Source organism: Streptomyces sp. NBC_01775, from assembly GCF_035917675.1.
Lineage (GTDB): Bacteria > Actinomycetota > Actinomycetes > Streptomycetales > Streptomycetaceae > Streptomyces.
In genome coordinates, this window is sequence record NZ_CP109104.1 from 5858183 (window position 1) to 6319555 (window position 461373).

At 71.2% G+C, this 461373-nt stretch carries 380 protein-coding genes, 9 tRNA genes, 12 pseudogenes, 2 CRISPR repeat arrays and 2 riboswitches (2 of these 405 only partly in view); of the genes and pseudogenes, 219 read left to right on the forward strand and 182 right to left on the reverse strand.

Annotated features, from left to right (window positions below; genetic code table 11):
* Together OHB04_RS26075 and OHB04_RS26080 are read left to right on the forward strand one after the other, a co-directional pair.
* Positions 1–940, forward strand: partial view of a YeiH family protein gene (locus OHB04_RS26075; RefSeq protein ID WP_326690076.1) — the 3' portion only. Its footprint begins 176 nt before the window's first position; 940 of the gene's 1116 nt are visible here — the last part of the coding sequence; its start codon lies off the left edge, out of view; its stop codon occupies positions 938–940.
* Between the two features lie 212 nt (positions 941–1152).
* Positions 1153–1683, forward strand: coding sequence for an SMI1/KNR4 family protein (locus OHB04_RS26080; protein ID WP_326690077.1), 531 nt, complete (start codon positions 1153–1155; stop codon positions 1681–1683).
* A 34-nt stretch (positions 1684–1717) separates the two neighbouring features.
* On the opposite strand, the gene OHB04_RS26085 is transcribed toward OHB04_RS26080, so the two are convergent.
* Positions 1718–2047 (reverse strand): DUF397 domain-containing protein, encoded by a 330-nt coding sequence (locus OHB04_RS26085; RefSeq protein WP_326690078.1) that lies wholly within the window; start codon positions 2045–2047, stop codon positions 1718–1720.
* 1026 nt (positions 2048–3073) lie between these two features.
* Here OHB04_RS26085 and OHB04_RS26090 point away from each other — a divergent pair.
* From OHB04_RS26090 to OHB04_RS26110, 5 genes are all read left to right on the forward strand, one after another.
* A complete protein-coding gene (locus OHB04_RS26090) occupies positions 3074–3496 on the forward strand; it encodes a hypothetical protein (protein ID WP_326690079.1) in 423 nt (140 codons plus the stop codon).
* A 408-nt stretch (positions 3497–3904) separates the two neighbouring features.
* Positions 3905–4474, forward strand: a complete 570-nt coding sequence (locus OHB04_RS26095; RefSeq protein ID WP_326808432.1) for a hypothetical protein — start codon at positions 3905–3907, stop codon at positions 4472–4474.
* 102 nt (positions 4475–4576) lie between these two features.
* On the forward strand, positions 4577–6376 hold the full coding sequence (locus OHB04_RS26100) for a DEAD/DEAH box helicase (RefSeq protein ID WP_326808433.1): 1800 nt from the start codon (positions 4577–4579) through the stop codon (positions 6374–6376).
* A gap of 358 nt (positions 6377–6734) precedes the next feature.
* Positions 6735–7415, forward strand: coding sequence for an IclR family transcriptional regulator (locus OHB04_RS26105; protein ID WP_326690082.1), 681 nt, complete (start codon positions 6735–6737; stop codon positions 7413–7415).
* Positions 7416–7519: 104 nt separating this feature from the next.
* Positions 7520–8329, forward strand: coding sequence for a S16 family serine protease (locus tag OHB04_RS26110; RefSeq protein ID WP_326808434.1), 810 nt, complete (start codon positions 7520–7522; stop codon positions 8327–8329).
* Positions 8330–8521: 192 nt separating this feature from the next.
* On the opposite strand, the gene OHB04_RS26115 is transcribed toward OHB04_RS26110, so the two are convergent.
* From OHB04_RS26115 to OHB04_RS26135, 5 genes are all read right to left on the reverse strand, one after another.
* The gene (locus OHB04_RS26115) at positions 8522–9535 is read right to left on the reverse strand and encodes a glycine betaine ABC transporter substrate-binding protein (RefSeq protein WP_442814948.1); all 1014 of its coding nucleotides are present in this window, start codon (positions 9533–9535) and stop codon (positions 8522–8524) included.
* On the reverse strand, positions 9532–10413 hold the full coding sequence (locus OHB04_RS26120) for an ABC transporter permease (RefSeq protein WP_326690084.1): 882 nt from the start codon (positions 10411–10413) through the stop codon (positions 9532–9534). The genes OHB04_RS26115 and OHB04_RS26120 overlap by 4 nt, the downstream gene beginning before the upstream one ends.
* Entirely contained in the window at positions 10410–11741 is a 1332-nt protein-coding gene (locus tag OHB04_RS26125; protein WP_326808435.1) for a betaine/proline/choline family ABC transporter ATP-binding protein, read from the reverse strand. The genes OHB04_RS26120 and OHB04_RS26125 overlap by 4 nt, the downstream gene beginning before the upstream one ends.
* Positions 11734–12381, reverse strand: coding sequence for an ABC transporter permease (locus OHB04_RS26130; RefSeq protein WP_326690086.1), 648 nt, complete (start codon positions 12379–12381; stop codon positions 11734–11736). The genes OHB04_RS26125 and OHB04_RS26130 overlap by 8 nt, the downstream gene beginning before the upstream one ends.
* Before the next feature lie 74 nt (positions 12382–12455).
* Positions 12456–12965 carry an Lrp/AsnC family transcriptional regulator gene (locus OHB04_RS26135; protein WP_326690087.1) on the reverse strand — a complete coding sequence of 170 codons (510 nt, stop codon included), beginning with the start codon at positions 12963–12965 and terminating at the stop codon, positions 12456–12458.
* A gap of 211 nt (positions 12966–13176) precedes the next feature.
* Between OHB04_RS26135 and hppD the strand changes: the two genes are divergently transcribed.
* The gene (gene hppD, locus OHB04_RS26140; protein WP_326690088.1) at positions 13177–14322 is read left to right on the forward strand and encodes a 4-hydroxyphenylpyruvate dioxygenase; all 1146 of its coding nucleotides are present in this window, start codon (positions 13177–13179) and stop codon (positions 14320–14322) included.
* A gap of 313 nt (positions 14323–14635) precedes the next feature.
* A complete protein-coding gene (locus OHB04_RS26145) occupies positions 14636–16003 on the forward strand; it encodes an FAD-binding oxidoreductase (RefSeq protein WP_326808436.1) in 1368 nt (455 codons plus the stop codon).
* A gap of 75 nt (positions 16004–16078) precedes the next feature.
* On the opposite strand, the gene OHB04_RS26150 is transcribed toward OHB04_RS26145, so the two are convergent.
* Positions 16079–16633, reverse strand: coding sequence for a winged helix-turn-helix transcriptional regulator (locus OHB04_RS26150; RefSeq protein WP_326690090.1), 555 nt, complete (start codon positions 16631–16633; stop codon positions 16079–16081).
* A 164-nt stretch (positions 16634–16797) separates the two neighbouring features.
* On the opposite strand from OHB04_RS26150, the gene OHB04_RS26155 reads away from it, so the two are divergent.
* Positions 16798–18216, forward strand: a complete 1419-nt coding sequence (locus OHB04_RS26155; RefSeq protein ID WP_405807368.1) for an MFS transporter — start codon at positions 16798–16800, stop codon at positions 18214–18216.
* Here OHB04_RS26155 and OHB04_RS26160 read toward each other — a convergent pair.
* Together OHB04_RS26160 and OHB04_RS26165 are read right to left on the reverse strand one after the other, a co-directional pair.
* The gene (locus OHB04_RS26160; RefSeq protein ID WP_326690092.1) at positions 18140–18514 is read right to left on the reverse strand and encodes a hypothetical protein; all 375 of its coding nucleotides are present in this window, start codon (positions 18512–18514) and stop codon (positions 18140–18142) included. The two genes, OHB04_RS26155 and OHB04_RS26160, sit on opposite strands and share 77 nt — an antisense overlap.
* A 93-nt stretch (positions 18515–18607) precedes the next feature.
* On the reverse strand, positions 18608–19096 hold the full coding sequence (locus OHB04_RS26165) for an SsgA family sporulation/cell division regulator (RefSeq protein ID WP_326690093.1): 489 nt from the start codon (positions 19094–19096) through the stop codon (positions 18608–18610).
* 330 nt (positions 19097–19426) lie between these two features.
* On the opposite strand from OHB04_RS26165, the gene OHB04_RS26170 reads away from it, so the two are divergent.
* Positions 19427–21133, forward strand: coding sequence for an RDD family protein (locus OHB04_RS26170; protein WP_326690094.1), 1707 nt, complete (start codon positions 19427–19429; stop codon positions 21131–21133).
* A 175-nt stretch (positions 21134–21308) separates the two neighbouring features.
* Entirely contained in the window at positions 21309–22028 is a 720-nt protein-coding gene (locus OHB04_RS26175) for an RDD family protein (protein ID WP_326690095.1), read from the forward strand.
* A gap of 85 nt (positions 22029–22113) precedes the next feature.
* Here the strand turns inward: OHB04_RS26175 and OHB04_RS26180 are convergent, their stop codons facing one another.
* A complete protein-coding gene (locus tag OHB04_RS26180; protein ID WP_326690096.1) occupies positions 22114–22416 on the reverse strand; it encodes a hypothetical protein in 303 nt (100 codons plus the stop codon).
* 901 nt (positions 22417–23317) lie between these two features.
* On the opposite strand from OHB04_RS26180, the gene OHB04_RS26185 reads away from it, so the two are divergent.
* Entirely contained in the window at positions 23318–23584 is a 267-nt protein-coding gene (locus OHB04_RS26185; RefSeq protein ID WP_326692910.1) for a hypothetical protein, read from the forward strand.
* 91 nt (positions 23585–23675) lie between these two features.
* On the opposite strand, the gene OHB04_RS26190 is transcribed toward OHB04_RS26185, so the two are convergent.
* Together OHB04_RS26190 and OHB04_RS26195 are read right to left on the reverse strand one after the other, a co-directional pair.
* The gene (locus tag OHB04_RS26190; RefSeq protein WP_326690097.1) at positions 23676–24269 is read right to left on the reverse strand and encodes an isochorismatase family protein; all 594 of its coding nucleotides are present in this window, start codon (positions 24267–24269) and stop codon (positions 23676–23678) included.
* Positions 24270–24456: 187 nt separating this feature from the next.
* Complete coding sequence (locus tag OHB04_RS26195; protein ID WP_405807366.1) at positions 24457–25818, reverse strand: nicotinate phosphoribosyltransferase; 1362 nt, start codon at positions 25816–25818, stop codon at positions 24457–24459.
* 158 nt (positions 25819–25976) lie between these two features.
* Here OHB04_RS26195 and clpS point away from each other — a divergent pair, with 158 nt between their 5' ends.
* From clpS to OHB04_RS26230, 7 genes are all read left to right on the forward strand, one after another.
* Positions 25977–26288 (forward strand): ATP-dependent Clp protease adapter ClpS, encoded by a 312-nt coding sequence (gene clpS, locus OHB04_RS26200; RefSeq protein ID WP_326690099.1) that lies wholly within the window; start codon positions 25977–25979, stop codon positions 26286–26288.
* Positions 26288–26977, forward strand: a complete 690-nt coding sequence (locus OHB04_RS26205; protein WP_326690100.1) for a DUF2017 domain-containing protein — start codon at positions 26288–26290, stop codon at positions 26975–26977. The genes clpS and OHB04_RS26205 overlap by 1 nt, the downstream gene beginning before the upstream one ends.
* A 312-nt stretch (positions 26978–27289) precedes the next feature.
* The gene (locus OHB04_RS26210) at positions 27290–28810 is read left to right on the forward strand and encodes an amino acid permease (protein ID WP_442814949.1); all 1521 of its coding nucleotides are present in this window, start codon (positions 27290–27292) and stop codon (positions 28808–28810) included.
* 163 nt (positions 28811–28973) lie between these two features.
* On the forward strand, positions 28974–29399 hold the full coding sequence (locus tag OHB04_RS26215; protein WP_326690101.1) for a M67 family metallopeptidase: 426 nt from the start codon (positions 28974–28976) through the stop codon (positions 29397–29399).
* 79 nt (positions 29400–29478) lie between these two features.
* The gene (locus OHB04_RS26220; protein WP_326690102.1) at positions 29479–29613 is read left to right on the forward strand and encodes a putative leader peptide; all 135 of its coding nucleotides are present in this window, start codon (positions 29479–29481) and stop codon (positions 29611–29613) included.
* Positions 29614–29722: 109 nt separating this feature from the next.
* On the forward strand, positions 29723–30010 hold the full coding sequence (locus OHB04_RS26225; protein WP_326690103.1) for a MoaD/ThiS family protein: 288 nt from the start codon (positions 29723–29725) through the stop codon (positions 30008–30010).
* The gene (locus OHB04_RS26230) at positions 30010–30960 is read left to right on the forward strand and encodes a PLP-dependent cysteine synthase family protein (protein WP_326690104.1); all 951 of its coding nucleotides are present in this window, start codon (positions 30010–30012) and stop codon (positions 30958–30960) included. Before OHB04_RS26225 ends, OHB04_RS26230 begins: the two co-directional genes overlap by 1 nt.
* A gap of 107 nt (positions 30961–31067) precedes the next feature.
* Here OHB04_RS26230 and OHB04_RS26235 read toward each other — a convergent pair whose 3' ends face one another.
* On the reverse strand, positions 31068–31481 hold the full coding sequence (locus OHB04_RS26235) for a type II toxin-antitoxin system PemK/MazF family toxin (RefSeq protein WP_326690105.1): 414 nt from the start codon (positions 31479–31481) through the stop codon (positions 31068–31070).
* A gap of 205 nt (positions 31482–31686) precedes the next feature.
* Here OHB04_RS26235 and OHB04_RS26240 point away from each other — a divergent pair, with 205 nt between their 5' ends.
* Positions 31687–32448, forward strand: a complete 762-nt coding sequence (locus OHB04_RS26240; protein WP_326808438.1) for an MBL fold metallo-hydrolase — start codon at positions 31687–31689, stop codon at positions 32446–32448.
* Positions 32449–32550: 102 nt separating this feature from the next.
* Here OHB04_RS26240 and OHB04_RS26245 read toward each other — a convergent pair whose 3' ends face one another.
* Together OHB04_RS26245 and OHB04_RS26250 are read right to left on the reverse strand one after the other, a co-directional pair.
* Positions 32551–33792, reverse strand: a complete 1242-nt coding sequence (locus tag OHB04_RS26245; RefSeq protein WP_326690107.1) for a PTS transporter subunit EIIC — start codon at positions 33790–33792, stop codon at positions 32551–32553.
* A 312-nt stretch (positions 33793–34104) separates the two neighbouring features.
* Complete coding sequence (locus OHB04_RS26250; protein ID WP_326692912.1) at positions 34105–35340, reverse strand: PTS transporter subunit EIIC; 1236 nt, start codon at positions 35338–35340, stop codon at positions 34105–34107.
* Between the two features lie 263 nt (positions 35341–35603).
* Between OHB04_RS26250 and OHB04_RS26255 the strand changes: the two genes are divergently transcribed.
* The 4 genes from OHB04_RS26255 to rdgB all read left to right on the forward strand — a co-directional run bounded on the left by OHB04_RS26255 (position 35604) and on the right by rdgB (position 38369).
* Entirely contained in the window at positions 35604–35873 is a 270-nt protein-coding gene (locus tag OHB04_RS26255) for a PTS glucose/sucrose transporter subunit IIB (RefSeq protein ID WP_344566681.1), read from the forward strand.
* 136 nt (positions 35874–36009) lie between these two features.
* Positions 36010–36735: a ribonuclease PH gene (rph, locus tag OHB04_RS26260; RefSeq protein ID WP_326690109.1), complete on the forward strand. Its 726-nt coding sequence runs from the start codon at positions 36010–36012 to the stop codon at positions 36733–36735.
* A 441-nt stretch (positions 36736–37176) separates the two neighbouring features.
* On the forward strand, positions 37177–37557 hold the full coding sequence (locus OHB04_RS26265; protein WP_326808439.1) for a hypothetical protein: 381 nt from the start codon (positions 37177–37179) through the stop codon (positions 37555–37557).
* 197 nt (positions 37558–37754) lie between these two features.
* Complete coding sequence (rdgB, locus tag OHB04_RS26270; protein WP_326808440.1) at positions 37755–38369, forward strand: RdgB/HAM1 family non-canonical purine NTP pyrophosphatase; 615 nt, start codon at positions 37755–37757, stop codon at positions 38367–38369.
* Positions 38370–38446: 77 nt separating this feature from the next.
* On the opposite strand, the gene OHB04_RS26275 is transcribed toward rdgB, so the two are convergent.
* Positions 38447–39325: a (2Fe-2S)-binding protein gene (locus OHB04_RS26275; protein ID WP_326808441.1), complete on the reverse strand. Its 879-nt coding sequence runs from the start codon at positions 39323–39325 to the stop codon at positions 38447–38449.
* 247 nt (positions 39326–39572) lie between these two features.
* Here OHB04_RS26275 and OHB04_RS26280 point away from each other — a divergent pair, with 247 nt between their 5' ends.
* The 4 genes from OHB04_RS26280 (at position 39573) to OHB04_RS26295 (ending at position 45986) form a co-directional block, all read left to right on the forward strand.
* A complete protein-coding gene (locus tag OHB04_RS26280; protein WP_326808442.1) occupies positions 39573–40826 on the forward strand; it encodes an ATP-grasp domain-containing protein in 1254 nt (417 codons plus the stop codon).
* The gene (locus tag OHB04_RS26285) at positions 40823–42793 is read left to right on the forward strand and encodes an IucA/IucC family protein (protein ID WP_326808443.1); all 1971 of its coding nucleotides are present in this window, start codon (positions 40823–40825) and stop codon (positions 42791–42793) included. The genes OHB04_RS26280 and OHB04_RS26285 overlap by 4 nt, the downstream gene beginning before the upstream one ends.
* Before the next feature lie 92 nt (positions 42794–42885).
* Complete coding sequence (locus tag OHB04_RS26290) at positions 42886–44790, forward strand: IucA/IucC family protein (protein ID WP_326808444.1); 1905 nt, start codon at positions 42886–42888, stop codon at positions 44788–44790.
* Positions 44787–45986 carry a type III PLP-dependent enzyme gene (locus OHB04_RS26295; RefSeq protein ID WP_326808445.1) on the forward strand — a complete coding sequence of 400 codons (1200 nt, stop codon included), beginning with the start codon at positions 44787–44789 and terminating at the stop codon, positions 45984–45986. Before OHB04_RS26290 ends, OHB04_RS26295 begins: the two co-directional genes overlap by 4 nt.
* A gap of 101 nt (positions 45987–46087) precedes the next feature.
* On the opposite strand, the gene OHB04_RS26300 is transcribed toward OHB04_RS26295, so the two are convergent.
* The 3 genes from OHB04_RS26300 to bcp all read right to left on the reverse strand — a co-directional run bounded on the left by OHB04_RS26300 (position 46088) and on the right by bcp (position 48339).
* Positions 46088–46169 (reverse strand) — tRNA-Leu (locus tag OHB04_RS26300).
* Positions 46170–46252: 83 nt separating this feature from the next.
* Positions 46253–47758, reverse strand: coding sequence for an MFS transporter (locus tag OHB04_RS26305; RefSeq protein WP_326690118.1), 1506 nt, complete (start codon positions 47756–47758; stop codon positions 46253–46255).
* Between the two features lie 98 nt (positions 47759–47856).
* A complete protein-coding gene (gene bcp / locus OHB04_RS26310) occupies positions 47857–48339 on the reverse strand; it encodes a thioredoxin-dependent thiol peroxidase (RefSeq protein ID WP_326808446.1) in 483 nt (160 codons plus the stop codon).
* A gap of 173 nt (positions 48340–48512) precedes the next feature.
* Between bcp and OHB04_RS26315 the strand changes: the two genes are divergently transcribed.
* Entirely contained in the window at positions 48513–48836 is a 324-nt protein-coding gene (locus OHB04_RS26315) for a DUF3618 domain-containing protein (RefSeq protein WP_326690120.1), read from the forward strand.
* A 103-nt stretch (positions 48837–48939) separates the two neighbouring features.
* A complete protein-coding gene (locus OHB04_RS26320) occupies positions 48940–49242 on the forward strand; it encodes a GroES family chaperonin (protein ID WP_326692913.1) in 303 nt (100 codons plus the stop codon).
* A gap of 52 nt (positions 49243–49294) precedes the next feature.
* Here the strand turns inward: OHB04_RS26320 and OHB04_RS26325 are convergent, their stop codons facing one another.
* From OHB04_RS26325 to OHB04_RS26340, 4 genes are all read right to left on the reverse strand, one after another.
* Positions 49295–49615 carry a DMT family transporter gene (locus tag OHB04_RS26325; protein WP_326690121.1) on the reverse strand — a complete coding sequence of 107 codons (321 nt, stop codon included), beginning with the start codon at positions 49613–49615 and terminating at the stop codon, positions 49295–49297.
* Positions 49616–49644: 29 nt separating this feature from the next.
* A riboswitch (guanidine-III (ykkC-III) riboswitch) is annotated at positions 49645–49699 on the reverse strand.
* Between the two features lie 81 nt (positions 49700–49780).
* Positions 49781–50452, reverse strand: a complete 672-nt coding sequence (locus OHB04_RS26330; RefSeq protein ID WP_326690122.1) for a response regulator transcription factor — start codon at positions 50450–50452, stop codon at positions 49781–49783.
* Positions 50449–51726 (reverse strand): sensor histidine kinase, encoded by a 1278-nt coding sequence (locus OHB04_RS26335; protein WP_326808447.1) that lies wholly within the window; start codon positions 51724–51726, stop codon positions 50449–50451. The genes OHB04_RS26330 and OHB04_RS26335 overlap by 4 nt, the downstream gene beginning before the upstream one ends.
* On the reverse strand, positions 51717–51917 hold the full coding sequence (locus OHB04_RS26340; protein ID WP_326808448.1) for a hypothetical protein: 201 nt from the start codon (positions 51915–51917) through the stop codon (positions 51717–51719). Before OHB04_RS26340 ends, OHB04_RS26335 begins: the two co-directional genes overlap by 10 nt.
* Before the next feature lie 205 nt (positions 51918–52122).
* On the opposite strand from OHB04_RS26340, the gene OHB04_RS26345 reads away from it, so the two are divergent.
* Complete coding sequence (locus OHB04_RS26345; RefSeq protein ID WP_326808449.1) at positions 52123–52869, forward strand: DUF998 domain-containing protein; 747 nt, start codon at positions 52123–52125, stop codon at positions 52867–52869.
* A gap of 61 nt (positions 52870–52930) precedes the next feature.
* On the opposite strand, the gene OHB04_RS26350 is transcribed toward OHB04_RS26345, so the two are convergent.
* The gene (locus OHB04_RS26350) at positions 52931–55249 is read right to left on the reverse strand and encodes a transglycosylase domain-containing protein (RefSeq protein WP_326690126.1); all 2319 of its coding nucleotides are present in this window, start codon (positions 55247–55249) and stop codon (positions 52931–52933) included.
* 251 nt (positions 55250–55500) lie between these two features.
* On the opposite strand from OHB04_RS26350, the gene OHB04_RS26355 reads away from it, so the two are divergent.
* The 3 genes from OHB04_RS26355 to OHB04_RS26365 all read left to right on the forward strand — a co-directional run bounded on the left by OHB04_RS26355 (position 55501) and on the right by OHB04_RS26365 (position 58179).
* Complete coding sequence (locus OHB04_RS26355) at positions 55501–56310, forward strand: ABC transporter permease (RefSeq protein WP_326690127.1); 810 nt, start codon at positions 55501–55503, stop codon at positions 56308–56310.
* Between the two features lie 67 nt (positions 56311–56377).
* Positions 56378–57142 carry an ABC transporter permease gene (locus tag OHB04_RS26360; RefSeq protein WP_326692914.1) on the forward strand — a complete coding sequence of 255 codons (765 nt, stop codon included), beginning with the start codon at positions 56378–56380 and terminating at the stop codon, positions 57140–57142.
* Positions 57100–58179: an ABC transporter ATP-binding protein gene (locus OHB04_RS26365; RefSeq protein WP_326690128.1), complete on the forward strand. Its 1080-nt coding sequence runs from the start codon at positions 57100–57102 to the stop codon at positions 58177–58179. Before OHB04_RS26360 ends, OHB04_RS26365 begins: the two co-directional genes overlap by 43 nt.
* 32 nt (positions 58180–58211) lie before the next feature.
* Here the strand turns inward: OHB04_RS26365 and OHB04_RS26370 are convergent, their stop codons facing one another.
* Positions 58212–59510 carry an SGNH/GDSL hydrolase family protein gene (locus tag OHB04_RS26370; RefSeq protein ID WP_326692915.1) on the reverse strand — a complete coding sequence of 433 codons (1299 nt, stop codon included), beginning with the start codon at positions 59508–59510 and terminating at the stop codon, positions 58212–58214.
* 376 nt (positions 59511–59886) lie between these two features.
* Between OHB04_RS26370 and OHB04_RS26375 the strand changes: the two genes are divergently transcribed.
* Both OHB04_RS26375 and OHB04_RS26380 read left to right on the forward strand, forming a co-directional pair.
* Positions 59887–61437, forward strand: coding sequence for a DUF445 domain-containing protein (locus OHB04_RS26375; protein WP_326690129.1), 1551 nt, complete (start codon positions 59887–59889; stop codon positions 61435–61437).
* Positions 61438–61617: 180 nt separating this feature from the next.
* On the forward strand, positions 61618–62505 hold the full coding sequence (locus OHB04_RS26380; protein WP_326690130.1) for a fumarylacetoacetate hydrolase family protein: 888 nt from the start codon (positions 61618–61620) through the stop codon (positions 62503–62505).
* Here the strand turns inward: OHB04_RS26380 and OHB04_RS26385 are convergent.
* Positions 62489–63559, reverse strand: coding sequence for a Gfo/Idh/MocA family protein (locus OHB04_RS26385; protein WP_326690131.1), 1071 nt, complete (start codon positions 63557–63559; stop codon positions 62489–62491). The genes OHB04_RS26380 and OHB04_RS26385 overlap by 17 nt on opposite strands.
* 217 nt (positions 63560–63776) lie before the next feature.
* Here OHB04_RS26385 and OHB04_RS26390 point away from each other — a divergent pair, with 217 nt between their 5' ends.
* On the forward strand, positions 63777–64556 hold the full coding sequence (locus OHB04_RS26390) for an HAD-IIA family hydrolase (protein WP_326690132.1): 780 nt from the start codon (positions 63777–63779) through the stop codon (positions 64554–64556).
* Between the two features lie 140 nt (positions 64557–64696).
* Here the strand turns inward: OHB04_RS26390 and OHB04_RS26395 are convergent, their stop codons facing one another.
* Both OHB04_RS26395 and OHB04_RS26400 read right to left on the reverse strand, forming a co-directional pair.
* Positions 64697–65488 (reverse strand): CbtA family protein, encoded by a 792-nt coding sequence (locus OHB04_RS26395; protein ID WP_326690133.1) that lies wholly within the window; start codon positions 65486–65488, stop codon positions 64697–64699.
* A 15-nt stretch (positions 65489–65503) separates the two neighbouring features.
* Positions 65504–65752, reverse strand: a complete 249-nt coding sequence (locus tag OHB04_RS26400) for a hypothetical protein (RefSeq protein WP_326690134.1) — start codon at positions 65750–65752, stop codon at positions 65504–65506.
* Positions 65753–65785: 33 nt separating this feature from the next.
* Positions 65786–65907, reverse strand: a riboswitch (cobalamin riboswitch).
* Positions 65908–66131: 224 nt separating this feature from the next.
* On the opposite strand from OHB04_RS26400, the gene OHB04_RS26405 reads away from it, so the two are divergent.
* Positions 66132–67187 carry a glycoside hydrolase family 6 protein gene (locus OHB04_RS26405; protein ID WP_326690135.1) on the forward strand — a complete coding sequence of 352 codons (1056 nt, stop codon included), beginning with the start codon at positions 66132–66134 and terminating at the stop codon, positions 67185–67187.
* Between the two features lie 154 nt (positions 67188–67341).
* On the opposite strand, the gene OHB04_RS26410 is transcribed toward OHB04_RS26405, so the two are convergent.
* The 5 genes from OHB04_RS26410 to OHB04_RS26430 form a co-directional block, all read right to left on the reverse strand.
* The gene (locus OHB04_RS26410; RefSeq protein ID WP_326690136.1) at positions 67342–69345 is read right to left on the reverse strand and encodes a kelch motif-containing protein; all 2004 of its coding nucleotides are present in this window, start codon (positions 69343–69345) and stop codon (positions 67342–67344) included.
* Positions 69342–71351, reverse strand: a complete 2010-nt coding sequence (locus tag OHB04_RS26415) for a glycosyltransferase family 2 protein (protein ID WP_326690137.1) — start codon at positions 71349–71351, stop codon at positions 69342–69344. The genes OHB04_RS26410 and OHB04_RS26415 overlap by 4 nt, the downstream gene beginning before the upstream one ends.
* Before the next feature lie 291 nt (positions 71352–71642).
* Positions 71643–72092, reverse strand: a complete 450-nt coding sequence (locus tag OHB04_RS26420) for an FCD domain-containing protein (protein WP_405803816.1) — start codon at positions 72090–72092, stop codon at positions 71643–71645.
* On the reverse strand, positions 72016–73137 hold the full coding sequence (locus OHB04_RS26425; RefSeq protein WP_326692916.1) for a winged helix DNA-binding domain-containing protein: 1122 nt from the start codon (positions 73135–73137) through the stop codon (positions 72016–72018). The genes OHB04_RS26420 and OHB04_RS26425 overlap by 77 nt, the downstream gene beginning before the upstream one ends.
* Before the next feature lie 172 nt (positions 73138–73309).
* Positions 73310–73903: a lytic polysaccharide monooxygenase auxiliary activity family 9 protein gene (locus OHB04_RS26430; protein ID WP_326690138.1), complete on the reverse strand. Its 594-nt coding sequence runs from the start codon at positions 73901–73903 to the stop codon at positions 73310–73312.
* A 224-nt stretch (positions 73904–74127) separates the two neighbouring features.
* On the opposite strand from OHB04_RS26430, the gene OHB04_RS26435 reads away from it, so the two are divergent.
* A complete protein-coding gene (locus OHB04_RS26435) occupies positions 74128–75138 on the forward strand; it encodes a DUF3533 domain-containing protein (protein WP_326690139.1) in 1011 nt (336 codons plus the stop codon).
* A 26-nt stretch (positions 75139–75164) separates the two neighbouring features.
* Positions 75165–77027, forward strand: a complete 1863-nt coding sequence (locus OHB04_RS26440) for an AMP-binding protein (protein ID WP_326808450.1) — start codon at positions 75165–75167, stop codon at positions 77025–77027.
* A gap of 61 nt (positions 77028–77088) precedes the next feature.
* On the opposite strand, the gene OHB04_RS26445 is transcribed toward OHB04_RS26440, so the two are convergent.
* From OHB04_RS26445 to ehuB, 6 genes are all read right to left on the reverse strand, one after another.
* Positions 77089–77162: transfer RNA gene (locus OHB04_RS26445), tRNA-Lys, on the reverse strand.
* Between the two features lie 130 nt (positions 77163–77292).
* The gene (locus OHB04_RS26450) at positions 77293–78084 is read right to left on the reverse strand and encodes an IclR family transcriptional regulator (RefSeq protein WP_326690141.1); all 792 of its coding nucleotides are present in this window, start codon (positions 78082–78084) and stop codon (positions 77293–77295) included.
* Positions 78085–78276: 192 nt separating this feature from the next.
* Positions 78277–79047 carry an ectoine/hydroxyectoine ABC transporter ATP-binding protein EhuA gene (gene ehuA / locus OHB04_RS26455; protein ID WP_326692917.1) on the reverse strand — a complete coding sequence of 257 codons (771 nt, stop codon included), beginning with the start codon at positions 79045–79047 and terminating at the stop codon, positions 78277–78279.
* Between the two features lie 52 nt (positions 79048–79099).
* Entirely contained in the window at positions 79100–79750 is a 651-nt protein-coding gene (gene ehuD / locus OHB04_RS26460; RefSeq protein ID WP_326690142.1) for an ectoine/hydroxyectoine ABC transporter permease subunit EhuD, read from the reverse strand.
* Positions 79750–80490 carry an ectoine/hydroxyectoine ABC transporter permease subunit EhuC gene (gene ehuC, locus OHB04_RS26465; RefSeq protein ID WP_326690143.1) on the reverse strand — a complete coding sequence of 247 codons (741 nt, stop codon included), beginning with the start codon at positions 80488–80490 and terminating at the stop codon, positions 79750–79752. Before ehuC ends, ehuD begins: the two co-directional genes overlap by 1 nt.
* Entirely contained in the window at positions 80487–81353 is an 867-nt protein-coding gene (ehuB, locus tag OHB04_RS26470; RefSeq protein ID WP_326690144.1) for an ectoine/hydroxyectoine ABC transporter substrate-binding protein EhuB, read from the reverse strand. Before ehuB ends, ehuC begins: the two co-directional genes overlap by 4 nt.
* Positions 81354–81538: 185 nt before the next feature.
* Between ehuB and OHB04_RS26475 the strand changes: the two genes are divergently transcribed.
* The gene (locus tag OHB04_RS26475; protein ID WP_326690145.1) at positions 81539–82060 is read left to right on the forward strand and encodes a DUF3830 family protein; all 522 of its coding nucleotides are present in this window, start codon (positions 81539–81541) and stop codon (positions 82058–82060) included.
* Positions 82061–82183: 123 nt separating this feature from the next.
* On the opposite strand, the gene OHB04_RS26480 is transcribed toward OHB04_RS26475, so the two are convergent.
* The gene (locus OHB04_RS26480; RefSeq protein WP_326690146.1) at positions 82184–83602 is read right to left on the reverse strand and encodes an amidase; all 1419 of its coding nucleotides are present in this window, start codon (positions 83600–83602) and stop codon (positions 82184–82186) included.
* A gap of 192 nt (positions 83603–83794) precedes the next feature.
* The gene (locus tag OHB04_RS26485) at positions 83795–84778 is read right to left on the reverse strand and encodes a D-2-hydroxyacid dehydrogenase (RefSeq protein ID WP_326690147.1); all 984 of its coding nucleotides are present in this window, start codon (positions 84776–84778) and stop codon (positions 83795–83797) included.
* A 236-nt stretch (positions 84779–85014) separates the two neighbouring features.
* Here OHB04_RS26485 and OHB04_RS26490 point away from each other — a divergent pair, with 236 nt between their 5' ends.
* Together OHB04_RS26490 and OHB04_RS26495 are read left to right on the forward strand one after the other, a co-directional pair.
* On the forward strand, positions 85015–85968 hold the full coding sequence (locus tag OHB04_RS26490) for a maleate cis-trans isomerase family protein (protein WP_326690148.1): 954 nt from the start codon (positions 85015–85017) through the stop codon (positions 85966–85968).
* 198 nt (positions 85969–86166) lie between these two features.
* Positions 86167–86904 carry a maleate cis-trans isomerase family protein gene (locus tag OHB04_RS26495; protein ID WP_326690149.1) on the forward strand — a complete coding sequence of 246 codons (738 nt, stop codon included), beginning with the start codon at positions 86167–86169 and terminating at the stop codon, positions 86902–86904.
* A gap of 76 nt (positions 86905–86980) precedes the next feature.
* Here the strand turns inward: OHB04_RS26495 and OHB04_RS26500 are convergent, their stop codons facing one another.
* On the reverse strand, positions 86981–88246 hold the full coding sequence (locus OHB04_RS26500; RefSeq protein WP_326690150.1) for an MFS transporter: 1266 nt from the start codon (positions 88244–88246) through the stop codon (positions 86981–86983).
* A 111-nt stretch (positions 88247–88357) separates the two neighbouring features.
* Between OHB04_RS26500 and OHB04_RS26505 the strand changes: the two genes are divergently transcribed.
* Positions 88358–88747, forward strand: coding sequence for a winged helix-turn-helix transcriptional regulator (locus OHB04_RS26505; protein WP_326690151.1), 390 nt, complete (start codon positions 88358–88360; stop codon positions 88745–88747).
* A 91-nt stretch (positions 88748–88838) separates the two neighbouring features.
* Positions 88839–90047, forward strand: coding sequence for an LLM class flavin-dependent oxidoreductase (locus tag OHB04_RS26510; protein WP_442814953.1), 1209 nt, complete (start codon positions 88839–88841; stop codon positions 90045–90047).
* Here the strand turns inward: OHB04_RS26510 and OHB04_RS26515 are convergent.
* Positions 89996–91789, reverse strand: a pseudogene (locus OHB04_RS26515) (putative bifunctional diguanylate cyclase/phosphodiesterase); the annotation flags it as partial. The gene OHB04_RS26510 and the pseudogene OHB04_RS26515 overlap by 52 nt on opposite strands.
* Before the next feature lie 436 nt (positions 91790–92225).
* Here OHB04_RS26515 and OHB04_RS26520 point away from each other — a divergent pair.
* A complete protein-coding gene (locus OHB04_RS26520; protein WP_405803803.1) occupies positions 92226–93494 on the forward strand; it encodes a M6 family metalloprotease domain-containing protein in 1269 nt (422 codons plus the stop codon).
* A 67-nt stretch (positions 93495–93561) separates the two neighbouring features.
* Here OHB04_RS26520 and OHB04_RS26525 read toward each other — a convergent pair.
* The 5 genes from OHB04_RS26525 to OHB04_RS26545 all read right to left on the reverse strand — a co-directional run bounded on the left by OHB04_RS26525 (position 93562) and on the right by OHB04_RS26545 (position 98632).
* A tRNA-Lys gene (locus OHB04_RS26525) sits at positions 93562–93635 on the reverse strand.
* A 140-nt stretch (positions 93636–93775) separates the two neighbouring features.
* A complete protein-coding gene (locus tag OHB04_RS26530; protein ID WP_326690152.1) occupies positions 93776–94186 on the reverse strand; it encodes a hypothetical protein in 411 nt (136 codons plus the stop codon).
* 74 nt (positions 94187–94260) lie between these two features.
* Positions 94261–95718: an AAA domain-containing protein gene (locus tag OHB04_RS26535; RefSeq protein WP_326808451.1), complete on the reverse strand. Its 1458-nt coding sequence runs from the start codon at positions 95716–95718 to the stop codon at positions 94261–94263.
* Positions 95715–97277: a hypothetical protein gene (locus OHB04_RS26540; RefSeq protein ID WP_326690154.1), complete on the reverse strand. Its 1563-nt coding sequence runs from the start codon at positions 97275–97277 to the stop codon at positions 95715–95717. The genes OHB04_RS26535 and OHB04_RS26540 overlap by 4 nt, the downstream gene beginning before the upstream one ends.
* Positions 97268–98632 carry a hypothetical protein gene (locus OHB04_RS26545; protein ID WP_326808452.1) on the reverse strand — a complete coding sequence of 455 codons (1365 nt, stop codon included), beginning with the start codon at positions 98630–98632 and terminating at the stop codon, positions 97268–97270. The genes OHB04_RS26540 and OHB04_RS26545 overlap by 10 nt, the downstream gene beginning before the upstream one ends.
* A gap of 285 nt (positions 98633–98917) precedes the next feature.
* On the opposite strand from OHB04_RS26545, the gene OHB04_RS26550 reads away from it, so the two are divergent.
* Positions 98918–99511: a histidine phosphatase family protein gene (locus OHB04_RS26550; protein ID WP_326808453.1), complete on the forward strand. Its 594-nt coding sequence runs from the start codon at positions 98918–98920 to the stop codon at positions 99509–99511.
* Positions 99512–99639: 128 nt separating this feature from the next.
* Here OHB04_RS26550 and OHB04_RS26555 read toward each other — a convergent pair whose 3' ends face one another.
* Positions 99640–101262 carry a tetratricopeptide repeat protein gene (locus OHB04_RS26555; protein WP_326690157.1) on the reverse strand — a complete coding sequence of 541 codons (1623 nt, stop codon included), beginning with the start codon at positions 101260–101262 and terminating at the stop codon, positions 99640–99642.
* Positions 101263–101339: 77 nt separating this feature from the next.
* On the opposite strand from OHB04_RS26555, the gene OHB04_RS26560 reads away from it, so the two are divergent.
* Positions 101340–101813 (forward strand): hypothetical protein, encoded by a 474-nt coding sequence (locus tag OHB04_RS26560; RefSeq protein WP_405803793.1) that lies wholly within the window; start codon positions 101340–101342, stop codon positions 101811–101813.
* Positions 101814–101992: 179 nt separating this feature from the next.
* Positions 101993–102862: a spermidine synthase gene (locus tag OHB04_RS26565; RefSeq protein ID WP_326690159.1), complete on the forward strand. Its 870-nt coding sequence runs from the start codon at positions 101993–101995 to the stop codon at positions 102860–102862.
* Positions 102863–102919: 57 nt separating this feature from the next.
* Here the strand turns inward: OHB04_RS26565 and OHB04_RS26570 are convergent, their stop codons facing one another.
* Positions 102920–103468, reverse strand: a complete 549-nt coding sequence (locus OHB04_RS26570) for a hypothetical protein (protein ID WP_326808454.1) — start codon at positions 103466–103468, stop codon at positions 102920–102922.
* Positions 103469–103584: 116 nt separating this feature from the next.
* On the opposite strand from OHB04_RS26570, the gene OHB04_RS26575 reads away from it, so the two are divergent.
* From OHB04_RS26575 to OHB04_RS26585, 3 genes are all read left to right on the forward strand, one after another.
* Entirely contained in the window at positions 103585–104295 is a 711-nt protein-coding gene (locus tag OHB04_RS26575) for a response regulator transcription factor (protein WP_326690161.1), read from the forward strand.
* A 45-nt stretch (positions 104296–104340) separates the two neighbouring features.
* The gene (locus OHB04_RS26580) at positions 104341–105750 is read left to right on the forward strand and encodes a HAMP domain-containing sensor histidine kinase (protein WP_326690162.1); all 1410 of its coding nucleotides are present in this window, start codon (positions 104341–104343) and stop codon (positions 105748–105750) included.
* A gap of 190 nt (positions 105751–105940) precedes the next feature.
* Complete coding sequence (locus OHB04_RS26585; RefSeq protein ID WP_326690163.1) at positions 105941–106972, forward strand: chitinase; 1032 nt, start codon at positions 105941–105943, stop codon at positions 106970–106972.
* Positions 106973–107253: 281 nt separating this feature from the next.
* Here the strand turns inward: OHB04_RS26585 and OHB04_RS26590 are convergent, their stop codons facing one another.
* The 4 genes from OHB04_RS26590 to OHB04_RS26605 form a co-directional block, all read right to left on the reverse strand.
* Entirely contained in the window at positions 107254–108723 is a 1470-nt protein-coding gene (locus tag OHB04_RS26590; protein ID WP_326690164.1) for a GH1 family beta-glucosidase, read from the reverse strand.
* A 103-nt stretch (positions 108724–108826) separates the two neighbouring features.
* A complete protein-coding gene (locus OHB04_RS26595) occupies positions 108827–109651 on the reverse strand; it encodes a carbohydrate ABC transporter permease (protein WP_326690165.1) in 825 nt (274 codons plus the stop codon).
* 16 nt (positions 109652–109667) lie between these two features.
* On the reverse strand, positions 109668–110690 hold the full coding sequence (locus OHB04_RS26600) for a carbohydrate ABC transporter permease (RefSeq protein ID WP_326690166.1): 1023 nt from the start codon (positions 110688–110690) through the stop codon (positions 109668–109670).
* Positions 110671–111972, reverse strand: coding sequence for an ABC transporter substrate-binding protein (locus OHB04_RS26605; RefSeq protein WP_326690167.1), 1302 nt, complete (start codon positions 111970–111972; stop codon positions 110671–110673). The genes OHB04_RS26600 and OHB04_RS26605 overlap by 20 nt, the downstream gene beginning before the upstream one ends.
* Positions 111973–112223: 251 nt before the next feature.
* On the opposite strand from OHB04_RS26605, the gene OHB04_RS26610 reads away from it, so the two are divergent.
* The 3 genes from OHB04_RS26610 to OHB04_RS26620 all read left to right on the forward strand — a co-directional run bounded on the left by OHB04_RS26610 (position 112224) and on the right by OHB04_RS26620 (position 115050).
* Positions 112224–113381, forward strand: coding sequence for a LacI family DNA-binding transcriptional regulator (locus OHB04_RS26610; protein ID WP_326808455.1), 1158 nt, complete (start codon positions 112224–112226; stop codon positions 113379–113381).
* A gap of 479 nt (positions 113382–113860) precedes the next feature.
* Entirely contained in the window at positions 113861–114349 is a 489-nt protein-coding gene (locus OHB04_RS26615) for a M23 family metallopeptidase (protein ID WP_326690169.1), read from the forward strand.
* Positions 114350–114378: 29 nt separating this feature from the next.
* The gene (locus tag OHB04_RS26620) at positions 114379–115050 is read left to right on the forward strand and encodes an SSI family serine proteinase inhibitor (protein WP_326808456.1); all 672 of its coding nucleotides are present in this window, start codon (positions 114379–114381) and stop codon (positions 115048–115050) included.
* Positions 115051–115120: 70 nt separating this feature from the next.
* On the opposite strand, the gene OHB04_RS26625 is transcribed toward OHB04_RS26620, so the two are convergent.
* The 5 genes from OHB04_RS26625 to OHB04_RS26645 all read right to left on the reverse strand — a co-directional run bounded on the left by OHB04_RS26625 (position 115121) and on the right by OHB04_RS26645 (position 119070).
* Entirely contained in the window at positions 115121–115558 is a 438-nt protein-coding gene (locus OHB04_RS26625) for a DUF6233 domain-containing protein (protein ID WP_326690171.1), read from the reverse strand.
* A gap of 410 nt (positions 115559–115968) precedes the next feature.
* Positions 115969–116041, reverse strand: a tRNA-His gene (locus OHB04_RS26630).
* Between the two features lie 88 nt (positions 116042–116129).
* Entirely contained in the window at positions 116130–116735 is a 606-nt protein-coding gene (orn, locus tag OHB04_RS26635; protein WP_326690172.1) for an oligoribonuclease, read from the reverse strand.
* 28 nt (positions 116736–116763) lie between these two features.
* Positions 116764–118284 (reverse strand): helix-turn-helix domain-containing protein, encoded by a 1521-nt coding sequence (locus tag OHB04_RS26640; RefSeq protein ID WP_326808457.1) that lies wholly within the window; start codon positions 118282–118284, stop codon positions 116764–116766.
* Positions 118285–118797: 513 nt separating this feature from the next.
* On the reverse strand, positions 118798–119070 hold the full coding sequence (locus tag OHB04_RS26645; protein WP_326690174.1) for a hypothetical protein: 273 nt from the start codon (positions 119068–119070) through the stop codon (positions 118798–118800).
* Positions 119071–119468: 398 nt separating this feature from the next.
* On the opposite strand from OHB04_RS26645, the gene OHB04_RS26650 reads away from it, so the two are divergent.
* On the forward strand, positions 119469–119990 hold the full coding sequence (locus OHB04_RS26650; RefSeq protein WP_326690175.1) for a universal stress protein: 522 nt from the start codon (positions 119469–119471) through the stop codon (positions 119988–119990).
* A 479-nt stretch (positions 119991–120469) separates the two neighbouring features.
* Here OHB04_RS26650 and glmS read toward each other — a convergent pair whose 3' ends face one another.
* The 4 genes from glmS to OHB04_RS26670 form a co-directional block, all read right to left on the reverse strand.
* A complete protein-coding gene (gene glmS / locus OHB04_RS26655) occupies positions 120470–122296 on the reverse strand; it encodes a glutamine--fructose-6-phosphate transaminase (isomerizing) (protein WP_326808458.1) in 1827 nt (608 codons plus the stop codon).
* A 127-nt stretch (positions 122297–122423) separates the two neighbouring features.
* Positions 122424–122702 carry a hypothetical protein gene (locus OHB04_RS26660; protein ID WP_326690177.1) on the reverse strand — a complete coding sequence of 93 codons (279 nt, stop codon included), beginning with the start codon at positions 122700–122702 and terminating at the stop codon, positions 122424–122426.
* Between the two features lie 132 nt (positions 122703–122834).
* Positions 122835–123743 carry an oxidoreductase gene (locus OHB04_RS26665; RefSeq protein WP_326690178.1) on the reverse strand — a complete coding sequence of 303 codons (909 nt, stop codon included), beginning with the start codon at positions 123741–123743 and terminating at the stop codon, positions 122835–122837.
* Positions 123744–123839: 96 nt separating this feature from the next.
* Positions 123840–124733 (reverse strand): helix-turn-helix transcriptional regulator, encoded by an 894-nt coding sequence (locus tag OHB04_RS26670; protein WP_326808459.1) that lies wholly within the window; start codon positions 124731–124733, stop codon positions 123840–123842.
* A 339-nt stretch (positions 124734–125072) separates the two neighbouring features.
* On the opposite strand from OHB04_RS26670, the gene OHB04_RS26675 reads away from it, so the two are divergent.
* Positions 125073–126809, forward strand: coding sequence for a beta-N-acetylhexosaminidase (locus tag OHB04_RS26675; protein WP_326808460.1), 1737 nt, complete (start codon positions 125073–125075; stop codon positions 126807–126809).
* A gap of 70 nt (positions 126810–126879) precedes the next feature.
* On the opposite strand, the gene OHB04_RS26680 is transcribed toward OHB04_RS26675, so the two are convergent.
* The 5 genes from OHB04_RS26680 to OHB04_RS26700 all read right to left on the reverse strand — a co-directional run bounded on the left by OHB04_RS26680 (position 126880) and on the right by OHB04_RS26700 (position 134359).
* Positions 126880–127806: a DUF4429 domain-containing protein gene (locus OHB04_RS26680; RefSeq protein WP_326690181.1), complete on the reverse strand. Its 927-nt coding sequence runs from the start codon at positions 127804–127806 to the stop codon at positions 126880–126882.
* Between the two features lie 172 nt (positions 127807–127978).
* Entirely contained in the window at positions 127979–129145 is a 1167-nt protein-coding gene (locus OHB04_RS26685) for an acyl-CoA dehydrogenase family protein (protein ID WP_326808461.1), read from the reverse strand.
* A 2-nt stretch (positions 129146–129147) separates the two neighbouring features.
* A complete protein-coding gene (locus tag OHB04_RS26690; RefSeq protein ID WP_326808462.1) occupies positions 129148–130359 on the reverse strand; it encodes a hydroxymethylglutaryl-CoA lyase in 1212 nt (403 codons plus the stop codon).
* The gene (locus OHB04_RS26695; protein WP_326808463.1) at positions 130359–132569 is read right to left on the reverse strand and encodes an ATP-binding protein; all 2211 of its coding nucleotides are present in this window, start codon (positions 132567–132569) and stop codon (positions 130359–130361) included. The genes OHB04_RS26690 and OHB04_RS26695 overlap by 1 nt, the downstream gene beginning before the upstream one ends.
* Positions 132570–132682: 113 nt before the next feature.
* Entirely contained in the window at positions 132683–134359 is a 1677-nt protein-coding gene (locus tag OHB04_RS26700; RefSeq protein ID WP_326690185.1) for a carboxyl transferase domain-containing protein, read from the reverse strand.
* Positions 134360–134492: 133 nt separating this feature from the next.
* Between OHB04_RS26700 and OHB04_RS26705 the strand changes: the two genes are divergently transcribed.
* From OHB04_RS26705 to tesB, 3 genes are all read left to right on the forward strand, one after another.
* Positions 134493–135122, forward strand: coding sequence for an SACE_7040 family transcriptional regulator (locus OHB04_RS26705; protein WP_405803777.1), 630 nt, complete (start codon positions 134493–134495; stop codon positions 135120–135122).
* Positions 135123–135197: 75 nt separating this feature from the next.
* Entirely contained in the window at positions 135198–136355 is a 1158-nt protein-coding gene (locus OHB04_RS26710) for an acyl-CoA dehydrogenase family protein (protein ID WP_326808465.1), read from the forward strand.
* A 91-nt stretch (positions 136356–136446) separates the two neighbouring features.
* Entirely contained in the window at positions 136447–137364 is a 918-nt protein-coding gene (gene tesB / locus OHB04_RS26715) for an acyl-CoA thioesterase II (RefSeq protein ID WP_326808466.1), read from the forward strand.
* A 101-nt stretch (positions 137365–137465) separates the two neighbouring features.
* On the opposite strand, the gene OHB04_RS26720 is transcribed toward tesB, so the two are convergent.
* On the reverse strand, positions 137466–138290 hold the full coding sequence (locus OHB04_RS26720) for a phosphatase (protein WP_326690189.1): 825 nt from the start codon (positions 138288–138290) through the stop codon (positions 137466–137468).
* Between the two features lie 113 nt (positions 138291–138403).
* On the opposite strand from OHB04_RS26720, the gene speB reads away from it, so the two are divergent.
* A complete protein-coding gene (gene speB, locus OHB04_RS26725; RefSeq protein WP_326808467.1) occupies positions 138404–139495 on the forward strand; it encodes an agmatinase in 1092 nt (363 codons plus the stop codon).
* A gap of 551 nt (positions 139496–140046) precedes the next feature.
* Here the strand turns inward: speB and OHB04_RS26730 are convergent.
* Together OHB04_RS26730 and map are read right to left on the reverse strand one after the other, a co-directional pair.
* Entirely contained in the window at positions 140047–143112 is a 3066-nt protein-coding gene (locus tag OHB04_RS26730) for an AfsR/SARP family transcriptional regulator (RefSeq protein WP_326808468.1), read from the reverse strand.
* A 171-nt stretch (positions 143113–143283) separates the two neighbouring features.
* Positions 143284–144051: a type I methionyl aminopeptidase gene (gene map, locus OHB04_RS26735; protein ID WP_326690192.1), complete on the reverse strand. Its 768-nt coding sequence runs from the start codon at positions 144049–144051 to the stop codon at positions 143284–143286.
* A 62-nt stretch (positions 144052–144113) separates the two neighbouring features.
* Here map and OHB04_RS26740 point away from each other — a divergent pair, with 62 nt between their 5' ends.
* Positions 144114–144452, forward strand: a complete 339-nt coding sequence (locus tag OHB04_RS26740) for a helix-turn-helix domain-containing protein (RefSeq protein ID WP_326690193.1) — start codon at positions 144114–144116, stop codon at positions 144450–144452.
* A 236-nt stretch (positions 144453–144688) separates the two neighbouring features.
* A complete protein-coding gene (locus OHB04_RS26745) occupies positions 144689–148654 on the forward strand; it encodes an ABC transporter ATP-binding protein (protein ID WP_442815109.1) in 3966 nt (1321 codons plus the stop codon).
* A 66-nt stretch (positions 148655–148720) separates the two neighbouring features.
* Here the strand turns inward: OHB04_RS26745 and OHB04_RS26750 are convergent, their stop codons facing one another.
* A complete protein-coding gene (locus OHB04_RS26750; protein ID WP_326690196.1) occupies positions 148721–148957 on the reverse strand; it encodes a hypothetical protein in 237 nt (78 codons plus the stop codon).
* 16 nt (positions 148958–148973) lie between these two features.
* Complete coding sequence (locus OHB04_RS26755) at positions 148974–149468, reverse strand: NUDIX domain-containing protein (RefSeq protein ID WP_326690197.1); 495 nt, start codon at positions 149466–149468, stop codon at positions 148974–148976.
* A 169-nt stretch (positions 149469–149637) separates the two neighbouring features.
* Between OHB04_RS26755 and OHB04_RS26760 the strand changes: the two genes are divergently transcribed.
* Complete coding sequence (locus tag OHB04_RS26760; RefSeq protein ID WP_326690198.1) at positions 149638–151053, forward strand: S28 family serine protease; 1416 nt, start codon at positions 149638–149640, stop codon at positions 151051–151053.
* 100 nt (positions 151054–151153) lie between these two features.
* On the opposite strand, the gene OHB04_RS26765 is transcribed toward OHB04_RS26760, so the two are convergent.
* The 3 genes from OHB04_RS26765 to OHB04_RS26775 form a co-directional block, all read right to left on the reverse strand.
* Positions 151154–151852, reverse strand: a complete 699-nt coding sequence (locus OHB04_RS26765) for a hypothetical protein (protein WP_326808470.1) — start codon at positions 151850–151852, stop codon at positions 151154–151156.
* A 425-nt stretch (positions 151853–152277) separates the two neighbouring features.
* Positions 152278–153141, reverse strand: a complete 864-nt coding sequence (locus tag OHB04_RS26770; RefSeq protein WP_326690200.1) for a sugar phosphate isomerase/epimerase family protein — start codon at positions 153139–153141, stop codon at positions 152278–152280.
* Positions 153142–153354: 213 nt separating this feature from the next.
* Positions 153355–154644, reverse strand: coding sequence for a LacI family DNA-binding transcriptional regulator (locus OHB04_RS26775; protein WP_326808471.1), 1290 nt, complete (start codon positions 154642–154644; stop codon positions 153355–153357).
* A 153-nt stretch (positions 154645–154797) separates the two neighbouring features.
* Between OHB04_RS26775 and OHB04_RS26780 the strand changes: the two genes are divergently transcribed.
* The 3 genes from OHB04_RS26780 to OHB04_RS26790 all read left to right on the forward strand — a co-directional run bounded on the left by OHB04_RS26780 (position 154798) and on the right by OHB04_RS26790 (position 158080).
* Positions 154798–155970: a Gfo/Idh/MocA family protein gene (locus OHB04_RS26780; RefSeq protein ID WP_326690202.1), complete on the forward strand. Its 1173-nt coding sequence runs from the start codon at positions 154798–154800 to the stop codon at positions 155968–155970.
* Positions 155967–157199 (forward strand): dihydrodipicolinate synthase family protein, encoded by a 1233-nt coding sequence (locus OHB04_RS26785; protein ID WP_326808472.1) that lies wholly within the window; start codon positions 155967–155969, stop codon positions 157197–157199. Before OHB04_RS26780 ends, OHB04_RS26785 begins: the two co-directional genes overlap by 4 nt.
* A gap of 68 nt (positions 157200–157267) precedes the next feature.
* Complete coding sequence (locus tag OHB04_RS26790) at positions 157268–158080, forward strand: sugar phosphate isomerase/epimerase family protein (protein WP_326692920.1); 813 nt, start codon at positions 157268–157270, stop codon at positions 158078–158080.
* Positions 158081–158288: 208 nt separating this feature from the next.
* On the opposite strand, the gene rbsD is transcribed toward OHB04_RS26790, so the two are convergent.
* The 5 genes and pseudogenes from rbsD to OHB04_RS26815 form a co-directional block, all read right to left on the reverse strand.
* Complete coding sequence (gene rbsD, locus OHB04_RS26795) at positions 158289–158678, reverse strand: D-ribose pyranase (RefSeq protein ID WP_326808473.1); 390 nt, start codon at positions 158676–158678, stop codon at positions 158289–158291.
* Entirely contained in the window at positions 158675–159709 is a 1035-nt protein-coding gene (locus OHB04_RS26800) for a ribokinase (protein WP_326690205.1), read from the reverse strand. The genes rbsD and OHB04_RS26800 overlap by 4 nt, the downstream gene beginning before the upstream one ends.
* A gap of 115 nt (positions 159710–159824) precedes the next feature.
* Positions 159825–161787 (reverse strand): annotated as a pseudogene (locus OHB04_RS26805) (ABC transporter permease/substrate-binding protein).
* Positions 161788–161806: 19 nt separating this feature from the next.
* Positions 161807–163366 (reverse strand): sugar ABC transporter ATP-binding protein, encoded by a 1560-nt coding sequence (locus OHB04_RS26810; RefSeq protein WP_326690206.1) that lies wholly within the window; start codon positions 163364–163366, stop codon positions 161807–161809.
* Entirely contained in the window at positions 163363–164397 is a 1035-nt protein-coding gene (locus OHB04_RS26815; protein WP_326690207.1) for a LacI family DNA-binding transcriptional regulator, read from the reverse strand. The genes OHB04_RS26810 and OHB04_RS26815 overlap by 4 nt, the downstream gene beginning before the upstream one ends.
* A 255-nt stretch (positions 164398–164652) precedes the next feature.
* Here OHB04_RS26815 and recD2 point away from each other — a divergent pair, with 255 nt between their 5' ends.
* Both recD2 and OHB04_RS26825 read left to right on the forward strand, forming a co-directional pair.
* Positions 164653–166899, forward strand: coding sequence for an SF1B family DNA helicase RecD2 (gene recD2, locus OHB04_RS26820; RefSeq protein WP_326808474.1), 2247 nt, complete (start codon positions 164653–164655; stop codon positions 166897–166899).
* 150 nt (positions 166900–167049) lie between these two features.
* Positions 167050–168366 (forward strand): citrate synthase, encoded by a 1317-nt coding sequence (locus tag OHB04_RS26825; RefSeq protein ID WP_326690209.1) that lies wholly within the window; start codon positions 167050–167052, stop codon positions 168364–168366.
* A 763-nt stretch (positions 168367–169129) separates the two neighbouring features.
* Here OHB04_RS26825 and OHB04_RS26830 read toward each other — a convergent pair.
* Positions 169130–169348, reverse strand: coding sequence for a heavy-metal-associated domain-containing protein (locus OHB04_RS26830; RefSeq protein WP_326690210.1), 219 nt, complete (start codon positions 169346–169348; stop codon positions 169130–169132).
* A gap of 292 nt (positions 169349–169640) precedes the next feature.
* On the opposite strand from OHB04_RS26830, the pseudogene OHB04_RS26835 reads away from it, so the two are divergent.
* A pseudogene (locus OHB04_RS26835) lies at positions 169641–170066 on the forward strand (DedA family protein); the annotation flags it as partial.
* 585 nt (positions 170067–170651) lie between these two features.
* On the opposite strand, the gene OHB04_RS26840 reads toward OHB04_RS26835, so the two are convergent.
* Both OHB04_RS26840 and OHB04_RS26845 read right to left on the reverse strand, forming a co-directional pair.
* A complete protein-coding gene (locus tag OHB04_RS26840; RefSeq protein ID WP_326692921.1) occupies positions 170652–170846 on the reverse strand; it encodes a MerR family transcriptional regulator in 195 nt (64 codons plus the stop codon).
* Positions 170847–171131: 285 nt separating this feature from the next.
* A complete protein-coding gene (locus OHB04_RS26845; protein WP_326690211.1) occupies positions 171132–172046 on the reverse strand; it encodes a sugar phosphate isomerase/epimerase family protein in 915 nt (304 codons plus the stop codon).
* A gap of 266 nt (positions 172047–172312) precedes the next feature.
* Between OHB04_RS26845 and iolC the strand changes: the two genes are divergently transcribed.
* From iolC to OHB04_RS26875, 6 genes are all read left to right on the forward strand, one after another.
* Positions 172313–173302, forward strand: coding sequence for a 5-dehydro-2-deoxygluconokinase (gene iolC / locus OHB04_RS26850; protein ID WP_326690212.1), 990 nt, complete (start codon positions 172313–172315; stop codon positions 173300–173302).
* Between the two features lie 63 nt (positions 173303–173365).
* Positions 173366–174253 (forward strand): Cgl0159 family (beta/alpha)8-fold protein, encoded by an 888-nt coding sequence (locus OHB04_RS26855; RefSeq protein ID WP_326808475.1) that lies wholly within the window; start codon positions 173366–173368, stop codon positions 174251–174253.
* Positions 174254–174338: 85 nt separating this feature from the next.
* Positions 174339–175343 (forward strand): 5-deoxy-glucuronate isomerase, encoded by a 1005-nt coding sequence (gene iolB / locus OHB04_RS26860; RefSeq protein ID WP_326808476.1) that lies wholly within the window; start codon positions 174339–174341, stop codon positions 175341–175343.
* Positions 175340–177229, forward strand: a complete 1890-nt coding sequence (iolD, locus tag OHB04_RS26865) for a 3D-(3,5/4)-trihydroxycyclohexane-1,2-dione acylhydrolase (decyclizing) (RefSeq protein WP_326808477.1) — start codon at positions 175340–175342, stop codon at positions 177227–177229. The genes iolB and iolD overlap by 4 nt, the downstream gene beginning before the upstream one ends.
* A gap of 67 nt (positions 177230–177296) precedes the next feature.
* The gene (locus OHB04_RS26870) at positions 177297–178793 is read left to right on the forward strand and encodes a CoA-acylating methylmalonate-semialdehyde dehydrogenase (RefSeq protein ID WP_326690216.1); all 1497 of its coding nucleotides are present in this window, start codon (positions 177297–177299) and stop codon (positions 178791–178793) included.
* 123 nt (positions 178794–178916) lie between these two features.
* Positions 178917–181463, forward strand: a complete 2547-nt coding sequence (locus OHB04_RS26875) for an FUSC family protein (RefSeq protein ID WP_326808478.1) — start codon at positions 178917–178919, stop codon at positions 181461–181463.
* A gap of 272 nt (positions 181464–181735) precedes the next feature.
* Here the strand turns inward: OHB04_RS26875 and OHB04_RS26880 are convergent, their stop codons facing one another.
* Together OHB04_RS26880 and OHB04_RS26885 are read right to left on the reverse strand one after the other, a co-directional pair.
* A complete protein-coding gene (locus OHB04_RS26880) occupies positions 181736–182194 on the reverse strand; it encodes a VOC family protein (protein ID WP_326690218.1) in 459 nt (152 codons plus the stop codon).
* A gap of 129 nt (positions 182195–182323) precedes the next feature.
* Positions 182324–183763 carry a hypothetical protein gene (locus tag OHB04_RS26885; protein WP_326690219.1) on the reverse strand — a complete coding sequence of 480 codons (1440 nt, stop codon included), beginning with the start codon at positions 183761–183763 and terminating at the stop codon, positions 182324–182326.
* Positions 183764–183959: 196 nt separating this feature from the next.
* Here OHB04_RS26885 and OHB04_RS26890 point away from each other — a divergent pair, with 196 nt between their 5' ends.
* The 13 genes from OHB04_RS26890 to OHB04_RS26950 all read left to right on the forward strand — a co-directional run bounded on the left by OHB04_RS26890 (position 183960) and on the right by OHB04_RS26950 (position 200001).
* Complete coding sequence (locus OHB04_RS26890; RefSeq protein WP_326808479.1) at positions 183960–185282, forward strand: hypothetical protein; 1323 nt, start codon at positions 183960–183962, stop codon at positions 185280–185282.
* 101 nt (positions 185283–185383) lie between these two features.
* Complete coding sequence (locus OHB04_RS26895) at positions 185384–186499, forward strand: PucR family transcriptional regulator (RefSeq protein WP_326690221.1); 1116 nt, start codon at positions 185384–185386, stop codon at positions 186497–186499.
* Positions 186500–187216: 717 nt separating this feature from the next.
* On the forward strand, positions 187217–187969 hold the full coding sequence (locus OHB04_RS26900; protein ID WP_326690222.1) for a hypothetical protein: 753 nt from the start codon (positions 187217–187219) through the stop codon (positions 187967–187969).
* A gap of 115 nt (positions 187970–188084) precedes the next feature.
* Entirely contained in the window at positions 188085–189191 is a 1107-nt protein-coding gene (locus tag OHB04_RS26905; protein WP_326808480.1) for a hypothetical protein, read from the forward strand.
* 2 nt (positions 189192–189193) lie between these two features.
* Positions 189194–190501 (forward strand): CpaF family protein, encoded by a 1308-nt coding sequence (locus tag OHB04_RS26910; RefSeq protein WP_326692922.1) that lies wholly within the window; start codon positions 189194–189196, stop codon positions 190499–190501.
* A 22-nt stretch (positions 190502–190523) separates the two neighbouring features.
* Complete coding sequence (locus tag OHB04_RS26915; RefSeq protein ID WP_326809530.1) at positions 190524–191516, forward strand: type II secretion system F family protein; 993 nt, start codon at positions 190524–190526, stop codon at positions 191514–191516.
* Positions 191513–192442 (forward strand): type II secretion system F family protein, encoded by a 930-nt coding sequence (locus tag OHB04_RS26920; RefSeq protein ID WP_326808481.1) that lies wholly within the window; start codon positions 191513–191515, stop codon positions 192440–192442. The genes OHB04_RS26915 and OHB04_RS26920 overlap by 4 nt, the downstream gene beginning before the upstream one ends.
* A 62-nt stretch (positions 192443–192504) precedes the next feature.
* Positions 192505–192759: a hypothetical protein gene (locus OHB04_RS26925; RefSeq protein WP_326690225.1), complete on the forward strand. Its 255-nt coding sequence runs from the start codon at positions 192505–192507 to the stop codon at positions 192757–192759.
* A gap of 9 nt (positions 192760–192768) precedes the next feature.
* Positions 192769–193224: a TadE family protein gene (locus OHB04_RS26930; RefSeq protein WP_405803750.1), complete on the forward strand. Its 456-nt coding sequence runs from the start codon at positions 192769–192771 to the stop codon at positions 193222–193224.
* A gap of 1 nt (position 193225) precedes the next feature.
* Entirely contained in the window at positions 193226–193645 is a 420-nt protein-coding gene (locus tag OHB04_RS26935; RefSeq protein ID WP_326690226.1) for a TadE/TadG family type IV pilus assembly protein, read from the forward strand.
* A 23-nt stretch (positions 193646–193668) separates the two neighbouring features.
* Positions 193669–194148 carry a TadE/TadG family type IV pilus assembly protein gene (locus OHB04_RS26940; protein ID WP_326692925.1) on the forward strand — a complete coding sequence of 160 codons (480 nt, stop codon included), beginning with the start codon at positions 193669–193671 and terminating at the stop codon, positions 194146–194148.
* A gap of 111 nt (positions 194149–194259) precedes the next feature.
* A complete protein-coding gene (locus OHB04_RS26945; RefSeq protein WP_442814958.1) occupies positions 194260–198048 on the forward strand; it encodes a hypothetical protein in 3789 nt (1262 codons plus the stop codon).
* A 243-nt stretch (positions 198049–198291) separates the two neighbouring features.
* Positions 198292–200001, forward strand: a complete 1710-nt coding sequence (locus OHB04_RS26950; RefSeq protein WP_326808482.1) for a vWA domain-containing protein — start codon at positions 198292–198294, stop codon at positions 199999–200001.
* 133 nt (positions 200002–200134) lie between these two features.
* Here OHB04_RS26950 and OHB04_RS26955 read toward each other — a convergent pair whose 3' ends face one another.
* From OHB04_RS26955 to OHB04_RS26985, 7 genes are all read right to left on the reverse strand, one after another.
* Entirely contained in the window at positions 200135–200806 is a 672-nt protein-coding gene (locus tag OHB04_RS26955) for a LysM peptidoglycan-binding domain-containing protein (protein WP_326808483.1), read from the reverse strand.
* A gap of 312 nt (positions 200807–201118) precedes the next feature.
* A complete protein-coding gene (locus tag OHB04_RS26960; RefSeq protein ID WP_326808484.1) occupies positions 201119–202036 on the reverse strand; it encodes a cation diffusion facilitator family transporter in 918 nt (305 codons plus the stop codon).
* A 197-nt stretch (positions 202037–202233) separates the two neighbouring features.
* Entirely contained in the window at positions 202234–203088 is an 855-nt protein-coding gene (locus OHB04_RS26965; RefSeq protein ID WP_326690231.1) for an endonuclease I family protein, read from the reverse strand.
* 273 nt (positions 203089–203361) lie between these two features.
* Entirely contained in the window at positions 203362–204546 is a 1185-nt protein-coding gene (locus OHB04_RS26970; RefSeq protein WP_326808485.1) for an SUKH-4 family immunity protein, read from the reverse strand.
* A 225-nt stretch (positions 204547–204771) separates the two neighbouring features.
* Positions 204772–205752, reverse strand: a complete 981-nt coding sequence (locus OHB04_RS26975) for a CPBP family intramembrane glutamic endopeptidase (RefSeq protein WP_326808486.1) — start codon at positions 205750–205752, stop codon at positions 204772–204774.
* Positions 205753–205888: 136 nt separating this feature from the next.
* Positions 205889–206548 (reverse strand): response regulator transcription factor, encoded by a 660-nt coding sequence (locus tag OHB04_RS26980; RefSeq protein WP_326690234.1) that lies wholly within the window; start codon positions 206546–206548, stop codon positions 205889–205891.
* Positions 206536–207882, reverse strand: a complete 1347-nt coding sequence (locus tag OHB04_RS26985) for a sensor histidine kinase (RefSeq protein WP_326808487.1) — start codon at positions 207880–207882, stop codon at positions 206536–206538. The genes OHB04_RS26980 and OHB04_RS26985 overlap by 13 nt, the downstream gene beginning before the upstream one ends.
* Positions 207883–208076: 194 nt before the next feature.
* On the opposite strand from OHB04_RS26985, the gene OHB04_RS26990 reads away from it, so the two are divergent.
* Entirely contained in the window at positions 208077–208364 is a 288-nt protein-coding gene (locus OHB04_RS26990) for a hypothetical protein (RefSeq protein ID WP_326808488.1), read from the forward strand.
* Here the strand turns inward: OHB04_RS26990 and OHB04_RS26995 are convergent.
* Positions 208336–209712 (reverse strand): FAD-dependent monooxygenase, encoded by a 1377-nt coding sequence (locus OHB04_RS26995; RefSeq protein WP_326808489.1) that lies wholly within the window; start codon positions 209710–209712, stop codon positions 208336–208338. The genes OHB04_RS26990 and OHB04_RS26995 overlap by 29 nt on opposite strands.
* Before the next feature lie 70 nt (positions 209713–209782).
* Here OHB04_RS26995 and OHB04_RS27000 point away from each other — a divergent pair, with 70 nt between their 5' ends.
* Entirely contained in the window at positions 209783–210379 is a 597-nt protein-coding gene (locus OHB04_RS27000; RefSeq protein WP_326690238.1) for a TetR/AcrR family transcriptional regulator, read from the forward strand.
* An 85-nt stretch (positions 210380–210464) separates the two neighbouring features.
* On the opposite strand, the gene OHB04_RS27005 is transcribed toward OHB04_RS27000, so the two are convergent.
* On the reverse strand, positions 210465–211190 hold the full coding sequence (locus tag OHB04_RS27005; RefSeq protein ID WP_326690239.1) for a class I SAM-dependent methyltransferase: 726 nt from the start codon (positions 211188–211190) through the stop codon (positions 210465–210467).
* 165 nt (positions 211191–211355) lie between these two features.
* Complete coding sequence (locus OHB04_RS27010) at positions 211356–212333, reverse strand: helix-turn-helix transcriptional regulator (protein ID WP_326808490.1); 978 nt, start codon at positions 212331–212333, stop codon at positions 211356–211358.
* Positions 212334–212479: 146 nt separating this feature from the next.
* Here OHB04_RS27010 and OHB04_RS27015 point away from each other — a divergent pair, with 146 nt between their 5' ends.
* The 3 genes from OHB04_RS27015 to OHB04_RS27025 all read left to right on the forward strand — a co-directional run bounded on the left by OHB04_RS27015 (position 212480) and on the right by OHB04_RS27025 (position 214807).
* The gene (locus tag OHB04_RS27015) at positions 212480–213220 is read left to right on the forward strand and encodes an NIPSNAP family protein (RefSeq protein ID WP_326690241.1); all 741 of its coding nucleotides are present in this window, start codon (positions 212480–212482) and stop codon (positions 213218–213220) included.
* A gap of 78 nt (positions 213221–213298) precedes the next feature.
* A complete protein-coding gene (locus tag OHB04_RS27020; protein ID WP_326808491.1) occupies positions 213299–214144 on the forward strand; it encodes an NAD(P)H-binding protein in 846 nt (281 codons plus the stop codon).
* Between the two features lie 120 nt (positions 214145–214264).
* Positions 214265–214807: a hypothetical protein gene (locus tag OHB04_RS27025; protein WP_326690243.1), complete on the forward strand. Its 543-nt coding sequence runs from the start codon at positions 214265–214267 to the stop codon at positions 214805–214807.
* Positions 214808–214829: 22 nt separating this feature from the next.
* On the opposite strand, the gene OHB04_RS27030 is transcribed toward OHB04_RS27025, so the two are convergent.
* Complete coding sequence (locus OHB04_RS27030; RefSeq protein ID WP_326809532.1) at positions 214830–215207, reverse strand: pyridoxamine 5'-phosphate oxidase family protein; 378 nt, start codon at positions 215205–215207, stop codon at positions 214830–214832.
* A gap of 200 nt (positions 215208–215407) precedes the next feature.
* Here OHB04_RS27030 and OHB04_RS27035 point away from each other — a divergent pair, with 200 nt between their 5' ends.
* The gene (locus tag OHB04_RS27035; protein WP_326690244.1) at positions 215408–216136 is read left to right on the forward strand and encodes an SMI1/KNR4 family protein; all 729 of its coding nucleotides are present in this window, start codon (positions 215408–215410) and stop codon (positions 216134–216136) included.
* Here the strand turns inward: OHB04_RS27035 and OHB04_RS27040 are convergent.
* From OHB04_RS27040 to OHB04_RS27050, 3 genes are read right to left on the reverse strand one after another with little or no spacing between them, the layout of a single operon-like run.
* Positions 216120–216308: a DUF397 domain-containing protein gene (locus tag OHB04_RS27040; protein ID WP_326690245.1), complete on the reverse strand. Its 189-nt coding sequence runs from the start codon at positions 216306–216308 to the stop codon at positions 216120–216122. The two genes, OHB04_RS27035 and OHB04_RS27040, sit on opposite strands and share 17 nt — an antisense overlap.
* Entirely contained in the window at positions 216305–216487 is a 183-nt protein-coding gene (locus tag OHB04_RS27045) for a DUF397 domain-containing protein (protein ID WP_326808492.1), read from the reverse strand. Before OHB04_RS27045 ends, OHB04_RS27040 begins: the two co-directional genes overlap by 4 nt.
* Positions 216484–217329, reverse strand: coding sequence for a helix-turn-helix domain-containing protein (locus OHB04_RS27050; RefSeq protein ID WP_326690247.1), 846 nt, complete (start codon positions 217327–217329; stop codon positions 216484–216486). The genes OHB04_RS27045 and OHB04_RS27050 overlap by 4 nt, the downstream gene beginning before the upstream one ends.
* A 155-nt stretch (positions 217330–217484) precedes the next feature.
* On the opposite strand from OHB04_RS27050, the gene OHB04_RS27055 reads away from it, so the two are divergent.
* Entirely contained in the window at positions 217485–217916 is a 432-nt protein-coding gene (locus OHB04_RS27055) for an ATP-binding protein (protein ID WP_326690248.1), read from the forward strand.
* A gap of 279 nt (positions 217917–218195) precedes the next feature.
* On the opposite strand, the gene OHB04_RS27065 is transcribed toward OHB04_RS27055, so the two are convergent.
* A complete protein-coding gene (locus tag OHB04_RS27065; RefSeq protein WP_405803728.1) occupies positions 218196–218525 on the reverse strand; it encodes an RNA polymerase sigma factor in 330 nt (109 codons plus the stop codon).
* Positions 218526–218661: 136 nt separating this feature from the next.
* The gene (locus OHB04_RS27070) at positions 218662–219063 is read right to left on the reverse strand and encodes a hypothetical protein (RefSeq protein WP_326690249.1); all 402 of its coding nucleotides are present in this window, start codon (positions 219061–219063) and stop codon (positions 218662–218664) included.
* Positions 219064–220303: 1240 nt separating this feature from the next.
* Here OHB04_RS27070 and OHB04_RS27075 point away from each other — a divergent pair.
* Positions 220304–220420: pseudogene (locus OHB04_RS27075) on the forward strand (glycoside hydrolase family 88 protein); the annotation flags it as partial.
* A gap of 123 nt (positions 220421–220543) precedes the next feature.
* On the opposite strand, the gene OHB04_RS27080 reads toward OHB04_RS27075, so the two are convergent.
* The 6 genes from OHB04_RS27080 to OHB04_RS27105 form a co-directional block, all read right to left on the reverse strand.
* Positions 220544–221227, reverse strand: coding sequence for a PepSY domain-containing protein (locus OHB04_RS27080; RefSeq protein WP_326690250.1), 684 nt, complete (start codon positions 221225–221227; stop codon positions 220544–220546).
* Positions 221228–221485: 258 nt separating this feature from the next.
* Positions 221486–221668 (reverse strand): hypothetical protein, encoded by a 183-nt coding sequence (locus OHB04_RS27085; RefSeq protein ID WP_326690251.1) that lies wholly within the window; start codon positions 221666–221668, stop codon positions 221486–221488.
* Positions 221669–221875: 207 nt separating this feature from the next.
* Positions 221876–222175 carry an ArsR/SmtB family transcription factor gene (locus OHB04_RS27090; protein WP_326690252.1) on the reverse strand — a complete coding sequence of 100 codons (300 nt, stop codon included), beginning with the start codon at positions 222173–222175 and terminating at the stop codon, positions 221876–221878.
* 249 nt (positions 222176–222424) lie between these two features.
* Positions 222425–223159 (reverse strand): NPP1 family protein, encoded by a 735-nt coding sequence (locus tag OHB04_RS27095; protein WP_326692928.1) that lies wholly within the window; start codon positions 223157–223159, stop codon positions 222425–222427.
* A 244-nt stretch (positions 223160–223403) separates the two neighbouring features.
* A complete protein-coding gene (locus OHB04_RS27100; protein ID WP_326690253.1) occupies positions 223404–224006 on the reverse strand; it encodes a dihydrofolate reductase family protein in 603 nt (200 codons plus the stop codon).
* 90 nt (positions 224007–224096) lie between these two features.
* A complete protein-coding gene (locus OHB04_RS27105; protein ID WP_326690254.1) occupies positions 224097–224717 on the reverse strand; it encodes a hypothetical protein in 621 nt (206 codons plus the stop codon).
* A 162-nt stretch (positions 224718–224879) separates the two neighbouring features.
* Here OHB04_RS27105 and yhfZ point away from each other — a divergent pair, with 162 nt between their 5' ends.
* The 9 genes and pseudogenes from yhfZ to OHB04_RS27150 all read left to right on the forward strand — a co-directional run bounded on the left by yhfZ (position 224880) and on the right by OHB04_RS27150 (position 233798).
* Positions 224880–225821, forward strand: a complete 942-nt coding sequence (yhfZ, locus tag OHB04_RS27110) for a GntR family transcriptional regulator YhfZ (RefSeq protein WP_326690255.1) — start codon at positions 224880–224882, stop codon at positions 225819–225821.
* A gap of 167 nt (positions 225822–225988) precedes the next feature.
* A complete protein-coding gene (locus OHB04_RS27115; protein WP_326808493.1) occupies positions 225989–226363 on the forward strand; it encodes a PRD domain-containing protein in 375 nt (124 codons plus the stop codon).
* Between the two features lie 107 nt (positions 226364–226470).
* On the forward strand, positions 226471–226830 hold the full coding sequence (locus tag OHB04_RS27120; RefSeq protein WP_326690257.1) for a DUF2620 domain-containing protein: 360 nt from the start codon (positions 226471–226473) through the stop codon (positions 226828–226830).
* A gap of 37 nt (positions 226831–226867) precedes the next feature.
* Complete coding sequence (locus OHB04_RS27125) at positions 226868–228250, forward strand: YhfT family protein (protein WP_326808494.1); 1383 nt, start codon at positions 226868–226870, stop codon at positions 228248–228250.
* Positions 228251–228294: 44 nt separating this feature from the next.
* Positions 228295–229395, forward strand: coding sequence for a phosphotriesterase family protein (locus tag OHB04_RS27130; protein ID WP_326808495.1), 1101 nt, complete (start codon positions 228295–228297; stop codon positions 229393–229395).
* A gap of 1 nt (position 229396) precedes the next feature.
* Positions 229397–230497: pseudogene (locus OHB04_RS27135) on the forward strand (aminotransferase class V-fold PLP-dependent enzyme); the annotation flags it as partial.
* Positions 230498–230756: 259 nt separating this feature from the next.
* Complete coding sequence (locus tag OHB04_RS27140; protein WP_326808496.1) at positions 230757–231977, forward strand: alanine racemase; 1221 nt, start codon at positions 230757–230759, stop codon at positions 231975–231977.
* A gap of 41 nt (positions 231978–232018) precedes the next feature.
* Positions 232019–233296 carry a phosphopentomutase gene (locus tag OHB04_RS27145; RefSeq protein WP_326809533.1) on the forward strand — a complete coding sequence of 426 codons (1278 nt, stop codon included), beginning with the start codon at positions 232019–232021 and terminating at the stop codon, positions 233294–233296.
* 130 nt (positions 233297–233426) lie between these two features.
* Entirely contained in the window at positions 233427–233798 is a 372-nt protein-coding gene (locus OHB04_RS27150) for a deoxyxylulose-5-phosphate synthase (RefSeq protein WP_326808497.1), read from the forward strand.
* A 13-nt stretch (positions 233799–233811) separates the two neighbouring features.
* Here the strand turns inward: OHB04_RS27150 and OHB04_RS27155 are convergent, their stop codons facing one another.
* Entirely contained in the window at positions 233812–235083 is a 1272-nt protein-coding gene (locus OHB04_RS27155; protein ID WP_326808498.1) for an SUKH-4 family immunity protein, read from the reverse strand.
* Between the two features lie 352 nt (positions 235084–235435).
* Positions 235436–236284, reverse strand: coding sequence for an endo alpha-1,4 polygalactosaminidase (locus OHB04_RS27160; protein WP_405803708.1), 849 nt, complete (start codon positions 236282–236284; stop codon positions 235436–235438).
* Positions 236285–236647: 363 nt separating this feature from the next.
* Between OHB04_RS27160 and OHB04_RS27165 the strand changes: the two genes are divergently transcribed.
* From OHB04_RS27165 to OHB04_RS27175, 3 genes are all read left to right on the forward strand, one after another.
* The gene (locus OHB04_RS27165; RefSeq protein ID WP_326808499.1) at positions 236648–237481 is read left to right on the forward strand and encodes a DUF4232 domain-containing protein; all 834 of its coding nucleotides are present in this window, start codon (positions 236648–236650) and stop codon (positions 237479–237481) included.
* Positions 237482–237805: 324 nt separating this feature from the next.
* On the forward strand, positions 237806–238708 hold the full coding sequence (locus tag OHB04_RS27170) for a helix-turn-helix domain-containing protein (protein WP_326690265.1): 903 nt from the start codon (positions 237806–237808) through the stop codon (positions 238706–238708).
* 149 nt (positions 238709–238857) lie between these two features.
* Positions 238858–239892: a hypothetical protein gene (locus tag OHB04_RS27175; protein ID WP_326808500.1), complete on the forward strand. Its 1035-nt coding sequence runs from the start codon at positions 238858–238860 to the stop codon at positions 239890–239892.
* A gap of 171 nt (positions 239893–240063) precedes the next feature.
* Here the strand turns inward: OHB04_RS27175 and OHB04_RS27180 are convergent, their stop codons facing one another.
* The 4 genes and pseudogenes from OHB04_RS27180 to OHB04_RS41920 form a co-directional block, all read right to left on the reverse strand.
* On the reverse strand, positions 240064–241302 hold the full coding sequence (locus tag OHB04_RS27180) for an acyl-CoA dehydrogenase (protein ID WP_326808501.1): 1239 nt from the start codon (positions 241300–241302) through the stop codon (positions 240064–240066).
* A gap of 198 nt (positions 241303–241500) precedes the next feature.
* The gene (locus tag OHB04_RS27185; RefSeq protein WP_326808502.1) at positions 241501–242433 is read right to left on the reverse strand and encodes a sulfite exporter TauE/SafE family protein; all 933 of its coding nucleotides are present in this window, start codon (positions 242431–242433) and stop codon (positions 241501–241503) included.
* A 195-nt stretch (positions 242434–242628) separates the two neighbouring features.
* Positions 242629–243087 carry an RrF2 family transcriptional regulator gene (locus tag OHB04_RS27190; protein ID WP_326690269.1) on the reverse strand — a complete coding sequence of 153 codons (459 nt, stop codon included), beginning with the start codon at positions 243085–243087 and terminating at the stop codon, positions 242629–242631.
* A gap of 92 nt (positions 243088–243179) precedes the next feature.
* A pseudogene (locus tag OHB04_RS41920) lies at positions 243180–243587 on the reverse strand (ABC transporter permease subunit); the annotation flags it as partial.
* Between the two features lie 315 nt (positions 243588–243902).
* Between OHB04_RS41920 and OHB04_RS27200 the strand changes: the two are divergent.
* Together OHB04_RS27200 and OHB04_RS27205 are read left to right on the forward strand one after the other, a co-directional pair.
* The gene (locus tag OHB04_RS27200) at positions 243903–244061 is read left to right on the forward strand and encodes a hypothetical protein (protein WP_326690271.1); all 159 of its coding nucleotides are present in this window, start codon (positions 243903–243905) and stop codon (positions 244059–244061) included.
* 164 nt (positions 244062–244225) lie between these two features.
* Complete coding sequence (locus tag OHB04_RS27205) at positions 244226–245080, forward strand: glutathione S-transferase C-terminal domain-containing protein (protein ID WP_326808503.1); 855 nt, start codon at positions 244226–244228, stop codon at positions 245078–245080.
* 44 nt (positions 245081–245124) lie between these two features.
* On the opposite strand, the gene OHB04_RS27210 is transcribed toward OHB04_RS27205, so the two are convergent.
* The 5 genes from OHB04_RS27210 to OHB04_RS27230 are packed head-to-tail and all read right to left on the reverse strand — an operon-like array spanning position 245125 to position 250458.
* Positions 245125–246189, reverse strand: coding sequence for an acyl-CoA dehydrogenase family protein (locus OHB04_RS27210; RefSeq protein ID WP_326690273.1), 1065 nt, complete (start codon positions 246187–246189; stop codon positions 245125–245127).
* A complete protein-coding gene (locus OHB04_RS27215; RefSeq protein ID WP_326808504.1) occupies positions 246186–247247 on the reverse strand; it encodes a CMD domain-containing protein in 1062 nt (353 codons plus the stop codon). Before OHB04_RS27215 ends, OHB04_RS27210 begins: the two co-directional genes overlap by 4 nt.
* Before the next feature lie 42 nt (positions 247248–247289).
* On the reverse strand, positions 247290–248201 hold the full coding sequence (locus tag OHB04_RS27220; protein ID WP_326690275.1) for a carbohydrate ABC transporter permease: 912 nt from the start codon (positions 248199–248201) through the stop codon (positions 247290–247292).
* The gene (locus OHB04_RS27225) at positions 248198–249052 is read right to left on the reverse strand and encodes a carbohydrate ABC transporter permease (RefSeq protein WP_326690276.1); all 855 of its coding nucleotides are present in this window, start codon (positions 249050–249052) and stop codon (positions 248198–248200) included. Before OHB04_RS27225 ends, OHB04_RS27220 begins: the two co-directional genes overlap by 4 nt.
* Positions 249049–250458 carry an ABC transporter substrate-binding protein gene (locus OHB04_RS27230; RefSeq protein ID WP_326690277.1) on the reverse strand — a complete coding sequence of 470 codons (1410 nt, stop codon included), beginning with the start codon at positions 250456–250458 and terminating at the stop codon, positions 249049–249051. Before OHB04_RS27230 ends, OHB04_RS27225 begins: the two co-directional genes overlap by 4 nt.
* Before the next feature lie 909 nt (positions 250459–251367).
* Between OHB04_RS27230 and OHB04_RS27235 the strand changes: the two genes are divergently transcribed.
* From OHB04_RS27235 to OHB04_RS27325, 19 genes are all read left to right on the forward strand, one after another.
* Positions 251368–252426 carry an amino acid--tRNA ligase-related protein gene (locus tag OHB04_RS27235; protein ID WP_326690278.1) on the forward strand — a complete coding sequence of 353 codons (1059 nt, stop codon included), beginning with the start codon at positions 251368–251370 and terminating at the stop codon, positions 252424–252426.
* A 46-nt stretch (positions 252427–252472) separates the two neighbouring features.
* Positions 252473–253324 carry a class I SAM-dependent methyltransferase gene (locus OHB04_RS27240; RefSeq protein ID WP_326690279.1) on the forward strand — a complete coding sequence of 284 codons (852 nt, stop codon included), beginning with the start codon at positions 252473–252475 and terminating at the stop codon, positions 253322–253324.
* Entirely contained in the window at positions 253321–254103 is a 783-nt protein-coding gene (locus OHB04_RS27245) for a class I SAM-dependent DNA methyltransferase (RefSeq protein WP_326690280.1), read from the forward strand. Before OHB04_RS27240 ends, OHB04_RS27245 begins: the two co-directional genes overlap by 4 nt.
* Before the next feature lie 23 nt (positions 254104–254126).
* Positions 254127–255128 (forward strand): S66 peptidase family protein, encoded by a 1002-nt coding sequence (locus tag OHB04_RS27250; RefSeq protein ID WP_326809534.1) that lies wholly within the window; start codon positions 254127–254129, stop codon positions 255126–255128.
* Positions 255112–255585, forward strand: coding sequence for a hypothetical protein (locus OHB04_RS27255; RefSeq protein WP_326808505.1), 474 nt, complete (start codon positions 255112–255114; stop codon positions 255583–255585). Before OHB04_RS27250 ends, OHB04_RS27255 begins: the two co-directional genes overlap by 17 nt.
* Positions 255575–256810, forward strand: a complete 1236-nt coding sequence (locus OHB04_RS27260) for a hypothetical protein (RefSeq protein ID WP_326690282.1) — start codon at positions 255575–255577, stop codon at positions 256808–256810. Before OHB04_RS27255 ends, OHB04_RS27260 begins: the two co-directional genes overlap by 11 nt.
* Positions 256811–256861: 51 nt before the next feature.
* Positions 256862–257782 (forward strand): phytanoyl-CoA dioxygenase family protein, encoded by a 921-nt coding sequence (locus tag OHB04_RS27265; RefSeq protein WP_326690283.1) that lies wholly within the window; start codon positions 256862–256864, stop codon positions 257780–257782.
* Positions 257783–257882: 100 nt separating this feature from the next.
* A complete protein-coding gene (locus OHB04_RS27270; protein WP_326690284.1) occupies positions 257883–258710 on the forward strand; it encodes an FkbM family methyltransferase in 828 nt (275 codons plus the stop codon).
* 11 nt (positions 258711–258721) lie between these two features.
* Positions 258722–259459, forward strand: a complete 738-nt coding sequence (locus OHB04_RS27275) for a radical SAM/SPASM domain-containing protein (protein WP_326690285.1) — start codon at positions 258722–258724, stop codon at positions 259457–259459.
* A gap of 44 nt (positions 259460–259503) precedes the next feature.
* Positions 259504–260253 carry a PIG-L deacetylase family protein gene (locus tag OHB04_RS27280; RefSeq protein ID WP_326808506.1) on the forward strand — a complete coding sequence of 250 codons (750 nt, stop codon included), beginning with the start codon at positions 259504–259506 and terminating at the stop codon, positions 260251–260253.
* On the forward strand, positions 260250–260999 hold the full coding sequence (locus tag OHB04_RS27285; RefSeq protein ID WP_326690287.1) for a glycosyltransferase: 750 nt from the start codon (positions 260250–260252) through the stop codon (positions 260997–260999). The genes OHB04_RS27280 and OHB04_RS27285 overlap by 4 nt, the downstream gene beginning before the upstream one ends.
* 116 nt (positions 261000–261115) lie before the next feature.
* Positions 261116–262681 carry a methionine--tRNA ligase gene (gene metG / locus OHB04_RS27290; RefSeq protein WP_326808507.1) on the forward strand — a complete coding sequence of 522 codons (1566 nt, stop codon included), beginning with the start codon at positions 261116–261118 and terminating at the stop codon, positions 262679–262681.
* A 76-nt stretch (positions 262682–262757) separates the two neighbouring features.
* Positions 262758–264758 (forward strand): aminotransferase class III-fold pyridoxal phosphate-dependent enzyme, encoded by a 2001-nt coding sequence (locus OHB04_RS27295; RefSeq protein WP_326808508.1) that lies wholly within the window; start codon positions 262758–262760, stop codon positions 264756–264758.
* Between the two features lie 502 nt (positions 264759–265260).
* The gene (locus OHB04_RS27300) at positions 265261–266391 is read left to right on the forward strand and encodes a class I SAM-dependent methyltransferase (protein WP_326690289.1); all 1131 of its coding nucleotides are present in this window, start codon (positions 265261–265263) and stop codon (positions 266389–266391) included.
* A gap of 86 nt (positions 266392–266477) precedes the next feature.
* Entirely contained in the window at positions 266478–267440 is a 963-nt protein-coding gene (locus OHB04_RS27305) for an aminoglycoside phosphotransferase family protein (protein ID WP_326808509.1), read from the forward strand.
* Positions 267441–267522: 82 nt separating this feature from the next.
* On the forward strand, positions 267523–268389 hold the full coding sequence (locus OHB04_RS27310) for a DUF4915 domain-containing protein (RefSeq protein WP_326690291.1): 867 nt from the start codon (positions 267523–267525) through the stop codon (positions 268387–268389).
* Between the two features lie 69 nt (positions 268390–268458).
* Entirely contained in the window at positions 268459–269076 is a 618-nt protein-coding gene (locus tag OHB04_RS27315) for a class I SAM-dependent DNA methyltransferase (protein WP_326808510.1), read from the forward strand.
* Complete coding sequence (locus tag OHB04_RS27320) at positions 269073–269879, forward strand: phosphotransferase (protein ID WP_326690293.1); 807 nt, start codon at positions 269073–269075, stop codon at positions 269877–269879. Before OHB04_RS27315 ends, OHB04_RS27320 begins: the two co-directional genes overlap by 4 nt.
* Positions 269880–270061: 182 nt before the next feature.
* Positions 270062–272041, forward strand: a complete 1980-nt coding sequence (locus tag OHB04_RS27325) for a type IV secretory system conjugative DNA transfer family protein (protein WP_326690294.1) — start codon at positions 270062–270064, stop codon at positions 272039–272041.
* A 127-nt stretch (positions 272042–272168) separates the two neighbouring features.
* Here OHB04_RS27325 and OHB04_RS27330 read toward each other — a convergent pair whose 3' ends face one another.
* The 3 genes from OHB04_RS27330 to OHB04_RS27340 form a co-directional block, all read right to left on the reverse strand.
* Complete coding sequence (locus OHB04_RS27330; RefSeq protein ID WP_442814960.1) at positions 272169–272981, reverse strand: phosphatase; 813 nt, start codon at positions 272979–272981, stop codon at positions 272169–272171.
* A gap of 53 nt (positions 272982–273034) precedes the next feature.
* On the reverse strand, positions 273035–273409 hold the full coding sequence (locus OHB04_RS27335; protein WP_326690296.1) for a hypothetical protein: 375 nt from the start codon (positions 273407–273409) through the stop codon (positions 273035–273037).
* Between the two features lie 313 nt (positions 273410–273722).
* On the reverse strand, positions 273723–274781 hold the full coding sequence (locus tag OHB04_RS27340; RefSeq protein WP_326690297.1) for a peptidoglycan DD-metalloendopeptidase family protein: 1059 nt from the start codon (positions 274779–274781) through the stop codon (positions 273723–273725).
* A gap of 387 nt (positions 274782–275168) precedes the next feature.
* On the opposite strand from OHB04_RS27340, the gene OHB04_RS27345 reads away from it, so the two are divergent.
* The 7 genes from OHB04_RS27345 (at position 275169) to OHB04_RS27375 (ending at position 283864) form a co-directional block, all read left to right on the forward strand.
* Complete coding sequence (locus tag OHB04_RS27345; protein WP_326808511.1) at positions 275169–276029, forward strand: hypothetical protein; 861 nt, start codon at positions 275169–275171, stop codon at positions 276027–276029.
* The gene (locus OHB04_RS27350) at positions 276026–276364 is read left to right on the forward strand and encodes a hypothetical protein (protein WP_326690299.1); all 339 of its coding nucleotides are present in this window, start codon (positions 276026–276028) and stop codon (positions 276362–276364) included. Before OHB04_RS27345 ends, OHB04_RS27350 begins: the two co-directional genes overlap by 4 nt.
* Positions 276365–276389: 25 nt before the next feature.
* A complete protein-coding gene (locus OHB04_RS27355) occupies positions 276390–277136 on the forward strand; it encodes a hypothetical protein (RefSeq protein WP_326808512.1) in 747 nt (248 codons plus the stop codon).
* Complete coding sequence (locus tag OHB04_RS27360; RefSeq protein WP_326808513.1) at positions 277126–279132, forward strand: hypothetical protein; 2007 nt, start codon at positions 277126–277128, stop codon at positions 279130–279132. The genes OHB04_RS27355 and OHB04_RS27360 overlap by 11 nt, the downstream gene beginning before the upstream one ends.
* A 3-nt stretch (positions 279133–279135) precedes the next feature.
* The gene (locus OHB04_RS27365) at positions 279136–280662 is read left to right on the forward strand and encodes an SCO6880 family protein (RefSeq protein WP_326808514.1); all 1527 of its coding nucleotides are present in this window, start codon (positions 279136–279138) and stop codon (positions 280660–280662) included.
* 137 nt (positions 280663–280799) lie between these two features.
* Complete coding sequence (locus tag OHB04_RS27370) at positions 280800–282218, forward strand: type VI secretion protein (RefSeq protein ID WP_405807355.1); 1419 nt, start codon at positions 280800–280802, stop codon at positions 282216–282218.
* 326 nt (positions 282219–282544) lie between these two features.
* Positions 282545–283864, forward strand: coding sequence for a cation:proton antiporter (locus OHB04_RS27375; protein WP_326808516.1), 1320 nt, complete (start codon positions 282545–282547; stop codon positions 283862–283864).
* A 189-nt stretch (positions 283865–284053) separates the two neighbouring features.
* On the opposite strand, the gene OHB04_RS27380 is transcribed toward OHB04_RS27375, so the two are convergent.
* Entirely contained in the window at positions 284054–284707 is a 654-nt protein-coding gene (locus OHB04_RS27380; protein ID WP_326690306.1) for a TetR/AcrR family transcriptional regulator, read from the reverse strand.
* Positions 284708–284790: 83 nt separating this feature from the next.
* Here OHB04_RS27380 and OHB04_RS27385 point away from each other — a divergent pair, with 83 nt between their 5' ends.
* From OHB04_RS27385 to OHB04_RS27395, 3 genes are all read left to right on the forward strand, one after another.
* Positions 284791–286404 (forward strand): serine hydrolase domain-containing protein, encoded by a 1614-nt coding sequence (locus OHB04_RS27385; RefSeq protein ID WP_326808517.1) that lies wholly within the window; start codon positions 284791–284793, stop codon positions 286402–286404.
* Between the two features lie 490 nt (positions 286405–286894).
* A complete protein-coding gene (locus OHB04_RS27390) occupies positions 286895–287950 on the forward strand; it encodes an NAD(P)-dependent alcohol dehydrogenase (protein ID WP_326808518.1) in 1056 nt (351 codons plus the stop codon).
* 34 nt (positions 287951–287984) lie between these two features.
* A complete protein-coding gene (locus tag OHB04_RS27395) occupies positions 287985–288791 on the forward strand; it encodes a DeoR/GlpR family DNA-binding transcription regulator (RefSeq protein ID WP_326808519.1) in 807 nt (268 codons plus the stop codon).
* A 168-nt stretch (positions 288792–288959) separates the two neighbouring features.
* Here the strand turns inward: OHB04_RS27395 and OHB04_RS27400 are convergent, their stop codons facing one another.
* From OHB04_RS27400 to OHB04_RS27415, 4 genes are all read right to left on the reverse strand, one after another.
* Positions 288960–290381: a HAMP domain-containing sensor histidine kinase gene (locus OHB04_RS27400; protein WP_326808520.1), complete on the reverse strand. Its 1422-nt coding sequence runs from the start codon at positions 290379–290381 to the stop codon at positions 288960–288962.
* A 58-nt stretch (positions 290382–290439) separates the two neighbouring features.
* A complete protein-coding gene (locus OHB04_RS27405; protein WP_326809535.1) occupies positions 290440–291123 on the reverse strand; it encodes a response regulator transcription factor in 684 nt (227 codons plus the stop codon).
* Between the two features lie 179 nt (positions 291124–291302).
* Positions 291303–293153 carry a sulfatase family protein gene (locus OHB04_RS27410; RefSeq protein ID WP_326808521.1) on the reverse strand — a complete coding sequence of 617 codons (1851 nt, stop codon included), beginning with the start codon at positions 293151–293153 and terminating at the stop codon, positions 291303–291305.
* 199 nt (positions 293154–293352) lie between these two features.
* A complete protein-coding gene (locus OHB04_RS27415; RefSeq protein WP_442814961.1) occupies positions 293353–293907 on the reverse strand; it encodes a snapalysin family zinc-dependent metalloprotease in 555 nt (184 codons plus the stop codon).
* 311 nt (positions 293908–294218) lie between these two features.
* Here OHB04_RS27415 and OHB04_RS27420 point away from each other — a divergent pair.
* A pseudogene (locus tag OHB04_RS27420) lies at positions 294219–294372 on the forward strand (transposase); the annotation flags it as partial.
* 10 nt (positions 294373–294382) lie between these two features.
* Here OHB04_RS27420 and OHB04_RS27425 read toward each other — a convergent pair.
* Positions 294383–294760: a winged helix-turn-helix transcriptional regulator gene (locus tag OHB04_RS27425; RefSeq protein ID WP_326690312.1), complete on the reverse strand. Its 378-nt coding sequence runs from the start codon at positions 294758–294760 to the stop codon at positions 294383–294385.
* 79 nt (positions 294761–294839) lie between these two features.
* Here OHB04_RS27425 and OHB04_RS27430 point away from each other — a divergent pair, with 79 nt between their 5' ends.
* From OHB04_RS27430 to OHB04_RS27440, 3 genes and pseudogenes are all read left to right on the forward strand, one after another.
* The gene (locus OHB04_RS27430) at positions 294840–295250 is read left to right on the forward strand and encodes a RidA family protein (RefSeq protein WP_326690313.1); all 411 of its coding nucleotides are present in this window, start codon (positions 294840–294842) and stop codon (positions 295248–295250) included.
* Positions 295219–295540: pseudogene (locus OHB04_RS27435) on the forward strand (hypothetical protein); the annotation flags it as partial. The gene OHB04_RS27430 and the pseudogene OHB04_RS27435, both read left to right, overlap by 32 nt.
* 144 nt (positions 295541–295684) lie before the next feature.
* Positions 295685–295828, forward strand: a pseudogene (locus OHB04_RS27440) (ISL3 family transposase); the annotation flags it as partial.
* A gap of 123 nt (positions 295829–295951) precedes the next feature.
* Here the strand turns inward: OHB04_RS27440 and aroQ are convergent.
* Entirely contained in the window at positions 295952–296566 is a 615-nt protein-coding gene (gene aroQ / locus OHB04_RS27445) for a gamma subclass chorismate mutase AroQ (RefSeq protein WP_326808522.1), read from the reverse strand.
* Positions 296567–296971: 405 nt separating this feature from the next.
* Positions 296972–297991, reverse strand: coding sequence for an aldo/keto reductase (locus tag OHB04_RS27450; RefSeq protein ID WP_326808523.1), 1020 nt, complete (start codon positions 297989–297991; stop codon positions 296972–296974).
* A 117-nt stretch (positions 297992–298108) separates the two neighbouring features.
* Here OHB04_RS27450 and OHB04_RS27455 point away from each other — a divergent pair, with 117 nt between their 5' ends.
* Entirely contained in the window at positions 298109–298720 is a 612-nt protein-coding gene (locus tag OHB04_RS27455; RefSeq protein ID WP_326690316.1) for a TetR/AcrR family transcriptional regulator, read from the forward strand.
* 98 nt (positions 298721–298818) lie between these two features.
* On the opposite strand, the gene OHB04_RS27460 is transcribed toward OHB04_RS27455, so the two are convergent.
* From OHB04_RS27460 to OHB04_RS27480, 5 genes are all read right to left on the reverse strand, one after another.
* Positions 298819–299481, reverse strand: coding sequence for an HAD family hydrolase (locus OHB04_RS27460; protein WP_326692936.1), 663 nt, complete (start codon positions 299479–299481; stop codon positions 298819–298821).
* A gap of 5 nt (positions 299482–299486) precedes the next feature.
* Positions 299487–300989 (reverse strand): MFS transporter, encoded by a 1503-nt coding sequence (locus tag OHB04_RS27465; RefSeq protein WP_326690317.1) that lies wholly within the window; start codon positions 300987–300989, stop codon positions 299487–299489.
* Between the two features lie 139 nt (positions 300990–301128).
* Positions 301129–301659, reverse strand: coding sequence for a hypothetical protein (locus OHB04_RS27470; protein ID WP_326808524.1), 531 nt, complete (start codon positions 301657–301659; stop codon positions 301129–301131).
* Between the two features lie 200 nt (positions 301660–301859).
* Positions 301860–302123: a hypothetical protein gene (locus OHB04_RS27475; protein WP_326690319.1), complete on the reverse strand. Its 264-nt coding sequence runs from the start codon at positions 302121–302123 to the stop codon at positions 301860–301862.
* Between the two features lie 937 nt (positions 302124–303060).
* Positions 303061–303561: a PaaI family thioesterase gene (locus OHB04_RS27480; RefSeq protein ID WP_326690320.1), complete on the reverse strand. Its 501-nt coding sequence runs from the start codon at positions 303559–303561 to the stop codon at positions 303061–303063.
* 104 nt (positions 303562–303665) lie between these two features.
* Between OHB04_RS27480 and OHB04_RS27485 the strand changes: the two genes are divergently transcribed.
* Positions 303666–304133: a winged helix-turn-helix transcriptional regulator gene (locus OHB04_RS27485; protein ID WP_326690321.1), complete on the forward strand. Its 468-nt coding sequence runs from the start codon at positions 303666–303668 to the stop codon at positions 304131–304133.
* A gap of 278 nt (positions 304134–304411) precedes the next feature.
* On the opposite strand, the gene OHB04_RS27490 is transcribed toward OHB04_RS27485, so the two are convergent.
* The 3 genes from OHB04_RS27490 to OHB04_RS27500 form a co-directional block, all read right to left on the reverse strand.
* On the reverse strand, positions 304412–304885 hold the full coding sequence (locus tag OHB04_RS27490; RefSeq protein ID WP_326690322.1) for a hypothetical protein: 474 nt from the start codon (positions 304883–304885) through the stop codon (positions 304412–304414).
* Positions 304858–305775: an alpha/beta hydrolase gene (locus OHB04_RS27495; RefSeq protein ID WP_326808525.1), complete on the reverse strand. Its 918-nt coding sequence runs from the start codon at positions 305773–305775 to the stop codon at positions 304858–304860. The genes OHB04_RS27490 and OHB04_RS27495 overlap by 28 nt, the downstream gene beginning before the upstream one ends.
* Positions 305776–305838: 63 nt before the next feature.
* A complete protein-coding gene (locus tag OHB04_RS27500; protein ID WP_326690324.1) occupies positions 305839–306900 on the reverse strand; it encodes an alkene reductase in 1062 nt (353 codons plus the stop codon).
* Between the two features lie 955 nt (positions 306901–307855).
* On the opposite strand from OHB04_RS27500, the gene OHB04_RS27505 reads away from it, so the two are divergent.
* Entirely contained in the window at positions 307856–308446 is a 591-nt protein-coding gene (locus tag OHB04_RS27505; RefSeq protein WP_326692937.1) for a TetR/AcrR family transcriptional regulator, read from the forward strand.
* A gap of 131 nt (positions 308447–308577) precedes the next feature.
* Here the strand turns inward: OHB04_RS27505 and OHB04_RS27510 are convergent, their stop codons facing one another.
* From OHB04_RS27510 to OHB04_RS27560, 11 genes are all read right to left on the reverse strand, one after another.
* Entirely contained in the window at positions 308578–309123 is a 546-nt protein-coding gene (locus OHB04_RS27510; RefSeq protein WP_326690325.1) for a hypothetical protein, read from the reverse strand.
* Between the two features lie 29 nt (positions 309124–309152).
* The gene (locus OHB04_RS27515) at positions 309153–309968 is read right to left on the reverse strand and encodes an oxidoreductase (protein WP_326690326.1); all 816 of its coding nucleotides are present in this window, start codon (positions 309966–309968) and stop codon (positions 309153–309155) included.
* 1350 nt (positions 309969–311318) lie between these two features.
* Positions 311319–312200: a CRISPR direct-repeat array (repeat unit 28 nt; unit sequence GGAAGACCCCCGCACGCGCGGGGACGAC).
* Between the two features lie 18 nt (positions 312201–312218).
* Complete coding sequence (gene cas2e / locus OHB04_RS27520) at positions 312219–312497, reverse strand: type I-E CRISPR-associated endoribonuclease Cas2e (protein ID WP_326690327.1); 279 nt, start codon at positions 312495–312497, stop codon at positions 312219–312221.
* Entirely contained in the window at positions 312494–313495 is a 1002-nt protein-coding gene (gene cas1e, locus OHB04_RS27525) for a type I-E CRISPR-associated endonuclease Cas1e (protein WP_326690328.1), read from the reverse strand. Before cas1e ends, cas2e begins: the two co-directional genes overlap by 4 nt.
* Positions 313488–314270 carry a type I-E CRISPR-associated protein Cas6/Cse3/CasE gene (gene cas6e / locus OHB04_RS27530; RefSeq protein ID WP_326690329.1) on the reverse strand — a complete coding sequence of 261 codons (783 nt, stop codon included), beginning with the start codon at positions 314268–314270 and terminating at the stop codon, positions 313488–313490. The genes cas1e and cas6e overlap by 8 nt, the downstream gene beginning before the upstream one ends.
* 3 nt (positions 314271–314273) lie before the next feature.
* Positions 314274–315077, reverse strand: coding sequence for a type I-E CRISPR-associated protein Cas5/CasD (gene cas5e / locus OHB04_RS27535; protein WP_326690330.1), 804 nt, complete (start codon positions 315075–315077; stop codon positions 314274–314276).
* Positions 315074–316228: a type I-E CRISPR-associated protein Cas7/Cse4/CasC gene (cas7e, locus tag OHB04_RS27540; protein ID WP_326690331.1), complete on the reverse strand. Its 1155-nt coding sequence runs from the start codon at positions 316226–316228 to the stop codon at positions 315074–315076. Before cas7e ends, cas5e begins: the two co-directional genes overlap by 4 nt.
* A gap of 67 nt (positions 316229–316295) precedes the next feature.
* Entirely contained in the window at positions 316296–316889 is a 594-nt protein-coding gene (gene casB, locus OHB04_RS27545) for a type I-E CRISPR-associated protein Cse2/CasB (protein ID WP_326690332.1), read from the reverse strand.
* Complete coding sequence (gene casA / locus OHB04_RS27550; protein WP_326690333.1) at positions 316889–318583, reverse strand: type I-E CRISPR-associated protein Cse1/CasA; 1695 nt, start codon at positions 318581–318583, stop codon at positions 316889–316891. Before casA ends, casB begins: the two co-directional genes overlap by 1 nt.
* 99 nt (positions 318584–318682) lie before the next feature.
* Entirely contained in the window at positions 318683–321685 is a 3003-nt protein-coding gene (gene cas3 / locus OHB04_RS27555; RefSeq protein ID WP_442814962.1) for a CRISPR-associated helicase Cas3', read from the reverse strand.
* Between the two features lie 131 nt (positions 321686–321816).
* A CRISPR array of direct repeats spans positions 321817–322332; the repeat unit is 28 nt; unit sequence CTCGGCCCCGCACGCGCGGGGATCTTCC.
* A 564-nt stretch (positions 322333–322896) separates the two neighbouring features.
* Positions 322897–324375 (reverse strand): serine/threonine-protein kinase, encoded by a 1479-nt coding sequence (locus OHB04_RS27560; protein ID WP_326690335.1) that lies wholly within the window; start codon positions 324373–324375, stop codon positions 322897–322899.
* Between the two features lie 128 nt (positions 324376–324503).
* On the opposite strand from OHB04_RS27560, the pseudogene OHB04_RS41925 reads away from it, so the two are divergent.
* Positions 324504–324644 (forward strand): annotated as a pseudogene (locus OHB04_RS41925) (IS5/IS1182 family transposase); the annotation flags it as partial.
* A 22-nt stretch (positions 324645–324666) separates the two neighbouring features.
* On the opposite strand, the gene OHB04_RS27565 reads toward OHB04_RS41925, so the two are convergent.
* Positions 324667–325629 (reverse strand): IS481 family transposase, encoded by a 963-nt coding sequence (locus OHB04_RS27565; protein ID WP_326809538.1) that lies wholly within the window; start codon positions 325627–325629, stop codon positions 324667–324669.
* Positions 325630–325779: 150 nt separating this feature from the next.
* On the opposite strand from OHB04_RS27565, the pseudogene OHB04_RS41930 reads away from it, so the two are divergent.
* Positions 325780–326505, forward strand: a pseudogene (locus OHB04_RS41930) (recombinase family protein); the annotation flags it as partial.
* A 33-nt stretch (positions 326506–326538) separates the two neighbouring features.
* Here OHB04_RS41930 and OHB04_RS27575 read toward each other — a convergent pair.
* Positions 326539–326952, reverse strand: a complete 414-nt coding sequence (locus tag OHB04_RS27575; protein ID WP_326808527.1) for a hypothetical protein — start codon at positions 326950–326952, stop codon at positions 326539–326541.
* Between the two features lie 115 nt (positions 326953–327067).
* Positions 327068–327140, reverse strand: a tRNA-Arg gene (locus OHB04_RS27580).
* 340 nt (positions 327141–327480) lie between these two features.
* Between OHB04_RS27580 and OHB04_RS27585 the strand changes: the two genes are divergently transcribed.
* From OHB04_RS27585 to OHB04_RS27615, 7 genes are all read left to right on the forward strand, one after another.
* Entirely contained in the window at positions 327481–329454 is a 1974-nt protein-coding gene (locus OHB04_RS27585; RefSeq protein WP_442815110.1) for an ATP-binding protein, read from the forward strand.
* Positions 329455–329459: 5 nt separating this feature from the next.
* The gene (locus tag OHB04_RS41935) at positions 329460–333083 is read left to right on the forward strand and encodes a GTPase (protein WP_442814963.1); all 3624 of its coding nucleotides are present in this window, start codon (positions 329460–329462) and stop codon (positions 333081–333083) included.
* Between the two features lie 112 nt (positions 333084–333195).
* Positions 333196–333795 (forward strand): single-stranded DNA-binding protein, encoded by a 600-nt coding sequence (locus OHB04_RS27595; protein ID WP_326808528.1) that lies wholly within the window; start codon positions 333196–333198, stop codon positions 333793–333795.
* A gap of 210 nt (positions 333796–334005) precedes the next feature.
* Complete coding sequence (locus OHB04_RS27600; protein WP_326808529.1) at positions 334006–335508, forward strand: thioester domain-containing protein; 1503 nt, start codon at positions 334006–334008, stop codon at positions 335506–335508.
* 328 nt (positions 335509–335836) lie between these two features.
* Positions 335837–337501 carry an energy-dependent translational throttle protein EttA gene (ettA, locus tag OHB04_RS27605; protein ID WP_326690341.1) on the forward strand — a complete coding sequence of 555 codons (1665 nt, stop codon included), beginning with the start codon at positions 335837–335839 and terminating at the stop codon, positions 337499–337501.
* A 4-nt stretch (positions 337502–337505) separates the two neighbouring features.
* The gene (locus OHB04_RS27610) at positions 337506–337931 is read left to right on the forward strand and encodes an acyl-CoA thioesterase (protein WP_326690342.1); all 426 of its coding nucleotides are present in this window, start codon (positions 337506–337508) and stop codon (positions 337929–337931) included.
* The gene (locus OHB04_RS27615) at positions 337912–338583 is read left to right on the forward strand and encodes a hypothetical protein (RefSeq protein ID WP_326690343.1); all 672 of its coding nucleotides are present in this window, start codon (positions 337912–337914) and stop codon (positions 338581–338583) included. The genes OHB04_RS27610 and OHB04_RS27615 overlap by 20 nt, the downstream gene beginning before the upstream one ends.
* 128 nt (positions 338584–338711) lie before the next feature.
* Here OHB04_RS27615 and OHB04_RS27620 read toward each other — a convergent pair whose 3' ends face one another.
* The 6 genes from OHB04_RS27620 to OHB04_RS27645 all read right to left on the reverse strand — a co-directional run bounded on the left by OHB04_RS27620 (position 338712) and on the right by OHB04_RS27645 (position 348786).
* Positions 338712–339809, reverse strand: a complete 1098-nt coding sequence (locus tag OHB04_RS27620) for an ATP-binding cassette domain-containing protein (RefSeq protein ID WP_326808530.1) — start codon at positions 339807–339809, stop codon at positions 338712–338714.
* The gene (locus OHB04_RS27625; RefSeq protein WP_326808531.1) at positions 339806–342739 is read right to left on the reverse strand and encodes an FtsX-like permease family protein; all 2934 of its coding nucleotides are present in this window, start codon (positions 342737–342739) and stop codon (positions 339806–339808) included. Before OHB04_RS27625 ends, OHB04_RS27620 begins: the two co-directional genes overlap by 4 nt.
* 3 nt (positions 342740–342742) lie before the next feature.
* A complete protein-coding gene (locus OHB04_RS27630; protein WP_326808532.1) occupies positions 342743–346321 on the reverse strand; it encodes an FtsX-like permease family protein in 3579 nt (1192 codons plus the stop codon).
* A 102-nt stretch (positions 346322–346423) separates the two neighbouring features.
* Entirely contained in the window at positions 346424–346825 is a 402-nt protein-coding gene (locus OHB04_RS27635; RefSeq protein ID WP_326690347.1) for a globin, read from the reverse strand.
* Between the two features lie 159 nt (positions 346826–346984).
* Entirely contained in the window at positions 346985–348061 is a 1077-nt protein-coding gene (locus OHB04_RS27640; RefSeq protein ID WP_326690348.1) for an ABC transporter permease, read from the reverse strand.
* Entirely contained in the window at positions 348058–348786 is a 729-nt protein-coding gene (locus OHB04_RS27645; RefSeq protein ID WP_326690349.1) for an ABC transporter ATP-binding protein, read from the reverse strand. The genes OHB04_RS27640 and OHB04_RS27645 overlap by 4 nt, the downstream gene beginning before the upstream one ends.
* Positions 348787–348856: 70 nt before the next feature.
* Here OHB04_RS27645 and OHB04_RS27650 point away from each other — a divergent pair, with 70 nt between their 5' ends.
* The 8 genes from OHB04_RS27650 (at position 348857) to OHB04_RS27685 (ending at position 361270) form a co-directional block, all read left to right on the forward strand.
* Positions 348857–349843: a methyltransferase domain-containing protein gene (locus tag OHB04_RS27650; RefSeq protein WP_326808533.1), complete on the forward strand. Its 987-nt coding sequence runs from the start codon at positions 348857–348859 to the stop codon at positions 349841–349843.
* Between the two features lie 402 nt (positions 349844–350245).
* Entirely contained in the window at positions 350246–351691 is a 1446-nt protein-coding gene (locus tag OHB04_RS27655) for a hypothetical protein (RefSeq protein ID WP_326690351.1), read from the forward strand.
* A gap of 11 nt (positions 351692–351702) precedes the next feature.
* Positions 351703–352848, forward strand: coding sequence for a glutamate ABC transporter substrate-binding protein (locus OHB04_RS27660; RefSeq protein ID WP_326690352.1), 1146 nt, complete (start codon positions 351703–351705; stop codon positions 352846–352848).
* Positions 352849–352914: 66 nt separating this feature from the next.
* Positions 352915–354258, forward strand: a complete 1344-nt coding sequence (locus tag OHB04_RS27665) for a hypothetical protein (protein ID WP_326808534.1) — start codon at positions 352915–352917, stop codon at positions 354256–354258.
* A 17-nt stretch (positions 354259–354275) separates the two neighbouring features.
* Positions 354276–357059, forward strand: coding sequence for a tetratricopeptide repeat protein (locus tag OHB04_RS27670; protein ID WP_442815111.1), 2784 nt, complete (start codon positions 354276–354278; stop codon positions 357057–357059).
* A 2-nt stretch (positions 357060–357061) separates the two neighbouring features.
* Positions 357062–358363, forward strand: a complete 1302-nt coding sequence (locus tag OHB04_RS27675; RefSeq protein WP_326809539.1) for a PP2C family serine/threonine-protein phosphatase — start codon at positions 357062–357064, stop codon at positions 358361–358363.
* 140 nt (positions 358364–358503) lie between these two features.
* Positions 358504–359859: a vWA domain-containing protein gene (locus OHB04_RS27680; RefSeq protein WP_326690355.1), complete on the forward strand. Its 1356-nt coding sequence runs from the start codon at positions 358504–358506 to the stop codon at positions 359857–359859.
* A 37-nt stretch (positions 359860–359896) separates the two neighbouring features.
* On the forward strand, positions 359897–361270 hold the full coding sequence (locus OHB04_RS27685; RefSeq protein ID WP_326808536.1) for an FHA domain-containing protein: 1374 nt from the start codon (positions 359897–359899) through the stop codon (positions 361268–361270).
* On the opposite strand, the gene OHB04_RS27690 is transcribed toward OHB04_RS27685, so the two are convergent.
* The 3 genes from OHB04_RS27690 to OHB04_RS27700 all read right to left on the reverse strand — a co-directional run bounded on the left by OHB04_RS27690 (position 361251) and on the right by OHB04_RS27700 (position 365041).
* A complete protein-coding gene (locus tag OHB04_RS27690; RefSeq protein ID WP_326808537.1) occupies positions 361251–362261 on the reverse strand; it encodes an N-acetylglucosamine kinase in 1011 nt (336 codons plus the stop codon). The genes OHB04_RS27685 and OHB04_RS27690 overlap by 20 nt on opposite strands.
* Positions 362252–363520: a family 4 glycosyl hydrolase gene (locus tag OHB04_RS27695; RefSeq protein ID WP_326808538.1), complete on the reverse strand. Its 1269-nt coding sequence runs from the start codon at positions 363518–363520 to the stop codon at positions 362252–362254. The genes OHB04_RS27690 and OHB04_RS27695 overlap by 10 nt, the downstream gene beginning before the upstream one ends.
* Before the next feature lie 501 nt (positions 363521–364021).
* Positions 364022–365041: a mechanosensitive ion channel family protein gene (locus OHB04_RS27700; RefSeq protein ID WP_326690359.1), complete on the reverse strand. Its 1020-nt coding sequence runs from the start codon at positions 365039–365041 to the stop codon at positions 364022–364024.
* A 276-nt stretch (positions 365042–365317) separates the two neighbouring features.
* Between OHB04_RS27700 and OHB04_RS27705 the strand changes: the two genes are divergently transcribed.
* The gene (locus OHB04_RS27705; RefSeq protein ID WP_326690360.1) at positions 365318–365857 is read left to right on the forward strand and encodes an HNH endonuclease; all 540 of its coding nucleotides are present in this window, start codon (positions 365318–365320) and stop codon (positions 365855–365857) included.
* Between the two features lie 77 nt (positions 365858–365934).
* Here the strand turns inward: OHB04_RS27705 and OHB04_RS27710 are convergent, their stop codons facing one another.
* A complete protein-coding gene (locus OHB04_RS27710) occupies positions 365935–369309 on the reverse strand; it encodes a beta-N-acetylglucosaminidase domain-containing protein (protein ID WP_326809540.1) in 3375 nt (1124 codons plus the stop codon).
* A gap of 765 nt (positions 369310–370074) precedes the next feature.
* Here OHB04_RS27710 and OHB04_RS27715 point away from each other — a divergent pair.
* The 5 genes from OHB04_RS27715 (at position 370075) to OHB04_RS27735 (ending at position 377275) form a co-directional block, all read left to right on the forward strand.
* Positions 370075–370356 carry a hypothetical protein gene (locus tag OHB04_RS27715; RefSeq protein WP_326690361.1) on the forward strand — a complete coding sequence of 94 codons (282 nt, stop codon included), beginning with the start codon at positions 370075–370077 and terminating at the stop codon, positions 370354–370356.
* Entirely contained in the window at positions 370356–372674 is a 2319-nt protein-coding gene (malQ, locus tag OHB04_RS27720) for a 4-alpha-glucanotransferase (protein ID WP_326808539.1), read from the forward strand. Before OHB04_RS27715 ends, malQ begins: the two co-directional genes overlap by 1 nt.
* A 237-nt stretch (positions 372675–372911) precedes the next feature.
* Positions 372912–375719 (forward strand): AfsR/SARP family transcriptional regulator, encoded by a 2808-nt coding sequence (locus OHB04_RS27725; RefSeq protein ID WP_326808540.1) that lies wholly within the window; start codon positions 372912–372914, stop codon positions 375717–375719.
* Positions 375720–375883: 164 nt separating this feature from the next.
* Positions 375884–376132 carry a hypothetical protein gene (locus OHB04_RS27730; RefSeq protein WP_326808541.1) on the forward strand — a complete coding sequence of 83 codons (249 nt, stop codon included), beginning with the start codon at positions 375884–375886 and terminating at the stop codon, positions 376130–376132.
* A 117-nt stretch (positions 376133–376249) separates the two neighbouring features.
* Positions 376250–377275 (forward strand): hypothetical protein, encoded by a 1026-nt coding sequence (locus OHB04_RS27735; protein ID WP_326808542.1) that lies wholly within the window; start codon positions 376250–376252, stop codon positions 377273–377275.
* Positions 377276–377344: 69 nt separating this feature from the next.
* Here the strand turns inward: OHB04_RS27735 and OHB04_RS27740 are convergent, their stop codons facing one another.
* On the reverse strand, positions 377345–378484 hold the full coding sequence (locus OHB04_RS27740; RefSeq protein WP_326808543.1) for a serine hydrolase domain-containing protein: 1140 nt from the start codon (positions 378482–378484) through the stop codon (positions 377345–377347).
* 11 nt (positions 378485–378495) lie between these two features.
* A complete protein-coding gene (locus OHB04_RS27745) occupies positions 378496–379503 on the reverse strand; it encodes a DMT family transporter (RefSeq protein WP_326808544.1) in 1008 nt (335 codons plus the stop codon).
* Between the two features lie 74 nt (positions 379504–379577).
* On the opposite strand from OHB04_RS27745, the gene OHB04_RS27750 reads away from it, so the two are divergent.
* Positions 379578–380468 carry a LysR family transcriptional regulator gene (locus OHB04_RS27750; protein ID WP_326690368.1) on the forward strand — a complete coding sequence of 297 codons (891 nt, stop codon included), beginning with the start codon at positions 379578–379580 and terminating at the stop codon, positions 380466–380468.
* A gap of 4 nt (positions 380469–380472) precedes the next feature.
* Here OHB04_RS27750 and OHB04_RS27755 read toward each other — a convergent pair whose 3' ends face one another.
* On the reverse strand, positions 380473–382293 hold the full coding sequence (locus tag OHB04_RS27755) for a TIGR03767 family metallophosphoesterase (RefSeq protein WP_326690369.1): 1821 nt from the start codon (positions 382291–382293) through the stop codon (positions 380473–380475).
* Between the two features lie 178 nt (positions 382294–382471).
* Between OHB04_RS27755 and pepN (OHB04_RS27760) the strand changes: the two genes are divergently transcribed.
* Positions 382472–385045, forward strand: coding sequence for an aminopeptidase N (pepN, locus tag OHB04_RS27760; RefSeq protein WP_326808545.1), 2574 nt, complete (start codon positions 382472–382474; stop codon positions 385043–385045).
* A gap of 159 nt (positions 385046–385204) precedes the next feature.
* On the opposite strand, the gene snpA is transcribed toward pepN (OHB04_RS27760), so the two are convergent.
* A complete protein-coding gene (gene snpA / locus OHB04_RS27765; RefSeq protein ID WP_326690371.1) occupies positions 385205–385873 on the reverse strand; it encodes a snapalysin in 669 nt (222 codons plus the stop codon).
* A gap of 221 nt (positions 385874–386094) precedes the next feature.
* Between snpA and OHB04_RS27770 the strand changes: the two genes are divergently transcribed.
* Complete coding sequence (locus OHB04_RS27770) at positions 386095–387081, forward strand: LysR family transcriptional regulator (protein WP_326808546.1); 987 nt, start codon at positions 386095–386097, stop codon at positions 387079–387081.
* Between the two features lie 117 nt (positions 387082–387198).
* Here OHB04_RS27770 and pepN (OHB04_RS27775) read toward each other — a convergent pair whose 3' ends face one another.
* Positions 387199–389808, reverse strand: coding sequence for an aminopeptidase N (gene pepN, locus OHB04_RS27775; RefSeq protein WP_326808547.1), 2610 nt, complete (start codon positions 389806–389808; stop codon positions 387199–387201).
* A 167-nt stretch (positions 389809–389975) separates the two neighbouring features.
* On the opposite strand from pepN (OHB04_RS27775), the gene OHB04_RS27780 reads away from it, so the two are divergent.
* The gene (locus OHB04_RS27780) at positions 389976–390602 is read left to right on the forward strand and encodes a mycothiol-dependent nitroreductase Rv2466c family protein (RefSeq protein ID WP_326690374.1); all 627 of its coding nucleotides are present in this window, start codon (positions 389976–389978) and stop codon (positions 390600–390602) included.
* 262 nt (positions 390603–390864) lie between these two features.
* On the opposite strand, the gene OHB04_RS27785 is transcribed toward OHB04_RS27780, so the two are convergent.
* Positions 390865–391506, reverse strand: a complete 642-nt coding sequence (locus OHB04_RS27785) for a superoxide dismutase (protein WP_326690375.1) — start codon at positions 391504–391506, stop codon at positions 390865–390867.
* Between the two features lie 186 nt (positions 391507–391692).
* The gene (locus OHB04_RS27790; RefSeq protein ID WP_326690376.1) at positions 391693–393117 is read right to left on the reverse strand and encodes an amino acid permease; all 1425 of its coding nucleotides are present in this window, start codon (positions 393115–393117) and stop codon (positions 391693–391695) included.
* Positions 393118–393452: 335 nt separating this feature from the next.
* Between OHB04_RS27790 and OHB04_RS27795 the strand changes: the two genes are divergently transcribed.
* Entirely contained in the window at positions 393453–394061 is a 609-nt protein-coding gene (locus OHB04_RS27795; protein WP_326690377.1) for a biotin transporter BioY, read from the forward strand.
* Between the two features lie 159 nt (positions 394062–394220).
* Here the strand turns inward: OHB04_RS27795 and OHB04_RS27800 are convergent, their stop codons facing one another.
* Complete coding sequence (locus tag OHB04_RS27800; RefSeq protein WP_326690378.1) at positions 394221–395717, reverse strand: amino acid permease; 1497 nt, start codon at positions 395715–395717, stop codon at positions 394221–394223.
* A gap of 281 nt (positions 395718–395998) precedes the next feature.
* Between OHB04_RS27800 and OHB04_RS27805 the strand changes: the two genes are divergently transcribed.
* The gene (locus OHB04_RS27805; protein ID WP_326690379.1) at positions 395999–396484 is read left to right on the forward strand and encodes a ribose-5-phosphate isomerase; all 486 of its coding nucleotides are present in this window, start codon (positions 395999–396001) and stop codon (positions 396482–396484) included.
* Between the two features lie 10 nt (positions 396485–396494).
* Positions 396495–397328 carry an Fpg/Nei family DNA glycosylase gene (locus OHB04_RS27810; RefSeq protein WP_326690380.1) on the forward strand — a complete coding sequence of 278 codons (834 nt, stop codon included), beginning with the start codon at positions 396495–396497 and terminating at the stop codon, positions 397326–397328.
* Positions 397329–397483: 155 nt separating this feature from the next.
* On the opposite strand, the gene OHB04_RS27815 is transcribed toward OHB04_RS27810, so the two are convergent.
* Entirely contained in the window at positions 397484–398737 is a 1254-nt protein-coding gene (locus tag OHB04_RS27815; RefSeq protein ID WP_326690381.1) for a GNAT family N-acetyltransferase, read from the reverse strand.
* Positions 398738–398885: 148 nt separating this feature from the next.
* Between OHB04_RS27815 and OHB04_RS27820 the strand changes: the two genes are divergently transcribed.
* From OHB04_RS27820 to OHB04_RS27830, 3 genes are all read left to right on the forward strand, one after another.
* Complete coding sequence (locus tag OHB04_RS27820; protein ID WP_326690382.1) at positions 398886–400052, forward strand: PP2C family protein-serine/threonine phosphatase; 1167 nt, start codon at positions 398886–398888, stop codon at positions 400050–400052.
* A 236-nt stretch (positions 400053–400288) separates the two neighbouring features.
* Positions 400289–401194 carry an ABC transporter ATP-binding protein gene (locus OHB04_RS27825; protein WP_326690383.1) on the forward strand — a complete coding sequence of 302 codons (906 nt, stop codon included), beginning with the start codon at positions 400289–400291 and terminating at the stop codon, positions 401192–401194.
* The gene (locus OHB04_RS27830) at positions 401191–403722 is read left to right on the forward strand and encodes an ABC transporter permease (protein WP_326808548.1); all 2532 of its coding nucleotides are present in this window, start codon (positions 401191–401193) and stop codon (positions 403720–403722) included. Before OHB04_RS27825 ends, OHB04_RS27830 begins: the two co-directional genes overlap by 4 nt.
* 103 nt (positions 403723–403825) lie before the next feature.
* On the opposite strand, the gene OHB04_RS27835 is transcribed toward OHB04_RS27830, so the two are convergent.
* A complete protein-coding gene (locus tag OHB04_RS27835) occupies positions 403826–405049 on the reverse strand; it encodes an acyltransferase family protein (protein ID WP_326690385.1) in 1224 nt (407 codons plus the stop codon).
* A 611-nt stretch (positions 405050–405660) separates the two neighbouring features.
* Here OHB04_RS27835 and OHB04_RS27840 point away from each other — a divergent pair.
* Positions 405661–405855, forward strand: coding sequence for a hypothetical protein (locus tag OHB04_RS27840; RefSeq protein ID WP_326690386.1), 195 nt, complete (start codon positions 405661–405663; stop codon positions 405853–405855).
* A gap of 286 nt (positions 405856–406141) precedes the next feature.
* Here OHB04_RS27840 and OHB04_RS27845 read toward each other — a convergent pair.
* Positions 406142–406212, reverse strand: a tRNA-Gly gene (locus OHB04_RS27845).
* Between the two features lie 91 nt (positions 406213–406303).
* Here OHB04_RS27845 and OHB04_RS27850 point away from each other — a divergent pair.
* The 5 genes from OHB04_RS27850 (at position 406304) to clpX (ending at position 410975) form a co-directional block, all read left to right on the forward strand.
* Positions 406304–406380 (forward strand) — tRNA-Pro (locus OHB04_RS27850).
* Between the two features lie 101 nt (positions 406381–406481).
* Positions 406482–407924: a trigger factor gene (gene tig / locus OHB04_RS27855; RefSeq protein WP_326690387.1), complete on the forward strand. Its 1443-nt coding sequence runs from the start codon at positions 406482–406484 to the stop codon at positions 407922–407924.
* Between the two features lie 271 nt (positions 407925–408195).
* The gene (locus tag OHB04_RS27860; protein ID WP_326692941.1) at positions 408196–408801 is read left to right on the forward strand and encodes an ATP-dependent Clp protease proteolytic subunit; all 606 of its coding nucleotides are present in this window, start codon (positions 408196–408198) and stop codon (positions 408799–408801) included.
* Positions 408802–408868: 67 nt separating this feature from the next.
* Positions 408869–409528 carry an ATP-dependent Clp protease proteolytic subunit gene (locus OHB04_RS27865; RefSeq protein ID WP_326690388.1) on the forward strand — a complete coding sequence of 220 codons (660 nt, stop codon included), beginning with the start codon at positions 408869–408871 and terminating at the stop codon, positions 409526–409528.
* 163 nt (positions 409529–409691) lie between these two features.
* On the forward strand, positions 409692–410975 hold the full coding sequence (gene clpX / locus OHB04_RS27870; RefSeq protein WP_326692942.1) for an ATP-dependent Clp protease ATP-binding subunit ClpX: 1284 nt from the start codon (positions 409692–409694) through the stop codon (positions 410973–410975).
* A gap of 148 nt (positions 410976–411123) precedes the next feature.
* On the opposite strand, the gene OHB04_RS27875 is transcribed toward clpX, so the two are convergent.
* Both OHB04_RS27875 and OHB04_RS27880 read right to left on the reverse strand, forming a co-directional pair.
* Positions 411124–411975: a hypothetical protein gene (locus OHB04_RS27875; RefSeq protein ID WP_326690389.1), complete on the reverse strand. Its 852-nt coding sequence runs from the start codon at positions 411973–411975 to the stop codon at positions 411124–411126.
* Positions 411976–412245: 270 nt separating this feature from the next.
* Complete coding sequence (locus OHB04_RS27880; RefSeq protein ID WP_326808549.1) at positions 412246–413274, reverse strand: hypothetical protein; 1029 nt, start codon at positions 413272–413274, stop codon at positions 412246–412248.
* Between the two features lie 130 nt (positions 413275–413404).
* On the opposite strand from OHB04_RS27880, the gene OHB04_RS27885 reads away from it, so the two are divergent.
* The 10 genes from OHB04_RS27885 to OHB04_RS27930 all read left to right on the forward strand — a co-directional run bounded on the left by OHB04_RS27885 (position 413405) and on the right by OHB04_RS27930 (position 427484).
* Positions 413405–416038, forward strand: coding sequence for a valine--tRNA ligase (locus tag OHB04_RS27885; protein WP_326690391.1), 2634 nt, complete (start codon positions 413405–413407; stop codon positions 416036–416038).
* 189 nt (positions 416039–416227) lie between these two features.
* A complete protein-coding gene (gene folC, locus OHB04_RS27890) occupies positions 416228–417748 on the forward strand; it encodes a bifunctional tetrahydrofolate synthase/dihydrofolate synthase (RefSeq protein WP_326690392.1) in 1521 nt (506 codons plus the stop codon).
* Positions 417748–418113, forward strand: coding sequence for a DUF4233 domain-containing protein (locus OHB04_RS27895; RefSeq protein ID WP_326690393.1), 366 nt, complete (start codon positions 417748–417750; stop codon positions 418111–418113). The genes folC and OHB04_RS27895 overlap by 1 nt, the downstream gene beginning before the upstream one ends.
* 174 nt (positions 418114–418287) lie before the next feature.
* Positions 418288–418701 (forward strand): nucleoside-diphosphate kinase, encoded by a 414-nt coding sequence (gene ndk, locus OHB04_RS27900; protein WP_326690394.1) that lies wholly within the window; start codon positions 418288–418290, stop codon positions 418699–418701.
* A gap of 311 nt (positions 418702–419012) precedes the next feature.
* Positions 419013–420032, forward strand: a complete 1020-nt coding sequence (locus OHB04_RS27905) for a rod shape-determining protein (protein WP_326692943.1) — start codon at positions 419013–419015, stop codon at positions 420030–420032.
* A gap of 124 nt (positions 420033–420156) precedes the next feature.
* Complete coding sequence (gene mreC, locus OHB04_RS27910) at positions 420157–421092, forward strand: rod shape-determining protein MreC (protein ID WP_326690395.1); 936 nt, start codon at positions 420157–420159, stop codon at positions 421090–421092.
* Positions 421093–421097: 5 nt separating this feature from the next.
* Positions 421098–421826: a rod shape-determining protein MreD gene (gene mreD, locus OHB04_RS27915; RefSeq protein ID WP_326690396.1), complete on the forward strand. Its 729-nt coding sequence runs from the start codon at positions 421098–421100 to the stop codon at positions 421824–421826.
* A 79-nt stretch (positions 421827–421905) separates the two neighbouring features.
* Positions 421906–424161 carry a penicillin-binding protein 2 gene (gene mrdA / locus OHB04_RS27920; RefSeq protein ID WP_326808550.1) on the forward strand — a complete coding sequence of 752 codons (2256 nt, stop codon included), beginning with the start codon at positions 421906–421908 and terminating at the stop codon, positions 424159–424161.
* Positions 424158–425357 carry a rod shape-determining protein RodA gene (rodA, locus tag OHB04_RS27925; protein ID WP_326690398.1) on the forward strand — a complete coding sequence of 400 codons (1200 nt, stop codon included), beginning with the start codon at positions 424158–424160 and terminating at the stop codon, positions 425355–425357. Before mrdA ends, rodA begins: the two co-directional genes overlap by 4 nt.
* A gap of 201 nt (positions 425358–425558) precedes the next feature.
* On the forward strand, positions 425559–427484 hold the full coding sequence (locus tag OHB04_RS27930; RefSeq protein WP_326808551.1) for a TIGR03960 family B12-binding radical SAM protein: 1926 nt from the start codon (positions 425559–425561) through the stop codon (positions 427482–427484).
* Positions 427485–427594: 110 nt separating this feature from the next.
* Here OHB04_RS27930 and OHB04_RS27935 read toward each other — a convergent pair whose 3' ends face one another.
* The gene (locus OHB04_RS27935) at positions 427595–427984 is read right to left on the reverse strand and encodes a hypothetical protein (RefSeq protein ID WP_326690400.1); all 390 of its coding nucleotides are present in this window, start codon (positions 427982–427984) and stop codon (positions 427595–427597) included.
* A 264-nt stretch (positions 427985–428248) separates the two neighbouring features.
* Between OHB04_RS27935 and OHB04_RS27940 the strand changes: the two genes are divergently transcribed.
* From OHB04_RS27940 to obgE, 6 genes are all read left to right on the forward strand, one after another.
* Positions 428249–429379 carry a hypothetical protein gene (locus OHB04_RS27940; protein WP_326690401.1) on the forward strand — a complete coding sequence of 377 codons (1131 nt, stop codon included), beginning with the start codon at positions 428249–428251 and terminating at the stop codon, positions 429377–429379.
* A 200-nt stretch (positions 429380–429579) separates the two neighbouring features.
* Positions 429580–430380 carry a TIGR03936 family radical SAM-associated protein gene (locus OHB04_RS27945; protein ID WP_326690402.1) on the forward strand — a complete coding sequence of 267 codons (801 nt, stop codon included), beginning with the start codon at positions 429580–429582 and terminating at the stop codon, positions 430378–430380.
* Positions 430381–430626: 246 nt separating this feature from the next.
* Positions 430627–435186: an Rne/Rng family ribonuclease gene (locus OHB04_RS27950; protein WP_326808552.1), complete on the forward strand. Its 4560-nt coding sequence runs from the start codon at positions 430627–430629 to the stop codon at positions 435184–435186.
* Between the two features lie 264 nt (positions 435187–435450).
* Positions 435451–435774, forward strand: coding sequence for a 50S ribosomal protein L21 (gene rplU / locus OHB04_RS27955; protein ID WP_326690404.1), 324 nt, complete (start codon positions 435451–435453; stop codon positions 435772–435774).
* A gap of 13 nt (positions 435775–435787) precedes the next feature.
* Positions 435788–436045, forward strand: a complete 258-nt coding sequence (rpmA, locus tag OHB04_RS27960) for a 50S ribosomal protein L27 (RefSeq protein ID WP_326690405.1) — start codon at positions 435788–435790, stop codon at positions 436043–436045.
* Between the two features lie 153 nt (positions 436046–436198).
* A complete protein-coding gene (gene obgE / locus OHB04_RS27965; RefSeq protein ID WP_326690406.1) occupies positions 436199–437638 on the forward strand; it encodes a GTPase ObgE in 1440 nt (479 codons plus the stop codon).
* A gap of 51 nt (positions 437639–437689) precedes the next feature.
* Here obgE and OHB04_RS27970 read toward each other — a convergent pair whose 3' ends face one another.
* On the reverse strand, positions 437690–438940 hold the full coding sequence (locus OHB04_RS27970; RefSeq protein WP_326690407.1) for a phospholipase D-like domain-containing protein: 1251 nt from the start codon (positions 438938–438940) through the stop codon (positions 437690–437692).
* A 269-nt stretch (positions 438941–439209) separates the two neighbouring features.
* Positions 439210–441294, reverse strand: a complete 2085-nt coding sequence (locus tag OHB04_RS27975; protein WP_326808553.1) for a hypothetical protein — start codon at positions 441292–441294, stop codon at positions 439210–439212.
* Positions 441295–441783: 489 nt separating this feature from the next.
* On the opposite strand from OHB04_RS27975, the gene proB reads away from it, so the two are divergent.
* The 5 genes from proB (at position 441784) to OHB04_RS28000 (ending at position 447240) form a co-directional block, all read left to right on the forward strand.
* Positions 441784–442890, forward strand: coding sequence for a glutamate 5-kinase (proB, locus tag OHB04_RS27980; protein ID WP_326692944.1), 1107 nt, complete (start codon positions 441784–441786; stop codon positions 442888–442890).
* Between the two features lie 266 nt (positions 442891–443156).
* Positions 443157–443597, forward strand: a complete 441-nt coding sequence (locus OHB04_RS27985; RefSeq protein WP_405803593.1) for a hypothetical protein — start codon at positions 443157–443159, stop codon at positions 443595–443597.
* 118 nt (positions 443598–443715) lie between these two features.
* Positions 443716–445008: a glutamate-5-semialdehyde dehydrogenase gene (locus tag OHB04_RS27990; RefSeq protein WP_405803591.1), complete on the forward strand. Its 1293-nt coding sequence runs from the start codon at positions 443716–443718 to the stop codon at positions 445006–445008.
* Between the two features lie 50 nt (positions 445009–445058).
* Positions 445059–445904 carry an SCO2584 family spore wall biosynthesis protein gene (locus OHB04_RS27995; RefSeq protein WP_326808554.1) on the forward strand — a complete coding sequence of 282 codons (846 nt, stop codon included), beginning with the start codon at positions 445059–445061 and terminating at the stop codon, positions 445902–445904.
* Between the two features lie 220 nt (positions 445905–446124).
* Positions 446125–447240 (forward strand): SCO2583 family membrane protein, encoded by a 1116-nt coding sequence (locus tag OHB04_RS28000; protein WP_326690412.1) that lies wholly within the window; start codon positions 446125–446127, stop codon positions 447238–447240.
* Here the strand turns inward: OHB04_RS28000 and OHB04_RS28005 are convergent.
* Positions 447203–448342 (reverse strand): M48 family metallopeptidase, encoded by a 1140-nt coding sequence (locus tag OHB04_RS28005; RefSeq protein WP_326808555.1) that lies wholly within the window; start codon positions 448340–448342, stop codon positions 447203–447205. The genes OHB04_RS28000 and OHB04_RS28005 overlap by 38 nt on opposite strands.
* A 255-nt stretch (positions 448343–448597) precedes the next feature.
* On the opposite strand from OHB04_RS28005, the gene OHB04_RS28010 reads away from it, so the two are divergent.
* The 6 genes from OHB04_RS28010 to OHB04_RS28035 all read left to right on the forward strand — a co-directional run bounded on the left by OHB04_RS28010 (position 448598) and on the right by OHB04_RS28035 (position 452854).
* Positions 448598–448768 (forward strand): hypothetical protein, encoded by a 171-nt coding sequence (locus OHB04_RS28010; RefSeq protein ID WP_326690414.1) that lies wholly within the window; start codon positions 448598–448600, stop codon positions 448766–448768.
* A 55-nt stretch (positions 448769–448823) separates the two neighbouring features.
* Positions 448824–449456 (forward strand): nicotinate-nucleotide adenylyltransferase, encoded by a 633-nt coding sequence (gene nadD, locus OHB04_RS28015; RefSeq protein ID WP_326690415.1) that lies wholly within the window; start codon positions 448824–448826, stop codon positions 449454–449456.
* The gene (locus OHB04_RS28020; RefSeq protein ID WP_326690416.1) at positions 449453–451261 is read left to right on the forward strand and encodes an LCP family protein; all 1809 of its coding nucleotides are present in this window, start codon (positions 449453–449455) and stop codon (positions 451259–451261) included. The genes nadD and OHB04_RS28020 overlap by 4 nt, the downstream gene beginning before the upstream one ends.
* Before the next feature lie 247 nt (positions 451262–451508).
* Positions 451509–451949, forward strand: a complete 441-nt coding sequence (rsfS, locus tag OHB04_RS28025; RefSeq protein WP_326690417.1) for a ribosome silencing factor — start codon at positions 451509–451511, stop codon at positions 451947–451949.
* Positions 451946–452602 carry a histidine phosphatase family protein gene (locus OHB04_RS28030; protein WP_326692945.1) on the forward strand — a complete coding sequence of 219 codons (657 nt, stop codon included), beginning with the start codon at positions 451946–451948 and terminating at the stop codon, positions 452600–452602. The genes rsfS and OHB04_RS28030 overlap by 4 nt, the downstream gene beginning before the upstream one ends.
* Positions 452603–452781: 179 nt before the next feature.
* Positions 452782–452854: transfer RNA gene (locus OHB04_RS28035), tRNA-Ala, on the forward strand.
* 93 nt (positions 452855–452947) lie between these two features.
* Here OHB04_RS28035 and OHB04_RS28040 read toward each other — a convergent pair.
* Positions 452948–453079 carry a hypothetical protein gene (locus OHB04_RS28040; protein WP_326690418.1) on the reverse strand — a complete coding sequence of 44 codons (132 nt, stop codon included), beginning with the start codon at positions 453077–453079 and terminating at the stop codon, positions 452948–452950.
* A complete protein-coding gene (locus tag OHB04_RS28045) occupies positions 453076–453945 on the reverse strand; it encodes a helix-turn-helix transcriptional regulator (protein ID WP_405803585.1) in 870 nt (289 codons plus the stop codon). Before OHB04_RS28045 ends, OHB04_RS28040 begins: the two co-directional genes overlap by 4 nt.
* Before the next feature lie 468 nt (positions 453946–454413).
* On the opposite strand from OHB04_RS28045, the gene OHB04_RS28050 reads away from it, so the two are divergent.
* The 3 genes and pseudogenes from OHB04_RS28050 (at position 454414) to OHB04_RS28055 (ending at position 456463) form a co-directional block, all read left to right on the forward strand.
* Entirely contained in the window at positions 454414–455832 is a 1419-nt protein-coding gene (locus OHB04_RS28050; protein WP_326808556.1) for an MFS transporter, read from the forward strand.
* A gap of 288 nt (positions 455833–456120) precedes the next feature.
* Positions 456121–456222: pseudogene (locus tag OHB04_RS41940) on the forward strand (zinc ribbon domain-containing protein); the annotation flags it as partial.
* Between the two features lie 7 nt (positions 456223–456229).
* Complete coding sequence (locus OHB04_RS28055; RefSeq protein ID WP_326690421.1) at positions 456230–456463, forward strand: hypothetical protein; 234 nt, start codon at positions 456230–456232, stop codon at positions 456461–456463.
* An 85-nt stretch (positions 456464–456548) separates the two neighbouring features.
* Here the strand turns inward: OHB04_RS28055 and OHB04_RS28060 are convergent, their stop codons facing one another.
* Positions 456549–457973 (reverse strand): glycosyltransferase 87 family protein, encoded by a 1425-nt coding sequence (locus OHB04_RS28060; protein WP_442814966.1) that lies wholly within the window; start codon positions 457971–457973, stop codon positions 456549–456551.
* Positions 457974–458165: 192 nt separating this feature from the next.
* Here OHB04_RS28060 and OHB04_RS28065 point away from each other — a divergent pair.
* Both OHB04_RS28065 and leuS read left to right on the forward strand, forming a co-directional pair.
* Positions 458166–458238, forward strand: a tRNA-Ala gene (locus OHB04_RS28065).
* 490 nt (positions 458239–458728) lie between these two features.
* Positions 458729–461373: the 5' portion of a leucine--tRNA ligase gene (gene leuS, locus OHB04_RS28070; protein WP_326808558.1), read on the forward strand. Its footprint extends 229 nt past the window's final position; only the first 2645 of its 2874 coding nucleotides appear in the window; its start codon is at positions 458729–458731; its stop codon lies off the right edge, out of view.

The window sequence follows — 461373 nt, forward strand, 5'->3', positions numbered from 1 at the left end:
CTCGGCCGTGCATCTGCTGGTGCCCGCCGTGCCGATGCTGACGGCCGCCGTCGTCCTGGGCATCGCCGCGGCCCATCTGCCCGGAATCCGGGGCCTGGTGCACGGCCTGGCACGCCCCGGGCTGACGCTCGCCGGGAAGCGGCTGATGCGGCTCGGCATCGTCCTGCTCGGCCTCAAGCTCGGCCTGAGCGACGTGCTCGGGCTCGGCTGGGCGACGGTCGCGATGGTGGCGGGCGTCGTCACCGCGACGTTCTTCGGCACCGTATGGCTGGGCCGCAAGCTCGGCCTCAGCGGCGACCAGCCCGTCCTCATCGCCACCGGCTACTCGATCTGCGGGGCCTCCGCGATCGGCGCCGTCAGCGATGTACGCGGCAGCGAGGAGCGGGACGTCGCCACCTCCGTCGCCCTCGTCACCTTGTGCGGCACGCTCGCCATCGCCGCCTTGCCCCTGCTGCACCAGCCGCTGGGGCTGGACGACGGGCAGTTCGGGCGCTGGGTCGGCGCCGGTGTCCACGACGTGGGCCAGGTCGTGGCCACCGCGCAGACCGCGGGGCCCGACGCGCTCGGACAGGCCGTGCTGGTGAAGCTGGTCCGCGTGATGGCGCTCGCGCCGCTGGTCGCGGCGATGGTGGTGGCCGTACGCCGCCGGGGAAGCGCGGACGCCGTCCCCGGCCAGAAGCGACCCCCGCTGGTGCCGCTGTTCGTCCTCGGCTTCCTGGCGATGGTCGCCCTGCGCACGACCGGCCGACTGCCCGGCACCGCGCTGGACGGTGCGGCCTGGGTGCAGGAAGTGCTGCTCGCCGCCGCGCTGTTCGGCCTGGGCAGCGCCGTCCACCTGCCGTCCCTGGCGAGAACGGGCGGCCGGGTCGCCGCACTGGGCCTGTGCTCCTGGATCGTCATCGCGGCGGCGTCGTACGGCGGGGTACTGCTGACGACGTGACGGCGTGACGGCGTGACGACGTGACGGCGTGACGGCATCGCCACTTTCGGGCGCCGTACCGCGGTCACCGATCTGAATCAGCGCCACCCGCTGGACGTGATCGTCGTAGTAGCGCCGGCCGCTGGGGGACCTGGTGCTGACCAGCAAGCCCACGGAAGCAAGACCGGTGGTCTTCCCCTGGATGTCTGCGGCGCATGCCATGATCCGGTCTCATGAGTGACCGTTCGCTGTCGTCTGCCTGGCTGGCCTCGTGGATGAGCAGGGTCTCAGGCGTACTGACGGCGATGACAGACGAGTTCGAGCGTCGGCACGGGTTTCCCCCGGGCACCAATCGGGTCAGGTCGGCCGACCACGGCGACCAGGTGGCGGCTCGTGCTCTGGCCCAAGTGGAGCGCGTCCCCGCTGACCTGCTCACTTTCTACGACAGCGTCGGTGACGTCACCTGGGAAGACGTCGGCAACGGCTACTTCGTCGAGCCGGTACGTGAGGTCCTCCTCCGGCTCAAGGAATACGGCACTGTCGGCATCGGCGCAGGCCAGGCGACTGGCGGCTTGGTCATCGGCTCAGACGGTGGCGGACTGTGTTACGTCACGGGCCCCGACGGGGCGGTTCACCGGACGCGGACAGCGACGCTGGACGAACCCGAGCTCGACAAGGTGGCTGGTGACCTGCGGCAGTTTCTGGAGCGGCTGGAGAAATCCCTGACGCGGTTCGTGACCGACGGCGGGCCGGGGTACCTGTAGGAGCCGTTCCCGGCACCTCTTGTGTCAGTCGTTTTCACACGCGCTGCCGCTTGCTGAAGTCAACGAAATCCGACCAGGCGGTCGGCGGGAAGGCCAGGGTGCCGCCTGCCCGGTCCTTGGTGTAAAGCTCGATCTCGCGTGGCTGGGTGACGGAGAACTCCGCCGAGTAGGTTTCGACGAGCACGAACTTGTCGTCGAACATGGAGAATGAGTTGCCGGGCCAGATGGCGAGTCGAGCAGATCTCGGGATGGGGCCCAGGCTCAGCCTCGGGAGCCGCATCGCGGTCATGAGGCGGTCGAGCTGGCCTTTCATCACTTCCGGTCCGCCGAAGTTGGTGTAGAGAGCCTGCTCGGCGAGCAGCACATTGAAGATCAGGTTGCCCTGGTACGTCGACCTGCATGAACAGGTCGTTGGCGAAGACCTTCCAGCCTTGGATGACGTAGCTGTCCTGGTCGGTGGCGTACACGGTGGGGCTGTCTCCTGGGGTGGAGTTCTTACCAAGGAGCCGTGGCTTCATGGCTGCTCTCCCGTCCGCTCCTTGCGCAGGTTTGCGCGACATAACGATGGCCGAGGCGACGTTCGAGGCGGTCAATCGACTTGCTGCAAACTCGCGCAATCGCCTTGGGACTTGGAACCGCGGCGGTCTACGTTCATCCCTGCGTCCTCGTGATGCCGCGCCGTCAGGCCTGGTCCACGCACTGAGCCTTGGCGGGTTGAGGAGAGTGCTCCGGTCTGGTCGTCTCCGAACTGGTCGGCAACGCGGTCCAGCACAGCGGAAGTCGAATGATCCGAGTCGGCATCGTCCGCCTCGGGTCAGACATCGTGCGGATCTCCGTGTCCGACAAGTCGACGGCAAACCCCCGTCCCCCAAATGGCTGCCGAGGAGGCTTGGGTGACCGGGACGTGTGCCCTGCTGCCGCCGCGACGGCACCCCGGCCGTCTGCATCGGGCCGGCGGCCTCCAACGGGATGCATGCCCCCTTCATTCCTGTGAGGGAGGTATTGCCGAACTGGCTTACATGGTCTGGGAGTACTTCACCTCGGAGGGTCCCTACTCCCGTTTCACTCCCGCCTCTCCGGCATGCTGACCGGCTTTCCCGGACTTGCGTTATCGCCGCAGAGGCGGATTCACCCCCGCCCTGGTCGTTCCCCGATTCATGGACAGGTCGAGATGGCCTGGGCGGGTCCACTCGCGTCAACCTCGGGAAGGAATCACTGTGACAGCACTCAGCGAAGAGCGGTCAACCCGGCAGAACACCGAGTTCGAACATGGCTCGTCCTCGGATTCGAGGCCGTTCAGGCACGGTCGTCGGACTTCACACCTGGTTCACCGGACCTGTCCTCAGTCCTGGGCGTACTCGACCAGCTCTGGGAACTTCCACTGCCTCCCGTGGCGCGCGACTGGCCGGAGACGCGATGGAACCGATTCGCCCGCGATGGCGAGTCCGAAGTGTTCCGTGGGAACACACTGCTGCATACCGACATCGCCCCGAGCAACGTGATCATCGGAGAGGGGCGTGCGTGGGCGGTTGACTGGGCCTGGCCGACACGCGGCGCGGCCTTCATCGACCCCGCCTGTCTCGTCGTGCAACTGGTGGCCGCCGGCCACTCGGTGGCGCGGGCCGAGGCATGGGCTGCTGAGTGCCAGGGTTGGGCGACTGCGGATTCTGCGGCAATCGACGCGTTCGCCCTCGCTGCCTTGCGCATGTACCAATGGCGGGCAGACAGGTCCCCCGAGGCGATCCGGGTCGGGGACAGGGCTCAGGCCGCGCGCCAATGGGCTGTTCACCGGAACGTAGCGCCCACGGACTGAACCAGCGCGGCCCCTTTCCGCCGCGCTGGGCTCCCGGTCCTGGACCGTCAGCGCGGCGGCGTCGTACGGCGGAGTGCTGCCGGTCACGTGACGGACCTGCGACCGTGTGCATGCGCCCATTTCAGGCCGTGCGCATGCGCCCATTTCGTCCTTTTCTGATTCCTTGTTTCTCATCGGGAGTTCAGTCGAAATGATCCGGAGAGTATTTCGGGCCTCCATTGGAATCGGCGTACCTGGTTATGGCAGGCTCCGAGTGTTCAAGAACGTGCCGCACGCGCACGAAAGTTGAAGGTCGCCGGATGCCGCGCGACCTCCTTGCGTCCGCTTTTCCCGCGGTGCTGTCGGGATCCACCAGTCATGACGGGATTTCTCGTGCGGAAAAACGCTTCACTTGTCGTCGGTGCCTCCGTGGTGCTCGCACTCACGCTGACCGGCTGCGGCGACGACGACGTCAAGGCTTCCAAGGCGCCGGAGAAGTCCGCGCAGGACAGCCACGCCAAGGACAAGGACAAGGCGAAGGACCCGTCGCCCAGTCACAGCCCCAGCAAGTCCGCCAGTCCTTCCGCGCCCCCGAAGCCCAAGCCCACCAGGGCCGCCAAGTCCCCCGGCACCAGCGGTACGAGCGGAGGCAACTCCGGCGGCGGGCGCGCGAGCAAGCCCGGCACCACGCCGGGCGGCTCCTCGTCCACCGGCGGGAGCGGTGCCGGGGCGGCGAGCGCCCAGGGGAACTGGTACTACCCGTACCGCCTCAACGGGAAGACCCTCGCCCTTTCCGTCAGCGGCACCAGTTTCACCATCACGGTCTCCCCCTCCGGCAAGAGCTGTTCCGGGACGATAAGTTCCAGCCTGCGGATCGCCACCACGTGCAAGGGCGAACCCAGCAACGGCCAGGCAGTGATCACCGAAGGGGGTCAGAAGATCTCTCTCAACTGGGACAACGACAAGCCGGACCAGTTCGGCCGCGCCAAGCCCCAGTGAGGACGGGCTGACGGCGCTGGCCGTCGGCCCCGCTCCCGCCCCCGGTAAGGTTGCGGCGGCTGTGCCCGACCAGGGCAGTACCCGACCCGCGTACCGGAGACCGTGACTACCACCCCCACCACCCCCAGCAACAACACCCACCTGTCCCCCGCCTTCCCTGGCCGCGCCCCCTGGGGTACGGCCAGCAAGCTGCGGGCCTGGCAGCAGGCGGCGATGGACGCGTACCTGGAGAAGCAGCCGCGTGACTTCCTCGCCGTCGCGACGCCGGGCGCGGGAAAGACGACGTTCGCGCTGACGCTCGCGAGCTGGCTGCTGCACCACCACGTCGTGCAGCAGATCACCGTCGTCGCGCCCACCGAGCATCTGAAGAAGCAGTGGGCCGAGGCGGCGGCGCGGGTGGGGATCAAGCTGGACCCGGACTACAGCGCGGGCCCGCTCAGCAAGGAATACCACGGCATCGCGATCACGTACGCGGGCGTCGGCGTCCGCCCGATGCTGCACCGCAACCGCGTCGAGCAGCGCAAGACCCTGGTCATCCTGGACGAGATCCACCACGCCGGGGACAGCCGCTCGTGGGGCGAGGCGTGCCAGGAGGCGTTCGAGCCCGCGACCCGGCGGCTGGCGCTGACGGGTACGCCGTTCCGCTCGGACACCAACCCGATCCCGTTCGTGGAGTACGCGGAGGACCGCGAGGGCATCCGGCGCTCGGTCGCCGACTACACCTACGGGTACGGCGACGCGCTCGCCAACGGCGTCGTGCGGCCCGTCATATTCCTCTCCTACAGCGGCAACATGCGCTGGCGCACCAAGGCGGGCGACGAGATCGAGGCGCGGCTCGGCGAGCCGATGACCAAGGACGCGATCTCCCAGGCGTGGCGCACCGCGCTGGACCCGCGCGGCGAGTGGATGCCCGCCGTGCTGCGCGCCGCCGACCGCAGGCTGGCCGAGGTGCGCAAGGCCGTACCCGACGCGGGCGGCCTCGTCATCGCCGCCGACCAGGACTCGGCCCGCGCCTACGCCAAGCTGCTGCGCGAGATCACCGGCAGCGGCCCCACCGTCGTCCTCTCCGACGACACCGGCGCCTCGCAGCGCATCGAGGACTTCCGCCACAGCGAGGATCGCTGGATGGTCGCGGTGCGCATGGTGTCGGAGGGCGTGGACGTGCCGCGCCTCGCGGTCGGCGTGTACGCGACGACCGTCTCCACGCCGCTGTTCTTCGCCCAGGCCGTCGGCCGCTTCGTCCGCTCCCGGCGGCGCGGCGAGACCGCCTCGGTCTTCGTGCCGACGATCCCCACGCTGCTGACCTTCGCCAACGAGATGGAGGTCGAGCGCGACCACGTCCTCGACAAGCCCAAGAAGGGCGACGAGGACGATCCGTACGCCGAAGAGGCGGATCTCCTCAAGGAGGCGGAGCAGGAGAAGGACGAGGACACGGGGGATCAGGACCAACTCCCCTTCGAGGCGCTGGAGTCGGACGCCGTCTTCGACCGGGTGATGTACGACGGCGCCGAGTTCGGCATGCAGGCGCACCCGGGAAGCGAGGAGGAGCAGGACTACCTCGGCATCCCCGGGCTGCTGGAGCCCGACCAGGTGCAGATGCTGCTCCAGAAGCGGCAGGCCCGGCAGATCTCGCACAGCAGGAAGAAGCCCGACGACGAGGCCGACCTGCTGGAGGTGCCGGCCGACCGGCGTCCGGTCATCACGCACAAGGAGCTGCTGGAGAAGCGCAAGCAGCTCAACACCCTGGTCGGCGCCTATGTCCACCAGAGCGGCAAGCCGCACGGTGTGGTCCACACCGAGCTGCGCCGGGTGTGCGGGGGGCCGCCGAGCGCGGAGGCGACGGCGGGGCAGATCGAGGCGCGGATCGCCAAGGTCCGCGAGTGGGCCACGCGCATGAAGTGAGCTGCCGGTGTGGCCGCTCGCCGCGACGCCGCAACAGTCACCGATCCGCCGGACAGGCAACTGTTTCCGGGATGTTTCGGCTGACAAGGGGCGTCCGGCGACCGGATTCTGGACAAGCTCTTCCGGTCAGCGGTGCCGCTCGCTAAGTTTCCCGTCACACTCGCCCCGCGGCGTTCCTCGTCCCGGGCGGAGCCGGTTCCTCGTTAGCACGCAATGCCCCAGCTTTTGCCAGTGCCACCGCGACCGGCGGCCTCCAGCGCTGAGCTCGGGGTTCCGACCCGGGCCCGGGCCCAGGGAGGCGACCCCCACCGCTCCCGCGTCCGCGGCTGCCGTCACTCACCCGAGGGAGGGGGGCGTCGTGACCGCGGAGACCTCTCAGACGCTCGATCGTGGACTGCGAGTCCTCAAATTACTGGCCGACACCGATCACGGGCTGACCGTCACAGAGCTGTCCAACAAACTCGGCGTGAACCGCACTGTGGTCTACCGGCTGCTGGCCACCTTGGAGCAGCACTCGCTCGTGCGCCGCGACCTGGGCGGCCGGGCGCGGGTGGGGCTCGGGGTGCTGCGCCTGGGACGGCAGGTCCACCCGCTGGTGCGGGAGGCCGCGCTGCCCGCACTGCGCGCGCTGGCCGAGGACGTGGGGGCCACGGCGCACCTCACGCTCGTGGACGGCACCGAGGCGCTGGCCGTCGCGGTGGTCGAGCCGAGCTGGACCGACTACCACGTCGCCTACCGCACGGGCTTCCGGCATCCGCTGGACCGGGGCGCGGCGGGCCGGGCGATACTCGCCGGCCGCGGGGCGGGCCGGGGGCGGGAGCCGGGCCAGGAGAGCGGCCCCGAGGAGGAGAGCGGGCCCGGGTTCGTGCTCACCCACGGCGAGCTGGAGGCCGGAGCCAGCGGTGCGGCGGCACCCGTGCTGGGGGTGGGCGGAATCGAGGGCAGCGTCGGCGTGGTGATGCTGTCGGAGTCGGTGCCCGAACGCGTCGGCCACCGCGTGATGCGCGCGGCGAACGAGGTCGCCGAGGCGCTGCGCTGACCTGAGCGGCGGGACGGACGGGACGTACGGCTCGTACGGGGCGGCGGATCTCTTGGCGGGCAGGGGATTCGTCCGCCCGACGGGCCAGTGGATAGATTGCCGGGGTGTCCGACTCCTCTCGCCCCCGCCTGTCCGCGCGCCGCCGCACGCTCGCGCTCTGCGCGCTGCCCGTGGTGCTGCTGTTCGCGCTGACGCTGTTCGCACCGCTGCCGTACTCCCTGGCGCAGCCGGGCGAGACGGCCGACGTGCTGGGGGCCACGGGGGGCAAGCCGGTGATCTCGGTCAAGGGCGCGAAGCCGCGCGGCAAGGACGACGGCAAGCTGCTGTCGGTGACGATCGCGGCGACCAAGCCGGAGGCGACGGTGCGGGTTGGCGATGTGGCGCGGGCCTGGTTCCGCGAGGACCGCGCCGTGATGCCCCGGGAGGCCGTCTACCCCGGCGGGGGCGACACCCGTCAGGCGGAGAAGCACATCGCCAAGGAGATGAAGGACTCCCAGGACACGGCGGTCACCGTCGCGCTGCGCCAGCTGCACAGGTCGCCGAAGGATGTGGACGTCTCCCTGCGCCTGGGCGATGTGGGCGGGCCCAGCGCCGGGCTCTTCTTCGCGCTCGGCATCATCGACAAGCTCGACGGCGACGGCACCGGCAAGGGCGGGCTCACCGGCGGGCACACCATCGCCGGCACCGGCACCATCGACGCCAAGGGCAAGGTCGGCGCGGTGGGCGGCGTGCCCCTCAAGACCCAGGCGGCGCGGCGCGACGGGGCCCGGATTTTCCTGGTGCCCAAGTCCCAGTGCGCCGAGGCGAGCACGGAGCGGCCCGCGGGGCTGCGGCTGGTGCCCGTCAGCACGCTCAAGGGCACGCTGGACGTGCTGAAGCGGGTCCGCACCGGCGGCGAACTCCCCAGCTGCTGACGCCTCTACGGTGTGTCCGGCAGATCCTTGTGTTGCCCTCTTTCCTGGTGCTGAGCAGGGGTTGCCCCTGGCTGTGCTGTGCGGAGTGCGGTGCCGTTCGGGCTGGGCGCGCAGTTCCCCGCGCCCCTTCCCCGCGCCCCTTCCCCGCGCCCCTTCGGGGCGCCCGGTGGCTGCCGCGCGTGAAGGCCCCGCTCAGGACGCCTTGAGGAAGCCCTTCTCGACCATCCAGTCCTTGGCGACCTGGTGCGGATCCTGGCCCTCGACGTCGACCTTGGCGTTCAGCTCCCGCGCGACCTTGTTGTTCAGGGCCCTGGTGACCGGCGCCAGCACCTGGGCGATCCTCGGGTACTTCTTCATCGTGGCGGCGTTCATCTCGGGCGCCGCGTTGTAGTTGGGGAAGAAGTTCCGGTCGTCGCGCAGGACGTTCAGGCGCATGGCCTTGATGCGGCCGTCGGTGGTGAAGACCTCGCCGAACGCGCAGGGGGAGCCCTGGGACGCCTGGGTGTAGACGACGCCGCCGCTCATCTTGCTGACGTTGCCGGAGGGGATGTCCATGCCGTACTTCTTCTTCATGCCGGTCAGCCCGTCGTCGCGGGAGGCGAACTCGTTCTCCACGCACACGGTGGCCGCCGGCCGCTGCTTCTTGGAGAGCGCGGCGACGTCGGAGAGGGTGCGGACGCGGTACTTCTTCTGGAGCCGGTCGTTGACGGCCAGCGCGTAGGTGTTGTTGAGCCGGGAGGGTGCCAGCCAGGTGATCCCGTTGGCACGGTCCGCCTTCCGTACGGCCAGCCACTGCTTGTGGGGGTCGACCACCGGGGTCGTGTTGCCGAGGTAGGTGATCCAGCCGGTGCCGGTGTACTCGTACATCCCGTCCGCTGTGCCGCTGCGTACGGCCTCGCGGGCGCCGATGGAGCCCTGGATGCTGGTGCGGTCCACGACCTGGGCGCCCGCCGCCTTGAAGGCCAGGCCCATGATCTGGCCGAGGATGATCTGCTCGGTGAACTCCTTCGACGTCACGGTCAGCTTGGCGCCCTTGAGGGGTTGGCCCCTGCCGATGCTGCCGGGCTGGACGGCGTCGGTCATCGGGCTGCCGCTGACCAGCCCGCACCCGGCGGCCGGCGCCAGCAGCGCCACGCACAGGGCGGCCCGTCTCGTGGTGGCCCGTCTCGTGGTGGCCCGCCTCCCGGCGGTACGCGGGCGCCTCATGCCGGGCCCTCCAGTCCAAGGGGCCGCAGCAGCAGTTCGGCCAGCGAGGCGAGCCAGTCGACGAGCAGGGCGAGCGCGACGGTGAGGATCGAGCCGAGGTAGAGCACCGGCATGCGCTGGTTGGTGATGCCGTCCGAGATCAGGTCGCCCAGGCCGCCGCCCCCGCCGAAGGTGGCCAGCGTCGCCGTGCCGACGTTCAGCACGAGCGCGTTGCGCACCCCGGCGAGGATCAGCGGTACGGCCAGCGGCAGCTCGACCTTGCGCAGCACCCCGACCGGCGACATCCCGACGCCCTTGGCGGCCTCCACCAGCGCCGGGTCGATGGCGCGCAGCCCGGCGATCGTGTTGGCGAGCACCGGCAGCACCGCGTAGATGACGATGCCGACGATCGCCGCGTGCGGACCCACGCCCAGCCAGATGACCAGCAGGATCAGCAGGCCCAGGGCGGGGACGGCCTGGCCGAGGTTGGCGAAGATCATCGCGATGGGCGCCGCCTTGCGCAGCCGCTTGCGGGTCAGCACGATGCCGAGCGGGATCGCGATGATCAGCACGAAGAACGTGGAGATCACGGTGAGTTCGATGTGCTGCCGCAGCCGCAGCTCCACGTTGGCGCGGGTCAGGGAGTTGCGGGCGATCGAGTCCAGCTCCGCGCCCCGGAACCACAGCCAGGTCCCCAGCAGCCCCAGCGCGAGCACGAGGGGCAGCACCAGCAGCTTGGGCCAGGTCAGCCGCGAGAAGCGGCCCTCGGCCGGGGCCGGGGGAGGGGTGCGGTGATCCTCGGGGTTCGGGTCCTCGACGCCGTCCGCCTCGTGTTCGAGCGCCTGGAGCAGCGGGGGCTCGCTCTGCACGTCGGGTGCCCTGGGCCTCTCCCCGCTCATGGCCTGGCCCCCTCGTCCTCGTCGTCCGCCCTTTCCCTGTCCTCGTCCCTGTCCGCGTCCGCGTCATCGGGACCGGGACCGGAACCGGGGCCGGAATCCGTGCCGGAGTGGGCGCCCGCGCCGGTCCGTCCGTGGCCGCCGAACTGCTGCTGGGTCTCCTCCAGCCGGTGCTGCTGGTCGATGGCCTCCATGCGGTCCTCGTCCAGGAGTTCGTGCACGGAGTTCATCAGCGTCTCCATGTCCACCACCCCGGTGTACTCGCCGCGCTTGCCGGTGACCGGGACGCGGCCCGCGTTGTCGGTGAGCACCGCCTCCAGCGCGTCGCGCAGCGTCGCGTCGCGGGTCACGGTGTCGTTGACGAGGGCGCCGGCGCGGGCCAGCGAGCCCTTGGCGCGCATCAGGTCGCCACGCCGCAGCCATTTGTAGGGGCGCCGGTGCCGGTCCAGGACCAGCACCTCCTTGGTGGTACCGGAGCTGAGCAGGTCGAAGATGTTGCTCAGCGGGTCGGCGACGGTCACGGTCGGGAAGTCGACGATGGCCACGTCCCGCACCCGGGTCAGATTGAGCCGCTTGAGCGCGGCGCCCGCGCCGACGAAGCCGGAGACGAAGTCGTCGGCGGGGTTGGTGAGGATGGCCTCGGGGGTGTCGAACTGCGCGATGTGCGAGCGCTCGCGCAGCACCGCGATCCGGTCGCCGATCTTGATGGCCTCGTCGAAGTCGTGGGTGACGAAGACGATGGTCTTGCGCAGCTCGCGCTGGAGGCGGATCAGCTCGTCCTGGAGGTGGTCGCGGGTGATGGGGTCGACGGCGCCGAACGGCTCGTCCATCAGCAGCACCGGCGGGTCGGCGGCCAGGGCGCGCGCCACCCCGACCCGCTGCTGCTGCCCGCCGGAGAGCTGGCGCGGGTATCGGCCGTGGAACTCGGCGGCCTCCAGGCCCACCAGGTCGAGCATCTCCTCCACCCGGCCTCGCACCCGCGTCTTGGACCAGCCGAGCATCCTGGGCACCAGCGCGATGTTCTGCGCGACGGTCATGTGCGGGAAGAGGCCGGACGCCTGGATGGCATAGCCGATCTTGCGGCGCAACTTGACCGCGTCCATCCCGGTGACGTCCTCCTCGCCGATGCGGATACGGCCGGACGTGGGCTCGATCAGCCGGTTGATCATCTTGAGGAGGGTGGTCTTGCCGCCGCCGGAGGGGCCGACGAGGATCACCGTCTCCCCGGCCTCGATCTCCATGCTCACGTTGTCGACGGCGGGCGCGGCGGCGCCCGGGTAGCGCTTGGTGAGCCCTTCGAGCTGGATGGGGGCGCCGGAGGCCTCAGACACGGATCCCCCTCGGAATGGTCAGCCGGCCGATGAGCACGTAGGCGGCGTCGAACAGCAGGGCGAGGACGACGATGCCGAGGGTGCCGGCGAGGACCTGGTTGAGCGCGTTGGCGCTGCCCAGCGAGGCGACGCCGCGGAAGATGAGGTTGCCGAGCCCCGGGCCCGAGGCGAACGCGGCGATGGCGGCGATGCCCATCAGCATCTGGGTGGCCACCCGGATGCCGGTGAGGATCGGCGGCCAGGCGAGCGGGAGTTCGACCTTGAGCAGCTGCATCGGCCGCGACATCCCGATGCCGCGCGCCGCGTCCACCAGTGAGGGGTCCACCCCGCGCAGCCCCACGATGGCGTTGCGCACGATCGGCAGCAGCCCGTAGAGGGTGAGCGCGATGACGGTGGGTGCCACCCCCAGGCCCACGATGGGGATGAGCAGGCCGATCATGGCGAGCGAGGGCACGGTGAGGAGGGTGGCCGTCGCGGTCGTCGCCAGGTTGCCCGCCCACTCGGAGCGGTAGGTGAACACGCCCAGCAGTACCCCGATGACGGTGGCGGCGACCATGCACTGGAAGACCGCGCTGGCGTGCTGGAACGAGTCGGCCAGCAATTGTGCGCGCCGGTCACTGAGGTATTCCCAGAAGCTCACTCGGCGTCTCCTCCTGTTCCCTCGGTGTGCTGTTGTGATGCCCTCCGCCCGCTCGTGGCCGGGCCCTCCGCCCGTCAGTGACCGGTTCGTTCCGTCCGTTCCGTCTGTGCCGTGTCGCTGTCCTGTGCCGCCTGCCGCACGAGCGGCACGATCCGCAGCGGCACCGGGTTCTCCATGACGATGGCCGTGGAGGCCCGGACGATCCCATCAAAGCCGACAACCCGGTCGATCACCCGCTGAAGATCGGCGTTCGAGCGTGCGACGAGCCGACACAGCATGTCACCCATTCCAGTTGTTGTGTGCAACTCAAGAACTTCCGGCACGGACGCCAAGTGCTCCCGCACATCGGCCCCCTGACCCTGCTTGATCTCCAGCGTCGCGAACGCCGTGACGGGATAGCCGAGCGCCGCCGGGTCGACCTCGGGGCCGAACCCGCGGATTACTCCGCCCGACGTAAGCCGGTCCAGCCGCGCCTGTGCGGTGCCTCGCGCGACTCCGAGGCGGCGCGAGGCTTCGAGTACTCCGATTCGGGGCTCCTCGGCGAGCAGTTCCAGCAGACGCCCGTCCAGGCGGTCGATGCCCATGGCTTGCCTCTCAGTGGTGATGGGGGGTGGGGGGTGCGGGTTCGGGGGCGCGGGGGCGCGGAGGTGCGGGGGTGCGGGGGTTCGGGGGCGGAGCCCCTGGGGGTGAGCAGGTTGTGCATATCGCTTGGCTGATTGCGGGGTTCGCTGGACAGAATGCCCACTGGAAACGCGAACTATTGCGCACCTTGCTGTTCGGCGGGAGCCTGCGGCTATGACAGAGACAAGCCATGTGGCAACCCCGCAGACCGCCCGGCAGGCCGATCCCTTCCCGGTCAAGGGGATGGACGCGGTCGTCTTCGCCGTAGGCAACGCCAAACAGGCGGCGCACTACTACTCCACGGCCTTCGGCATGAAGCTCGTCGCCTACTCCGGACCCGAGAACGGCAGCCGGGAGACGGCCAGTTACGTTCTCGAATCGGGCGGCGCCCGCTTCGTGTTCACCTCCGTCATCCGCCCCGCCACCGACCGGGGCCGCTTCCTCGCCGACCACGTCGCCGCGCACGGCGACGGCGTCATCGACCTGGCCATCGAGGTCCCCGACGCGCGGGCCGCCTACCACTACGCCGTCGAACACGGCGCCCATGGCCTGGAGGAGCCGTACGAGGAGAAGGACGAGCACGGCACCGTGGTGCGCGCCGCCATCGCCACCTACGGCGAGACCCGGCACACCCTCGTCGAGCGCACCGGCTACTCGGGCCCGTACCTGCCCGGCTTCGTCGCCGCGGCGCCGATGGTCGAGCCCGGCAAGCGCTTCTTCCAGGCGATCGACCACTGCGTCGGCAACGTCGAACTCGGCAAGATGGACGAGTGGGTCGCCTTCTACAACAAGGTCCTCGGCTTCACCAACATGAAGGAGTTCGTGGGCGACGACATCGCGACCGAGTACTCGGCCCTGATGTCCAAGGTCGTCGCCGACGGCACCCGCAAGGTCAAGTTCCCGATCAACGAGCCGGCCGTCGCGAAGAAGAAGTCCCAGATCGACGAGTATCTGGAGTTCTACGGCGGGGCCGGTGTCCAGCACATCGCGCTGGCCACCGGCGACATCGTCGCCACGGTGCGCGCCATGCGCGCGGCGGGGGTGCGGTTCCTGGACACCCCCGACTCCTACTACGAGACCCTCGGGGAGTGGGCCGGGGAGACCCGGGTGCCGGTGGAGACCCTGCGCGAGCTGAAGATTCTCGTCGACCGGGACGAGGACGGGTATCTGCTTCAGATTTTCACCAAGCCGGTTCAGGACCGGCCGACGGTCTTCTTCGAGCTGATCGAGCGGCACGGGTCCATGGGGTTTGGTAAGGGGAATTTCAAGGCGTTGTTTGAAGCGATTGAGCGGGAGCAGGAGTTGCGCGGCAATCTGTAGGGGCTCGCCCCCTGGGTCCTCGCCGTTGTTGGGGGCTTCGCCCCCAAGCCCCTTTGAGGGCTTCGCCCTCTAACCGATGGCCTCGCCGGCCGGGCGTCGGGGCGGCTCCTCCCCCAGACTCCGACCGGGGGGGACCCCCCACCCAACTGCCCCCCGCTACGGGGGCTCCGCCCCCTAGGAGCCCCCCGCCGCGAACTCCAGAGCCCCGTATGAAAGTGCTCCGCGGCGGGGTTGAGGCCTCCAGGCCAGCCGGTGGTTTCCCTGCGGGAGCGTTGGGGTTCCCTGCGGGAAATGGGCCTGCCAGGCTTGGGGGATGAGCGAGCTGATCGAACGGCTGAGGTCAGGGCTGCCGGGCGATGGCGTCCTGACAGATCCCGATGTCCTGGGTACCTACGCGCACGACATGGCCAGCTTCTGTCCCGCCGGGGCGCCGGTCGCCGTCGTTCTTCCGCGCACCGTCGAACAGGTCCAGCACACCCTGCGTACGGCCAATGAGCTGCGCGTTCCGGTCGTACCACAGGGGGCCCGTACCGGGCTCTCGGGTGCTGCCAACGCCAGCGACGGCTGTGTGCTGCTCTCGCTCGTGAGAATGGACCGGATTCTGGAGATCAACCCGGTCGACCGGATCGCGGTCGTCGAGCCCGGCGTCGTCAACGCGACGCTCTCCCGCGCTGTGAACGAGCACGGTCTCTTCTATCCGCCGGACCCCTCCAGTTGGGAGGAGTGCACCATCGGCGGCAACATCGGTACCGCCTCCGGCGGGCTGTGCTGTGTGAAATACGGTGTCACCGCCGAGTACGTCCTCGGTCTCGACGTCGTCCTCGCGGACGGGCGGCTGCTGTCCACCGGCCGTCGCACCGCCAAGGGCGTCGCCGGATACGACCTCACCCGGCTCATCGTCGGCTCCGAGGGCAGTCTGGGCGTCGTCGTGCGCGCCACCCTCGCCCTCAAGGCCGAGCCGCCGCGGCAGCTCGCACTCGCCGCCGAGTTCCCCTCGGCCGCCGCCGCGTGCGACGCCGTCTGCCGGATCATGGAAGCGGGCCACACCCCCTCGCTGCTGGAGCTGATGGACCGCACGACGCTCCGCGCCGTCAACGAGATGACCAAGATGGGCCTGCCCGAGACCACCGAGGCCCTGTTGCTCGCCGCCTTCGACACCCCCGACCCGGCGCCGCAGCTGCGGGCCGTCGGGGAGCTGTGCGCGGCGGCGGGGGCGGTGGAGGTGGTGCCCGCCGAGGACTACGCCGAGTCCGAACTGCTCCTCCAGGCGCGCCGCGCCGCGCTCGTCGCCCTGGAGGCGGTCAAGGGCACGACGATGATCGACGACGTGTGCGTCCCGCGCAGCAGGCTCGCCGCGATGCTGGAGGGCACCGCCCGGATCGCCGCCGAACACGGCCTGACCATCGGCGTCTGCGCCCACGCGGGTGACGGCAACACGCATCCGACGGTGTGCTTCGACGCGTCGGACGAGGAGGAGTCGCGCCGAGCGAGGGTCTCCTTCGACGAGATCATGGCCCTCGGCCTCAGCCTGGGCGGCACCATCACGGGGGAGCACGGTGTGGGCGTCCTGAAGAAGGGGTGGCTCGCCGAGGAGCTGGGCCCGGTCGGTCTGGAACTCCAGCGGGGCATCAAGAGCGTCTTCGACCCCAACGGCATCCTCAACCCGGGCAAGCTGTTCTAGACCGGGCCTGGCTCTCGAGCCACCTGTCAGCAGCAGCGTGTCCGCGTACTCGTACCGACGGAGCCGCACCCCGATTCAGCGCGCGGCAGCCGCACCAGAGCCGGTCTCCAAGGGCGTCAGCAAGCGGTGCGGTGTCAGCAAGGCGCGGGTCACGGGGTCCTGCCGGCCAGGATCATCCGCGCCGGGGCCGGGGTGGATCTCGACGTCCTCGGGCGGCACAGAGGCGAGTCCGCACGCCTCACACCCGCCCCCCGTCCCCAGCCGGGCCCCACACCCGACGTGCACGTAGAAGCGCCGTACGGGCAAGTCTCCGGACGCGTGCTCCTGGCCCCACGCGAGCAGCGCGAACAGCGCGGGCCACAGCTGGCGGCCCTTGTCCGTGAGGACGTACTCGTCGCGCGGCGGTGACACCTCGTAGCGCCGCTTGTCCAGCAGCCCTGACTCGGTCAGGGCGCGCAGCCGCGTGGAGAGGACGGCGCGCGGGAGGTCGAGATGGGCGAGGAAGTCGCTGTAGCGCCGTACTCCGTAGAACGCGTCGCGGATCACCAGCATCGTCCAGCGCTCGCCGACCAGCTCCAGGGTCCTGGCGAGCGAGCAGTCCTGCATCGCGTAGCCCTTTTTCAGCGCCATGCGGCCGAGCCTACCAAACAGGTTCATTCAATGAACTGAGAGTGCTAGCGTTCCTCTTCCCTGCTGGTTCATTCAACGAACTGAGGAGTTCCGCAGTGCTGCCCACCGGAAGGTCAGCGGGCGCCGTCCTGGTGGCCACGAGCCTGGCCACCTTCGTCGCGCTCATGAACTACACCGCGCCCATGTTCGCCATCCCGGGCATGACCGCCGACTTCGGCACCTCCCTCGCCGGGCAGCCCTGGCTGCTGAACGGGACCCCGCTCGGCCTCGCCGCGCTGCTGCTCGTCGCCGGGAGCTTCGCCGACGACTACGGCCGCAAGCGCGTCTTCGTCGCCGGTATGGGCGCGCTCACCGTCACGATGGCCCTGGGCGCGCTCGCCACCAGCACCCTCACCTTCACCCTCGCCCGCGTCGCCCAGGGCGCCGCGAGCGCGGCCGTCATCGCCAGCAGCCTCGGGCTGCTCGCCCACGCCTACCCGCCGGGCCCGGCCCGGGTACGCGCCACCGGCGTGTGGGGCGCGACGCTCAGCGGCGGCATCGCCGTGGGCGGCCCTCTCTCCGCGAGCCTCGGTACCCTCGACTGGCGGCTGTGCTATGTCCCGCTGGCCGCCGCGATGCTCGTCCTCACCGTCGTAGCGGCCCGTACGCTCCCCGAGTCCCGCAGCCCGCGCGAGGGCAGGCCGGACCTGGCAGGTGCGCTGCTGCTCGGCCTGGCGCTGACCGCGCTGCTCGCCGCGCTCACCCTCGGCAGGAACGGCTGGCTGCGGCCACAGGTCTACGGTCTGGCCGCCGTCGCGCTGGCGCTCGTCGCGGCGTTCGCCGTCGTGGAGCGCAAGGTCGGCGCGCCGCTGCTCGACCTCGGCCTCTTCCGCCGTCCCGCGTTCCTCGCCGCCACCAGCGGCGCGCTGTTCACCGGGCTCGGCGTCATCGGAATGTTCAGCTATCTGCCGGCGCTGCTCCAGCAGTCGCTCGGGATGAGCGGGCCGGCCACCGCCTGGCTCTTCCTGTTCTGGTCCGGCACCGGCCTGCTGTCCGCGCTCCAGGCCAGGCGGCTGGGTGGGCGGATGTCCGCCCGGCACCAACTCGCGCTGGGCTTCGTCCTGTCGGCCCTCGGCGCGCTGGCGATGCTGGGCGCGCTGGCCGCCGGCTCCTGGGAGCGCACCGTCCCCGGATTCCTCCTCGGGGGTATCGGCAGCGGCATGCTCAACGCCGCGCTGCCCCGGCTCGCCGTCGAGAGCGTCCCGGCGGACCGTGCCGCCATGGGCTCGGGCGCCAACAACACGGCGCGCTACATCGGCTCGTCCATGGGTCTCGCGCTCACCGTCGTCCTCGCCACGGCCCCGCACGGCGGCACTCCGGCGCACTCCATAGCCCTGGGCACCGACACCGCGCTGTACGCCGCCGCGGGGCTGATGCTCGCGGGCGCGCTGGCGGCGCTGCTCTTCCGCGAGCGGCGGGCACCCGCGCGGGCGGAGGTCCCGGCGGAGCGGGGCGCCGACGCCGGCGTCAGGGAACGTCCGGTGGTGGGCGGTCGTCCGTGTGCACCCGCTGACGCGGGAAGCTCGCCAACTCCAGCAGCCTGACCAGCTCCCGTTGTAACTCGGGTGTGTAGAGCGCCCGTTCCTCCGGCGTCATCTCCAGCTCGACATGCTCGTTCCGCCGGGTGAACGCGGTGTTCACCCCGCCGAGCACCCGTAAGAGCAGGTCGTAGGAGGGGCGGTCGAGCTGATGGGACAGCTCCCGCAGCCGCAGGCCGACCCGCACTCGCACCTCGTGTTCGCGCACCTCCCGTTCGCGCCGCTCTCGCCCGCGCTGTTTCCCCTCGCGCTGCGCCCTGCGCTCGCTGTCGAGGCTCTCGCTGTGTGAATCTTCCGGTGGCATGGGCGCGATGATGGCGGTTTTCCATTTCCTGTCGGTTGTATCCCGTCATTTCTTCAGCAGGATGAGTGCGGCGGCCCCGAGCGGGCGACATCTTCACGAGGCACACTCACCGCCTTCATCGCTCGCCCATGGTTCGGCTGATCCCGGCCGGGGGCGGGGGTCGTCGCCCGGGATCGGGCGCAGCAGTTCGCCGAGCCCCTCGTCGATCCCGAGCGCCTCCGCCTCGGTGCCCGGCGGCACCACCCGCAGCGTCCGCTCCAGCCAGGCGGAGAGCGCCGGCGCGGGCGACTCCAGCAGCGCGTCCCCCTCGGGCGAGCTGAGCGCCATGCAGATGACCTCACGCGAGTCGACCTTCGTCGGCCACACTCGCACATCGCCGTGCCCGCACGGCCTGAACACCCCCTCCACCAGCAGCTCGCGTGCGAACGTCCAGTGCACGGGGCACTCGGAGCCGAGGTGGAAGGTGACATGGACGGCGTACGGGTCGTCCGAGCGGAACCGCACCCGCGCGGGCACGGGAACGCTGCGCTCCGGCGAGAGGATGAGCCTCATCTCCATCTCACGTTCGACGGCGGTGTGCATACGGCGCCCCTTTCTTGCTCTCCGTGTGACCGCCGAGCGGCGGCGCATACAGGAACAGAGAGCGTGGGACGCGGTTCGTTACACGGGTTCGCGGGGATTTCCCCGGAAGTTCCCCAACGTGGTCCCGGGGCCGGATTCGGCCGGAACGAGAGCCCGCGCGGGTCGCCCGATGGCGGACTTCCCCGCAGTCTGCTTCCTCCCCGCCGGGTCTTCTTCGTTACTGTCCTCTTGGACAGGCGGAGGTACTCGCCGCGCCGCAAGCGGGGCTCCGCGGAGCCCGCGACGCTGCGGACTGATCAAGTGTGTCGCACATGATGGGAGTTGGGGGCAGTGGGACCCTCCGGTGCTAATGGTGAGGTACCCCGTTCAGGGTATTACCCGGATCCGTCCATTCCCGGGTATATCCGCTACTGGAACGGTTCGTCATGGGTGCCCGGCACCAGTCGCCCCGAGCCGCGCGAGGGCGAACCCATGCCCGCGCCTCCGCCCGTGGCCTCCTCCCCGTCGTCCCCGTCCACTCCCGCCAAGTCGGGCGGCCCCGCCACCCCGCCGCGCCGCGACACCTCCGACGAGACGGGGCCCGTCTTCCTGGACGAGGAGGACGGGGGCGACGGGCGGTCCGGCGGAGAGGCCGCTCAGGGCGGGGACGAGGAGAGCGGGCAGCGGCCCGCCGGAGCGAACGACGGCGCCGGCGCGCTCCCCGAACTGCCCTCGCGCACCTCGGAGCCGGCGTCCGCGCCCACCTGGCAGGCGGACCCCGCCCGTCAGGCCGGCTTCGGCCCGCCGGCGTCCGGCGACCCCCGCGGCGACTGGGGCAACGACACCCCCGCCGACCCGCCCTCCGCCCAGGGCGGACGTGAACACACGGTCGGCCTGCGCCGCTCCGAGGTCCTGCGCGACCTGGGACCGGCGGGCCCGGTCCCGGCCCAGGGCTCGCCCACGTCCCCGTCTCCCGGTGGCCAGGCGCAGCCCGGTCAGCGGGTGCCGGGGCAGGGCCGGCATGGTGCGGGTGCGGGGCCCGAGCAGGGTTCGGGTCAGCGGGTGCCGGGTCAGGGCCAGCCGGGTCAGGGCCAGCTGGGGTCGGGCAGCGGTCCGGCTCAGGGCTCGCCCGCGTCGGCCTCTCCGGTGCAGGGCCCGGCGCAGGGCACCGGGCAGGCGCCGCCCGGCCAGTTGGCGCCCGGCCATGGCCAGGCCGGGGCGAGCGGAGGCCCCCCGCAGGGCTCGCCCCTGCCGGCTGCGGGGCCCGGTCACGGCGCGCCCGCGCTGTCGCCCGCGCAAGCCTCACCCGCGCAGGCCCCGTCGTCACCGCCGTCATCACCTCCGTCATCACTCCCGGCGGCAGCACCCGGGCCCGCCCCTGACGGCGGTCTCCAGAGTGCGCAACCCTCGTGGTCGCAGCAGGGGGTCGTCGGGGCGGGGCAGCAGCCGCCCGCGGCGGGGCTGCCGGCGCAGGCGCATTCCGGGGGGCCGGACGCCGTCGTCCCCTGGCGGCCTCCGGCGAACGACCCGTTCGCACAGATGGCCGTCCAGCAGGCCCGCCCCGCGGGCCTGGGCAAGCGGTTCGGCGCGCGGCTCGTGGATCTCGTGCTGACGCTCGCGGTGGGTGGGGGCGTCGCGTTCCCGTTCGTGAGCAAGGTGACCGACCACATCGACGCCAAGGTCGACGCCGTCGAACAGGCGGGGGAGACCAAGAAGGTGTGGCTGCTGGACGGCACCACGGGCGGCTACCTCGCGCTGGTCGTCGGCGCGCTGCTGGTGTTCGGGATCCTCTACGAGGTGCTGCCGACAGCGCGTTGGGGCCGCACGCTCGGCAAGAAGCTGTTCGGGCTGTCCGTGGCCGACATCGAGAGCCACGACAAGCCTGGCTTCGGCAAGGCGTTCCTGCGCTGGCTCGTCTACGGGGTGCTGGGCGTCCTGGTGATCGGTGTGGTCAATCTCGCGTGGTGCCTGTTCGACCGGCCGTGGCGCCAGTGCTGGCACGACAAGGTGGCGGGCACCTTCGTCGCCAAGAGGGGCGCGGGCGGCAGCGGGCTGTAAGGCACTGGCAGCAGCGGGCTGTATGGCGCTGAGCGAAGGCATCCCGCACAGGGCACTCGGCAACGGGTGACCCGCGAGGCCCCTCGCAAAGGCCACTTCGCGAAGGGCACTCCGCGCTTCCCTCGAACGGGCCACCCCGGATGCGGCGCACCCGCCGGGGCGGTCCACTCGGGCCATGAGTACGGAGCAGCCGGAGAACGATCCGTTCCGGAAGCCGGAGCCGGGCCAGGGGCAGGGCAGCGGTCAAGACCCGGGCCGGAGCCAAGACCCGGGCCGGAGCCAGAGCCAGGGACAAGGCGGCGGCCCCGGCCAGGCGCCGGGGTCCCCGAGTGACCCGGGCGCGCCGTACGGCAGCCCGCTGCCCCCGCCACCGCCCCCCGAGAGCGGCGGCGCCCCGGGCTACGGAAGTCCGTACGACAACCCCTACGGCGGCACGGCCGGTGCCGCCGACCCGCTGGCGGGGATGCCGCCGTTGGCCTCGCGCGGCAAGCGCCTGCTGGCGCGGATCGTCGACGCGCTGATCGTGGGCATCCCGCTGGGTGTGGTGATCGGCCTGGCGGAGTGGGGGGCGTCGGGCGACAACGGATGGTCGTACTGGCCGCAGGCGGTCTACATCCTGGTGTATCTGGTCTACGAGGGCCTGATGCTGACGACTTCGGGCCAGACGCTCGGCAAGAAGCTGATGCGGATCCGGGTCGCCGTGCTGAAGGACGGCGCCATCCCGGCGGGCTCACCCGGCTGGTTCAGGGCGGCGGTCTACTCGCTGCCCATGCTGGTGCCCTGTCTGGGCTTTCTGTTCTGGCTGGTGAACGTGCTCTTCTGCACCTGGGACCAGCCGTATCACCAGTGCTTGCACGACAAGGCCGCACGGACGGTGGTGGTCGCGGCGGACTGACCTGGCCGGGGCCGGGCCGCCGCCGCGTGCTTCGGGATATGGACCCAGCCCCGGAGGGCCGGGCTCGCGGCCGGGTACGGGGCGCTCAGCGGCGGGCTCCCACGCCCGCGGGGGTGGCGGGTGCGGAGGCGGGGTGCTGGGCCGTGAGGGTGCTGTGGTGAACTGCCGTAAGGGCCGGTTCCGCGCTCTCAACAACCTTGCGACGCTTGTGAGTTGTCCGCGCCGACGGCGCGGTGAGGGCCACAAGCAGGCCAAGTGCGAGCGCCGCGAGCGCGATCACTACGATCCCGGGCCCCGAACGGGTCTGGGAGAGCAGCAGCATGGCGAGCGACGAGCAAATGACGGTGGCCGATCCGTAAGCGATTTGTGCGGGGTTCGGACGCGGCATGGCGGATCCGTCCTCGGGGGTGTGGTCAAGATCTGGACGTCGAACGGGTCGTTACGCACTACTCGTTGCCTCGGTACAAACGGGGCGCCATCGAACGACTCTACGGTCCGGGATGCCCGGGCGGAAAGCGTGGCAAGCGTGAGCTGACCCACGCCTCCGTTGCACAGGGGGCGCACTGGCGCACACCGCACCGGCCGTCCCAACTGGCGGACTCAGACCGGCTCTTGGGCGGTGCTCGGTGCTCCGGTCCGTGAGCGCCGCGCGCGGGGGGCGTACCGATGTTCGCATCCGCTATCTGACGGGGAGTTGGGATCCGGGGTCCGCGGGCGGGGGCGGGGAGGGGGTCAAGCGCCAGCGGTCCGCCCAATGGCGACAGAAAAAAATAGTCTTCAGTTCAACGACCGCCAGGGAAAGCACGTGAAAAGGGAATAAAACGGACGCTTTGGCCGGGTGAGTACGGACGGTGAATCCGGCAAGAAGATCCACGAGAAGCCCCCTGAGCATGCATGATTGAGGGGTGTGCAACCCAGGAATGAATTTATTTGCATCGTTGCAGGTCAAAACATGATCCCCCGTTACCCCCCTGGCGATCGGAGCGGGATCGAGTTTGAATGCCAGGTGTGGGGTCGTCTCGGATGACCCCGCTGACCAACCCGAAACGAGTCTCACGGGGGAGATGGTGATCATGTCTGGAGGCGGATTCGTCAGGCTGCCGGACGGCAGCGTGATCGTCGCGCTGACCTTGCCCGTACCGCGCCAGCACGGTGCGGCGCACGGTGCTGTGCCGCGGGCCCGGGGCGCGGGCGGAGCACATCGCTCCGCTTCCACCGGCGCGCCGGGCGCCACCGGGCTGCTGCCGCCTGCCCGCCGCTGGTCGGCGGTGGCCGATGAACCACATACGGTGCGCGAGGCCGTCCCACGCAGACCCGGCGATGAGCAGTGCGTCCGGGTCCTGGTGCACGCCGGGAACCGGGCCCGCGCTCTGACCAGACTGCGCAACCTCGGCCTGCGCGCCATCTATCTCAGGGGGAACGCCGAGCCGCCCTCGGCGGACGAGGTCACGGCGGTGCTCCACCACCCCGAGGGCCTGGTGTGGCGTGCCGTTCCCGACGACGACAGGGAGTCGTGGCGGCCTATCGCGGCGCTGCTGCGCGTCAGCCCCGCCTAGATCCGGGACCGCCCGGTCGCCCTGGCGCCCGGGGCGTAGGAAGCACCGCATCCGCTCGGCACGGCGGCCTGGCCGCCGTGCCGAGCGCGTGCTACGCCCCCGGCACGACGGGCTTGCCCGTCAGCTCGACCCCCGCGTCCCGCAGCTCGTCCAGTGCCCGCAGGACGGTGCCCTCGGACACCCCCGCGGTCAGGTCGAGCAGGACCTGGGTGCGGAAGCCCTCGCGGGCCGCGTCCAGCGCCGTCTCGCGTACGCAGTGGTCGGTGGCGAGGCCGACCACGTCCACCTCGGCCACCTCGCGCGCCCGCAGCCAGTCGCCGAGCGAGACGCCGTTCTCGTCCGCGCCCTCGAAGCCGCTGTAGGCCGCGGAGTAGGCCCCCTTGTCGAAGACCGCCTCGATCGAGCCGGAGGCGACTGCCGGGGCGAAGTTCGGGTGGAAGCCGACACCCTCCGTGCCCGCCACGCAGTGCGGCGGCCAGGAGTGCTCGTAATCCGGCTGCTCGGAGAAGTGGTCACCGGGGGAGATGTGCGCGTCACGTGTCGCGACGACATGGCGGTATCCGGCCGACGCGTCGCCGACCAGGTCGGTGATGGCCGCCGCCACGTCGGCGCCGCCCGCGACCGCGAGGCTGCCGCCCTCGCAGAAGTCGTTCTGGACATCAACGACGATCAGTGCCCGGTGCATGGTGCACACCCTTCGGCTGGATAGGTCGGCTGGGTCGGCGGGCTGGGGGCGCTTGCCGGGGCTGTCGGCCGCACGGTCGCGAACCGCCGCCCCTCACTTCCGAGACTAGACACTCTCTGCCGGTTGCGGCAGTGCGTCCGGCCCGCCGTTCCCCCGCATCCCGCGCCCCTCCCCGCTGGGGCGCGGCTCACACGTGCTCCACCGGCAAAACCGGCTCTCCGCGCGAGAGCTGCATCGCCGACATGGGCAGCTGCGCCATCGTCGCCAGATGCCGCTCCCGGGCCGTCTCCAGCGGCTCCCGGGCCACGACCCTGCCTCCCTTGACCAGCTCCACCTGGAGCTGGTGGTCGGCCAGCTCGGGCGGTACCTGCCCGGTGCCCACCACCTCGGACTCGGCCACCCCGGCGGAATCCAGCGGCCGGGCCGCCCACTTGGCGCCGCCGACCGAGGACTTGCCGCCCATCGACCGCTTCGCCACCGGCCGCAGCGGCGCTCCCGGCTCGTCGGAGTCGGCCCGCGCCACCAGCTTGTAGACCATCGAGCAGGTCGGGTGCCCGCTGCCGGTGACCAGCTGGGTGCCCACGCCGTACGCGTCCACGGGCGCGGCGGCGAGCGACGCGATGGCGTACTCGTCCAGATCGCTGGTCACCACGATGCGGGTCTTGTCCGCGCCCAGGTCGTCCAGCTGCTGGCGGACCCGGTGCGCGAGCAGCAGCAGGTCGCCCGAGTCGACCCGTACGGCCCCCAGCTCCGGGCCCGCGACCTCCACGGCGGTGCGGACCGCCTCGGCCACGTCGTAGGTGTCCACCAGGAGAGTCGTGCCGCTGCCCAGCGAGTCGACCTGTGCGGTGAAGGCGTCCCGCTCGGTGTCGTGCAGCAGGGTGAAGGCGTGTGCGCTGGTGCCGACGGTGGGGATGCCGTAGCGGAAGCCGGCGGCCAGGTCCGAGGTGGAGTTGAAGCCGCCCACATAGGCGGCGCGCGAGGCGGCGACGGCGGCCAGCTCATGGGTGCGGCGCGCGCCCATCTCGATGAGCGGGCGCCCGGCGGCGGCCACGGCCATGCGCGAGGCCGCGGCGGCCACGGCCGAGTCGTGGTTGAGGATGGAGAGGATCACCGTCTCCAGCAGGACGCACTCCGCGAAGGTGCCCTCGACGCGCACCAGCGGCGAGCCGGGGAAATACACCTCGCCCTCCGGATAGCCGAGGATGTCGCCCCGGAAGCGGTATCCGGCCAGCCACTCCAGGGTCGGCCCGTCGACCACGCGCTGCTCGCTCAAGAACGTGAGCATCCGGTCGTCGAAGCGGAAGTTCTCCACCGCGTCCAGCACCCGGCCGGTGCCCGCGACCACGCCGTAGCGGCGGCCCTCGGGGAGCCTGCGGGTGAAGACCTCGAAGGCCGAGCGCCGCTCGGCCGTCCCCGAGCGCAGCGCTGCCTGGAGCATCGTCAGCTCGTACTGGTCGGTGAACAGCGCCGTCGACGGCACCGCCACCGGCAGTCCCGTTTCCGGCTGCCGGGGATCTTCTGGGGGCAGTGCCCCGGGGGAATCCAGCACTGGTGGCTCACCTCATGGTGTTCGGGTCGGTCGCTGTGAGCGTACCCCGCATCTCGTCATCTTGACGATATGCGCCCTCCCCGGCAACCTCACGCCGGCCGCCGTGACCGCTCCGGCCGTCCGTATTTCGGCGTCCGGGCCCGCAGGGTGGCAGCATGGGGACTGTGAGTGTCGCCCCAACCGAGATCGAGCGCCCCGAATCCAGCGAGGAGCCCGTCGAGCTTCCCGAGCCCGACGTCCCCTGGGTCACCGTCGTACACAACGACCCGGTCAATCTCATGAGCTATGTGACCTATGTGTTCCAGGCGTACTTCGGCTATTCGAAGGAGAAGGCGAAGAAGCTGATGCTCGACGTGCATCACAAGGGCCGCGCCATCGTCTCCAGCGGGAGCCGCGAGGAGATGGAGCGCGACGTGCAGGCCATGCACGGCTACGGCCTGTGGGCCACGCTTACGCAGGAGCGCTGATGGCGGGGCACTTCGAGCCGACGTCCGACGGCGGAGCGGCCATCGCGCTGGACGAGGTGGAGATCTCCATCCTGCGCAGCCTCGCCGCGCAGCTCGTGGAGCTGATCGGGCCGGGCAGCGAGCCCGCCCCCGGCCCTGGCGCCGAGGAGAGCCCCGAGAGCGCCCCTGGCGGTCTCGACGAGGAGCTGGCGGGCATCGAGGGCGTCTCCTGGCCCCCGTTCGGCGAGGGCCCCACGGAGCCCCCCGCCGACCCCGCGCTGGCGCGGCTCTTCCCCGACGCCTACGGGCCCGGTCCCGACGAGAAGCCCGACGGCAGCATGTCGGCCGACGACGAGGGCGCCGCGCACGCCGAGGAGGCCCGGTCCGCCGCCGCCGAGTTCCGCCGCTACACCGAGAACGACCTGCGCGCCCGCAAGCGCGAGGACGGTCTCGCCATGGTCCGGGCCCTGGACGGGCTCGCGCCGGGGGAGCGGGGCGCCGTGCTCACCCTGGCGCCGGACGACTCCCGGCAGTGGCTGGGGGCGATCAACGACCTTCGGCTGGCCATCGGCACCCGCCTGGAGGTGACGGACGACAGCGACAGTGAGCTGTACCGCCTTCCGGACTCGGACCCCCGCAAGCCCATGGTCATGGCCTATCTGTGGCTCGGCGGGCTCCAGGAGACGCTCATCGAGACGCTGATGGCCTGACCTCGCGAGGGGTGGAGCAGGGTTGCTTTTCCGCCACCTCACCGTCCGTTAAACGGAAGGCAAAGATCGCTTAACGAACGGATCACGGCGCCGGTTTCTACGGGAATCATGTCCGCTCCTGTCCCTTCTGGGTGTGGCGTGCGCCATAAAGGAGGGGTGGACCTCCGTGGTAAACCTTCACGATCCGCTTCCCGGCACCACCCCTGCCCGGACGCGGAGCGACGCCGGCGGACCGCCGGTACGCACAACTCCATCCGGGGGAACGGGACCTGATCCGGGCAGGCCGGATCGGTATGGAGAAAGGCGCACCACATGACCTCCGAGCAGGTCGCGGACGGCGGGGGGAACCCCCCATCCGCAAGCACGGACGGAAGCAGCGGCGGGGCCGGGCCTTCCGACGAGGGCTACCAGCGAGGGCTGGGGAGCCGCCAGGTCCAGATGATCGCCATCGGCGGTGCCATCGGGGTAGGCCTGTTCATGGGAGCCGGGGCGAACATCGCCAAGGCCGGCCCCAGCATCATCCTGATGTACGCCCTGGCGGGCGTCGTCATCTTCTTCATCATGCGGGCGCTCGGCGAGCTGCTGATGTACCGCCCGGTCTCCGGCAGCTTCGCGGAGTACGCCCGGGAGTTCCTGGGGCCGTTCTTCGGCTTCGTGACGGGCTGGACCTACTGGCTGCTGTGGATCGTCACCGGCATGGCCGAGCTGACCGCGGCGGCGATCTACATCCATTTCTGGTTCCCGGACATCCCGCAGTGGGTCAGCGCGCTGGTCTTCCTGGTGGTGCTGTTCGGTGTGAACCTGATCTCGGTGAAGGTCTTCGGCGAGGTCGAGTTCTGGTTCTCGATGATCAAGGTCACCGCGATCATCGGCATGATCGTGATCGGTCTCGGCGTGCTCACCCTGGGCTTCTCGCAGGCCGGTGACACCGCGGCCGTCAGCAACCTGTGGGCCCATGAGGGCTTCTTCCCCACCGGCATCGGCTCCAGCCTGATGACGCTCCAGGGCGTGATGTTCGCCTACATCGCGGTGGAGCTCGTCGGTATCACCGCGGGCGAGAGCCAGGACCCGGAGAAGACGCTGCCCAAGGCGATCAACACGCTGCCGTGGCGCATCATCATCTTCTACGTCGGCTCGCTCGTCGTGATCCTGTCCGTGGTCAAGTGGACCGAGTTCGCCGAGGGCGTCAGCCCCTTCGTGGAGGCGTTCGGCAAGATCGGCATTCCGCTCGGCGCCGGCATCGTCAACTTCGTCGTGCTGACCGCCGCGCTCTCCTCCTGCAACTCCGGGATGTACTCCACGGGCCGTATGCTGCGCGACCTGGCGGAGAACAAGGAGGCCCCCGGCTACTTCGAGCGCCTGAACTCACGGCAGTCCCCGGCCGTGGGCATCGCCGTCTCGGTGGCGCTCATGGGTATCGGCGTGGTGCTCAACTACGTGGTGCCGGAGAAGGCGTTCGCCTATGTGACCTCGGTGGCCACCGCGTGCGGCATCTGGACCTGGATGATGATCCTCATCAGCCACCTGAAGTACCGGCGCGCCGTCGTCGCGGGGCGGCTGCCGAAGTCCTCGTTCCCCGCGCCGGGCGGCAGCGTCTTCTCCTGGGTCGCGCTGCTCTTCCTGACCATGGTCCTGGTGATCGTGGCGATCGACGAGACGGCGCGGATCTCGCTGTACGTCGGCGCCGGCTGGGCCGTGGTGCTGGGCGCGTACTGGGTGCTGCACGCCCGCAACAGCGCGCACGCGCACCGCTCCTCGCTGCCCTCCATCGGGGCGCCGGCGACCGTGGGCGCCGGCAAGCTCGAGGCTGAGGCCGTCACCGGCCAGGACTGAGGCGCCGCCGCCGGCCAGGACTGAGGACCCGGCCGGGCACCGGCTCAAGGGCCGGACCGTACCGCTCATGCGTACGGTCCGGCCCTTTCGCGTGCCCCCGCGGCGGCGGGGTGGCGGGTGGGGGCGCGGACCGGTGTGCGGGGGCACGCATATCCTGGCGGTCATGCTGACCATCACCCAGGAGCTGCACGACAAGATCGTCGCCCACGCCCGCCAGGATCACCCCGACGAGGCGTGCGGCGTGATCGCGGGCCCGGCGGGGGAGGGCCGCGCCGAGCGCTTCATCCCGATGCTGAACGCCGCGCGCTCCCCTACCTTCTACGAGTTCGACTCGACCGACCTGCTCAAGCTCTACCGCGAGATGGACGACCGCGACGAGGAACCCGTCGTGATCTACCACTCGCACACCGCGACCGAGGCGTACCCCTCGCGCACCGACATCAGCTACGCCAACGAGCCCGGCGCGCACTACGTCCTCGTCTCCACCGCCGAGTGCGGCAACGACGAAGGCCCCTTCTCCTTCCGCTCGTTCCGGATCGTGGACGGCGAGGTCACCGAGGAGGAAGTGAAGCTCGTCGAGGCGTACTGATCCGCGTTCGTGAGACGGAATGGCCCACATGCTGAAACTGGTATCCGGACCCGGGTCCGGGAATCGTTACGATGAGCCCATGGTTGTCCACGACGTGAGCGCATTCGACAAGACCCCGGGCACGCTGCTCGTGGCGCGCCTGCACGTCGACCTGTGCCGGCTCGCCAGCGCGATCTGTCCGCGCGGTGCCCGGCAGGGCGCAGCCGTCGCCTGAGCACGCTCGCACTCCTGAGCGCACCCCCGGGCCGCCCCGCGCCCCGGGCACGCGGCGCGGGCCCCGCACAGCCAGCACTCTTCTCCTCCTCCGACGGGAGCACACACTCATGGCCATCGAGGTCCGCATTCCGACCATCCTCCGCACCTACACCGACGGGCAGAAGGCCGTCGAGGGCACGGGCACGACCGTCGGTGAGCTGTTCGCCGACCTGGAGAGCCGCCACACCGGCATCCAGGACCGCCTCGTCGACGGCGGCGAGCTGCGCCGCTTCGTGAACGTCTACCTCAACGACGAGGACGTCCGCTTCCTGGACGGCATCTCCACCAAGCTCAGCGACGGCGACAGCGTCACGATCCTCCCGGCCGTCGCCGGGGGTTCCGGGGCCATGAGCTGATGCGCTACGACTCCCCGCTGGACGCCGTCGGCAACACGCCCCTCGTACGGCTTCCCCGGCTCTCGCTCTCGGACGAGGTGCGGATCTGGGCGAAGCTGGAGGACCGCAACCCGACCGGCTCCATCAAGGACCGCCCGGCCCTGCACATGGTCGAACAGGCCGAGAAGGACGGGCGGTTGACCCCCGGCTGCACCATCCTGGAGCCGACCTCGGGCAACACCGGCATCTCGCTGGCGATGGCGGCCAGGCTCAAGGGCTACCGCATCGTCTGCGTCATGCCGGAGAACACCAGCGAGGAGCGGCGCCAGCTGCTGGCCATGTGGGGCGCCGAGATCATCTCGTCCCCGGCGGCGGGCGGCTCCAACACGGCGGTGCGTGTCGCCAAGGAGCTGGCCGCCGAGCACCCGGACTGGGTGATGCTCTACCAGTACGGCAATCCCGACAATTCAGGCGCCCACTACGCCACCACGGGCCCCGAGATCCTCGCCGACCTGCCCTCGGTGACCCACTTCGTCGCGGGCCTGGGCACGACCGGCACCCTGATGGGCGCGGGCCGCTACCTGCGCGAGCACCGCCCGGACATCAAGATCGTCGCCGCCGAGCCGCGCTACGACGACCTCGTCTACGGGCTGCGCAACCTGGATGAGGGCTTCGTCCCCGAGCTGTACGACGAGTCGGTGCTGACCACCCGCTTCTCCGTCGGCTCCGAGGACGCGGTGACCCGCACGCGTGAACTCCTCGCGCAGGAAGGCATCTTCGCCGGGGTCTCCACCGGCGCCGCGCTGCACGCGGCGATCGGCGTGGGCCGCAAGGCGGAGCGGGCGGGGGAGAGCGCCGACATCGTCTTCGTCGTGGCCGACGGCGGCTGGAAGTACCTCTCGACGGGCCTGTACACCGCGGAGACCACGGAAGAGGCGATCGCCGCCGTACAGGGCCAGCTCTGGGCGTGACCCGGGCCCGCCCCCGGCTCACTCCCGGGCCGGACGCCGGGCGTGACCCTGGTGCTCCCGGCTCACCCGGTGCACCCGGCTGACCCGGTGCACCGGATCCACCCGGCTCATTCGGCCAGGTGCCTGACGCGCTCCCACGTCCGCGCGTCCACCTCGCCCGTACGGCCCAGCAGCCGGGCGAGGCCCGCCTCGACCAGGCCGTCCTCCTCCAGATAGGCGGGCCCGTCCGGGTCCTGGGGCGGCAGCACCGGCACCGGCGAGGGCTCGCGCGTCAGCCGGGCGAGCCGCGCCCCGTCGGTGCGCACGGCCAGCACGAGGAAGAGCTGCTCCTCGCCGTCGGGCAGGCTCGTACGCCAGATCTCACCGGGGCGGGGCAGGGGCGCGCCGTGCGCCCTGGCGGCGCGTGCCGCGTCCGCCGCGCCTCTGCGCCGGGGCCCCAGCCGCCCCCGCCCGTCCACGAGCGCCGCCACGAAGGCGAGCAGTACGACCGCGCCCAGCGCCAGCCACCACGTCGTATCCATCCGAGCCCCGCCTTCACCGTCTCTTCCGGGATTCACGGCCCTTCCAAGATCCACAGGTAGCACGACGCTACCCCGGGCTGGTGATTCCGCCCACACCAGCGCCCTACCGAGGAGCCAGCGGGACCCGCGCGGCTTACGCTCGGAATTCCCCCTCGTCCACGACATGGGGACCACCCCGCAGGCCGCCAACGGAGGTTCCCGCTCAATGAAGCTCACCGTCGTCGGCTGTTCCGGGTCGTTTCCGTCAACGGAATCGGCCTGTTCGAGCTATCTCGTCGAGGCCGACGGCTTCCGGCTGCTCCTGGACATGGGCAACGGCGCGCTCGGCGAGCTCCAGCGCCACATCGGCCTGTACGACTTGGACGCCATCGCGCTCAGCCACCTTCACGCGGACCACTGCATCGACATGTGCGGCTACTTCGTCGCGCGCTACTACCGTCACGAGGGCGGCCGTTGCGCGCCCCTGCCGGTCTACGGGCCGCCCGGTACCGAGGAGCGCCTCACCACGGCCTACGCCGACACCCCCTCCGACTCGTCGATGAGCGAGGTCTTCGCCTTCCGCGCGCTCACCCCGCGGGGCGGCTTCGAGCTGGGGCCCTTCCGTGTCACCTCGGAGCTGGTCGACCATCCGGTGGAGTCCTACGCGTTCCGTATCGAACACAAGGACAGTGGGAAGGTTCTCACGTACTCGGGCGACACGGGACCCTGCGCCTCGCTCGAACTCGCCGCGCGGGACGCCTCGCTGTTCCTGTGCGAGGCGTCCTTCACCGACGGGAAAGAGCACATCCCAGGGCTGCACCTCAACGGGCGTGAGGCGGGGGAGGCGGCGGCGCGGGCCGGGGCCGCGCGGCTCGTGCTCACGCACGTGCCGCCGTGGACGGATCCGCAGATCAACCTGCGCGACGCGAAGGCCGCCTTCGGCGGGTCGGTGGAGATGGCGCGGGCCGGCGCGGTTTACGAACTGTGACGGAGCTTCCGTAGGAACGGGCGGGTCCGTCCGCAGTGAACCCTTCCCGCCTTCCCCGGCCTTCGGCCGGGGAAGGCCCGGCCCCCCAGGCGGGCGGGTTCACTACTTGGTCAAATCCTCGACCTCTTCGTCGGGCTCGCGGCCCGGGGTCTTGATGTCGAATCTGACGATCAGGAAGCGGAAGAGCGCGTAGTAGACCACCGCGAAACAGAGGCCGATCGGGATGATCAGCCATGGCTTGGTCGCGAGGCTCCAGTTGATGGCGTAGTCGATGAAGCCCGCCGAGAAGCTGAAGCCGTCGTGCACCCCCAGCGCCCAGGTCACCGCCATGGAGACGGCCGTCAGTACCGCGTGCACCACGTACAGCACCGGCGCGATGAACATGAAGGAGAACTCGATCGGTTCGGTGATGCCGGTCACGAACGAGGTCAGCGCCAGCGAGACCATCATGCCCGTCACGGCCTTGCGGCGGTGCGGCTTGGCGCAGTGGGCGATGGCGATCGCCGCGGCGGGCAGGCCGAACATCATGATCGGGAAGAAGCCGGACATGAACTGCCCCGCTGTCGGGTCGCCCGCGAAGAACCGCGCGATGTCGCCGTGTACGACGTCGCCCGAGGCGTTCTTGAAGTCGCCGAGCTGGAACCAGGAAACCGTGTTGAGGAACTGGTGCATGCCGACGGGGATCAGCGCGCGGTTGATCAGGCCGAAGATGCCGGCGCCGGTCGCGCCCAGGCCCGTCATCCACTCGCCGAACGAGGTGATCGCCTCGCCGATGGGACCCCAGATGAGGGTGAAGAGCACGCCGACGGCCAGGCCCACGAACGCCATGATGATCGGCACCAGCCGGCGCCCGTTGAAGAAGCCGAGCCAGTCCACCAGCTTGGTGCGGTGGAAGCGCTGCCAGACGATCGCGGATATCAGCCCCATGAGCACGCCGCCCAGGACGCCCGGGTCGTTGTAGACGGCCGGGGTGTCCTCGCCCGCCTTGACGACGGCCTCGTGCACGGGGAACGCCTCAAGGACGTTCTTGTAGACCAGGAAGCCGACGAGTGCGGCGAGCGCCGTGGAGCCGTCGGACTTCTTGGCGAAGCCGATCGCGACGCCGATGCAGAACAGCAGCGGCAGGTTGTCGAAGATCGCGCCGCCCGCACCCGCGAAAGCGGCTGCGACGTCGTGCCACTTCAGGCCCTTGTCGCCGAAGACATCGGGCTGCCCCAGCCGGTTCAGAATGCCGGCGGCGGGCAGGACGGCGATCGGCAGCTGAAGGCTGCGGCCGACCTTTTGCAGTCCCTGGAACAGGCCGGAGCCCCGCCTCTTCGCGGGAGCGGCGGTGTCCGTGCTCATTGCGGTTTCCTCCAGGTGAAGCGGGCGCCGCACAGGGAGAAGGCCCGCTGGTGGTCTAGCCCACATAGTGGTGTAGACCATTAGTAGCACGGGCGTGCCGAGGCACGGAATGGTCAGTTCCGGGTGACGTTGGCCGCACTGGGCGGCCTCCCGGCCGGGGTTGGACGAGCGACGCGCCGAACGATGTGGCCCAAGCGGTCCGACGGGTCGTCCGACGCGGAGGGTTGCCGCTGCGGAGGCGCCGTCGGGCCGCGCCCCTGTGACGGCCCTCTCCGGTCTTCGGCCGGGTCCGGCAAGGTCGGAGGAGAGACGTCAGGCCTGCGTGTTCTCTTCCTCGAGCTCCTCGGCCAGCTCCTCCGGCTCGCGCCCCGGTGTCTTCAGATCGAACTTGACGATCACGATCCGGAAGAGCACGTAATAGACCACCGCGAAGCACAGTCCGATCGGGATGATCAGCCATGGCTTGGTCGCCAGGCTCCAGTTGATGACGTAGTCGATCAGACCGGCCGAGAAGCTGAAGCCGTCGTGCACCCCCAGCGCCCAGGTCAGCGCCATCGAAACCCCGGTGAGCAGCACATGGATCACGAACAGCGCGGGCGCCACGAACAAGAACGCGAACTCGATCGGCTCGGTGATGCCCGTCACGAACGAGGTCAGCCCCACCGAGAGCATCAGACCGCCGACCACCTTGCGCCGCTCGGGCCGGGCTGCGTGAGTGATGGCCAGCGCGGCGGCGGGCAGCGCGAACATCATGATCGGGAAGAAGCCCGAGGTGAACTGGCCGGCCGTCGGGTCGCCCGCCAGGAAGCGGTTGATGTCACCGTGGACGATTGTGCCGTCCGGCTTCTTGAAGTCCCCGAACTGGAACCACATGAAGGTGTTCAGGAACTGGTGCATACCGATCGGGATCAGTGCCCGGTTGGCCACGCCGAAGATGCCCGAGCCCCAGGCCCCCAGGTCCGACATCCACTTCGAGAAGCTGGTGAGCGCGTCACCCACCGGCGGCCACACCCACTGGCACAGCACGGCGAAGAACAGCGCGACGAAGGCCATGATGATCGGCACCAGCCGGCGCCCGTTGAAGAAGCCGAGCCAGTCCACCAGTTTGACCCGGTGGAAGCGCTGCCAGAACCACGCGGACAGCAGGCCGACGATGATGCCGCCGAAGACCCCCGGATTCTGGAAGGTCTCCGCGCCCGCGGTCGAGCCGTCCTTGGCCAGACAGGTGCCCTGCTCCGGATCGAAGGCCGCGCCGGCGGCGCAGTCGGGGAACTGCTGGAGGATGTTGTAGTAGACGAGGAAGCCCGTCACGGCAGCCAGCGCGGTCGAGCCGTCGGCCTTCTTGGCCATGCCGATCGCCACACCCACGCAGAACAGCAGCGGCAGCCCGAGCGCCGAGTCCAGCAGCGCGCCGCCCGCGCCCAGGAAGACCTTGGCCACATCCGTCCAGCCCAGGCCCTCGTCCCCGAAGATGTCGGGCTGGCCGAGCCGGTTGAGGATGCCGGCGGCGGGGAGCACGGCGATGGGCAGCTGGAGGCTGCGGCCCATCTTCTGGAGGCCCTGGAAGAAGCCGGACGTCCACTTCTTCCGTGGCGCCGAGGCGTTGGCTGCGGTGCCGCTCACGAGCCTCCTCCTGACCGGTCGGCCCCTGGCCCACCGTGCCAACGGTTGACGCATACTGGTGTAGACCTCTAGGCGCGCGCGGAACGGTCAAGGGCGAGCGCTCCACGCCAGTTAACCGCCATCATTCGCCAGAGCACGGACAGGCGCCCGCATAGGTGGGCTGAACGTGGGCTAGTGTGACAAACGCCCTGCGCTCCACCGGCTCTGAACACCAGGAGAAGCACATGGCCACCAAGGCTGAGAAGATCGTCGCCGGACTCGGCGGGCTCGACAACATCGAAGAGGTCGAGGGCTGCATCACCCGGCTCCGCACCGAGGTGAAGGACGCCTCCCTCGTCGACGAGAAGGCGCTGAAGGCCGCCGGCGCCCACGGCGTCGTCAAGATGGGCTCCGCGATCCAGGTCGTCATCGGCACCGACGCCGACCCGATCGCGGCGGACATCGAAGACATGATGTAAGTCCCGGAGCCCCTGAAGCCGCTGAAGCCCCTGAAGCCCTGATTCAGGCCGCTCTCCGCCTTCCGGCGCCCGGCCGAACCGCCGTGTTCCGCCGCCGCGTTCGGCCGGTCCTCCGCGCACGGATAGGCTCGTCCTCATGTCACGAATCGACGGCCGTACGGCCGAGGAACTGCGCCCTGTCACCATCGAACGCGGCTGGAACAAGCACGCGGAGGGCTCCGTCCTGGTCTCCTTCGGTGACACCAAGGTGCTGTGCAACGCGAGCATGACCGAGGGCGTGCCCCGCTGGCGCAAGGGCAGCGGCGAGGGCTGGGTCACCGCCGAGTACGCCATGCTGCCGCGCTCGACCAACACCCGCGGTGACCGCGAGTCCGTACGCGGCAAGATCGGCGGACGCACCCACGAGATCTCCCGCCTCATCGGCCGCTCCCTGCGCGCCGTGATCGACTACCGGGCGCTGGGCGAGAACACCGTCGTCCTGGACTGCGACGTCCTCCAGGCCGACGGCGGCACCCGCACCGCGGCCATCACCGGCGCCTATGTCGCGCTCGCCGACGCGGTGGCCTGGGCCCAGGGGCGCAAGATCATCAAGTCCAAGGCGCAGCCGCTGACCGGCACCGTCGCCGCCGTCAGCGTCGGCATCGTCGACGGCGCCCCGCTGCTGGACCTGTGCTACGAGGAGGACGTGCGCGCCGAGACCGACATGAACGTGGTCTGCACCGGCGACGGCCACTTCGTCGAGGTCCAGGGCACCGCCGAGGGCGCCCCCTTCGCCCGGACGGAGCTGAACGGCCTCCTCGACCTGGCCGTCAAGGGCTGCGCCCAGCTGGACGGGGCTCAGCGCACGGCACTGGGGCGCTGAGGCGTGTCCGGCGGATCTTTCGGTTGCCGTCTTTCCTGGTGCTGAGCAGGGGCTGCCCCTGGCGGTGCTGTGCAGAGTGCGAGTGGGTGGGGGCTGGTCGGGCCCACCCGGCGGGGCCGCGTATCTGACACAGCACCGCGCCCCTTCGGGGCGCTGCCGAACCGCACCGGACTTCGCCGGACCCGCTCAGGCCGCCGGGACCGTCGGCCTCGGCCTCGGCCTCGGGGGCGGAGGCGGAGGCGGAGGCGAGGGTGAGGGCGGTCGGATTTGGGCGCGCTCGCGCAGGTCACGGGGCCGAGTCGGAATTCCCTCTCCCGCTGGGAAACTTTGCTCCTGCTTTACGCGTCTGCATAGGTGCGGGCCGCACGTGTCGAACCGTGCGGCCCGACCAGCTTTTGGGGCATCCCAAGGGGTCGGGGGAAGAACAGAGGGGGAAGTGCGGTGTTCCGCAAGACCACTGTCGCCGTCGCGGCGGCTGTCGTACTCACCGTGCCTGTCGTGGCCGGCTGCTCCGCGGTCGACAAGGCGCTCGACTGCGCCAACACGGCGGCCACAGTCGCCCAGGCGGCCGACGACCTCCAGCAGGCCGCCTCCGACGCGAACGAGGATCCCACCCAGGCCAAGCGCTCCCTCGACAAGATCGACAAGAACCTGAAGAAGATCGGGGACGAGACGGACGAAGGGGATGTGAACAAGGCCGTCTCCAAGCTGTCGGACGCGGTCGACAGCGTCCGCACGGACCTCAACGCCGGCCGCACCCCCAAGACGGACCCGGTGGGCGACGCCGCCGGCGAGCTGACGAAGGTCTGCACCCCGGGCTGACGAGTTGACGGGCTGGCGGGGCTGACGGGCTGACCAGGACGACCCCGGCCGATCCATCCCGGCCGGTCCCGGCTGTCCCTGGTCGGCCGGGGGCGGGATGAGGGCCGAGGTCCGAGAGTCAGGGCGGGGACGACGGTTCGGCCGACCGACGGCGCAGGGCGTTGCCGTAATCAGGGTGGACGGGATAATCGGTGCTCATGAGCACCCAGCGCCTGATTCTCGCCACCCGCAACGCCCACAAGCTCACCGAGCTGAGGACGATCCTCGCCGAGGCGGGCCTCGACCTCGACCTGGTCGGCGCCGAGGCCTACCCCGAGATCCCCGACGTCAAGGAGACCGGGGTGACCTTCGCCGAGAACGCCCTCCTCAAGGCGCACGCCCTGGCCCAGGCCACCTCGCTGCCCGCCGTCGCCGACGACTCGGGCCTGTGCGTGGCAGTGCTCGGCGGTGCCCCCGGTATCTTCTCCGCGCGCTGGGCGGGCCGGCACGGAGACGACGACGCCAACTTGAGCCTGCTGCTCGCCCAGCTCGGCGACATCGACGACGCCCACCGCGCCGCCCACTTCGAGTGCGCCGCGGCCCTCGCGCTGCCCGACGGCACCGAGCGCGTCGTCAACGGCCGCCTGCGCGGCACCCTGCGCCACTCCCCGGTGGGCGGCAACGGCTTCGGCTACGACCCCATCCTCCAGCCCGACGGCGAGAACAGGACCTGCGCCGAGCTGACCCCCGATGAGAAGAACGCCATCAGCCACCGGGGCCGGGCGTTCCGCGCCCTGGCCCCTCTTGTCGGCGACCTGCTGGCAGAGGGCTGAACCCACCCGCGAGGTCGAGCCCCGTCAAGGTCCGGCCCCGTCGAGGTCGGGCCCCGGGAGGCCGCGCTCCCCTGGGCTCAGGCCTCGCTCTCCAGCCTCCGCAGGCGCTCCGCGTCACAGGTCCTCGGACACGTCAGACACGCCTCGGCGGCGTCGAGCGTGTAGTACATGCAGCATCCGAGGCGCGTACGGGTGGTGTGTGACCGCGCGTCGCCTCCCGTCAGTCTGCGAAAGCCGGCGCCGCCGGGGAACGGCGGTACGGCGCCGGGAAGCAGTTGTGCCGCCGCCCGGACCGCCCGCTCCTCCTGGTCCAGCATGCGGCCGAGGTACCAGACCCCGGAGATCAGGTCGTCGGCTGCCATGCCCCACAGGGCTCGCGCTCCCCGGCGCACGCGGGGGCCGATCGCGGTGAGCAGGGGCTGTACGTGGTCGGCGACGGCGGACCGCAGCTCGGCGCGCAGTCCCTCCTCGTGAGCCACCACGCGGGCGCCGGGCGTCGAGGCCGCCGGGTCGTCGGGCAGGCATGCGAAGTCCTCGCCGGGGAGGACTTCGAACATGACCCGCCCGTGGTCGACGCCGACGTCCCGCGGGGCGATGCGCGGCACGCGCCGCTCCAGGAACCAGGCACCGCTGATCAGCAGGCTGACGGACCAGAGGTAGGCGTGCAGCGCGCGGGAGGCGGCGACGTCCCGGCGGGGCTCGTGTCCGTGGCGCTCCCGGATACGGGTGGCCTCGGCGTCGATGTAGGCGTCCAGAGCCTGCTCGCTCCGGGCCAGGAGGGCTCCGTCCAGGACAGCTCCGTCCAGGAGGGCTCCGTCCGGCCGGTCTTCGGCGGGCGAGGAGACGACCCGTGCGCTGAGCGCCTCACACGAGGCGATGACCCGGCGGTAGGTGTGGGCGAGGGGAGAAGCGGCGGCCTCGGTGGGGTCGGCCGCTGTCGCTGGGGTCGTCGTCATCAGCGGTCTTCCACGTGCGGCACTGCTGCTCCAAAAGATCACTTGGGTAAGGTGAGGCTCACCTTAACCCGGCGCCGTCGCTGTGTGATCAAGGGGTATGTCGGCGCGCCCGGGGGCGAGTTGAGAAATAAGGGTTGCCTAACCTAGGCTGCCGCCGCGCTGCTGTGACCAGGGCGGTCGTGCCGGGCCGGACGACGTGACCCTTGCCGCCGCACACCACTCCCCGACTCGGAAGGGGCCGCCGCCCATGCGGTTGTACCTGCTCGCCCTCAACCCCACCGATTCGGTCACCGAAGGCTTCCTGCCCGCCGCGGCCCGGCTCGGTCTCAAGGTCACCGTGCTCACCGACCAGCCCGAGACCCATCGCCGCGCCTGCCCGGAGACCGAGGTCCTGGAGTGCGGCGTACGCGACTTCCGTGCCGTCATCACCCGGATCGCGACGCACCACCCGCCGGACGCCGTCTTCACCAACAGCGACCATCTCCAGACCCAGGCGGCCCTGGCCGCCGACTACTTCGGCCTTCCTGCCAAGCCCTGGCGGGCCGCACTGCGTGCCAAGGACAAGGCGCACATGCGCCGCCACCTGGCCGCGACCGGAGCCGACACGGTGTGGTCGACCGAGCTGCCGGCCGGTCAGGACCCGGCCGTGCTCACCGGCTCCGACGCGCCCTATCCGCGCGACGTGCCCTACCCACCGCGCGACGTGCCCTCCCCGCGCGAGGTGCCCTATCCGTGCGTCGTCAAGCCCCGGGAAGGCGTGGCCAGCGAGGACGTGACGCTGGTCGACGGACCGGGGGAACTCGCGCTGCGCTGCGCGGAGATCCAGGCGCGGCGGCCCGGGGAGGCCCTGGTCGTCGAGGAGTACCTGACCGGTCCGCTGTTCACCCTGGAAACGCTCGGCGACGGCCGCGTCCGCCACGTCCTCGGCGGTTTCCACACCGAGTTGTCGGCCCCGCCGTACTTCATCGAGGAGCGGATGGCCTTCGTCCAGGCCCACTCCGAGCCCGTTGTCGCGCAGGTCCTCGCCCAGCTCGACGCGCTCGGCGTCGGCTTCGGCGTCTGCCACACCGAGTTCGTGGTGGACGAGGGCCGGGCCCGCCTCATCGAGGTCAACTACCGTGCCATCGGGGACCAGTGCGATCTGCTGCTCGCCGAGCTGCTGGACATCCCGCTGTTCGCGCACATCCTGCGCACGCACCTGGGCGAGCCGCTGCCCGCCGATCTGGGAGCACGCACCGACGGCGCGGCCCGCCTGGAGTACCCCTGCGCCGACCGCGCCGGCACCCTGACGGCCGCGCCCGCGGCGGCGGATCTCGTCGTGGACGGGGTGCGGCTGGTCTACCGGCCGCTGCGCGAAGTCGGCGAACGGCACGAGCTGTACCGCACGAACCGCGACTTCCTCGGCGTCATACGGGCCACCGCCCCGGGTGCCGGTCAGGCGGCGGTCGACCGGGCAGTGGCGGACTTCCTCGCCGCGCAGCGCTGGGAGGTCACCCCGTGACGGCCCCGCATGCCGCGGCCACCTCCGACCCGGCAGAGCGGGACCTCCTGCTGCGGGTGCTGAGCGCGCTGCTGCGCGAGGACGTCGTCGGCTTACGTTCCCGTGCCACGCCGGTGGAGCGGGAGGACGGCCTCTGGCTGCGGCTGCCCGCCACCGCTGACGCGGACGCGCTGCGACTGCCTGTCGCCGAAGAGGGGTTCCAGTGCGAGTACGCGGCCCGACTGCCGCTGCTCGTACGGGAGTCGGGGCCGGGGCCGGAGCCGGGGCCGTTTCCGGAGCCGCTGTCGGGCGACCGCGAGTCGGATTCGGGGCCGGGGTCGGAGCCGGGCGCCCGTGAATCGGAGCCGGGCGCCCGTGAATCGGAGCCGGGCGCCCGTGAATCGGAGCCGGGCGACCGCGAGTCGGATTCGGGCGCCCGCGAGCGGGAGTTGCGCGATCGCGAGCTGACCTCGCACGACGCCATCCTCGAAGCGCTGAAGGCGCGCGCTCATCCCGCCGACCGGGACGGCTTCGACGCCTTCGCCGAGGAGTGCCGCCAAGCCCTCGACGCCCGCCGGCTGCACGACCGCACTCAGGCCGAGGTGACCGGCCTGCTGCGGGACCGTCACGGCGCCGATCCCGCCCGCTGGACGGGGCTCGCCGCAGGACTCGCCCACGATGCCCTCGCGGCCCGCCACGATCACCCCGTCTACCCCACCGCCCGAGGGCGCTCCGCGCTCGGTGAGACCCAACTGCGCGCCTACGCACCGGAGTTCCACCCGCGCTTCGCGCTGCGCTGGATCGCCGTGCCGCACGAGGACCTGACCGTGCCAGGGGGTACGGCAGCCCTGCCCGAGTGCTGGCCCTCACCCGCGGTCCTCGGCCTGCCGGAGCTGACCGACAGCCACACCGCCCTCCCCGTCCACCCGCTCACCCTGGGCGATCCCCTGCGCGAGGCCCTTGGCGCCGCCGGTCTTCGGGGCCGGGCCGTGCTCGCCGAGCGCCCGCGCCTGGAGGCCGTCCCCACCCTGTCCATGCGCACGGTCGCGCTCACCGCCGGTCCAGCGCTCCACCTCAAACTGCCGCTCGCCACCGCCACACTGGGCCTGCGCAACCGCCGGACGATCAAGCCCGGCACGCTCGTGGACGGTGCCGCCTGCCAGCGCCTCGTGGAAACCGTGATCGCCCGCGAGCCGCGCTTCCGCGACACGGTTCTGCACGCCGACGAGACGGTGTACGCCCATGCCGGGCACGAACTCCTCGCCGTACTCTGCCGCCGCTATCCGTCCGGTCTCGACGACGCCGTCGTCGTGCCGCTGGCCGCGCTGCTGAGCGAGGCCCCCGGCGGCGCCATGGTGATCGACCACCTCGCCGGCCGCTTCTACGGCGGTGATCCGGTCGCGCTGCTCGACGCCTGTCTCACCCTGCTCTTCGACTGGCAGACCACGCTCTTCGGCTACGGCATCGCGCTGGAGTCGCACCAACAGAACATCTCCGTCATCCTGGACCGAGCAGGGAGCGGCCGTACGCGTCTTCGGCTGCTGTTCAAGGACAACGACGGTCCGCGCATCAACGCTGCCCGGCTCCGGGAGACCCTGGGGGCCGACGCGCCGGACCGGTCCGGCTTCGAGGACGCGCGGATCTTCGCCGCCGACGACGGGCCCGTCACCGACCTGTTCACCACCATCACCCTCCATCTGTGCGCGGGCGCCTACGCTTTCGCACTGGCCCGGCACGGCCGTGCCCCGTTGGGGACGCTGCTGGGCCTGGTACGCGACCGGCTCGCCGAGGCCGCGGGCCGGCTCGGCACCGGCCCGGGGGAGCCGGGCGCCGTCCTGCGCTCCCGCGTCCTGGACGCACCAGAGCTGCCGGTCAAGGCCATGGTCACCGCCGGGACACTGCTCACCAAGGAACGCTCGGGCGCGGCCGACATCAACAAGCACTACACCACCGGCCCCAACTACCTGTGCCAAACAGCCCTTCCCTGACAGCGGCCACCCCAGCCACCCCAGCCACCGTCCACCTCGCCGACCGCACCCCCGTCGCACCCCCGTTCTCTCCGCATCCGCTGGAGCCGTTGATGCCGCTGACCGATTCGCTCGGTACCCGCCCCGTAGCCGCCGCGCGCCGCGCGCTGCCCACCGCCGACGACGTGGTGGCCCACACCCTGCTCAACTGCCTGCTGAGAGAGCTGTCAGGGCCCGAGTACCGGACCGCCGTCGACGGGGGGCACCTGCTGCTGCGCCTGCCGCGCCGAGGCGTACTGCTGCGCGTCGCCCTGCGCCGTACGTCGCTGCTGGGCGCGCACCGGTTCACCGGGCCGGTGCAGGAGCGGCGGGACGGGAACGGAAGCGGAAGCGGGAACGCGAACGGGAACGGAGACCGGGCGGCGGTCGACGGAGTCTGGGCGGCGGTCGACGGAATCTGGGCGGCGGCCGACGGAGACTGGACGGCGATCGGCTGGCGGCGCCTCGCCGAGTACATCCGAGGCGAGCTGTCGCTCCGTACCGGGTTGCGCAACGACGAGTTCCTGGACCAGGTCGCCTCCAGCCACCGGGCCGTCACGGCCGCGCTCGCCGTACGCGCGGCACGGCCGGAGCCCGAGTCCGGTCCTCCCGAGCCCGAGCCCGAGTCCGATCCCGCCGACGAGGTGGCGGAGCCCCTCGCCACCTACCTCGGCTCGGAGCAGTCCCTCCTGTTCGGCCACCGGTTCCACCCCAGTCCGAAGGCCCACACCGGCGACCCGGGCACCTGGCTGTCGTACGCCCCCGAAACAGGCGCGTCCTTCCCCCTGCGCCATCTCGCGGTACGCGAGCACCTGATCGCGCAGGAGACGGCCGAGGAAGGCGCCGCCGGCGTCCTCGACCGCCTGCGCTCCGACACTCCGGACGGCTACCGGCTGCTGCCGGCGCATCCATGGCAGTACGAGATGCTCGGCGCGCATCCCGCGCTGCGCGAGGCCATCGAGCGGAGGGACATCCTCGACCTGGGCCCTGCCGGAAGGCCGTTCGCCGCCACCGCCTCCGTACGCACGCTGTACGACGGCGACACGTTCCTGAAGTTCAGCCTGAACGTCCGCCTCACCAACTGCCTGCGGAAGAACGCCAGCTACGAGCTGTCCGGCGCCGTCGCCCTGACCCGGCTGCTGGAGCCGGTCCTGACCGACCTGGCCAACCGGTTTCCCGGCAGCGCCATGCTCCGCGAGCCCTCCTACCGCAGCCTCGCGCTGCCGGGCCCCGACGGCACGCCGGACAAGGCTCTGCTCGAAGGCTTCGGCGTGATCGTCCGGGAGGGGCTCGCGGCGCGCCTGCTGCCCGGCACCACCCCGCTGCTCGCGGCGGCCGTCGCCGACGAGTACCCGACGGGGCCCGGCCACATCTCCCGGCTCCTGGACGGCGCGTGCCCACGCACCGCGCTGGAGTGGTGGTCGGCGTACCTGAGGCTGCTCATACCGCCCGTCCTGGCCGCGTACTTCGACCACGGCCTGGTCCTGGAGCCGCACTTGCAGAATGTCCTCGTCTGCGTCGACGACGACGGCATGCCGGCCCAGGTGCTCTTCCGCGACCTGGAGGGCACCAAGCTCGTCCCCGAACACCACGCCGACACCCTCGCGGGGCTGCCCGCCGAGGTCGCCGGCCCCCTGACCTACGACGCGGGGCGCGGCTGGGACCGGGTCGTGTACTGCCTGCTGGTCAACCACGTCGCCGAGATGCTCGCCGCCGTCGCCGACCTGCACCCGGAGGCCGAGCGCGCCCTGTGGGCCGAGGTCCGGGCCACCCTGCGGGCGTACGCCGACCGCTTCGGCTGCCCGCCGCCACTCGCCGCCCTCCTCGCGGGCGCGCCGCTGCCCGCCAAGGCCAACCTGCTCACCCGCTGGGAGCGCAAGGCCGACCGCGAGGCCGGCTACGTCCGGCTGCCCACCCCGCTCGCCGAAGACGTGCTGTCCGAGACCGCCCACGGCTACGACACCTGGAAGGCCCGATGACCGCCCCCACCCCCGCGGTGCGCGACCGCGTGCTGTCCCTGCCCGCCGACCAACTCCCCGCGTACGTATACGACGTGGCGGCCTTGCGTGCGCACGCGGCCACCGTCCGGGCCGCCCTTCCCGAGCGCGTCGAGCTGTACTACGCGGCCAAGGCCAACCCGGAGCCGGAGATCCTCGCCGCACTCGGCCCGTACGTCGACGGTTACGAGGTCTCCTCGGGAGGCGAACTCGCCCACGTCGGACAGGAGATGCCGGGCCGCCCGCTCGCCTTCGGCGGCCCGGGCAAGACTCCGGCGGAGATCGCCTCGGCCCTGGAAGCGGGCGTGGACCGCTTCCATGTGGAGAGCCCGCACGAACTCCGCATGCTCGCGGAGCTGGCCCGGCGGGCGGACGCGCACGTGGGCGTCCTCCTCCGTTTCAACCTCGCGCTGCCCTCCGCGCAACTGGCGGGCAGCTCCCTGACGATGGGCGGCCGTCCCGCCCCCTTCGGCCTCGACCCGGCGGACGCCGACACCGCCGTCCGGCTTCTCACCGACGGCACATATCCCCAACTGGAGCTGCGCGGCGTCCACGCCCACCTGGCCAGCGGACTGGAGGCCCCCGGGCTGCTGGCCGTCGCCGAGTCCGTCGTCACGTGGGCCGCAGGCCTGGCCGCACGCCACCGCGTCCGGTTCGCCGAGGTCAACGTCGGCGGAGGCATGGCGGTCGACTACGCCGATCCGGAGTGCCGGTTCGACTGGCCCGCCTACGGCGCGGGGCTCCACCGTCTTGCCGACGCCCACCCGGACCTCACCCTCCGGATCGAGCCGGGCCGCGCCCTGACCGCGTACAGCGGGTGGTACGCCACCGAGGTGCTGGACGTGAAGCGGAGCCACGAGGAGGAGTTCGCCGTCGTCCGCGGCGGCACCCACCACCTGCGGACCCCGGCGGCCAAGGGGCACGACCAGCCCTGCTCCGTCCTCCCGGTGGAGGCCTGGCCCCACCCCTGGCCCCGGCCGACCGCCGCCCAGGACCACCTCACCCTGACCGGCCAGCTCTGCACCCCCAAGGACGTGCTGGCCCGCCACGTCCCGGCACCGGGACTGCGCGCGGGCGACCGCCTGACGTTCGCCCTCGCCGGCGCCTACGCGTGGAACATCTCCCACCACGGCTTCCTCATGCACCCGAGGCCGGGCTTTCATTTCCTCGACGGGTGACCGGTGGTCGCGTAGCCGGACGCCCGCGTAGCCGCTCGTCGCGCCGCCGCACCGCTGACCCGTGCGGGGGCCGCGGGCTCAAAAGGGAGGCGTGCCCACCGTGCGCGAGGGGGGACTCGAACCCCCACGTCCGAAGACACCGGCACCTAAAGCCGTCCCGTCTACCAATTCCGGCACTCGCGCGCGCACATATCGTACTGCGCGCCCCCGCGCCCACGGGGGCGGGCCCGGATCGGCCGGGCCCCGGGGGTGCGGGGGCCGCGGGGTCAGAAGGTGGGTTCGTTGGTCTGGGCGCGGGCCAGCGCGTGGGCTTCCTCGGGGGTGCTGACCGAGGGCGGGGAGCCCTCCAGCGGCTGCTGGGCCGTCTCCTTCATGCACAGCACGGAGATGATGCCGAGCACCGCGGCGCCGGAGGCGTAGTACGCGGGGGCCAGCTTGTCGCCGGTGGAGTCGACCAGGGCCGTCATCACGCCGGGGGCCGTGCCGCCGAAGACGGAGGTGGCGACGTTGTAGCCGATGGACAGCGACCCGTAGCGCACGTCCGTGGGGAACAGCGCGGGCAAGGTCGCCGACATCGTGCCCAGCAGGCAGACCAGGCAGGCGCCGAGCACCAGCAGCCCGGCCATGACGGCGATGAAGCTGCCCTGCTGGAAGAGGGCGAAGGCGGGCACCGTCAGCACCAGGAAGCCGATCATGCCGGCCAGCAGCAGCGGCTTGCGGCCGAAGCGGTCGTTGAGGTGGCCCACCCGTTGCAGCACCGTCATCATCGCCACCATCGCGATGATCGCGGCCACCAGCTCCATCGAGTTCTCGTATCCGAGGGCGTCGGTGAGGTAGGCGGGCATGTACGACAGCAGCATGTAGTCGGTGACGTTGTACGCCGCGACCAGGCCGATGCACAGCAGCAGGGTGCGCCACTGCTCGGCGAAGATCGTCTTCAGCTCCTTCTGCGGCACGTTCTCCGAGAGCCGGGGCGAGGCGGCCTCCACCTTGCTCGCCTCCGGGGAGTGCGACATCTCGGCGGCGCGCTTTTGGAAGGCCGGGGTCTCATCCAGCTTCATCCGCAGATACAGACCGATGACACCGATCGGCCCGCCGACCAGGAAGGGGATGCGCCAGCCCCAGTCGAGCATCGCGTCCGGGCCCAGCGTGGTGGTCAGGATCAGCACCAGCCCGGCGGCTCCGGTGTAGCCGGTGAGCGTGCCCAGCTCCAGGAAGCTGCCGAAGTAGCCGCGCTTCTTGTCCGGCGCGTACTCGGCGATGAAGGTCGCGGCGCCGCCGTACTCGCCGCCCGTGGAGAAGCCCTGCACCAGACGGCACACCAGCAGCAGCGCCGGTGAGGCGAGCCCGATGGTGTCGTAGGAGGGGATCAGGCCGATGCAGAAGGTGCCCAGGGCCATGAGCATCATCGTCGTCGCCAGGACCTTCTTCCGCCCGATACGGTCGCCGAGCGGGCCGAAGAACAGCCCGCCGAGCGGCCGTACCAGGAAGGACGCCGCGAAGGCGGTGAAGGACGCGAGGAGCTGGGTGCTGCCGGCCGGGAAGAAGACCTTGCCGATGGTGACCGCGAGATACGCGTAGATCCCGAAGTCGAACCATTCCATGGCATTACCGACCGCTGCGGCCTTGGTGGCCGTGCGGACCGTCTTCTCGTCCGTGACGGTGATGTCGCTGCGGCGGATGCGGGGACGCATCCGCCGTCTGACAGCGCGGAAGAGATTGCGGTGCCGCTTGAGGGCAGCCGGGTCGGGGGCCGGATCCTCGTGGTTCATCCCCCATGAGTACCGCACGGCACTTCTCTTACACGGCACCCGGGGGCTGCCGTCGATCAAGCCCTCGCCGGCGCGAGGAATGCAGGCGCCCGCGGAGGTCAGGCGTCCGAGGAGGCCAGGCCCAGGTCCTTGAGGAGCTTGGCGACATGGCCCGTCGCCTTGACGTTGTAGAGAGCCCGCTCGACCTTGCCCTCCTCGTCGACGACCACCGTGGAGCGGATGACGCCCGTGACCGTCTTGCCGTAGAGCTTCTTCTCGCCGAAAGCGCCGTACGCCTCCAACGTCTCCTTGGACGGGTCTCCGACGAGCGTGACCTCCAGGTCCTCCTTCTCGCGGAACTTCGCCAGCTTCTCCGGCTTGTCCGGGGAGACGCCGATGACGTCGTAGCCCTGGCCGGCCAGCAGCTCCAGGTTGTCCGTGAAGTCGCACGCCTGCTTCGTGCAGCCCGGGGTCAGCGCGGCGGGGTAGAAATACACGATCACCTTGCGGCCCCGGTGCGCGGAGAGGGAGACGTCCTTCCCGTCGGCGTCCGGCAGCGTGAAGGCGGGGGCGGTGTCGCCGGGCTCAAGTCGCTCGCTCATCGGGGCTCCTCTGCTCCTGCTTCTCACAGGTTGTGATCACTCTCGGTGGGACCGTGCCCGAGCGTAGCCGGAGGGTACCGATCGGGGGTGCCGTGGGGCACCGGGCCCGGCGAGCTGACAGGATGTCCGGTAACACGGTAGGACGCAGGACTGACAGCGACGGAGGCAGCTCGGTGCCGGAAGCCAGGACCCCCGCGGACATCGAGGCGGACATCGTCCGCAGGCGAGCGGATCTCGCGGCAGCGCTGGACGAGATCGCCGTACGCGTTCACCCGAAGACCGTCATGGGAGATGCCAAGGCGAAGGCCGCGGCGGCGCTCGACCGCACCGCGGGGCGCGCGTACGTCGCCGCCAACCGCGCGGTCACGGACGTACGCGGGCAGTTCGTCAGCGAGGACGGGACGCCCAGGCTGGAGCGGGTGGTCCCCGTCGCGCTCGTCAGCGTCGCCCTCGTCGGCGGTCTGTTCGCACTTTCCGCCCGGCGCCGACGCCGCTGAGCACTTTCGGCTCGGCGCCGACGCCGCCGAGGCGCTGAGATACGGTCGTGCCGTGAGCCCTGAGACCCCTGCTTCGCCGCACCATGACAAGCTGCCCATCCGGATGCTGCACGACCGCGTGCTCGTACGGACGGACACCAGCGAGGGCGAGCGCCGCTCCTCCGGCGGCATCGTGATTCCCGCGACGGCGGCCGTCGGACGCAGGCTCGACTGGGCCGAGGTGGTCGCCGTCGGCCAGAACGTACGCACGGTCGAGCCGGGGGACCGCGTGCTGTACGACCCGGAGGACCGGGCCGAGGTGGAGGTGCGCGGCGTCGCGTACATCCTGATGCGCGAACGCGACCTCCACGCCGTGGCCGCCGAACGCCTCCAGGGCTCCGAGGACTCGACGGGCCTGTACCTGTAGCCCGGTCCGCGCCTCTCGGAGCCCCACCTCTGAAAGCCCCGGCCCCGGCCGGTCAGTGGCCCGAGGTCGCCTTCAGGCCGACGACGGCCACCAGCAACAGGCAGACGAAGAAGATCCGGGCAGCGGTGACAGGTTCACCGAGAACGAGCATCCCGATGACGGCCGCCCCCGCGGCCCCGATGCCGACCCACACGCCGTACGCCGTACCGATCGGCAGCGACTTCGCGGCGAGCGACAGCAACACCATGCTCACGCCGAACCCGGCCACGGTGAACACGCTGGGCCACAGGCGGGTGAAGCCCTCGGTGAACTTGAGGCCGATCGCCCAGGCGACCTCGACGAGACCGGCGACGATGAGCAGGATCCAGGCCATGACGGCACCTCCGTGAGTGGGACTGCGGGGGTGCGTCGTCTTCGCTGGGCCCGGTACGGCGCGTCTCGTCGGGACCGGTCCAGCGCGGGGCGCGAGCCGGTCCTGGAACCGTAACAAAGGGGGCGCGTACCGGTGGTGGCCCAGGTCACCGCCGGGGTCAGGCGTTCACGGGGTGTCCGACGCGAGGCCCACCAGGCCGCCCTCGTAGGCCAGGACGACCGCCTGGGTGCGGTTGCCCGCGCCCAGTTTGGCCAGCACGTTGCCCACATGCGTCTTGACGGTCTCCAGGCTTACCCGCAGTTCCGCCGCCGCCTCCTGGTTGGACCGGCCCTGCGCCATGAGGCGGAGGACCTCCCGCTCGCGCACCGTGAGGCCTGGGGCCCCGCCGGCGGGGGCGGTGCGGCCGGCGGCCAGGCGGCGGACCGCCTCGGGGAACAGCACGGAGTCGCCGGTGGCCACCAGCCGGATGGCGTGCGCGATCTGCCGGGACGGCGCGCTCTTGCGGATGAAGCCGCTGGCCCCGGCGCGCAGCGCGTCGTAGACGTACTCGTCGTTCTCGAACGTGGTGATCACCACGACCTTCGGCGGGTCGGACAGCGCCGAGCGCAGCAGCCGGGTCGCCTCGATGCCGTCCAGCCGGGGCATCCGGACGTCCATCAAGACGACGTCGGGGCGCAGCCGCTCGGCCATGCCGAGCACGTCGGCGCCGTCGGCCGCCTCGCCGACGACTTCGAGGTCGGGTTTGGCCGACAGCAGGGCGCGCAGTCCGGTGCGGGTGAGTTCCTCGTCGTCGGCGATGAGCACGGTGATGACCGGCTCGGCGTCATCCGTGGTCATGGCGTTGACCGTAGCGGTATGCGGGCGGCCAGCCGCCAGCGCGTGCCCTGTTCGCCGTCGGCCCCGGCGGACAGCTCGCCGCGCAACAGCCGGACCCGCTCGGCGACGCCGGTCAGCCCGTTCCCCCTGGCGGTCCGGCCGGGGCGGAAGGGGGCCGCAGCGTCGACGGGGTTGGTGAGCGTCACCTCCAGCCAGCCGTCCCTGGCCGCGACCCGCAGGCTGATCCCCGGCCCCGCCTCCGCCCCTGCCGCCGAACGCGTGCCGTGCCGCAGGGCGTTGGTGAGGCCCTCCTGGATGATGCGGTATGCCTCCCGTGAGACCGCCGCCGGGACTTTGTCCAGGTCGCCCGAGGTCTCGACGTGCAGCCCCGTACCGGCCTCCCGGACCCGTTCCGTCAGGGGGCCGAGGTCGGTGAGGGTGCGCTGCGGGGCGGTGTCCGACTGCCGCGCGCGCAGGACGCCGAGCACATGGTCGAGGTCGTCCATCGCGGCGCGTGAGGTCTCCTCGATGCTGGTGAGGGCGCGCCGGGCCGCGACCGGGTCGCTGTCCATCAGCTCTCCGGCGACGGCGGCCTGGATGGTGGCGGCGGTCAGGGTGTGGCCGATCGAGTCGTGCAACTCCTGGGCCAGCCTGTTGCGCCGGGCCAGCAGGTCCCGCTGCTTCTCCACGGCCGCCAGCCGCTCGGCGGCGCGGTGGCCGAGGAGGGCCCGGGCGGGCGAGCGCACCGCCACCGCGCCACCGGCGGCCACCGCGCAGCCGAGCGCCAGGCTCCCGGCGCAGACGGCCGCCGTCCACAGGCCCGGCGGGCCGGAAGGCACCCGCACGGTCGTGCCGAAGACCGCGACCGGCCCGCCGCCGTCGAGCCATACGGAGGGGAAGAGGACGGCCGCGAACAGCGCCAGGGCGGCCACCGCTGTCACGGTCGTGCCGAGCGCCATGTGCGCGGCCAGATAGGCGGAGGTCCGCGCGCGGTTCACCCACCGGCCGGGCGACCGGTGCGTGGCCGGTGCGGCCGGGGCGGGGAGTCCGGCGTCCAGCAGCCGGTTGGCCAGCCGCACACTTCCCCGACGGGCCGCACGGGGGACGCCCATGGCCCCGACGACCGCGCACAGGGCCAGGCCGAACACCGGGAAGCGGAGCGCCGGGGGCCACGCGGGAGGGGTGACGGTCAGGGCCACGACCAGTGGCGGGACGCTGAGGAGCGCGCCGGTGGCCGCGTGGATCCCGCCCCGGCAGATGCGCCTGACCACGCCCCTGCGTATGCCTATGCCCATGCCTGCGCCTGTGCCTGTGCCCGTGCCTGCGCCTGCGCCCGTGCCTGCGCCCGTGCCTGCGCCCATGCCTGGGCCTGGGCCTGTGCCCGTGCCTGCGCCTGCGCCCATGCCTGGGCCTGGGCCTGTGCCCAGGCCCACGCCTTCGCCAGTGCCCACGCCTGTGTCGGACGCGGCCGTCTCGCTGTGCTCACGGCCCGCACAGTACCTCCGGGCCACTCGGCGCAACTCCCCCGAAAGAGCCGGCGGAATTCCCGCCGACGGGGGAGCGGCGAATTCCCTCCCCGCAGCGATGTGCGGGCACGGCGCCCGCTGCGAATGTCGGCGGAGCACATGTGAACGCGGTTCGAAGTCCCGTAGTCCCTACAGGCCCGCAGTTCCGATCCCCGAAAGGCAGCCGTGAATTCGCAACCCTCTCCGTACGCCGGACACCGCATACCGGGGGCCGCCCGTATCGGCGCGGCGGCGTGGATCGTCGCCGCCGTGCAGTTCTTCGCCGTCCAACTGGCCGTGCAGTCCGGCTGGCGTACGCCCTACAGCTGGGCGACCTTCAACATCAGCGATCTGGGGAATGTCCACTGCGGGAAGTGGGACGCCTCCCGGCCGCGTTATGTGTGCTCACCGCTGCACGACGCCATGAACGTCTCCTTCGCCGTCCACGGAGTGCTGTTGCTGGCCGGAGCGCTGCTGATCGGTGGCTGCTGGGGGCGCGGGGGAGCGGCCGTGGCCGCCAGAGTGCTGTTCGTGCTCAATTGCGGCGGATGGGTGCTGGTGGGTCTCGTGCCCGCCGACGTCAACGAGAACCTGCATGTGCTGGGCGCGCTCTTCATCATGGGGCTGGGAAACATCGGGCTCGTGTGTGCCGGATTCCTGCGCCGGGATTCCCTTTTCGGGGGCGGACGTCTCCGCTTGGTGACCCTCGCGATCGCCGCCGTCGCGCAGTTGGCGACGTGGCTGTTCTTCGCGCAGGCCGATCCCGGAATCGGGCTGGGCGGTATGGAAAGGCTGGCGGCCTTCGCGCTGGACGCCTGGGTTCTCGTCATGGCCGTCGCGGTCTTCCGTGCGGAGAAGCCCGTCGAGAGGCCCGCCGAGAAGCCCGCCGGCCGGGCGCACGGGGCGCCCGGCCGCTCTGGGACGTGGGTGTGAGACCTGGTCACACGGCTCGCTGGGGAGAAGGGCTCAGGGGAGGCCGGTCACGAGTGCTCCCTCACCTGCTTCTCTGGCTCCGGACGCCGCCTCCGCCGCCCGGAACGCCGTTCTCCCCGATGCCGCCGCTCGGATCGCCGTTGGCGCCCCCGGGGTCGTTCCCGCCGTTGACGTTGCCGCCGTCGACCCCGCCGATGCCGGGGTCGGTCGGGGTCGGGGGAATCGTCGGCGTGGTGGGCGGCGGCTCGGGCGTGGAGGGGTCGTCCGTGGGCTTGTTCGTGGGCTTGTTCGTGGGTGTGTCCGGCGTGTCCGTGCCGGGCGGCGTGGTTGTGGGGCCGTTGGTGCGGGGCGGCTGGGTGCTGGGCAGGTCGGCGTTGCCGTTGGTCTCCAGCTTGAAGTCCTTGACCGGGCGGCCCTTGAGGGCCGTCTTGGTGTAGGCGCCCCAGATCTCCGCTGGGAAGCCGCCGCCGTTGACGCGGGACTCCCCTCCGGCGCCGTACAGCGGCTTTTGCACACCGCTTTTCGAGTCCTGGCCCATCACGCTGATGACGGTGGCCAGATCGGGGGTGTAGCCCGCGAACCAGGCCGCCTTGTCCTCCTCGGCGGTGCCCGTCTTGCCCGCGGCCGGGCGGCCCGCCGACTGGGCCGCCCGGCCGGTGCCGTTCTTGACGACGCTGCGCATGATCGCCGTCGTGGTGTCGGCGGCGACCCGGGGGACGGCCTGCTCGGGGTCGTGGTCGGGCAGGTTGACGACCTCGCCGCCGCGGGTGGCCTTGCGCACCAGGCTGTAGGAGCCGTGCTTGCCGTGGTTGGCGAGCGTCGCGTACGCCTCGGCCATGTCCAGGGTGGAGGCCGTGGTGACACCGAGGGCGATCGAGCCGTCCTCCGGCATGTTCGGCACGCTCTTGGGGACGCCCAGGTCGATCGCGGTGTCCTTGACCCGCTTGGGGCCGACGTCCACGCCCATCTGCGCGAAGACGCTGTTCACGGACTTGTCCAGGGCCGTGGTGACCGGAATCCGGCCGTAGGACCTGTCGTCCTCGTTGGCGGGGGAGTAGTCCGTGCCCTTGCCGTCGCTGACGACCTCGCGCTTGTTGGTGCCGTCATAGATCGTGCGCGGCGTGATCGGCAGGTTGCCCTGGGTCTTGGACTTGTTCTGAAGGGCAGAGGTGAAGATGAACGGCTTGAAGGTGGAGCCCACCTGGTAATCGCGCCGGGTGGCGTTGTTGACGTACTGCTTGGTGTAGCCGATGCCGCCGTACATCGCGACGACATCGCCGGTCTTCGGATCCACCGAGGAGCCGCCCGCGCGGACGTGCTTGTCGATCTTGCGGTTCTTCTTGTTCAGCTGGGACATCAGCTTGTCGTCGACCGCGTCGCGCATGGCCTTCTGCTTCTTGGGCTGGATCGTGGTGGTGATCCGGAAGCCGCCGGCGGCCAGCCGCCGCTCATCGATGATCTTGTTGCCGATGAGGTGGTTCTTGACCGCCTCCACCAGATACCCGCGCTCGCCCGCCATGTTCCCCGGCGGCTTGGCCTTGTCGGGCTCGGGGAACTTCGCCCCGTCGCGGGACGCCTTGCTGAGCCAGCCCTCCTTGACCATGCCGTCCAGCACGTACTCCCAGCGCGCGATGGCCCGGTGCTTGTTCTCCGGGTGGGCGCGGGTGTCGTAGGCGTTGGGGGAGTTGACCAGCGCGGCGAGGTAGGCGCCCTCCTCCGGCGTGAGTTTGCTGACGTCCTTGCCGTAGTAGGCGTGGGCCGCCGACTGGATGCCGTAGGCGTTGCGGCCGAAGTAGCTGGTGTTCAGATAGCCCTGGAGGATGTCGTTCTTGCTCACCTCGCGGTCGAGCTTGAGCGCGATGAAGAACTCCTTGGCCTTGCGGGAGACCGTCTGATCCTGCTCCAGGTAGTAGTTCTTCACATACTGCTGGGTGATGGTGGAACCGGACTGGCGGCCTTTGCCGGTGACCGTGTTCCAGCCCGCGCGGACCATCGCCTTGGGGTCGACCGCCGACTCGTTGTAGAAGTCCCGGTCCTCGGCGGCCAGCACCGCGTGCTGGGTCGTCTTGGGCACCTGATCGAGATTGACGTTCTCCCGGTTGACCTCGCCGTCGCGGGCGATCTGGGTGCCGTCGGCATACAGGAAGACATTGGTCTGCGCCGCCGCCGCCTTGTTCGGCGCGGGAATGCTGACGAGCAGGTATCCGGCGACCAGCGCGCCGGAGATCAGCAGGATGACCAGCAGCAGCCCGCCCAGCACCATCCGCCAGGTGGGCAGCAGGCGGCGCCAGCCGGTGCGGCGCCGTTTGCCGCCGGCCGTGGCAGGGCCGTCCGCCTCCTTCTTCTGGCTGCCGGCCTCGCTGTTCGGCTCGTCACTCATGTCTGCAGGGACTCCTCGTCCAAAGTCGGGCGATTCGCGGTGTACGCCCCGTAGAACACTGTCGCACCCTCCGCACCTGAGAACGACGTGGGGCCACACCGGGAGTGACCGGCACCAGGGCCGATCGGCCGGGGGTCTCACCCGGCCCGGTGATTAAACGGTGGCTGATCACCCAACGGGTCGGCTAGGCTCCGGCGCTTCGTTTCTCGTACGGAAGTGCTACTTGGAAGACGGTGGAGGAGCTCGAAAGGATGCGCTTACTCCGCCTCTATTTCACCGTGGCCGCGAGTGGATTCCGGCGATACGCCACCTACCGGGTGGCAACGGCGGCCGGGGTCTTCACCAACACCGTCTTCGGATTCATCCTCACGTTCACCTTCATCGCCCTGTGGAACGAGCGGCCCCAGCTCGGAGGTTACGACCAGTCCCAGGCACTGACGTTCGTGTGGACCGGACAGGCGCTGCTGGCCGCTGCGGCCCTGATGGGCGGTGGCTTCCAGGAGGAGTTCCACGAGCGGATCCGCAACGGCGATGTGGCCGTCGACCTGTACCGGCCCGTCGACCTCCAGCTGTGGTGGCTCGCCTCCGACCTCGGGCGCGCCGCCTTCCAGCTGCTGGGCCGCGGCATCGTCCCGATGACTGCCGGGGCACTGGCGTTCGACCTCGCGCTGCCGGTGTCCCCGGGTGTGTGGCTGCTGTTCCTGGTGTCGGCGGGGGTGGGCACGGTGGTGAGCTTCGCGCTGCGTTACCTCTTCGCGCTGTGCGGCTTCTGGCTGCTGGACGCGACCGGGCTCGGCGCCCTGTCCGTGCTGCTGAGCGTCTTCTTCTCCGGGATGCTGCTGCCGCTGACCGTCTTCCCCGGCGCGCTCGGCGAGATCGTGCGGTGGCTGCCGTGGGCCGCCACGCTCCAGGTGCCGGCCGATGTGCTGCTGGGGGTGCGTCAGGGCGGGACGGCGGTGACGGGCCTCGCCTTCCAGGCGGGCTGGGCGCTGGTGCTGCTGGGCGCCGGGCGGCTGCTCCAGGCGGCGGCCACGCGCAAGGTGGTGGTCCAGGGTGGCTGACGCGGCGGACGAGGGGGCACTGCGCCGCGCGGTGTGGGGGCTGCGCGCGTACGGCTTCACCGTGGGGATGTGGGTGCGCTCGACGATGGCGTACCGGACCTCCTTCGTGATCATGCTGGTGGCCAGCTTCGCGACGACGTTCCTCGACTTCGCCGCGATCATGATCATGTTCTCCCACGTGGACGAGCTGGGCGGCTTCTCGCTGCCCGAGGTGGCCTTTCTCTACGGCACCTCCGGCGTCGCCTTCGGCCTGGCCGACCTGCTGCTCGGACAGTTCGAACGGATCGGCCGGCGGGTGCGCGACGGCACGATGGACGTCCTGCTGATGCGGCCCGTGCCGGTCCTCAGCCAGGTGGCGGCCGACCGCTTCGCGCTGCGCAGGCTGGGACGGGTCAGCCAGGGGGCGCTGGTGCTGGGCTGGTCGCTCTTGCGGCTCGAGTTGGACTGGAGCGTGGGCAAGGCGCTGCTGACGGTGTCGATGGTGGTGTGCGGCGGCGTCATCTTCGGCTGTGTGTTCGTCCTCGGCGGCGCCTTCCAGTTCTGGGCGCAGGACGCCACGGAGGTGCAGAGCGCCTTCACCTACGGCGGCACGACGATGCTCCAGTACCCGCCGACCGTCTTCGGCAAGGACCTGGTGCGCGGGGTGACGTTCGTGGTGCCGCTGGCCTTCGTCAACTGGCTGCCCGCGCTGCGCGTGCTGGGCCGGGACGATCCGCTGGGGCTCCCCGGCTGGCTGGACTTCGCCGCTCCCGCCGTCGCGCTGCTGTGCTGCGCGGTGACGGGCCTGGCATGGCGGGCCGGGCTGCGCGCGTACCGCAGCACCGGCAGTTGACGCAAGCAGCACCGACGGTTGACGGAAGGCGGGGAGTGACTGTGGGCGACGACGGCGGTATCGACGGCCGCACCGACGGGTTCATCGACGTAAGGGACCTGGAGAAGTCCTTCAGAGTCCGCCGCAAGGCCGGCTTCCTGCGGCGCACGGCCGAGGAGGTGCGCGCCGTGGACGGCATATCCTTCGCGCTGCGGCGCGGCGAGATGGCGGGGTTCATCGGGCCCAACGGCGCGGGCAAGTCGACCACCGTCAAGATGCTCACCGGCATTCTCACGCCCACCGCCGGGCGGCTGCGGGTCGCGGGCGTGGACCCCCAGCGGGAGCGCACCCGGCTGGTACGGCGCATCGGCGTCGTCTTCGGGCAGCGCACCACCTTGTGGTGGGACCTGCCGCTGCGCGACTCCTACGGGCTGGTGCGCCGGATGTACCGCATCCCCAAGGCCCGCTACGAGGCCAACCTGGAGCGCTGCGTCGAACTGCTGGAGCTGGGCGGGCTGCTGGATGTGCCGGTGCGACAGCTCTCGCTGGGCCAGCGGATGCGCGGCGACATCACGGCGGCACTGCTGCACGACCCCGACGTGCTCTACCTGGACGAGCCGACCATCGGCCTCGACGTCGTCAGCAAGGCCAGGGTGCGGGAGTTCCTGGCGGACCTGAACGCCCAGCGGGGCACCACGGTGCTGCTGACCACCCACGACCTGAGCGACATCGAGCACCTGTGCAAGCGGGTGGTGGTCATCGACCACGGCCGTCTGATGTACGACGGGGCGCTGGCCGGGCTGCACGAGGCCGGCGAGAGCAGGCGGACGCTGGTGGTGGACCTGGAGCGCGAACTGCCCCCGATCGAGGGAGTGGAGGGCGCCCGCACCGTCCGCACGGAGGGGCCGCGCCAGTGGCTCACCTTCCCCGCCTCGGCCAGCGCGGCACCCCTGGTCGCCCGGATAGCGGCCGACTACCCGCTGGTGGACCTCTCGGTCAGAGAACCGGCTATCGAGGATGTGATCGCGCGGATGTACGCGGGGGAGGGCCGGGGGTAAACGTCCGCCCCAAACCCCAAGGCGGGGAGCCGTCACAGCTTGGCGGGGCTGGAGCCCTTCAGCGCCTTGAGGTCCATCGCCTGGGCCATCGCGCGGTAGCCGTTGTCGCTCGGGTGCAGGTGGTCGCCCGAGTCGTAGGCCGCGCGCAGCCGCTCGGGGTGCGCGGGGTCGCGCAGGGCCGCGTCGAAGTCGACCACGGCGTCGAAGACCTTGCCCGCGCGGATCTGCTCGTTGACCGCGCGCCGGGTGGCGTCCAGGCGCGGGGTGTAGCCCCGGTGGCCGCCGAAGGGCGTGAGGGTCGAGCCGACGACCCGCAGTCCGCGCGCGTGCGCCTGCCGCACCAGATCCCGCAGCCCGTTCACGATCTTGGTCGGGTTGCGCTGGCGGGGCGGTTTGATGACGTCGTTGAGGCCCATCTCGATGACCACGGCTTTGACACCTGTACGGGAGAGCACGTCGCGGTTCATCCGGGTGAGCGCGCTGGGGCCGTTGTTGGGTGAGAACTTGCTGCCGTCGACCAGCACGCGGTTGCCGCTGACCCCGCCGTTGAGCACGCTCAGCCGGGGCGCGTCCCGCTCGGTGCGCAGCCGCTCGGCCAGGAAGTCGGTCCAGCGGCGGTTGGCGCCGGGGCTGGAGGTGATGCCGTCGGTGATCGAGTCGCCCAGCACGGCGACGGCGCCCTGGGTCTCGGCGCTCCACACGTCGACCCCGGTGAGGTAACGCCAGTACGGGCTCTGCTGGTTGAAGGCCGTGCCCGCCGTCTCCTCGGCCCGGTCGCCCTCGGCGACGTAGCTGGTCTGGCGCGCGTAGGGGTGGTATGTGACGGGGCCCGAGGGGCTCGGCGAGTAGGTGGTGACCAGCAGGTCGGCGGCGTGCGGCACGTTGAGCCGGACCGCGTCGCTGGTGACCTCGCCGCCCGCGGGGATGGTGACCGAGGACTTGTTGCCGAACGTGAGCCGGCGCATGGTGCCCGCGGCGGCCGTGGGGTTGCTGGGCGCCGCCGCCAGCGCGATCGTCGCGTGCGAGACGGTCAGCGGCCGGTTGCCGAAGAGGTTGGAGAGCTGGATGCGGGCGCCCGTGCCGCCGACGGAGGTGTGCACCACGTTCCGTATCGACATGTTCGCGTAGCCGTCGCGGCTGTTGGGCTCCGCCGCGGCGGGAGACGCCGACCAGCTGCCGATCCAGTTGCCCGAGGAGGCCGGGGACGCGTCGTTACGCGCCTGGGAGGAACCTCCCCCCTGGCCGCTGTCGCTGTCTCCGACCCCGATGAATATCGCGGTCGAGACGAGGACCACGATCGCCGCCAATCCGGCGAGCAGGGCATAACCCATGTTCCTGGTCACGCGCGGTGTGTCTCCTCGGGCTGACGGAGCCGCAAGCTCCGAATGGTCGGCGGTGCCATGATCCCACGATCGGGGCACGGCCTCCGCCTGGGGCCGCGCGCGGGAAGGGGCGCATCGTGCGCGGTGCTGCCCGGCACACAGGCTGGTGCCGGGCGGCGTTCCGTAGCGCCCGAACAGACAGACGCGACAGAGGCGGAGTCCGTTCCACCCGGCGTCCGGCGAGGGGAACGGGGGAGAATGGCGAGGGACGCTCCGGGTGAATATGGCATTTGGGGCTATGGACCTGACTGACCTGGCGTTTCCTGCCGGGGCTCCTCTGTGGGACCGGGGGCTCGGGCGGTGTCCAGGGGGACGGCGGGAGCGGATGGAACGGACAAACAAGGGCGAGCTGCCTGCTCGTGAGGATGCCCACGTGAGGCCGATCACACACGGTGGTTCCGGTTTCGGTGGGGCCGGGGGAGGGGATGGCGCTGCGTTGGGCCGAACGGGCGGCGTCTCCGGGGGGCCTGACGGGACCGAAGGGTCTGAAGGGCCTGTCGGACCTGAAAGGGGCGATGGGCGCGGGTCGGCCGGTGGGCCTGGCGCGCGCGGCGGCCCTGGTGGTTCTGGAGGCCCCGCCGGTGGTCCCGGCCGCTACGGCGGTCCCGGCGGCCTGGGTGGGTTCACGGCGGCCGACGAGCAGCGGCGGCGCGGGGTGCGGCGGATGAAGACCATCGCCACCGGTGCGCTGCTGCTGATGGCCACCGTCTTCGTCCTGGTCAAGTGGGCGGGCCACGCGGGTGCCGGCGGCTGGACGGGCTACGTCGCGGCGGCGGCCGAGGCGGGCATGGTCGGCGCGCTCGCTGACTGGTTCGCGGTCACCGCGCTCTTCCGTCACCCGATGGGGCTGCCCATCCCGCACACCGCCATCATTCCGACCAAGAAGGACCAACTCGGTCAGAGTCTCGGTGAATTCGTCGGCGAGAACTTCCTCTCCTCCGACGTCGTCCGCACCCGGCTGCGCGCCGTCGGCATCGGCAACCGGCTCGGTGCCTGGCTCGCCGAGCCCGCGCACGCCGAGCGGGTCACCGCCGAGCTGGCCACCGCGCTGCGCGGGGCGCTGACCGTCCTGCGCGACTCGGACGTCCAGGCCATCGTGAGCGAGGCCATCACCCGCCGCGCCACCGCCCAGGAGGTCGCGCCGGGGCTGGGCACGATGCTGGAGAAGATCGTCGCGGACGGCGGCCACCGGCGGATCGTCGACCTGGTGTGCGTCCGCGCGGCGGAGTGGCTGGAGCTGCACAGCGACTCGGTCATGGACGCGGTCACGGGTGGCGCGCCCGGCTGGACGCCGAGGTTCGTGGACCGGAAGGTCGGCGACCGCGTCTACCGCGAACTGCTGCGCTTCGTCACGGAGATGCGGGACATGCCCGACCATCCCGCGCGCGGCGCCGTCGACCGCTTCTTGTCCGACTTCGCCGCCGACCTCCAGTCCGACCCGGAGACCAGGGCCAGGGTGGAGCGGCTCAAGAACGAGGTCCTGGGCAGGGGCGAGGTGCAGGACCTGATCGCCTCCGCCTGGGGCGCCGTACGGTCGATGCTGGTGGCCGCCGCCGAGGACGAGCGCAGCGAACTGCGGGTGCGCGCCCGGTCCGCGCTGCTCTCGCTGGGCAAGCGGATGGCCCAGGACGGGCGGCTCCAGGGCAAGGTGGACGGCTGGGTCGAGGGCGCGGCGGTCTATCTGGTGACCACCTACCGCGACGAGATCACCTCGCTGATCTCGGAGACCGTGGCCGGGTGGGACGCGGAGCACACCTCGAAGAAGATCGAGGCCCACATCGGCCGCGACCTCCAGTTCATCCGTATCAACGGCACCGTCGTCGGCTCGCTGGCCGGGCTCGCCATCTACACGGTGGCGCAGCTCTTCGGCGTGTAGAAAGGGCGGCTCTTCGGCGTGTGGAGGGCGCAGCTCTTCGGCGTGTGGAAGGGGCAGGGAAGGGCGTAAAGGGCGTGGTGGTGGCCGTCGGTCCGGGTCCTGGTCCGGTGTGTGAACACGGTCTTGTGGTTCTGAACACCCTCTTGGAGGATCGGCTGATTCGCCTGGAGGGAGAGCGACGTGAAACTGCTGCGCGTCGGATCGGTGGGAGCTGAGCGTCCCGCGCTGCTGGACGAGACCGGAACCCTGCGCGACCTGTCGGGGCTGGTCGGCGACATCGACGGAGCCCTGCTCGCGGACGGTGCCGCGCTCGGGAGGGTGCGGGAGGCCGCCGCCGCGGGGACGCTGCCGGAGCTGGCGTCGTCCCGCGCCGGGGCGGAGGACACGGGCGCGGAGAGCCTGCGGATCGGGCCGCCGCTGGCCAACATCGGCAAGATCGTGTGCATCGGGCTGAACTACCACGATCACGCCCGGGAGACCGGAGCGCCCGTTCCCGAGGAGCCGATCCTCTTCATGAAGGCCCCGGACACGGTCGTCGGCCCGCACGACACCGTGCTGATCCCGCGCGGCAGTGTGAAGACCGACTGGGAGGTGGAGCTGGCCGTCGTCATCGGCCGCACCGCGCGCTACCTGGACTCGCACGAGGAGGCGCTGGCGGCCGTGGCGGGCTACGCCGTCGCCAACGACGTGTCCGAGCGCGCCTTCCAGATCGAGCGCGGCGGCCAGTGGGACAAGGGGAAGAACTGCGAGACGTTCAACCCCCTGGGCCCCTGGCTGGTGACCGCCGACGAGGTGCCGGACCCACAGGCGCTGACGATGCGCCTGTGGGTGAACGGCGAGCTGCGGCAGGACGGTTCGTCCGGCGACCAGATCTTCCCCGTGGCCGAGGTCGTGCGCTACCTCAGCCAGTTCATGACGCTGTACCCGGGCGACGTGATCAGCACCGGCACCCCCGCCGGCGTGGCCATGGGCATGGCCGAGCCCAAGCCGTATCTGCGCGAGGGAGACATGGTCGAGCTGGAGATCGCGGGCCTGGGCAGACAGCGGCAGGTCATGAAGTCCGCGTGAACGAGCGCGCCGTCTCCAGCACCTGAAGGGCCGCCGCCGCCTCGTGCGCCGTCACCGGCGGCGGCGTGCCCTCGCGCAGGGCCACGGACACCGCGTCGTAGAAGGCCGGGTAGTCGCCGTCCAGCGTCGGCACCGTACGCACCTCGTCCAGCGCGCCGAGCGTGCCCCACTCGAACTCGGGCTCCACGCCCCACGGCATGCCCTGCGCGGGCCGTGCGCCCTCGCGCAGGGCGGCCTCCTGCGGGTCGAGCCCGTACTTCACATACGCCGAGCGGCTGCCCAGCACCCGGAAGCGCGGCCCGAGCTGTGCCGCCGTCGCGCTCATCCACAGGTGGGAGCGGACGCCGTTGTCGTGGGTGATGGCGATGAAGGTGTCGTCGTCGGCCGCCGCGCCAGCCCGGCGCACATCGGACTCGGCGTAGACCGAGGCGGCCGGGCCGAACAGGGTCAGCGCCTGGTCGACCAGATGGCTGCCCAGGTCGTAGAGCAGCCCGCCCACCTCCTCCGGATCGCCCGACTCGCGCCAGCCGCCCTTGGGCCGGGGCCGCCAGCGCTCGAAGCGGGACTCGAAGCGGTGCACCTCGCCCAGCGCGTCCTCGGCCAGGAGGGCGCGCAGGGTGAGGAAGTCGTTGTCCCAGCGCCGGTTCTGGAACGGCGCCAGCAGCAGCCCGCCGGCCTCGGCGAGCGCCGCCAGCTCGCGGGCCTCGGCAGCCGTGGGCGCCAGCGGCTTGTCCACGACCACCGGCAGGCCCGCTTCCAGCGCGCGCCGGGCGAGGTCGACATGGGTGCGGTTGGGGGTGGCGACCACCACCAGGTCGAGCCTGTCCGCCTCGGCGAACAGCTCGTCGGCGGTGGCGACGGTGCGCACCTCCTCGGTGCCGCGCCCGCCCGCCGCGCGCGCCTGCTTCTGGCGTCCGGGGTCGGAGGTGACGACCGTATCCAGCGCCAGCCCCGGAGTGGTCGCGATCAGCGGGGCGTGGAAGACCGATCCGGCGAGGCCGTAGCCGAGGAGGCCGACGCGGAGCGGGGTGACGGAGGTGTCCATGCGGTTCATGGCCCCCACCCTTGCAGCAGCCGGAGCCCGGGGGCACACCAACGGTCCGGACGAGGGAACCCACCCGGGGGCCGGAGGCCGTGGATCTGGGCGCCTTACGGCGTACGTCCCGGCTGACCGGGCACCGCCCCTGCGGTTACGCTGAACGCGGCGGCCGGTCGTACACCGAGGTACTCCCCGCCGGCCGGACCACCACGAACCTGGCAGGAGCCCGCCCGTGGCAGAGCGCAAGCCCATCGAGTCCTGGCTCACCGACATGGACGGTGTGCTGATGCACGAGGGGATTCCCGTCCCCGGAGCCGACTCCTTCATCAAGCGCCTCAAGGAGTCCGGACGCCCCTTCCTGGTGCTCACGAACAACTCGATGTACACCCCCAGGGACCTGCACGCCCGCCTGGCGCGCATCGGGCTGGACGTACCCACCGAGAACATCTGGACCTCGGCGCTGGCCACGGCGCAGTTCCTGGACGACCAGCGCCCCGGCGGCACCGCCTACGTCATAGGAGAGGCCGGGCTGACGACCGCGCTGCACGACATCGGCTACGTCCTCTCGGACGCCGACCCCGACTACGTCGTCCTCGGTGAGACCCGCACCTACAGCTTCGAGGCGCTGACCAGGGCCATCCGCCTCATCAACGACGGCGCCCGGTTCATCGCCACCAACCCCGACGAGACCGGCCCCTCCGCCGAGGGCGCCCTGCCCGCCACGGGCTCCGTCGCGGCCCTCATCACCAAGGCCACCGGGCAGCACCCCTACTTCGTGGGCAAGCCCAACCCGCTGATGATGCGCGCGGGCCTCAACGCGATCGGCGCGCACTCGGAGACCAGCGCCATGATCGGCGACCGGATGGACACGGACGTCCGCGCCGGCATGGAGGCGGGCCTGGAGACCTTCCTCGTCCTCACGGGCCTGACCAGGCCCGACGAGATCGAGCGCTACCCCTACCGCGCCTCCAGCGTCGTCGACTCCATCGCCGACCTGGTCGACAAGATCTGACGCCGCCCGGCTCCGCACGGAGCCGCGCCGCCGCCGTACGGAGTAAGAGGCCCGCCCCGGGGATGCGGAGCGGGCCTTCTGGCCGGACCGCCGGACTGACCGACGGAGGTTCGCCATGGCCCGGCCCCGCGGTGCGGGCCCTACGCCGAGGGCCCGCCGTCCGTGCGCTCGCCGGCGCCCGCGCCCCTGGCCAGGCGACCGCAGAGCAGGGCGAAGAGCGTGCCCAGCGCGGTCCACAGCACCGCGTGGGCGGCGAAGGAGAGCACGCGGAAGTCCCACAGCAAGGTGGCGGACACCGGGACGGCGTCGGGGTTGTCCGGGAGCAGGAAGAGCGCGGCGAGCGTGGCGACCACGGTGGCCGCCGCCGCGGACTGCCGGGCCGGCAGCCCGTGCCCGGCGCGGCCGAGCCGTACGTGGAACTGGCGCGCGAGCACCAGCCCCAGCACGCTGATCACCAGCGCGGCCACCCACAGCCCCTGCCGTTCGGTGACGGTGCCGCTGTCGCCCACGCCCGGCGGGTTGGCCGGATAGCGCAGGCCGGGCAGCAGCGAGAGGGCGAGGAAGCCCGCACCGGCCAGCCCGAGGCCACGCTGCCAGGCGCGGCCGTCGGCCATGGGGGCCGAGCGGTAGACCAGCACGTAGGCGAGCGTGAAGAAGACCCCGACGGCGAGGCCCACCACCGCGGCCGTCACCACCAGCCCGAAGTGCTGGGTGCCCCGGGTGAAGACCTCCTCGGCCTCGGCGGCGTGGTGATGGCCCGACTGGGCGGCGGCCGAGCGCTTCTCCTCCAGCCGGATCGCCCTGTCCATCAGGGGTTCGGCCAGCAGCAGCGAGAAGAGCCCGGAAGCCAGCCCGGCGAGCGCGCCGGCGCCCAGGCCCCGGCCGAGAAGGGGCAGCAGCGGGTAGGGAGTTGTCTCAGCGGAGACGGACATGTGTGCGTGCCCCGATCAGTGGCAGGGGGCGCCGAAGAGGTGGCGTCCGTCGTGCGAGAACTCGTGCAGGTAGTTGCCGGTGGCCGAGACGAGGTTGCCGTTGTCGACGAAGACGGCGTAGAGCGCGATCAGCGCCACGATCGCGGCGGCGGCGACGATCAGCCAGTCGCGCGTCCTGACCGTCGCGGAATGGATGGCTGACGGGTCGGCGGTGCCGGCTCCCGAGGCCGCCGCCGGTGTGCTGTGTGCGATGTGCGGAGACATACGCCTTCCTCCTCCTGGGGTTTCCACGCCCCGTCAGGTGGAGAAGCGACGGGTCAGTTCCTGACTCCCGTACGCGTCGCACGCGTACGGACACAGTGGCGGGACCGTCCCGGATTCGCACCGGCTTCCTGCGCACCGTCGCCTCAGTATGGAAATGTGCTGTTCGGAGCGTTGCAGCCTGACATGTGCACTGTCAATAAGGACTCCGTCACGTGGCGTTCGCCGGCCACGCGGAACCGGAGCGTCCGCAGGCCCCTGGAGAGGGCCCGTAACAGCTCTTCGACAGCATCGGTGCCGGGAAAATCCGTGTGACACGATGGAGCGACGATTTGTCCATGGGGGCCGGGGCGTCCCCAGGAATACGGCCAAAGGGGAGTGGATGTACGGCAGTTACGACAGCAGGCCGCCGCGCGCGGCCCGCGTCCGGCTCGCCGCGTCAGGTGCGACAGTGGGGGCGATGCTGCTGCTTGCCGGATGCTTCTCGTCCTCGGACGACAGCTCCGACGACGGCGCCAAGGGCGGCTCCGCTGTCGACCAGCGCCCCAAGTCCGAGTCCCCGTACTGGGTCAACCCCTCGGGAAACGCCGCCAAGCAGGTCAGCACGTACGAGCAGGACGACAAGGCCGACGACGCCAAGCTGATCAAGAAGATCGCGAGTCAGCCGGTTGCCGACTGGATCACCCGCCCCGAGCCGCGCTCCGAGGTCGAACGGCTGACGAAGGACGCGGACAAGGCCGACCGCAGCGCGCTGCTCGTCCTCTACAACCTCCCGCACCGCGACTGCGGGCAGTACAGCCAGGGCGGCGCCAAGGGCGCCGAGGAGTACCGCGCGTGGCTCGACAACGTCGTCAAGGGAATCGGCGACCGCTCCACCACGGTGGTGGTCGAACCGGACGCCATCCCGCACCTGCTGGCCGAGGGCTGCACCCCGAAGCAGTTCCACGAGGAGCGCTACCAGCTGCTGAACGAGGCCGTCAGCAAGCTCAAGCAGCTCCCGAAGACCAAGGTCTACCTCGACGCGGGCAACCCCGACTGGGTGCGCGACCCCGGCGGCCTGGTCGAGCCCCTGAACCGCGCGGGCATCGCCAAGGCGGACGGCTTCGCGCTGAACGTCTCCAACTACCAGACGACGAAGTCCAACCGGGCCTACGGCAACAAGGTCTCGCCGATGGTCGGCAACAAGCCGTTCGTCATCGACACCAGCCGCAACGGCAACGGCCCCGTCAAGGGCGCCGGCGGCGAGGAGTCCTGGTGCAACCCGCGGGGCCGCGCCCTGGGGGAGCCGCCCACCACGAAGACCGGTGACAAGCGGGTGGACGCCTACCTGTGGATCAAGCGGCCAGGCGAGTCGGACGGCGAGTGCAAGGGGGGCCCGAAGGCGGGCCAGTGGTGGCCCAAGTACGCGTTGGAGCTGGCACGTAACGCCAAGCGTTAGAGCGTGCCCCGAAGGGGCGCGGGGAACTGCGCGCCCAGCCCCGACGCACCCGCATTCTGCCAAGTACAGGCAGGGGCACCCCATGCTCAGCACCAGGAAAGAGGGCAACAGAAAGATCCGCCGGACGGGCTGAAGTCAGCCCGCCCGGCTTCGCTCAGTTCGGGTTCACCTTCGGGTCGCCCGTCGTCGCCGTCGTGTGCTGGGCCGTCGGGTCGACGTTGACCTTGAGCCACTTCGCCTTGGACGGGATGCCGTCCTTGTCGATGCCGTAGACCATCCACCAGCCCGGGGTCACGAGCGAGGGATCGTCGGGGAGCGTCGTGCGCAGCGTGCCGTCCTCGGACTTCCGCATCTTCAGGGCGACCGACGACTGCTCGACGTTGGTCACATGCGTGAAGGACCCGGGCCGCACGAGCCGCAGCTTCTTCAGCTTCGCGGCGTCCTCGCTCTTGAAGGACACGCTGTCGCCCAGTGACAGCGTCTTGCGGCTCTTGCCGACGTCCTGGAGATCGGGCTGCTTCTTGCCCTTGTTGAGGTAGGGCGGGGTGTAGATCTCGATCCGCTGGTCGAACTGGCCGGGCTTGGTGTTGGCCTTGTCGGAGTAGAGCGAGTCCGAGCCGAAGGTCATCACGCGGCCGTCGGGCAGCAGCAGGCCGCCGGAGTGGTAGTTGCGGCCGACCAGGGGTGCGGCGGCCTCGTCGAAGGCGTTCTTCTTCGGGTCGTAGATGCCCGCCTTGAGCACGTTGCTGTCGCCCTTGCCCCGGTACTGCCCCGAGCCGTTGGTCGTCAGCACGGTGTCGTTCGGCAGGATGACGCTGCTGGGGTAGCGGACCTTGTCGTAGAGCTTGGGGCCGTCCTGGAAGCGGGGGCTGTCGGTGCTCAGATCCACGATGCGGGTCTTGTCGGTGGTCTTGGGGGACTCACCGACCCCGCCGCCGCCCTCGACCATGTACTTGCGCGACTGCGTCGGCGGCAGCGGCACGGACATGGAGGTCTCCAGGGTGTCCGGGTCGCTCATGCCGGGGATCTTGGTGAACTGGTTGGTCTCCAGGTCCCAGACGCCGGGGATGCGGCCCTTGTTGTCGGGGCCGTAGCCGGCGGTGGTGCCGCTGAAGAAGAGCCGGTTCTGGCCGATCAGGTGCAGCCCGGGGTAGGTCGGGAAGAAGCGTGTCTTGGGCAGGTAGTACCACTTCTTGGTGTCGGGGTTGTAGATCTCGTTCTTCCCCGGCACGACCTGGCCGATGTCGTCGAGACCGGAGACGGTGAGCACCCTGCCGTCCTGGAGGGTGACCTGCGTGGGGTACCAGCGGGCCTCGTGCATCGGGTCGACGGTGATGTAGCGCTCGGCCACCGGGTCGAACTCGTAGGCGTCCTTGATGCCTTGGAAGTCCTTCTTGTCGAAGGACATCTTCTGGGCGATGCCGTAGATGTTCCTCTTCTCGGCGCCCCGCAGCCCGCTGACCGTGTACTTGTCCTGGGAGCCCGTGGAGTACTGGCGGCCCTTGTGCTCGGCCTCGGCGTAGACGCGCGCCAAGCTGGCCTCCACCCGGACCCGGCCGAGGGCGTCCGTCTTCTTCTTCGCACGAGGGATGATCACATCGTTCTGCGCGACGAAGGTCTTGCCGTCCTCCTTGCCGGTGAAGCGGGTGCCCTTCTTGACGGTCTTGGCCCGGTCGGGGCTCTCGTTGTAGAGGAACATCAGCCCGCCGGCCTTCTTCACATCGCCCTTGAGCGTCTCGTAACGCTGGGTACCGCCCGCGACCAGCAGCTTTCCGTCGGGGAGCTGGTTGTGGCCCGAGCAGAACAGGTCGCTGGGGGTGGGGATGTTCTTGAAGGTGTTGTCGACCGGGTCCCACAAGACGGTGCGGAAGCTCTTCGAGTCGAAGTTCTTGGCGTTGTTGCCGGAGCCCGCGACCAGCAGAACCTTTCCGGTGTTGAGCAGCGCCGCGTGGATCGTGTTGATCCGGTACTTCTCGGGGATGTCGACGAACTGCCAGTGGCCCTTCTCGGCCTTGTACTCCGGCTGGTTGATCTCGTACTCGTGATACTGCTCCGAGGCGAAGCCGTACAGGGCGGGCCCGTTGAACCCGGCTATCACGAGTACGACCGCCGTGCCGATGGCTATGCGCCTGGCCCGACGGCTCGGTCGGTACTTCATTTCTTACGTCCCCCAAGGGCGATCTGCATGGTCTCGTCAGGTGAGCCTGCCCGGCCGCGGGGACCCTGCGCGGGTGCGGGCGCCACGGGGAGCTCGGCGGTGGTCGCCGCCCCGCCGCCGGGGCCGCCGGTCTCGGCGGCCGGGGGCTTCTGACCGGAACCGTGCCGGTGTTTCTTCGAGTGCTTGCGCTTCTTCTTCTCCGCGCGGACGGTGAAGCGCCACCCGATGATCGGCGCCGCCGTGATCAGCAGCGCGAGCGCGGCCCAGGTGAGCATCGCCGGGTGGTCATGGCCCAGGTAGAGCGAGCCCACGAACGAGCCACCGAAGATCAAGATGAAGAAGAGATGCACCCGGAAGGTGCCGAAGAGCGTGTCGGGGCTGGCCGAGTCGCCCTTGGGGGTGACCACGAACTTGCTCTTGCGACGCAGCAAGGTGTCGAAGAGGGAGCGCGCGTAGATCGGCGCGGACAGCGCGGACATCAGCATGCCGGCCAGACCGCCGGAGCCCTCGGGCTCGTGGGGGGAGACGTTGTGCCGCCGGTTCCAGACGTACAGGCCGATCTGGAGGGCCGTGGCGTTGCCGTACAGCGCCATCCACACGGTGGGGTCTATCTGGACACCGGAGGCGCCCATGCCGAGGAAGAGGGCGCAGGAGAGGGCGGCGAGGATCCAGTTGAGCGCCGAGATCGGGTAGAAGATCATCAGCATCGTGTAGTTGAAGAGCTTCCCGAACGGCATGGTGCCCAGGCCGCGCCAGTACTGCTTGAGGATCGTCTCGTAGGTGCCGCGCGACCAGCGCAGCTGCTGGGTGAAGAAGTCCGTCCAGGCGTTGGGGCCTTCGCCGACCGCGAGCACGTCGGGGGTGTAGACCGAGCGCCACTTGTTGCCGGTCTCCGGGTTCTTGTGGCGGTGCATCTCGAAGCCGGTGGCCATGTCCTCCGTGATGGAGTCGTAGAGGCCGCCGATGGCCTTGAGGGCCTTGATGCGTACGGCGTTGCTGGTGCCGACGAACATCGGCGCGTCGTAGCGGTTGCCCGCGCGCTGGATGAGCGCGTGGAAGAGGAACTGCTGGCTCTCGGCCGCCTTGGTGACGAAGTTGTCGTAGTTGCCGTAGACCTGGGGGCCGATGACGAAGCCCACGTCGGGGTCACGGAAGTATCCGAGCATCCGCTCCAGGTAGTTGGGGAGCGGGACGTGGTCGGTGTCGACCCCGGCGAAGTAGTCGTAGTGGTCGCCGTGCGCGTCCAGCCAGGCGTTGTAGTTGCCGTGCTTGGTCTTGGCACGGAAGGCACCCTTGTCGGTGTTCCACTTGGCGACGCCCTTGCGGGAGAAGTGGTGCACCCCCAGGCGCAGGCACACGTCCTTGACCTCGGGGTCGTCACCCTCGTCGAGCAGCCACACGTGCATGGTGCCGCGGTGCCGGATCCTGATGGCCGCCTCCAGGGTCTTGGTGACCATCTCGATCGGCTCCTTGCCGGGCACGAACGAGGTGAGGAAGGCGACGCGGGTGCCGGACTCGGGCACCACGGGTATCGGATCGCGCGCGACCAGCGTGGCGTGCGCGTTGGAGACGACGTTCAGCGTGCGGAACAGCTCGATCAGGCCGATCGAGACCAGCATGACGATGTCGAGCTGGAGGACCAGGTCGGAGACCTCGCCCTTGTCGCGCTGCGTCCAGTGCTGGGGCTGCATCAGCCACACCAGCAATCCGGCCGACAGCAGCGGGGCCAGACACAGCAGGAAGCCCGCGCGTACCCGGTGCGGTTCGTCGGCCAGCAGGCTGCGGTACCCGACGCGGTAGGGCTTGCCGGGCTCGGGCTGGTTGAGCGGCCCGGCCAGCCGGCTGTAGTGCTCGTAGTCGTAGCGTGGCAGGGCCTTGCGGGTCCAACGGTGGCCGCGTCCGGAGGTGCCGCGCTGACGCCGCTGTCCGGGTATCCGCAGCTGCGTCGTCCGGGTGGGGTCGTCGCCGGACTCCGGCGGTCGGGGGCCGGCTGGCGGCATGGTCATCAGGGCATCCCCCCACACGCGGCGCACCGCGTGTTCTCGTGCTGGCCCGCGTCCTCGGCCCCCTAGACGCTGGCGCGGCGTGCTTCGGCCGCTGCTTCTGAGACAGCGACGGGCCGACTTCCGGTTCCATGGTCGTAGTCACGTGTTCACCACGCCTCCTCCCCCGGCGCGTGGTGCGGGGACGCTCTGCCGCCCGGCCCCTCACCTGGGCGACTACGCGGACTCGTGGAGCGGTGACCCTACGTCAGGCTCTCGGACTCGCCGCGTGATCGCAAGGCCGGTAGGGGCGGTTCAACGCCAATGTGGTGGTATGGGCGAGGCTGATGTGACGGATGAGTCATCGAAGTGTGGCTTCTTGGTGAGTACTTCGGAGGGCGTCGAGCGCAGCCGCTCACGAACGTTCCCGAAGTGGTCGCGAACCGCCTCCTCGGTACGTCGTATGTCCCCCGACCGGACAGCCGCGAGGATTTCGGCGTGCTGTCGCCGGGTTACCAGGGGGTCCAGGCGCAGCTCGGCCAGATCTGTCCGTAACCGGTGGAACGCGTCCCAGAACGCGTCCAGTGCCGCGCTCGGGGGAGAGTCGCCGAGCCCGGCGTAGAGCGCGGAGTGAAAGGCGCGGTCGGTCTCGGCGCGTACGCCCCCGGCCCGCGCCTCCTGAGCCCTCTCACTCCCCGCCCGCGGCGAACTCGACCGTGTGCGGCCCCGGGCCGCCGTCGGTGGCGAAGGCCAGCAGCCGCTCACCCTCCTCGGCCAGCGTCCGCTCCTCGTCGTCGGTGAGCCGGCCGAAGGGGGTGAGGGTGAGGGTGGCGGTCTTGCGCCGGGTGTCCGCCTTCCAGCTGCCGCGCACCCTGCCGTCCAGCAGGAAGGTGCCGGGCACCTGGCCGTTCTTGGTGGCCAGCGAGCGGCGTACGGCCTCGTCCAGCAGGCGGGAGCGGTCGGCGTGGGAGAGGATGACGTTGTCGTACTCCGCCAGGAAGCGGGCCGGCAGCGGCAGTTCGGGGTCGGGGCGCGGTGCCTCGGGCAGGTCGTACAGCTCGCGGCCCTCCTCGTCGGTGAAGACCCGCAGCTGGGGCCGCAGCCGCTCCAGCACCTCCTTCAGCCGGGTCAGGCCCGACCAGGCCTGCGCGTCACGCACGGAGGCGGGTCCGAAGGCGCCCAGATAGCGCAGCACCATCGTCTCCACGCACGGCTCGGGCGTCAGCGGACGGTCCAGCCACGACTCCAGGGTGTCGAGCACCGGCCGGCCCGAACGGTCCCACAGCCCGCGCGGCGGCACCTGCACCAGCGGCAGCAGATAGCGCGCCGTCATCGACAGGGCGCGCGCCTCCAGGTGGGGCCAGCGCTCCTGGAGCAGGACGCCCAGCTCGGTGCCGGTGCACGGGCCCGCGGCGAGCAGCCGGCGGGCCGCCTCGGCGATGCGCCCGGGGTCCTCGCCGTCCAGGGCCTTGCCGTAGCTGGTGCGCAGGGCGCTCTCGTGGATCCGCTGGGTGAGGGGGCGCAGCTGTACGGCGTCGCTGTCGCTGACCAGGTGGACCGTGCCGCGCATGACGCTGATCCTGACCAGCTCGCGGTCCTCCAGCTGCCGGGACAGCTCGCGGGGGTCGAAGTCCGCAAGCCGGGTCCACAGCGCGAAGTAGGGCGGCTTGGGCGCCTGGGCCTGGATGCCGACGAGGTGTTCGACCGCCTCCCGTACCGGCATCCGGGCGCGCTCGATGAGGAATTGGCGGGCGAGCAGGGCGCGGGTCAGGGCGGGCCGGGTGAGCCGGGCGGGGTGCGCGGGCGACATGGCAAGAGTCTCGCCGATGGCCGCGCCCCCCGCTACGGACACGGCCGCGAGGGCCGGGACGTCGCGGGCGAGGGCCGGGCCGCTCGGTGCGGCCCGGCCCTCGGTGTGGGGGGTGGTGTCCGTGGTGCGCCGTCTCAGGGGCGGACGGCTGTCGAAGAGGTAGAGGTGGTGGTCAGAATTCGACGTCGGCGCAGGAGTAGAAGGCGTTGGCGGTGTCGGCGATCGTCCAGACGCCGACGATCAGGTGCCGGCCGGACTTGCCCTCGGGGAGCTTGCCCTGCGCGGTCCACTCGGCGGGCGGCTGCTCGCCGTTCATCGGCACGGTGAAGAAGGGCTCGGGCTCCAGATCGGCGCGGGTCAGCGGCTTGTTGGGGTCCCAGCCGTCCTTGGTGACGTAGTACGAGAAGTCCGTGGTCGAGTGCCTGGCGGTCACGTTCCACTTGAAGGTGTGGTCCTTGCCCGCCTCGACCTTGTTGGTGGGCCACTTCCCGCCGCGCGGGTCATCCAGTTCCTTGAAGCTCTCGTTGCCGGCGGAACAGATCGCGCCGTCCTCGGGTCCGGCCTCGGGGAAGCCCTTGGGGCCCTCGACGCTCTGGGGCTCGTGCTGGATGGCGCCGCAGTCGGTCACCGTGCCGTCGGCGCAGAACGCCTGACGGCTCGTCGGGTCCTGGCTGTAGCCGTGGCCTTGGGCCGAGCCGCCCGTGAACAGCATGGCGGCCCCTCCGAGGCCGAGTCCGACGACGGCAGCGGCGATCTTCTTGCGCATGCTCGCTCCTGGTGGTTCGTGGGGGGTGCGGAGTTGCTCTGCGTATGGGGTGTACCGCTTTCTGCGGTCTCATCGGTCTAGACCAAGCCGGAATCTAGTGGCGCCCGTCAGGTCATGTCCAGACCAATGCAAGAGGTAGTTCTGCTCCCCCGCCCTTTCGCTGGCGTGGATAAACCGGGCCATGAGGTATGGATGGGAGAAATCATCAATAAGGGATTGGGATCATGCACAACGCCACCCCCGACGCCGGAGTCCGCGGCACCCTCTCGCCCGGTGCCCTCGTGCTCGTCATCGGCGTGCTCTTCATCCAACTCGGCTTCCTGCTCTCCTACATCGGCTCCTTCCACCACCCCGACCCGCAGGGCGTCCCGATCGCCGTCGTCGCCCCCCAGCAGGCCGCCGACCGGCTCGACACGCTGCCCGGACACCCCGTGGAGACCACCTCCGTCAAGGACGAGAAGGCCGCGCGTCAGCGCATCACCGAGCGGAACGCGGAGGGCGCCTACCTGATGAACCCGCGCGGCGGGCGGGACACCCTGCTGGTGGCCTCCGCCGCGGGCGGACCGCAGGCCCAGGCCCTGCGCAAGGTCGGCGAGAAGGTGGCGGCCGACCAGCGGCGGCAGCTGAAGGTGACGGACGTCGCCCCCTCCGGAAGCCAGGACCACGAGAGCCTCACCGCCTTCTACCTCATCGTCGGCTGGCTGGTGGGCGGCTATCTGGTGGCCTCCCTGCTGGGGGTGACCATCGGCACCAGGCCGGCCAGACCGGGCCACGGGGTGATCCGGCTGACCGGGGTCGCCCTCTACTCCGTGCTCTCGGGGCTGGGCGGCGCGGTCATCGTCGACCCGGTGCTGCACGCACTGCCCGGCCACTTCGCGGCGCTGTGGTGGACCGGCGCGCTCATCGTCTTCGGTACGGCGGCCATCACGATGGCGCTCCAGGCGTTCTTCGGGATCGTCGGCATCGGCCTGGCCGTCGTCATCTTCGTCGTCCTGGGCAATCCCAGCGCGGGAGGCGCCTTCCAGAAGCACCTGATCCCGTCCTTCTGGCGCGCCATCGGAGACTGGATCCCCACCGGCGCCGGTACCACGGCCGTACGCAACATCGTCTACTTCTCCGGCAACGCGCTGGCCGTGCCCATGGTCGTGCTGGCCGCCTGGGCGGTCGCGGGCGCCCTGCTGCTGCTCGTGGGCTCGCTGCGGCGCAGAGAACCGGGCCTGGCCCTCCCGATCTGACGCGGCGTCAACTATGGTGCGCGGCCATGAGCGCACCGGGGAGCACACCGGAGACCTTTGCCGCACTGGTGCGGGCCCAGTGGGAGGACCACCGCGCCGACGGGCTGCGCTGGGACGGGGGCAGCCTCACCCACCACGGCGCCGCCGCCGCTGCCGCCGCACGCGCCGCGCTGCTGGGCGACCTGCTGCCGCGCGGCGCCGAGCCGCACGTCGGCCTGCTGCTCGACAACACCCCCGAATACCCGCTCTGGCTCGCCGCCGCCGCGCTGGCCGGGGTCACCGCCGTCGGCCTCAACACCACCCGGCGCGGAGCCGAACTCGCCCGGGACATCACCCACACCGAGTGCGCCCTCCTCGTCACCGGGGCCGCGCTGCTCCCGCTGCTGGACGGCCTCGACCTGCCCGTGCTCGCCCCCGGCCGGCTCCTGGTCACCGACGAGCCCGGCTACACCGCGCTGCTGCGCCCCTACGAGGGAGCCAAGCCCGGCGAGGTCACCGTCCACCCCCCTGAGCCGGGGGGCCGGATGCTGCTGACCTTCACCTCCGGCTCCACGGGCGCGCCCAAGGCCGTGATCGTCACCCAGGGCAGGCTGGCGGGCGCCGGCCGCGCGCTGGCCCGGAACTTCGCCGTACGCCGGGCGGACGTCCACTACCTGTGCATGCCGATGTTCCACGGCAACGCCGTGCTGGCGGGCTGGGCGCCGGCGCTCGCGGGCGGCGCCGGGGTCGCGCTGGCCCGCCGCTTCTCCGCCTCCCGCTTCCTGCCGGAGGTGCGCGCGTACGGGGCGACGTACTTCACCTACGTCGGCCGGGCCATCCAGTACCTCCTGGCCACCCCGGAGCGGGACGACGACGCGGACAACCCGCTGCGGCTGGGCTTCGGCACCGAGGCCGGGCCCGTGGACGCGGCCCGCTTCACCGCGCGCTTCGCCACCCCGCTCGTGGAGGGCTACGGCTCCTCCGAGGGCGGCGCCGCCATCCAGCACAGCGACGGAGCACCGCCCGGCGCCGTCGGCCGGCCCGCCCCCGGCGCGGACCTGGCCGTCGTCGACCCGGAGACCGGCGCCGAGCGCACCCGGGCCCGCCGGACGGCCGATGGCACCCTCACCGGCGTCGACGCCGCCATCGGCGAGCTGGTCAACCGGGGCCCGTCCCTCTTCGAGGGCTACTGGAAGAACGCGGCAGCGGAGGCGGCCCGCACCGCGCGCGGCTGGTACTGGACGGGGGACCTCTTCTTCCGCGACGAGGAGGGCTGGTTCCACTTCGCGGGCCGCACCGACGACCGCCTGCGGGTCGACGGGGAGAACCTGGCCGCCGCCGTCATCGAGCACCTCCTCGCCCGCTGCCCGGGGGTGACCTCGGCTGCGGTGTACGCCGTGCCCGACCCCGTCTCCGGGGACCAGGTCATGGCTGCCCTCGCCCTGGAGCGGCAGCGGCCCTTCGACCCGGAGGAGTTCGCCGCCTTCCTGGCCGCCCAGCCCGACCTGTCCACCAAGTCGGCGCCCCGCTTCGTACGGGTGCTGCCCGCGCTGCCGGTGACGGCCACCAACAAGATCGACCGGGCGGCGCTCCGGCGTACCGGCTTTCTCGGCGGGGGAGAGGGAGGCGAGGAGGGCGAGGGAGACAGGGAGGGCGAGGTGTGGTGGCGGCCCTTCGCGGCGGGATCGGCCACCCCCACTGACGCCACCTCCGCAGGCGCCACCTCCACTGACGCCACCTCCGCAGGCGCCACCCGCGCGTACCGGCGGCTGACCCCGGACGACACCCGCGCCCTCCTGGCCGAGTACGCCGCACACCGGCGCACGCACCTGCTGCCGCCTCCGCCTCCGCCTCCGCCTCAGCAGCAGCAGTCGCCTCCGTCCCCGCACCCGCCGCGCCGGAGCATGTAACCGGAGCATGTAAAAGGCCGGGTCCCCTTGGTTTCCCAAGGGGACCCGGCCTCTTTCGCTGTACGCCGTCAGGGACTCGAACCCCGGACCCGCTGATTAAGAGTCAGCTGCTCTAACCAACTGAGCTAACGGCGCCTGTCTGCCGTTTCCGGCTGACGACAAGAAATACTACCCCCTCCCGGGGGTGCTGATGACCACCCGGGTGCCGCCGGAACCCGCCCGGGGCCGCTCCGGACGGCCTCGGATCGCCAGGGTCCGGGCGGACTCAGATCGCGAGGGACAGCATCACCGGCGCCGCCCGCTTGCTGAGGGTCTCCGCCGCCCTGCGCAGCCGGTGCGCCTGGCCGACGGGCAGCGAGAGCGCCAGGCAGCTCACCGAGGAGCCCGCCGTCACCGGGACCGCCGCGCACACCGTGCCCACCGCGTACTCCTGGAGGTCGAGCATGGGAACGATGGACGGCTGGCGGTCCAGGGTGTTCAGCAGCAGCCGCTCGTCCGTGATCGTGCGCGAGGTCAGCCGGGCCGTCTTGTGCCGGGCCAGATGATCCCGTCGGCCGTCGTCGTCGAGCTGGCTGAGCAGGCACTTTCCGATCGCGGTCGCGTGCACGGCCGAGCGGAAGTCCACCCACTGGTTGACCGATGGAGTCTGCGGCCCGTCCGCGACCTGCGTGGTCTCCAGCTCGCCGTCGTGGTAGCGGGCGAAGTAGATGGCGGCGCCGACCGTATCGCGCAGCTCGGTCAGGGTGCGCTGGAGCTGTTCGCGCAGCGCACGGGCCCGGTCCACGCCGGAGCCCAGCAGGACCAGCGACTCCCCGACGACGTAGGAGTCGTCGCCGAGGCGGTCGAGGTAGCCCTCGCCGCGCAGCATCCGCAGCAGGTGGGACAGCTGGCCGGGCGGCAGCTCCGTCTCCCGGGAGATCTCTTCCCGGCGGACGCCGTCCCGGTGCCGGGCCACGGACTCCAGCACGCGCAGGGCGTACTGCACCGAGTCGAACGGCGCGGCGGTCTCCCGCTCGGGCTCCGGAGACGGGTCCCCGGATGGTTGGAGTAGCGCCACGGTGTCCCCCTGGGGTTGTGACCGTTTGCACCGTGGCCGCACCACGCGGTCACGGCTGTGCCTATCACGATAGCGGCCAAGACCGTGCGGTAAGGGCGGTGTTGCTGCTTTCGGCATATGCCGCGAGCTTGCGTGCGCCCCCTCGGTGCGCGCGGGCCCGCGCCGGGTGGCACGGGCCCGCGCACCGCGCCCTCACAGCACGGCGCTCAGGAACTCCCTGGTCCGCTCGTGCTCCGGGTCGCTGAAGATCTTCTCCGGCGCGCCGGACTCGATGACGCGGCCCGCGTCGAACATCAGCACGTCGTCCGAGATGTCCCGGGCGAAGTTCATCTCGTGAGTGACGCAGAGCATGGTGATGTCCGTGGTGTGGGCGATGTCGCGCAGGACGTCCAGCACCCCGGCCACCAGCTCCGGGTCGAGGGCCGAGGTGACCTCGTCCAGCAGCAGTACCTGCGGGCGCATGGCGAGCGCGCGGGCGATCGCCACGCGCTGCTGCTGGCCGCCGGACAGCTGGGTGGGGTACTTGTCCAGGTGGTCGGACAGGCCCACCAGCTCGATCAGCTCGCGGGCGCGCTGCTCGGCCTCGTCCTTGTTCAGGCCCAGCACGTGCACCGGCGCCTCGGTGATGTTCCGCAGCACCTTCATGTTCGGGAACAGGTTGAACTGCTGGAAGACCATGCCGATGTTCTTGCGGACCTCGCGGGAGTGCTTCTCGCCCGCGGGCACCAGCTTGCCGTTCTTCTCCTCGTGGGAGAGGTACTCACCGGCGACCTTGATGGTGCCCTCGTCGGGCTTCACCAGCGTCATCAGCAGCCGCAGGATCGTGGTCTTGCCCGATCCCGAGGGGCCGATCAGGGTGACGTGCTTGCCGGAGGCCACGTCGAAACAGAGGTTGTCGAGCACGACGTTCTCGCCGTACCGCTTGGTGACGTTGTCGAACTTGATCAGTTCGCCGCCGTCCACGGCCGGGTTGCCGGCCTCCTTTGGCGTGGTGCTCGGGGTGTTCTGGGTGCTGTCAGCGGACAAGACGACGCTCCAGGGCTCGCGTAAGCAGGGATGCCGGGTAGGCGATGACGATGAAGGCGACGCCGACCACGGTGATCGGCTCCGTCGGCAGGAAGGTGATCGAGGTGAACTGCCGCGCCTGGCCGAGCATGTCGAGTGCGCCGATGGTCGCGATCATCGGCGAGTCCTTCAGCATCGCGATCACGTAGTTGCCCAGCGCGGGCACCACGCGGCGGATCGCCTGCGGCAGGATGACGGCGCCCCAGGTGCGGCTTGGTGGCAGGCTGAGCGCCGTCGCCGCCTCCCACTGGCCGACCGGAACGCCGTCGATACCGGCGCGGTAGACCTCGGCGGTGTACGTCGAGTAGTGCAGCCCGAGCGCGATGACGCCGGTGGTCAGCGCGGACAGGGTGACGCCCCACTCCGGCATCACGTAGAACAGGAAGAACAGCTGCACCAGCAGCGGGGTGTTGCGGATGAACTCGGTGACGATCATCACCGGCCACCGCACGGCCTTCAGCGGAGAGCGCTGTGCCATCGCCCAGACCAGGCCGAGCGCGAACGCTATGAGCGAGCCGAGCACCAGCGCCTGGAGCGTGACGAGCACGCCGTCCCAGAAGCGCGGCATGAAGTCGCCGACAGCGGACCAGTCCCACTTCATCAGGACGCACCTCCCGCGCTGGAACGGGCGATGTTCGTGGCTTCACGGAGGTTGAGCTTGCGCACGCCCTTGCCCTTTTCCGGGGTCTGGCCGATGCCCGCCTTGGCCTTCCGCTCGACGGCGCGCATGATCCGCGTGAGCAGGAAGGCCAGGACGAAGTACATGACCAGGATGATCGTGTAGACCGGGGCGCTCTGGCCGAGCGCGTTGCGCACCAGCGCTGCCCCGAAGGTGATGTCACCGACACCGAGTACGGACACCAGCGCGGTGCCCTTCAACAGCTCGATCAGCAGGTTGTTGGCCGGCGGGATCATCTCCGGCCACGCCTGCGGCAGCGAGATCTTCGTCAGCCGCTGCCAGGGCGAGAAGCTGAGCGCGATACCCGCCTCCTGCTGGGCCGGCGCGACGGCCGCCAGGGCGCCGCGCACGATCTCCGAACCGTAGGCCCCGTACGACAGGCCCAGCGCGAGGACCGCGGCCCACATCGGCACCAGCTGCCAGCCGAAGGCGACCGGCAGCACGAAGAACATCCAGAACATCAGCACCAGTGCCGAGGTGCCGCGGAAGATCTCCATGTACAGACCGGAGACGAACCGTACGATCCACAGCCTGTTCGTCTTGGCGACACCCACCACAAAGGCGACGAAGGCTCCCAGCGCCGCGCTGTAGACGGTCAGCTGGACGGTGACCCATACCCCCTTGAGGAGCAGCTCCCACAAACCCGCGGTGAGGTCCGTCATTTACAGCGCTCCTTCGCGGTCATGGTCGTCATCTCCTCCGGGAGGAAGCCGAAGGGCTTCATCACGCGGAACAGCTCACCGCTCTTCTTCATCTTCCGCAGCTCGCGGTTGAAGACCTCGCGCAGATGCGTCTCGCTCTGACGGAAGGCGAAGGCGCCGGTGCCGAGGTCGGGCTTTCCCTCCAGCTTGGGAGTGAAAGCCTCGGTGAACTCGGCCTTCCGGCTTTTGGTCTGCTTGACCACATTGCGCACCGTAACCGCCGTTCCGGCGAATACATCGGCCCTGCCCTGTTCGACCGCAAGTAGTCCCGCCAACTGGTCGGGCAACAGGAGCATCTCCGACTCCTTGACGCCCTCCTCCTCGGCGTAGGCGATTTCGGCATATCCCGTACCCGTCGCCATTTTGGCCCCGGCCTTCTTGATGTCCGCGTATGTACGAAGGTTCTTGGGATTGCCCTTGCGCACGATGAACGCGTCCCGCATCTCGTACTCGGGGTCCGCGAAGACCACCTGCTTGCAGCGATCAGGCGTGATGTACATACCGGCTGCAACCACATCGAACTGCTGCGAGTTGAGACCCGGGATCAGCGAGTTGAATTCGGTCGGGAAGGGCTGGACGTTCGGGATGCCCAGCCGCTTGAAGATGATCCGGGCGATCGCGGGCGAGCTCCCCGTAAGCTCCCCGTCCTTGTCGATGTAGCTGTAGGGCTGTTCACCTGCGAGCCCGAGCTTCACCGTGCCCTGAGCCTTCAGCCGCTCCAGTAGTTCTCCCCCGTCTCCGGCGTCCGCGCTGGACACCCGACTGCATGCGCTGGTTGCCCCGAGCGCACTCACCGCACCCAAAGACGCCGCTGCGGCGAGCATCGAGCGACGGCTGAAACCTCTTCCGGCACTTCCGGTGTTGTTCCCTTGTGGTGGAGCCATGGGCGCGCTGTTACCCAGCTTTGCCGAAGATATGCGGATCTTTTTTGGCCTCTTACGGGGTCGCGCCAAGGGGTCCCGCTGCGTCACCATTGGCGAGTAAATGACCACCCTGGTGCGGAGGCACGATGGCTGATCGCTTCATTGAAGTCTCGTTGGACAAGCGGGGAGTGAGCTGCACTGCAAAGCTGCTCGACGACCGCGCCCCGATCACCTGCGCTGCTGTGTGGGACGCGCTGCCTCTGGGCGGCGACGTCTATCACGCGAAGTACGCGCGCAACGAGATCTATGCCCTCATTCCCCCCTTCGCTCCCCAGGAGCCGCCACTGGAAAATCCCACCATTACGCCCATTCCCGGTGACCTCTGCTATTTCACCTTCTCCGACACACAGTTGAGCACCTCCTCGTACGGATACGAGGCGGCGGCGGAACAGCGCGGAGCCGAGGCGGCGCACAGCAACCGCGCCACCGTGATCGACCTCGCGCTCTTCTACGAGCGCAACAACCTGCTGATCAACGGTGACGCGGGCTGGGTCCCCGGCATCGTCTGGGGCTCTATCGTCGAGGGCCTCGACGAGATGGCGGAGGCCTGCCAGGACCTCTGGCGCGCGGGCGCCCTCGGAGAAACGCTGAGTTTCCGTAGGAAGTAGAGCAGGCCGCCGGGGTGTGGGCAGGCGTTCCGCTTGGGGGTCCCTCCTGCTCGAAGAGCTTGGGGGGAGGAACGGATGGGCACACCCCGGCTCCGGGCTCGCAGCCGCGTACGAGCGTGCTGCTTACGCGAGCGAGGGCGCCCCCACACCGGAGGCGGCCCCGGCCTCGAACAACGCGTGAGAGGCCGCAAGCACGAGCGCGTCCGCGTGCCGGGCACCGACGAGCTGCACACCGATGGGCAGCCCCCGCTCATCCACCCCGCAGGGGACCGACGCGGCAGGCTGCTGCGTCATGTTGAAGGGGTACGAGAACGGGGTCCACTCGGTCCACCGGGTCATCCCCGACCCGCGCGGCACCTCGACCCCCGCCTCGAAGGCGGTGATCGGCATCGCGGGGGTCACCAGCAGGTCGTAGGTCTCGTGGAAGGCCCCCATCAGCTTTCCGAGCGCCATCCGTACGTCCACGGCGGCCAGATAGTCCAGCGCGCTGCGTGCCGCGCCGTCCTCGCAGACCTCCCGCAGGCCGGGATCAAGACGCGCCCGCTGATCTTGGCTGAAACTCTCTGTTACCCGTGCGGCACCGCTGAACCACAGCGTGTGGAACGCCTCGACCGGGTCCGCGAACCCGGGATCCGTCTCCTCGACCTGCGCGCCCAGCTCCTCCAGCAGGGTCACCGCGCCCCGCACCGCCGCCGCGACCTGGGGGTCGACGCTCACCCGGCCGCCGAAGTCGGGGGAGTAGGCGACGCGCAGCCCCCGTACCCCCTCCGCGCCTGCCGCCAGCGCCCCGCGGTAGCTGTGCGGCACGGGGCCGAGCTGGGACCAGTCGCGCGAGTCGGGGGCCGTGATCACGTCCATGAGCAGGGCCGCGTCCTCCGCGTCCCGCGTCATCGGCCCCACGTGCGCGAGCGTGCCGAAGGCGCTGGCGGGGTAGATCGGGACCCGCCCGTACGTCGGCTTCAGCGCGAAGATCCCGCAGAAGGACGCGGGGATGCGGACCGAGCCCCCGCCGTCCGTGCCGAGCGAGAGCGGTCCCGCGCCGGAGGCGACCGCCGCCGCGCTGCCGCCGCTGGAGCCGCCGGCGGTGCGGTCCGGGGCGTACGGGTTGCCCGTCACTCCGTGCCGGGGGCTGTCGGTGACGCCCTTCCAGCCGAACTCGGGGGTCGTCGTCTTGCCGAGGAAGACGGCGCCGCTCTCGCGCAGCCTGCCGACCGAGGGCGCGTCCTCGTCCCACGGGCCGCTCTCGGCGTCCACGGCCCACGAGCCCTTCAGCGTCGCCTCGCCGCGCTGGAGCAGGATGTCCTTCACCGTCACCGGCACGCCGTCGACCGGGCCGGCCGGCTCCCCGGCCTGCCAGCGGTCGGCCGACTCCTGGGCGGCGGCCAGGGCCTCCTCGGTGTCGATGCGTACGAAAGCGTTGAGATGCGCCTGCGCCTGCGCCGCGCAGTCGAGGGCAGCGCGAGTGACCTCCACGGGGGTGAAGTCCCCCGCTTCGTATCCGGCGACCAGCTGGGTGGCGGTCAGCGCGTTGAGATCGGACATGGCGAAACCTCCCGAGGAGAGACCGGAGCCGCCCCGGGCGAAGGGCCGGGGGCGAACTCCGGTGGAAGAGCTGGGGGATGCCCCCGGTGGAGATGCCCGGGGAAGTCCCCGGTCAAGGGTCCGGGGACGGCGGGCCCCGGACGGGCTCAGGCGGGCCGGGCCGGCCCCAGGAGCCGGCCCGGCCCGACGGGCTCAGGACGCCGGGCCCGGCGCCTTCGTCGGGACGTAGCCGAGCTTCTTGTCGACGACGTTCAGCAGCGGTTCGCCCTTCTCCCAGCGGTCGAAGTTGTCCAGGAACTGCTCGGCGAGGTCGTCGCGCCAGCCGACCGTGTCCCCGCTCATGTGCGGGGAGATCAGCAGACCCGGCACGTCCCACAGCCGGCTGTCGGCGGGCAGCGGCTCCTCGGCGAAGACGTCGAGGGCCGCGCCCTTGATGCGGTGCTTGAGCAGCGCGTCCACCAGGTCGTCCTCGACGACGTGCTGGCCCCTGCCGACGTTCAGGAAGTGTGCCCCGGGCTTCATACGGGCGAACATTCCCGCGTCGAACATGCCGGTCGACTCGTTGGTGAGCGGCGCGACGCACACGACCCAGTCCGCCTGGCCGACGAGCAGGGGCAGTTCGCCGGTGCTGTGGACGCGTCCGAATTCCGCGTCCGTGTCCCGTGCGGTCCGGCCGACGAGGTCCACGGTGACACCCAGTGCCAAGAGTGCGCGCCCGATTTCCCGGCCGATTGGACCCGATCCGACCACCGTCGCGCGACTTCCGCCGAGCCGAAATGTCTCACGGTGCCGCCAGCGTCGCTGGCGCTGCAATTCCCATGTGCCGCGAAAATCCTTGGCCATGGCTAGCACGAGTCCCAGCACATATTCGGCAATGGGCCGGTCAAAGATGCCTCGAGCATTAGTGATGACCGTCTCATCCGCGTCGGCCAGCTCCGGAAGCAGACGGTCCACCCCGGCGCTGGGCGTGTGCACCCAGCGGGGCCTGGGGCCCTCGCCCGGCCATGCCTCGCGCACGGCGTCGGAGAGGAAATCCCAGACCAATAGCACGTCAGCGGCAGGAAGTTCTTCGGCGAGGGTCCTCTCGTCGGCGTGCACGACACGGGCACGTCCCGCCAGTCGGTCGAGCTGAGGAAGAGGCTCGGCGTCGAGGACAAGAACGCAGGTTTCGGACATAGGCAGGAAACCGTTTCGAAACGTGGGGACGGTTGGCTGTGCGGTGACCCCGGGAAGAGCGAGAACACTGCTCGGATGGGAGGATTGACCACGGTAGGGAGCGGAAACTACCTTCGTCAACAAAGACATCTGCCCCGGCGTCCCGGCTTCTGACCGGCTTTGCTATTCCTCTGACTTCCCTGGACTCAGGGGCCTTTTGGCCATGAGCCTCCCCTCCGTTTTTTTGGGGCCACGAAATGGACGTCTCCTTCCTCGGCGGACCGATGCCGCAGCGCGGCGTGGGAATCGTCGCTCCCTTCGACTTCGCACTGGACCGTGAACTCTGGCGCTGGGTGCCGGACGACGTGTCCTTGCACCTGACACGAACCCCCTTTGTGCCCGTCGAGGTCAGCCTCGACCTCGCCCGTCTGGTCAGCGAGCACGAGACGCTGCGCGAGGCGGTCAGGGCCCTGTGCGCCGTGGCCCCCGAAGTGGTGGCCTACGCCTGTACGTCCGGCAGTTTCGTCGGCGGCACCGCCGGTGAGAGGGCCATGGTGGCCGCCATGACCCAGGCCGGTGAGATGCCTTCTCTCACCACGTCGGGCGCCCTGCTGGAGGCGCTGCGCGAGATCGACGCGCGGCGCATCGCCATCGTCACCCCGTACACCAAGTCGGTGACCGACGCCCTGGAGGACTATCTGGACGAGGCGGGCATCGGCATCACCGGGCGCTGCTACCTGGGCCTGACCCGGGAGATCTGGCGCGTGCCCTACCGCGACGTGGTCGACATGGCCAGGGAAGCGGTGGCCGACGCGCCCGACGCGCTGTTCATCTCCTGCACCAACCTCCCGACCTACGACGTCATCCCGCAGCTGGAGGCCGAGCTGCGCATGCCGGTTCTCACGGCCAACCAGGTCACCATGTGGGCGGCGCTGCGCAGCATCGGCAAGGAGGCCGTCGGCCCCTACCAGGCCCTTCTCGACCCCGTCGCCCGGCGCGGCCCGGCGGCCATGACCCCCTCCCAGCCGATCTCGCACGAGGGCGACGGCCTCGGCGAGCCGGACGATCAGACACCGGGACCCGAGCCGGAGGCGGCGCTCGCCGGGGCAGGCACAGAGCCGTCCGAGCCGATGGAGGGCACCTCGGATCTGGGCTTCGGCCAGCAGTCCCATCCCGACGAGTGGAGCGGCGGCGCCCAGCCCCCGGTCTGACCCCCTGTCCGTGCCGGCAAGCACTCGCGCAGGCACCCGAGCACGGCATCCCGTACGGACCTCCGTACGACACCCCGCACGACCCCAACCGCCGTACCGCCCCTGGCAGTACGGCGGTCTCCAGCACGCACGGACGCACGCATGAACGGCACGCGCGCGTACACATTCACGGCGCGCACACATACACAGGAGGCGTAGATGGCACAGGCGGCATCGGCACCAGCGGTCGGTTTCCTCTACCCCGGCTACTCGGCCGAGGACGACTACCCGCGGCTGGAGCGGATCCTCGCCGAGGCGGGCGCCGAGGTCCGGCTGCCGCTCGTGCACACCGACATCGGCGAGGACGCCCACCGCGTGGACGCCCTCCTGGAGATGGGCTCGGCCGCCCGGCTCGCCGCCAAGGTGGAAGAGGTCAAGCAGCAGGACATCCAGGCCGTCGTGTGGGCCTGCACCAGCGCCAGCTTCGTCTTCGGCTGGGAGGGCGCGCACGATCAGGTGCGCGAGCTGTCGGCCACGGCCGGACTGCCGGCCTCCAGCACCTCCTTCGCCTTCGCGGGCGCGGTGCGCGACCTGGGCGTGGAGCGGGTGAGCATCGCCGCGACCTATCCCGAGGACGTCGCCGAGCTGTTCACCGGCTTCCTCAAGGCGGCGGGCGCCGAGGTCGTCGCCATGCGCGGCAGCGGCATCATCACCGCGGCCGAGGTGGGCACCTGGGGCGAGGAGGAGGTCCTGGCCCTCGCCCGCGGCGGCGACCACCCCGACGCGCAGGCGGTGCTCCTCCCGGACACCGCCCTGCACACCGCTGCCTGGATCCCCGCCCTGGAGGAGGAGCTGGGCAAGCCGGTCCTGACGGCCAATCAAGTGACGGCCAGGGAGGGGCTGCGCCTCCTCGACCTGGAGGTGCGCTGCCCCGCGCTGGGCGCGCTCTTCACCTGAGCCTCTTCACCTGCCCCCTTCACCTGATCGTTCCCGCCTGATCACGTTCGTCTGATCGCCACGCGTGGACGAGCCCTCAGCGGCGGCCCTCGACGGCCGCCGCTGAGGGTGTTTCCGCCCCCGCCATGTCTGCGTCCGTTGCCGTGCCTGTGCCTGTGCCTGTGCCCGTGCCCGTGTCCGTTGCCGCTGCCGTCCCGTCGGCCCGGCGGTCGCGGCGCAGCGAGTAGACCGCGACCGCCAGCCCGGCCAGGGTCAGCAGCGCGCCGACGGGGAGAATCCCGCGCGGCCCCGCGTCGCCCTCGACGATCCGGCCGCCCAGCCACCCGGCGAAGGCCGCCGCGACCTGGAAGCCCGAGGCGTTGACCGCGACGGCCAGGGTGGGCGCCGAGTGCGCCGTCGAGAGCACCCGGGTCTGCATGCCGGGAATGATCGCGTACGCCAGTACGCCGACCACGAAGGTCAGTACGGCCGCGAGCGCCTGGCTCCCGGCCACCGGCCAGAACAGCGCCAGCACGCCCGCCAGTCCGGCCAGCAGCCCTGCCAGCGAGGGCATCAGCGCCCGGTCGGCGAGCCACCCGCCGAGGAAGTTGCCGGCGAAGGCCCCGGCGCCGTAGACCAGCAGCAACGCCGGTACGGCACCGGACCCGAAGCCGCTCACCTCGGTGAGCAGCGGCGTGATGTAGACGAAGAACGTGACCACGCCGATGTTGCCGGCCACCGTGAGGGCCATCGCGAGCTGGACGTCGCGCTTGAGGAGCACCCGCAGTTCGCCGAGCACCGATCCGGTGACCGTCGAGGGCCGCGCGGGCACCGACGGGAGCACCAGCAGCAGCGCGAGGACGCTGCATCCCGCGACGGCCGCGAAGGTGGTCCGCCAGTCGAAGTGCTGTCCGATCAGGGTGCCCAGCGGGGTGCCCAGGATGATGCCGAGGTTCATGCCCAGGGTGAGCTTCGCCACAGTGGACGCCTGTTTCCCCTCCTGTGCCATGGAGACGGCCGTGGTGATCGCGACCGCGAAGAACGTGGCCACGACCGACCCGGCCACGAACCGCGCCACCACCAGCACCGGATAGCCGGGCGCCAGTGCCGAGCCGGCGTTCCCGAGCACGGAGACGGCCACCAGGCCGACGATCAGCGGTTTACGGGCCAGCCGCGCGGTCAGCACGGTGACGACGGGCCCGCCGACGATCATGCCCAGCGCATAGGCGGTCGTCAGCCGCCCCGCAGCGGCGAGGGACACCGACAGGTCGCCCGAGACCTCCGGCAGCAGACCGGCGATCACGAACTCGCCGGTCGTCAGGCTGAAGACGACCAGCATGAGCGAGAAAACAGAGAGAGGCATGACGGACTCGCACTCATGAAAGGGAGTGGGGACGCGCTGATCCTCGCCGTACGCTTACCTGCCAACAAGTACCGACTTAAAAGTGCAGTACTTACCTGGAGGTGGGTGCGAATGGCCGCACGGAAGTGCCAGACGACGTTCGTCTCGGGGCTCGACGCCGCCCTGGACGTGGTCGGCGGCAAGTGGAAGGGCCTGATCCTCTGGGCGCTCAGCGACGGGCCCAAGCGCTTCAGCCAGCTGCGGCGCTGTCTGTCGGGGGTCAGCGAGAAGATGCTCATCCAGCATCTGCGCGAGCTGGAGCGCGACGAGGCCGTGCACCGCGAGGTGCACCACGCGGTGCCGCCGAAGGTCGAGTACTCCCTCACCCCGACCGGCAGCACGCTCATCGAGGCCCTCCGCCCGCTGGGGGACTGGGGCACCGAGCACCGGTCCCGCCTGGAGACCGTCCGCGGCGCCCTCGCGGCCGGGAACGGTGCCCCGGGGAAGACAGCGGCCGTCTGACGCGTTGTAGGGAGCCGTCGGCCCACCCTCCGTGGGCCGCGGCACGGCACGAACGAGGCCGCGCACCGCACGTACGAAGAGAGGCAGCATCGTGGGCGACGACGCACAGGCCGACGGGAATCCGGGCGCGGGCATACGGGGCGAGGCCCACGGCACGGCTCCGGTGCCGCTGTCCGTCCTGGACCTGGCCAACGTGGGCAAGGGATACACCGCCACCGACGCGCTGGAGGCCTCCACCCGGGTGGCCCGGCTCGCCGACTCCCGCAGCTTCACCCGCTACTGGGTGGCCGAGCACCACTCCATGCCGGGCGTCGCCAGCTCCTCGCCCGCCGTGATCCTCGCCCACCTGGCGGCCCACACCTCCCGCGTCCGCCTGGGCTCGGGCGGCGTCATGCTGCCCAACCACGCACCGCTGGTGATCGCCGAGCAGTTCGGCACCCTGGAGGCGCTCGCCCCGGGCCGCATCGACCTGGGGCTCGGCCGCGCGCCCGGCACCGACGGGGCCACGGCGGCGGCGCTGCGCCGCACCGAGCGGCTGCGCGAGGGCGCCGAGGACTTCCCGCAGCAGCTCGCCGAGCTGATCCGCTTTCTGGACGACGACTTCCCCGACGGCCACCGGTACGCGCGTATCCACGCCGTCCCCGGCCCCGTACAGGCCGAGGGCCCGAAGCAGAGCGCGCACCGGCCGCCGGTGTGGCTGCTCGGCTCCTCTGGCTTCAGCGCCCAGCTGGCCGGCAGCCTCGGACTCCCGTTCGCCTTCGCCCACCACTTCTCGGCGGCCAACACCCTGCCCGCGCTGGACCTTTACCGCGAGTCCTTCCGCCCCTCGGAGGTGCTGGACGAGCCGTACGCGCTGATCGGCGCCGCCGCGCTGGCCGCCGAGGACGAGCGGGAGGCCCACCGCCAGGTGCTGACGGGGGCGCTGTCGATGGTGCGGCTGCGCACCGGCCGCCCCGGGCTGATCCCGACGCCCGAGGAGGCGGAGAGCTACTCCTTCAGCCCCGTCGAGCGGGACTTCGTGGACAGCTGGCTGGGCAACGTCACCTACGGCACGCCCGAGGCCGTGCGCGAAGGGCTGGACGCGCTGGTGAAGCGGACCGGCGCCGACGAGCTGATGCTCACCGCCAACGCGCACACGCCGGACGTCCGGGTCCGCTCCTACGAACTGATCGCCGACGCCTACGCGCTGCCCGCCGGGCGCGAGGGCGACGGTGGATCCGCGGCCCCAGATGCCGCCGAGGCCGCCGTGGACCAGGCCAGCAGCTCGCCGATCCGGTCGGCCTCCATCGGCTTGGCGTAGTGCCAGCCCTGGCCGGTGTCACAGCCGATCCGGCGCAGCCGCTCGGCCTGCGCCGGACCCTCGACGCACTCGGCGGTCACGGTCAGGCCGAGCTTGTGCGCGAGCTGCACGAGCGCGGTCACGATCGTCTCGTCCGCCGGGTTCTGGTGCCGGGCCGTGCGGAAGCCGCGGACGAACGTGCCGTCCAGCTTCAGCGCGCGCACCGGCAGCCGGCTGAGATAGGCGAGGTTGGAATAGCCCGTGCCGAAGTCGTCGATGGCGATGCGTACGCCCATGTCGGACAGCGCCTGGAGCGCCTGGAGGGGACGGCCGGCCGAGCCCATCACCGCTGACTCGGTCAGCTCCAGCTGGAGCAGCCCGGAAGGCAGCCCCGTCTCCTCCAGGATGTCGGCCACATCGCGCACCAGGTCCGAGTCCCACACCTGGCGCACCGCCACGTTCACGCTCACGTACAGCGGCGGCCCCGGATGCTCCAGCATCCAGCGGCGGGCCTGGCGGCAGGACTCCTCCAGCACCCAGCGGCCGAGCGGCACGATCGCGCCGTTCTCCTCGGCCAGGCCGATGAAACGGTCCGGGCTCAGCTGCCCGAACTGCGGATGCCGCCAGCGCACCAGGGCCTCCACGCCGCGCAGGCTGTCGTCGGCGAAGCCCACGATCGGCTGGTACTCCAGCACGAACTCGCGGCGCTCCACCGCCCTGCGCAGCGTGCTGGACAGCGCCTGTCTGGTCATGCGGTGCGCGTTGCGCTCGGGGTCGAACAGGGTCCAGCGCGCCTTGCCGTCGGCCTTGGCCCAGTAGAGCGTGGTGTCGGCCGCCTGCATCAGCTCGGTGGGGCTCGTGCCCGCCGTCTCGCGTTCGACGACGCCGATGCTGGCGGAGACGGACAGCCGCTGGCCCGCCAGGTCGAACGGCCGCTGGAGCGCGGCCAGTACCGACTGGGCGAGCTGGGTGAGCTGTTCGGTGCCGGTCGAGGACTCGACCAGCAGCGCGAACTCGTCGCCGCCCAGCCGCGCCACCAGATGGCCGCCGCACTCCTCGGATCCGGCCTCGGCGCACTGGGTCAGCCGTTGGGCGACCGCGTCCAGCAGGCTGTCGCCGACCCGGTGGCCGAGGGTGTCGTTGACGGCCTTGAAGCCGTCCAGGTCGATGTAGCACAAGCCCGTCCGGCCGGTCGCCGAGTCTGCGAGCGCCGCGGCCAGCCGCTCGAAGAACAGGGTGCGGTTGGGCAGCCGGGTGACCGGGTCGTGCATCTGGAGGTGCCGCAGCCGCTCCTGGAGATCGCGTCGCTCGCTGATGTCGGCGATCGACAACAGCGCCTCACCCTCGCGCGCGGTGGGGGTGACGGTGATCTCCGCCCAGAGCGGGTGCCCGTCGGCGTGTTTGAGCCTGCGGGTGCAGGACATGCGGTCGGTGCGGCCCTGGAGCGCCTCGTTGTAGGCGCTGCGCACCCGGCCGTCCAGCCCGAGCCCGGCCAGCTCGGCGATGGCCCGGCCGGTGATCCGGCGGGGTTCGGCGCCGAGCAGCGTGCCCAGCGCGGGGTTGGCCGTCAGCACCCGGCCGTCCCGGTCGACGATGGCCATCGGCAGCTGTGCCGCGTGGAAGGCAGCCCTGAAGTCGCTTTCGCTGTGCCCGTTGTGTGAGCGCCGTCGCCAGCGCTTGGAGTTACTTTCCGTGATGATTTGGGGTTGCGTTACGAGGGGTTCGCCGGAGTCTTTGCCCGGTCCTTCGAGGGGTCCGTTCACCGATCGCTCCGCGGGGGGCTCGTCTCGTGCGGATCGATCGGGGAAGGCCCGTGAGCCGCCCAGGGGAGGATCCGCGCTGGAAATGTGCCGATCATAGAGGTTGGCGCGCGAGCGGAGCCAGTGTCTCCGCTGCCGTTGCCGGTCACTGGGGCGGCTGGGGCGGAAGTGTGGGCGCGAGGGTGACCGTTTCCGCGCCGGTGCCGACTGCGCCCTGACCGCTTACGACCGAGCATTACGAAGAGTAGTCATATTGTGGTTGACTCGACCGGCCTACCGGAACGGGGCGAAGTCGGACATGTAGGGACAGTGTAGGGAGAGTCCGCAGTCCCTTTTCCGGTGAGGTCGAGACGTGGCGGTGCCGTCTGTACCCGAGGGAGTGGCAGCACGGCGCGCCGGGCGCCGTGCCCGCTCTCCGGGTCCAGGTCCCCGGCACCGGGTGGGCGCGATCCTCACCGCGCTGACCGCGTTCATGGGATTCGGGCTCGTCGCGGGGCCCCTGCACGCCGTGGCGGCGGGCATGCCGTGCGCTCTGCCGCGCACCGACGCACACCACTCGCTGGGTCTGGACACCTGGAACGCCTCCTATCCACGTCCCGAGGGGGCGCTCGACGCCGCCCTTCTCTTTCTTTCTTTCCCCGATGCGGCACCCATGGCCACCCCTCAGGAGCTGACAGCCGACCATTTCCCGGCCACATCTGATTTTTTCGACCGCGCCTCGTACGGAAAATTCCGGCTCAGACCGCATCCGGCCGACCGCTGGATCGAGATGCCCAAGCGCTCGACGGCGTACGGGGTACGCCGGGACTGGAGCCCTGACCTGCGCAATTCCTATCTGCGCGACGCTGTGGCCGCTGCGGACCGGTACGTGGACTTCGGCCGTTACGACGTCATCTATCTGATCGCAGACCCGGATGCTCCCGGTGTGGATTCGGATGCGACAAAAGTAGTCAACCTCGATGAGCCGATCGCTGCGGACGGCACAGAACTGAGCCGTCTGGTCACCGTGTTCGAGCAGAGCCCGCCCGACCGCAACGTCCTCGCCCACGAGACGGGCCACCTCTTCGACCTGCCCGACCTGTACGAGCGCCCCGCCGACGGCAAGGCCGACTGGGACACCAGGGTGGGGGACTGGGACCTGATGGGCAGCCAGTTCGGGCTGGCGCCCGAGCCCTTCGGCTGGCACAAGTGGAAGCTCGGCTGGCTGAATCGCCGCAACATCGCCTGCGTCGGGGGCGGGAATCCCGCTCCCGACGAGACCCGCTACACCCTGCGCCCCCTGGCCGCACCGGCTCGCGGAGAGGCCCGCGGGGAGGGCGGAGGCGGCGGGGAGGGCGGACGCGCGGGGCTGCGCGCCGGTGGGCGCGCGGATCCCGACGGCACCCGGCTCGTCGTCCTGCGCACCGGCGGGCACCAGGCCCTCGCGATGGAGATCCGCGACCGCGAGGGCAACGACAAGGGGCTGTGCTCCAAGGGTCTGCTGCTCTACCGCGTGAAGAGCGACACCCCCTCGACCCACGGGCCCGTCGGGGTGGTCGACGGCCATCCCGGCAGCGGGAGCTGCCACGGCGCCTCCGTCCACCCTCAGCTCGCGGACGCCCCGCTGGGGGTGGGGGAGAGCTGGTCCGACCCGCACGACGGGGTCCGCGTCGAGGTCACCGGGCGCACCTCCGACGGAGACTGGGACATCAGGGTCACCCGGGGCTGAGAGGCCTGCGCCCTGCCCCGCACACGCCGAAGACCCCCCGCTTTCGCGAGGGGCCTTCGACTGTCTGTGCGCCGTCAGGGACTCGAACCCCGGACCCGCTGATTAAGAGTCAGCTGCTCTAACCAACTGAGCTAACGGCGCCTGCTGACGTCGTAGACCTTAGCATCACGGTCCGCGAGAGCGAAAATCGATTGTTCGAGCGCCCTGGCCGTCCGACCTGCGCCGTCACACCCTCCCGGGGCCGGGCCGGGCCGGCCCGGTGCCCGGCCGGGCGAGGGCGCTCAGGGCTTGGCGGGGGGCTGGTCGTCCGGCACGCGGTCCTTCATGAGGTCCTCGCCGAACTCGATCATCTTGCGCGCGTACTCCTCGGTCCAACTGGCGCGGTCCGCGATCGTGGCGTCGGCCAGCTTGTCGAAGCGCTTGGGATCGGCGAGCTGGGCGGCGGCCACCGCCTGGTACTCCATGGCACGGTCGGCGGCGGCGCGGAAGGCCAACGCCAGCTCCGTCGAGCGGTCCAGCAGCTCACGCGGGTCGGCGAGCGATTCCAGTCCGAAGAAGTGCTCGTCGTCGGCTGCGGCCTCGGACGGTTCGAACAGCAGCGGCGCGGGACGGCGGAAGTGCGGGACACCGCCGTTGCCGCTCCCCCCGGCGGAGGAGCGCGAAGGGTCCGGAGCCGAGTGCGGCTCAGACATGTACATACCTCCAAGGTCGTGGGCCGCCCCCCATTGTGCGCCCGGGGGCACCGGCTCCGCACGGGCCGGACGCCTCAGCCCAGCGGGACCGCGTGCCGCGCAAGGTGGGACAGGACCGACTGGTGGGCCTCCCAGCCGTCCGGGGCCCTGGACACGGCGCCGAGCTGGACGGGCTCCGTCGCCGGATGGTCGTCCAGCAGCTCGGCGACGCCCGCCCTGCACACCACCACGCACGCGTGCCGGTGCCGGGAGGCCAGCACGCACAGGCGGCCCGTCTCCAGGTGGAACTCCGTCGCGTCGGGCCGGCCCGACAGCGGGTGGAGGATCACCGTCACATCGAACTCCCGCCCCTGGAGGCGGTTCGCCGTGTCGACGGTGACGGCCGCCGCGCCCCCCGGACCCGCCGGGCCGTCGGGCCCCGTGCCGTCGCCGTCGGGCCCCGTGCCGTCGCCTCGGGACGTCCCGGCCAGCTCGGCCAGTGCCGCGCGTACCGCCGCGGCCTGGTCGCGGTGCGCGGTGCCCACCGCGATCCGCGCGGCCGTCAGCGGCACCCCGGGCGATCCCACGGAGCCGGTGTCCCGCTCGCTGTGTGCCACCCCGCCGCGCTCCAGCATCCGGTGCACCAGCCGGGCGACGGCGGCGACCGCCTCCGGGTCCGTACGGGGCGTGCGCGCGGCGGGCAGCTCCAGCAGGCCCCAGCCCTCCCGCGCCGCCTCGTCCAGCACCTCGTCCAGGGGCGAGCCGTCGGGCGGCCCTGTGAAGGCGAGCCGCCGGTCGCCGGGCCCGGTGCCGCTGCGGAAGGGGGTGTACGGGTAGAACGCGTCGGACACCAGCGGCGCCGCCGAGGCGGGCAGCCGCCAGGAGACCGGCAGCCGGTGCTGGGGCAGGCCCGGGTTGTGCCCCAGCAGCGTGCTGACCGCGCTGGCCGACGGGTCGTGCGCGTGGCCCGCCCACTGGTCGGCGCCGACCTGGCTGAAGGGGTCCAGCTGCCCCGGGTCGCCCACGAACAACGCCCGCTCGAAGAGGCCCGCGACGGCCAGCAGCGCGTCCGAGCGCATTTGGTACGCCTCGTCCACGATGGCGTGCCGCCAGGGCTCCTCGGGCTTCACCCACGCCCACTTCGCCGCCGTGGACACGACGATGTCCAGCCCCGCGAGATCGGCGGGCTTCGCCGAGGTCCGCACGGCCGGATGGCGGTCGAGCACGGGGTCGTAGGGCCTCGGCTCGCTGCTGTGCAGCCGGCCGACGGGCAACTCGGGGTCGGCCGTCGCCAGCCGGTCCACCAGGTCGTCGACCTGCGCGTTCGTCTGGGCGATCACCATGAGCGGGTGCCCGGCGGCGGCCAGCTCACGGGCCGCGCGCACCACGAGCGTGGACTTCCCCGCGCCCGGCGGGGAGTCCACGACGACGCCCCGGTGCTGCCCCTCCAGCGCGTCGGCCAAGATCGCCTCGGTGGCACGGGCCGCGGCCTGACCGGGGGGCTCCCCCGGGAGGGTGGCTTCCGCCCCGGAGACGTGAGCGGGTGCGGTCACAGCAGGTCCTCCTGGGTCAGCGGGTCGGGCTCCTCGGCGGCCGGCTCGCCCGGCGGCCCGCCGTGCGTCCACGGGGTCTCCTCGGGCTCGGGCAGCCCCGGGCCCCCGCGCGGCGCGTGCTCGAACAGGGTCCAGCACACCGTCTCGCCCGGCTCCGGCACCGTCCCCGGCGCGGGCTCCTTGCCGCGCCCCATGCCGCTGAGCAGCCGCAGCGTGAAGACGCCCGGCTCGGGCGACTCCACCAGCTCGGCCCGCTGCTGGCCGCCCTCGGGCAGCGCCCGGTGCAGCTTGTCTCCCCCGGCCTCCGGCAGGGCAGGCCCCCCGCCCGTCAGCAGCGGCACGTCGCTCGTCCGTACGGTCACCAGCGGGCGGGGCGTGGGCCGCTTGCCCTCCGAATACGCCCTCTCCACGCCCGTCACCTCCGACTGGAACGCCTCGCCCGCCAGCCTCCGCACGGCCATGACCAGCGGGTCGTCCAGGGCCTCCTGCGCCGCCAGCTCGGCTTGCCGCTGCTCGCGCATGGCGAGCTTGCGCGCGGCGGTGACGGCGTCGTCCGTGCGCGGCTGCGGGGGCTCGCCCGAGCGCAGCCTGTCCCTGTGGTGGGTGTAGGACTGCCGGTCACGGCGCCACCTGTCGGGCACGTGCCCGGCCTCCGGCAGCGCGCGCAGCAGGTCGACGCCGTGCCACATCGCCTCCCAGGTGGGCCGCAGCTGGGAGGCGATCAGCTCGCGCACCTCCGCCTCGGCGCCGGGAACGCCCTTGTCATAGCGGGCGATGGCCGGGGCCAGCAGCCTGTTGTCGAACGCCGGGTCGGTGGCGGGCCCGGCCGGGGGCACCAGCAGCTGGCCCCGCTCGTCCCTGCCCAGCTCGGCACGGAGCGCCGCGTCGGCCCCGCTCCCGCCCTCCGGCGGCGCGATCCAGGCCAGCAGCGCGCCCAGGTGCTGGTCCTCCAGATTGCTCTGGCCCGTCGCCCAGTGCCGGGTCAGCAGCCCGGTCATCGGCAGCAGCAGCGAGGACCCGGGCACCCGGGCCCGTTCGGCGTAGTGCGTCAGCCAGCGCCCGAGCAGCGGCACCCGGGCCGGCGCCGGATACGAGGCCTGCGGGTCCTCCTCGGCGGTGCGCCGGAACCGCATCGAGCGACCGAGCAGCCGTACGAACGAGACACCGGGCGCCGAGGGCACCAGGATCTGCGGCGCGTCCGCGCACAGCTCCGCCTCGACGGTGACCCGCTTGCCCGTCTCCGGATCGGTCTCCTTGCGCTCGATCAGCTCCACCTCGTCCTGGCACGACTCCAGGTGCGGCAGCAGCGCCTCCGCGAGCCGCGCCAAGAACGTGAACCGCAGATCGCGGTCGCGGGGCTGCGGAATGGTCAACAGCTCCGGCGCCTCCCGCTCGGTCCCGACCAACGCCCCCAGCGGCGCCCCGGTCTCACCGGCGGTCGTCAGCGGCACCAGCACGAGGGGCCGCGCGGCCAGCTGCCGATGCCGCACGGTGGCCAGCGGCGTAGCCCGCCCCGAGGCCACCGCCTCCATCCGCGCCAACGCGCTGATCAACGACATGAGCGCCTCCCGACTGCCGTCGCGGCGTCAGCGGTCCGGGCGGGTTCGGCGGCCGGCGCGGCTTGCGCGTCCCGCGCGGTTTCGGGGCCTGGTGTCGCGACCGGCGGGGTCCCGGACCCGTGTGAGGTTTCCGCGTCCGGGACCGCCGCGGTGTCCCGAGCCCCTTCCGCCGCCGTCCAGGCGGCCTCCGCCTCCCGTGCCGCCGCCTCGCGGAGGGCCTCCGCCCGCAATGCCGCCGCTCTGCGGAGGGCAGCGGCGGCGGGGTCGGGGGTGGCTTCGGGGGCGGGGGCTGTGGCGGCGGTCAGGACCTGGGTGACTGTGGTCAGGCCGCCCAGCTCGCCGCGGACCGAGCGGCCCAGGGCCGTCACCGCGCCGTCGCTCTTGGCGCGCTCGCGGCAGTGGAAGGCCAGCTCGCAGGTGGACAGGCATTCGGGCGCGTAGGCGGCGGGCACCGACTCGACGGCCGCTGTCAGGGCGTGGGGGTCCTGCGTCGGGGCGAAATGGACGCCCTCGGGGAGCGCGGCGGCGATCTCCTCCACGCGGGTCAGCCGGGCGAGCTGGCGGCGGGTGGCGGCGATCTGTTTGCGCAGGTCCAGCAGGCCGGCGGCCGGGTTGTTGGTGAAGTCCTTCGGGCACACCAGCAGGGCCCGCTCCCGTACGGCCGTGAGGCCCTCGACCCCCTGGAGCGCCAGCGCGTACACCGCCGCCTGGCGGGCCGCGGCGCCCGTCTTGGCCGGGTCGGCCGAACCGTCCAGGATCGGGAAGGACTTGATCTCGATGACACTCACCCGCCCGTCGGGGTGGACGGCCAGCGCGTCCGGCTCCAGATAGGCGGTGGTGCCGGCGACCTCCAGCGTGAGCAGCGGGTGGTCCAGCAGCGCCCAGCCGCCGCTCGCCGCCGCCTCGGCCAGCGCGAGCCGGGTGCGTGCCGCGCGCCCGGCCGGGCCGTCGGCGGCCAGGTCGGGCGTGGCGACCTCGGCGGGGTCGGGACGGGCTTGTCCCGTGTGCTCGCACAGCAGCGCGAGCAGTGCCTCGCCGCCGTCGGCCTTCACCCGCGCCTCGAAGGCGTTGCCCCGGATGAAGGCGAACTGCGACTGGCCGAAGGGCGCGGGGGAGCCCAGCGCCTGGGCCACGGCGCCTTTGTCCACCCCGGCGCCGTCGAGCAGGGCGCGGCGGCGGCAGCCGGGGTTGGCCGCGAGGGCCGCCAGAGCGCGGGCGTCCAGCGGGCGCTGTGGCACATCGGGCCCGCCCCGCAGCTCGGCGAGCCGCTGGTGCGGGGTGGGTGTCGCCTGCCGTGGCAGGTCCGGCGTCGCGGTGCCCGCCGGGTGCTGCGCGGGGTGCGGGGAGGGAGTCATCGGCTGTGGCCTCGGGGCAGGGGTGTGGTACCCGCGGAAGTCTGGCATCCCCCGCTGACAACGACCTTCCCCGGCTGCCCTGTTCGCCCCGGGCGCGCCGCCCGCACGGCCGTACGGGCATGCCCCGCGCGGCCATACGGACACCTCGCGCGGCCGTACGGCTCCCCCCGGCGCCCCGCTAGCGGCCCCGGCCGAGGTCCCCCGGCAGGCTGCTCCTGTGGACCCTGCGCGAAGATGGAGGGAGCGGTTCCGGAGGAGCCGGAACGTCAGATTCGAGAGGTTCCCATGTCAGCGCGCATCCTGCTGGTCCGGCACGGTCAGACCGAGTGGTCGGTCTCCGGCCAGCACACAGGCCGGACGGACGTTCCGCTGCTCGACGAGGGCCGCAGGACGGCGAAGCTGCTGGGCGAGCGGCTGCACCGCGCGCCCTGGAACGGCCTGCCGGGCGTCGAGGTGCGTACCAGCCCGCTGTCCCGGGCGCGCGAGACCTGCGAGCTGGCCGGCTTCGGCGGCGCCGCCGAGTGGGACCCGCTGATGGAGTGGGACTACGGCGACTACGAGGGCCTGGCCCCCGACGCGATCCGCGAGCGGGCGGGCGAGGACTGGTTCATCTGGCGGGACGGCGTCCCGGGCGGCGAGAAGCTCGCGCAGGTCGCCGAGCGTGCCGACGAGGTCGTCGACTGGGCCCGCTCGGCCGACCGCGATGTGCTGGTCTTCGCACACGGCCACATCCTGCGGGTCCTGGGCGCCCGCTGGCTGGGCTACGACCCGTCCTTCGCCGCCCGCCTGCGCCTGGACCCGGCGTCCCTCTCGATCCTGGGCTGGGCCTACGGACAGCCCGCCGTCGACCGCTGGAACGACACCGGCCACCTGGACTGACGGGCCGCATCAGCCCGCACACCCGCACACCGGCGCGCCCGCACACCGGCGCGCCCGCACACCCGCACACCCGCGCGCCCGTCGTGGCCGCCGTCAGGCCGTGGCCGCGCGCCCGCGCGTGCTCACCGTCAGGCCGTGGCCGCGTGCCGGGCGAGGAAGCCGGCGACGGCGGGCTCCCTGCGGAAGGAGCGCAGCCGCCCGGCGGCCGTCTCCAGCATCGCGCTGATCCGGGTGGACTGGACGGGGCCGAGGAAGTCCAGCGCGCGCGAGCCCGCCGCCGCCGCCTCCTCCGCCTGCCCCTGCGCGGCCAGGTCGCCTGCCAGCTCCGCGGTGAACAGCGCCCGGTTCCGCGTGAAGTGCGGGTTCTGGAGGGCGACGGCGCGCTGGGCGTGCTCGGCGGCGCGTTCCCACAGCCCGAGCGCCGACCAGCACTGGGCCTCCAGGCCCTCCAGCTCGGCCTCCCCGAAGAAGCTCATCCACTCCGGATCGGAGTCGCTGGGGCCCTGCGCGAACAGGTGCTGCGCGCGGGCCAGGGCCTGCTGGCAGCCCGGCCGGTCGCCGAGGCCCGCCCAGCCGCCGGCCTCGCGCAGCGCGAGCAGCGACAACAGATGGTGTGAGCCCAGTTGTTTGGCGGCCTGCTGGCCCGCCTGGGCCGCGCGTACGGCCTCGCGGGGGCGCCCGGCGTCGCGGGCGAGGAAGGCCGTGTTGCAGAAGGCGTGTGCCTCCAGCGCCGCGTCCCCCGCGACGCGTGCGGTGGCCAGCGCCTCGGCGTAGTGCGAGCGCGCGTCGTGGTAGCGGCCGGAGTCGTGGGCCAGCCAGCCGACGGAGATGGCGAGTTCGCCCGCGCCCGAGTGCAACCGGTCGCTGACCGACTGGCGACGGGTTCCCGCGTCCAGCAGTTCGTAGGCGGCGCGCAGCGACTCCCCGGCGCGCCGGTAGAGCCCGGCGCCGCCGTGCCGGTCATCCAGCACCCGGATCTGGCGTACGGCGCTCTCGACCGCGCGGGCTTCGGCGTCCCCGGCCTGGGGGGAGGCCGGGCGGGGGGGCCGGCGCGCGGCGGCGGAGGCGGCGGAAGCGGACCCGGGGGCGGCGCCGCTGAGGGACGCTGCGGCAAGGGCGGCGGGCCCGCCGGTCATGAACGCGCGACGTAGCACGTCGCTCTCCTCGTTGTTCTCGGGACAGTTCGCGAATTCGATGGGATCGAGGCTGTCGGAATGGTCGGTGTGCGGGGCGAGTGCGGCGAGCCGGGTCAGCGCGTCGAACTCGTCGAAGGCGGGCGGGTCGTGGGGAGTGGGGGGAACGGGGCCGGGGGGGAGCGGCACCGGAGGCGGGAAGGTGAACGGGGCCCGGACGTCGGGACGTGCGGGCGGTTCCTGCCGGACACGGGGAATCATGGATTCCCCACAGCGCACTGTGGGTTGTCTGGGCGCTTCCGCCGCGCCGCGCGCCCCGCGAACGCGCGCCGCACGACCACGGACGGACTCCCGGGGTGCGAAGCCCATATCCATGAGCGAGTAGCCCGGGAACATGTGCAGAAACACCCGTTCATAGGCGTAGTTGGGGCACCTGATCTCACCCGACTCGACGCGCCCGATGTAGCGCGCGTCGCAGGAGACCTGTTCGCCGATCTCCCGCGCCGAACGGCGCACGGCGGCGGCGAATTCGCCGGGTGAGAGAAGCCCTCTGAGCGCTCTGAAAGCGGTGTTCGGGCTGTGCTGCGGACTTGGTGACGTTGAGGCTGACGACGCCATGGCCGAAACGTACAGCCTGTGACGGGTCCAACACCCTGGGTTTGGCTACAAACGGGATATCTCACCCCGCTTCTGCCATGAAACGCCATTCATCGCGCTGGTATGCCGCCGTAGCCGTTGACAGGTACAGGCGTTGGTCCGTGCACAGCGACCGTGGAGGAGGGGTCCCCTTGTTGGACACTGGTGCAGGCGTCGGCGCCCATGCCGGGCCCTGCGACCTCGTGACCGTGCCGGCCCGGCACGGCCTGGAGGCAGTCGACATCCTCAGACTGCGCGACGGCGTCGGCCCCGTGCTGCACGACCGCGCGAGCGACACCCTCGGCTTCCTCGTCCCGCCCGGCACGGCCGCCTGCTGGGACCTGCCGGGCAGCGCGTGTACGCAGACCTCCGCGCACTCCTCCCGCTCCGCCCCGGCCGATCCGCCCGTCGCGGGCACCGGCTGGCTGGTGCCGCCCGAGGGTGCCGTCGCACACGCCACCGAGCCCGCCGAACTGCGCGCGGCGCTCGGCGAGGCGGCCCGCACCATCGAGGCCGCGGGCCGCCACGTTTAGACCTCGCGGTCTGCCGCCCGGTGTCGCCTCGACCGGGGGTGCCCCTACGGGAGTGGCGCTCCGACCGGGAGTGGTGAGGGCCGGTTCGGCGCCGCCGGGCTGCGGTACCGGGCCTCGCGCCGTTGCGGCGGGAAGAGACCCGAAGCGCGGGAACACTCGCGCTGGCGGATACTGGCCGGGTGGCACGGGACGGGAAGCGGCGGGGCGCGCGCAAGAACAGGGAGCCGGTGACCGCCGAGGTCGCCGGCGGTACGGCGTCCATGGTCCCCGACCCCGACCGGCCGCGCGGCTGGACGCTGCTGCTGGACGGGGCGCCCCAGTCCCACGTAGACCTCGACGACCCCGCGCACCTCGGCTTCGAGTACCAGCGCAGATTCGGCCACATCGCCGACCTTCTCGCTTCGCCGGGGCAGCCCGTGCGGGTGCTGCACCTGGGCGGCGGTGCCCTCACCCTGGCCCGCTACATCGCCGCCAGCCGCCCCCGCTCCACCCAGCAGGCCGTCGAGGCCGACGCGGCGCTGACCCAACTGGTGCGTACCGAGCTGCCGTTGGAGCGGAACTGGCGGATACGGGTCAGAAGCGGTGACGCCCGCGAGGCGCTGGTGAAGCTGCCCGACGGGTGGGCCGACCTCGTCGTCGCGGACGTGTTCAGCGGCGCCCGTACCCCCGCGCATCTGACCAGCGCCGAATTCCTCACCGAGGTGCGCCGGGTGCTGCGGCCCGCCGGGTGGTACGCGGCCAACGTCGCGGACGGCCCGCCGCTGCGCCATCTGCGGGCCCAGGTCGCCACCGCGGCGTCCGTCTTCGCCGCGTGCTGTGTGCTCGCGGACCCCGCCGTGCTGCGCGGGCGGCGGTTCGGCAACAGCGTCCTGCTCGCCGCCGACGGGGAGTTGCCGGTGGACGAGCTCACCCGGCGCACCGCCGGGGACTCCCACCCGGGGCGGGTGGAGGCGGGGCGCTCCCTGGAGGCGTTCACGGGTGGCGCCCGGCCGGTGACCGACGCGTCGGCCGAGGCGTCCCCGCACCCTCCGGAGGGCACGTTCGGATAGGGCGAGCCGGACAGGGCGACCGGGACAGGGCGACCGGGCGGGGCGAGCCCGAGGGGCTCAGCCGTTGTACGTCTCGATACGGGGGTTCGAGTCCTCCCAGCGGCAGAAGACCGACCAGGTGGAATCCCCGTTGGTGAAGGTCACCCGGATCCAGTGGGAGTCGTTCCAGACCCGCATGTCCCAGCCCGGGTCGGGCGTCGCGGACACCAGTGTCGCCGAGTCGCTGCCCATGTCGAAGACCGCTCTGCCGCCCGGCACCGTCGTGCCCTTCACCGTGCCTGTCGAGGCTGTGGAGGGCGGGGGCGCGGGGCGCGTGGGGGACTTGGAGGGCCTGGGCCCGTCCGTTTCCTTGCCCGGTTTCCTGGTGGTGCGGGAGGGGCTGGGCGAGGGGGAGCGCGGCCGGGGGCGGTGCGTGGAGGAGGACTGCGGGTCGGCGCGATGGGTGGGCGCGTCGGAGACGGGCAGCGCGCGCGGCGGGTCGTAGGAGGTGCCGGACAGCACCGTGTGCACGCCGAACCAGGAGATCGCGACGGCGGCGCCGGTGGCCAGCGTCCACGCTCCAGCGTGTACCCAGCGCGGGCGCAGGAGTCGTCGGAGGCGGTGCATGCCCCGCAGCCTAGGTCCTGTCGTCGCAGTCGCGTTGTCGCCCGGACGGCGTCGCGGAGCAGGCGGAAATGTGACGACAGGACCTGGATCCCATGGGATGACGTACGGTGCCGCCCATGGCAAGTGTGCTCGTCGTCGAGGACGACCAGTTCGTGCGGTCAGCGCTCATCCGGCACCTCACCGAAGCCGCCCACACCGTCCGCAGTGTGGGAACGGCTCTTGAGGCGCTGCGGGAGGTCGCGCAGGTCGGCTTCGACGTCGTCATCCTCGACCTCGGGCTGCCGGATCTGGACGGCGCGGAGGCGCTGAAGATGCTCCGCGGGATCACCGACGTCCCCGTGATCATCGCCACCGCGCGGGACGACGAGACGGAGATCGTCCGGCTGCTCAACGCGGGCGCCGACGACTACTTGGTCAAGCCCTTCTCCGTGGCGCACCTCTCGGCCCGGATGGCGGCCGTGCTGCGCCGGACGCGGAGCGCGGAGCCCGGCGAGGGCGGGGGTGACCGGGTTCTGCGGGTCGGCGGGCTCGCCATCGACCCGCTGCGCCGCCAGGCCGAGTTGGACGGGGTGCTGCTGGATCTGACGCGCAGGGAGTTCGACCTGCTGGCCTTCCTCGCGCGCCGCCCCGGCGTCGTCGTCCCGCGCAGGGAACTGCTGGCCGAGGTGTGGCAGCAGTCGTACGGGGACGACCAGACCATCGACGTTCATTTGTCATGGCTGCGGCGGAAATTAGGCGAAACCGCCGCCAGCCCGCGCTATCTGCACACCCTGCGCGGCGTCGGGGTCAAGCTGGAGCCGCCGCGGCAGGACGGTGGGCGCCGATGAGAGGCGGCTCCCCGAGAGGCGGCTCCCGATGAGAGGCGGGACTCGATGAGATGGGCGCTGGTGAAGGTCTGTCTCGCCGTGACGGTGATGGTGGTCGTGGCCTTCGCCATTCCGCTGGCGCTGGTCGTCAAGGAGACCGCGCGCGACCGGGCGTTCGCCAACGCCGAGCGGCAGGCCTCCGCCATCGGCCCGGCCCTCGCGATCACCACCGACCGGCGCGAACTCCAGCGCGCCGTCGCCATCACCCAGGCCGGTGCCCACGGCAGGGTCGCCGTCCATGTGCCCGCCACCCGGGGTGAGGACCGGCGCGGCAAGGGCCACGACGAGCTGCGCGTGGGCCGCTCCCGCGCGCCCCACGAGCGCCTGACGACCGCACAACGGCGCGGCCGGGCCTCGACCGTGAGCGTGGAGGGCGGCTTCGCGCTGCTGCGGCCGACGGCCGTGGCGGGCGGGAAGGTCGCGGTCGTGGAGATCTTCGTGCCCGACACGGAGGTCACCAACGGCGTCGGCACCTCCTGGGGGGTGCTCGCCGCCGTCGGGGTCGCGCTGATCGTCGGCTCCGTCGCGATCGCCGACCGGCTCGGCACCCGGATGGTGCGCCCGGCAGAACGGCTCGCCGGCGCCGCGCACGCCCTGGGCGAGGGCAAGCTGGGGGTGCGGGTGCCCGAGGAGGGGCCGACCGAACTGCGCTCGGCAGCCACCGCGTTCAACTCCATGGCCGACCAGGTCGTCCAGCTCCTGGCCAACGAGCGCGAGCTGGCGGCCGACCTCTCGCACCGGCTGCGCACCCCGCTGACCGTCCTCCGGCTCAACACCGCCTCGCTCGGCGACGGCGACGCCGCCGATCAGACGCGCGAGGCCGTCGCCCAGCTGGAGGGCGAGGTGGACACCATCATCCGCACCGCGCGCGAGCAGCGGGCCCAGTCGCCGGGCGCCACGGCCACCACCGCCTCGGACGCGGCCGAGGTGATACGGGAGCGGATGCGGTTCTGGTCCGCGCTCGCCGAGGACGAGGGGCGCGAGGCGCGGGTCGCGGGCGTCGAGCGCCCGGTACGGGTGCCCGTCGCGCGGGCCGAACTGGCCGCCGCCGTCGACGCGATGCTCGGCAACGTCTTCCGGCACACCCCCGAGGGCACCGCCTTCTCCGTCGACGTGCACAGCGGCGGCCCCGCCAGCCAGGCCGTCATCGTGCTGGTCTCCGACGCCGGGCCCGGCATCGGAGACCCGGCCACCGCGCTGCGCCGGGGCCACGGCGACGGCGGGCCCGGCTCCACGGGGCTCGGTCTGGACATCGTGCGCCGCGTCGCGGAGTCGACGGGAGGCGACGTACGGCTGGGGCGCTCGATCCTCGGCGGTACGGAGGTGCGGGTGTGGCTGGCCTTGCAGGATGGGACGCGTGAGCATGGCGGGGGCCGGGTGAGCCACCGCGTGCGACGGCGCGGCAAGCGCGTCTGAACGACCGCCGGAGGCTCCCGGGGAAGGTCCCGTGGGCGCCTGCGGGGGCCGCTGTCTCAGGGGGCCCTTTCCGCTCCCTTAAGAGACCCATAAGGACGCCAACGGCCGTCTGGATTAAGGGATTTGCCCGTTTCTCTGGCAGTAGCGTGCTGCTCGATCCCGTCCCCCCACAGATCGAGGCACCAAAGCCATGACGAACACAGCAGGCCACCGTCGTCGTACGAGCCGCGGCGCGAAGCTGACCATGGGCGCGGCGGCGACGGCCCTCGTAGCAGGTGGCGGCTTCCTGCTCGCGGGCAACGCCACAGCGGGTGAGGAGGCCGCCCCCAAGGCGCAGGGCACCCCCTTCGCCCCGTACGTCGACACCTCGCTCCAGCCCTCCTACGACCTGCTCAAGAGCTCCGAGAAGAGCGGGGTCAAGGAGTACAACCTGGCCTTCGTCACCAGCGGCGGCGGCTGCGCCCCCAAGTGGGGCGGCAACCAGGAGCTGTCGGAGAACCCCGTGGCGAAGCAGATCCCCGACCTGCGCGCCAAGGGCGGCGACGTACGGGTCTCCTTCGGCGGCGCCAACGGCTCCGAGCTCGGCCTGGTCTGCAACTCGGCCGACGAACTGGCCAAGGCGTACGGCAAGGTCATCGACACCTTCGACCTCAAGAAGATCGACCTGGACATCGAGGGCGCCGCGCTCCCCAACACCAAGGCGAACGAGATGCGGGCCCAGGCCATCGCCTCGCTCCAGAAGAGCCACGAGGGCCTGGACGTCTCGTACACCCTGCCGGTCATGCCCGAGGGCCTCACCCAGCCCGGCGTCGCCCTCCTGGAGAACGCCAAGAAGAACGGCGTCAACGTCTCGGCCGTCAACATCATGGCCATGGACTACGGCGCCTCCTACAACGGCGACATGGGCGAGTACGCCACCCAGGCCGCCACCGCCACCCACAAGCAGGTCCAGACCGCCCTCGGCCTCGACGAGGCCAAGGCGTGGAAGGCCCTGGCCATCACCCCGATGATCGGTGTCAACGACGTCGCGGTCGAGGTCTTCAAGCCGGACGACGCCAAGCAGGTCAAGGAGTTCGCCGACAAGAACGGCATGGGCTGGGTCTCCATGTGGTCCGGCACCCGCGACAAGGCGTGCCCCGGCGGCCCCAAGGACCAGGCCGACCCGACCTGTTCCAGCATCGAGCAGGGTGAGTTCGACTTCTCCAAGGCGTTCGTGGGCTGACCACGTTCGCCCCCGGCCGGATTCCTCCCTCCCCGTGCGGAATCCGGCCGGGCCGCCCGTCACAACTTCAGACATGACCTCCCCCAGTCCCTTCCCCAGGGACCTGACGGCCCGGCAGCAGCCACCGGTCCGTCCTCCCGGCCGGTGAGCACCCACCGGCCCGGCAGGCGGGGCGCGACGGACCTTCCACACCCCCCACACCCGTCGCGCCCCGCCTTCCCCGTCTCCCGGACCTGACCGTCTCCCGGACCTGACCGTTTCCCGGACCTGGCCGTCAGCCGTCAGCCCGCGTCCGGCAGCCTGCCGCCCGCCGCGACCCGCGCGTACCACAGCGCGCTCGCCTTGGGCGTACGGCGCTGGGTGGCGAAGTCCACGTGTACGGCTCCGAAGCGCCGGCTGTATCCGTACGCCCACTCGAAGTTGTCCAGCAGCGACCACAGAAAGTAGCCCCGCACATCGGCGCCCTGGGACATCGCCTTGTGCACGGCGGTGAAGTGCTGCCGCAGATAGGCGATCCGGCGCGGGTCGTGCACCAGACCGTCCGCACCGGGGACGTCCTCGTAGGCGGCGCCGTTCTCGGTGACGTACAGCGCCAGGTCCGGCGCCTCACGGTGGTGGCGCAGCAGCAGCTCCGTCAGGCCCTCCGGGTCGACGGTCCAGCCCATGGCCGTGCGCTCGCCCGCCGCCTGGTGGAAGGAGACGTGCTCGGAGCCGGGCCAGGGCGAGTGCTCGCTCGCACCGTGTCCGTCGTCCCGCACCGGCTGGGCCCCTTCGGCTTCCGGGTCGGGGCCGGAGACCAGCGCCGGGGTGTAGTAGTTGAGCCCGAGCGCGTCCAGGGGCTGGTGGATGGCGGCCAGATCGCCGTCGCGCACACAGCTCCAGTCGGTCAGGTGCGCGGTGTCGGCGAGCAGGTCCTCGTCGTAGACACCGTGCAGCATGGGCCCGCTGAAGACGCGGTTGGCCAGCGCGTCGATCCTGCGCGCCGCGTCCCGGTCGGCAGCCGAGTCCGAACGGGGCCGCACGGCCGCCGTGTTGAGGCTCACCATCAGCTGGGCCCCCGGCACCGCGGCGCGCACCGCCTGGGCCGCCAGACCGTGCCCGAGGTTGAGGTGGTGCGCCGCGTGCAGCGCTGCCACCGGATCCGTACGCCCCGGCGCGTGCACCCCCGAGCCGTAGCCGAGAAAGGCGCTGCACCACGGCTCGTTGAGGGTCGTCCACTGCTGCACACGGTCGCCCAGCGCCTCGGCCACCAGGTGCGCGTACTCCGCGAAGCGGTAGGCGGTCTCGCGCGCGGGCCAGCCGCCGCCCGGGCCCTGCTCCAGCGCTTGGGGCAGGTCCCAGTGGTAGAGGGTGAGGAACGGGGTGATGCCGTGCGAGAGCAGCTCGTCGGTCAGCGCGCGGTAGAAGTCCAGTCCGCGCTGGTCGGCCTTGCCGCGTCCGGAGGGCTGGACGCGCGGCCAGGAGACGGAGAAGCGGTAGGCGGTGAGGCCGAGCGCTCCCATGAGGGCCACGTCCTCGCGGAACCGGTGGTAGTGGTCGCACGCCAGGTCGCCGGTGTCGCCGCCGTGCACCTTGCCCGGTGTGTGGGCGAACGTGTCCCAGATCGAGGGCGTACGCCCGTCCTCGTCCGCGGCGCCCTCGACCTGGTACGCGGCGGTGGCCGTGCCCCACAGGAAGCCCCGCGGGAAGCGCACCTCGCCCGCTGGAGCCGTCACCCGGTCGGTGGCCCTGGCTTGGTCCTGAACTGTCATGGAACCGCTCCCAATTGTGTGCAGGAGGAAGGAAGGAGGAGAGGGGAGAAGGGAAGAGGGGAAAGCGGGGGCGGAAGGCAGGGGGCAGGAGGGAGAGGAGCGGTCAGCCCTTGACCGCTCCCTGCATGATGCCCCCCACGATCTGCCTGCCGAACACCGCGAAGGCGACCAGCAGCGGCAGCGTCCCCAGCAGCGCGCCGGCCATGATCACGGACTGGTCCGGCACCTGGCCCTGGCCGAGCCCGGTGAGCGCCACCTGGACGGTCGGGTTTTCCTGGGTGAGGGCGATGATCGGCCAGAAGAACTCGTTCCAGGCCATCACGAACGTCAGCATCCCCAGCACCGCCATCGCGGGCCGCGCCGCGGGGAAGACCACGTGCCACATCACGCGCAGGCTGTGGGCCCCGTCCACCCGTGCCGCCTCGATCAGCTCGGTCGGCAAGGCGCTGATCAGGTACTGCCGCATGAAGAACACCCCGAAGGCGCTCACCAGCATCGGGAGGATCACCGCCTGGAGCTGGTTGGCCCACTCCAGCTTCGCCATCGCCATGAACAGCGGGACGACGCTGAGCTGGGGCGGCACCATCATCGTGCCGATCACCACCACCAGCAGGAGGTTCCGCCCCCGGAAGCGCAGCTTGGCGAAGGCGAACCCGGCCAGCGTGGCGAACACCACCGTGCCGAGGGAGATGGTGCCCGCCACGAACACCGTGTTGAACAGCGCCTTCCCCACGTTCGCGTCGCGCCAGGCGACCTCCAGGTTGTGCCCCAGGTTGCCGCCGAACCAGAACGGCGGGGGAGTGCTGGCCAGCCGCGAGTTGTCCCGCGAGGCCGCGATCGCCGTCCACACCAGCGGGAGCAGCGAGCCGAGCGTGAACACGAGGAGCACGGCGTGGCTGAACCACCCGCCCCGTAAGTGCTTGCGCACCGTCGTCACCGTCCCCTCAGTGGCTCTTGTTCAGCCGTCGGGTGATCAGCCAGTAGACGAGGCCGACCACGATCAGAATCAGGAACATCGCCCAGGCCACCGCCGCCGCCCGGCCCAGATGGAAGGCGAACCAGCCCTGCTCGTACAGATAGAGCCCCAGGGTCTGGAACTGGTGCGAGCCGCCGCCGGTCTGCGAACCTCCGAACAGCAGTGGCTCCCCGAACAGTTGGGTGGCTCCGATGGTGGAGACCACGATCGTGAACAGGATCGTCGGCCGCAGCGAGGGCACGGTGACATGCAGGAACTGCTGCCACCGCGAGGCTCCGTCCAGCTCGGCCGACTCGTACAGGTCCTCGGGCACGGCCTGCATGGCGGCCAGGTAGATCAGCGTGTTGTAGCCGGTCCACCGCCAGATGACGATGCTGGAGACGGCGAACTGCGAACTCCACGTGCCGTTCTCCCAGTCCACCGGGTCCAGCCCCACGAGCTGGAGGGCCCAGTTGACCATTCCGTAGTCGCGCCCGTAGAGCATCGCGAAGATCAGCGTGGCCGCGGCGACGGAGGTGGCGTACGGCGTCAGGAGCGCCACCCGGAAGAAGGCGCTGCCGCGCAGCCGGTAGTGCAGCAGATGCGCCAGACCCAGCGCCATCAGCAGCTGCGGAACGGTGGAGATGACGCCGATGGTGAAGGTGTTGCGCAGCGCGTTCCAGAAGAACTCGTCCTCCAGCAGCCGCGTGTAGTTGTGCAGCCCGGCCCACTCCATCTCGGTCGGCCGGTGCAGCGAGACCTTGTGCAGCGAGGCCCAGCCCGTGTAGAGCAGCGGGAAGAGGCCGAAGGCGGTGAAGAAGACGAAGAACGGCGCGACGAAGGCGTAGGGGCTCCAGCGTGCGTCCCACCGGTGCAGCCGCCCCGCGCGCGCGGCGCCTCCTCCGCCGGGGCCCGCGCCCTTCCGCGAGCCCGGCCGGCGGCGCCAACCGCTCCGGGGGCTGCCCGCCCCGGAGCCGTCGGCCCGCTTCTCCTCAGTCCTCAGCAGCGTCATCGATCTTCTTCGTCGCCGCGCTCCAGCCCTCGTCGGGCGACTTGCCCTGCTGCTCGACCTGGAGGATGCCGATGTCGGAGATGTACTGCTTGATGATCTGGTCCTTGGGACCGAGCACCACGTTGGGGATGCCCCGTGCCGCCGCCGCGTAGATCTTCCCGATCGGCGCGTCGTCGAAGTAGGGATGCTTGGCGTCCTTGACGGCCGTCATGTCCATCGCCTTCGGCGAACTGGGGAAGCTGGCCTGCTTCTTGAAAAGCTTCGCCTGCTGCTCGGGCGCGGTCAGCCAGGCGGCCAGCTTGGTCGCCTCGTCCTTGTTCTTGGCGTTCTTGGGGACGGTCAGGAAGGAGCCGCCCCAGTTCGCCGGCTTGGGCGCGGGTGCCACGTCCCACTTGTCGGCGCCCTTGTCGCCCGCTTTCTCCTTGATGTAGCCGAGCATCCAGGGCGGGCAGACGACGGTGGCGAACGCGCCGTTGGAGTACGCCTGGTCCCACTGGGTGTCGAACTGCTTGAGCTTGGCGGTCGTCTTGCCCTTGACCGCCCGCATCGCCAGGTCCCACGACTCGTTCACGGCGCGGCTCTTCTTGTAGTCGAGCTTTCCGCCGGCCGTGTAGTTCTTGTGGGCGTATCCGGAGACCGAGGCGTTGTAGAGCCCGGCGGCTCCGTCCATGAAGCTCACGCCCTTGGGCGCCTTCTTGGTGAAGCGCTCACCGGCCTTGACGTACTTCGACCAGTCGCCCTCCCACAGCTTGCCGACCTCCTCGCGGTCGGTGGGCAGACCGGCCTTCTTGAACAGGTCCTTGCGATAGCACACGCTCATCGGGCCGATGTCGGTGCCCAGTCCGATGACCTTGCCATCCTTGGTGCGCGCCTGGTTCCACTTCCAGTCCAGGAAGTCGCTCTTGCGCACACCGGGTATCTTGCCCAAATCGGTGAACTTGTCCGCCTGGATGGTCGTCAGCTCGTTGACGTTGTCGACCTCGGCCGCCTGGATGTCGGACAGGCCGCTGCCCGCCGAGAGGTGGTTGAGCAGCGCGGGGTAGTAGTCCTCGTTGCGCTCGGTGGCGTTCTCCTTGATGTGGATGCCGGGGTGGCTCTTCTCGTACTCCTCGTAGAGCCCCGCCTGCTTGTATCCGAAGACGCCGAAGACCCCGACGGTGATGGTCTTCTTTCCCTTGCCGTCGTCTCCTGTCGATGATCCGCTGCCGCTGTCCTCGGCGCAGGCCGCCAGGAGCGAGCCGGCGAGTACGGCCGAAACACCGGCTGCTGTCAGGCGCTTCATGGGGCGTAGGCGTAAGAATGATCGTCTGCTGTCGCGCATGTTCGCGTCCTCCCGAGCGTACGGGTTGTGTAGGCGAAGAGTGCGGGGGGATATCGTGGGAGCGCTCCCAAGGTGATGAGTTGAAGACTTGCGGAGCCCTGGGCGGGTGTCAAGACGCGCGGAGCCAACTCGCCTGGAATCGGTTGTAGTTGAATGACCCCGGTCACCCCCCGTCCCGGGTGCCGGGGGTTCGCAAGAGCGGGGAGGGCACGATGGCAGGAGTGCGCGACGGGCAGACCGGAGGCGGGCCGCCCACGCTGGGCGGCGGTGGCACCGGACGGCCCGGCAGGGCGACGCCCCAGCCCCGGCCCACCCTGGAGCAGGTCGCCCGCAGAGCAGGGGTCGGCCGAGGCACCGTCTCCCGCGTCATCAACGGCTCGCCCCGGGTCAGCGAGCGCACCCGCGCCGCCGTCGAGGCGGCCGTCGATGAGCTGGGCTACGTCCCCAACCGGGTGGCCCGCGCGCTGGCCGCCGGCAGCGCCGACGCGATAGCGCTGGTCATCCCCGAGCCGGAGACCCGCTTCTTCGCCGAGCCCTACTTCTCCGGCATCCTGCACGGCGTAAGCTCCGAACTCGCCCGCGCCGACATGCAGTTGCTGCTCACGCTGCTGCACACGCAAAAGGAACAGGACCGCTTCGCGCTGTACGCGGCGGCGCACCGCATCGACGGTGTGCTGCTGGTCTCCGTGCACGCCGACGACACGCTGCCCGACCTGCTGGCCGACTCCGGAATTCCCGCCGTGCTCAACGGCCGCCGCTCGGCCGCCGAACCGATTCCCTACGTCGACTGCGACAACATCGGCGGCGCCCGCGCCGCCGTCGCCCACCTGCTCGCCCGGGGCCGCGAGTCGGTCGCCACCATCACCGGGCCCCCCGACATGTACGCGGCACGCTGCCGGGCCGACGGCTACCGCGAGGCCATGCGCGACGCCGGCTACCCCGAGGGCGAACTGCTCCTGGCGAACGGCGACTTCACCGAGGAGAGCGGCCATCTCTCCATGCGCCGGCTGCTGGCCGACAGGCCCGGCATCGACGCGGTCTTCTGCGCCTCCGACGTGATGGCGGCCGGCGCCCGGATCGCCCTGCGCGAGGCGGGCAGAAGAGTGCCGGACGACGTGGCGCTCGTCGGCTTCGACGACTCGGCGGTCGCCCGGCACATGGACCCGCCGCTCACCACCGTCCGCCAGCCGATCGCCGAGATGGGGCGGGAGATGGCCCGGGTGCTGCTGGAGCTGCTGGGCAAATGGACACCGGGCGCCGCCTACCCGTCGGCACCCACCCAGGCGGCCCCCTCGCCCCGCCCCCCGGGCGCGGGCGACCGCACCCACCGGGTGCTGCCCACGGAGCTGATCCGCCGGGGCTCTTCGTAGGCTGCCGGTTCCGGTTCCGGTTCCGGTTCGGGTTCGGGTTCCGGTGCCGGCTGAATCGGGGCCGGGGCCGGGGTGCGGCAGGGGAGGGCCGGGCCCGGGTTCGCTGCGCCTGACGGGGTATGCCGTCACCCTTGCGGCCACGCTCCGGGTGCGGACCGGCGCCCGCTGCCCTTTGCTTCACTGGTATGGCCCGTACAGCGACGACAACCGCGACTGCGACAGCACGCACCAGGCCGAGGACGGGGGCGAGGCCGAACCGCCGGATGGTGGGCGGGGCCTTTGCCGTGGCCGTCCTCATAAGCGCGGTCTGCGGCCTCGCTGTCCCGGCCACGGCCACCGCTCCGACTCCACCCCCCGCCCCGACACCGACTGCGCCATCGGCACGGGAGTCGGGTCGGGAGCCGGCACAGGAGCCGGCACAGGAGTCGGCACGGGAACCGGCACCGGCGTCGACGCCCGCAGGAGGCTCGGGCGACGAGGTGGTCGGGGACCCCGGCGCTGCCACGGACCCCGACGCGCTCGGGGACCCCGGAGCGGCCCGTGTCCAGGGCGGGGGGCGCTGGACCCGCCCGCTGACGATGCGGAAAGTCCGCGTCTCCCAGCGGTACGGCATCAGGGGCAACTGGGCGGCCGGCCACCACACCGGCATCGACCTCGCCGTCCCCACCGGAACCCCGGTCCGCTCGGTCGGCGCCGGAACCGTCATCTTCGCCGGGTGGGCGGGCGCCTACGGCAAGGCGGTCACCATCCGGATGCGCGACGGGAAGTACACGCTGTTCGCCCACATGTCGCAGATCTCCGTCAATGCGGGCAAGCGGGTGCACGCCGGCACCTGGCTCGGCCGCTCCGGCAACACCGGCCGCTCCACGGGCCCGCACCTCCACTTCGAGGTACGGACCAAGCGCGGCTACGGCTCCGACATCGACCCCGTCCGCTACCTGGCCCGCCACGGCGTCCGCCTGCTGTGAGCCGCACCCACCGCCGCCGGACGAGCTGGATGAGCTGGACCAGCCGGACGAGCCGGAGGAACCGGACCGGAGTCGCGCACTGTCGCCCAGGAGCCTGGTCGCGCCCGGCGGCCGTCGGCGCCCTCCTGCTGGTCGCGGGTCTCTTGGCCGCGGCGGGCCTGCTGGCGGTCGTGGGCGTCCCCTCGGCCGCGGGCCCGTCGGCGGCGGGACCCCCGGGGGCACAGGCGCCGCCTGACCCGCCGTCAGCCCCCTCGTCCCGGCCCGGCTCCCCGTCCCGGCCCGGCTCTCTGGCCGAGCCCGCCCCCTCGGCCCCGTCGGTTACGGCGCCCCAGGTTCTGCCCACGCGGTCGCCCCTTGGGCAAGGCGTCACCGCCACGCCCAAGGGGCGGTTCCGCATCACGCTGCACGAGGGGCACCACACGTCGGGCCGCGTTCTGGAGGAGGCCGTTCTCAACTGTTTCCCCTCCACGGGCAGCACTCATCCGCGACCCGAGGAAGCCTGCGCCGTCCTGTCCAGGGTGTCGGGCGACTTCGCGCAGTTGCCCGTCCATAACCGTCCCTGCCCCGAGCTTGACCGTCCGGTCACGGTGGTGGCCGAAGGGACGTGGCGCACCCGGCCCCGCGGCTTCGCGCACACCTACGCCAACCGGTGCGCGGCGGGAACCGAAAGCGCCCGGGTGTTCGACCTGAGCCCCGGCTGACCCACTGCCCGAGCCCTCTCCCGAGCCCCCGCCCGGCCCCCGTCCGGAATCACTGGACAGGGCGCGAGGGCTACGGGTGCGGCGGCGGGCTCCCCAGCGCGCGGTCCGGCCTGCACACGTCGCAGACGCGGCCCTCGGGTCCGGCCAGCAGCGCGAGGGCCTCGCGCGCGGTGATCCGCCGGACCTGCCAGCCGTCCTGCGCCTGCCAGCAGTCCCGGCGGTGCACGCTCGTCCAGGGCCCCTCGTCCCGTACGCCGCGCATCCGCACCGCCAGCCACTGCCGCCCCGCCACCGCGCCCTCGGTCGGCAGCGCGTCGTAGTTCTCGCCGGGGAGGGGGGTGATGGCGTCGGCCGAAACGGTGATCCGTGTGGGCGCCGCCTTCGCCTCGCTGCGCCCGCCGTGCTCGTAGCGGGTGGGCAGGACGGCCTCGCACTCGTACCACCACTGCCCGTCGTGGGAGCGTAGCCGGGAGACGACGATCACGTCGAGCTCCTGGTCATCGGGCATACGGGCCCGCGCCCACGGCCCTGCCCGATCGCACCACTCACTCACATTCCCGAATACTAGTTCGAATGAAAAGGGCCGCAGACCCGCCCTCTCCGCGCCGCGCCCGTCCTGCCGGCTGCCGCCTGCCGCCTGCCGGGCCGCCGGGCGCCCGGCCCGTCGTCGTCCGGGCCCGATCGCCATCGCGCTCGGGGGGCTTCATCGCGATGGACACCACGAGCGTCAACGGGTGGACACCACGAGCGTCAACGTGATCGCCGCGTCGGCCTCGTGGACCACGCGGCGGAGAAAGCGACATCACCGGCGAAGTGCTCCTCCCCGCCGGGGCATTCGACGTGTGGGGGTCAGCTCCCGGTCGGAGAACGAGAAAGCCCCCGAGCCCGGTTTCCCGGGTCGGGGGACTTCTTGTGAAGGGTGATCGACGGGACTTGAACCCGCGACTTCCTGGACCACAACCAGGTGCTCTACCAACTGAGCTACGACCACCATGTCCGGCGCTGACGAGGTGTTCTCCTCGCGCCGACCGATACGAGTGTACAGGGTTGGCGAGGGTGCTCGCGCACACGTTTACGGGTCAGGGCTGACGCGGGACCACGTGCTTGGCGGCGATCTTCTTGGCGGTGTCCGAGTCCGGGCCCGGGTGGGGCACGAAGACGGCCTCGCGGTAGTAGCGCAGCTCCGCGATGGACTCGCGGATGTCGGCCAGTGCGCGGTGGTTGCCGTTCTTCTCGGGGCTGTTGTAGTAGGCGCGGGGATACCAGCGCCGGGCCAGCTCCTTGACCGAGGAGACGTCCACGATGCGGTAGTGCAGGTGGCTCTCCAGTGCGGGCATGTCCCGGGCGAGGAATCCCCGGTCGGTGCCCACCGAGTTGCCGCACAGCGGTGCCTTGCCGGGGTCGGGGGCGTGCGCGCGGACGTATTCGAGGACGCGGGCCTCGGCGTCGGCCAGCGTCGTACCCCCGTCCAACTCCTCCAGCAGGCCGGAGGCGGTGTGCATCTCGCGCACCACCTCCGGCATCGTCGCCAGCGCGGGAGCGGGCGGGCGGATCACGATGTCCACGCCGTCCCCGAGCACGTTCAGCTCCGAGTCGGTCACCAGCGCGGCCACCTCGATGAGCGCGTCACCGGACAGCGAGAGGCCGGTCATCTCGCAGTCGATCCACACCATGCGATCGTTCATGCGCTTCACACTACGTGACCCACAGCGCTCAGCCTGCCCCGCGCCCGCGCTGGCCGGGAAGACGGGGCGCGTACACATCCGAATCCGGTTTGCCCGGTTCTATGCTGTTGTCCCGATTTTCCCGAGCCTCCCGGGCTTCCCGACGCTGGCCGTGCTCACCCGCCTCGGCCCGCTCGCCGTGCTGCCCGTGCGAGCCGTGCTGCCCACGTGAGCCGTGCGGGCCGGGCTGGCCGTGCTCCGCGGCCTCGTTGCGGGCGCCCCGCTCCCTGCGCATCCGCAGTTCGCGCTGCTCCCTGAGATCGCGCGGATCCCGGTGTTCCCGGGGGTCCCGCTGCTCGGACGGCGGGCGCTGCTCCGGCGGCACGCGTCCGGGCTCAGGTCTGGAGCCGCCGGCGGAGCCTGGTCCGCCGCCGGATCCCGTCCCCGGCTCGGCGCCGCCGGGCCCCATGGCTCCGGACGCCGGCTGTCCCGTGTGCGCCTGGGACAGCCGCAGCGGGCTCTCCGTGCCCTCCTCACCCTCCGGCCGCCGCGCCCGGTACGCCGCGCGGTACGCGGCGGGCGAGGCGCCGAGCTGGCGGCGGAAGTGCCCGCGCAGCGCGACGGGGGAGCGGAAGCCGCAGCGGCCCGCCACCTCGTCCACGGAGTAGTCCGACGTCTCCAGCAGACGCTGTGCCTGAAGCACGCGCTGCGTGATCAGCCACTGAAGTGGAGCGCTCCCAGTAAGAGACCGGAAGCGCCGGTCGAAGGTGCGGCGGCTCATGTACGCGCGCGCGGCGAGCGTCTCCACGTCGAACTGCTCGTGGAGATGTTCCAGCGCCCAGGCGACGACCTCGGCGAGCGGGTCGGCACCGATCTCCTCCGGTAAGGACCGGTCCAGGTGGCGGGGGTGGCCGCCGGTCTCCTGGCCGTTGCCCCGGCGAGGAGGTACGACAAGGCGCCGGGCGAGGGCTCCCGCCGCCTCGGCGCCGTGGTCCGTACGGACGACATGCAGGCACAGGTCTATGCCCGCCGCCGTCCCGGCGGAGGTGAGGATGTCGCCGTCGTCCACGAACAGTTCGCGTGGGTCGACGTGCACGGCGGGGTAGCGCTTGGCCAGCGTCGGCGCGTACATCCAGTGCGTGGTCGCCGGGCGGCCGTCGAGGAGCCCTGCCGCCGCGAGGACGAAGGCGCCGGTGCACAACCCGATGACCCGGGCCCCCTCCTCGTGCGCGCGGCGCAGTGCGTCCAGTGCGGCGGTGGGCGGTGGCTGGGTGATGGAGCGCCAGGCGGGGACCACGACGGTGCCGGCGCGCGAAATCGCCTCCAGTCCGAACGGCGCGCTCAGCTGGAGCCCGCCGGTGGTGCGCAGTGGCCCGTCCTCGCCGGCGCAGACCAGCAGGCGGTAGCGCGGAACTCCCGCGTCCTGGCGGTCGATTCCGAAGACGGAGAGCGGGATGGAACTCTCGAAGATGGGACCACCGCTGAAGAGCAACACCGCCACGATCTCGCGCCGGCGGCGCGCGGCCAGCTTACGCGTCTCAACTGGGCCGTTCGTGGAGTCCTGGCTCATTGGAACTAAGCCCCCCTCAATCGTTGTGTTCCTCTCGGTCCATGCACATCCCCCGCTTTCCCCCGCAGTGAAAGCCAAGATCGAATCTACTGTGTCGGGTGAGGTGGGCGGTGCAAGTTCGGCACCCGACGTTATGTCGACAAGGCAACTTGGCGTGAAGCATTCGATCACGAAGCGTTTCACTCAACGCCTCTGCTGGGAAGTGCGCATGCCCTCTCTGCCCCGTCACCGTAGGGTGCACACCCGCGCGGCGCTCCTTTCGTCCCTGGTGGCAGGGGGGTTGGGAGAGGGCCGCGACAAGGGCTGGGACTCGGCCTCAAGTTGGCCGAAAAACGGCGGGGATCAGATGTGCGATCCGGTCACTGATGGAGCGCGCGCCGGTGACGCGGGGAGGCGTACGGGGCTCGTGCTGTGCCTGGTCAGCCCAGGGTGCGGGGCGTAAGGGACGGCGCGTGGCTCTGTGCGACCGTCCGTGCGCCGTTGTGCGCTGCGACGGACTGCGTGGCGCCACCCCTACATCTGACTCGGACGGCGTCCCCCTCTGTGCGCACCGGAACCCGTACGTCCGTGCCGCCCCCGGTGCGGGAGCGCCTGCTCGGTCGCCAGCCGTACCTCTCTGCGCGCGGACTGGCGCAGCAGCGCGTGACAGGCCGTGGTGACCGCGGCGAGCCCCGCCGCGGTCGCGAGGGCACCGGCCGGGGAGGAGCCGCACACCAGCAGCACCACTGGTACGAGGGCGCTGCTGAACGCCGCCCAGCGCACCACGTCGCTCACCGGGTCGGCCACGGCGCCCAGGGCCGCGGGGGCGCGTGTGGCGGGCGGGGCGGTACGCGGTGTGACGGTAGTGGCACAAGGGGTGTGCGAGGTCGCGGGCACGGTGTGTTCAACGCGGCCCGGCAGTCCCGGTCACTGGCTGCCCGGGAGGTGTCCGCGTCAAGGACGCGCGTAAGGGGCGTAACGCGGCATTGCGCTGGGGCCTTCGCTCAGGCATGCTCCGGGGTCAACGCGCCACCGGTGACCGCTACTCCTGCCTGGGCAAGGGGGGAGTGCAGCCGTACCCTTTGGGTATGGGACTTGGGAAGACGATTCCCAGTCGTCATTCGTGCAGGCACCAGCTGAATCCGAGAGAGCCGCAAGCCGTCCGTCGTCCCTCTGCACAGAGGACTCACTTCGCCGAGACACTCATGGCAGGACACGAGATCCCTGACCCAGCAGACCGCAGGCAGATCGCCGATTCCACGGCGGTGCCCGAAGCGGCGGACGACGCACGCCACTCCTGCGATCCGGCTTTCCAGCACGGCGTCGTGGTGGGCTTCGACGGCTCGATGTCGAGCGAGCGCGCGCTCGCCTACGCCATCGGCATGGCCTACCGCTCCGGCTCCGGTCTGATCATCGTCCATGTGGCGAACCGGCTGCCGACCACCGTGTGGGCGGGCTGTGAGCCGCCCGTCTTCGTCGACGTCCCCGACCACCGCACCGAGGTCCTCGGGCTCGAACTCGCCTGTGCCGAGCATCTGTCGGAGGTCCCCTGGATCCTCGTCGAGCGCGGTGGCGACATCTGCCACGAGCTGGAGGAGGTCGGCAGGGAGTACGCCGCCGACGCCATCGTGGTGGGCTCGACGCACGGTCTGGTCGGCCGCATCTTCGGCTCGGTGGCCGGGCGGCTGGCGCGCCGCGCCCAGCGCCCCGTCGTCGTGGTGCCCTGAGCCGTTCGTGGGGTCCTGAGTCGCTGACGTCCTGGCCCGCGGGTGAGCGGCGCGTGCCGTCTCGTGCCGTGGTGGAGCCCCGCTCGATTCGTGGTGGACCCCCGCACGGGCGGGGGAAGAGGCACACTCGCGGGGCGGGCGCGACAGGGGTTATCGGGCCCAACCAGACGGTGTGTACGGGGAGTTCGGGATAAGAACGGCGATAAATCTACCCAGCCGTAGGGGTGGATTGTGAGCTTGTGAGGGGCATACAGAGGACACACGGGTGACCGTGAGCCCTAGGCGCGCTGCCGGGCGGGAGGTGACGGTCCCGTACGGCGGCCCACCCGCCGGCGTAATGGGCGACGCCGGCACAGGGGAGGCGGGATCCCGCGCGGTTGGTGGCCCGCGCGGGATTCCGCCCATTCTTTTGCCCCCGCCTCACACCGCTCTTCGCGTCCGGCTCACTCTTCGCATCCGGCTCACTCCACGGTGACGGCTCACTCCACGGTGACGGACTTGGCGAGGTTGCGGGGCTTGTCGATGTCCCGGCCCAGCGTCAGCGCCGTGTGGTAGGCGAGCAGCTGGAGGGGGATGCCCATCAGGATCGGGTCCAGCTCGTCCTCGTTCTTGGGGACGAGGATCGTGTGATCGGCCTTCTCCTGCTCCTGGTGCGCCACGGCCAGGATCCGGCCGCTGCGGGCCTTGATCTCCTCCAGCGCGGCCCGGTTCTTCTCCAGCAGGTCGTCGTCGGGCACGATCGCGACCGTCGGCATCGCCGGCTCGATCAGCGCGAGCGGGCCGTGCTTCAACTCGGAGGCGGGGTACGCCTCGGCGTGGATGTAGGAGACCTCCTTGAGCTTGAGGGACGCCTCCAGCGCGACCGGGAAGCCGCGCACCCTGCCGATGAAGAGCATCGAGTGCGCCTCGGCGTACTCCTGGGCGAGCTTCGCGATCTCCTCCTCCTGCGCCAGGATCTCGGCGATCTGGCCGGGAAGCCTGCGCAGGCCCTCGATGATGCGCTTGCCGTCCTTGACCGACAGGTCGCGGGTGCGGCCCAGGTGCAGCGCGAGCAGGCCGAAGGAGACGACGGTGTTGGTGAAGCACTTGGTGGAGACGACGCAGATCTCGGGCCCGGCGTGGACGTACACCCCGCCGTCCGCCTCGCGGGCGATCGCCGAGCCGACGACGTTGATGACGCCGAGGACGCGGGCGCCCTTGCGCTTCAGCTCCTGGACGGCGGCCAGCGCGTCGTAGGTCTCGCCCGACTGGGAGACGGCGATGTAGAGCGTGTCGGGGTCGACGACCGGGTTGCGGTAGCGGAACTCGCTGGCGGGCTCGGCGTCGGCGGGGATCCGGGCCAGCTCCTCGATCATCTGGGCGCCGATCATGCCCGCGTGGTACGAGGTGCCGCAGCCGAGGATCTTCACCCGGCGCACGGCGCGGGCATCGCGCGGGTCGAGGTTGAGGCCGCCCAGGTGCACCGTCGCGAAGCGGTCGTCGATCCTGCCGCGCAGCACGCGGTCCACCGCGTCGGCCTGCTCGGCGATCTCCTTGTGCATGTAGGTGTCGTGGCCGCCCATGTCGTACGACTCGGCGGCGTACTCCACCGTCTCGGGCGAGGAGGAGGTGCGCGAGCCCTCGGTGGTGTACGTGCGGTAGTCGCCGGCCTTGATGGTGGCCATCTCGCCGTCGTCCAGGGTGACGACCTGACGGGTGTGCGAGACGAGGGCCGCGACGTCGGAGGCCACGAACATCTCGTTCTCGCCGATGCCCAGGACGACGGGGGAGCCGTTGCGGGCCACCACGATGCGCTCGGGGAAGTCGGCGTGCAGCACGGCGATGCCGTAGGTGCCCTCGATGTGGCGCAGCGCTTCCTGGACGCGGGCCTCCAGGCGCTCGCCCTGGGCGCGGGCGATCAGATGGGCCAGGACCTCGGTGTCGGTGTCGGAGACGAAGGTGACACCGTCAGCGGTGAGCTTGGCGCGCAGCTCGGCGGCGTTGTCGATGATGCCGTTGTGGACGACGGCGACCTTCTCCTCCGGGTCGAGGTGCGGGTGCGCGTTGACGTCGTTGGGGGCGCCGTGGGTGGCCCATCGGGTGTGGGCGATGCCCGAGGTGCCGGCGAAGCGCTTGGGTACGCGCTCTTCCAGGTCGCGCACCCGGCCCTTGGCCTTCGCCGTCTTGAGGCCGGCCGGCTTGCCGCCGCTGGTGACCTGGATGGCGATCCCGGCCGAGTCGTAGCCGCGGTACTCCAGCCGCTGGAGGCCCTCCAGCAGGAGCGGGGCGGTATCACGCTTGCCGATATATCCCACGATTCCGCACATGCTGCTGATGCCTGCCTCTCGTCGTGCTGTGGTGCTGTCGCTCTTCTGGGTGTGCTTCGTGCTCTTGGGTGGTGCTTCGCGTCTCTGGGTGTGCTCCGCGCCGGGTGGTTCAGCCGTGTCAGCCGTGTCAGCCGTAGACGATGCGGCGCAGCTGTCTGAGGGACAGCGGGAGCGGCGCGACGGCGCGGTGGGGCAGCTCGGTCTCGATACGGGTGAAGATCTCCGGGTTCGCCAGCCCCTTGGCCTGGAGCTCGCGGTGGCGGCGCCGGACGAACTCAGGTGTCGTCTCGTCGAAATACGCCAGGACGTCCAAAATCACCCGGACCGCCTCGCCGCGCTGGAGCGACGTGGTGCGGACCAGGTGATCGACGAGGTCGTCATGAACGGGCGTCCGGGCTTCGAGCACCCGACGATACTGCTGGCTCGACGGCCCGATAGCAAGAAATCTGCCCGATTCCGGGCACGGCGTGGCGTCGTCCCGGGGCGAGCGTGCCGTGTTCCGGGGCGAGCGTGCCGTGCCCGGCGCCGTCAGGGGCGGTTACGCGGGCTTCTTCTCCGAGGCGGCGGGGTGGTCGGCGGTGGGGTAGTCGGCGCTGAGGGTGAGGTCGCGCCAGGTGTCGAAGGTGGTCTTGAGCGTGCCGAGCCGGGCCGAGGCGATGTCGTACGCGGCCTTGCCGAGCAGCAGCCGCAGCGGCGGGTCCTCCGCCTCCACCGCGGTGATGACCGCGTCGGCGGCGCGTGCGGGGTCACCGGGCTGGTGGCCGTAGGTGGCGAGGGTTGCCGCACGGCGTGCGCCCGCGGTCTCGGCGTAGTCGTCGATGCGGACCCGCGACTGGCGCATGGAGGGGCCGGACCAGTTCGTACGGAACGCGGCAGGCTCCACGATCGTCACCTTGATACCCAGCGGACCGACCTCGGCTGCCAGCGACTCCGACAGGCCCTCCACGGCGAACTTGGTCGCGTGGTAGTAGCCCGTGGCCCCGAAAGCGGCGAGGCCCCCGAGCGAGGAGACGTTGACGATGTGGCCCGCGCGGCGGGCGCGCATGCCCGGCAGGACCGCCCTGGTGACGTCGGCCAGGCCGAGGACGTTGGTGTCGAACAGCGCGCGGACCTCCTCGTCCTCGCCCTCCTCGACGGCGGCCAGATAGCCGTAGCCGGCGTTGTTGACCAGGACGTCGATGGAGCCGAAGGCGGCTTCCGCCTGTTCGACCGCCTGCTCGACCTGGTCCTTTGCTGTGACATCGAGCGGCAGGGGCAGGGCGCGTCCGGGGTGGGCGGCGGCCAGGTCGGCCACCTGTGCGAGGTCGCGGGCGGTGACGACGGCCCGATGGCCGCGCCCCAGGACGGCGGTGGCCAGCGCCCGGCCCAGGCCCGTCGAGCAGCCGGTGATGAACCAGACGGGGGTGGTGGCGCTGTTGGGGGTGGTGGGGGTGTCGCTGGCGGGCATCGGGTGGTGTCCTTCCGGGGGAGGGGAGGGGAGGGGAGGGGAGGGGAGGGGAGGGGAGGGGGTTCGGGGGACTGAGGGGCTGAGGGGATTGAGGGGTCAGGACTGGCCTGGGCGGGGTGGGGGCTGGTGCTGTGCCGGCTCTCGCCGGGTGGCGTTGGCGGGGGCGTCGGCGGTGAGGCTGCCCAGCAGGGACAGCGCCTCTTCCGACGGGCTGTCCGGGGCGGCCTGGTAGACGATGAGCTGCTGGCCGGGAGCGCCGTTCACCGTCAACGACTCGTAGTCCAGCGTCAGCTCGCCGACCAGCGGGTGGCGGAAGCGCTTGGTCTCGTGGGTCTTCTGGCGGATGTCGTGGCGGGCCCACAGCCGGCGGAAGGTCTCGCTCTTGATCGACAGTTCCCCGACGACCTCGATGAGCCGGGGGTCGTCGTAGTCGGTGCCGACCGCCGCGCGGAGTCCGCCGACGGTGTTGAGCGCCACGCGGTCCCAGTCCGGGTAGAAGTCACGCGCGTCCGGGTCGAGGAACACCAGCCGGACCAGGTCACCGCTGTAGGTGTGGCCGTCGAACAGGGCCTCGCCCAGGGCGTTGGAGGCCAGTACGGTCAAGCAGCCGTCCAGGACCACGGCCGGGGTGTGCGACCACGCCGCCATCATGCGCAGGAGGCTGGGGCTTACCCGCTCCTGCCGCACGGGCGTGCGCCGTCCGCGGGGGGCCGGGCGGGCGAGCCGGTGCAGGTGCGCGACCGCCTCCTCCTCCAGCTCCAGCGCCTGGGCCAGCGCGTCGACCACCTGCGCCGACGGGGTGCGCTCGCGGCCCTGCTCCAGCCGTACGTAGTAGTCGGCGCTCACGCCGGCGAGCTGCGCGATCTCCTCCCGGCGCAGCCCCGCCACACGGCGCCGGGGCCCGGCCGGCATGCCGAGGTCCTCGGGCCTGAGCAGCTCGCGCCGGGCCCGCAGGAACTGCCCGAGCAGGTTTTCCCTGTCGATGTCCATGCTGCCGAGGCTAGGCCCGGAGTTGGGCCCTGCACGAGTGCGGAGGGGGGCCGCGAAACTCCTACCCTCGGTTCGCCGGGGCGGGGCGCCGCCTCTGGGGCATCTGGGGTATCCGGGGCGTCTGGGGCCTCTGAGCGAGGCGGCCTCCGGGCAGGGGGAACAGCTCAAGATCTCCGATGCCGCAAGCCCTGTGCCCCCTTCCGGCTCCGGTCTCTCGAAGGCACGATGCGCAGTGTCAGGACTGGTGGGTAAGGCCAGTTGTCAGGAATCGGTGTCAGGGACATGGCTTTCGTTGAGTGGGCGCCACCGTAAGGGAACGGCTCTTCGAAGGGACCGCTGATGGGACGACGATTCAGACCGCTCCTGATGGTCTGTGCCGCACTCCTCGCCGCTACCGCCCTGCCTGCCGCGCAGGCCGGGGCCGACGCCGGGACGAGCACGGACAGGAGCACCGGCACGGGTACCGGAACGGGTAAGGACATGGGCACGGACAGCGCGCACAGCCCCAGACCGCTCGATCAGGTGGTGCCCGCGCCTGCCTCCGTACGGCCGAAGGGCAAGCCGTACACGATCACGCCGAGGACCATGATCCGGGTGACCGGCGGCTCGGGACACGAGCAGGGGCAGAGCCGGGGACAAGGACAGAGGCAAGGGCAAGGGCATGGCGGTGGTGGGCCGGGGGCGTCGAAGGAGGCGCTCAGGACCGCCGAGCAGCTCGCGGAGCTGCTGCGGCCCTCGACCGGATACCGGCTGCCCGTCACCACCCGTCCCGGCCGGGACGGCATCCAGCTGAGGCTGGTCGGCGACCGCGAGCTCGGCTCCGAGGGGTACCGCCTGGCGGTCGACGAGCGCGCGGCCGTCATCAGCGCCGAGGAGAGCGCCGGGCTCTTCCACGGGGTGCAGACACTGCGGCAGTTGCTGCCGGCCACCGTCGAGGCGCGCGACGAGCAGCCGGGCCCCTGGCGCATCGCGGGCGGCACCATCGCGGACAAGCCGCGCTACGCCTACCGGGGCGCGATGCTCGATGTCTCACGGCACTTCTTCACCGTCGACAAGGTCAAGCGCTACATCGACCAGCTCGCCCTCTACAAGATCAACAAGCTGCATCTGCACCTGTCCGATGACCAGGGCTGGCGCATCGCCATCGACTCCTGGCCCCGTCTCGCCCAGTACGGCGGCAGCACCCAGGTCGGCGGCGGCCCCGGCGGCCACTACACCAAGGCCGACTACCGCGAGATCATCCGCTACGCCTCCGCGCGGCAGCTGACCGTGGTGCCCGAGATCGACATGCCGGGTCACACCAACGCGGCGCTGGCCTCCTACGCCGAGCTGAACTGCGACGGCAAAGCACCTCCCCTCTACACCGGTACCGAGGTCGGCTTCAGCTCGCTGTGCGTCCCGCTGGAGCGCACGTACGACTTCGTGGACGACGTGATCAGGGAGCTGGCTGCCATGACGCCCGGCCCCTACCTGCACATCGGCGGGGACGAGGCGCACTCCACCAGCCATGAGGACTACGTGGCCTTCATGGACCGCGTCCAGCCCGTCGTCGCCAAGTACGGCAAGAAGGCGATCGGCTGGCACCAGATCACCGGCGCCACCCCGGCCAAGGGCACTGTCGCGCAGTACTGGGGCTACGACCGGACCAGCGCGGCGGAGCGCGCGCAGGTGGCGGAGGCCGCGAAGAAGGGCACCCAGCTGGTGCTCTCGCCCGCCGACCGCTCGTACCTCGACATGAAGTACGACAAGGACACGCCGCTGGGCCTGTCCTGGGCGGGCTTCGTGGAGGTCCAGCGCTCCTACGACTGGAACCCCGGGGCCTATCTGGAAGGAGCGCCCGCCGACTCGGTGCTCGGCGTCGAGGCGCCGCTGTGGTCGGAGACCCTGTCGACCAGCAAGCAGGTCGAGTACATGGCCTTCCCGCGCCTGCCGGGTGTGGCCGAGCTGGGCTGGTCGCCGGCCTCGACCCACGACTGGGACCGCTACAAGCACCGCCTCGCACAACAGGCGCCCCGCTGGGATCAGTTGGGCATGGACTACTACCGCTCGCCGCAGGTGCCGTGGCCCGGACGGTGAGCTCCTCGTAGGTGCCTCGGCCGGGGTGGTGAGCCGGTGAGTTCCTCACAAGCGGTCGTCCGGGACGGTCTTAGAAGCGGTCCAGGATGGCCTTCTTGGCCATGCGGAACTCGTCGTCGGTGAGCACCCCGGCCGTGTGCAGCTCACCCAGCTCGCGCAACCGCCGCAGCAGGCCGTCGTGATCGGCCTCGTCAGCGGGTGAAGCGCCCTTGGTGAGGGCGGGCGGCACGGCGTCCTGCGGCGGGCCGGGCAGTCCGGCGCCGGAGGCGGCGCCCTGGTCCTGGGACAAGGGGTGCGGCAGGCGCGCGACGATCGCGGCGGCGAGCAGCACCGAGCCGCCCGTCTCGCGGGTCTGCCGCACTCCCCACAGCATCAGGCAGTTGGGGTCGTGCTGCGGCTTGAGCGTGGGGTGGGTGCCCTTCGGGTGGAAGCGCAGGCTGCCGCTCTCCCAGCCGAGGGCCGGGGTCCAGTCCACCCCGTCCAGCTCGCGGAGCGCGAGGCGGCGCGGGCCTCCGGAGGTTTTGCTCTGCTCCGCCATCCAGTTCCACTCGATCTGGATGCGCTCACCGTCGAAGGACGCCGTACCGTCCGTGCCCGATGCGGTCAGCGGGACCGGCGGGCCGGGCAGCAGATAGTGGTCGCACGGGGTGTCGGGCACCTCTTCCAGCAGCAGCGCGTTGCGCACCTCCTCGACGAAGTACTGGGCCACGCCCGTACGGTCCTTCTCCACCGCCAGCTGGTACGGATCCGAGGCGTCCGGCAGCCGTCCGCTGGTCACCTGGGAGAGAGGGTCCGCGCCGTCCCGCAGCCGTAGGCGAAGCCTGCCGCCCCTGCGTCCGCCGGGCTCGTACGCGATACCGGCCACGGCGCGCAGCGGCACGGCGACCTCTCCCAGGGTCTTGCGCAGTTGGTGCACCTGCCGGTCGGTGCCGGGCACGATCCTGACGGTCTCCCCGTCGAAGGTCCAGGTCCCGGCACGTTGGAGGATTTCCGCCATAGGCTGATTATTTCGGCTGCGGAGGCGAGGGTCATCCCCCCGAGGGACTCGGAGGCCGGGAGGGCTACGGAGGAGCGGAGGGACGGGGAACTGCGGAGGCGGAGGGGCATGGAGGGACGGGGAGCTGCGGAGGCGGAGGCCACGGGGGGCCGGGGGGCTGCGGAGGCGGGGGTCACACTCCGACTCCCAGCTCGCGGGCGATGAGCATGCGCTGGACCTCGCTGGTGCCCTCGCCGATCTCCAGGATCTTCGCGTCCCGCCACATACGGGCGACCGGATACTCGTTCATGAAGCCGTAGCCGCCGTGGATCTGGGTGGCCTCGCGGGCGTTGGTGACGGCGATCTCGGAGGAGTAGAGCTTGGCCAGCGCCGCCTCCTTCTTGAACGGCTCGCCCGCCAGCAGCCGTGAGGCCGCGTCCCGCCAGGAGATGCGGGAGGTGTGGGCGCGCATCTCCATGTCGGCGAGCTTGAACTGGATGGCCTGGTTGGCGCCGATCGTCTTCCCGAAGGCGGTACGGGTGTTGGCGTAGCGCACCGACTCGTCGACGCAGCCTTGTGCGAGGCCTGTGGCGAGTGCGGAGATCGCGATTCTGCCCTCGTCCAGGATGCGCAGGAACTGGGCGTAGCCACGGCCCTCTTCGCCGAGCAGATTGGCCTCGGGAACGCGGACGTCGGAGAAGGACAGCTCGTGGGTGTCCGAAGCGTTCCAGCCGACCTTGGAGTATGCGGGCGCGACCGTGAAGCCCGGGGTGCCGGACGGCACGATGATCGTGGAGATGCGTGGTGAGCCGTCCTCCTTGCGGGCGGTGACGGCCGTGACCGTGACCAGGCCCGTCATGTCCGTACCCGAGTTGGTGATGAACGACTTGGTGCCGTTGATCACCCACTCGCCCGTGGACGTGTCCCGTACGGCTGTGGTGCGGGTGCCGCCCGCGTCCGAGCCGCACTCGGGCTCCGTCAGCCCGAAAGCGCCCAGCATCTCCCCCGCGCACAGCCGGGGCAGCCACTCGCGCTTCTGCTCTTCCGTGCCGAACAGATACAGCGGCATGGCCCCCAGCGAGACGCCGGCCTCCAGCGTGATGGCGACAGAGGAGTCAACCCTGGCCAGCTCCTCCAGGGCGAGGCAGAGCGCGAGGTAGTCACCGCCCATGCCGCCGTACTCCTCGGGGAACGGCAGCCCGAACAGGCCCATCGTGCCCATCTGGCGGACGATTTCGTACGGGAAGGCGTGCCGCTCGTAGAACTCGCCGATCGCGGGGGCCACGACGTCGTGGGCGAACTCCTCGACGGTCTTGCGCAGTTCCTCGTGCTCGGGCGAGAGGCGGTGGTCGAGAGCCATGCTCACTTCTCCTTCGGGGAGGCCGTGCCGCTGAGGGCGCGGACCGTGCGGGAGGGGCTGGGGCGGCCGAGGCGCTCCGCCATCCAGAGGCTGGTGCTGCTGAGAAGGTCCAGGTCGACGCCTGTTTCGATGCCCAGACCGCGCAGCATCCAGACGAGGTCTTCGGTGGCGAGATTGCCGGTGGCGCTCCTGGCGTAGGGGCAGCCGCCCAGGCCCCCGGCCGAGGCGTCCACCGTCGTGACGCCGTGCTGGAGCGCCGCGAGGGTGTTGGAGAGGGCTTGGCCGTAGGTGTCGTGGAAGTGCACGGCGAGACGGGGGGTGCCCGGTGGGAGACGGGGAGTGCCCGAGGGGACGCTCGGGGCCGCACTCGGCGTGGCTCCTGGCGCGGTCGCCGGGGCGGCTCCTGGGGTGGCTCCCTGGGCGGGGCCCGCTCCGGAGCCGAGGCCCGTTCCCGAGGCGGGCAGTCCTGCCTCGTGCAGGGCGGAGAGGAGGGCGCTCACATGGCCGGGGGTGGCCACGCCGATGGTGTCGCCCAGGCTCAGCTCGTCACAGCCCATCTCCGCCAGCGCCTTGCACACCCGCACCACCTGGGCGACGGGCACCGGGCCCTCCCACGGGTCGCCGAAGCACATGGACAGATAGCCGCGCACCGTGAGCCGCTCCTTCTTGGCGCGGGCCACCACGGGCTCGAACATCTCCAGCGCGCCGTCCACCGTGCGGTTGAGATTGGCCCGGGCGAAGGACTCGGTGGCGCTGGCGAACACCGCGACCTGCCGTGCCCCCAGCGCCAACGCCCTCTCCAGCCCCCGGTCGTTGGGCACCAGCACGGGAAGCGACACTCTGGCGGGGCCGTCCAACTGGTCGGAGCTGTCGGAGCTGTCGGAGCCGGCGGGGGTGGCGGGCCCGCTGGGGTGATCCGCGTCGCGCAGGCCGCTCACCAGGGGATACAGCTCCTCGGCGTCGGCGAGCTGGGGCACCCATTTGGGGTGCACAAAACTGGTCGCCTCAACGGTGCGCAGCCCGGCCGCCACCAGTCGCCGGATGAATTCCGCCTTCACCTCGACCGGGACGACCGTCTTCTCGTTCTGCAACCCGTCCCGTGGCCCCACCTCGTGGATACGGACCCGTGCCGGCAACCCCTCCACGGGGAACGCCATGGGCAGCCCCGATCCGTCTCCGGGCCCCGACCCCGCTCCGCTCCCGGCTCCCGTCATCACGACGCCTCCTTCTCGGCGGGCTCGTACGGTTCCACGACGGCGAGCACCTGATCCATGGCGACGGTGCTGCCCGCTGTCACCTCCAGCTCGGCCACCGTCCCGGCGTGCGGTGCCGTGATGACGTGCTCCATCTTCATCGCCTCCACGACCAGCAGGCTCTGGCCCGCCGCCACCTCGTCGCCCACCGCCGCCTTGACGAGGGTGACCGTGCCGGGCATGGGCGCGGTCAGCGCGTCGGCGCCCTGGGCGACGCCCGCGCCCCGGAGCGCCGCCTCCACCGGGTCGTGGCCCCGGATCTGCCAGGTCTCGCCGTCCCTGCCGAGCCAGACGGCGGGGGAGCGGTCGTCCGCTATGCCGAGTGCGTGGCTGAAGGTGTGGCTGACGCCGTCCCACTCCAGGCGCAGCCGCGACTCCGCCGGAATCAGCCGTGCGCGGACAGGAGGCGCGTCCTCCACGCTGACCTCGACGCCGCGCGGGCCCCCCTGGACCTCACGGCTTTCGGGGGCCTCGCGGCCGGACCCGTCGCCGGGCCCGGCGACCGGGCCCGCCGGACGGACCCGGACCCGCACCGGTTCCTGGCCCGTCACCCGCAGATGGTGCACCGTCCAGGCAGGCTCGCCGCCCAGCCGCCAGCCGGAGGGAGCCGCGAACGGGCTGATCCATCCGGCCACTTCGCGGCCGACTCCGTCTCCGCCGCCAGGAGTCCGGGCCGCCTGCGGCGGGGCCCCGCCCGGGGCGGCCACCACCCCCGAGGCCGCTTCCGGCGCCAGCGCCGCCTGCCGCAACAGGGCCGCCGCGCCGTAGACCTCCTCGGGCACGCCCTGCGGCAACAGCCCGGCCGCCGCGCTGTCCACCAGCCCCGTGTCCAGATCGCCGGAGACGACCTGGGGGTGGGCGAGCAGGCCCCGCAGGAAGGCGGTGTTGGTGTCGACGCCCAGCACCGTCGTCCGGGCGAGGGCCGCGCGCAGCCCCCGCAGCGCGGAGGGACGGTCCGGACCCCAGACGATGACTTTGGCCAGCATCGGGTCGTAGAGGGTGCCCACCTGGGTGCCCTCCGTCAGACCGGAGTCGGTGCGCACTCCGTCACCCTCCGGCTCTTCCAGCAGCAGCACCCGGCCGGCCGAGGGCAGGAAGTCGACCTGGCCGTCGTGCCCGCCGGTGGCGAGCCGGGCGGTCTCCGCGCAGATACGGGCCTCCAGCGCGTGGCCCTTCAACGCGATGTCCCCCTGCCCGAAGGACAGCGGCTCCCCGGCCGCGGCCCTCAGCTGCCACTCGACCAGGTCCAGGCCCGTGGTCAGCTCCGTGACCGGGTGCTCGACCTGGAGGCGGGTGTTCATCTCCATGAAGTAGTACGCGCCCGAGCCGTCGCCCGGCACGATGAACTCCACCGTGCCCGCGCCGCGGTAGCCGCACGAGCGCGCCGCCTCGACCGCGGCCTCGCCCATCGCCTGACGGGTCGCCTCGTCCAGCAGCGGGCTGGGGGCCTCCTCGATGATCTTCTGGTGACGCCGCTGGAGAGAGCACTCGCGCTCCCCGAGGTGCAGCACCCCGCCGTGCCCGTCGGCCAGCACCTGGATCTCGATGTGGCGGGGCCGGTCGATCCAGCGCTCCACCAGCAGTCCTTCGTCCCCGAAGGCGCCCCGGGCCTCGCGGCGGGCGGCGGCGATCTCGTCGGGCAGCGCCGTCTCCTCCCGCACCAGGCGCATGCCCTTTCCGCCGCCGCCGGCCGAGGGCTTCAGCAGTACGGGCAGGCCCGTCTGCCGTGCGGCGGCGGCCAGCTCGGCATCGGTCAGGCCGCTGCCCGAGGAGCCGGGGACCACGGGGACGCCCGCGGCGCGCACCGTCTCCTTGGCGCGGATCTTGTCGCCCATCAGCTCGATGGCCTCGGCGGGCGGGCCGACGAAGGTGAGCCCCGCCTCGGCACAGCGCCGGGCGAAGGCGGCGTTCTCCGCGAGGAAGCCGTACCCCGGGTGGACCGCCTGGGCGCCGGTGCGGCGGGCGGCCTCCAGCAGCCGGTCCGCGTTCAGATAGCTCTCGGCGGCCGGGGCCGGACCGATGCGCACGGAGGTGTCGGCCTCCCGCACATGGCGGGCGTCGGCGTCCGCGTCGCTGTGCACCGCGACCGAGCGGATGCCCAGCTTCCGCAGGGTGCGGATCACCCGCACCGCGATCTCCCCCCGGTTGGCCACCAGCACCGAGTCGAACATCGGCCCTCTCCTCGCCCTCGTCATCCCGCTCGCCTCCAGCCAGACTGCCCCGGTCGCCCCGACTGCCCCGGCCATCTCGTACGCCCCGCCTGTCTCGTACGCTCCGGAGCCGCTCACATCCGGAAGACGCCGAACCGGGGCGCCTCCGGATCGCGGTGCGGCAGCGGCGCGTTGGCGCACGCGGTGAGCGCGAGCCCCAGCACCTGCCGGGTATCCAGGGGGTCGATCACGCCGTCGTCCCACAGCCGGGCCGTGGCGTAGTAGGCGTTGCCCTGGGATTCGTACTGCGCGCGGACCGGGGCGCGGAACGCCTCCTCGTCCTCGGCGCTCCACTCCTCGCCGCGCGCCTCCATCTGGTCGCGCCGGACGGTGGAGAGCACGGAGGCGGCCTGCTCGCCGCCCATCACCGAGATCTTCGCGTTCGGCCACATCCACAGGAAGCGGGGGCTGTAGGCCCGGCCGCACATCGAGTAGTTCCCCGCGCCGTAGGAGCCGCCGATGACGACCGTCAGCTTCGGCACCCGGGCGCAGGCCACAGCGGTGACCATCTTGGCGCCGTGCTTGGCGATACCGCCCGCCTCGTAGTCCTTGCCGACCATGAAGCCCGAGATGTTCTGCAAGAACAGCAGCGGGATGCCGCGCTGGTCGCACAGCTCGATGAAGTGGGCGCCCTTCTGGGCCGATTCGGAGAACAGGATGCCGTTGTTGGCGACGATGCCCACCGGATGGCCGTGAATTCTCGCGAAGCCCGTCACCAGCGTGGTGCCGTACTCGGACTTGAACTCCTGGAAACGCGAGCCGTCCACGACGCGGGCGATCACCTCACGCACGTCATAGGGCGTCCGGGAGTCGGCCGGCACCGCGCCGTACAGCCCCGCCGGGTCGAACACCGGCTCCTCCGCGGGGCGCACGGACCAGGGCAGCGAGGCGGCATCCGGCGGAGCGGGCAGCGTGGAGACGATGTGGCGGACGATACGCAGCGCGTGCGCGTCGTCCTCGGCCAGATGGTCGGTGACGCCCGAGATCCGTGAGTGGGTCTCCCCGCCCCCCAGCTCCTCGGCGGTGACGACCTCGCCGGTGGCGGCTTTCACCAGCGGCGGCCCGCCCAGGAAGATCGTGCCCTGCTCGCGCACGATCACCGCCTCATCGCTCATCGCCGGGACGTAGGCCCCGCCCGCCGTGCACGAGCCGAGCACGGCGGCGATCTGCGGGACGCCCGCCGCCGACATCCGCGCCTGGTTGTAGAAGATCCGGCCGAAGTGCTCGCGGTCGGGGAAGACTTCGTCCTGCATGGGCAGGAAAGCGCCGCCCGAGTCGACGAGATACAGGCACGGCAGGCGGTTCTCCAGCGCGATCTCCTGGGCGCGCAGGTGCTTCTTGACGGTCATCGGGTAGTACGTCCCGCCCTTGACCGTGGCGTCGTTGGCCACCACGACCACCTCGCGGCCGGCCACCCGGCCGATGCCGGTGATCACGCCCGCCGCCGGCGCCGCGTCCTCGTACATTCCGTCCGCCGCGAGCGGGGACAGCTCCAGGAAGGGGGAGCCGGGGTCGAGGAGTGTGTCCACCCGCTCGCGCGGCAGCAGCTTGCCGCGCGCCACGTGCCGCGCGCGGGCCCGCTCGCCGCCGCCCAGCCGGGCGCGGGTGAGCTTCTCGCGGAGCCGGCCCGCCAGCTCGCGGTGCGCCTTGCGGTGTTCGGCCGCCGCGTCGGAGGCCGGGTCGAAGCCGCTCTTCAGGCGGGGCCACGCGGGCTCGCGCCCACTCGCGGCCCACACCGTCTGCTCGTCCATACCGCTGAGCCCCCTCGCTCGCACGACACACCCCACGCACCACGCGCCGGACACCACACACCACGAGTTAGTCATCGTTAACTCGCTGCCACAAGGTTAACGCTCACTAACGCAGCTGTCTAGAATGGTCCACATGAGCACCAGGACGACCGCAGGCACGCCCGCACCGACCCGGCGGGAGCAGATTCTGCGCGAGGCCGCCCGGCTCTTCGCCGAGCGCGGCTTCCACGGCGTGGGGGTCGATGAGATAGGAGCCGCCGTCGGCATCAGCGGGCCGGGGCTCTACCGCCACTTCGCGGGCAAGGACGCGATGCTGGCCGAACTGCTCGTCGGGATCAGCGAGCGGCTGTACGACGGCGGGCGGCGCAGATCGGAGGAGTCGGCCGCGGCCGGGCTCGAACCCGACGCCGCGCTGGACGCGCTGATCGGCGGCCACATCGACTTCGCGCTCGACGACCGTGAGCTGATCACCCTCCACGACCGCGAGCTGGACCGGCTGCGGGACGCGGACCGCAAGCAGGTGCGCAAGCTTCAGCGGCAGTACGTCGAGCTGTGGGTCGAGGCGGTCCGCGCGCTCTACCCCGACCTGACCGAGCTGGAGGCCAGGGTCTCGGTGCACACGGTCTTCGGGCTGCTCAACTCCACGCCGCACCTCAGCGGCCCCTCGTCGATGCCCGACCGCGAGACGACGGCCGCGCTGCTGCACCGTCTGGCGCGTGGCGCCCTCTCCGCCGCCGCCCCCAGGACCGCTCTGGACAGCTGAGGTGACCGCTCGGTAGCTTTGAGCCGTAAGCTGAGCAAGCGCTTAGCCATGGCCAGGGTGACGAGGAGGCGTGCTGTGCGCCGCACGGTGTTCAACGAGGACCACGAAGCGTTCCGCCAGACGATTCGCGACTTCATCGCGGCGGAGGTCGTGCCCCACTACCCGGAGTGGGCCGAGCAGGGCTGTGTCCCGCGTGAGCTGTACAAGAAGCTGGGCGAGCTGGGGATCTTCGGCATCGAGGTGCCCGAGGAGTACGGCGGCGCCGGCGAGAGCAGCTTCAAGTTCAACGCCGTCATCACCGAGGAGTGCGCACGCGCCGGGGTCAGCTTCGGCGGCTCCAGCGTGCACACCGCCCTGTGCCTGCCCTACCTCCTCAAGTACGGCAACGACGAGCAGAAGAAGCGCTGGCTTCCCCCCTTCGTCTCCGGCGAGATGATGACCGCCATCGCCATGACCGAGCCGGGCACGGGCTCGGACCTGGCCGGGATGAAGACCACGGCCAAGCTCTCCGAGGACGGCACCCACTACATCCTCAACGGCGCCAAGACCTTCATCACCGGCGGCGTCCAGGCCGACCGCGTCCTGGTGTGCGCCCGCACCGCCCCTCCCACCCCCGAGGACCGGCGCGGCGGCATCTCCATCCTCGTGGTGGACACCAGGAGCGAGGGTTACGCCGTCGGCCGCAAGCTCGACAAGCTGGGGCTGCGCGCCTCGGACACCGCCGAGCTGTCCTTCACCGACGTCAGGGTTCCGGTCGAGGACCTGCTGGGCGAGGAGGGCAAGGCGTTCTCCTACCTCGGCCAGAACCTCCCCCAGGAGCGGCTCGGCATCGCCCTCGGCGCCTATGCGATGTCGTCCGCCGCGGTGCGCTTCGCCCACGACTACGTCAAGGAGCGCACGGTCTTCGGCAAGGAGGTCGCCTCGTTCCAGAACACCAAGTTCGTGCTTGCCGACTGCAAGGCGGACGTGGACGCCATGCAGGCCGTCGTCGACCGCGCCCTGGAAGCCCTGGACGCCGGCGAGCTGACGCCCGCCGACGCCGCCTCCGCCAAGCTGTTCACCACCGAGCTGGCGGCGCGCGTGATCGACAAGTGCCTCCAGCTGCACGGCGGTTACGGATACATGCTCGAATACCCCATCGCCAACCTGTACGCGGACACCCGCGTCTCGCGCATCTACGGCGGCACCAGCGAGGTCATGCGCTCCATCGTCGCGAAGTCCATGGGCCTGTGATCCGCGCCCGGCCCATACCCCGCGCCCGGCCTGTGATCCGTGCCGTGACACCCTCCGGCTCCTTTGCCGCGCACCCGGCACAATCCCCCGCATGAGCCGAGAACTGACGTCCCTGCTCGATCTGCTCGACCTGGAGCGGATCGAGCGGGACATCTTCCGTGGCAGCAGCCGGGCCGCGATCGTCCCCCGGGTCTTCGGCGGCCAGGTCGCGGCGCAGGCGCTCGTCGCCGCCTGCCGTACGGTCCCCGAGGGGCGGCTGCCGCACTCCCTGCACGCGTACTTCCTGCGCCCGGGAGACCCGGGAGCGCACATCGTCTACACCGTCGACCGGATACGCGACGGGCGCTCCTTCACCACCCGGCGGGTGGTGGCCGTCCAGCACGGGCAGCCGATCTTCCACCTGTCGGCCTCCTTCCAGGTGCACGAGGAGGGGATGGAGCACCAGGAGGCGATGCCGTACGCGCCCGACCCGGAGACGCTGCCCACGGCCGAGGACATCCTGCCGCGCTATACGGAGCTGTTCACCGATCCCCGGGTCCCCGAGCGGATGCTGAAGGCGCGCGCCGCCGTGGACCTGCGCTACGTGGAGGAGCCGCCCTTCGGCCGGGTCGGCAGGCCGGGCGAGCCCCGCTCGCAGGTGTGGTTCCGCACCAACGGCAAGCTGGACGGCGAGTCGGACGACCCGATGCTGCACATCTGTCTGGCGACCTACGTCTCGGACATGACGCTGCTGGACTCGGTGCTGCTCGCACACGGCAGGGGCGGCTGGGCGGTCGGCGACGTGGTCGGGGCCAGCCTGGATCACGCCATGTGGTTCCACCGGCCGTTCCGCGCGGACGAGTGGCTGCTCTACGACCAGGAGTCGCCCACCGCGCAGGGCGGCAGGGGACTCGGCAAGGGCCGGATCTTCACCAGGGACGGACGGCTGGTGGTATCGGTCATCCAGGAAGGCGTCGTCCGGATACCGAGGGGAAACGGCGACCGCTCGCCGGAGGAACCGCGGGGGTAGCGCCCGTGGGCCTGCCGACCGGAGGATCCGCGAAAGTGGCGCCGTCGGCCCGCCGACCGGAGGAACCGCGGAGGGGGGCAGCCGGCGCGCTGACCGGAGGATCAGCCGGCCAGCCCCGCCGCCTCCAGGAGATAGGCGGTCATCGGCTCGTAGAAGCGGGGATCGACCACGTGGTCGTCCAGCGGGACGGCCACCTCCAAGGTGCCCTCGGCCTCGCCAAGGAAGAGCGCCGGGTCGTTGCAGTCGGCGAAACCGACCGCCGTCAGACCGTGCTGGGCCGCCCGGCCCGCCCAGCCGTGGTCGGCCACCACCAGGTCGGGCAGCGCCTCCCCGGCCTGCTCCAGGGCACGCAGCACCCCGGCCATCGGCTCGGGGGAGTGCGTGTGCCACAGCGAGGCACCCCGCTCGTAGACCGCGACTCCGGAGAACTGCACGATCACGCCCTCGTCCGCGTACACACCCAGGGGCGCGCGGACTATGTCGCATCCGGCGGCGCGCAGGGCGATGGCGAGAGTGCCGTGCATGTCCAGCAGCGCGCCCGGATGCCCGGTCGCGAGCAGCACCCGCTGCTGCCCCTCGGCGGCCTTGCGCAGCTCGGCCGCCGCCCGGTCCAGGGCGCCGACGGTCAGCTCGGGATCGATGGTGTCCTGGCCCGTGCGGTAATCCGGGTCATCGTTGACGCCACAGCGCTCGGCCATCACCGCGAGCACGTCCTGCTCGTCCGCCCACCGGTCGCCCAGCTCCAGGCCGAGCCAGTAGTGCCGGTCGCCGTTGGCGAGCTTGCGGTAGTGGTCGAGGTTGTTCTCCCGCGGAGTGGCGACGTCCCCCGCGATCCGGGTGCGCACCAGGTGGCCGGTCAGCTCGTCGCGCGAGGGCGCGTCCGGGAGCGGCAGGGGGAGCGGCACGGGCAAGCGAGGCTGTGACATGTAGCCATTGTGGCTCGTACGGACGCTCGATGGACGCCGTGTCCAAAAGGCGCCTCCCGGATCCTCACAAAGTCCAAGCCTCCGGGGGCCTGCACATGCTTACCCTCGCCCCCATGACCAGCAGCGAACATCCTCCGGCCAGCAGCGAACATCTCCAGGTCAACGGCGGGCATCTCCCGTCCGGCGGAGATAACCCGACGATCACGGACGGGCACCCGGACGGGGGCCGCCCGGCGCCCCGTGGCCCCGTCGACTCCTCCCGGGTGCCCCGTTACGCGGGCCCCGCGACCTTCGCCCGGCTGCCCCGGATCGACGAGACGCAGGGGCGTGCCGATGTCGCCGTGGTGGGCGTTCCCTTCGACACGGGCGTGTCCTACCGCCCCGGCGCCCGCTTCGGCGGCAACGCGATCCGGGAGGCGTCGCGCCTGCTGCGGCCCTACAACCCGGCACAGGATGCCGCGCCGTTCTCGCTGGCGCAGGTCGCGGACGCCGGGGACATAGCGGTGAATCCGTTCGACATCAACGAGGCGGTCGAGACCGTCGAGGAGGCCGCCGGATCCCTGCTGGACTCCGGTGCCCGGCTGATGACGCTGGGCGGCGACCACACCATCGCGCTGCCGCTGCTGCGCGCGATGGCCCGCGAGCACGGCCCCGTCGCGCTGCTGCACTTCGACGCTCACCTGGACACCTGGGACACCTACTTCGGGGCCGCCTACACCCACGGCACCCCCTTCCGCAGGGCGTTCGAGGAGGGGCTGCTGGACACCTCGGCCCTCTCCCACGTGGGCATCCGGGGACCGCTGTACGGAAAGCGCGATCTGGGTGAGGACGCGCGGATGGGCTTCGGCATCGTCACCTCCGCCGATGTGATGCGGCGCGGCGTGGACGAGGTGACCGACCAGCTTCGCGAGCGCATCGGCCGCCGCCCCCTGTATGTGTCGGTGGACATCGACGTGCTGGACCCCGCGCACGCGCCGGGCACCGGTACTCCGGAGGCCGGCGGACTCACCTCGCGGGAGCTGCTGGAGATCCTGCGCGGGCTGTCGGACTGCCATCTCGTCTCGGCGGACCTGGTGGAGGTCGCGCCCGCTTACGACCACGCGGAGATCACTTCTGTTGCCGCCTCCCACGCGGCATATGAGCTGACGACGCTGATGGCGCGGCAGATCGCGGCATCCCGGGAGGAGCGCGCGGGCGCCGTCTAGCGGTCTCGGTGCGGGCGTGTGCGAGGCTCCGGGTGCTGGTGAGCGGAGGGTTTCCGGCCGTATTGCGGACGGTGCGCAACCGAGTGCTCGCATACCGTTTCGACTGCACCGCGTCGCGGGCCGCCCAACGGCGCTGGTGGGCGGGGCTTGACGTGGGTGGCGGACTCATGCCGAGCGGTCACAATCTGCCACTGATTTAATACGGGACGTTACTGAATTTGATCGGTCGATGTGCATTCTGTGGAAGTTCTCGACAGACTGCACAGGCAATCCCGCGCGGGACGGCGACGCGGCGCGGAAGTAGCAGAGCTGGCCTCGTGGGGGGTGCCCGCCTGCGCAGCGCCCAGGGACGCGTCGCCGCGGCCGGGGCGGTCCGGTGGAGCCAGCAGGCTCACCGGACCGCTTCCGGTTCCCGCGCTCCGCGGCCGGTCGGGGGGTCGGCCGCGAGTGCGGGCCCAACAGCAAGTCCGTACAACAAGTCCGTACAGCAAGTCTGGACAACGAGTCTGGACAACAAGTCAGTTGTCACGACGGTGTTGTGAGTGAGGTGATCAGCCGCCGCCGCGCGCCTCGCTCCGCGCCCCCGCGCGCAGGTGCCGGGTGACGCGCTCGACGGCGGCGGTGCGATTCTGGTCCCGGTAGAGGTTGAGGGCCTGGTGCCAGGCGCCGTGGGCCTCCGCGTACCGGCCGAGGGCCTCGTACACCTTGCCGAGACAGTTCAGCGCGTCGGCCTCCTGGTAGTGGTCGCCCCACTCGCGCCACTTGGCCAGGGCCTGGTGATAGAAGCCCAGGGCCTGGGCGTGCTGACCGCTGTGATGGGCGAGGTAGCCGAGGCTGTCCAGGGTGAAGGCGGCGCCTTCCTGGAAGTCATGGGCGCGGCACAGCGCCAGGGCCTTCTCGCAGTGGTCGCGGGCCGGGCGGTGGTTGCCGAGGCGAGCGTGGTACCAGCCGACGGCGTTCAGCGCTTCGGCTTCCCGCGGGGGACTGTCGAGCGTGGCGCGCAGGCGCAGGTTCTCCGTGGCGTGGACCAGGGCCGCCTCGTCGTCGCCTTGTTCCTCCCATGCGAGCGCGAGGTTCAGATGGGCCTGAGCCTGGCCCGCGACCTCACCCGCCGCCACGTACAGCGCCAGCGAACGCCGCAGGTGACCGAGAGCCTTGCCGTGCTGCCCGCGGGAGACGTGCACACGGCCCAGCAGCCGGTGGGCCAGGGCCAGCGAGCCCGGATCGCCCAGCCGTTCGGTGGCGGCGAGGGACGCGTCCAGGACCGCGACGCGGTCAGGCAGGCGGCCCCGCCGCCACTGGAAGGTGTCCAGCGCCCAGGCGAGCTGCCACGCCTGGCTGTCCCAGCCGCGTACGAGGGCGAGATGGTGGACGCCGAGCAGACAGGCGTACTCGGCGTCGAACCAGGAGAGCGCCGCCGTCGCGTCCTGGAACGGCAGCCGGTCCTCGCCGCTGCCCAGGCTGCTGTCCGGGCTGCTGTCCGGGCGGCGTTCCGGGCTTGGGCCGCCGTCCCGGACAGGGCCGCTCACCGGGATCGGGGTGCGCAACGGGGAGAGCAGCCGGTCGGCGTGGTGGGCCGCCTGAAGGTAGAAGTCCGTCAGCCTGCGCAGCGCCGCGTTCTGCGCGCTCGTGGGGAGAGCGTGGCCCTGCTCGGCGGCGTAGAGCCTGATGAGGTCGTGCATGCGGTAGCGGTCGGGCGTGTGCTGCCGCACGAGGTGGGCGGCCTCCAGGGACCGCAGGAGCGCACGGGTGCGGGGGACGGGCAAGTCCACGAGACGCGCGGCGGCCTCCAGCCCCGTATCCGGTCCGGGGGTCAGCCCGAGCAGTGCGAACAGCAGCGCGGACCGGTCGTCCAGCGCGCTGTGCGACGTCTTGAACACCGCTCTCAGGTCGGCGCTCAGATCGCCCGTGTTCAGGGCGTCGAGACGGGTGGCCGCGTCGTCGAGTTCCGCCGCGAGCGCGGCGAGGGGAAACCCGGGGCGTGCGGCGGCGCGCGCGGCCACGATGCCCAGCGCCAGGGGCAGCCCCGCGCACCGGCGCAGCAGCGTGGCGACGGCGGGGAGTTCGGCCGCCACCGGATCCTCGCCGAGCGCCCGGGTGAGGACCTCGCGGGCCTCGTCGTCGGGGAGCGTGTCGAGGCCCAGCCAGCGGGTCCCGTGCGTGGCCGCCAGCCCGTCGAGCCGGTTGCGGCTGGTCACCAGGACCACGCACGTGGCGGAGCCGGGCAGCAGCGGACGGATCTGGTCGGCGTGGCGGGCGTTGTCCAGGACGATCAGCATGCTCCGGTCGGCCAGCAGCGAACGGTAGAGGGCGGCCTGTGCCTCCGCGTCCGCGGGGACCGAGGCGGGGTCGGTTCCGAGTGCGTCCAGGAAGCCCCGCACGGCTGTCGAGGCGGGGAGGGGCGAGCGGGAGGGGTCGAAGCCGCGCAGGTCCACGTACAACTGTCCGTCCGGGAACCGTTCGAGCCGCTCGTGGGCCCAGCGCAGCGCCAGCCACGTCTTGCCGACACCACCTGCCCCGCCGATCACCGAGACCGGCAGCACGTTGACCACGCCGTCGCGCGACTTCAGCATGCCGTCAAGAGCGTCCAGTTGGTGAGCCCGGCCCACGAAGGCGCCGGGCGGTGCCGGGAGCTGCCGGGGCACGGGGCGCGCCTCGGGCCCGCGCGGGGCGGGGACGGGGGTGGGGTCGGGGATGACGCCGACCGGATTGTCGGGTACGGCGCCGACCGCGACCGGATTGTCGGAGACGGCGGCGGCCGAGGTGGCGTCGACCGGATTGCCGGGGACGGGGACGGGGGCTGGGGTCGGGGCGGGGCCGGTGGGGCCGGTCAGGGCTGCGGTGCTGGCCATGGTGGTGGTGCCGGCTCCGGCCGGGGGGTCGAGTTCGGGGTGCTCGGTGAGCATGTGGTGGTGGAGCTGCCGCAGTGCGGGGCTCGGGTCGATGCCCAACTCCTCGGCCAGCCGTCTTCGCATGCGCGCGTAGTGCTCCAGCGCCTCCGCCTGACGCCCGCACCGGTACAGCGCCCGCATGAACTGGCCTGCCACCTGCTCATCCAGCGGGCGTTCGGCGGCGCGCGCCGCGCACTCCGTCAGTACCCGCTCGTGCCGGCCCGACGCCAGACGCGCCTCCACCAGGTCGATGCGGGCGGACAGCAGTTCGGCTTCGAGTTGCGCCCGCTGGGTGTTGAACCACGGTGTGTCGGCGCCCGCGAACGCCGGCCCGCGCCACAGCCCCGCCGCCTTCTCCCACAGCAGGGCCGCCTCATCGGCGCCGCTCGCCGCGCGCGCCTGCCCCGCCAGCGAGCGGAATCGCAGCGCGTCCACGGCGCCCCCGTCGACAGCCATGCGGTAACCGCCGGGCTCCCGCATCGGGGCCGTCTCCGTGCCCGCCAGCGCCCTCCGCAGCCGGGACATGTAGCCGTACAGGGTCTCCCGGCCGCGCAGCGGCACACGGTCCCCCCACACTCTCTCCACCAGGGTGTCCGTCGCGACCACCTTGTCCGCGTCGAGGAGGAGGGCTCCCAGGACGAGCCGTTGCCGCGTGTGTCCCAGCGCCAGCAGTGAGTCGTCCTGCCACGCCTCGACCGTCCCCAGCACCCCGAATCGCACGGTCACCCGCGCCCACCCCCGTCACGGTCGTGCCACTTCGAATGACCTAACCGCTGTGGACCTGACAGTCCTAGACCGATTCAGGACTTTCCCCAGGGTTCCTCCCGGCCCGCGTCGTATGACGGGGCGCATACGAGCGTGTGGGTGCAGGGGGGCGGGCCGGGAGCGGCCCGCGGGTCAGGGTGCCGTCAGCACGCGCGGGCCCTCGTCCGTGACCGCGACCGTGTGCTCGAAGTGCGCGGCCCTGCTTCCGTCGGAAGTGCGCAGGGTCCAGCCGTCCGGTGCGGTGTAATACGCGTCGCCACCGCCCGCGATCAGCATGGGCTCGATCGCGATCGCCAGGCCGTGCCGCAGCGGATAGCCCCTGCCCGGCCTGCCCTCGTTCGGCACCGAGGGTTCCTCGTGCATCCGGCGGCCGATGCCGTGGCCGCCGAAATCCTCAAGGATGCCGAAACCGGCGGCGCGGCCGGTCGTGCCGACCGCGTGGGAGATGTCCCCGATCCTGGCGCCCACGAGCGCCGCGGCGATGCCCGCCTCCAGCGCGCCCTCGGTGGCCTTCAGCAGCTCCTGGTCCCCGGGGCGCGGGGTGCCCACGCTGAAGCTGACAGCCGCGTCGCCGGTCCAGCCCTCCACCTGGGCGCCGCAGTCGACGCTGACCAGGTCGCCGTCGCGCAGCCGGTAGTCGCCCGGTATGCCGTGCGAGACCGCGTCGTTGACGGAGACGCAGATGGCGGCGGGGAAGGGGATCGACGCGAACGAGGGGCGGTAGTTCAGGAACGGCGAGGTCGCCCCGGCCGCGCGGAGGACCTCACGGGCCACGTCGTCCAGCTCGCTCAGCCGTATGCCCACGGCCGCCGTCGCGCGGGTCTCGCGCAGGATGTCGGCGACCACGCGCCCGGCCACACGCATCGCGTCCAGCGCGGCGTCCGTCTTGATCTCCACCATGAGTCCGGTCCTCTCGCCCACCAAGGGGTTCCAATTCTTATACCGGTATTAGTATCACGGGCATGGTACGCACCCCTCTCACCGCACTGGAACGCGAGCGCGGCCGGTTCCTGGGCGCTCTGCTCCGCGAGGCACGTGGCGAGCGCAGCATGACCGAGGTCGCCGCGGCGGCCGGGCTCTCCGCCGAGACGCTCCGCAAGATCGAGACGGGCCGCGCGCCCACCCCCGCCTTCTTCACGGTCGCGGCCCTCGCCGGGGTTCTGGGGCTGGCCCTGGAGGACGTGGCCGGGCGCTGCGCCGCTGTCATCGTCGGGTCGGCGGAGACGGATGAGCCCGATCAGCCCGATCAGCCCGAAGGCTCCGCGCGGCCCGATGAGACGGTCGAGGCGGGAGCCGTTTGACGCCGGACTCCGGATCGCCGCCCACTCTCCGCCCAGGGCCGCCGTTCCCGGGCCACGGCGCCCGGATGCGTGCGCCCGACGGCAAGCAGGGGCGTACGGGGGCACGGCGGTGGTCCTAGGACTTCCGCCCGGACTTCCGTGCGCTCTGTGTACGGCGGGATGAAAACGCGACACTCCTACGTTGGTGTTTCCGGTACATGAACTGGTGACGTGAGGGGTCGTGCGTGGGGCGCAAGGTGTCGGAGAAGGCGGAGGACGCGCCGGGTGAGCGGGGCTGGGCCCGGCGGCTGACCGGATACTGCTGGCGGTACAAACGCGCGGTCGTCCTCGCACTGGGGGCCTCGCTCGGCGGCATGGCCGTCATGGCGATGGTCCCCCTGCTGACCAAGATCATCATTGATGACGTGGTGGTCGGCGGCGGGGGCGGCCTGTGGATGTGGGTCGGGCTGCTCATAGGCGCCGCCGCGGTGATCTACGCCTTCACCTTCGCGCGCCGCTACTACGGCGGCAGACTCGCCCTGGACGTCCAGCACGACCTGCGCACCGAGATGTACCGCTCGATCGTCCGGCTCGACGGCCGCAGCCAGGACGAGCTGTCGACCGGCCAGGTCGTCGGACGCGGCACCAGCGACCTCCAGCTCGTACAGAGCCTCCTGTTCATGCTGCCGATGATGATCGGCAACGTCCTGCTGTTCCTCCTGGCGCTCGTCGTGATGCTTGCCTTGTCCCCCCTGCTGACGCTCGTCTCCGTCGCCGTCTTCCCGCTGCTGTGGTGGATAGCCAACCTCAGCCGCAAGCGCCTCTTCCCCGCGACCTGGTACGCGCAGCAGCAGGCCGGGGCCGTCGCCTCGGTGGTGGACGGCTCGGTCACCGGCGTCCGCGTCGTCAAGGGCTTCGGCCAGGAGGCGCAGGAGACCGGCAAGCTGCGCGCCATCAGCCGCAAGCTGTTCGCCGGCCGGATGCGCACCGTACGGCTCAACGCCCGCTACACCCCCTCCCTCCAGGCCGTGCCCTCGCTCGGCCAGGTCGCCATGCTGGCCCTCGGCGGCTGGATGGCCACCCGGGGACAGATCACGCTGGGCACCTTCGTGGCCTTCTCCACCTACCTCGCGCAGCTCGTGGGGCCCGTCCGGATGCTCGCGATGATGCTCACCGTCGGGCAGCAGGCGCGCGCCGGGGTCGAGCGGGTCTACGACCTCATCGACACCGAGCCTCAGATGGCCGAGAGCCCGCACGCCCGCGACCTGCCCGAATCGGCTGACGCCTCCGTCGAGTTCGACGACGTCACCTTCGGATACTCCTCCGGCAGCCCCGTCCTGGACGGCTTCAGCCTGCGCATCGAGCCCGGTGAGACCGTCGCGCTGGTCGGCGCCAGCGGCAGCGGCAAGTCCACCGTCTCCATGCTGCTGCCCCGCTACTACGACGTGACGGGCGGCGCCGTGCGCGTCGGCGGCCAGGACGTGCGCGACCTCACCCTGGCCTCCCTGCGCTCGGCCATCGGGCACGTCCCCGAGAACAGCTTCCTGTTCTCCTCCTCCATAAGGGAGAACATCGCCTACGGCGCACCGGATGCCACGGATGAACAGATACGGGCCGCCGCCCGCGCCGCACAGGCCGACGGCTTCATAGGCGAGCTGCCCGACGGTTACGAGACCGCCGTGGGCGAGCAGGGCCTGACGCTCTCGGGCGGCCAGCGCCAGCGCATAGCGCTCGCCCGCGCCATCCTCACCGACCCCCGGCTGCTGCTCCTGGACGACGCGACCTCCGCCGTCGACGCCCGGGTCGAGCACGAGATCCACGAGGCGCTGCGCGGCGTGATGGCGGGCCGCACGACGCTGCTGATCGCGCACCGGCAATCCACCCTCGCGCTGGCCGACCGCATCGCGGTGCTGGACGGGGGACGGCTGGCCGACTTCGGCACCCACGAGGAACTGACCGGCCGCTGCGCCCTGTACCGGCGCCTGCTGACCGATCCGGACGAGCTGGGCGAGGTGGACCGCGACCCGGCCGGAATGGCCGCACACGACGCGCACAGCGCCGTGGACGGCGTCACTCCCGAGCTGTGGGTGCGCGCCGAGACCGAGGGCGACGAGACCGACGGCGCGGCGTCCGGCGACGGATCCGGAACGGCCGCGAGCGCCGCGGCGGCACAGGCCGGCCGCCCCGGCGGCTTCGCCTCTGGGCTGGCCGGATCGCCCGGCAGCCCCGAACTCCTCGCCCAGGTGGCCGCGTTGCCGCCCGCGCTCGATACTCCGGACATCGACGAGGAGCGCGCCGAGCAGCGCGAGAAGTCCTACGGACTCCGGCGGCTGCTGCGCGGCTTCGGGGCCGCACTGCTGGTCGCGCTCGTCTTCGCCGCACTGGATGCCGGATTCGGCCTGGTGCTGCCGGTGCTGATCCGGCACGGCATCGACGACGGCGTGGAAAAGGGCGCCCTGAGCGCCGTGTGGGTGGCCTCGGCACTGGCGCTGGCCGTGGTGGTCGCCCAGTGGGCCGCGCAGACCGGCTCCCTGCTGCTGACGGGGCGCACCGGGGAGCGGGTGCTGTACGCGCTGCGGGTGAAGATCTTCGCGCAGCTCCAGCGCCTCGGCCTCGACTACTACGAACGGCACCTGGCGGGTGCCGTGATGACCCGGATGACGACCGACGTGGACGCGCTCTCCACGTTCTTGCAGACCGGCCTGGTCACCGCCGTCGTCTCGCTGTTCACCTTCCTGGGCATCCTGGGCGCGCTGCTGGTGATCGACGTCCAGCTCGCGCTGGTCGTCTTCGCGACGCTGCCGCTGCTGGTTCTCGGCACGGTCTTCTTCCGCAGGCAGAGCGTCAAGGCCTACGAACTGGCGCGCGAGCGGGTCAGCGTCGTGAACTCCGACCTCCAGGAGTCCGTGGCGGGCCTCCGGATGGTGCAGGCGTTCCGGGGCGAGGAGCGCGGCGCCGTCCAGTTCGAGCGCCGCAGCGACGGATACCGGCGGGCCCGGGTGCGCGGACAGTGGCTGATCTCCGTCTACTTCCCCTTCGTCCAGCTCCTCGCGTCCCTGGCCACCGCCGCCGTGCTCGTCGTGGGCGCGGGCCGGATCGAGAACGGCACGCTGTCGGCGGGCGCGCTGGTGGCCTATCTCCTCTACATCGAGCTGTTCTTCGCACCCGTGCAGCAGCTCTCGCAGGTGTTCGACGGATACCAGCAGGCAGCCGTCTCGCTGCGCCGCATCCAGGAGCTGCTGCGCGAGGAGACCAGCACGCCGCAGGCCCGCTCCCCGCGTGCGGTCGAGGGGCTGCGCGGCGAGATCACCTTCCAGGACGTCCACTTCCGGTACGCGGCCTCGGAGGTCACTGCGGAGGCGGAAACGGAAACGGCCCCGGACGCGACACTCAAGGCGGAGGCCGCTGCCAAGTCGGCTGCTGCTCCCAAGGCGGACGTGGCCCTCAAGGCAGAGGCGGCCCAGGAGGTGGCCCCGGAGGCGGCCGGTGCTTCATCCGGTGGCGAGGAAGCGCTGTCGGGCATCCGGCTGACGATTCCGGCCGGGCAGACCGTCGCGTTCGTCGGCGAGACCGGCGCCGGCAAGTCCACCCTGGTCAAGCTCGTCGCCCGGTTCTACGACCCGAGCGCGGGCGCCGTCCTGGTCGACGGCGAGGACCTGCGGGAACTGGAGCTGACCGGATACCGGCAGAAAATCGGTGTCGTGCCCCAGGAGCCCTATCTGTTCCCCGGCACCGTGCGGGACGCCATTGCCTACGGCCGGATGGACGCGACCGACGCGCAGGTCGAGGCGGCGGCGCGCGCCGTGGGGGCGCACGACATGATCGCCTCGCTCTCGGGCGGCTATCTGCACGAGGTGGACGAGCGGGGCCGCAACCTGTCGGCGGGCCAGCGGCAGCTGATCGCCCTCGCCCGCGCCGAACTCGTCGACCCCGGCATCCTGCTGCTGGACGAGGCGACCGCCGCGCTCGACCTCGCCACCGAGGCGCTGGTCAACGAGGCCACCGACCAGCTCGCGGGGGCACGCACCACGCTGGTGGTGGCCCACCGGCTGACGACGGCGGCCCGCGCCGACCGCGTCGTCGTCCTCGACCACGGCCGGGTCGTGGAGGACGGCACCCACGCCGAACTGCTGGAGCTGGACGGCCGCTACGCCCGGCTGTGGCGCACCTACACGGGCGGGGCCGGGGCGCTGGAGACGGCGCCCGCGCCCGTGGTGAGCTGAGCGGGCGGGGTGAGCTGAGCAGGCCGGGAGATCTGTCGAATTCCGGGCAGGCCTCCCGTGCCGTGCTCAGCGGTGGCGATTGCGCTGGTGCTGCTGGGCCGTGCGCTCGTTCCCCCGCCGGTAGTTGCCCGTCCAGCGGGCCATCACCAGCTGTGCCGCGGACGCGCCGCCGGCGGAGGTGACCTCGGTGAGGAACCGTTCGGCGCTCGCGCCGCGCAGGACTGTGGCCTGGCTGCCGTAGTGGCTGATCACCACGGAACGGTCACCACGTCGCTCGAAGGTGAATTCCTGTGCTGCTCCCATGTACCGACCGTACGCCTCACTCGGCGCACAGGCCGACCAGGTACTCGTCCACGGTCTGCGTCTGTCCGTACGGCAGCGGCTCATCGCCCGCGCGCCAGTGGATGGCGGAGATCTCGCTGTTCGCCACGAACGGCAGCACGCGCGTCAGCTCTCCCGTGAACAGCGCGCCGTACAGGATCCGTTGCTCCCGCCCCAGCGCCGTACGGGAGAAGCCCACGAAGCGCAGCGCAGCCGGATCCGCCACCTGGCAGGTCTCCTCGCGCAGCTCGCGGACCGCCGCCTCGCGGGGGCTCTCGCCCTCCTCGATGCCGCCTCCAGGCAGCTCCCAGCAGTCCCGGTCCCGCTCGTAGACCATCAGCAGGCGGCCCTCGTGCCGGACGGCCACCAGTGCGTAGCCGAGGGGAGCGTCCTCGAAGCGGGTGTCCTCGGGCTCCCGGTGGAAGGAGAGCAGCCGCATCCCGCGCGGCCCCGTGGCCAGCGGAACGGGCGGTGGTGTGGCGGCTTCGGTCATGCGGCCGAGCGTAGTACGCGCCTGTGACAGCCCCGGTGAACCTTCCGGCGGAGTCCCGGCGCACCGCTCAGCGGTGTGCCCTTCCCCGTATACGTGCATCTGGGTCTGGCGGAGCGGGGGTTGCGCCGATAGGTTCACGACGACTTTTGGCGATGTAAGGGGAGGGTGAATGCGTAAAACGCTCAGATGGTTGCTGTCACTGGTGGTGCTCATCAGCACCGTCGGCATCGGCAGCGCCTCGGCGGGGGCCGCCACCACAGCGGCCGGAACCGACATCAAGGACCGTATCCTCGCGGTGCCCGGCATGAGCCTCATAGAAGAGAAGCCGGTCGACGGATACCGCTACTTCGTACTCAACTATGAACAGCCCATCGACCACCGGCATCCGGACAAGGGCACCTTCAAGCAGCGCATATCAATTCTGCACAAGGGAGAGGACCGGCCCACGGTCTTCTTCACCGGCGGATACAACCTGAACACGAATCCCAGCCGGAGCGAGCCGACCCAGATGACGGACGGCAACCAGGTCTCCATGGAATACCGCTTCTTCACCCCCTCGCGGCCCGACCCGGCCGACTGGTCGAAGCTCGACATCTGGCAGGCCGCCAGCGACCAGCACCGCATCTTCAAGGCGCTGAAGAAGATCTACGGCAAGAACTGGATCGCGACCGGCGGCAGCAAGGGCGGCATGACCGCCACCTATTTCCGCCGCTTCTATCCGCACGACATGGACGGCACCGTCGCCTATGTCGCGCCCAACGACGTGCGCAACGCCGAGGACTCCGCCTACGGGAAGTTCTTCAAGAAGGTCGGCTCCAAGGAGTGCCGCGCCAAGCTGAACGGCGTTCAGCACGAGATCTTCGATCGGCGTGGCGAGATGGTGTCGCGTATCGAGAAGTGGGCCAAGGAGAACGACTACACCTTCGAGCTCGCCGGCAGCGCCGACAAGGCGTTCGAACTGGTGGCGCAGGACCTGGTGTGGGGCTTCTGGCAGTACCACCTTGAGTCCGAGTGCGACCAGGTGCCCGCGACCGACGCCTCCACCGACGTGCTCTACAAGTGGGCCGACGACATCGGCGGCTGGGACGCCGGTACCGACCAGGGCATGCTCCCCTACACGCCGTACTACTACCAGGCCGGCACCCAGCTGGGCTCGCCCGACTACGAGGAGCCCCTCCTCGACGACGTGCGCAAGTACCCGGGCCTGAACGTGCCGCGCACCTATGTGCCGCGTGACATCCCGGTGAAGTTCAACAAGCACGACAAGGCGATGCGCGACGTCGACGCCTGGGTGCGCCACGACTCCTCGCAGATGCTCTTCGTCTACGGCCAGAACGACCCCTGGGGCGCCGAGCCGTTCCGCCCGGGCAAGGGCACCAAGGACACCGCCGTCTACACCGCACCGGGCCAGAACCACGGCGCCAACATCTCCAAGCTGGAGGAGAACGACCGCGCCGCCGCGACCCGCGCCCTCATGAAGTGGGCGGACGTGAAGGTCGACCCGAACGAGAAGCCCAAGCGCCTGACCGCGTACGACAAGAAGCTCGACCGTCCCGACAAGGACGCGCTGACACTGCGCCCCTGACCGGGCAGCAGTCCTGAAGGAGCAGCCGTCGCGCGCTGAAGGTGCGCGGCGGCTGCTGTCTGTCGCGGGCGCGCGCCGGGGCCTTCGCGGAGGAGCCGTCTCAGACGCGGCGCGCACAGCCGACCGGCTTGACGCCGCCCAGATCGACGTAGAGGGCCGTACCTGCCGGGCAGGCCGTACGGTCGCGCAGCTGCCGCTCCACCCGGAACTGCGGCCGGTGTCTGCCCGGGACCTCGGCACAGGGGGTCTCCTTGACCTCGCGCGCACGCTCCGTGGCGTAGACGCAGTCGCCCACCACGGTGCGCGGGCCGCCGCCCCCTCCCGGGTCGCCGGGGTGCGGGGGCTCCAGGTAGCGCGCGCAGGCGTGGCCCTGCCATGCGGTGCCGCCGCTCGTGCCCTGCTCGGGGAAGCGCTCGCTGATGTGCAGTACGAAATCGGTGTGCGCGGGGCAGCGCGGGCTCTTTGCGCGCGCCCCTTCGTGCCGGGCCCCTTCGTGCCGGGCCACGACCTTGACGGCGGCGCGCTCGCTGTCGCAGGGCACCTCCTCGATCCGCTGCCGGTTGTGGGTGCCGCACTCGCCCTCGGCGAGGAAGACACCTCCCGGATGCTGGGCGGACGCCGTCCCACGCCCCCGGCTCCCCGCAGGCGGCGCGACGGCGGACGGCGGGACCTGTCCCGCCCCGGCGGTGGACTCGGCGCCCGGCGAACCGGGCGGGCGCGTACAGCCGTTGGAGGCCAGCGAGAGCACCATCGCGCAGCCCGCCGCGATGACGGCGGCGCGCATCGCATGGATACGCATGTGTAGCCCGGCACCCCCGGTCGCTCTCCGCTCTCGCACCCCACGGCTCCCGCCGGCGCGCTTCCAGCCTGCCCGCGGCCCGGCGGCGGGGCCATCCGTCGAAGGAGTGAGCCACCACCGGCGCAGTCGGAGGGGGCGCGCCGGTGGCGGCGTACCGCCTTCCACGGCCGGCGGAGAGGGTGGTCAGCGACGCAGCCAGCAGCGAAGCCGACACCGTGCCGTGGCGACTCAGCGGCGGTACGCCGGTGGGACGTTCCGCGCTGGGCACAGGTTCCGGGATTTCCAGGAACAAGGCGAAATGATGTGACCGGTCCGGCAGTTGTGTGAACGGCCTTCCACGCCTGTGAACGCCACCGCGCGCTGCCCTGCCGCGCGCTGCCCCGTACGCCGTCCCCCGGTCGGCGGAGGACGCGCCCGGGCGGACGCTACGCCGCGTCCGCGAGCAGGCCGAGCAGATGGTCGCGCACGGCCGGCAACAGAGCGGGCAGCTCGCGCACCTCCGGATACCAGCGCTTTTCGTACTCCCAGCACAGCCACTCCCCGGCCCCGCCACCGGACGCCGAGTCGCTCCGCTCGCTCCCCGGCGCCTCGCCCGGGTCCTCGGCGGCGTCTCCCGCCCTGGTGAGGAGTTCCACGACCTCGGCGAGCGGCAGCACCCCCTCGCCCGGCGGCAGCGGCGTGGTGTCCTCGCGGGAGGCGATGTCCTTGACCTGGACGTAGCCCAGGTACGGCGCGAGCATCCGGTGCGTCTTTGCCGGGTCCTCCCCGCCGCGCCAGGTGTGCATCACGTCCCACAGCACCCCGGCGCCCGGATGGTCGACCGCCCGCAGGACGCGTGCCGCGTCCGCGCCCGTACGGTGCGAGTCGTGGGTCTCCAGCAGCACCCGGACACCCAGGTCGGAGGCCATCGCCGCGCCCTTCGCCAGCCGCCTGGCCGCCGTGGCGTCCCCCTCGGCGAGGCCCGCGTCCCCGCCGCCGGGGAAGACCCGGGCGTACGGCGCGCCCAGGTCGCGGGCCAGCTCCAGCAGGGCGCGCAGCCGGGAGAGCACCTCGGCGTCCTCGCCGCGCTCGGCGACCCTCGGGTATCCGGCGACGCACAGGATCTGGATGCCCGCCTCCTTGAACCGCTCCACGACCTCCACCCGGTCGGTCAGCCCGAGACCGGGGTGGACCGGCTCTTCCGGATGAGCGCGCAGTTCGACCCCGTGGAAACCGGCTCCCGAGGCCAGCCGCAGCACCTCGGGCACGGGCATACCGGGAACGCCGAGGGTGGAGAAGGCGAGTCGCATGCGCTCAGAGGACCAGATGCCGGTCCCGTCCTACAAGCTCCCTGCCGTAACTGTGGTGGTGATTCTCCGACGTCAGAGTGAATCCCCGCTCCCGGCACGGGGCCACCGGCGGTGGTCCGCGCGCCGTGCGTGGCTCTCCATCCGGGCGCACCGCGCCTCGAAGTCCGGGCGCACCGCGCCTCGGAACGCGCGCGGCGCGAGCGCCGTGGCGGCTCAGCCCGTGCGGGGGCGCGGCGGCGCCGTGGAGGCGCGCACCATCAGCTCGGCGCGCACGGTGGCCACCCCGCCGGGCGGCGGTGCCTGTCTGCCCAGCGCCAGGCGGCCCGCGCGCGCCCCCGCCTCGTACAGCGGCAGCCGTACGGTCGTCAGCGCGGGGGAGGCGTCGGCGCTGAAGGGCAGGTCGTCGAAGCCCGCCACGGAGACGTCCTCCGGGACGCGCAGCCCGCGCTCGCGCAGCGCGGCGCACACGCCCAGGGCCACGGTGTCGTTCGCCGCGAGCACGGCCGTCACCTCCGGTGCCCTGCGCAGCAGTTCGAGCGCGCCGTCGTAGCCGGAGCCCCGGTCGTAGCCGCCGCCGTGCACCGTCAGCCGCTCGGCGCCCGCCGACAGCCCGGGGGAGTGCGCCGCCAGCGCGGCGCGGTGGCCCTCCAGGCGGTGCCGGGTGGTGGTGCGCTCGGGGGGCCCGGCGACGTAGCCGACCGCGCGGTGTCCGAGCGCCAGCAGATGCGCGGTGAGCGCGCGCGCCCCGCCCCGGTTGTCGAACGCGACCGTGAGGATCCCGAGCCCTTCGCCGGACCCGCCGCGCTGCTCCGGCAACAGCGTCCGCACCGCGCGCCGCTCCAGGGGCGTGCGCGCCTGGCGACGGCCTTCCGCCCCCGGCTCTTCGGCGCGGACGGTATCCCAGACGCGGACGGGCTCCCCGGCCTCCGCCACAGCCTCCCCCGCCGGCTCCCCGGACGCCCCGTCCGGCTTGCCCGGCCGCCCGCCGCGCTCCCCGGGCGTGCGCAGTGGCGGCCTGCCGCACAGCACGACGCGGGTGCCGTCCGCCGCGAGCCGCCGCAGCCTGCCCTCCAGCGCCGCGCTGTGCTCGGGGTCCTCCACCGCGCCCCCGGTCAGGACGACAGCGGCGGCGCGCTGGCGCTGGAGGAGGGTGAGATACGTCAGCTCCTGTCCGGGCGATCCTCCGGTGTTGCAGACGACGGCGAGCTTGCGGGGCCCGGCCCCCGGCCCGCCCTCCGCGCCGTTCATCTCGCTTTGCACCGCGCCCGCGATGATGCCGAAGAACGGGTCGGCGATGTCGTTGACGAGGATGCCCACCAGGTCGGAGCTGGCGGCGGCCAGCGCGCTGGCCGGGCCGTTGACCACGTACTCCAGTTCGTCCACGGCGCGCAGCACGCGGGACCTGGTGGCGCCCGCCACCGGATAGTTGCCGCTCAGCACTCGGGAGACCGTCGCCGCCGAGACCCCCGCGCGTGCGGCGACGTCCGCCAGGGTGACTGCCATCGGATCCTCCGGTCGTCTTGTCCGAGGACATGTTCTCACCCGGCGGCCCCCGCCACACCGGGTGTCAAGTCCCTTGTTGAAGTCACATATTGGCCGTAGCGTGCTTGGCAGAAAGCGCTTGCTGTCGACGTCCGCCGAGGGAGAAGAGCCCACGTGACACGCAGGACAGTCCGGATCGCGATGAACGGTGTGACAGGACGGATGGGGCACCGCCAGCACCTCGTCCGCTCCCTCCTCGCCCTCCGCGAGGAAGGCGGCCTCGACCTCGGGGACGGCGAGCGGCTGTGGCCCGAGCCGGTCCTGGTGGGCCGCAGGGAACACGCGCTCAGGGCGCTGGCCCACGAGCACGGGCTCGATCCCGGCCAGATCTCCACCGACCTGGACACGGTGCTGGCCGACGACAGCGTGGACGTCTACTTCGACGCCCAGGTCACCTCGGCGCGCCAGGAAGCCCTCAAGAAGGCCATCGCCGCCGGGAAGCACATCTACACCGAGAAGCCCACCGCCACCTCGCTCGACGGCGCGCTGGAGCTGGCCAGGGCCGCCGCCCGCGCGGGCGTCAGGCACGGCGTCGTCCAGGACAAGCTCTTCCTGCCGGGCCTGCGCAAGCTCAGGCGCCTGGTGGAGAGCGGCTTCTTCGGCAGAATCCTGTCCGTACGCGGCGAGTTCGGATACTGGGTGTTCGAAGGCGATCTCCAGCCGGCCCAGCGCCCGTCGTGGAACTACCGCGCGGAGGACGGCGGCGGCATCGCCGGCGACATGTTCCCGCACTGGGAGTACGTGCTGCACAACCTCTTCGGCCGGGTCACCTCTGTGCAGGCGCAGGTCGCGACGCACATTCCGCGCCGCTGGGACGAGCGCGGTGAGCCCTATGAGGTGACGGCCGACGACGCCGCCTACGGCATCTTCACGCTGGAGGGCGGCGCCGTCGCCCAGATCAACTCCTCATGGGCGGTGCGTGTGCACCGCGACGAACTGGTGGAGTTCCAGGTCGACGGCACCGAGGGATCGGCCGTCGCGGGGCTGCGCGGCTGCCGCTACCAGCACCGGGCCGGTACGCCCAAGCCGGTGTGGAACCCCGACCTGCCCGCCACCGAGCGCTTCCGCGACCAGTGGCAGGAGGTGCCGGACAACGACGGCGACGAGGAGACCAACGGCTTCAAGGCCCAGTGGGAGCTGTTCTTGCGGCATGTCGCGGCGCCCGACCCCGCCCGGCCCTACACCTGGGACCTGCTGGCGGGCGCGCGCGGCGTACAGCTCGCGGAGCTGGGCCTGAAGTCCTCCGCCGAAGGCCGCCGCTGCGAGGTGCCGGAGCTGACCCTGTGATCCTGCTGCCCGAGCTCTCCGGGGGGACACGCGCCTACGAGCCTCGCGGCGCCGCTCCGGCCCTGCGGCGGGGGCGTGGGGCACCGCCCGTCTCCCGGGTCGTCTTCGCGGCGGCGCACGTGGTCGCCGATCCGCTGGCCGATACCGCGCCCGGCGGGCCCGCCGCGCTCGACTGGGACGCCACGCTCGCCTTCCGCCGCCACCTGTGGGCGCACGGGCTGGGCGTGGCCGAAGCGATGGATACCGCGCAGCGCGGCATGGGTCTGGACTGGGCGGGCGCCGCCGAGCTGATCCGGCGCTCGGCGGCCGAGGCGAAGGCCACCGGCGGACGTATCGCCTGCGGCGTCGGCACCGACCAGCTCCCCGCACCCGCCGCCCAGAGCCCGGCCGGACGCGCCGGCCCGGCAGGCCGCGACGGTGCGGCGGGCCACGGCGGCCCCGGGGCGGAGGACCTGGCCCGGATCACCCGCGCCTACGAGGAGCAGCTCGCCCTGGTCGAGGACAGCGAAGCGCAGGCCATCCTCATGGCCTCCCGCGCGCTGGCCGCCACTGCGCGCGGGCCCGAGGACTACGAGAGCGTGTACGGTGCCCTGCTGCGGCAGACGGCGCGCCCGGTCCTCCTGCACTGGCTCGGCCCGATGTTCGACCCGGCGCTGGAGGGCTACTGGGGCAGCGGCGATCTGGACGAGGCCACCGACACCTTCCTGAAGATCATCGCGGCGCACCCCGGCAAGGTCGACGGCGTGAAGGTCTCCCTCCTCGACGCGGACCGCGAGGCCGCCTTGCGCGTACGACTGCCCGAGGGCGTGCGCTGCTACACGGGTGACGACTTCCACTACCCCGAGCTGATCGAGGGCGACGGGGCGGCGCACAGCGACGCGCTGCTCGGCGTCTTCGACCCCCTGGCCCCGCTGGCGGCCGACGCCGTACGGATGCTGGACGACGGCGACAGCAAGGCGTTCCGGGCGGCGCTCGATCCGACCGTCCCCCTCGCCCGCCATCTGTTCCAGGAGCCGACGCGCTACTACAAGACGGGCGTGGTGCTGCTGGCCTGGCTGGCCGGGCACCAGCGGCACTTCACCATGGCCGGCGGGCTCCAGTCGGCGCGCTCGCTGCCGCACCTCGCGCGTGCCTACGAACTCGCCGACGGTATCGGCCTGTTCCCCGACCCCGAGCTTGCCGAGCACCGGATGAAGCAGCTTTTCGCCGTCAACGGGGTTGACCAGTGAGCGCCACCAGCCCCAGCACCGGTCCTGCCCCGGGTCCGGGCCCCGACCCTGCCCCCGGCCTCGCCCGGCTGTCGGTCAACCAGGAGACCGTGCGCCAGCTCTCCCTTCCCGAACTGGCCAGGGAGACGGCCGCGCTCGGCATCGGGGGCGTGGGGCTGTGGCGCGATCCGGTGCGCGCGTACGGTCCCGAGGCGGCAGGGCGGCTCATGCGCGAGCACGGCCTGAGCGTCACCTCCCTGTGCAGAGGCGGCTTCTTCACCGCGGAGGATCCTGCCGAGCGCCGCACCGCGCTCGACGACAACCGGGCGGCGGTCGATGAGGCCGCCGCGCTGGGCACCGGCACGCTCGTCCTCGTGTCCGGCGGCCTGCCCGCCGGGGACCGCGATCTGCCCGCCGCGCGCGAGCGGGTCGCCGACGCGCTCGCCGAACTGGCGCCGTACGCCGAGGAGCGGGGCGTGCGGCTCGCGGTGGAGCCGCTGCATCCGATGTACGCCTCCGACCGCTGTGTGGTCTCCACCCTCGGGCAGGCCCTCGCGCTGGCCGAGCGCTTCCCGGCGCGGCAGGTGGGCGTCGTCGTGGACACGTACCACCTGTGGTGGGACGAGCGGGTGCCCGAGCAGATCGCGCGGGCCGGGGAGCAGGGCCGCCTCGCCGCCTTCCAGCTCGCCGACTGGGTCACCCCGCTCCCCGAGGGCGTGCTGCTCGGCCGGGGCCAGCTCGGGGACGGCTCCGTCGACCTACGGGCCTTCCGCGAACTGACCGAAGCGGCCGGATACTCGGGGCTGATCGAGGTGGAGCTGTTCAACCCCGCGCTGTGGGCGCGCGACGGGGCTGACGTGCTCAAGGAGACGGCCGAGCGCTACGTCCGCCACGTGCTGTGAAGTCTCATGACCGCAGGGGGAGAAGCACGGTGCGGGCCTCGGAAAAATTACGTAGCGCCGTGCAACCCTTCCGGAGAGTCGCGGGTCATATCTGTGTCGGCGTCCCCTGGGGGGAAGTATCGGGGGAAAGAGCGGGAGGCCGAGGGGGAAATGGAAGGGCCCGGTCCGCTGGACCGGGCCCTTCGAGCATGTTCTCGAGCAGGGGAGATCAGAACGGCACGCCGCAGCGCAGCAGCACGTTGGCGAACGGCTTGGCCTCGCCCGTACGCACCACCAGCTTCGCTTCCCGGGTCATGGCCTTCAGCTCCTCGTGCGGGATGAGCTCAAGTCCGGGAAAGTGGCCGGTGAGAAGCGTGGTCGCCCCCGAGTTGGCCTCGCGCACCTCCTTGGCCGCGACGGCGCCCTCCACCTCCAGCTCGTCGAGGATCCCTTCCAAGACCTCGGCGAAGGAGGGCACGCCCGCCCGGAAGGCGAGATCGACGACCGAGGGGCCCTCGGGGATGGGAAGTCCGACGTCGCACACCATGACGAGATCGGTGTGCCCCAACCGGGCCAGCGCTCCGGAGAGATGCCGGTTGAGTATCCCGGACTTCTTCATGCTGTTGTCTCCTTGTTCGCTCCGGGCGCTCCGGATGCTTCGGCGTTGCCGGAGGCTCCGGATGCTTCGGCGTTTCCGGCAGCACCAGATGCTTCCACCTGGGCAGCGCTCGGGTAGGACTCCTGCGCACCCGCTCGGGTGACCGCGAAGGAGCCGACGCGTACGGCGTACCGTACGGCCTGCTCCAGACCGTCACCGCGGCCCAGCCGCCAGCCGAGCGCGCCGGTGAAGGCGTCGCCGGCGCCGGTGGTGTCCACGGCCCGGACCGGGGGGCTGGGCACCAGGACGGTACGGACGGCATCCGCGCTGCCGTCCGTACCGTCCGTGCCGACCCCGGGGCCCGCCACCAGCGCGCCCTCGGCGCCCAGGGTGACGACCACGCTGCGCGGGCCGAGCCCGAGGAGAGCGGTGGCCCACTCCTCGGGTTCGGTGCTCAGCGAACGCCCGGGCAACAGGCGCCGTGCCTCGTGCTCGTTGACCACCAGCGGGTCGCAGAGCGCCAGCACGTCCTCGGGCAGGGGAGCGGGGGGAGAGGGGTTGAGCACGACGCGGGCGCCGTGGCCTGCCGCGGCACGCGCTGCCGTGGCGACCGTCTCCAGGGGAATCTCAAGTTGTAGGGATACGACAGCCGCGGCCTCGAAGAGGGCGCCTGCCGCGGTGATGTCGTCCGGCGTGAGCCGGGCGTTGGCACCGGGTGAGACGACGATGCTGTTGTCACCGGCCGAATCGACGGTGATGAGGGCGACGCCGGTGGGTGCGTCCTTGCCCTCCAGAAGTCCGGCGGTATCCGCACCGGCGGCGCGCTGGGCCTGGGCGAGCAGTTGTCCGTACGCGTCGTCGCCGACGCGCGCGAGCAGGGTGGTGCGGGCGCCCAGCCGGGCGGCGGCTGCCGCCTGGTTCGCTCCCTTGCCGCCCGGGTGGATGACCAGATCCGACCCGAGCACTGTCTCGCCCGCCGCCGGCCTGCGGTCGACTCCCACGACCAGGTCGGCATTGGCGGACCCTACGACCAGAAGGTCGTATGCGTGCATCCGGTGCTCCTTCTCGGGCCCGCGCAGGGGCTCGGGCCCCAAGAAGGGCCGCTCAGCTTGTCGTCCGCCCGCGTCCCTGACCGGGACCCGCGTCCGGTCAGGACCCGCGTTCCGGTCAGGAGAACCGGTCGACGTTCTTCTTGGTGACGACCTTGACCGGCACCTTGATCTTCGGGTCCACGGTCGAACCGTCGACGATGCGCATGGCGTTGCGGACGGCCATCTTGCCCAGCTCGGCGGGCTGCTGGGCCACGGTGGAGCTGATGGTGCCCTTCTTGACGGCCTTCAGCGCCTCGGGGGTGCCGTCGAAGCCGACGAGCTTGACGTCGCCGCCGGACTTGGAGCCCAGCGCCTTGGCGGCGCCCAGCGCCATCTCGTCGTTCTCCGCGAAGATGCCGTCCAGGTCCGGGTGGGCCTGCATGACGTTGGTGGTCACGTCCAGGCCCTTGTCCCGCAGGAAGTTGGCCGGCTGCTTGGCCACGATCTTGATGCCGGGGTACTTCTTGATGCCCTCGGAGAAGCCCTTGGCGCGCTCGCGCGAGGAGGAGGTGCCCACCTGGCCGCGCAGGACGAGGATCTTGCCCTTGCCGCCGAGCTGGTCGGCCAGGCTCTTGGCCGCCATCTTGCCGCCCTCGACGTTGTCGGAGGCGACAGTGGTCTTGACCTCGGCCTTGTTGACCCCGCGGTCGGCGGCGACGACCGGGATGTTCGCGTTGCTCGCGGCCTTGACGGAAGGGCCGGCGGCGTCGGAGTCGACCGGGTTGATGATCAGAGCCTTCACATTCTTCGACGTGAAGTTCTGCACCTGGTTCGCCTGCGTCGAGGCGTCTTCCTGGGCGTCCTGGATGTTGATCTCTGCGCCCTGCGCCTTCGCCTCAGCCTCGGCGCCCTTCTTCATCTGGGTCATGAAGGGCTGGTTCAGCGCGGATATCGCGAAGCCGAGCTTCGCCTTCTCCTTGCCGCCGCTGGAGCCGGAGCCGGAGCCGCAGGCGGAGGCGGTCAGTGCGACTGCCGTGGCCACGATGACCACGGACGTGTTCTTTCTCTTGCTCATTGCTGCATTCCTTGCAGTCGGCAGATGGATGAACTACGTGCGCTCCCCCGTCGCACAAAGATCATGCGCGGCGACGCAGTGTATCGAGAAGTACGGCCAGCGCAATCACTGCCCCGATAACGACCTGCTGCCAGAAAGCGGAAACGTCCAGAAGGTTGAGTCCATTGCGTAGAACAGCAAGAATGAGCGCGCCTATCAGCGTTCCGGAAGCCTTGCCGACACCTCCGGCGAGGCTTGCGCCACCGATCACGACGGCCGCGATCGCGTCCAGTTCGTAACCTGTGGCGGCCTGTGGCTGGGCCGAGGCGAGCCGTGTCGCCAGGACGATTCCGGCAACCGCGGCGAAGGTGCCCACCAGTGCGTAGATGACCAGTTTCTGGCGCCGCACCCGGATGCCCGACAGGTGCGCGGCTTCCTCGTTGCCGCCGATCGCGTACATGGTCCGCCCGCTGTAGGTGCGGATGAGGATCACAGCGGCGATGACGCCCATCAGGATCATCACGAGCACCGGCACCGGCAGCCAGTCGCCGAGCGTCTCGCCGACCCAGGCGATGGACTCGGGCAGCGTGATCGGGGTGCCGTCGGAGACGACCAGGGCAAGACCGCGCGCCGCGGAGAGCATCGCCAGCGTGGCGATGAACGGCGGCAGCTTGCCGTAGGCGATCAGGACGCCGTTGACCAGGCCGCACGCGGTGCCGGTCAGGATGGCGAGGATGACGCCCAGGAAGACCGGCATGCCCTCGGTGGTGGTGAACCAGCCGAGCATGACGGCCGAGAAGGCCGCCACCGAGCCGACCGAGAGGTCGATGCCGCCGGAGACGATGGCGAAGGTGACGCCGAAGGCGAGGATCGCGGTCACGGCCGCCTGGACGCCGACGTTCAGCAGGTTCTGGGTGCTGAGGAAGTCGCCCGACATGATCGTCATCAGCACGATCATGGCCACCAGCGCGGTCAGCGCGCCGTTCTCCAGCAGGACGCGTCGTAGGACGTTCGGCGGCCCGTTGCCGCCGGGGCGCTTGTCCAGGCGGTGACCCGGCTGCGTGTCAATGGCCACGGGGAGAATCCTCCATCTCGCTCGTTCCTGGTGCGGAGGTGCCGACGGCCAGGGCCATGACGGCGTCCTGGCTGGCCTCCCGCGCGGTCAGTTCGCCCGCGATCCGGCCCTGGGACATCACCAGGATCCGGTCGCTCATTCCCAGCACCTCGGGGAGGTCGCTGGAGATCATCAATACCGCGTGGCCGGAGGCCGTCAGCTCGTTGATGAGCTGGTAGATCTCGACCTTGGCGCCCACGTCGATGCCGCGGGTGGGCTCGTCGAGGATCAGCACGCGGCTCTGGGCGAGCAGCCACTTGCCGATCACGACTTTCTGCTGGTTTCCACCGGAGAGGGTGCGCACGTGCTGGTCGATGTCGGCCATCCGTACGCCCAGCCGGTCGGCGATCCTGGCCGCCTCCTTGCGCTGGCCGCTCCGGTCGACGAGGCCGCCCTTGCTCGCCTCGCGCAGGGTGACCAGGCCGAGGTTGTCGGAGACCGAGGCGTCGGGCAGCAGCCCCTGGCCCTTGCGGTCCTCGGGTACCAGGCCCAGTCCGGCGGCGTGCGAGGCCCACACGTCGCTGCCCTGAAGCTTCTTGCCGCGCACCTCGACCCGGCCCGCGTCGTACCCGTCGGCACCGAAGACCGCTCGGACGACCTCGGTCCGGCCGGCGCCGACCAGTCCCGCGACGCCGACGACCTCACCGGCACGCACCTCGAAGGAGATGTCGTGGAAGACGCCCTGCTTGCGCAGCCCGGTCACCCGCAGCAGCGGCTGGCCCAGCTGGTCGGCGACCTGGCCGGTCACGCGCGGGTACTGCTGCTCGATGTCGCGGCCCACCATGAGCTTGACCAGCTCGTCCTGCGGGGTGTTCGCCGGGACCTGGCCGACGCTGCGCCCGTCGCGCAGGACGGTGACCCGGTCGCCGATGGCGGGGATCTCCTCCAGGTGGTGGGTGATCAGGACGATCCCGACACCTTCGGAGCGCAGCCTGCGCACGATGGTGAAGAGCCGGTTGACCTCCTCGGCGGTGAGCACCGCCGTCGGCTCGTCCATGATCAGTACGCCGGTGCGCAGGCTGAGCGCCTTGGCGATCTCCACCATCTGCCGCCCGGCGATGCCCAGCTTGCTGACCGGGGTGCGCGGCGGCGCCGTGATGCCGACCCTGTGGAGCAGTTCGGCGGCGTCGGCCTCCATCTTCTTGCGGTCGATCATGCCCCGGCGGCGCGGCTGGCGGCCCAGGAAGATGTTCTCCGCGATGGACAGGTGGGGGACGAGGTTGAACTCCTGGTGAATGGTGGCGATGCCGAGCTTCGCCGCCGCCTCGGCCCCGGTGATGCGCACCGGCCGACCGTCGCGCAGGACCCGCCCCGCGTCCGCGCGGTAGGCGCCGGAGAGCACCTTGATCAGGGTGCTCTTGCCGGCTCCGTTCTCGCCCAGCAGCACATGAACTTCGCCCGCGCGCAGATCGAAGTCGACGCCGTCGAGGGCGACCACGCCGGGAAAGGTCTTCCGGATGCCCTCCGTTCGCAGCAACTCCCGTGCCGGGGGCGGGTCTGGGGTGGTCAACGGCGCGTCCTTTCGTCTTCGCCGCAGGAGCGGCGCGCTATGAGGTGGGCGGAGAGCGTGACGGAGCCGGCGCTCCCTCCCCCGGACTCCGTCCGGGGGGATCCCCCCTCCACGAGGTCGGTCAGGGCCGCGACCGCACGGTGGCCCAGCTCCTGGGTCGGCTGGGCGATCGCGGTGATCGGGGGGTCGGTGTGCAGGAACCACGGGATGTCGTCGAACGCGGCCAGGGACACGTCGTCCGGCACGCGCAGGCCCAGCCGGCGCAGCTGTTCCATCACGCCCAGCGCCATCAGGTTGTCCGTCGCGAAGACCGCGTCCGGCGGCTCCGGAAGGGCGAAGAAGTCGTTGGTGACCCGGCGTCCGCTCTCCGTCTGGAAGTCGCCCTGGCCTATGTAGGCAGCGGGCAGCGGCAGCCCGTACTCGCGCAGGGCCGACCGGAAGGCACGGACCCGCTCGTTGCTCGTGGTGCTCGCGACGGGCCCGGTGATGATGGCCAGCCTGCGGTGTCCCAGGGCGTACAGGTGAGCGACCAGGGAGCGAACGGCGGACCGCCCGTCGGCGCGTACGAGCGGCACCTCCAGGCCCTCGATCCAGCGGTCGACGAAGACCATCGGGATCCCGGAGACCGCCGCCTCCCGCAGCGCGAGGGAGTCGCCGTCGGCGGGGGAGACCAGCAGTCCGTCGATACGGCGGTCCAGCAGCGTGCGCACATGGTGGTCCTGGAGCGTGAGCTGCTCGTCCGCGTTGCCGATGATGACGCTGTAGCCCCTGCTGCGCGCCGCGTCCTCGACCGCCCTGGCCAGCTCGGTGAAGAACGGATTCAGCACATCGCTGATGACCAGGCCCAGGGTGCGGGTCTGGTCGGTGCGCAGGGAACGGGCCAGCGTGTTGGGGCGATAGCGCAGCTCGGCGACCGCGTCCAGCACCCGGGATCTGGTCTCGTCACGGACCCCGCTGTGCCCGTTGAGCACACGCGAGACCGTGGCGACCGAGACGCCCGCGTGTACCGCGACGTCCTTGATGCCTGCCATTGGAGTGCCGGGTCCCAGGAAGTGGAAGTGGCTCCGTGCGCACGGCGGTCGGACTCGCGCCGCTCCTCGCATGGAAACGATTACATCGCACATGGAAGGCGATGGGTCGGGTGTGACGCAAGGGGCCGATGCAGGATCGTGACCACCTTTCGGGAACAAGGCTTCGAGAGGGGCGGAGGAGCAACTTCCGCACCGCTTGCGAGAGTTATCCACAGGGCTGCCGCGATGTCGGCAGCCGGGGCTACCGTCTGTGACATGACGTTTCAGCCTGCGGTGCTCGAAGGGGTCCTAGAGCGCATCACCTACGCCAATGAGGACAATGGGTACACCGTCGCGCGGGTGGACACCGGCCGCGGCGGCGAACTCCTCACGGTGGTGGGCGCGTTGCTGGGCGCGCAGGCGGGCGAATCGCTGCGCATGGAGGGCCGCTGGGGCTCCCATCCGCAGTACGGACGCCAGTTCCATGTGGACAACTACGTCACGGTGCTGCCCGCCACCATCCAGGGCATCCGCCGCTATCTGGGCTCGGGGCTGGTCAAGGGGGTGGGCCCGCGCATCGCCGACCGCATCGTGACCCACTTCGGCGTGGACACCCTGGAGGTCATCGAGGCCGACCCGAAGAAGCTCATCGAGGTCCCCGGCCTCGGCCCCAAGCGCACCAAGCTCATCGCCGCCGCGTGGGAGGAGCAGAAGGCCATCAAGGAGGTCATGGTCTTCCTCCAGGGCGTCGGCGTCTCCACCTCCATCGCCGTGCGCATCTACAAGCAGTACGGCGACGCGTCGATCTCCGTGGTGCGCGGCAACCCCTACCGGCTGGCGGCCGACGTGTGGGGCATCGGATTCCTGACCGCCGACCGCATCGCCCAGTCCGTCGGCATCCCGCACGACAGCCCGGAGCGGGTCAAGGCCGGACTGCGGCACGCCCTGTCGCAGTCGGCCGACCAGGGGCACTGCTATCTGCCCGAGGAGCGCCTCCTCTCCGACGCCGTCAAGCTCCTCCAGGTCGACACGGGCCTGGTGATCGACTGCCTGGGCGAGCTGGCGGGGGAAGAGGAAGGCGTGGTGCGCGAGCCGGTGCCCGACCCCGAGGACCCCTCCCGCACTCTGAACGCCGTCTATCTCATCCCCTTCCACCGTGCGGAGATCGCGCTCGCCGCCCAGCTCCAGCGGCTGCTGCGCACCCCGGAGGACCGGCTGCCCGCCTTCCAGAGCGTCGACTGGGACAAGGCCCTGGGCTGGCTCGCCACGCGCACCGGCGCGGAGCTGGCCCCCGAGCAGCGCGAGGCGGTGCGCCTCGCGCTCACCCGAAAGGTCGCGGTGCTGACCGGGGGGCCGGGCTGCGGCAAGTCCTTCACCGTCCGCTCGGTGGTCGAGCTGGCCGCCGCCAAGCAGGCCCGGGTGCTGCTGGCGGCGCCCACCGGGCGCGCCGCCAGACGGCTCTCCGAGCTGACCGGCGCCGAGGCGTCCACGGTGCACCGGCTGCTGGAGCTGAAGCCGGGCGGCGACGCGGCCTACGACAGGGACCGCCCGCTGGAGGCCGATCTGGTGGTGGTCGACGAGGCGTCCATGCTCGACCTGCTGCTGGCCAACAAGCTGCTGAAGGCCGTCCCGCCGGGCGCCCATCTGCTGCTGGTCGGCGATGTGGACCAGCTGCCCTCGGTGGGCGCGGGGGAGGTGCTGCGCGATCTGCTGGCCGAGGGCGGCCCGGTGCCCGCCGTGCGGCTGCGGCGCATCTTCCGCCAGGCCCAGCAGTCGGGTGTGGTGACCAACGCCCACCGCATCAACTCCGGCGCCCCGCCGCTCACCCAGGGAATGAGCGATTTCTTCCTCTTCGTGGAGGAGGACACGGAGGCCGCGGGGGCGCTGACCGTGGATGTGGCGGCCCGCCGCCTCCCGGCGAAGTTCGGGCTGGATCCGCGCCGCGACGTGCAGGTCCTGGCCCCGATGCACCGTGGCCCGGCCGGGGCGGGGGCGCTCAACGGGCTGCTCCAGCAGGCGGTCACCCCCGCGCGCCCCGGGCTGCCGGAGAAGCGCTTCGGGGGACGCGTCTTCCGGGTGGGCGACAAGGTCACCCAGATACGGAACAACTACGAGAAGGGGGCCAACGGGGTCTTCAACGGCACTGTCGGCGTGGTCACCGCCCTGAACCCCGACGACCAGCGGCTGACGGTGCTCACGGAGGAGGACGAGGAGGTCGGCTACGACTTCGACGAACTGGACGAGCTGGCGCACGCCTACGCCGTCACCATCCACCGCTCCCAGGGCAGCGAGTATCCAGCGGTGGTGATTCCCGTCACCACAGGGGCATGGATGATGCTCCAGCGCAACCTGCTCTACACGGCCGTGACCCGGGCCAAGCGCCTCGTGGTGTTGGTCGGTTCCCGCAGGGCACTCGGCCAGGCCGTCCGTACGGTCTCGGCCGGCCGGCGCTGCACGGCGCTCGACCACCGGCTGCGCGGGCTTCCGGCCGCCTCGACGGGCGCTTTGGCTTCCAGGGGGTGACCATGACGGCCTGGAGGGTGCAGGATAGCTAGACGGGCGGCACTCCGTGCCACCATGGAGCCCTCTGGCTGACCCCCAGTGCACCGCACTGCACCGGATGGGGGAAAGTGGAGAGAAGTCAGGGCACCTCGAAGAAGAGGCACTACGTCGGTGAGGGATGACGTGAGCGAACACCGCGACAGCGAGAACTCCGTAGTACTGCGGTACGGGGACGGCGAGTACAGCTACCCGGTCGTCGACAGCACGGTGGGCGACCGTGGGTTCGACATCGGCAAGCTGCGTGCCCAGACCGGTCTGGTGACCCTGGACTCGGGATACGGCAACACCGCCGCGTACAAATCCGCCATCACCTATCTCGACGGTGAGCAGGGCATCCTGCGCTACCGCGGCTATCCGATCGAGCAGCTGGCCGAGCACGGCTCCTTCCTGGAGACCGCCTACCTGCTGATTCACGGCGAGCTGCCGACCGTCGACGAGCTGGCCTCGTTCAAGAACGAGATCACCCAGCACACCCTGCTGCACGAGGACGTCAAGCGGTTCTACGACGGCTTCCCGCGTGACGCCCACCCCATGGCGATGCTGTCCTCGGTGGTCAGCGCGCTGTCCACTTTCTACCAGGACAGCCACAACCCCTTCGACGAGCAGCAGCGCCACCTGTCGACCATAAGGCTGCTGGCCAAGCTGCCGACGATCGCGGCGTACGCGTACAAGAAGGCCATCGGCCACCCCGTCGCGTACCCGAGCAACGATCTCGGCTACGTCGAGAACTTCCTGCGGATGACGTTCTCCGTCCCCTCGCAGGAGTACGACCTGGACCCGGTCGTGGTCAGCGCCCTCGACAAGCTGCTGATCCTGCACGCGGACCACGAGCAGAACTGTTCGACCTCCACGGTCCGCCTCGTCGGCTCCTCGCAGGCCAACATGTTCGCCTCCATCTCCGCCGGCATCAACGCGCTGTGGGGCCCCCTCCACGGCGGTGCCAACCAGAGCGTGCTGGAGATGCTCCAGGGCATCCAGGCCTCGGGCGGCGACGTCGACACCTTCATCCGGAAGGTGAAGGACAAGGAAGACGGCGTCAAGCTCATGGGCTTCGGGCACCGCGTCTACAAGAACTTCGACCCCCGCGCGAAGATCATCAAGGCGGCGGCGCACGACGTGCTCTCGGCCCTCGGCAAGAGCGACGAACTGCTCGACATCGCGCTTCGCCTGGAGGAGCACGCGCTGTCCGACGACTACTTCGTCGAGCGCAAGCTCTACCCGAACGTGGACTTCTACACCGGCCTGATCTACCGGGCCATGGGCTTCCCGACCAGCATGTTCACCGTGCTGTTCGCGATCGGCCGGCTGCCGGGCTGGATCGCCCAGTGGCACGAGATGATCAAGGAGCCGAACTCGCGCATCGGCCGTCCGCGCCAGATCTACACCGGCGTGGTCGAGCGGGACTACGTCCCGGTCGAGTCGCGCTGACCTGACCCGCACTACGCCAGGCGGAAGGCCCCGGTCCGGTCGGACCGGGGCCTTCCGTTTGTGTGGATCTCCAGAGAGACGTAGGTCACAGAAATTGGGGGGTAACCATTGTGCCGGGTTGAGTGTCTAACCGGGTGGCGTCGGCCTCCCGGCGGAGACTTCGCCACATTCCGAAGCTGTCTTGGGGGACGGATTCGGTGTGAAGAGAGGGTGAACGTGCCCGGGGAGCTTGAGCGGCCCTCCCGCCCGTACGTGCAGCCAGTAAGCGCCCGGCCAGGATCCCGTGGGGGGAATCCATGACCGGGAAACGGAAGCGCCCCGTCGACAGGCCCGTGGGGGGACCTGGCCGGCGGGGCGCTTTTCGCTGCCCGCGAGAGGGTTGCGCCCGCGCTTCGTGGCGGGGTGCCGCTTCGTGGTGGGGCCGCGCTGTGTGACGGTGCCGCTCTTCGCGTCGGGACACCGCTTCGTGGCGGGCGGCGGGGGCCGCTTCGGGTCGGGGCTGACCCTCGTGGCGGCGGGTCCGTTCGCTGCCGGCGGCCCGCTTGTTGTCCGCGGGGGTGCTCCGGTGCCCATCCCGCCGCTCCGGGGCCCGCCCCGCCGATGCCGTCGCGGCGTTCCGTCCGCTGCCCGCCCGCTGGGGCTGTTCGCTCGAACGGCCCGGCTGCCGGTGCGGCTCGTTCCGAACTGCGGTATGGGCGATTCGGCGGGATACTGGAAGTGGCTGACGTCCGGACGGACGGGCGGCCCGACGTCTCGGCGTCCGCTACGCCCGGCCCACCAGCTCGTACCCCGCCTCGTCGACGGCGTCGTGTACGGCGGCGTCGTCCAGCTCGCCGGAGGAGGTGACGGTGACCTCGCCGGAGGCGGCCACGGCCTTCACGGCCGAGACGCCCGCGATCCGTGACAGTTCCTCGGACACCGCGCCCTCGCAGTGGCCGCAGGTCATTCCGGAAACCTTGTACGTGGTCGTGACGTCGCTCATGGCCGTTCCTCCCTCTCGATCGGTGCTCCCACGGGCCCAACAGGTCGCACGGGCGGTGCCGTGGGAGGTGTTCAGGAGCTTCACGGTATACCCCCTCCGGGTATAAGGCCAACCCGCTGGTGGAACCCGCCGTCGGTCCGCGCTCCGGCGCCCCTAGGGGGCGGCTCGAAACCCCCCTGAGATGCCCCTGGGATGGCCCGGCGCCCGTTGTGGTGCCGTATCCGCACCTGTCAGCTTGGGCTTACAGGTGGAGAGGCCGGAGCGAACGGCGACAGAAGGGCAGGTGGTCCGCATGGAGGGCGCACTGTGGGCGGCGTACGCGCTGCTGGTGCTCACCACGCTGCCCCCGCTCGTTCCCAACTCCGCGCTCATCGCGACCGCCGGGGCGCTCGCGGCGACCGGCAGGCTCTCCCTCCCGCTGGTGCTGCTCGCCGTGGCGGGCAGCGCGCTCGCGGGAGATCTGGCGATCCACTGGCTGGGGCGGCGCACGGGGCCCAGGACCCGCGCGTGGCTCTCGTCGAGCGCCCGGCGCAAGGCGGCACTCGACTGGACGGCGGCACGGGTGTGGCGGCACGGAGTGCCTTTCCTCGTCGTCGTCCGTTTCCTGCCCAGCGGCAGGATCGCCGGTGGACTGGCGGCCGGCACCGTCGGCTACCCCGCGCGCCGCTTCCTGCTGGGCGCCGGGATCGCGGAGCTGCTCTGGGCGGGCTACTCGGTGGGCGTCGGCTACTGGGGCGGGCTGGTGCTGGCCGGAACGCTGTCGGGCGCGCTGGTCGGGCTGGGTGCCTCCGCGCTGCTGGCGGGTGGCGCCATGGGCGTGCAGTGGGCGATGCGTCGCCGCGCGCGGAGGTCGGCGGCTGCGCCGGCCGATGCCGATGCCGACGCCGATGCGTCTGTCGACGTCCCCGCCGACCCGCCCACCGATGCGTCCCCCGACGCGTATGTCGATGCCAACGCCGGTGCGCCCGTTGGTGCGCCCGCTCCGGCGTCCCCCAATGCCGATGCGCCCGTCGACGCGCCCGCCCCGGCGCCCCCCAGTGCCGATACGGATGCGCCCGCCCGGGCGCCCGTCCCTGCTCCGGTCTCGGTTCCGGTGTGCGTGGCCGCACGAGCCGCGGCTTCGGTGTGGGTGCCCGCACCCGCCCGATCCGCGGTTCCGCTGCGCGTGCCCGCTCCTGCCCGTCGAGCGGCAGGCGAAGGGCCCCGGTCGGCGCCTGTGAGGGGCGCTGGTCGGGGCCCGGGGGTGGTTACGGACGGGGACGCTGTCGGGGAGGGGGCGGGTGCCCCCGCCGCCGCGCCGGACTCATCGGCCGCCGCGGTGCCCGGGTCTGCGGGTGACCCAGTCACGGATGGTGTCGGCGAACCAATAGGGTTTTCCGCCCTCCACCAGATCCGACGGGGGTAGGAGGCCGTGCTTCCGGTAGGACCGCACGGTGTCCGGCTGGACGCCGATGTGCGCGGCGATTTCCTTGTACGACCAGAGCCTTCGGTCGACCATCTCTCGCACCTCCCAGGGGTGGCTGGTGATCACCAGCCCGTGCCGGGTGAACGACGCAGAGTGACGTCGGGGGAGGGGCTGTGCATCGCCTGTGACGGCGGGCCCGTGCAATGGTGACGTTGGTGACCGAACCGGAACGTGGTGTTCCCCTGGTGGAGCCTCCCCTGGCGAAGCCTCCACTCGCCGGGCCGGCCCGCCCCTCCCGCCAGGCCCGCCCCTCCCGCCAGGCCCGCCTCCACTCGCCGGGCCGGCCCGCCTCTCCCGCTAGCCGGCCCGCCCCTCCCGCTAGGCCCCGCAGCTGCGCAGAAAGCGCCGGGTGCGCTCCGCGATGGGGAACGGCTGGTCGGGCGGGCACGGATACATGTCCTGCTCGACGATGGCGAAGAGGTCGACGCCCAGCCCCTGTGCCGCCGTCAGGACCGGCTCCAGCGCGGGCACTCCGCCCGGGGGCTCGCACATCACGCCCTGGCGCACGGCGGGTCCGAACGGCGTTCCCTCGCGGACGACTTCGGCGAGGATCCGCGGGTCCACCTGCTTGAGGTGCAGATAGCCGACGCGCTCGCCGTAGGTCTCGATCAGCTTGACGCTGTCGCCGCCGCAGTAGGCGTAATGGCCGGTGTCCAGGCAGAGGTTGACCAGCCCGGAGTCGGTGGCGTCCAGGAAGCGGGTGACGTGTTCCTCGGTGTCGATGTGGGTGTCCGCGTGCGGGTGGACGGCGATCTGAAGGCCGTAGCGCTCGCGCACCTCGCGCGCCAGCCGCTCCGTGCCCTCGGCGAGGTGGCGCCACTGTTCGGTGGTGAGTTCGGGCGGCTCGATGAGCGCGGCCGTCTTGTCGTCGCGCCAGAAGGAGGGGATGACCACCAGGTGTCCGGCGCCCGTCGCGCGGGTCAGCTCCGCGACGCGGGAGACCTGCTCCCAGGTCTCGTCCCAGACGGCGGGCCCCCGGTGGAGCGAGGTGAAGACGGTGCCGGCGGAGACCTGGAGGTCCCGGGCGGCGACCTCGTCGGTGAGGCGGGCGGGGTCGGTCGGGAGGTAGCCGTAGGGGCCGAGCTCGATCCAGCGGTAGCCGGCGCGGGCCACCTCGTCGAGGAAGCGCTGCCAGGGCACCTGTTCGGGGTCGTCGGGAAACCAGACGCCCCAGGAGTCGGGTGCCGAGCCGATCCGGATGCGGTCGAGGCTGGGGGAGGGAGTGCCAGTCATGGAGCGAGCCAACCGGTGGCGAGCACCTTGGTCAAGAGTTTGTCAGGACAACATTGTGTCCTGGCGTGCGGTAGACGTCAGTATGTAAGGACAAAGTGTTGACAGTGGTCAGTCGGTGGACGGACCATGGGTCGTCAAGGCGCGCACACGGGGACGCGCACACGGACGGGGACGCGTGCACGGGGACGCGCCCCCGCGTCCCCGCGTCGACGCGCGACGTGCGGGCACGGGGGTGACCGGATACACGGAAGAGAGGCACTGGATCCATGACCGAGCCGCACGACGTGGTCACCATGGGACGCATCGGGGTCGACATCTACCCTCTCCAGACGGGCGTTCCGCTCCAGCACGTGGAGAGCTTCGGCAAGTTCCTCGGCGGATCCGCCACCAACGTCGCCGTCGCCGCCGCCCGGCTCGGCCGCTCCAGCGCCGTTATCAGCCGGACCGGTGACGACCCGTTCGGCACCTACTGTCACGAGGCACTCGGCGGCTTCGGCGTGGACGACCGGTGGGTGACACCCGTCGCCAAGTACCCGACGCCGGTGACCTTCTGCGAGATCTTCCCGCCCGACGACTTCCCGCTCTACTTCTACCGGCTGCCCAAGGCACCGGACCTGGAGATCCACGCCGGGGAGCTGGACCTGGCCGGGATCGCCGCCGCGAAGATCTTCTGGATGACGGGCACCGGGCTGTGCGAGGAGCCCAGCAGGGGCGCCACCCGCACCGCGCTCGCCGCGCGGGACACGGTGCGCACCGAGGCCGTGGCCACCGTCTTCGACCTGGACTGGCGGCCGATGTTCTGGGGCGCCGGCGCCGACGGCGAACTCTCCCCACAGGCCGCCAAGGAGGCGGCCAGGCCGCACTACCGCGAGGCGCTCGCACACGCCACCGTCGCGGTCGGCAACGTCGAGGAGTGCGAGGTCGCCACCGGCGCCCGCGAGCCCCGCGAGTGCGCCGAGGCGCTCCTGGACGCGGGAGCCGAACTGGCCGTCGTCAAGCAGGGGCCCAAGGGCGTGCTCGCCCTCCACAGGGACGGCACCGTCGCCGAGGTGCCGCCGCACCCCGTCGAGGTCGTCAACGGTCTCGGCGCCGGCGACTCGTTCGGCGGCTCCCTGTGCCACGGGCTGCTGGCCGGCTGGGACCTGGAGTACGCGATGCGGTACGCCAACGCGGCCGGGGCGCTGGTCGCCTCGCGGCTCGCCTGCTCCTCCGCCATGCCCACGGCACCCGAGGTCGAGGCCCTGCTGCGGCCCTGACCCCTCGCGCACGGGCCCTTCCGCGTGCGGCCACCCCCTCAACATCCCGAGAGCGAGCTTTCCTTGAGCAGCAGCAGTGTCAGCATCTCCGAGCTGGCCTCCTTGCGGGCCCGGCATCCGGAGGCCGTCGCGGAGGCGTGGGCGCGGCGCGTCCGCCGCCCGCTCCTGGGCGAAAGCGGACGGCTGATGATCGTCGCGGCCGACCACCCGGCACGCGGCGCACTGGCGGTCGGGGACGACAAGCTCGCCATGGCCCACCGCGCCGGGCTGCTGGAGCGCCTCACCCTCGCCCTCTCCCGTCCGGGCGTGGACGGCGTACTGGCCACCGCGGACATCCTGGAGGACCTGCTGCTGCTCGGCGCGCTGGAGAACAAGGTCGTCCTCGGCTCGATGAACCGGGGCGGGCTGGCCGGTGCCGCCTTCGAACTGGACGACCGCTTCACCGGGCACCGCGCCCAGGACATCGAACGGCTGGGCCTCGACGCGGGAAAGCTGCTGCTGCGCGTCGACTACGACGACCCCGGCTCGCTGCGCACGATGGAGGCGACGGCCCGCGCGGTCGACGACATGGCGGCGCGGCGGCTGCCCGTCTTCGTCGAGCCGTTCATCTCCCGCCGGGTGGCGGGCAAGGTGACCAACGACCTGAGCGCGGAGGCCGTCGCCCGCTCCATCGCCATCGCCTCCGGGCTGGGCGGCACCTCCGCCTACACCTGGCTCAAGCTGCCGGTCACCACGGATCCCGAGGACATGGCCTGGGTGTCCGAGACCTCCGCGCTGCCGGTCGTCCTGCTCGGCGGCGAGGTCAACGGTGACCAGGAAGGCGCGTACGAGAAGTGGCGCAAGGCGCTGAGTCTGCCGACGGTGCGCGGGCTCGTCGTCGGGCGCTCGTTGCTCTATCCGGCCGGTGGCGATGTGCGCGCGGCCGTCGACACCGCTGTCGGACTGCTGTGAACGCCGGGAACGCCGGGAACGCCAGAAAAGCTGTGAACGCCGGGAACGCCGGGAAAGCTGTGAACGCTCCGAAGGGGGCCTGCGCATGACCGCCACCGACTCCGACTTCCACCTGCGCGCGGGGAGTGCCGCCGCGGGCCCCTACGCCCTGGACATCGACCCCGAACGGGCGGGCTGGGGCTACTCCTCGCTGCGCGTCCTGGCGCTGGCGCCGGGTGCCGGCCACCGGTTCGCCACCGGGGACAGCGAGTGGATCGTGCTGCCGCTCAACGGCGGCTGCACCGTCGAGGCCGAAGGCGAGGTCCTCGAACTGCACGGCAGGAAGAGCGTCTTCAGCGGCGTGAGCGACTTCGCGTATGTGCCGCGCGATGCCGAGGTACGCATCAGCAGCGCCGCGGGCGGGCGGTTCGCGCTCACCGGCGCGCGCTGCGAGCGGCGGCTCGCGGTGCGCTACGGCGCGGCCGAGGACGTCCCCGTCGAGCTGCGCGGCAGCGGCTCGTGCTCGCGCCAGGTCAACAACTTCGGCGCCGCCGGCGTCTTCGAGGCCGACAAGCTCATCGCCGTCGAGGTGCTGACCCCCGGCGGCAACTGGTCCTCCTACCCGCCGCACAAGCACGACGAGCACCGCGAGGGCGCCGAGAGCGAGCTGGAGGAGATCTACTACTTCGAGATCGCCCCCCACGGCTCCACCGAGGGCCTCGGCTACCAGCGCGTGTCCCCCAGCGGCCAGGGCAGGGGCACCGATGTGCTGGCCGAGGTGCGCAGCGGCGACGCGGTGCTCATCCCCGACGGCTGGCACGGCCCCTCCATGGCCGCGCCCGGCCACGACATGTACTACCTGAATGTGATGGCGGGCCCGGGGGTGGATCGGGCGTGGCTTATCTGCGACCATCCTGATCACGCGTGGATCCGTGGTTCCTGGGCCGATATGGCAGTGGATCCAAGGCTTCCGCTGTACGAGGCGAAGGAAACCGAGGGGTCGCGGGGCGACTTGTGGGACGGCTCGCGGGGCGGGGCCCAGGACGGCCCGCGGCGCGGGGCCCAGGACGGCCCGCGGCGCGGGGCCCAGGAAGGAGAGGGTGCCAAGTGACCACCGTCGAGCTCACCACCGGGCAGGCACTCGTCCGTTTCCTGGCCGTCCAGTACACCGAGCGCGACGGGCAGCGGCACCGGCTCATCGACTCCTGCTGGGGCATCTTCGGCCACGGCAACGTCGCGGGCCTCGGCCAGGCGCTGGTGGAGAGCGGCCAGGGCCCCGGCGCCCCGCTCCCCTTCCACCAGGGCCGCAACGAGCAGGCCATGGTGCACGCCGCCGTCGGCTTCGCACGCCAGAACAACCGGCTCTCCGCCCAGGCCGTGACCACCTCCATCGGACCGGGCGCCACCAACCTGGTCACCGGAGCCGCGCTGGCCACCGTCAACCGCCTGCCGGTGCTGCTGCTGCCCGGCGACGCCTTCGCGAGCCGGGTCCCCGACCCCGTCCTCCAGCAGCTCGAAGTGCCCTACGCGGGCGACGTCTCCGTCAACGACGCGCTGCGCCCCGTCTCCCGCTACTTCGACCGCGTCACCCGGCCCGAGGCGCTGATCCCCGCCGCGCTCTCCGCGATGCGGGTGCTGGCCGACCCCGCCGAGACCGGCGCCGTCACCCTCGCCCTGCCGCAGGACGTGCAGGCCGAGGCATACGAGTGGCCGCGGGAGTTCTTCGCCGAGCGGGTGTGGCGGGTGGGACGGCCGGGGCTGGAGCCGGAGGTGCTGGCCCAGGCCGCCGAGGCCGTACGCGCCGCCCGCCGCCCGCTGCTGGTCGCCGGTGGCGGCGTTCACCACAGCGAGGCCGAGGAGGCGCTGCGCGTCCTGGCCGACACGACCGGCATCCCGGTGGCCTCCACCCAGGCGGGCAAGGGCTCGCTGCGCCACGACCACCCCTGTGACGTGGGCGGACTCGGTCACACCGGCACGGCCGTCGCCGATGAACTCGCCCGCTCCGCCGACCTGGTCATCGGCGTCGGCACCCGCTGGACCGACTTCACGACCGCCTCCGCCACCTTGTTCGCCGCGCCGGAGGTGCGCTTCGTCAACCTCAACGTCACCTCCTTCGACGGCCACAAGCTGGGCGCGCTCCCCGCCCTCGCCGACGCGCGCGCCGGCCTGGAGGCGCTGGCCGGCGCGCTGCGCGGATACCGCGTCACGCCCGACTACGAAGCCGAGTACGCGCGCGGCAAGGAGCGCTGGGAGCGGGTGGTGGCCGAGGCGTTCGCCGCGCACCCGCTGGATGAGAAGGCCCGTCCCTCGCAGACCCAGGTGCTCGGCGCGCTCGACACGGTCGTCGGCGACGAGGACGTGGTCATCAACGCGGCCGGATCCATGCCCGGCGACCTGCACAAGCTGTGGCGGGCCCGCTCGGCCCGGCAATACCACCTGGAGTACGGGTACTCGTGCATGGGCTACGAGATCCCGGCCGCCATCGGCGTGCGCATGGCGGCGCCCGAGCGGCCCGTGTGGGCGCTGGTGGGCGACGGTACGTATCTGATGCTGCCCACCGAGATCGTCACCGCGGTCCAGGAGGGCGTCAACATCAATGTCGTGCTGGTGCAGAACCACGGCTACGCCTCCATCGGCGGGCTGTCCGAGCAGACCGGCGCCGAACGCTTCGGCACCGCCTACCGCTTCCGGGACGCCGAGGGCGGCTACACCGGAGCGCCGCTGCCCGTCGACCTGGCCGCCAACGCCGCCTCGCTCGGCATGGAGGTGCTGCGCGCGGCCACATACACCGAACTGCGCGAGGCACTGGCGGCGGCGCGCGCCTCCGACCGGCCCACCTGCGTCCACGTCGAGACCGACACCAGCCCGGCCGTGCCCGCGCCGGGCGCCGAGGCGTGGTGGGACGTGGTCGTCGCCGAGACCTCGGGCCGTACGGCGGCCCGTGCGGCGCGGGAGGAGTACGAGCGCCAACGGACCCGTCAGCGCCGGCACTTGTGAGCTCGCGAGCGGCCCGAGCGACCAGCACCACCCGCACGACCCTCACGTCCCAAGAAAGGTCCGCACCATGAAGACCCTCGGCCACTGGATCGGCGGCAAGCCCGTCGAGTCCGCCTCCGGCTCCTTCGGGCCGGTCTACAACCCGGCGACCGGCGCTCAGCCCGCACAGGTGTCCCTCGCCTCCGTCGAGGAGGTGGACGCGGCGGTCGCGGCGGCCAAGGACGCCTACGCGGACTGGTCACAGTCGTCACTGGCCAGGCGCACCGCCTTCCTGTTCAAGTACCGCGAACTGCTGGACGCCCGGCGTGACGAGATCGCCGCGCTGATCACGGCCGAGCACGGCAAGGTGCACTCCGACGCGCTGGGCGAGGTCGCGCGCGGCATGGAGATCGTGGAGCTGGCCTGCGGGATCCCCGAGAAGCTCAAGGGCGAGCTGTCCACCCAGGTCTCCACCCGCGTGGACGTCTCCTCCATCCGGCAGGCGGTCGGCGTGGTGGCGGGCATCACGCCGTTCAACTTCCCCGCCATGGTGCCGATGTGGATGTTCCCGCTGGCGATCGCCTGCGGCAACACCTTCATCCTCAAGCCCAGCGAGAAGGACCCCTCGGCCTCCTACCGCCTCGCGGAGATCGCCGCCGAGGCCGGGCTGCCCGACGGCGTACTCAACGTCGTCAACGGCGACAAGGTGGCCGTCGACCGGCTGCTGTCCCACCCGGACGTGGCCGCCGTCTCCTTCGTCGGCTCCACCCCCATCGCGAAGTACATCCAGGCCGAGGCCACCGCCAACGGCAAGCGCGTCCAGGCCCTCGGCGGCGCGAAGAACCACATGATGGTGCTCCCCGACGCCGACCTGGACCACGCGGCGGACAACGCCATCAACGCGGCCTACGGCTCGGCCGGTGAGCGCTGCATGGCCGTCTCCGTCGTCGTCGCGGTCGGCAACACCGGCGACGCGCTGGTCTCCAAGATCGCCGAGCGGGCGGCCAGGCTGCGCATCGGCCCCGGCGACGACCCGGCCAGCGAGATGGGCCCGCTGATCACCCGTGAGCACCGCGACAAGGTCGTCTCCTACGTCACCGGGGCCGCCGCACAGGGCGCCGAGGTCGTGGTGGACGGCACCGGATTCTCGGTGGAAGGGCACGAGAGCGGCTTCTTCACGGGCGTCTCGCTGCTCGACAAGGTCAAGCCCGGCATGGCCGCCTACGACGACGAGATCTTCGGCCCCGTGCTGTGCGTGGTGCGCGCCGAGACCTACGACGAGGCGATCGCGCTCATCAACGGCAGCAAGTGGGGCAACGGGACCGCGATCTTCACCCGCGACGGCGGCGCGGCCCGCCGCTTCCAGTTGGAGGTGGAGGCCGGCATGGTCGGCGTCAACGTGCCCATCCCGGTGCCGGTCGGCTACCACTCCTTCGGAGGCTGGAAGCAGAGCCTCTTCGGGGACCTGCACATCTACGGCAACGACGGAGTGCGGTTCTACACGCGCGGCAAGGTCGTCACCACCCGCTGGCCCGACCCGAGCGACAGCGCCGGGATCAACCTCGGCTTCCCGAGCAACAGCTGACGCCTCACCAGAGCGACAGCTGAATCCTCCCCCGACGCCCGCCGACAGCACCCGCGCCGCCCCTCGGGGACGGCGGCGGGGGCTGTCTGCTTAGGCCTCATCTGTCACCGTATTCTCGGGAGCATGATGGCCACGCCGCTGCCCTGGCTACGGGCGCTCAAGGACACCGCGCAGTCAGGGCTCAGCGTGGAGCGCGCCTCGCTGGCGCCACTGATAGCGGTGCGCGGGGCGTGCGGCGTGGCGCTCGTGGTCGGGCTCGCGCTGCTGTTCGGCTCCCCGCAGCTCGCCGTCTCCAGCGCGTTCGGCGCCTTCGCCTCCGGGATCGCCACCTTCCAGCGCAGCTGGCGCCCCCGGCCCGTGCTCGCGCTCGCCGCCGCGGCGGGGCTGGCCATCTCCACCTTCCTCGGCTATCTGGTGATCGCCTGGCCCCCGGCGTTCGTCCTGCTGCTGGCCGTATGGGCGTTCCTGGCGGGCATGGCCTGGGCGATGGGCCCCACCTCCGGAGTGGTCGCCGCCTTCAACGTCGCGGTGATGCTGATCACCGTCACCCTGCCGGCCAGCACCCTGGGCGCGCTCAGCCACGCCGCGCTCATCGCCTGCGGCGGGGTGGTGCAGGCGGGGCTGATCGTGCTGTTCCCCATACGGCCCTGGGGCGAGCGGCGCGACACCCTCGCGGACGCGCTCGCGGGCGTCGCCGACTACGCGCGCCGGCTGCGGCACGACCCCATGGCGCCCTTCGACCCCGAACCGCTGATCGAGGCCCGCAGCGCCGCCGCCGTCACCCCGCGTCAGGCCCGGCGCCGGCCCCGGCAGTTGCAGGGCTACCGCGCGATGGCCGAGCGCTTCCGCCCCGTCCTCGCCTCGCTCGCCGACCCCGTCGTCGGCGGAGCCCCGATGGTGGGACCCGAACGCGACCGCGTACGCGAACTGCTGGCCGCCGCCGCCACCGTCCTGGACGCCACCGCGCGCGCCATCCGCCGCGGCGAGCGCGTGCGGCTGCCCGACCAGGCGCTGGATGTGCTCCAGGTCCCCAAGGAAGGGCCGGTGCTCTCGGGCCCGGCGCGGCGGGCCGGGCTGCGGCTGATCGCGCTCACCGACGACGCGGTGGAAGCGGCACAGGAACCCGTCGAGGTCACCCGGCACGGGCTGTTGGCCCGGGTGACCTGGCACGTGGCCGACCGCGAGGGCCACCGCCCCGGATTCCCCGACCGCAAGCCGATGGTGGGCGCGAGTCTGGACGGTCCCTACGGCCCCGACCCCGAGGAAGAGGCGGCCGAGGAGGCGGCCAAGGCCGAGGAGCGGGAGAAGGCGAAGGCCGCGGGCGGGAAGCACACCCCCGCCGCGGGGAACGCACTCGCGCGCGAGCGCCATCTGCACATGCCCACCCTCGCGGCGATGGTGCCCGTGGCGCTGCGGGCCTTCCGCCGGGAGGCGCGCTGGAAGTCGCCCATCCTGCGGCACGCGCTGCGCGTCAGCGTCGTGGCCTCGATCGGCTATGTGCTGGGCAAGGAACTGCCGCCCGCGCACGGGTACTGGGTGCCGCTGACCGCCGTCATGGTGCTGCGGCCCGACTTCTCCCGCACGTACGAGCGGGGCGTCGGCCGCTTCGTGGGGACGCTCATCGGTGTCGGCGTCGCGGGCACGGTGATGGGGCTGGCCGGCCCGGGCCCCTTTCTGAACGCGCTGCTGGCCGTGGTGAGCGTCGGGTTCATGTATTTGCTGATGCGCACCGGGTACGCCATCTCGCAGATCTTCACCGGCTCCTACGTCGTCTTCCTGCTCGGCATCCTGGGCGCCGAGTGGTATCAGACCGCCTTCGAACGCGTCTGGCTCACCGCGCTCGGCGGGGTGCTGGCCATGGTCAGCTACGCCCTCTTCCCCGCCTGGGAGACCCCGCTGCTGCGCGACCGGCTCGCCGACTGGCTGGCGGCGACGGGGCGTTACGCGATGGCCGTGCTGGACGCCTTCGCGCAGCCCGCCGAGCGCGCCCCGCGGCAGGTGCGCGAGGCCCTGCTGGACACGCGTGCCGCGCGCATGGAGTGGGAGCAGACCGTCAGCCGCGCCGAGGCCGAACCCGTACGGCACCGGGGCCGCCTCTCGCAACGCTCGGTGACCGACGCGCAGTCCGCGCTGGTCACCATGGGCCGCGCCACGATGCTTCTGGAGGCCCACCTCCCCGACCGGGACGCGCAACCCTCCGTGGGCGCCGGGGAGTTCTCCGCCGCCCTCGCACCCGCCGTCTCCCGGGCGGTCGAGGCGATCCGCGCGAGCAGGCCGCTGGAGTGGGGGAGCGTGCACGAGGCGCTGTCCCACTGGTGGGAGCAGGCCGAGGACCCGCCACCGGTCGACCTGCGCACGGCGGAACTCCTCACGGACGCGCTGGACGACCTGGCCGAGGCGGTCGACCCGAAGAAGGGGAAGACGCGGACCGAGCGGGCCGAGGGTGCGCCGGCTGAGCGGGCCGAGGGCTCGGGGCGGACCGGGGGGTCCGGCGGGTCCGGGCGCTCCGGTGACGAGGGCGACGAGGGGGACGAGGAAGAGCGGGCGCCGGGGCCGGAGTCCGACGCGGAGTCGGCGTCGGCCTCGGAGCGCGACGGGGTGGACGAGGAATGGGACGGCGACGGGACCAAGGCCGAGGAAGGGCCCGGCGTCGGGGAAGCGGGCCGGTGAATTCGGCCGGGCGGAGTTGATTCGGCCGACTCGATTCGACGGGGTCAACTCGGCTTGGTAGCACGGGCGGTGGTGGCCGTGGTGGCCGTGGTGGCCGTGGTGGCCTTGCGGGTCGGCGGGGTGAGGCGCGACGGCTCGGCGGGGTGAGGCGCGACGGCTCGGCGGGTGGCCGGACGGGGGGCGGCCCGACCGGGCGGGACCGTACGTACCGACGGGGCGGGAGCCGTACATACGGTGGGGGCGGGGGCGATTCGAGGCCCCGCCCCCTGCTGTCACCGCACGTCGAACTCGTTGCCCTCCGGGTCGGCCATCGTCACATGGTGGGTCCCCGGCTCCTCCACCACGCGCAGCATCCGCGCGCCCAGCCGCTCCAGCCTTTTGACCTCGGCGTCGCGGGCATCGGTACCCGCGTGCAGGTCCATGTGGAGGCGGTTCCCGCTCTCCTTCGGCTCGGGTACGGCGCGGAACAGCAGCCTTCTGCCCAGGCCCGTACCGGTGTCCTCGGCGACCGGGTCGTGGGGGTGGCGTATCGCGGCGGCGTGCCGCCACGCCTTGCGGCCCGCGTGCCGCTCGTCGGGGACGATCTGGGCCTCGGTGATGGCGCCCATGCTGTGCAGGCGCTCGATGTGGGCGCTGTGGTCCTCCGCCGTGTAACCGAGGGCCTGTTCCCAGAAGTGGGCGAGGCGGTGGGGATCTTCGCAGTCGATGACGAGTTTCCAGTCGAGGGCCATGTCACGCGTCCGTTCTGGGGTGCGGACGGGGAACCGCACGGCGCTGGATCCCCGGGTTCCTGTTTCTTAGCCGGGGGACGCCGTGGCCGCAACTGTGAACGAGTGTACGGAGCATGCCCGTTGGGCGGCTCAGCCCCTCGGTCTGCCGCCCGTCGTGGCTTCCGTCAGGCCCAGTTCGGTGCGGCGGCGGTAGCCGTAGAGCGCCGCGCCCGTCGCGCAGACGAGGAGCACGGTGCCCGCCGTGCCCCAGGCGACGTAGAAGCCCGTGAGGCCGTCCGGCTCCGAACGGCGGGGCCGCGTCTCGCCCTTGGGGTCGAGGAAGACCCGCAGTCTGTCGCCCTCGGCGGAGCCCCCGCAGGTGCTGATGCTCAGGCCCTCTTCCGTCTCCGCCGTCATACGGCCCGGCGTCAGCGGACGCAGCTCGCACACCGGGCCGCCCTTGGCCTGGTGCCGTACCTCGGTCACCTCGGTGGCGACCCACTGGCCTCTGTCCAGCAGGATGGAGGTGGAAAAGCCGTTCCAGGCCACGCCCACCAGCGCCAGGCTCGCGAAGACGACGAGGAGGAGATAGCGGCGTCGCGGCCCGTAGTGCGCCAGCTCCAGCAGTAGCGCGAGCAGGTAGAGCGCGGTGAGCGCGGCCAGTGTCCAGAACAGGCCCTGGCCCGCGCCGGTGCGGTGCGGCACCAGCGCGGCCACCAGCGCCAGGGCGCACCCCAGCAGCGTGGCGCTCACCGCGGCGGTGACGGCCCCGCCCCGGGAGAGGCCGCGTATCCGGGCACTCAACCGGGGGCTCAGGCGGTGTGGCGCGGCGGGTTCGGAGCCGAGACCTGAATAGAGCACGGCGCTGGGGGAGCGCGGCGGCAGCCCGGACGCTCCCGATCCGGGCTCCGACCCGGATCCGGCTCCGGCGCGGTCGGCCGAGGTGGCTCCCGCGCCGCTGCCGGTGGCCCGGTGGCGGCGGGCCTTCGCTATACCAGCGCACCCGGCGGCGCTCAGGATGGCCGTCCACACGAGGAAGGTGCCGTACAGCGTCGGGTCGGGCTCCTCGTACGGGTCGGAGCTGAACGCCTGGGTGAGGCCGGAGGCGAGGAAGAGCCCGGCGAGGGCCAGCGCGATGCCGGAGAGGGTGAGCCAGGCGGCGCGGCTGCGGCGCAGCGCGCGCTGCGCCCTCGGGCCGCGCGGGGCGCCGTACAGCTCCAGCAGTCTGCGCCGGTCCCGGCTCTTGAGAGCGAGCGGTACCAGCAGCACGCTGGTGGCGGCGACGAGCGCGACGCCGGTGACCAGCGACAGGTTGGCGCCCGTGCCGTCGGGGCGGCCGACGTGGGTGTAGTCGTAGATGCCGGAAGCCAGGAATCCGGCCCCGGCGCACAGGCCGACGATCAGCGCCACCCGCAGCCACAGCTCCCGCGCCGCCAGCTCCGCGCGCACGAGGGCCGCGCCGTAGGCCGCCGTCTCCCCGGCGCCACGCCCCTCCCGAACCGCCCCCGTTCCCGGGTCCGTCCCCGTCTCCGGGGCCGTTCCCGCTCCCGTTCCCGGGTCCGTGCCGGTGTCCGCGTCCGTGCCCGTCATGCTTCACCCCGTCCCACATGCGGCCATGCGTGCCCCGCACTCTATGCGCCGCCACCGACAGGCCCCGTGGGCAGGGGCGCCGGGCTCTGCGGGCGCGAGTGAGAGCACGTGGAGCAGGGCGGCGCGCCCGTCCCGGCGGCGGTTTTCGTGGGACGCGTTGTATACGCGGGGCACCCGAGGATGCAGCCTGTAGCCGATGACGCGTCACTGGCCGGTCAGGGGCGCCCGGTGGAACATCGGGCTGGGGCTGCTGGCTGCGTTGATACTGCTGGCCGCGCTGCTGTCGGTGCCCGGCGACGGCGGGGGCCGGAAGTGTGCGGGGGCGCACGTCACCGGGTGGCGCGCCGATGAGCGCATGACGCGGGAGCTGGCCCGGTACGGGAACGACAACGCGCGGCCGGACGACTGGACGGGCGGCGACGGCACCCGCTCCGTACGGCTGCCGGACGGGCGCACGCTGTGGATGTCGGCCGACACCTTCCTCGACGAGGTCTACGGCGGCAGGAGCCGTAAGCCCAATCCCGTATGGGTGCGCAACTCCGGCCTGGTGATGTCCGCGGGCGGCAAGTTCGAGCGCACGCTCCTGGGCGGCACCGAGTCCCGGCCGACAGCGCTGTTTCCCGGAACCGCGGCCGAGGGCGGGCGCGAGGTGTGGCGCTGGCCGGTGCAGGCGGTGGTCGAGCCGCGCCGCCCCGGCTCGGACGAGAAGGTCGTACGCGTCCTGCTGTGGCAGCGGGAGGCCGGTCAGGCGCCGTGGATCTACGGCGTGCCGCGCGCCAGCGAGGTGGCGACGTTCTCGCTGCCCGGCCTCGAACTGGAGGGCGTCACCAGCGTCTACGAGCCCAGGCACACCGACGTCGAACGCCGCGTCCTGTACGGCACTTCGGCCCTCGGCGAGGGCGGCTGGACCTATGTGTTCGGCGCCGACGAGGGCAGCGTCGGCGGCAAGGCATCCCGCGCCCACGTCGCGCGGGCCCCGGTGGGACGGCTGGACGATCCGGATGCCTGGCAGTTCTGGGGCGGCGCCGCGAGCGGGAGCGGCGGGTCCAGCGCGGGCGCCAAGGGCCTCGGCTGGCAGGAGGACCCGGCCCGTTCGGTGCCGATACTCGTCGGCGAGACCGCGCAGCGCGGTGCCACCGGCACCTACACCGTCGTCCGCCGCGGGGACACCTGGCTGTTGCTGACCATGGACGCGGGCGCACCGGACGGCGGCGGCGTCACGGATGTGGTCTCGTACTGGTCGTGCACACCGACGGGCCCCTGGCACGGTCCCTCCAAGGTCGCCGCGCCACCGCTCCCGCCGGGTGCGACGCGGGCGGGCGCCGTCCCCTACAACCCGCAGGCGCACGCGGAGTTCAGCTCCGACGACGGAGGCGGCAGCGGTGGCGGGCGTGGGCTGCTGATCAGCTACGACGTCAACGTCATGAACTCCACCGGCGCCATCCACCAGGACGTCGCCTACTACCGCCCCCGCTTCCTGCGTCTGGTCACCGAGCCGGTCGCGGACGGTGACGAGTAGCGCGGCCCCGGGCCCCTCCTCGCCTACGCTGTCCCTCCGTCCACGGGGCCCACGGGCCCGGGAGGGGTCCGCATCAGGAACTGCCGGGGGAGAAGAGCCACGTGAAACGCCAGACCATACCCAGCGCCTTCCTGGGGGACTATCCACGGTTGCTCTCCGAGGTCTCCCGCACGGGCAGACTGCCCCGGCGCGACGAACTGGACGCCTTCCGTGAGCTGGGCGAGCGCGCCGCCGAATGCGGGCACGGCCTCCAGAGCCTGGTCGGCCTCTACCTGGGCGAGACCCGGCGGCTGTGGAGCACGCTGCCGGGGGTGGTGAACGCGGGGCGCGACGGCGGCACGGAGGGGCATGTGCGCACCGGGGAAGCGGTGCTGTGCGCGGTGGACGCCGCCGTGGCCGCGCTCGGCGAGGGGCACGAGCGGGCGCAGCGGCTCGCGGTGCGCCAGGAGGAGGGCGAGCGCCGCGAGTTCATCGACGACCTGCTCTACGGGCGCAGCGACCTGAGCCGGCTCGCCGAGCGCGCCCAGCGCTTCGGGCTCCATCTGGCCGACCGGCACGCGGTGGCGGTGGCGGCGGCGGGCGAGCCGTACGACGACGTGCACCCGGCCGTACGCCGTATCGAACGCGATCTGCTGGGGCGGTTCGGCCAGCGCGATGTGCTGCTGTCCACGAAGGAGGGACGGCTGGTGTGCATCGCCTCGAGCGGCGACAGCACCGTGCTGGACGCCTTCGCGCGGCTGGCGGAGGACCCGGGCCCCGGATGCCCGGCCGCGCACCGGGTCGTGCTCGGGCGCGAACACTCGGGCGCGGGCGGGGTGGTGCGCAGCTACGACGAGGCGGTCGAGGCCCTTACCTTCGCCGACCGCGTCGGGCTGCACCAGGTGCGGCTGAGCGCGGAGAAGATGCTGGTCTTCCCCGTGCTGCTGCGCGACCGGCCGGCGATCGCGGATCTGGTGCGTTCGGTGCTGGGCCCGCTCACCCAGGCGCGAGGCGGCGCCAAGCCGCTGCTGCGGACGATCGAGGTGTGCGCGGCGGCCGGTTACGTCAACGCCGAGGCGGCGCGGCGGCTGGGCGTCAGCGTACGGACACTGTCCTACCGGCTGGAGCGCATCAAGGCGCTGACGGGTTACGACCCGGGTGACGCGCTCCAGCGCTTCTCCCTGGAGACCGCCGAGCTGGGCGCACGGCTGCTGGACTGGCCGGACACCGAGCTGTAGCCGCAGTGCCGGGTCCTGGCGGCCCGGCGGGCGGGGGCGGAGTCCGGGACGGAGCTGTTGCCCGGGCGTGGCACAGCTGTACCAGGGGGCCGGAACCGGCCGCGGTTGCACCGTGAGCAGGACATAAGAGCGACGTAAAGATTGCCGGGATCTGGCAGTGTGCTGTTGCTATGACGGATGTCAGGATGAGCGCACACCGCACGGGGGTGACGGTGTCCGGCGACGGGGGAGCGTGCGACCTGTAGGTCCGCGCCGCCGCCGGCTCCACACGTGCGCTCCGTCTTCGCAGGTGGCAGCGCACGGGTGGAGCGGAGTCGATGCCTTCCACGGGGGTGAAGGCATCGGCTTCGGAGAGGGAGGTAGCAGGGCTCCGCGCCCGCCCGCTGTGTGCGACGCGGCTTTCGGTGGTTGCCGGAACCACGAGAAGAGACGCGAGCGGCGGATGGCGGTTTTCGGACGGGAGGCGGATGTCTTGCTTTCGTCTTTCCTCCGCCTGTTTCCTGTTGTCGCAACTCCCCTCCCACGAGGGGGCGATGGCGTCTTCCATGAGGGGGCCGCGGCGTCCGGAACCGCCTTGAGGGGCCTTGGGGGCGCTGATACTGTGCCTTGGATTTACATGGCGTAGCTGCCTGTTGGTTCACGGGCGCATGTCCGACATGGCGGTGACGGGGGCGAGTTGATGCACACAATGACGCGCGAGGCGACGGGGGCGGTGTGATGAGGACTCAGGAGCGAAGCGCTGCGGGAGCAAATCGTCCGGCCGCGATCGCCGCTCCCACCGGGGACCGGCTGCCGTCGGCGCCCAGGGAGCGCAAGCCCGCACTGGCGGCGCTGGCCGTCCTGCTGGTCCTGCTCGGGGCGCTCGGCGCGACCGTCCTGGTGATGCGGGCCGGGGACAGGGTCGAGGCCGTCGCGCTCACCCAGCGCGTACCGCAGGGCCAGCCGGTGCCGGATTCGGCCATCAAGTCGGTGATGGTCGCCGAGGACAGCGACGTCAAGTACGTCCGCTGGGAACAGCGCGGGCTGCTCAAGAAGTACCGCTCCGCCACCGACCTGGTCGACGGCACCGTGCTGGTGGGCAGCATGCTCACCAAGGAGAAGGGCCTGGCCAGGGGTAAGGCGGTGGTCGGCCTCTCGCTGAAGAACGGCCAGTACCCGCCGCGCCTGGAGGAGGGCGACACCGTCTCCGCCTACCGCGTCGGCAACCGCGAAGCCCCCTCGGGCGGCGGCTCCGACGACGACCAGGGCGGCACCGGCGGCTCCGGCGGCTCCGGGGACGGCTCCTCGGCCGACGCGGTGCTCGCCGAGAGCGCCAGGGTGCAGACGATCAAGAAGGAGTCGGGAGGCACCGGTTACAGCGGTGACCTGCCGGTCTCGATCGTCGTGGACAAGGCCGATGTAGCCGAGCTGACGGCGGCGGCCTCAAACGGGGAAGTATCCCTCGTGCTCGATTCCGTCAACGGAAACTGATCTTGAACGGGCGCGCCGCGGCAGCGTGGCACCGGCCGCGGGACGCGCGGACGGCGCGCCCGGCCCTCCCCGCGAGCACGGGGCATGAGAACGAGCCGAAGAGGGGCGTAGCTGGATGGCGCTGATCGCACTCGCCGCCGACAAGGGCGCACCCGGGGTCACCACGGCCGCCGTCGCCCTCTCGGCGGTGTGGCCGCGCCGCGCACTGCTGGCCGAGGTGGACACCGCCGGCGGCGACCTCGTCTACCGGGGCGTGGGCACCGACGGCGGCCCGCTGGATCCGAACACGGGGCTGCTCTCGCTCGCGGCCACCGCCCGCAAGGGCCTGGCCGCCGAGCAGCTGTGGGACCACGCGCAGCATCTGGCGGGCGGGCTGGAGGTGCTGGTCGGACTGGGAAACGGCGAGCAGTCGGCCGGTCTCGCGGGGCAGTGGGACACCCTCGGCCGCGCCTTCGGCGCGCTCGCCGAGTCCCCGCACCCTCAGCTCGCGGCCGACGTCATCGCCGACTGCGGGCGCGTCGGGCCCGAGGCCACCTCGGTCGCGCTCTTCCCGCACGCCGCGCTGGTGCTGCTCGTCGCGCGCGGCGAGCCCGGCCAGGTGGCCCGCGTTCGCGACCGCGCAGCGGCGCTCTCCGCGCGGCTGCACGGCGGGCAGCGCGGCGTGGCGCAGCTCGCCCAGCCGCTCATCGGAGTGCTGCTGATAGCGGAGGCGCAGGGCGCCGCGAAGATCGCGAGCCAGGTCAACGACATGCTCGTCGCCTCCCGGGCCGGGGCGCAGGTGCTCGGAGTGATCGCGTACGACCCTGCGGGCGCCGAGCAGTTGGCGGGCCGCCGGCGAGGGCGGGTGGAGAAGTCGCTGCTCGTACGGTCGGTGCGCAAGGTCGCCGCCGACCTGCACCAGCAGTACGGCGCCGCCTGGTCGAGCGCCGCTCCACAGCCTGCGGCGCGGCCCGCGCCCGCTGTGGCGTCCGCCCCCGCCCCGCAGCGGGTGGACCAGGCGCACCCGAGGTCCCCACTTCCGCCCCAGCCCGCCGGACAGCCGCCCCGCCCTCAGCAGGGGGCCGGAAGCGGCGCCGGTATGCCAGGAGCGGTGCAGCCGGGACAGGAGTCCCGGCCCGGAGGGCCCGCGCAGGAGCAGACCCAGCGCATCCGTGCCGTCGGCGGCCGGCCGCTGCCCTCGGCGCCCGCGCCGCTCCCCGGCGGTGAGGGGACGGCGCCGTGACCGTGACCGTGGTGGACCACCAGCTCGTCAAGCGGTTCCGGCAGGAGGCCGGTGACCGGATCGCCGAGCAGCGCCGTATCGACCAGGCATCCGGCGTCGCGCCCATGTCCACGGAGGACGAGCGGCAGTTCGCGCGGGCGGTGATCGCGCAGATCCTGGAGGAGTACGCGCGCGCCGAGATCACCACGGGCCGCACCCCGCCCGACGCGCAGGGCGAGGAGGCGTACGCGGCGGCCGTGCACGCCGCGCTCTTCGGCGTCGGCCGCCTCCAGCCGCTCCTGGACGACCCCGAGGTCGAGAACATCGACGTCAACGGCTACGACCAGGTCTTCGTCGGCTACGCCAACGGATACGAGACCCGCGGCGAGCCCGTCGCCGACTCCGACGAGGAACTGGTGGAGCTGATCCAGATCCTCGGCGCCTACTCGGGCCTGTCCTCCCGCTCGTTCGACACCGCCAACCCGCAACTGGACCTGCGGCTGCCCGACGGCTCCCGGCTCTCCGCCGTCATGGACGTCACCCGGCGGCCCGCGCTGTCCATCCGCCGCGCCCGCATGGGCAAGGTCTTCATCTCCGACCTGGTGGGCAACGGCACGCTCACCCCCGAGCTGGGCAGCTTCCTGACCGCCGCAGTTCGCGCCCGCAAAAACATCATGATCGCCGGGGCGACCAACGCCGGGAAGACCACACTGCTGCGCGCGCTGGCCAACGAGATCCCCGCGCCCGAGCGCCTCATCACGGTGGAGCGCGCGCTGGAGCTGGGCCTGGACCAGTTCGCCGAACTGCACCCGAACGTGGTCGCCTTCGAGGAGCGGCTCGCCAACTCCGAGGGCCAGGGCGCCATCAGCATGGCGGAGCTGGTGCGCAGGTCCCTGCGGATGAACCCCTCACGGGTGATCGTCGGCGAGGTCCTGGGCGACGAGATCGTCACCATGCTCAACGCCATGTCGCAGGGCAACGACGGCTCCCTCTCCACGATCCACGCCAACAGCTCCAGCGAGGTCTTCAACCGCATCTCCACCTACGCGCTCCAGGCCGCCGAACGGCTCCCGATCGAGGCCACGCAGATGCTGGTCGCGGGCGCCATCAACTTCGTCGTCTTCCTCGAGCGCCGCAACGCCTTCTCCAGCGGCGGGCGGCTGACCCGCTCGGTCACCTCCGTACGCGAGATCAACGGAGTGGACGGGCGCGTGCTCTCCAGCGAGGTGTTCGCGCAGGCGCCCGACGGGCGGCTGCTGGCACACGCGCCGGTCTCCTGCGCGCAGGAGCTGGCTTTCCACGGATACAAGCCGACCGGGAACTGGGGGTGAGAGTGTGCCTGTCACCGGAGGTATGGGCGGCATCTTCTCCCTGGCCACGCTCTTCGCGCTGGGGTGCGGGATCGCCGTGGGCGGCGGGCTCGCGCTGCTGATCGTCGCGCTGGTCGGGCTGCCGGCCAAAACGCCCGACCAGAAGCGGGATTCGGGGCGGCGCGCCTTCGAGCTGGCCCGCTTCATGAGCAGGCGCGGGTCCATCGCCGTGTGCGCCGGGCTGCTGGTGCTGCTGCTGACCCGCTGGCCCATCGCGGCCCTCGCCACCGGCGTGCTGGTCTTCCTGTGGGAGAAGCTGTTCGGCGGCGCGGCCGAGGAGCGCGCGGGCATGCGGCGCGTGGAGGCGCTGGCCGCCTGGACGGAGTCGCTGCGCGACACCATCGCGGGCGCCGTCGGCCTCGAACAGGCCATCCCCGCCTCGGCCCGGGCCGCAGCGCCCTCGCTGCGCCCGCACCTGGACGCGCTCATCGACAGGCTGCGCGCCCGCACCCCGCTGCCGGTGGCGCTCCAGCACCTGGCGGACGAACTGGACGACCCCTCGGCCGACATCGTCGTCGCGGCGCTCATCCTCAACTCCAAGCTGCGCGGCCCCGGGCTGCGCGAGGTGCTGGGCGCGCTGGCCAAGTCGGCGCGCGAGGAGGTCGACATGCGCCAGCGGGTGATGGCCCAGCGGGCCTCCACGCGGCGCAGCGTGCAGATCGTGGTCGGCGTCAGCGTCGCGTTCGTGCTGGGCCTGGCCGTCTTCAACCGGGACTTCGTCCAGCCCTACGGAACCCCGCTGGGCCAGGCCGTCCTGGCGTGTGTGTGCGGGATGTTCGCCTGCGGCTTCTGGTGGCTGCGCAAGCTGTCGCGGATCGAGACGCCCGAGCGCTTCCTCGTCCGCGCCGACCTGGACGCGCTGGCACCGCGCACGGCCAATACGCCCACCACGGCTCCGACGGCCGCCCCGGGCACCGCCGAGGGGCCGGGCGGTAGTCCCCGTACCGCCGACGGCAAGGAGGTGCTGCCCGGATGAACCCGTTCACGCTGACCGCGCTGACCGGTGCCCTCGTCGGCATCGGCGTCTTCCTGCTCGTCCGCGCCCTCGCCCCCGGCAAGAAGAGCGTCGTCGCCTCCGTCGCGGAGATCGACGCGCTGCGCGCCCGCGCCGCCACCCACCCGCCGGGCGCGGGCGGCGCACCGGAGGAGACCGGACGGATCGGCAGCGCGCGGGCCCGGATCGGCGCGCGCGTCGCCGACCTGTATGTGCGGCAGGGCTGGGAGCTGCGCAGCCTGCGCTCCGACCTGGACCTGCTGGAGCGCCCCTGGGAGAACTTCCTGGCCACCAAGGTGCTGCTGGGGGCCGCCGGGCTGTTCTTCGGCCCGTTCCTGTTCTCCATCGCCTGGCTGATCGGGTTCGGCCGCAGCCCGCTGATCCCGCTGTGGCTGGCGCTGTTCTTCGCGGGGCTGTTCTTCATGCTGCCGGACCTGGAGGTCCGGCGGGACGCCGCCGCCAAGCGGCGTGACCTGCGGCGCGTGGTCGGTGCCTACCTCGACCTGGTCGCCATGAACCTGGCGGGCGGGCGCGGACTGCCCGAGGCGCTGAAGGCGGCGAGCGAGGTCGGTGACGGCTGGGCGCTGCGCCGTATCCGCGACACGCTCGCGGACGCGCGGATCACCGGACACAGCCAGTGGCAGGCACTCGGCCGGCTCGGCGCGCGCCTCGGCGTGGACGAACTCAAGGATCTGTCGGCCTCGCTCGCGCTGGTCGCCGACGACGGCGCCAAGGTGCGCGCCTCGCTCGCCTCGCGCGCGGAGACGATGCGGCACAGGGAGCTGGCCGAGATCGAGGGCAGCGCGGGTGAGAAGTCCCAGTCGATGCTCGTGGCCCAGCTGATGCTCTGCGCCGGATTTCTCGTTTTCCTCATCTATCCGGCTGCCATGCGCGTCTTCCAGATCTGACCTCGGGGGCAGCGCGCACATCCGCCCCCCCCCACGACCCTCTTGGGAAAGGACTGAGAACGATGCCGACCAATCCGTTCCGCTCCGTGAGCCATCCGGCCCTCGACCTGCTCGTCACCTTCGTACGGGGCCGCATCGAGCGGGCGCGCTCCGGCGAGCTGGACCGGGGCGCCTCCGCCGTCGAGTGGGTGATCATCTCCGCTGTCGTCGTCGCGATCGTCGGTGTGGTCGCCGCCATCATCAACATGGCGCTGCGCAACGGCGCCGACAAGGTGAGCGACTGCATCGACGGCGCGGACGCCGACGGGACCTGCTAGGCACCGCCGGTGGGAGGGGGCAGACGACTCGCGACGTGGGCACGCCGCAGGTGGGAGGAGATCTCCCGCCGCGGCGACAGCGGCATGAGCGCGATCGAGTTCGTTTTCCTCACCCCGGTGCTCTTCCTGCTGCTCTTCGCGAGCGTGCAGTTCGCGCTGTATTTCTTCGCCGACCACGTGGCACAGGCGGCGGCACAGGCCGGAGCGCGCAAGGCGCGCCAGGAGGCGGACGCCGACCCGGGCGGCTGGCGGGGCAAGGCCGCCGCCACCTCCGGCACCTACATCGACCAGCTCGGCCCCAAGCTCGTGCTGAAACCCGACGTCCGGATGCTGCAACCCGAGGCGAACACCGTAGGGGTGGAGATCCGCGCCAAGGTGCCCGCCGTCTTTCCCGGTCTCGACCTCGATGTGCATGCCCTGTCCCAGGGCCCGGTCGAGCGGTTCGTGCCGGACGGGGGTGAGTGAGGTGGAGCGCGGCCCGGAGGAGCGCTGGGGGGACGCGGGGCTGTCCACGATCGAGGTCGTGATCCTGGCGCCGGTGATGATGCTCTTCATCCTGGTCCTCGTCGGCTTCGGACAGCTCGTGGACGGGCGGGGCGCCGTGGACAGCGCCGCACGGGACGCCGCACGCGCGGGCTCCCTCCAGCACGGCGGCCACGGCGCCGCGATGAACGCGGCACAGCGCGCGGCGACCGCCACCTTGCGGGGCACCTGCGCGGGAGGCGTGACCGTACGGGACGCGGGCAGCGACTACCGCTCCGGAGGGCTCTTCACCGTCGAGGTGAGCTGCCGGGTGCGCGGGCTGGACCTGCTGGGCCTGGACATCGCCAAGGAGATCGCGGGGCGGTCGAGTTCGCCGATCGACCCGTACCGGAGGACCGGATGAACGCGCGCCTGCCGGAGCACCGGATGAACGCGCGTCCGGGGTGGGACGCGACGGCGCGGGGGTGGCTGCGGACGCGGCGCGACGCCTGCGACGACCGCGGGTCGGGCGCCGGTGCCGTCATCATCTTCGCGCTGCTGTTCCTGGTGCTCGCGGCCTTCGTGGTGGACGGCGGTCTGTCGATCTCGCAGCGCGAACGCGCCGCCGACATCGCGGAACAGGCCGCGCGCTACGCGGCACAGGACATCGACGAGGAGGCCCTGCGTGCCAGCCAGGGCAAGAACGCGCCCATCAACTACGAGAACTGCCCCCAGCGGGTCGGCAAGTTCGCCCGCCAGTCGGGCCTGTCGGGCGCCGATGTCGCGGCATCCGGCTGCGTCGCGGCGAGCGCCCAGCAGGTCGAGGTGCGCATCCGGCTGACCTACCGGCCGGTGCTCACCGGGCTGTTCTACAGCGCACCGCTCACGGTCCACGGCACGGCCAAGGCAGAGTCCGTGACGGGCTGAGCCGCACGACGGGCCGCCCGGCAATCCGCCCTCCAGCCGCCCCGCCCCCCATCCGCCCTCTACCCCCCTCCCTTCCAGCCTTCGTCCCTCTAGCCCTCGGGAGCACACGACATGGCGCGCCGCAGTACGACACCGGCACCGGCCCCGGGCGGGCCCAGGGCCCGCACGCGCACGCCCGTTCCGGTGCGCACGCGGCGCACGTTCGGGGACGTGATGAAGGCGCTGTGCGCCGTCGTCGCCCTGGCCGTGCTGGTCGTGGGGGTGCCGGTGGCGCTGGCGTACGTCATCGGCTGGCCGCTGCCGCACCAGATGCCGTCCCTGGACACGCTGCGCGACGAGGTCAGCGCCGGCGTCTTCATCGACGTGCTGACGGTCGTGGTGTGGCTGGCCTGGGCGCAGTTCACGGCGTGTGTGCTGGTCGAGGTGAAAGGGGCCGTCTCCGGGGTGGGCCTGCCCGCGCGGGTCCCGGGGGCGGGGCCCAGCCAGATGCTGGCGCGGCAACTGGTGGCCGCCGCATTGCTGCTGGGGTCGACAGCGGGCAGCTTCGCGCCCGGACTGGCGCAGCTGGGCCCCGGGTTCCAGCCGCACCATCAGCAGACCGTGGCGGCGGCCGAGCTGACCCCAGGAGCGCAGCACGGCGTCGCCCAAGCAGCGCATGCGTCCGGGGCCGGTATGAGCACCATGGGGGAGCGTGACGGGGACGGGGACGGCGGCCTCGCACCGGATGGCAGTAGAAAACAGGCGAACACGGTGCGCGGCCCGGAGGACCCGGCGGGGACAGATCGCGCTTCGGCGGCCTCGTCGCCCGCGGCGGCCTCCTCGAAGACGAAGTTCTACCGAATTCAGCCGCCCCAGGGGCGCCACCACGACTCACTGTGGGAGGTCGCCGAGCGGCACCTGAACGACGGCCGCCGCTACAAGGAGATCTACCGCCTCAACAAGGACAGGGTGCAGCCGGATGGTTCGAAACTGTCCGAGGCCAGCTTGATCAGACCGGGCTGGATCATGGAGATGCCCGCCGACGCCCACGGCGGCGAGCTGGTCGAAATGCCCGATGACGCCCGCGAGATCAGCGCCCGCGAGCGCGGCCAGTACGAGGCGTACCAGAACAACGGCGGCGACCGCGGGCAGGGCGATGGCGCCCAGCAGCAACAGCCCCCGCGCCCCGACGGCACGGATGAGCGGCAGCAGCCGGACGACCCGGGAGACACCGGACAGCCCGGAGGTACGGAGAAGCCGGACGCGCCGGAGGGTACGGAGAAGCCGGACGCGCCGGGGGGTACGGAGAAGCCCGACGCGCCGGAGGGTACGGAAGATCCCGGCCGCTCCGAACAGCCGGACGAGCCGGGCGACCAGCGTGACAAGCAGCCCGACGATCAGCCGGACATCCAGCCCGGCGACCAGGACAGCGATCAGCCCAGCGTTCAGCCCGGCGACGAGGACAGCGACAAGGACAGCGACCGGGACAGCGACAAGGGCGGTGCCAAGGACGAGACGGACGTCGTCCCGCCCGTCGAGCACACGCCCGACCGCCAGGAACAGTCGGTGCCCGAGGCCCCGGGAGAGCAGTCCACCCGCCCGGACGAGCTGGGCCTGGACACCGGCGACGAGGACGGACTGCCGGGTCCCGGCATCCCCCAGCCGGACGTCATCCGCCCCGGCGCCCCCGGCACTTCGCCCGAGGTGCCGGACAGCGGCTCCGCCCAGGAGCGGACCGGACCGGAGGTCTCGGTACCGGACGCCCCCTCGTCGGACTCGGACTCGGACTCGGACGCGCACGAGGACGCGGACAAGCAGCAGGACTCCGGCAAGCAGCAGGACGGCAAGGGGGGCAAGGGCGACGACTCCTCCTCCGACCTCGCCAACGCCGGTCTCCCCGACTCCGCCGACGGCACCAACGAGCTGAACCCGGACCAGAAGGATCAGCAGGGCCAGAAGGACCAAGGGGGCGACAAGGACCGGCACGAGGGCGGGGACGAGGCACAGGGCGGCGGCCTCCTCGGCTCCGTCGGGCTTCCCGAAACCCTCCTCGGCGCCCCGCTGTTGGCCGCCGGGGTGCTGGCCGCGCTGGGCAGGCGGCGGCGCGCGGCGCTGTGGCAGTCCGTCACCGGGGCCGTGCGGCGGGGGCCCGGCGACGACTTCCCGGAGCCGAGCGACCCGGCGGCAGCCGCCAGGGACGCGCTGCTGGTCGGCGCCGATCCCGAGGCCGTGCGCTTCCTGGACCGTGCGCTGCGCGGGCTGGCCGAGGACCTCACCGAGCTGGGCAGGCCGCTGCCCGTCGTCTACGCGGCCTGGCTGAGCGGCCAGGAGCTGCACCTCCAGCTCGCGGAGGAGTACGGGGCGCCGCCCGCGCCGTGGCGGTTCGGGCAGAGCCCGAGCTTCTGGACCATCCAGCGCGTGCACACCCGTGTCGACGTGGACGGCACGGCGCCGGCCCCGTATCCGGGCCTGGTCAGCCTCGGTCTGCGCGGCTCCACGCGGCTGTTGCTCAACCTGGAGGCGGTGCCGGGGCTCGTCTCGGTGGCCGGAAGCCAGGAGCAGCGCACCTCGCTCCTCGCCTCCGTCGCCGCCGAACTGGCCACCGGAAGCTGGTCGGAGGGGGTCACCCTGACCCTCGTGGGCTTCGGCGCGGAGCTGACGGCGCTCGCGCCGGACCGTATGCGGCACCTCGCGACCGTGGCGGAGCTGCTGCGCGAGGGCGAGGACGGGCGCTCCGCGCTGCGGACGCCCCACGTCGTGCTCGTCGGCGGAGGCGGAGGCGGCACCGGCAGCAGAAACGGCAGCGGCAGCGGCACAAGCACCGGCACCGGCACCGAGCCCGACGCGGACGAGGCCGCACGGCTGGCCGAGCTGGCTTCGGACGGCGTCGGCTGTGTCGTCGGGCTCCCGGCCGGAGCACTGCCCGGCACCGTATGGGAGTTCGAGATCGGGGACGACGGCACCCTCGTCGCCCCGCAGATGGGCCTTGAGGTGCGTGCCCAGCTGCTGCCCGAGGCCCAGCGCGCCGCCGTCGTCGAGCTGTTCGCCGGAGCGGACGGGGACGGCGCCGGGGAGGCGGGCGAAGGCCCGGCCTTCCGCGTGGATCTGAGCGACGGCGGGCGGCCCGCCGTCTACGCGCGGCTGATGGGCCCGTACGAGATCCTCGGCCTGGAGGAGCCGGAGGAGTCGCGCAGCGCCCTGCTCCACGAGGCCCTCGCACTGCTCCTGCTGCACCGCGAGGGTGTGCATCCCCGGGTGCTGGCCTCGGCGCTGTGGCCCAAGGGCGTCACGGACGACGTGTGCGAGGCGCTCATCGAGCGGCTGCGCCGCTGGCTGGGCATCGAGACCGACGGCACGCCCCGGCTGGGCACCGGCCCGGACGGCAGGCTGGTGCTGCGGCCCTCGGTCGTCTCGGACTGGGACGTGCTGCGCACCCTGCACCACGGCAGCACCGGCGAGCGCGGTGCCCGGCTCGCTCCGCAGTTGCGCAGGCGCCAGCTCGCGGACGCCCTGGAACTGGCGCGCGGCCCCCTGTTCTCGGACCGGCCCGAGGGACGGTACGGCTGGCTGGCGTACGAAGTGACCGAGGCGCAGCACCCGTTGCTCGTCGCCGAGACGGGGCTCGCGCTGGCCGCCGAGCACCTGCGCTTCGAGGAGCCGGAGCAGGCCGTGGCCGCCGTCCGCGCCGCGCTGCGCAGCGCGGCGGCCGACGAGCGGCTGTGGGAGCAACTGCTGCGCACGGCCCACGCCACCGGGGACCCGGCCGAACTGGATGAGGCGGTGCGCTGGGTGACGGAGCGCAGCGCGCGGCTGCACGGCCCGGAGCGCGGGATGCCGCCGCGCACCGCCGCCCTCCTGGACGAGCTGGCCCCCGGCCACCAGCGCCCCGGCCGTCCCGGTGCTGAGCCCTCCCGGGGCTGAGCCGTCCAAGGGCTGAGTCCTCGAAGGGCTGAACCGGACCGGGGCTGAGCCGTCCCGGCGAGAGGGAGAGCAGGAGAGGCGGGCGGAGGGCAGGAGAAGCGGGCTTCACGGCCCCTGGAACGACCGCTGTTGCCCCATCGTCACGATCGTCACGCGGTTGCAACCCCCCACCGGGGTCCGCCCGGTGCCCGGGCACGTCACAGCCCCGAACGCACAACGGGGCAACGGTGTGAGGGGACACGTATGAGGCGGGGATGGAGCAGGTGGGCGGCGGGTGCGCTGGCGGCGGGGCTGCTTGCCGGGTGCACCGGAGGATCGCAGGAAGCCACGGACATGGCCGACGACTCGGCAAAGGGAGGCGGTGCCGGGGCACCGGCCCCCGGATACCAGAGGGGTGAGGACGGCGGAACCCCGGGCGCCGAGCCCACCGAACCCGCCGACTTCCGCTCCACCTTCGCGCTGGATGTGGACACCGCCTCCTACAGCTACGCACGGCGCACGCTGAAGGACGGCGCGCTGCCCGCGCCGGGCACCGTGCGTACCGAGGAGTTCGTCAACAGCTTCCCGCAGGGCTACAAGCGGCCGGACAACGACGGCTTCGCCGTCTCCGCCGACGGCGCCCGCACGGGCGACGGGTGGTCGCTGATGCGCGTGGGCCTGGCGACAAAGGCGGATAATCCGGATGCGAAGCGTCGGCCTGCCGCGCTCACCTTCGTCCTGGACGTGTCCGGCTCGATGGCCGGGGAGGGACGGCTGGATCTGGTGAAGGGCGCGCTGAAGAAGGCGGCCGGCAAGCTGCGCTCCCAGGACTCCGTCTCGCTGGTGACCTTCAGCGGCGACGCGGAGACCGTGCTGCCGATGACGCGCATGGGGGACGGCGGCCGGAAGCGGCTGCGGGACGCCGTCGGGGAGCTGAAGCCGCAGGCCAGCACGAACCTCGGCGCCGGGATGAAGGAGGGCTACCGGCAGGCCTCCGAGCACCGGCAGGCGGGCGCCACCAACCGCGTCGTCCTGCTGTCCGACGCCCTGGCCAACACGGGGGAGACGAACGCGAAGGAGATCCTCCGCAGCGTCGCCTCGCACCGCAAGGAGCAGGGCATCTCGCTGTTCGGCGTCGGCGTGGGCAGCGACTACGGCGACGCGCTCATGGAGAAGCTGACCAACAAGGGCGACGGGCACACCGTGTACATGTCCACCATGAGCGAGGCCCAGGAGATCTTCGTCAACCAGCTGCCCCGCAACATCGGCCTGCGCGCCCGGGACGCCAAGGCGCAGGTGGTCTTCGACCGGGACACCGTCGACAGCTTCCGGCTGCTCGGCTACGAGGACCGCAAGGTGGCCGACGACGACTTCCGCGACGACCGGGTGGACGGCGGCGAGATCGGGCCGGGCCACACCGTCACCGCGCTCTACGCGGTCCGGCTGAACAAGGGCGCACAGGGACCCGCGGCCACCGCGAGGGTCCGCTGGCTGGACCCCGACAACAGGAAGCCGCACGAGGAGTCGCGCACGGTGGGCGTCGGGGCGCTGACCGGCGGAAGCCTGTGGACGAAGAGGACCGGCGGGGACGCGGACCGGGACGCGGACGGAGAGGTGTCGGAAGAGGCGGCCGAGGGGCAGGGGAAGGTGCCGTCCCGGCTGCGGCTGGCGGCCGTCGCCGCCTACTTCGCCGACGCCCTGCGCACCCGCCCGGACGGCACCCGTCCGGAAAGCACTCCTCCGGGAAGCACTCCTCCGGGAAGCATCGGTCCGGATGGCGAACCCGAACCTGCCGCGAAGGAGCAGGACACCCCGTCCCGGCTGCCCGGGGCGCCCTCGCTGAGCGACCTGCGTACCGAGGCGCGGCGCCTCGCGAAGGAGACCGGCCTGCGCTCGGCCGACCGCCTCGCGACGGACATCGGCAGGGCGGAACGCCTCGACGGGCGGGATGAGACGTACCGGCCGGAGGAGTAAGAGAACCCGACCGTTCGGAATCGCTCTGAACGGGTCGGAACAGGCCGGAACAGGACGGGAAAAGGGCCATGGCCCGCGCCCTCGGGGGAAGAGGCGCGGGCCATGGCGGTCCTGCGGGGAGAAGTCCGGCGCTTCAGCCGACCTGGAGCTTCTGGCCCGGGAGAATGAGGTCGGCGTCGCCGCCGATGGTGGACTTGTTGTCCTGGTACAGCTCGTGCCACGAGGTGTGGTGCGCCTCGGCGATCTTGGAGAGGGTCTCGCCGGACTTGACCGTGTAGTTGCCGTGACCGGTCTGCGGCGCCTTCTCGGGCTGCGGGGCACGCTGCTGCGGCTGTGCGGGCTGCTGCTTGGGCTGCGCCTGCTGCTTCGGCTGCTCCTGCGAGCCGCTGTCGCTGCCGCCGCTGTCGGGGTTGACGTCGGCGGCGGGGCCGCCGGAGGTCAGGCCGCCGGCTCCGGCGCAGGACCAGGCGCCGGGGCCCTGCTGGTCGAGAAGCTTCTCGGCGGTGGCGATCTGCTGCTCCTTGGTGGCCTGGTCGGCGCGGGGAGCGTACTTGGTGCCGCCGGCGGCGGCCCAGCTGGAGTTGTTGAACTGGAGGCCGCCGTAGTAGCCGTTGCCGGTGTTGGCCTGCCAGTTGCCGCTGGACTCGCACTGGGCGACCTTGTCCCAGGTGTCCACGGAAGCGGCCTGCGCGCCGGTGGCGGACACCAGCGGGATGGCCACGGCGGCGCCGGCGACCCCGGTCACGGTCGCGATGCGAACGGCCTTCGAGGGACGACGGTGACGGCCCTTGCCGGAGAGCAGCATGGTCTTCTTCCTTACGGTCGCGGCTGTCCGCCACAGGAGTTCGAGGCGAACGGGTCGAGCGCAGCGACACTAAGCACAGCTGTCCGGATGCTCCAAGAAACGCCGGCAAAGATCGTTAAAGGCGCTTGACACTCAACAGCGGCATCTGTGCTGGTGATGCGAGTACGGCCGGACCGTCGGGGAAGGGTGTGACGTAGCCGTGCGAGACAAGCGTCACAGGTGCGAAGCGCTCGTGTGTGAGATGTGCCGCCGGTGACTGTCTTTTCCGTCGTGGGCAGCCCGCCAAATCGCTCAGAGAAGATCAAAGATGCCCTAATGCGAGGGGTGTTCAGGGTCTTCCTCGGCCCGCCACTGCCCCTGCTCCTCCACCTGGATCGTCGCGTGTGTAATGCCGTACTCCCGCTCCAGCAGGGCGAGTACGCCCTCCAGTACGCGGGTGGGCCGGGCCGGGCCGTCCAGGACGACGTGTCCTGTCGCCGCCTCCATGCCCGAGGTGAGCGTCCAGATGTGGAGGTCGTGCACATGGGCCACCCCGGGCAGCGCCGCGATCCTGGCCTCAACGTCCGCCACGTCCATGTCAGGTGGCGCGGCCTCCAGCAGGATCCGTACCGCCTGCCCCATCACGCGCGCCGCGCGCGGCAGGATGAACAGCCCGATCGCGACGCCCAGCACCGGGTCCACGTAGCGCCAGCCGGTCGCGAGGATGACCCCCGCGCCGGCCAGGACGGCGAACGAGCCCAGCAGGTCGCCCACCACCTCCAGGTGGGCGGCCTTCAGATTGAGGCTGTCCTTCGCGCCCGAGGACAGCAGCCGGAAGCTGACCAGGTTGACGACCAGCCCGCCCCCGGCCACCACCAGCAGCGGCAGCCCCGGCACGTCCGGCGGCGCGGCCCAGCGCAGCGCCGCCTCGACGAGCACATAGCCCGCCACCCCGAACAGCAGCACCCCGTTGGCGAGCGCGGCCAGGACCTCAAGCCGGTACGTCCCGTAGGTGCGGCGGCGCGGTCCGGGCCGGTTGGCCAGCGTGATGGCGGCGAGCGCCATGCCGAGCCCGAGGACGTCGGTACCCATGTGTGCGGCGTCCGAGAGCAGCGCCAGCGAGCCGAAGGCGACACCCCCGGCGACCTCGGCCGCCATGTAGACCAGCGTGATCGTGAACGCGATGGCCAGCGGTCTGCGGTGCCGTGCTCCCGCGGAGCGCTGGGTGTCGGGGCCGTGAGCGTGTCCCATGCCGAGAAACTAGCAAAGGGGATGAATTGGGGTGAAAGGAGCGGAGAGGGTGAAGTGAGGAGATCTGTGCTGAGTCGTCCTTTCGCCGTGTCCCCTTCCATGGCATGTCCGTACGGGGACCTCTGCGGGGTGTCCGTAAGGGAAACGGGTGGCCCCGAAGCCGGGGCCACCCGTTGCGCCGTCACCGGTTCAGGGGGTTACGACCAGATGTCGTTCACCCACTCCGGATGGTCGATGAACGGGTTCCGGTTGTGCTGGAACTTGTCGAATATGACCTCGTTCCGGTTCTTCTCGAAGTCGCTCGGCGGGTCCTGCTCGTTCCACTTCTTCATGGCCGAGAGCCGTCCCATGTTGGGGGCCGAGCCGTTGTCGACCTTGTCGTTGGGCTCCAGGTCGGGGAAGGCGTCGTCGCCCTCGTAGCGGACGGCCATGTAGAGCACCATCCGGGCCACGTCGCCCTTCACCTCGTCACGGGGCTCCCAGGAGTCGCCGTCGGTGAAGTTGCCGGGTGCCTCCTCGACCTCCTCGCCGCCCTCGTCGAAGTCCTTGTTGCCGCGCGTGCTGTTGACCGAGACGTCGGTCGGGCGCAGGTGGTGGATGTCGGTCCCGGGCCCCGTGCCCGTGCCGAAGTCGCCGTGCGACTTGGCCCAGACGTGCTCGCGGTTCCACTGGTCGGGGTCGCCGCCGTTGTCGTCGGCGCTCTGTGAGCGGCCGGTGTAGAGCAGGATGACGTTCGAGGAGTTCGAGGGGTCCTGGTCGGTGACCTTGAGGGCGTCCCAGACCTGGCTGTAGGAGAGCTTGTCGGCGTCCTTGATGATCCCGTGCAGCGCGGTCTTCAGCTCGGGGCCGGTCTTGCCGAGCGCGTCCTTGTAGTAGTCGTCGTCGTACGGGCCGACGGTCGTCGTTTCCGTACGGGGGGTGGGGGGAGCGGTCACGGCGAACGCGGGCGCCTGCGCGGTCAGCGCCAGCAGCGTCGCGCTTCCCAGGACGGCCAACGGCCGCCATGTGACGCGCGTAGCGCGAGGAGCGCGAGGAGCGTGAGATGCACGCATGGGGGGTCCTCTCAACTCTGCGGACCCCGCCCGGCGACTCAACTCACCCGAGCACGGCCCGCGATGGGCGTACGGCGGGGGAGCCTGCCACAAATTCGAACTGACGCAAGGGGGCCCGATGTGCGAACCCTGTGCGCGACGGCGGATTTCACCTCTCGGACGGCGGAGATTCACGCCCCGCACGGCCGGTGTCCGAATGACCGGCCGGGACTGCGCCGGGACTTCGCCGGGACTGCGCCGGGAGGTGTGCGGGTGGTGCGGACCGCTCCGGACTCAGGCGAACATCCCACCCGTGTACGGATCGTCGTTCAGCATCCGCCAGGAGTGGCCTGGCGTGCTGAACGCCTCCGGGTCGACGGCCGCCACCAGCGCCTCCCCCTGGTCGGCCAGCAGGTCGCAGGGGTCGAACACCTGCCAGTCCCCGCTGTCGCCGCTGTCCCACCGGCCGTAGTACTCGCCCCGCACCCGCTCGCACAGCCACCAGGCGTGGAGCAGCGCCGAGAGGTCCTGATGGAGGTATGCCTCGGGCTCGCCCTCGCCCTCCGGCAGCTCCAGCCCTCCGGTGGCACCGTCGAGGGCGACGGTGAGGTCGCACCACGCCCACCGGCCGATCGCGAGGTGGTCGCGCTGGTACGCACGGGATGACGCGTCAGGGTCCGCGTAGAGGTCGGGATGGACGTCCGCCATGGTGCGCAGCGGCTCTTCCCAGGCGTCGAAAAGCTCGCCACCGAGCGGCAGCCCGAACTCGATCAGCAGCCTCCGTGTCGGCTCGTGGGTGAGGGAGGCCGGGAGATCGCCCGGCCGGTAGCGGTGCACACGGCCGCCGTCGGCGAGCCCTGCCAGCTCCTCGACCAGGTCGGGGCCGAACTCGTACGCGAGACCGCCCGGTCCGCCGCGGCGGGCACCCCATCGCAGGGCCCGCAGCAGCAGCGCGGTGCCCCAGTGCGGGGGCGCGTCGGGGCTGTGGGCCGCGAACAGGCGGGGGTCGACGGCGCGCAGGCGGGCCTCGGCCGCCTCGCGCACTTCGGCGACGACGGCTGGGCCCCTGCGGCCGTCGTACGCGTCCGCGTCCTCCCAGGCTCCCTCCGCGACCGACTCCGTTTCCTTAATCAGCGCGTCCAGGGCCGGGAGGCCGGAGGCCAGGAGATCGTGGCGCAGCTCGCCCTCGACCCACTCGGCGAGGTGGACCTCGCCGCTCTCCCCGTCGAGCACCACCCGGGCGTCGGAGTAGTCGGCCCCGCCGAGGACGAACAGCCTTCCGCCACCGGCCACTTCGCCACCGGCCGCCTCGCCGCCGTCCCCCTCGGTGAAGGCGGCGAGGGCCGTCGGCCGCTCCTCGCCCGGGGCGCTGAAGTCGAGGGCGGCGGCGGGGGCTTCGGGCAGCCCCCGCTCGGTCAGAAAGCGCCTGCTCGGGCCGTGCGTGAGCCCCTCCGGCAGTGCGGACATGTCGATGCGCATCCTGGTCGCTCCCCCGTGCTGGCGCTGATCACTGTGAGCCCGACACTATGGCCTGTCCGGCGGATCTTTCTGTTGCCCTCTCTCTGGGTGCTGAGCAGGGGGTGCCCCTGCCTGTGCTGTGCAGGGTGCGGGTGTGTTGTGGGCCGGTCGCGCGGTTCCCCGCGCCCCTTCGGGACTCGCCCCCGCGCCGGGCACGCATGTTCCGCCGCGCGGAAGAACCTCCGCTCAGGCCACCGGCGTGGGCCGGGGCGGGACTTCGTCGGCCGCCGGTGCGCCGAGCCGGCCGCGGGTGGCCATCAGCAAGATGACGGCCGGGACGGTGGCGCTGAGCAAGAACGCGTGCGCCGTACGCTCGGGGGACAGTCCGGGGAACAGCTCCGCTCCGGCGATGGAGAAGTAGTTGTTGACGCCGGTGTGCAGCAGCATCGCCATCGGCAGGCTCTCGCCGGTGCGGTTGAACACGTAGGTCATCACGAAGCTGAAGGCGACGGTTGTGGCGAGGAATTCCACCGGCATCAGCCACGTCACGTCCGGCCAGTTGCCCCAGTCGCTCAGGAACAGCGGCAGGTGCCAGGCGCCCCACAGCGGGCCCAGGATCAGGGTCCCGGCCAGCGGGCCGTAGCGGCGCTGGAGGCGGGGCATGGCGAACTCGCGCCAGCCGGGCTCCTCGGCGAGGCCCGTGGTGAGCATCTGCATGATCAGACCGGGCACATACGCGGCCAGTATGACGGCGCTCGGCATCTCGGGGCCTTTGCCGGCCAGCGCGGCCAAGGCGAGGGTGAGCGCGGTGGGGACGGAGAGGAGGACCACGAGGTACCAGCGCAGGCTCACCCGCCACTGGCCGAACCGGCGCACCCACGCACGCAGCGCGGGGCGGCCACCGGTGGCCGCTGTGACGAGGAAGGCCGACAGGATCGGGCCGAGGTAGGCGCCGGGAAGGACTCCCAGGAGCTGGGTGGTGCCCAGCGCCGAGGGGAAGGAGAAGTGCAGCACGCCCAGGCCGTTCTCGGACAGGACGTACGGGGTCCACGCGATCCAGCTCAGCAGGTAGGCCAGCGAGAAGAACCAGGCCAGGGGGCGGCGAGCGACCAGATCCCGCAGGCGCCTGCCTTCCTTCCGGCCGGTGGGGCCGGGCCGGCCGGCGGGGTCCTTCCGGCCGCTGTGGACCGGCCTCGATTCCTCGTTGAAGTCTGTGTGAGTGCTCACCGCTGCGGCCCTTCGGACGTGGTTTGACGCGACGTCATGAGCACACCAGTCGCGAGTCCGGGGGGCAGTGACACGTACACCCGAAGTGGCGGTACAGCAGGCTGTACCGCAGGGGGTCGGACCGGACCACAGCGGGTCAGACCAGGCGGCGCGCGTCCTCCAGGTAGCGCAGGACGGCGGCGACGCGGCGATCCACCTCGTCGGCGGCGGACATGTTCAGCTTGGCGAAGATGCTGCGGATGTGCTTGTGGACGGCGCCGGCCGTCACCGTCAGCCGCTCGGCGATGGCCGCGTTGCCCAGCCCTTCGGCCATCAGCCCCAGCACCTCCCGCTCGCGGGGGCTGAGCCGCTCCAGCCGGCTGTCCTGGCGGGAGCGGGTGAAGAGCTGGGCGACGACCTCGGGGTCGATCGCCGTGCCCCCGTCGGCCACCCGGCGCAGCGCGTCCAGGAACTCCTCCACCCGGCCCACGCGTTCCTTGAGCAGATACCCCAGCCCCTCTACGCCGCCGGTGAGCAGCTCCGTGGCGAAGGTCTGCTCGACGTACGCGGACAGCACCAGGACGGCCAGGCCGGGGCGGCGGCTCCGGGCCTCGACGGCCGCGCGGATTCCTTCATCGGAGTGCGTCGGCGGCATGCGGACGTCGAGGATGGCCATGTCGGGCTGGTGTTCTTCGACGGCGGCCAGCACCTCCTCGGCCGTGCCCGCGGTGGCCACCACGTCGAGACCCTCCGCGCGCAGGAGCAGGGCGATGCCCTCGCGCAGCAACGGGTCGTCCTCGGCTATCACGATCCGCATGGGAGGTGCACCTCGATGGTGGTGGGGCCGCCGTCCGGGCTGGTGAGGCGGAGCGTACCGTCGTGGGCCGCCACCCGGCGGCGTATCCCGGTGAGTCCGGAGCCTTCCTCGTCGCTCGCGCCGCCGCGCCCGTTGTCCGTGACGCTCAGGCGCAGTTGGCCCCCGCCCCCGCCCCCGCCCCCGCCCCCGCCCCCGCCCCCGCCCCCGCCTCCGCTGACCGTGACGGCGGCCTCCGTCGCCCCGCTGTGCTTCGCGATGTTGGTCAGCGCCTCGGCCACGACGAAGTAGGCGGTCGCCTCGACGGAGGCCGCGCAGCGCTCCGGTATCTCGACCCGCACCTGGCAGGGGACCGGGCAGTCCGCGGCCAGTCCGGACAGGGCGCCGCCGAGCCCCCGGTCGGCCAGGACCGGCGGCAGGATGCCCCGGGAGACGGTGCGCAGTTCGGCCAGCGCCTGTTCGGCGGCGCCCTGCGCGCGTTCGATGAGTTCGTCGGCGCCGGCCGGGTCGCGGGCCACCATGCGGCGTACGGCGCCGAGCAGGACCGTGACGGTGACGAGGCGGTTCTGGGCGCCGTCGTGCAAGGAGCGCTCGATCCGGCGCAGCTCCGTGGCGTGCGCGTCCAGGGCCGCCGCGCGGGTGGCGGTCAGCTCCGCGATCCGCAGCGACAGGTCCGTCTCGGGCCCGGCGGCGAGCAGTTCGCGCCCCGGCTTCCCCTGCAACCGCGCCATGCCGGGGGTGAGCCCCAGGATGATGGCGATCCAGCCCAGCCCCAGCGGCGCCACGGCGAAGGCGTCCAGCCAGGAGTGCGGGCTGCCGAACCCGAACGACGTGCCGGTCACACCCGGCGGCACCAGCTGCCACCACAGCGGAAAGGTGCCGTCCCGGAACGCGACGACCGGCAACAGCACACCGGCCAGCCCCAGCAGCAGGCCGAGGGTGGCGTGCCGGAGCAGCCAGCGCACCTCGCGGCGGGTGACCGGGTCGGCCAGGGCGTGCCGCAGGCGTGTCGCCGCCGGTCCCGGCGCGGGGATGTCGGCGCCCCAGCGGTCGAGCCGGGAGCGTTCCTTGCCGGCCAGCGCGTGCAGCACCCGCAGTCCGGCGGGTGCCATGAGCAGCCCCACCCCGGCCAGGCACGCCACCGCGGTGACAGCCAGCCAGACCGTGAGCAAGAGCGCCGGCACGGCCGTACCGAACCCGCCGACGAGCTGCCCCAGGGCGGCCAGCGAGGCGGAGACGGCGCGCCGGGCACTGGCTTGGAGCCCGCCGGACTTGAGTTCGCCGGACTTGAGCCCGTCGGCCGTGAGCCCGGCGTCGTCGGCTGCTTCGTCCACCATCGGCCCTCCCTCCCCAGTGGCGTCCCCCGTCGCCGCAGACCCTACGGCGCGGGCGGGCTCCCCGGCTGCTGACGAGAGGGGAAGTACAGCCTGCTGTACCTCACTTCGGGCGGCTGAGGGGCTCGGCTGAGCGCGCTCACCTCCCTGGCGTCGGAGGGGACAACCACAAGACACCCGGCCCAGCGGAGCATCCTGTGACGAACACGCACGTCCACGGCCCGACAGCCGATGCCCCCGCCCGCCCCCCGTCGCCCGCTCCTTCCCCTCCGGACGCCGCCCGCCCCGACCTCGTCCGCACGCTGCTCTGGCTGGTGCTGGTGATCAGCACCGTCGGCAACTCCGTGGCCTCGTTCCTCGACGCCGGTACCGGAGCGCACCTCCTGTCCGGTTTGGTGACCACGGCCGGCGTGGCGGCCCTGGTCGTGCGGCGGGTGCGGACGGAGCGGCGGGACGCTAACCGAGGTAGCCGTCCGGGCGGATGAGGACGGTGGTGCCGTCCGAAGCGTCGTACGCCGAGAAGGCGTGCCCCTCGGCATCGACGACGTACGGGTGCGGCGCGGTGTGGCCGGGCCGGAGCACCGCGTAGGTGTGCGGCTCGTCGGGAGCGGGTGCGCCGAACACCAGGCGGGTCGCGTGCGGGCCCCGGTAGAGGTCGAACAGCCGGACCGACTTGCCGTTGGGGTCCACCACCGGCGCGTCCGGCGCGCGGTCGCCCGTGACGAGCCGTCCCTCGCCCGTCCGGTAACTCACGTCCAGCTGCCGGGTGTTCTCGCCGCGCTCGTGCGCGTCCTCGGCGCCCTCCTGGTGCCGTCGCATCAGCTCCTCGCTGATGCCGAGCACCCTGGCCGCCACCCCGCGCCGTTCGGTTTCGTAGCTGTCGAGCAGTCCGGGCGAGCCGTCGGCCAGCTTCCAGCCGAGGTTGTAGGCGTCCTGCACCCCCGTGTTCAGCCCCTGCCCGCCGGTCGGTGGGTGCGCGTGTGCGGCGTCGCCCGCGAGGAACACCCGGCCGACGCGGAAGCGCTCGGCCAGCCGGACGTTCGGCCGCCACACGGTCGACCACACGAGCCCGCTCAGCCGCACGCCCGCGTGGAGCGTGTCGAGCCTGCGCTGCAAGGTGTCCAGCGACGCCTCGGTGTCCTGCTCGGACAGGGGCGCGGCGAACTGGAACAGCCCGTCCGGACCCGGCAGCGGGCTGAGGTGGACGCCGGACATCGGGTCGTCGGCGCGGGCGAACCAGTAGCCGTACTCGTGGTCGAGGCCGTCCGCCGCCACGTCCCCGAGCAGCACCCGGACCGAGTCGTCCGTCGTGCCCTCGAACGCGATGCCCAGCGTCTTGCGGACGACGCTGCGTCCTCCGTCGGCGCCCACCAGGTAGGAGGCCCGCACGGTCTCGCCGGTGGACAGGCGCGCCGTCACCCCGTCCGCGTCCTGGTCGAAGCCGATCAGCTCGGTGGCCGGCTCCACGCGCACTCCGAACTCGGCCAGCCGGTCGCGGAGTACGGCCTCGGTCCGGGACTGCCCCAGGACCCACGCGTTCGGATAGGGCACATCCGGCGTCGGCCGGAGGGGCTCGGCCATCCGCCGCTCCATCACGAACTCCCCGTCGAGATGGACGTGCGTCACCGGCAGCGCCCGTCCCTGGTCGAGCACCGCGTCGAGGACGCCGAGATCTTCGAAGACCTCGAGCGTGCGCGGTTGCAGCCCGTCGCCCCGCGAACCGGCGAAGAACTCGGCCGCCTTGTCGACGACGCGTACGTCACATCCGCGCCGGGCCAGGTCGATGGCCAGGGTCAGGCCGGTCGGTCCGGCTCCCGCGATGAACACATCCATAACTGAACTCCTATTCAGTGAATCTGTATTCATCGTGCTGCCTTGGTACCGTTCGCGTCAAGGAGGTGCCGTGAAGCGCAAGGAGAGGGCGGCGGAGACCGAGGCCGCACTGAAGGACGCGGCGAAGCGGGTGTTCGCCGAGCGCGGCTACCTCAATACGAAGATCACCGACATCACCGCCGAGGCCGGCCGTGCCGCGGGCTCCTTCTACAACCACTTCGCGGGCAAGGAGGAGCTGCTCGAAGCGCTCCTGGCCGACATCTCCGCGCACAGCGACGAGGCGGCGTCCGCGTCCGGCCACAAGTCGGACTTCACCGACCCCGAAGCGGTCCGCTGGCACCTCGCGTACTACGTCCGCTTCTACCGGGAGTACGCCGTGACGATGCGCGCCGTCCAGCAGGCGGCGCTGGTCAGCGAGAGCTTCGCGGAGAAGGTGGCCGCGTTCGGCACCGCCGAGATGTCCGACATCCTGGGCCACGTCAAATACCTCACGGACGCCGGGTACGAGCTGCCCGCCTCACCCGAGGTCAGCATCCGGATGATGTACGCGCTGAGCGACACCTTCCTCCAGATGTGGCAGCAGCAGTCGCTCGACCTCAGCGACGAGGAGCTGATCGAGGCGCTGACCCGCTTCGTCTACCGAGGGCTCACGGGCAGCGACTACTGAGCGGGCCGGGTCTCGACCGCTGAGCGGGCGGGGGTCGGGCAGGCACCGGCGGGGGACACGTGGCCGAGGGCCACGGCCGGGGCGCTCACCAACCTGTGCCGGCCGCGGTGGGCCGCGGACCCGGGACGGCGGACAGGGGGTGCTTGAGCTGCCAGACCTCGGCGGGGGGAAGGTTCGCCCACACCCTCCAGCAGCCGGTCGCGTACCGGCGCTGGTAGCCGGTCAAGATCTCCTCCACGGCCCGGCGACGGCGGGCCTGGTTCCGGGAGGGCAGCAGGGTGTGGGCCTGTCGGGTGCCGAGATAGGCGAAATAGGTCAGCGTGCCGCCGGGGCGCAGCAGCTCCAGATAGCGGTCCATGATCGTCTCGACCTGGTCGGGAGCGAAGTTGGCGAACGGCAGGCCGGAGACGATCACGTCGTAGCGCCGGTCCGCGTCCAGGTCCTCGACGCGCTCGGTGTGGATGCGGGCCCGGCGGCCGTGCCCGGCGAGGTGCGGGTGCGTGGTGGCGAGGTGATGCAGCCGGGAGGTGAAGCGCGGGTTGGCCTCGGCGACGTCCAGGTGGCTGCCCTGCGGCAGCTGGGAGATCAGGGTCCGGGTGACCGCTCCCGTCCCGGCCCCCGCTTCCAGGATGTCCAACGGCCGGCCGGCCTGGGCGCGCACCGGTTCCGTCAGCGTGCGGGCCAGGGCCGCGCTGCTGGGGGCTATGGCGCCGGTGGTGCGGATGTCACGGGCGGCTTCGATGAGGAATATCCCGTTCTGGGCATGGGGCTGCGCGGGAACTCGGTCGTGCGAGGTGGTCCGGTTGTCCATGACCTCGACGCTACAAACCGTTCCTTCGTCGGTGGACCCGCCCTGGTGCGACGCTGCTCACCCTACGGAAAACAGGAGGCCAGAGGGAAGATCGTCGGTGGAGAGATCGCCGACGGCCGCACGCTCCCACCCTCACCCTTGCTCAGCCGGGTCCATAGGTCCGGTTCAGCCGGGTCCATAGGTCCGGGCGAGTACGTCCACCGTGGCGGCCATCGCCCGGCGCAGCTCGGCCGGTGCGACGACCTCGACGTCGACACCGAGCCGCAGCAGCTCGCCGCACGCGTGCCCGGTGCTCTCGATCGGGATGACCGCCTCGACCCAGCCCCCCTCGTCGGCGCCGGTCGCGGTGGAGTCGACCGCCCGCACCACCTCCGGGGCGACATTGTCGGGCAGGCGCCGACGCCCTCGCGGGGACAGCCGGACGGTGGCGGTGCCGGTGTAGCGGCGTGCCTGGAAATCGTCGAGGTAGGACGTCCAGTAGGCGCCCAGGTCGAAGCCCTCCGGCCGGTCGAACCGCTCGTCGCCCAAGGCGGCGTCGAGGACTTGGGCGACCTTGTAGGTCGCGATCCCGCGCTCCGTAGCGGCCACGAGATACCAGCTACCGGACTTGAGCACCAGGCCGTAGGGGCGGAGGCGGCGATCGACCTCCTGCGGCGCCCGCCAGCGGCGATAACGCACGTCCACCGCGCACCGGGTGAGCACCGCGTCGACGAACAGCGGCAGATACGGCGTCTGTTCGGGCTCCCGGTACCAGCCCGGAGCATCCACATGGAACACCGCCGCGGTCCGTGCCGCCTCCTCGCGCGCCCCTGTCGGCAGCGCGGCCAGCAGTTTCAGCCGGGCTGCCGTCACCTCCGCCGCGAGCCCCAGGTCGGCGGCGGGGCCGGGCAGCCCGGCGAAGAACAGCGCCCGCGCCTCGCCCTCGCTCATACCGGTGAGGCGGGTGCGATAGCCGTCGACCAGCTGATAGCCGCCCCCGCGGCCCGGCTCCGCATAGACCGGGACCCCAGCGTCCTGGAGACGTGCCAGGTCACGGTAGGCGGTCCGGATGGACACCCCCAGCTCGTCCGCGATCCCCCGCGCGGACATGCGGCCACGGGATTGCAGCAACAGCAGCACCGACAGCAGTCGACCGGCAGACATGCGGCACATCCTCCCCGGAACCACTGACAGCCCCTGCGGAAACCCTGACAGCTCCTGGCACACGCCTTGCGTAGCGTCGGCCCCGTCCGGCTGCCACCAGATGAGCCGGGCACCACGCCGGAGAGCACGGAAACAGGAGTTCCAGCATGCCCCCAACCGATCCCGACGACCGCCCCACCGTGATCGAGCTTCGCCAGTACACGCTGCGCCCCGGGCGGCGCGACGAGTTCATCGAGCTGTTCGACCAGGAATTCATCGAAACCCAGGAACAGACCGGGATGACCGTGCTCGGCCAATTCCGGGACCTCGACGACCCGGACCGCTTCGTGTGGCTGCGCGGCTTCCGGGACATGGCGGCACGTCACCAGGCGCTGACCGCTTTCTACGGCGGACCCGTATGGGCCGAACACGGCCCCCAGGCCAACGCCGCCATGATCGACTCCGACAATGTCCTGCTGCTGCGTCCCCTGTCCGCCGAGGACGGCTTCGCCGTCTCCCCGGCCGAGCGGCCACACACCACCGTGCCCGCACCGGACCGCTTCGTGGCCGCCACCGTGTGGTCCTTTCCTCCCGGACAGCCCGACGGCGTCGAACTGATCCGGGACGGTCTCCTCCCCGTCCTGCACAAGACGGGCCCCGCGCCGCTCGCCGTCCTCACCACCGAGACGGCGCACAACTCCTTCTCCAGACTGCCGGTCCGCGCCGGGGAGAACGTCGTCGCCGTCTTCACCTCGTACCCGGACGAGACGGCTCATCGACGGCACGTCGCCGAAACAGGAGCCCAGCCCGACATCCGGGACAAGATCCTGCCGGGCATCGAGCGGGAGCAGACGGCGGCTCCCCAGACGCTCCGACTGGCACCCACGGGCCGCTCGCTCATCCGCTGAACGGACGGCAGCCCCGCCGACGCGCGCTGCCGGCTGCCGGCCGGAATACCCCGGGCGCGGCCAGGGTTCGGCCTGGTCATGAGCGAGATTCTGGTGACCGGTGCGACCGGCAACGTGGGCCGTCAGGTTGCCCTTCGGCTTCTGGCGGCGGGCAATGGTGTGCGGGCGCTCGTGCGTGACCCCGGATCGGCCGTGGTGCCGACGGGAGCCACGGCCGTCGGCGGTGATCTCTCGGCGCCGGACACGCTGGAGGAGGCGCTGACGGGGGCCGAGGCGGTGTTCTTGATCTGGCCGTTCCTCACGGCCGAGCGCGCGCCCGCCGTGCTTGAGAAGATCGCGGGACACGTCCGCCGTGTCGTCTACGTCTCCTCCTCCGGAGTGCGCGAGGACGCCGAGCGGCAGACCGACCCGATCAACCAGCTCCACGCCGACATCGAGCGGCTGACGGAGAAGTCCGGTCCGGAATGGACCGTGCTGCGGGCGGACACCCTCGCCTCCAACGCGCTCGGCTGGGCCGAGCAGATCCGCACCACGCAGGTTGTCCGGGGCCCCGACATCGCCGCCACGGCGGTCGTCCACGAGGGCGATGTCGCGGCGGTGGCGGCGCGTGCGCTGACCGAGGACGGGCACGCGGGCGCCAGGCACATCCTGACCGGCCCCCGGGTACTGAGCCGGACCGAGCAGGTGGAGACGATCGGGGAGGTGGTCGACAGCCCGGCCCGCTTCGAAAAGGTGCCCGTGGAGGCCGCCCGGCAGCAGATGCTCGCCGACGGCCGGCCCCCGGCGCTCGTGGAGGCCCTGCTGGGCAGTGCCGCCACGCGGCCCGCCTCGCAGCTGATCACCTCGACGGTGGAGGAGATCACCGGAGCCCCGGCGCGTACGTTCCGCGCGTGGGCGGAAGAGCACGCGGACGACTTCCGCTAGTGCCGTGACCGGCAATGTTTGCCCGGAAAGAGCGTGCGTGCCGGGCGGCGCGACGGGGCAAAGCCGCCGGGAGGGGCACTGGGCGCCGGTGATGTCCGGCCCGCCGATAGTGTCGGGGCCATGTACACACCCATGCCCGAGCTGGACCTTCTCAGGGAGTTCGAGGACAGCGTCGACGACTGGTACGCGCCCGGCTTCGAGCTGCGCGAATTCGGGCGGGACGACAGCGGGTACCCGCTTGCGGCCGACCGCCTGCGTACCTTCGCGCTCGCCACGGGCTCCGGCTCGGCCTACGCGGTCTGGCTGCTCGACGGCCGCACGGACCTGGCGACACTGCCCGTCGTGTTCCTGGGCGACGAGGGCGGCATCAATCTCGTGGCCCGGAACCTGCGCGAGTTCTTCCGCGTCCTCGCCTCCGGCTGGACCCCCATGGGCGGCTGGGAGAGCGTCGAGTACGCCGACGAGCGCGAGGACGAGGACGACGACCCCTGCCCCGCCAACGAGGAGTTCCGCGCGTGGCTGCGCGACCACTTCGGGCTTGAGGCGGCCGAGGACCCCAACGACATCGTCGACGCGGCCGAGACCGAGCTGTGGGACGCGTTCGCCGAGTGGATCGGCCCGCTCTACCCGGACGTGGTGAACACCCGCGAGGGGGAGGAGTAAGGGCCTGGGGCGCCCGGGCCGATCACCAGCCGGGCGGCTTGGCCGTGCCCATCGCGCGGGTGACGGCGATCTCGATCACGACCCGGTCGGGGTTGGGCCGGGGCGGCTTGTAGCGGCGGGTGTAGCGCGCTTCCGCGTCCGCGACGGAGTCCGGGTCGTCCCGGATGACAGCCGTACCCTCCAGCGTGCACCAGCGCCGCCCCTCCGCCTGGCTCACCGCGACGGCCACCCCGGGCCCGGCGGCCAGCACGTTGCGCACCTTCTTGCTGGAGCGGCTGCTGATCACGCGCGCGAGGCGCGTCTGCGGGTCGTAGGTCACTCCCACGGGCACCAGGTGCGGGGTCCCGTCGGGGCGCGGCGTGGACAGGAAACACGTCCTGCGCTCCTCCCAGAAACCCAGCTGGGATCCCGGCTCGGCTCCCCGCTCGGGTTCCGGCCCGGAGGACGAGTCGGGGGACGGCGCGGACGACGACGCGGACGCGGACGGCTGCGGAGACTGTGCGCTCAACGGATGCCCTTCACTCGTAGGAGGAGGAGAACGGTACCGGCCCGGCCGGGCCCGGCGGCGGGGGACGATCGGCCGGGCGCTAGCGTCACCCCATGACGCGTTGGTTCGACATCAGCCGGGAACTGACCACGGGCCTCCAAGGCCGCGACGAGGCATGGCAGTTCATCCGTGGATACGCCGAGCACTGGGCCGAAGGCCTCAGCGAGGGTGACGGGGAGGGCGACGGCGACGGCTGGGGCGAGCTGGAGATCGCCGGCGCGGCGGGCCGACTCGGCGTCGCGCTGCCCGCCGCGCTGCGCGAGGCGTACGCGCTGCTGGGCCGCCGCCCCGATCTGACCAGCAACAACGATGTCCTGCTGGACCCCGACGAGCTGTACCTGGACGACGAGGGCACGGCGCTGGTCTTCCGCCACGAGAACCAGGGCGCCGCGTCGTGGGGCATCCTGGTGGCCGATCTGGCCCACCCGGACCCGCCCGTCGTCGTCCGCGCCGACCTGGCCGACAAGCAGGCCGAACGCTGGGAGCCCTGGCTCGACCGGCTGTCCCTGGCCCTCGTCGAGATCGTCCTCTCCGAGTCCCTGCACGCCCCCGAAGAGCTGTGCGATGTCAGATGCGACCTGACCGAGGACGACCTCGCGCGGGTGGGCCGGCACGCGGCCCCGCTCCCGTTCCCGAACGCCCCCGGTACCCATTGGTACCTGGCCCCGGACGCGCTGCTGCGTGACGACGGCGCCACGTTGCTCGTCCGGTCCAGGACCGAGAAGGCCCTGGACCGGATACGCGACGACCTGCCCGGCGACTGGCTCAACGACCTCCGATGAGACCGAGATTGAACGCGGCCCAGGCGGTGGGGGAGACGGTGAGGGGGCGGAGGCTGGTGTCCTTCGAGTCCCGGATGTGGATCGCGCCGGGGCGCATGGCGACCTCGACGCAGTTGTCGCCTTCACCCCCGCTGTAGCTGCTCTTGAACCAGTTCAGCTCTGGGGTGTTCACAGCGTTTCCGCGTGTGCGGTGAATGCGGACCAGGCGGCGGGGGAGACGGTGAGGGGGTGGATGCGGGTGTCCTTGGAGTCACGTACGTGGACCGCGCCGGGGCGGACCGCGATCTCGATGCAGTTGTCGCCACTGGTCCCGCTGTAGCTGCTCTTCTGCCAGTCCAGTTCGGTGTTCATAGTGCTCCTCGCATCTCCTTCAGCAGGCGTACCGATGCTTCGTGGCTCAGGGCCTGTGCGCGCATCTTGCCATAGCGTTGGAGCATCGAACTTACTGCTTTGGGATCGGTCAGCAGGGCACTGCTTTCATGCCCTTCGATGTATCCGATCCACTCGTTGGGCTGCGTTTCTGCCAAATACATCTGTCCGTCGAGACCAGCGTGGTCCTCCTGACGGATCGGCATGACCTGGATCTCCACATTGATGAGGCGGCCGATGGCCAGTAGGTGGTCGATCAGGGCGACGGTCACATCGGTGCCACCCACTTGCCGTTCGATGAGGTATTGCTCGATGAGGAAGCTGAAGGCGGTGTTTGGTCGTTCGGTCAGGAGGGTCTGACGACTCAGCCGAGCGGCTGCCTGCTGGTCTACCTGCTGTGGGGTCAATGGCGGCAACCTGCGCTCCGACACCGCCCTGATGTACGGCTCCGGCTGCAACAGGCCGGGAATCACGCGACACTCGTACGCGCAAAGCGTGATCGCCTCTTCCTCGATCGCCGCCCAGTGCTGGAACCAGGAGGCGAGGCCGGGCTTCCGGCGGAGGCTGCGGGCGGCGGCGCGGAGGACCTTCGTCGCGAGCGGGCCCAGCACCTCCTCGACCCGCTGCGGCAACTCCCCCGGAGGGAACCGCTTGCCCTGCTCGATTTTGGCCACGTAGTGCGGCGAATATTGCACCAGGGGGGCGAACTCCTCCTGGGTGAGCCGCGCTTCGTCGCGGAGCGCTTTCAAGACCGCGCCGTAGGTCTTGAGACTGTCCGAGAGTTCGGGTTCGCTTGGGGTGTTGCCGTCGTGGTCCGACGTCATCGTCGTACGCCTTTCGTGCTGGGTCCGCTCCCCGCTCAACGGTGCAATAGTCACGAAGGGTTACTCGCCCAGTCCAGAGCGTCAGCCAGTACAGCCGGTTCTGTACTGGCGTGGTGCCTGTCGGTGATATAAGGGCAGCCGCAAGGCTGACCCGCATGCACGCACCGAAGCGCCAAGTGCCGCGCTGCTCCCGTACGTTCGCCCAGAGGTTCTCGGCCACCCGGCGTGGAGCGCGCCTCGCCCGGCGGCTGGCCGCGTACCAGCTGGACGTGTGGGGTGTCCCGTACGACGACCCGCTGTCGGAGACGGTGACGCTGATCGTCGCGGAGCTGAGCGCGAACGCGGTGTTGCACGGGAGGGTGCCGGGCCGGGACTTCGAGCTGCGGATGGGGTGGGACGGCGAGGGCGGGCCGGTGCGGGTGGAGGTCTCCGACACCCACCCCGCGCTGCCCGCGCGGCTCGTGCCGGAGGACGACGCGGACGGCGGTCGTGGCCTCCTCCTCGTCGCGGCCCTCGCCACCCGCTGGGATGTGAGCTCCCGCACGGGGCCGGGCAAGACGGTCTGGGCGGAGGTGGACGCGCTGTAGGCCGGGCCGCCGCTGGGGGCCCGGCATCTCGCAGGCGTGGCCGACGGCCGTCAACTCGCAGTGCCCGTCCTTGCAGGAGCGTTGCAGGCGCCCTCGCGAAACGGTCTGAATCAGTCCGATCGTCCAGCACATGGGGCATCCGCGCAGCGCCAGCACGCTGAATGGCAGCAACAGCAAGCTGACCGGTCCGGTCACCGCGAAGGAGCCGATCAGTCCGCCGAACCCGGCCATGCCACGGGCGAGATGCCGGGGCAGGGACGAACTGGCGAAGTCGGCCACTCAGCCCTGGTTCTCGTCAGCGTTTTGCTTGCCATCAGTGCTCCTTTCACAAGCCGAGTCGGGTGTCTCACGCAACATGCGCCGGACGGACGCGCGGGCCCGGTGCAGGCGCGACTTCATCGCGGCAGTACTGAGGCCCAGCGCGTCGGCGGCCATCCGCCCGCTGTAGCCCTGGATGTCCCGCATGACCAGCACACGTCGCTCGTCGGCGGGCAGGGCGGCCACGGCCGCTGCCACCCTGTCCGCTTCCAGGTGTCGCAGGACCTCTTCCTCGGCGCGCTGCGCCGAGCCGCCGTCCGGGTCTGCCACGGAGCGCCTGGCTGTGGCCACGCCGCGACAATGCCATCGGCCACACAACTCAGGGCTTCTGCCGGGGCATTGCGATCGTGCCCGGGCAGAAGCCCTGAGAGGGGCCTCAGCGGAACGCAGGGAAAAGAACTCAGATCCCGTCAGCTCGCGGATTCCGTCAGCTCAGAATGAGTACGAAATTCCCCTTCTTGTTCTCGTTGCATTTGAAGAAGGTGTAAGGGCGAAGGCGGTCCTGCTGAGCCATCTTGTTGGCGAACGCCTGGCAGTTCTCCGGCGTCTTGAATACTGCCTGCGTCCCCTTCTTCCCATCCTTGGCGCGAGTGAGTTTCCTCAACTCGACAGAAGTAAGCTTCCCCTTCTTCGTCTTCTTGGGGGTGACGATCCTGGTGAAGGACTTCTTCTTCTCGTGGGTGGGGGTCCTGGTGTGGGGCTTCTTCTTCTCGTGCGTGGGGGTCCGCGTGAGGGACTTCTTCTTCTCGTGGGTGGGGTTGAGCTTGGTGAAGGTTTTCTTCTTCTCCTTATTTGCCTCCTCCGCCGGCCTCAGTGCCTTGAACACCATAATCCGAAAGAACTCCTGGTCCGGGCAGACAGGATCTGTGAACTGGCTGTAAATGCAATCGCCCGACGACGCGGAAGCTGTTGCGCTCGACGTCGCGGAAGCTGTTGCGGGGGTGAGCAGAGACAGGCCGAGCGCGACGGCAAGGGTGCCCGTGGCGAATGCAGGTTTGAGAACTCGTTGGCGCATTAACTCTCCAGGTGGATGTGTGGTCAGTGTTCTGCTGACCAAGGCAGCTAAGCACAACGGGAATTAGTCCTCAAGCCGCGATGTGAATCAATCCTCAAGCGGCTACGTCATATGCATGCGGGCATGCCTGGAACACCCATCTCGTCGACCGAGCCCTCAATCTCCGGGGCGCGGGCGATCAGGTGGAACGCTTGGTGGCGGCCCTGATGACACCCAGGCACTAGTGCCCCCGGGATTGCTCTTACGCGAATACGACCGAGTGATCCGGGGAGAGGGGATCCGGATTAATCCACTCTGTGTCAAAGCCGTCCCCGCGCGTGCGCGAGAGCCCCGGCGAAGGGTACGTTCTCCGTCCTCCGACCGGATATCGAATTCTGGTCCCGGGCAGAGAGGCTGACGACTACGGATGCGGGCGAGGACCACACCGTTCGCCCATGTCTGTCATGACGACGCCGCAGGAGTGGCACCGCTGTCTTCGCGGTTGATGCTGCGTTGATCGAGCGCGTCCGCGTGGTGCAGGGTGCAGTTGGAATCCGTCTGACCACGGGGAACGCCGTACGCTGTCCCGGCGTATGATGCGGCGGTTTCCGACGAGTGTTCCTCGCCACCAGCCGTCTTCTTGGGACGTCCAGCGTTGCCGGCTCCGGCCCACTGGGCGGGTGGTCGCAAAGTTCTGGCACTCCTCCTCACTCTGAACGGCGCGGCTCAGGGCATCTGAGACCAGGTTTCCTTGGTCAAGGTGACACCGGAGGTGTGGGTGTTGGCGACCGGCCGCCATCGGGGAATCATCTTCGGTGACTCTCCTCCCCCATCCCGATCAAACGAACGTCTCACGTACGTGCATAACAACGGAGACTCGGCGGCATCGGTTCATCCCGGATCGGCGCCGTCGGTTGTCCATGTCCTGTCCGTACTGTGCGCATGGGCCCGTTCGGCCTGCGTTGTACGGAGCGTGCATGCGGTGTCGGACCGTACGTGGTGTTCGATGGCGGGCCCGGCGGAAAGGTTCACGGCGAGCGCGGATATTTTCAGTAACCGACCGCTCCGAACGGGGTTCCCGCGTGCGTCGGACGGGGGCTTCTGGCACGCAGACAAGGCCGCCAGCGCGCACCAGTTGTGGGCCGACGGCGTCTACATGGTTAATCCGTTCCTCGTCGAGTACGGCACGGAGTCCTACTGAGCCCCGGAGCGGGCGAAAGGGGCCGCGTCCACCGGATGGTGGCGGACGCGGCCCCTTCGGGCTCTCTCTCGGGGGCTTCAGGCGCGTGGCCGGTGCCTGGTGTCTGGTGCCTGGTCAGTCGTCGTCGCCGTCGTTGTCGTCCTGGTCGTCGTGGTCGATGTGCTGGCTCTGGACCTTGCCGTTGGCGGCGTCGATGGTGATGTCGTGGTTCTTGTGGTCCTTGCCGAGGACGTCGACCTCCCAGACGGTGGAGCCGTCGCGGTCGTTGTCGTCGAGGCTGTAGGCGGTGACGGTGCCGGGGACGGTCTTGAGGGCCTTGGCGGTGGCCTTGTCGTGGCCGGTCTTGTCGGCCTTGAGCTGGGCCTGGGTCTCGGCGGCGTCCTGGGCGGCGTCGTCGTCGCGGTCGGTGTGCTTGTTGAGGACCTTGCCGTTGCCGGCGTCGATGGTGATGTCGTGGTTCTTGTGGTCCTTGCCCAGGACGTCGACCTCCCAGATGAGGGAGCCGTTGCGGTCGGCGTTGTCGAGCTCGGCGGAGGTGGCGGTGCCGGGGGCGGCCTTGAGGGCCTTGGTGGTGGCCTCGGACTGGCTGATCTTGTCGGCCTTGACCTGGGCGCGGTCCTTGGCGGTGTCGTCGAGGTGGCGCTGGTTCTGGGGGAGCTGGACCGAGGAGTGCGGGGCGGGGGCGTCGTCGTCCGCGAAGGCGGTCGCGGCACCGGTGCTGCCGATCAGTGCGACGGCGGCGGCTGTGGCGAGGACGGCGGCGCGGGGGGTGAGCGTGCGCTTGGCGGTGGCCTTCATGGGGACGTTCCTCCGGGTGGTGTTGCGGCTTCCGTTCTGCCGGCGGGGGCCTGTCGTGCCCTTCCGACATGCACCACAGTGCGGAACGGATCCTGAACACAGCCTGAAGTCCTGAAGCCCTCTTCAGGTTCCGGCCCCGGAACGGTGAAGGGCCGGCGTCGGCGGGCAACCCCGCTGAGCCGGCCCTTCTGTCTGTCCGCCGGGCGGATCAGCCTCTCCCGCTACGGCGGGAGCGAGGGGAAGGCCCCTCGCTCCCCGTCAGGGGAAGGGGTTTTCGGACGGTGCGAAGCGCGGGAGGCCGTTGTCGGGCGGCGCGATGTCCGCGTGATGGTCCTGCGGCGATATAGGCATGCTGTTGTCGGCCAAGGCCGGGCCGGCCATGCCACCGAGAACGCCCACAGTGAGCGCGCAGGTGGCGAGGATCCTCTGAGAACGGGTCACCAAGACTCCTTCAGGAGAGCAACTGGGCCTCGAAGTACGGGAGTTAAAGTAGCGGAGTCGTGTGCCTCGTGTAAGGAAACGTGAGGATCGGTCGAACGTGGATCCGCTTCCGCGCCCGCCGGTGACGAGTCGAGTGGCCGACTCGGACGCACCGTTCGGCACCGTGAGTTGACGATCACGTCAGGGCGCGGCGAGGTCTCGGGCGGCTCAGCCTTGGACGACGGCGTCGAGCAACCCGGGGAAACGCGCGTCCAGGTCCTCGCGGCGCAGCATCGTCCGCAGGTAGCGGCCTTCGCGGCGCTGGTGGATGACGCCGCTTTCCCGCAGCACCTTCCAGTGGTGACTGGCGCTGCTCTTGGTCATGTCCGGAAGGATCTCCTGACACGACAACTCCCGGCCGTCGGCGAGCGTGCGCACCACCCGCAGCCGCACAGGATGCCCCAGGGCGACCAGCACCTCGTCTATGAGCAGCGCTTCCCGGCTCGGCAGGGTCTCGTACTCGGCCATGTCCGCATCGTACGACTGGAGTCGAACGGTTGTGAGGGGGGTTACGCGCGGGCCGTCCGCTCCGCGACTACGGTCCGGCTGTAGTCGAACCGGATGAACACGTTCTTCGTCCCTCGGCGAGGGCGCGTACCGCGAGGGTGCGCGCCCTCAGCTGTGCGCGTCGGGCGGACCGGCGGCTACGGCCTCGCGGCGGCGGGCTTCCGGGCCCCTCCGGCCGCGCCCGCTGCTGGAGGGCGCGGCCGGTCACCGTCACGCGTTCGGGTCGAAGGGGATCTCGGACGGCTTGGCCTTCTCCAGGTGGCTGTTGAACGTGTCGTCCTTGATGCCGAGGGTCGCGCTGCCGAAGTCGGCCTGGGTCAGCTTGTCGCGGAGGCCGGCGGGATAGCCGTCCCAGCCGACCAGGGTGGGGTACTGCCAGGTGCCCTTGTGGTTCTCCGGGGGCTCGTCGTTGGCGTTGGCGGCCCGGAAGCAGTGGGTGCTGATGCCGTCCTTGTGGTAGACGACCTTGGGGTGGGAGCCGTCGAAGGGCAGGTCGGCGCGCTTGTGGACGGTGAAGCCGCCGTGTGCGGACGTCGAGACGTACTCCGCCTGGTTGTTGTGCACCCACACCACGACGTGCTCCCAGTCGTGACGGTGCCCGGCGCTGCCGCCGCCGAGCGCGGCCTGGTCCTTCTCGAAGTAGGAGGCGTACGCCACGGCGCACCAGTCGTTGTTGCACTTCGTGCGGGCGTAGCCGTTGGTGTTCTCCAGGTCCGACAGGTCCCGGCAGTTGCCGTTGACGTCCCCGCCGAGCTTGAGGCCCTCCGCGATCGTGCCGTCGGGGCCGATCGCGGGGGTGGCGTAGCAGCCGTCGGTGTCGTAGTCGTACGCGGGCTGGAACGTGCGCTCCAGTTCGGTGGCGTTGCCGGGCAGCGCCGGGGGAGGGGCGGCCAGCGCGGTGCCCGGCAGGCCGACGACCAGCGCCACGGCACCGGCGAGCACCACCGGCGCCGTTCTGGTCCAGCGCCTGTTCCGGTGGCCGCCGTCCTGGTGGCTGCCGTCTTGGTGGTTGCTGTTCCGGCGGCTGCGACGGGTTTTCGGGCGCGCTGTCTCGCTCACGGGTACTCCTCGTCCTCCGGCGACGCGAATTCTTGGGCGATGGTGAGTGACTCAGGTTTCCCTCTCACCACTCCTGTGCCAAGAGCGCCTGAACGGTCACATGCGCGCGAAGGTGAGCGGAGTGCCCGCCTCAGCGGACCCGGTCGTAGACGAGAGCCAGCGTGCCGTGCTCGCCCGCGGCCTGGCCGGCGAGTGCCCACTGCCCCGCGGGCAGGCCGTCGTCGAAGAGGCGCGGCCCGCCGCCGAGGAAGACCGGGAAGATCGTGAGCGCCAGCCGGTCGACCTGGTCGGCCGCCAGCAGCGCCTTGATGACGCTCCCGCTGGAGAGCACGAGAATGTCGCCGCCCTCGGTCGCCTTGAGGTCCGCGACCACCTCGGCGGTCGGCTTGTCGACGACCGTCGTCCGCTCCCACGGCGCCTCGCCGAGGGTGGCGGAGAGGACCACCTTCTCGGTGCCGACGAGCCACTTCGCGAAGTCCTCGTCGCGCGGGTCGACTCCCTCCATGCCGATGACGGTGGGCCAGAAACCGAGGAAACCCTCGGCGTTGACCCGCCCGAGCAGGGCCGTTGTCGCGGGCTGCCGGAGGCTGGTCAAGAGGTCGCGGGCGACGTCGGTGTGGGCGTACGGCATCACCCAGCTCATGTCCTGGGGGCCGTCCGGCCCGGCGTAGTGGCCGTCGAGGGAGAGGCTCATGTTGGTGACGACCCTGCGGCCGGCGATCTGCTCTGTCACGTCGTGCTCCTTGTGTCGGTGTCGTGCTCGGTGCCGCCCCGCCGCCGTCGGCTCCCCCGGCGGCGGGGCGGCGGACCGCACACCGGCGGGTCAGTCGTGGGGGCTGTGGACCTCCTCGAAACCGGTGCTCTGCTCCCAGCGCAGGTAGTAGAGGCCCGAGTCGCTGTCGTAGAGGAAGACGACCCTGCTGCCGTCGTCGGTGATGCTGGTGTCCTGCCAGCCGTCGAAGTCCTTGACGGTCTTGATGTCCCAGCGGTTCAGGTCGCCGGTGCCCACGCCCGCGACGGACTCGGTCGGGGGCTCGCCGTCCGAGCAGTACTGGCCGAAGTCGGCGATCAGCGAGACCGTGCCGTTGGACTCCGCGAGGTCGACGCCCTGACAGAGGTCGGTCTTCGTCGCGTAGAGCGTCTTCCACGCGCTCCACTTCTGCGCTCCCGCCGCCTGGTGGCGCTCCTGGACGCCGGTGCCCTTGACCAGCCGGACGTGGACCTGCGAGCCGTCGCTGAGCTTGAGCGTCGACTCGTAGTCGCTGTTCGCGGCAGGTGAGGTGGCGGCGGAGCCCGGTGCGGACTGCTGGCCGGGCGCGGACTGCTGGGCCGGCGTGGCGGCGAGGGTGGTGCCGCCTCCGGCGAGCGTCAGCGCGAGGGCTGCCGTGCCGGTGGAGAGGGCGAGGGCGAGGTGCCGGCGCCGGGACCCGCTGGTTGTTGCCATCACATGTGCCTCCTAGGAATCGTCCCTGCGGTGACGAACGAGCCCGGCCCCCGGTTGCCTTCGGCCGGGAAAGAGCCGCGCGGAATGTGACGGGAGTCACGTGCGAGGCGAGCGGTGACGGACCCTTGTCAAATATCCAGAATCCTGGTTACTGTCCCGGACGTGAACGGTTTCGACGAGCGCTTCCTGACCCGCAACGGACTGGCGGCCCGCCGGCTCGCGGCCCTCCTGCTGGGCCACGAGCCGGACACCCGCCTGCCCCGGGCCCGCGACCTCGCCGAGCAGTTGAAGTGCGGCAACGGCACCATCCAGGCGGCGCTACGCCTGCTGGAGGAGTCCGGCGCCATCGAGACGGCGGCACGCGGCCACCTCGGCACCTTCCTCGTCCGCTCGGACCGCTCCGTGCTGTGGCGGCTGTCGGGTCTGGGCACCTTGCTCGCCGCGATGCCGCTGCCCTACTCCCGCCGCTACGAGGGCCTCGCCACCGGATTGCGGGCCGTCTTCGACGAGGCGGGCACGCCCTTCGCCGTGACGTTCATGCGCGGCGCCGGTGCCCGGACCACGGCGCTGCTGGAGGGCAAGGCCGACCTCGTCGTCCTCTCCCGCTTCGCCGCCGACCGGCTCGTCGAGGAGCACGAGGGCGCGCTGTCGCTGGTGGTGGACCTCGGTCCCGCCACCTACGTCGGAGCCCACGGCTTCCTGCTGCGCGAGGGCGCCTCGCTCCAGGCGGAGGGGCTGCGCGTGGCGGTCGACCACGCCTCGGAGGACCAGCGGATGCTCGCCGAGCGGGCGTTCGCCGGGCGCGACATCGAGTGGGTCGAGTGCTCGTACATGCAGCTGGGCGAACTGTTCGCGCAGGACCGCATCGACGTCACCGTCTGGAACCTCGACGAGGTGCAGGGCAGCCACGGCATGAACGTGGACGTGCTGCCGCTGGGCGACGAGATAACGCGGGACCTGTCCCTGCGGAATTCCAGCGCGGCGGTCATCGGCAGGGCCGAGAGCGAGACGGCGCTGAACGCCGTCCGCGACGCGGTCGACCCCGCCCGGGTGACAGCGCTCCAGACCGAAGTGCTCCGAGGTGACCGGATGCCCTCGTACTGAAAGGCACCACCGGATGCCTCATGACTGAACCGCACCACCGGATGCTTCATTTCGAACCGCACCACCGGATGCTCCGCACCGAACCGCGCACCCGGATGCTTCAGCATCCGCCCGCACCGTCAGAAACCAGAATCCCGATTTCCGTGGGGACTTGAGGAGGCCGCGCCATGGACGACCAGCTGGCGCTCCGTATCCAGCTCTTCCGTGAGGGGGGTCAAGTCCGGCCCGAGGCCGTCGACTTCGTCGCGGCCGAGCTGACCGCGCTCGCCGACGAGGGGCGGCCGGTCACCGAGAAGACGGCCGGGATGCTCACCAGCCATCTGATGATGGCCCTGACCCGGCTGCTCGACGGCGAGCCCGTCGAAGCGTTCCTCACCGACGAGCAGGTGGCGGCCGAGCTGGACGGCCACCCCGAGGCCGTCGCCCGCGCGCGGCGCACCGCGGCCCGCGCCAGCGCCGAACTGGGCGCGGACCTGCCCACATCCGAGATCAACTTCCTGGCGATGCACCTGGCCGTCCTCGCCCGGCGCGTCACCGGCTGAACACGTCACGGCTGAAACCGCGCACCATCCGGTGCGGCCGGACATCAGCACCCTCCGGTGCGGCCCGACACCAACCAGAACCCATCAAGCCAAGAGAGGCGACAGCCATGACGAAGATCCTCACCGGCGGAGTCGGCAAGACCGAGGTCGCCCATACCGTCACCGCGCTCGGTCTCGACGGCGTACAGGTCGCCGTATCCAGCGACATGGACGCGGCGATGAAGCTGCGCGCCGGGCAGGCCGACTACTACCTGGGCACCTGCCACACCGGAGCGGGCGCCTCCCTCGGCGTCCTGGTGGGTCTCATGGGGCAGCCCGCCTGCCACACCTTCGGCCGGAGCGTCCCGTCCGGGGACGACATCGCGGCCCTTCTCGCCGACGGCAAGAAGGTCTTCGGGTTCGCCATGGACCAGATCGACACCGTCGCCCCGCTGATCGCCCGCGCCATCGCCGCGCGCGGCGCCTGACCGGGCCCGACGCGTCCCGGGTGTGAGGGAGTAACCCATGAGCAGCACCGTGATCCAGCTGGCGGCCGGAGTCCGGCTCGACTTCTCGCTGCCCCAGCAGCTCATCGTCATCGGCCTGTGCGCGCTGACCGCGTTCATCTCGCACATGGCCCTGGCCGTCTTCAACGACGGCGTGCGCCCCTTCACGCTGGACTTCATCCAGGGGCGGACCACCCGCACGGCCACCACGGCGGTCTCCTTCGGACTGTCCGCCGGCTTCATCTTCGGGCTGGGCGCGCCGATGGCGCTCTCCTCCGGCGTCCTGAACCCGTGGCTGCTCTTCCTCCCCACCGACGTCCTGGGCCTCCTGTCGCCCAAGAAGTGGCTCGCGCCGATCCTGGGCGCCGGGTGGGGCGCGGTGGTCGTCTTCGGGCTGGGCGGCGCCAACGACCTGGCGCACGACCTGCCGGTGGACTTCCTGACGGCGATGCAGCAGATGTCCACGCCGATCCTGTTCCTGTTCACGCTGTTTCCGGTGCTCGCCATCACCAAGCAGTTCGGGCGCGTGCGGGGCGGGATCGCGGGCGTCGTCGAACTGGCCCTCGTCGTACTGACGATGAAGCTGTGGCCGAACATGTTCGCGGGCGCGCTGGCCATGGCCGTCGGCGTCCTGATGCTGATCGGCCTGGCCGTCTCCCGTGACCTCAAGCAGCGCAAGGCCGACCGCGCGGCGGCGGCCGAGGCGGGCCACGCGGACGGTGCCCCGGACGAGGCGGACGAGGCGGACGCCGAGGCGGACGACCCGATGGCCTCGCTCTTCAGCGCCAGCGCTGCCCGGCTGCGCCGCTACCTGCCGCTGTTCATGGTGCTCGGCGCGGGCGTCTGTCTCCTGGCGCAGACGCACATATTCGGCGGCGGTGAGGCCACCAGCTTCCTCATAGCGAAGGGGCAGTATTCGGAGGCGGCCCAGGTCGACTTCTACCGGGTGTTCGGCTTCCTCCCGCTGATCGCGACCACCGCCCTGGCCTCGGGCGCCTACGGCATCGCGGGCTTCACGCTCGTCTACCCCCTCGGCTATCTGATGCCGAACCCGGTGCTCGCCCTGCTGGTGGGGGCCGTGGTCTTCGCGCTGGAGGTCCTGGCGCTCTCCTGCATCGGCAAGTTCCTCGGCAAGCTGCCGAGCGTGCGCGACTCCTCCGAACACCTGCGCAGCGCGATCTCCGAGAGCCTCCAGCTGGCCATCCTGTTCGGCTCGCTGATGGCCGCCAACGCGATGGGCGCGGGCCTCGGCATCCTCGTCGTCGGCGGGCTCTACCTGCTCAACGAGGCCATGGGACGGCCCGTCGTCCGGATGGCGGCGGCCCCGGCCGCGGTGATCGTCGGCGGCATCCTGCTCAACGCCTTGTACTGGCTCGACCTGTTCACCCCCGTCAAGGGCTGAGGCAGCGAGCCGGGCAGGGCGCCACCCCAGAAGGGCACCGCACCATGAGCACCCCCTACGTCTCCGAAACCGGACTCCACGCGTCCGACAACGAACCGCACGCCCCGGGGACCGGCCTCCACGCGTCCGGAACCGAACCGCACGCCCCGGAGGCCGGACTCCACGCCCCGGAGGCCGGACTCCACGTGCGCACCGTCACCGGGCCGCTGGCCTGCGCCTCCGTGCGCGGCCCGGTGCTCGCCCACGAGCACCTGGTCCTCGACCTGGACCTCAAGGGTGACGGCGCCGCCGTCCTGGACGCGGACCGGCACGGGGCGTCGGTCGGCGCCGAACTCACCGCGCTGCGCGAGGAGTTCGGCCTCTCCCTCGTCGTCGAGCTGACCTGCCGGGGGATGGGCCGCGATCCGCGCGCTCTCGCCCGGATGTCGCGCGAGACGGGCGTCGCCGTCGTCGCCGCCACGGGCTGGTACTACGAGCCCTTCCACCCGGCGGAGCTGACTCACGCCACTGTCGAGCAGCTCACCGCCACCCTCGTCGCGGAGACGGGTGGGGGCGGGCACACCGGCATAGAGGGCACCGGCATGGACGGCACCGGCATTCGGCCCGGTGTCATCGGCGAGGTCGGCAGCCACGGGGAGGTGCCGAGCGAGCCGGAGGCCAGGTCGCTGCGGGCCGCGGCGCGGGCGGCCCGCACCACCGGCCTCTCGGTGGCCACCCACGCGCAGCTCGGACGCGGCGGCCCGGCCCAGCTCGATGTGCTGACCGGCGAGGGGCTGCCCCCGCACCGCGTCAGCGTCGGACACCAGGACCTCCTCGACGACCCCGCCGTGCACCGGGAACTCGCGGCTGCGGGCGCCTATGTCGCCTTCGACACCGTCGGTAAGGACGGCTACCAGAGCGACGAGACACGCCTGCGGCTGCTGCTGGCCCTCCTGGAGGCCGGGCACGCCGACCGGATCCTGCTCAGTTGTGACATCTCACGCCACGGCTACCTGCGTACCGAGGGCGGCCAGGGCTACGGGCACCTGTTCCGCTCGTTCCTGCCCGCCGCGCGGGCCGTGGGCGTGGACGACGACCTCATCGACCTGATGACCCGGCGCAACCCGCTGCGCTTCCTGACCGGCGCGAGCCCGGAGGAGATCTGAGATGGCGGCCCCCACCCTCCCGCCGACCCACCCACTGGCCACCGTCCCGGTCGAGGACGCCATCGCGCACCAGTTCCGGCTGTTGGAGCACACCGCGGCGCACTTCGAGGGCGGACAGCTCTTCGACGCCGACGCCGGGGTGGTGCCCGGTCTCGGCAGACCCCGCACCACGGCCCGCGTCGAGGCCATCCTCGCCGACTACTTCGGCGCCGAGGACGCCGCGCTCGTGCAGGGAGCGGGCACCGGCGCCATCCGCGCCGCGCTCAACGCCGCCGTACGCCCCGGCGAACCGCTGCTCATCCACCGCGCCCCGGTCTACCGCACCACGCGGGTCACGCTGCGCGGGCTCGGCGTGGAGACCGTCCAGGCCGACTTCAACGACGGGGAGACGCTGCGCGCCGCGCTGGCACCGGGCCGGTTCCGGTGGGCCTACGTCCAGCACACCCGGCAGCGTCTGACCGACTCCTACGACCCCGGCGAGGTGCTGGCGGCCTGCCGTGCGGCGGGGGTGCGCACCCTCACCGACGACAACTACGCCGTCTTCCGCGTGCCCGCCTCCGGCGTCGAACTCGGGTCCGACGCCTCCTGCTTCTCCCTGTTCAAGCTGCACGGCCCCGAGGGCGTGGGCGCCGTCGTCGGCTCCGCCGACCTGGTCGGACGCGTCCGCGCCGACAACTACTCCGGCGGCGGACAGGTGCAAGGGCACCAGGCGCTGGACGCGCTGCGCGCCCTCACCCACGTCCCCGTGCTGTGGGCCGTGCAATCGCGCGTCGGGAGTGAGGTCGCCGAGCGGCTCGCGGCGGGCGAGGTGCCCGGCGTCGCCGAGGTGCGGCTGGCCAACGCGCAGGACAGATGCGTGCTCATCCGGCTGGAGCGGCCGGTGGCCGCCCGCCTCCCCGAGACGGCACAGAGGTTCGGCGCCGCGTCCTATCCTGTCGGCTCCAACTCCCGCTACGAGATCGCGCCGCTCTTCTACCGCATGTCCAGCTCGACCCTGGACGACGCGCCCGAGCTGGCCGACTGGGTCGTGCGCGTCAACCCGATGCGCGCCGGTGCCGACCTGGTCCTGGACATCCTCCGCCGCGCCCTGGACGAGCTGGCTTCGGGCACCGGCGAACCGACGGCCGGCGTCCGCGAACCGGCCCTCGGAGCCGACGAGCCGACGTGCGGCGCCCCCGGCCAGGGCGGCACCCTCGGTCAGGGCGGCGCCCCAGGCCAGGGCGGCGCCCCAGGCCAGGACGGCGCCCCAGGCCAGGACGGCGCCCCAGGCCAGGACGGCGCCCCAGGCCAGGACGGCGCCCCAGGCCAGGACGGCGCGCCCTCGCACCACCCCGCACCGCAGCACCACACAAAGGACTGACGTGTTCCTCGACAGCCTGCTCGCCCGCAACCCGGGGCTCGCCGAAGCCGCGGCCGACCTCCACCGGCGCGGTGAGATTCCGCCCGACACGTACGTCATGGACCTCGACGCCGTGGCCGCGAACGCAGCCCTCCTGGCCGCCGAGGCCGAACGGCTCGGACTCGGCCTGTGGTTCGTCGTCAAGCAGTTCGGACGCAACCCCGAACTGATCGAGGCCGTCTCCCGCGCGATCCCCGCCTACGCCGCCATCGACGCGGACGAGGCCCGCACCCTGCACGCCGCCGGCGCCCGCGCGGGCAACCTCGGCCACCTGGTGCAGATCCCGCACCGCGCGCTGCCCGAACTGCTGGCCCTGCGCCCGGAGACCGTCACGGTCTACGACCTGGACAACGCGCGCGCCGTCTCCGAACACGCGCTGCGCCTCGGCTTCGTCCAGGACGTCCTCGTACGGCTCGAAGGCGCCGAGGGCGCGGTCTACCCGGGTCAGGAAGGCGGGGTCCCGCTCCGGGGGCTCGACGCGTTCGCCGAGGCCGCCGAGCGGCTGGAGGGCGTACGGCTCGCCGGGGTCACCGCCTTCCCCTGCGTCCTGTGCGACCCGGCGACGGGCGTCCCCGCACCCACCCCGAACTTCGACATCGCCCTCAAGGGACGCGACGTCCTCGCCGCGCGCGGGCACTCGGGCCTCAAGCTGAGCGCCCCCAGCGCCACCTCCGTGGCGACACTTCCCCTGCTGGCCCGGCTCGGCGCCACCCACGGCGAACCCGGCCACGCGCTGACCGGCACCACCCCGCTGCACGCGCTCGATCCCACACAGCCGGAGAAGCCCGCGCAGCCGGAGAAGCCCGCGTACGTGTACGTCACCGAGGTCGCCCACACGCTGGCCGACGGCCGGCCCGCGCTGTTCGGCGGCGGCTTCTACCCCCGCTCGCACCTCAAGTCCGCGCTGCTGCCCCGGACCGGCGCACGCCTGGCGGTGCGGGGCGCGCCCGCCGAGAACATCGACTACTACCGCCTCCTCGAAGCCCCGGACCCGGATCCCGGCGGCTCCGGCTCCGGCTCCGGCTTCGGCTCCGGCTCCGGAGTGCGTGCCGGAGACACGGCGCTGCTGGCCTTCCGCACCCAGGTCTTCGTGACGCGCTCGACCGTCGCCGTCGTCGCGGGCCTGGCGGCCGGAGCGCCGCGCCTCACCGGGCTCTACGACGCGCGGGGGCGGGCGCTGTGACGGGCGGGGCGGCCGACAGGGCGGTCGGCGAGGCGGGCGGCATCCCCGACGACAGCGGCGGCAGGACCGTCATCGTCGTCCTCGACGGCTTCGGGACCGGCGCCATGCCGGACGCGGGGGCCCTGCGCCCCGGCGACGTGACGGCCGACACCTGCGGCCACGTACTCGACCACGCCCGCGAGGAGTTCGGCCGCCCGCTGCGGCTGCCCGCGCTCGGCGCGCTCGGGCTCGGCCTCGTCCACCCGCACCCCGACCTGGCCCGCCGGACCCAGCTGCCGGTGGCGGCGGGCCGCGCCGCGCTCGGCTACCCCGGCGCGGACACCTTCGCGGGCCACCAGACCCTGATGGGGGCCGACTTCAGCCGGGTGACGGTGGCACGGCTGGGCGACCACCTGGAGGAGGTCACCCGGGCGCTGCGCGAGGCCGGGCACTGTGTCGAACTCCTGGACGGCAAACCGCTGTTGGCCGTCGACGGCGGCGTACTCGTGCACGACAACCTGGAGGCCGACCCCGGCATCAACTGGAACGCCTCCGGCCGCCTGGAGGACCTCACCTTCGACGGCATCCTCACCATCGCCCGCACGGTACGCTCCCTCGCACCCGTCGCCCGCGTCATCGCGGTGGGCGGCCACGCGGACGGTCCGCTGAGCGGCTTCGTACGCGACGGCGACGGCGGCACGGTCGGCCTCGACACCCCGGCCACCGGCTTCTACCGCAACGGCGGCCTCCAGGTGCGGCACCTGGGCGCGAGCCTGGACCACACCCGCCAGCTCCCCGAACTCGCCGCGCGTGCCGGGATCCCGGTGACGCTCGTCGGCAAGGCCGCCGACATCCTGGAGTGCGAGTCCGCCGTACGCCGCCCGGCCGTGCCCACGGCCGACGTGCTCGCGCACACCCTGGAGGCCGTCCGCGCACCGGCCGTCCGCGGGCCGGCCGCCCGCGCTCCGGGCCGTGCGCTCGTCGTGGCCAACGTGCAGGAGAGCGACCTGGCGGGCCACCAGCAGGACCCCACGCGCTACGCCCGGATCCTGGAGCAGGCCGACGCGGGCCTGGCCGCGCTGATCGCGCTGCTCGACCGGCCCGGCGACCGCCTCGTGGTCACCGGCGACCACGGCAACGACCCGACGATCGGCCACGCGTACCACACCCGCGAGTACGTCCCCGTCCTCGTCCACCGCCCCGAGGCCACCGCGCTCGAACTCCTGCCGGACGCGGGCAGCCTCGCGGACGTGGGCGCCACGGCCGCCGCTTCCCTGGGCCTCGACCCCACGGAACTGGCCAACGGAACCCAGCTGCGCCGCGCACCCGACGCGGCCTGAGCCCTGTTCGGCCCCGCACGACGCGCGTGCTCGACCGGCTGCCCGACACCTCGTCACCGGCCTGGCCGGTGACGAGGAGGGCCGGTAAACGGGAGGACGGGCGCGGGGCGGCGCTCGTAGAGTGCCGGGCATGCCCGGCATCCGCTCCACCCACTTCGTGTGCCCGCCCTGCCGCACGGCGCTGAAACGCCCGGTGGGACAGCCGGGCCCGCCTCCGCCGTGTGCCCACTGCGGCCATCCCATGACCGACGCCGGCCCTCAACTCGCCGTACCACCACGGCGCGACGCCGACGGCTGGGCCGCCCTCGCCGCCGTCCTCGAAGCGGGCCTGCGCTTCCCCGCGATCGGCTGCGAGGCCGACGGCCCCGGCTACCGCCCCCGCACCATGCGCGAGGTCGAGGAACGCCGCACAGCGGCCCACCGGACCGGCCGCCCCGTGGCCGAAATGCTGGCGACCCGGGACCCGTGGGACGAGGACGGGCCCGCCCACGCTCCTGCCTGAGCGTGCCCCCGCCCTACAGCACGCCCCCCGCCGCATCGTGGAACAGCTCCGGCCAGCAGCGGAAGTCGTCGGGGCCCGTGACAGGGGTGCAGGCGACGGGGTCGACGGTGGCCAGGGTATGGAGCATCGTGGTGGCGAGCTGGTAGTAGAACTCGCCGGTGTCGCCGGTCAGATTGTGCCGTTCCGCAAGCGCCTGCTCGCGGCTGTACAGCCACAGAGTGAAGGCCAGCGTGGAGATGTCGGCGTTCAGCTGTGTCGTCGTGTCGCCGTCGTAGGTCATGTGACGGACCTCGCCGGTGCGGCCGTCGAGCACGACCGTGAGGTCATTGGCCAACCCGCCGAGGACGAGCAGGTGCCCGGCGTCGGCCGGGAGTTGGTCGGTGCCGTCGTACAGGTGCCGGAGCCTCGGATCCCGGCGGGAGCGCTCACGGTCCTCGGACACGGTCAGCAGCAGATCCTCCGGCCCGCACGGCCAGAACAGCCCGCATTCACCGGGGAGTCCGGCCTCGGCCAGAAACCGGCGGGTCGGCCCGTGCTCCAGCGCGTCGGGTATGCGCGACGGGTCCGCCCGGACGAGCCCCTCGGGGCCGAACTCCTCCTCCAGCAGCTCCTTCGGCAGCTCCAGCCGCAGGCCCCGGCCCGGCGCGGCGATCAGGGACAGGGGACGGAACAGCGCCGTGATGCGCCAGAACATGGGGACCGCCGTGTCCCAGCTGGCCGGGTCACCCGCCACGCTCCAGCCGTCCGTGCCCCACTCCTCGCCGGTGACGACGGCCAACAGGAGAGCCGACGCCTCGGCGGCCACGTCGGCACCGGTGCGCCCCGCCAGCGGAGCGAACCGGCCGCACAGGGCGTCGAGTTCGCTCACCGCCGTCAAAAAGCGGGCCAGTGCGTCCAGGGACGGAGCGAGCGGGAACGCCTCGGCGTGCCGGGGGGCGCTCATTTCCAGGGTGAAGACCCGTCCGGTGTCCCCGTCGAGCAGGATCTCGTGCGCGGCCTCGCTGCCGGTGAACAGGTGGCCGATGGCCAGCAGACGCGCGATGCCGGGGTCGAGCTCGGCCGCGTCGTCCTTCTCGTCGACCACGTGCGCCACCGTCACCACCCGGGACTCGGCCAGGTGCGGGAACAGCATCAGACCCGTGCCGGTGGGCAACCCGGCACCCGCACTGTCGCTGGCGCCCGCATCGGCGACGGCCCCCGCGCCCGTCAGCCGGCGCCGCGTCGGCGCGTGCGTGATCGCCGGTGTCAGTGCCTCCCGCGGCACTGTGAGAACCGCTCGCGTCATCCCCGACCCCCGCCGAACCATGTCTGGCGATCACTACGACTGCGATCACCACGACAGCACCCTAGTGCCGTGACCGGCAATGTTTGCCCGGAAGGAGCGTCGTCGTGGGGGCACCCCCTGCTCGGAGAGCTTGGGGGAGTGCGTGCCGGGCGGCGCGACGGGGCAAAGCTTGCCGGGAGGGGCACTAGGTGCCTTCGAAGTCCCGTCTGCCCGCCGGGCGGACGACGCTGCTTTGAAGACACTCCCTGGAGGCGGGCACCGGCATCACGGTCCGGCGGGAGGAACCCCTCGGGGGCGGAGGGGGCTCAACCGCCGGGGCGCCGCTGGGGTCAGCGGCGCCCCGGCGGCCGGCTCAGCAGGTTTCCCGTACGTGTTCCGGGTCGCCCTCGGGCGTCACGTTCTCATCGCGCTTGACGATGCTCAGCCGGTCCTTCCAGCCGGAGCAGGCGCGCTCCATGCCTTCAGCCCCGTACTCGATCACCACGACGCGGTCGTCGTACGCCTCGGCGTAGCTTCCGCACTCTTCCCAATGGCCGCACTCCTCGGCGACGGCGAAGTCCGTGCCCAGCTCATCGCGGGCTTCGGCCAGCTCGGAGGTGTTCTTCTGGGCGATGGCCAGGCCCTTGGAGTGGGCGTGATCGGCCAGTCGCTTGGAGAGCGCCTTGGCGCCCTCCGCGTCCAGCTGGTCGAACCGGTCGTAGGTGTCGAGGTTGTCCGGCTCGACGGCCTGGAAGCCCTTCGAGGCGCAGTCGTCGATCCAGCCGTTCACCTTCTCGGCGATCCGCTTGCGCTTGTCGTCGGTCCGGGTGTCGAGCACGGCCTCCTTCCACTTGCCGTCGTAGACGACGTCACCGTTGTCGTCCCGCAGGAGCAGGTCGTCCTCCCACTCACCCTCGGCGCCCGGCTGAGTCTGGAAAGCGTTGACGTAGCAGATGTTGTACAGCTTGTCGGCCGGCTTCGCGGTGTGGTCGCGGGAGACGATGTCGACGCCCTCCGGCGGCGTGTACGCGCCGCCGATCTGGTAGTCGAAGCCGCCGTTCTTCGGCGGCAGGGAGATCTCCGCCTTCGCGGCATCGGCCTTGCTGCCACCGGTGTTGACCGCTCCGGCGTTGAACGCTCCGGTGACAAGGAGACCCGCACCGGCGGCGGCTGCCACGGTGAGGGAGATGAATCTGCGGGACTTGAAACGATGTTGGCTCACTTTGGAACTCCGCTGTGGGGGATGCGGCCCCGCCTCGGGCCCGCGCAGGCCCTGGCGACTCAGTCCGGGCTCGCGGCGGGGGGATGCCGACACACCGGCTGGGCGCACCTCTGGTGCCGACTGTCGTCGGCGCACAGGGAGTAAAGCGAGACCGCTCGGCGGCTGTCAACAGATCGCGGACGCGGCCCTGTTGGTGTATGGGAGGCCGATCCGGAGCCCGGCCGAAAAGCGCTACGGACACCGTTTTGACGGTCCGGCGACAAAGAACCCCCCGATCCCTGTGAACTTTTCCCCCGGGTCCGCCATCGAACTCTGTGTACGGCCCGACAACGGGGGACGAGCGAGCAGGGAGTTGGCCGCGGGATGGCACGGCACGAGGGCATGACGAACGGGCAGTACGAGCGGGGGATCACCGAGGCGGGGACTGCCGGGGCGGGTGCCGGGCAGGTCCGTACGGCGCCCAGCCGGTTCGGCCGTCCGGCGCGGGTCGCGGCGGCGGCCGTCGCGGTGCTGGCCGCGAGCGCTCTGCTGACCGGGTGCGGCGACAAGGACAAGGCCGCCTCCGGACCTCAGAAGGTCGGCGGCGACGCGGTCCCCGCGGGCTCCTCCTCGCACAACAAGCCGCAGGGCGAGAGCGAGGACAGCGACAGCACGAGCGGCGGATCGAACACGACCGGGGCCGGCCCCTCCAAGACCCCGGCCTCCGGCGGTTCCGCGTCGTCCGGCGGCAGCGCGGCCACCGGCGGTACGGCCGACGGGGGGTACGGCTCCGGCGCGCCGAGCACCTGCACCGCCGACGACCTGAAGGCGTCGATCGGCCCCAACCACCCGGGCGCGGGCCAGGAGAACTTCGCCCTCGTCTTCACCAACAAGTCCGGCCAAAGCTGCTCCGTCCGCGGCTTCCCGGGCTTCGCCTTCATCAACAGCGAGGGCGAGCAGGTCTCCGTCGACCCCCAGCGCGACGGCAGCGGCGCGCAGACCATCCGGCTCACCCCCGGGATGAGCGCTTCGGCGCCGCTGTCGTTCAGCAACCCGCAGGCGACCGGAGCGGTAACCGTCGTCCCGGCCGCTGCCCTGCTCACCCCGCCCGACCAGCGTGCCTCCATCCGGGTCGACTGGACCGGCGGCCCGGTCAGCGCCACCGGCAAGGCGTCCGTCCCGAAGATCGGCACCCTCTCCCCGGGCGCCGGCGGCTGACCCGCCCGGTCCGGCTCCGAGCCGCCCCCTGACCACCCCCCACACCCGGCTGTCCAGCCGGAACCGCTGCCCTCGCCTGGACCTTTCCCCGGGCGGGGGCAGCGGCGCGAGGTCGGGTACGGGGGTCGGGTGCGGGGGTCGGGTGCGGGGCCGGGTGTGGGGCCGGGGCGGATCACCGGCCCGGCTGCCACCCACGTCGGCCCGGCTGCCACCCACGCCGTGTCGGCCACCACCAACATCGGCGTCGGCCGCCCACCCACCCCGCTCCATGGGTATCCCTCGGCGGGTGTGGCTGGCTTCGGCGAGTGGGCCAATACTCAAGACATGAACGCGAGACGGCAGTTGGGGGAGTTCCTACAGGCTCGGCGCTCGCAGTTGCGGCCCGGGGACGTCGGACTGGAGACCTACGGCGAACGCCGCCGGGTGCCGGGGCTGCGGCGCGAGGAACTGGCGCTGCTGGCCGGGGTGAGCCAGTCGTACTACGCACGGCTGGAGCAGGGGCAGTCGAACGCCTCGGCGGAGATTCTCGAAGCGCTCGCGCAGGCGCTTCGGCTGGGCGAGGCCGAGCGTCGCCATCTGCGGGAGCTCGCGGAGGGCACGCGACGGCGCGAGCGGGCGCGCCGGCCGGCACCGGAGCGGGTGACCGCCGCGGTGGCGCAACTGGTGGCCTCGCTGGGGGACGTGCCCGTGGTCGCGCTCGGCCGGCGCAGCGACGTCCTCGCGTGGAACCGCGCGGGACACGCGCTGTACGCCGGGCACCTCGACCCGGACGGCCCGGCCGTACCGGATCGGCGCCCCAACATGGCCCGCCTGGTGTTTCTGGACGCGCACACCAGGGACCTGTACGCCGACTGGCCGGCCAAGGCAAAGGCCGTGGTGGGTGCCTTGCGATTGGCGTCCGGCCGTTATCCGGACGACCCGGCACTGGCCTCACTCATCGGTGAACTGGCCCTCAGAAGCAGCGAATTCGCGTCGCTGTGGGCCACTCACCGGGTCAAAACCGGTGACGCCGCGGTATATGAAATGCGGCATCCGTTGGTGGGCGGCATGGACGTCACCCAGCAGACGTTGCACACCGAACAGGGGCAGTGCGTGGTCGTAGCGACCACCGAGCCCGATTCGCCGTCCCGTGCCGCCATGACTCTCCTGGTGCACAGCGCGGCGGCAGGCGGGGACGACGTCCAGTCGGCCCCGGTGCGCGGCCCCAGCCCGGCACGGCGCGCGTAACCCGGGGCGGCGCGCGAAATCACCCCACCCGCCATCAGCAACCAGCAATCGGTAACCAGCAATCGATAACCACTGATCGGTATCCACTGATCGGCAGCCCGGCAACGCATCCGTGATGCCGTGCGCCCAAAAACAGCCGTGGAGGAAACATGAAGAAGAAGTCAGCCATATTCGCTTCCGCGCTCGCCGCAGCCGGAATGACCCTCGTCACCGCCTTCATGGCGGCCCCTTCCCCGGCCGACGCGGCTTCCCCGGCCGACGCCGTGCCGACCGCGAAGGCCCGAATCGCCGCGCACTTCGACCTGTCGCGCGGACAGCTGCCGGAGAACATCGCGCTGGAACCCGACGGCACAGCCGACGTCACCTTCGCCAAGGCCCGGCAGGTTGCCACCGTCAGCCCGGAGGGCAGAACGCGGATCCTGGCCACCATGCCGAATCCGGCCGACGGAGGGGTGAAAACCCCCGCGCTCGGCTTCGCGCTGACCACGGGCATCGTCCGCGCCCACGACGGGACGCTGTACTTCCTCTACGCCAGCGGCACTTCGGACCTGACCGGCCTGTGGCGGCTGCGTCCCGGCGGCACTCCGCACCGTATCGCCGCCCTGCCCGCCGACGGCCTGCCCAACGGCCTGGCGCTGGACGAGCGCCACGACAGGCTCTACGCCGCCGACTCCGTGAAGGGCGCCATCTACACCGTTCCCACGAGGGGAGGCGAAGCGAGTACCTGGTCCGCCGCTCCCGAGCTCGCGGCGAAGGGCTTCCTCGGCGTCAACGGGCTGAAGATCCACAAGGGCGCGCTGTGGGCGACCAACCTCGACCAAGGCACCGTGCTGCGCGTCCCGTTCGGCCACACCGGGCGGCCCGGCCCGGTCCAGACCCGGGCCACCGGCCTCGTCGGTATCGACGACTTCGCCTTCACCGGCAAGGGCGACGAGATAGTCGCCGCCCTCAACTCCCCCAACGAGGTCGTACGCATCCGGCGCGACGGCACCTCCTCGACCGTGCTGAACGCCGCTGACGGTCTCCAGAACCCGACCTCGGTCGCGCTGCGCCACGGCAGGCTCTACGTGCTCAGCGCCGCCTACACCACGGCGGCCGACCCCAACCTGCTGCTCGCCCGTCTGCCGCGGTCACCGCAGGCGCAGGCGCAGGCGCAGGCGCAGACGCAGACGCAGGGCCAGTGACCCGGCACCCGTACCGGTCGGCACACCCGCGCTCGATCCCACCCCCCCCTGGTGGCGTCGGCGAGAACGTCTCCGAGGGTTCCACCGCCTGCCATCGGGCAGCGACCTGCCATCGGGTGACGACCTGCCACTGAGCAACGACCTGCCATTGGGCGACGGCGCGGTTTCCTGTCAGGCGCCCAGCGCGTGTACCGGGCGTGCCGCGTACAGGAAGTGTTCGCCGATGGCACGCAGTCGGCGGGCGGGCGATCGGCGGGTCGTGAGGGTCCTGGTGTTGCGCCAGAACCGGTCCATGTCCGCGGCGTCGACGAGTTCCAGGACGCGTCCTGTGATGTGCAGCGCGGACTCGCCGGCGGTGGCCTCGGCCGTCGCCACGGACACGGCGATCCGCGAGCACTCCTCGGCGTCGAGTTCCCTCCCTCGCAGGACGCCGTCCGTCAGGGCGTGTGTCGCGTGCTCGACGACTGTCGCTGCCACGTGGGCCGCTGCCGCGAGTTCCCCGTACGTCTGAAGGAGGTCGGGGTCGGGGCCGGTCGTGAGGGGCTCGGGGTCGTGCCGCCGACGGGCGGACGAGTGCGCGTGGGACGTGATCAAGGTGGCGTCGCGTGCCTCGGCCAGCGCCCCTTCGGCGATGCCGAGGACCACGTGGGCGGTCATCATCCGGAGCGCGAGGGGAACGAGGGCTGTGATCGGTGGCGCCAGGTGTTCGTCTCCCGCGACCGACCCGAGCACCTGGTTCTCGCTGACCTCCAGGTGATCGAAGGTGAGCGTGCCGGAACCGGTGAGGCGCTGGCCGAGCAGGTGGTCCACGGGATCGAGGGTGACCGCGGTGTCGGACGGATCGACCAGCAGCACCGCGCGCGACCCTCCTGTGCCGGCGCGGCGGGCCGACAGGACGATGCGGTCGGCCACCAGGGCACCCGGAACCAGCGCGCTGCGCCCGCTGAGGTTGTAGCCGCGGTCGTCGGCGGTGACCGTCAGGGGGTCGTCCATGGCCCGGTCGGTGTCCGCGCCCGATCCGGTCTCGCCGGCCAGCAGCCGGCCGGGGCCGACCGTGTGGGCCTCCCAGGAAAGCCCCCGGTCGGTGGGCAGCAGGAGGCGTCCGCTCCAGGACAGGACGTAGTGCCGGCCCAGCAGTTCGGCGATGGAGCTGTCCGCGGCGGCGAGGCGGCGGACGATGCGGAAGGCGAACGGCCACGCCAGGCCGCCGCCTTCGGGCGGGGGCGGGGCGAGCGCGGTGAGCAGGCCGGACTCGTGGACCCGTGCCATCTCCTCGACAGGCGGCCGGCCGGCCCGGTCGCGCTCGGGCGCGTCGACGGCGAGGTCGTCAGCGAGCTCGCGGGCGATGTGCTCCCAGTGCTCCGGGGATCCCTCGGGGTCATCCGCCCCGTCCTCTTCACGCAGGATCACGGCAGCCTCTTCACGCAGGATCACGGCCGGCGCCAGGCGTGCGGGGAACAGAGCGGCAGACGGGGGGTCGGTGTCACGCGTGAGCCTCCAGAGAAGAGGGGTGGACGCAGGGCATTGGGTGCCGGGTGGTGAACGGCATCACCGTCACCGGTCCGGCCGGTGACGAGTGTCACCGTCACCGGCCAGGCGCGGGTTCGTTCAGGTGGACGCCGGTTGCGCGGCTTCGTCGGCGGATTCCGCGGCGGGCTCCGCCTGCGGGGACGGCTGGCGGCGGTGCTCCCGGATGGAGTGGGCCAGCGCTGCCGCCCACACCGCGTAGATGATCCCGTAGACGGTCCACTGGACGGCGTCCCCGACGGAGAGCCAGTCGCTGCGCAGCAGCGTGCGGACGTTGGTGAGGACGATGATGCCGCCGACCCCGGAGCCGAGTACCCGTGGCGGTACGTGGCGCACCAGCCAGGCGGCGATGGGTGCGGCGACGAGTCCGCCGATGAGCAGCGCGACCGCCCAGCCCGCGTTGATGCCCTCGGAGCCGAGGCCGTAGAGGAACCCGAGGCTGGCGGCGACCGCGACCAGGAACTCACTGGTGTCGATCGAGCCGATGACCTTGCGCGGCTCCATCCGGCCGCTGGCGAGGATCGCCGGGGTGCCGACCGGTCCCCAGCCGCCCCCGCCGGTGGCGTCCATGAATCCGGCCACCAGGCCCAGCGGGGCCAGGAACCGCTTGCGCAGCGGCTTGCCCAGGTTGCCGGTGGGCAGCCCCTGAAGGGTGAAGCGCAGCAGCACGTACAGGCCGAGGGCCAGCAGCAGGAGGGACATCAGCGGTTCGGCTGTCTCGGTGGACAGCTTGGACAGGAAGGTCGCGCCGGCGAAGGCGCCGACGGCGCCGGGGATCCCGATCTTGGCGACCACGCGCCAGTCGACGTTGCCGAAGCGCCAGTGCGCCGCGCCCGAGGCCAAGGTGGTGCCGATCTCGGCGAGGTGCACGGTGGCGGAGGCCGCAGCCGGGTTCGTGCCGATGGCCAGCAGGAGGGTGGTGGAGGTGACGCCGTAGGCCATCCCCAGGCTGCCGTCCACCAGTTGGGCACCGAGCCCCGCCAGGGCCAGCAGTATCAGCGTGCGCACAGTCACCTCACGGATCTCGGGTCGGTGGATCCTAGTTTTCCTACCGGACTAGTAGGAATGATGGCCGGAGAGAGCGGGCATCACAAGCGGCTGTCCATCATCCGGACTGGAATGTCCCGGTCCGTGGGCGGCGGCCGGTCGGTGAGATACCGGAAGGGCTGCGCTGAGATACCGGAAGGGCTGCGCTGAGACGCCGGAGGGCTAGGGATTGGTCCAGGCGGCCGGGGCCTCGGTCAGCAGAGACACCTCACCGGGGAGGCGGCCGGAGACCACGTCCGCGAGCGAGACGCCTTCGAGGATCCGCCGGACGTTGACCCGCAGTGCGATCCACAGCGGCAGCAGCGACTCGGCCGGTCCGCTGTACGACAGCTCCGGAGGGCGCACGCCACGCACCGAGACCAGCGGTCCCTCGACGACCCGGATGATGTCGGCGATGCTGATGTCCTCCGCCGGCTTCGCCAGCCGGTAGCCGCCGTTGATGCCCCGCTGGCTGACGACGAGCTCCCCGCGACGCATGTCGTTGAGGATGCCTTCGAGGAACTTGTGCGGGATGTCCTGTGCCTCGGCGATGGCCTCCGCCTTCAGCGGTGCGCCTGCCTCGGCCCCCGCAAGCTGAAGTGCGGCGCGCACCGCATAGTCCGCCTTGGCCGAGATCCGCATGACGGCATTATGCCCCGAGGACCCGCTGCTCCTCCGTTGGTGTCGTGGCGGGCGTCCCGAGGCTCAGGTCCCGCGGCACCGCGCGGGCCACCGGTCTGCCCGGAGTCCACGGAGAGCATGCCGCCGCGCACCACCTCGGCGGCGTAGGCGCTCTCGTGCAGGGTCAGGCCGATGACCGCGGTGAGGGTCGGGCCGAGCAGATGCACCGTTTTGACGGTGGCGAACTGCGGGCCGAACGGGATACCGAGGCCGAGTGTCGGGTACAGCGCGCCGATGTTGAACCAGAACAGCAGCTGCACCAGCAGCGGCGTCGACCGGAAGACCCACACGTAGCCCCGGCTCAGCGTGCGCAAAACCGGGTTTGCCGACAGCCGTATCACCGCCAGTGCGGTGCCGAGCAGGAAGCCGAGCACCATGACCGCACCGGTCAGCCAAAGGGTCAGCGGCAATCCGTCGAGCACGGTTGGCGTGGTGAAGTACCGGCCCACCACGTCCCATTCGTCACGCAATCGCCCCCGCTCCCCGGCGGCCTGTCGGTCCTTCCCGGCGGCCTGTCGGTCCTTCCCGGCGGCCTGGACGACTTCGTCGACCGGGTCGTCCCGCTGCTCCAGGAACGCGGCGTCTTCCGCACCGAGTACGACGGCTCCACCCTGCGCGGCCACCTGGGCCTGCCCACGCCGCATCAGCGATGACCGGGAACCGGGCCCCTCTCACGTGGTGAGACGGCCGAGTGAGGATCGGGAGAACCTCTTGACGGAGCGGGCGACGCGGCCGGACACTCCAAAACGGGAATCCTAGTGAATTGGTAGGGATCAATGGGCCGTGCTGCGCTGCACCACCTCGGCGGCGACGATGTCCGTGTCGCCATCCGGCCGCTGCCCCTCCTGACGTCCCGTCGCCACATCGACCTGGTGCGCGTGTGCAGCGCGGCGGACTCCCCGCACGGTGGCGGCCCCGCCCCGGACCACGCCTGACTCCCCTCCCGCACAAGTACCGCATCCAGGCCACACCCTGGCCGCACCTCTCCCGGCCGCGCCGATGCCGTCGCGTGCCGGAACAGCCGCGCGCCGGTGCCGTCGTGTGTCCGTGACCGGCACATCGAAGGTACCGGGCGAACCCCGCACTTCGAGGGAGACGTATGCCCGCCCCACTCCCGACAGCCGTGCCGTCCTTCCGGAGCAGGATCGGGCGTGACGCGCGCAGCGGTTACCACGCTGTGCCACGCCGCTACCGGCTCCACCTCACACTCTCCTGCCCGCGTTGTCTTCAGATCGCCATCACGAACAGCCTGCTCGGCCTCGACGACACCCTCCCCGTGACGCTGCTGCCCGCCGTGCCCGACGCGCCAGGTGGCGGACATCAGGCGCTGCGCCCGCTGTACGAGACCAGCTCGCACCAGCACCCCGGACCGGCGGTGGCGCCGGTGCTCAGCGACGAGTGGACCGGACGCATCGTCAGCACTCACGCCCCCGACATCCTGCGGGACCTGGCCCTGCGCTTCGGCGCCGGTGGCCCCGAGCTCCACCCGTGCGGTACCGAGGAGGAGTTGGCGGAGGTCGCCCGGCTCTGCGAGCAGGGCATCACCGCGTCGGCGCAGCGTGCCGGGCAGCCGGGCGCCGACCCGTCGGCCCTGGCCACCTTGCTTTCCGGACTTGACGCACTGGAGCGACGGCTCACCTCCCAGCCGTACGTGCTGGGCCCCGAACCGACCCTCGCGGACGTGCAGGTGTGGGTGACCCTGCTGCGACTGGACACCGTGCACCGCTGGCACCTGGACGCCGGAGCGGTGCACAGCATCACCGGCCACCCGCGGCTGTGGGCGTACGCGCGACGGCTGGCGGCGCTCCCCGCCTTCGGCTCCCACCTCGACGTGGACGGCATCGACCGCAGGCATCATGCCCACTGCCGGGGCCACGAGGCCGCCGGCGCGGCGGTGCGGATCGTGGACTGGACGGCGTACGCGTCACAGCAGGCTCCGGAGCCGGTGCGGTAGGCGGGCCGCCTGCCGCGCCTCCCCCGAACCGTGCCCGGCCCCCGTCAGGACCGCAGGGCCTTCAGGTGGGCCGTGCGGACCTCGGGGGTCTGGCCCTGTACGACGAGGAACAGGCCCTCCCTGGCGAGGCGCTGGGCCGGGTGGGAGAGGCCGAAGGCACGGCCGCCGCCCGCGGCGATCGCGGCCGTGGTGGCGGCGCGCATCAGGTCGTAGGCCCGGGTCTTGGCCGCGAGCCTGTCGTCCAGCCGCTCGGCGGGCGCGACCTCGTCGACCAGGGCGTAGGCGTCCCGGCGTGCCGCGTCCAGGCGCTCGCGCAGGACGCCCGCCGTCTCCTTGGCCTCGCCGTCGCCGGACGCGTCGACGAGGTCGAGCGCGGCGCGGGCCACGCCGAAGACGGCCGGATTGGTGTTGGTGTTCTTCGGCCGGTCCTCCGTCGCCCAGCGCTCGTGCGGGAGGCGCACCGCCACCGCCTCGTCGGGCACCACGAGCCCGTCGAGCAGCAGCCCGACCGTGCGTGAACCGGTGAGCGCGGCGAGCTGGAGCGGGTCCGTGGCGGTGAGCCCCGGCTGCTCGCCGGCGCCTGCGACGCCGAAGACCACCTCGCCGTCCTCGGTCCCACCGCCCAGCAGGAACACGTCGTTCAGCCCCCAGCCCGTGTACCAGGGCACGCGCCCGTCGAAGCGCCAGCCGCCCGCCACCCGGGTGGCCCGTACGGGCAGCTTCGGGTAGGCGCGCAGGTGCGAGAAGGCGATCCCGGCGAGCACCGTGCCCTCGCTCAGCGGGCGCAGCCACCGTTCGCGCGCCGCCGCCGTGTCCTCGCCGCCCGCGGCCAGCGTCCGCACCGGCGTGTGGTGCTGAGCCTGGATGAAGAACGTCGAGCAGCAGGCGCCCGCCAGGGTCTCGGCGATCTCCCGGCCGACGGCGGCCGGGGCCTCCGCACCGCCGTACGCCGCCGGTGCGTTGACCCCCAGCACGCCTGACGCCTTCACAGCCGCGATCGCCTCGGGCGTGACGCCCTCGCGATCGTGCGTCTCGGCGGCGGGGGAGAGGACGTTGTCGGCCAGCCGGTGGGCCGCCGCGACGAGGGGGTGGTCGAGCGTGTCGGTCATGCGTGGGGCTCCTCGGAGATGGTGCGGGGCTCGCCCAGGGTGAGCATCAGGCGGTTGGCCCAGGCGAAGACGGCGACGACGTGGACGAGGTCCAGGATCTCGGTGTCGTCCAGCCCCGCGTCCGTCCGCAGCGCCGTGAGGTCGAGCGGCTGGTTGGGCTCGCGGGTGAGGCGGACCGCGAAGTCGGCCACGGCACGCCGCCGCGCGGTGCCCGTGTCCGCGTCCGGGCCCTCGTCGAGGATCGCCCGGGCCGGTGCCGCGCTCTCGTCGGCCTTGTTGAGCTGGGCGAAGCGCCGGGCGTGCACGGAAGCGCAGTACACACAGCCGTTGACGCGTGAGACGGCGAGCGCGGCGATCTCCCGGTCGCGGCGGTCCAGCCCGCGCGGCGCGTACATGATCGCGTTGTAGAGCCGCGAGCGCTCGCGCAGCGACGTCACATCGTGGACGAGCGCCAGGTAGTACGGCGAGGTTTTCGCCGTCGGCAGCGACTCCTCCAGCACGGCGAGCTGCTCGGGCGTGGCCCGGTTCACGTCGACCGTCTCCACCCAGGCGTCCCACTCCAGCGCGTCGATGGTGAACGGGCGCCCCTCGCTCGCCACGTCGTACGCGGGGAGCTCCCCGCCCTCCGCCGGGAGCCCGCCGAGCGCCCGCAGCCCGGCCGCGAGCCGCGCCTGGTAGGTGACGAACGCGACGAGCTGCGAGGCCGCGACGGCCTCGGGGGCCTCCCAGCCCGCCTCCGTCAGGGCCGCGATGTCCTTGGGTCCCGCCGTGGAGGGGGCGAGGACGAGGAGGTCGGCGTGGCGCCGCAGCGCCGCGAAGCGCGCGGACGGGGCGGGGGCCGGGCTCAGGTCCCGGTAGTGGGCCGCCAGCGCCCGCGCGCCGTCCAGTTCGGCGGCGTAGGCGGCGAGCCCCGCGCGCTCGGCACGGGGCAGGCCGCCGGTGCCGGTCAGCAGCGCGGCATGGGCGCCCTGGGTGTGGGCGTGCGCCTTGTCGCGGTACGTCCGCAGGGCGGCGGGCGTACCGGCGACGGCGTCGATCACGTCGGACGTTGCAGACATGGGGTGCCTTTCGGGGGTTCCTGGGGGCCTTGCGGGGAGGGCTCAGCCCGTCGCGTCCTCGCTCGCCCGGTACGCGCGCAGATACAGGCGCGCGCCCGCGACCAGGAGGATCGCCACGCACACCGCCAGCGCGGAGGCGAGGCCGAGGTCCTGGTCGGCGAAGGCCAGCTTCTTGATCTCCAGCGGGACGGTCGTCGAGGTGTCCATCGGCCCGCCGCCGGAGAGCAGGTAGGGCAGATCGAAGTCGTACGCCGTCCAGATCGTGCGCATCAGCATGGCGACGATCAGCGCGGGCGCGATCCACGGCAGTGTCACGTACCGGAAGACCCCGAACCGCCCGGCCCCGTCCAGCGCCGCCGCCTCGCGCAGCTCGCCCGGCAGGGTCTGGAGGCGGGCGAGGACGACGATCACGATGAACGGCACGTACTTCCAGCAGTTCACTGCGACCAGCGCCGACATCACGGTGGCCGGGTCGGCGAAGGGGTTCACCAGAGTGTCGCTCAGCCCGAGCGCCCGCAGCAGATAGCCGGCCATCCCCGAGGTGTCGTTGAACGCGAAGCGGAACACCATCGCGGCGACCACGGCGGGGACGACGTAGGGGAAGAGCACGAGCCCGCGCGCCAGGGTCTGGCCGCGCAGCCCGGCGTTGAGGAGCAGCGCGACGGCGACCCCGGCGACGGCCTGGATCACGACGTTCCCCGCGACCCACAGCACGCTGCGCCCGAACGCGCCGCGCACGGCCGGGTCCTCCCACAGGCGGCGGTAGTTCTCCAGGCCGAGGAAGGTGTGCTCGCGGGTGAGGAAGTCGACGCGGAAGAAGCTGTCGAAGACCGAGGCGAGGAAGGGATGGACGGCGAAGACGAGCAGCAACAGGAGCGCGGGCACCAGCATGAGGGTGCCGAGCGCACGGTCGGACAGGCCCCGGCGCGGCGCTTTCCGCGTTGTGGCAGTCACTTCACGGCCCCCTGACCGATTCCGCCGACGAGGAACTTCTGGACGAATACGAACAGCACCAGCACGGGAGCGACCACGATCAGCGCGGCGGCCATCAGCACGCCCCAGGAGTAGACGCTCGTCTGGTCCATGAGCAGCGAGAGCCCCGGGCTGAGCGTCAGCTTCTCCGGCTCCGCCATCAGCGTGGAGGCGAAGAGGTACTCGCTCCAGGCCGCGTTGAAGGCGAACACGGCGGTCGCGACCATCCCCGGCACCGACTGCGGCAGCACCACCCGCACGAACGCGCCGAACCGGGTGCAGCCGTCGACCATCGCCGCGTCCTCCAGCTCGACGGTGAGCCCGTGGAAGTACGAGCGCAGCGTCCACAGCGCGAACGGCAGCAGCGTGGCCGTGTAGATCACGATCAGCGCGACGAGGTTGTTGGCGAGCCCGAACCGGGCCACGAGCTGCGAGACCGGCACCAGCACGAGGATCGGCGGCACCAGATACGCGAACAGCGACAGCTCCCCGATCCACCGCAGCCCCGGTATCCGGAACCGGACGAGCGCGTACGCGGCACAGGTGCCGAGCACGACGACCAGCAGCGTCGAGACCGCGGCCACGATCAGCGAGTTGGTGAGGTACGTGCCGAAGGAGGAGATCTCGAAGAGCGTGCGGAAGTTGTCGAGCGTGACGTCGTGCGGGAGGAACGTCGGAGGGTAGGAGATGATCTCCTCGTCCGGCTTGACGGCCGTGAACAGGATCCACAGCAGCGGCAGGTCGGCGATGAGCACGACGGCGACGAGCGCCACGTACTGGAGCACACGCCCCGGTCCGAAGGGCCTGGTCCTCGCGGGGTGCAGGGTCCTCATGCCGCGGGCCTCCACTCGGGATTGGCCGACTTCCAGTCGCGGGCCGCGAAGGCGAACTGGTCCACCGCCCGGCGCCACGCCTGCTCGGGGTCGTCGCCGCGCAGCAGGATCGACTGCACCATCGACGCGTCGGCCGGGGGCGGCGCCCACGCCTTGCCCGCCCAGGGGCAGGGGTTGGAGCGCTTGCCGTCGTAGCGCTTGTTCACGACCGAGCCCATGGCCATGTCGGGGCTCATCGCGTCCGGGACGAGATCCACGATGGTGCGCACCCAGCCGCCGTGCTTCTTGAGGTACGGGTCGTCCGAGACGCCGATCTCCTCGCGGAGCCGGGCCTTGACCGACTTCAGCGGCGGGACGAGGTGTCCGGGGACGGTGAGGGAGAACTTCAGCGCGTTCTCCCCGGTGGTCAGCTCCTTGAGGAAGGCCCTGGCCTCGCGTCTGTGCCGGGTGTGCGCGAAGACGCTGTACTGGTTCTTGCCGCCGTACGCCAGCCGCCCGGTGCGGAACGGGCCCGCCGGGACCGGCAGGACGCCGGTGACCTCGGCGATCTTCGGGTTCTGCGCGGCGAGGTTGACGCCGAGCCTGCCCGCCATGGTCGCGAAGGCGGCCTTCCCGGAGATGTAGGTGTTCATCAGGTCCGGGTAGTTGGTGTTGTACGCGCCCTTGCGCCCGTACCGCATGATCGCGACGTGCCGCTTCACGGCGTCGAGCACCTCGTCCTTGCCGAACAGGACCTCGCCGTCCGGGCCGTAGTAGTCCCAGCCCGACTGGTAGACGTACGGGGCGAGGAACTGGGTCGTCATCCCGGGGGTGTTTCCGGCGCCGGAGGAGATTCCGTCGATTCCGTCCCTGCCGTGCAGCTCGCGCACCGCGCCGAGGAACTGGCCGTAGGTGCGTGGCGGGTCGATGCCCGCCTTGTCGAGCAGGTCCTTGCGGTAATAGAGGACCGAGGCGTTGGCCTGGAACGGCATCGCGTAGTCCTCACCCCGGTCCACGATGCGGGTGCCGGGCAGGAAGTCGTCCTCGCCGATCTCCTCGATCATGCCGGTCAGCGGCAGCAGATAGCCCTTCACGGCCCAGTCGAGGATGTTCGCGGCGGGCGGGGCGAAGACGCCGATGTCGGTGCCGGTCTGCATGGCCGACTGGAGGTACTGGAGCTGGTTCTCGTCCGAGTACAGCGTCATCTTCACGGTGACGCCGGGATGCCCGCGCTCGAACTTCTCGATCACGGAGCGGTAGAAGGCGAGCGACTTGGGGTCCGACTCGGTCGTGTAGAAGGGCACGACCTTGCCGCCGGAGGCGGCTCCGGAGCCGCATGCCGAGAGCAGTGCGGAACCGGAGGCGGCGGTGGCGGACGCGGCGGCCAGCGACAGCAGGCCGCGCCGCGATATGCGAGCGGAGGGCATGGCGGTCCGGGGGAGGAGATGCGAAGGGAGAACGGACGGTGCGGAAAGGGACCGCTCAACATCCCGTGGAGGTGGACCGCCGCAGATCGAGGTACCGGCGCTGGGTAAGACGCAGAGCTCCCACAGCCGCCTCCTCGGATCCTTGTGCGATACAGATGACCGTGAAGCTATGCGGTGGGCTCATCCGCTGTCAAAGCAACTACTGGGTGACTTCGGGCCGGCTGGGGAGCACGATTGCACACGGCCCGCAGAACCGGGCTCAAGTTTCCCCGGCAGAACCGGGCTCAAGAGAGCCGCAACCGTCTTCTGATCCTGAATCCGAGCGCGCTTTCCGGCAGCTGAACACCGCTGCCCGCTCCCGAACGATTCAGGCGCCGGGGAGGGCGAGCTGTGGTGTCGCGCTCACCACCCCCGGACGCGCCGGTCGTGCAGACCCGGTCCGACGACAGGGCCCCTCATCGCGAACTGCGCGGAGGGCCAACACGCCGCTACGGGACCGGCGTTGGACCGGTCAGCGGCTGTCTTGCCCCGACCGCCGTTGCCGGAACGCTCATCCAGCGCCCTGCGGCGGAGAGCCCAACCGGGGCACGAGGGTCGGAGGTGGCTATATCGCCCAAAATTCGCTACGACTTGGTCGCGAATTTGCGTCATAGCGACTCTGGACAGGTCTCGACTCGTGGAGCTAAGATCAGTCCGAATTTTCATTAACGAATCTCGAATCAGGATAGCTGGCTCGACCCTCACGCGTATTGGATCGATGTCACTTCAGTGTGTCGAGTGACACTCGAAGGCGTTGATGGTCATCATCTGACCGGTGAGAAGGGGCGTTAATTGCTGGGTCCATACGAGGCGCTGGATGACGGCCGTATTCGGTTCCGAGGTAATCGCGTTCATGGGCAGATCGATGATGTGAGAAAGATCGAGGCGCCGGTTTCGAGGTTTCGGAGTCGAGTGCAGGATCTCGCGACGGACAAATCGTTCGCGAGTATCGCCAAGATCAATCACCGTGTCTTCTCAGCAGCCCATTCGTATTTCGCCGGGCGCGGTGCGCTCTTCACTCTCCTCCCTCTCATCACGCGCATGATCTCGTCACCCGGGGCGGTGTACGGGAAAGAGGCGATAAGTTACACGTCGGACACTTCCCCCGTCACTCTCTCCTGGTTCGATCTGCCGGATCCGGCGTTCCTCTCCGAGTCCTCGCAGATCTACCTTGAGCTGGCGTTGGCCCAGCCAGGAGTGGACGAGGTGTACAGCGTGTACAACTCCTTCCGGCTGGAGACGAGCGACTTCTCCCATCTCTCGGAGTTCCATCACATCGAATTCGAGGGAAGGGTTCCGCAGGAAGACAATCTGCGCTGTGCTATCGGCCTGCTCTCGACCGTCCTGAAAGAACTCCTGGAGAAAGAGGAGGAGTCCCTCGCGCATTTCCTGTCGGCGGACAGGATGGCCGAACTGGCGTCAATGACAGCACCTTCGGCCTACACGCATCTGACCTTCCGCGAGGCGCTCGAACTACTTCATGAGGACACCGGTGAGGACCGGTTCCGTCGCTTTACCACCGAAGGGACATTCGGGAGCTGGGAGGAGATCCGGCTGACCTGGATCTGCGGTGGTCCCGTGACGGTCAGCCGTTACCCGCTCCTTGAGGTTCCCTTCTACCACGCGGAGATCCAGGACTCGGACCCGAAGACCGCCCACAACGCGGACATCATCTGGCCCGGCTACCGGGAGATAGTCGGCAGCGGTGAACGCATCGGCGGGACCGATGAACTCGCGGCGAAGGCCGAGATATTCCAGCTCCCTCCGCAGGATTACGCACCGTATCTGGAAACGCGCGAGCTGGACGGCTGGCGTCGTAGTTCAGGGTTCGGCCTCGGCTGGGAGCGTCTTCTCCAAGGCGTGCTGGAGATGCCGGCGATCTGGGATGTCTGCCATTTCCCGCGAACGCATCTCGCGCTCAAGCCCTGATCATTCATCAGGAACTCAACGGCATGGAACGGGGAGGGGCACACGCATGACTTTGATCAACGATGAAGAGTTCGAGCAGTTCTTCGAGCCGTACGCACAGAACGTGGACGGCTTCTACGAGGCCTCGTACTGGCGGCTCTGCGACGAGGTCGTACGCGAGCTGATGCGGCGTCACCTCCACGTACAGCCGGACGAGCATGTGCTGGACGCGGGCGGGGGCACCGGGCGCTGGGCCCGGTGGACCGTTCGCGAGCTCGGGACGCGGGTCACGGTCGCCGACAGGTCGCGCGCCATGCTCGATCAAGCGGCCAAGAGCCTCACGGGTGCGGAGGCCGAAGACGTCGCCGGTAAGATCGAGCTTCTGCGCTGCGACATCGAGGACGCTCCGGAACTCCCCAGCGATTCCTTCGACGGTCTCGTCAGCATCTACAACATGCTCAGCTTCAACACCGACCCCGGTCAGGCGTTCGCCACGATGCACCGGGTTCTGAAGCCGGGCAAGCACGGCCTGGTCATGGGTCAGGGGTTCGCCAACGCCCTGGCATCGAAGTTCAACAGGGACCACGCGTCCGCGGACGAGATCCGCAAGCTCGCGGAGACCTCGATCGTGCAGTGGGCACCGCACGTTCCCGCTCTCCGGGTGTTCTCCGCCGACGCCCTCACCGAGCTGGCGACCCAGGCAGGCTTCGAGGTACGCGGCGTCTTCGGGGTCACGAGTCTCATCACCCCCGAGCCGGAGGACTTCACCTACCCGTACGAGAAGATGAGCGAGATCTCCAAGTCGCTGGACGACCCCGCCATCTTCGAGGCCGCGCTTGAGCAGGAACTCGCCGTGAACGGGCTGCCGGGATGGGCCGATCGCGGGGTGAACCTGATAGTTCACGTGTACAAGCCGTGACACGAGCGACCGGGCCGACGGCACGCCAGGCGGCGGAGCCGTACGAGTATCTGGCACAGGTCTACGACCGCTGGACCGCCGAGAACCAGTACGAGGCGTGGTGCGACTTCGTCGAGGAAGAGTGGCGGTCCGGCCCTGTCGAGGTCCGTGAGGTTCTCGAACTGTGCTGCGGGACGGGCACCGTCCTGCGGCACCTGGCCGGGCGGGGCTATTCCGTCACGGGCGTGGACCGCTCGGCCCGCATGCTGGAACGTGCGCGGGAGAAGCTGGGCACGCAGATCCCGCTCGTCCGGGCCGAGCTGCCCGAACTGCCCGCCGACGGCCCGTTCGACGCGGTCCTCTGCGTCTTCGACAGCGTGAACTACCTGAGTGACGAAGACGGCCTCCGGGAGACCCTGCGGGCGGCCGGCAGGGTGCTGCGACCGGGCGGCACCTTCATCTTCGACGTCAACTCGCACCGCAAGCTGAGCGAGATGTTCGGGTCGTCGCACTACGGCGACGACCTGGCGGACTTCGCGTACGTGTGGCGGAACAGGTTCGAACCTGCCACCTCCTGCTGCGACTTCCTGATCACGTTGTTCGTGCGCGCGCCGGACGGCACCTATACCCGGCACGAGGAACACCACCGTCAGCGAGCCTACGACCGCTCCCACCTGGCGTCGCTCGCGAGGAGCGCCGGGTTCTCAGGCGTGGAGATCCACGACGACTACAGCCGACGCCCGGCGGGCCCGGAGACGCTGCGGGAGACGTGGGTGCTCACCAAGGCACTGGAGGCGTGAGGTTGGACGGGCCCTGGAACGCAGTGCACCCCGCCCGGCCGCCGAGCCTGCGGCCGGGAGACGTCATCGGTGTCATCAGCCCGTCCTCACCCGGCGCGCCCGTGGCACCGCAGCGCTTCCGCCGCGCGACCGACGCGCTGCGGGGCATGGGATTCGAGGTCAGGGAGGGAGCGCGGACCTGGAGCACCGGTGACAGCGCGGGCACGCCGCAGGAGCGGGCCGCCGAGATCAACGGCTTCCTCCGCGACCCCGAGGTGCGGGCGGTCATCGCCACGATCGGGGGGTACACGTGCAACGCGGTCCTGCCGCTGATCGATTACGCCGCGCTGCGGCAGGACCCGAAGATCGTGATCGGATACAGCGACATCACGGCGCTGCTGCTCGCCTGCGTGGCCAAGTCGGAGGTCGTGACCTTCCACGGACCCACCCTGCTGGCGGAGTTCGGTGAGTTCCCGGCGCCCCTTCCGTACACCCGGGACAGTTTCTGCGAGGTCCTGAGCCGTCCCGTGGCCGCCGGTCCGCTTCGGCAGCCGTCGGAGCGGACCGACCAGTTCCTGCTCTGGGACGCGGAGGACACCCGGGCGCGTGCGCCGGAGACCGCTCCGCCGAGGTTATGGATCACCGAGGGGAGGGCCGACGGCCCGCTCCTCGGCGGCAACCTCGAAACCCTGTCCGTACTGGCAGGCACCGAGTACCTCCCTGACCTCCGCGGCGCGGTCCTGCTGTGGGAGACCTGCGCCACCTCCGTCAGCAGGGTCGATCAGCTGCTGACCCAACTCGGCATGCTGGGCCTCACCGACAGCCTGGCGGGAATGATCGTGGGTCAGGGGTTCCGGGCCCCACCGGAGTTCGAAGGGGCACTGCACGCGCACCTGGCCGAGCGGTACGCCGACTGCGGCTTCCCCGTCGTCGTGGGCGCGCTCGTCGGCCACTCCGACCCCATGCCGACCCTGCCGCTGGGCTGCCGAGTCGTCCTCGACTCGGCGCGAGGGTCTGTCGAGGTGATCGATGCCGCTGTTCGATGACGAGGTCAGCGCGTGCGCGGCCCGGCTTCTGGGAGATTCCGGCTTCACGCGGCTGCTCGCGGTGCCGTCCATCCCCGTCAACAGCCCGCAGGGATTCCGCTATCCCCTCCGGACCAGGACGGCGGACGGGAGCGAATGGTATCTGCGCTCCTGGGGCACCGACTTCCGGACCGTGAGCCGCTCCTGGCTCCGCCGGGGCCTCTGCGCGTCCTTCTCGCTCGGCTGGGCCGTCATTCCGGAAGGGCAGACCGACCGGCTGCTCATGATCGAGGCCTTCGGGACGGACGGCTCCGCGACGGCCGCCCGCAAGGAGAGCGCGCTGGACGCCGTCGCGCCCTACGTGTGCCGGACGACGGTGGCGGAGGGCGAGCAGTGGGGCCGTACGACGCTGCGCATCGCGGCGCTGCTGCGGCCCGGGCCGCGGACCACGGACGGGAGTGCTCCTCGTGATCGCTGACGCCTACCTCCGTACGCTGGAGGACGCCCGGTTCGTGCTGCCCGGGTCCTACGGCCGGGGCATCCCGGTGTGGCAGGACGCCGGGCTCCGCGCGGCCCGCCGCCTGGTATCGGCTTTCGAGTCGGCCCTCGGACAGTGGTGGTCGCCCCGCACCGTCGAGCACCCCTTCCTCATGCCCGCCGCCGAGTACCAGCAGGTGTTCGACGACTACACGAATGTCTACGAGACCGTCGTCCCCGAGGCCGGCGGATCCTTCGTGCTGGCACCCGACAACATGCCGGCCAGCGTCGGCTGGCTGCGGGAGCACGGCGGCGAGGATCCGCTGGTGGCCGTCGGGGGGCTGTTGCGCATGCTGCCCGGCGGGGCCCAGCCGCTCTTTCGCGACCGGCACATCTGGCCGGCCGTCCAAGTGACGCATCTCGTCGGGGAACAGGACGCCCTGGACGAGCTGGAGCGTCACCGGGCAGCACTCACCCGGCTGCACGAGCTGCTGTGCCTCCCGGTGATGACCGTGAGCACCGGGAGCCTCGCCTCGTACGGCCGGACGACCTGGCTGATGGTCAGTTGCCTCCCCGACGGGCGTCCCACCGTCACGGCGACGCTCTACGTGATGTCGGGTCACTACCGCGACAGGCTGCTGGCCGGCAGGGAAGTGATCGATGTCGGCTTCACCGGCAAACTCCTGGCTCTCGTCGCCCTGCACCACCGGGACGCGTCCGGCCTGGTCCTGCCTTCGGTCCTCGCCGACACACAGGTCGGGGTGCTCGCCGGGGCGGAGGACCGGCGGCTTCGGGAGCGGTGCGCGCAGCAGGCTCGGGGGGACATCCGGGTACGGACGGTGGACCCCGGGCCCCGGCAGTCCACCCGCCGGCGCGCCGAGCGGCGGCTGCTGAGGGAGGGCGTTCCGCTCGTCGTCGGGGAACGGCCCGGGGGCCCGCGCGTCGCGCGCAGACACCCCCTCCGCAGGGCGGACCTCCCCGCCCTGCCGGACCCGGGGACGCTGCGCGGCGAACTCGCCGCACACGACGACCGTCTCGGACGGACCGCGGCCGACCGGTTCGCGGCCGGCCTCCGGGAGGCGGGACGTCTGGTCGCCCGCTGCGGCGGGTGCGCCGCGACGGGAAAGGAAGAGATCTTCGGCCGGACCGTCCCCGAGGTGTCCGCCCGCTGCGGCACATGCGGGGCGCCCGGAAGCGAAGTCCTGCTGGGTGGACGTTTCTACTGATCTGCGGACGATTTCCACTGAACTCACGTGTACAGCGGGAAGGGGCTCCACATGCGATCGCTACGCGACTCCAGTGATGTACGCGAGGACCCGGACGGTCTGACCGGGCGGCTCCGTGAGGACGGCTATCTCTACCTGCCCGGTGCCCTCGACCCGGACAGGGCCGAGGCCGTCTCCGCCGACCTGCGCGCCGCGCTGCACGGGGTCGGCTGGCTGGACGAGCCGGGCACGACGCGGGTGCGCTCCCGCGACCGCAAGTTCACCGGCGAGTCGATGAGCGGGGGATACGCCGCGTTGCAGGGCGTGGAGTCGTTCCACGCCCTGGGCCACGACCAGGCCCTGCTGGAGCTGACCTCGGGCATCCTCGGCGGTCCGGGCTTCTGTCATCCGGCACGGGTGGGCAGGGTCTCGTTCCCCGAGGCCGGCGCGGGGGGCTTCTTCACCAGGCCGCACCAGGACTTCTCCGTCCTGCACGTCACCACGGACGTGCTCACGACCTGGATCCCGTTCACGGCCTGCTCGGACGACCACCAGGGCGTGTGCATCCTCCCCGGGTCCCACCGCGAGGGGTACCGGCGACCCGACCCCACGATGGGCGGCGCACGGCCGCTGTACGTACGGGAGGAACCGGAGGACCCACGATGGGCCACCGCCGACTTCCAGCTCGGGGACATCGTCGTCTTCCACAGCCTCACCGTGCACGGGGCGATGACCAACCACAGCGACCGGGTCCGTCTGTCGGCCGACTTCCGCTACCAGCTGCCGACGGACCCGCTGCGGCCGGAGTGGTTGCACCCGCACGGATGGCCGCGCACCCCCGACTGGCCGGAGCTGACACAGGGCTGGAGCTCACAGCGGTGGACCGAGGCACCCGCCGAGGTTCCGCTGATCCCCGCGCCGGAGGGCCTCGAATACCTGGAGATACTCGACGGCCTCGAGCCGCCGCGGTCGCGCGTACTCTCCGGCGCATGACGGGCGACGGGCCCGACCGCGTCGAGCTGACCACCGCCTCCGCCCTCCGGCCGACGCGGAGCCGGTGCGGGCGTTCCGCCGGGACCTGTGGAATCAGTCAGTGACCAAGATCGGAGCGACTGTGCCGGATCCCTACCTTCGTCCCGCCGCCGACACCACGATCGACCCGGAGGAACTCGCGGACCTGTGTACGCGCCTCCGCGCGCCCGACTGCCCGCGGGAGGGCGTTGTCGGGCTCGGCCGGTGGGAGCTGGAGTACCGCGACCCGCGCGCGTTCGCGACGACCGTGGAACTGCTGTTCCGCGACGGGGTCTACGACGTCGACGGACTCGCACGGCCCGCGGTCGTCCTCGACGGGGGCTCGTGGCTCGGGCTCAGCGTGCTGCGCTTCCGCTCGCTGTTCCCCGACGCGCTGATCCGCGCCTTCGAGCCCGATCCGGAGCTGTTCGAGGTGCTGACCCGGAACCTGGAGCGCAACGGCGTCGGGAACGTGGAGCTGCACAACGTCGCCCTCGCCGACCAGGAGGGCGAGCTGGAGTTCCTGGCCACCGGCAACGACGCCGGAAGCCTGCGCGTACGGTCGCCCAGGGGCCGTCTCACGACGGTGCCCGCCCGGGTGCCGAGCGCGTACGTGACCGCACCGCTGTCGCTGCTGAAGCTGAACGTCGAGGGCTCCGAATGGGACGTCATCGACGAACTGGGCGACCGGCTCGGCCTCGTGGACCAGTTGCTCATCGAATACCACGGCTTCGGTGACCTGCCGCAGACGCTCCACCGCATCCTCGGCCGTCTCCACGAGCACGGCTTCACCTACATCGTCAGCCATTTCAACGAGCGGAACCGAGCCTGTGTGCCACCGCTGCGGCTCACCGCCGACTTCCGGTACTTCCTGCTGATCTATGCCCGGCAACTCGGCGCGGGCGAATGAGGTGTTCGTAGATGGGACTCTTCTCCGACCATCAGCCCATGTTCGTCGAGGTCGAGACGACCACGTACTGCAACCGCCGGTGCTCCTACTGCCCGAACAGCGTCTTCGACCGTGGTCTGCGGGCGAACGAGGTCCAGATGTCCGAGGAGCTCTTTCACAAGATCGTGCAGGATCTGGGACGCAACCACTTCTGCAACCAGTTCAGTCCGCACAACTACGGTGAACCACTGGCCGACCGGCGCATGCCGCGACTCCTGGAAATGGCCAGGGCCGAGATGCCGAGGGCCCGTATCGCTCTCTACACCAACGGCGACTACCTCACGCCCCAGCTCTTCGAGAAGCTCAACACGTCGGTCGACGCCTTCGTCATCACGCAGCACGGCGAGAAGATGCCGCCCGGCGTCAAGCAGATCCTCGACGAGTCCGGAGGCTCGCACCCGAAGATCCGCTACAAGACCTCGCAGGCCATCAAGCTGAACGCCTCCAACCGCGCCGGACTCATCCCCATGGCGGTCAAGCGCCGCACGGCGTGCGGCGTGGTGATGAACGAGCTGCACATCAACGCGCACGGTCAACTCATCCTGTGCTGCGAGGACTTCCTCGCCCGGAAGGTCTTCGGGAACATGGCGGAGATGACGATCGAGGAGGCGTGGTCCTCGGAGGAGCGCATGCGGGTACACCGGGCCAACGTCCGCGGCGACTTCGCGCTGGACCAGTGCGCCACCTGCGGCCACGGCCGGATCACATGATTCCGGAACCGTCGTCAGAGCAGTGCGGGCAGTACGAACGAGTGGTGGCCGTGTCCCCGCATTTCGACGACGCGGTGCTGTCCGTGGGCGGCCTCCTCGGGACCCTGGCGGGCCGTTCCCTCGTCGTCACCGTCCACGGCGGCCCTCCCCCGGACGGCCCGCCGTCCCGCTGGGACCGGCTGTGCGGGTTCGGTTCCGGTGCCGCCGCGGCGGCGGCCAGAGGAGAGGAGGACCGGGCCGCGTGCGGCGTCATCGGCGCGGACTTCGCGCACCTGCCCCTACCGGACGGCGCCTACGGCGCACCGGCGTCCGCCGGCGCGCTGACGGACGTGCTGGAGGCACATGTCACCGAGGAGACCCTGGTACTCGTCCCGGCCGGTGTCGCCCGGCACCCCGACCACCACCGCACCCGAGACGTGTCCCTGGCGGCACTGGAGGCGCTGGGCGCGGGCCAGGTGTGGCTGTACGCAGACCAGCCGTACGCGGGCTGGTCCGGCCACTGGGCCGGGCCGGGCGCGGAGGAACTGGCCGACGAGGTGTGGCGGGATCGCCTCGCGCCCGTCACGGAGAGCTTCGGCCTCCCGGAGGCGCGGACTCTTCGGCTCACGGACCAGATGTGGCGGGTGAAGCACCACGCGGCCCTCGCGTACGCGTCACAGCTGGGGCCGCTGGCCTCCCGAGCGGGCCATTTCCTGGCCTTCGACGGGCCGCTGCGGACCGAACTCGTCTGGCGGGTGGGGCTGAGGCCGGAATCCTCGAACCCCGGCACAGCAGAAAGAATGAGTGGAAAGTGAATATATTCTTCTATTGGTCCGGCCAGGAATTCGACTTCGGGAATTACCTCGCGGTCGCGTCCGCCGCGTGCCGCACGCCCGGCTCGAACGTCGTCGTGGTGGTGGACGAGCGCCCCGTGGACAACGTGCATTTCAGCAGGATCGAGCGGCTGCCCGGGGTCACGCTGGAGCCCCTCGACCTCGAATCGCTGGTCTCGCCCGAACTGCGGCTCCTCTACGGTCGTATGCGCTTCGTGGCGCACCGTTCGGACCTCGTGCGGCTCGCGCTGCTGGCCAAGTACGGGGGCGTGTATCTCGACACGGACACGTTGACGGTGGCCGACCTGAGCGGAACACCGGAGGTGCTGCTGCTGGACGACGGCAAGATCGTCCACCTGGGTTGCATGGCTCTGCCCGCCGGCCACCCCGTACTGGCTGCCACGCTGGCCGTCCTGGAGGAAATGCCGGAGGTGGACCTGGACGTCTACCAGAGCATCATCTACTACTGGACACGGGTCGTGCGCGCCCACTCACCGGCGGTGGAGTTCGGCGATCTCCACGCCTACTTCCCCGTGCACTGGAAGAGCTGGGAACGGGTGTTCACGGAGCGGTGGCCCTTGGAAGGGATCCGGGTCCTGCACCACTACGGATACCATAGTCGGCGGTACACGCGTGCCATGGACGAGGAGTGGATCCGCCGCAACGACTGCCTGTTCAGCGATCTCGCCCGCCCCCTGCTGCGCGACCTGCACGGTCTGGACCGGTAGGGCGCATGCGCGTAATCCCGTCTCCGGTGAGTAACCGCACGGGATACGCTGTCTCCAAGGATGTGTCGGGTGACCGGCGGACTGCGGACCGTACTGCGGACAGTTATGAGGGCGAAGTGAGCAACAGCAGTTTCATCTCCACCACGATTCCATATGTGAATGCCCGGCCGCACCTCGGGCATGCGCTGGAGTACGTTCAGGCGGACTGCTTCGCGCGCTTCATGCGCCTTCAGGGACGTGACGTCTTCTTCCTCACCGGCTCCGACGAAAACAGCCTGAAGAATGTCATCGCGGCCGAATCCGAGGGAATTCCGACGAGGGAACTCGTCGACCGGAACGTCGCCTATTTCGAGAACCTGACCGAGCAGCTCAAGCTCAGCCAGGACCAATTCATCCGGACGAGCGTGGACCCCCGTCACATCGCGGGCGCCTCCCGCGTCTGGGAATTGATCGCGGCCAACGACGACATCTACAAGCAGTCCTACGAAGGGCTGTACTGCGTCGGCTGCGAGCAGTTCTACTCGCCGGCGGAGCTGGTGGACGGAAAGTGCCCCGAGCACCTGGTCCCGCCGGAGCTGGTCAAGGAGGAGAACTATTTCTTCCGGCTCTCCCGCTACCAGGACAGGCTCCTGGAGGCGCTCAAGAGCGGCCGGCTCCAGGTGGTCCCCAAGAGCCGCTACAACGAGGTCGTGAGCTTCGTCGAGTCCGGCCTGCAGGACATCAGCGTCTCCCGCTCCACGGAGCGCGCACGGGGCTGGGGCATCCCGGTGCCGGGCGACCCGAGCCAGGTGATCTACGTCTGGATCGACGCCCTCACCAACTACATCAACGCGCTCGGCTGGTCCGACGGTGACGACCGCTACAAGCGCTACTGGGAGGACGCGGAATCCCGCACCCACGTCCTGGGCAAGGGCGTCACGCGCTTTCACGCCGTCTACTGGCCCGCGATGCTCATGGCGGCAGATCTCCCGCTGCCCACGGAGACGATGGTGCACGGCTACATCACGGCCAACGGCCAGAAGCTCAGCAAGTCGCTGGGCAACGCGGTCGACCCCGTGGCGGTCATCGACAAGTACGGCATCGACGCGGTGCGGTACGCGCTGCTCGCCGACCTCTCGCCCTTCGAGGACGGGGACTTCAGCGAGGAGCGGCTCGTCCAGCGCTACACCAACGACCTGGCCAACGGCCTCGGCAACCTGGTCAGCCGGGTCGCCAGCATGGTCGGACGCTACCGCGACGGGGTGATCCCGGAGGCGTCCGGCGAGCGCGAGGAGCAGGACGACCGGCTCGCCCAGCAGGTCGCGGACACCATCACCGGGGTGACGGCCTCGATGGAGCGCTGGGACCACCGTGAGGCGCTGAACCACGTCGGCGACCTGATCCGCGCCTCCAACTCGTACGTCGACGCCAACGCGCCGTGGCACCTCGCCAAGGCCGCGAAGGGCGGCGACGAGGCGGCGTCCGCCCGTATGGACACCGTCTTCCTGTACCTCGCGGGCGCCATCCGCCAGGCGAGCTTGCTGATGCTGCCCTTCGTGCCGGAGTCGGCGGAGAAGATCCTCAAGGTCGTCGGTGAGGAGAACCACCGCCTCGTCGAGCCCTCGGCCTGGCTCGACGGCCTGGCAGGCAGGGCGATGGAGCGGCCCGAGCCGATCTTCCCGCGGCTCGACGTGGTGGTCTGACCGACAGCGGAAGCCCGGGGGCGAGGGATTCCTCGCTTCCGGTCGGCTGATGAGGGGGCAATGAATCGTGACAGCCATGTCGGATCTGGTGGACATAACCACCACTTCGGTAGGCCGAGACACTCTGCTCACCACGTACAGCAGCTTCTTCGAGAACATCTCGTACAGCGGTTCATTCCGCGTTGTGGTGACCATCGACCCCGCATACGGAGTCGAGGAAGAGGAGGTGGAGGAGACCGTACGGTTCCTTGAGGATCTGCCGAGGCAGTATTCCCAAGTCCGCGAGGTCGTAGTGGAACGCCTCCCGAAGCGGATCGGTTTGCAAGGCGCGCTTTCACTGCTTTTCGCGCATGCCGCGGCTCCGGTCGGAGTGCACTTGGAAGACGACTGGAGGTTCATCGCACCTGTGGACCTGGACGTCCTGATCTCCGAGCTGTACGCGCACGAAAGCAGCCAAATAGTGCTGACGAACTCGCATGCGGCAAGAGGCGGGACCTTCGAGCGCCTCGACGAGGTGGCGGAGGTCCCGGGAACCGCGGGCCGTCTGCTCCGGCTGAACAGGTCGAGCTGGGCGGCGCACTATATGCCGCTGTGCCCCCATCTCCACCGCACGGACCGGTGGGCACCGACCGTCGCGAGGGCTCTCGCGCTCACCGACGGTGTGCGATGCCCGGACGAACGGGTGCGCGAGCGGGTTGTGGCCGAGCAGGCGACGGACCGGCACAACGTGCTGTGGACGCGTGATGTCGTCGCCGAGGACCTGGGCCGCGAGTGGCTGGTCAAGCGCGCCCGGTACAAGGCCATCACCCCGGAGTACGCGGGGGACGCCGAGACCGGCGGTGCGACGCGGAGATCCGGCGACGCACCACTCGTACTGAAGCGTTCGGCCGCTCTGAGATCCCGGGCCGAGAAGTTGATCCCCGGCATGACGCAGACATTCCACAAACGCCCCGAGAACTTCGCCGACGGGGAATACCCCGTGTACGCGGAACGCGGTCGCGGATCCCTTCTGTGGGACGTCGACGGCAACTCCTACGTGGACTTCGTCATGGCGCTCGGCGCGGCCTCACTCGGCCATGACCATCCGGTGCTGAGCAACGTCGTCCGAGAGCGGCTCGGCCGTGGGGTGCTGCTGTCCCTTCCGGCCCAGACCGAAATCACCGCGGCTGAAGAGCTGGTGAGCGCGGTCCCCGGAATCGAGATGGTCCGATTCCTCAAGACGGGCGCGGAGGCGTGCTCGGCCTCCATGCGTCTTGCCCGGCACCTGACCGGACGAGAGCACTTCCTCCTGGCCGGATATCACGGCTGGCACGACCAGTTGGGCGGGCCCAGCGCGGGCGTTCCGACCAGTGCCGCACGGCTGGGGGAGCGCTCGACCCTAGACAGCCCTGCCGACGAATCGCGATTCCTCGCGGCGGTGCGTGAGCGCGGTGAGCAGCTCGCGGGCGTGATGGTGAGCACGCCGTACCACCGGGTGCTCAGCGCCGAGTTCCTGAGCGAACTCCGCGCCGCCTGCGACGAGCACGGTTGCCTGCTGGTGCTCGACGAGATCGTCACCGGATTCCGGCTCGCTCCCGGCGGCTTGGGACAGTTCCACGGCGTGCACGCGGACATTCTCTGCTTTTCCAAGGGGATGGCGGCCGGAATGCCCCTGGCGGCGGTTGCCGGCCCACGGCACATCATGGACAGGTTCGCCGAGATCCGGGTCTCCACGACCTTCGGCGGTGAACTCCTTTCCCTGGAGGCCATGAAGGCGGCACTGCGCGAGTACGGGCGGACCAACTACTACGAGCACATCGCGGCGCTCGGGCGACAGCTACGTGACGGGATCAACGAGCATGCGGTGGGGCTGGGACTCGGCGAGATCGTGACCGGCTACGACCCGATGCCGTGCCTGCACTTCGATACGGACCCCGCAGCACACCAGCGGATCGCCCGGAAGTTCCTGGCAGAGATGGCGCGACGCGGGTTCCTGCTGCGACGTGACGTCAACTTCATCTCCGCGGCCCACACTTCGGACCAGATCGATGACGCGGTGTCGGCCTCGGCGGAAGCGCTGAGAGCGGCCCACACTTGAGCGGTGCTGTCGCTGGGTGATCAGGTGGCAGGCAGCCATATTGTTTCACCCGCCGCCCTGTGCCTCGCGAATTCGAGGCGGCGCCGAGTTACTTCCCGGCAGAGTGCTTCGAAGTGCTGTGCGCACATGCGCGGACGCACTGCCGGCCGTGAGCCATGCCACCGCGGCTTCGGACAAGAGACCCACTCCGGTCCGCGCCGGGCGGGGCGCCGGAGGTGCCCCGGGTCGAGCAGACGACCGAATGGCCACGGGCGAGTGCTGTGCCGGCCACCGTGCGGGAGAGGAAGGCCCGTTCCCCCAACAACCGGCACACGCACGCGACTTGCCCCTCTGCGGGTGGGCGCAGGTATCCGGCATCTCCGTCCTTGCCTGACGGCCGACTCGATATTACGATCACGCGCCGAGGCGGCATGCCCCTTCTAGGACCTGCGGGTCCGATGGTTGCGATCTTGAAAGGTTGCGGTTCGGCCCACCCGTCACAGCGCCAGAGGGAGTAGCCCCGGTGAGCACGCGGCAAGTCGTTCGCTGGACCGAAGCCGACGAGGAGCGATCCGCCCGCTGGCGCTCCGAGGACGGAGTGCCGCTGCCGGAACGTACCGTCGTCGCGGACGACCGTACGGTGCCCGGGGCCGCGTACCGACTGGCCGCCGACGGCACAGGGATGCTGTGGCGCGGCGATTTCCGGAACGCACGCCGACTGCTGCGGGACATGAAGGAACGCGCCGACCGGGCGCTGCGGGAAAGGAAGCTGCCGGAGGCACCGGTCGAGGCGTACCGCGCGCACCGCCGGGCGCGGGCTGAGCGGGCGCACACGCTCGGCATGCTGCTGGTGCCGTTCGAGCCCGACGGCGCCGTTGCCCTCCGCAACGCGCCCGACGTCCAGGAGGCATGCAAGGAGGCGTACGGCTCGGGGGACGAACCGTTCGTCGCTCCGCTCCGGGAGCTGCTGCACCTGATCTGGGCGCGGGAGGAACGCCGGAAGGGCTTCGAGGTGCCCGCGCTCGGGGACCGTGTCCACCCGCACTACGGCGTCTTCACACCCGTGGGGCGGGGCGAGTACATGGATCTGGTGGCCGAGGCGCCGTTGCCCACACGGACCCTGGCGTTCGACATCGGCACCGGCAGCGGCGTGCTGACGGCGCTGCTGGCCCACCGGGGCGTCGAGCGGATCGTCGCGACGGACCAGGAGCCGCGTGCCCTGACGTGCGCGCGGGAGAACCTGACCCGGCTGGGCCTGGCCGACCGGGTGGAGTTCCTGCGGACCGATCTCTTTCCCCCGGGGCGCGCCGGGCTCGTGGTGTGCAACCCGCCGTGGGTTCCGGGGGAGCCGCATTCGCCCGTCGAGCGCGCGATGTACGACCCCGACAGCCGCATGCTGCGAGGCTTCCTCGACGGCCTGGCGGCGCATCTGGAGCCGGGTGGCGAGGGGTGGCTGGTGATCTCGGACTTCGCCGAGCACGTCGGCCTCCGGCCTCGGTCCGAGCTGCTCGCGGCGTTCGGGGCGGCGGGTCTGGAGGTCGTCGCGCGGACGGACATGAGGCCGCGGACTCCCTGGGTCCCGGACGAGAACGAGCCGTTCCCCGCGGCACGCGCGGCCGAAGTGACCTCTCTCTGGCGTCTCGCCGCCCGCTGAGACCGGACGGTCCGCAACCACCGCACGACGATCACCGCGAGCAGTACGAGGCGGGGCGCGCCCCTGGAGGGCGGAGGGAGGAAACCATGAACGTGCCGAAGTCGCCGCCGCGGCAGGCGCCCACGACCACGCACCGGGTGGAATGGAGGGCGTTGCCGCGAGAGGTCCGGCTGGCCCTCGAAGAGCGGCTGGGGTCCCGCGTCGTCGCGTCGGAGACTCAGCACGGGGGGTTCTCGCCCGGTATGGCCGCCATCGTGACCTGCGCCGACGGGAGCGAGCACTTCATCAAGGCGGTGAACCCCGGCCTCAATCCCGTGTCACCGGGGATGTACCGGGAGGAGGCGTCGTACTCCGCCGCGCTGCCGGACGGACTGCCCGTCCCACGTCTCCGCCATGTGCACGATGACGGCGACTGGATCGCGCTCGTCTTCGACGCCGTCATCGGAAGGACCCCCGACGTCCCGTGGAGCGCGGCGGACGTCCGGCGTCTCCTGGACACGATCCAGGTCCTGGCCGACGCACCGCTCACCGGAGACCCGGTCGGTCTGCCTTCCGTTCCGGACCGTCTTGAGTACAGCTTCGGCGCCTACCGCCGGCTGGCGGAGAGGCCGCAGGACCTCACCGCCTGGGAACGCGGGAACATCGACCGGCTGGTCCCCGCGGCCGAGTCCGCCCTGGAGTTCGTGGCAGGCGATTCCCTCGTGCACCTCGATCTGCGTGCGGACAACATCGTCCTGGCCCACGACGGGGGCGCGTACATAGTCGACTGGTCCTGGGCCTCGACGGGTGCCCCCTGGGTGGACGAGGTCTGCTTCCTCGTGAACGTCGCGACCTACGGGGGGAACGCGGAGCGTTTCCTCACCGCCGACCAGCACCTTGCCTCGGTGCCCCGGGACCACGTCACCGGCTTCCTCGCCGGACTGAGCGGGATGTGGACGGAGGCCCTCGCCGAACCGGCGCCGCCCGGCCTGCCCACGCTGCGCGCGTTCCAGCGGCTCGAGAGGGACGCCACGCTCGCCTGGGTCCGAGCCCGTACGGGCTGGAGCTGAAGACCCCGAACCGTCACCGTCAACGTCACCGAAACCGCCGCCAGGCCCCCGATGGGACACGCATGAACAGGAGATCCGGTACATGAGTGAAATCCTCGTCTCCGTCCACGGCAACACCCTCGACGTCCGTACCCAGCTCGTGGTCGTGGACACGGACACGGCCACCGCGCGACGAGCGCCGTTCGATCTGCCGGACGGGTTCCAGCGGTACATGGGGCTCGCCGTGGACGGCCCGCGGGTATCCGCCCTCGCGGTCTACCTGGACAACCGGACCTCGCTGGTCACCCTGGACAGGACCGGGGACGGGCCGACGCTCGTACGGCCACTGCCCGGTGTCATGGACGGACACAGCATGCTCGCCGAGGACGGTGACGTCCACGCCGTGTCCTCGGGGACGGACGAACTCGTGCGGTTCTCCTTCTCCGAGGACCGTGCGGAACCGGAACCGGAACCGGAGCCGGAACGGCGGACGGTGTGGCGCGCTAGCGACGAGGAGCGCGACACCCACCACATCAACTGCGTGCTCCGGCTGGACGGGAACATCCTCGTGTCCGCCTTCGGACCCTCGTCCACGGGCTACCGGCGCCACGCCATGGACGGCTACATCTTCGACGTGACGGACAACCGGCCGGTGCTCACCGGGGTCGCGCAGCCCCATTCCGTCACGGTACGCGAAGGCCTCCTGTACTACTGCGCATCCGGTACCGGGGAATTCCGCTCGGAAAAAGGCACCGTCATCGCCCTCGACGGCTATCTCCGTGGCGCATGCTGGCTCTCCGACGACCTCGTGTGCATCGGCACCAGCGCCGGGCGTGCCAAGGACAGGAAGAGCCATTCCGCTCGCGAGGACTGCGCCGTGTGGATCGTCGACGTGACCTCCGGCGCCGTGGTGAGCCGTATTCCCATGGGGCGGTTCGGCCCTGAGATATACGACATCGTCCTTTTGTGACGAGGGAGGGGCCGATCATGTCCTCGCACCGGGAAAGCGGTCTCGTGGAATTCCGGGGAGGTACGCCCCATGGGCATGCGCGCGGCCGATGACGCCGAGCCGCCGTCGGCGACGTTCTCCAGGGCGTATTTCGACGGTCGCTACGCCCGCGACCCCGACCCCTGGGGAATGGCGACCAAATGGTACGAGCGGCGCAAGTACGCCGTGACGCTCGCGGCGCTGCCGCGGGCGGGCTACCGCGACTGCTTCGAACCCGGCTGCGGGACAGGCGAACTCACCCGCCTATTGGCTCCGCGCTGCGAGCGTCTGCTGGCCGTCGACTTCGCCGAATCGGCCGTGGGATCGGCCCGTTCAGCCGTGAGCGAGTTCGCCCACGTCGAGGTCCGGCAGGCCACGCTGCCGGAGGACCTGCCCGACGGACGCTACGACCTCGTCGTCGTCAGCGAGATCCTGTACTACCTCTCCGGTGACGACCTCAAGGTGACGCTGGACGGCCTTCTCGGACGGCTGGAGGCCGGCGGCGACCTCGTCGTGGTCCACTGCCGGGCTTCCGACCGCCGCCACGGCTACGACGGATTCAACGTGCACTCGTCGGTCGCGTCGCGGCCGGAACTGGAGAGCCTGGTGCACCACGAGGACGAGGAATTCGTGCTGGACGTCTTCCGCCGGTCCGGAGAGTGCCCGTGACCTCCACACTTCCGCTCACGCAATGGGCCGAACTGCCCGCCGAGGTACGGGAAGCGGTCGAGGAACGCGCCGGGCCGGTCACCGAAGCGGAGCACCTGGACTTCGGCGAGGGCGCCGAGCTGGCCTCGATCCTGACCACCCCGGACGGGAAGGTGTTCGCCAAGGGCACCTTCATCGACGGCCCGCTGGCACCGCGCCTCGACAGCGAGGCCAGGATCAACCCCCGGGTGGCACGGCTGGCCCCCCGGCTCCTGTGGCGGGTGGCGGCCGGAAAGTGGCTCGTCGCCGGATTCGCGTACGTGCCGGGCAGGCACGCGGACTACTCGCCCGGTTCCCCCGACCTGGACAGACTGGCCGAAGCGGTGGCGGTGCTCCAGGACCTGCCCTGCCCGGACCAGGTGACCTGGCGGGTCGAGCGGCGCTGGTCGGGGTTCACGGACCAGGCGCATGTGATGACGGGCGAGGCCCTGGTCCACAAGGACCTGAACCCCCGTAACGTCCTCATCACCGAGGAGCGCGCGTACGTCGTCGACTGGGCCACGCCGTGCAGGGGAGCGGCATGGGTGGAACCCGCCCTGCTGGTACCGAGGCTGGTCGGGCACGGACACAGCCCCCGGGAGGCGGAGGAGTGGGTGGCGCAGTTCCCGTCCTGGAGCCGCGCGACGGCCGGGGCGCTGGACGTGTTCGCAGACGCGGAGGCCCGCAAACGGCAGTGGCTGGCCTCGGAGTGGCCGCTGCCCCGCCAGCTACAGAATGCCAAAGGAGCCTGGAAATGGGCCCGTTGGCGGTCTCTTCGCCGCTAGACTCCCGTCCGACTCCCCTCGCCGGTTGCTGAGACGTGTGCGGGTGCAGATCTCCTGGATCTCCTCGTACCGGTACGCCGCCACAGGCAGAGCACCTCTTTCGTCCTCGCCGGTCATCCCCGGATCTCCGGTCCTCGGCGGCGAGCGGGGCGTCCCACCTTGAAGAGAGAGGTATCAACGGGGTGTCCAAGAGCGCGAAAGGCAAGTCCGGCGCCGACATACCGGCCCACGCGTGGTCGACGGATGAGATGTTCGGCGCGGGTGCGGTCTTCCTGCTGGCCATGGCCTGGGTGCTGGGCGCGCTGGCCTGGGCGGCGGGCGGACTTGCCGCACTGGTCACGAACGGCGCCTGGCCCGGCCAGGCCCTTTCCTCATCGTTCTTCCTGCTCATTCATCTGGCCCTGAACTGGGACGCACGCGCACTCGCGTGGCCTGCCGCCGACCGGCCGCTGCTGGGGCCCGACTGGCTGTTCTGGACGGTTTACGCCGTCCTGGTCCTCATCGTGGGGACCGTGGTGAAAAGGACGATCTCCTGGGTTTTCCGGATACTGGGCGAGCGGCGCCGTTCGCGGCACGTCAACGTCCGTCAGGCGCAGCGCGACAACTCGGTCGTCTGGGGCGGCACCAGCGATGTCGAATCCCTCGTGGTCCCGGACAGGAACGCTCTCTCCGGGCGTGTCTACCTGGGGGAGATGGCCGACAACCCCGCCGCCCGGCTGGCGACTTCGCGATACACGTCGATCGCGGTCATCGCACCCACGGGTTCGTCAAAGACGGTGAAGTACGTCGTGCCGACCATTCTGACCTGGCCCGATGCCGTATTCGTCACGTCCACGAAGAACGACATCGCGGACCTGACCCTGAACTTCCGTGCCGAGACGCTCGGCCGGCCGGTCTATATCTTCGACCCCACGGGAGAATGGCCGGAGGAGCAGCGCAAATATCTGTGCGCGTGGTCACCGCTCATGGCGATCCAGGATTATGCCGACGCCGACAAGGTCGCCCAGTGGCTCTCCGAGGCGGCGGTCGAGAACAGCAACGCGGATGCGAAGGCACGCTTCTGGATCAACCTCACGCAGATCGCCATGGGGCCCATGCTGTGGATCGCCAGGAAGAGCAACAAGACGATGCTGGACGTGGCGGACTGGATCGGCTACCAGAATTTCGAAGAGGTGGAGAGACTCTTCGACGTGTACGAGAGCGGATCCCTGGACCAGTCCGCGAAAGAGGACCTCGCGGTGGCCCGCCGCGGGCTGTTCGCCACCCAGCAGCGCGACAAGATGACACGCTCCGGGATCTTCTCCAACGCGGACTTCATCCTGAAGCCGTTCCTTTCCGCGCAGATGGCACCCACGACGGACATCAGATTCGACGACGAGGGCAATCCCTACAGCCCCTTCGGGCTCCGGATCCTGGACGTCGAGCGCGTCCTCGACGAGGGCGGCACCATCTATGCCATCAGCGACGAGGAGGAACAGGAAATGTTGCGCCCTGTCTTCCAGTCCGTGGCGCAGTCCTACCTCCGGGCCTGCCGGAAGCGGCAGCGGCGCCAGGGCGCCGGTCCGCTGATGAACCCTCCGCTGCTCCTGCTGGAGGAAGCAGCCAACGTCGCCCCGCTGCCGACCCTCGACAAGATGGCCGCGACCTACCGGGGGTTCGGCATCGTCATCATGTCCATCTGGCAGGACGAGGCGCAGGTGTCGACGATCTACGACACCCGGGCCCCCACGGTCCTGGGCAACCACACCACCCGGCTCTACCTGCCCGGGTCCTCCGACGACACGACGCTGGACCGGCTCTCCCGGCTCATCGGTGACCAGTCCGTCGCACTGACCAGATTCGGATACACGCACCACGAAGGGCACCAGCGGATCACGGCCCAGGAGGGCGCCGAGGACGTCCGGCTCGCCCCCATCGACTATCTGCGTACGCTCCCGAAGGACGTCGCGATCGTCCTGTCCGGCAACCTGCCGCCCATCAAGGTGTCGGCGACACCCTGGTTCAAGGACCCGGAGATGCGCGCGCGCATCGGGCCCGAGATGTGCGAGAAGTACGACCGTGCCTTCGGCGAAGCCCAGTCGGGTGCCGCCCCGGCACCGAGCGGGGCCGCGTACCTCGCGACGCCCGCCCCCCGGCGGTTCCGCAAGCGGTCGCAGCCGTAGGGAAGCGGTAGCGGTCGTAGGGCTCGCGAGGAGCCGTGCGGCGGACGGCGGCCCGGGGCGCGGCGCGCGCGTCGGAACCGGGCCGTCGGAACCGGGCCGTCGGAACCGGGCCGTCGGAACCGGGCCGTCAGAACTGGGCCGTCAGCCCCGCAGCGTCCAGCAGATAGGCGGTCATCGGAGCGTAGAACCTCGGGCTGGTCACGTGATCGTCCAGCGGGACCACCACCTGGAGCGTGCCCTCGGCCTCGCCGAGGAACAGGGCCGGGTCGTTGCAGTCCGCGTATCCCACCGCGTCGACGCCGCGCTGCCCCGCGCACCCCGCCCAGCCGTGGTCGGCGACCACCAGATCGGGCAGGGGCCGCCCGTCCAGGGCAAGCCGGTCCAGGACCGCAGCCATGGGGGCGGGGGAGTGGGTGTGCCGCAGCCTGGCGCGGCGCTCCAGCATGGCCACGTCGCAGAACTGGGAGACGGTCCCCTCCTCCCCGAGGTGCAGGTCCTCCGGGACCTCGACGATCTCGCACCCGGCGGCGTGCAGCGCCGAGGCCGTGGCGCTGTGCACCTCCAGCAGCCCGCCGGGGTGGCCCGTGGCGAACAGCACCCGCTCCTGTGCCTCGGCCGCCTTCCGCAGCACGGCCGCCAGCCGGTCCAGCGCGCCGACCGTCAGTTCCGGGTCGATGGTGTCCTGCCCGGAACGGTGCCGGGGATCGCCGCTCACCCCACACCGCTCCGCCATGACGGCCAGCACGTCCAGTTCGTCGGCCCAGCGGTCGCCCAGCTCCAGGCCGAGCCAGAAGTACCGGTCGCCGCCCGCCAGTTCGCGGTAGTGGGAGAGGTTGTTCTCCCGGGGGGTGGCGACATCGCCCGCGATGCGGGTACGGACGAGGTGGTCGATCAGCTCGGCACGGCTGGGCACGGTGCTGGGTATGGGCATGGGGTCCATTGTCGCGTCCGCGTCCGCGGGAATGTGGCGTACCCGGGGTGGCGGCGGCCCGGTTACTGCTTGGCGCGCAGCTCGTCCAGCCGGGTCCGCAGGTTCCTGACCACCTTGCTGTCCTCGCCCTCGGTCGCGACGAGCATGGCCAGCACATCCGCCCCGGTGCTGAGTTTCTCCTGTGGGTCTGTGACGGATGCCCATGTGAACAGGGCCCGCCGCGCCGAGGCGCGGGTGAGCGAGTGGTGGTGCCCGACCACCGCCGCCTGGAGGCCGGAGGTGTGCAGATACCAGCGGGTAGCCGTGGCGTGATCCTCCATCAAGTGGGCGAGCCAGCCCCGCAACTCGCGCATATTGATGGTGTGCGAGTGTGCCGGGCCGAACTCGGCGGTGATCTGCTGGTCCAGTTGTTCCGCTTCGATGGCGGCCCGCGCCACGTGTGCCGGGTCCCTTGTCCGAAACGCGGTGGTAACCCTCGCCACGCGCTTGCTGTACTTCGCCGGAGGCGGTTCGGGCATGGATTGTGCGCGTTGCCGTGCTTTCGGCCCTGGCCCCAGCTCAGGCAGTGGCCCGGCCGCGGTCAGCCGCGCCGCTTGCTCAGCCGTCGGCAAAGGCGAGATCTGGGGTGCGGTGAAGTCCCAGAAGGCCGGGCTGACAGTGCCCCACGGGGCGAACGTCGCCTCTTCGTCCATGATTGCTTCGCATCGTCCGTTCGGTACTGGTCTCAAGTCCGCGCCATGGCTCACCAGGTCAGATGCGCACGCCACGGTGGCGCAGATAGGGGACCGGGTTGACGTCCGAGCCGTATTCCGGTCCGGTACGGATCTCGAAATGCAAGTGCGGGCCGGTGACATTGCCCGTGGCACCCGACAGGCCGATCTTCTTCCCGCCCCGCACAGTGTCGCCCTTCGAGACGCTCAATGCGGACAGATGGGCGTAATGGCTGTACTTGCCGTCGCTGTGCCGGATGACGACCTGGTTTCCGTAGGCTCCCCCCTTGCCGGCCGTGACGACGGTGCCTGGGCCGGCGGCCTTGACGGTCGTGCCGGTCGGTACGGCGAAGTCGACGCCGGTGTGATAGCCGCTGGACCAGTTCGGACCGGTCGCGTGATACACCGTGCCGAGTGCGCCGCTGGTCGGTCGCGTCCAGCCACCGGAACCACCGGCTTCGCCGGAGGCGGTCAGCTGGCGCGACATCGCCATGATGTTCTTGACGTAGTCGTACGTCTGGCGGTTCGCGAACGACGGTGGGGGCACACCCGCGTAACGCTCAACGGCGCACCACCCCGCGTTGTAGCCCGCCAGCGCCAACTCGGTCGGGGAGCCGTTGAACTCCGAGGGGTGCTTGACGGTCTCCTTCGGACAGTCGTTGTACTTGGCGGGGTTCTTGGCCCTCTTCAGCAGTGAGCACATGAACCTGCCCTGTGCCGGTATCGCGTCCTCGGGGTCCCAGACGTCCCCGCCCTTCCCCCAGGTCTTCCAGGTGCCCGGCATGAACTGGGCTATCCCCTGGGCCCCGGCGGACGATCCGGCTTTGGGGTCGAAGCCCGACTCCTGCTTCAACTGAGCCGCCAGCACGGAGGGGGACAATCCGGCCTTGCAGTCGCCGGCGGCTGCCTTGATGAGCCCCTCGTACTGACTGGGCACCCCGCCGCGCCCGACCTTCAGTGCCCCTCCGGCCAGGACAGGGTCAGCGGAGTCCGAACCGTCGTCGGTCAGGGAAGCCAGCACGAAGATGCCCATTATCAGGCCGAACGGCAAGGTGAGCACGGCCGCAAGCGTCAGCTTCAGTAAGAGTTTGATATCCAACCAGGCCCCCCATGGCCCCCGTGCCTGCGTAAATTTGCAATTTGCTCTATCGAAGAGCGGCACATTAGGAAGAGATCATTCCGCTTTCGGAGGGCGGACTGGCGCTACGCGCCGCATTCTTCCGATCCGCGTGATACCCCATCAACTAGTGGTAGATTCCGCACAGTTGACAGAGTGTTCTACCACAGCCGTCACGCTGATGGCACGTGGACACCTGCGTTTCTGTCTGCTAGACACTCACTTCGCGGCTCGCGTCTGTCGCGGTCGCCTCGCCATACGCTCACTTCAGGGTGTTGGCTACGGTAAATGCGATTTTCAAGCGGGGGCCTTGTGAAAGCGCAGCTTGTGATGTCACTCACGAGCCAAAATCGACTGATAATACCCGTTTTGAGCGCGGTCGGTGGCAGCGGGCGGTCCACGACAGCCGGCCTGCTGGCCTGCGCTCTGTCGACGATGGGCGCAACTGCCGTACTGGACATGGCGCCACGCCTGGCCTCGCCCTGGCCCGCTTGGAGCGCCGAGCCCGGAACCGGCTTGCTCTCCCTCCCCCCGGACCGGCCGCTCACCCGCAGCCAGGTCCACGCGGCGGCGTCCCGCTTTCAGGTTCCCGGCGGCGGCGCATGGCACGTGCTCACCGATCACCAGGAGTGGAATCACCCACCCCTCGCTCTCCCCGAAGATCCGGCCGCCTGGTACCAGTTGGCCGCGATCGGCGGGTGGCAGGCGGTCATCGCGGACACCGTCCATCCGGTCGCTCACGAGGTGCTCACCGCGCGCTGCGCCGGATCGGCCGGCCTGACCGCCCGCTGGTGCCAACTGCCGTTCTCGGTACCGGTGCTGTGCGCGGCCGAAACCGGCTCCGGTGTCCGGGCCCTTCAGACGGCCGTCAAGGCGGCCTCGGCCGAAGGGCTCCCGCTCCACCGGATGATCGTTGTTCTGACCGCCATCGGCGAGGGCCGGTCCCCCGCCTCGGTGAAGGCCGCCGCCGCGATGCTCGCACCGCGAGTCGGGGCGGTCATCCAGGTGCCCTATGACCCCCGCATCCGCGCCCATGGGATGCGCGACGCATCCCATCTGAAGCCCCGATTGCTGGAGGCCGGCCGACAACTCGCCCACGCCGTGGTGGGTTCGGCCCAGGCGGCCTGGGGCGATCCACTCCCTGCGGCTGCTGTGCCACGTGCCCGGACAGCAGTCCCTGCCCGCGTCGACCACACCGTCCGCAACGCTTCGAAAAAGGTTCTTGCATGAGTCAGTTTCTGCAGTCCCTGCATGCCTTCGCCGGTGACCCGCACCTTCAGCTCCTCGCCGGTGACAAGCCCATCGTTCCGGGGTACAAGCCCAAGCTGCCCGGCGAGGTCCGGACGCCCACCAGCACGATTCTCGCCTGGACCGCGGGAGGCGGCCTCTCGCTGGCGGTACTGGGCGGGCTCGTCGGCTGGGGCATGGTCGGCATCGGGCACAACACCGAGCGGGCGGCTCTCGCCGCCCGCGGGAAGTCCTCGATCCTCTGGAGCCTGATCTCCGGGGTGGGTATCGGAGTCACTTCCGGTCTGGTCATGGGCTTCTACAACATGGCGAACTGAGGCGGGAATGGAAGACCAAGACCGTGTGGCCCGCCGGGCCCGTCTCCGCCTGATAGGCATCGGGGCGCTCTTACTCGCCGTGCTGGTCGGCGGCGCCGTCCTGCTGATCAGTGCCGCAAGCAGCCAGGACGCGTCCGGCGCGACCTCCGGTGACCGGAAATCCAGCACACCCGAGCCGGGCCCGTCGGCCTCTTCGCGGGGCAAGATGACGCCGGCGAAGGCCAAGCCCATGCGCGTCCTGAAACCGAAGAGCCAAAAGGACGGCTTCTCCGTCGGTTTTCCCCGCAGTGGCCCCGGGGCCACCTCAGCGGCCGTCTACTACTTGGAGGAGTCCCCCTTCCTCGATGACGTCAGGACCAGGCAGCAACTGAAGGCCATCACCTCCAGGAAATCTCCCGCCTCCATCGACAAGGAGATCTCCGAGGTCCGCAAGCTGCGCGAAAAGGTGGGGTTGCCGCCATCCGGCGGCGTGCCGGGAGGGCTGACCTTCACCACCACCGTCGAAGCGGTAAAGGCGACGCCGCTGCGCAGCCGAAGTCTGGTCCAGGTCTGGCTGAACTACGACCGCTTCGCGACCAAGCCCGATGGCACCCCGGCAGCGAAGCCGTTGAAGGACGAGACGGTTGATGTCCTCCTCAAATGGGAGGGCGGCGACTGGAAGATCACCGATGAGCCGCGCTACCGCAAGCTGCGGACTTTCCCGGCGGCTTACGCCTCCGACAGTCCCATTGCCTGGCAGAGCGGTTGGTGGCAGGTGCGGCATGAGGCATGACCGTTTCCGGCGAGCACTGACCCTGCTGCTGTCCTTGGTGTGCTGTCTCGGCCTCACGGCGGCCGGTGCGCCCATGGCGTCCGCGGAGGACGACCCCAAGGCGTATGTCGACTTCGGTCCTCCGAAGGACCCGCCCAAGGAGTGGACCGAAGGGGGCGTGGGCCCCCAGGGCATAGGTCTCGACGACAACGACCACTGGTGCAACGTCAACATGGGGGCAGACCCCAAGAATTGCGACACGGAAAAGGCCATCGGTGAGATCCCCGGTACCTATGAGCCGTGCAGCGACGTCATGGACGGCTGCTCCAAGAAGGACCTGAAGAAGCACGAGCTCAAGGAGCTCAAGGAGTGGCGGAAGAAGGCCGATCACAACCACAAGAACTACAAGAAGCTCAATGAGCTCCTCACCAAGTGCGTGAACAAGGGCGGGATGTTCCAGGACTGCTCGAACGAGCATGGTCCGAACTACCCGATGATCAACGTGAAGACGCCATGGGACTGGGTCGGCGACGCGATCGCGAGTCTGGCGACCGACATGCTCACCAAGGCGGCCGAATACATCGGCAAGTCGGTCGTATGGGTGCTCAAACAGTTCGCCGACGCGTTCAACAGCTGGTCCACCATCGATCTCGCCAAGACCGGTATCGGTCCCACGATGAGCATCATGACGGGTCTCTCGGTGCTGCTGGCGGCCTTCCTGCTGTTGATGCAGTTCGGCAAGCTGGCCATCAGTCAGCAGGGCAGTCCGCTGGTGACCGCGCTCACCGGACTGGCCAAATGGGCGGTGATCCTGGCCGTCTACGTGGTCGCCATCCAGACCGCGCTCGACTGGTCCGACCAGCTGAGCACCGCGATCATCAACGAGACCTTCGACCGCGGCGGCAGCGGTGAGAAGGATGCCCAAAAGGCGATGCAGCAACAGCTCGGCGAGCTGTTCGCCGGCCTCGGCGCGGCCGGCGGGACAGCCGCTGCCGGTGGCGCCCTGATCACCGGCAGCGGCATGGTGGCTTCCTCGGTCGGCTTCATCATCGTCATCGGCATTCTCTGCATTCTGGCCATCGGCGGACTGTGGATCGAGATGCTGATGCGTCAGGCCGGGCTCATGATCCTGGTCGCTGTGATGCCCCTCGTCCTGGCGGGGCAGATGGCGGACTCGACCCGCGAGTGGTGGCCCAAGGCCCGTAACGCGGTGATCTCGCTGATTCTGATGAAGCCGGTGATCGTGATCTGTTTCTCCATCGGCTTCAACGCCATGAGTCATGGTGACGGCGCCCGCAATGTCCTGGTCGGCCTGCTGATCTTCATCCTGTCGTGCTTTGCCTGGCCGGTGATCGCCCGGTTCATGACCTTCACCACCAACGGCGACGGCAACAGCACCACTTCCGGACTCATCGGCGCGGTCGGCTCGAACATGTCGGCGATGTTCGCCGGCTACCGGCCGCAGATGGGGCCCGGAGGCGCGGGCATGATCGGCGGGGGCGTCGGCTTCACCAAGGGGCTGGAGGAGGACAACGCCACCACCGGCGGTTCCGGCGGCGGTGGCGGCTCCGGCGGCTCCGGCGGTGGTGGCGGCGGTGGCGGCTTCTGGTCCAAGTTCATGAAGGGAAGCGGTTCCGGCGGCTTCGGCCACAAGGTCGGCGGTGTCGTGGGGATGGGCCTGCAGGCCGCAGCCATGGGCAAGGACATCCTGGAGGACTCGGCGGCCAACACCGCGGCCCACGCCGGCCTCGGTCCGAGCTCCACTCCCGACCGCCACGTGGTCATCGGCCGCCGCGGCCAGCGCGGCGGCGGCGCCTCGGGGGGCGGAGAAGAGGAAGAGCCTCCGCCGCCGCCACCACCACCGCCGCCGCACGCACCGGGAGGGTATTCCGCGAACCTGGAGCGGGACGCGCCCCCCGAGCGGGCCGCGCCCACGGAGCCCCCGGCTCCGCCACTTCCGCCGGGAGGGAACCAGCCCATCGTGGCCCCGCCGGAATCCTACTCATGGAGGGATTAGCCCATGCCGGTCCCAGAGCCCGTCACCTACGGCGGCTGGCAGTCCGAACGCAGCGGATTCATGGGCAACCTGTCGGGGCCCGGCTTCGCCCTGGTGGCGGCTTCGACCGTCATCGGGCTCATCCCGCTCTACCAGCGAAGCTGGTCCGCGACGATCGTTTCCCTTCCGCTCGCCCTGCTGTTGCTCGCCCTCGCCTTCGGGCGCGTCCTGGGGCTGTCAGCGGACCAATGGATCATTCTCGCAGTGAGGCATCAGATCGCCGTGGCCACCAAGAAGAACCTCTTCCTCTCCGGCGCCTTCGCTCCCCGGACCAGGACCGGGGAACAGCCGATGGACCTGCCCGGGGTCCTCGCCCGTCTGCGCATCCTCAACGCGCCCGACGGGCTGGGCGGGGAACTCGGAGTCGTCCACGACCCGGTCGACAGCACCTACACCGCCATCGCCCGAATCGGCTTCCCCGGCCTGGCGCTGATCGACACGGACAAGCAGAACACCCGCGTCGGCGCGTGGGCCGCCTTCCTGCGCTCACAGTGCAAGGAAGACGGGGCGATCACCAGGATCGCCGTACACCAGCGCTCCCTCCCCGACGACGGGACCGAGCTCAGGTCATGGACCGATCGCCACATCACCTCCGACGCCCCGCCCGCCGCGATACAGGCCCTGGACGAACTCATGGTCGGCGCGGGGCCGGTGGCCACCATCCGCGAGACCTATCTGTCCCTCACGTTCTCCTCCGCACGCGCACGCCTGGCGGTCAGGGCAGCCGGTGGCGGCCAGATCGGCGCAGCCGCCGTCCTCGTCCGTGAGATCCACGCCATGCAGGGGGCGTTGAGCAGCGCCGGTCTCCAGGTCGAGGAGATGCTGACGCCCCGCAAGGTCGCCCAGGCCATCCGCACGGCCTACGACCCGGAGTCGCAGCTGATGCTCGCCGCCCGCAACAACGCCGCGCAGGAATCCACCTGGGAGGGCGCCCCGCCGGGCCTCGATCCGGCGGTGGCCGGACCCGCCGCGGCGGAGACCAGCTGGGGCGTGTACCGGCACGACGGGGCATGGACGGTCTCGTACCAGGTGCGCGGGCTGCCCCAGTCCGAGGTGTACGCCACCTTCCTCCAGCCCCTGCTGAGGCCCCGGCGCAACGCCCGCCGTTCGCTGTCGCTGGTGTACGAGCCGATCGGCCCCGTCAAGGCGCGCCAGGAGCTGGCGCGGGAAAAGGCCAAGCGGGACGCCGCACGGCAGCTGCGCTCCAAGACCGGCCGGACGGAGTCCGAGGACGAGCGCCGCGAGTCGATGACCGCCCGCGCGCAGGATGTGGCGCGGGCCGCCGGTCACGGCGTGCTCCGGCTGAGCTGTCTGCTGGCCGTCACCGTGATGGACGAGGACGAACTGGAGATCGCCTGCGCGGAACTCCAGGCCGATGCCTCAGCCGCCGGCCTGGAGATCCGGCGGGTGTGGGGTGCCCAGGACGCGGGCTTCGCAGCCGCCGCGCTGCCGCTGGGCCACGGGCTGCCGGACCGGCGGGTGGGCGTCTGATGCGTCTTTCTCTCAACCGCCGCCGGATCGACGACACCACGCTCGAAGCCGCCCCGCTGGCCGGCCTGATCGACATCAACTCGGAGGCGTCACCGCCCGCCCCTCAGCCCACCGCACGTGAACTGCGGCGCGCCCGGATGCTGGAGGACCCCGACGGGGCCATGCGTGTGGCCCCCAGGAAGGGGTGGCGACAGCCGTTCGCCGGACGGGCCGCCTCGCTCCTGCGGCCGGAGGTGTTCCGGGCCGACACCGCGCGGGCCGCGGGCATCTATCCCTTTCTGCACGCGGGCAGCCTGCCGCCGCTCGGCGCCTACATGGGCTGGAACACCCTGACCGCGCAGGCGTTCTCCGCCCACCCGGCGGCCTGGGTGGGCGAGGGGCTGTGCACCAACCCCAACGTCATGATCACGGGCATCCCCGGCAGCGGTAAGAGCGCCCACATCAAGGCCCTCTGCTTCAGGCTGATGGCCTTCGGCCAGCGCACACTGATCGCCGGCGACGTCAAGGGCGAGTACCGGCAGCTCTGCCGTCATCTGGGCGTGGAGCCGGTCCGGCTCGGCCCCGGACTGCCCGGCCGTCTCAACCCTCTGGACGCCGGACCGCTGGGGGAGGACCTCCACAAGATCACCGATCGGGAGATGCTCCGTGCCCGGCTCAAGGAGATCCACCGCCGGCGCCTCACCCTGCTGAAGGCCCTGCTGGAGCTCCAGTTGCGGCGCAACCTCCTGCCCCAGGAGGAGGAGTGCCTGGACATCGCGGTACGGGAGGTGACGGGGGAGCTGGCCGACGCCGACGAACACCGCCGGGAGGTTCCCACCCTGCCGCGTGTCTACTTGGTGCTGAAGGACCCCACCGAGCGCATGGCGCGTGAACTGCGGGTGCGCGGCGAGGACGTACAGACCGCGCGGGAGCAGATGGCCTCCATCCGTTCCGCCCTCGGTGGCATGATCCATGGCCATCTGGGAGGTCTGTTCGACCAGCACACCTCCATCTCGCTGGACTGGGACGCGCCGATCCAGTCCGTCGACATCTCCGCCCTTGAGCAGTACGGGGACGAGACCGTGGCGATGGTGCTGACCTGCGTCTCCTCCTGGGCCCAGGCCGCCATCGACCGTCCCGGGCTGCCCTGGATCGTGGTACGGGACGAGCTGTGGCGGCAGATGCGCAGCGGAGGCGCCGCCATGGTCCGCAAGATCGACGCGGACCTGCGGCTGTCCCGTGCGACAGGCACCATCCAGGTGCTCGCCACCCACCGTCTCAGCGACCTCGAAGCGGTCGGCGCGGCCGGCTCGGAGGCCGTCGCCATCGCCAAGGATCTGATCGCCTCCTGCGAGACCCGTGTCCAGCTCGCGCAGGACACCAAGCCGCTCAACCTCACCCGCGAGGCCATCAGCCTGACCGACGCCGAATGCGAGCTGATCGCGTCCTGGGGCGCGGGCCAGCGCGGCCGGGCGCTGTGGAAGGTCGGTCGCGGCGGCGGCTCCCACGCGGTCCAACTGATGCTCTCCGCCACCGAGAAGCGGCTGTTCGAGACCGACGAGAAGATGGTCGTGTGAGGGGCCCTGAAGAGCTCATCCCCTTCCGGCTCAGGCCTGGACACCGGCCTCGCGAATCCCGCCAACGCTCGTCGGGCCAAAGGGAGTTGGCATGTGCGAGCCCGTCGTCCACGACCAGTACGTCCTCCGTACGGGTGGTTTGCACGATGAACTTCTTGTCACTCATTTGAGTGCATGGGTCACTCTTAGTGGTGCCGGTGGCCACAGTCATCGTAGTGCGTCAGCACGAGATTCATCGCTGCTGCTGAGGCCGTTGCCCGCTGGGGACTTCCCGCGCCGCGAGTACGCGCACGCCCCATTTCCCTCTACGAGTCGGAGGCGGGCTCATGTCCTTGACGGTGGCAGAAGTGGCCAGAATTCTGATAGTGCTGACGGTCTTTCTTGTGGCGGCACACCTGGGCGGGTACGTCTTCGCGCGGCTGCGCCAGCCGCCGGTGATCGGTGAGATCGTCGGCGGGCTGCTGCTCGGGGGCAGTGCTCTGGGCCTGGTCGCCCCGTCGGCGACCGACTGGCTGGCGCCGTCCTCCAGCCCCACCGCCCATGTCCTGGGCGGCGTCTATCAGCTCGGCATGATCCTCATGGTCTTCCTGGCCGGTCTGGAGATGTCCCGGAGCAGCCGGGGCGTGGAGCGCAGGACCGTTCTGTTCACCACCGTCAGCGGCTTGGTGATCCCGTTCGCGGGAGGCTTGGTCATCGGCAGACTGGTGGATCCCGACGATCTTGCGGGCCCGCACGGATCGGCCATGAGCATCTCCCTGGTCCTGGCTCTGGCCATCGCGGTGACCAGCATCCCGGTCATCTCCCGGATCATGCTTGATCTGGGCATCTTGAACAGCCTCTTCGCCAGGACGATCCTCACCGTCGCCGTCATCGAGGACGTCCTGCTCTACATCGTCCTGGCCGTGATCCTCGGCATCGCCCACATCGAGGCGGACACCGCCTACGGCCTGCCCGCCCTGCTCCCCGCCGACTTGATCGGCTGGGAGGTGGCCTACTACACGGCCGCTTCGCTGCTGTTCTTCGCACTCCTTCTCCTGGGGGGCCGGGCCGCGTTCCGAGGGCTGGTCTCAGGTCCCCTGAGCGTGCTGGAGCGGCACAGCCCGGCGGCGTTCCGTCTGATGTTCCTGTTCATGCTCTGCCTGTGCTGCCTGGCTCTGGGAATCGATCCGGTCTTCGGCGCACTGATGGCGGGCATCGCCATGGCCGACCGGGAGGAGGCCGGGGAGGTGAGGGAGGCGGCCGGGTCACCCGGTCTGGACTCGGTACGGGGATTCGCGCTGGCCTTCTTCGTGCCGGTCTACTTCGCTCTCGTCGGCTTCCGCCTCGACCTCGTACACGACCTGGACCTGCCCTTCTTCGCCTGGCTGTTCCTTCTGGCCTGCGTGATCAAGTTCGGCGGCGTATGGCTGGGGGCCCGCCTGTCCGGCAGGAGTGCGTCGTGGTCAGTCCACTTCGCGGTGGCGATGAACGCCCGCGGCGGCCCCGGCATCGTCCTGGCGACGGTGACCTTCGGCGCCGGGGTGATCAACGAACGGTTCTTCGTGGCGCTGGTGCTGTTGTCCGTCCTCACCTCGCAGCTCGCCGGAGCCTGGCTGATCCGGGCGCTCGCGAAAGACCCCGGCTTCGAGAAGGCGGCGGTTCGCTGAAGCCTCAAGAGGCCGACCGTGCGCCTCCACCGGTCTCTGGCCGGTTGCTCCGGCCGGGCTCGCGGCAGTGCGGAGAGCTCCCACGCTGCCGGCGCCGATGACGATCTGGTGGCGGGCCGAATCCGGTGGTTCCCGGACTGTTCGGCGATCGCGTGCCGGCTCTCCCGCACTCCGTTCGTCCTGTCATGGTCACGCGTCGGCGCGCCCGACGTACTGGCGGCACTCTCCGGTGAAGACCGCGGCGAGCTCGGCGTCGATGATCGACGTCGAGAGCTCTGCCGCGGGCACCCCGTTGGCCCCGGCGGGATCGCGGTAGATCTGCATCGCGAGCCCTTCCGTCACGGCGGTGAGGCGGATGGCGGCGGGCCACGGGTCCACGTCCGCCTCGACCTCGCCGCACTCCTTGCCGTTGTGGACAGCCTGGGCGATGTCCTCGCGCAACCGCTGTGCCGTCTCGACGTCGACCGTGGCGAGGGCGGGGGCGTCCAGCGCACGGCCGGCGAACGCCCTGGTGACCCGGAATTCGGTGCGGCGGGTCTCATCCAGGGGGATGAACTCGGCCAACACCCCGGCCGTGACCCGCGCGATGGGCCGCCGGTGCTCGATGCCGGCCCGGATCCGTTCCTCGGCCCGGAGCCGGATGCGTGCGCTGACTTCGTTGAACGCGTGAAGCAGCATCTCGTCCTTGGTGCGGAAGTAGTGCTGCACCAGCCCGACCGACATTCCGGCGGTGGCGGCCGTGCGGGCGACAGTGACGGCGTCGAGCCCGTGTTCGGAGATGAGCTCGCAGACAGCGGCAGCGATCTGACGTCGGCGTCCTTCATGGTCTGCGGTCCTTGGCACTTGATAACCGTATCAGTGTACGGTAAAAACCGTATAGCCATACGGTTATCCATCACCTCCCTGCGACCCTGCGAGGAATCCCGATGCGCATCCGCCCACGGCGCTCCGCCGCGAGAACGGTGATCCTGCTGTTCTGCCTGCTCCTCTGTGCTGCGATCACCCCGACTGCCCCAGCCACCCCGGCCGCCTCAGCCACCCCAGCCCCCCCGGCCGCCCCGGCCGCCTCAGCCTCCGCGCGGTCCGACCGCTACGCCGCGATCGACGCCTACGTCCGGGACCGGATGGAGGCCACCCGCACACCCGGAATCTCCTACGCGGTGGTCGGGCCCGACGGCCCGATCCACCAGCGGTCCTGGGGGACCGACGGGCAGGGCGAGCGCGTCACGGCCCGGACGCCGTTCCTGTGGGGTTCGGTCGCCAAGCCGATCACCTCGACCGCTGTGATGACCCTCGTCCAGGACGGACGGCTCCGCCTGGGCGACCGGATTGTCGACCACCTGCCGAGCTTCCGGTTCGGCGGCGCCGAGCACGCGTCCAGGGTGACGGTCCGCCACCTGCTCAACCAGACCGCCGGCATCCCCGAGTCGGCCACCTTCAAGGTCGCCGACTGCTTCGACGCTGACTGCCCCCGTCCCGCGGAGCGCGTGGGTGACCTGGACGATGTGCAGCCGCTCGGCCCGCCCGGCACCAAGTACGCCTACACCAGCGCCAACTACCTCGTCCTCTCCGCCGTGGTCGAGGCCGTCACCAAGCGTCCCTTCGCCGACTACCTCAAACGGAGCGTGCTCGACCCGGCGGGCATGGACGGTGCCATCGTCGACCAGGCATCCGCCCGGCGTCGGAGCCTCCCCCCGGGGCACCAGCTGCTTTGGGGCAAACCGGCCGCGATCGCCGACGGCGTGGACAACCACGGCGCGAGCTACGGCTATACGGGCGGCGACCTGAGCGACCTCGCCGCCTTCGCGTCGTTCCAGCTCCGCTCCGGGAGGACCGCCGGTGGCGACGCCGTCCTCACCCCCGAATCCGCGCAGATGATGCGCGAAGAGGGCAAGCTGCGGCCCACCGGCGCGGGAACCGGCTACGGGATGGGCTGGCGGGTCGGCGGCCTGGACGCGCCGCTCGACGACGCCATCTGGCACACCGGTGCGACCCCCGGCTACTCGGCGATGCTGTTCCTGCTGCCGAAGCAGAACATCGCCATCGTCGTTCAGCAGAACCTGCACGGACTCCTCCACGACGATGCGGTCATGCAAGTCGGCTTCGGCGCTGCCCGCATGCTCGCGGGTGGGTCGGCGCCGAGCGGCGCATCCGCGTCCAGCTACTACATGACCGTCTGGGGTACCACCGCCCTGGCCCTGGCCCTGATCCTGGCTGCCGGCCGCTCCGCCCTGCTCCTCCGCCGCCCGGCGACGCACTCCTCTCCGCTGCGCCGTACCGTCCTGACTTCCCTTTGGTGCCTGGCGGGCGCGTTGCCCTGGATTGCCTCGGCGCTGCTCGTCAGCCGAATAAGCCTGGGCGAGATGATGAATTGGGTACCCGATACCTTCATCGCCGTGTGTGTCGCGGCGACGGCCGGTGCGGCGACCATCGTCCTCCGCCTCATCCTCGTGATCCGCGCCCTCCGCGCCCCCCGCGCCCGACCGGACACCGGGCGGGGATCACCGTTCGGGACAAGCGCGACGGCCCGCCACACGTAAGGCGAGGCCGGAAGGCCCGCGTCGACATCGGCGGGTGACCGCCGGGTTGACCGGTTCCGGCGTGAAGGTGCGGCGCGGGCCGCACCGGATCGACGAAGCTCTCGCCGATGCCAGCGATCACGCGGGTCTCCATGGCCGGGGGCGCCGCCCGTGGTGGCCGGACCGGCTCGCGCGGCTAGACGCCGGAACGGCAGGGGGCAAAAGTTTTCACGCAAAATGTGTTAACAGGATGGGTGTCTTCTGCTAACAATGCTGCCCAGTGCCGTTCGCGCCGACGACTCCCAAGGGACGTCCGCCATGCCTCCTCCCCCCGCCAGATCACCGACGCCGCCCTTGAGCCCAGGTCGCGGGCCGCACGCCCTGGCAGGCGTTCCGGGTGGGGGCAGCTGACCGCCATCGGAACCGTCATCGTGGTCCCGATGATGCTCGTCGGCCTCGCCGTACGCCGGTGGCTGGTCACCGGCCTGACCATGGGAGCCGTGACCGGAGAATGACCGCCACCGCCCTGCCCTCGCACCTCCCGTCCACGATGCGCGCCGCCGTCCTGTGCGCCCCGGAAGAACTCCAGATCCAGGAACGCCCCGTACCGCGGCCCGGCCCCGGCCAGGTCCTCGTCCGTATCGAGGCGGTCGGCATCTGCGGCTCTGACGTCCACTACTACCGGCACGGCCGGATCGGCGACTTCGTCGTATCCGCCCCCCTGGTCCTCGGCCACGAACCCGGCGGAACCGTCGTGGCCCTCGGCCCCGGGACGCTCCGCCACCAGGTGGGACAGCTCGTGTCCCTCGAACCGGGCGTGCCCTGCGCCCGCTGCGCCCAGTGCCGTCAGGGCCGCTACAACCTCTGCCCCGACGTCTCCTTCTACGCCACACCCCCGGTCGATGGCGCCCTGTGCGAGTACGTCGCCGTGGACGAGGACTTCGCCCACCCCGCGCCGGCCCCGCTCACCGCCGAGACCGCGGCCCTGCTGGAGCCCCTGTCCGTGGGCGTGTGGGCGTGCCGCAAGGGCCGCGTCGGCCCCGGCTCGCGGGTCCTGGTCACCGGCGCGGGCCCCATCGGGCTGGTCGCCGCCCAGACGGCCCGCGCGTTCGGCGCCACCGAGGTCGTCGTCACCGACGTCGCACCCCACCGCCTGGACCTGGCGCGTCAGCTCGGCAGCACCGCGACCGTGGACGTACGCTCCACCCGCCTCGCGGACACCGGCTTCGAACCCGACGTCCTGCTGGAGTGCTCCGGCGTCCCCTCCGCCGTCGACGAGGCGATCCGCACCGTGGGCCGGGCGGGCCGGGCGGTGCTGGTGGGCATGGGCGGCGACTCCATCTCCCTGCCGCTGGCGCACGTGCAAAACTTCGAGATCGAGCTCACCGGCACGTTCCGGTACGCCAACACCTGGCCGACCGCCATCGCCTTGGCGGCCTCCGGGGAAGTGGAACTGGGCCGGCTGGTCACCCACCGCTACGGTCTGGAGGAAGCCGAGCGGGCACTCACCGCGGGTGCCCGGGACCATGCGACGATCAAGCCACTGGTGTGTCCGCAGCCGAGGTGACCACCGCCCGGAGCCGCAGGGGAAGGAGAGCCACGTGCCGGCCAGGACACGGCTTTCCCAGGCCGCCGTCGAGCAACGCCGGCAGAACGTCCTGAGATACGTCGTCGAACACGGCGAGATCCGAATCGACGACCTCGCCGCCCGGTTCGACGTCAGCCTCATGACCGTTCACCGGGATCTCGACGATCTCGCCGGGCGCCGCCTGCTCCGCAAGGAACGGGGGCGGGCGGTGGCCTTTCCCGCTCTGACCATGGAGACCGCCACCCGCTTTCGCGAGAGCGTCGGCCTGGCGGCCAAGACCGCCCTGTGCGCTGCCGCGGCCCGGTGGATCCGACCCGGCAGCACAGTGCTCATCGACGACTCCACCACCCTCTACCCCCTGGCCGGCATGCTGGCCGGAATCGACCAGCTCACCGTGGTCACCAACTCGGTCGGCCTGGCACAGCGTTTGGGGCCCCTGCCCGGTGTGGACGTCACCCTGCTCGGCGGCCACTACCACAGCGATTACAACTCCTGCACCGGGCCGGAGGTCGCCCGCGTCCTGTCCCGGATACACGCCGGCCTTTCCCTGATGTCCGCCTCCGCCGTCCTCGAAGGGCGGCTCTTCCACCCCGTTCGGGAGTATGTCGAGGTCAAGGAGGCCATGCTGGCCTCCATCGACCGAGCCCTGCTCCTGGTGGACCACTCGAAGTTCGGCAAGACCGCCACGCACGCGTACGGCACCGTCACCGCCTACCACTCGGTACTCACCGACACCCTCACCCCCGACGAGGAGATCACCGCCATCCGTGGCCTCGACACCCCGGTGGAAATCGTCGACCCTGGCGAGCACCCCTCGTGATACCGCGGCTGTCCGGGACACCCAGGACCTGCCGGGAGGATCTCGGCGAACCTTCCGAAGACGCGTGTCGGCGCCCGGCGCGGACGAGAGGGACCACACCAGCAGGTGCGGGATGTGCGGGCGGACGGGATGGTCGTCCTCGACCTGGTCGTCGGCGAACCCGGCGGCTCACGGTCTCCGCCTCGCACCCGGGGCCGCAGCGGGTGGGGATACGGAGAGGTCAGGGCAGCGGGGGCCCGGCAGCCGGATGATGAAGCGGGCGCCGCCTTCCGGCGCGTGAGCGGCTGTGAGCGTGCCGCCGAGCTTGTCGACCAGCTGTGCCGCCAGGGCGAGGCCGAGGCCCGCGCCGACCGGTCGGCTGGCCCGGTAGCGCTGGTGGAGCCTGCCACGTTCGAAGGCCACCCGGAGGTCTTCATCCGTCAGACCGGGACCGCCGTCGCGCACCGAGAGCGCCACGTGACCACCCGCGTCCCGCTCTCCGGCGCCGGGTCCGGCGTCCGTCTCCTCAGCGAGCGCTACCACCAGCGGCGCGTGTGGCGCGACGCGGCTCGCGTTCTCCATCAGGATGTCCAACACCTGCCGCAGGCGTACCGGATCGGTGTGCAACGTCACGGAACGCGACGGCAGTTCGGTGCGCAGCTGAGTGCCGGTGCCTTCCAGGGAGGGACGCCAGGCGGTCACTGCCGCCGCTGCCAGTGCGGTGACATCGACCTCTTCCCGTTCGACGGCGAAGTCGTCCGCCTGGAGACGGGCGAGTGCGAGGAGGTCGGTGACGAGCCGTTCGAGGCGTTTCGCCTCGGTCAGTACGGTGCGCCCGGCACCCTGCGCGGTCTCCGCGTCCGTGGACAGCACGCCGTCGGCGAGCGCTTCGGCGTAGCCGCGGATGGTCGTCAGAGGGGTACGCAGTTCGTGGGAGACGGACATCAGAAAGTCCTGCTGGCGCCGCTCGCTGATCTCCAGCGCTGCGGACAACTCGTTGAGGGCGCTGGAGAGTTCGCGCACCTCCACGGGCGGAGTCAAAGGCATGCGGCAGCCGCGGTCGCCCTGCCGTATACGGTCCGCCGTCCGTGCCGCCTGCCGCAGCGGCCGGGACAGCCGCCTGGCCAGGAACACCCCCGCGAGGGCACCCGCGAGCGCCCCGGCGGCCAGAGCGAGCGCCAGCCGCAGTCCGAGCGTCTCCCCGCGGGCCGCGGAGACCCGCTGCGCGAGCACGACGCCGCTGGCTCTTCCGACCGGCCGGGCCTCGAAGAGCACATCCTCGCCGTTCCGGGTGACACGGCTGTGCACGGGCTTCCCCTCGCCGAGCCGGCGCATCGCGGCCGGGGGGACCCAGGCGCGGTCGGGGGTGTGCGCATGTACGAGCGAGAAACGTATGCCGTTGCCGCGCATCAGCCGCCCCAGTTGCTGCACACCGGCGGGACGGCCCTCGCGCGCGGCGAGCATGGTCGCGGCCACGTCCGCTTGCTCGCGCAGTGACTCCCGCGCGTGAGTGGTCGCGGCCTGACGTATGAGCGGCACCCCCGCCGCCGCGGTGGCGAACACCGATACGAGTGCGACGAGCAGAGTGACGAGCACGGTTCGGGAAGTCATCCGGTCGGCGCGGCCGATCAGCGGCCACTTGGACCACCGCCCCGCGCCGGTGACCGGTTCACTCCTCCACGCTGTATCCGACACCGCGTACCGTCCGAATCATTCCTGCTCCCTGGCCCAGCTTGGCCCGTAGCTGCGCGATGTGCACATCGACGGTCCGCGCCCCGACATCGGACCGGTGCCCCCACACCGCGGCCAGCAGGTCGCTGCGTGTGCAGACCCGTCCCGGCCTCTTCAGCAGATGGGCGAGCAGATCGAATTCGGTGGCCGTCAGCTCCACGGGCCCGTCCTCCACGAAGACGCGGCGGCGCGGCATGTCGGCCTTCACGGGGCCGACGCAGCGGATCTCCTCGGCGACGACGCCCGAGGTACGTCGTAGCACCGCACGCACCCGAGCCACCAACTCCCGTGGGCTGAAGGGCTTGGTGATGTAGTCGTCGCCGCCCAGCTCCAGGCCGAGCAGACGGTCCACCTCCTCGTCGCGTGCGGTGAGGAACAGCACGGGCGTCCAGTCCTGCCGGCCGCGCAGCCGCCGGCACACCTCGGTGCCTTCCATGTCGGGCAGCATGATGTCGAGGATCAGCGCGACGGGCCGGTGGCGGCGCGCGGTTGCCAGCGCCGCCTCCCCGGTCGACTCGATGATGACGGAGAAGCCGTCGCGTACCAGATATGTGCGGACCAGCTCGGCGATGGCCCGCTCGTCCTCGACGACCAGTACGAGACCGCGGTTCTGCCCGGTCAGCTGTCTCTCTCCTCAACTGGTCGCGGCATTCCACTCATTCCCTTCCGGCGGTTCTCCACCAAGAGACGACTCTCCACCAAGAGACGACTCTCCACCAAGAGACGGCTCTCCACCGAGAGACGCCGGGCAGGGGCCGACCCCCTGCCCGGTGACCTCTACGCACTCCGGCGCACGGCAGTTCACTCGGGATCGGGAACCTGCGGTATTTCCTCCCGGCACTCCTCGCCCACACACCCTTGCAGCTTGTCCAGCCGCTGATCGAGGAACGTACGGACCTTCTTGTAGCCGGGATCGTTGTGGCGTGAGGTCAACTCGTGCGGATCGGACTCCAGGTCGTACAGCTCCCGGCCGCCCGCGCTGTAGCGGATGTAGAGATAGTGGCCGGCGCGGATCGCCTCGTACGCCGCGGAATATTCCTGCCCCCTGGGGGGCTTCCGCTTCTTCTTCCCCCGCGGCTCCAGGGCGGGCGAGGCGGGGCCGTCCATGTCGAGGTCCCCGGCTCCCGCGGCCCGCCCCGCGGAGACATCGTCGTTCGGCGGCCCCCCGGCCCGGGGCCTGCCGTGGCCCGGGGCAGCCACCGGTGTGCGGCGGGCACCTTCCGCGATCTCCTGAAGCACCGGCCTGTCGCTGCTCTTGCGGGGGTCACGCCCGTACGGCAGCAGCGAACGCCCGTCGAGCGCGAGGTCCGGGTCCGCACCGCCGATGTCCGAAATGGTGGCGGCCAGATCGACGTTGCTGGTGAGCTCCTTCGAGTGCTGCCCCGCTTCGATGCCAGGGCCGCGCACCACCAGAGGTACCTGTCCCGACGCGCCGTGCGGGAGGAACTTGCCCGTGGGCACGCGGTGTTCGCCGAAGAAGAATCCGTTGTCGGAGGTGAACACCACGTAGGTGTTGTCCAGTTGGCCGGTGGACTTGAGCGTGTTCATCAGCTTCTCCACGGCCTCGTCCACGGCCAGCAGCGATTCCATCCGTCCCCGGTAGCTCTCGGTGATCTCCTCGGTGGTCTGACTGTCCAGATTCGGGCGCTTCTGGAGGAACCGCGGCTTGTCCCGCATGTCGCTCTCGTTGTACGCGGGGTTCTCGGGCAGCTCCTCGTTCGCGAACTTGCCCTTGTGGCGGGGCGCCGGACGGGGGGCCGGCCCGACGACCGGACGCGGAGCCGGCCCGACGGCCGGACGCGAGGCCCGCCCGGATTTCGGGTGGTCGTCCGAGCCGGCCTTCTTCCCGGCCTTCCCCTTGTTCCGGGGCTTCCCCTTCTTCCCGGGCTTCCCGTCCTTATCCTTCAGGAGCTCCCCGTGCGGTGCGAGAAAAGCGAGACTCAGGAAGAAGGGCTTGTCTCCTTCGGCCTTGCGCTTGATGAAGTCGACACCTTTGTCGCGGTACACATCGGTCTGATAGAGCTTCGGGTCCTCCTCGTCGGACTTCCCGTAGGTGTGCAGCTTCCCGTTCTCGTTGAGCTGGTAGCCCCACATCCTGTACGTGGTCGGGTCCACCGAGCCGCGCCATTCGTCCCAGCCGGGCGGCACGTGCTTCGGGTCCTTTTTTCCGTAGCCGTTGGGGTACTTGCCGATGTGCGAGGTGGCGTAGCCGGCCTTCTGCATCCACACCGGCAGCGTCTTCTTCTCGTTGAGCTTGTCGTAGCCACCCTGCGGGACGGAGTTGTGCCGTACGCCGTTGTTGTGCGCGAACTGCCCGCTCAAATAGGTCGATCGCGAGGTGCAGCACAGAGGCGACGACGGGTGGAAACGGTCAAAGGTGACGCCCTCGTCGCCCAACAGCTTCCGGGTCTTGGACAGGGCTCTCATCGATTCGAGCCACTGGTCGTCGGTCATCACCATCAGCACGTTGGGCCGCTTCTTCTTGCCCTGCGAGTCGTCGCCCTGGACGCCGACGCACCCGGTGGCGGCCGGCAGCAGCAGAAGAAGCAGACCGAGCACAGCGGTCGGCACGGCGACGACCGGGCGTCGGCGCCTCCCCGTTGTCCCCTTCTCGGTCCTCGCCGCGGCTTGCGCGGTGCTCGTGGTCTTCATGGGCCCAGTGTCCGGAAGGAATGTTCGAGGAGTGTGAAGCCCGCGTACGAATACGCTCAGTTCTCGGCGGCCGGCTTGTCGTGCCGTGCGACCCATGGCGGCCGGGCATCGTCGGCGAGCGTCAACCAGAGTGGGCACGGTGCCCGCCCCGTATGCGGAGCGTGGCACCGTGCCCATGACGAGATGGGGGAGAGCCCGGTCAGTCCCGGTACATCCGAGGCGCGTACGCCGTGGGGCTGAGGCTGGCGGCGGCGAAGTTGTCCTCGACGGCGGCCCGTTCACTGGCGTCGGGGTTGGGGTTGGTGCACGAGGTCCCGGCGGAGGCGCCGGACATGAGGCTGCTGCACGGCCCTGGCTTCATGTCCGGGAGCCCCAGGATGTGGCCGAGTTCGTGCGCGGCGATGCGGATGGTGTCGTGGCCCTCGTCCACCGCCTGACGTCCCATCCAGACGGTGCCGTTGCCCAGGCTGGTGGTCTGGGCGCGCGGCCAGCCGTCGTCCGCGAGGATCTCGATGTTGGCCCGGTCGCCCGATCCGGCTGGTTTGAGTTGGACGTTCGCCACGCTGTCGTTCCAGACCGCCGCGCCGCTGTCGACGGCGTCGACGAACTCCGCAGCCCCCGTCGCGTCGTACGTTAAGACGACCGCGGCGGCGTGCGATGGGGGCGCGGGTGCGGCGGACGCCTGGCTGACGGTCCAGGGCAGAGCCACCACGAGCATGGTGATCAGTGCCCGCGCGGCGTTTCTGAGTGTCACGGTGATCCTCCTGTGGGGGGGGAAAGAGTTGAATCATGCTCATGACATACGCATGAACGCATCTGCCCCGCCCGCACCCGTGCCAATCCATCCGCGTGCGTCAAGTGGGCGGACAGCGACCCCCGTCGATCGCGGGCCCTTCGTCCCACCGGCAGTGTTCAATGAGAACGGCACCGCCGTCAGCGTCATCGAGGACCACTGACGCCCGCGCCGGCCACTACCCGGAGTTGGCGCTGAGCGTCACAGCTGGCCGCGAGGCCGCACTCGCGACGAGATGATCTCCGCAACGTGTGGACCGCTGTTCGCGGCGATCGGCGATCGTCCACGTGCTGGTCAGCGGCTGCGCCCGGCGGGCTCTGCCGCCGTGCTTCGGCATACCGAAGTCGACCGCTCACCGCCGGTTTCCTGACCTGGTCGAGAGCCAGTGTCCGGGGTCGCCTGCATGAGGCCGTGCCGCACCGGCTCGGACACGGTCTTACTCGGCTTCGGTGTCGAACGCCTCTCGGGCGCGCTCGATCTGCGGCATGTGTGCGTCGGCCCATTCGAGCAGGACGTCGATCGGGGAGCGCAGGGTCTTGCCCAAGGGGGTGATCCGGTACTCCACGGCGACCGGACGGGTCGCCACAACCCGGCGTTCGATGATGCCGTTGCGTTCGAGCCGTCGCAGCGTCGCCGTGAGCGACTTCTGCGTCACCGCGGGGACCGCGCGTCGAAGTTCGTTGAAGCGGCATGGGCGCTCGCACAGTTCGTTGAGCACGCTCAGCGACCACTTGTCGAGTACCTGGTCGAGCAACTCGCGGTGCGGTGTGTCGATACGCAGCTCATTGGCACGTGGGGTGGCGGTATCCCGCATGAAACCAGGTCTCCTTGAAGTGTCCTCCGTCAACTAGGTATCAATAGTAAACCGATTGTCCTGCTGTAGAGGAGAGACGATGCCTGTCACCCGCTTCACCCCTGACGGCCTTCAGCCGCACACGCCCTACCACCACGTCGCGGTAGCTGTCGGGTCGCGTCACATCCATATCAGCGGTCAGATCGCGCGACTGGGCGATGGCACACCGGTCGCACCTGGTGACCTGAGCGGGCAGGTGGCGCAGGTGTTGCGCAACACCGCCCGCGCCCTCGCCGGAGCCGATGCCTCCTTCGAGGATGTAGTCCGGCTGACCTTCTACGTCACCCAGTGGGCGCCGGAGAAGATCGGGCCCTTCATGGCCGGGATCGAATCGGTGGTCGAGGAGCTCGCCCTGCCCCAGCCCCTTCCTCCGGCATCGCTGATCGGCGTGGACTATCTCTTCGAACCCGACGTGCTGGTTGAACTGGAGGCAACCGCGATCTCGCAGTGAGCACTGCTTCACCGGCGCAGCTCTGACCGCCTTCCGCCGACTCGACGAACTGGTCTCGAAGTGACCGCACAGCGGCTCGAACCGGCCGCGTGGTCCTTGCCAGCCACGTCGTTGAAACGAGATCAGTGGTGAACCAGATCAGCGTTGAACCAGATCAGTGGTGTCGTCGCTGCGGTTGCGAAGGTGCTGCGCGAGACGCGGTCGTGCGGCGGTCGGCCCACGAGCCACTGGGCCGGCGACCGACGACGCTGGAGGTCGTCGTACGTCGCTGCCGGTGCCGCGGGGGCGGTCCTGCTCGCGGTGGGCGGCGCGTCGCAGGCCACGCGCGCTGAGCGGAGGGGCCATGACCGCAACGGCCTTCGACCATACCGAGGAGTCGGAACGCAGCTGCCGAGTGAGTCGGTCAGCTTGACCATCAGTTCGCGGCCACGACGGCACTCAGCGAGGTCATCGCGCTCGGACGGACGCTGAGGAAGAGAGCCGACGACGTGCTGGCCCGCTTCGGCCGGCCAGGCACGTCCAATGTTCCGACGGAGGCGATCGACGCGGCGACAAAGCGGCTCCAGGGAGGGCGGCTTCGCCGAGCTGCTGGAGGTGCACACCAGTAGCTCGGCGGCTTCACCGCCGGAATCGGCCTGACGTGGACGCCGTCACGCCGTCACGCCGTCACGCCGTCACGCCGTCACGACGGACCGAAACCCTCAATAGTCGGCGCACACCGGCTCGACCGCTCCCCGCAGGGCGCGCTCGTGCAGACGGTCGAGGTCGTGCTGATGAGCGGCGGACTTCTCGGCGAGAACAAGGGAGACCCGGCACCGAAGAGTTCCACCACGCAGATTCTCCGTGGTCGCGAGCTGGTCGATGAACTCGCCCGTGATCCGGTCCAGTTCCGGCCGCACCTCGGTGGCCAGGTCGGGGCGCTTCTTCGGCGCCAGTTCCGGGTGCTCCGTCCAGAGCTCGTACAGACCCTGCTGTACGACCTTGCTCATCTCGATCTGCGCCCGGAAGAACTCCACAGTCTCTCGCGTGTCAAGACCGGATTCGATGGCGAGAGCCTTGGCCTGGTCAAGTACCTGCTGCTCCCGTTCCGGGTCCTCGATCGGCGTATCAGTGCCGAACTTGGCCGCCGCGACCTTGTCGGCGAGCAGAATCCGCTCAGCGGCGAGGCCGACCAGCGGTGTCAGCTCGCTGCCCGCCGCGACATGCCGGGAAGGCGATGCCGACGCGGGGGCAACACCGACCGCCACCGTTCCAGCGGTCACCAAGGAGGAAAGCCCGGCACGGAACAGCCGGGAGGAGATGCCTTGAGTGAACATTGAGAACTGCCTTTCTCGCAGATCATGTACTGCGCCCCAACCTGGTTGTCGAGCTCCGAGCGCACCGCCTCGGCGACGGACGGTGAGCCTGCCGCTTTCGTGGGGGTCGGTCGGCGTGGGGTCGGTCGGCGTGAGGGTAGGTCGGCGAGGGGCGTCGGTGAGCTGGGTCCCCATGACGGGGAGCAGGTCGAGTTTGTCGGCGCTGTCCGTGCCCAGTGCGGGGTGGTTGACGCGCTTGCGGCCCCCGGCGGACCGCGACCTCGTGCTGGGCCCACAAGGCAGCGAACTCGGGTGACATGACTTTGCCGTTCCGCTTGTTGCCCCTGCCCATCGTTGTCCCCGCGATGCCGAACAACATCGGTGTACCGGCGAACGGGCACGAACCCGTCCAGCAGCGGGGATCTGTCAGGCGGCTGCGCGTTCGTCGAGGGGGCGGCGGCGCAGGCCTGTGGTCTGTAGGGCGGGTGGGGTGTAGTTCTGGTCGAGGGTGCCGATGTCGGTGCCGGGTGGGACGATCTCGTCGATGCGGTCGAGGAGGTCGTCGTCGAGCCGGATGTCGAGGCCGGCGAGGAGGTCGTCGAGGTGGGCCATCGTGCGGGGCCCGATGATGGCGCTGGTGACGCCGGGGTGGGCGATGGTGAAGGCTATGGCGAGGTGGGTCAGCGGCATGCCCGCTTCCTCGGCGAGGGGGATGAGCTGCTCGACGACGTCGATGCGGTGCTCGTCGCTGACGTGCTTGACGAAGCCCGCGCGGATCAGGGTGTTCTCCTGGTTCTTTCGCACGCGGCCGGTGAGCAGCCCCTGCGCGAGCGGCCCCCACACCAGGGTGCCCATGCCGTAGTGCTGGGCGACGGGCAGGACTTCGCGCTCGATGCCGCGGTTGAGGAGGGAGTAGGGCGGCTGCTCTGTGTGGAAGCGCTCCAGATTCCGGCGCTCCGCGACCCACTGCGCCTCGACGATGTCGGAAGCCGGAGTGGTGGACGAGCCGATCGCACGGACCTTGCCGCTGCGGATCAGGTCCGTGAGCGCGGAGAGGGTCTCCTCGGTGTCGGTGGTGGGGTCCAGGCGGTGGATTTGGTAGAGGTCGATGTGGTCGGTCTGTAGGCGGCGTAGCGAGTTCTCGACTGCCGTCATGATCCAGCGCCGGGAGGTGCCGCGCTGGTTGGGGTCCTCGCCCATCGGGAGGCCGAACTTGGTCGCCAGCACGACGTTGTCACGGCGCCCCTTGAGGGCCTTGCCGACGACTTCCTCGGAATCGGCGTAGGCATCGGCGGTGTCGAGGAAGTTGATGCCTGCGTCCAGCGCCTTGTGGATGATGCGCGCCGACTCCTCGGGCTCATTGCCCATGCGGGTGGCGTACATCAGGGTGCCCAGCGCGTAGGGGCTCACCTTGATGCCGGTGCGGCCCAGGGTGCGGTACTGCATGGGAGATCCTCCTGCGTCGTGGCAGGCCTCGGTCGGATGCCCTAGGCTGCCGTGTACCGGAAAGCCGTTCCATATAAATATACGGAAAGGCTTTCCGGTTGTGCAACTGGAGGCATCATGGCCGATACGTCAGCGGGTGGAGCACCGCGCCGCAAACGCGTCGACGCGCAGCGCAATGTCGACGCCCTCATCGCGGCGGCGGTGACCGTGTTCGACACCTCTGGTGTCGATGCGCCCGCCAGGGAAATCGCGGACCTCGCCGGAGTCGGAGTCGGGACGCTCTACCGGCACTTCCCGCTCCGTTCCGACCTGGTCAAGGCGGTGGTGGAAAGCGGGATCGACGCTGTCTCCGCCCTGGGCCCGCAGCTCAGCGCCACCCAGAAGCCGGCCGACGCCCTGGCCGCGTGGCTGCGCCGGTACACCGAGTTCCTCGGAGCCAAGCGGGGACTTGCCCCGGCCCTGCACTCGGGCGATCCGGCCTACAAGGAGCTGCCCGGCTACTTCCTGGAGAAGGTGGGCCCCACGCTCGCCGTGCTGCTCGAGAACGCGGCGGCTGCCGGGGTCGCCCGCGACGACGTCACCGCGCATGACGTGCTGTACGCCATCGCCAACCTGTGCATGCCCGTGCCCGTCGAGCAGCCCGCGTATCGGCACCAGCGCATGGTCGCCGTGCTCATCGACGGCCTGCTCACCCCCCACGGGAGCGTGGCGGCGCCACCGGAAGACTGACGCCTGCGTACGGCGAAGACCGACGCCTACGTACGGCACTGCCACAGCCGCAACGAGCATTCCGGCCCTCGGTTCCGGCTCCGTCCGCCCTCCGTTCGTCACGGGACGATGGGCCAGGTCACGCCCGTGAGGTCGGGGATGACGCGGTCCGCGTCGGCGAGCGCCGTTGCGGGCTGGGTGACCGTGACGGCCACGCAGAAGGCCCCGGCCTTTCGTGCTGCCGTGACGCCGGCCGGGGCGTCCTCGAAGACCACCGCATGCTCGGGCCGGGTGCCGAGCAGGGTGCAGGCGAGCAGACAGCCCTCCGGATCGGGCTTGCCCCGCTCGACGTCATCGGCGGTGACCAGGGCGTCGAGCAGGTCGAGCACGCCGAGCGCCGCCAGTTCCTTGTGCGCGTACTCCTTGGTGCCGGAGGTGACCACGGCCATCGGTACGCCCGCGGCGCGCAGCCGGGTGAGCAGGTCGACGGCGCCCGGAACGGGTCTGGCGTGCGGCATGTCGGGGCGGGCGGAGTAGGCCAGCGCCTCGGTGTAGAGCCCCTTCGCCGTGCGCCCGGGGAAGGCGGCCAGGTGCGCGCCGATGGCCTCCTTGCCCGGCCGCCCGGCGAAGGCGTCAAGCGTGTGCGGCTCGACCGGTACCCCGTGCGCCGCGAACAGCATGGCCCAGGCGGCGCGGCTCCTCGGCTCGGTGTCCACCAGGGTGCCGTCCAGATCGAACAGCGCGACCTTGTCCACCGCCGTTGTGTCCGTCGTGTCCGTCATCGTCGTCACGTCATCTCTCCCAGTGTTCCCGTACGTACATGGCCCTCTTCGGCGGTCGTGCCCGTCGCGCGCAGCGCTGCCACGGCGGCGCACAGCGCGAGCGCCGCGAAGCCCGCCACCACCCACTGGAGCGCGTGCGCCGCCGCGGCGGCTCCGCCGGACGCCAGCGCGAGGTACCAACTGCCCAGCGCCGCCACCCCCAGCGCCCCGCTGATCTGCCCGTTGGTGCTGATCACCCCGGACAGATCGGCGGCGTAACGGCCCGGGACCGCGGAGGTCATGTGTGCGATCAGCGCGTTGTTGCCGAGCCCGAGGCCCAGCCCGCCCGGCGCCAGCAGCAGGAAGAGCAGCGGCCCCGAACGCTGCCCGGCCAGGAGGTACGCCCACACCCCGGCGTAACCGGCAGCCAGCAGCAGACAGCCGACGACCGGCACCATCCGCCGCAGACGCTCCGGCACGCGAGGCAGCACGGGCCCTGCGAGCCCGAACGCGGCCACCCAGGTCAGCATCGCCATGCCGGAGTACTCGGGGCTCTTGCCCAGGCCCTGCTGGAGGTAGAGCGCCAGTACGAACAGCAGCGCGAAGTACGTCGAGACGGTCAGCCCGAACGCCACCAGGCCCCAGCGGACCGAGCGCGTGGCGACCACGGCGGGCGCGACGAGCGGACGTCCACCCCGGGCGGCCAATCGGCTCTGGTACAGGGCGAATCCAGCGAGCACCGGTCCACCTGCCCCCAGACAGACCCACGCCCACCACGGCCACCCCGCGTCGCCGCCGAGCACCAGCGGAACGATCACCAACAGGACACCCACCGACAGCAACCCCACGCCGCGCAGGTCCAGTTCGCCCAGCTGCGGCCCCTCTGCCGTACGCACGTCCCGGGGCATCCACCGCAGCGTGGCCAGGACGAGCAGTAGCCCGAGCGGCACGTTGATCAGGAAGATCGGACGCCAGCCGCTCCCCCACAGGTCGGCCGAGATCAGCACACCGCCGAGGAACTGCCCCGCCACGGCGCCGCCGGACAGCGCGAGCGCGTAGTAGCCCAGCGCGCGGGCACGCTGCTCGGGGCCGGGGAAGTGCGTCTGGATACCGCTGAGCACCTGGGGCACCATCAGCGCGGCCCCCACGCCCTGCACGACCCGGGCGACGACGAGGGTGGCGGGGCCCGGCGCCAGGCCGCAGGCGAGGGAAGCGGCGGTGAAGACGCCGAGCCCCCACAGGAACATCCGGCGCTGCCCGTGCACGGCGCCCAGCCGGGCCCCCGTGATCAGCAGGACGGCGAACGCAATCACATAGCTGGAGACGACGAGCGCGACCTGTGCGTCGGTGGCCCCGAGCCGTTGGTGGATGGACGGCGCGGCTGTGTTGACGATCGCGACGTCGACGTTGGCGAGAAACTGCCCGGAGAGCAGCACACCCAGCAGGACCCACCGCTCGCCGGGGGTGCCTTCTTCCTCCGGGCAGTACCTCGCGCCGGCGCGCCCGGTATCGGTGACGGTCTCCTCCATGGCTCCACTGTGCTGGGTGTCCCGGAGCGTGACCGGCGGAATTCGGACGCCGCGTTCGCTGACAGTTTCAGCCTCGTACGCGGGGCTCCCCCCGGGGTAACCATGGCTTCTGGCAGGTGCCTGAACTCATCGCTCCTGGTCAGAAATCCCCCGACAACAGACTGCGCCAGATCCATCCCTCTTCGAGAATGGTGCTTCGCACGGGCCGTTTCATATCCGCACTGTCGAAGCTGAACGACTCCTGCAACCGGCGACGGCCATCGGGACCTCGCTCGACGGTCCAGTCCTTGGACAAGGACCTCCCGGGCCCCCGGCTCGCCTGATGCCCGATCTTCATCCGGGGCGGGTCCCCGTACCAGGTGATCTCCCGCTGTTCCTCGATGGCCCGGACCTCGCGCTCTTCGGGGAAGAAACGCATCCGGATCGTCAGGGTGCGTGTCAGCTGACTCAGACTGAAAAAGTGCCGGAAGGCCGGCTCCGCGAGCCGCCACTCCGCCACGAGGTCGGCGCCCTCGGGGGCGCCGTCGCGTACGGCCCAGGGAACGTCCGGGCCGTTGAGGCCGAACAGGGCGGCCTTCACCTCTTCCACGGGACACGGCTGCACACCCGCGGCGGGTTGCTTCACCTCTTCCTTGAAACCCGGCAGACGCAGCAGACGAAACAGACCCATCACCCCACCGTATGAGTCAGGCAACTATCGGCCCAAGGGGAGGGGTCGCGGCGGCGCACGGAGCCGGCGGAGTACCGCTTTTGCTCGGCAGGATCGCCGAACGGGAGCCGCGCGTCGACCACCAGGCGCCCACACGCAGCCTGCGGCGCCGCCTGCTACTGCCCCGAGAGGTCTGTGCGTTCGGCGAGACGCGTACGTACTCAGCCGACTGAGGCCACCCCGTATCGGGCGGGGCCTCGAAGTTCCGGTTCATCACCGGCTACGTTGAAGAGCGCCCGGTGCGGCTCTGGTTGCTCTGCCGTCAGACCGCGAAGCGCGGCGGTGACGGCAGCCAACGCCGTCTGCTCGACCTCTGCGCGCTCCAGGTACTTGGGGAAGCGGTGTCGGCGCAGCGTCCGACGGAGCGCGGGAACGGTCATGCCCACCGCCGACCAGAGGCCAGGGCTCGCCCAGGTCTTGGACACGGTGGTGAACCACCTCGCTCCAGAGCTGCTCGGACCGGTCGATGCCCCTGGATGTGCCAGCCGGGCGCGCACCCTGTCTGCCGGCCAGGCGTCCGCTGCGGTTTGCCCGCATACCAGGTGCGGGGGAAGGCGCAGCGTACGGGGAGCAGCTGCGAGAGCGAGGAATGCCTTGTCCAAATCGTCAGGTGGTGCAGTGGTGCTCGTTGAGTCCACCGCGCGGCAACGCGTGGCACGGCGCTCGAGTCGCCCGGCTCGGTGGCCCGCGCGGCGGAGCGCAGCTGCCGCCGAGTGACGGCGCCCCGTTTGGCCGAGGTGAGTGCGCGAGTCAGGACTCGACGGGAATGTGTCTTGCATGACATCGCTCACAGCATGCGCCTCCCAGGGGGACGCGCATAGAAGGCGCTCCTTCTGGCAAAAGCACGGTCTTGACCTGCGGCTTTCCATGACATGGACAGCCACAGGTTGGTGCCCCCGGCAGGAGCCGCAAAACATGGCTGGTCGTGCACGCGGCGCTGACCTGTGCATTTGCGCCGTAGTGGCGGTGGAGGGGCGGACCCGGCTGGTGCCGCTGGCCTGAATGTGAACAAATAATCGAATAGGTCCAGTGCTCGAAGCGCCTCCGGACAGGTTCGACGCAGATGGGAACAGTCCGCGGCGGGGGCGGCACCCCTGAACGCCCCCGACCCCGCCACCTTCCACGGCGGCGAGGCCGGCTACACCGGCTACCCCACCCACATCGCCTGAGCAGAGCACCCGGTACCGGGGGGGGAACGTCTCTCTCCCCCCCCCCCCCCCGGGCACCCAGGCACGGCTGCGACACACCAGCCTCACAATTGACGAGGCACCAGGGGGCGGCGGGCCGCCGCCGAGCGGAATTTCGATGCACCCCTCGTTGTCCCGGCTGCCATCCACGGACCGAGGGCCCCTGCCCGCGGAATCACGCCTGCGGGGCGGGCACCGGGAAGAGCATGCAACTGCTGGTGGCGTGGGCGAGCAGTCGGTCCGTCGCGTCGACCAACTGCGCTTGGGCGAGAGCGGTTTGGCGGCCCTTGCTGACGACCGTGCCGATGGCGCGCACCGGGCCCGTATCCGCAGTGACCCGCCGCAGGAACTTCACGGTCAGGTCGAGCGAGGTGTATGCCATGCCCCGCGGGAGGGTGGACTGAACGGCGCAGCCCGCCGCCGAGTCGAGCAGAGTGGCGAAGATGCCGCCGTGGACGCTGCCGATCGGGTTGTAGTGCTCCTCGCCCGGTGTCAGCGAGAAGGTCGCCCTGCCGGGCTCCACCTCGTCCAGGGCGAAGTCGACGGTGTAGCTGATCGGCGCCCTCGGCAGCCGCCCCGCCTGCACCTCGCGCAGGAAGTCGATGCCGGCCATGCGCCCGGCGGCCTCCGCCGAGATCGCGGGATCGTCCCAGTGATACGTACGCGTTCGCCCCACGGTCCAGCGCCCTTCCCTCTGACTGTCAGCTGACTTTTTCGAGTGAAGCTAGGCTTTCGCTCACCTGACTGTCAATGGCGAAGGCAGCTCCGTACGATGGGGGGATGGAGTGGCTTGAGGCGAGCACGGAGAACTGCCCCGTCCAGCGAACGCTCGACGTGATCGGGGAGAAATGGACGTTGCTGATCCTGCGTGACGCTGTCAACGGGGTCCGCCGCTTCGACGACTTCCACTGCCACATCGGCCTGTCGGAAGCCGTCCTCAGCGACCGCCTCCGCAAGCTGACTTCGGCCGGCATCCTGAAGACCGTCCCCTACCGGGAGCCGGGCAGCCGCTCCCGCAACGAATACCGCCTGACCCGCAAGGGCTGGGACCTGTGGCCCGTTCTGATGGCGCTGACCCAGTGGGGCGAGGCATACACCCTCGGCTCCGAGGGTCCTGTACTGGATGTCCGCCACACCGAATGCGACGCCCCGGTCCGCGTCGTCGTCGAGTGCTCCACGGAACACTTCACCCTCACTCCCCGTGACGTCACCGCCCGGCTGGGAACAGGCGCCCGCCTCCGGTCGTGAGCCGTCGACCCCGCAGTCGCGGGCCGGACAGTGGTGAGACTTCAGCTGAGTGCTGCGTACTCAGCCGCTCTCAGATCCTCCGGCCGCGCGGGACCGGGCATGGTCCGGGTCGGGTCGCCACCGGCCCCGGCGGTCATGCCGGCCGAGGGCGGCGGTCCGGGGCGCTGCGCTTGTCGGCGCGTGCCTCGCGCAACGCGGACTTGTTGATCCGGTTCGACGGCACTTGACCGTTGGCCAGGGTCAGGTTGTCGGAAAGGAGGTAATGGGCGCTGGACGAGTCAGGCGCAGGGCGGTGTGGGAGGCAGGAGCAGGAGCGATGCAGTCGTAGCTGAACGCACCTGGAACAGCGGCAGGAGGGCCGGCTGGTGATTGGCCGCGATGTCGACGGGGAGGCTCGCCGGCTGGACTGAGACCTTGGCGTCGGCCGCTCGCAGCACGGTGAGTACGTCCTCGACGGCTGTGGCGACATCGCTGTCGAACGGACGCGACGGATCCTCGGCCCGGACGGCGACCCGAGTGCCGGCGAGCTTGGTCGCGTGCGGCGGTGCGCGCGCGAAGCTGAAGCCGCCGTCGTGGTCGGCAGTCCCGGCCGTCGTCTGCCGGCCCAGGACGAGATCGCGGGCGTCGCGGACCTGCGCGCCACCGCAGACCGTGCCGACGTCCGTCCACCGTCCCGATCCGGCAGGCGCGCGGATCTTGCAACTGCCGCGCCCGTACCGCTCGGTCAGACCTTCGTCTTCTCCCGGACCCACGCGCCGATCTGTGCGATGGCGGCGTCGACCTCCGGAATTCGGCCGGCACCGTAGACGTACGAGTGCTGGCCTCCGGGGACCACGACGGTCGCCGTGTCGATTCCGGCGTCCTTGACGCGGGCGGCGAACTCCTCGTCCTCGCCGGCCAGGACCTCGTACGTTCCCCAGGAGACGAGGGTGGGGGGCAGACCGCTCAGGTCCGCCCGGTTCAGATTGATCCTTTTGTCCGTGAACTCGATGCCCGTGCCGCCGATCCAGGACTCCCGGAAGAACTCCAGCAGACCTTTGCTGAGTATCTTGTCCGTCTCGGCGTTGGCCGCCATGGTCTCGTTGGCGATCTCCAGGTCGCACCAGGGTGAGATCGACACGATGGCACCGGGCAGCGGCTGCTTCTTGTCGCGGAGGCGAAGCGCCAGGGCGACAGCGATGAACCCGCCGATCGAGTGGCCGATCGTGATGATGTGTCCCGGCTCATACCCTTCGGACAGCAGCCAGTTGAAGGCCGCCTCCGCGTCGTCCACCTGCGCCGGGTACTTGTGTTCCGGTGCTCGCCGGAAGTCCAGGACCAGCACGGGGGTCCCTGCGGCCTTGGCGATATGGCCGGCGAGCTTTCGGTCGACGAACGCCGACGACAGAACGGAGCCCCCTGCGTGACCGTGCAGGAGGACGTGGTCGGTGTTGGCGTCGACGGGTTCGCACCAGATTCCCAGTACGCCACCCGCCTCCACCTCCCGATAGGTGACGCCTTCCGGCTCCCGGGCCGTGAGATGGACGCCCTCCGACACGATGCGCATCGCATCCAACTCGGACTCGGGAATCGCCAGTCCGGCCATAAAGTCCGCGAATTCGCTCGCTTCCGGGCTCAGTTCAACTGCAGCGTGATCAGACACGTGGCACCTCCAAGGGGCCATTTGGGCATACCGGCCCGCCAGGACCGGTATCGCCGGGGTTTGTCAGGCGGTGTGGGTGGGGTAGTCGGTGTAGCCGGCCTCGCCGCCGCCGTAGAAGGTGGCGGGGTCCGGGGTGTTCAGCGGTGCGCCGGTGCGTACGCGCTCGACGAGGTCGGGGTTGGCGAGGGCCATCACACCGACGGTGACGATGTCGGCCAGGCCGTCTTCGATGTCCTTCGCGCGGGTGGCGATGTCGGTGCCGGCCCGGTTGAGAACCAAGGTGTTCGGCCACAGCTGGCGGAGGGTGTGCAGGAGTTCGTCGTCGCCGCCGTGGCCGAGGTGCAGGTAGGCGAGGTCGAGCGGGGCGAGGGCGCGCACGAGTGCCGGGTACAGCTCGTGGGTGTCGCTCTCCGCGATGTCGTTGAACGGGTTGCCGGGAGAGATCCGGAAGCCGGTGCGGCCGGCGCCGATCTCCTCGGCCACGGCGGTGGCGACCTCGACGGCGAAACGGATGCGGTTGTCGATGGAGCCGCCGTACTGGTCGGTGCGCTGGTTGGTGTTGGTGGCGAGGAACTGGTGCACGAGGTAGCCGTTGGCTCCGTGGATCTCGACGCCGTCGGCGCCGGCCGCGATGCCGGCCGCCGCGGCGCGCCGGAAGTCCTCGACCGTCGCGGCGACCTCCTCGGTGGCCAGCTCGCGCGGTACCGGCATCTCCAGAGGGCCGGACGGGGTGAACATGGTGCCCGCCGGCTGGACCGGGGAGGGGGCGACCGGCTGCCGGTGGTGGGGGGTGTTGTCGGGGTGGGACATCCGTCCGGCGTGCATGAGCTGGATGACGATGCGTCCGTCGACGCCGTGCACGGCGTCGGTGACCTTGCGCCACCCCGCGATGTGCTCCTCGGAGTAGATGCCGGGGGTGAGCAGGTAGCCCTGGCCGTCGGCGTTGGGCTGGGTGCCCTCGGTGATGATGAGGGCGTGCGAGGCGCGTTGGGCGTAGTACTCGGCGTTCAGCTCGGTGGGTATGCCTTCCGGGGTGGACCGGTCCCGCGTCATGGGAGCCATCGCAAGCCGGTGCGACAGGGAGATCTTCCCGGCGACGATCGGGTTCCACAGGGCATTGAGCATGGGGGATTCCTCAGGTTATGGGTGGCGGATCGCTAAGAGGCGGGGTGGTCACCGTGTGGGCGTGGCCGGCCGGGTGGGGATCCGTCGCCGTCCTGCTTTCTGAGCCCGATGACCACCTGTCATGAGCTGGGCCGGACAGAACGTCATCGACACGCAAATAATATTACGACTGTAATTCTATGCGGTGCGGCTGCCGAGGGCAAGCAGGGCACTCGCCACCGAGGGTGAGGGTGGGAGGGTGTAGCGCGCCCACGCTGCCGGGGTAGGGCGAAGCGCACTTCGGGCCTGTCGCGAGAGAATGCGGGGGCGGGCGGTCGGTGGGGGCGCCGGCTCCCTGGTGGTCAGGCCGAGCAGCGGCAGGTCGTCGTCGGCCGATGGCGGCGGTGGTCAAAGGTGGCGATGGCTGGGCCTCGTCGGCGCAGTGATCGGCGTGGTGAGGTGACCGGCGCGAAGCTGAAGCCGCGGTACGCCCGTCGCCCGGCACGATTGCTTCGCCTGTCGCGCCTGGTAAGGCGACCTTGGTGCGATTGCCGCGGGTGGGGCATGGGGCACCGGCGCACCGGCGGCGGCTGTGAGCGGGAGAGCGGTCCCAGGCGCAGGGCGAAGCGGCCCGCTCCGTAAACGCGTACGCGGCGGATCTCGGCGGACGGGAGTAGGTCGACGGTGTCCTGGGCGATGAGCGCCGGCGCCCCTGTGGAGTGGTCGGCGAGGGGCATGGTGACGGCCGGCGCTATGAGCCTCGCCGACGAGGGTGCTTCAGGTGCCGGCTCTGTGCCTGCCCTCGCTGATGAAGCCGGACGCTCGCCCGTCGTCCTTGCTGCAGAGGTGGCAACTGCCGACGAGGCGGCCGACCGGCACCGCTGTCGACTCTTTGGATTACGTTCGCAATACCATTAGACTGGGTGAAGTTGGTCAAGGGCAACCGGTCCTTCCGGCCGGCGAAGGAGCGTGTGCTGTGGTGCGGTATGGAAAAGAGCACAAGCGGGAGACGAGGCGGCGGATCATCGAGACGGCGGGCCGCCGGTTCAAGCAGGACGGTATCGACGGCTCCGGGGTCTCGACGCTCATGAAGGACGCGGGGCTCACCAACGGGGCCTTCTACGCTCACTTCGAATCCAAAGACGACCTCGTCACCACGGCAATCGCCGACCAGCTGAAGGCGCAGGCCGAGAACGTCGTCGCGCGGGCTGCGCCTGGCCGTGCCGGACTCGAGCAGATTGTGCGCGGGTACCTGTCACCCCAGCACCGCGACAGCCTTGGCGACGGCTGCCCCAACGCGGCTCTGCTCGACGAGATCGGGCGCTGCACCGACACCACCAGGCAGGCGTACACCGACGGCGTGCGGATCCTGATCGACGGCATAGCCGCCCGCATGGCGCCCGAGGCCCCGTCCTCCGCACATGTGAAGGCGCTCAGCCTCCTCGGCCTGATGGCCGGGACACTGCAGCTTTCCCGCGCCTTGACCGACAGCCAACTCGCCAACGACCTCCTTGTTCAGGGGATCGACAACGCCCTCGCCCTGCTGGACGCCGGACAGCGTGTCTGACGCACCACATCCCAGGTGCTGTAACCGGGAAGGTTCGCCGGGTTGGCCGGCGGTGGGGCCGGACTGTTGGCCGGGCCGGCCGGTGGGGAGCCTGTAGCGCCGGCCTTCCTGCCACCCGAAGGGGGCGTCGGTCAGCTTGGAGCGAGGCTCCGGTAAGCAGGCATTCGAGCGCCCATTTGTCGGCCGGGGGGGACCACGAGAATGCGTCGGCCGTCCCGGCCGGCGCCCAGTTCGTGCGGGAAGCCGCTGGTGGCTTCGATGACCTGGCGGTAGCTCTGGCCGCCGGGGAAAGGATCGTCGATGTGCTTCGCACGCTCGGCGCCAGGAATGCGACGGGCAGCTATTGAGCTCGCCGTAGTTGCGCTTCGTGCAGTCGCGGGTCCTGGTGGATGGCGACCGAAGTGGAAGTGGAGCAGCACCTTGTTGGGGTCGACGCACTTGGTGATGCGCCATAGGGCGGGCACGCCGTCCGAGTCCACCTCGGCGTGGGTGACGTCCTCCGGCTCGGTGGTGGCGGCTCGTTGGTGCGTGTCGGTGATGTCGCGGATGACGGCCAGGTCGACGCCCGCTCTGGACATCTTGGGGCCTGTGCTTTCGAGGAACTGCGGGAACTGCTGAGCCTGCGGAATGATTCCCACGGTGGTGCGCTCTTTCAGGTCAGTGCGGGTGGTGCGCACTCGGGTGGATGTGCCGGCAGCGGGCCAGGTCAGCCGGCCATGCGGTTGTTCTTGCGGATCTGCTTGTCGAACGCTCCGGCGGGGGCGAGGCGGCGCGCCGTGGTGACGCGTGAGGCCAGCGGGCCGGCGGTGTAGCGCAGCTTCGGCTTCTTGTCGGTGGCCGCGGTGACGATCACTTTGGCGACGACGGCGGGGTCGTCGCCGTCCTTCATCGCATCCGCCATCACCTCGTCGAAGACGCGCCGTCGCTCCGCGTAAAGAGGCAGCGGGGTGTCGGGCTGTGCGGCGTTGGTGTCGAAGCTGGTCTTGGTGTAGGCGGGCTGGACGAGGAGGACCCGGACGCCGTGCTCGCGGACCTCGTGGTCCAGCGACTCGGAGTAGCCCTCGATCGCGTGCTTCGACGCTACGTAGAGGGCCATGAAGGGCTGGGGGGCGACCCCGAGGACGGACGAGATGTTGATGACGCGTCCGCCACCCTGGGCGCGCATGTGCGGTAGGACGGCCTTCGTCATACGGATGACACCGAGGACGTTGACGTTCAGGACGCTCTGGGCCTGGGCGACGGAGTTCTCCTCGACGGCGCCCGCCGAGCCGATGCCCGCGTTGTTGACCAGGACGTCGATGCGTCCGAACCGGTCGATCACCTCTCCCACCGCGGCGGTGGCCGAGTCGTCATTGGCCACGTCGAGATCGAGGTACGTCGCACCGGCGGGCGGGGTGAGTCCGGAGGTCTTGCGGCCGGTCCCGATCACCTCGAAACCCGCCGCGACGAAGGCGCGGGCTGTCTCCTTGCCGATCCCCGACGAGGCACCTGTCACGAGTGCCACCGGCCGAATTGTCGTCATCGTAAACTCCCAGATTTATATTACGACCGTATATCTTATGGTCGTACGACCATACGGTGGCTGTCGGTCGATGGCAAGTGGTTGCATCCATGCTTCATGGTGGAGGGGCGGCCTGCCGGCCTGCCGGGCGTCCAGGGCGGCAACTGCCCCGGCGGAGACACCGCACGATCCGTGAGCACGGCCTCGACGGGGACGTCGAGGACAGTGAGCGGTTCTTCGCTACCGAGTACCGGCTCAATGCCCGGATCGCCGAGTATCCGACCGGTGTCGCTCATTGACGGTCTGAGCTTGGGCTGTGACTCGACGAACTCGCCAAATTCCGCGTCATCAGCTGCCCGTCCACCGGGAACACGGTGCTGGCGGAACCCGCAGGCCCGTCCCTCGGTCACCGCCGAGCGCTCCCTACGCTGAGCCAGGAGGCGCGAACGAGTGCTGATCGGGGGCCGATTGCCCGCTCGCGGCACCTCCCGATGTCCGACTGGGCTCCACGGCCCTTGAGCAGGAGACCAGCCATGTTCTGGGTGCCCTTGTGGGACTCGAACCTGTGGCTGCCCACCAACATCCAGGACCTGGGTGAGGGAGTGCGGTGTGACCTGCGGCTTCTCCTCAGTCTGGATGGGAGTCCGCCGACTCGGCTCTTCCTTGCTTCCCCTGGGGGAGTACGACCACGAACGCCGCTGACAGCCGAAATGCGGCGCTGACCTGCGGCGATGCCCAGGCAGCACTGGCCGCAGGTTGGTGCCCCCAACTTGTCACAAAGCGAAAAACGAGATCCTTGTCGAGGCCCCGCCGCTTAACCTCCTCCCTGCGCACGCGAAGGTCCGCAGGGAGGGCTACCGGTTGTCCAGCAAACCTGGGCTGGAAGCTCCGGGGTTGTAGTCGTGGTCCGCTTCAACGTTTGGTGCCCGCCGTAGCATTGGCGGGACGGTCCGTCGAACATGCAGGTCAGTCAGCCGGGGTCGGCCCGATCGGGTCGACCCCGGCTGCCGTTCCGGTTGCTGGGCTCCCCGCTGGATCGGCTGAGACCTCGTCACCAGTCGTCATCGCTGGTGGTCGCTCCCCTGCTGGATGGTTGCTGGTCCGGCATGCCCGTCCGTCTGCTGAATCCGGCGGGATCCAGCAGTCGCCTGTGGCGGCGACAGCCTCCCGAGCTGCTCGCGCATGGGGTCGAGCGGAAGAAACCTTCACCCGTGCGGACAGCCGACCCCCGAGCACCCCCTCCGGGGCAAGGGCAGGCCCTTACGTGCGGGGACGACCTCGACCACCAAGATCCCCAAGGTCGCCCCGACACGCAGATCCTGCACGCGCGGGGACGACCACCATGCGTTCTCACTGGGCTTCGGGGATTGAGGAAGATCCCCGCACGCGCGGGGACGACGCCGCAGTTCATCGGGGCCAGCCGTCGGGCGGCGGAAGACCCCCGCACGCGCGGGGACGACGGTGAGCTGCTCGGCGCCGTCCCAGTAGGAGCAGGAAGACCCCCGCACGCGCGGGGACGACAGAGAGTCCAGCGCCCGGCCGAGCACTCGGGTCGGAAGACCCCCGCACGCGCGGGGACGACTCGCCCGGCACCTCACGGGGCTCCCAGCGCACCGGAAGACCCCCGCACGCGCGGGGACGACGCCGCCCCGGACGCCCCGCAGAGAGGAGCCCGGGGAAGACCCCCGCACGCGCGGGGACGACATTCTTCCTCCCCCTCCTCGGGCTCCACACCGAGGAAGACACCCGCACGTGCGGGGACGACGCCCGCCGGGCCGCCGAACACGGCAAACTCGTCGGAAGACCCCCGCACGCGCGGGGACGACCTGCCCCTCTACCTGGACCTGGCGGTGATGCGGGGAAGACCCCCGCACGCGCGGGGACGACGTACCCGGGACCGGCCCGGCCGGACTGCCGGACGGAAGACCCCCGCACGCGCGGGGACGACGCCTGACCAAGCCGCGCCCCCTCCCCGCCTGGAGGAAGACCCCCGCACGCGCGGGGACGACGGGCGTGCGCCTACGGCTTCCGCGACTCGGTCCGGAAGACCCCCGCACGCGCGGGGACGACATGCCCCGTCTGTCACCGGACGGGGCATCAACGGGAAGACCCCCGCACGCGCGGGGACGACAAGGAGCACGTGCTGGTCGTCGGCGCCTCCCAGGGAAGACCCCCGCACGCGCGGGGACGACGGAGGGAGTGCCGTCCGTTTGAGCGCCGATAGCGGAAGACCCCCGCACGCGCGGGGACGACACTTGTTGACCTGGTGTGTTATCGGCGGGGGCGGGCAATCAGCATGAGTCCTTCGTAGTCGATGGGGTACCAGCGGTCGCGGCCGGCGGTGCGGGTGGACCAGTGTTGTTCGTTGTCGGCGGGTTCGATCATGACGGCTTGGCCGTCGCCGATGCGGTCGGCGAGGGTGGTCCAGAGGCGGTCGCGGATGCGGGAGTTGGGGTTGCCGACGAAGACTCCGGCGGCTACTTCGATCATCCAGCGGGTGAGGTGGCCGCGGAGGCCCTCGGGTGCGGCGATGAGGACGACGACGGTCATGGCGTTGGTCCGGTGGCGGCTGGTGGGTCGAACTCGGGGCCGACGACCGCGAGATAGTTGTCAGCGTCGAAGATCCCGTCGTCCCAGTTGGTGCCCCCGCTGACGGTGTTGTTGCCGTCGTCCCAGAGGGCGTTGGTGTCCCGGTCGATCAGGTCGGGGGAGTCCGGCATCAGTAGGTCACCGATGTCACTGACGATGCGGGGAAGCAGCTGGGTTTGGGTCACGGCGTCGCGCAGTGTCAGGCGGGCGTCGCGTTCTTCGGTGCGGCCGTCGGCGGCGAGGTCGAAGGCGAGGGGGATGGTGTAGTCGGCCTTGTAGAGGTCGGCGATGTCCAGGACGAAGGAGAGCGCGCTGCCGGTGTGGACGAAGCCGAGGGCGGGGCTGGCGCCGATGCCGGTGATGACCGCGTGGCAGATGCCGTACAGGGCGGAGTTGGCGGCGGACAGCAGGCGGTTGACGTCGTCTCCTGCGGCGTGGGCGTCGCCGGGTCGGTATTCGCGTTTTGTCCAGGGGACGCCGGTGCGCTGGGAGTGGTGTTTGTACAGGCGGCGTACGCGGGCGCCTTCACGGCCTCTGAGCTGTTGCATGGTCAGCTTGTCGGTGGCTTCGCCGGGGAAGCGGAGGGCGTACATGCGGCGGGCTACGTCGAGACGCTGGGTTGGGCGGGTAACGAGGTAGGCCTGGCGGAGGACGAGGCGGGAGCCGCGCGAGGGGCCGAGGCCGGAGGCGTAGAGGCGTACGCCGTGTTCGCCGACCCAGCACAGGGCGGTGCCGGAGTCGGCCAGGAGGGTGGTGGCGGCGTGGGTGATGCGGGTGCCGGGGCCGAGTAGGAGGACCGCTAGGTAGGCGGCGGGGACTCGGACGGTGCGTTCCTTGTTGACCAGGACGACGGCGTTCTCGTCGCGGTCCACGTGGCAGCGTTCGGCGTAGAGGCTGGAGATGCGGTCCTCCAGCCGGTGGAGGTCCTGGGCTCCGACTCGCCACCAGGGTTCAGCCACGGGGTGCCTCCTGTGGGAGAGGCGCCAGGGTGAGCAGGCCGCAGCCGTACGCCTTCGAGGGGCCGATTCCGGCCAGCAGCGCGGCTCTGAGCGCCTCGGGGTCCTCGACGCGGAGGCGGCCCTGGAAGGTGGCGGTGGTCAGGGTGATCTGCGGGCCGTTCTTCTTCTTGCGGAAGCGGTGGCTGTCGCGCTTGATGAGGGCGGCGTCCGGGGCCGGTTCGCTCTTCTCGCACAGGGTGAGGCCGGGCGCGGGGGCGGTGGTGGTGCGGACGGCGGGGATGGTGAAGCCTGCTCGTTCGCACCGGGCGAGGAACCATGCGAACTGAGCTGACGCCGTGCGGTGGCCCACCCGGAAGCCTCTGGTTCGGGTGCCGGGCTCAGTCTCCTTGAGCCGGGCTTCCTGCTCGGGTGTGAGCTTGTCGGGGCGCTTGGTGTTCTGGACGGGGTTGGCGGCGAGCCGGAAGGCGTATTCCTGTCCGGCGGCGAGGCGGTCGAGCAGTGGTGTGTAGTCGCCTACGAGGAAGTGGTCTCCCTCGGCTCCGGGCCATCCGGCTTGCTCGACGAGGTGGGTCCAGTCGGGGCGGGTGTGTTCGGAGAGGACGAGCAGGTGCGGGCGGCGAGGGGTATCGGTCTCCAGGCGCCACAGCACCCGCTCGTCCACTGCCTGGTTGGGGAAGGCCGCTTGTACGGCGCCGTGGAGCTGGTAAGGGGTTCGCAGCAGCCTGATGGCGGAGGCGCGCTGCGGGTTGATGCGGATTTTGGACAGGTAGGGCATGGGTCACCAGCCGAGAAGAGCGAACGGGTCGTGTCCGGCATGCAGACCGGTCCGTGAGGAGTCGGTGCGTGCTTCCAGGCCGGTCGGGGCGGTCACGGTGAGGCGACGGATTCGCCGCTCGGTCAGGCCGCGGCGTTCCTGTACGAAGGAGAGGGGAACGTCGCAGACGGAGTCGTTCCCGTGCTCGGGGTCCTCGACGGTGGCCATGAGGTCGATGTGTTCGGGGTGTGCGGCCTTGCGGGCGTGCGTGACGTGGGCCGTCTTGCCGGCCTGCCATGTTGTCGAGCGCAGCACCCCCTCCAGGCCGTCCGGGCTTTCGGCCAGGCCGAGGGAGAGGGGACGGCTCGGAGGGCATGAGCGGCGGCCCAGCGCCAGGGGGAAGACTGGAGCGCGCAGTGCGCCGTCCAGCTGCTTCAGCAGGGCTGCGGGTCCCTGGAGGGCGGCGAGAAACACGGCGTCCTGCAGGTAGAAGCGCTGGGTGACTTGCGTGTACTTGGCCGGGGTGGTCGGCTTCTGCTCGCCCTTCTTGGACACCTGTGCCGACAACAGCGGTCTTCCCCGGTGGTCGGACGCGGTGTGGTAGTCGCGCAGTACGGTTCCGGGCTGGTCCGCTCTCACCCCCAGCCGCAGGGCGGTGAGGTCGTCGATCGGTTCCTGGCGGTGTCGGCCGAGGGCGGCGGCCAGCAGGCCGACGACTCCGGACTTTGTCGGCTCCTGTGCGGTCTCCCTGCGGTTGAACTCGCTGCCGGTGCCCCAGGACTGCAGCGGTCCGGCGAGCTGCAGGACAAGGACTGATGTGGTGCTCATGCCGCGTTCTCCCGCAGCCCGGCCAGCACCGCTTTCTCCACTTGGTCGGTGAGCTGGGGGAAGGAGATGCTCGCGCCGAAGACGTCGGTCAGTTTCTCTCCCGTCCCCTCGCTGTGGGGGGAGTAGCAGGCGTAGAGCTTGTCCGGGACGCTGCCCCAGACCTCGCTGACCGTTTTGGCCTCGGCGGCGAGCGCGAGAGCGGACTCGTCGGCCAGGCCCCTGGAGCCGAAGACGGGCCGTTCGAAGGCGGCGACGAGGTTGACGGGCTGATCGGTGCGCAGCGCGGCGACCACGACGAAGGGCAGCGTGCGGTGTGCGAAGGAGTTCTGGTGCCCGGTCGGCATGGATTTCACGAACGCTTCGGTGAAGCTCCGTGTCGCCTGCGCTGCGGGTTCTGCCGCGGATGCGCCTCCACCGAGATTGTCGCGGAGCTGCGGCAGACTCAGGGTGGAGTAGCGGTAGAGGGTGGCGGAGTTGAACTCGATCGTGCCGATCATCCCGGCGCCGGTCTCCTCCCGCTCGTTCTGGTCGTCCACGGCGGTGTAGTAGTCGAACTCCGTCTCCACAGCGTGGGTTGAGAGGGCGTGCGCGACCTGCACGGCGGCGTCCACGTTCAGCCCGGCGCGGTCGGCGACCATACGGCCGAAGAGTGCGACCTCCGCCGGGTGCGCGCGCATCAGCTCCGCGTCGATGTCCAGCCCGGCCAGCTCCTCCTTGAGCGCCTTGTCTTCCAGCGCCAGTAGCTCCTGGGCGCGCCCGCGCAGCAGGTTGGCGATGGCGTCGAGCTGGCGGTGGCCGAAGAAGAGGAGGTAAGAGGTCTCCGTGCTCTTCCGCTGCGACATGGTGATACCCAATGGCTCCAGCAAGCCGGTGGCGAGGCGTGCCGCGGCCTCGGGGGCGAGCTGCTCCTGGTCCTCCAGCCGTTCGGCCAGCATGGCGGCGATTCTCTTGGTCCGCGTCGCGCGGTCGGCTTCGGGGACTGCTGCGGCGTAGGTGGTGCGGGCGGCGCGCTTCCATGCCTGTGAGGAGACACGGGCGCGCCGCGCGCCTCCGTAGAGAGCGTGCTTGGGGGTTCCGGCGTCGTCGCGGTTGATGTTGGACGGCGGGACGGTCTGGAGGACGTGCAGGTCGAGGTAGAGGTTGCTCGTCACGGGTGCTCCGTAGTGGTGGTGGTCATGGTGGAAGGAGAGGGGCGGGAGGTTGGCGACGCCGGCGGCCCTACGCCTTGGGACCGGGCTGCGGTTCCGCGTCAGAGCCGGGTTTTGGACCGCCGCGCCAGACGAAGTAGTCGCTGCCCCACCGTGCGCGGGTGCGGGAGCGTGCTTCCGGGTAGCGCCACTTCTCGATGTCGGTGCGGAGCTGGGTGTAGTCCAGGGGGAGCGCGGAGGGACGCAGCAGGTTGATCAGGCCGCGCAGGTGCGCGACGAGTTCGTTCGGACTCGTTGAGGTGGCGATCTGGTTCATACGGCGGTCCACGGCTTCGACGCTGAACCTGCCCGAGTCGCGCACGCCTCGCGCAGCCGTGCCCAGTCCCGCTCCCGCGCGGTGCATGGTCTCGGGCCGCGACTGCTGGTGCACCGCGAAGAGGGTGAGTGCCGCGTGTTCGGCCTCGATGCGGGGCTGGGTGTGCACCGGCCTGTCGGGGGAGACGATCGACTCGTAGAACGGCCACATCTCCGGTACGTCACCGACTTGGCGCCCCAGTCCTCTGCGGAGTGCTGCCAGGTCTCGCCCGGCGTACTGGTTCTTGGAGTCGAAGGCGGTCCAGTACCAGGGGCCGCGGTGGATACGGATCTCGCTGGCCGTGCTCATCAGGACGGTTCCTCGCCTTCTGCGTCGTCGTCCCCGTAGGTGTCGTGGCCGTCGTCCATACGGGCGTCCGCCGCGCGGTAGAGGATGTCCCTGAGCCGCTTGCGGAAGATCCGTTCGGCGTCGGCGGCACGGTATGTCTTGCTCTCTCCGGCCTTGCGGCCCGCGAAGGTTGTGGGGGAGGCGCTGGCCAGCACGGAGCGCGCCGTGTCCCAGGCGAGGCGGTGGAGGATCTCCTCCCACGCCCCCATGCCCGCCTCGATGCGGTCCTCGTCGTCGGCGTCCTTCTGCATGCCCAGCAGGAGCCGCCGCATCGGCAGGTCCACAGCCTGGAGGAACGTCATGCCCGGGCGCTGCCCTTTGTCCCAGGGCAGCGGTTCGGCACCCTGCGCGCGGCGCAGGTCGGCCGAGAGACCGTTCAGCGCCCGCGTCACCCCCTCGGCCTGCTCGGCCGCCTCCAGCACCAGATGCCTGACGCGGGAGTCGGAGACGAGGGCTGCGGTGGGCACGGGGAGCCGGTCGCCCGCGGCGTCCTCCACCACGGCGGACATGTTGCCGTACTCCAGCCCACAGGTGAGGACCTGGAGGGGATACGCCTCGGGCAGGCAGCCCTCGCTTTGCAGGTCACCCACCTGTTGCAGCAGCTCGCTCGTCCGAGGCCCGTCGCCGTCCTCCTCCCGCCCGAGCGCGAGGAGCGCGGCCAGGCCGCGCCAGGCGTGCTCGCCCGGCCGGTGGCGTCGCGGCTTCATCGGCGTCTCGCCCTTCTTGGGCTTCGCGCTGTAGTTCCAGGCGGTGTGGGGTTCGCAAGCCGGTTCTGGCCGTGCCGCCAGGCGGTCGCCGGCACACACCACGACGCGCCTGACACGGACCCCGTCAGCGGTGTCCTCCGGCACGAGCCGGATGCGGCGCGACTGCCACGTCAGCGTGTCCAGCGGTCCGGCGGCCGGCCGCTTGCGCCAGGACGAGGTGTGGGGCTCGGGCGACTGCCACTGTGGATAGTCCTCGCGTCCCACGCCCGCCGCGTTCCCGGCCGCCTTTGCGTCCCAGGAGACGAGGGTGTTGAGCAACAGGGTCTCGTACAGCGTGCGTCCTTCGGGAAGGATCACTCCCAACTGCCCAAGCGGCCCGGTCGGGTTACCGGTCGTCTTGCCCTTTTTGGCCTGCTCGTCGTCCTTCGCCCCGGTCTTGATGGCGGCAGTGTCCCAGCACTGCGCGTGCAGCAGCCACAGGGCCGCGTCCTCAGGCGTCATCTCGTAGGCGTGCGCCTCCGTGAAGGACGTGAACATCGGCACGTTGTTTCCGGTCGCTACAGACGGCACGAGCAGGGAGACGGGCTTGGTCTCGCCTGCCGACGTCTCCAGCCCGGCGACCTGCGCGAACGGGCGCTCCGGGGAGAAGAGATCGAAGCTCGACCGCCACGTGTCCAAGTAGAGGTCCAGCAGCTGTCCCTGCTGCGCGTCCAGCCCTCCGCGTTCGAACCGGTCACGCCACTCCGCACGGGAGGACGGCTGTCCCAGGGCGGAGAACCAGACGGGCAGCAGAACGTGCCGCATGACCGCCGACAGCAACGTCGGCGGCTCGATCGCGAGGCCGCGCAACTCCCCGGCCCGGGTGAGCGCAACGCGCAGAGAGACCCGCTCCCGCCCGCCCCCTTTCCACTGCGCCGGGAGCCAGGCGTCGTCCACCAAGTTGACCAACAGAAAGACCTCCCCCTTGAGGCATCACCCGAATTCCGCAAGACGATAGTCATCTGAGTGCGGATACCGATGAAAAATGATGAAACAGCTTGTTCGTAGCTAGGTATGACTCGTGCGGGAACGTCCTTGTTCGTCTTCGACCGTGAGCCCCAACAGGTCGTCGTAGCCGATCACGTAGCCAGCCAGGCGCGCGCAGCCGTCTTCCTCCAGCACCAGAGCCTTCACGTAACGGAGCCCCTGGACATAGCCCCACCCGTCCAGAGGACGCAGCTCCTTGTCCACCGCCTCGCCGAGCCCCGGCTTCACGGGCAGGCGCACCGTGCCGCCCAGGGCGGCGTCAGACGTTGTCTCGTGCTCGGATGCCTCGCCGTGGACCCCCAGCCATGTGCCGTCCAGCGCGTGGAATCCCCGTCGACTGCGCCGGACGAGGACGACCTCGCCCGCCATCTCCCCGTCCCGCACCACTGCCTCGCGCAACTCTTCGTCGGTCGCGGCTCCGATGCCAGCGTGGTGCAGTCCTTCGAGAGTCGGCTTGGCCCATTGGCCCCGCTGGCACAGCAGATATTTCTCGGCCTTCGCCGTACGTGCGTCCTGGTCCCCGTTCCACCGGTCGCCGGCGCGCTCTTCCGCACTCCGCCAGGAGGGCGGGCACAGCGGCTGCTGGTCGTAGACCTCCGCGACGAGCTCGGGCACCCGTTCAGGGATCGACCATGCCCCGTGATTTCTCTCCCCCCTCCCGGAGTCCGCGTCCAGCCGGGGCGGCCCCGCCTCGCGGGTGATGAGGGAGGCGGTGCGCAGCAGCCGGTAGGCGCCGTAGATGCGCTCGGACGCGCCGAGGAAGCAGGGGACATCCCTGTCCCCGGGGGCCGGATTTCCGGCGATTCCGGTGACCAGAACAGTCGGTGTCCGAAGATGGGCCGGTCGGCGGGTACGTGCGTGTCGGTGGAGCCGGCCGATCCGCTGGAGGAGCAGGTCGATCGGGGCGAGGTCCGTGACCAGGAGGTCGGCGTCCACGTCGAAGGACTGCTCCGCCAGCTGCGTGGCGACGATGATCATGCGGTGTGGCCGCGCGTCTCCTGCGTTGGGCCCCAGCGCGTTCAGGCAGCGCTGTGTCCTCTCGGCCCGGTGTGCCGCGCACAGCCTGCCGTGCAGCAGGATGACCTCGCCGGGGAAGTGGTCCGCCAGCTTCTCGTAGACCTGTTGGGCGCGCTCTACCTGGTTCAGAACCACCAGGGCCACCCCGCCCTCTGCCACTTCGGCACGCACCCGCTCGGCAACCGCTCCACCTTCCCGGGTGACGTCCGGCAGCCATTGCAGCGCTACTGGCACCGTCTTACGCCACGGCTCGGTGCTCTCGCACCGGTACCCCGGTGTCCCGTCCTCTCGGCCGAAGACGGCCGTCACGGACGGATAGCCTGCCGGCTCCGGCATCTCCGAGACATCCACGCCCACACGCCCGAGCGAACCTTCCAGATAGGCACGGGCCAGCATGCGCCGCTGGGCGGGGGGCAGTGTGGCCGACAACATCACCACCGGGACGCGCGCCTGGCCCAGCCAGCGCAGCGCCTCCGTCAGGAACTGCCGCATATAGACGTCTGCGGCGTGCACCTCGTCCAGGACCACGACCTTGCCCGCCAGCCCCGCGAAGCGCAGCATGACGTGCTTGGTACGCGTCGCAGCGAACAGCAACTGGTCGATCGTGCCGACGACGAACGGACTCAGCAACCCGCGCTTGCGCTCCAGGAACCACTCGCTCGGCCCAGAGCCCCCGGAGCAGCACAGGTCAGCATCGGCCGTATTGCCGCCCGCACCGATGCCGTACTCGTCGAGCCCGAACTCGTCCTCGCCCACGGAGCCGTACCACTCCTCGGGGTTCCCCTCCGCGGGCCTCCACACCTCACGCCACGTCGGATTGAACGCCCTCTTGCCATGCAGCAGCGCGACATGATCCTCAAGGCCCGGCGAGATGCCCTTCACCCATCCGCGGACCACCTCGTACATGGGATCGCACGTCGCCTGAGTCGGCATCCCCAGAAACATGCCGTCCGCCCCGAACCGGGCGGCCAGCACCTCCACCGCCGCGAGCATGGCCTTCGTCTTGCCCTCACCCATCGGCCCCTCGACGAACAGCAGACCGGGAGCCGGAACGGCCCTCGCCATCTCCACCAACTGCAGCTGCGAGGCGCGGCCCCCCTCCCCGAAGCGCTGCCGCACCAGATCCTCGGCCATGGGCACCGGAAGCCGGGACCAGCCGCCGCGCAGCTTCAGCGCCCGCCACGCCTTCTCCGCCCGTTGCCGCGCCCGCTCCAGGCTCACGTCATCCAGCCGCTCCAGACCCTGAAACCGGCCCTCGCTGGTATCGCTCGCGATCCAGTCGGCCATCACGACCAGCCCCGACAGGCACAACTGCTCCGCCCGCGAGGGCACCACCACCGGCCGCACAGAGCGAAGACCCCTGTACCCCAGACATCGGGTCAACACCTCGAGAACGTTCCGCTGCGCCGCGCGCCAGTCCTTGCCCACTCCATGAAGCTGATCGACGCCTGCGCCGGGCCGATACACGGAGACGGGCGGCACGTTCCCGTGATGGCCCGCGACCAGAGGCCACACCCACGCGACGGCCTCGGTCGGCCACTCGTCCTTCAACACGTCGCGGACGACTCGCCCGCCAGCCTTGTCATGCCTCCACCTGCGCCGACGCGTACGAACCACGGCATCAGGCCACCCAAGCCCGGCAGCACGGACACGCCGTTGTCCAGCGTCATCGACCGCCTGAAACGCAGGAGTTGCCTTTCCCACGTCATGAATCCCGCACAGCCACATGAAGAACCTCCGGCCGTCGCCGCCCGAGACCCGGTCCAACATGCCCCGCACACTCGGCGCGAGGTACTCCACCCACATCAACTCAGCCACCGCAGCCGTATCCAGCTGATGACTAAGCAGCAGATTCGCCTGCCCACCCCCATAGGCCGCCGACTTTCCCTGCAGCGCATCGAGCTGTCGCACACAGGAATCGCCCAGCCCCAAGCGCGCTGCGACCTCAGCCGCCGAATCCGACGCGGCATACTCTGAAGTCGCAACCTCCGCAGGTTCCACACCCATACTCGGAGCCTGGCACAGGGCACTGACATCGGGGACCAAAGGCGCTCATCACGCGAGGACTTGCCAACAACCGCCAACCGCCACTGAACGAAAACAGCAGGAGATCCATACGAAGCAGCAGGTCAAGAAGTCTCGGCCCCGCACGCGCGGGGATCTTCCCTTGATGAGCAGTCCCTTTGCCCTGGCCGAGAACTCGGCCCCGCACGCGCGGGGATCTTCCTCCCGCCCACTTGCGCACATGGCCCCACCAGTCCTCGGCCCCGCACGCGCGGGGATCTTCCGCGGGCGCGGCTTGGTCAGGCTGACCTTCGCGGCTCGGCCCCGCACGCGCGGGGATCTTCCGGTGTTCACGGAGGGACGCAGTCCATCTGCCGTCTCGGCCCCGCACGCGCGGGGATCTTCCGCGGCCCGGCTTGCCCTGGGCAAGGGTGTTGAGCTCGGCCCCGCACGCGCGGGGATCTTCCCAAGGTGGACCCCAGCCGGTGTCCCCGCAGAGGCTCGGCCCCGCACGCGCGGGGATCTTCCCCCTGCGCTACCTCAAGGCCGGACGCGCCCCGACTCGGCCCCGCACGCGCGGGGATCTTCCCGGCGTCGTCGGGGGTGCCGAGGACGGTGAGGCCTCGGCCCCGCACGCGCGGGGATCTTCCGGTCACAGCACGAGAAGGCACGCAGGTTCCGAGATTCCTGGACGACATCCGCGTGGAACCCGCGCCCGGACGACTGCATTCTGCCTTCCGAGCGACGGGTTCGTCGCGAGTAGACAGGACTCCGCGCAGGTAGCGCCGAGCATCCAGGCCGCAGCGTTCACAGTTGAACTCGCCCAGGCCGCCTGCACAGTTGGTGGACATCACCGACCGCCGTCCGGAGCGATGCCCGGGGTGAGTCGGTCGACGCAGCAGCCGACGCACGGCCCGTAGGTCTCCAGCACGTGGTCGTAGCAGGCGGCCATGGGATGATCTTGTTGCCCGCATCGGCGCGACTCGGCTCGCTCGGTTCTGACGCCGTCACCGGCTCGAATTCGGCTCGTTGCTGAAGGTGTGACTAGTACTCCAGCAGGACTTCGCTGCCTGAGCTGGGACGATGCCGCGGGAGCTGGAGTGTAGCGGGTGAGGACATGTCAGGGGCGGTCTTCACGGACCGCCCCTCGAACCCCGTTCCCAGGTACGGTCCAGGGCCCATCCGCAGCCGCTTGATGATCCGAACGAAACGAACTAGACGCCGTGGTGGTTCTGCGGCCCGGTGGAGACCGCGGCCCTGCGGGCGGCTGCGGCGAGCCAGGGCCCGATGGAGCCGTCGTTGGTGAGGTCGGCGCGGTAGGCCAGCGCCGCGGTCAGGTAGCGGTGCTTTCTCCACATGTACCGCCATCTGAAACTGCGGTAGACCTTGTCGGGACAGGGGACGAGGCCGCCCCCGTCGCGGGCGCTCCACATGGTGAGGCGCCACCCTCCTCCCCCGTCGCCCAGGTACCCGTGTGCATCCTTGGCCGTCGCCGCGTCGGGGAACGCGAAGACCTGGACGGAGATGAGGACAGGGTTATCGGGCGTGGCCTCGGGACCGGGCTGCTCCGAGTAGACCGCGGCGACCAATTCGCTGCAGTCACGGCGCGTGAGTTCCTCGGTCAGCTCGCGGGGGCCCGCTTCACGGACCAGGCGGGTTTCCTCGGCGATCCGCGCGAACTCGATACTCAAGTCGTTGGTGAACCGCCGCGGCAGCAGGGCGTCCGCGGTGAACGGCGTCTCGTCGGTGGAGGCGCGGTTCCAGGAATCGGGAGAGGCCGGCCGAGGTGCGCGCGGCGTGACGTCCATCAGGCGGGTGCGCGGGGTCGGGGGCATTGCCGCGGTGGGAGCTTCCGCTGCCGCGCACGACACCAGGAGTGCCTGTAGCCGCTCCTGGACGTGCTGTGCCGACTGGGGGCGCTGGCCGGGATCGCGCTCCAGTAGTCCGGCGACGAGCGCGGTCACCTCCGGCGGCAGGCCGGGGCGGAACGCGTCGAGGGACGGGGCATCCTCGTCGAGCTTGCGCCGCACGACCGCGAGGCTGTTGTGCCCGGTGAAGGGCGCCCGGCCGGCGAGCATCGCGAAGAGCATCCCACCGAGTGCGTACAGGTCGGAGCGCTCGTCGCCGCGCTCCGTGAGGAACTGCTCCGGTGCGCCGAACTCCGGCGTTCCGGCCGGGGTCAGTTGGGAGGAGCGCGCCACGGTGAACGCGGCCTGGACGAACCCGGCGATCCCGAAGTCGATGACCTTCACCAGCCCGTCGCCGGTGAGGATGACGTTGTGGGGCTTGATGTCGTAGTGGATGACCTGGGCCCGGTGGGCGGCCTCCAGCGCGGCGCAGACGCCGCTGGCGATGGCCACGGCACGCGTCAGAGGGAAGGGACTCTCAGCCTGGAGACGCGCTGTGAGCGTCTGGCCGTCCACCTTCTCCATGACCAGGAACAACACGTCGTCGTGGATGCCCCGGTCGTACAGGGCGGCGACGTTGGGGTGGACGATCTGGGCAGCGGCGACCGCCTCGCGCTCGAACCGCCGGGGCAGGTCAGCCTGAGCAATCCCGTCGAGATCCAGCAGCTTGAGCGCGACCTCACGGTGGAGCACGCGATCCCGCGCGGCCCACACCTCGCCCATGCCACCCCGGCCCAGACGGCCGATCAGCTCGTAACGGTCCGCGATCAGCTTTCCCCGCTCCACGGGGCCAGCATACGAGACGCCTCCACACCTGCGAAGACGGCGGGTGCAGCGGCCGCCACACCGTCTCTCCAGCCTCCTCGGCGCACACACGGGTTAGTCCTGGTGACGATGCCGGTGAGACCTCAGCCGACCAGGCCGCCCACCGCAGGCGGCGCGGCAGCCGGGGCGGCAGACCACCCGCCTTCGACCGCGAGGCCTACAAGCAGCGCAACACCGTCGAACGATGCATCAGACACTGGCGCGGCCTCGCCACCCGATACGGCAAGACCGCAACGATCCAAACGAAAGTATCTAGATGTGTTGTTCGGGGAGGTTGGTGATGCGGCTGGCTGGGGTGTGGCCGCTGATTCCGGTGTGGGGTCGGTGGTAGTTGTACCAGTCCAGCCAGTCGGGGAAGGCTGCCTGTCGCTGGGCGTCTGAGGTATAGGGCTGGTGGTAGGCCCATTCGTCGAGCAGGGTGCGGTGGAAGCGTTCGACCTTGCCGTTGGTCTGTGGGCGCCATGGTCGCGTCCAGCGGGGAGAGATGCCCAGCTCGTGGCAGGTCTGGCGCCAGGTGTTCTTGGTGTAGGCCCAGGCGTTGTCGGTCAGGACACGTTCGACGGTGACGCCTTGTCGGGCGAACCATGCCGTGGCCCGTTGGAGGAAGTCCGCGCAAGTCGGGGCCGTCTCGTCGGGCAGGTCTTCGGTGTAGGCCAGGCGGGAGTGGTCATCGAGCGCGGTGTGGAGGTAGGCGTATCCCATGCCGTGGCGACGGTCCTTGTTCGGGCTGCCCGCGGCCCGGCCGAGGACTTTGTGGCCGCCGCCGTCGGGGATGCGGCCGAGTTTCTTGACGTCGACGTGGATCAGCTCGCCGGGGCGGGAGCGCTCGTAGCGGCGGACGGGTTCACCGGTGGCCCGGTCGAGGACGGCCAGGGCGGGCGAGTCGTGACGTTGGAGGATGCGGTGGGCGGTGGAGGCGGCGACGCCGGTCCGTGCGGCCAGGCGCAGCGGGCCGATCCGGTGCTCGCGCCGCATCCGAAGCACGCGGGCCTCCTTATGAGGCGGTGTCTGCCAGGGGCAGCGGGCAGGGCGGCTGGAGCGGTCGTACATGCCCGTCTCGCCGTGCCGGCGGTAGCGGCCGGCCCAGCGGGCGGCGGTGGTGTGGCTGACCTGGAAGCGCTCGGCCGCCCTGCGTACCGGCCAGCCGTCCTCGACGACACACCTGGCCAGACGCAGCCGACCGGTCGGCGTCAACGGGGCGTTACGGTGGATCACGAGGGCCTCCTGCACTCGGCGGTAGATGTCGCAATCCACACCGAGCCAGAAGGCCCTCACCTCGTTCAAGCACCCACCACGGGCGTGTCACCCGTCACCAACGTCCCGGGACAACACAGCGGGCGCTTCGATGTTCTGCTGGTCTACCGGGTGGACCGGCTTTCCCGCTCCCTCCGGGGCCTGGTCGAGATCCTGGACCGGCTCGATGCCGGGGGCACCGCCTTCCGGTCGGCCACGGAGCCATTCGACACCTCGACACCGGTCGGGCGCATGCTGGTCCAGATGCTCGGAGTCTTCGCTCAGTTCGAACGCGAAACCATCATCGACCGCGTCATCAACGGCATGGAGCGCAAGGCCGCCCGAGGGCAGTGGTGTGGCGGTTATCGCCCCTTCGGCTACGAGTTGGACCGGGCCACCGGCAAACTCGTGCCGGTTGACGAAGAGGCGAAGCTCGTAGCCGTGATCTTCCGGATGTACGTCGAGGAGCGCCTGGGAACCAGGGCACTGGCTGCCGAACTCAATCGGCGCGGGCTGCGGACCAAGAGCGGGAAACGGTGGAGCGGGCAGAGCGTCATGGTCGTCCTGCGCAACCGCGCCTACCTGGGGGAGGTCTACTACCGGGGCGTATGGCACCGCGCGACGGATCACCACCAGCCGATCCTGGAAGACCCCAGCCTGTTCGACCGGGCACAGAAGATCATCGAGGCGCGGGGAAGTGAATACTCCCGCCGGGCCTCCAACAGCAGCAGTTATCTCCTTGCCGGGCGGGTGATCTGTGCCGCCTGCCAGCAGCGATATATCGGAACGGCCGCCGCTGGCAACAAACATCGCTACCGCTACTACACGTGCTATAGCGCGAACCGGTATGGAAGGGACAGGTGCGGTAGTGACCGTCTCCCGGCTGACCAGCTAGAGGCAGCGGTCCTCGACCGACTGCTGGAGGTGCTCGCCGACAGTGACCTCATCGCCCGTGCAGTGGAGCAGGTGGCGCGGCACCGGGAGGAGAGCGACAAGCATCTGCGTGCCGAGCTTGCTGCCGTGGCCGGTGATGTCGCGAAAGCAGAAGAGAGCATCGATCGTTACCTGACCGCCTTCGAAGCGGGTGCGCTGCCGCAGAGTACCTGCGGGCCACGGGTACAGGCACTCGCGGACAAGGTAGCTCAGCTCAGGGGGCGTGCCGACGAACTCCGGGGGCTGCTGGCACGTGAGAACCGGGCTGTCCCCGAAGATGCCGAGCTGGAGAAGCTCAGGGGTGCCGTTACGGAAGCAGTCGCGGGTGGTACCCCCGCCGTGGTCAAGACACTGATCGAGGCCCTCGTCCACGATGTGACGGTATGGGGCCGTGAGCGGATCGTTCCCACGTTCCGGCTTCCGGACCCACCGGGTCCGACAGTCCAACCGGGCGACGCGACAAAAGTTCGCGCACTGCCCGGCTCGGTGCCCCCGGCAGGACTCGAACCTGCGGCCAAGCGCTTAGAAGGCGCCTGCTCTATCCACTGAGCTACGGGGGCCAGTCTCCGTCGCGGGCGGGCTCGCTCGCCCCCGAAGTGACCATGGCGGGGTCAAGGATAGGGGGCCGTGGGGCTCGTCCTGTTCGCTTCACGTCCGCGACGCCATGTGGAGGTTCAGTGAAGCGGTCCCGATAATCGCAGGCGGGTGCGATTTCTGCAGCGCTTTTGGCGCTGAGAGGTGCGGGTGTTGCTCAGTCGTTATGGGTGCGGCGGGGTTGCAGGTGGGTCATGGGGGGTGAATGGGGTCATTGCCTGCCGAAAGTGACCATTTTCGGCAGGATCAACCGTGAATACACTTCAAAAGTGCCGCAAAATTGGGCATTCTGCACATGTGGCGATCTTGGACGTACGGCCTGAACTGCTCGACTCGCTCACGGCACTGCGTGAGCGGGTTGCCGCCGCGCGCTTTCCGCTGCCGCTGCCAGGCGCTGAACGCGCCCGCCGCTCCCGGGCTGAGCTGCTCGCGCAGCTCGACGATTACCTCCTCCCGCGTGTACGGACCCCCGAAGCGCCGCTGCTCGCGGTGATCGGCGGCTCGACGGGCGCGGGCAAGTCGACGCTCGTGAACTCGCTCGTGGGGCGCAGGGTCAGCGAGGCGGGGGTGCTGCGGCCCACGACACGCACCCCGGTGCTCGTCTGCCATCCGGATGACCGCTCCTGGTTCGTGGGCCAGCGTGTGCTGCCCCGGCTGGAGCGCGTGTGGGTTCCCCGCCAGGACACACCCGGCCCCCACGACGCGACCGGCTTGGGCGGCTCCATGGGCGTGGGCGGCAGCTTCGGCTTCGGCTTCGGCGGCGACACCGGCATGGGACCACCGCGGCCCGGCGAACCCGGAACGGACCCGCTGCGGGGGGACGACGAGCGCTATCCGCAACGCGGTGTGCATTCCTCCGGGCACTCCTCCGGGCACTCCTTCGGATACTCCTCCTCTTCGTACTCCCCCTCTCCGTATTCCTGTCCGTCCCGCTGCCCGGACCCGTATTCGCACCATCAACCGGATGAAGCGAGATCCGGGCCCCGCGCGGGCACCCGTCCGGAGGAGGACGAAAAAGAGGACGGAGGCGTTGGGCTGCGTCTTGAGACGGACGCGGGGATGCCACGCGGCCTCGCCCTCCTCGACGCGCCCGACATCGACTCCCTTGTCGCGCGCAACCGGGACCTGGCGGCAGAACTGATCTGCGCCGCCGACATCTGGGTCCTGGTCACCACGGCCGCCCGCTACGGCGACGCCGTGCCCTGGCACCTGCTGCGGACCGCCAAGGAGTACGACGTCACGCTCGCCACCGTCCTGGACCGGGTGCCACACCAGATGGCGGCCGAGGTGGCGGGCCAGTACGGCGTACTCCTGGAGCGCGAGGGCCTCGGCCAGGTACCGCGCTTCACCATTCCGGAGCTGCCGGAATCCGCCGGCGGCTCGGGACTGCTGCCCGTCTCCGCCGTCTGCGGGCTGCGCGACTGGCTGGAGCGGTGCGCGAGCGACCCCGTGGCACGGGAGGCGGCGGCCGGCAGGACCGCCGCCGGAGCGCTCCGCTCGCTGCGCTCCCGTGTCGCCTCGCTCGCCGGGGCGTCGGCCGCGCAGTACGCGGCGGCCCTGCGGCTCACCCAGCAGGTCGAGACGGCCTACGAGAGCGCCACAGCCCGGCTGCACGCCCGTATCGCCGCCGGAGAGCTGCTGGCGGGCGACGCGGCTGCACACTGGCGCGGCTTCCCCACCGACAGCGGTGGCGAAGAACTGTTCGACGCCTTCACCGAGGGACTGACCGCTCTGCTGTCCGGCGCCGTCGCCGCCGCCGACGAACGGATCATCGAGGAACGCCGCGCCGGACCCGAACTGGTGCCGGGCCTGCCTCCGGTGGCCGGCGCGGGCGGCGAAGAGGAACGGGGACGCATCGGCGTACTCGTACGCCGGTGGCGCCGCTGCGTCGAGGAACTTGCCGACGAGGAGGTATGCGCCGCCGGCCGTGCCGTCTCACCGGATGGTGAGACAGAACACGTCGTCGGCCTTCTCGCCGCCGTTCTCCTGGGCGGACGGCGCGTGGTGGGCGCCGCGGCAGCGCTGACCGAACTGCTCGGCGAAGAGAGCGCCCAGGGGCTGCGCGAGCAGTGCACGGCGCTGTTGAACGGCTGTGTGGAGCGCGTCCTGGACGGCGAGCGCGACCGTCGCCTCGCCCCGCTGGACGCGCTGGACGCGGGCCCGGAACCACAGATGGAGCTGGTGGCCGCGTTCTCCGCGCTGAGCAAGGCGGAGGCGGCCGGTGAATTCCCGCCGACGCGCGCGGCGCGCGGCCTGCAAAGCGTGCACAGGGAGAGGTGACCGGGGTGGCTTCCACCGAGGCCGGAGTGGACGAGACGTCCGAGGAACGGCGGGAGGCCCGCCGCGAGCGGGATGCTTCGTCGCACGTGCGGAAGGGCGCGTATGCATGGGATGGCGCGCCCGCACCGGAGGGTGCGTACGCACGGGATGACGCGCACGCGTTGGGCCACGCGGACGCGCCGGACGACGCGCGCGTACGAGATGGCGGGGCCGCGCCGGATGGCGCGAGTGCCCCCGCCGGCCCGGCAGGGTCGGACGACGTGAAGACGGAGGCCGAGCGCACCGAGCCGTGCGCGAGCCTCGATCGGCCCGAGCGATCCGCATGCCCCGGGAGCGCCGAACACCGCGAACGCCCCGAGGGCCCCGAACGCCCCGAGGGCCCCGAACATCCCGAGCGGTTCGCACGCGCCGAGAGCACCGAGCGGTTCGAGCGGTCTGCATGCGTCGGGAGCGCCGAGCGGTACGCGAGCCCCGAACGGCCTGAACGCACCGAGCAGTCCGAGCGCCCTGAACGGGCCGAGCGCGCCAGGAGCACCGAGCAGTTCGAGAGCACTGAGCGGTCCGAGCGCGCCGAACCCACCGGGCGCCCCGAACACCCGGAGCGCCCCGAACACCCCGAGTGGTTCGGGCGCCCCGAGCCCACTGAGCGGTCCGAGCCCACTGGGGAGCGGTTCGAGCCCACCGAGCGGTCCGAACGTCCTGAACCCATCGAGTGCTCCGAACGCGCAGGGAGCCCCGAGCGGTCCGAACGCGCCGAGTGGACCGAGCAGACCGAGGAGGGGGCCCAGGAGGTCCGCCTGGGCGGCTCATCGGAGGATGCGAAAGAAGGGCCGGACGCCTCCGGGGACGAGCCCGAGCCGGAGGTGACGCACACTCGCGCCGCCGAGCCGGACGTTCCGTGGGGAGACGGGCTGATCGCCCGCCGCGCGCCTGCCGAGCGCGTACGGAATGCCGAGTATCCGGTGCGCGGGGAGCACCCGGACCCCGGCCACGGTTACGCCCCTTCCGGAGGGCACGACTCCGTCCCGTACGACCATCCGTACGCGCACGATCCGGATGCCCCTCCCGCTGTGAACGCCCACCAACCAGATGCGCCCGCTCTGGATGCGCCTGCTCTAGATGCCCCTGCCCTGGACACGCCGGCCCTGGGCACCCGTGCTCTGGACACGCCGGCCCTGGACACGCCCGCCCTGGGCACGCCTGCTCTGGACAAGCCCGTCCTGGGCACGCACGCTCTGGACGAGCCCATCCCCGGCGCGCACGTTCTGGACTCGCCCAGGGCTGAACCGGCCCTGACGGAGCCGGTATCCGGATGGCCGCCGCAAGCCGGTGCCAGGAGGCACGTCGAACCGCCGAACGAGGCCCCGCACCACCCCATGAGCGTTGGCGAAAGCTGGTGGGTGGCGTCCGAGGTCTACGACCAGCGGGCCGACGCCGACTGGCTCGCCGGGGACACGGGCAAGGGCAACCCCAAGGGCGCCGGCAGGGTCCCGGGGAACTCCGGGACCGGCCCACACGAAAGCGGCGCACCGGATGAAGGCACTTCCGTTCCCGAAGCCGCGGACGAAGCGCTGCACCAGCGCCTGGGAGCGCTGCGCGAACTGATCGGGCTCTCCCGCACCCGGCTGGACGTCGAGATGCTCGCGGAGGCCGGGCGGGTGCTCGACGAAGCGGTCGCGCGCCAGAGCCTGCCCAGCGCGTACACGACCGTCGCGCTCGCGGGCGCCACGGGCAGCGGCAAGTCCTCGCTGTTCAACTCGCTGACGGGGGCCTGGTTCGCGGAGGTGGGCGTGCGACGTCCCACCACGGCCGCGCCTGTCGCGTGCACCTGGGAGGTGGAGGACGAGGACGGCGCCGACGGGCTCCTCGACCGGCTCGGCATCCCGCGGCACGCGCGTCACCGTGCGCGCGACGACACCTTCGGCGGGATGGTGCTGATCGACCTGCCGGACCACGACTCCGTCGCCCCCGGTCATCGCGAACAGGTCGACCGGATGCTGGAACTTGTCGACGCGGTGGTGTGGGTCGTCGACCCCGAGAAGTACGCGGACGCCGTCCTGCACGAGCGCTATCTGCGGCGTCTCGCGGGACACGCGGAGGTGACGTTCGTCGTGCTCAACCAGACCGACCGGCTCACCCGCGACGCCGTCGACGCGGTCCTGGAAGACCTGCGACGCCTCCTGGACGAGGACGGGATGGCGCTCGGCGAGCACGGCGAGCCCGGAGCCGCCGTACTGGCCGCCTCCGCGCTCACGGAGGAGGGCGTCGGCCAGCTGCGCGAGGAACTGGGCGAGTTCATCAGCGGACGCCGGGCCTCCGTACTGCGGCTCAGCGCCGACCTGGACGGGGCGATGGAGCGCCTCCGCCCCGTGTACGCGGATCCCGGGCCCAGCGTGGCGCACGGCCCGGTGGGGCTGACGGAGATCACGCGCCAGGACTTCGAGGACCGCCTCGCCCTCGCCGTGGGCGCTGCCGCCGTCGGCCACGCCGCCGAACGCGCCTGGCTGCGGCGGGCGAAGAAGGCATCCGGCACACCCTGGGTCCGGATGCTGCGCTGGTACGTGAACCGGGTCACGCCGGAGTCGGATACACCTTCCCAGGACGGCCCTTCGCAGTCGGGCAGCCCCGAGCCGCGCCCGTACGAGAGCCTGCAACAGCCGCTCGCCGCACGCCCTGTGGTGGCCCAGGCCGTGCGGGAACTGGCGGACGCCGCGGCCTACGGCTTGCCGGGACCCTGGGCGCGCACCGTTCGGGACGCGGCGCGGCGCGGCGCGGCGGGTCTGCCGGAAGCGCTGGACAAGATCATGGAGGAGCGCGCCGGGCCCCTCACCGCCATCTGGAGAGGCGGCGCCACGCCCGGGCGGAGCGCTCTGGCCGGGTCCGAAGGGCCCAACGCCCCCGGTGACGGCGTCGACTCCGGTGATGCCGACGGCTCTCGCGATGCTGTCGGCCCCGGTGATTCCAGCGGCCTGGCCCAAGCGGACGGGAGCGGGGATCCGGAACCGGGAGACGAGCAACCCGCACGCGACGGCTCGGCTCGTGCCCCCGCGCGGGAGAGGAAGCGGGAGAGGAAGAGGACCGGTCGTGCACGGGCGTCGCGGCCCCCGTGGCACACGGCCGCTCTCGCGGGACAGTGGCTGCTGTTCACCCCTCAGGTGGCCGGTGCGCTCTGGCTGCTGACGATGATGATCACCGGTCGCGGGAGCAGCACGATGCTGGTGCCGTTCGCGGTCCTGGTGGCGGGCACCGTGGGTGGGCCGTTGCTCGCGTGGGGATGCCGGGCGGCGGCCCGCGGACCTGCGAGGACCTATGGGCTGGAAGAAGAGCGCAAGCTGCGGGAGTCGGCCGCGGCATGCGGCAGGACGCGTGTGCTGGAGCCGGTGGCCGCCGAGCTGATGCGTTACCGCGAGGTGCGCGAGCAGTACGCGATCGCGGCGGGCGCGGTGGGGCGGGGAGCCGACGGTGCGGGCGGCGCGCCGGGGACGATGAGCACGCTCGACACTCTGGACGCGGCGGCTGTGCTGGGCCCGGCGGACGCGATGGACGCAATGGATCCGGCAGACGCGCTGGACGCCATTGACCTGGCGGACGGCGGGGCTCCGGTGGGGGTGGGTCACTCACGCGAGTGATGGAGTTGTCCACAACTGCCGGGTAATCCCCAGATCTGAAGCCGTTTCCCTGCGGCTCCGTCGCGGCCCGCATGCTGGGTCACGAAGGCACGGAGCCCAGGGGGTGGTTCGCATGAACGAGACGGAAGTGACGGTCAGCGGGAATGTGGCGACGCAGGTCGACCACTGGACCTCGCCCTCGGGCGTACCCGTCGCCAGATTCCGGCTCGCCAGCACGGTGCGGCGTTTCGACAAGCGGAAGGGAAGCTGGTCCGACGCCTTCACCAGCTTCTACACGGTCTGGGCATGGCGTTCGCTCGCCACGAATGTGGCCTCGTCGGTGGCGCGGGGCGAGCCGGTCATCGTGCGCGGCCAGTTGAGGATCATGGAGGACGAGCGCGAGGGGCGGCGCTATCTCAACGCGGACCTGTTGGCTTCGACGGTCGGGCACGATCTCTCGCGCGGTACCGCGGCGTTCGTACGGGTGTCACGTGCGAACCCCGAGCTGACCAGACTGCCCGCTTCCGCCTGGTCGGTGGGTGGTTCGGCGGGTGGGCCGGGTGAGGGACCGGCACTCGGAGAGGCGGACGGACCAGGAGACCCCGGGCCGCCGGGCGAGGCTTTCGAGCGTCCGGAGACCGTCACCGCGGGAGCCCCACGGGCGGCCTCCCGAGCGGTCGGAGAGGATCGCGGAGGAGGGGAGGGGAAGGATGGCGCCGGCGAAGCGGAATGAGATGTTCCAGGTCAGCGGGCCACGCCGTGATCGTCCCGGTCCGCCGGATTCGGCGATAACGATTCCGAGTCGGAATGGGTGACGGATGGGATTCCTGGGGATCGGGTTACCTCCGCTCTCTACTATCCGTACGCGTACTGACCGGGGGGTTAGAGCTTTGCGGCAGATCAGCGGCCACGTGCGGGTCGTGTCTGCCAAGAAGGGAAGACCATGACTTCTGTACGCGGGCGGACGACCAGCCGCCTCGCCCTCATCACCGCTGCCACGGGACTGTGCGTGGCGGGGATGGCGGCGGTCGCGGCCCCGGCGGTCGCGGGAAGCGGTGCCGGGGCTGACGTGCCCGAGCAGCGCAACGGCGCGATAGCCACGCTGAACGGGCTCCAGGACGCCGACGAGGCCGAGGTCCGCGTAGGGGACGAGACGCAGAAGGTCAGCGCCGGGCTCTTCGAGATGGCCGTCGACGGCGGCGGCACCCTCCAGACCTACGGGGTCGACGCCCTCAACCCCATACAGGAGCAGTCGCATTACGCGGAAGGGGCATGGAAGTCCTCCTCCCTGTACGGCAATCGCAACGCCGGCAAGATCCGCTGGGTCCTTGAGCACTCCTACCCGCGCATGAACGACCTCCAGGCGCTGGCGAAAGCGGCGCACGTCAAGCGGCTCACCCCGGAGACCGCGGCGGCCGGCACACAGGTGGCGATCTGGCGGTTCGCCGAGAACGGCGCGCACGGCGCGGCGGGCGCCCGGCCCGCGGGCGGGGCCGAGCGGCCGGGACGCGGCGCGTCAGGCAAGGGGCAGGCAGTCGAGCGGCCCGTGATCCATGCTTCCGACCCGTCGGCCGAGAAGCTTGCGAAGCACCTGGTGAAGGCCGCCCGTCAGATGTCCGAGCCGAAGGCCTCACTCGCCCTCGACCCGGCCGAGGTCTCCGGCAGGAACGGCGAACGGCCCGGTCCGGTGACCGTGCGGACCAACGCTCCGACCATCAGCGTGGCGCCTCAGCCGAGGGCGGCCTCCCAAGGGGTGCGGGTCGTCAACGAGAAGGGGAAGCTGGTCGACTCCGCCGTCAGCGGGACGAAGCTGTACTTCGACGTGCCGGCGGTCGCCGACCCGGGGACGGCCGGGCTGACCGTGCAGGCCGCCACCAAGATCCCGGTCGGCCGGGTCTTCACCGGCACGGGGGAGAAGGGCCGGGGCCAGACGCAGATCCTGGCCGGTTCGAGCCAGTCCACGGTCTCCGCGACCGCCACGGTCAACTGGGCCAAGGGCGGGCCGGTGCCGGCGGCGATCGCGGAGGAGAACTGCGCCAAAGGCGGAGTGGACATAGCCGTCTCCAACGGAGGGGACGCCACCTTCGCGATGAAGGTGGGGGGCCAGAGCGAAGACATAGAGATGGGGAAGCACGGGACGCTCACCGTGCCGGTGAAGGAGGACCAGCCCTACCGGATACCGCTGCGGGGACCGAACGGGTACAAGAAGACGTTCAGCGGGGTCCTCGACTGCGCCACCTCCGCCGCGATGGGCGGGCCCAGCCAGCAGAGCGCGCCGGCGACGATCGAGCGGCCCGCCACCGTCGGAGGCGGAGGCGCCGTGCCGGAGGACAGCGGTGACCTCGCCGAGACGGGTGGGGGAGACAGCTGGCTGATCGCGGTGGTCGCCGCCGGCTTCCTGATCGCCGGAGCGCTCACGATGGTCGTCGTCCGCCGCCGGGCCTGACCCCGGCCCCGGCCTGGTCCCGCCCCTTCCGGAGCGTCCCTGCCCGATCACCTGTCCCGGCCGGTCGGGGCCGGAGGGCGGCCGGTCCGGGTCCATTTTCCGGCCGGTCCGGGGCTCCGCGGGCGGCCGTCCTCGGGTGGGCGCGGGGGATCCCGTTTCCGGAGCGGGCGGGGGGTGCGGCAAGATGGGGTGCGTATGCCCTTACGCGGCACGGCCGTACCTCGACCCGCGCGGCACTGCCGCCTCTTCGACCTCGCGGCGCTGCCGCACGACGACCAGGCGCGGCCTGGCCCCGTATGAATACCTACAGATTGCCGGACGGTTCCTCTTGGCTGAGTACATCTACACCCTGCGCAAGGCGCGCAAGGCGCACGGCGACAAGGTGATCCTCGACGACGTCACCCTGAGCTTCCTGCCCGGCGCCAAGATCGGTGTCGTCGGTCCCAACGGCGCGGGTAAGTCCACCGTGCTCAAGATCATGGCCGGGCTGGAGCAGCCTTCCAACGGTGACGCGCTGCTCGCACCCGGCTACAGCGTGGGCATCCTGCTTCAGGAGCCGCCGCTGGACGAGTCCAAGACCGTGCTGGAGAACGTCCAGGACGGCGTGGCCGAGACCAAGCAGCAGCTCGACCGGTTCAACGAGATCGCCGAGCAGATGGCGACCGAGTACACCGACGAGCTGATGGAGGAGATGGGCAAGCTTCAGGAGAAGCTCGACCACTCCAACGCCTGGGACCTGGACGCGCAGCTCGAACAGGCCATGGACGCGCTGGGCTGCCCGCCCGGAGACTGGCCCGTGACCACCCTGTCCGGCGGTGAGAAGCGCCGGGTCGCGCTGTGCAAGCTGCTGCTGGAGCAGCCCGACCTCCTGCTGCTGGACGAGCCCACCAACCACCTGGACGCCGAGTCCGTGCAGTGGCTGGAGCAGCACCTGGCGAAGTACCCGGGCACCGTCGTCGCCATCACCCACGACAGGTACTTCCTGGACAACGTCGCCGGCTGGATCATGGAGCTGGACCGTGGCCGCGCCATCGGCTACGAGGGCAACTACTCCACCTACCTGGAGAAGAAGCAGTCCCGGCTCAAGGTCGAGGGCCAGAAGGACGCCAAGCGGCAAAAGCGCCTCAAGGAGGAGCTGGACTGGGTCCGCTCCAACGCCAAGGGGCGGCAGGCCAAGTCCCGGGCGCGGCTGACCCGTTACGAGGAGATGGCGGCCGAGGCGGAGAAGACGCGCAAGCTGGACTTCGAGGAGATCCAGATCCCCCCGGGGCCGAGGCTGGGCAACGTCGTCGTCGAGGTCGAGAACCTCAACAAGGGGTTCGGCGACAAGGTCCTCATCGACGACCTCTCCTTCACGCTGCCGCGCAACGGCATCGTGGGCGTGATCGGCCCCAACGGCGCGGGCAAGACCACGCTGTTCAAGATGCTCCAGGGCCTGGAGGAGCCGGACGCCGGCTCGATCAAGGTCGGCGACACGGTCAAGATCTCCTACGTCGACCAGAGCCGCGAGAACATCGACCCCAAGAAGACCCTGTGGGCCGTGGTTTCCGACGAGCTGGACTACATCAACGTCGGCCAGGTCGAGATGCCCTCGCGGGCCTACGTCAGCGCGTTCGGTTTCAAGGGCCCCGACCAGCAGAAGCCCGCCGGGGTCCTCTCCGGCGGTGAGCGCAACCGCCTCAACCTCGCGCTCACCCTCAAGCAGGGCGGCAACCTGCTGCTTCTCGACGAGCCGACCAACGACCTGGACGTGGAGACGCTCTCCTCGCTGGAGAACGCGCTGCTGGACTTCCCCGGCTGCGCCGTGGTCGTCTCCCACGACCGCTGGTTCCTCGACCGCGTGGCCACGCACATTCTGGCCTACGAGGGCGAGAGCAAGTGGTTCTGGTTCGAGGGCAACTTCGAGTCGTATGAGAAGAACAAGATCGAGCGGCTGGGCCCGGACGCCGCGCGCCCGCACCGCGCGACCTACAAGAAGCTCACCCGGAGCTGAGCGCGTGCGGCACAGCTATCAGTGCCCCCTGCGCTGGTCGGACATGGATGCCTTCGGGCATGTCAACAACGTCGTCTACCTCCGCTATCTGGAGGAGGCGCGTATCGACCTCATGAGCCGGCCGGCGCGGGAGGCCGATCCCGCGAGCTTCAAGAGCGGCACAGTCGTGGCGCGGCACGAGATCGACTACCTGCGCCCGCTGGTGCACCAGCACGATCCGGTGACCGTGGAGCTGTGGGTGACGAAGCTCAACGCGGCCTCGATCACGTTCTCTTACGAGATCAAGGACGCCGAGCCGGGCGCGAGGCCGTATGTGCGGGCGAAGACCGTTGTTGTGCCGTACAACCTGAAGGAGGGCCACCCCCGGCGGCTGTCGCCGGCGGAGCGCTCCTTCCTGGAGGACTACTTCGATGACAGCCACCGTGGCTGACCGGCTCGTCTTCGCCGACCCCGGGGAGGCGGCGGGGCTCGCCGCCTTCCTGGGGCGGCTGGTGCGCTGGGAGAAGAACGCGGCCGTGCGCATCCAGGCGGGCGGGGGCGTGGCGGCGGTGTTCGCCAAGCCCGCGCGCTTCGAGGTGCTGGCCGTGCGTATCGGCCGGCTGCTGGAGCCGGTGGAGCTGGATGTCACCGTCTCGGCGGGCGAGTTGCTGGAGCGGGTCGAGGAGGAGCGCGAGTCCGTCGGCGTTCCCAAGGCCGTGACGGGGCCCTCCTGGGCGGGGGTGTTGCCGCCGCGCGGCGGCTGGCAGGAGTTCGCCAGGGTGCCGGTGGACGCGGTGGGCTCGGTGGCCGCCGCCGCCGTCGGTGAGTTCCGCGAGCGCGCGGAGAAGCTGCCCGCCGAGCGGCGCGGACGGGAGGCGCTGGACGGGCTCGCGGAGGAGATCTGGTCCCGGCCACTGGGGGACACCGGGCTGCCGCTGCGTGCCGCGCACGCGGCACACGCGCTCGGGTTCCTGCGTGGCAAGGAGCCGGTGAGCCTGCTGGAGTCGGGCGCGTGGCTGCGGCTGCGTACGCCCTACGGCTCCGTGGTGGTGCGACGACGCGGCCCTGCGGCGGCGGGCGGGCTGAGCGTCACGCCCGTCTGACGGGGCGGCGCGGCGGCCGGACGGGGCCCCGCCCGCTGATGCGCCTCAGTTGCTGCGTCTCAGCCAATGGGGCCTCAACCAGCGGCGCCTCAACCAGTGGGCCTCAGCCGGGCCTCAACCAGCGGGCCTCAGCCGGTGGGGCCGGGGTCTTCCTCCGGCGCCTCGGCGTCCCCCGTGCCCGTCTCGGCCTGGGCGGCGTCGTCGCCCGGCCGTACCTCTATGTGGTCGGGGCGCAGCTCCAGCAGGACGCGGTCGCGGATGGCGAGGGGCTCGGTGAACTCCGGCGGCAGCTGGAGGCGTCCTGAGCGGTCGATCGTGGTGTATTCACGGCTGGTCATGGATCCGCCGTCCTCCGTCCCCGGTTCGGGGCCGCGCAGCGTCTCCGTGCTGGTGCGGCCGTCGCGGATGGAGACCGTGCGGCTGACCTGGGTGGAGACTCCGTCGTCGTGGGTGACGACCAGGATGGTGGTGCCCAGCTCGGAGTTGGCCCGGCGCAGCGCCGCGAAGACCTCTTCGGCCGTGGCGGTGTCCAGCTCCCCCGTGGGCTCGTCGGCGAGGATCACCGAAGGGCTGTTGGCGAGCGCGACGGCTATGGCCACTCGCTGCTGTTCTCCGCCCGACAGCTGCGCGGGGCGTCGGTCATGGCTGTCGGCCATGCCGAGCAGGTCGAGGAGTTCCAGCGCCCGCCGGGTCTTCGCCCTGCCTCCGCGCGGCCCGCTCCGGCCGCCCCGTAGCTTCATGGGCAGCGCCACATTCTGCGCCGCCGTCAGATAGGGCAGCAGATTGCGCGAGGTGCGCTGCCAGATGAAGCCGACGGTCTCCCTGCGGTAGCGCAGCCGGGACGCGGCGTTCATCGTCAGCAGGTCGTAGCCGGCGACGGTCGCGCTGCCCGCCGAGGGGGTGTCCAGGCCCGCGAGGATGTTCAGCAAGGTGGACTTCCCGCTGCCGGAAGCGCCGACGATCGCCGTCAGTTCGCCCTCGCGCACCAGCAGATCGAGCCCCTGGAGCGCCTGCACCTCGACCCCGTCGGTGCTGAAGATCCGCACCAGCCGGTCGCAGACGATCAGCGCGTCGTCGCCGTAGGGACGCTCGCGCGCGGAGGCGCTCGCGCGGCGCTCCAGGTCGGTGAGGCTCGGGCCGCGCGCAGCCGCGCCCCCGCCGGCGCTCCTGGTGCTGCTGGATCCGGCCGCCTGAGAGCGTGCCGCTGTCCGGGTTTCGGTCGTCATCGCGGCTCCAGGTTCTCCGTTCGCGGATCGGGGCTCCCACGGCCCGCCAGCCGGGCCTGCGCGAACAGGCCGAGCAGGGCCGGCGCGAGCAGGGCGAGGGGCGGCAGCGCGAGCGAGGCGGGGTCGGCGCCGATACGTACGGGCAGCGAGTCGGGCGTACCGGCGAGTGCCGCCAGGTCGATGCCGGGGCCCAGCAGCGGCACGGTCGCCAGCCCGCTCAGCGCGCCGGCCAGGGCGGTCAGCACATACAGCGGCAGGCTCTCCACGAGCAGCACGCCCCGCCCCTGGCGCCGTGGCAGCCCCAGCGTGCGCAGCCGGACCAGCAGCGCTCTGCGGTCCGGCGCGGTCTGGAGCAAGGAAAGCAGCACCGCAAGCGCGCTGAATCCGGCGGCTGCCAGCACGGCTGCCGTATAGAGGCGTTCGGCGCCCGCCTGAAGCACCGAGTCCGCGTACTGTTCCCGCTTTTCGGAGCGCGAGGAGACCAGCGTCTTGGGGTCCGCCTTCGGGTCGGCCTCCTTGAGGAGCTGCCGCAAAGTCGCAGCATCCGGTGAAGCGCCGCTCACCAGCAGGGTGTTGGGCGCCAGCAGCGCGGTGTTCCGGGTATCCGGTCGCGCGCGGGCCACCGCCTCCCGGGAGAGCACGACGAAGTCGCCGTCCCGGGCCGCCGGGGTGTGCTCGCGGACGACGGCGGGGCGTACGGGCAGTTGCAGGCCGGGCAGGATCAGGTCGGTGTACTCCGAGCCGCCTCCCAGCTTCCGGGCGATCCCGGGCGAGACCAGCGCCGGCACCGGTCCGGAGGAGGCATTGGAGGCGCTGAGGCCCAGGTCGTCCGGGGAGAAGGGGCCCTGCCCGTCGCGGTGGGTGAGACGCGCGTACGCGGAAGCGTCGACGAGGGCGACGGTCAGCGAGTCGGTCACGTTCACCAGTTCGCCGTCGTCGTGCGAGCGCACGGCCGTCACCCCCGCGACGCCGGGTGCCTTCGCCACGCGCTTGGCCAGCTTGGGCAGGACGTGCTCGGCAGCCGGGTCCTCGATCCTGGCGTCCGCACCCACGGCGCGCAGCGCGGCGGCGTCGCGGCCCTCGGCGATACTGGCGAGCACCGTCCCGCCGAACGAGGCCACCGTCAGCGCGACGAGCAGCGCGAGCAGCGCGGGCCCGGACACGGCAGCCGAGGGCGCGCGGGCCGCGCGGGCCAGGCCGAGAAAGGCCACGGGCCCGCTGCGCCGCACCGCGAGGCGGCTCAGCAGCCGCAGCGGCAGCGGGTAGCAGCGCAGCAGCAGCATGGCCGCCGCCGTTGCCACCAGCACGGGAGCGAGCGCCAGCAGGGTGTCGCCGTCCCCGGTGCCGCGCTGACGTACGGCGACCACGGCGCCCGCCACCAGCGCGAAGACGGCCGCTTCCAGCACGGTACGGCGGCGCGAGCGCCGGGCGCGGGTCACATCCGCGCGCGCCCGCGTGGCACGGACGGTGCGGTGCGCGAGCGCGGCACGCAGCGGCAGCGCCAGGCAGGCCGTGACGGTGACTGCGGCGGCTGCCGCCAGGGCCGCGCCCGTCCGGGCGCCCGGCGTCGCCCACAGGGCCACGGCCGTCGCCACGGCGGCGGCCGGGACGGCCACCACCCCGGTCTCGGCCAGCAGCCGCCGGGACAGGCCCCACAGCGAGGCGCCACGGGATCGCAGCAGTGCGAACTCCTCCGTGCGCCGCTCCGCCGCCAGCACCCCGGCCAGCAGCAGCACGGTGAGCCCGGTCGTGGCCAGCCCGAGGCAGGCGATCAGCAGCAGGGGGGAGACGGCGGCGCTCTCGCGCTCGTAGGCCTCCAACGTCTCCTGGAGACCGGTGTCGAAGGTGAGGGTGCCGACGCCCGCCCTGCTCTGGAGACGGGCCGCCGGGGCGCCCGAGGACACCTCGGCCAGCTTCCGCGCGGCACCGGATGCCTGGTGTCCGGACAGTTTCGAGGCGAGGACCGGATGGTGGAAGAAGAGCTCGGCCCCGTCCCGCATCTCCAGCAGCGCGGGGGCCGCCTTGGGGTGGATGAAGGCGCTGAAGTGCCAGTAGAACCTCTTCTGGCCCGCCGGGCTGTCCGGCGGGATCGTCACCAGGGAGGGGCGGACCATGCTCTCCTCGGCGTGCCAGAAGGTGCTCTCGCGTACCTGGGCCCGGGAGCCGCGCGGGGCGACAACCCCGGTGACCTCGACCGTCGTTCCGCCGAGGCTGCCCGGCAGATGGAAGGTATCGCCCGGAGCGAGCTTCATCCGGTGCGCGGTTTCCGCCGTGACAGCCGCTTGGACACGGCGCCTGCCCTCGCTGCCCTTGACCGTGGGAGAGGGCATCCGGCCCTCGGCGAGGCGGGTGCGCCCGGCCAGCCGGGCCTGCGCGGTGAGCGTCGCCTTCGGCCGCACATCGCTGGAGGGGCGCGGGAGTCCGGGGTCGTCCGCCTCGGCCGGAGTGGTGTTGTGCACTCCGTACGCCGCCTCACCGTCGGCCGGCGGAAGGGGGGAGCGGACGGCGTCCGAGAGCGCCGCGTACGCGGTCCGTACGGCCCCGGGAGCGATCCGGCGACGCAGTTCGTCGCGCACTCCGGCCTCGGGGCCGGCGGAGGCGGTCGCGCTCACCATCCGGTCGGCCGGGCGGGCGCGGTCGAGTGCCGAGCGGAGCGCGGCGTCGGAGGAGGCGTCGAGGGCGCGGGGCAAAGCCGCCGCCGTGAACACCGCGACGCACACCAGCGCCGCGAAGGCCAGGGCCCCGCCCGGGGCGGCCCGCAGCCTCGCGAGCAGCCACCCTCCCCGGGCGCTGCGCGGTGCGGGACCGGGGTCCGGGACGGAGCCGCGATGCGGATCGGGATCGGGGTCGGGATCGTGAGGCAGAACGGGAACGGGAACGGGATCGGGGTCGGGATCGGGATGCGGGACGGAATCGTGACGCGTCGGCATGGCTCACTCGCCCCGTTCCGTACGCAGGGCGGCGACCGGGTCGGTGCGACGCACGGCAGTGGCCGCGACCACGAGGAGCGGTACGGCGAGGACGGCGGCCAGCAGCGCGCCCAGCGGCCCGAGCGGCAGCCGCACCACCAGCTCGGGGACGGGCAGCCTGGCATCCGAGGTCAGGACGATCAAAGGGACCACCAGCCGGGTGAGCAGCACGCCCAAGGCCAGCCCGAGAGCCGTCGACAGCGCGACGAGGAGCCCCTGTTCGGCGGCGAGCGCCTGGGCGAGCCGTCTGCGGGGCGCTCCCAGAGCGCGCAGTACGGCGAACTCACCGGCCCGCTCGCGTGCGGCGCCCGCCGTGCTCACCGCGAATCCCGTCGCCGCCAGCACGGCGGCGGCCAGCGCGATGGCGCTCAGCGCGCTCCGGGGACCCGCGCCCAGCGGGTCGCCGTGCAGCCGGGCGGCCAGCTCGTCGCGCACCCGGACCGTTCCGAGCGCCGGGTCCTTCCGCAGGGCCCGGGCAACCCGTTCGGTGCTGCCCTGCGCGGTGGTCAGCCACCAGGCATCCGGTTCCAGGAGGGTGGCGTCGCGGTCGGCCAGGGCCCGGTCCAAGGTGGCCAGGTCGAACAGCAGCGCCCCCGCGCCGTCCCCTCCGGCACCCGCCCCGGCGGGGACGGTCGGCAGGGCGCGCACCGACCCGGCGATCCGTACCGTCAGGTCCGACCCGGAGATCCGCGCCTTCACCCGGTCGCCGACCTTCGCACCGCCGGCGCGCAGATACGCGTCGGTCGCGACGGCCGCGAGGGGCGCGGGCCTGCCGGCGGAAGCCCGCAGCTCCATGGTCACCGCGACCGGTTCGCTCCCGTGCGGCTCGGGCTCCGGCGCCGAGCCGGTGGTGTGGTCGAACGTCAGCGGCGCACCGTCCGTCCTGCTGCGCGCGGATCCGGCGTGCGGCTCGGCGTACGGGCCGCGTCCCAGCGAGGACTGCGGGTCGTCCGTCCGCGTGTGCGAGCTCCAGCGCACCGCGCGCGCGGCCCGTACGGCGCGGGTGCGGCGCTCTCCCGTCGTGCGCAGGCTCTCGACGCTCAGGCGTCGCCGTTCGCTCTCGGCGGGCGCCGTGTAGGCCACACCGAGCCGGGTGACACGCAGCGGCCCCGCGGGAGTTCCGCCGCCCTCCGCCATGACGGCCTTGAGGGTGTGCGGGCGCCCGTTGGCCGGGACGTCGCCGAGCAGGAAGCGGTACGGCACTCCGTAGCGGTCCTCGACGGTGAGCGTGAGCGACTCCTCGGTGCCCGTCCGATCCAGGCCCTCGCTGTCGCCCCCGCCGTTCCCCTTCACGCCGTGGCCCTTCTCGTCGTGCCCTTTGCCGCCGTCCTCTCCGCCCTTGGCCTCGCTCCTGGCGTCCAGCCGTACGCGCAACCGGAGTGCGCGGGTGTCGGCGGGCAACCGGATACCGGCGTTTTTCGCGTCCGTCTTCGGGGCCAGGGGCCGCAGCAGGCGGGACAGCGGCGCGTCGGCGAGATCGCCGCGCATCCGCAGCACTCCCGCGCCCGCCGCCTTGGCGTCCGTGGCGACGACTTGGGTGCTGCGGTTGCCCTCGGCGGTGAACACCGTACGCGCCACGGGGGCGACCGCCTGGACGCCCCGGATCCCGTCGTACAGCCCGCCCTGAGCGATCGCCGAGGCAGTCGAGCGGCCGACGGTCACCTCGGCGCCGGTCGTGAAGTCCGCCTGGTCATCCTGTGAGCGGTCCCAGCTGGCGCCCTGGCCGACCGCGAACACGCCCGTGGCGACGGCCAGTACGAGCAGCAGCGCGGGCCCCGCGCCGCGCAGCGGGCGGCGGCTGAGCTGCCATCCGGCCAGCGCCGGCGCCAGCCCCCGGCCGCGCGTCGCACGCCGCTCCCCGAAGCGGGCAACCAGGGGCAGCAGCCGCAGCACCAGCACCGTCCCCGCGAGCAGCCCCAGTGCGGGCGCCGCCACCAGAACGGGGTCGATGCCCAGCGTGCCACCGGAGGATCCCGGTTTCTGCCCGGAGGACAGTACGCCAGTGCCGGCCGAGCGCCGTTCGAGCTGCCAGTAGGCGACGACGGCGAGCGCGACCAGCGCCAGGTCGGCCCCGCCGCGCAGCAAGGTGGCCGCCGTGCGCCGTCCGCGCGAGACCGCACGGGGGGCGGAGCCGCCGCCGTTCTCCGGGTCGTCGGCGCCCGCCCTGCCGCGTCCCCGCAGTGTGGGCAGCGCGATCATCAGCGCGCATCCGGTCGCCGTCGCCGCGGCCACCCACCAGCTGTCGGCCGGCAACCGCGCCACCGGATGAACGCCCGCACGCGCCGGCGCCCCGTATCCGGTCAGCCACCGCACCGAGGGCCCGGCCAGCAGCGGCGCGGCCAGTGCGGCGGGGACCGCGAGCAGCAGGGCCTCCATACCCGCCAGCGCGCACACCCGTGCCCGCGAGGCCCCGCGCGCCCGCAACAGCGCCGTCTCGGCGGCCCGTTCGCTCATCAGCAGTTGAGCGACCAGAAGCAGCGCCAGGCCCGTCAGCAAGGCCAGCTGGAGCGCGGCGATCAGCAGCGTGGAGCGCATCACCAGCAAGGAGCGCTCCAGCGAGTGGAGCAGGGCGGGCAGTTCGCTGCCGGCGACCGCCTCCGGCGCGGCTTTGGAGCGGCCGAGCGCGGTGACGGTGTGCTTGATGTCCTCGCGCAGGTGCGGGATACGCGCGACGCCGGCGTGCGCGAAGTCGGCGCGCGCCTGCCAGCGCGTCTCAGCCGGCCACAAGGGGGCGCGGCCGTGCGCGGAGCTTGCCGGGTGGGAACTTGCCGGGTGCGCGGAGCCCGCCGGGGCCGAGGCGCCCGGTGGGGCTGCGGTGCCTGCCGCGAAGGAGTCCTCGGGGACGGCGAGCGGCCCGTAGGTGGTGAAGTCGAGGGTTTCCACGCCCTTGCCCTTGAGCGGGTCGAGCCGCCAGAAGGAAGAGCCGGGGGAGCGGGGCGTGTAGACGCCGGTCACCTTGACCCGTACGTCCGGAGGGCCGTGGAGTCTGCTGGTGGCGCGGAAGGTGTCGCCCGGATGCAACGAAAGCCGCTCGGCGGCCCGTTGGGGCACCGCCACCGGGACGGTGTCGCTGTCGCGCGCCGCACGGGGCCAGGAACCTTCGACCATCCGGACGTGCTTTTCGCCGAGGGAGGCGAAACGGGTCAGATCGGGGTTCTCAGGAGCTTGGGCGCCACCCGCCCTCGCGTCGCCCGCCCTCGCGTCGGCCGGGCGCAGCTCGCGGGGGAGTGCGTAGGCGCCCGAGCCGGTGCTGGCGTCCACCGTGACGGGCAGCCCGTCGAAGGCGCGGTGGGCGGCCTCGCGTACCGCCGCATCAGCCCTCTCGCGGTCCTCGGCCGTGACCTCGGAGCGCACGTCGAGGACGGTCCGGGAGGCCGACTGGTGGCCGAGGGAGCGGCGCAGGCCCGCGTCGCCGATCGCGGCGGAGAAGGCGGCGAGCGCCGCGAGCACCGAGGTCGCCAGGATGACGGCGAGCAAGGCGGCAGCGACCAGCAAGCGGTGCGCGCGCACCCGCAGCAACACGAACCCCGTGAACCCCGACAACAGCCGCCGCCCCCCGCGTTCCCCGCCTGTCCGCCCCGCCGCGCGGAAGGCCGGCCCCAGGAGCCGGTCCGCGCAAGGGGGATCGCGGGCCGGCCGGTCCGCTCAGTCCGCGGAGTTGACCATAGACCCGGCCGCGTAAACGAGGTAGTCCCAGAGCTTGGTTTCCAGAGGTCCGGGCAGCTCCAGGCTCTCCACCGCCTCGCGCATGTGCCGCAGCCAGGCGTCGTGGGCGGCCCGGTCGACCTTGAAGGGCGTGTGCCGCATCCGCAGCCGGGGGTGGCCGCGCGAGTCGCTGTAGGTGCGGGGCCCGCCCCAGTACTGCATCAGGAAGAGCGTCAGCCGCTCTTCCGCCGGGCCCAGGTCCTCTTCGGGGTACATCGGCCTCAGCAGGGGGTCTTCGGCGACGCCCTGGTAGAAGCGGTGCACGAGCCGTCGAAAGGTGTCCTCGCCGCCGACCTGCTCGTAAAAGGTCTGCGTCTCCAGGCTGCCGCGCGGAATCTCCATCACCCGTCCATGGTCGCAGACGGCCCGGCCGAGTCCCCCGGCCCTACGACCACCCCCGCCCGCCTCCGGCCCTCCCCCGCACGCCTCCGCGCGCCGCCGCGGCCCGGAAGACGGGCCCTACGCCGAGTCCAGCAAGCCCTACGCCCAGCCCAGCGAGCCCTACGCCGAGTCCCAGCGGAACAGCTTCGCGGCGATCGCCGTCAGCACCGCCGCGAACAGCAGCAGCCCGCCCATCGTCGGCAGTGCGGCGCCCCAGCTCTCGCCCCGGCTGAGGACGTCCTCCATCGCCCGGGAGAGGTGTTTGAGCGGCAGGAACTCGCTGATGGAGCGCACCCACCCCGGCGCGTTGTCCAGCGGGAAGAAGGAGCCGGACAAGAACGCCATGGGGAGGATGATGATCTGGGCCAGCCCGTTGGCGGCCTCCTCGGTCCTGGCCCAGGAGCCCACCAGCAGGCCGATCGACATGAAGGCGAGCGTGCCGCAGACGACCAGCGGCAGGCACAGCCACCAGTCACCGGTCAGCTTCAGCCCGTAGTAGGGAAGCATCGCGACGCTCAGGAAGATCGCTGTCTGGGCGAAGGCCGTCCCCAGGTTGACTCCGACCCGGGCTCCGATCACCGAGCCCGCGCTGATCGGAGCCAGCCACAGCCTGCGCAGGATGCGCTTCTTGCGCCAGCTCACCAGGTTGAACGCCGCCCCGAAGACGCCGCCCATCGCCACGGCCCAGCCCAGCAGCCCCGGGGTCAGGAACTGGATCGGCTTGGTCGACCGGTCCTCCAGCGTGGCCGTCTTCAGCGCGAAGGCGGGCGGCTGCCCCGTCGCACGCTGGTTGGCCTGCTGCACGACGGAGTCCATCACGCCGCGTACGGTGCCCGAGCGCACCTGGTCGGCGGCGGAGTAGCGCAGCTCCACCTTGCCGTCGCGCTCGAAGACGGCCGCGTCCGCGTCGCCCTTGCGTACCTTCTCCAGCGCCTCGTCGCGGGCCTCGGCCGAGCCGTCCGACCGCTCGATCTTCAGCACGTCCCGCAGCCCGGCGCGCCCCTTCTCGGACATGTTGTCGAGCACCTTGACCTTGCCGACCTGCACGATCGAGGACTGCTCGGTGCCGCTGTCCTTGAACAGGGCGCCGAACAGGACCAGGAACATCAGCGGGAAGATCAGTGTGAAGAAGACCGCCGAGCGGTCGCGCAGCAGCCCGCGCGTCATCGCCAGCGACAGGCTGAGAAAGGCTCTCACTCTCTGTACTCCCGCCCCGTGAGCTGGAGGAAGACGTCCTCCAGGGTGTCGACTCCCAGCTCCTCGACCAGCTCGCCCGGCGGTCCGACGCGCAGCACCTTGCCGTGGTCCATCACGGCCACCCGGTCACAGAGCGTCTCCGCCTCGTCCATGTAGTGCGTGGTGAGTACCACGGTGCGGCCCTCGGCGTTGATGCGCCGCAGCAGGTCCCACAGGTTGCGGCGGGCCTGCGGGTCGAGGCCGGTCGTGGGCTCGTCCAGGAAGACGAGCTCGGGGTCGTGCACCAGGGCGCAGGCTATGGACAGCCGCTGGGCCTGGCCGCCGGAGAGCTTGTCCTCGCGGGTGCCGGCCTTCTCGGTGAGCCCGACGGACTCCAGCATCTCGTCGGCCCTGGCGGGCGGGACGCCGTAGAGCGCGGCGAAGGTGTGTATCTGTTCGCGGGCCGACAGCCGCTCGAAGAAGGCCGACGCCTGGAGCTGGACGCCGATGCGCCGCAGCATTTGCGGCTTGCGCGGCCAGGAGGGCGTCCCCAGAACGTGAGCGGTGCCCTCGTCGGGCTCGCGCAGCCCTTCGAGGAGTTCCATGGTGGTCGTCTTGCCGGCGCCGTTGGGGCCGAGGATTCCGTAGAACTCCCCGCGCTCCACCTCCAAGGACACGTCGTCGACGGCGCGGGTCTCCCCGTAGCGCTTGCGCAGTCCCTCAGCCGCGATCGCTTTTGCTGACATGAAGGGAGGCTAGCCCCGAATTTCCCCTTCCGGCCTCGCGCGAGCAGATGTTTGCCTCCACATTGGGAACATGGCTGCACCAGCGGATCTCGTACGGGAGATCGAGGCCGGAGGTTTTCTGACCGACCCCGCGTGGCGCGCGGCCTTCGAGGAGGTGCCCCGCGAGCTGTTCGTGCCGTTCTATTACGCGCCGGGTCCCGGCGGCGACTACGAGCGGCTGTGGCGCGACGACCCCGATCCCGAGCGGAGAGCGCGCTGGCGGCAGGGCGTCTACAGCGACCAGCCGCTGGCCACCCGCATCCGGGACGGCAGGCTGCTCTCCTCCAGCAGCCAGCCCTCGCTGATGGCCCGGATGCTGGAGTATCTGGCGGCCGGTGACGGGATGGACGTGCTGGAGATCGGCACCGGGCCCGGCTACAACGCGGCGCTGCTCAGCCACCGGCTCGGGGACGCGCACGTCACCACCGTCGACCTCGATCCCGACATCACCGACGCGGCGCGCGGCCACCTGGCGGCGGCGGGCTACCGGCCCCGGGTGGTCACCGGGGACGGCGCGCAGGGCTGCCGCGCCCACGCGCCCTACGACCGGATCATCGCCACCTGCACGGTCCCCCAGGTGCCGCCCGCCTGGCTGGCGCAAAGCGCGCCGGGCGCGCTCATCCTCACCCCGTTGGCGACCGGGCTGCTGTCCCTGCGCGTGGACGACGAAGGCGCCGCCGTGGGCCGGTTCCGGTCCACCCCGGCCTTCTTCGTCCCCCTGCGCGGCACTCCGGGCGGCGGGCGGTGCGAGCGGCAGATGTTCCGGGGCATGCCCCGCGACGCCCAGCGGAGCGATGAGTTCCATTTCCTCCTCGCGCTCTCCGAGGGCCAGTTGGACCCGGCCGACGCCTACACGATGTGGAAGGAGGCCGGCCGCCCGACGCGGGAGCGGTACGGAGTGAGCGTGCGCGACGGGCGGCAGCGGGCCTGGCTGGACGACCCGGAGGGACCCCACACCTGGCCACTTCCCGGCACGGCGGAGGCGGGCGGGGGAACCGTGGAGGGGCCCGGCGCGTGAGGGAACAACGAGAGGCAGTACGGGGGTCCGTTCCACGGTCCGGCAGGTGTTCGCCCACGCGTCACCCTCCGGGCTGAAGAGCGCGGCACCCGTCGGGCCGCCCGGTCAGCCGTACGGCCGTCGGGCGGCGGCCGGAGGCCGGCCGGGCAGGGCCGCGCGGCAGAATGGACGCCGGGCGGGCCGGACCCGGCATCTCGTGTTGGTCGCGATCCGAACAAGATCCCGGCCGAGGCGATGTGGCCACCGGGATGCTGCGGCCATACTGCTGGCCTAGGCACGTTGTCAGGGGCGTCCGGGGGGACGCTCGGGCCGGGAAGCCGGATGCGGGGGCTGCGTGACAGTGAGCAGGACCGAGCACACCGGCAGGGTGCCTGCCAGCGACCGAGGGGGAGGTCTCCAGCAGTGACACAGCCGCCGACCGCACCACCGGCGCCACCGCCGCCGCCCGTGCCCGCCGTCCCGGACAGCGGCACCCCGGGCGCGCATCCGGACGCCAACGTGACATCACAGCTCACTCCTTCGGGTGGCGGACGACGTACCGCCTGGGCCGAGAGCGTGCACCGAATACGAGCCGCCGCGGTGACCGAGCCCGGCCGCCTCCGGCTGATCGGCGCCGTCGTCGCCACGCTCGTCGTGCTGTTCGGCGCCGTGACGGCGTGGCAGGTCTCCGACCGGGTCGAGGCGGCCGACGCCGTCGTCGACCACAGCCAGCCGCTCAGCGCCGACGCGGCGCGCATCTACCGGTCGCTCGCCGACGCGGACACCTCGGCCTCCAGCGGCTTCCTCGCGGGCGGCGACGAGCCCCGCTCGGAGCGCCGCAGGTACGAGAAGGACGTGCGCGAGGCATCCGAACTGCTCGCCGCCGCCGCGGCCAACTCGGCCGACTCGCCCGGCGCGCAACGCCAGATAGGGACCCTCAACCGTGGCCTGCCCGTCTACACGGGGCTGGTCGAGGCCGCACGCGCCAACAACCGGCAGGGGCTTCCGCTGGGCGGCGCGTATCTGCGCCACGCCAACGCGAAGATGCGCGGCGAACTGCTCCCGGCCGCACGCAAGCTCTACACGGCCGAGACCGAGCGGCTGGGCAACGACTACCAGGACGCCAAGTCCTGGCCGCTCCTCGCCATCGGCGCCGGTGTCCTCACGCTGGTCGGGCTCGGCTGGGCGCAGCGGCGCAACTACCGCCGCACCAACAGGGTCTTCAACCAGGGCCTGCTCGGCGCGACGGCCGCCTCCTTGGCCGTGCTGGTGTGGCTGGTCGGCGGGCACGCCATGGCCCGCTCGGGGCTCGGCGAGTCGGACACCAAGGGCGCCAGTTCCCTGGCGGCGCTCAACGAGGCGTGGATCGGCGCCCTCCAGGCGCGCGGTGACGAGAACATGACCCTGGTCGCGCGCGGCGGCGGGGCGGCCTACGAGGACAGCTACAAGAAGCAGATGGCGGACGTCGCCGGCGGCGAGAAGGCCGGTGACGGTGGCGCGGGCGAGCTGAACGGCGCGCTGCGGGCCGCGGACGACAGCGCGGGCCGCTCCGCTGTCCAGGACGCGAAGGACGCGGTCGCCACCTGGAAGAAACGTCACGCTGAGGCACGTGCCGAGGACAACGGCGGAGACTACGAGGCGGCGGTGCGGAAGGTGATCGGCGCCAAGGACAGCACCGGCCAAAGCTTCGACGACGTCGACGAAAGCCTGAGCAAGGCCAGCGCCCACGAACAGCGGCAGTTCGAGGACGCGGCCCGCTCCGGCCGTGGCTGGTTCGGCGGACTCGCGATGGGCGCCATGGTGCTGGCCGTACTGTCGGCCGCGGCAGGGCTGCTCGGCATCGGACGCAGGCTCTCGGAGTACAGGTGAGGAGGGACGCCATGGGGCGGCACATGGAGCGCGAGGAGCGCGAGGGGCGCCAGGTGCGCGACGGCGGCCTGCGCGGCAACGCCGGGCGGCCCGGCGGGCGGTGGCCGCACCGCAGGCCGGTCACCGTCGCGGTGAGCGGCCTCGCCGTCGTCGCGGCGGTGCTGGGCTCCACCGTGCTGTCCACGGCCGGGAACGAGGCCGCCGGCGGGCATACGGGAGCGCGGGACCACGCGGGCGCGCGCGGTGGGCAGGGCACCGCCGCCGGGAGCGCCGTGGCCGGCAAGCAGGCGTCCGCGGCGCGCCCGGGGGAGGACCCCAAGCCGGAGAAGTGCGAGGACGGCAGGAATCCGGCGGCCGGTCTCAAGGCATCCGGTGCGGAAGGCGACGCCGTCAAGCGCATCAAGGACAAGGACAAGCTGGTGGTCGGCGTCGACCAGAACAGCTATCTGTGGGGCTACCGCGACCCGGCATCCGGTGACATCGAGGGCTTCGACATCAGCCTCGTCAAGACCATCGCGCGCGACCTGCTCGGCAAGGACGGCGCCGACAAGATCACGTACAAGACCATCCCGACCGATCAGCGCATCCCCGCCATCCAGAGCGGCGAGGTGGACATGGTTGTCCGCACCATGACCATCGCCTGCGACCGCCTCGACAAGGTCGCCTTCTCCACCGCCTACTTCGAGGCGGGCCAGCAGCTGCTGGTGCCCAAGAAGAACGCGCGGGTCAAGGGCTTCGACAAGAGCATGCGCGGCAAACGGGTGTGCTATGCCTCCGGCTCCACGGCCGAGTCGATGATGAAATCCCCCGACTACCGGTCGCTGGGGGCCAAGCCGGTCGTGGTGCCCAACCAGCTCGACTGCCTGGTGCGCCTCCAGCTCGGCGAGGCCGACGCCACGGTCACCGACAGCGCGCTCGGCGCGGGACAGGCCGCGCAGGACCCCACCGTCGAACTCATCGGTGAGCCGGAGACCGTGGAGCCGTACGGTGTCGCGATGAACCTCAAGGACAAGGATCTGGTCCGGAGGGTCAACAAAGTGCTTGAGGACTTCCGCAAGAGCGGATGGCGGTCCTCCTACGACCGCTGGCTGGCCGACGACATGATGGGTACGGAGGACAAGAAGCCCTCACCACCGAAGGCGCTCTACCGCGACTGAGCCGGTGCCACGGCGCCAACTGAGCCGCACGGGAGCATCCGTACGAGAGAAACAGCGAGGTGATTGATGGGGCCCGCGGGACCCGCCGGACCGGTGATGAGCCGGGAGGAGGCCGACCGTGCTCTGGGGCGCCTGGACGCCGAGCACGAGGCGGTCGAGTCGTCGCTGCTGGCGCTCCAGGACCACGCGGGGCGCAGGCTGCTGGAAGGCGCCCAGCTCTCCGGTACCACCGAGCACCGCTGGTCGCGCGCCGAGGCGGCCATCACCCTGCTGTGGAACGGGTTCGAGGCCTACTCCCGCACCCTGGAGACGGCGCGCGAGCTACGGGCCCGGCGCCGCTGGCCCAGCCGTGACGACCTCGTGGAGCTGACCCGGCTGCTGCGCGGCACGCTCACCGTCTCCGGCGGAGCCCTCGGTCAGGCCGGCACAGCCGGAACCACGGGCTCCGGCGGCGCGAGCCTGACCGAGGGGCCCAAGCTCGCCGAGGAGCTGACGCTCAGTCAGCTCGTCGACCGGATGAACGAGTGGTACGCGCAGGCCCTGGACGTGGTCGCCGCCGCCGACTCGGTGTGGTCGGCGCTGCCCGCGCGGATCGACCTCCTCGCCGCCGAACTGGGCCGCGTACGCTCCCTGGCGCACTCGGTCGGCGTACGCCCCGGCGAGCATCGGGCGGCCGACGATCTGGAGCGCACCACCGCGGAATTGACCGCCCTGCGCGCCGAGGTGCTCCGCGACCCGCTCACCTTCTGGAAGCCCACCGGAGGAAGCAGCGCGCCGGGCGGCGGCCGGCCCGACACCGCGCGCTACGACGCGGCGGCGCGCGCCCTGGAGGAGGTGCGGCGCGAGATCGACGCCGTGCTCGCCGTGCGGCAGGACGCCGAACAGCGGCTGATGAAGCTGCGCGACGTGCTCTCGCGCGCCGACCGCACCCTGACCGAGGCCCGTTCGGCGCGCGGCGAGGTGCTGGCGAAGATCGCGGCATCCGAGGTGCCCGCCGTCAGCGGCCCGCCCACCGCGCTCCAGGAACAGCTCGCCACCGCGGCCGAGTACCGCAGACACGCGCAGTGGCACCGGCTCTCCCCGCTGCTGGAGAGCCTGGAGCAGCGCGCCGAGGACGAGTTGGAGCGGGCCCGCGCCCAGCTGTCGGCCGTCACCGCGCCACTGGCGGTACGCGCCGAACTGCGGGGCCGTCTGGACGCCTACAAGGCGAAGGTCGCGCGGCACGGTATGGCGGAGGACCGCATCCTGATCGAGCGCTACGACGCGGCGCGCCGGATGCTGTGGAGCGCGCCGTGCGACCTGCGCGCCGCCGAGGACGCGGTGCTGCGCTATCAGAAGGCCGCACAGGACGTCCTGGTGCCCCGGCAGCACGGGGAAGCGGGCGGAGCGATGAACATGGGGGCAGAGTGAGTGAGCAGACGAGCGCGCTGAACAGACCGTGTCAGCGCCCGCAGTGCGAGGGCACCTACGAGGACATGGGCGGGGGCGAGCTGTACTGCGACACCTGCGGGCTCGCGCCCGTCGTGGCGCCCGGCGGCCTGCTGGGCGCGGCGCCGACGGGCATGACGAGCGCGGCGCGCGGCAGCCGCTCTTCCGGTTCGGCGCGCTCCGGTTCGTCCTCGCGCGCCTCCTCCCGCGCTTCCGCGCGCTCCCAGTCCTCCCGCCGTTCGGTCTCCGGCAGGCTCTCGCGCTCCCTGTCCGGCCGCGTCTCGACCCGCTCCGTCTCGGTGCGCGCCGGCTCCTCCGCGAAGAGCTCGTCCCGCGGCAGGCTCGGCGCCGGGCTGGTGCAGGTGCCCGACGTGGCCAAGCCCGACCCCGCCACGGTCGTGCTGGAGAACCCGGAGGTGCCCGAGCGCAAGCGCTTTTGCAGCAACAGCGACTGCGGGGCCGCGGTCGGCCGCTCGCGCGGTGACCGGCCGGGGCGCACGGAGGGCTACTGCACCAAGTGCGGTCACCCGTATTCCTTCATGCCCAAGCTGAGCACCGGCGACATCGTCCACGGGCAGTACGAGGTGGTGGGCTGCCTGGCGCACGGCGGCCTCGGCTGGGTCTACCTCGCCATGGACCACGCCGTGTCCGACCGCTGGGTGGTGCTCAAGGGCCTGCTGGACACCGGCGACGAGGACGCCATGGCCGCGGCCATCGCCGAGCGGCGCTTCCTGGCCGAGATCGAGCACTCCAACATCGTGCGGATCTACAACTTCGTCGAGCACCTCGACCAGCGCACCGGCAGCCTCGACGGCTACATCGTCATGGAATATGTGGGCGGCAAGTCCCTCAAGGAGATCGCCAACGAGCGCCGTACCCCCGACGGCAAGCGGGACCCGCTGCCCGTCGAGCAGGCGTGCGCGTACGGCATCGAGGCGCTGGAGGCCCTCGGGCACCTGCACAGCCGCAACCTGCTCTACTGCGACTTCAAGGTCGACAACGCCATACAGCAGGCCGACCAGCTCAAGCTGATCGACATGGGCGCGGTGCGCCGGATGGACGACGACGACAGCGCCATCTACGGCACCGTCGGATACCAGGCGCCGGAGGTCGCCGAGGAGGGCGCCTCGGTCGCCTCCGACCTCTACACGGTGGCCCGCACGCTGGCCGTCCTGACGTTCGACTTCCAGGGCTACACCAACGTCTACGTCGACAGCCTGCCCGAGCCGGAGAACATCGACGTCTTCCAGAAGTACGAGTCGTTCTACCGTTTCCTGGTGCGCGCCACCGACCCCGACCCGCAACGCCGCTTCTCCTCGGCGCAGGAGATGGCCGAGCAGCTGCTGGGCGTCCTGCGCGAGGTCGTCGCCGTCCAGACGGGCAGGCCGAGGCCGGCCATGTCCACGCTCTTCGGGCCCGAACTGCGCGTCGTGGACACGGCGCTGCTCGCCCAGCTCTCCGGCGACGCCTCGCTGCTGGGCGCGCGCGAGAACGCCGCCGGATCCGGCCGCCGCAGCAAGCGGCGGGCCCTCGTGGGTGCGCCCGCCGGACCCGTCGGCGGTCCCGGTCCCGGTCCCGCGCCGACGGCGGTGGCGGTGGCGCCCGGCCAGATCCCGGCCCAGCCACCCGCTCCGGCCCAGACGCCCGCCCCGGCCCAGGCATCGGCTCCGGCCCAGCTGGCTGTTCCGGTCCAGGCACCCGCCCAGGTCCAGGCATCCGGTGGGCCGCGGGCCGCGGGGCCCAACGGTGCCGTGACGCCCGGCATCTCGCTGGTGCCGCTCCAGGCCCGGCTCACGGCGATGGCGCTGCCCGTGCCGCGCGTGGACCCCTCCGACCCCAACGCGGGTTTCCTCGCGGGGCTGCTGGCCTCGGCACCCGTCGAGCTGATCAGTGCCCTGGAGAACGCCCCGGCCGACTCGCTGGAGCTGCGGCTGCGGGAGCTGCGCGCGCGCCTGGAGATGGGCGACGGGCCCGCCGCGCCGACCGGCACCCAGGGCACCGCCCCCGCCCCGGCGCAGGGCACGGTGCTGAGCACGGCCGCCGAGGCGCTGGACGCCCTGGAGGCCCGCCACGCCGACGACTGGAGAGTGGTGTGGTACCGAGGTCTGGCGTCGATGGTGAGCGGCGACAAGGAGACCGCGGCGCTCTCCTTCGACGCCGTCTATGACGCCTTTCCCGGCGAGCCGGCGCCCAAGCTGGCGCTCGGCATCTGCGCAGAGGTACTGGGTCAGCTGGACAACGCCGCCGAGTACTACCGCCTGGTGTGGACGACCGACCCCGCGTATGTGAGCGCGGCCTTCGGACTGGCGCGGGTGCGGCTCGCGGCGGGCGACCGGCCGGGCGCCGTCAGCGCGCTGGAGTCGGTGCCGGAGGCGTCCATCCACTTCACGGCCGCGCGTGTGGCCGCCGTACGCGCCCGGCTGCGGCAGCGCTCGCCCCACGAGCCGCTGTCCGCCGACCTGGAGGCCGCCGCGCGCCAGGTCGAGGACCTCCAGCACGTCGGACTGGACGCGGTGCGCAGGGAAGAGCTGACCACCGAGGTGCTCGGCTGCGCGCTCGACTGGGTGCTGTGCCAACAGGACTCCGGCGGGGGCGTGCCGGGTGCCGTGCCGGGTACCCCACCCGGCGCGGTACGGCTGCTGGGCTGCCCCCTCACCGAAGAAGGGCTGCGCTTCGGACTGGAGCGCTCCTACCGGCTGCTCGCCCGGCTCGCGCAGACTGGTACCGAAAGGATCGAACTGGTGGAGCGGGCAAACCGTTTCCGCCCCAGGACGTGGGTGTGACCATGCCACAGCTCGACCAACTGTCCGTCTGCCCCAGCTGCGCGGAGCCGCTTGAGGAGGGTGACCGTTTCTGCGGCGCCTGCGGCGCCGACCTGGAGGCCGCGGCGGCCCACGGCGTCACGGGGCCGGCCGGTGACGGCCGGGCACCGGGCCGCAACGGCACCGGTCCCGCGGGGGCCCATCCCTGGGGGCCCATGCCCGCTCCCACCTCCCCGCCACCCCCTGTCCCGACGCCGACCGAGCCCGACTTCACGCTGCCGCCCCCCGGCAGTCCGGGCTCCCCCGATCCCGCCACCCCCGACCCGCGCGCGGCCGATCCCCGTACCGTCCTGGACGAGCCGGGCGGGCCCGCGCGCGACGGGCAGCCTCTCGAAGAGCTCCCCAGCGGGCCCGAGGTGCTCGGCCCGACCTGTGTGGCCTGTGGCACCGGCACCATCGACAACGACGGCTACTGCGAGCACTGCGGCCACAAACAGCCCCGGGAGCGCGACCACATGGAATCGGTGCTGGACACCATCGCCGCCGCCAGCGACCGGGGGCTGCGCCACCACCGCAACGAGGACTTCTACGCCGTCAACGAGACCGAGACGGCCGAGGGCGAGCCCGCCACGGTCGCCGTCGTCTGCGACGGTGTCTCCTCCGCCACCCGCCCCGACGAGGCGTCGGCGGCGGCGGCCGAGGCGGCCAGCGTCTCGCTGTGCGCGGCACTGCCGCGCGGCATCCACCCGCAGCAGGCGATGCACGACGCGCTGATCGCCGCGGCCGAGGCGGTCAACGCGCTGGCGGGCGAGGGCCCTCCGGAGCCCTCCAAGAACGCGCCGGCCTGCACCATCGTCAGCGCGCTGACCGCCGAGGGCATTCTCACCGTCGGCTGGGTCGGCGACAGCAGGGCCTACTGGATTCCCGACGACCGTACGACCCGAGCGGCGCGGCTGACGGAGGACGACTCGTGGGCGGCGCAGATGGTGGCCGCCGGGCTGATGAACGAGGCCGAGGCGTACGCCGACGCCCGCGCGCACGCCATCACCGGCTGGCTCGGCGCCGACGCCTACGAACTCGACCCGCACACCGCCTCGTTCAAGCCGGACCGGCCCGGCGTGGTCGTGGTCTGCACGGACGGCCTGTGGAACTACGCGGAATCGGCGGAGGAGATGGCCGCCGCGGTCCCGCCCGACGCCCTCGTCCGGCCGCTGCACTCCGCTCAGCACTTGGTCGGCTACGCGCTGGACGGGGGTGGGCACGACAACGTAACAGTGGCGGTCGTCCCGTTCCCCGCGCAGCAGGGGCGGGCAGGATCGGCCTGATACGGGGGTATTGAGCGCCGGGGGCCGGTTCCAGGAGGTCTGTCCGGGGAGGGCTGACGTGGGAGCGCGGCGGGTCGGCTCCGCACTTCTCCCTGCCCCTTTGTCTACTTGTCGCTGTAGAGCATTCAGGAGCGGAACACATGGCCAACTTCAGCAAGTCGAACACGCCGCGCTTCTCGGTGGACGTCTACCAGAACGAGTACCTCCCCGAGGAGGCGCGCGAGGTCAACGCGATCGTCACCGTCACCTCGACGGGCGGCGGCACCACGGGCGGCCAGCCGCTGCCGGTGTCCGATCCGGCGCGTGCCGCGGTGAGCGAGGGGGCGGACGCCGCCGTCGTCATCATGGTCGACTGCTCGGGCTCCATGGACTATCCGCCGGTCAAGATGCGCAACGCGCGAAACGCCACAGCGGCGGCCATCGACACGCTCAGGGACGGCGTGGCCTTCGCCGTCGTGGCCGGCACCCACCAGGCCAAGGAGGTCTTCCCCGGCGGCGGCGGGCTCGCCACGGCGGACGCCTCGACCCGCGCCGAGGCCAAGGACGCGCTGCGCTCCCTGTCGGCGGGCGGCGGCACCGCCATCGGAACCTGGCTCAAACTCGCCGACCAGTTGCTGGCATCCTCCAACGCCGCCATCCGGCACGGGATCGTGCTCACCGACGGGCGCAACGAGCACGAGAAGCCCGAGGAGTTGAAGGCCGCGCTGGACGCCTGCGCCGGGCGTTTCACCTGTGACGCGCGGGGTGTGGGCACCGACTGGGAGGTCAAGGAGGTCACCGGCATCGCCTCGGCGCTGCTCGGCACGGCCGACATCGTGGCCGACCCGGACGGCCTGGCGGCGGACTTCACGCAGATGATGGAGAACGCCATGGGCAAGGAGGTCGCCGACGTGGCGCTGCGCCTGTGGACCCCGCAGGGCTCCGAGATCAAGTTCGTCAAGCAGGTCGCGCCGACGGTGGAGGACCTGACCGGGCGACGCACCCAGGCCGGTCCGCGCGCGGGGGACTACCCGACGGGGTCATGGGGCGACGAGTCGCGCGACTACCACGTATGTGTGGAGGTGCCCGCCGCCGGGGTCGGCCAGGAGATGCTCGCGGCGCGCGTCTCGCTCATCCTCCCCGCTCCGGACGGAGGCACCCCGCAAACCCTCTCGCAGGGGCTGATCCGGGCCGTGTGGACCGACGACATGGTCGCCACCACGTCCATCAATCCGCAGGTCGCGCACTACACGGGGCAGGCCGAGCTGGCCCAGGTGATCCAATCGGGCCTCGATATGCGGAAGTCGGGGGACGAAGCGGGCGCAACCGCCAAACTCGGACGTGCGGTGCAGCTGGCGAACGAATCGGGGAACGCGGATACTGCGAAACTGCTTTCGAAGGTGGTCGACGTGGTGGATGCCGCGACGGGTACTGTTCGACTGAAGGCGAAGGTTGCCGAAGCAGACGAGATGACGCTGGAGACGCGGTCCACGAAGACGGTCCGCGTGAAGAAGTAGCGGAAGAAACAGGAGTACGGAGGGGGAGGCACTCACCATGCCGACTTGCCCGAACGGTCACCAGTCGGCGGCCGACGACTGGTGCGAGGTCTGCGGTCACCGCATGACCGGCGCACCCGCCGCGCCCGCTGGTGCCGTACCGCCGCCTCCTCAGCCGCCCGGAGGCCCCGGCGGCTACGGCTACCCCGGTCCACCCGGAGCCCCCGGCGCTCCCGGCCCGCCGCCGCCCGCGCCCGGCCAGGGCTACGGCTACCCCGGCCCCGGTCCGGGCGTGCCCCAGCAGGGTCCCGGCCAGACCCAGGCCGAGCTGTGCCCCCAGTGCGGCACACCCCGTGAGATGCAGGCGCCCTTCTGCGAGGGATGCCGCTACAACTTCCTGACGCACTCCCCGACCACCTATGCGCCGCCGGCGGCGCAGCATCCGGGTGCGCCCGGCGGCTTCCCCGGCCAGGGCCCAGGGACTCAGCCCCAGGGGCCGGGCCCCCAGATCCCGGGTCAGGGCCACCACCAGCCGCCCGGCCCGCCCCAGGGCGGGCAGCCGATGCAGCCCTACCCCGGCGGACCCGCCAACGGGCAGGGCCAGGGCCCCGGTCAGGACCCGCAGGGTTTCGAGTACGAGCGCTCCCAGCCCTCCGAGATGAACCGCCCCGCCGAGCCGCTGTTTCCGTACAACGGACAGCAGGAGTCCGCCCAGCCGAGCGATGACTGGGTGCTCTCCCCGCCCGGATCCGTGGAGCAGCGGCAGGCCGCGGCCGGCGCGCCGCCCCCGGCTCCCGCGCCGCCCCTCCAGCCGCACGCGCCCGAGGGCCCCCAGCCCCCGCGCCAGCCCGGGCCGCCGAGCCTGCCCGGCATGGGCGGGCAGGGAGCCCCTCCGCAGCAGGGAGGGCCCGGGCAGCCGCCCGAGTTCCCGCAGCAGGAGTACGGCCAACGGCAGGAGTACGGGCAGCAGGGCGATTACGGTCAGCAGCAGCCGGATTACGGCCGGCCCGGAGCCCCGCAGCCGGGCGGCCCCTGGATGGCGGTGATCGCGCCGGATCGCGGGTACTTCACGGCGATGATGGGACGCAGCGGCCCGGAGGCCGCCGCGCTCAACTTGCCCGCGTACTCACCGGAGCAGCAGCTTCCGCTGTCCGGGCCCCAGATCACCATCGGCCGCCGCCGCGCCTCCACGGGCGAGGCCCCGGACATCGATCTGGGCCGCCCGCCGGAGGACCCCGGCGTCTCCCACCAGCACGCCGTCCTGGTCCAGCAGCCCGACGGCACCTGGTCGGTCGTCGATCAGGACTCCACCAACGGCACCACCATCAACGGTGCCGAGGACCCGATCCAGCCCTACGTCCCCGTCCCCCTCAAGGAGGGCGACCGGGTCCACGTCGGCGCCTGGACGACGATCACGCTGCACCGTACGTAGCCCGCAGCCGGGCGTGGGCCCCCTCGCCGGCCTGGGCGCGGTCCAGGGCCAGCAGGCCCGCGCCCAGGACCGGCGGGGCCTGGACGGTGTGCGCGGTGGCCTTGGGGGCGCGTTCCGCCAGCCGCTCCGCCAGCCGGTCGTCCAGCAGGGCCTGCCCCGACGTGAGGATGCCGCCGCCCAGGTAGACGGGTGCGGCCGTCTCCAGAAGGCCGAGGCGGGTGAGGGCGACCACCGCGAGGGAGACGATCTCCTCGGCCTGGCGGCGCACCAGCGAGAGGGCGATGCCGTCGCCGTCCCGCGCCGCCTCGAACAGCGGCGGGACCAGCTCGTACCGGCGCCCGCCGGAGATCTCGCCCAGGTGCAGCGCCTCTATGAGCGCGTACATCGAGGGCAGCCCGAAGTGGTCGGGCAGCGTCCGCGCGAGCGTGGTCGGCTCGCCCCTGCCGTCCTCGGCGCGTGCCGCGTGCCACAGCGCCTCGGTGGCCAGGCCCCCGCCGCCGCCCCAGTCTCCGGATATCAGGCCGACGGAGGGGAAGCGGTGGACGCGGCCGTCCTCCGCCCTGCCGACGCAGTTGATGCCCGCACCGCACACGACGGCCACGCCGTGCCGTAAGGAGCCGTCGTCGGGCAGCCCCGCGCGCAGGAGCGCGAACGTGTCGTTCGCCACATGCACGGCCTCGCCCCAGCCGCGCGCGGTGACGGCCTCCGCCAACTCCCGCTCCTCACGCGGCAGATCGGCGTTGGCCAGACAGGCGGACACCTGCCCGAAGCGGCGGCCCCCGCCGGCCGGCAGCCCGGCATCGGCCGCCGCCCGCTCCACGGCGGCGCCGAGCACCGCGACGGCGGCCTCGACGCCCACCCTGGGCGGCTGGAACTCGCCGCCGCGCGCCGAGCCCAGGACGGTCCCGTCGGGGGCGACGACGGCGACATCGGTCTTGCTGTTGCCCGCGTCGATGGCCAGGCACGGCGCGCCGGATAAGGTCAGGCCCATGCGAGGTGCTCCCGGTTGTGCGCGAGCAGAAGGTCGGTCAGCCGCTCGGCGGGGCCGTACTGCCCGATGAGCGGGTGGGCCAGCAAGGCCTTGAAGACCCGGTCCCGGCCGCCGCGCAGCGCGGCCTCCAGCGCGAGCCGCTCGTAGGCGGCCACGTGCGAGACCAGCCCGGTGAACAGCGGATCGAGCCGCGGCGCCGCCAGGGGTGCGGCGCCCGCGGGTGAGATCCGTGCGGGAACCTCCACGACCGCGTCGTCCGGGAGGAAGGGCAGTGTCCCGTTGTTGAGGGTGTTCACCACCTGCACGCTCGCGTCCTGCCCGGAGCCGAGCAAAGAGGCCGCGAGGGCGACCGCCGCCTCGGAGTAGAAGGCACCGCCCCGCTCGGCGAGCAGCTCGGGCTTCTCCGTCAGCTCCGGGTCCGCGTACATCTCCAGCAACCGCCGCTCCATGGCGGCCACCTCGGCGGCGCGCGAGGGCTTGGTGCGCAGCTCGTCCACGACGGTGTCGTGCGCGTAGTAGTAGCGCAGGTAGTACGAGGGCACCACGCCGAGCCGCTCCAGGGCGGTCGCGGGAAGCCGCAGCTTCTCGGCTATCCGGTGGCCGTGTTCGGCGATGAGCCGGGGGAGCACCTGCTCGCCGTCCGGGCCGCCGAGGCGTACGCCCAGCTCCCAGGTGAGGTGATTGAGCCCGTAATGCTCCAGATACACCCGCTCGGGTGGCTCCTCCAGCAGCCCGGCGAAGGTGCGCTGGAGGTGGATGGCCACGTTGCACAGTCCGACGGCCTTGTGGCCCTCGGACAGCAGTGCGCGGGTGACGATGCCGACGGGGTTGGTGAAGTCGATGATCCAGGCATCCGGTGCGGCCCCGCGCACCCGTTCGGCGATGTCCAGGACGACCGGGACGGTGCGCAGCGCCTTGGCGAGCCCGCCGGCGCCGGTGGTCTCCTGGCCGACGCAGCCGCACTCCAGCGGCCAGGTCTCATCCTGTCCGCGGGCCGCCTGGCCGCCCACGCGGAGCTGGATGAGCACCGCGTCCGCTCCCTCGACGCCCGCGTCCAGGTCGGCGGTGGTGGTGATCGTCCCCGGATGCCCCTGGCGGGAGAGGATGCGGCGGGCCAGGCCGGAGACCCGCTCCAGGCGGTCCGCGTCGGGGTCGATCAGCACGAGCTCGGTGACCGGCAGGGTGCCCCGTAACCGGGCGAAGCCGTCGACGAGTTCGGGTGTGTAGGTCGAGCCGCCACCCACTACGGAAAGTCGCACCAGCTCTCAACTCCTGTCAGGCTCACGCTTTCGGTGAAGGCACGTCGGGGTGTTCGGCGAGGTGTCGCACACCTCGTCGCGGGTGGTGGCGAGGCGCTGTGCAACGCGCCCTTCAGGGCGGGGTGTTCGGTCATGGAGCCCAGGACCGGCTTGGGCCGGGGCACGGCCGGCTCCGCCGGTTCGGCGCGCACCAGCTCGCGAAGCGGTGTGGCAACTCCGCGCGGGCGCCCGCCCCTTCGCCGTCATCCGAAGCCGCCGGGGCGTCCTGTCCGGTCGCTCGGCTCGGCAGCGCCGCCCCGCCTCCCCGCAACTGTTAGGAAGGTTGCCCATTTATGGCAGGACAGTAGGCCCCCGCCCAGGCACCGTCAACGGATGGAACTGCGCTCCGGCCGCGCGGGAACAGAGGGGGAGCGAGGGGGCGGGTCCACCCTGCGCCGGGAAGACCGCCCTGCGCCGGGAAGACCGCTCGGCGCCGGGGGGCCCGCCCCGCCGGGGAAGCGCTCAGCGCTGCTGGAAGGGGATGCCGTCGCCCTTCTCCAGCGCGATGGTCGGGCGGCCCGCCTGGATGGCCAGGGAGTGGTCGTCCACGATCTCGATCCCGCGCGCGTCCAGCGCCCTCTTGATGCGCCAGCGCAGCTCCCGCTCGGCGCCCAGGCTCTTGTCGGGCATCGTCTTGGCCGACACCCGCAGCACCATGGACTCCAGCGTCACCTCGTCCAGCCCCAGCACCTCGACGGGCTCCCACAGGACCTCGTCCCACGGGCTGTCCTTGCCCATCTCCTCGCCCGCCGTGATGATCGCGGACCGTACCTCTTCCAGGTCCTCGCTGGAGCGCACCTGGACGTCGAGCATCGCCATGGCCCAGCCTTGGCTGAGGTTGCCGACGCGCTTGATCTCGCCGTTGCGGATGTACCAGATCTCGCCGCCGTCGCCGCGCAGCTGCGTCACCCGCAGTCCGATCTCCATGACGACGCCGGACGCCTCGCCCACATCGACCCGGTCACCCACGCCGTACTGGTCCTCCAGCAGCATGAACATGCCCGCCAGAACGTCGGTCACCAGGTTGCGGGCGCCGAAGCCCAGTGCTACACCCGCCACACCCGCGCTGGCCAGCAGCGGGGCGAGGTTGATGCCGAGCCCGGAGAGCACGGTCAACGCCGCGGTACCCAGGATCACGAACGAGGCGACACTGCGCAGGATGGAGCCGATGGCCTCGGAGCGCTGCCTTCTGCGCTCGCCGTTCACCAACAGCCCGCGCAGCGCGTTGCCGCTGTCCACGACCTCGGCCCTGCGGTTCATGCGGGATATGAGCTTGGTGATGGCGCGCCGGATGACATAGCGCAGCACCACGGCGATGACGCAGACGAAGACGATCCGCACCCCGGTCGCCAGCCAGTCCGACCAGTTCTCCTGGAACCAGCCCGCGGCCTCGTCCGCCGACTCCTGGGCGTCCTCCAAGGAGCGCGGCGGCTGAGGGCCGTCGGGCGAAGGGGACGGGGAGGCGCTGAGCAGCCAATACACAGGGTTGACCTTCCGTGCGAGTCACATCCGTGGAGGCAGGCTACGGATGCCGCGACCACACTAACGGCGCAGAGCCTTCACATTTGTTGTCACTGAGCAGTATGGGATCAGGTTTTCGAGGGAGAGGGCTGTTTCGACGGGGGAAGCAGTCGGTGTGGTCCAAAACACGCTCGATGTGTTGCCCGGTCGTGGTGGCGAAGTCACCAGGGCACGGGACACACTGAGGGGAGATCGTCCCGGCGCGAGCCACGCGCCGCCGACGTACAAGGAGGCACCGTGCCGCATGTCCTGGTCCTCAACGCGTCGTACGAGCCGCTGGGCGTCGTACCGCTTCGCCGCGCGCTCATCCTCGTCCTCAACGACAAGGCGGTCAGCCTGGAGGACTCCGGCGCACTGATGCACAGCGCGACCCGCGTCATACCCGCTCCGAGCGTTGTCCGCCTGAAGCGCTTCGTGAGGGTGCCCTTTCGCGGAGCCGTTCCCCTCACGCGCCGCGCGCTGTTCGCCAGGGACGGCGGACGCTGCGCGTACTGCGGTGGTGTCGCAACCAGCGTCGACCACGTCATCCCGCGCAGCAGGGGAGGGATCCACGCCTGGGAGAACGTCGTCGCGGCGTGCCGTCGCTGCAACCATGTGAAGGCGGACCACCATGTGGCGGAGCTGGGCTGGCGGTTGCGCCACCAACCCGCGCCGCCCTCCGGCCTCGCCTGGCGGATCATCGGCACGGGGCATAGGGACCCGCGATGGCTGCCCTACCTCCAGCCATACGGCGCGGACGACGACCTCGCCCGGATCGACGGCAGATCCACTGCCTGAGACCCGGGCGTTGTTGTTGCCACGGCGGGTGCCGCTCCCGTGACGGACGCTGTGCCTCTGCGGCCGGCGCCGCCCTCCTACGACCTGTCCCCGGTCCGGCGTGCGTGCCGGGCCTTGCCGCCGTCCACGGCGTGGATCCCGACCGACCAGAGCGAGATGCCGTAGCGCGTCGCCCGCTTGTCCCCCTGGACGCGGACGAAGCGGGTGTCGGCGGGAGCGTCCATCCGGACCGACTCCTTGCCGCCCTCCCCGTCGCGCACGGTCGCCGCGGTGCGCCAGCGCTTGCCGTCGGGCGAGACCTGGATCCGGTAGCGGGAGGCGTAGGCGTCCTGCCAGTGCAGCACTACCTGGCCCACCCGCGCCTTCCGGGCCAGCTCCACCTGTACCCACTCGCCGTCCTTGGCGGGCGAGGACCAGCGCGTGCCGCGCTTGCCGTCCGTGACGGCGGCGGCGGGGAAGTCCTTCGTCTCGTCCGCCGAGGAACTGGCACGCCCCTCCCGCGCGAGGTCCGGCCCCGAAGTGCGCGGATAGGCCCGCACGGTCAGGGTGACCCGCTCCCCGCGGAAGGAGACCGGGACCCGATAGGTGCCAGCCTTGACCGAGTTGTCCGCCGTGATCCGCAGTGGTACGTCCACCGTGCCGCCGCGCCGTACGGTCGAGCGCGCCGGAGTGCGGACGGTGAAGCCCTTGGGCGCCTTCACCGTGACCTTGCCGCGCACGTCCGAGGGCCGGTGCCCCGTCAGCCGCGCGTGCGCCCGTGCGGGGCTCCCGCCGATCACCGCGTCCACCGTCGTACGGGGCAGCGCCAGCGAGGTCTTGGGGGTGTCCGCGTACCAGGGGGTGATCTCGTGGACGACGGGCGGCTCGGTGTCCTTGGCCCACACCAGGCGCAGCGCGTCGGCCTTGGCCCGGTCGTGCCCCGCCGTCAGTTGGGTCCAGCCGCTCTCCGAAAGGGCGCCGAGGCTGTGCCAGCCCTTGCCCGGGACGTGGGCCTGTACCTTCGCGCGGGTGCCTGAGCCCGGCCCGGTCAGCACCGTGACGGCGCGCAGCGGGCGCGCTTCGGGCAGCGCGAGCGTCATCGCAGGGCGCCGCGCCGCCTCTTCCGGGCCGCCGCCCTGGGAGGGGGGCACGAGCATGGGCGGGCTGTCCGGGGTGAAGCGCCCGGCCGCCGGTACGCCCGCCGCGCGGTAGGCCGTGGCCGGGTCGCCGTCCACGACGGAGGACAGCGGGGAGCCGGGGACGGGGCCGGGGGTGCCGTGCACGGCCGGCTTCCGGCCGGGAGCACCGCCGGGCGCCCCGGATGCCTTGGCGCCGTCCGAGCCCTCCGGATGCCCGGCGTTTTTACCCGGGGAGCCGGGGGAGCCCTGGTCGCCGCCGTCGCTCTTGGGCTTCCGTACGCCCGTCCACTCGTCCGAGAGCCGGAGTGCCTTGTCGGCGAAGGCGGCCAGCACGCCCTTGCCGACCGTGGCCTTGTGCTTGCCGCGCTGCTCGCTCTCCGCGCGCAGCCGCCTGACGTCCAGCTGCGCCTTCCAGACCGCGGCGCCGTCGCCCCGGGCCTGCGCCACCACCATGTCGACCGAGCGCTCGCCGGCCTCGCCCAGCCGGGACAGCTCGGACAGCCACGGCTCGACCTCCTTCGCGAGGCCGGAGGGCACCCGCGAGGGCGCCGTACGCATCGCGGAGAAGGCCGTACGCAGCCGCTTGGCGGCCTTGGCCAGCTCCTGCTTGTCGCCGCGCTCGTAGGCCGTCCAGAAGGCCTCCAGCAGCGGGCGCACATACGCGGACTCGTCGCCGTCGAGCACCGAGGAGGTGTCGTTGCCCGCCAGCGCGTGCACCGCGGCGCGGGTACGCGGGTCGGCCTCACGTCCGCCCGCGACCTCGTCGATGGCGGCCCGCCAGGACTCCTGCGGGCGGTAGCCGCGCGGGTTCCAGGCGTAGTCGGCCGCTGTGAACAGCGGGATGCGGGAGGCCGTCGGCTGTTCCATCGCGTTGGTGAGCAGCGCGGCCGATCCGTTCGCGACGGCGGGCTCCCTGCCTTGGTAGGGGCCCAGGAAGATGCGGTCCTGCGCGTAGTCGTTGACCGGATAGTTGTCCAGCGTCACCAGCCGGTGGCGCGGGAACGCCGTCTGTGCCCGCGCCAGTTCGTCGCCGGTGATGGTGCGCGGGACGACCCCGACGCCGCTCCATCCGATCTCGACCCGGTCATCCAGCCGCTTGGCGAGCGCCGCGCGGTAGTCCGTCCTGCCCTTCTGGTAGAACTCCGTCGGCACCAGCGACAGCGGCTCCGCGCCCGGATGGCGCTCGGCCAGGTGCTTGGCGACCTCGTTGGTCAGCTCCGCCTGCGCGCGGGCCGCCGCCTCGGGGCCCGAGCCATAGGTGTCGGCGTCGTTGTCGCAGTGCCACTCGCTGTAGCTGACGTCCTCGAAGCGCAGCTGGAAGGAGCGCACGCCCAGCGCGCGCATCGCGTCCAGCTTGCGCAGGAGGGCCTTGCGGTCGTCCTTCGAGGAGAAGCACAGGTCCTGTCCCGGCGAGACCGCCCAGCTCAGCACCACGTGGTTGCGCTTGGCGCGCTCGGTCAGCTTCCGGAATTCCGCGCGCTGTCCGGCGGGGTACGGGTCGCGCCAGCGGGCGGCCTGGCGGTACGGATCGTCGCCCGGCGCGTAGAGATAGCGGTTCTGCTTGGTGCGGCCCAGGAAGTCCAGCTGGGCCAGGCGCTCTTCGCTCGTCCAGGGCTGCCCGTAGAAGCCCTCGGTGGTCCCGCGCACCGGCGCCGCGGGCCAGTCGCGCACGGTCACTCCGGGGAAGCCGCGCGCTCCTTCGTGCCGCGTGACGAGCTGCCGGAGGGTCTGGGCCGCGTAGAACAGCCCGTCGTCGTCGGCCCCTTCGAGTGCCACGGTGTCGCGCCCGTCGTGCCTCCCGGTTGCCAGGCGGTAGCCGCCTCGGGGCAGGTCGGAGCGGGCCGGAGCGCGCAGCGCGCGCAGCGCGCCCTCGGCGGACCCGGTGCCGACGCGTACGACGAGGCTGTCCGGGGGGATCGGCTGCTCCGTACGGCGCGGGTGTCCGGACGCGCCGGAGCGGCCGGCTCCCGCACGCGTGCCGGATGCCTCGGGACGCCCGTCCGGAGACTGCTCGTGACGGGCCTGTCCATGACCTGTCTCGCGCACGGTGCGCACCCCGGCGGAGCGCAGGGTCTCGCGGATCACGTCCAGCGCGTACGGATCCGCGTCCTCGTCCACGATCAGCGCGGCCTCGGAATGTGCGGGGACGAACGAGCCCCGCTCGCGCATCGTCTGGGGGCGGGGCCAGACCGGCGGCAGCTCACCGCGCGCGTCGTCGTCATCCGGAGTGCCCGCCGCCGGCCCGTCGGGCGAGGGCGGGGGAGCGGCCTGTGCCGCGGGCGCGCCGCCGATCAGCCCGGAGACGACCGCGGCCGTGAGCGCGGCGGCGCTCACCCGGCTCCAGCCGCCAGGTACGGAGTGACGGGTGCCCGTGGCGTGGGAAGGCGCCTCCAGGCCGCCGTCGCCGCGCGCCGCTGTCCCCACCGCTTCCTCCCCGATGTTCTGGCCGGAACCATCAGGCCCCGTGTGCGAGGCCCCTGTCCGGACCGTGCCCGTTCCTGTGCGCGTGCCCGTGCCCGCGCCACCCGTGCGCACTCTGTCGTGCACGTCCTTGTGCGCGTTCCGTGCACGTGCCGTCACGCCCTCGCCAGCACGATAGGCGCGGTGGTGCCTCCCGGTGCGCCACTGGGTGCCACAGGTGTGCCACAAACGCGAGCGGGGCATGCGACGCGAGCGGAGCACACCGGTGGACACGCGCGTACGTGGGAGCACGCGCGTACGGCGCCGGGCGGACGGCGACACGCGTCACCGGATGCCCGGAGGGGAGGGGCCCACCGGATTCTAGGAGCCCGCGAGCCCGCCGTCGCGGGGTTTGGCCGCAGCCGCAGCCGCAGCCGCAGCCGCAGCCGCAGCCGCCGCCGCAGCCGCGAGAGGGGGCGTCGCCCGGTGCCGGACCGATCCCGGAGGGCTCTCCGCAAATACTGTCGTGAGATGCCCGAAAGGTCCCCTGAGTCTCCTCTTCCGGGGCGCCGGCATCGGTAAATCGCCGCGGGAACCGACGTGAGCTGGGACACGTTCCCCCGGTGGATACGTCTGCGCGCCCGCCGACTGGGTAAGGCGAGTCCTGTCCGCCCTTTCGTCAACGAACGGAGGCCTCCCGTGGCCGCGTCCGCTGAACTTCTGATGTCCGCCCTCTCTCCGCTCCCCCAGCAGCGGACCCTCTCCAAACGAGGGCACGAGCCGGTAGACCTGTCCGGTGTGTCCGACCCCGACTCCGGACTCGACGGCTCGTGCACCTGCGGCTGTGCCGACGCCCCCCTCACCAGCGAGCCTCCGCTCGCCGACGCCACCCCGCTGACCAGCGAGCCCCCGCTCGCCGAAGCGCCCCTGACCAGCGAGCCGACCGGCCTCGGCTTCGGCACGGAGCCAGCGGACATCTGATGCCCCTCCCCGAGGCTCCGTCCGGGGGGACCCCCCTCGCGCGGCTCGCCGCCGCGCACGGGGTCTCGCTGTCCTACGAGACCGCACCGGGCCGCCAGGTCCGGGTGCCCGAGGAGACGGTCGTCTCCGTGCTCGCGGCATTAGGAGTCGACGCCTCGACGCCGGACGCCGTCCGCGCGGCGCTGGAGCGGCACGAGCGGGACAGCAGCCGGCTGCTTCCTCCCACCGTCGTGCTGCGCTCCGGCGCGCGCACCGGCTCCGCGTATCCGGAGCCGCCCTCCAGCGGCTCCCTTGCGGAGTTATCCGCGTTATCCGCGTTATCCGCCAAGGTCGCCGCTCCCGGGCCCCTCCCCGGCCCCGATGCCGGGCCCGCCCCCACTTCCGGCTCCGCTTCCCCCTCCGTGGCCGCGCTCGCCGGGCTTCCCGAAGGCACCGTCCTGCGCGTCGTCACCGACAGCGGCGAGACCCTCGGCTGGGGCCCCGGCACCGAGCTGCCGTCAGGTGTGCACACCCTGTTCGCGCACGCCCCCGGCGACCGCGCGGCCCACAGCACGCTCATCGTCGCCCCCGAGCTCTTCCCCGCCCCCAGGGTGCGGCCCGGCCGCGAGCGCGGTCACGGCGTGCTGGTGCAGCTCTACTCCCTGCTCTCCTCGCGCTCCTGGGGCATGGGCGACCTCGCCGACCTCAGCGACCTCGCCGGGTGGGCGGGGCGCACGCTGGGCGCCGACTTCATCCAGCTCAACCCGCTGCACAGCGCGGTACCGGCGGCTGCGGGCGCGCGGATGGACCCCTCCCCGTACCGCCCCTCCTCGCGGTGCTTCCCCGACCCCGTACACCTGCGGATCGAGGAGATCCCCGAGTACGCCTACCTCGACGCGGGCGACCGGCAGCGGGCTGCCGCGCTGCTCTCGCGCGCCGCGGCACTGCGGGACGCGGTGCTGCGCAAGGACGCCTACATCGAGCGGGACGCCGTGTGGGGCCTCAAGCGGGAGGCGCTGGAGCTGGTGCGCAAGGTCCCGCTCGGGCCGGGCCGGCGCACGGCCTACTGCGACTTCCTGGCCGAGCGCGGCCAGGCGCTGGAGGACCACGCGACCTGGTGCGCCTTCGCCGAGCTGCACGGCCCCGACTGGCGCTCCTGGCCCGCCGGGCTCGACGACCCGCGCTCGGCGCGTACGGCCGACGCGCGGGACGAGCACATGGAGCGCGTCGACTTCCACTGCTGGGCAGCGTGGCTCACCGACGGCCAGCTCGCCGCCGCGCAGCGCAGCGCCCGCGAGGCCGGGATGCCCGTCGGGCTGGTGCACGACCTCGCCGTCGGCGTCCATCCGAGCGGCGCCGACGCGTGGGCGCAGCAGGAGATCCTCGCGCAGGGCATCACGGTCGGCGCGCCTCCCGACGCGTTCAACGTGCAGGGGCAGGACTGGGGGCTGCCGCCCTGGCGCCCGGACGCGCTGGCCGGGACGGGGTACGCGGCCTACCGCGAGGTGCTGGCCGGGCTGCTGCGGCACGCGGGCGCACTGCGCGTCGACCACGTGATGGGCCACTCGCGGCTGTGGTGGGTCCCCGAGGGCCGTCCGCCCACCGAGGGCACATACGTGCGGTACGACACCGAGGCCATGCACGGTGTCCTCGCCCTGGAGGCGCACCGGGCGCGGGCCGCGGTCATCGGCGAGGACCTGGGCACGGTCGAGCCCGGAGTCCGCGAGGAGCTGGCCTCCCGGCGGGTGCTGGGCACCTCGGTGCTGTGGTTCGAGCGGGACTACGCGCGCGAACGGGAGGCCACAGCGGGCACGGAGCCGGACGGGCGCGGGGGAGCGGCCGTCCGCGAGGAGAGCGGCAGAACGGCGCCGCTGCCCCCGGAGCGCTGGCGGACCGACTGCCTGGCGACGGCGACCACGCACGACCTGCCCAGCACGGCGGCGCGCCTGACCGGTGCCCACATCGAACTGCGCGAACGGCTCGGGCTGCTGGCCCGCACGGCGGCCGACGAGCGCGCGGCCGACAGCGCCGAACTCGCCGAGTGGCTCTCGCTGTTCGAGCGGCTGCGGCTGCTGCCGGAGGGGAGGGGCGACGAGGAGGGCCAGATCAAGGCGGTCTACCGCTTCCTCGCCGGAACGCCCGCCCGGATGCTCGGCGTATGGCTGCCCGACGCCGTGGGCGACCGGCGGGCGCAGAACGTGCCGGGCACCAGCGTGGAATACCCCAACTGGCGGCTGCCGTTGGCGGACGCCGGAGGCCGCCCTGTCACGCTGGACGAGCTGACCACCTTGCCGCGGGTCCGCGAGCTGTTCGCGGAGCTGCGGCGTTCCCTGGACTGACGCCCGTACGCCGGGCAGGCTGTAACCCGGCTCGAATCCAGCCCCCCTCCCCGGACGGCTCCTCGCCCGGAACGGTCCGGCCCGGCCCGGTCCGTCCCGGAACGCACGGTGCGGGTGCCCGGTGTTCGTCCCCACCGCGCGGAGGAAGCGGCTGCGGAGAGCTGGTGGCCGGGAGTGGCCGGCACGCGGGTGACGGCCTCCAGGGGAAGGCCGGAGGCGCGGGGAAGCGGGGGTGGCGTGAAGGCTGAGTACACGGTGCTCGGTGACATCGGCCTACGGGTCGACGGGCGACCCGTAGGACTGGGACATCTGCGGCAGCGCACCGTACTGGCCGTGCTGCTGGTGGAGGACGGGCGTGCGGTCACCGCTGACCAGCTTGCCGAAAGGGTCTGGGGGGAACCACTCCCCGGCAGTTTCCGCAGCACTCTGTACGGCTACATCTCCCGCCTTCGGGGTCTTCTCGCCGCGACCGGCGCGGGCGGCATCGTCAAGGGACAGGGCGGATACCGGCTTCAGGCCGTGGATGCCGGGACCGACTTGCGGCGGTTCCGGCAGCTGGCCGCCCAGGCAAGGGACACTCCGGACCAGAAGGCAGCCGACCGGCTGTTCACCCGGGCGCTGGAGGTGTGGGCCGGTGACTTCTGCGCCGGTGTGGACACACCCTGGTTCAACGAACTGCGCGGCCATCTCGCGCAGGAGCGGTTCGCCGTGGAACTGGACCGCAACGATGTCGCGCTGCACCACGGCCGGCACCGGGAACTGCTGCCGGAGCTGACCGACCGGGCGGACAGGTACGAGCTGGACCAGCGGCTGGCGGGCCAGTTGATCCTCGCGCTCCACCGGTGCGGCAGGACCGCCGATGCCCTGCACCGCTACGAGTACCTCAGCGGACGGCTCGCCGAGGAACTGGGGATGGACCCCGGCGGTCCGCTGCGGCGGTTGCACCAGCAGCTCCTGAGCTGTGACCCGGCGCTCGACCCCGCCCCTTCCGCGAGCGCCGCCACGGGGACGGCACAAGCGCCCGTGCCGCACCAGCTTCCCGCGCCGCCCCGGCCGTTCACCGGCCGTCGGCGGGAGCTGGCCGAACTGACGGACCGGCTGGCAGGCTCCGAGGGCGGGCACCTCCTGACCATCGGCGGCCCCGGCGGGGTGGGCAAGACCTGGCTGGCCCTGCACTGGGCCCACACGCACAGCGACGGCTTCCCCGACGGACAGCTCTACGCGGATCTGCATGGATACGACCCGTCCGTCGAACCAGTGGATCCGGCCGCGGTGATCCGCAACATCCTCCACGCCTTCGGCGTCGCTCCCGAGAGCGTGCCGCCCGATCCGGCGGCGCGGTCCGCCCTCTACCGGAGTGTGCTCGCCGGCCGCCGCTTGATCGTCGTCCTCGACAACGCCCGTGACGAGAACCAGGTGCGCCCGCTGCTGCCAGGCAGTCCGAGCAGCACCGTGCTGGTGACCAGCCGCAACCGCCTCACCGCACTCGCCGCCACGCACGGCAGCCGGGAACTGCCTCTCGATGTCTTCGGGGAGACCGAGGCACGCACACTGCTCACGCTCCGGCTGGGGGCCGAGCGGGCCGCCGCCGAAGACGGTGCGGTCACCACCATGCTGGAGCACTGCGGCGGCCTGCCACTCGCGTTGAGCATCATCGCGGCCCGGGCGGCGGCCCGTCCGGACTTCCCTCTCGAAGTCCACGCCGACGAACTACGGGAAACCACAGGGCGGCTGGACGTCCTGGACGCCGGGGACCTGACCGCGGACCTGCGCGCCGTCTTCTCCTCCTCCGTCCGCGCGCTCAGCCCGCCCGCGCGAGACCTCTTCGCGCTGCTGGGACCGGCGCCCGGCCCCGACATCGGACTCCCGGCCGTCGCCTGTCTCACCGCCTCACCGGCCTCCCGCGCCCGCGTCACGCTGCGGGAGCTGGTGACCGCTCACCTGGTGTACGAGGACAAGCCCGGCCGCTACCGGATGCATGACCTGCTGCGGCTGTACGCGGCCGAACAGGCCGCGGAGCGCGGGGAGCGGACCGTGGAGCCACCCGGTGGAGAGGAGGCGGATGCCGGGCCGCTCCGGCGCCTCGTGGACTTCTACCTGCACTCCGCCCACGCCGCCGAACGCCTGCTGCATCCGCACCGCACCCCTTTGGAGATCGGCGAGCCCACCGCCGGCTGCGCGCCGGACGTCCCCCCGGACGAGGTCTCCGCCTTCACCTGGCTCGAGAACAACCACCCCCATCTGCTCGCCGCTCAGCGGCTGGCCGCCCGGGAGGGCCGGCATGCGGTGGTGTGGCACCTGGCCTGGAGCCTGGACACCTACCACCGCAGGCGCGGACACGTGCACAGCCAGCTCCTCACCTGGCGCGCGGGCCGGGCTGCCGCAGCGCAGCTCGCCGATCCCGCCGCGCAGGCTCTCGCCTGCCGCTGCCTGGGAATCGCCTGCATCCGCGCCGGACTCCACGAGGAGGCGCTGGAACACCTGCACGAGGCACTGCGACGGGCGAAGGAAACCGGCGATGTGGCCGGGCAGGCCCACAGCCGGCTGATCCTCGCCTACGCGTGGGAAAGCCGGGGGAACGACGAACAGGCGCTACGGCACGCCGGTCCGGCCCTGCCCCTTTTCGAGGCGCTCGCCGTCCAGGTGTGGACCGCGCAGGCCCACACCCAGGTGGGGTTGTACTGCGCTCGGCTGGGACAGTACGGGCGAGCGCGCACACACTGCCGCACCGCCCTCGCGCTCTTCCGCCACCAGGACGAACGCGACGGAATGGCTGACGCCGAAAGCACCCTGGGCTACATCGCCCACCACGAAGGCCGGCCGGGCCGGGCACGGCACCACTACGAGCAGGCGCTGCGCTTGTTCCAGGAGCTGGGCCACGCCTACCGGGAGGCGGAGACCCTCGACCGGCTGGGTGACGTCCTCTCCTCACTGGGGCGTGAGGAGGAAGCACAGAGCGCCTGGAGCGAGGCGTTGACGCTGTACCGGGCACAGCACCGCGAGCAGGAGGCACAGGCGGTGACGGAGCACCTGCACCGGAGCTGACGGGACGTGCGTGCGACCGCGGCGAGCTGGGGGCCGGCGTCCCCGCACCTCGGCCGGGCGCCCCGGGGCGACGGCCAGGCGCCGGTCCGAGGCGGTGGCCGGGCGTCGGTGCGATAAGCGCACCCCGGCGCGCGGGCCGTTCACCCGTCCGATATGTTGGCTGTGTGAGCAACAAGGCAACCAAGAACGCCCTGCGCGCCGGAACGGTCACCGCCGGAGCGACGCTGCTGATGCTGCTGTCGTCCCCCGCCTTCGCGGTCACCCCCGACGACGGCGACGACCCCGGCCCGGGCCTCAGCATCATCGAGACCCTCGGGCTGTACGTCGCCGCTCCCATCGTGCTCTTCCTCGTGATCGCCGCGCTGGTCACCATCAGCGACAAGAACAGCAAGAAGAGCACCCGGAGCAGCTGAGGGACGCCGCATTATCGGCGTTCGAACTGCCGTGCTTTAGGACAGGGTTGTCCGCTTTTGGCGACAGCTTTGTCACATACGTTGGCAGCGGGGACTCCGCGGGGAATCGCGGAGAGCATGACGCACAACGCACCGCTCTCGCCCCGCCCTCTCAGCCACCTCCCCGAGGCCCGGCGCAGTGTGATGACCGCCGGCGCCCTGCGCGAGCACGGCATCACCGCCGCCATGGCCGAGGAACGCTGCCGCCCGGGAGGCCCCTGGCGGATGCTGCTCCCCGGCGTGTGCCTGCTCCACGCCGGCGAGCCCACCAGTGAGGAACGGCTGCGCGCTGCCCTGCTGTACGCGGTGGCCCCGAGCGGGTCCCGGACGGACCCGGACGGTGTGCCGCCCGGGATTCCGCCCGGAGCGATGATCACCGGGCTCGCCGCTCTCGCGCTGCACTGCTTCAACGCCGTCCCCTCGCTGCTGTCGCTGGACCGGCTCGACGTCCTCGTCCCGCGCGGGCGCAGGCCGCGCTCGACCGGGTGCGTGCGCATCGTCAGGACCCAGACCCTCCCCGAGCCCGAAGAGATCACCGGACTGCCCGTGGCCCCCGTGCCGCGCGCGCTGGCCGACGCCGTCGCCGCGCTGGAGGACGCCGTCATGGTGCGGCGGCTGCTGACCGAGTCGGTGCGCGGCGGGCACTGCGAGCCGCAGCCGGTGTTGCACGAGCTGGCCAGGGCCCGGCTGCTGGGCAGGCCCCATGTGACGGACGCCGTGGACGGGCTGCTCGCCGAGGGCCGCGCGCTGGCCGAGGGCCGCCTGTACGACATGGTCTTCCAGCACGGCCTGCCCGACCCCTGCTGGAACGTCGAACTGCGGGTGCCGGGCGGCCCCGGACTGGGCGGCGTCGATGCCTACTGGCCCGACCACGCGGTCGCGCTGGAGATCGACGCGCGGCCCGCACAGGCGGATGACGAGGAGACGTGGGGTACGTACGCCCGCAAGCGCGAGGCCCTCGAACGCCTCGGCGTCACCGTCGTGTACGTCACCCAGACGAAGCTGCGGGACTCCCTCGCCCAGCAGGCCGCCGTCGTCCGGACGGCGCTGATGACCTCCGCCGAACGCGAACCCGCCTCCCTCGTGTCCGTACGGCCGCGCTGAAGCCGCAAGCCGCAAGCCGCAAGCCGCAAGCCTTCGAGCGTCGGCTCCCAAGGCTCAAGCGCCGGGCCGTCAGCCGCAGTACTCGGCCTCGGTCAGCTTGCGGGTCCCCGACCAGTCGCCGTTGAGGTTGAAGGCAGCGGTGTGGCCGCCGTCGGAGGTGGTGAAGACCGTGGTGCGGGAGCCGTGTATGGCGCCCTCGTGGCCCCAGACCGTGATCCCGCACGAGAGGGTGCGCTCGGTCAGGCCCAGGCCGTAGCGCTCGCGGGGCGCGGCCACGCGGGTCGTCTTCATCTCCTTCAGCTGCCGGGGAGGCAGCAGCCGTCCCGTGAGCAGCGCGCGGGCGAAGCGCACCAGGTCACGGCCGGAGGAGAGCATCTCTCCCGCGGCGCCGGCCAAGGACGGATCGAGTGCGGTGACATCGTGCAGGGCGGGGTGCGACCCCGGCTGGAACAGCGTGGAATACGCCCGGGAGTGCGGGCCGGGCAGCCGCGTCGAGGTGCCGGGCAGCGAGGTGTCGTCGAGCTTCAGGGGGCGCAGGACGCGGCGTTCGATCTCCTCGGCGTACGAGAGTCCCGTGGCGCGTTCGATGACCATCCCCGCGAGCACGTAGTTGGTGTTGGAGTAGCTCCATCGCGTGCCGGGGCGGAACAGCGGGGACCGCTTCAGGCTGCCGGCCACCAGGTCGGCGGGGGCGTGGGACTGCCGGCGGTGGGTGAGGAAGCCGACGTCGAAGTAGTCGCCGCGCAGCGCCGGGTCGGCGGTGTAGTCGGGGATTCCGCTGGTGTGACCCAGCAGCTGCCGCAGCGTCACAGAGTGCCGGGGCCCGCCTGTGGCCGCGCCGTAGCCGCTCTTGCACAGGCCGGGCAGCCAGCGTTCCACCGGGTCGTCCAGCCGCAGCGTGCCCTCGGCTTCGAGCTGGAGCAGCACCGTGGCGACGAACGGCTTGGTGAGGCTGCCGATGCGGAACCGTTCCTGCGGAAGCCGGGAGCGCCCGGTGCGGCGGTCCGCGACCCCCTCCGTGCCCGCCCACACCCCGCCGTGGTCCTCCACCCGCGCCAACGCGCCGGGTGCGCCGCGCTGTTGGACGAGCGTCTCCATCGCCTCGCGGGTGCGCGTGTGGCTCCGGTCGGTGGCGGCCGAGGAGCCGACGGCAAGTGCGAGAACGGTCGCGGTGGCGATGAGTGCGGTCAGGACCGTGCGCGGCGGCATGTGCCGTGACTCTAGTGAGCTCTCCTGCTGGCGCGCCACACGGCCAGCACCACCAGGGCACACCCGGCGAACTGGGTCACCGTGGGCCGTTCGCCGAGGAACAGGACACCGAGGAAGAGCGCCAGCACCGGCTGGAGCAGCAGCAGTGCCGAGCTTGTCGTGGGCGCGAGGCGGGCCAGCGCGGGGCCTATCAGGATGAGCGCCAGTACCTGGCCGAACAGCGCCATGACCGCCAGCCAGCCCAACGGCCCCCAGCCGGGCGCCGGATCGACGCCCGTCCACAGCGAGCCCAGCACGCCGGAGGTGAGGCCGGCCCCCAACGTCGAGACACATACCGGATGGACGGTGTGCGACGCCTGTCCGCCGCCTTGCGGGCTGCCGCCCCGCCGGGTGCCGCCCTGTCGGGTCAGGAACAGATAGCCCGCGAACGCCACCCCGGCCGCCGCGCCGTAGAGCACGCCGGAGACCGGGCTGCTGCCCGGCTCGGGGTCGCCGATCGCGCCGCTGGCGAGGGCGACTCCGAACAGCATCACCGGCAGCGTCCACCAAAAGCGCGCGCCGGGGCGGACGCGGCCGAAGGCGAGGGCCAGCAGCGGGAAGACGGCGACCTGGATGTTGAGCAGCACCGTGGCGATGGACGAGCCGACGTCGTGGATGCTCTGCGCCCAGAACACGAAGTCGACCCCCAGCAGCGCGCCCGCCGCCAAGTCCAGGAGCGCCAGGCGCGGCGCGCGCGGACCGAGCCTGCGCCGCTCCAGCAGGGCGAAGGGCAGCAGCGCGAGCAGCGCCAGCGCGCAGCGCAGGAAGGCGGCCGTGCCCGCGTTCACCCCTGAGAGCTTCACGAACATCGCCGAGGCGGAGATGCACGCCGAGCCCGTCACGGCCAGCAGGACGGGGCTGCGCCGCGCGAGCCCGCCGCCGTGCTCGCGGGGTGCCGATGGGGGTGTTCCCTCCGTCGGCTGGTCCGCTGTTCGCGGGGAGGCTGAGCCTGCTTCGGTTCGCTCGTTCCGCACGGTCATGACAGCCACTCTGCCTGCCCGCACTCACAAGTAAAAGCGATGATTCATGTCCAATACCCATTAGCATGTGTTGTGTGTTCAGTCTGGAGAGGCTTCGCGCGCTGGACGCGGTGGCCGTACACGGATCCCTGGCCGGTGCCGCCGTCGCCCTGCACATCACGCCCTCCGGGGTCTCCCAGCAACTCGCCAAGCTGGAGCGCGAGTCGGGCCACACTCTGCTGGAGCCGCACGGCCGAAGCGTCCGGCTCACCCACGCGGGCCGGGTGCTGGCCGGGCACGCGGCCCGCGTCCTCGCGCAGCTCTCGGAGGCCGAGTCCGACCTGGCCGACCTGGGGGAGGAGATCCTCGGCCCGCTTCGGCTCGGCGGTGTCGGCAGCTCGCTGCGCGCCCTGCTGCCCGACGTGCTGGCGGCCCTCACCGAGGCACACCCCCGGCTGACCCCGACCGTGGTGGACGGCGAGACCGTCGGCCTGGTGCCCCTGCTGCTGACCGGCGAGCTGGACCTGCTGCTGATCGAGAGCTGGCACAACCGGCCCATGCCGCTGCCGGGGGGCGTACGGGTCAAGACGCTGGCCGTCGAGGAGGTGGACGTCGCTCTGGGGGAGGGGCATCCGCTGGCGGAGCGGCCCTGGGTGGATCTGGCCGAGCTGGACGGGGCGGTCTGGTCGAGCTGTCCGCCCGGCACCGAGCCCTACGAGGCGCTGGTGCAGGCGCTGAGGGCGCGCGGGATGGAGCCCCGGATCCGCTACACCGTCACCGAGTTCGCCACCCAGCTCGCCTTCGTCGCCCGCGGGCTGACCGCCGCGCTGGTGCCGAGGATGGCGCAGCGCCCCTGCCCGCCCGGAGTGCGCTTCGTGCCGCTGCGGCCCGCGCTGCGCCGCGAGGTGCGGGCCGCCTGGCGCGCGGGCGCCGACAGCCCGTCCGTCCGCGCGTGCGTGGCGGCCCTCACCGGGGGGGACGGGTGAGCGGTCAGGGCTTGCGCAGCAGCAGTTCGGTGTTGCGGTCCGCCTCACCGCCCGCGAGGTCGGTGCGTGCCCCCGGCGAGTTGCAGGCCAGCTCCCGGTAGAGCGAGGCCAGTCCGGTCTGTGACAGGTCGCTGAAGTCCGTGCGGTGCGGCGCCGCCGACTCGATGAGCGTGGTGAACAGCGAGAGAGTGCCGTCCCTGTTGTCGACCAGCTCTATCGCGCGGGCGAGCTGGGGGAAGTCGACGTGGGAGGCGGTGCTGATCTCCCAGAAGGAGCCGTGCGCGGTGATGCGGTTGAGGTGGCTGTGCCCGTTGATCCAGGCCACCGCGTGCGGGTTGGCCCCCAGCAGTTCCACCAGACGCGCGCCGCCCTCGGGGATGGTGGTGCTGGTGTGGTGGCTGAATACGAGCGCGTACTCTCCCTCGTGCCGCTTGAGCTGCCGCTCCAGCCAGCGCAGCTGGGCCTTGCCGAGGCGGCCCGCGTAGTGGCCGTCGCGCCGGGTCGTATCGAGGCTGAAGCCCATCACGTCGTCGGAGATCCGGAACGAGTAGTAGAGCCGCTCCTCCTCGGCGTCGGCCTCCGTGTAGCCGTGTCCGACCGGTCCCTTGCCCCGCGCCTGCGGCTTGGCCAGCGCCCGTACGTACTCGCCGGGGGTGAAGGGGGCGCGGTCCGGGTCGGGGGTGACCTCGCGCATGTGACGGCGCTGGGAGCGCAGCAGCTCCTCCCAGCGCAGGCCCTTGGGGTCCAGTCCCCTCTCGACCGTCTTCCACAGCCGCGCCCCGGTCTCCTCGGGCAGGCTCATCAGCTTTCTGTCGCCCGTCGCGAAGTCCGCGAGGAAGCCGCGCGAGCCGGCCGAGGCGAAGCAGCCGCCCGGCAGCGCGTCGTGGTTGCCGACGGTGGCGTACCACGGCAGCGCGAGCCCCGGGCTGGTCACCTCGCGTACCGCGGCCCGCAAGTAGCCCCGCATACGGGGGAAGCCGAGCGCCTTGTCGCGGTCGCGCACATCCGAGTCGGGCTGCCAGAACGTCGCGAGACCGCTGTCCTGCACCCCCTCGTACAGCCGGGGGTCGCCGGTGTCCGGCCGGATTCGGCCGCCGCTCATCACTTTGACGAACCAGTCCAGTTCGGCGCGGGAGTTGTTGTCGGTGTTGTCGCCCGTGGTGACGACGCAGGAGAGCGAGGCGCCGGTCGCGGGGCCGCCCGCCAGCGCGTTGACCCGCTCGACGAGCGAGACCGCCCCGGCGACCGACAGCGCCTCTTGCGGGCGCCACGCGCTGGTGGTCTGGGCGCGCAGGTACTCGTAGCGCAGCGGGTGCTGCACATCCACCAGGTGCATGTCGGTGAACTGCACGAACGCGGCCAGCGGCACCCTGCGCGCGGCGCGGTGGCCGCCGCCGCGCGCCAGTTCGGATCTGACCACCCGGCGCCAGCCGGGCCCGGTCACCAGCCGCCGGAAGGGACCCTCGCCGGTGGGCACGGCGACCCCCGTGAGGGTGGTTCCGGTGTGCGGCGGCCCCACCGTCGCCGGGCCGAGGGGCGCGGTGCCGTGGACGCGCGGGCGAGCGGCCGGGGCGGCGGGCGCGCTGGCCGGAGCCGTCGCGGACCCCAGCGCGGCGGCGGCACCCGCCGACCCCGCGAGGGCCAGCACGGTGCGGCGGCCGGGACCCCGGCGAGGCGAGGACGGGGAAGCGGCGCCGCCGGGGGAGTCGGCGGAAGCGACAACGGAAGGGGACCCGTCGGCGGAAGCGGAAGCCGAACCGTCGGCGGAAGCGGAGGGAGCGGAGTCGGCGGGCAGAGCGGACAGCGAGCGGCTGCTGCGGGACATTCGGTCTCCCGGTACGGGGGGTGGAGGGGCGGGAACCCCCCTCCTCCTGTGTCTTTGGCAGCCCGGATGACCCCTGCTTGAACAGCGCGGGAACGCCCGCCGCCGGTCGTCACAACCGCGTGGAAGGATGGCGGCAGAACGAGACCTGCGAGATCCGCGAGAGTGGGGAGATCACGAAGTGCCTGGCACGAATCTGACGCGCGAAGAGGCCCAGGAGCGGGCACGGCTGCTCACCGTGGACTCGTACGAGATCGAGCTGGACCTGAGCGGCGCGCAGGACGGGGGCACGTTCCGTTCGGTGACCACGGTCCGCTTCGCGGCGGCCCAGGCGGGCGACACCTTCATCGACCTGGTCGCGCCCACGGTGCGCGAGGTCACGCTCGACGGGGAGTCCCGCGACCCCTCCGCTGTCTTCGCCGACTCCCGCATCGCGCTCCAGGGCCTCACCCCCGGCCCGCACCAGCTGCGTGTCGTCGCCGACTGTGCCTACACCAACACCGGTGAGGGCCTGCACCGCTTCGTCGACCCGGTCGACGACCAGGCGTATCTCTACACCCAGTTCGAGGTGCCGGACGCGCGGCGGGTCTTCGCCAGCTTCGAGCAGCCCGACCTGAAGGCCACCTTCCAGTTCACCGTCACGGCCCCCGAGGGCTGGACGGTGATCTCCAACTCCCCGACGCCCGAGCCGAGCGGGAACGCGTGGCGGTTCGCGCCCACGCCCCGGATCTCCACCTACATCACGGCGATCATCGCGGGCCCGTACCACTCGGTGCACAGCAGCTGGGAGGGCGAGGGCCGCAGCGTGCCACTGGGCGTCTACTGCCGCCCCTCGCTCGCGGAGTACCTCGACGCGGACGCGATCTTCGAGGTCACCCGGCAGGGCTTCGACTGGTTCCAGGAGAAGTTCGACTACCCCTACCCGTTCGAGAAGTACGACCAGCTCTTCGTGCCCGAGTTCAACGCGGGCGCGATGGAGAACGCCGGCGCGGTCACCCTCCGCGACCAGTACGTCTTCCGCTCCAAGGTGACCGACGCGGCGTACGAGACCCGCGCGGTGACGATCCTGCACGAGCTGGCGCACATGTGGTTCGGCGACCTGGTCACCATGGAGTGGTGGAACGACCTGTGGCTGAACGAGTCGTTCGCCACCTACGCCGAGGCCGCCTGCATGGCGCAGGCCCCCGGGTCGCGCTGGCCGGACGCCTGGACCAGCTTCGCCAACCAGATGAAGACCTGGGCCTACCGCCAGGACCAGCTGCCCTCCACCCACCCGATCATGGCGGACATCCGCGACTTGGACGACGTCCTGGTCAACTTCGACGGGATCACCTACGCCAAGGGCGCCTCCGTCCTCAAGCAGCTGGTCGCCTACGTCGGCCAGGAAAAGTTCTTCCAGGGCGTCCGCGCCTACTTCAAGCGCCACGAGTGGGGCAACACCCGGCTGTCCGACCTGCTCGGCGCGCTGGAGGAGACCTCGGGCCGCGACCTGAAGACCTGGTCCAAGGCGTGGCTGGAGACCGCGGGCATCAACGTCCTGCGGCCCGAGATCGCCGTCGCCGAGGACGGCACGCTCACCGCCCTCGCCATCCGCCAGGAGGCCCCCGCGCTGCCGGAGGGGGCCACGGGAGAGTCGACGCTGCGCCCGCACCGCCTGGGCGTCGGCTTCTACGACCTGGTCGACGGCAAGCTCGTGCGCACCGACCGGGTCGAGCTGGACGTGGACGGCGAGCTGACCGAGGTGCCGCTGCCCCGCGCCCGCAAGCGCCCCGACGTGCTGCTGCTCAACGACGGCGACCTCTCCTATGCCAAGGTGCGCCTGGACGCCGAGTCGCTGGCCTTCGTCACCCGCCACCTGGGCGACTTCGCCGACTCCCTGCCCCGCGCCCTGTCCTGGGCCTCCGCCTGGGACATGACGCGCGACGGCGAGCTGCCCGCGCGCGACTACCTCGCACTCGTCCTGAGCGGCGTCGGCAAGGAGAGCGACATCGGCGTCGTCCAGTCCCTCCAGCGCCAGGTCAAGCTCGCCCTCGACCTGTACGCGGCGCCCGCGTGGCGCGAGGAAGGGCTCACCCGCTGGGCCGAGGCCACCGCGGAGCACCTGCGCGCGGCCCGCCCCGGCAGCGACCACCAGCTCGCCTGGGCCCGCGCCTTCGCCGCCGCAGCCCGCACCGACGCACAGCTCGACCTGCTCGCCGGACTGCTCGGCGGCAGCGAGACCATCGAGGGCCTGGCCGTCGACACGGAGCTGCGCTGGGCCCTCCTCCAGCGGCTGGCCGCCACCGGCCGGGCTGACGAGGCGGAGATCTCCGCCGAGCTGACGCAGGACCCGACCTCGGCGGGCGAGCGGCACGCGGCGGCGGCCCGCGCCGCGCGCCCCACCCCGGAGGCCAAGGCCGAGGCGTGGACCGCCGTGGTGGAGAACGACACGCTGCCCAACGCGGTGCAGGAGGCCGTCATCTCCGGCTTCGTCCAGACCGACCAGCGTGCGCTGCTCGCCCCGTACACCGAGCGCTACTTCGCCGTCGTCAAGGACGCCTGGGACCAGCGCAGCCACGAGATGGGCCAGCAGATCGTCCTCGGCCTCTACCCCGCCCTCCAGGTCTCCCAGGAGACCCTGGACGCCACCGACGCCTGGCTGGCCTCGGCCGGGCCGAGCGCGGCGCTGCGCCGCCTGGTGACCGAGTCCCGGGCGGGCGTCGAGCGGGCGCTGCGCGCCCAGGCGGCCGACGAGGCGGCCGGCGCCGGACGCTGAGACGGTGCGGGCGCTGAGCCCGTACGGAGGCTGAGCCCGTACGGAGGCTGAATCCATGCGGATGGTGAGCCCCGTCGGCTGACGCACGTCGGCCCCCGGCTTCGCGCCGGGGGCCGACGTACGGGAAGGCGGTGCTTCAGCTGCGCGAGGCCGGGCGGGTCACCTGAAGGCGAGCTGGTCGAACGTCACCTTCGCGACGCCGTTCGCCCACAGCTGTTCGACGCGGGAGCGCTCGGCCGCGTTCGGCTGGTCGTTGGTGCAGGACGTGCCGGGGCCGCCACCGGACATCAGCTCGGAGCACGGGCCCGAGTAGTGGTCCGGCAGGCCGAGCACGTGCCCGGTCTCGTGCGCGACGACGCGGTCCGAGTCGTACTGCTGGTTCTGCGCGTAGTCGAGGAAGATGTAGCCGCTGCCGTGCCCGTCGGTGGAGGCGTAGGAGCCGCGTGAGTCGTTGCCCTCCCGGTAGTCGAACGTCGCTCCGCCGCCCTCGGCGAGCTTCACGTTCTGCACGGCGGAGTTCCACACGGCCGTGCTGTTGGCTATCTCGTTGCGGAAGGTGGGGGCGCCGCTGGCGTCGTAGTTGATGGTGACCTGCTGGATACCCGGCTTCTCGGCCTGCTTCTTGAGGGTCTCCTTGACGATGAACTCGAAGAACTTCTCGTTGCTCTGCTGGCTCTCGCCCGTGAAGCGGGGGGCCTTCGCCGTGGGGGAGTGGGAGGTGGCTGCGCTGTCGTCGGCAGCGGCCGAGGCGGGGCCGGCGCCCAGGCTCAGGCTCACCGCCAGGCCGAGACCGATCGTGGCAGCCAGAGCCGAAGTGCGGTGTCTCATGGGGGGTCTCCTCGTATGCCGAGGGACCGGCGCCGCGCTGGGTCGTGTTGAGGTGGGGGGCGCCGCCGGTCCTTCGGGACGGATTCCTGCTGCGGGAGAGTCTGTTCGAGGCGGCGGCGTTCGGGAATGATGCCACTCGGCGATAGGACCGTCCCATCCCCCTCCCGCGAACGGGGATGCGCGGGGAGCGGCCATCTGGTGAGACGTAGGTCGCCGCCGTTATGCTCCGGCCTGTGGAGCTCGAAGTAAGGCATCTTCGTGCACTGTGTGCGATCGCCGACACGGGCAGCGTGCACAAGGCGGCCCGCCAACTGGGCATGACCCAGCCCTCGCTGACCACTCAGCTCAGGCGCATCGAGCAGGCCATCGGCGGCCAGCTCTTCTCCCGCGAGCGCACCGGCAGCAGGCCCACCCCGCTGGGCCGCTCCGTCCTCACCCGCGCCCGCCCCATCGTCGCCCAGATGACCGAACTGGTCACCGAGGCCAAGGACGCGGCGGGCTTCGGGGTGCCCGGCGGCGCCCCCCGGCTACGGCTCGGCAGCACGGGCAGCAGGGCCGTCCCCGGCTGGCTGCGCCGCCTGCACGCGCGGCTCCCCGACACCGACATCACCTTCCAGACGGACGTCTCGGCCAACACGCTGCTGCGCATGGTCGCCGGCAACCAGCTCGACGCCGCCTTCGTGCACGAGGTGGAGGGCGCGCCGCTGCGGGTGCCCGACCGCGTCGAGCTGCGCGTCCTGGTGCGGCGCGAACCGCAGTTCGTGGCCGTGGCCGCCACGCACTCCGCGGCCCGTGCCGGGCGCGCGGTGCGGGTGGCGGAGCTGGCCGGGGAGAAGTGGATGGTCGACCCCTCCGTCGACGGCGACTGGGACGGACTGCGGCGGGTGTTCGCCGCCGCGGGGGTCGATCCGCGGATCGTGTACGGCGACTATCTGTCCGCCGGCGACCTGGTCGCGGCGGGCGAGGTCGTCACCCCGTGCCAGCCCACCGCCCAGCCCCGCCCCGGTATGGCGATCGTCCCCCTGCGCGACGATCCACTGGGAGTGCGGCTCGTGGCGGGCTTCCGGGTGGGGCGAGGGCTGGGCGAGGAGGGCGACGCGGTCTTCCGGGACCTGCGCGCCGCGTACGAGGAGATCGCCTGGAGCAGTCCCGCCTACGCGAGATGGCTCCGCGACCAGTCCCACCCGGCGCTGCCGGTGGTGGCCTGAGTCAGGGCCCGGTCAGGGGCGCGGGAAACTGCGCGAGCAACCACGATGCTCCCGCAGCCGGCCCCCCACACCCACGCAGGCGGCGCCCCGTAACCCAGCCACCCGGACGGCGCCCCCTCAGACCGCGCCGTCCACCCGCTGCGCGGCCAGCGCACGGGCCAGATCGTCGCGGGACTCCGCGACAAGCCGCCGCAAGGCGGGCGCCGCGTCCGCGTGGGCGGCCAGCCACGCGTCGGTGGCGTCCAACGTGGCCTGGTCCCGCTGCGAGGCGGGAAAGAGCCCGCGGACGATGGCCATCGCGATCTCGATGGACCGCGAGGCCCACACGGACTCCAGCACCTCGAAGTACCGAGGCGCGTACGGCGCCGTCAGCTCCCCGTGCCCCGGCTTGGCGAAGCCGGAGATCGTCGCCTCGACCAGCGCGTTGGACAGCTGGTCGGACTCGATGACCGACACCCACGCCTGCGCCTTGACCGCCTGTGAGGGCCGCGCGGCCAGGCACCGTACCTGGTGGCGCTTGCCCGAGGCGGTGTCGTCGCGGGCCAGCTCCGCGTTGATCACGTCCTCGCCCGCGACCCCCTCCGCGGCCAGCGCGTCGAGGAACGTCCAGCGCAACTCCTGGTCGACAGCCAGCCCGTCGATCCGCGCGCTGCCCGCCAGCAGACCGTCCAGCAGGCGCAGTTCCTGCCCGGCGGAGTCCGCGCTCGCCACCGCCGCGAGGAAGCGGGCCCAGGCGAGCTGGTGCCCGCTGCCGGGTTCGGCGTTCCTGAGCCGGGTGACGGCGCCCTCGGCCAGCAGCCGTGCGCCCTCGCTACGCCACCCGGGCGCGGTGTACATCTCCAGGGCGAGCTTCGCCTGGCCGTGCAGCATCTGGAGGACGCCGATCTCCGACTCCTGGCCGGCGAACCGCAGCACCAGCGAGATGAAGTCCCGCGCGGGCATCAGCCCGTCCCGGGTCAGGTTCCACAGCGCCGACCAGCACACGGCGCGGGCCAGGGGGTCGGTCAGCTCGCCGAGGTGGCCGCGCAGGGTCTCCAGGGACACCTCGTCGAAGCGGATCTTGCAGTAGGTGAGGTCCTCGTCGTTGACGAGCACCAGCTCGGGCCGCTCGGCGCCGGCCAGCTCGGGCACGGCGGTGCGCTGCCCGGCGACGTCGACCTCGGCGCGGGCGTACCGCTCCAGGCGGCCACCGGCCGGGTCGCGGCGGTAGAGACCGACCGCCACACGGTGCGGGCGCAGCACGGGGTGGGACCCGGACGCCTCCTGGAGGACGGCGAGCTCGGTGATCTTGCCGGCCGCGTCGTAGGTGAGCTGCGGGGTCAGCGTGTTGACACCGGCGGTCTGGAGCCACGCCTCGGACCAGCCGGCCATGTCGCGGCCCGAGGTCTCCTCCAGCACCGACAGCAGGTCACCCAGGCGGGTGTTGCCCCAGGCGTGGCGCTTGAAGTAGCGGCGTGCGCCCTCCAGGAAGGCGTCCTCCCCGGCGTAGGCGACCAGCTGCTTGAGGACGGAGGCGCCCTTGGCGTAGGTGATGCCGTCGAAGTTGAGCTTGGCGTCCTCCAGGTCCCGGATGTCGGCGGTGACCGGGTGGGTGGAGGGGAGCTGGTCGGCGCGGTAGGCCCAGGACTTGCGGCGGTTGGCGAAGGTGATCCAGCCGTTGGTGAAGCGGGTGGCCCCCACCAGCGCGAAGGCGCCCATGAAGTCGGCGAAGGACTCCTTGAGCCACAGGTCGTCCCACCACTCCATGGTGACCAGGTCGCCGAACCACATGTGGGCCATCTCGTGCAGGATGACGCTCGCGCGGCCCTCGTAGGAGGCCTGGGTGACCTTGCCGCGGAAGACGAACTCCTCCCGGAAGGTGACGCAGCCCGGGTTCTCCATGGCGCCGATGTTGTACTCGGGCACGAACGCCTGGTCGTACTTCCCGAAGGGGTACGGGTAGTCGAAGTGGTCGTGGAAGAAGTCCAGACCCTGCTTGGTGACGGTGAAGATGTCATCCGCGTCGAAGTGCGGCGCCAGCCCCTTGCGGCACAGCGCGCCGAGCGGGACCTCCAGCTCGCTGCCGTCCTCGAACGTACGGCGGTAGGTGTCGGCCACGTAGTGGTACGGGCCGGCCACGACGGCGGTGATGTACGTGGAGATGGGGCGGGTGCGCGCGAAGCGCCACACCGCCGAGATCCCGTCGTCCAGCGGGGCGGCCTCGCCCTCCTGGACGCCGTTGCCGAGCACGGTCCAGCTCGCGGGCGCGGTCACGGTGACGTCGAAGGGCGCCTTGAGGTCGGGCTGCTCGAAGTTGGCGAAGACGCGGCGGGCGTCGGCGGGTTCGTACTGCGTGTAGAGGTAGACCTCGCCGTCCTCTGGGTCGAGGAAGTGGTGCAGGCCCTCGCCGGTGCGGCTGTAGGCGCACTGCGCGTCGACGGTCAGCTCGTTGGAGGCGCGCAGCCCCGCCAGCGTGATCCGGGTGCCGTCGAAGACCTCTTCGACCCGCAGCGGCTCTCCGTTCAGGGTGACGGAGTGGACGTGCGGCGCGATCAGGTCGGCGAAGGAGGCGGCCCCCTCCTCGGCGCAGTCGAAGCGGATGGTCGTGGTCGAGCGGAAGGTGCGCGGCCCCTCGGCCGGCGGCGCTGTGATGGCCGAGCGCAGGTCCAGCGCGACGTCGTACCCGTTGACTGTCAGCAGCGAGGCCCGCTGCCGGGCCTCGTCACGGGTCAGGTTCTCTCCGGGCACGTCGCTGCTCCCTCTTCCGTCCGTCTCGTCTCGTGAACGACTTCGATCAGCATCCCATGCGCCCCTGCGGTGGCACATGGGGAATGCGCCTCGGTGCGCGTACGTTGTCCGCGGTCAATGGCACCGCCGCACTGCCGATGGCACCGCCGCACTGTCGAGGAGAACGTATGCCGGAGAAGACGCGCGCCGATTTCTGGTTCGACCCCCTGTGCCCCTGGGCCTGGATGACCTCGCGCTGGATGCTGGAGGTGGAGAAGGTACGGCCGGTGGAGGTCCACTGGCACGTGATGAGCCTCGCCGTGCTCAACGAGACCAGGCTCGACGAGCTGCCCGAGGAGTACCGCGAGTCGATGAAGCAGGCCTGGGGACCGGTCCGCGTCCTCATCGCCGCCGAGCAGAAGTACGGCAACGAGGTGCTCGGCAAGCTCTACACCGCGCTCGGCACCCGCGTGCACCCGCAGGGCCGCCGGTGGAGCCCCGAGCTGTACGCCGAGGCGCTGGAGGAGGCGGGGCTGCCCGCCTCGCTGGCCGAGGCCGCCAAGAGCGACGAGTACGACAAGGGCGTGCGTGCCTCCCACGAGGAGGCCATCAACCTGGTGGGAGAGGTCGGCACCCCGGTCATCGCGGTACCCGGCGCCGACGGCGAGCGCGCCGCCTTCTTCGGCCCCGTGGTCACCCCGGCCCCCAAGGGCGAGGCGGCGGCCAGGCTGTGGGACGGCACCTTGATGGTGGCCTCGACCCCCGGCTTCTTCGAGATCAAGCGCACCCGCGACGTGGGCCCGATCTTCGACTAGTGCCGTGACCGGCCGGCCCTGCGTGCCCGCACCGGGGTGAGCCCCGACGGGGGTGCGGTGCTGTGCCATATATGCGGCTCCGCCGCGATGAAAGTGCGCAACGCAAAGATCCGCCGTACAGGCACGCTGCCAGTGAGCGAGGGGCCTCTTCGTGTGTCACGTCCACACGAAGAGGCCCCTCTTCTCCCGCCGCCCGCGAAGGCTGAGAAGACGATCACGAGGACGGAAGCAGGGTGGCCGTGCCGTGCGACGGCCGGGTGCCCTACGGCGCGATCAGCAGGTTGTTGGCGCGCTCCTTCGCGGCCGTGTACCGGGCCGCCACGTCCTGCCAGTTGACGACCCGCCACATCGCCTCGACGAAGTCCACCTTCTGGTTGCGGTATTGCAGGTAGAAGGCGTGCTCCCAGGCGTCGAAGACGAGGATCGGGACCGAGCCCTGGCCGACGTTGCCCTGGTGGTCGTAGACCTGCTCGACGATCAGGCGCCCGGTGACCGGCTCGTAGGCGAGAACGCCCCAGCCCGAACCCTGGGTGGTGGCGGACGCCTTGGACATCTGGGTCTTGAACTTGGCGAAGCTGCCGAAGGACTCGGCGATCGCGTCGGCCAGCTCGCCCGTGCCGTCCTTCTCCAGGGGCTCGCCGCCGCCGTCACCGGTCATGTTCTGCCAGTAGATGGTGTGCAGGATGTGCCCGGACAGATGGAAGGCGAGGTTTTTCTCCAGCCCGTTGACCGACCCCCACTGGTCCTTGTCGCGGGCCTCGGCCAGCTGTTCGAGGGTGTCGTTCGCCCCCTTCACATACGCGGCGTGGTGCTTGTCGTGGTGCAGCTCGATGATCTCGCCGCTGATGACCGGCTCCAGCGAGGAGTAGTCGTACGGCAGCTCCGGCAAGGTGTACGTGGACATGTGCTCGCCCTCCGCTCGCTAATGCACATTACTTGCAACAAGAAGCTAGCAGCAACAGGGTGGAAAGAAGCGGAGCGGCCCCCTTTTCGGGGGGCCGCTCCGCTCGGTGATGTCGCAGGTCAGCTCGGCCCGAAGTCCTAGGACCCGGGGCGGCTGTGAAGGGCTGTCAGGCAGTCGTAGGGCCCGTCAGGCGTCCTCGGGAATGGGGACGCCGGGCCGCAGCCGCTGGCGGAGGTACCCGACCAGCGCGAGCACGACGGTCAGCCCCGCGGTGAAGGCCAGCTGGGTACGGGTGTCGCCCTCGCGCAGCATCAGCAGCAAGATGGCCGCGATCCCCAGCAACGACACGATCGTCAGCCCCGGGAACAGCCACATGCGCACCACCAGCTTCTCCGGTGCCTCGCGCTCCAGCCTGCTGCGGGTGACGTACTGCGAGACCGCGATGAAGCCCCACACGACCAGCGTCGCGGCGCCGACCATGTTCAGCAGCCACTGGAAGACCGTCTCCTTCCAGAAGAAGTTGAACAGCACCGCGACGAACCCGAAGAAGGACGAGGCGATCACGGCGTAGCGGGGCACGCCCTGCTTGCTCAGCCGGTTGAGGACGCGCGGCCCCGCCCCGCGCTCGACCAGGGAGTAGGACATCCGCGAGGCCCCGTAGATGTTCGCGTTCATGGCGGAGAGCAGGGCCGCCAGCACCACCACGTTCATGATCTGCGCGGCCGAGGGGATGCCGATGTAGTCCAGGACGGCCGCGTAGGGGCCGGTCAGCACCGACTTGTCGTCCCAGGGGATCAAGGTGACGATCACCAGCATCGAGCCGACGTAGAAGATCCCGATCCGCCACACCGCCGTCCGCACGGCCTTGGCGACGCCGGAGACCGGCTTTTCCGACTCGGCAGCCGCGATCGTCACCGTCTCCAGCCCGCCGAAGGCGAACACGGAGGCGAGCAGGCCCACGATCAGTCCGTCGGTGCCGGCGGGGAAGAAGCCACCGTTGCCTGTCAGGTTGTCAGTGCCCGGTGAGTCCGTGCCCGGCAGCACCCCCGATATCGCCAGGACGCCCAGGACCAGGAACGCCGAGATCGCCAGCACCTTCAGCGCGGCGAACCAGAACTCGTACTCACCGAAGTTGCGCACCGCCGCCAGGTTCGTGCCGCAGAAGATGACCATGAACAGCGCGACCCACATCCACTGCGCGGTGTCCGGCAGCCAGCCCGTCATGATCTGCGCCGCGGCGGTGGCCTCCGTCGCGATGGCCACACACAGCAGCGTCCAGTAGATCCAGCCCGCCGTGAAACCGGCCCAAGGTCCCAGGGCCCGCTCGGCGTGCACGGAGAAGGAGCCGGAGGCCGGACGCGCCGCGGACATCTCGCCCAGCATCCGCATCACGAGCATCACCAGCGCGCCGGAGGCCGCGTACGCGAGGACGATCGAAGGCCCGGCGGCGGCGATGCCCGCGCCCGAACCGACGAAGAGGCCCGCGCCGATGACGCCGCCCAGGGCGATCATGGACAGGTGGCGCTGCTTGAGCCCGTGCGCGAGGGAGCGCTGGGAAGGATCGGAGTCGCCGGGGGGCGGGGGCGCGTCGGACGTCTCGGTGCGCGTCATCAGTGGCCGTTCCTGGGGTGTGAGGTCATGGGTGGGGACAGAGTGGTCGTTGTTCTTGTTGTGTTCTCATCAGTTTCGGGAGCGCGCCCCGGCACATCAATAATCGTGCAGGGCCTTCCGGGATACGGACACCCCCCCTCATGCTGTGAGCTGGCCCCGCACGCCCGTTCCACCGGCCCGTTCCACGCCCCACCGCCGGTCCCACCGCCCTCACCGTCGCGCCCCTCACACCCACTGTCACCAAGCTCACGCCCGCTCACGCTCGGCGCACGGCCGGATTCGGCTAGCGTCGAACGGCACGAGAGAAGCCAGCCGGACCAGACGGAGATGCCCAGATGAGTGCCCTCACTTCCGCCGCCGTGACACCGCGCCCCGGAGCAGTACTCGCGGATCTGCTGCCCGCCTCCAGCGCCGCGCGCGCCCGCGTACGGGATGCCGCGCTGGTCGTCGGCGGCGCCGCGCTGACCGGAGCAGCCGCCCAGCTCTCGCTGCCTGTGCCCGGCTCGCCCGTGCCGGTCACCGGCCAGACCTTCGCCGCGCTGCTGGTCGGCGCGGGCCTCGGCGCCAGTCGCGGCTTCGTCGCGCTGGCCCTGTACGCGCTCGCCGGGATGGCGGGCATGCCGTGGTTCGCCGAGGCGTCCTCGGGCGTCGGGATCCCCTCGCTCGGCTACGTGTTCGGGATGATGCTGGCCACCGTCGCCGTGGGAGCCCTCGCCCGGCGGGGCGGTGACCGGGGCGCGCTGCGCACGGCGGGGACGATGGCCGCCGGCTTGGCGATCATCTACGCCGTGGGCGTCCCGTACCTGGCCCTCTCCACCGGCATGTCGGCCGGCGAGGCGATCGCGGCCGGGCTGGTGCCGTTCCTGGTCGGCGACGCTCTCAAGGCCCTGCTGGCGATGGGCGCGCTGCCGGCCGCCTGGAAGCTGGCCGGCCGCAAGGGCTGAGCCGCAGGGCTCCGTGCGGGCCCATGGGGCCGGTGGGGCCCGCGAACGAACGGAAGGGTCCGGTGCCGCACAGGCGCCGGACCCTTCCGTCGTCTCCGCTCAGATCAGCGGTCTCCGCTCAGGAAGAGGCAAGCGTCGCTCAGGAAGAGGCCGAGCTGCTCAGGAAGAGGCCGCGTCCGCGGGTGCCGCCCCGTCCGCGTCCGCGGGTGCCGCAGCCGGTGCCGTCCCTTCGGCCACAGCCGTCCTGCGGCGCTGTACCCGGTCCTTGACCAGCGAGGTCGCCAGCACGAGCGCGGCGATGGCCAGCGACAGGATCATCTGAACGCGCCCGTCGGAGTCGGTGAACATGTAGCCGACCACGAACACGATCAGCCCGATGGTCGCCCACGTCAGATACGGGTACAGCCACATCTTCACCGTCAGCAGCTCCGGTGCCTCGCGCTCGATCCGGCGCCGCATCCGCAGCTGCGAGGCGCAGATGACCAGCCAGACGAAGAGCGCCACGGCACCCGAGGAGTTCAGCAGGAACTCGAAGACGGTGTCCTTGGCGATGTAGTTGAAGAAGACGGCCACGAAGCCGAAGGCCACCGAGGCCCAGATCGCGGCCGTGGGCACGCCCCGCGCGTTGGTGCGTCCGAAGGAGGCCGGGGCGTCCCCGCGCTCCCCGAGCGAGAAGGCCATCCGGGAGGCGGTGTACAGGCCCGAGTTCAGACAGGAGAGCACGGCCGTGAGCACCACGATGTCCATGACGGTGCCCGCGTACGGGATGTCCAGCGAGTTCAGCACCGCGACGTAGGGCCCGTCGGTGGCGACGGCCTTCGAGTTCCACGGCATCAGCGTGACGATCACGAACATCGAGCCGATGTAGAACAGCCCGATCCGCCAGATCACGCTGTTGACGGCCTTGCGGACGGCGGCGACCGGGTTGGGCGACTCGGCGGCGGCCAGCGTGACGATCTCGCTGCCCATGAAGGAGAAGACCACCAGCAGCATCCCGGACAAGATCGCCCCGGGCCCGTGGGGCAGGAAGCCGCCCTGGCCGGTCAGGTTGTCCATGCCCACGGTGTGGTCGGCGGGCGGCAGTCCGGCGACCGCGATCAGGCCGACGACGATGAAGGCGATGATCGCGACGACCTTGATCCCGGCGAACCAGAACTCGAACTCCCCATAGGAGCCGACGGAGATCAAGTTGGTGCCGGTCAGCACCAGCATCACCAGCAGCGCCCAGCCCCACTGCGGGACCGCGGGTATCCAGCCCTCCAGGATGACGGCGGCGGCGGTCGCCTCCACGGCGAGCACCACCGCCCAGAAGAACCAGTACAGCCAGCCGATGGTGAACCCGGCCCAGCGGCCGAGCGCCCGGTCGGCGTAGGTCGAGAACGAGCCGGAGGTCGGGTCGGCCGCGGCCATCTCGCCGAGCATCCGCATCACCAGGACGACCAGCAGCCCGGCCAGGGCGTAGGACAGCAGAATGCCGGGTCCGGCATCGGCGATGCCCGCCTTGGAGCCGATGAAGAGGCCGGCGCCGATGACACCGCCGATGGCGATCATGGACAGATGGCGGTTCTTGAGGCCCGCCTGGAGGCCGTCGCCGCCCTGGGGCGGCGGGCTCTGGGTCGGCTTCCCCGACGCGGGCGGGGTGTGCTGAGAACTCATGGGGCGGCCGGCTCCTCTGAGGGTCGTTGTGCAACGGGGGTCAACACATGGAACGACTCGTTCTGCCCGGATTGAAAGGGTCCGAAGCCGGATTGTTGTTCACGGAACATTCCGACAACGTTCCTGGACACACCGTGTAATGTGGCCGGGTTTCTCCTGCGACGGCCCGAATGCGCACCGCGACGGCCCGCGTACAGCGAGGCAGTGTCCGGCTTCCGCGGCTGCCCCGCGCACCGCCCCCACCACCAGGGATGCCGCACGGGGATGCCACACTCTGAGGCATGCGCGTGTACCTCGGCTCCGATCATGCCGGTTACGAACTGAAGAACCACCTCGTCGAGTGGCTGAAGTCCGCCGGCCACGAGCCGGTCGACTGCGGCCCGCACATCTACGACGCCGACGACGACTACCCGCCCTTCTGCCTGCGTGCCGCCGAGCGCACCGTGGCGGACAGCGACTCCCTCGGTGTCGTCATCGGCGGCTCCGGCAACGGCGAGCAGATGGCGGCCAACAAGGTCGCCGGCGCCCGCTGCGCCCTGGCGTGGAGCGAGGAGACGGCCGCGCTCGCCCGCGAGCACAACGACGCCAACCTCGTCAGCGTCGGCGCGCGGATGCACACCGCCGAGGAGGCGGTGCGCTTCGTGGAGACCTTCTTGAACACGTCCTTCTCCGAAGGCGAGCGCCACCAGCGCCGCATCCGGATGCTCGCCGATTACGAGGACACCCGCGAGCTGCCGCCCGTCCCGGCACACCACCCGCAAGGCTGAGAGGGACCGCGTGCCCGAGGGACACACCATCCACCGGCTCGCCCGCGACTGCGCCGACCGGTTGGCCGGACACCCCTTGGACGCCGCCAGCCCGCAGGGCAAGTTCACCGACGGCGCCGCGCTGCTCGACGGCGCGGAGCTGACGGCCACCGAGGCGCACGGCAAGCACCTCTTTCTCGGCTTCGGCCCGCTCGGCTGGGTCCATGTGCACCTGGGCCTGTACGGCACCTTCCGCTTCGGCGCGGGCACCCCGCCGCCACCCGTCGGCCAGGTGCGGCTGCGGCTCGCCACCCGGTCCGACGGGCTGCCCGAGGAGGCGCTGCACTACGCCGACCTGCGCGGACCCACCCGCTGCGAACTGCTGGCCGAGCCCGAGAAGCAGGCCATAGACGACCGCCTCGGGCCCGATCCGCTGCGCCCCGCCTCCGACCCGGAGGCCGCCTGGGCCCGCGTCTCCCGCAGCCGCACCAGCGTCGCCGCGCTGCTCATGGACCAGAAGATCGTCTCCGGGGTCGGCAACGTCTACCGCGCCGAGGTCCTCTTCCGGCACGGCATCGACCCGTACCGGCCAGGCCGTGAACTCCAGCGCTCCGAATGGGACGCGATCTGGTCGGATCTGGTCGCGCTGATGAACGAAGGGGTGCGCAGGAACCGCATCGACACCGTGCGCGAGGAGCACACCCCCGAGGCCATGGGACGCCCCCCGCGCGTGGACGACCACGGGGGCGAGGTCTACGTCTACCGCCGCGCCGGGCAGCCCTGCCTGATCTGCGGCAGCCCCGTGAGCAGCGCCGAACTCGCGGCGCGCAACCTCTTCTGGTGCGCGGGCTGCCAGCGCCGCTGAGCCGGGGAGCCGGAACTTCGCTGAGCTTGAGAGCCGGAACTTCGGAGCCCCGGAAGCCGAGCATCCCCAGCCCCCTCCGGAGGCAGGAGCCTCCGGAGCCCCCTCCGGAGGCAGGAGCCTCCGGAGCCGCAAAGAGCCCGGAAGCTCCCCGCCGCTCAGAACCCGTGCGGCAGCCAGGGCGCCACGTCGCTCATGAACGCCGCCGTCGTCTCCCGCAGCGCCCCCGACTCCGGCCGCTTCTCCTCCACCAGCCCGGACCGCGCCAGCGCTGTCAGCGAGATGCCGCCCAGATACGCCGAGCCCAGCTCCGGTACGGACAGCGCCAGATCGGCCGCGTCCCGGGTCGGCGCGCACACCGCGCCCTTCTCGTCACCGGAGAGCCGCCAGCGCCCGGTGTTCCAGGGGCAGAAGGCGTCCTCGACCTCAAGGACCACATCCACGGGCGTCGCGTACGCACGCGCGGCGAGCGCGGCACCCACATCCACCGGGCGCAGATACAGCCCGTCCCCCCACCGGGTGGCACATCTGCGCGGGTCGCTCACCCAGTGCAGCCACGGGTCGTCGACCGGGCGCTCCCCCGTCTCCACGGACGTGGTCAGGTCGATCCCGAACAAGAAGCGCCACAGCGCCGCATGCGCGGCCGGATCCACCGCGTGCAGCTCCCGCAGCAGCACCGTGCCGTCGGCAGCGTCGTAGTCGGACCAGTGGACCTTGACCGCGTAGCGCGCGTAGCCCACCGGCTCCTCGCCCCGCAGCACCACCACACAGCGCTGCGGCGAGGCGCCCTCCCGGGCGCGCTCCGGGTCCAGCAGCGGCAACCGCTCCCAGCCGGGGCGCCGCTTCAGCATCCCCGGCCGCGCGGCCACACAGCGCGCGTAGACGGCCTCGCACTCCGCCAGCAGGGAGGCGGAGTCGTCCGACTGGCGCAGCCGCAGCCCAGCGGCCTCCGCCTCCAACCCGGGCGGCAGCCGCAGCGCGACCCGGCTGCTGTCGATGGTGGCCTCCAGCTCGCGACTCGCCAGGCCGTACCCGAACCGGCCGTAGATCGCCGGCTCGGACGCCGTCAGCACCGCCAGCGGCTCCTCACCGGATGCCCGCAGATCGTCCAACTGGCGCCGCATCAAAGAGCGCAGCACTCCCTGGCGCCGGTGGGTGGGGGCCACGCTGACCATCGTCACGCCCGCCGTGGGTACGGCAGCGCCGCCCGGGACCGTCATCCGGAAGGAGAACAGCCCCGCCGTGCCCACCGGTTGTTCCTCGTCCCAGACCCCGAGCGAACGCTCCGTCTCGGTCAGGGAACGGAACAACTCCCGCTCCTCGGGAGGCTCCCCACTCCCGAACGCGCTCACCAAGATGTCGTACCAGGCGTCCCACTCCGACGGCTGGAGAACCCGCGGCTCAGTTGTCATACAGCCATGCCTACCAGGGAGTTCGCGGGGGTGCGAACGTTTTTACGGTCATGTGCGCACAGGTGCACGTGCGTCTGCACAGCCACGGGGGCACCAGGGGGCGCCGGGAATCGACGGGTCACACAGCGGATGGCTAGGCTCCCTGAGCATGGCGGAACGCCGCGCGGGATCCTCACCCTCGACGGCCCGGTCGCACCAGGCGCACAAGGCCCTGCACCGGGTCCGGACGACCCTGCGCAAGTCCGCCGTCGACTACTTCAGGGGCGGGGCCTCCGACTGGGTGGCCCTGGCCGGACTGATGCTCACCGTCCCCGCCCTCACCTGTGCCACCGTCGTGGTGCCCCTGTGGTGCGCGCCCGAGGCGCTGGTGCTGCCGATCATCGCCGGCGGGCTGTTGCTGCGGCCCGCCAGCCTCCTCGCGCTCTACGCCACGGCCGCTGTCGCGGTCATGGTCGAGTCGCTGCTCCTCACGCCCTACGCCGGGTTCGCCGACGGCGCCGGACGCGTCACCCCCGGCACCATCCTGGTCGTCGCGGCTGCCGGGCTCTCCGGGCTGCTCGTCGCGCAGTTCCGCAGCCGAGTGGGGGTGCCCTGGCGACGCGGCGGCACCATGCTCTTCGACCTGCGCGAACGCATCCGTGTCCAGAGCAAGCTGCCCAAACTGCCCTCCGGATGGCACCGCGAAATGGCGCTGCGGCCCGCCGGAGGACAGTCCTTCTCCGGAGACTTCGTCGTCGCCGCGCGCACCGGCCCCAAGAGCCGCACTCTCGAGGTCGTCCTCACCGACGTCTCCGGCAAGGGCATGGACGCCGCCTCCCGCGCGCTGCTGCTCTCCGGCGCCTTCGGCGGACTGCTCGGCTCGCTGCCCCCGCACGACTTCCTGCCGGCCGCCAACGGCTATCTGCTGCGCCAGTCCTGGGACGAGGGCTTCGCCACCTCTGTCCACCTCGTGCTGGACCTGGACAGCGGCGACTACGAACTCCTCTCCGCGGGACACGTGCCCGCGATGCAGCTCAACGCCGGATCCGGCAAATGGGAGGAGAAGGCCGGCGAGGGCCCGCTGCTGGGTGTGTACGACGGCGCGGAGTTCGAGCCCGTCAGGGGGACGCTGCGCCGCGGTGACGTGCTGATGCTGTTCACCGACGGGCTCGTCGAGACGGCCGACCGGGACCTGACCGAGGGCATAGACCGCCTCACCGGCGAGGCCGACCGCTACGTCGCCTCCAGCTTCCACGGCGCCGCCTGGCACCTGATCGAGTCCGTCGCGCGCGACGTCAACGACGACCGCGCCCTCCTGCTGCTCTGCCGCGCCTGAGCCGCCCGCGCGGCCCTGGCTGAGTCGCCCCGCGCCGCCCCGCCTGAGTCGCCCCGCGCCGCCCCGCCTGAGCCGCCCGCGCTGCCGCTCGTCGGCCCCCGCTCCACCTGGCCTGAGCCCGGACCCGGGGGTTTTCCCCACCCTGAATCCGGCGGCAACCGTCATGGTGCCCGACCACCCGTGATCCGTACGTTCGAGAGGTCGGAAACAGCGGACCACCAGGGTTGGAGACCAGCATGGGCAAGCGCCCGAAGCGCTCGGCGCACGAGGAGGCGTACGCCCCGAGGGTGCGCTGCGCGGTGGAGCTGCGCGCCGTCACCCGGCGCTACGGACGGAGTGTGCATGCCCTGCGCGGCATCGACCTCGCCCTGCCCCACGGCAGCTTCACCGCCGTGATGGGCCCCTCCGGCTCGGGGAAGTCCACCTTCCTCCAGTGCGCCGCCGGTCTCGACCGGCCCACCTCGGGCACCGTTCACCTGGGCGGCACCGAGATCACCGCCCTCAGCGAGAACAAGCTGACCGCGCTGCGCCGCAGCCGTCTCGGCTTCGTCTTCCAGGCGTTCAACCTGCTGCCCTCGCTCACCGTCGAGCAGAACGTCCAGCTGCCGCTGCGCCTCGCGGGCCGCAGGCCCGACCGGCGCCGGTCGGCGCACGTCCTCGCCCAAGTGGGCCTGCACGAGCACGCGAGGCGCCGCCCCGACCAGCTCTCCGGCGGCCAGCAACAGCGCGTCGCCCTGGCCCGCGCGCTGGTCACCTCACCCGACGTGATCTTCGCCGACGAGCCGACCGGGGCCCTCGACACCACCACAGCGGCCGAGGTCCTCACCTTGCTGCGCAGCGCGGCGACGGGGGAGCCCGCGCCGGGCTTCGGCGTCCCGGACCCAGGGGTTCCGGGCCCCGGAGTCCCGGGCGATCCCGGCGGCCCCCACGGCACCGTCGTCATGGTCACCCACGACCCGGCAGCCGCCGCGTACGCGGACCGGGTGCTCTTCCTCGCCGACGGCAGCCTCGTCGACAGCCTGGAGCGCCGGCCCGAGTGGGAGCCGACGCACGCCGCCGGGGAGATCGCCGCGCGGATGGCCCGGCTCACCGCGCGCGGCCCGTCGTCCGCCCCGCACTCCTCCCCGCAGGTCGCCGCATGAGCACCGGCCTGCTGCCCAACGGGCTGGCCCGCGCGGCCGTCCGGTTCAAGCCCGCCTCCTTCGCCGGGACGTTCGTGGCGCTCGCCATGGCCGCGATGATCATCTCGGCCTGCGGCTTCCTCGCCGAGACCGGTGTACGCGCCTCCGTCCCGCCCCAGCGCTACGCGGCGGCACCCGTCGTCGTCACCGCCGACCAGAACGCCCACCTGATCACGGGCAGCGGAGAGGACCGCTCGGACGAGGGGGACACCGTCCCCGAGCGCGCCCGGCTGGACGCCGCCGGCGCCGCGCGGAAGGCCCGCACGGTGCCGGGGGTCAGCCGGGCCGTGCCCGATGTGACCTTCACCCTCGGATCCCGGCACGGCGCGGCGCCGCTCACCGGACACGGATGGGGCTCCAGCGCCTTCACCGCCACCCGCCTCCGGCACGGCACCCCGCCCCGGACGGACCGCGACCTCGTCCTCGACACCGCCGCCGCCAAGGCCCTGGGCGCCCGCACCGGCGCCGAGGTCACCCTCACCACGCCAGAAGGTGCCCGCACCTTCCATGTCTCCGGCACCACCCGGGGCCCCAGCGGAGGCGGACACCCGCAAGGCCCGGGCGCCTGGTTCACCGACGCGCGCGCCCAGGCGCTTGCCGGTCACCCGGGGAAGGCCGACGCCCTCGCCGTCCTCACCCGGCACGGCGCGGACCCCGCCACGGTCGCCGACCGGCTGCGTACCGCGCTCAAGGGCACGGGCCTGCGCGTACACACCGGCCAAGCGCGCAGCGCGGCCGAGGACACCGGCGTCGACTACGCCAAGGAAGCGCTGACGGGCCTCGGCTTCTCCTTCGGCGGGATCGCCGCCATGACGGCCGTCTTCACCGCCTCGGGCACCGTGGCCCTGTCGGTCTCCCAGCGCCGCCGCGAGTTCGCCCTGCTGCGCGCCATCGGCGCGACACCCCGGCAGATCCGGCGGACGGTCGCGACCGAGGCGATGTTCGTCGCTCCCCTCGCGGGCGCACTGGGCTGTCTGCCCGGGGTGGGCCTGGCGAGCTGGTGGTTCGGCGAGCTGCGCGCACGCGGCGCCGTCCCCGACGGCCTCCACCTGGAGATCACGGCCACCCCGGTGTGGACCGCACTCGGCACGGTCCTCGGCACCGCGCTGCTCGCCGGATACCTCGCGGCCCGCCGCCCCTCGAAGATCAAACCGGGCCTGGCCCTCAGCGAGGCGGCACGCGAGCGCTTCCGGCCCGGCATCATCCGCACCCTGCTCGGCCTCGGCGCCCTGACCGGCGGCATCGCCATGGCACGGCTCGCCGCCACCGAGGGCGGCGAGGAAGCGGCGAACCTCGCGCTGGGCGTGGTGATGCTGCTGATGACGGCGGTCGCGCTGCTCGGCCAGTACGTCGCCAAGGCGTGCGCCTGGCTGCTCGGTCTGGTGATGCGCGCGGGCACCGCCGCGTCCGAGTTGGCCGCCGCCAACTCCTGGGCGCACGCCGGCAGACTGGCCTCGGCGATCACCCCCGTCGTGCTGGCCATGGCCTTCTGCTCGACGCTGATCTTTCTCCAGACCAGCGAGGATCACGCGACCGCCGTCCAGCAGCGCGCCGGCATACGCGCCGACCACATCGTCACGGGCCCCGCCGGCACCGGCCTGCCACGCACCGCCGCCGCCCGCGCGGCCCGCACCCCGGGCGTCCAAGCGGCGACAGGGCTGCTGCGCACCGAGGTGCTGGTGGAGGTCCGCTCCGATGGCACCTACCTCCAGGCCGCCGCCGCACAGGGCGTCAGCGGGGGAGGGCGAGCGCTGGGCGACGTCCAGAACCTGGGCATACGCGAGGGCTCGCTCGACGGGCTGCGGCGCGGCACGGTCGCCGTCGACCGCCTCGTCGCCAAGGGCGCGCGCGTCGCCCCCGGCGACCGGCTGCCCCTGTGGCTCCCCGACGGCACGAAGGTCCGCCCCAAGGTCGCCGCCGTCTACACCAGGGGCACCGGACTGTCCGCTGTCACCCTGCCCCGCGCCGCCCTGACGGGGCACGTCACCTCGGCCTACGACAGCGAGATACTCGTCCGCCAGGAGCGGGACGCCGACACGGGCGCCGTCGCCCGGGCGCTGAGCGGCCTCGGCGACGTCTCCGACAAGGCGTCCTACACGAGGGCCGCAGACCGGGACCGCGCCCTCAACGCCTGGGGCAACCGCACCATGGCGCTCGTCCTCGGCGGCTTCGCCGCGGTCGCAGCCGTGAACACCCTGGTGATGACCGTCCTCGCACGCCGCCGCGAGGTGACGACCCTGCGGCTGATCGGCTCCACCCGGCGGCAGGTGCTGGAGATGATGCGCTGGGAGGCGGCGCTCGTCGCCCTGTCCGCTCTGGCCCTGGGCACAGCGATCGCACTGGCGACGCTCATCCCCATGACCCAGGGCCTCTTCGAAGCGCCCCCGCACATACCCCCGCTTCTCTACGGAGCCTTCGCAGCGACCATCGCCACCCTCACCCTCACGGCCACCGCCCTCCCCGCCAGAGCCCTCCTGCACCGCCCCTGAGCCGAGCCCGGCAGGGCCCGGAAACACCTTGCCCTCCCCGGGAAGGACCCGGGGAGGGCAAGGGGGACGAACAGTTGCACGCGGGCCGCAGGGCCGCGAGGCGTTACCGCTTGCGGTGGGAGACGGGCTGCCGACCGGCCGACGGCTGTGAGCCGTCACCCTGGACACCCCGCGTGGCCTCCCGCTTGCGGGCCATCGCACCGGCATCCCGCTTGAAGAACCACTCCATCTTCGGCTCGACCATGAAGCGGAACATCCTGGTCACCCATGGAGTGCAGAGCGCCGTCATCATCACGGCGGCCAGCACGGTGATGAACACCCGGCTCAGCGGGTGGTCGACCCAGGCCATGTCGTACCAGTCGAACTGCCGGGAGCCCTGGATCGCGAAGATGTGCAGCAGGTACGCGTACAGCGTGCCCGCGCCCAGCACCGTGAACCACATGTGCCGCCGCGGCACCCACGACAGGAAGCACGCGGTCATCACCAGACCGCAGCCGAAGATGGCGAGGTACATCACGGCGCCCGCCCAGGAGGGGACGTGCATGTCGGCGGCGGACTTGTCGTGCAGGAACCACGCCTTGGACATCCTGGGCACGGCCCAGTAGGCGAAGACCATCGCGCACAGCGTCACCGGCACGGCGATGTAGCGCATCTCACGGCGCTTGACCAGTTGGAAGTGGTGGGGACGGAGCTGGAGCCCGAGCACGAAGAACGGCAGGAACTGCGCGACCCGCATCAGGTTCAGATCACTGTCGATCGTCGGGGTCACACTCGCGGCCACCGCGATCGCCAGCGCGACGGGCAACGGCCAGCGCAGGCTCTTCCACACCGGCGTGGTCAGCCGCCACAGGAACAGCGCCACAAGGAACCAGAGCGCGAACCCCGGCTCCTGGAAGTGGAACTCGCGGTCCGGGTCGTCGTTGGCCCACCGCATGAAGAAGGTGTACGCGACCTGGATCGCCAGGTAGGGGACCACCACGCCGGTGACCAGGCGCTGGACCTGCTTCGGCTTGCCCTCGAAGCTCCTGGACAGATAGCCGGAGATGATGATGAAGGCCGGCATGTGGAACGTGTACATCACGAAGTACAGGGCTTCGGCCGTACGGCTGTCATCGCGCAGCGGATCCCAAGTGTGACCGATCCCGACGAGCACGATCGTGAGGTACTTCGCGTTGTCGAAGAACGGATCACGCTGCTTGGCTGCTGGCTTCTTCTGCGCCTTCGCAGGTTGCTCCGCGGACACCGGTGGCGTCTGGGAGGGGGACTCCTGGCGGACGGGGGGGAGCGGCGCCCGCTCATAACCAGCGTGCAACATCTGCCGCACCATAGCGGTTAACCCTCTAGGCCGTAAATTCAGGTCACGACTCTAGTTCCCGCGACTCCGCTTGCTATTCCCCGCGTTCGGGAACTGGCGCGACGAGCCGCGGACGGAAATGTTCGATTTGATGTCAGTTGTCCCACTTAAACGGGGCATATGGAGCTGGTGTGACACCAGGGAGATGTCCCCTTCGTGCCCCTCTGTGCCCGCTGTGAGCGAGGCCACAATTCCCAGTTGTACGCAAGGAATTCACCTGTGGCTCGGCACCGGGTGCCATGAGTAATGCATCAGGTGCCCATCCCCTGTACGGCGCATTGATCAGGCCGAATTGATGGCCGAATTAGGGGTCTATACGCCATGCGCATACTATCCGTCCGGCGACGACGGCCCGCCCCCGGTCCCGTCCGGGCCCCGCGTGGACGGATCCCGTGGACGGATCCCGTGGACGGGTCCCATGGGTCGCGCCAGTCCCAGGATTTACCGGATGATGGAGCCGATGGGCGGTCACCCGGGTCCTCGTGCGCGGGAGTTGGTGGCACGATGGGTGGGCGCGGGGGTGTGGCAGTGGTGGCAGACCCCCTGGCCGGTGAGGCGTTCCGAGCATGAGGGTGTGAGCAGTTGTGGCCATCTCGCTGTCGGTAGTCCTGATGCTGGGAGTCATCCTGGTCGTCATGATCCGGGGCAAGTCGATCAAGGCGGGCCCCGCCGTCGTCGCCGTGCTCTTCGGCTTCTTCCTCGCCTCCACCGGCATGGCGCCCTCGATCAACCGGTTCCTCAACTCGATCGCCGACACGATCAACCAGATCAGCTTCTGAGCGCACGACGGTCAGCCGCGAGCGCGCGACGGTCGGCCGCTGAGCACGCGCGCTCGTCTTCTGACCACGCCCCGGCCGGCTCTTCTGTCCGTGGCTCGTCCTGTGTCCCGGCTCACTGTCCACCGCTCTCCGGCCGCCGCTCACGGCGCCCCCGCTCTCCGGCCGCCGCTCTCGGCTCAGAAGCGTGACCGCGCGGCGAAGAAGCTGACCGCCCGACAGCCGCGCGGCCCGGCAACCGCACGACAAAGGCCCGGTCCCTCCAGGGGCCGGGCCTTTCGTCTCACCGAGCGGGCGACGGGAATCGAACCCGCGTAGCTGGTTTGGAAGACCAGGGCTCTACCATTGAGCTACGCCCGCATGCGCGCCTCGCACCGGTCTCTCGGGCGCTTGCCCGGGCCGGAACGGCACGAACTGCATCGTACGGCATGTACTCTACGTGTCGCACCGGCGGGGTGTGGCGCAGCTTGGTAGCGCGTCCGCTTTGGGAGCGGAAGGTCGTCGGTTCGAATCCGGCCACCCCGACCACGTACTATGAAAGACGCGCGTGCCTGTGTCGTGTCTGCATGCATACGGGGCGCAGCCAGGAATCAGCAAGACCCCCAATGCCAGCCCCAAGGAGACCGACCGTGAAGAGCGCCGTGGAGACCCTGAACCCGACCCGGGTTCGGCTCACAGTCGAGGTGCCCTTCGAGGAGCTCAAGGACAGCCTCGACGCGGCGTACAAGAAGATCAACCAGCAGGTCACGGTGCCCGGCTTCCGTAAGGGCAAGATCCCTGCCCGGGTGATCGACCAGCGCTTCGGCCGCGGTGCCGTCCTGGAGGAGGCTGTCAACGACGCTCTTCCGAAGCTCTACGAGTCCGCTGTCGAGGAGGGCGAGCTGAACGTGCTCGGCCAGCCCGAGGTGGACATCACGGAGCTGAAGGACAACGAGCTGCTGGCCTTCACCGCCGAGGTCGACGTACGCCCCGGGATCGAGATCCCGGACTACTCCGGCATCGAGGTCGAGGTCGACGCCGCCGAGGTCTCGGACGAGGACGTCGACAAGGCCGTCGAGCAGCTGCGTGAGCGCTTCGCCTCCACCTCGGTCGTGGAGCGCGCCGCCGGCGAGGGCGATGTCGTCAAGCTCGACCTTGAGGCCAAGGTCGACGGCGAGGTCCTGGAGGACGGCGTCGCCGAGGGTGTCGACTACACCATCGGCTCCGGTGAGCTGCTGGACGGCATCGACGACGCCGTCACCGGCCTGGAGGCGGGCGGCACCACCACCTTCACCTCCGAGCTGAAGGGCGGCTCCGGCGCCGGCCAGGAGGCCGAGGTCTCCGTCACCGTCGAGAGCGTCTCCGCACGCGAACTGCCCGAGCTGGACGACGAGTTCGCCCAGCTCGCCAGCGAGTTCGACACGCTGGAGGAGATGCGCGAGGACAGCCGCAAGCGCCTCGCCGACCAGAAGAAGTACGACCAGGCCACCCAGGCCCAGGAGAAGGTGCTGGACGCCCTCCTGGAGCTGACCGAGGTCCCGGTCCCGGAGAAGCTGCTCGCCGACGAGATCGAGAGCCGCAAGCACAACCTGGTCAACCACCAGCTCGGCCAGCTCGGTCTCGACCTCGCCTCTTACCTGAAGATGCAGGACAAGAGCGAGGAGGACTTCGAGGGCGAGCTGAAGGAGCAGGCGGAGAAGGGCATCCGCACCCAGTTCGTCCTGGACGAGCTGGTCAGCAAGGAGAAGCTCAACGTCAGCCAGGAAGAGCTGACGGAGCACCTGATGCGCCGCGCCCAGTCCTCCGGCATGAGCCCCGACCAGTTCGCACAGGCCGTCGTCGAGGGCGGCCAGGTGCCGATGCTCGTCGGCGAGGTCGCCCGCGGCAAGGCACTGGCCACCGTCGTGGAGTCCGTCACCGTCAAGGACACCAACGGTGAGGTCGTCGACATGAGCGACGACGAGGACGAGACGGCCGAGGGCACCGAGGGTGCCGCCGAGGCCGCGACCGAGGACGCCGCGACCGCCGAGGCGGCCGAGGGCTCCGAGGCCGCGGAGGAGAAGGACGACAAGACCGAGAAGTCCGGGAGCTGACCCGGCGCCCGGTCGCCGTACGCCGCCTGAAGGGGCCGTGAGCGCACCCGCGCCCGCGGCCCCTCACGCGCTCCCGGGGGGCACCCGCGCTCACAGCGCTGTGCTACCTGCGCTCACAGCGCTGTGCTACCTGCGCTCACAGCGAAATGCGCTCTGACCGGGATGGCGGCCGACGACCGGGGCGTTAGGGTCCCCAGTAGACGAAGACCCCAGTGACGGCCAGCTTCGCGCGGCCGTCCGGATACGAGCAGGTGGACACGTGACGCTTCCGATGCCTTCCGCCGCCGGTGAGCCCAACTTCGGTGGTGGCCTCGGCGACCAGGTCTACAACCGGCTGCTCGACGAGCGCATCATTTTCCTCGGCCAGCCGGTGGACGACGATATCGCCAACAAGATCACCGCCCAGCTTCTGCTCCTTGCCGCCGATCCGGACAAGGACATCTTCCTGTACATCAACAGCCCGGGCGGTTCGATCCAGGCGGGCATGGCGATCTACGACACCATGCAGTACATCAAGAACGACGTCGTCACCATCGCCATGGGACTGGCGGCTTCGATGGGGCAGTTCCTGCTCACGGCGGGCACCCCCGGCAAGCGGTTCGCGCTGCCGAACGCCGACATCCTCATCCACCAGCCCTCCGCGGGCCTGGCGGGCTCCGCGACGGACATCAAGATCCACGCCGAGCAGCTTCTGCGCACCAAGAAGAAGATGGCCGAGCTGTCGGCCGCGCACAGCGGTCAGACCGTCGAGCAGTGGACCCGCGACGCCGACCGTGACCGCTGGTTCACCGCTGAGGAGGCGCGGGACTACGGCCTCATCGACGAGGTCTACGGCAACGCCGCGCAGCTTCCCGGCGGCGGCGGAACGGGTGCGTGAGCCCCGCCGTACTGCCGCACGGCACACGCCCCTACCGCAGCCAGCTCATCCTCAGGAGAACCTCCCGATGACCTCACTCCACACGGGACCGCAGGCCGAGTTCACCGGCATCGCACCGGAGTCCCGCTACGTCATCCCGCGCTTCGTCGAGCGCACCTCGCAGGGCGTGCGTGAGTACGACCCCTACGCGAAGCTCTTCGAAGAGCGCGTCATCTTCCTCGGCGTGCAGATCGACGACGCCTCCGCAAACGACGTCATGGCTCAGCTGCTGTGCCTGGAGTCGATGGACCCGGACCGGGACATCTCGATCTACATCAACTCCCCGGGCGGCTCCTTCACGGCGCTGACCGCGATCTACGACACCATGCAGTTCGTGAAGCCCGACATCCAGACGGTCTGCATGGGCCAGGCGGCCTCCGCCGCGGCCGTGCTGCTCGCCGCCGGCACCCCCGGCAAGCGCATGGCGCTGCCGAACGCGCGTATCCTCATCCACCAGCCCTACAGCGAGACGGGGCGCGGTCAGGTCTCCGACCTGGAGATCGCGGCCAAGGAGATCCAGCGGATGCGCGATCAGCTGGAGGACATGCTCACCAAGCACTCCACCAAGGAGCGCGAAGCCATCTCCTCGGACATCGAGCGTGACAAGATTCTCACCGCCGAGGAGTCGCTGGAGTACGGCCTGATCGACCAGATCGTCTCCACCCGCAAGACCTCGGTCGAAGCCTGACGGGAGCTCTGCACAAGTCCCGTATCCCCGGGGACCGACCCGACCGAGTGAGTCGGGTCGGTCCAAGGGGGGCCCATTCCGGCGGTCCGGCAAGGTACCGTCGGAGAGCATGTACCTCGGTCCGTACCCACTCGACGGATCCCAGGCGAAGGGGAAGCTCCTCGTGGCACGCATCGGTGATGGCGGCGATCTGCTCAAGTGCTCGTTCTGCGGCAAGAGCCAGAAGCAGGTGAAGAAGCTCATCGCGGGTCCAGGTGTGTACATCTGCGACGAGTGCATCGATCTCTGCAACGAGATCATCGAGGAGGAGCTCGCAGAGTCCTCCGAGGTGCGCTGGGACGAGCTTCCCAAGCCGCGTGAGATCTCTGAGTTCCTGGAGGGCTACGTCGTCGGCCAGGAGGCCGCGAAGAAGGCCCTCTCCGTAGCGGTCTACAACCACTACAAGCGCGTGCAGGCCGGTGAGAACACCCCGGGGCGCGACGACGGCATCGAGCTGTCGAAGTCCAACATCCTGCTGCTCGGCCCCACCGGCTCCGGCAAGACCCTGCTCGCGCAGACGCTCGCCCGGATGCTCAACGTCCCCTTCGCCATTGCCGACGCCACGGCGCTCACCGAGGCGGGCTACGTCGGCGAGGACGTCGAGAACATCCTGCTGAAGCTGATCCAGGCGGCCGACTACGACGTCAAGAAGGCCGAGACCGGGATCATCTACATCGACGAGATCGACAAGGTCGCCCGCAAGAGCGAGAACCCCTCGATCACCCGCGATGTCTCCGGTGAAGGTGTCCAGCAGGCGCTGCTGAAGATCCTGGAGGGCACGACAGCCTCCGTGCCGCCGCAGGGCGGCAGGAAGCACCCGCACCAGGAGTTCATCCAGATCGACACGACGAACGTGCTGTTCATCGTCGGCGGTGCCTTCGCCGGTCTGGAGAAGATCATCGAGTCCCGCGCGGGCGCCAAGGGCATCGGCTTCGGTGCCGACATCCGCTCCAAGCGCGAGATCGAGGCGAGCAACCAGTTCGAGGAGGTCATGCCGGAGGACCTGGTGAAGTTCGGGATGATCCCGGAGTTCATCGGCCGTCTGCCGGTCATCACCTCCGTCCACAACCTCGACCGCGAGGCGCTGCTCCAGATCCTGATGGAGCCGAAGAACGCCTTGATCAAGCAGTACCAGCGGCTGTTCGAACTCGACGGTGTGGAGCTGGACTTCGACCGTCCCGCGCTGGAGGCCATCGCCGACCAGGCGATCCTCCGGGGCACCGGAGCGCGCGGGCTGCGCGCCATCATGGAGGAGGTCCTCCAGTCGGTGATGTACGAGGTGCCCTCCCGCAAGGACGTGGAGCGCGTCGTGATCACCGAAGAGGTCGTCCACTCCAACGTGAACCCGACCCTGGTGCCGCGGGCCCGTGGCAACGGGGACCAGCAGCACCACGAGAAGAGCGCCTGACGGCCCGCGCCTTGGGGCCCCGCTCTTGGGGGGCCCCACGCCTTCCTGACAGCGGCCTCACGCCCTCCTGACAGCATGAGAGAGCCCGGCCTCCCCCTCGGGGAGCCGGGCTCTCTCACGCTCGCCTCAGTGGCGGCTCAGCGCCGGGTCACTTGTCGACGACTGCGGCCTCGTAGACCTGGCCGGCGAGGTCGGCGGCCTGCTCGGGAGTGACGCCGCCGCCGGCCGGCTCACCGGCCACCGTCATGCCGATGGTGCTGGAGTCGCCCCACGCGCAGATCGTCTGCGACTTGGTGGCCACCTTGTAGGTCTGGCACTTCATGACGTCACCGTCGAAGCCGTCCGGGGTGACCTCCTTGGCCTCGCCGTCCTTCTGGCCCATGGATCCGATGCTCTTGTCCATCTTGCCCAGCATCCAGTCGACGCCCTCTTCCGGGTCGTCCAGCGAGCCATAGGCCCCGCTGAACTGGAGCTGCTTGGTACCCGAGGTGTACTTCGCGCCGACGTGGCCGTCCGCGTCCAGGCCCGGGATTTCTTCCTTCTTGCCGTTGGCGGACTTGCCGTCCGTGATCTCGGCGCCGTCGCCCGTCTCGGGCTTGCCCTGGAGCTTGTACTCGCCGATGGCCTGGGGAGCTTCCAGCTTCTTGTCGCCGCCACCGATGACACCGAACATGAACAGGCCGCCGATGATGGCGCCGACGACGACCAGGGCGCCCACGACGATGCCGATGGTCTTGCCCTTGCCGCCACCGCCCTGCGGCGGCATCGGCATGCCCGGCTGCTGGGGCTGCTGGCCGTAGGGGCCGGGCTGCTGGGGCTGGCCCTGCTGGGGGTAGCCGTAGCCCTGCTGCGGCTGCTGGGGCTGGCCCTGCTGCGGGTAGCCGTAGCCCTGCTGGGGCTGGCCCTGCGCGCCACCGTAGGGACCGGGCTGCCCCGGCTGCTGAGGCTGCTGGCCGTAGGGCGGCTGCTGGCCGTATGGCCCGGGCTGGTTGTGACTCATGGTGGCGCTTCCCCTCCGTGAACATGTACATGAATGCGCTCGCACATCCTGACGGATGCGGGCTTCCCCTCGCTGCACCGGGCGCCGAATCGGCGCCCGCTGGGTACGAGATCGTGAAGAAAGCGAGGGGAGTTGTCCGGTTACGTCCCGATGGGCCGCGGACAGAAGGAGCGCCCGGTGAAGGTGCCACCGGGCGCTGCCGTTGTGTACATCACATGCGTGGGTGCCGGTGCGCGGCGGGGACGTCCCGCCGCGCACCGGCACCGCGGGTCACTTGATCTCGACCCGGGTGTCCTTGCGGACCTTCGCCGTGGTGGCGGCGGCCTCGGAGACCGGGGTGCCGGTGCCGCTGAGGACCGCAGCCGTGTCGGCGACGACGACGAAGCCGATGGTGCTGTGGTCGCCCCACATGCAGAACGGGATCGTGAAGCCCTTCATGCCGGAGGCGTTGTTCGCCCCGGGCGTGAACTTCACCTTCTGGCACTTCATCACCGCGTCGTCGTCCAGCCCGGCCGGCTTGACCGTCTCGGCCTCGCCGTCCAGCTCGGCCTTGCCGCCGCCGCTGGTGTCCGGGTCCTCCTTGGCCTCCTTGGCCATCATCAGGAGGGCGCCGTTCACCACGGCCTCGGGGTTCGCGATGTCGCCGTAGACGCCGCCGAACTCGAGCTGCTTGACGTCCACTCCGCTGCCCGAGGTCTTGTACTTCGCCGAGACCTGCTTGGGGTTCTGCACGCCGAACTTCTCGAACTTGGCGATGTCGTCGTCGTTGAAGGTGTCGCCGGAGCCGCTGGAGGGGACCTTGTTGAACTCCTCGGCGACCGTCGCGGGCGTCGTCAGCTTGTACTTCTTGCCGTCGGACGCGACGCTGCCGCCGCCACCGCCCTTGCCGCCACCGCCGCCGTCGTCCTTGTCGTCGCCGGTGAACATCAGCACGCCGCCGATGACGGCCGCCACCACGACCAGGGCGCCCACGATGATGCCGATGGTCTTGCCGTTGCCGCCGCCACCGCCCTGCGGGGGGTTCGGCATGCCCGGCGGGCCGTAGGGAGCCGGCTGACCCGGCATGCCGGGCTGCTGGCCCTGCTGCGGGTAGCCGTAGCCCTGCGGTGGAGGCCCGCCCGGCTGCTGGGGCTGCTGGCCGGGCTGCTGCGGGTATCCGTAACCAGGCTGCCCGGGGGCGCCACCGTACGGACCGGGGCCGCCCGGCTGCTGCGGGGGCTGTCCGTACGGGCCCGGCTGCCCGTACGGACCGGGCTGCTGCGGCTGTTGGCCGTACGGACCGGGCTGGTTGCTACTCATGACGGCGCTTCCCCTCCGTGAACATCTAGTCGAATGCGCAGGTTCATCCTGACGGATGGCGCGGGAGAGCGCTGCACCGGTCCACAAACCGATTCGAGACCGGGACATTGGCGCCCGTACACTGGCTGCCGTGACCGAGAACACTCAGCCCAGCCCGGAACCGCACGGGCAGCACACAGCGACCCCCGCAGATCTGCCGACCCAGTACGCGCCGGCCGAGGTAGAGGGGAAGCTGTATGAGCGCTGGGTGGAGCGGGGCTACTTCGAGGCGGATCCGAAGAGCGGCAAGCAGCCGTACACGATCGTGATCCCCCCGCCGAACGTCACCGGATCCCTCCACCTCGGGCACGCCTTCCAGCACACCCTCATGGACGCCCTCACCCGTCGTAAGCGGATGCAGGGCTATGAGGCGCTGTGGCTGCCCGGCATGGACCACGCCGGCATCGCCACGCAGAACAAGGTCGAGCAGCAGCTCGCCGAGGAGGGCAAGTCCCGTCAGGACCTCGGCAGGGAGGCGTTCGTCGAGCGCGTCTGGCGGTGGAAGGAGGAGTACGGCGGCAAGATCCTCGGCCAGATGCGCCGCCTCGGCGACGGCGTCGACTGGTCGCGCGAGCGTTTCACCATGGACGAGGGCCTCTCCCGCGCAGTCCAGACCGTCTTCAAGAAGATGTACGACGACGGGCTGATCTACCGCGCCGAGCGGATCATCAACTGGTGCCCGCGCTGTCTGACCGCGATCTCCGACATCGAGGTCGAATACCAGGAGGACGACGGCGAGCTGGTCTCGCTGAAGTACGGCGACGGCGCTGACACCGTCGTCGTCGCCACGACCCGGGCCGAGACGATGCTCGGCGACACCGCCGTGGCCGTCCACCCCGAGGACGAGCGGTACGCGCACCTGATCGGCAAGCAGATCAAGCTGCCGCTCACCGGCCGCGCCATCCCCGTCGTCGCCGACACCCATGTCGACCCCGAGTTCGGCACCGGAGCCGTCAAGGTCACCCCGGCGCACGACCCGAACGACTTCGAGATCGGCCGCCGCCACGACCTCCCCATGGTCACGGTCATGGACGAGCGCGGCGTGATCACCACACACGGTCCCTTCGAGGGGCTGGACCGCTTCGAGGCGCGCTCGGCCATCGTCGCCGCGCTCCGTGAGCAGGGCCGGATCGTCGCGGAGAAGCGGCCGTACGTGCACAGCGTCGGGCACTGCTCGCGCTGCAGGACGACCATCGAGCCCCGGCTGTCCATGCAGTGGTGGGTCAAGGTCGCCCCGCTCGCCCAGGCCGCGGGCGACGCCGTCCGCGACGGGCGCACGAAGATCCACCCGGCCGAGATGTCGTCCCGCTACTTCGACTGGGTCGACAACATGCACGACTGGACGATCTCGCGCCAGCTGTGGTGGGGCCACCGCATCCCGGTCTGGTACGGCCCGGACGGCGAGGTCCTCTGCGTCGGCCCCGACGAGGAGCCTCCCACCGGTGAGGGCTGGCACCAGGACCCGGACGTCCTGGACACCTGGTTCTCCTCCGGCCTGTGGCCGTTCTCCACGCTCGGCTGGCCGGACGAGACGCCGGACCTGGAGAAGTTCTACGCCACGGATGTCCTGCTCACCGGGCACGACATCATCTTCTTCTGGGTCGCCCGGATGATGATGTTCGGGATGTACGTCATGGACGAGCCGCCCTTCCACACCATCGCGCTGACCGGTCTCGTCCGCGACGAGCACGGCAAGAAGATGTCCAAGTCCAACCCCAACTCGGTCGACCCGCTCGACTGGATGGACGCGTACGGTTCCGACGCCGTCCGCTTCACCCTCGCCAACGGAGCCAATCCCGGCGCCGACGTCCCCATCGGCGAGGACTGGGTCAAGGCGTCGCGCAACTTCGCCAACAAGATCTGGAACGCCACGCGCTTCGCGCTGATGAACGGTGCCTCGGTCGAGGGCCCGTTGCCCGAGCGGCCGGAGATGGGGGCGGCGGACCGCTGGATCCTCTCCCGGCTGAACGAGGTGCTGGCGGAGGTCGACGGCCACTACGACGACTACCAGTTCGCCAAGCTCTCCGACGCGCTGCGCCACTTCGCGTGGGACGAGGTCTTCGACTGGTACGTCGAGCTGTCCAAGACCACCTTCGCCAAGGGCGGCAGGCCCGCCGAGGTCTCCCGCCGCGTCCTGGGCGAGGTCCTGGACGTGACGCTGCGGCTGCTGCACCCGGTCGTCCCGTTCGTCACCGAGACGCTGTGGACGACGCTGACGGGCGGCGAGTCCGTCGTCGTCGCGGACTGGCCGAAGGACTCGGGCTTCCGGGACGCCGAGGCCGAGCGGGAGATCGCCACGGTCCAGCAGGCGGTCACCGAGGTCCGCCGCTTCCGCGCCGACCAGGGCCTCCAGCCGGGCCAGCGGGTCCCGGCCGAACTCACCCTGGACGGCACGCCGTTGGTGGCCCACGAGGACGCCGTCCGGCAGCTGCTGCGGCTCCAGCCCGCGGGCGAGAGCTTCCACGCCACGGCGTCGCTGCCGGTCGCGGGGGCGACCGTCGCGCTCGACCTGTCGGGCGTCATCGACGTCGAGGCCGAGCGCAAGCGGCTCGCCAAGGACCTGGCCGCCGCGGAGAAGGAGCTGGCGCAGACGGGGGCGAAGCTCGGCAACGAGGCGTTCCTGGCCAAGGCGCCGGACCACGTCGTCGACAAGATCCGCACCCGGCGCGAGGCCGCGGAGGCCGACATCGCCCGCCTGAAGGAGCAGCTGGAGCGGCTCCCGTAGCTTCCCGGCCCCCGCACCGGGAGCACCACGTACGACGTGACCGGCGGCGGCGTATTCACCCCGTATTCACCCCGGACGGGTTCGGCGCCGCCGGTCACGTCGTTGTCGCGTCACGCCGTCGTGGCGGGAATGCAGGAGCCACGGGACGCCCGCCCGGAAGCCGTCGCGCGCATACGTAGACTGGTCCGCGTGAGCGACGAGCCCCAGCCCAACGAACCCGAGCCGACCCCGTTCGAGGAAATCGTCGGGGAGGAGACCGACCGCGACCCCGACCTCGCGGTGATCGAGGCGGGCAGCCGCACCCTGCGGGCCCAGGCGGGCCCTCCCCAGCCGGATGTGGTGCCGGGCAGGCCCGAGGACCCCGAGGTGGACGCGGCGCTGCGCGTGGTCGAGGAGGAGCTGGCCACCCGATGGGGTGAGACCAAGCTGGAGCCCTCGGTCGAGCGGATCGCCGCGCTGGTCGACGTGCTCGGCGACCCGCAGCGCGCCTACCCCTCCATCCACATCACCGGCACGAACGGCAAGACCACGACAGCCCGCATGATCGAGGCGCTGCTCGGCGCCTTCGAACTGCGCACAGGGCGCTACAGCTCCCCGCACGTGCAGTCGGTCACCGAGCGCATCAGCATCGACGGGGCGCCGGTCTCCGCCGAGCGGTTCATCGAGACGTACGACGACATCAAGCCGTATGTCGAGCTGATCGACAGCCGGCAGGACTACCGCCTGTCCTTCTTCGAGGTGCTGACCGGCATGGCCTACGCCGCCTTCGCCGACGCGCCCGTGGACGTGGCCGTCGTCGAGGTCGGCATGGGCGGCACCTGGGACGCGACCAACGTCATCGACGCGAACGTCGCCGTCGTCACCCCCATCTCCCTCGACCACACCGACCGGCTGGGTGACACCCCCGAGAAGATCGCCGTCGAGAAGGCCGGTGTCGTCAAGCCCGATGCCACGGTCGTGCTGGCCCAGCAGCCGGTCGAGGCCGCCTCCGTGGTGCTGAAGAAGGCCGTGGAGGTGGACGCGACCGTCGCCCGCGAGGGCATGGAGTTCGGCGTCGTCTCCCGGGAACTGGCCGTCGGCGGCCAGCAGCTGACCCTGCGCGGCCTCGGCGGCGAGTACGACGACATCTTCCTTCCGCTGCACGGCGCGCACATGGCGCACAACGCGGCCGTCGCGCTCGCCGCCGTCGAGGCGTTCTTCGGCATCGGCCAGCAGCAGGCCCGCACGCTGGACGTCGAGGTGGTGCGCCAGGCGTTCACCTCGGTCGCCTCGCCCGGCCGCCTGGAGGTGGTACGCACCAGCCCGCCCGTGGTGCTGGACGCCGCGCACAACCCGGGCGGTGCGCGGGCCACCGCCGAGGCCGTCAGCGAGGCGTTCAGCTTCAGCAGGCTGATCGGCGTCGTCGCGCCCAGCGCCGACAAGGATGTGCGCGGCCTGCTGGAGGCGTTCGAGCCACTGTTCGCCGAGGTTGTGGTCACCCGCAATTCCAGCCACCGCTCCATGGACGTGGACGAGCTGGCCGCCCTCGCCGTCGAGGTCTTCGGTGAGGAGCGGGTCCAGGTCGAGCCGCGGCTGGACGGCGCGCTGGAGGAGGCGATCACGCTCGCCGAGGAGGAGGGCGAGTACGCGGGAGCCGGGGTGCTGGTCACCGGCTCGGTCATCACGGTCGGTGAGGCCCGGCTGCTGCTCGGGAGCGGGAGGAAGCACTGATGCGGACCCTGTGCGCCTCGACGCTGCTCGGGGAGTTCTTCATCGTGGGCTTCGCTGGATTGGTCGCGATGCAGACGAGTGACCTTTCGGCGGGTACGGTCTGGACGGTCAGCGGCAGCGTGATGGCACTGTGCGTGCTGCTGTGCGGAGTGATCACCCGTCCGGGCGGCGTACAGCTCGGCTGGGCGCTCCAGATCGCCCTGATCGCCAGCGGCTTCGTCGTCCCCACGATGTTCTTCCTGGGCGCCTGCTTCGCCGGGCTGTGGTGGGCTTCCGTGCACTTCGGGCGCAAGATCGACGAGGCGAAGGCCCGCTTCGCCGCGCAGGTCCCGGCCGAGGGCGCCCCTGAGCCCGACGCTGCGTGAACTGACTCCTCCTCACCCATGTAGCCTCTTCGCACCGCCGCGCCGCCCGATCGGGCCACCGAAGCGGGCCGGCGCCGCAGTGCCCTCCCCCTGGGGTACCTCCCAGCGAAGCTGGGGGACTTCCGGCCGGGAGGCGCCCCCAGCAGCCCGCACGACAGCCAAGGAGCCCGCACCATGAGCCAGCGCACCCTCGTCCTCCTCAAGCCGGACGCCGTCCGGCGCGGGCTCGTGGGCGAGATCATCGGCCGTATCGAGAGCAAGGCCGGCTGGACCCTCGCGGCCGTGGAGCTGCGCACGCTCGACCGCGCCACGCTGGAGCAGCACTACGCCGAGCACGAGGGCCGCCCCTTCTACGAGCCGCTGGTGGAGTTCATGGCCTCGGGTCCCTCCGTCGTCCTGGTCGTGGAGGGCGAACGGGTGATCGAGGGGATTCGCGCGCTGGCCGGGCCCACCGATCCGATCGCCGCAGCGCCGGGTTCCGTTCGCGGCGACTTCGGCACCATCGTGCGCGAGAACCTCATTCACGCCTCGGATTCCGAGGAGTCGGCCCAGCGGGAGATGAAGATTTTTTTCCCGAGCTTTGCCTGAGGCGGATCGCCGGGAAAGGGGCGTCGCCGGCGTTCGCCGGGGGAGGGCGCTGACAGAATGTCACTCTCCGATAGAGCCGTGGCCAGGCATGCGCGTCACGGCTCCGGGGAACTCGTCACTCCGACACGACGTCACCATTACGGGGGACGATCGGTGTTCCGCCGACAATGGCGGAGGAACCGTCTCTACGTGTTCGAGCTAGCGCGTCTACGATGGAACCTACGCGCTCGGGAAGGCCGGCGCGTACACATCCTTCCTGTACCCACACATCGCCCCACTTGGAAGGCCAGACGCATCCTATGGGAACCAACATGTCGTTCATCGGCCGTGATATGGCTGTCGACCTCGGGACCGCCAACACGCTGGTGTACGTCAGGGGTCGCGGGATCGTCCTCAACGAGCCGTCCGTCGTCGCGATCAACACCAATACAGGCGGAATCCTCGCGGTCGGCGCCGAGGCGAAGAAGATGATCGGCCGCACCCCTGGCAACATCGTGGCCGTAAGGCCCTTGAAGGACGGCGTGATCGCCGACTTCGAGATTACCGAGCGGATGCTCCGCTATTTCATCCTGAAGATCCACAAACGGCGTTATCTCGCCCGTCCGCGCGTGGTCGTGTGCGTTCCGTCCGGAATCACGGGCGTCGAGCGCCGCGCCGTCATCGAGGCGTCCACCCAGGCCGGCGCGCGCCAGGTGCACATCATCGAGGAGCCGATGGCCGCGGCGATCGGCTCGGGCCTACCCGTCCACGAGGCCACCGGCAACATGGTCGTGGACATCGGCGGCGGCACCACCGAGGTCGCCGTCATCTCGCTCGGCGGCATCGTCACCGCGCAGTCGATCCGCGTCGCGGGCGACGAGCTGGACAACGCGATCATCCAGCACATCAAGAAGGAGTACAGCCTCCTGCTGGGCGAGCGCACCGCGGAGAGCATCAAGATCACCATCGGCTCGGCGCACGACCTGGAGAAGGACGAGCACACCGAGATCCGTGGCCGTGACCTGGTCAGCGGGCTGCCCAAGACCGTGGTGATCTCGGCGGGCGAGGTCCGCAAGGCCATCGAGGAGCCCGTCAACGCCATCGTCGACGCGGTCAAGACCACCTTGGACAAGTGCCCGCCCGAGCTGTCGGGTGACGTGATGGACCGCGGCATCGTTCTCACCGGGGGCGGCGCGCTGCTGCGCGGCCTGGACGAGCGGCTGCGCCGTGAGACCGGGATGCCCATCCACATCGCGGAGGACCCGCTGGATTCCGTGGCGCTCGGCTCCGGCAAGTGCGTGGAGGAGTTCGAGGCGCTCCAGCAGGTGCTCGACGCCCAGCCTCGCCGCTGAGCGGAAGCACACCTGTCCGCAACAACCGACCGTTCACGCGGCGGGTCGTTTAGCGCAGTGGCGGCCCCCGCCACGCACCCCGCGGTCGCGGGGCTGCCCCACGAGAAAGGCACGGCCGCCGCACGTGAGGGACACACGAGAAAGCCGGCTGCTGCTCGTCCTGCTGATCGCCATCGCGTTCGCGTTGATCACGGTGGATCTCAGAGGCGGCGAGCAGTCTCCGCTCGACGGTGCGCGGTCGGGGGCCGCCTCCGTCCTTGGACCGGTCGAGAACGGCGTGGCCTCGGCGGTCGATCCCGTCGGCAACGCGATCAGTGCCGTACGCGCCTCCGGCGGGCGGCACGACCGGATCAGCCGGCTGGAGCAGGAGAACGCGGGGCTCAAGCAGAAGCTGGGATCCCACGACCGCAACCGCTCCCGGGCCCGCGAGCTGGACAAGCTCCTCAAGACCGCCGGAGCGGGCGGCTACGGAGTCAAAGGCGCCCAGGTCATCGCGATCGGCGCGGCCCAGGGCTTCTCCTGGACCGTCACCATCGACGCCGGCCGCAGGGACGGGCTGCGCCGTGACATGACGGTCCTCAACGGCGACGGACTCGTCGGCCGCCTCACCACCGTCGGCCCCTCCACCTCCACCGTCCTGCTCGCCAACGACCCCGACTTCACCGTCGGCACCCGGCTGGAGAAGAGCAGCGAGCTGGGCTTCGCCACCGGCCGGGGCGGCGGCGCGCTCAACGTCCAACTGCTCAACGGCAGGGCCAAGGTGAAGAAGGGCGACCGGCTGGTCACCTTCGGCTCCCGCGAGGACACGCCCTTCGTGCCCGGCGTCCCGGTCGGCAAGGTCACCAAGGTCAACCGGCACAAGGGCGACCTCACCAGGACGGTCAGCGTCAAGCCCTACGTCGGCTTCACCAAGCTCGACGTCGTCGGCATCGTCGTCCAGCCCCCGCGCAGCGACCCGCGCGACGACGTACTCAAGTCCAAGAAGCCGGCGAAGCCCAAGCCGGCGCCCACGGTGACCGTGACCTCCACCCCCAGCGGGACCCCGTCTCCCAGGAGCTGACCAGCGTGTACATCAACCGGATGCTGCTCTCGGCCTCACTCGTGGTCGTCGCCCTCGTCCTCCAGGTCACCATCCTCGCCAGACTCCAGCTCCCCGGCGCCGTGCCGGATCTGCTCCTGCTGATCGTGCTCGGTCTCGCCCTGGTCTACGGGCACACCGCGGGCGCGGTCGTCGGCTTCGTCGCCGGTCTCCTCGCCGACATCGCCCCGCCCGCCGACCACGCGGTCGGCCGCTACGCGCTGGTGCTCTGCCTGATCGGCTACGCCGCCGGGCTGACCAAGCCGGAGGGCGGCCAGCACCGCTCGGCCACCGTGCCGATGCTCGTGGTCGCCAGCGCCGCCATCGGCTCCACGCTGCTGTACGCGGGGGTGGGCGCGCTCGTGGGTGACACCCCGGCCCGTGGGGCGGGGCTGAGAGGGCTGCTGGTCACCGCCACCCTCTACGACCTGCTGCTCGCGCCGTTCGTCGTACCGCTGGTCATGTCGCTGGCCCGGCGCTCGGAGAAGGACCGGCTGGCGGCCGAGCCGGGTGGCGGCAGCGCCAGCGGCGGGGACCGCGCCGCCTACGGCTGGCTCACCTCGGGGGCCGGCATCAGCTCCTCGAGCGGCAACCTGTTCGGCAAGGGCAGGATGCGCAACGGCAAGGCAGCGCGCGCCGGCACCCCGCGCGGCAGCTTCATGGGCCGCTCCGCGCGGAACAAGGCAGGCAAGATCAAGGGGGTCAAGCGCCTGTGAGTGCGCCCACCCTCCCCCAGCCTTCGGCCGGGCGGTGCCCCCAGCCCGGCCACCACCCCTCAAGGAGGCGCTGCGCGCCGTGACCAACATTCCAGAGACCGGACGGTCCTCGCGCGTCAACATCCGGCTGGTGGCCATCCAGATCCTGGTGATGTCGCTCCTGCTGACCCTCGGGGGGCGGCTTTGGTACCTCCAGATCCGCAACGGTGACGAGTACGAGAAGGAGGCGGCGGGCAACCACGTCCAGCAGGTCGTACAGCCCGCCGTGCGCGGCTCCATCCTCGACTCGCGCGGCGTGCCCATCGCCGACAACGAGACCCGGCTGGTCGTCTCCGCTTCCCGCACCGAGCTGATGAAGATGGACGACGACGGCAAGGCGGTACTCACCCGCCTCGCCAGGGTCTTGGGCATGTCGCCCAAGACGGTGCGCGAGAAGGTCAGACTCTGCGACGCCAAGACGAGCCAGCCCTGCTGGAACGGCTCGCCGTACCAGCCGATCCCCGTCACCGACGACGCCAAGCCCAAGCAGGCCCTGCAGATCCGCGAGCGTTCCGAGGACTTCCCCGGCATCACCGCCGAGCCCGCCGCCGTGCGCAGCTACCCCGCCCCCTACGGCGCCAACACCTCGCAGGCGCTGGGCTATCTCTCTCCCGTCAGCGACGAGGAGATCGAAAAGGCCAAGGACACCGACTCCCCGTTCCTGCCCGCCGACGAGATCGGCCGCTCCGGCCTTGAACGCTCGTACGACAGCAAGCTGCGCGGCAGCTCGGGCGTGACGCGCTACGAGGTCGACAACCTCGGCCGGGTCATGGGCCGGGCCAAGAGCGACAAGGCCAAGCCCGGCTCCAACCTGGTCACCTCCATCGACTCCCGCGTCCAGGCCGTCGCCGAGAAGCAGCTCGACCAGGCGATGAAGGCGGCCCGCCACGAGTTCGACAAGAACACCGGGCGCAACTACAAGGCCGACGCCGGTGCCGTGGTCGTCATGGAGAACAAGACCGGCCGGGTCGTGTCCATGGCCTCCAACCCCGAGTACGACCCCAACGCGTGGGTCGGCGGCATCTCCGGCAAGGAGTACGCCAAGCTCACCGGCAAGAAGTCCAACTACCCACTGCTGAACCGCTCGATCCAGAGCATCTCGGCGCCCGGCTCGATCTTCAAGGTGATCTCCACCTCGGCGGCGATCAAGGCCGGCTACTCCTTCAACGGCAACTACGACTGCGCCTCCTCGTACACTGTCGGCGGCCAGGTCTTCAAGAACTTCGAGTCCAAGGGCTACGGCAACATCAACCTCGGCCGCGCGCTGGAGGTCTCCTGCGACACCGTCTTCTACGACCTGGCGTACAAGCAGTGGAAGAAGGACGGCGGGAACCTCCCCAAGAAGGGCGCCAAGGACTGGTTCTACAAGACCGCGCACCAGTTCGGCCTCGGCAAGAAGACCAACGTCGACATTCCCAACGAGGTCGCGGGCCGCGTCCCGGACCGCAAGTGGAAGAAGGAGTACTGGGAGGCGAACAAGGACGCCTGGTGCAAGCAGGGCAAGGACCCCAAGGACTACGCGGGGAAGATCGCCAAGGAGAACTGCGTCTCCGGCATGAAGATGCGCGCCGGTGACAGCGTCAACTACTCCATCGGCCAGGGCGACACCCTCGTCACCCCGATACAGATGGCCAGCATCTACGGGGCGCTCGGCAACGGCGGGACCCTCTACGACCCCACCCTCGGCAAGGCGGTCGTCAGCCCCGACGGCAAGTCCGTCAAGGAGATCAAGCCCACCCCGCACGGCAAGCTGCCCCTGAACAAGAAGAGCCTCGGCCAGATGGACAAGGCCCTCCAGGGCGTGGCCACCCGGGGTTCGGCGGCCTGGCGGTTCGGCCAGGCAGGCTGGCCGCAGGACAAGATCAAGATGCGGGCCAAGACCGGTACGGCCGAGGTCGCCGGCAAGCAGACCACCTCCTGGCTGGCCACCTACACCGACGACTTCACGGTAGTGATGACGATGTCCCAGGGCGGTACGGGCTCCGGCGCCTCCGGGCCCGCCGTGCGCAAGATCTACGACGCGCTCTACGGCGTCGGCAAGGGCGGCGACATCGACAAGAAGAAGGCGCTGCTCCCCAAGCCCGAGGCCAAGCTGCCCAAGGTCGACAAGGACGGCACCATCGAGGCCCGCCGCGACAAGCAGTCGAAGGCCGAGGACGTCAAGCCGGACGCCGCCGAGTCCAAGACCCCCGACGGTCAGGCCGCACGCCGCGAGGACGAGCAGGACCAGCCGCAGCAGAACGCGGGCGGACAGGCGCGCAACGCGCGGGACCAGGCCGGAGGTGAGCGTCCGTGAGCACGCGCGGCTTCTCTCTCGACGGCTACGGGCCGCGCAGACGTTCGACCTGGAGTCAGCTGACCGCACGGGACTCCCTCGTGTGGCGCATGGACTGGATCATGCTGCTGGCCGGGATCGCGCTGGCGGTCGTCGGCTCGCTGCTGGTCTACTCGGCCACCCGTAACCGCACCGAGCTGAACCAGGGCGACCCGCGGTACTTCCTGGTACGGCACGTCATCAGCCTGATCATCGGCCTCGCGCTGATGGGCGGCACCGTCTGGCTCGGCCACCGAAGGCTGCGCAGTGCCGTGCCGGTGCTCTACGGCGTCACCGTCCTGCTCGCCATCTGTGTCCTCACCCCGCTGGGCGCCACCATCAACGGCTCCCGCGCCTGGCTGAACCTGGGCGGCGGATTCACCGTCCAGCCCGCCGAGTTCATCAAGATCACGGTGATCCTGGGCATGGCGATGCTGCTGGCCGCGAAGGTCGACGCCGGTGATCGCGACCATCCCGACCACCGCACCGTGATGCACGCGCTGGGCATGGCGGCGCTGCCGATAGTTGTCATCTTGCTGATGCCCGACCTCGGCTCGGTGATGGTGCTGGTCGTCATCGTGCTCGCCGTCCTGCTGGCCTCCGGCGCCTCCAACCGCTGGATTCTCGGCCTCGGGCTGGCCGGGGCACTGGGCGCCGTGCTGATCTGGTCGCTCGGGGTGCTCGACGAGTACCAGATCAACCGCTTCGCGGCCTTCGCCAACCCCGCGCTCGACCCGGCGGGCGTCGGCTACAACACCAACCAGGCGCGGATCGCCATCGGTTCGGGCGGCCTGACCGGCAAGGGCCTGTTCGAGGGCACACAGACCACCGGACAGTTCGTGCCCGAGCAGCAGACGGACTTCGTCTTCACCGTCGCCGGTGAGGAGCTGGGCTTCGTCGGCGGCGGGCTCATCCTGCTGCTGCTGGGCATCGTCATCTGGCGGGCCTGCCGGATCGCGCGCGAGTCGAGCGAGCTGTACAGCACGATCGTCGCCTCCGGGGTCATCGCCTGGTTCGCCTTCCAGGCGTTCGAGAACATCGGCATGACCCTCGGGATCATGCCCGTCGCCGGACTGCCGCTGCCGTTCGTCTCCTACGGCGGCACCTCGATGTTCGCGGTGTGGATCGCCTTGGGACTCCTCCAGTCGATCCGGACCCAGCGGCCCATAGCGGCCTGATACGTCCATCCCGTCGCGGGGTGGTCTGTCCGGAATTGCCCTTCCCGCATGCTGGATGTCGTGCGGGAGATCGAGCGGAAGTACGAGCCGGAGATCACGCGCACGACCGGAGCGGGGCTCACCCGTTAGGCTGGACGACTGGCCCTGTCCTCCCCTGACGCCCGCCCGGCGTGGGGTGCCCCCAACGAAAGCGCGCCTGAGATGCCCGTCGAGTCGGTCTTCCCGCAGCTAGAGGCCCTCCTCCCGCACGTCCAGAAGCCGATCCAGTACGTCGGCGGGGAGCTGAACTCCACCGTGAAGGAGTGGGACGAGACCGACGTCCGCTGGGCGCTGATGTACCCGGACGCGTACGAGGTCGGCCTCCCCAACCAGGGCGTCATGATCCTCTACGAGGTGCTCAACGAGCGCGAGGGCGTGCTCGCCGAGCGCACGTACAGCGTGTGGCCGGACCTGGAAGCGCTGATGCGGGAGCACCAGGTTCCGCAGTTCACCGTGGACGCCCACCGCCCCGTCGGCGCCTTCGACGTCCTCGGCGTCTCCTTCTCCACCGAGCTGGGCTACACCAATCTCCTCACCGCGCTCGAACTGTCCTGCATCCCGCTCGAGTCGAAGGACCGCACCGAGGATCACCCGATCGTGATGGCGGGCGGCCACGCGGCGTTCAACCCGGAGCCGGTGGCCGACTTCATCGACGTCGCCGTGATCGGCGACGGCGAGCAGGCCGTGCTGGAGGTCACCGAGATCATCCGCGCCTGGAAGGCCGAGGGCCGGCCCGGCGGGCGCGACGAGCTGCTGCTGCGCCTCGCGAAGACCGGCGGGGTGTACGTCCCGCGCTTCTACGACGTCGAGTATCTGGCGGACGGCCGCATCTCCCGCGTCGTCCCCAACCGTTCCGGCGTGCCGTGGCGCGTCAGCAAGCACACGGTCATGGACCTGGACGAGTGGCCGTACCCCAAGCAGCCGCTGGTGCCGCTGGCCGAGACCGTGCACGAGCGGATGTCCGTGGAGATCTTCCGCGGCTGCACGCGCGGCTGCCGCTTCTGCCAGGCGGGCATGATCACCCGTCCGGTGCGCGAGCGCTCGATCACCGGCATCGGCGAGATGGTCGACAAGGGCCTGAAGAGCACCGGCTTCGAAGAGGTCGGCCTGCTCTCCCTCTCCTCCGCCGACCACAGCGAGATCGGCGACATCGCCAAGGGCCTGGCCGACCGCTACGAGGAGGACAAGGTCGGTCTCTCGCTGCCCTCCACCCGCGTGGACGCCTTCAACATCGACCTGGCCAACGAGCTGACCCGCAACGGCCGCCGCTCCGGCCTCACCTTCGCCCCCGAGGGCGGCAGCGAGCGCATCCGGAAGGTCATCAACAAGATGGTCTCCGAGGAGGACCTGATCCGTACGGTGGCCACCGCGTACGGAAACGGCTGGCGTCAGGTGAAGCTCTACTTCATGTGCGGTCTGCCCACCGAGACCGACGAGGACGTCCTCCAGATCGGCGACATGGCCATCAACGTCATCGCCAAGGGCCGCGAGGTCGCCGGGTCCAACGACATCCGCTGCACCGTCTCCATCGGCGGCTTCGTCCCCAAGCCGCACACCCCCTTCCAGTGGGCGCCGCAGCTGTCCGCCGAGGAGACCGACGCGCGCCTGGCCAAGCTGCGCGAGAAGATCCGCGGCGACAAGAAGTACGGCCGCTCCATCGGCTTCCGCTACCACGACGGCAAGCCCGGCATCGTCGAGGGCCTGCTCTCCCGTGGCGACCGCCGGATCGGCGCGGTCATCCGTGAGGTCTACGAGCGCGGCGGGCGCTTCGACGGCTGGCGCGAGTACTTCTCCTACGACCTGTGGATGGAGTGCGCCGCCAAGGCCCTGCCCCCGCAGGGAGTCGACGTCGACTGGTACACCACGCGCGAGCGCTCCTACGAGGAGGTCCTCCCCTGGGACCACCTCGACTCCGGTCTCGACAAGGACTGGCTCTGGGAGGACTGGCAGGACGCCCTCGACGAGACCGAGGTCCCCGACTGCCGCTGGGACCCCTGCTTCGACTGCGGCGTGTGTCCTCAGCTCGACCTCGATATCCAGGTCGGGCCGACGGGGAAGAAGCTGCTGCCGCTGTCGGTCGTGAAGTAGCCGCTCGGCAAGCGCCATGAACCCCCGGTGTCCCTCCAAGGGAGGACACCGGGGGCCCGATTCAGGGGCGGTTCAAGGCGCGGACCGCGCGGCCGGTGGGGGAAGAGCCGTCAGGCTCCCTCACCCTGGTCCTGCTCGGAACCCTCGACCTCGATGGGAAGGGTGTTGCCCTTGCCCTTGACGTGGGTCTTGATGTCACCGGTCGAGATCGCCTCGTTCTGGGCTTCCGTCTTGATGTCCCTTGAGTTCTTGGTGAGGTTGGCCGACTGGTCGCCGGGGCCGCTCTCGTCCGCGAACAGCGCGTCTCCGAGGATGAGGTAGTAGTTGTTGGAAGCCCCCCGGTGCGGGAAGGAGGGCGAGGAGACGGGGTGCGCGGCCTTCTCCGCCTTGCCTACTGGGGCGGCCGACGCCGTCGGGACGGCGAACGCGGCGATGCCGATGGCCGCCACTACGGTCGCTGCGGCGCGCGAGAGGTTCTTCATCGGATCCTCGGCTTTCATGACTTGAGGCTTGTCATCCTGGTGGGATTCGACTCCACAGTTCCCCGGAGCCGGCCTGCCTCTCGGCCGACGGAGAGTGTTCACCGCTTCGAGCGGTGAGACAGGCCATCCGGCGGCTCGGATGTGTCGAGTGCCGCACCGAGGCCCACAGGTGGCCCTTCGCCGAGGTTGAGCCGCCGGGAACCAGCCCGATGACGAATTCCGTTACCGGATCCCCACATCCTGAGCTGAACCGCTGGATCCAGCTCCCTCGTCACTTCAGCAGTGAACGCCTATCAGCCACGCCATGGCGCGACCACCCGCACGCGAGAACCAGAAGGGTGTCTGACGGCCGCGATCCGGCTGCCGGTGCGGATCGTGATGTTCGTGCTGGTGCTGCCGGTGCGGATGGTGTGGGACGCGCTGGTGATCGCCGGGCGGGCGGTGCGGCGGGGCGTGCTGGTGCCGCTGGGCCGCGGGCTGGCCTGGCTCGGGCGCACATTCGTGGTCACGCCGCTGGTCTGGGCCGGCCGTGGGCTGGCCTGGGCGGGGCGGACGCTGGTGGCCGCGCCGCTCGGCTGGATCTGGCGCAGCGTGCTCGTGCCCGTCGGGCGGGGTCTCGGCGCGGTGCTGGCGTGGACGGGCAAGGCCCTCTTGTGGGTGGCCAAGGCGCTGTTCTTCTGGCCGTGGGCCGCGCTGTGGCGCTATGTGCTGGCTCCGGTGGGGCGGGGGCTCGCCGTGGCGGTGGCGCTGCTCGTCCGTGTTCTGCTGGTGACCCCGCTGACCTGGATCCACGCCCAGCTCCTGGCCCCCCTCGGACGGGGGATCGCGGTGGCTCTCGCCTGGCTGTGGCGGTACCTGGTCGTCGCGCCGCTCAGCGGTGTCCACCGGTACGTGCTGACCCCGCTCGGCCACGCGGTGGCCGCCGTCGTACGCGGCACCGGGGCCGCCCTCGCCTGGCTGGGCCGGTATCTGCTGGTCGTACCGGTGCTGGCCGTCCACCGCTGGGTGCTCGTACCACTGGGACGGGGCCTGGCCGTGGTCGCGCGGGAGACGGCCGACGCCGTGGTGATCGCCTGGAAGACGGCGGGCCGCGTGACCCGCTCGGTCTTCGGCTTCCTCGGGCGGGTGCTGCGCTTCGTCGGGCGGGTGCTCCGCGCGCTGCTGGTGACCCCCTTCGTGTGGGTGTGGCAGCAGTTGGTGGCCCCTGTCGGACGTGCGGTACGTGACCACCTCTGGCGCCCTTTCGCGAGTGGCCTGCGGGCGGCGGGGCGCTCCGTGCGCGCGGCGCTCTCGTCCGCGAGGGCATCGGTTCGCGCCACGCGGGCAGAGATACGGCGTGCGTGTCTTTCGGCGTTTGGCGCGCCCCGCACTCAAGAGCGGGAGCGGCTGCCGGAAGGCCGCCGCGTACCCTAGGCAGAAGGATCATCCGCACAAACGCACAACGTGTGCCAGGCCGCCGCCAGCCCCGAGGGCGCGGAGCCGGGCCGCCCGTGCGGACTTCCGTCTTCGTACACGTCCTGTCAACGAAGGGTGGCCGCCCCGCGTGCCGCCCGGCACCGAGGAGAGAACCACTGGGCAAGCGACAGCCCGAAGGTCCGCCGCCCGCACCCGTCGTGCAGCGTGTCCGTCTGCGCTACACGAAGCGAGGCCGCCTTCGGTTCACCAGCCACCGCGACTTCCAGCGCGCCTTCGAAAGAGCACTGCGCCGGGCCGAGGTGCCCATGGCGTACTCCGCCGGCTTCACCCCGCACCCCCGCGTCTCCTACGCCAACGCCGCCCCCACCGGCACCGGCAGTGAGGCCGAGTACCTGGAGATCGCCCTCGCCCAGCGCCGCGAGCCGTCCGAGCTGTGCACGCTGCTCGACGCGTTCATGCCCGCCGGGCTCGACATCGTCGACACCGTCGAGGCTCACGGCTCCGACTTCAGCGACCGCCTCCAGGCATCCGAATGGGAGCTGAGGCTCGACGGCGTCACCCCCGAGGAGGCCGCCGGCGCCGTCGGTACGTTCCTCGCGGCCGAGACCGTCGAGGTGAAACGCCAGACCAAGAAGGGCATCCGCACCTTCGACGCGCGCGCCGCCGTCCTCGCGCTCACCGCCGCCGCACCCGCCGCCGACGAGGACCCGGCAGCCTGGGCCGATAGGCCCGGCGCCCCCGCCTGTGCGATACTGCGGCTGGTAGTACAGCACGTGACACCTGCCGTACGACCCGACGACGTCCTGTCCGGTCTCCGCGCTACGGCCGACCTGGCGCCGCCGGTCCCCCCAGGGGTGACCAGGCTGGCGCAGGGGCCGCTCGATGAGGAGACAGGCACGGTGACCGACCCGTTCGCGCCTGACCGCGACGCGTTCCCCGGACCCACGGGCCCGGGAGATCTTCCCAGCGTCGCGACGGCTCGGGGCGGCACCGCGTAGGAACCGCCGCCGAACGAAGCGCCGCCGCTGTCGCACGCCAGGGAGCCACCCGGGCCGCTGTACGGCAGGCGAGCGCACAGACCAGCAGACTTTCGCCGTAGCCGGCCCGGGACAAGGGCCCGGAACCGGCGAGTGAGACAACAGCTCCCGCGCGGCGCCCGCGCCCCGGAGAGCGTTCCGCCCCAGGCGGACCGCCCCGGACCGAACGAGCGCGGCGCCCGGGAGCGTGACGGGAGAACCGCCCGCATGCTCGAACCAACTGAATCCAACGAGCCCGAGGCCGCAGCAGGAGACCCCATTTCCACGGGATCCGCGCAGACCGCAGGGTCAGTTCAAACCCCAGGAGCCGCCGGCACCACGCCCAGCGACACCCTTCCCCCACGCCGCAGGCGCCGTGCGGCCAGCCGCCCGGCAGGCCCGCCCGTCGCTCCGGACGCCGGCGCGGCCGACGCCGGGACGCTCTCCGTACAGGACAGCGCCCAGCCGTCCGACCCGGACGCACAGCCCGCCGACGGCGCTGCCGAAAGCGCCCCCGGAACGGGCAGCGGCCCCGCCCGGAGCGCGGGCACAGGGGAGACCGAGGCGCCCGCCGCCCGTACCCGCCGTCGCGCCACCCGCAAGGCGACAGCCCCGGCCGGGTCCCCGCCCCCGGCGGAGCCCGCAGCCCCCACCGAGGCTGCCGAGCCCGTTGCCCGGACCACAGAGACCGCTGGGGCCACAGAGCCCGCTGAGGGCGCCGGAGCCGGGGACACCGCTGGTGCGGTGACCACGCCCCCCGCCCGTAGCCGCCGCCGCGCCACTCGCGCCGTCTCCGCTCCGGAGGCCCAGGAGGGCGAGGCCGCGCAGTCGGCGTCCGCCGCGCAGGCCGACGCCGGTGAGGCCGAGGCCCCCGAACCGCAGGCCCGTACGCGCCGCCGCTCCACGCGCCGGACGGCCCCCACGTCGACGGACGCCGACGCCGCGGCCACCGCGGACACGGAGACGGGCGAGACGCCCGCTCCGGCGCCCGCCACCCGCTCGCGCCGCCGCACGGCCGCCGCCGAGGAGCCCGCCGTCGAGACCGCCGCGTCCGCCGGGACCGGTGGGGCCGCGGAGGGTGAGGCCGCTCCCAAGGCGCGCACGCGCCGCCGGGCGACCCGTACCGCTTCGGCACCCGAAGCCGGGGAGGCGGCACAGTCGCCCGAGACCGCCGGCGCCGAGGAGACGAAGGCCCCGAGCCAGGCGGAGGCCGCCGAGGCACCCGCGGCCGAGCCCAAGACCCGTACCCGCCGCCGCGCCGCGCGGCCGGCTTCCGCCGCGCAGCCCGAGGCGTCCGAGACGGCTCCGGCGGCCGAGAGCGCCAAGACGTCGGCGACGTCCGACGACTCCGGCGACAGCGCGGCCACCACCGGCCAGGACGCCGCTGAGGCCACCGGCTCCGAGACCGCCGCCGGTGGCCGCAGCCGCCGCCGGTCGGCCCGTGCCGCCTCGGCGCCCGCCGAGGAGACCGCGCCCGCCGAGCAGGCCGAGGCCCCCGCGTCCCGTGCCGGCCGTCGCGGCGCCCGCAAGGCCGCCGAGACCGAGGCCTCGCAGGCCAAGGCCGATGAGACCTCCGCCACAGGTGCCGACGGGGCCGAGGCGCCTGCCGGGCGCCGCCGCAAGCGCAGCGCGCCGCCGATGGCGATGTTCCAGGCGCCGGTCTTCACCGAGCCCGCCTTCCAGACCCCGCAGAGCGCCGCTGCCGCCGCTGCCGCCGAGGCCGAGCGCCAGGCCGGAGCCGGTACGGACGACGAGCAGGACGACGAGGCCGGCCCGGACGCCGCACAGAGCGCGGCCGGCGCGGACAGCTTCGAGGGTGCTGAGGGCGAGAGTGGCGGTGCCTCCCGTCGCCGTCGCCGCCGGCGCGACACCGCGGCCGGCTCCGGCTCCCGGGGCGCCGCCCGGAGCGAGCCCTCCTCCGAGGAGGAGGGCACGGCGCGCGACGAGAGCCGTGACGACGAGGGCCAGGACGACGACCACGAGGGTGACGAGCACGAAGGCGCCCAGTCCGGCGACCGGCCCGCCCGCCGTCGCCGCCGGGGTGGCCGCCGCCGCCGCAGGGGCGACAGCGCCGAGAACGGCGAGAGCGAGGAGCAGAGCTCCCGCTTCGAGGACGGCGACGAGAGCCAGGACCGTCCCGAGCGTTCCGCGCGTCAGGACCGCCGCGACCGCCGCGAGTCCGCCGAATCCACCGACTCCGCCGACGGCGAGGAGGGGCTCGAGGCCGACGGCGGGGACGAGGAGGAGCACGGCGCGTCCGGCGGCAGCTCCAGCAGCAGTTCGCGCCGCCGCCGCAGGCGCCGTCGCCGCTCCGGTGACGCCGACGGGCAGCCCGCCGCGGAGGGCTCGGGCGGAGACGACCCCGAGCGCACCGTCGTCAAGATCCGCGAGCCCCGCAAGAAGAAGGACACCGAGTCCACCTCCAACGACGAGGTGCAGGCCATCAAGGGCTCCACCCGGCTGGAGGCCAAGAAGCAGCGCCGGCGTGAGGGCCGCGAGCAGGGCCGCCGCCGGGTGCCGATCATCACCGAGGCCGAGTTCCTGGCCCGCCGGGAGGCCGTCAAGCGGGAGATGATCGTCCGCCAGAGCGGTGAGCGCACCCAGATCGGCATCCTCGAGGACGACGTCCTGGTCGAGCACTTCGTCAACAAGGAGCAGTCGACGTCGTACGTCGGCAACGTCTACCTGGGCAAGGTGCAAAACGTCCTGCCGTCGATGGAGGCCGCATTCGTCGACATCGGCAAGGGCCGCAACGCCGTGCTGTACGCGGGCGAGGTCAACTTCGAGGCGCTGGGCATGGCCAACGGCCCGCGGCGCATCGAGACCGCGCTCAAGTCGGGCCAGTCGGTGCTCGTGCAGGTCACCAAGGACCCGATCGGGCACAAGGGCGCGCGGCTGACCAGCCAGGTCTCCCTGCCCGGGCGCTACCTCGTCTACGTGCCCGAGGGCTCGATGACGGGCATCAGCCGCAAGCTCCCGGACACCGAGCGCTCGCGCCTGAAGCAGATCCTCAAGAAGGTCGTCCCCGAGAACGCGGGGGTTATCGTCCGCACGGCCGCCGAGGGCGCCAGCGAGGACGAGCTGCGCCGCGACGTGGAGCGCCTTCAGTCGCAGTGGGAGGACATCCAGAAGAAGTCCCAGAAGGGCGGCAACGCGCCCACGCTGCTGTACGGCGAGCCGGACATGACCGTCCGCGTCGTGCGCGACATCTTCAACGAGGACTTCTCCAAGGTCATCGTCAGCGGCGACGGCGCGTGGGACACGATCCAGGGCTACGTCTCGCACGTCGCGCCCGATCTGACCGACCGGCTCCAGAGGTGGACCTCGGACGTCGACGTCTTCGCGACGTACCGCATCGACGAGCAGCTGATGAAGGCGCTCGACCGCAAGGTCTGGCTGCCCAGTGGCGGTTCGCTGGTGATCGACAGGACCGAGGCGATGATCGTCGTCGACGTCAACACCGGCAAGTTCACCGGCCAGGGCGGCAACCTGGAGGAGACGGTCACCAGGAACAACCTGGAGGCGGCCGAGGAGATCGTGCGTCAGCTGCGGCTGCGCGACCTCGGCGGCATCATCGTGATCGACTTCATCGACATGGTCCTGGAGTCCAACCGCGACCTGGTGCTGCGCCGCCTGCTGGAGTGCCTGGGCCGCGACCGTACGAAGCACCAGGTGGCGGAGGTCACCTCGCTGGGCCTGGTGCAGATGACCCGTAAGCGGGTCGGGCAGGGGCTGCTGGAGTCCTTCTCCGAGTCCTGTGTGCACTGCAACGGGCGCGGCGTGATCGTCCACATGGAACAGCCCGCCGCCGTCGGCAGCGGCAAGAAGAGCAAGAAGAAGGGCAAGGGCGGCGGCCAGCAGGCGCAGCCCGAGCCCGCGCGGGCCGAGCCGGAGGTCGAGCCCTCGCCGGCGACGGCGCCTGCCGCTGTCGCGGTGGAGCCGGCCGACGAGCTGGCCGGGGCCGGCTCCATCGCGGGGACGGCGCCCGAGCCGGTCGAGTTCGTGCCGGACGAGGATCTGTTCAGTAGTGCGGCCGAGGCGGAGGCCGCCGCCTCCTCGCGCGGTCGCGGACGGCGGCGCGGGAGCCGGAAGGCCAGCGCGCCCGCCGGGTCCCCGAAGCCGGCCGCCGCGGAGGCGGCCGAGGTCGTCGAGCCCGCCGTGCCGGAGCCCGCCGCCGCGCCGGTGAGCACCGAGCCCCCGGCCGCTTCGTCGGACACGGAGGGCGCCGAGAGCGCCGAGCCCCCGGCGCAGCCTGTCAAGGAGGCCAGGCCGCGGCGCCGGGCCACCCGGAAGGCCACCGCTCCGGCCGGTTCGCCCACCACGAGCGAGGATGCCGCTGCCGTGACGGTCGTCACAGCAGAGGAAGCCCCGGCTTCCCCGGCTCCCGCGGAGGAGGTCGCCGCCACGGCGGCGGCCGAGTCCGGGCCCGAGGCCGCAGCCAAGCCGCGCAGGCGGGCGACCCGCAAGGTCACGGCGCCCGCCGGACCTCCCGCCGGTGGCGAGGAGGCCGCCGGTGAGGGTGCTGGTGAGGCAGGGGCGGCGGAGGCCGCGGAACCGGCGGCTCCGGCGAAGAAGGCCGCCAAGACGGCGGCGAAGACGGCGGCGAAGAAGTCCGCCGCGAAGAAGGCCGCGGTCAAGAAGTCGGCTGCCAAGAAGACGCCGGCGAAGAAGTCCGCCGCGAAGAAGACGACGGCGAAGAAGGCCGCGGCGTCCAAGGCGTCGAAGAAGACGGCCGCCGCCGAGCAGGAGGGGGCACCCTCCGTCTCGGCCGCCGCTTCCGAGGACTGACCGGCCGAGGACCGACCGGCGTGGGGGAGGGCGGGAGCCGCACGGCTCCCGCCCTCCCCGCTGTCCACCCTGGCGGCAGAGCGCTCCAGGGTGATGGGGTACCCTTGACCATCGGCGTGTTGTGACAGACGCGTCCGCTCCTGAGCAACTCCCTCCCGGTCCGCCGGGAGAGGCCGCTCAATCCTTCCGGATCAGATCCGCGCCCTCGTGTGCGGCCGGGCGGCTGGCATCAGGTGCTCCGAATCGAGTGAGAGAGAGTTCCGCGTGTACGCGATCGTGCGCACCGGCGGGCGCCAGCAGAAGGTTGCTGTTGGCGACGTCATCGAGGTTGACCGTATTTCTGAGAGCAAGGTCGGCGACAGCGTCGAGCTCTCCACCCTGCTCGTTGTCGACGGTGACGCGGTCACCAGCGACCCCTGGGTCCTCGCGGGCGTGAAGGTCCAGGCCGAGGTGGTGGACCACCACAAGGGCGACAAGATCCGGATCCAGAAGTACAAGAACAAGACCGGGTACAAGAAGCGCATCGGCCACCGCCAGCTCCACACCGCGCTGAAGGTCACCGACATCCCCGCCCCGGCCAAGAAGTAAGGACTGAGGAGAGATGGCACACAAGAAGGGCGCATCGTCCACTCGGAACGGTCGCGACTCCAACGCGCAGTACCTCGGCGTGAAGCGCTTCGGCGGCCAGGTCGTCAACGCCGGCGAGATCATCGTCCGCCAGCGCGGCACCCACTTCCACCCGGGCCAGGGCGTCGGCCGCGGCGGCGACGACACGCTGTTCGCGCTGGACGCCGGTGCGGTGCAGTTCGGCACCCACCGTGGCCGCAAGGTCGTGAACGTTCTTCCGGCCGCTGAGTAATCAGCTCCGGCAGGAACAAGCACCACTCCGAGGGCGGACCTCCGCTTCCGTACGGCGTACGTACGAGAAGCGGGTCCGCCCTTGGTGCGTTGGAATGCGAATCACAGGCACCACCCCGCACCACCTTCACCGAGCACGCCGGGAGGCACCCTCATGACCACCTTCGTGGACCGCGTCGAGCTGCATGTCGCCGCGGGTAACGGTGGCCACGGCTGCGCCTCCGTGCACCGGGAGAAGTTCAAGCCGCTCGGCGGGCCCGACGGCGGCAACGGCGGGCGTGGCGGCGATGTCCTGTTCGTCGTCGACCCCGATGTGACGACGCTGCTCGACTACCACCACGGCCCGCAGCGCAAGGCCACCAACGGCAGGCCCGGCGAGGGCGGCCACCGCTCGGGCCAGGAAGGCAAGGACCTGGTCCTGCCCGTGCCCGACGGCACCGTCGTGCTGGACCGGCACGGCGAGGTGCTGGCCGACATGGTCGGCGCGGGCACGACCTTCGTGGCGGGCCAGGGGGGCCGGGGCGGGCTCGGCAATGCCGCGCTGGCCTCCGCCCGGCGCAAGGCCCCCGGCTTCGCGCTGCTGGGCGAGCCGGGGCAGGCGCGGGACGTCGTGCTGGAGCTGAAGACGGTCGCCGACGTGGCGCTCGTGGGCTACCCCAGCGCGGGCAAGTCCTCGCTGATCTCGGTGCTCTCGGCGGCCAAGCCGAAGATCGCGGACTACCCCTTCACCACCCTGGTGCCGAACCTGGGCGTCGTCACCGCCGGCTCGACGGTCTACACGATGGCGGACGTGCCGGGTCTCATCCCCGGCGCGAGCGAGGGCCGGGGGCTCGGACTGGAGTTCCTGCGGCACGTGGAGCGCTGCTCCGTGCTGGTGCACGTGCTGGACTGCGCCACGCTGGAGACGGAGCGCGACCCCGCCTCGGACCTGGACGTCATCGAGGCCGAGCTGGCGCGCTACGGCGGCCTGGAGAACCGGCCGCGCCTCGTCGTGCTCAACAAGACCGACATCCCCGAGGGCAAGGACCTCGCCGACATCATCCGCCCCGACCTCGAAGAGCGCGGCCTGCCCGTCTTCGAGGTCTCGGCCGTCTCCCGCCAGGGCCTCAAGGAACTGTCGTACGCCCTGGGCGGCCTGGTGGACGAGGCGCGTGCCGCGAAGCCCGCGCAGGAGTCGACCCGCGTGGTGATCCGGCCCAAGGCCGTGGATGATGCCGGGTTCAAGGTCACCCGCGAGGAGGAGGGCCTCTTCCGGGTGCGCGGTGAGAAGCCCGAGCGCTGGGTGCGCCAGACGGACTTCAACAACGACGAGGCCGTCGGCTACCTCGCCGACCGGCTGGCCCGCCTCGGTGTCGAGGAGGAGCTGCTCAAGGCGGGCGCCCGCGAGGGTGACGGCGTCGCCATCGGCGACGAGGACAACGCCGTCGTCTTCGACTGGGAGCCCACCATGGTCACCGGCGCCGAGATGCTCGGCCGCCGCGGTGAGGACCACCGCATGGACCTGCCGCGCCCCGCCGCCCAGCGCCGCCGCGACCACCAGGCGGAGCGCGACGAGGCGCTGGGCGAGTACCAGGACTTCGACCCCTTCGAGTGATGCCTCTCGGCTGTCCCGGCCCGGGTCGGCCTCGGGCCGGGACAGCCCGGCTCAGCGCTCGCGCTGGGGAGTGACGCCCTTGCAGCCGCCGGTGTTGTCGTCCGTTCCGGGCTTGGCCGAGGACTTCACCGAGCGGAAGCGGTCCAGATAGGTGTCGTGGACGGCGGAGTTGTCGACCTTCAGCAAGGCCTCGTCGTTCTTGCGGAGGGCCGGGCCCGAGTAGTTGTGGCTGCCCGTCCACACGACCTTGTTGACCGCGCCCGCGTAACGCCCGGAGATCATCAGGGTCTTGGAGTGGATGACCTTCTGGGAGGTGCCGGGGTCGCCGTCGTCGTCGTAGTGCATGCAGCGCATGGCGGGGCCGCCCTTCTCGTGCAGGGTCTCCCAGGTGCCCGGCGAACCGCTGCTGGCCTTGCTGTCGGTCTCGGCGTAGACGATGTCCACCGCGCAGCCCTTCTTCTGGAGCGCGGCGAGCTTGTCGGCGACGCCCTGCCGGGTGAGCTTGAACATCGCCAGCCGCACGCTGGTGCGGTGGCTGCCGGACGCGTCGGACCAGCGGCAGGTGATGTTGTTGAGGATGCCGTGGACGGTGTCCGTCTTGTTGCCGCTGCCGGGGCGCGGGAAGAAGTAGCTGGTGTAGGGGGACGAGGCGGTGCGGGTGTAGCGCCAGTCCCGCCACTTCATGGCCGTGGCCTTCTTGAAGTAGCCGCTGTAAGCGTTGTAGGTGCCCGCCTGGGAGACGACCATCGTGTCGTTCCAGAACTTGGTGTAGCTGCCCGTCGACAGGTTCGAGGACGTTTGCAGCACGACGTTGTGTAAACCGCCCGAGTTCGAGAAGAGCCAGAATTTGTTGTGCGCGATCGAGGCGCCTTCCCCCGGATCGCCCAAGCAGGACCTCTTCTTGGGGCAGAGGGCTACGTAGGAGCCCGCCTTGCGGTTGGTGCCGAGCGCGTCGCGCAGGATGGCGTAGGACGTGCTGGAGGGCATGGCGCTGACGCTGGTCTCGTCGAGCAGGACCTGGACGTTGACCTTGCGGGAGCTGGTGGTGTGCGCCGCGGCGAGCGCACGGGCCGTCTCCGCGTCCCAGAAGTGGTAGACGGCGACCTTGATGGTGGAGCGGGGCGCCGCGGCCTTGATCCGGGCGAGGATGTCGCTGCGGATGGCGCGTTGCTGGGCCGTGGTGCCGTTCGGGTTGTTGAAGACTGGGCCCGTTCCCAGTGGGGCTGCCGTGGCGTGCGGGGCGGTGCCCAGATGGAGCCCCGCGGTGAGAAGCAGGGCGAGCGGTGTGGCAGCGGACCTCACGGGCGTCCCTCCAGACAGACGGTGCGAGCCGACTCGTCTGTGAGCGTAGGGACGGGAGAGCACCCGTCATAGAACGCCTTCCGGATGCCCCGGGACGGGTGGGACAGGTGGGACGTACGCACACGGAAGGGCCCCGAGAGGCGATTGCCTCCCGGGGCCCTGCACCCTGTTGTGCTCCCGTGCGCCGGGTTGTGCCGCGTGCGCCGCCCGTGACCGAGGTGTCAGCTGCGGGAGACGCCCGAAAGAGGGACGTGGCGGCCCCGTGCGCCCTACGTGGTGACCGCGTCCTCGGGGTCGACGGGGACCGAAGTCTCCATCTCGGCCTCCTCCGCCGCGTCGTCCGCCTCGCGCTGGCCCGGGATCTCGGCCGTACGCCGCGCCACGCGGACGTTGCGGGCCTCGGCCTCGGCCCCCAGCTCCAGCGCCGCGGCGTTGAAGCGGGCGAGCGACGGCGGGTCGGAGGGACCCAGCAGGTGGATCTTCAGCTCCTTGCGGGCTTGCACCAGCGTGTCCTTCTCCGGGTTGCGCACCGCCTCCAGCAGCCCGGGGATCTCCTCGGCGCCGGGCGTGAGGACCGTACCGGCCCGCACCGTCGGGAAGGTGCGCCGGAACTCCTCCTCGTCCAGGCCGCTCGTGTTGGCCACGGCGTAGGGCTTCTCGCTGGTGAGGTAGTCCGAGACGACCGAGGAGACGTCCGAGATGAGCAGGTCGGCCTGGTTGAAGCAGGTGAAGATCGCCGGGCGCGGACCGGTGACGATCTGGTGCTCCCACTCCGGGAAGGACGCCCAGTACGCCTCCTCCCACGCCTCTGTCGCGACCTTGACCCGTGCGGCGCGCCCCTGCTCGGGGGTGCCCTGCACCTTCATCCGCTCCATCTCGTCCGCGCGGGGGCGGAAGGCGGTGGTGGTGATCTGGTCCAGCTCCGCCGTGCGGCGCTCCAGCTCCGCCGCGGCCTCCGGGCCGCGCCGCTCGCCGCCGCGCGCCGCGTTCGCCTCCGTGATCATGGCGCGAATGCGCTGGTCGGCGGCGCCCGCGCGGGGGTCGACCGAGCCGGTCATCGGGTGCGGCTTGTACAGCAGCCGCACGCCGGGGTCGGCCAGCAGCGCGCGGACGATGTTCTCACCGGCGAGCACCACGGAGGTGTTGCCCGGGTTGCCGTCCCAGCCCTCCCAGGTGGGCGCGTAGAGCACGGTGGTGTAGGTGCCCTCCGGGGCTCCCGCGTACGGCTGGATCGGGGTGAGCTGCGGGCGGCCGACCTCGACCACGTCGCGGTCGTCCACCCCGACCTCGGCGAGCTGGTAGCGCTCGCGCGCGGCCTCTCCGGCGACCCATACCTGGTCGTACGCCTTGGCGTAGGGGTTGCAGGAGGAGAGCTTGTCGCTCTCGCCGTGGTTGGTGAAGGTGTGCTTGATCGTGGGGATGCGCAGCACCTGGGAGGTCTTGCCCGAGTTCGCCGGGTGCAGGAGCACCTTGAGCGTGGAGTGCTCCAGGTGCATGAGGTGGGCGACCTTGGGGATGCAGACGATCGGCACGTCGGTGGCGTCGATCTTCTGCACCATGAACCGCTCGCGCAGCACGATCAGCGGCTTGCCGTCCAGCTGGGCGAGGGTGGAGAGCCACATGTTCGCCTGGTAGGCGGAGGTGGTTCCGCCGGAGAAGTACATGCCCACGGTGGGGCGGTAATCGGCCAGCCAGGCGTCCAGCCAGGCAAGCGCCTCGCGCTCGCCGGCGGACCGCTTCTTCGGCAGCATCCAGGTGCCCAGGTAGATCGCGCCGCCGAAGGAGAGGAGGAAGGTGCAGCTCACGCCGATCAGCCCCCACTCCTCGCCCGACAGCCCGGCGCTCAGCACGAGCCCTATGGTGCCGGGCACCGAGAAGCGCAGCAGCCTGCGGCTGGGCTGGCGGGCCAGCAGCCGGGGCGGGGCGATGGTCAGGCCGAGCGCGGAGGCGTCGATGTTGCGGGTGACCACCGGCAGGGTGCGGGTGCGCCGCACGAGCTGGGCCACGGCCTGGCACAGGAAGTGCGCCGCGTAGGAGATGAGCAGCAGCAAGGTGAGCGGGCGTTCGATGTCCGGGGGGACATCGGGAATGCGCACGAGGCCGATGACGATCAGCATGTCGCGCAGCAGCTGCCGCGTGGTGACGTCGAATCGGACCTTGCCGAGCAGCGCGAGCAGCCCCGGCTGCTTGTGCGTCAGGTACAGGTCGAGAGCGAGTCCCGCCAAGGAGGCGGTGACGAAGACAGGCACGTTCGGCAGCAGCGCACCCGCGAGCTGCGCGGTGTAGAACACCGCCAGTGCGAGGAGCGCCGTGAGCTGTACGGCGCGTCGGGTGGAGAGTCCGGCAGAGGGCACGGGCTGGGCTCCTGGCATGGAGATCGAAGATTGCTTGCGTACAGGGGTGGCCTGTGGCGCGGCCAAGGTTGACCACTGACCGTATGACGGTCAGTGGTCCAGTGACAATCTTCGACGGGCCGGGATACGTGCTTACGGGGGCAAAGGTAATCATCCTCACCCGTCCGTCGCGCGAAACGGATGAGCGATGGGGACCAGCACTGACGTAGATTGCGCAGCGGAAGACCGTGGCGGGGCCGGGGAGCGGTGGTGCAGAGCCGGAGCCCGGAGGCGCCGCGGCGGCGATGGGCGCGAGGGGTACGTACGGGCGTGACAGGAGACACCGGGGAAACGGCGGCTACGGACGGTACGTCCGCGAGCACGGACGGCGCGGCGGGCTCGCGTGGCCGGGCGGGTTCGCGTGGTCCGGCCGGTCCGGGCGGCTCGGCGGGTCCGGGCGACTCGGGCAACAGGAGCGGCTCGGGCGGCTCCGGCGGGAAGCGCGGGGCCGTGGAGCGGGCGCGCAGGATCGTGGTGAAGGTCGGCTCCTCCTCGCTCACCACGGCGGCCGGCGGGCTGGACGCGGACCGTGTCGACGCCCTCGTCGACGTGCTGGCCAAGCACACCGACGCGGCGGGCCGCGAGATAGTGCTCGTCTCCTCCGGCGCCATCGCCGCGGGGCTCGCCCCGCTTGGCCTGGCCAAGCGCCCCCGTGACCTGGCCCGCCAGCAGGCCGCCGCCAGCGTGGGCCAGGGACTGCTGATGGCCCGCTACACCGCGTCCTTCGCCCGCTACGGACGGCGCGTCGGGCAGGTGCTGCTCACCTCCGACGACACCAGCCGCCGGGCGCACTACCGCAACGCCTACCGCACCCTTGACCAGCTGCTGAACATGGGCGCCGTCCCCGTCGTCAACGAGAACGACACGGTGGCCACCGACGAGATCCGCTTCGGCGACAACGACAGGCTCGCCGCCCTGGTCGCCCATCTCGTCCGCGCCGACCTGCTCGTCCTCCTCTCGGACGTGGACGGCCTCTACGACGGCAACCCCGCCACCCCCGGCGCCCGCAAGATCGCCGAGGTGGGCAGCCCCGCCGAGCTGGCCGGCATCGACATCGGCAGCGCGGGCAGCGCCGGCGTCGGCACCGGCGGCATGGTCACCAAGGTGGAGGCGGCCCGCATCGCGGCCGGTGCCGGAGTTCCCGTGGTGCTCACCTCGGCCGTGCACGCGGCCGACGCGCTGGCCGGCCGCGACACCGGCACCTACTTCCACCCGACGGGGCGGCGCGCGGCCGGGCGGCTGCTGTGGCTCGCCCACGCCTCGACGCCCGTCGGCGCGCTCACCCTGGACGACGGGGCCGTACGCGCCGTCGTCGACCGGCGCACCTCGCTGCTCCCGGCCGGCATCGCGGGGGTGGAGGGCGACTTCACGGCCGGCGACCCGGTCGAGCTGCGCGACGCGCGGGGCCGCGCCGTCGCACGGGGGCTGGTCAACTTCGACGCCAAGGAGCTGCCCCGCCTCCTCGGCCGCTCCACGTACGACCTGGCCAGGGAGCTGGGCCCCGCCTACGAGCGCGAGGTCGTGCACCGTGACGACCTGGTGCTGCTACGGCAGTGACCGCCGGTGCCAGGTGTGACACAAGCAGCGCCGTCCGCGGCACGGCGGCCCTGCGGTTTCTCGTTGTGCCGCGTTCCTGAGGGGTGTCATACGCGGGCGGAATCGGAAAAAGACCAGCCTTTCCACGGACACCTTCCGGAAAACCGCCACGCGAGTGGACGAGGGCTGGTCAACTTTGACTCAGGGACCGGTTCGTGGAAGCACGTGCACGAGTGTCCGGCACGGCGGAAGCAGCAGCACACCAGCACCACTCCAGGAGGCCACCGGTGAGACGACTGGCCAGCGTTGACATGGCGTCTTCTCCCCAGCCCGAGGCGTCTTCCTCCCAGTTCGAGGCGTCTTCCCAACAGCCTGAAGAGGGGCCCGAGTCCAGGCTCTGGCACATCACGCTCAGCGTCGCCGGGCAGGAGGCCCCGCTCGCCGAGGTGCGGCGCGCTCTCGAACAGCTCGCGCACGACCACCCCTTTCTGCTGACCAGCCGATACGCCAACGACCACGCGGAGATCCGCTACTGGGAGGAGGCGCGCGATCTGCACGACGCCGCCGCCGTCGCCCTGCGGCTGTGGGGCGAGCACCGCGCCTCGGCCAAGCTGCCGCCCTGGGAGATCGTCGGCCTTGAGGTGATCGGCCGGGCGACCTACCACCAGCGCGTCGCCGAGGGCTACGGCCCACCGCCCGCGACCCCGGTGGGCGTGCACCCGTTCTGAGCCGGCCGCTGAGACGAGCCGGCCGCTGAGACGAGCCGGCCGCTGAGACGAGCCGGCCCGCCGCAATGGGACGGCCCGCCGTGAGACGGTCCGCACCCTGCCGTCCGGCGCGGTTACGATGCGCGGCATGAGCGCATCACACACCCAGGAGCAGGCGCAGGACACTCCCGTCACGGCCACCGCACGCCGCGCGAGGACAGCCGCGGCGGCGCTCGCCCCGGCGCCCCGCACCCTGCGGGACGCGGCGCTGCTGGCGGTCGCCGACGCGCTCGTCGCCCGCACCGGGGAGATCGTCGCTGCCAACGCCGAGGACGTCGCCAAGGCGCGCGCCGAGGCCACCCCCGACTCCGTCGTCGACCGCCTCACGCTCACCCCCGAGCGGGTCGCCGCCATCGCCTCCGACGTCCGCGACGTCGTCGCGCTGCCCGACCCGGTCGGCCAGGTGCAGCGCGGCTCGACGCTGCCCAACGGGCTGGAGCTGCGCCAGGTGCGCGTCCCCCTCGGCGTCGTCGGGATCATCTACGAGGCCCGCCCCAACGTCACCGTTGACGCCGCGGCCCTGTGCCTCAAGTCCGGCAACGCCGTCCTGCTGCGCGGCTCGTCCTCCGCGCACGCCTCCAACACCGCGCTGACCGAGGTGCTCCGCGACGCCGTCGCCTCAGCCGGGCTCCCCGCCGACGCCGTACAGCTGGTGCCCGGCGTCAGCAGGGAGAGCGTCACGGAACTGATGCGCGCACGCGGCCTGGTGGACGTGCTGATCCCGCGCGGCGGTGCCTCCCTCATCAAGACCGTGGTCGAACAGTCCACCGTCCCCGTGATCGAGACGGGTACCGGCAACTGCCACGTCTACGTCGACGAGCGCGCCGACATCGACACCGCGCTCGCCATCCTCGTCAACTCCAAGGCCCAGCGCCCCAGCGTCTGCAACGCCGCCGAGACCGTGCTCGTACACGCCGGGATCGCGGAGGACTTCGTCCCGCGCGCCTTCGAAGCCCTCACCGGGGCCGGGGTCACGGTGCACGGCGACACCGCCTGGCAGTCCGTGGGCGGCGGGTCCGTGCTGCCGGCCACCGACGAGGACTGGGGCAACGAGTACCTCTCGTACGACATCGCCGCCGCCGTCGTGCCCTCGCTCGACGCCGCCGTCGAACACATCCGCACCTGGACCTCCGGGCACACCGAGGCCATCGTCACCACCGACGCCGCCGCTGCCCGCCGCTTCACGGCACTGGTGGACTCGGCGGCCGTCATGGTGAACGCCTCGACCCGCTTCACGGACGGCGCGCAGTTCGGCTTCGGCGCCGAGATCGGCATCTCCACGCAGAAGCTCCACGCGCGCGGGCCGATGGGTCTGCCGGAGCTGACCTCCACGAAATACGTGGTCACGGGGGACGGCCACATCAGGCACTGAATTCCCGCTCACTCTGCCCAAATTGACCGCATAGGTCTACGCTGGACTTCGTGCCGGACGACGTGGGGGGTCAGCCGTTCCAGGACGGTGAGGAGCCCGACAACCGCGACCACGGGCCAGCGGACGACGAGTTCGCCTCCGTGGTGCTCGACGAGGACTTCGTGCGCTCCGCCGAGGTCCACGAGCCCACCGCGGCGGAACGGATACTCGCGGCGGCCCAGTCGCACGCCGAGAGCGAGATCCCCCGCATCCTGGAGGAAGGCTTCGGATACGGGCGCGGAGAGGGCGAGTTCCCCCTCGACGACGAAGACCCCGACGACGACGAGGGCCGCTTCGACCGCTCGGACTACGAAGCGGACTTCCCCGGCCAGACGCCGTACGCCGACTACGCCGACTACGACGGCTATGAAGGCTACGACGACGAGGACGGCCCCGACCCTGGCGGCCCCGGCACCTACGACCCCGCATACGGCTCCGTGTACGGGCCCTTCTCGCGGCCGGGTGCGGCCTCCGCCGAGGCGCACGCCGGCGGATTCCCGCCCGAGCTGGATCCGGCGTACGAGCACGGAGCCGACTTCGGACACCCTCACGGCGCGTACGGCGCCTCCGGGCGTTTCAGGGGCCCCTACGGAGCGCACGGCGGCACTCTGCGCCCGTACCGCGGCCACGGGAGCTGGCAGCGCCCCATCGCCTGGGTGCTGGCCGTGGTGATGGGGATCGGCATGGTCGCTCTCGCCTTCACCGCCGTCTACCGGGGCGCCTCCAGCCAGCGCCAGGAGCCCACCCCGCCGCCCGCCACCACCGGCGTCGACCCCTCGGTCGTCCCGGGCGCGCTGCCGTCGGTGTCCGCCGACACGGAGGCACCCACCGCCTCCGCTGAGCCGCCCGAGGGCTGAGCGGGCGGGCCCGAGTAGCGGGCGGGTCGCCAGAACGGCCGAGCGGGCCGTCCGGGTGCTGAGCGGGTCGCGAGAACGGCTGAGCGGGCCGGGGCGGGTGCGTACAGCCGGGTGTGACGGGCCGCCGGGCCGGGTGTGCCGGGATTAGGCCCATAAGATTCCTGGAAGTTGTCCGGGACCGCGTCGTTTACCTTCGTCTGCTCGGTCCTACTCTGTTCTTATGTCCGGGCGAGTGGAACCTCCAGACGGGACGCCCGAAGGCGCTCCCGGAGGCGGCGACGACGAGTACCGATCCCTGGTGTTCGACGAGTCGTTCATCAAGGCTGCGCGGCTCCAGGAGTTCTCGGCGCAAGAGCGGCTGGAGGACGAGGAGCACGCCGCCGTGCGCAGCCGCCCCGTCTCCGCCATGGGCAGCCGGACGGGCCTCGGCTTCTCCCGCCAGGGCCTGGTGCTGGTGCTGCTGATCGCTCTGGCCTTCGGCACCGCGATCTACATGGGCATACGCAACCCGTACCAGACCACTCCGAAGCTGGGCTCCGAGCCGATGCGCAGCGAGATGCTGCCGCTCGCGCCCCGCGGCAAGGTTCCCGGCGCCACCACCCCCGATCTGTTCGAACACAGCCCGGCGGCGCAGTTCCGCGCCGGAGCCGACGGAGTGGCGCTGCCCCCCGTACGGCGCAGCCCCCACTTCTCGGAGAGCCAGGTGCTGGCGGCGCTCACCGCGGCCAAGGACTACGTCGTGGAGACCTCGCTGGACCCCAACGTGCTCACGGGCGAGGCGGTGCGGCCCGTGCGGGTCATGCTGAACGCCCGCCAGCAGGAGCAGTTCGACCAGAGCGTGGACAGCCCCCGCAACGACGGACGGCACGCGGCCACGGCCTGGATGGTGCGCTTCGATCCCTCCAAGACGGCGCTGGCCGACCCCAGGGTGCGGGTCAACGGCACCCTCGCCGTCCAGGAGGTGAGCGGCAACGCGCTGGAGGTCATCGCCGACCACGTCTTCGTCTACGCGGTGCGGCCCGCGGACGCCGGTGAGGGCGAGGACGCCAAGCGGAAAGCGTCCCTCTTCTCCGTACGCCGCGAGGTGCGCTTCCACTTCGAGCGTGACGACCTGCGCGACCACCAGCTGAGTGTGCGCCAGGTCTCCATGCGGGCCGGGCCCATGAACTGCGCGGACGATCCGTCCGCCGCGCTGGCGCCGCTGCTGGCCGGACAGCGGGCGAAGGACGCGGGGCTGGCGGGGACCGACCCCTACGCCCGGGGCCGGTCGACCGCCTCGATGTGCGGGCTGCTGGCGGCTAGCGCTCAGCCGAGCCCGGATCGTCCTTCCCACTAGACCCGCCGTTGGCTCCGCCGTCGCCGTTGGCGCTGCCGGACGCGCCATCCTGGCCGCCGGAGGAGCCCGCGGCGCCCCGGCCGGTGAAGGTGTCGCGCAGCTTGCCGCCCAGGTCGCCCGCGCCGCCCGCGATGTCCCGCACGAGGCCCATCAGCGGGTCCTTGCTGTTCTTCACCGACTCCGAGTAGTGGCCGGCCGACTGGCGGAAGGACTCGCGGACGGAGGTGTCCTTGTCGTCCTCGCGCTTGTCGTAGTGGCCCTCCATTATCCGCTGGTAGTCGCGGCTGGCCTCCCACTTCTTCAGCTCGGCGGCGCGCACGGTCGTGAAGGGGTGGCTACGCGGAAGCACATTCATGATCTTCAAAACCGAGTCGCGCAGGTCGCCGCCCGACTCGTACTCCTCGGCCTGGGCCAGGAAGGAGTCGACGTTCATCTCGTGCAGGTGGTTGCCGCCGGCGAGCTTCATCAGGCCCCGCATGGAAGCCTGGAGGTCCTGGCCGACCAGCAGGCCCGCGCGGTCGGCGGACAGCTCGGACTTGCGGAACCACTCGCGCAGCGCCGTCACTATCGCCATGATCGCGACGTTCCCCAGCGGTATCCACGCCACCTTCAGGGCGAGGCTGGTGAGGAAGAGAAGTATCGTCCGGTAGACCGCGTGGCCGGACAGCGCGTGGCCGACCTCGTGGCCGACGACCGCCCGCATCTCCTCCTCGTCGAGCAGCTCGACCAGGCCGGTGGTCACCACGATGATCGGCTCGTCCAGCCCGATGCACATCGCGTTGGGATGCGGGTCCTGATTGACGTACATGGGCGGGACCTTCTCCAGGTCCAAGATGTAACAGGCGTCCCTCAACATCGCGTTGAGGTGGGCGAACTGCTGATCGCTCACCCGCACGGAGTCGGAGAGGAAGAGCAGCCGCAGGCTGCGCTCGGGCAGCAGCCCGCTCAGTGCCTTGAAAACTGTGTCGAAACCGCTCAGCTTGCGCAGCGCGACGAGCGCCGAGCGGTCGGCAGGGTGTTCGTAGGCGCGGGACGAGATGCCCGGAAACCGCCGCCTGTCGCGGCCGGGCAGGCGCTCCGTGCCGTCTGTGCCGTCTGTCATGGTGTTTCCCACTCCTCGACTGGACTGTCCACACTAGAGGGTGGGACGCGGAGGAGGTCCTTCCCGTTGCGTTCTCCGGAAGACCGGTGATCCCGGCCGGGCCGGGGCGCGCACGGTGGCCCGGGAGCGCGGGACGGCCTCGGGGCGGCGAGAGCTGAGTCGGCGTGAGGTACCGGAGGACGCACGCTTACGATGTGCCTGCACAGCCTTGTGCCCGCACAGCCAACTGTCCGCACCTCACGGGATAGGCCGACGATGACTCTGCCCAGCACCGCCCACGATGCCCTGCTGACCCTCGCCTCCGGCGGCGAGCACGGCGAGAGCAGCCAACACGAGAGCCTCAGCCCGTACCTCACCGGCGGCGGCGCGCTGGTCGCGCTGTTCCTGCTGCTGTGGATCACCACTCGCTTCAACCGGGACCGCTGAGCGGCCCCCGCCGCCGCGCCGTCTGGCATCCGGACTAAGGATAGGGTCGGCCCGCATGGGAGAGAACGGCCAGGGCGGGACGCCCGGCACTGGTAAGCGGCGGCTCGGCGTGATGGGTGGGACCTTCGACCCCATCCACCACGGTCACCTGGTGGCCGCGAGCGAGGTGGCGGCACGCTTCCACCTCGACGAGGTCGTGTTCGTGCCGGCCGGACAGCCGTGGCAGAAGAGCCACCAGAAGGTCTCGCCCGCCGAGGACCGCTATCTGATGACGGTCATCGCGACGGCGTCGAACCCGCAGTTCTCCGTCAGCAGGATCGACATCGACCGCGGCGGCAAGACGTACACGATAGACACCCTGCGCGAGCTGGCCGAGGGCAATCCCGACACGGACCTCTTCTTCATCACCGGCGCCGACGCGCTCTCGCAGATCCTCAGCTGGCGCAACACGGAAGAGCTGTTCTCGCTGGCCCACTTCATCGGCGTCACCCGCCCCGGCCACGCGCTGGCCGACCCCGGGCTCCCCCAGGGCGGAGTCTCCCTGGTGGAGGTCCCGGCGCTGGCCATCTCGTCCACGGACTGCCGCGCGCGGGTGGAACGTGACGATCCGGTCTGGTATCTGGTCCCTGACGGCGTCGTGCGCTACATCAGCAAGCGCGCCCTGTACAGGGAGGAGCCGCGAGCGTGAGCGACGGTTACGGATACGACCCGTACGGTCAGCAGCCGGAGATCACCGGCTACGACGAGTACGGCAGACCGGTCTACCGCCAGGACGCGCAGCAGCAGGGGGCGGGGCAGCAGGGCGAACAGGGGTACGCCGCCCAGGACCCGTACGGCACTCAGGACCCGTACGGCGCCCACGGCTCCTACGGCACGGGTACGTACGAGGCCTCCGGCACGCACTCCGGCGGGTACGAGACCTCCGGCACCTACGAGCCGTACGGGCAGGCGCAGGGTCCGGAGGCAACGCCCGGCCAGCAGGGCTACCACGACTACGACGCGTACGACCCCTACGGGCAGCAGGCGGGTGCGGCGGGACAGCGGCAGGCGCCGGCCGGGCAGCCGCAGACCGCGCAGCAGGAGTGGTTCCCCCAGCAGAGCCCCCCGCCGCAGCAGGAGCAGTACGAACAGCCGCAGGCCGGGTCGGTGCCCGGCGCACGCCGGGATCCGGACGCGGGCGCCACGGCTGACCCGTCGGCCGGGCGGCCGTCCGGCCGGCCCGATGGTGCGCAGGGCGGCCCGGAGACCGACTACCGCACCGAGCAGTTCGCCTTCGTGGAGGAGCCGACCGACGACTCCGAGGACGTCATCGACTGGCTGAAGTTCTCCGAGAGCCGCACCGAGCGCCGCGAGGAGGCCAAACGCAAGGGCCGCAACCGCGTCGTCGCGCTCATAGTCGTCCTCGTCCTCGTCGTGACGGGCGGCCTCGGCTACCTCTGGTACGCGGGCATGCTGCCGGGGCTGGACGGGGCCGAGGAGAAGGGCGGCGCTGCCGCGGGCCAGCAGCGCGACGTGATCGTCGTACACCTGCGCGAGGAAGGCGGCGCCAGCTCGACGGCGCTGCTCGTCGACAACGCGGGCGCGGGCCAGGGCAGCACGGTCCTGCTGCCGAACTCGCTGGCCGTCTCGGCCGAGGACGGGACCACCACCACGCTCGGCAAGTCCGTCGAGGACGAGGGCGCCTCGCCCACCCGCGACGCGCTGAACACCCTGCTCGGCTCCGACATCAAGGGCACCTGGCGGCTGGACACGCCGTATCTGGAGAACCTGGTGGAGCTGGTCGGCGGCATCGCGCTCGACACCGACACGGCGGTGCCCAGCGCCAAGAAGGGCGACAAGCCGCAGGTCGAGCGGGGCAGCGCCGTGGACCTGGACGGCCGCGCGGCCGTTGCCTACGCCACCTACCGGTCCCCGGGCGAGCCGCAGGCCAAGCAGCTCGCCCGCTTCGGACAGGTGATGCAGGCGGCGATCAAGAAGCTGTCCAGCAGCTCTGGTGCGGCGACCAAGACCGTCGAGTCTCTCGGCCAGATTCCCGACCCCTCGCTCTCCGAGTCCCAGCTCGGCGCCTCACTCGCCAAGCTGGCCAGCCGCGCCAAGGGTGGCGACTACCGCACGCGGCTGCTGCCCGTGCAGGCCAACGGCACGCTGAGCAGGCAGGCGGGCGGCCAGGTCGTCAAGAAGATCCTCGGCGGCACCGTCAAGAACTCCGACCCGCAGGCGGCGCTCCGCGTCAGCCTGAAGAACGCCAGCGGCAAGCCCGGCGTGGCCAACGCCGCCTCCGCCGCACTGGTCAACGGCGGCTACGCCGTCGTCAAGTCGGGCTCCGGTGCCACCCGCGCCAAGTCGGTGGTGGGCTACGCGAAGCCGGAGCACAAGGCCAAGGCCGAGGAGGTCGCCAAGACCCTGGACCTGCCGGGCACCGCCGTGCGCAAGACCGGCAGCGCCTCGACCGGGGACGTGGCCGTGCTGCTCGGCGCCGACTACAAGGGCTGAGGCAGGGGACCTTCCGGCCTTCGCGGCCTCCAGTGTGAGACGTCCCACATCACGCTGGAGGCCGCAGGGCCGCCCGAACGGAAGACGGAACGCGGTCGTGAGGCCGTGAGACCCTGGAACCTGACACGTACACAGCGTCCTGGACGTTCGTCTCGGCTTCGAGGGTTTGAGGCTTCGGGCTTCAGGCGTTTCCGGCGCTGTTGGTGTGTCTCGACAATTCGACCATTCCCGACCGAAAGCCTTGCCTGTGACCGCCACGGACCGTTCCCTTGAGCTGATCAACGTCGCCGCGCAGGCGGCGGCCGACAAGCTCGCGCACGACATCGTCGCTTATGACGTCAGCGACGTCCTCGCCATCACCGACGCCTTCCTCCTCGCCTCGGCTCCCAACGACCGGCAGGTCAAGGGCATCGTCGACGAGGTCGAGGAGAGCCTCAACAAGAAGCTGGGGGCCAAGCCCGCACGCCGCGAGGGCGAGCGCGACGGCCGCTGGGTGCTGCTGGACTACGTCGACGTCGTCGTCCACGTCCAGCACAGCGAGGAGCGCGTCTTCTATGCCCTGGAGCGGCTGTGGAAGGACTGCCCCGAGCTGGAGCTGCCGGAGGACGCCAAGGCGACCCGCGGCAAGGCCGCCGAGCACGCGGGCGAGGCCGAGCGCGCGGACGAGCTGGACGGAGAGCTGAACTGAACGGGCACTCGGGAGCGGTCAGGGACCGCAAAATCGTGCTGTGGCGGCACGGCCAGACCGCCTGGAACCTGGAGCGCCGTTTCCAGGGCACCACGGACATCCCGCTGACGGACGAGGGCATCGCCCAGGCCCGCCGCTCCGCGCGGCTGCTGGCCGGGCTGCGCCCCGACGCGATCATCGCCTCCGACCTGCGGCGCACGGCCGCCACCGCCACCGAACTGGCCGACCTCACCGGCCTGGAGATCACCCACGACGAGGCGCTGCGGGAGACCTACGCGGGCGCCTGGCAGGGGCTGACGCACGAGGAGATCCTCGCGCAGTTCGGCGAGCAGTACACCGCGTGGAAGCGGGGCGAGCCGGTGCGCAGGGGCGGCGGCGAGCTGGAGACCGAGGTCGCCGACCGCGCGGCACCCGTCGTGGAGCGCAGCGCGGACAAGCTGCCGGACGGCGGCACGCTCGTCGTCGTCAGCCACGGTGGCACCATCCGCACCACCATCGGACGGCTCATCGGCCTGGCGCCGGGCACCTGGGAGTCGCTGGGCGGGCTCTCCAACTGCTGCTGGTCCGTGCTGGGCGAGACCGTGCGCGGCTGGCGTCTGCTGGAGCACAACGCGGGCAGCCTGCCGGAGCCGGTGCTCGGCGACGACGACTGAGCTTTTGGCGGGCCCCTTGCGAGCATGGCGGAGCCCCCGGGGTGACGGAGCTCCGGGGCGGCTGAGCTTCCGGGATACGGAGCTCCGGGGCGGCTGAGCTCTCGGGGGGCGGATTTCTCATTCGGCCTGGCCACCGGTTAAGCTTCTTCTCGTTCGCGGCGCTCCGGTGCCGGGACCTCGGGGCTATAGCTCAGTTGGTAGAGCGCTTGCATGGCATGCAAGAGGTCAGGAGTTCGATTCTCCTTAGCTCCACGGAAATGAGAGGCGAGCTGTGCTCACGGAATGCGTGAGCTGGCTCGTCTCCTTTGTTTTTGCGCGGCTTACCCGGGGCACGTCTCGTCAGGATCAGGTCTCCTCGTCCGGGGCGGGCGGGATCTTCGTGGTGCGCAACACGGAGGGGTCCGTGTGCGCTGCCCGGCCCTCCAGGGTGGCCCTTATCCGGGAGAGCGGCTGAGCGTGCAGGGGGCAGCCGATCACCGGGTCCTCTTGGAGCTCAGCAGCGTGATCAGCTTTTCCGTCTCCGCGTCGTGCGGCGAATAGGCCACGACCCTCGTCTCCGGCGCGGTGCTGACCTGAAGCGAGGTCGAACTGAGCCGCAGCTCGCCCACCGAGGCGTGCTGCACCATCTTGATCCGCGCTCCCGGAGGCGCCACGTCGCCGCTGCGCCACAGCCCCGCGAACTCCCCGCTCGCCGCGCTCAGCTGGGCGATGAAGTCCTCCCAGGCCGGCTCGCCCACGTGCCGGCCGTAGGTGCCGCGCAAGGTGGCCACCAGCAGCGGCAGCTCCTCCTCGCGGTTGAGGATCGTGCAGTGGCACGGCCGCAGCGTCACGAACAGCTGCCACAGCACGTTCTGTTCGGGCAGCCCGAGGATGTCCAGGACCGGGAAGATGTGGCGGTAGGCCCTGTTGGCAGCCAGAATGTCGTACCTGCCGTTGTAGACCACGGCGGGCAGTGGGTCCATCGCCTCGATGATGGCGTGGATCTCCGGGTCGATCGCCTCGGCGATGCGCTCCCGCTCGGGCACGTAGGGCACCTCGGCGAGGTGGTAGAGATGCTCGCGCTCGGTCTGGTCGAGCTTGAGCGTCCGGGCCACCGCGTCCAGGACCTGCACGCTGGCGTTGATCGGCCGACCCTGCTCCAGCCATGTGTACCAGGTGACGCCCACGCCGGAGAGCTGCGCGACCTCCTCGCGGCGCAGGCCCGGCGTGCGGCGGCGAAGGCCCGCCGGCATCCCGACATCGTCGGGCGAGACCCGCGCCCGGCGGCTGCGCAGGAACGTGGACAGCGCGGGGCGGCGGCGCCGCGTCGCTGCTCCTGCTCGGCTCTCGGTGATGACTGTCACACCACCCATCGTCGCTGCGGGCGGCGCATGCTGCCAGGTGCTGTCAGTACCAGCATCGTCGGGCTCTCGTGAGCGACGGACGAATGCGGCCAGGCTCGGCGCATGACCTCTTCGACTTCTTCCTCTGAGCCCCACGTGTCCGCGGCCGGGCCCGACGCGCCTGCGGTCGGGCCCCATGCGTCTGCGGCCTCGCGTGCGGCGGCTGCCTCCGTCGCGTCCCTCGCGTCCGTTGCGTCCACACGGTCTCCTTCCCCCGGTTCCACTCCGGTGTCTCCCACCGGGGCCGCCGCCTCGGCGGCCCCGAAAGCCAGTAAAGACCACCTCGCTGACATCGGACCCGGCGCGGAGAGAGCGGGAGGGCCCGGGCGAAAGCGCGGCCCCGGAAGGCGGATCGGCCGGCCGGGGCGGAGACGGAGCAGCGAGGAGGGAGGGCGGCACGGGCCGCGGCCCGGCTGGCTGCTCGCCATCGTGCTGACGGGCCAGTTCATGTCGCTGCTGGACACCTTCATCGTCAACGTCGCGGCCCCGGACCTGCGGGCGGACCTTCACGCTTCCGGCTCCGGGCTCCAGTTGGTGGTCGCGGGATACACCATCGCGTACGCGGTGCTGTTGATCACCGGTGCCCGGCTCGGCGGGGTGATGGGTCACGCGCGGATCTTCCTCGGCGGCCTCGCCGTCTTCACCGCCGCCTCCCTCGCCTGTGGCCTGGCCACAGGCGCCGGCTCACTGATCGCCTTCCGCCTGGTGCAGGGGACGGGTGCGGCGATGATGCTGCCCCAGGTGCTCAGCCTGATCCAGCGCACCTTCACCGGTGCCTCCCGGGGCAGGGCCCTGGGCGTGTACGCCGCCGTGCTGGGAGTCGGCGCTGCCGCCGGCCAGATACTGGGCGGCGTGCTGGTCGAGGCGGACTTGTTCGGCTGGGGCTGGCGCCCCGTCTTCCTGATCAACGTCCCGGTCGGCCTCGTGCTGCTCGCCACAGGCCCGTGGCTGATGGGCGTGCGTGACGAGCGTGCGGCCCGGAGGGCGGAGCGCAGAGCGGATCGGCAGGCGGGCCGGCAATCGGACGCCCCCGACCTGACGGGCCTGGCGCTGCTGGCCGCCACGGTATTGCTGTTCACGGTCCCGGTCGTGCTGGGACGCGAGCAGGGCTGGCCGCTGTGGGGATGGATATCGCTCGGCCTGTGTGCCGTGTCCTTCACCGTATTCGCGTGCTATGAGGTGCTGTTGGCCCGGCGCGGCGGGCGCCCGCTGATATCTCCCCGGGTGCTGCGCGCCGCCGGAGTGCCGCTGGCGATCGTCCGGATCTGCTGCATGATGGCGGTCAACGCGGGAGTGCTGCTGGTGCTGATGCTGCACCTGCAAAGCGGGTTGGGCCACAGCGCGCTGCGTGCGGGGCTGTCGTTCGTGCCCACGGCGGTGGTCTTCGCCGTCACCGGAATGACCTGGCGGAAGCTGCCCGGGAGTTGGCATCCGAGGCTGTCGTTCGCCGGATTCCTCACGGCGGCCACCGCGTTCGTCTGGCTGGCGGCGCTGATGTCGGACGGGGGTGACGGCGGCGCCTGGTTCGCGGTCTGCATGGCCGTGATGGGGCTGGGCCTCTCGCTCTCGTACAACCCGGTGCTCGCCCGTACCCTGGCCGGCGTACGACAGAGCGAAGCCGCCGATGCCAGTGGCCTGTTGGTGACCACGGCCCAGCTCGGGATGGTGACGGGGGTGGCGCTGTTCGGCGCGCTCTTTCTGGAGCACGCCGAGGGCGCGGTGACCTCGGCGGCCACATCGGCCGACGCGTTCAAGATGACCTGCCTGGCTCTGGCGGCTTCGGCGTCGGTGGGTGCACTGGCCGGGCCGGTGGACGGGCTGGTGCGCAGGGTCCGGCGCCAGGCATAAGACAGGGCAGGACCTGCGCAAACACCATGATCCGGATGATATTGGCGGGTGCCGGGCAGCGGTGGGTAGGGCGGCGTTGTCCGGAGTGGGGGGATTGCGCGCGGATCGCTGACCGGGGCTTAGGCAAGGGCTTGGAACGTGGCAGAATCGTGACGGCTGGGAGGGGGAAAGCCAAGGGGAGGGACGAGTGCGATGTCGGCGGCGGACCTCAGCGTCGACCAGGAGGACGACCGGAGGCTCACGTGGCACGCACTCGGCCAGGAGCACTCGTCGGGTATGCCCGGCTCCCTGCAATGCCCATCCTGTGGTTCGCCGAACGTCGCCCAAGTGCTTGGCGACAATGGAGGAGTGTCCTACGTGTGCACGGCTTGCGGCCACATCTGGAGCTGAGTGAGCGATGGGCGCCCACAGCAGGAAGTGCGACTGGTGCGGCAGCGGCACCCCGATCGTGCGCGACATGGAGCCGGTCAACAGTGCGTACCAGTACTGGTGCGAGGACTGCGCGCGGGCGCTGATCATAAAGGGCGACCCGATCGAGACCTACCGTGAGCTGGACGGCGAGCCGATCTACGGGCGGCTGCTGGACGCCCACTGCACTCTGAAGCGCTTCTACTCCTTCGCCACGGCCTGACCGGCGCTCTTGGGTCTCGCTCGGGCAGACACCGTCAACGCTGTGAGCGCGGGCGGGCCTTGACCGCGTCGTCGGCCACCTCGCTTCATCCGGCGGCCGGTTCCGCCCCGACGACCGGGGTGCGGGGCTCGATTTTCTCGTGGGACTCGTTCGGCTCGTGGGACCCGTACGGGCCGTGGGGCTCGTGACGGTTGTGGGGCGTCGGCTTGCGCAGCGCGCGCAGGGCCACCACGGCGGTCAGTACCAAGAAGGCCACACCCGCCAGCGGGTAGACGGCGGACAGCAGCATCTCGCCGCCGTTCTGGTGGAGTTCGGGCGGCCGGTCCGAGGCGGGGTCCCGGGGCACGCACCACAGCGCGTACGAGCCGAACGCCAGCGTCGCCGCGAGGGCGCCCGCCAACCAGCCGCGGCTCGATCGGCGCTGCGCCTCGGCGCCGAGCAGCAACACCACCGGCACACACCACACCCAGTGGTGTGACCAGGAGATCGGGCTGATCAGCAGCGCGGTGACGGCGCAGGCGAGCACTGCCCAGGCGTGGGCGTGCGGCAGCCCGCGCCGCCCCGCCAGAGCGGCGGCCACGGCCGAGCCCAGCCCGAGCACGGCCGTCAAGAGCGCCAGCCCCACCCAGAGCCAGCCCGGGTCGCCGGTGTGCAGAAGACGCGCGGCGACGCCGCTGAGGGCCTGGTTGTCGGTGATCTCCGTACGTCCCACGCGCCCCGACTCGAAGACCGCCTCGCCCCAGAACCGCCACGAGTCGCGGGGCAGTACCAGTGCCGAGAAGAGCGCCGTTCCCAGGAAGGTCACCGTGGCCACGGCCGCCTGGCGCAGCCGCGGGTTCCAGAAGTCGGCCGCCCGCCCGGTACGGCGCAGCAGCCGCCAGCCCTGGACGGCCCCGCACAGGGCCAGGAAGACCGCGAACAGTGCGGGCGTGAGCTTGATCCCAGCGGCGATGCCGATCCCCACGCCCGCCCACCGGTGACCGGTGCGCCGCGAGAGGTCCCACAGCACCAGCGCCGCCAGCAGCAGATTGATCTGTCCGTAGCGCAGCGTCGTCCACACCGGCTCGCACCACACGGCGACGGACGCGATCAGCAGCGTCGCGGCGGGCCGGGGAGCGTGCAGCGGGCGCCCGAGCAGCCGCAGGGACAGGTGGATGAGTACGACGAGCAGGCCGAGGTTCAAGAAGGTCGCGAAACTGCGCATACCGGCCACGTCGAGCAGCGTCAGCGGGATGAAGAGCAGCGCGGCGAAGGGCGGGTAGGTCGTCGGCAGGTGGGCGTAGGTGGCGCGCATCGCGTAGAGGTCGTAGCCGTTGCGCACGGTCCAGCCCTCGGCGCGGTACACCATCAAGTCGATCATGGAGACGTCGGCGGTGCGCTGCGCCGCCCAGAAGGCTGCGAACGACACCAGGAACGGGGCCAGGGCCAGGGTGACCGGCCGCCGCAGCGCGTATGCCTTGACCGCCAGGGATCGTTTGCTGTCACCAGCGGCCTGCTGCAACGTGCTCACGGGTACGGCTCCAGGGTGCGAGGGGGCCCGTGGGGGGCGTGGGGGGAGGGCGTCGCGGCTCGACAGTACCGGCCCGCCCCGGGGCGGGGTGCGCGGGGCGGCGAGGGGCGGGAAAGGGATTTGGCAGAGGGCGGCACGGGGCGTGTAAGGTTGGCGAAGCCGCCGCGGGGTAGCCCCCGGCGGACCAGATGCGGGGCTATAGCTCAGTTGGTAGAGCGCTTGCATGGCATGCAAGAGGTCAGGAGTTCGATTCTCCTTAGCTCCACGGAAATGAGAGGCGAGCTGTGCTCACGGAATGCGTGAGCTGGCTCGTCTCCTTTGTTTTTGCGCGGTTCCGCCGCGCGTGGCGGGGGCTTCGCCGCCCGTTCCCCCCTGCGGTCGGTGGGGGTGTTGTGGGTGAGCTTCCTTCCGTTTCGGGTGCGCGGCTCTTTCGTCCGAGTCGGGTGGCGTCCCGGGCCAGGGCGGTCCTCGGAGCGAGGTGGCGTCCCGAGGCGGGATGGCGCTCCGACCTGGGGAGGCGGGGCTCTCCCGGCGGGCTCATCCGGCGGGGCTCTTCCGGGGCTCCAGGGAGGGCTCCTTGGGGTTGCGGTACTCTGGCCGCATGCGTGCCGTACGCCTTCTGCTTAGCGAGCCGCGCTGAATCACCGCCGGACCCCCTCACCGGGGCCGGACTCGGCGCGGCTCCCCCTCCTGTGCGAGGGGTTTTTTCGTTTTGGGAGCGCTGGGCAGAGACGACCGATGGAGCTTTGAGGACGATGAGCGAGATGACTTCCGCCGCTGAGACCGCGGCCCCTTATCGCTACACGGCGGCGCTGGCCGCCGACATCGAGGCACGCTGGCAGGACTTCTGGGAGAAGCACGGGACCTACGAGGCCCCGAACCCCGGCGACGGCGACCTGGCCGGAGCCTCGGCGGAGGTCGCCAAGCCCAAGAAGTTCATCATGGACATGTTCCCGTACCCCTCCGGTGCGGGCCTGCACGTCGGGCACCCGCTGGGCTACATCGCCACCGACGTCTACGCTCGCTACGAGCGCATGACCGGGCACAACGTCCTGCACACCCTGGGCTTCGACGCGTTCGGGCTGCCCGCCGAGCAGTACGCCGTACAGACCGGCACGCACCCGCGCACCTCCACCGAGGCCAATATCGGCCAGATGACGGCGCAGCTGCGCCGTCTGGGCCTGGGTCACGACCAGCGCAGGACGTTCGCGACGATCGATCCGAAGTACTACCGCTGGACGCAGTGGATCTTCCTGCAAATCTTCAACTCCTGGTACGACACCGAGGCGGACAAGGCCCGGCCGATCGAGGAGCTGGTCGAGCAGTTCGAGTCCGGTGCGCGGGAGACCCCCGGGAACTGGGGGCCGTGGAGCGGGCTGGGCGAGCGCGAGCGTGCCGACCTGCTGGGTGAGTACCGCCTGGCCTACGCCTCGGACGCGCCCGTCAACTGGAGCCCCGGGCTGGGCACCGTGCTGGCCAACGAGGAGGTCACCGCCGACGGCCGCTCCGAGCGCGGCAACTTCCCCGTCTTCAAGGCCAAGCTGCGCCAGTGGAACATGCGCATCACCGCCTACGCCGACCGCCTGCTGAACGACCTGGACGGTCTGGACTGGCCCGAGGCCATCAAGCTCCAGCAGCGCAACTGGATCGGGCGCAGCGAGGGCGCCAGGATCGCTTTCCCCGTGGGCGACGAGCGCATCGATGTCTTCACCACGCGCCAGGACACGCTGTTCGGCGCTACTTACATGGTGCTGGCGCCCGAACACCCGCTGGTGGAAAAGGTCGTACCGGATGCCTGGCCGGAAGGCACGCACGATGTGTGGACCGGAGGCTACGCAACCCCCGCTGAAGCCGTCACCGCCTACCGGGCGCAGGCCGAGGCCAAGTCCGATGTGGAGCGCCAGGCCGAGGCGAAGGACAAGACCGGCGTCTTCATCGGTGCCTACGCGGTCAACCCGGCCAGCGAGGAGCGGCTGCCGGTCTTCATCGCCGACTACGTGCTGATGGGCTACGGAACCGGGGCGATCATGGCCGTCCCCGCGCACGACCCCCGCGACTTCGCCTTCGCGCGCGCCTTCGAGCTGCCGATGCGCTGTGTCGTCGAGCCTTCCGACGGCCGTGGGCTGGACCCCGCCACCTGGGAGGACGCCTTCGGCTCGTACGACGCCAAGATCGTCAACTCCAGCGATCACGGCGTCTCCCTGGACGGCCTGGGCGTCACCGAGGCCAAGGAGCGGATGACGCGCTGGCTGGAGGAGCACGGCCTGGGCGAGGGCACTGTCAACTACCGGCTGCGCGACTGGCTGTTCAGCCGCCAGCGCTACTGGGGCGAGCCGTTCCCGATCGTCTACGACGAGGACGGCATCGCGCACGGGCTGCCCGAGTCGATGCTGCCCCTGGAGCTGCCGGAGGTCGAGGACTACTCTCCGCGCACCTTCGACCCGGAGGACGCCGACACCTCCCCGGAGACCCCGCTGTCCCGGAACGAGGAGTGGACGCACGTCACGCTGGACCTGGGCGACGGCAAGGGCCCGCGGCGCTTCCGCCGCGAGACCAACACCATGCCCAACTGGGCGGGCTCCTGCTGGTACGAGCTGCGCTACCTGGACCCGAACAACGACCAGCAGCTGGTCGACCCGGAGGTCGAGCGCTACTGGATGGGGCCGCGTCCCGGACAGCCCACCGGCGGCGTCGACCTGTACGTGGGCGGTTCCGAGCACGCCGTGCTGCACCTGCTGTACGCGCGTTTCTGGTCCAAGGTGCTGCACGACCTGGGTCACATCTCCTCGGTGGAGCCGTTCCACAAGCTGTACAACCAGGGCATGATCCAGGCCTTCGTCTACCGTGACGCGCGCGGTATCGCCGTGCCGGCCGCCGAGGTGGAAGAGCGCGACGGCGCCTACTACCACCAGGGTGAAAAGGTCAGCTGCGTACTGGGCAAGATGGGCAAGTCCCTGAAGAACGCGGTCACTCCGGACGAGATCTGCGCGGACTTCGGCGCCGACACGCTGCGGCTGTACGAGATGGCGATGGGCCCGCTGGACGTCTCGCGCCCGTGGGACACCCGGGCCGTCGTCGGCCAGTTCCGGCTGCTGCAACGGCTGTGGCGGAACGTCGTGGACGAGTCGAGCGGCGCGGTCACCGTCGTGGACGCCGAGCCGGACGAGGCGACGCTGCGCGCCCTGCACAAGGCCATCGACGGGGTCGGCCAGGACATGGCAGGGCTGCGCTTCAACACTGCCATCGCCAAGATCACGGAGCTGAACAACCACGTCACCAAGCTGTCCGAGGTCCCGCGCTCCGTGACCGAGACGATGGTGCGGCTGATCGCCCCGCTGGCCCCGCACATCGCCGAGGAGCTGTGGCGGAAGCTGGGCCACCAGGACACCGTCGTGCACGA

What these genes read in the sequence shown, in the direction of transcription:
- OHB04_RS26080 (WP_326690077.1), top strand. Translation starts at nt 1,153, where the DNA reads ATGAGTGACCGTTCGCTGTCGTCTGCCTGGCTGGCCTCGTGGATGAGC.
- OHB04_RS26115 (WP_442814948.1), bottom strand. Translation starts at nt 9,535, where the DNA reads ATGAGGCGCCCGCGTACCGCCGGGAGGCGGGCCACCACGAGACGGGCC.
- OHB04_RS26120 (WP_326690084.1), bottom strand. Translation starts at nt 10,413, where the DNA reads ATGAGCGGGGAGAGGCCCAGGGCACCCGACGTGCAGAGCGAGCCCCCG.
- OHB04_RS26135 (WP_326690087.1), bottom strand. Translation starts at nt 12,965, where the DNA reads ATGGGCATCGACCGCCTGGACGGGCGTCTGCTGGAACTGCTCGCCGAG.
- hppD (WP_326690088.1), top strand. Translation starts at nt 13,177, where the DNA reads ATGACAGAGACAAGCCATGTGGCAACCCCGCAGACCGCCCGGCAGGCC.
- OHB04_RS26145 (WP_326808436.1), top strand. Translation starts at nt 14,636, where the DNA reads ATGAGCGAGCTGATCGAACGGCTGAGGTCAGGGCTGCCGGGCGATGGC.
- OHB04_RS26150 (WP_326690090.1), bottom strand. Translation starts at nt 16,633, where the DNA reads ATGGCGCTGAAAAAGGGCTACGCGATGCAGGACTGCTCGCTCGCCAGG.
- OHB04_RS26155 (WP_405807368.1), top strand. Translation starts at nt 16,798, where the DNA reads ATGAACTACACCGCGCCCATGTTCGCCATCCCGGGCATGACCGCCGAC.
- OHB04_RS26160 (WP_326690092.1), bottom strand. Translation starts at nt 18,514, where the DNA reads ATGCCACCGGAAGATTCACACAGCGAGAGCCTCGACAGCGAGCGCAGG.
- OHB04_RS26165 (WP_326690093.1), bottom strand. Translation starts at nt 19,096, where the DNA reads ATGCACACCGCCGTCGAACGTGAGATGGAGATGAGGCTCATCCTCTCG.
- OHB04_RS26175 (WP_326690095.1), top strand. Translation starts at nt 21,309, where the DNA reads ATGAGTACGGAGCAGCCGGAGAACGATCCGTTCCGGAAGCCGGAGCCG.
- OHB04_RS26180 (WP_326690096.1), bottom strand. Translation starts at nt 22,416, where the DNA reads ATGCCGCGTCCGAACCCCGCACAAATCGCTTACGGATCGGCCACCGTC.
- OHB04_RS26190 (WP_326690097.1), bottom strand. Translation starts at nt 24,269, where the DNA reads ATGCACCGGGCACTGATCGTCGTTGATGTCCAGAACGACTTCTGCGAG.
- clpS (WP_326690099.1), top strand. Translation starts at nt 25,977, where the DNA reads ATGGGGACTGTGAGTGTCGCCCCAACCGAGATCGAGCGCCCCGAATCC.
- OHB04_RS26205 (WP_326690100.1), top strand. Translation starts at nt 26,288, where the DNA reads ATGGCGGGGCACTTCGAGCCGACGTCCGACGGCGGAGCGGCCATCGCG.
- OHB04_RS26210 (WP_442814949.1), top strand. Translation starts at nt 27,290, where the DNA reads ATGACCTCCGAGCAGGTCGCGGACGGCGGGGGGAACCCCCCATCCGCA.
- OHB04_RS26215 (WP_326690101.1), top strand. Translation starts at nt 28,974, where the DNA reads ATGCTGACCATCACCCAGGAGCTGCACGACAAGATCGTCGCCCACGCC.
- OHB04_RS26220 (WP_326690102.1), top strand. Translation starts at nt 29,479, where the DNA reads ATGGTTGTCCACGACGTGAGCGCATTCGACAAGACCCCGGGCACGCTG.
- OHB04_RS26225 (WP_326690103.1), top strand. Translation starts at nt 29,723, where the DNA reads ATGGCCATCGAGGTCCGCATTCCGACCATCCTCCGCACCTACACCGAC.
- OHB04_RS26230 (WP_326690104.1), top strand. Translation starts at nt 30,010, where the DNA reads ATGCGCTACGACTCCCCGCTGGACGCCGTCGGCAACACGCCCCTCGTA.
- OHB04_RS26235 (WP_326690105.1), bottom strand. Translation starts at nt 31,481, where the DNA reads ATGGATACGACGTGGTGGCTGGCGCTGGGCGCGGTCGTACTGCTCGCC.
- OHB04_RS26240 (WP_326808438.1), top strand. Translation starts at nt 31,687, where the DNA reads ATGAAGCTCACCGTCGTCGGCTGTTCCGGGTCGTTTCCGTCAACGGAA.
- OHB04_RS26245 (WP_326690107.1), bottom strand. Translation starts at nt 33,792, where the DNA reads ATGAGCACGGACACCGCCGCTCCCGCGAAGAGGCGGGGCTCCGGCCTG.
- OHB04_RS26250 (WP_326692912.1), bottom strand. Translation starts at nt 35,340, where the DNA reads ATGGGCCGCAGCCTCCAGCTGCCCATCGCCGTGCTCCCCGCCGCCGGC.
- rph (WP_326690109.1), top strand. Translation starts at nt 36,010, where the DNA reads ATGTCACGAATCGACGGCCGTACGGCCGAGGAACTGCGCCCTGTCACC.
- rdgB (WP_326808440.1), top strand. Translation starts at nt 37,755, where the DNA reads ATGAGCACCCAGCGCCTGATTCTCGCCACCCGCAACGCCCACAAGCTC.
- OHB04_RS26275 (WP_326808441.1), bottom strand. Translation starts at nt 39,325, where the DNA reads ATGACGACGACCCCAGCGACAGCGGCCGACCCCACCGAGGCCGCCGCT.
- OHB04_RS26280 (WP_326808442.1), top strand. Translation starts at nt 39,573, where the DNA reads ATGCGGTTGTACCTGCTCGCCCTCAACCCCACCGATTCGGTCACCGAA.
- OHB04_RS26290 (WP_326808444.1), top strand. Translation starts at nt 42,886, where the DNA reads ATGCCGCTGACCGATTCGCTCGGTACCCGCCCCGTAGCCGCCGCGCGC.
- OHB04_RS26295 (WP_326808445.1), top strand. Translation starts at nt 44,787, where the DNA reads ATGACCGCCCCCACCCCCGCGGTGCGCGACCGCGTGCTGTCCCTGCCC.
- OHB04_RS26305 (WP_326690118.1), bottom strand. Translation starts at nt 47,758, where the DNA reads ATGAACCACGAGGATCCGGCCCCCGACCCGGCTGCCCTCAAGCGGCAC.
- bcp (WP_326808446.1), bottom strand. Translation starts at nt 48,339, where the DNA reads ATGAGCGAGCGACTTGAGCCCGGCGACACCGCCCCCGCCTTCACGCTG.
- OHB04_RS26320 (WP_326692913.1), top strand. Translation starts at nt 48,940, where the DNA reads ATGCTGCACGACCGCGTGCTCGTACGGACGGACACCAGCGAGGGCGAG.
- OHB04_RS26325 (WP_326690121.1), bottom strand. Translation starts at nt 49,615, where the DNA reads ATGGCCTGGATCCTGCTCATCGTCGCCGGTCTCGTCGAGGTCGCCTGG.
- OHB04_RS26330 (WP_326690122.1), bottom strand. Translation starts at nt 50,452, where the DNA reads ATGACCACGGATGACGCCGAGCCGGTCATCACCGTGCTCATCGCCGAC.
- OHB04_RS26335 (WP_326808447.1), bottom strand. Translation starts at nt 51,726, where the DNA reads ATGGGCATAGGCATACGCAGGGGCGTGGTCAGGCGCATCTGCCGGGGC.
- OHB04_RS26350 (WP_326690126.1), bottom strand. Translation starts at nt 55,249, where the DNA reads ATGAGTGACGAGCCGAACAGCGAGGCCGGCAGCCAGAAGAAGGAGGCG.
- OHB04_RS26355 (WP_326690127.1), top strand. Translation starts at nt 55,501, where the DNA reads ATGCGCTTACTCCGCCTCTATTTCACCGTGGCCGCGAGTGGATTCCGG.
- OHB04_RS26360 (WP_326692914.1), top strand. Translation starts at nt 56,378, where the DNA reads ATGTGGGTGCGCTCGACGATGGCGTACCGGACCTCCTTCGTGATCATG.
- OHB04_RS26365 (WP_326690128.1), top strand. Translation starts at nt 57,100, where the DNA reads ATGGCGGGCCGGGCTGCGCGCGTACCGCAGCACCGGCAGTTGACGCAA.
- OHB04_RS26370 (WP_326692915.1), bottom strand. Translation starts at nt 59,510, where the DNA reads ATGGGTTATGCCCTGCTCGCCGGATTGGCGGCGATCGTGGTCCTCGTC.
- OHB04_RS26375 (WP_326690129.1), top strand. Translation starts at nt 59,887, where the DNA reads ATGGAACGGACAAACAAGGGCGAGCTGCCTGCTCGTGAGGATGCCCAC.
- OHB04_RS26385 (WP_326690131.1), bottom strand. Translation starts at nt 63,559, where the DNA reads ATGAACCGCATGGACACCTCCGTCACCCCGCTCCGCGTCGGCCTCCTC.
- OHB04_RS26395 (WP_326690133.1), bottom strand. Translation starts at nt 65,488, where the DNA reads ATGTCCGTCTCCGCTGAGACAACTCCCTACCCGCTGCTGCCCCTTCTC.
- OHB04_RS26400 (WP_326690134.1), bottom strand. Translation starts at nt 65,752, where the DNA reads ATGTCTCCGCACATCGCACACAGCACACCGGCGGCGGCCTCGGGAGCC.
- OHB04_RS26405 (WP_326690135.1), top strand. Translation starts at nt 66,132, where the DNA reads ATGTACGGCAGTTACGACAGCAGGCCGCCGCGCGCGGCCCGCGTCCGG.
- OHB04_RS26410 (WP_326690136.1), bottom strand. Translation starts at nt 69,345, where the DNA reads ATGAAGTACCGACCGAGCCGTCGGGCCAGGCGCATAGCCATCGGCACG.
- OHB04_RS26415 (WP_326690137.1), bottom strand. Translation starts at nt 71,351, where the DNA reads ATGACCATGCCGCCAGCCGGCCCCCGACCGCCGGAGTCCGGCGACGAC.
- OHB04_RS26425 (WP_326692916.1), bottom strand. Translation starts at nt 73,137, where the DNA reads ATGTCGCCCGCGCACCCCGCCCGGCTCACCCGGCCCGCCCTGACCCGC.
- OHB04_RS26430 (WP_326690138.1), bottom strand. Translation starts at nt 73,903, where the DNA reads ATGCGCAAGAAGATCGCCGCTGCCGTCGTCGGACTCGGCCTCGGAGGG.
- OHB04_RS26435 (WP_326690139.1), top strand. Translation starts at nt 74,128, where the DNA reads ATGCACAACGCCACCCCCGACGCCGGAGTCCGCGGCACCCTCTCGCCC.
- OHB04_RS26440 (WP_326808450.1), top strand. Translation starts at nt 75,165, where the DNA reads ATGAGCGCACCGGGGAGCACACCGGAGACCTTTGCCGCACTGGTGCGG.
- ehuD (WP_326690142.1), bottom strand. Translation starts at nt 79,750, where the DNA reads ATGAAGTGGGACTGGTCCGCTGTCGGCGACTTCATGCCGCGCTTCTGG.
- ehuC (WP_326690143.1), bottom strand. Translation starts at nt 80,490, where the DNA reads ATGACGGACCTCACCGCGGGTTTGTGGGAGCTGCTCCTCAAGGGGGTA.
- ehuB (WP_326690144.1), bottom strand. Translation starts at nt 81,353, where the DNA reads ATGCTCGCCGCAGCGGCGTCTTTGGGTGCGGTGAGTGCGCTCGGGGCA.
- OHB04_RS26475 (WP_326690145.1), top strand. Translation starts at nt 81,539, where the DNA reads ATGGCTGATCGCTTCATTGAAGTCTCGTTGGACAAGCGGGGAGTGAGC.
- OHB04_RS26480 (WP_326690146.1), bottom strand. Translation starts at nt 83,602, where the DNA reads ATGTCCGATCTCAACGCGCTGACCGCCACCCAGCTGGTCGCCGGATAC.
- OHB04_RS26485 (WP_326690147.1), bottom strand. Translation starts at nt 84,778, where the DNA reads ATGTCCGAAACCTGCGTTCTTGTCCTCGACGCCGAGCCTCTTCCTCAG.
- OHB04_RS26490 (WP_326690148.1), top strand. Translation starts at nt 85,015, where the DNA reads ATGGACGTCTCCTTCCTCGGCGGACCGATGCCGCAGCGCGGCGTGGGA.
- OHB04_RS26495 (WP_326690149.1), top strand. Translation starts at nt 86,167, where the DNA reads ATGGCACAGGCGGCATCGGCACCAGCGGTCGGTTTCCTCTACCCCGGC.
- OHB04_RS26500 (WP_326690150.1), bottom strand. Translation starts at nt 88,246, where the DNA reads ATGCCTCTCTCTGTTTTCTCGCTCATGCTGGTCGTCTTCAGCCTGACG.
- OHB04_RS26505 (WP_326690151.1), top strand. Translation starts at nt 88,358, where the DNA reads ATGGCCGCACGGAAGTGCCAGACGACGTTCGTCTCGGGGCTCGACGCC.
- OHB04_RS26530 (WP_326690152.1), bottom strand. Translation starts at nt 94,186, where the DNA reads ATGTCTGAGCCGCACTCGGCTCCGGACCCTTCGCGCTCCTCCGCCGGG.
- OHB04_RS26540 (WP_326690154.1), bottom strand. Translation starts at nt 97,277, where the DNA reads ATGTCGTTGATCAGCGCGTTGGCGCGGATGGAGGCGGTGGCCTCGGGG.
- OHB04_RS26545 (WP_326808452.1), bottom strand. Translation starts at nt 98,632, where the DNA reads ATGACTCCCTCCCCGCACCCCGCGCAGCACCCGGCGGGCACCGCGACG.
- OHB04_RS26550 (WP_326808453.1), top strand. Translation starts at nt 98,918, where the DNA reads ATGTCAGCGCGCATCCTGCTGGTCCGGCACGGTCAGACCGAGTGGTCG.
- OHB04_RS26555 (WP_326690157.1), bottom strand. Translation starts at nt 101,262, where the DNA reads ATGGCGTCGTCAGCCTCAACGTCACCAAGTCCGCAGCACAGCCCGAAC.
- OHB04_RS26560 (WP_405803793.1), top strand. Translation starts at nt 101,340, where the DNA reads ATGAAACGCCATTCATCGCGCTGGTATGCCGCCGTAGCCGTTGACAGG.
- OHB04_RS26570 (WP_326808454.1), bottom strand. Translation starts at nt 103,468, where the DNA reads ATGCACCGCCTCCGACGACTCCTGCGCCCGCGCTGGGTACACGCTGGA.
- OHB04_RS26575 (WP_326690161.1), top strand. Translation starts at nt 103,585, where the DNA reads ATGGCAAGTGTGCTCGTCGTCGAGGACGACCAGTTCGTGCGGTCAGCG.
- OHB04_RS26580 (WP_326690162.1), top strand. Translation starts at nt 104,341, where the DNA reads ATGAGATGGGCGCTGGTGAAGGTCTGTCTCGCCGTGACGGTGATGGTG.
- OHB04_RS26585 (WP_326690163.1), top strand. Translation starts at nt 105,941, where the DNA reads ATGACGAACACAGCAGGCCACCGTCGTCGTACGAGCCGCGGCGCGAAG.
- OHB04_RS26590 (WP_326690164.1), bottom strand. Translation starts at nt 108,723, where the DNA reads ATGACAGTTCAGGACCAAGCCAGGGCCACCGACCGGGTGACGGCTCCA.
- OHB04_RS26600 (WP_326690166.1), bottom strand. Translation starts at nt 110,690, where the DNA reads ATGACGCTGCTGAGGACTGAGGAGAAGCGGGCCGACGGCTCCGGGGCG.
- OHB04_RS26605 (WP_326690167.1), bottom strand. Translation starts at nt 111,972, where the DNA reads ATGAAGCGCCTGACAGCAGCCGGTGTTTCGGCCGTACTCGCCGGCTCG.
- OHB04_RS26610 (WP_326808455.1), top strand. Translation starts at nt 112,224, where the DNA reads ATGGCAGGAGTGCGCGACGGGCAGACCGGAGGCGGGCCGCCCACGCTG.
- OHB04_RS26620 (WP_326808456.1), top strand. Translation starts at nt 114,379, where the DNA reads ATGAGCTGGACCAGCCGGACGAGCCGGAGGAACCGGACCGGAGTCGCG.
- OHB04_RS26625 (WP_326690171.1), bottom strand. Translation starts at nt 115,558, where the DNA reads ATGCCCGATGACCAGGAGCTCGACGTGATCGTCGTCTCCCGGCTACGC.
- orn (WP_326690172.1), bottom strand. Translation starts at nt 116,735, where the DNA reads ATGAACGATCGCATGGTGTGGATCGACTGCGAGATGACCGGCCTCTCG.
- OHB04_RS26640 (WP_326808457.1), bottom strand. Translation starts at nt 118,284, where the DNA reads ATGAGCCAGGACTCCACGAACGGCCCAGTTGAGACGCGTAAGCTGGCC.
- OHB04_RS26650 (WP_326690175.1), top strand. Translation starts at nt 119,469, where the DNA reads ATGGCAGGACACGAGATCCCTGACCCAGCAGACCGCAGGCAGATCGCC.
- glmS (WP_326808458.1), bottom strand. Translation starts at nt 122,296, where the DNA reads ATGTGCGGAATCGTGGGATATATCGGCAAGCGTGATACCGCCCCGCTC.
- OHB04_RS26665 (WP_326690178.1), bottom strand. Translation starts at nt 123,743, where the DNA reads ATGCCCGCCAGCGACACCCCCACCACCCCCAACAGCGCCACCACCCCC.
- OHB04_RS26670 (WP_326808459.1), bottom strand. Translation starts at nt 124,733, where the DNA reads ATGGACATCGACAGGGAAAACCTGCTCGGGCAGTTCCTGCGGGCCCGG.
- OHB04_RS26675 (WP_326808460.1), top strand. Translation starts at nt 125,073, where the DNA reads ATGGGACGACGATTCAGACCGCTCCTGATGGTCTGTGCCGCACTCCTC.
- OHB04_RS26680 (WP_326690181.1), bottom strand. Translation starts at nt 127,806, where the DNA reads ATGGCGGAAATCCTCCAACGTGCCGGGACCTGGACCTTCGACGGGGAG.
- OHB04_RS26685 (WP_326808461.1), bottom strand. Translation starts at nt 129,145, where the DNA reads ATGGCTCTCGACCACCGCCTCTCGCCCGAGCACGAGGAACTGCGCAAG.
- OHB04_RS26690 (WP_326808462.1), bottom strand. Translation starts at nt 130,359, where the DNA reads ATGACGGGAGCCGGGAGCGGAGCGGGGTCGGGGCCCGGAGACGGATCG.
- OHB04_RS26695 (WP_326808463.1), bottom strand. Translation starts at nt 132,569, where the DNA reads ATGTTCGACTCGGTGCTGGTGGCCAACCGGGGGGAGATCGCGGTGCGG.
- OHB04_RS26700 (WP_326690185.1), bottom strand. Translation starts at nt 134,359, where the DNA reads ATGGACGAGCAGACGGTGTGGGCCGCGAGTGGGCGCGAGCCCGCGTGG.
- OHB04_RS26705 (WP_405803777.1), top strand. Translation starts at nt 134,493, where the DNA reads ATGAGCACCAGGACGACCGCAGGCACGCCCGCACCGACCCGGCGGGAG.
- tesB (WP_326808466.1), top strand. Translation starts at nt 136,447, where the DNA reads ATGAGCCGAGAACTGACGTCCCTGCTCGATCTGCTCGACCTGGAGCGG.
- OHB04_RS26720 (WP_326690189.1), bottom strand. Translation starts at nt 138,290, where the DNA reads ATGTCACAGCCTCGCTTGCCCGTGCCGCTCCCCCTGCCGCTCCCGGAC.
- speB (WP_326808467.1), top strand. Translation starts at nt 138,404, where the DNA reads ATGACCAGCAGCGAACATCCTCCGGCCAGCAGCGAACATCTCCAGGTC.
- map (WP_326690192.1), bottom strand. Translation starts at nt 144,051, where the DNA reads ATGGTGGAGATCAAGACGGACGCCGCGCTGGACGCGATGCGTGTGGCC.
- OHB04_RS26740 (WP_326690193.1), top strand. Translation starts at nt 144,114, where the DNA reads ATGGTACGCACCCCTCTCACCGCACTGGAACGCGAGCGCGGCCGGTTC.
- OHB04_RS26750 (WP_326690196.1), bottom strand. Translation starts at nt 148,957, where the DNA reads ATGGGAGCAGCACAGGAATTCACCTTCGAGCGACGTGGTGACCGTTCC.
- OHB04_RS26755 (WP_326690197.1), bottom strand. Translation starts at nt 149,468, where the DNA reads ATGACCGAAGCCGCCACACCACCGCCCGTTCCGCTGGCCACGGGGCCG.
- OHB04_RS26760 (WP_326690198.1), top strand. Translation starts at nt 149,638, where the DNA reads ATGCGTAAAACGCTCAGATGGTTGCTGTCACTGGTGGTGCTCATCAGC.
- OHB04_RS26765 (WP_326808470.1), bottom strand. Translation starts at nt 151,852, where the DNA reads ATGCGTATCCATGCGATGCGCGCCGCCGTCATCGCGGCGGGCTGCGCG.
- OHB04_RS26770 (WP_326690200.1), bottom strand. Translation starts at nt 153,141, where the DNA reads ATGCGACTCGCCTTCTCCACCCTCGGCGTTCCCGGTATGCCCGTGCCC.
- OHB04_RS26775 (WP_326808471.1), bottom strand. Translation starts at nt 154,644, where the DNA reads ATGGCAGTCACCCTGGCGGACGTCGCCGCACGCGCGGGGGTCTCGGCG.
- rbsD (WP_326808473.1), bottom strand. Translation starts at nt 158,678, where the DNA reads ATGAAGAAGTCCGGGATACTCAACCGGCATCTCTCCGGAGCGCTGGCC.
- OHB04_RS26800 (WP_326690205.1), bottom strand. Translation starts at nt 159,709, where the DNA reads ATGCACGCATACGACCTTCTGGTCGTAGGGTCCGCCAATGCCGACCTG.
- OHB04_RS26815 (WP_326690207.1), bottom strand. Translation starts at nt 164,397, where the DNA reads ATGGCAGGCATCAAGGACGTCGCGGTACACGCGGGCGTCTCGGTCGCC.
- recD2 (WP_326808474.1), top strand. Translation starts at nt 164,653, where the DNA reads ATGACGTTTCAGCCTGCGGTGCTCGAAGGGGTCCTAGAGCGCATCACC.
- OHB04_RS26830 (WP_326690210.1), bottom strand. Translation starts at nt 169,348, where the DNA reads ATGAGCGACGTCACGACCACGTACAAGGTTTCCGGAATGACCTGCGGC.
- OHB04_RS26840 (WP_326692921.1), bottom strand. Translation starts at nt 170,846, where the DNA reads ATGGTCGACCGAAGGCTCTGGTCGTACAAGGAAATCGCCGCGCACATC.
- OHB04_RS26845 (WP_326690211.1), bottom strand. Translation starts at nt 172,046, where the DNA reads ATGACTGGCACTCCCTCCCCCAGCCTCGACCGCATCCGGATCGGCTCG.
- iolC (WP_326690212.1), top strand. Translation starts at nt 172,313, where the DNA reads ATGACCGAGCCGCACGACGTGGTCACCATGGGACGCATCGGGGTCGAC.
- iolB (WP_326808476.1), top strand. Translation starts at nt 174,339, where the DNA reads ATGACCGCCACCGACTCCGACTTCCACCTGCGCGCGGGGAGTGCCGCC.
- OHB04_RS26870 (WP_326690216.1), top strand. Translation starts at nt 177,297, where the DNA reads ATGAAGACCCTCGGCCACTGGATCGGCGGCAAGCCCGTCGAGTCCGCC.
- OHB04_RS26875 (WP_326808478.1), top strand. Translation starts at nt 178,917, where the DNA reads ATGATGGCCACGCCGCTGCCCTGGCTACGGGCGCTCAAGGACACCGCG.
- OHB04_RS26880 (WP_326690218.1), bottom strand. Translation starts at nt 182,194, where the DNA reads ATGGCCCTCGACTGGAAACTCGTCATCGACTGCGAAGATCCCCACCGC.
- OHB04_RS26885 (WP_326690219.1), bottom strand. Translation starts at nt 183,763, where the DNA reads ATGACGGGCACGGACGCGGACACCGGCACGGACCCGGGAACGGGAGCG.
- OHB04_RS26890 (WP_326808479.1), top strand. Translation starts at nt 183,960, where the DNA reads ATGACGCGTCACTGGCCGGTCAGGGGCGCCCGGTGGAACATCGGGCTG.
- OHB04_RS26900 (WP_326690222.1), top strand. Translation starts at nt 187,217, where the DNA reads ATGAGGACTCAGGAGCGAAGCGCTGCGGGAGCAAATCGTCCGGCCGCG.
- OHB04_RS26905 (WP_326808480.1), top strand. Translation starts at nt 188,085, where the DNA reads ATGGCGCTGATCGCACTCGCCGCCGACAAGGGCGCACCCGGGGTCACC.
- OHB04_RS26915 (WP_326809530.1), top strand. Translation starts at nt 190,524, where the DNA reads ATGGGCGGCATCTTCTCCCTGGCCACGCTCTTCGCGCTGGGGTGCGGG.
- OHB04_RS26920 (WP_326808481.1), top strand. Translation starts at nt 191,513, where the DNA reads ATGAACCCGTTCACGCTGACCGCGCTGACCGGTGCCCTCGTCGGCATC.
- OHB04_RS26925 (WP_326690225.1), top strand. Translation starts at nt 192,505, where the DNA reads ATGCCGACCAATCCGTTCCGCTCCGTGAGCCATCCGGCCCTCGACCTG.
- OHB04_RS26940 (WP_326692925.1), top strand. Translation starts at nt 193,669, where the DNA reads ATGAACGCGCGTCCGGGGTGGGACGCGACGGCGCGGGGGTGGCTGCGG.
- OHB04_RS26945 (WP_442814958.1), top strand. Translation starts at nt 194,260, where the DNA reads ATGGCGCGCCGCAGTACGACACCGGCACCGGCCCCGGGCGGGCCCAGG.
- OHB04_RS26950 (WP_326808482.1), top strand. Translation starts at nt 198,292, where the DNA reads ATGAGGCGGGGATGGAGCAGGTGGGCGGCGGGTGCGCTGGCGGCGGGG.
- OHB04_RS26955 (WP_326808483.1), bottom strand. Translation starts at nt 200,806, where the DNA reads ATGCTGCTCTCCGGCAAGGGCCGTCACCGTCGTCCCTCGAAGGCCGTT.
- OHB04_RS26960 (WP_326808484.1), bottom strand. Translation starts at nt 202,036, where the DNA reads ATGGGACACGCTCACGGCCCCGACACCCAGCGCTCCGCGGGAGCACGG.
- OHB04_RS26965 (WP_326690231.1), bottom strand. Translation starts at nt 203,088, where the DNA reads ATGCGTGCATCTCACGCTCCTCGCGCTCCTCGCGCTACGCGCGTCACA.
- OHB04_RS26970 (WP_326808485.1), bottom strand. Translation starts at nt 204,546, where the DNA reads ATGCGCATCGACATGTCCGCACTGCCGGAGGGGCTCACGCACGGCCCG.
- OHB04_RS26980 (WP_326690234.1), bottom strand. Translation starts at nt 206,548, where the DNA reads ATGCGGATCGTGATAGCCGAGGACGACCCGTTGCTGCGCGAGGGCATC.
- OHB04_RS26985 (WP_326808487.1), bottom strand. Translation starts at nt 207,882, where the DNA reads ATGGTGGACGAAGCAGCCGACGACGCCGGGCTCACGGCCGACGGGCTC.
- OHB04_RS26995 (WP_326808489.1), bottom strand. Translation starts at nt 209,712, where the DNA reads ATGGATGTGTTCATCGCGGGAGCCGGACCGACCGGCCTGACCCTGGCC.
- OHB04_RS27005 (WP_326690239.1), bottom strand. Translation starts at nt 211,190, where the DNA reads ATGGACAACCGGACCACCTCGCACGACCGAGTTCCCGCGCAGCCCCAT.
- OHB04_RS27010 (WP_326808490.1), bottom strand. Translation starts at nt 212,333, where the DNA reads ATGTCTGCCGGTCGACTGCTGTCGGTGCTGCTGTTGCTGCAATCCCGT.
- OHB04_RS27015 (WP_326690241.1), top strand. Translation starts at nt 212,480, where the DNA reads ATGCCCCCAACCGATCCCGACGACCGCCCCACCGTGATCGAGCTTCGC.
- OHB04_RS27020 (WP_326808491.1), top strand. Translation starts at nt 213,299, where the DNA reads ATGAGCGAGATTCTGGTGACCGGTGCGACCGGCAACGTGGGCCGTCAG.
- OHB04_RS27025 (WP_326690243.1), top strand. Translation starts at nt 214,265, where the DNA reads ATGTACACACCCATGCCCGAGCTGGACCTTCTCAGGGAGTTCGAGGAC.
- OHB04_RS27035 (WP_326690244.1), top strand. Translation starts at nt 215,408, where the DNA reads ATGACGCGTTGGTTCGACATCAGCCGGGAACTGACCACGGGCCTCCAA.
- OHB04_RS27045 (WP_326808492.1), bottom strand. Translation starts at nt 216,487, where the DNA reads ATGAACACCGAACTGGACTGGCAGAAGAGCAGCTACAGCGGGACCAGT.
- OHB04_RS27050 (WP_326690247.1), bottom strand. Translation starts at nt 217,329, where the DNA reads ATGACGTCGGACCACGACGGCAACACCCCAAGCGAACCCGAACTCTCG.
- OHB04_RS27055 (WP_326690248.1), top strand. Translation starts at nt 217,485, where the DNA reads ATGCACGCACCGAAGCGCCAAGTGCCGCGCTGCTCCCGTACGTTCGCC.
- OHB04_RS27070 (WP_326690249.1), bottom strand. Translation starts at nt 219,063, where the DNA reads ATGGTGTTCAAGGCACTGAGGCCGGCGGAGGAGGCAAATAAGGAGAAG.
- OHB04_RS27080 (WP_326690250.1), bottom strand. Translation starts at nt 221,227, where the DNA reads ATGAAGGCCACCGCCAAGCGCACGCTCACCCCCCGCGCCGCCGTCCTC.
- OHB04_RS27090 (WP_326690252.1), bottom strand. Translation starts at nt 222,175, where the DNA reads ATGGCCGAGTACGAGACCCTGCCGAGCCGGGAAGCGCTGCTCATAGAC.
- OHB04_RS27105 (WP_326690254.1), bottom strand. Translation starts at nt 224,717, where the DNA reads ATGGCAACAACCAGCGGGTCCCGGCGCCGGCACCTCGCCCTCGCCCTC.
- OHB04_RS27115 (WP_326808493.1), top strand. Translation starts at nt 225,989, where the DNA reads ATGGACGACCAGCTGGCGCTCCGTATCCAGCTCTTCCGTGAGGGGGGT.
- OHB04_RS27120 (WP_326690257.1), top strand. Translation starts at nt 226,471, where the DNA reads ATGACGAAGATCCTCACCGGCGGAGTCGGCAAGACCGAGGTCGCCCAT.
- OHB04_RS27125 (WP_326808494.1), top strand. Translation starts at nt 226,868, where the DNA reads ATGAGCAGCACCGTGATCCAGCTGGCGGCCGGAGTCCGGCTCGACTTC.
- OHB04_RS27130 (WP_326808495.1), top strand. Translation starts at nt 228,295, where the DNA reads ATGAGCACCCCCTACGTCTCCGAAACCGGACTCCACGCGTCCGACAAC.
- OHB04_RS27150 (WP_326808497.1), top strand. Translation starts at nt 233,427, where the DNA reads ATGCCCGGCATCCGCTCCACCCACTTCGTGTGCCCGCCCTGCCGCACG.
- OHB04_RS27155 (WP_326808498.1), bottom strand. Translation starts at nt 235,083, where the DNA reads ATGACGCGAGCGGTTCTCACAGTGCCGCGGGAGGCACTGACACCGGCG.
- OHB04_RS27165 (WP_326808499.1), top strand. Translation starts at nt 236,648, where the DNA reads ATGGCACGGCACGAGGGCATGACGAACGGGCAGTACGAGCGGGGGATC.
- OHB04_RS27170 (WP_326690265.1), top strand. Translation starts at nt 237,806, where the DNA reads ATGAACGCGAGACGGCAGTTGGGGGAGTTCCTACAGGCTCGGCGCTCG.
- OHB04_RS27175 (WP_326808500.1), top strand. Translation starts at nt 238,858, where the DNA reads ATGAAGAAGAAGTCAGCCATATTCGCTTCCGCGCTCGCCGCAGCCGGA.
- OHB04_RS27190 (WP_326690269.1), bottom strand. Translation starts at nt 243,087, where the DNA reads ATGCGGATCTCGGCCAAGGCGGACTATGCGGTGCGCGCCGCACTTCAG.
- OHB04_RS27200 (WP_326690271.1), top strand. Translation starts at nt 243,903, where the DNA reads ATGGGCCGTGCTGCGCTGCACCACCTCGGCGGCGACGATGTCCGTGTC.
- OHB04_RS27205 (WP_326808503.1), top strand. Translation starts at nt 244,226, where the DNA reads ATGCCCGCCCCACTCCCGACAGCCGTGCCGTCCTTCCGGAGCAGGATC.
- OHB04_RS27210 (WP_326690273.1), bottom strand. Translation starts at nt 246,189, where the DNA reads ATGACCGACACGCTCGACCACCCCCTCGTCGCGGCGGCCCACCGGCTG.
- OHB04_RS27215 (WP_326808504.1), bottom strand. Translation starts at nt 247,247, where the DNA reads ATGTCTGCAACGTCCGACGTGATCGACGCCGTCGCCGGTACGCCCGCC.
- OHB04_RS27225 (WP_326690276.1), bottom strand. Translation starts at nt 249,052, where the DNA reads ATGAGGACCCTGCACCCCGCGAGGACCAGGCCCTTCGGACCGGGGCGT.
- OHB04_RS27230 (WP_326690277.1), bottom strand. Translation starts at nt 250,458, where the DNA reads ATGCCCTCCGCTCGCATATCGCGGCGCGGCCTGCTGTCGCTGGCCGCC.
- OHB04_RS27240 (WP_326690279.1), top strand. Translation starts at nt 252,473, where the DNA reads ATGACTTTGATCAACGATGAAGAGTTCGAGCAGTTCTTCGAGCCGTAC.
- OHB04_RS27255 (WP_326808505.1), top strand. Translation starts at nt 255,112, where the DNA reads ATGCCGCTGTTCGATGACGAGGTCAGCGCGTGCGCGGCCCGGCTTCTG.
- OHB04_RS27265 (WP_326690283.1), top strand. Translation starts at nt 256,862, where the DNA reads ATGCGATCGCTACGCGACTCCAGTGATGTACGCGAGGACCCGGACGGT.
- OHB04_RS27275 (WP_326690285.1), top strand. Translation starts at nt 258,722, where the DNA reads ATGGGACTCTTCTCCGACCATCAGCCCATGTTCGTCGAGGTCGAGACG.
- OHB04_RS27295 (WP_326808508.1), top strand. Translation starts at nt 262,758, where the DNA reads ATGTCGGATCTGGTGGACATAACCACCACTTCGGTAGGCCGAGACACT.
- OHB04_RS27305 (WP_326808509.1), top strand. Translation starts at nt 266,478, where the DNA reads ATGAACGTGCCGAAGTCGCCGCCGCGGCAGGCGCCCACGACCACGCAC.
- OHB04_RS27310 (WP_326690291.1), top strand. Translation starts at nt 267,523, where the DNA reads ATGAGTGAAATCCTCGTCTCCGTCCACGGCAACACCCTCGACGTCCGT.
- OHB04_RS27315 (WP_326808510.1), top strand. Translation starts at nt 268,459, where the DNA reads ATGGGCATGCGCGCGGCCGATGACGCCGAGCCGCCGTCGGCGACGTTC.
- OHB04_RS27330 (WP_442814960.1), bottom strand. Translation starts at nt 272,981, where the DNA reads ATGGACCCCATGCCCATACCCAGCACCGTGCCCAGCCGTGCCGAGCTG.
- OHB04_RS27350 (WP_326690299.1), top strand. Translation starts at nt 276,026, where the DNA reads ATGAGTCAGTTTCTGCAGTCCCTGCATGCCTTCGCCGGTGACCCGCAC.
- OHB04_RS27360 (WP_326808513.1), top strand. Translation starts at nt 277,126, where the DNA reads ATGAGGCATGACCGTTTCCGGCGAGCACTGACCCTGCTGCTGTCCTTG.
- OHB04_RS27365 (WP_326808514.1), top strand. Translation starts at nt 279,136, where the DNA reads ATGCCGGTCCCAGAGCCCGTCACCTACGGCGGCTGGCAGTCCGAACGC.
- OHB04_RS27370 (WP_405807355.1), top strand. Translation starts at nt 280,800, where the DNA reads ATGCTGGAGGACCCCGACGGGGCCATGCGTGTGGCCCCCAGGAAGGGG.
- OHB04_RS27375 (WP_326808516.1), top strand. Translation starts at nt 282,545, where the DNA reads ATGTCCTTGACGGTGGCAGAAGTGGCCAGAATTCTGATAGTGCTGACG.
- OHB04_RS27385 (WP_326808517.1), top strand. Translation starts at nt 284,791, where the DNA reads ATGCGCATCCGCCCACGGCGCTCCGCCGCGAGAACGGTGATCCTGCTG.
- OHB04_RS27390 (WP_326808518.1), top strand. Translation starts at nt 286,895, where the DNA reads ATGACCGCCACCGCCCTGCCCTCGCACCTCCCGTCCACGATGCGCGCC.
- OHB04_RS27400 (WP_326808520.1), bottom strand. Translation starts at nt 290,381, where the DNA reads ATGACTTCCCGAACCGTGCTCGTCACTCTGCTCGTCGCACTCGTATCG.
- OHB04_RS27410 (WP_326808521.1), bottom strand. Translation starts at nt 293,153, where the DNA reads ATGAAGACCACGAGCACCGCGCAAGCCGCGGCGAGGACCGAGAAGGGG.
- OHB04_RS27425 (WP_326690312.1), bottom strand. Translation starts at nt 294,760, where the DNA reads ATGCGGGATACCGCCACCCCACGTGCCAATGAGCTGCGTATCGACACA.
- OHB04_RS27430 (WP_326690313.1), top strand. Translation starts at nt 294,840, where the DNA reads ATGCCTGTCACCCGCTTCACCCCTGACGGCCTTCAGCCGCACACGCCC.
- aroQ (WP_326808522.1), bottom strand. Translation starts at nt 296,566, where the DNA reads ATGTTCACTCAAGGCATCTCCTCCCGGCTGTTCCGTGCCGGGCTTTCC.
- OHB04_RS27450 (WP_326808523.1), bottom strand. Translation starts at nt 297,991, where the DNA reads ATGCAGTACCGCACCCTGGGCCGCACCGGCATCAAGGTGAGCCCCTAC.
- OHB04_RS27455 (WP_326690316.1), top strand. Translation starts at nt 298,109, where the DNA reads ATGGCCGATACGTCAGCGGGTGGAGCACCGCGCCGCAAACGCGTCGAC.
- OHB04_RS27460 (WP_326692936.1), bottom strand. Translation starts at nt 299,481, where the DNA reads ATGACGGACACGACGGACACAACGGCGGTGGACAAGGTCGCGCTGTTC.
- OHB04_RS27465 (WP_326690317.1), bottom strand. Translation starts at nt 300,989, where the DNA reads ATGGAGGAGACCGTCACCGATACCGGGCGCGCCGGCGCGAGGTACTGC.
- OHB04_RS27470 (WP_326808524.1), bottom strand. Translation starts at nt 301,659, where the DNA reads ATGGGTCTGTTTCGTCTGCTGCGTCTGCCGGGTTTCAAGGAAGAGGTG.
- OHB04_RS27485 (WP_326690321.1), top strand. Translation starts at nt 303,666, where the DNA reads ATGGAGTGGCTTGAGGCGAGCACGGAGAACTGCCCCGTCCAGCGAACG.
- OHB04_RS27500 (WP_326690324.1), bottom strand. Translation starts at nt 306,900, where the DNA reads ATGCTCAATGCCCTGTGGAACCCGATCGTCGCCGGGAAGATCTCCCTG.
- OHB04_RS27515 (WP_326690326.1), bottom strand. Translation starts at nt 309,968, where the DNA reads ATGACGACAATTCGGCCGGTGGCACTCGTGACAGGTGCCTCGTCGGGG.
- cas2e (WP_326690327.1), bottom strand. Translation starts at nt 312,497, where the DNA reads ATGACCGTCGTCGTCCTCATCGCCGCACCCGAGGGCCTCCGCGGCCAC.
- cas6e (WP_326690329.1), bottom strand. Translation starts at nt 314,270, where the DNA reads ATGCCCTACCTGTCCAAAATCCGCATCAACCCGCAGCGCGCCTCCGCC.
- cas5e (WP_326690330.1), bottom strand. Translation starts at nt 315,077, where the DNA reads ATGAGCACCACATCAGTCCTTGTCCTGCAGCTCGCCGGACCGCTGCAG.
- casB (WP_326690332.1), bottom strand. Translation starts at nt 316,889, where the DNA reads ATGAGCACGGCCAGCGAGATCCGTATCCACCGCGGCCCCTGGTACTGG.
- cas3 (WP_442814962.1), bottom strand. Translation starts at nt 321,685, where the DNA reads ATGGGTGTGGAACCTGCGGAGGTTGCGACTTCAGAGTATGCCGCGTCG.
- OHB04_RS27595 (WP_326808528.1), top strand. Translation starts at nt 333,196, where the DNA reads ATGAACGAGACGGAAGTGACGGTCAGCGGGAATGTGGCGACGCAGGTC.
- OHB04_RS27600 (WP_326808529.1), top strand. Translation starts at nt 334,006, where the DNA reads ATGACTTCTGTACGCGGGCGGACGACCAGCCGCCTCGCCCTCATCACC.
- OHB04_RS27615 (WP_326690343.1), top strand. Translation starts at nt 337,912, where the DNA reads ATGACAGCCACCGTGGCTGACCGGCTCGTCTTCGCCGACCCCGGGGAG.
- OHB04_RS27620 (WP_326808530.1), bottom strand. Translation starts at nt 339,809, where the DNA reads ATGACGACCGAAACCCGGACAGCGGCACGCTCTCAGGCGGCCGGATCC.
- OHB04_RS27625 (WP_326808531.1), bottom strand. Translation starts at nt 342,739, where the DNA reads ATGCCGACGCGTCACGATTCCGTCCCGCATCCCGATCCCGACCCCGAT.
- OHB04_RS27635 (WP_326690347.1), bottom strand. Translation starts at nt 346,825, where the DNA reads ATGGAGATTCCGCGCGGCAGCCTGGAGACGCAGACCTTTTACGAGCAG.
- OHB04_RS27645 (WP_326690349.1), bottom strand. Translation starts at nt 348,786, where the DNA reads ATGTCAGCAAAAGCGATCGCGGCTGAGGGACTGCGCAAGCGCTACGGG.
- OHB04_RS27650 (WP_326808533.1), top strand. Translation starts at nt 348,857, where the DNA reads ATGGCTGCACCAGCGGATCTCGTACGGGAGATCGAGGCCGGAGGTTTT.
- OHB04_RS27660 (WP_326690352.1), top strand. Translation starts at nt 351,703, where the DNA reads ATGGGGCGGCACATGGAGCGCGAGGAGCGCGAGGGGCGCCAGGTGCGC.
- OHB04_RS27665 (WP_326808534.1), top strand. Translation starts at nt 352,915, where the DNA reads ATGGGGCCCGCGGGACCCGCCGGACCGGTGATGAGCCGGGAGGAGGCC.
- OHB04_RS27675 (WP_326809539.1), top strand. Translation starts at nt 357,062, where the DNA reads ATGCCACAGCTCGACCAACTGTCCGTCTGCCCCAGCTGCGCGGAGCCG.
- OHB04_RS27680 (WP_326690355.1), top strand. Translation starts at nt 358,504, where the DNA reads ATGGCCAACTTCAGCAAGTCGAACACGCCGCGCTTCTCGGTGGACGTC.
- OHB04_RS27685 (WP_326808536.1), top strand. Translation starts at nt 359,897, where the DNA reads ATGCCGACTTGCCCGAACGGTCACCAGTCGGCGGCCGACGACTGGTGC.
- OHB04_RS27690 (WP_326808537.1), bottom strand. Translation starts at nt 362,261, where the DNA reads ATGGGCCTGACCTTATCCGGCGCGCCGTGCCTGGCCATCGACGCGGGC.
- malQ (WP_326808539.1), top strand. Translation starts at nt 370,356, where the DNA reads ATGCCCCTCCCCGAGGCTCCGTCCGGGGGGACCCCCCTCGCGCGGCTC.
- OHB04_RS27735 (WP_326808542.1), top strand. Translation starts at nt 376,250, where the DNA reads ATGACGCACAACGCACCGCTCTCGCCCCGCCCTCTCAGCCACCTCCCC.
- OHB04_RS27740 (WP_326808543.1), bottom strand. Translation starts at nt 378,484, where the DNA reads ATGCCGCCGCGCACGGTCCTGACCGCACTCATCGCCACCGCGACCGTT.
- OHB04_RS27745 (WP_326808544.1), bottom strand. Translation starts at nt 379,503, where the DNA reads ATGACCGTGCGGAACGAGCGAACCGAAGCAGGCTCAGCCTCCCCGCGA.
- OHB04_RS27755 (WP_326690369.1), bottom strand. Translation starts at nt 382,293, where the DNA reads ATGTCCCGCAGCAGCCGCTCGCTGTCCGCTCTGCCCGCCGACTCCGCT.
- snpA (WP_326690371.1), bottom strand. Translation starts at nt 385,873, where the DNA reads ATGAGACACCGCACTTCGGCTCTGGCTGCCACGATCGGTCTCGGCCTG.
- OHB04_RS27770 (WP_326808546.1), top strand. Translation starts at nt 386,095, where the DNA reads ATGCTCCGGCCTGTGGAGCTCGAAGTAAGGCATCTTCGTGCACTGTGT.
- OHB04_RS27780 (WP_326690374.1), top strand. Translation starts at nt 389,976, where the DNA reads ATGCCGGAGAAGACGCGCGCCGATTTCTGGTTCGACCCCCTGTGCCCC.
- OHB04_RS27785 (WP_326690375.1), bottom strand. Translation starts at nt 391,506, where the DNA reads ATGTCCACGTACACCTTGCCGGAGCTGCCGTACGACTACTCCTCGCTG.
- OHB04_RS27790 (WP_326690376.1), bottom strand. Translation starts at nt 393,117, where the DNA reads ATGACGCGCACCGAGACGTCCGACGCGCCCCCGCCCCCCGGCGACTCC.
- OHB04_RS27795 (WP_326690377.1), top strand. Translation starts at nt 393,453, where the DNA reads ATGAGTGCCCTCACTTCCGCCGCCGTGACACCGCGCCCCGGAGCAGTA.
- OHB04_RS27800 (WP_326690378.1), bottom strand. Translation starts at nt 395,717, where the DNA reads ATGAGTTCTCAGCACACCCCGCCCGCGTCGGGGAAGCCGACCCAGAGC.
- OHB04_RS27805 (WP_326690379.1), top strand. Translation starts at nt 395,999, where the DNA reads ATGCGCGTGTACCTCGGCTCCGATCATGCCGGTTACGAACTGAAGAAC.
- OHB04_RS27815 (WP_326690381.1), bottom strand. Translation starts at nt 398,737, where the DNA reads ATGACAACTGAGCCGCGGGTTCTCCAGCCGTCGGAGTGGGACGCCTGG.
- OHB04_RS27820 (WP_326690382.1), top strand. Translation starts at nt 398,886, where the DNA reads ATGGCGGAACGCCGCGCGGGATCCTCACCCTCGACGGCCCGGTCGCAC.
- OHB04_RS27825 (WP_326690383.1), top strand. Translation starts at nt 400,289, where the DNA reads ATGGGCAAGCGCCCGAAGCGCTCGGCGCACGAGGAGGCGTACGCCCCG.
- OHB04_RS27830 (WP_326808548.1), top strand. Translation starts at nt 401,191, where the DNA reads ATGAGCACCGGCCTGCTGCCCAACGGGCTGGCCCGCGCGGCCGTCCGG.
- OHB04_RS27835 (WP_326690385.1), bottom strand. Translation starts at nt 405,049, where the DNA reads ATGGTGCGGCAGATGTTGCACGCTGGTTATGAGCGGGCGCCGCTCCCC.
- OHB04_RS27860 (WP_326692941.1), top strand. Translation starts at nt 408,196, where the DNA reads ATGCCTTCCGCCGCCGGTGAGCCCAACTTCGGTGGTGGCCTCGGCGAC.
- OHB04_RS27865 (WP_326690388.1), top strand. Translation starts at nt 408,869, where the DNA reads ATGACCTCACTCCACACGGGACCGCAGGCCGAGTTCACCGGCATCGCA.
- OHB04_RS27875 (WP_326690389.1), bottom strand. Translation starts at nt 411,975, where the DNA reads ATGAGTCACAACCAGCCCGGGCCATACGGCCAGCAGCCGCCCTACGGC.
- OHB04_RS27880 (WP_326808549.1), bottom strand. Translation starts at nt 413,274, where the DNA reads ATGAGTAGCAACCAGCCCGGTCCGTACGGCCAACAGCCGCAGCAGCCC.
- OHB04_RS27895 (WP_326690393.1), top strand. Translation starts at nt 417,748, where the DNA reads ATGCGGACCCTGTGCGCCTCGACGCTGCTCGGGGAGTTCTTCATCGTG.
- ndk (WP_326690394.1), top strand. Translation starts at nt 418,288, where the DNA reads ATGAGCCAGCGCACCCTCGTCCTCCTCAAGCCGGACGCCGTCCGGCGC.
- OHB04_RS27905 (WP_326692943.1), top strand. Translation starts at nt 419,013, where the DNA reads ATGTCGTTCATCGGCCGTGATATGGCTGTCGACCTCGGGACCGCCAAC.
- OHB04_RS27930 (WP_326808551.1), top strand. Translation starts at nt 425,559, where the DNA reads ATGCCCGTCGAGTCGGTCTTCCCGCAGCTAGAGGCCCTCCTCCCGCAC.
- OHB04_RS27935 (WP_326690400.1), bottom strand. Translation starts at nt 427,984, where the DNA reads ATGAAAGCCGAGGATCCGATGAAGAACCTCTCGCGCGCCGCAGCGACC.
- OHB04_RS27950 (WP_326808552.1), top strand. Translation starts at nt 430,627, where the DNA reads ATGCTCGAACCAACTGAATCCAACGAGCCCGAGGCCGCAGCAGGAGAC.
- rpmA (WP_326690405.1), top strand. Translation starts at nt 435,788, where the DNA reads ATGGCACACAAGAAGGGCGCATCGTCCACTCGGAACGGTCGCGACTCC.
- obgE (WP_326690406.1), top strand. Translation starts at nt 436,199, where the DNA reads ATGACCACCTTCGTGGACCGCGTCGAGCTGCATGTCGCCGCGGGTAAC.
- OHB04_RS27990 (WP_405803591.1), top strand. Translation starts at nt 443,716, where the DNA reads ATGCGCGGCATGAGCGCATCACACACCCAGGAGCAGGCGCAGGACACT.
- OHB04_RS28000 (WP_326690412.1), top strand. Translation starts at nt 446,125, where the DNA reads ATGTCCGGGCGAGTGGAACCTCCAGACGGGACGCCCGAAGGCGCTCCC.
- OHB04_RS28005 (WP_326808555.1), bottom strand. Translation starts at nt 448,342, where the DNA reads ATGACAGACGGCACAGACGGCACGGAGCGCCTGCCCGGCCGCGACAGG.
- OHB04_RS28010 (WP_326690414.1), top strand. Translation starts at nt 448,598, where the DNA reads ATGACTCTGCCCAGCACCGCCCACGATGCCCTGCTGACCCTCGCCTCC.
- nadD (WP_326690415.1), top strand. Translation starts at nt 448,824, where the DNA reads ATGGGAGAGAACGGCCAGGGCGGGACGCCCGGCACTGGTAAGCGGCGG.
- OHB04_RS28055 (WP_326690421.1), top strand. Translation starts at nt 456,230, where the DNA reads ATGGGCGCCCACAGCAGGAAGTGCGACTGGTGCGGCAGCGGCACCCCG.